The sequence below is a fragment of the Acidovorax sp. GW823-FHT05D11 genome, from assembly GCF_058795695.1.
Genome location: NZ_CM179502.1, coordinates 2,631,860 through 3,084,752, shown reverse-complemented (window position 1 = coordinate 3,084,752; position 452,893 = coordinate 2,631,860). Strand labels below are relative to the sequence as shown.

Sequence of the window (452,893 nt, the reverse complement as noted above, 5' to 3'; positions counted from 1 at the left end):
AGGTGGCTGGCACCGACGAGGTGGACACGCAACCCACGCTGGGCTTTCAGCGTGTGATCCAGCGCGCCATCATGCACGTGCAGTCCACGGGCAATGGCAAGAAGGAAGTCACGGGCGCCAACGTGCTCGTGGCCATCTTCGGCGAGAAGGATTCCCATGCCGTGTATTACCTGCACCAGCAGGGCGTGACGCGGCTGGACGTGGTCAATTTCATCGCCCACGGCATCAAGAAGGGCGAGCCGCCAGAGCCCGCCAAGGCGGAAAACCAGGCCGAAGGCGAAGAGGGCGGTGGCTCCGAGCGCAACGAGAAGGCCTCGCCGCTGGAGCAGTTCACCCAGAACCTGAACCAGGCCGCCAAGGAAGGCAAGATCGATCCGCTGATCGGGCGCCACTACGAGGTGGAGCGCACGATCCAGATCCTGTGCCGCCGCCGCAAGAACAACCCGCTGCTGGTGGGCGAAGCCGGCGTGGGCAAGACCGCGATCGCCGAGGGCCTGGCCTGGCGCATCACGCAGAACGACGTGCCGGAGATCCTGGCGGAGGCCACCGTGTACTCGCTCGACATGGGCGCGTTGCTGGCGGGCACCAAGTACCGGGGTGACTTCGAGCAGCGCCTCAAGGGCGTTCTCAAGTCGCTCAAGGACAAGCCCAATGCAATCTTGTTCATTGACGAGATCCACACGCTGATCGGTGCGGGCGCCGCGTCGGGTGGCACGCTGGATGCCTCGAACCTGCTCAAGCCGGCGCTTTCGAGCGGCCAGCTCAAGTGCATCGGCGCGACGACCTTCACGGAATACCGCGGCATCTTTGAAAAAGACGCCGCGCTGTCGCGCCGCTTCCAGAAGGTGGACGTGGTGGAGCCCAGCGTGGCCGAAACCATCGACATCCTGAAGGGCCTGAAGTCGCGCTTCGAAGAGCACCACAGCGTGAAGTACGCCGCCGCCGCGCTGCAGGCCGCCGCCGAGCTGAGCGCCAAGTACATCAACGACCGCCACCTGCCCGACAAGGCCATCGACGTGATCGACGAGGCGGGTGCCGCGCAGCGCATCATGGTGCCGAGCAAGCGCAAGAAGACCATCGGCAAGGCCGAGATCGAGGAGATCGTCGCCAAGATCGCGCGCATTCCGCCGGCCAACGTCTCCAACGACGACCGCGGCAAGCTGCAGACGCTGGAGCGGGACTTGAAGAGCGTGGTGTTCGGCCAGGACAAGGCCCTGGAAGTGCTGGCCAGCGCGGTCAAGATGGCGCGTTCGGGCCTGGGCAAGGGCGACAAGCCCATCGGATCGTTCCTGTTCAGCGGCCCCACGGGCGTGGGCAAGACCGAGGCGGCCAAGCAGCTGGCCTACATCATGGGCATCGAGCTGATCCGCTTCGACATGTCGGAGTACATGGAGCGCCATGCCGTGAGCCGCCTGATCGGCGCGCCTCCAGGTTATGTCGGTTTCGACCAAGGTGGTCTGCTGACGGAAGCCATCACGAAGAAGCCGCACGCGGTGCTGCTGCTCGACGAGATCGAGAAGGCGCACCCGGACATCTTCAACGTGCTGCTGCAGGTCATGGACCATGGCACGCTGACGGACAACAACGGCCGCAAGGCCGACTTCCGCAACGTGCTCATCATCATGACCACGAACGCCGGCGCCGAGACCATGAACAAGGCGACGATCGGCTTCACCAACCCGCGCCAGGCGGGCGACGAGATGGGCGACATCAAGCGCCTGTTCACGCCCGAGTTCCGCAACCGGCTGGATGCCATCGTCAACTTCAAGGCGCTCGACGAGCAGATCATCCTGCGCGTGGTGGACAAGTTCCTGCTGCAACTGGAAACGCAGCTGGCGGAGAAGAAGGTGGAAGTCACCTTCACCGACGCCCTGCGCAAGCACCTGGCCAAGAAGGGTTTCGATCCGCTCATGGGTGCGCGGCCGATGCAGCGCCTGATCCAGGACACCATCCGCCGTGCGCTGGCCGACGAGCTGCTCTTCGGCCGCCTGACGGAAGGGGGCCGCCTGACGGTCGACATCGAGCTCAAGACCGATGACAAGGGCGTGGAAACGTCCGAGGTGCTGCTGGACATCCAGCCCTTGCCCAAGAAGGAGCGCTCGGCCAAGTCCGAACCTGCCGAGCCGGAAGAGGCCACGGCGGACTGACACGCGGCGGCGCGGCCGCCCTGGCCACGCGCGTGCCGGCCAGGTAAAAGCCCACGGTGTATGCCGTGGGCTTTTTTTGGCCGGATTCGCGGAAGCTTGCGCTTTTCGCGCTGTCCGTGGGGGCGTGCAGCCGGGCGGGGCCCTGCGGGGTCAGGGCGCCTGCAGGCGCTGCAGCATTTCCAGGGTGGGATAGCCGTCCGCCACGCTGCCGGTGCTGCGCTGGAAGGCGCGCAGCCCTGCGCGGGTGGCGGGGCCCATCACGCCGTCCGGGGTGCCGGCCGCGAAGCCCTTGCGGTTCAGTGCCTCCTGCAGGGCCTGCAGCTGGGTGCGCGACAGGGGCTCCAGGTCGCGTGGCCAGGGCGCGGCGATGGGGCCGCCCCCGCCGATCTGCCGGGACAACAGTGCGACCGCCAGGGCGTAGTTGACGGAGTTGTTGTAGCGAAGAATCGCCCGGAAGTTCGCCCCCACCAGAAAGGCGGGCCCGCGCGCTCCGGCAGGGGTCGCGATGGAGGCCGCGCCCAGGGGGGGCAGCGGCTGGCCCCCTGGCGCGCGCACGCCCTCGGCCTCCCATTGCGCGCTGGTCTGGCGCACCGCCGGGTCCGCGCGCGCGTGGTCGAAGGCCGCCGGCAACTGGACCTCGGCGCCCCAGGGCTCGCCGGATTGCCAGCCCGAGCGGGACAGGAAGTGGGCGGTGGATGCCACCACGTCCGGGATGCTGCCCCAGATGTCGCGGTGTCCGTCGCCGTCGGCATCCACGGCGTAGGCCAGGAAGACGGAAGGAAGGAACTGCGTGTGTCCCATGGCGCCGGCCCAGGAACCCAGCATGCGCTCCGCCGGGATGTCGCCCTGGTCCACGATGCGCAGCGCCGCGAGCAGCTCCGCCTGGGCCCAGGTGCGCCGGCGCCCTTCGTAGGCCAGCGTGGACAGCGCGTCCACGGTGCGAAACGTGCCGAAATTGCTGCCGTAGTTGCTCTCCATGCCCCAGATCGCCGTGATGAGGGTGGCCGGCACGCCGTAGCGGGCGGCGGCCGCCTCGAGCGCGGCGCTGTGTTCGGCCAGCTTGGCCTGGCCCTGGGCGATGCGCTGCGGGGAGACCGCGTTGTCGAGGTAGGACCACGGCGTGCGGGTGAATTCGGGCTGCGCGCGGTCCAGTTCCACCACGCGGGGCTGCCATTGCGCCTGGCCCAGCACGCTGCGCACCGTGCCGGGCTGGATGCCGGCCTCCAGGGCCTGCGCGGAAAAGGCGGCGCGCCAGGCGGCGAAGCCCGCTGCGTGGTCCACCATGTCGGCGGCGGGGTCGCCGGGGGAGGATGCGGGGGTGTCCGGGCCGGTTGCAGCGGGGGGCGCCACGCGGGCGGCTGCCACCTGCGGCGCCGCCGCCGTCCCTGCGCCGGGGCGGTGGGTGGGGGCGGGGCGGCGGCGCAACCCGCCAGCGCCAGGGCGGCAGTCCAGGCCGCCAGCGGGGACGCGAGGGAGATAGGGCGCCGCAAGAACGGGAAAGGTGCTCGGTGGGTGCTGTGCATGCGCCATTGTCCCGTGCCGCAGCGCGGGTGCCGGGCCACAGGTGTATCACGGCGTGAAGCGGCCGTGGAAGCGGTGGCCTTCGATTACTACTATTTTGATAGCTGCCAGCGCTTGAACGGTATGCGCTGCGGGCTAAAAATGCCTGCAAATCAGGTTACAGTTCGCTGTTTCCCCTGCCTTGTTCCCGTCCCGCCCCTGTTTGCCCACCGACCATGGCCCCCCACACCTTCCTCTGGCACGACTACGAAACCTTTGGTGCCAACACGCGCCGCGACCGGCCCGCGCAGTTCGCGGCCATCCGCACCGATGCCGAGCTCAATGAAATCGGCGAGCCGCTGATGTTCTATTGCCAGCCGGCCAGCGACTACCTGCCGGATCCGCAGTCCTGCCTCATCACCGGCATCACGCCGCAGCTGTGCCTGGAAAAAGGCGTGCCCGAGCACCAGTTCGCCGCCCGCATCGAGGCCGAATTCGCGCAGCCCGGCACCATCGGCGTGGGCTACAACACCATCCGCTTCGACGACGAGATCACGCGCTTCATGTTCTGGCGCAACCTCATCGATCCGTACGCGCGCGAATGGCAGAACCAGTGCGGGCGGTGGGACCTGCTGGACGTGGTGCGCATGACGTACGCGCTGCGGCCCGACGGCATCCAGTGGCCCCGGAAGGAGGACGGCTCGCCGAGTTTCAAGCTCGAGCATCTCTCGAAGGCCAACGGCCTGGTGCACGAGGCGGCGCACGATGCGCTGTCGGACGTGCGCGCCACCATTGCGCTGGCGCGGCTCATCCGCGAGCGCAACGCCAAGCTCTTCGACTTCGCGCTCTCGCTGCACAAGAAGGACCGCGTGGCCACCGAGCTTCGCCTGCCGGCCACCGCCATCACGGCCCGGCCGTTCCTGCACGTCTCGGGCATGTTCCCGGCCGAGCGCGGGTGCCTGGCCGTGATGTGGCCGCTGGCCAGCCATCCCACCAACAAGAACGAACTCATTGCCTGGGATCTCTCCCAGGATCCGGCGGCCCTCGCCACCATGGGGGCCGACGAGATCCGCCTGCGCATGTTCAGCAAGGCCGACGCGCTACCCGACGGCGTGACGCGCCTGCCGGTCAAGACCATCCACCTCAACAAGTCGCCCATGGTGGTGGGCAACGTGAACACGCTCACGCCCGCGCTGGCCCAGCGCTGGGGCATCGACCTGGCCCAGGCCGCCCAGCATGCCGAGGTGGCCCGCGGCCTGCCCGACATGAGCGGCATCTGGCCCGCCGTGTTCGCCCGCCCGCCCGAGGCCACGCCCGATGTGGACCAGGACCTGTACGGCGGCTTCGTCGGCAACAACGACCGCCGGCTGCTCAACGACCTGCGCACTATGAGCGGCGAGAGGCTGGCCCGCTCCCGCGCCGCGTTCGACGACCCGCGCCTGGCCGAGCTGCTGTGGCGCTACCGGGCGCGCAACTTCCCCGCTACGCTGTCGCCTGAAGAAGCGCAGCAGTGGGAGGCGCACCGCGCAGCCTGCTTGTTCGACGGGCAGGGCGGGGCACGCACGGTGGAGCAGCTGTTCACCGAAATCGACACGCTGTCGGAGACCGCCGAAGACGACCGCACGCAGGACATCCTGGGGGCCCTGTACGATTACGCGGAGCACATCGCGCCTGAACGATGACTCCCCCTGAGGCGCTGCGCGCCTTCCCCCTGAGGGGGACGCACCCGGTGGCCTGGCGGAGCCAGTTCCACGGGTGCGCTGGTATGGGGTGCTCCGGTTTTTGCCGCTTTGGGGCTTGCAGATAGACATCGAGTTTTTATGACGACACCGCAGAACCACCATTTCACGACCGAGATCCTTCATGCTGACCGCCATGGCGGCGCGGAGCATGGGGCCATCCACAAGGCCATCCACACCTCGGTCCAGTACGGCTACGACAAGGTCGAGGACCTGATCGCCGTGTTCCAGGGCACCGCCAAGGGCGGCTTCAACTACGCGCGCCAGGGCACGCCCACCACCGCCGCACTGGAAGCCAAGCTCACGCAGATGGAAAAAGGGCAGGGCACCATCGTGTTCGCCACCGGCATGGCGGGCATCTGCGCGATCTTTCTCACGCTGCTCAAGGCGGGCGACCACCTGGTGGCCAGCCAGTTCGTGTTTGGCAACACCAACAGCGTGTTCGGCACGCTGGCCGACCTGGGCATCGAGGTGACCCTGGTGGACGTGACGGACGCAGCCCACGTGGCCGCCGCGTTGCGGCCCAACACCCGCATGGTGTTTGTCGAGACCATCGCCAACCCCGGCACGCAGGTCCCCGACCTGGACGGCGTGGGCACGGTCTGCCGCGAGCGCGGCCTGCTGTACGTGGTGGACAACACCGTGGCGTCGCCCTACCTGTTTCGCGCGTCCACGGTGGGCGCGGGGCTGGTGCTCAACTCGCTCACCAAGAGCATCGGCGGGCAGGGTGCGGCGCTGGGCGGCGCGGTGACCGACACCGGCCTGTTCGACTGGAGCACGTACCCCAACATCTTCGCCCCCTACCGCAAGGGCGACGCCAAGGGCTGGGGCCTTCAGCAACTGCGCAAGAAGGGCCTGCGCGACATGGGGGCCACGCTGTCTTCCCACGCCGCGCACCAGATCGCGCTGGGCGCTGAAACCCTGTCGCTGCGCATGGACCGCACCAGCGCCACGGCCCTGGCCCTGGCGCAATGGCTGGAGCAGCACCCGGCGGTCTCGCGCGTGCTGTACCCCGGCCTGCCGTCGCACCCCCAGTACGCGTTTGCCCAGAAGCACCTCAAGGCCGGTTCGTGGCTGCTGTCGTTCGAGCTGCGCGACCCCGGGCAGTGCCTGCCCGTGTGCAACAGGCTGCAGCTGCCGATCAAGGCCACGGGCCTGGCGGACACGCGCACGCTCATCATCCCGGTGGCCCACACCATCTTCTGGGAGGCCGGCCCGGCCGTGCGCGCCGCCATGGACATCGCCGACAGCATGATCCGGCTGTCGGTCGGGCTGGAAGAGGTGGAAGACCTGCTCGCGGACTTCGAGCAGGCCCTGGCCGGCTGCTGAGGCGGCACCCCGCAACCTGTCAGCGCGCCATGGCCACCACCACCTCGGCCCCGCCCGCCAGCATTGGCAAGTACCGCATCGAGCGCGAGCTGGGCCGGGGCGCCAGCGGCATCGTGTTCCTGGGGCTGGACGGTTTTCGGGGCCGCAAGGTGGCCATCAAGCAGACCCACGCGCACCTGCTCAGGCAGCCCGAGCAGGCCGAGCGCTACCGCAAGCTGCTGCGCAACGAGGCCGCCTTGTCCGGCCGCCTGCGCCACCCCAACATCGTGCGCCTGCTCGATGCGGACGAAGAGGCGCTGCCGCCGTACCTGGTGCTCGAATACGTCGACGGACAGCCCCTGTCGGCGTTTGCGACGCCCGACGCGCTGCTGCCCGTGCCCCAGGTGCTGGACATCGCGTTCAAGTGCTGCAACGCGCTCGAATACGCCTACCGCGAGGGCCTGGTGCACCGCGACATCAAGCCCGCCAACCTGATGCTGGCCCAGGGCGGCGACGTCAAGCTCACCGACTTCGGCGCGGCGCTGTCGCTGCGCAGCGATGCCACGCAGCTGTCGGGCCTGGTGGGCTCGCCGTCGTACATGTCGCCCGAACAGGTGCGCGAGCAGGACCTCACCCACCACAGCGACATGTTCTCGCTGGCCGTGGTGGTGTACGAACTGCTCACCGGCCGCCGCCCCTTCGACGGCGACACGGATTTCGCGACCCTCTACAAGATCGGCAACGAAGCCCCCACGCCGCCCAGCCTGCTGCGCGCCTCGCTGCCCGGCCATGTGGACGACGTGCTGCTGCGCGCCCTGGCCAAGCAGCCCGCAGACCGCTTTGCCACCTGGCAGGATTTCGCCCAGGCCCTGCTCGCCGCCCACCAGGGCCTGCCGCGCCAGCGCTCGCAGGACACCGAGGCCGAACGCTTCGCGCGCCTGCGCGCACTGCCGTTCTTCGCCGACTTCCACGACGTGGCGCTGTGGGAGCTGATGCGCCTGGGCAGCTGGCGCCGGCTGGAGCGGGGCACCGTGCTCATGCGCGAGAACACGCCTGGCGACTCCTTCTGCATCCTCATCGAGGGGCAGGTGGCCGTGAGCCGCCAGGGCTGGACCCTCAGCACCCTGGGCCCGGGCGTCACCCTGGGCGAGATGACCTACCTGCGCCCTGAGAACAGGAAGCGCACCGCCACCGCCGTGGCAGAGACCGAGGTGCTGGTGCTCAAGGTGCGCAACCCGGCGCTGCGCGGGGCGTCGGAAGACCTGCAGTCGCACTTCGACAAGGCGTTCATCAAGCTGCTGGTGGGGCGGCTGATTGCCACCAGCGAGCAGCTGGCGGAGTGGGAACAGGGCCTGAGTGGGCCGGAGTGAGGCCGCCGCTCATCGCACCGCTGGTTCCCGCGCCGCGCGGCGCCGGCTCCACCCGGCGCCCGCTGCCGCCACGCCCAGCGACAGGGCCAGCAGCGCCGGGAGGGACAGCGTGGGGATGGCGGCGGGCCCGGCGGGTACCGCGCCGCTGTCGGTGATGCGCAGCAGCACGCTGTTCGTATCCGCCACCCAGCTGGCGCCAGCGTCGACGGTGTAAAACGTGTCACCGGCGTCCGCCGCCGTGCCCCAGCGGAAGGTGTCCCCGGCCACGGCGGCCTTGGCCACCACCCAGAGGTGCTGCCCGGCCGGCGCGGCGTAGCTGCCCGTGAACCGTACGGGTTCCAGTGACGACGAGATCGGACCGACGGGTGTGAACGCCGCGCACGATGGCCCGGGCGCCGTGCCGCCAGGGCCATCGTCGCAGACCTGCAGGTTCACCGTGCCGATCGCGCTGACGCCGCCGCCGTTGCTGAGCAGCAGCGTGACCTCGGCCACGGAGAAGCCGGCACCTCCGACGGGGATGCGCACGGCGGTGAACTGGGTGAAATTCAACCCGTTGAACCAACCCAGTCCCCCCATCCCCAGGTTGTCATGCAGCGTGGCGGCGCCAGCCGCCAGGGGGGCGGCAGCCAGCGCGGCAGCGGCGGCTGCCAGGGCCACGCGCCAGCGGCAGGCGCGCAAAAGGGACCGGGGTCGAAGCAGCAGGGGCGAAAAATGCATGGCAAACAGTGGTGGAACGATGGAGGGGGTCCGGGCGGTGTCTCTGACGGCACCACGGCGGCGACGGGTTGAGCGTAGGCGGAGTGCGGGCGGCGGATTGACTGGCTATCCCGCCGGCCTTTGACCCGGCGTTTCCGGGATGGCGTCCCATCTCGACAATATGAATGAGAATCAGTATCATTTGAGTGCCTGAGTACGCCACACCCGTCCACCGCAAAAGGCTTGTCCCTCTTCAAGGAGCATTGCCATGGACACCGGCGTACACACCAACTCCCACCAGAGCGCAGCCGTGCACCACGCGCCCGCCACGCTGGCGCGGTGGCAGCATGCCGTGCAGCGCGCACGGGCAGCGCAGCAGACGGGCCAATGGCGCATGGCGACCGCCTATCAGCACCAGGCCCTCGCGTTGTCGCTGCGGCTGCTGGAGCACACGCCGCCACCGGGGCGCGAGGACGACTGCGTGGCGGCGGTCGTGGTCTCGCACCTCAATGTGGCCGACCTGCAGGTGCAGGCGGGCGCCGTGGACGACGCCACCCAGATCCTGTGCCGCGCCCATGCCGTGCTGCTGGGCCTGATGGCCGATGCGCGCCACGGCGCGGGCCTGCAGCAGGCCGCGTGGCGCCACAGCCGCGAAACCCATGCCGCCTTGCTGCGGCCATGTGCAGGCCCATGGCGCGCACCCGCCCGTCACGCAGGCCCTGGCCTCGGCCCATTTGGCCCACGGCCCGGGGCCGCACTGAAGGGCGTGCCGCTTCCTTGCCGTGCGGCGCCGTGGCCCGAAGGACGACGCGCTCCGGCCTTTTTATCCACTCCGTTTCCGATCCAAGGACACCATGCCCCATACCTTGCCCGCCTTGCCCTATGCCTATGACGCGCTCGAGCCCCACATCGATGCCCGCACGATGGAGATCCACCACACCCGGCACCACCAGACCTACATCAACAACCTGAACGCCGCGCTGGAAGGCACGCCGCACGCCCACCTGCCCATCGATGAGCTGGTGGCGCGGCTGGTGCTGCTGCCCGAGAACCTGCAGGGCCCGGTCCGCAACAACGGCGGCGGCCATGCCAACCACAGCCTCTTCTGGAGCGTGATGTCGCCCCGAGGCGGCGGCCAGCCCCAGGGAGAGCTGGCGCGGGCCATCGATACGGATCTGGGCGGGTTCGGCGCCTTCAAGGAGGCCTTCACCAAGGCCGCGCTCACGCGCTTTGGCAGCGGCTGGGCCTGGCTTTGCGTGACCAAGGCGGGCCAGCTGGTGGTGGAAAGCACGGGCAACCAGGACAGCCCGCTCATGGCGGGCCCGATGTCGGGCCACACGCCCGTGCTGGGGCTTGATGTGTGGGAACACGCCTATTACCTGCAGTACCAGAACCGGCGTCCCGAATACATCGCCGCGTTCTACAACGTCATCGACTGGGCCGAGGTGGCCCGCCGCCATGCGCTTGCCCGGGCCTGACGGGCCATCGCGCCCGCTCCACCACCCGCATTCTGAAAACCGCCCCCCGACAACCCCAGGAGCCGCCATGCAGACCCCGCCCGCTTCCACCCATACGGTTCTCGAACCGCTGGCGCGTTCCGCCTCGGCGGCCCGCCGCGTCGCCACCCTGCGTGGGCGGCAGTGGCTCGGGCTCGGCATCGTGCTGCTTGGCATCGTGGCGGGCTCGGCGCAGGCATGGGCCTGGATCGCCGGCCAGCCGGTGGTGCTGGGTGCGCTCTGGGCCGGCCTGGCGGCAGCGCTGGCCACGGCGCTGGGCACCGCGCCGGTGCTGCTCTCGCAGCGCCTTTCCGAGCGCACGCAGGACACGCTGTTCGGCTTCGGCGCGGGCGTGATGCTCGCCGCCTGCTCGTTCTCGCTCATCATCCCCGGCATCCAGGCGGCACGCGCGGGCGGCGCCGGTGCCTGGGCGGCCGGGGGCACGGTGGGGGCGGCCATCCTGCTGGGCGCGCTGGTGCTGCTGATGATGGAGCGGCTGCTGCCGCACGAGCACTTCATCAAGGGCGTGGAGGGCGGGCAGGCCTCGCGCACGCTGCGGCGCACGTGGCTGTTCGTCTTCGCCATCGGGCTGCACAACCTGCCCGAGGGGCTGGCGATCGGGGTGGCCTACGCGGGCGGCGATGCCCTGCGCGCCAGCGCCCTGGCCACCGGCATCGCGATCCAGGACGTGCCTGAGGGCCTGGTGGTGGCCGTGGCGCTGCTCGCCGCGGGCTACCGGCGCTTGCTGGCCGTGGGGCTCGGGATGGCCTCCGGGCTGGTGGAGCCCGTGGGCGCCGTGCTGGGAGCCGCCGTGGTCAGCTACTCCGCAAGCCTGCTGCCCTGGGGGCTGGGTTTCGCGGCCGGGGCCATGCTGTTCGTGATCAGCCACGAAATCATCCCCGAGTCGCACCGCAAGGGCCACGAGGCCTGGGCCACCGGCGGGCTGATGCTGGGCTTCGTGATCATGATGCTGCTGGATACGGCGCTGGGGTGAATTTTGCTATCGAATCAATAGCTTTTGGCGCTTTCCTGTCAAGGGGGAGGCGCCGATTTGATCTGTATTGCAGGGAATGCAGGACTGGCACTGCCTCCGCCCGGCGCGGTCCGCACCCGTGCCACCGCGAAGCCGGCTTGCCGGGGGGAGGGGCAAGACATGCCGGGAGACTTTTTTCCCTACCCAAAGAACCGGTAGCACACCACGATGGCCGCCACCACGCCCGCCAGCTCGGCCAGCAGCGCGCAGCTGACGGTGTGACGGGTGCGCTGGATGCCCACCGCGCCGAAGTACACCGCCAGCACGTAGAAGGTGGTCTCGGTGCTGCCCTGGATGGTGGCCGCTGCCAGCGCGGCAAAGCTGTCCACGCCCTGGGCCTGCATGGTCTCGATGAGCATGGCACGCGCGGCGCTGCCGGAGAATGGCTTGACCAGCGCAGTGGGCAGCGCATCGACGAACCGGGTGTCCGCGCCCAGCACCTGCACGCACCAGCGGATGCCGTCGAGCACATAGCCCAGCGCCCCCGATGCCCGGAACACCCCCACGGCGCACAGCATGGCCACCAGGTACGGCAGCAGGCCCTTGGCCACATCGAAGCCTTCGCGCGCACCCTCGATGAAAGCCTCGTACACGGCGACCTTGCGCCAGGCGCCCAGGGCCACGAACAGCACCACCAGCATGAACAGCGTGAGGTTGCCGAGCAGGGAAGACAGCTGCGACAGCGCCGCCGCGCTCAGCGTGGTCAGGAGTGCCATGAAACCGCCGAGCACCAGCGCCACGGGCAGCAGGTAGGCCAGCACCACGGGGCTCCACAAGGGCAGGCGCTGCACCACCGCCACGCTGAGCAGGCCCACGAGGGTGGATGCGGACGTGGCCAGCAGGATGGGCAGGAAAACGAGTGTCGGGTCGGGCGCGCCCTGCTGCATGCGGTACATGAAGATCGTCACCGGCAGCAGCGTGAGCGAGGAGGCATTGAGCACCAGGAACAGGATCTGCGCATTCGTGGCGGTCTCTGGCTCGGGGTTCAGCTCCTGCAGGGCTTTCATGGCCTTCAGGCCCATGGGGGTGGCGGCGTTGTCCAGCCCCAGCGCGTTGGCCGCGAAGTTCAGCGTCATGAGGCCCAGGGCCGGGTGGCCACTGGGCACGCCGGGCATGAGGCGGCGGAACAGCGGCGCCAGCCAGCGCGCGAGGGCGTCCACGATGCCCGCCTTCTCGGCGATGCGCAGGAAGCCCAGCCAGAGCGTGAGCGTGCCGAACAGCAGCACCATCACCTCGACCGAGAGCCTGGCCATGGCGAACAGCGCCTCGACCATGGCGGCGAAGATCTGCGCGTTGCCCGCCACGAGCCACTGCGCCAGCGCCGCCACCGCGGCGGTCAGGAAAAAGCCCAGCCACAGGGTGTTGAGCATCAGGGGGTACCGGGAAGAGTGGGGGGATCAGCCTGCATGCCGCCAAGGTTACCCGGCTTGCCGCGCAACACCCGCCGATACCGTGGCTGGCAGGCAACGGATGGGTCGGTGGTACCCTATAGGGTTCGGTTTACCGCCGTGCGGGGGCTTTGGGAAGCGCTTTTCCCGCGCCTGCGGGGGGCCGCACCACACATCCTCAGGCGCCTGGCGCGCCGCAACACCAACGAAAAGAGATCCAACATGGGCGCGCAGTGGAAAGCAAAAGGCAAGGCACAGGTGGCGGATGCCAAGGGCAAGCTGTTTGGCAAGCTGGTCAAGGAAATCACCGTGGCCGCGCGCGGCGGCGCCGATCCGGCCAGCAATGCGCGCCTGCGCCTGGTGGTCGAGCAGGCCCGCAAGGCCTCGATGCCCAAGGACACGCTGGAGCGCGCCATCAAGAAAGGCTCGGGCACGGGCGCCGACGCGGTCAACTACGAGCGCGTGATCTATGAAGGCTTCGCGCCCCACCAGGTGGCGGTGATGGTCGAATGCCTGACCGACAACGTGAACCGCACCGCGCCCGAGATGCGCGTGCTGTTCCGCAAGGGCCAGCTGGGCACTTCGGGATCGGTGGCCTGGGACTTCAACCATGTGGGCATGATCGAAGCCGAGCCCGCCACGCCCGATGCCGACCCCGAACTGGCTGCCATCGAGGCGGGCGCGCAGGATTTCGAGGCTGGCGACGAGGAAGGCACCACCACCTTCTGGACCGACCCCACCGACCTGGACCTGGTGAGCCGCGCGCTGCCCGCCCATGGCTTCAATGTGCTGTCGGTCAAGCTGGGCTACAAGCCCAAGAACCCCGTGAATCCCGCCAACCTCTCGCCCGAGCAGCTCGAAGAGGTCGAGAACTTCCTGGCGGCCATCGACTCCAACGACGACGTCCAGAACGTGTTCGTGAGCCTGGGCGGCTGATGCCGGTGCGCCGGCTTCGCGGCCGGGCCCGCTCCCTGCATCGCCCTCGCAATTGACTTGTCCATGACCGCAGACCATTACGCAGCCCTCGGGCTGGCGGCCAACGCGTCGCTCGCCGACATCAAGAAGGCCTTTCGCCAGAAGGCGTCGTTCTACCACCCGGACCGCAACGACGCGCCCGACGCCGCCCAGCGGTTTCAGGCCGTGCAGAAGGCCTACGAAGTGCTGTCGGACGACACCGCCCGCCAGGCCTACGACGACAACCGCCGCCGCAACCTGCTGGACGACCCGCTGCAGACCGCGCAGGAGATCTGGCAGGCCTACTCCTCGCGCATCCTTTCCTCTCCTTCTTCCGCTTCGTGAAACTATCTCCCTACTTCTACGATCTGCGCTCCGCCTACCAGGCCGAGCTGGATGACCTGGTCTCCGACTCCGAGGGCAAAGACGTCCTGCGCAAGCGCCTGGCGGAAAAGCGCAACGAGATCGCCTTTCTGGTGCAGATGATGGAGCTGGCCCCCGAGATGGTCGCGGTGGTCTTTCACCACGGCTTTCGCTTCACCAAGCCCGGCGCGGTGGAGCACCTGCTGGGCCTGCCGGTGGACGAACTGCCCGACTGGCACAGCCTGGCCCATGCCGTCACGCTCGAGCCCTGGGCCCAGAGCCTGGCGCAGACCGTGCTGCGCGAGCCGCAGGGCGCCCGGTTCATGGCGGTGGCGGCCGGGCTCGAGTACCTGCACCTGCATGCCCGCATGGCCCCCGCGGCGCACGCGGCCGAGGGCGACGGCGACCAGGGCGAAGACGCTGCGGATGCGGCGGAACACGATGACGATTTCAGCGCCCTGAGCGCCGACGACGCCGTGGACCCGCAAAACAGCCGCACCCGCGAGGAAGCCAGCTCCAACTGGCTGGCCGATGTGGGGTTCGACAGGAAGGACTGAGGCCCTCCCGAAGCGCTGCGCGCCATCCCCGCGAGGGGGACGCCTGCGGCGGACCGGCCACGCCGGACCAAGGCAAGGCGGCGCTGGCGACGGCGGCGCGCCAGTTTTTAGCGGTCTGCGCCCAGCGCAGCGACACACCAAGGAATACGCATGAGCAGCAACAACACCCACCTCGCCCTGATCACCAGGACCACCAGCCTGATCGCGGCCGGCGACATCGTGGGCGCCGAGTCGGCGCTGGCCGAGCTGGCCGATACCGACGGGGACGGCGCGCTGATGGTGGTGCTGGACCAGCTCGCGCCCAAGGACATCCTGGCCGTGATGCGCGAGTACGACGACTCCAAGGCCTCGGTGGTCAACCTGCTGGTCACGCCCGAGCAGTTCGCGCGCGCGATGGTGCTGGAAAAGCAGTACAAGGACCTCACGCACACGCACCTGCGCAACATGGTCAATGCCGTCATCTTCCGCGACGACGCCGATCCCGTCGAGTTCCTCACGGCCATCGGCGACCTGGAAGGCGGCGCCGAGGCACTGGCCAACTACTTCGCCGAAAAGTGGAGCCGCATCGAGGCGTTTGCCCGCACCGGCACGTTCGACGCGGTGGAAGACTACGGCCCCACGCTGACCGACGACGAACTCCTCGCCTCGGGCTATGTGCAGCCGCGCATCGACCAGGACGAGGTGGCGGACCGCGACTGGATGCAGATGGCCTGGCTGCTGCGCTACGAGTGCCGCGACCTGTTCATCGAAACCTTGCTGGTGCTGCGCGCCAAGGCCCGCGCCTTTGACCTGGGCCTGGAAGAGGGCGACGAATCGCCCGCCGAGGAAGACGACGGCAAGTTCGAAACCAGCGAAACCGACCGTGGCAAGGCCACGCCCGCCGCCCGCACGTCCGACGAAGAATCCGCGATTTAGATGACAACCCTCTGTGGCGCTTCGCGCCTTCCCCCTTCTCTCGAATGGCTGCGCCATTCGGGAAGGGGGACACCGCCAGCGCGGCGGGGCGGCCCTTGCGCGGCGGTTCTGGCCTGGAGCGTGCCAGTTTCATGGCCCATGAGCACTGCGAAGCGCGATAGATACTGATATGACTGTGCCCAACACGCCTTCTTCAACGACTGACGAGATTGCAGCCGCCAACGCGCTGCAGCTCCACGACGCCCGCCCGTTCTTTGAAAAGGCGCTGGCGTATGGTGTCCAGCACGGCGTGATTGGCGCCGACAAGCTCGCGGCCATCAACACCGATGCGCCCAAGGGCATGGTGCAGATTGCGCGCTACTTTGGCAGCGAGTTTCTGCGCCCCGAGCTGGAGAAGGCGCGCGACCGCATGGTCAACCTCATCAGTCTGTACCTGCTGGACACCACCGGGGGCGACCTGCACGAGGCCGCCGTCTCGCTGCGCGACCATTCGTTCCTGTCGCGCTCCAAGGGGGGCTCGGACATGCTCAAGCGCCTGATCGCCATGCCCGAGAGCAGCAATTTCGGCATGGCCGGCTATGCCGATGCCGAAACCCCGTTGCTGGCCGTGTGGTCGCTGCGCAGCCACGCCGACTACCGGGCCGAGCTGGCGCGCCGCACGCAGATTGCGCAGGCCATCCGGGCCGCCCAGTGGCTGGCCGGGCAGTTCGACCTGGACCCCGACGAGCTGGAAGCCGCGGGCGCCGACGCGGAAGCCGTCATCCGCGCTGGCTTGCTCATGGTGGCCCTGGCGCCCAAGGCCATGGACCTCGGCGAGTGGCCCAACACCGTGTCGTTCGAAAAAGTGCTGATGGCACAGCGCAAGAAGAAGCTCGCGCCGCCCGTGCAGCTGCGCCTGCCTGCCGGCTTGCCTGCCGAACTGCGCGAGGTGGTGCAGGCGCATTGCGCCAGCGTGCTGGCTGACCTGCCCAAGCTGCTCGACGCGGCCACACCGGTGCGCACGCTGCTGCGCCCCACCGGCGCTTTCCGCGCGCGCTACTTTCTGCTGGACGACCCCTTGGCCGAGGTGGACAACTTCCACCGCAGCCTGGATGCGCTGGAGGAGGGTGAGGAACCCCCGCTTCCCGCGAGCAAGGCCTGGACGAGAACGGTGCAGGGCAACGATGATGAACATTCGCTGCTCACGCTGTTCCTGTGCCTGGCGGCCGGGGCCCCCAAGAAGACGCTGCTGACCGAGAAGACCGCCGCGAGCCTCGTCCGAAAGATCCGCAAATCGGGCCTGCAGCCCGCGCTGGCGGCCGACTTCATCCGCGCCCATGCGCCCGGCGTGCACCAGCAGGACTACTTCGCCCTGTGGACCGGCTTCGTGCAGGACGCGGAAAAGACCCTGCTCAGCGACATGGACTACCAGATGCACGACGCCCTGGCACTGCTGCGCCGGGAGTGCAACGTGGTGGGCGACTGAGCACCAAGGAAGAGGTGGCCGGCCGCGGCCTGGGGCATGGGCGCTGGCACCGGCGGCCCGCGCCCGTGGCGCCGCCGCGTGGCCCCGCGCGATAGTTCCTGCATTTCGCAACGGCTCGGTTAACATTCAGCGCGTTTCTTGTCCTGCCGCAATCCCTTCATGCCAGCCCCGCGGGGCTCCCTTACGCCGCTGCCCCGTTCCGTCTCCGTGCACAGCCCCACACTCGTCATTCTCGCGGCCATCCTGTCGGCGCTGGTTACCGCAGTGCTGTATGCCGTGTGGCATTTCAACAAGAACATCCCGGGCCTGCGGCTGTGGACGCTGTCATTCCTGGGCGCGTCGGTGTTCTGCGCCACGCTGCTGGCGCGCGAGCGGATGCCCGAAGTGCCGGCCGTGGTGCTGGCGCAGGGGGCCAATGCGCTGGCGGCCTACTTGTGCTGGCTGGGCAGCCGCGCCTACATGGGGCGCCCGCCCATCGCCCACCGGTATGCCGCGGCCGCCATCGTGTCGCTGGTGGCGCTGTCGGTGTATTTCACGGTGGCGCAGCCCCATCCCGGCGCGCGGTTCGCCCTGGCGGGCTGGTTCGCGGGCGTGTGCTTCCTGCTCACGGCGCGCACGCTGGCGCAGGGTGGCTTTCGCCGTGTGCCGGCGCGCTACCTGCTCGCGGGCGTCATGGCCTTCCATGGGGTGTGCGTGCTGGTGCGCCCCGTGATCTTCCGGCTGGCCGCCCCTTCGGATGCCGGCCTGCTGACGCAGCTGTCGCAGTTCGTGGTGCTGGAGGCCACGGTGGCCCTCGTGATGATCGCGTTTGGCGTGCTGATGCTGACCAATGAATTCGTGACGAGCGAGCTGCGCCACCTCGCCGAGATCGACCCGCTCACCAGCGTGTTCAACCGCCGCGCCTTCATCACGCTGCTGGACAAGGGCCTGAGCAATGCCCAGCGTACCCGGGCCGCGCTGCCCGTGCTGGTGATGGACCTCGACCACTTCAAGAAGATCAACGACACCGGCGGCCACCAGTGCGGGGACGACGCGCTGCGCCACTTCGTGGACCTGGCCCACCGCTGCCTGCGCCGGGAGGATGTGATGGGCCGCCTGGGTGGGGAGGAGTTCGCCATCTTCCTGCCCAACGCGGACGGCCCTGGTGCCGCCGGCGTGGCCGAACGCCTGCGGGCGCTGGTCGAGTCCGAGCCCATGGATGCCGAACGGCGGCGCGTGGCCCTGACCGTGAGCATCGGCATCACGCTGTCCACCAGCGGGGATTCGGCCGAGGCGGTGCTGCAGCGGGCGGACGAGGCGATGTACCTTGCCAAGGCGCGCGGGCGCAACCGGGTGGAGGTCGTGGCGCTGCCGGACGATCCCGTGCCGTTGAAGTGGCCGCGCCCCGCGGAGCGGCCCGGCACGGCGCGCAGCGCGGCGGTGCTGTAGCCAGCTTCCACCAGGCGCGCGTGCGGTCGCGCCGCCGGGCCCTGCAGCTTGCCTGATGGGCCTGAAACGCTGCCTGTGTCGGCTGCCCGACCTTCGGGCGTGCCGCCGCGCAGCGCGCCGCCGCACAATGGTGGCCTTGCCTCGTCCCGTCCATTCCCAGACCACCACCATCTCCCATGGCATTGAATCCCCACGGCAGCAACCCGCTCGGCGGGGCGGGCCCCGGCACCGCGCCCGGTGCATCGCCGTCGGCGCCCGCAGCGCAGCGCAGGGCGTTCCTGGCATCCGGCACGGGGCTGGCAGCCCTGGGTGTGGCGGCGGCCGCCGGGGCCGGCTACCTGCTCTACCGGCCGGGCAACGACCGGCAACTCGTCTTTGGCACCCTGGCGCGCGCCATGCAAGAGGTCGAGCGCCTTGCGGGCGCTGCGGTCCAGCCGCTGGCGCCCGCCACGGCCTGGAACTGGTCGCAGACGCTGGAGCACTGCGCACAGAGCATCGAGTTCTCGCTGCGGGGCTTCCCGGCGCCCAGGTCGGCGCTGTTCCAGAACACCCTGGGTGCGGCTGCTTTCAACGTGTTTGCCCTGCGCGGCCGCATGAGCCACGACCTGGCGGAGCCCATCCCGGGCGCGCCCGCGCTGGATGCGTCCACGCCCGGGGCGTCGGCGGCGGCCCTGGCCCGGCTGCGCCAAGCCGTGCAGGACTTCTCCGTGCACGCGGGGCCGCTGCACCCGCACTTCGCCTACGGGGCGCTGGACAAGGCGCAGTACGAGCAGGCGCACGCCATGCACCTGGCCAATCATCTGTCGGCGTTTGACGCAGGGGGCTGAGCGCGGGCTGCGCGGCCCTGTGCAGTTCCATGCCATGCGGATGCCGGCTGGATGCTATTGAAGTTATAGCTTTTGGCGCTTGTCCAGCAAGCGCCAGAGGCATATTTCACCCGAATGTGCCCATTCTCTCTCAGCCCAGATCGTCAAAATCCCATTGGGCGCAGAGGGCGTCAAAGCGCAGGGCGTCCAGCACGCTCAGGAACATACCGGGTTCCGCAAGCTCCCCCTCGGAGTGCAGGTACCACACCAGCGCCTGCGGGCCCACGGTGAAGATGCGCAGCCCCGCCATGTCCACGACGGGCCGCGCCCGCAGGGCGTCCAGCAGCGACGCCAACTCGCCGGGCGTTGAGAACGCCCCGCACGTGCGCATGCCGCAGAACGGATAGCCGCCCTGTGCCATCTGGTAGTAGGAGACGGTGTGCAAAAACGCCTCCAGGCCCACGGCTTCCTCGAACCAGTCCGGGGAATCCAGGTCGGTGGTTTGCCACACCCGCTGCCGGGCATCGGTGGCCCACCAGCACACGCCCTGGTTCTCTTCCAGAAACAGCAGCTTGTCGCCCAAGCACTCCCAGTCTTGCGGCGGCGCAAACCGCTGAAAACCGGCCATCAAATCGGCACGCCTGCCCACGGCGGCGTAATAAGCGTGCAGGGCAGGGGGCACTGGGCCACCCAGGCGATGGCTTGCGGCGGCCAGTTCATCTTCCGGCAGCCCGTCTTCGGGGCTGACAGGGCGGCCCAGCAGCCAGGCCAGGGTGTCTGAAAGGGGCGGGGTGGTGAGGGCTGTCATGGATTTCGGTTCAAGGATCGGCCGAGCGCAGGCAGTGCAGGCCGGATGTTCGGGTGGCGATTGATGCAGGTCAAGAGACGGTGTGCTGCGGCTTGGGGTTGCATGGAGTGCAAAGCTACCATCCCCCGATGGGCCCAGGTGCCCACAAGGATGGACCATGAGCAAGCATTGGAAGACAGCAGCGGCTCTGGCCGTGGTGCTGCTGGGAGGAGGGTTGCTGTTGCACTGGGCACCCTGGCAGGCCAAAGGGCCAGGCCCCGGCTTCGTGAGCGGCAACGGCCGCATCGAGGCCACCGAGATCGCCGTGGCCACCAAGCTCGCCGGGCGGGTGCTGGAGGTTCTGGTGGCCGAGGGCGACTTCGTGAAAGCCGGGCAACCCCTGGCCCGCATGCAGATCGACAGCCTGCAGGCCCAGCGCGAAGAGGCCGTGGCCCGGCTGCAGCAGGCGCAGCTGGCCATCGGCAGTGCCCAGGTGCAGGTGGCCCAGCGTGATAGCGACTACCAGGCCGCGCTGGCCGTGGTGGCCCAGCGCGAGAGCGACCTCGACACCGCCCGCCGCCGCCTGCCGCGCTCCGAGCAGCTGGCGCGCGAGGGCTTTTTCTCCAGCCAGTTGCTCGACGACGACCGCGCCAAGGTGCGCAGCCAGCAAGCCGCTGTGACCGCTGCAAAAGCCCAGGCGAAGGCCGCGCAGGCGGGCATCGGTGCGTCGCGCACGCAGGTGACCAGCGCCGAGGCCAATGTGCGCGCGCTGCAGGCCACGCTGGCCCGCATCGATGTGGAGCTGGCCGACAGCGAGCTCAAGGCGCCGCGCGATGGCCGCGTCCAGTTCCGCGTGGTGCAGCCCGGCGAGGTGGTGGGTGCGGGTGCGCGCGTGCTGCAGCTGGTGGACCTGAGCGACGTGTACATGACCTTCTTTTTGCCCGAGACCGTGGCGGGCCGCGTGGCGCTGGGCAGCGAGGTGCGCATCGTGCTCGATGCCGCGCCGGGCTTCGTGATCCCGGCCACCGTGTCGTTCGTGGCCAGCACCGCGCAGTTCACTCCCAAGACGGTGGAAACCGCGAGCGAGCGCCAGAAGCTCATGTTCCGCGTGCGCGCGCAGATCGACAAGGCGCTGCTGCTGCGCCACCAGGAACAGGTCAAGACCGGACTGCCCGGCGTGGCCTGGCTGCGGGTGGACCCTGCGGTGGAGTGGCCCGCAGAACTCGCCGTCAAGGCTGGCCAGTGAACCCAGCGGCCGGCGCTGCACCCGTGGCCCGCCTGCGCGGCGTGGGCCAGCGCTACGGGCGCACGGTGGCGCTGGAGGGCATCGACCTGGAGGTGGCCGCCGGCCGCATGGTGGGCCTGATCGGGCCGGATGGCGTGGGCAAGTCCAGCCTGCTGGCCCTGGTGGCGGGCGCGCGGGCGGTGCAGCAGGGCACCGTGGAGGTGCTGGGCGGCGACATGGCCCAAAGCCGCCACCGCAGCCGGGTGTGCCCCCGCATCGCCTACATGCCCCAGGGCTTGGGCAAGAACCTGTACCCCACGCTGTCGGTGGAAGAAAACCTGCAGTTTTTTGGCCGCCTGTTCGGGCACGACGCGGCCGAGCGGCGCCGCCGCATTGACCAGCTCACGCGCAGCACGGGGCTGTATCCATTCTTGGCGCGGCCAGCGGGCAAGCTCTCGGGCGGCATGAAGCAGAAGCTGGCCCTGTGCTGCGCGCTCATCCACGACCCCGACCTGCTGATCCTGGACGAGCCCACCACCGGCGTGGACCCGCTGGCGCGCGCGCAGTTCTGGGATTTGATCGGCCGCATCCGCGCCGCGCGGCCCGGCATGAGCGTGATCGTGGCCACGGCCTACATGGAAGAGGCGCAGCGTTTTGAATGGCTGGTGGCCATGGACGAAGGGCGCATTCTGGCCACCGGCACACCCGCCGAGCTGATGGCCCGCACTGGGCACGATGCGCTGGAGCAGGCCTTTGTGGCCCTGCTGCCCGAGGCCAAGCGCCGGGGCCACCGGGCGGTGCAGATTCCGCCGTTGGACCGGTCGCAGGCAGACGACGCTGCCAACGTCGCCATCGAGGCGCGCGACCTGACCATGCGCTTTGGCGACTTTGTGGCGGTGGACCATGTGAGCTTTCGCATCCAGCGGGGCGAGATCTTTGGCTTCTTGGGCAGCAACGGCTGCGGCAAGTCCACCACCATGAAGATGCTCACCGGCCTGCTGCCCGCCAGCGACGGGCAGGCCTGGCTGTTTGGCCAGCCGGTGGACCCCAAGGACATGGCCACGCGGCGGCGCGTGGGCTACATGTCGCAGGCGTTTTCGCTGTACAGCGAGCTGTCGGTGGAGCAGAACCTGGTGCTGCACGCGCGCCTGTTCCATGTGCCCGAGGCCGAGGTGCCCGCGCGCGTGACGGCCATGCTGGAGCGTTTTGACCTGCAGGCCGCGCGCAGTGCACTGCCCATGAAGCTGCCGCTGGGCATGCGCCAGCGTCTGTCGCTGGCCGTGGCCATGGTGCACCAGCCCGAGCTGCTGATCCTGGACGAGCCCACCTCGGGCGTGGACCCGATGGCGCGCGACAACTTCTGGCGCCTGATGGTGGAGCTGGCGCGGCGCGACAAGGTCACCATCTTCATCTCCACCCACTTCATGAACGAGGCCGAGCGCTGCGACCGCATCTCGCTGATGCACGCGGGGCGTGTGCTGGAGAGCGCCGCGCCGCAGGAGATTGTGGCCAAGCGCGGTGCTGCCACGCTGGAGGAAGCCTTCATCGGCTACCTGGAAGATGCTGCGGGAACGGCCCCAGCCCCTGTGCCTGTGCAGGCTGCGGAGCCCGCTGCACTATCGCCCGTGCATGCCCCCGACGCCCCCACCTGGCCCATCCGCCTGCGCCAAAGCCTGGCCCGCATCCACAGCACCCAGTGGCGCGAATCGCTGGAGCTGCGCCGCGACCCCGTGCGGGGCGCCATGGCGCTGCTGGGCTCGCTGATCCTGATGTTCGTGATGGGCTACGGCATCAGCATGGACGTGGAGAACCTGCGCTTTGCCGTGCTGGACCGCGACCAGACCGCGTTGAGCCGCGCCTACACGCTGAACCTCGCGGGCTCGCGCTACTTCACCGAGCAGCCGCCGATTGCCACCTACGCCGAGCTGGACGCGCGCATGCGCTCCGCCGAGATATCGCTGGCGCTGGAGATCCCGCCCGGCTTTGCGCGCGACGTGGCGCGCGGCCAGCCGGTGCAGATCGGTGCCTGGGTGGACGGGGCCATGCCCCAGCGCGCCGAAACCGTCATCGGCTACGCCCAGGGCCTGCACCAGCAATGGCTGGTGGAGCAAAGCCGCAGCCGCACGGGCGTGGTGCCCCGGGGCCTGCTGGAGGTGGAGCCGCGCTACCGCTACAACCCCGACGTGCGCAGCCTGCCGTCCATGGTGCCTGCCGTGATCCCGCTGCTGTTGCTCATGCTGCCCGCCATGCTCACCGCCCTGGCCGTGGTGCGCGAGAAGGAGCTGGGCTCCATCATCAACCTGTATGTGACGCCCACCACACGCACCGAATTCATGCTGGGCAAGCAGCTGCCCTATGTGCTGCTGGCGCTGTTCAACTTTGGCTTGATGTGCCTGGCGGCGGTGACGGTGTTTGGCGTGCCGATGACGGGAAGTTTTGCCACATTGACGCTGGCCGCCGTGGTGTTCAGCCTGTGCTCCACGGGCATGGGCCTCTTGGCCTCCACCGTCACGCGCAGCCAGATCGCGGCGATGTTCTTCGCCATGGTGGGCACCATCATTCCCGCCGTGCAGTTTGCGGGGCTCATCAACCCGGTGTCGTCCATGACGGGGTTTGCGCGCTGGGTGGGCGAGGTCTACCCGGCCAGCCACATGTTCACCATCAGCCGGGGCGTGTTCAACAAGGCGCTGGGATTGCAGGACCTGCAGGCCGAGTTCTGGCCCATGCTGGTGGCGGTGCCGGTCATCGTCGGTGCCGCCATTGCCTTGCTGAAGAAGCAGGAGACCTGACATGGCGCTGCGTGGACGGTGGTCCAACATCTTTCGGTTAGGCATCAAGGAGCTGTGGAGCCTGTGGCGCGACCCGGCCATGCTGTTCCTCATCGTCTACACCACCACACTCGCGGTGTACTCTGCGGGCATGGCGCAGCCCGAGACGCTGCACCACGTGCCCATTGCCATCGTGGACGAGGACGACTCGGCCTTGTCCCAGCGCATCGCCACCGCGTTCTACGCCCCCCAGTTCACGCGCCCCGCCATGATCAGCATGCGCGAGGTGGACCCGAGCCTGGACGCCGGCCGCTTCACGCTGGTGCTGCACATCCCCGCCCACTTCCAGCGCGACGTGCTGGCGGGCCGGGTGCCGCAGGTGCAGCTCAACATCGACGCCACGCGCATGGGGCAGGCGTTCGCGGCCAATGGGGCGGTGCAGCAGATCGTGCAGCTGGAGGTGGCCGAGTTCGTGCAGCGCGACCGCACCGTGGCCGAGCAGCCCATCGAGCTCACGGTGCGCTCGCGCTTCAACCCGGCGCTGAACCCCGCGTGGTTCGGCTCGCTGATGGAGCTGATCAACATCGTGACCATGCTCTCCATCATCCTCACCGGCGCCGCGTTGATCCGCGAGCGCGAGCATGGCACGGTGGAGCACCTGCTGGTCATGCCCGTCACCCCCGGCGAGATCATGCTGGCCAAGGTCTGGGCCATGGCGCTGGTGGTGCTGGTGGCTACCTGGGTGTCGCTCACGGCGGTGATCCGCTGGGCGATTGGTGTGCCCATCGAGGGCTCGGTACCGCTGTTTCTGCTGGGGGCCACGCTGCATCTGTTTGCCACCACCTCCATGGGCATCTTCATGGCCACGGTGGCGCGCAGCATGCCGCAGTTTGGCTTGCTGATGGTGCTGGTGATGATGCCGCTGCAGATGCTGTCGGGCGGCGTCACCCCGCGCGAGAGCATGCCGCTGTGGGTGCAGTACGGCATGGCCCTGGCGCCCACCACGCACTTCACCGAGCTGGCCCAGGCCATCCTCTACCGTGGCGCGGGCTGGGCGGTGGTGTGGCCATCGCTGGTGTGGCTGCTGGGCATTGGGGCGGTGCTGTTCAGCCTGGCGCTGGCGCGGTTTCGCAAGACGATTGCGCGCATGGCGTGAATGCCGTGATTGCTATCGAATGCATAGCTGCCAGCGTTTGAAGAACAAGCGCCAGGGGCTAGTTGGACGTGAAATCCACGCTGTCGGGCCGCCCCGGCAGGTGCAGTTGCGCCACGGGTGCCGGGCTGCTGGCGAGCCGCTGGCCCCGCCGCCACACGCCCAGGCGGGTGGCCCGCAACGCAATCGCCTCGACAGGGGTGCGTGCGTGCAGCAATACCAAGTCTGCATGGCAGCCGGGCGCAATGCCATAGCCCTCCAGGCCCAGCAGGCGTGCCGGGTTCACCGTCACCGCGTCAAAACACTGCCGCATCGCGGCCTGGCTGGTCATCTGGCCCACATGCAGGCCCATGTGCGCGGCCTCCAGCATGTCGGCGCTGCCGCCGCTGTACCAGGGGTCCAGCACGCAGTCGTGGCCGAAAGCGACGGTGAGACCGGCAGCCATCAGCTCGGGCACGCGGGTCATGCCCCGGCGCTTGGGGTAGGTGTCGTGGCGGCCCTGCAAGGTGATGTTGATGAGAGGGTTGGCCACCACGCCCAGATCGGCCTCGGCCATCAGGGGGATGAGCTTGCTCACGTAGTAGTTGTCCATGCTGTGCATGGAGGTGAGGTGCGAGCCCGTCACACGGCCGTGCAGGCCCAGGCGCAGGGTTTCAAAAGCCAGGGTTTCGACATGGCGCGAGTGCGGGTCGTCGGATTCGTCGCAGTGCATGTCCACGCGCTTGCCGTGTTCGGCAGCCAGTTCGCACAGGATCTTCACGCTCTCGGCCCCCTGCGCCATGGTGCGTTCGAAGTGCGGAATGCCGCCCACCACGTCCACGCCCAGGTCCAGCGCACGTTTCAGGTTGTCGAGCCCGCCGCGCGCGCGCAGCACGCCGTCTTGGGGGAAGGCCACCAGCTGCAAATCCAGGTACGGCGCCACGCGCTGCTTCACCTCCAGCAGGGCCTGCACGGGCAGCAGGCTGGCGTGGCTGGTGTCCACATGGCTGCGAACGGCCAGCAGCCCGCGCGCCACGGCCATGTCGCAATACCGCAGGGCGCGCTCCACGATGGCATCGTGCGTGAGGGTCGGCTTGAGTTCGCCCCACAGCGCAATGCCTTCGAGCAGCGTGCCGCTCTCGTTCACGCGCGGCTGGCCGTAGCTCAGGGTCGAATCCATGTGGAAATGCGCGTCCACGAACGGCGGGCTGACGAGCAGGCCGCCCGCATCCACTGTTTCGTGCGCGGGGGCTTGCAGGCCCTCGGTCACCTCGGCGATGCGGCCGTCCTGCACGGCAATCGACATGTTCTGGCGGCCGTCGGGCAGGGTGGCGTGGGTGATGAGCAGGTCGAGCATGTTGGGGGCGTCTGGTGTCGGGGTGTCGGGTTTTTTCAAGACCGTGGCGGGCTTTGTGCCTAAGCTGGGTGTCTCACAGGGCGCATCTATTTCAGCGCATTTTTGCAAAGGCAGTCTTCATGCAATTTGGCTACACCATTCTCTACGTCGAAGATGTTCCCAGGACCATCGCTTTTTATGAGGCCGCCTTCGGCTTCACCCGCCGCTTCGTGCACGAGGCTGGCGACTTCGGCGAGCTGGACACGGGCGCCACCGCGCTGGCCTTCTCGTCGCTGCGGCTGATGGCCGAGCTGGGCAAGAACCCGCAGCGCGCGTCGGCCGAGGCGCCCAGTTTCGAGATCGCGTTCACCACCACCGACGTGGCTGCTGCCGTGCAGCGCGCGGTGGATGCCGGTGCCCGGCTGGTGCAGGCGCCCGGGCAGATGCCCTGGGGCCAGACGGTGGCCTATGTCGCGGACATCAACGGCGCGCTGGTGGAGCTGTGCACGCCCATGGGGCCGCCAGCCGTTTGAACGGTCGTGGTGGCGCAGGCGTAGACGGTGGTGCCGGCCCCGCGGCGTGGGTTTCACATGCAATTCAGCCATAGCCCGCCTGCGCCACCGTGGCCAGCAGTTGTGGTGTGCGGCGCAGCGCTGCAGGCGTCTGCCCAAGCCAGCGCAGACAGTCGCGGTGGAAGTGGGCTTGGTCGGCGTAGCCGTTGTCGGCTGCAATCTCCGCCAGCGGTTTGGCCGTGCCGAGCGCCTGCGCTGCACGGCGCACGCGGGCCAGCGCGCGCCAGAAGCGGGGCGATTGGCCGGTGGAGCGTTGGGTCAGGCGCTCCAACGTGCGTTCGGACACCCCTAGGCCGTGTGCTGCCGCGCCCACCGTGGCTGCATGCGCCAGCGCGTGTAGCGCCTCTTGGACGCGTGGATCCCTTTCGGTGTGGTGGTCGATGGCCTCCAGCAGCAAGGCTTCCAGCGCCGTGGTGTCGTGGCCCAGGCCGCAGGAGCGTGGCCCAGCGCGGCGCCTGTGCTGGTGCCAGATGGCCCGTGCGGACTGCAGCAATGCTGCTGCATCGATGGTGGTGCCGGGACACAGGCGGTAGCCCAGCCACTGCTCGCCAGCGCGTCCGGGCACCTCCATGGCAGCGTCGGCCAGTGGTGAGATATGCCAGGCGGAGTGCCCGCAAGCCTCCACATGCAGGATGAGGTCGCTGCAGCCATCGGGCAGCACCGTGGTGGCACTGGCATCGGTGGTGTCGAACTGCCAGCGCGCCAGCACGGTCAGTGGCAGCAAGGGGCTGGTGCTGAGAGAAGGCGGCACGTCTGGCATGGCAGGCCCGCCGTCAGCGCTTTTGTGTGGTGCGAAAGCGCACCTCGCCCGGGTTGTGTCCTGCGTCGATGGTGATACGGAACACACTGTTGTCATGGCCAGACTGCGCCCGCGCTGTGAAGCGAATGCCCCGGCGCGTGGGCAGGCAGCTCATCTGGCTCAGGGTGATGGCGGCATGGTCGTTGTTGATCTGCGCAAAACCCTCGGTGTGAACCGCGGCGGCGCTGTCGGTGCGGTCCCGCGCGATCCACTGCAGGTAGAGGAAAGACTGCGCGTAGCGCGTGGCGTGCACGATGCGGTACGTGCCGCCGCCTTCACCCGGATGCACCGGGGCGGGCCACTGACCGCAAACCTTGACCCAGTCCACATCGGGCGCGGCGGTGAAGGATTCATACGGCATGTCTTGCCCCAGCGCGTGGGCATGCCCCGCACAGGCCAGCAGCGCGGCCGCCAGCCAAGGCGCGATGGGGCTGGGCGCGCGCCTCACCGCTCGCCCTTGCGGTAGGGCTTCATCAGCGCCTGCGGGTACGCTGCCTTGCGCGCCACCAGCACCAGGGCCAGTATGGAGAGCAGGTAGGGCAGCATCAGATACACCTGGTACGGAAGCCACGCGCCGCCCGCCTGCTGCAGCCGAAGCTGCAGCGCATCGAAAAAAGCGAACAGCAGCGCGCCCAGCAGTGCCTTGCCGGGGCGCCACGACGCGAACACCACCAGCGCGACGCAGATCCAGCCGCGCCCGTTCACCATGTTGAAGAAGAAAGCGTTGAACGCCGACAGCGTGAGGAAGGCCCCCGCCACACCCATCAACGCCGAGCCCGCCACGATGGCCCCCGTGCGCGTGGCCGCCACCGGGATGCCCTGGCCCTCGGCGGCCTGCGGGTTCTCGCCCACCATGCGCACGGCCAGGCCCAGCGGCGTGCGCATGAGCACCCAGGCCAGTATCGGCACCAGGGCCAGCGCCAGCAGCGTGAGTGGCGTCTGCGCTGAGAGAATGGGCACGCCCAGCCAATCCATGGCGGCGAAGGGCTCGATGGTGGGCGGCGTGTTCACCTTCGGAAAGCTCACGCGGTAGCCGTAGTAGCTGAGCGCCGTGGCCAGCAGCGTGATGCCCAGGCCCGAGACATGCTGCGACAGCGCCAGCCCCACCGTGAGCCAGGCATGCAGCAGCCCGAACACGCCCCCCGTGAGCGCCGCCACCAGCACCCCGGTCCACAGGCCGTGCCCGGCGTACACCGTGAGCCAGCCCGTGAAGGCGCCCGCCACCATGATGCCCTCGATGCCCAGGTGGAGCACGCCGGCGCGCTCGCACAGCAGCACCCCGAGCGTGCCCAGGATGAGCGGCGTGGCCACGCGCAAGGTGGCGATCCAGAAGGCCGGATTGGCCAGGATGTCGAGGAGTTCGGTCATTTCCACCTCACCCGGTACTGCGTGAGCAGGGTGGCGACGAGCACCGCGATGAGCGAGGTGGCCACGATCACGTCGGCGATGTAGGTGGGCACGCCCACCGCGCGGCTCATGCTGTCGGCACCCACCAGCACGCCGGCCACGAAGGTGCCCGCCGCGATCACGCCCAGCGGGTGCAGCCCGGCCAGCATGGCGATCACGATGCCGCTGTAGCCATAGCCCGGCGACATGTCGAGCGTGACGTAGCCGGTGCGGCCCGCCACCTCGATGGCACCGGCCAGCCCCGCCAGCCCGCCCGAGAGCAGGGCCACCAGCACCACGGTGCGGGTGATGGGCACGCCGGCAAACGCGGCGGCCCGCGCATTGGCACCGGCCGCGCGGATGTCGAAGCCCGGCACCGTGCGCCGCAGGATGGCCCAGAGGATCAGTGCCAGGCCGATGGCCCACAGCAGTCCCGTGTGCAGGCGCGTCTGCGGCACCAGCCTGGACAGCTCCAGGTCTCCCTGCAGCGCCACGCTCTGCGGCCAGCCCATGGACAGCGGGTCTTTCATGGGGCCGTCGAGCAGGGCCGAGACCAGCAGCAGCATGATGAAGTTGAGCAGCAGCGTGGTCACCACCTCGTCCACCCCCAGGCGCGACTTCATGAGTGCCGGGCCCAGCAGCAGCAGGGCGCCGGCCAGGGCCGCCGCCAGCATCATCGCCGGGAACAGCAGCCAGGGCGACCATTCCAGCCCCGTGCCGCCATGCAGGCCGCCCACGGCCACTGCGGCCAGCGCGCCGGCATACAGCTGCCCCTCGGCACCGATGTTGAACAGCCGCGCGCGAAAGGCCACCGCCGCGGCCAGCCCGGTCAGGATCAGCGGCGTGGCGCGCGTGAGGGTTTCGGTCAGCGCGAAGACCGAGCCGAAGGCGCCCTTGACGAGCAGTGCATAGGTCTGGCCCACGGGCGCGCCGGCCCACAGCACCAGCAGGCCGCTGATGACGAGGGTGAACACCACGGCGCCCACCGGCGCCGCTACGTAGGCGGCGGGGGAGATGTGGTTGCGTTTTTCAAGCCGCATGGGTCGGCGCTTCGTGGGGAATGGAGGGCATCGGATTACCATCCGCGGCGGCGACGTTCGGCTTGCACCACGCAGGCCGCCAATAACGGGAGGGAGAGATCATGCAAAACCTGGTGTGGGGATGGCTTGGGCGCCTGTTGCTGTGCGGCGCGCTGGCGCTGGGCTGCGCAGGTGCCATGGCACAGGCATTGACCGGCGAGGGCCCGGCAACGGCTGCGCCGGTCGCCCCGCCGGACCTGCCGCTGAAGAACGAAGCGGAATACACCGCCGACATCAACGAATGGCTGGACCACACACGCAGGCTGCAGGAAGAAGGTCGGGTGCGGCACAGGCGCATCACCATCGGCGTGGTGTCGGCCCTGGTGGCAGGCTTTCTCGGCCTGCTGCTGCATACCTGGCGCAGCGGCCGGCCCATGGCCTTCAAGATCAGCCGCGTGCTGCTGTGGGCGCCCCTGTTCCTGTTGGCGGGGGTGTGGTTCTTTCCATCCATCATCCTGATGGTGATGGGGTGTGCGCCCGTGATGCTCGGCGTGTGGTGGCGGCGCGCCCTGTCGTGGTGGGAGCTGTCCATCGCCTCCGCGCTGTACCTGCCGGCCCTGGTGTTCACCTGGCTTGTCTTCAGGACACTGGCTGGCATGGGCGGCGGGTAAGGGCCCGGGCGCTGAATCGGCGCCTGCGCAGTCACGGGGTTTCCTCCGCGCTGCTGGCGGCGCCCGCCATCGCCAGGCCGATGGCCTCGCGCGTCCAGCCCTCTGCGGGCCGCGCTGCGCTCAGGTGCCCCTCGTGCATCACCGCCACGCGGTCGCCCAGGGCCAGCACCTCGTCGAGATCGTCCGAGATCAGCAGCACGGCGGCACCGCCGTCGCGCGCGTTGATGAGCTGCTGCTGCACGAAGGTGACGGCGCCGATATCGAGCCCCCAGGTGGGCTGGTGGGCCACGATGAGGCGCGGCGCAGGGGCGCTCTGGCTGGCGTCGTAGGGCGGCAGCAGGGCGCGGCCCAGGATGAGCTTTTGCATGTTGCCGCCCGAGAGCGCGCGGGCAGGGGTGTCGGGCCCGCCGCCGCGCACGTCGAAGGTCTCGGCCACGCGCTGGGCATGCTGGCGCGCGGCGCCGCGCTTGACCCAGAAGGCCCGGAACCAGGGGTGGGCGAACCAGTGGCTGCGCAGGCGTTCGGACACGGCGTTCTCCCACACTGGCAGGTCGCCCACCACGCCCACGGCATGGCGGTCCTCGGGGATGCGGGCCACTCCCTGGTCCACCACCCAAGCCGGGCGGGCCTGCAGCGGCGTGCCCAGCAGCGTGACCTGGCCGGCGGTGGCGGCGCGCACGCCGCACAGCACATCGGCCAGCGCCACCTGGCCATTGCCCGAGACACCGGCGATGGCGACGATCTCGCCGGCGTTCAGGGTGAGCGATACGCCCTGCAGCCGATCACGACCCGTGGATGCCGTGGATACGTTGGCCAGCGCGCACACCGGCGCACCCACGCTCCGGGCGGGGCGGCGTTCGCTGGCCTCGATGGCATGGCCCACCATCCACTGCGCGAGCTGGCCTTGCGTGGTGCCCTGCGCGGGCGCCTCGGCCACGAGCTTGCCCTGGCGCAGCACGGCCACGCGGTGCGATACGCGCAGCACCTCGGCCAGCTTGTGGCTGATGAAGATGATGGACAGGCCCTGCGCCACCATCTGCGCGAGCGTGTCGAACAGTGCTTCGCTTTCCTGCGGCGTGAGCACGGCGGTGGGTTCGTCCAGGATGAGGATGCGCGCGCCCCGGTACAGCGCCTTGAGGATCTCCACGCGCTGGCGCTCGCCGACCGAGAGGCCGCCCACCAGCGCCTCGGGCCGCACGGGCAGGCCGAACTGGCGGGACACCGCCAGCAGGCGCTCGCGCGCACCCGCGCGCCGTGAGAAGGGCTGCCACAAGGGCTCGGTGCCCAGCAGCACGTTGTCCAGCACCGTGAGGTTGTCGGCCAGGGTGAAATGCTGGTGCACCATGCCGATGCCCGCCGCCAGCGCCGCGCGTGGCTGGCCGGGCGGCAGCGGCTGGCCGAAGACCTCGATGTGGCCCGCGTCGGCCACGTAGTGGCCGAACAGGATGGACATCAGCGTGGACTTGCCCGCCCCGTTCTCCCCCAGCAGTGCCAGCACCTCGCCGCGCTGCAGCGCAAGGCTGATGCCGTCGTTGGCCACCAGCTTGCCGAAGCGTTTGGTGATGCCCTGCAGCCGCAGGACGGGGCCGGAGGGGTCCGTCATTTCCAGTTCGAGAGAAAGGCCAGCAGCACCTTGGCGGAATTGGCCGCCGCCAGGCCCATGAAGGTGCCCATTTCATTCTCGCCTTCGCCACCACCGGCCAGATCGCTCAGCGAGCGAAAGGCGATGTAGGGCACGCCGTTGCTGTGGGCCACCATGGCGGTGGCGGCGGTCTCCATGTCGAGCACATTGGCCTCGAAGGTCTTGAACGCGTATTCGCGGAAAGCCTTGTTGTCCACGAAGGCCTGGCCCGACACACCGTTGCCGCCCACCACGAGCTGCGGGCGCTGTTTCAGGCAGGTGCTGGCCAGGCAATGCGCCAGGCCCACGTCCTGCAGGCCGCGCGCGGTGGCCAGCATTTGGGGGTCCGCCTCAAACCAGAACTGTTTGGTGATGCCGGGCTTGGCCGCCGACCTCACCTCGACCGGGCGCGGATGCATCATGCCGAAGGCGGGCATCGTCAGCTCGCTTTTCATCCACGCGGGGGCGCTGTACTGGCCGGGCTGGTCTTCACGCGCCATCAGCCATTCCATGTACTGGCCCCACTGCGCGGGCACGGTCACGTCGCCAATGTGCAGGCCGGGGTTCACGCCGCCGGCGATGCCGGAAAAGACGATGTGGCTCACGTTGAAGCGGTCCAGCACCAATTGCGTGTTCATGGCCGCGTTGGTCATGCTGATGCCCGACAGGAACACCACCACGGGCTTGCCCGAGAGCGTGCCGGTGGTGAACTCCACGCCGTTGACGCTGTGCCTGGCCGGCTGCTGCACCTGGGGCAGCAGCACCGTCAGCTCGGGTGCAAAGGCCGAGATGACGGCGATGCGCGGGGTGCTGTCCAGCCGTGCCGCCTGGCCCGGCGCGATCGCGGCGCAACCCGCCACCAGCGTGGCCAGGGCCAGGGCGCCCAGCAGGCGCATGCACCGCGCGGCCAGGGCGGTTGTCTCGGGGCGGTGGGAAAGCGGTGCGGGCATGGCGCTCCTTGTCGGGAAAAAGAAGAAAAGGAAAAATCGTACAGCGCAGCGCAGCGCACGGCGGCGCAGGCCACAGCGCAGCCGGTGCCCGCGCGCCGGGGTGCCTACCTGGCCGTGGACTTGGGCTGGCTGTCGTCCACCTTCACGCTGAACTTGCCGGCCAGGATGTCGGCCTCCTTGGCCTTGACCTTGGCCACGATGTCGGCGGGCACCTTCTTCTCGAACGTGCCCAGCGGCGCCAATTCAGAGCCCTTGTGCTTCATCATCGAGTAGGGGCCGTAGTCCTCGGCCGTGAACTTGCCGTCCTTGACCAGCTTGAGGGCGCGTTCGATGCTGGGCTCCATGTGCCACAGCGCGGAGGCGACCACGGTGTCGGGGTACTTGTCCTGCGTGTTGATCACGTTGCCGATGGCCAGCTTGCCCTTCTCCTTGGCCGCGTCGGACACGCCAAAGCGCTCGGCATAGAGCACGTCGGCGCCCTTGTCGATCATGGCGAAGGTGGCTTCCTTGGCCTTGGGCGGGTCGAACCAGCTGTTGATGAAGGTGATGGTGAACTCGATCTTGGGGTTGGTCTCCTTCGCGCCGGCCATGAAGGCGTGCATCAGGCGGTTGACCTCGGGAATGGGGAAGCCGCCGACCATGCCGATCTTGTTCGTCTTGGTCATGCCGCCCGCGACCATGCCGGACAGGTAGGCGGGCTCCTGGATGTAGTTGTCGAACACGCTGAAATTGGGCGCCTGCGGCTTGCCCGAGGAGCCCAGCAGGAACGAGGTCTTGGGGAAGTCCTTGGCCACCTTGCGGGCGGCGGTCTCCACCGCGAAGGCCTCGCCCACGATGAGCTGGTTGCCGCCGGTGGCGTACTCGCGCATCACGCGCTCGTAGTCGGCGTTGGAGACGTTCTCGCTGGCCTTGTATTCGATCTCGCCGCGCGCTTCGGCGGCCTTCAGTGCCTTGTGGATGCGGCTCACCCACTGCTGCTCGTAGGGCACCGTGTAGATCGCCGCGACCTTGATCTTGGACTGCGCGTGGGCCAGCGAGGGCGCCAGGCCCATGGCGGCCGAAAGGGCCATGGAAGTGCAGAGCAGGCGTCCGGTGAAGATGCGGCGAGTGGTCATGGTGGAGTCCTTCAGACAGGCAAACAAGGAGGAATGGGTGTCAGCAGCCAAGCAAGGAGCGCGCCAATGGGCAGCCGCCCGGTGGCACGAGGCCGGAGGCAAGTCTGCCAGAGGAAAGCCACCAGTTGGTAAAAAAATGACGCGCCAAAAAAACCACCGGAGGGCCTGGCCCCGCGGTGGCTGGTTCGCGATGGCGTGCCGTGCGCCTACTTGGTGCCGAAGATCCGGTCCCCCGCATCCCCCAGCCCCGGCAGGATGTAGCCGTGGTCGTTCAGTTCGCGGTCGATGGCGGCGGTGAAGATCGGCACGTCGGGGTGGGCCTTTTGCAGCGTGGCCACGCCTTCGGGGGCGGCCAGCAGGCACACGAACTTGATGGAGCGGGGATTGAGTTTTTTCAGGCGGTCCACGCAGGCGGCGGCCGAGTTGCCGGTGGCCAGCATGGGGTCCACCACGATGATGTCGCGCTCGTCCATTTCGGACGGCATCTTGAAGTAGTACTCCACCGGCTGCAGCGTGGCCGGGTCGCGGTACAGGCCAATGTGGCCCACGCGGGCGCCGGGCACCACGTTGAGCATGCCGTCGAGGAAGCCGTTGCCCGCGCGCAGGATGGAGACCAGTACCAGCTTCTTGCCGTCGATCACCTGGCCGGTCATGGTCTCCAGCGGGGTTTCGATCTGCACGTCCTGCAGGGGCATGTCGCGCGTGACTTCGTACGCCATGAGCGTGCTGAGCTCGCCCAGCAGGCGGCGAAAGCTGTTGGTGCTGGCGTCCTTCTTGCGCATCAGCGTGAGCTTGTGCTGGACGAGGGGGTGGTTGATGACGGTGACGTTGCTCATGGCTGGGCCTGTGTTTTGGGGGATGGAAAGAGGCGCGCCTGCATTTTTACCTGACAGAGGCGCTGGCGGCAGGCACTGTCAGGGTTGCGGGCTGCCGTGCGGCCGGCCGTGGCGGGCCGCTGGCGTCGCCCTCTGGGGCTGGCGGCGGCGGCGCGGCGCATGGGTGAGTCTAATCCGACAGGAACCGCGCATAGCGCGCCAGGTCCACATTGCCGCCGCTGATGATGACGCCCACCCGTTCGCCCTGCAGCAGCTTGCCGCCGTCATCGACACCCGAGAACGCGTGCGCGCCCGCATAGGCAAGGGCGCCCGTGGGCTCCACCACGATCTTCATGCGCTCCGCGAAGAAGCGCAGGGACTGCATGAGCTGGGCGTCGCTCACGCTCAGGATGTCTTCCACCCGCTCGCGGATGATGGGAAAGGTGAGCTCGCCCAGCGCCTGGGTCTGCGCGCCATCGGCGATGGTGTGCGGCGTCGGGATGCGCACGATCTGCCCCGCCCGCAGCGACTGCTGGCCGTCGTTGCCGTTTTCGGGCTCCACGCCGATCACGCGGCAGCGCGGTGCCAGGGCGCCCGCGGCCAGCAGGCTGCCTGCCAGCAGGCCCCCGCCGCCCACGCACACGAACAGGTAGTCGAGGTCGGGCACTTCTTCAAAAAGCTCCAGCGCCGCGGTGCCCTGGCCCGCGATGACGTGGGGATGGTCGAACGGAGGCACCAGCGTCATGCCGCGCTCCAGCGCCAGGCGGCGGCTGATGGCCTCGCGGTCCTCGGTGTAGCGGTCGTAGGTGACGACCTGGGCTCCATAGGCGCGCGTGGCCGCCATCTTGGAGGCGGGCGCGTCTTCGGGCATGACGATGGCGACGGGCATGTCCAGCAGGCGGGCCGACAGCGCGATCGCCTGCGCATGGTTGCCGGCCGAGAAAGCCAGCACGCCGCGTTCGCGCTGCTCGTCGGTGAACTGGGCGAGCGTGTTGAAGGCGCCGCGAAACTTGAACGCGCCCGTGCGCTGCAGGTTCTCGCATTTGAAGAAGAGCTGGGCGCCCAGCATTTCGTCGGCGGTGGTGGAGCGCAGCACCGGCGTGCGGTGCGCGATGCCCTTGAGCCGGTGCGCGGCGGCGGCCACGTCGTCGTAGGTGGGCGGGGTCAGACTGGGCAATGTCATGGCGGCGTCCTCGGGGCAGGGGCGGGCAGGGGGTTGCCCGTGTTCGCCACATGATAGCCCCAGACGCGATCGCCGCGCGCCGAAAAGGCCTCTGCCGGTTGTCCTGTCAGCGCGGGCAGCTATCAATTTTGATTTTTCGCGCCGGTCTCGCGGCGCGGCGCTCTCAGCCCAGTTCGCTGAACCGTACCAGCGGCGCCAGGGCCGGGAAGTCGCCCGCGCGCTTTTGCTTCATGGCCGTGACCGACTCGCGCACATGCTGGTTGCTCCAGATGGCGCCCTGCAGCCAGCCCATCTGGCGCAGGCTGTCTTCCACGCTGTGGTCGCGCGCGTAGTTCACGGCCTGCTTGGTGCCCCAGATGGCGACGGGGGGCTTGGCGGCGATCTCCTGGGCGCATTGCAGGGCGGCGGCCAGCATGGCCTCCTGCGTGTCGAACACCTCGTTGACCAGCCCGTGGCCCAGGGCCCTGGCGGCGTCCAGGCGGCGGCCGGTGTAGGCCAGTTCTTTCACCACGCCCAGCGGGATGAGCTTGGGCAGGCGCTGCAGCGTGCCCACGTCGGCCACCATGCCGATGTTGATTTCCTGGATGCAGAAGAACGCATCCGCCGTGGCGTAGCGCACGCAGGCCGCCGTCACCATGTCCACCGCGCCGCCGATGCAGCCGCCGTGGATGGCCATGATCACGGGAATGCGCAGGTTCTCGATGCGGGTGAAGGTGGCCTGCATGTCGGTGAGCAGGTCGAAGATGGCGGCGCGGCCTTCGGGGCTCTGGTCGTCCATGGTGATGGCGCCGCCGAAGGTCTCCAGCGCCATGCCCGCGCTGAAATGCTTGCCCGTGCTGCTGATGACCAGCGCGCGCGCCTCGCCCGCCTGTTGCAGGTGGGCCAGCACCTCGTCCAGCTCGCGCCAGAACGTAGGGTGCATGGTGTTCATGGCCTCGGGCCGGTTCATCACCAGGTGGGCGACATGCTGGGAGATGCCGAGGCTGAAGCAGGTGAGGGTCTTGTTCATGGGGTGCCACTGTAGACCCGCTGGCCCCGGCAGTGTCGTCGCCTGGGTGACTTTGGATGATTCTGGCTTCAAGCCCTTATCTATCAAGCGCCAATAGCTATCAAATAAGGAGCGTTTGCACGAGGGTGGCAGACGGCCGTGGCATGGCCCGTCAATCGCCGCCCCCGCCGCCGCAGCCGCCGCCATCCCCTGCGCCGTCGCTCCCGCCTCCATCCGAGCTGTCGGCGCCGCCGAAGTCTCCCGAGCTGCCGCTGTAGCCGCCGTCCGAGAAGCTGGTGCCGCAGTAGCTGTCGCCGCCGCTGCCGCCCGCATCGCTCTTGCGGGCGATGTCGGAGCAGTCAGGCACGTAGGCAAAGCCGCCCGGGATGGCGAACTTGGCATCCAGCGCGAACAGCAGGGGCAGGCGGCTGGGGGCCTTGGGGTCGATGGATTCCTCCTTGCACACCCAGTACCAGCAGCGGCGCAGGCCGTCGTTGTGCCGGGCCTTCGCGCCCAGCGCCTCGGCGGGCGTGTGGTGCAGGAAGAAGCCCAGCGCATGGTGGCACCAGTGCTTGTAGGCCTGGGTGTGCAGGATGAACTCATGCCACAGCACGTCGACCGCCCTGGAGGGCATGGCCACGAACTGCTTGTTGCCGCGCAGGCAGGCCATGAAGAACTGGCGCAGGCCCCGCTCCACCAGCTCGCAGTCGCGCGTGTTCAGGTGGGGGTAGGTTTCGCGCAGCTTGCGCTGCAGAAAGCGGGGCAGGGGGGCTTCGCGGATGGTGCGCTGGCGCACCGCGCGGGTCCACTGGATCGCCAGGGCCGTGATGATGACCGTGGCAAGGAAATACAGGAGCCAGGGCCAGCGCAGGCGCCAGGCGCCGCCCAGGAGCCCGGCGATGGCAACCACCCACGCGGCAATCGCCAGCGGCACGGCCTTGCTTGCCCACCACAGCAGCATGTTGTCGATGCGTTTCATCGTCCCTCCTTTTTTGTTGTTGTGTGGCGATTTCACGGCGGTTTTGTGACCGATTGATGACACTTCGGGTGGTGTCGCCAGGGGGCACGGCTGGTGTGCCCGCCGCACCATCACCACCCTGCTGCAGCGGCGGTGACAGTGCCGCGCCGGGGACGCAGGGCAGGGGCGGGAATCTGCGCCCCGCCCGTGGTCAACGGCGCTTGCTGCCGCCGAAGATGCTGCCCAGCACTCCGCGCAGGATCTCCTTGCCCAGCGAGGTGCCCATGGTGCGCACGGCCGACTTGGCCATGGTCTGGGCCAGGCCGTCGCGTTTGCCGCCGCGCGGGCCTGTGGTGCCAAACAGCACGTCGTTGAGCCCGCCCATCAGGCCGCCGCCGCTGTCTTCCGTGTTGGTGGGCGTGCCTTTGCTGCCATTGGCTGGCGCCTGGGCACTGGCTTCGGCCGCGCGGCCCTTGAGTTTTTCGTAGGCCGACTCGCGGTCCACCACCTTTTCATACACGCCCGCGACCAGCGAGTTGGCCACCAGCATCTGGCGCTGCTGCGGCGTGATGGGACCGAGCTGGCTGCCGGGCGGCAGCACGAACACCCGTTCGGTGATGCTCGGGCGGCCCTTGGCATCGAGAAAGCTCACCAGCGCCTCGCCCACGGCCAGTTCGGTGATGGCGGTCTCGATGTCGAGGCCCGGCTTTTGCCGCATGGTGGTGGCCGTGGCCTTCACGGCCTTCTGGTCGCGGGGCGTGAAGGCGCGCAGCGCATGCTGCACGCGGTTGCCCAGCTGGGCCAGCACGCTGTCGGGGATGTCGAGCGGGTTCTGGGTGACGAAATACACGCCCACGCCCTTGGAGCGCACCAGGCGCACCACGAGTTCGATGCGCTCGATGAGCACCTTGGGAGCCTCGTTGAACAGGAGGTGGGCCTCGTCGAAGAAGAACACCAGCTTGGGCTGCTCGGGGTCGCCGATCTCGGGCAGTTGCTCGAACAGCTCGGACAGCATCCACAAGAGGAAAGTGGCGTACAGGCGCGGCGAATTCATGAGCTTGTCGGCCGCCAGGATGTTGACCACGCCGTGGCCGTCCACCGTCTGCATGAAGTCCTGGATGTTGAGCATGGGCTCGCCGAAGAACTCGCTGCCGCCCTGCTGCTCGATCTGCAGCAGCCCGCGCTGGATGGCGCCCACGCTGGCGGCGCTCACGTTGCCGTATTCGGTGGTGAACTCCTTGGCGTTGTCGCCCACGTACTGCAGCATGGCGCGCAGGTCCTTGAGGTCCAGCAGCAGCATGCCGTTGTCGTCGGCGATCTTGAACACCAGGTTGAGCACGCCCAGCTGGGTTTCATTGAGGTTGAGCATGCGGCCCAGCAGCAGCGGGCCCATGTCGGACACGGTGGCGCGCACCGGGTGGCCCTGTTCGCCGAACACGTCCCACAGCGTGGTGGGGCAGGCCAGGGGGGCGGGCAGGGGAAGGCCGCGCTCCTTGAGCACGGCGGCCAGCTTGTCGCCGACCTTGCCGGGCTGGCTGGCGCCCGTGAGGTCGCCCTTCACATCGGCCATGAACACCGGCACGCCGATGCGCGAGAAGTTCTCGGCCAGGGTCTGCAAGGTCACGGTCTTGCCCGTGCCGGTGGCGCCGGTGATGAGCCCGTGGCGGTTGGCCAGCCCGGGAAGCAGGTGGCATTCGATGGTGTCGTGCTTGGCAATCAGCAGGGGTTCGGCCATTTCGGGTTTCCTCGGGGGTACAGGTTCGGCAAAAAGTAAAATCGCGCTCAGTAGATTAAATCAATACAAAAGGATCTCTCGTGGCAGGACACAGCAAATGGGCGAATATCCAGCACCGCAAGGGGCGGCAGGATGAAAAACGCGGCAAGATCTGGACCCGCATCATTCGCGAAATCACCGTGGCTGCCCGCTCGGGCGGCGGCGACCTGTCTGCCAACCCCCGCCTGCGCCTGGCGGTGGACAAGGCCAAGGCGGCCAACATGCCCGCCGACCGCATCAAATACAACATCGACAAGGCCACGGGCAACGCCGAAGGCCTGACCTACGAGGAAATCCGCTACGAAGGCTATGGCATTGGCGGCGCGGCCATCATGATCGACACCATGACCGACAACCGGGTGCGCACCGTGGCCGAAGTGCGACACGCGTTCAGCAAACACGGTGGCAACATGGGGACCGAAGGCTCGGTGGTGTTCCAGTTCAAACACTGCGGCCAGCTGATCTTTGCCCCTGGCACCAGCGAGGACAAGGTGATGGAAGTGGCGCTGGAGGCGGGCGCCGAAGACGTGGTGACCGACGACGATGGCGCCGTGGAGGTGCTGACCGCTCCGGCCGACTTCGAGGCCGTGAAGAACGCGCTGGAGGCGGCGGGCCTCACTGCCGAGGTGGCGGGCGTGACCATGCGGCCCGAGAACACCATTGAACTGACCGGCGACGACGCCGCCAGGATGCAAAAGCTGCTGGACGTGCTGGAAGACCTGGACGATACGCAAGAGGTCTACCACAACGCCGCGCTCTGACCTCGGCGCCGCTGGATCGCCGATTTTTTCTTGCGCTGACCTGTTTTCCGACTGATATTTCCCCGAACCCCGCCACGCAGCCCGGTGCTGCGGGCCGGGTTCACCAAAGGCTCCTATGAAAGTACTTGTGATTGGTGGCGGCGGCCGTGAACACGCGATGGCGTGGAAACTGAGCCAGTCCCCCAAGGTGACCAAGGTGTATGTGGCGCCCGGCAACGGTGGCACCGCGCTGAACCCCAAGCTCGACAACGTGGCCATCTCCGACGTGCGCGAGCTGCGCGTATGGGCGCAGGCCGAGAAGATCGCGCTGACGGTGGTAGGCCCCGAGGCGCCGCTGGCCGCCGGCGTGGTCGATGAGTTCCGTGCCAACGGCCTGCGCATCTTCGGCCCCACCAAGGCCGCTGCGCAGCTCGAAAGCTCCAAGGCCTTCTCCAAGGCCTTCATGCGCCGCCATGGCATTCCCACGGCCGACTACGACACCTTCACCGACCCGGCCGCCGCCCACGCCTTCGTGGACCGCCTGGGCGCCCCCATCGTCATCAAGGCCGACGGCCTGGCCGCTGGCAAGGGCGTGGTCGTGGCCATGACGCTGCAGGAGGCCCACGATGCCGTGGACTTCATGCTGGTGGACAACAAATACGGCGTAACGCACAACGAAGGCGGTGCGCGCGTGGTGATCGAGGAATTCCTCGAAGGCGAGGAAGCCTCCTTCATCGTGCTGTGCGATGGCAAGAACGTGCTGGCGCTGGCCACCAGCCAGGACCACAAGCGCCTCAAAGACGGCGACGAAGGCCCCAACACCGGCGGCATGGGGGCTTACTCGCCCGCGCCCGTGGTCACGGCCGACGTGCACGCCCGCGCCATGCGCGAGATCATCCTGCCCACCATCCGGGGCATGGAAAAGGACGGCATTCCCTACACCGGTTTTCTGTATGCCGGGCTGATGATCGACGCCAAGGGCCACCCCAAGACGCTCGAATTCAACTGCCGCATGGGCGATCCCGAGACCCAGCCCATCCTGATGCGCCTCAAGAGCGATTTCAGCGATGTGATGGTCGCCGCGGCCGATGGCAAGCTCGACCAGATGGAGCTGCAATGGGACCGCCGCACCGCGCTGGGCGTGGTCATGGCAGCCCACGGCTACCCGGAGAACCCGCGCAAGGGCGACCCCATCACCGGCCTGCCCGCCGAGGCCGACGATGCCGTGGTGTTCCATGCCGGCACGCAGCTGAAAGACGGCGTGGTCAGCGTGACCGGTGGCCGGGTGCTGTGCGTGACGGTGCTGGCCGACAGCGTCAAGCAGGCGCAGCAGCGTGCCTACGACGTGGCGCGTGGCATCCAGTTCGATGGCGCGCAGTACCGCCGCGACATTGGTTTCCGCGCGGTGAAATAGCCCCCTCCTGAGTCGTCGCCTGCGGCGCCTTCCCCCGCAGGGGACGACGCCCTCGCGGGGGCGGCCCTTGCTGGGCGTCCCTGGCCTGGGCCGCGCCAGTTTTACCGGCAGCGCATGGCGCCGATGGCAATGGACAACTGAAATGCAACAACCTGGATTGAATCCGGCCACGACCGTGGCGACCGTACGCAGCTACTTGCAGGGCCTGCAGGCGCGCATCACCGATGCGCTCGAGGCCGTGGAAGGAGAGGGCGGTGCACGCTTTCTGGCCGATGCCTGGAGCAAGCCGCCCGGCGAGCCGCTGCAGGGCGATGGCATCACCAAGATCCTGGAGGGCGGCCGGGTGTTCGAACGCGCGGGCTGTGGCTTCAGCCATGTGCGCGGCCCGCAGCTGCCACCCTCGGCCACGCAGCACCGGCCCGAGCTGGCCGGTGCGCCGTTCGAGGCCATGGGCGTGTCGCTGGTCTTCCACCCGCGCAACCCCTATGTGCCCACCGTGCACATGAATGTGCGCATGATCGCGGCGGGCCATCCGGGGCAGGCGCCGACCTGCTGGTTTGGCGGTGGCATGGACCTCACGCCGTACTACGGCTTCGAGGAAGACGCGGTGCACTTTCACCGCACCTGCCGCGATGCGCTCAGCGCCTTTGGCGACGACAAGTACCCACGCTTCAAGCAGTGGTGCGACGAATACTTCTACCTCAAGCACCGCGGCGAGCAGCGTGGCGTGGGCGGGGTGTTCTATGACGACTTCTCGGAGCTGGGCTTTGACCAGAGCCTGGCCATGACGCAGTCGGTGGGCGACGCCTTCCTCAAGGCCTACCTGCCCATCGTGGAGAAGCGCCAGAACCTGCCGTTTGGCGAGCGCGAGCGCGACTTCCAGCTCTACCGCCGGGGCCGCTATGTGGAGTTCAACCTGGTGTGGGACCGGGGCACCCACTTTGGCCTGCAGTCGGGGGGGCGCACCGAGTCCATTTTGTTGTCCATGCCGCCGCTGGTGTCGTGGTCGTACCAGCGCTCCGATGCCGCCGATTCGGCCGAGGCGGCGCTGTTGCAGAGGTTCCTGGTGCGCCGCGACTGGCTTGCCGAAGGTGCCGCCCCCACCGCCTGAAAGCCGGGTCCAAGGGTGTGAACACCGCAAAAGCTATAATTTCAATAGCTGCCCGCGCTTTTCACACCAGCGCAAGAGGCCAAAAACACCTCAAACTGCTGCAGCGCCAAAGCACAACACCAGCGCAACACCCAAGGCTCAGCCCGCTGGCTGTGCGCTGCGTTGCACGCTATATTGATTCCATTCCCTCTCTATTCACCGCCTGATGACCACCTCCACCAAATCGGAAACCGCCGCCAAGAAAGACGTCACCAAACTCCAGCGCGCCATCGTCGATGGCCTGGAGGACGTCAAGGCGCAAGACATCCAGGTCTTCAACACCGAGCATCTCTCGCCGCTGTTTGAACGGGTGATCGTGGCATCGGGCACCTCCAACCGCCAGACCAAGGCCCTGGCCGCCAGCGTGCGCGACGCGGTGAAAGAAGCGGGCTTTACCAAGCCGCGTATCGAAGGCGAAGACAACGGCGAATGGATCATCGTGGACTGCGGCGCCGCCGTGGCGCACATCATGCAGCCCGCCATCCGCCAGTACTACCGCCTGGAAGAGCTGTGGGGCGACACGCCCGTGCGCCTGAAGCTCGGCGCGGCCAAGCCGGTCTCCAGCGCGGCCACCGAGCTGGCCGAGAAGAAGTCGGCCCAGAAGGCGGCGAAATCCGACGCCAAGGCCGCTGGCAAGGCGCCTGCAAAAAAGACGGCGGCGCCCACCGTGGCGGCCCGTTCCGGCAAGGCCACGGTGAAGGCCGTGGCCAGGACCGCCGCCAAGACTGCCGCGGCTGCGCCGGCCAAGTCTGCTGCCGCCAAGCCGGCTGCGAAGGCCCACGTTGGCAAGCCCGCCGCCAAACCCGCCAGCAAGACCGCGGGCAAGGTTGCCGGCACGGCAGCCGCCAGGAAGCCCGCAGCGCCCAAGGCACCCGTCAAGACCGTGGTCGTGAAGCCAGGCGGCGCGAAAAAGCCCGCAGCCAAGAAATCATCGGCCCCCGTGGGCAAGGCGCCTGCGCGCGCGGCCGCCAAGCCGGCGTCCAGGACCGCTGGCGCCGCCGCAGCGGCAAAGCCCGCGGCCAAGAAGGCTCCAGCCCGCAAGGGCTGATGCGTGGGCGGGGCTGTGTGCTGGCCGCTACGCCTGCGCACGGCGCCCCCCTCTGAACCCCAGGTGCACATCACATGAAGCTGCTTATCGTGGCGGTCGGGCAGCGGGTGCCTGACTGGGCGCAAACGGCTTACGACGACTACGCCAAACGCTTTCCGCCCGAACTCAAGGTCGAACTCAAGGCCGTCAAGACCGAACCGCGCGGCTCCAAGACCCTGGAGACGCTGTACGCCGCCGAGCGCGAGCGCATCGAGGCGGCCATCCCGCGCGGCACGCGCGTGGTGGCGCTGGACGAGCGCGGCACCAGCCTCACCACCAAGGCCCTGGCCGAACGGCTCAAGGGCTGGCAGCTGGGTGGCGATGACGTGGCACTGGTCATCGGCGGCCCGGACGGGCTCGATCCGGCGTTTCGCCAGGGCGCGCGCGAGCGCATCCGCCTCTCGGACCTGACTTTGCCCCACGCCATGGTGCGCGTGCTGCTCATCGAGCAGCTGTACCGCGCCTGGTCGGTGAACGCCGGGCACCCCTACCACCGCGAGTGAGGGCTGGATCGGCGTGCGGGCGAAATACTATATTTTTTATAGCTACTAGCGCTTGATGGATAAGCGTTAGAGCCGGTTTTCTTCTCAAAATCCGTTCATGCCCGACTTCATCTACCTTGCCTCCCAGAGCCCCCGCCGGCGCCAGCTGCTCGAACAGCTGGGCGTGCGCCACGAACTGCTGCTGCCCAACGTGGACGGCGACGAGCCCGAAGACGCCGAGGCCATCGAGGCGGTGCTGCCCGGCGAGGCGCCCACGGCCTATGTGGAGCGCGTGACCGGCCTCAAGCTGGATGCCGCCGTGGCCCGGCGCGCGCGCCGGGGTTTGCCGGATGCGCCCATCCTGTGCTCTGACACCACCGTGGCCTTGGGCCGCGCGATTTACGGAAAACCCGACGACGCACAACACGCTGCGCGCATGCTGGCCGAACTGGCAGGGCACGAGCACCGCGTGCTCACCGCCGTGGCGCTGCAGGTGGGCCCCAGGCGCCTTTCTGCGCTGTCGGTGTCGCGCGTGACCTTCGCCGCCATGACGCCCGCGCAGATTGATGCCTACGTGGCCACGGGTGAGCCACTGGGCAAGGCCGGGGCTTACGGTATTCAGGGCCGGGCTGCTGCCTATGTGGAGCACCTGGCTGGCAGCTATTCGGGCATCATGGGGTTGCCGATGTACGAGACAGCGCAACTTCTGCGCGCCGCCGGGTTTCAGATATGACCCTCCTGAGTCGCTTGCGGCGCCTTCCCCCCAGGGGGACGCTGCCAGGGGCCTGGCAAAGCCAGTTCCCCGGCGGCCCCGGCGTAGCGCCTCGGTGATTCCAACAGCAGCAAGAACGCGACCGATTTCAGAAAAGAAGAAGCCATGCAACAAGACATCCTGATCAACTGGTCGCCCCAGGAAACCCGCGTGGCCGTGGTGGAGCATGGCGCCGTGCAGGAGCTGCACATCGAGCGCACGCTGGAGCGCGGCCTGGTGGGCAACGTCTACCTGGGCAAGGTCTCGCGTGTGCTGCCGGGCATGCAGTCGGCCTTCATCGACATCGGGCTGGAGCGCGCGGCCTTTTTGCACGTGGCCGATGTGTGGCAACGCCAGCCCGATGGCGAGCCGCCGGCATTCGCCCGCAAGAACGAGCCGCAGGTACCCATTGAAAAGCAGGTGTTCGAAGGCCAGTCGCTGATGGTGCAGGTCATCAAGGACCCGATCGGCACCAAGGGCGCACGCCTGTCCACGCAGATCAGCGTGGCCGGGCGCCTGCTGGTGTTTCTGCCGCAGGACGACCATGTGGGCGTGTCGCAAAAAATCCCCGGCGCGGAGCGCGATGCGCTGCGCGCGCGGCTGCAGGCGCTGGTGGGCGACAAGGCCACGGGCGGTGGCGGCGGCTTCATCCTGCGCACCAACGGAGAGGATTCGACCGACGCCGAGCTGGCGGAGGACATCGCCTACCTGCGCAAGACCTGGGCGCGCATCAAGGAGGCATCGCTCAAGCTGCCCGCGATGTCGCTGCTGCACCAGGACCTGGACCTGCTGCAGCGCGTGCTGCGCGACCTGGTGGGCGACCACACGCAGACCATCCGGCTCGACTCGATGGAGCAGTTCCAGCGGCTGCGGGCGTTTGGTGTGGAGTTCATGCCCGCCGCCGCCGGCAAGCTGCAGCACTACAAGGGCGAGCGCCCGATCTTCGACCTGTACTCCATCGACGAGGAAGTGGCGAAGGCGCTGGGCCGGCGCGTCGATCTGAAATCCGGCGGCTACCTCATCGTGGACCAGACCGAGGCGCTGACCACCATCGACGTGAACACCGGTGGCTACGTGGGCGCGCGCAATTTCGACGACACCATCTTCAAGACCAACCTGGAGGCCGCGCAGGCCATTGCGCGCCAGCTGCGCCTGCGCAACCTGGGCGGCATCATCATCGTGGACTTCATCGACATGGTGCGCGAGGACCACCAGCAGGCCGTGCTGGCGGAGTTCCGAAAGCAGCTTGGCCGCGATCGCGTGAAGACCATGGCCGGCGGCTTCTCGCAGCTGGGCCTGGTGGAGATGACGCGCAAGCGCACCCGCGAATCGCTGGCCCACATGCTGTGCGAACCCTGCGAGGCCTGCCAGGGCAAGGGCAGCGTGAAGACCGCGCGCAGCGTGTGCTACGACATCTTGCGCGAGATCCTGCGCGAAGCCCGCCAGTTCAACCCGCGCGAGTTCCGCGTGGTGGCCTCGCCGCGGGTGGTGGAGCTGTTCCTGGACGAGGAAAGCCAGCACCTGGCCGGTCTCTCGGACTTCATCAAGAAGCCGATCTCGCTGCAGTCCGAAAGCGCGATGGGGCAGGAGCAGTACGACATCGTGCTGCTCTAGCCCTGGCCGCCTTTTTCGCCGCCAGCTCAGCTTTCGATCTGCATCGCCGGACGCGCCTGCACGCGCGCCAGCCAGGCCTGCACGTGGGGGTGTGCGTTGACGGGCGCACCCAGGTACACGCTGTAGCCCAGGACCGAGCCCACCACCAGGTCCACCAGCGAGTAGTCCGCGCCCAGCATCCAGGGCTGCGCGGCCAGCCGTGCATCCAGCAGCGCCAGCAGTTCGTTCAGCCCCCGGGTGGCGGCCTCGGCGTGCGCGGGGCTGCGCAGGGCCTCGTCGCCTTGCGTGGCCACCTGCAGGCGCACCAGGACCGTGCCGTAGGTGACATAGGCCCAGACGCACCACGACAGGGCCTGCAGCGCCTCTGGCGTGCCCGCGGCGGGCCACAGCCCCCGCTCGATGCCGTAGCGGTGGCCCAGCCACAGGTGGATGGCCAGCGCCTCGAACATGGGGGCGCCGTCCACGGTCAGGGTGGGCACCTTGCCGTTGGGGTTGAGGGCCAGGTACTCCGGGCGGCGCTGCTCGCCAGTGCGGATGTCGATCTTCACGCGCTCGTGGGGCACGCCCAGTTCGGCAAGGGCGCAGGCAATGGGGCTGGCGCTGGACATGGGGTGCCAGTAGAGGACGATGGACATGGAAAACTCCTTGGTGGTGGTGGAAGAAAAGGTGGTGCCACTGTAGATTCCATTGCGGACAGTTTCGGTCCTCAATAAAAAGTACAGTCGCACCATGCTCACGTCATCGACCCGCCTTTTGCGCCTGCTGTCGCTGCTGCAGACGCGCAACCACTGGATGGGGCCAGAACTGGCCGAGCGCCTGGAGGTGCACCCGCGCACCCTGCGGCGCGACATCGACCGCCTGCGCCAGCTGGGCTACCCCGTGCATGCCAGCAGCGGGGTGGCCGGCGGCTATGCCTTTCGCGCCGGACAGGCGCTGCCGCCCCTGCTGCTGGACGACGACGAGGCCCTGGCCGTGTCGATCGCGCTGCGCACCGCCACGGCCGGCGCGGTGGGCGGCATCGAGGAGCCCGCGCTCCGGGCGCTGGTCAAGCTGGAGCAGGCCATGCCCGCGCGCCTGCGCAAACGCGTGGACGCGCTGCGCTCGGCCATCCTGCCGCTGGACCGCACCGGGCCGGTGGTGGAAGCATCGCTGCTGGCCACGCTGGCGTCCGCCTGCCGCGACCAGCTGCGCATCGAGTTCAGCTACGAGGACGGCAAGGGCCGCAGCGCACAGCGCCAGGTGGAGCCGCAAGGCGTGGTGCACACCGGCGAGCGCTGGTACCTGGTCGCCTGGGACCGGGTGCGCACCGACTGGCGCACCTTCCGCATCGACCGCATCGTGGGCGACCCCCAGGTGGGCGCGCATTTCGCGCCCCGGGCCTCGCCTGACGGCGGCGATCTGAAGGGCTACGTTGCGCGCTCCATCTCGGCGCCGCACCACGCCGAGCAGGCGCGCGTCGTGCTGCATGCGCCGTATGCGGTGATGTCGCGCCGCATTCCCAAGTCCGCGGGCGTGGTCTCTACCCTGGGCCAGGGACTGCGGTGCCAGCTGGAGTGCGCGGCCAATGACTCCCTGGTCTACTGGCTGATGGCGCTCGATGTCGAATTCGAGGTGCTCGCGCCGGCATCGCTGAAGGAGCGGCTGCGGGTGGCGGGCGAGCGGGCGTTGCGCTGCACGGCATGAGCCTTTGGGGCGCTGTGGCAGGCATCGATGGCCGATCCCGCCCCGGCCACCAGAGCCGGGCCCTTCCTGGCAACTGCTGCACCCGTTGCAGGAGTCAACTGCATGCCCCCCGATTGCTGGATACGGCACCACAATTTACGCTCTGTGCATGGAATCAACCGACAAGGAAAAACCCATGCACCACCGCGTGCGGATCGATGCAGCCGGAGGGCCCGATGTCCTGCGGCTGGAAGGGGTGGAGCCCCAGGCGCCCGGCCCAGGCCAGGTGTGGCTCGCGCAGGCGGCCATCGGCGTGAACCCGCTGGACGTGAGCCAGCGCAAGGGCGCGGTGCCCATCCCGTTCCCGTCCGGCCTGGGGCTGGAAGGCGCGGGGCAGGTGGCGGCCGTGGGGCCGGGGGTGCTGAATGTGGCGGTGGGAGATCGCGTGGGCTACGCCACCGGGCCGCTGGGGGCCTATGCCAGCGCGCGCCTGTTCCCGGCCGAGCGGCTGGTCAGGCTGCCCGATGCGCTGGGGTTGGACGAGGCGGCGGCGGTGCTCTTCAAGGGCATCACGGCGCAGTACCTGCTCAAGACGACATATTCCGTGGCCCCGGGCTCGAAGGTGCTCATCTATGGCGCGGGCGGCGCGCTGGGCCAGCTGATGTGCGCCTGGGCCCGTCACCTGGGCGCCTTTGTGATGGGCGTGGTCTCCCGGCCCGAGAGCGTGGAGCGCGCCCGGGCGGCGGGCTGCGACGCGGTGTTCGTGTTCGACCCCGCCACGCTGGCGGGCCAGGTGCGCGAGGCCACGCACGGCAGCGGGGCCGACGTGGTGTACGACCCCATCGGGCGGGCCACGCTGGAGGCCTCGCTCGACAGCCTGCGCCCGCGCGGCCTGCTGGTGTCCTTCGGTGCCACCTCGGGCGTGCCGGCGCCCATCGCGGTGGGCACGCTCAATGCCAAGGGCTCGCTGTTCCTCACGCGCCCCTCGCTGGCCGCGCACACGGCCACGGCGGTGGAGTACCAGGAGCGCGCCCAGGACGTGCTGCGGGCCGTGGCGGACGGCGTCATCACGCCGCGCATCTGGCGCCGCTACGCGCTGGCCGATGCGGGCACCGCGCACACTGACCTGGAGCAGGGGCGCTCGCAAGGTGCGATCATCCTGGCTCCGTAGCCCCTCGCGCCATGCCATGGCGCTTTTGATACCCGATGGACCTGCTCGACAGCCAGCACGCCGATGAACTGGCCACCCTTATTGCCCTGAGCGACGCGGGTTCGTTCGCGGCGGCGGGCCGCGCGCTGCAGCGCCACCCCTCGGTACTGTCCAAGCGTTTGAACGCGCTGGAGCGCCGCCTGGGCGTGAGGCTGGTCGAGCGCACCACCCGCCAGCTGCACCTGACGCACGAAGGCCAGCGCCTGGTCGAGAAGGTGCGCGAGGCGACGGATTTGATCGCACAAGCCCAGAAGGAAGCGGCCGATGGCGCGGCGCAGGTGCGCGGGCGGCTGCGCGTGTCGGTGCCCGCCGCCATGGGGCGGCGCCTGCTCAGCCCGGTGGTGGCCGAATTTGCGCTGGCCCATCCGCAGGTCACGCTGGAGCTGGAGTACGCCGACCGGCTGGTGGACATCGTGGGCGAGCGCTTCGACGCCGCGATCCGCATCGGCCAGCTGGCCGACAGCCGGCTGGTGGCCACGCGGCTGTGCAGCCACCGCCGCATCATGGCGGCGGCGCCGGGCTACTTGGCGAAGAACGGTACCCCGCAGGTGCCCGCGGACCTGGCGCAGCACAACTGCCTGGGCTTCACCGGCCTGCAGTCCTACCCTGAATGGCAGCTCACGCAGGCGGGGGCGAGCCACAGCGTGATGGTGCGAGGCTCGCTGGTGAGCAACGACAACGAAGCGCTGCTCGCGGCCGCCATCCTGGGCGTGGGCATCCTGGCGGGCGGCGACTGGCTGATCGACCCCGGCATCGCATCGGGCCAGCTGGTGCAGGTGCTGCCGCAGTGGCAGCTCAACACCGACGCGGGGATCTACCTGGTGCGGCCCTCGGCACGCTTTAGCACGGCGGCGATGGCGGCCTTTCGCGCCTGGGTGGTGGACTGGTTTACCGCGCGGGCGGACAACGGTCAGGACCAGGCCACCGTGGATGTGCCCCCGTGAGCTTGGCGTCCTTGTGTTGTCAACTTCGTCTTGTTTCGGCTGTGATGCCGGTCCGCGCTTCTTCCTCTATTGACATTCCATGACCCAGGCAACGCCCCAGCCCCAGCAGCACCCCACCGCCACGCCGGGCACGCTCGACGCGCTCATTCCCCTGCTCTTCGTCGCGCTGTGGAGCACCGGCTTCATCGGCGCCAAGCTGGGGCTGCCGTATGTGGAGCCGCTCACCTTTTTGGCCATTCGTTTCGCGATCGTCGCCGTGCTGATGCTGGCGGTGGTGACGCTGGTGCGTGCTCCGTGGCCGCCATCGGGCAGGGCCTGGCTGCACATCGGCGTGTCAGGCCTCTTGGTGCACGGGGTGTACCTGGGCGGGGTGTTCATCGCCATCGGCCACGGGCTGCCGTCGGGCATCACGGCGCTGGTGGTGGGGCTGCAGCCGCTCTTGACCGCGCTGGTGGCGGGCGCCCTGCTGGGCGAGAAGGTGCGGCCCGCGCAGTGGGCGGGCCTGGCGCTGGGTTTCACCGGCGTGGCGCTGGTGGTGGCCGGCAAGGTGGCCACCGTGCCGGGCGGCGCGCTGGTGGGCATGCTGCTGCCGGCCGTGGTGGCGCTGCTGGGCATCACGGCCGGCACGCTGTACCAAAAGCGCTTTTGCCCCGCGTTCGACCTGCGCACCGGCTCGGTCATCCAGTACCTGCCGTGCGTGGTGGCCATGGCCGTGCTGGCATACGCGACGGAAACCATGGCCGTGCAGTGGAGCGGCGAGTTCCTGTTCGCGCTGGGCTGGCTGGTGCTGGTGCTGTCCCTGGGCGCCGTCAGCCTGCTGAACCTGCTGATGCGCCGTGGCGGCGCGGTGAACGTGGCCAGCCTGTTCTACCTGACCCCGCCCACCACCGCGCTGATCGCCTGGGCCGTGTTTGGCGAGACGCTCGGCGGCTGGGCACTGGCGGGCATGGCGCTGGCGGTTCTGGGTGTCTGGCTGGCCCGGCAGACCCGGTAGGGCCGGGGGCCGTTGCCTGGTCAGAGCTTGCGCAGCCGCTCCAGCGCGGCGCGCAGCGTGTCGTCCTTCTTGGCAAAACAGAAACGCACCACGCGCTGGTCAAATCCGTCGCCGTAGAACGCCGACAGCGGAATCGCCGCCACGCCCACCTCGCGGGTGAGCCACTGGCAGAAGTCCGATTCGTTCAGGTCGCTCACGGCCGAGATGTCCACGCACTGAAAGTAGCTGCCGGTGCTCGGCAGCAGCTTCAGGCGCGAGCCCTCCAGGCCCTGGCGGAACAGGTCGCGCTTGGCCTGATAGAACGCGGGCAGCTGCAGGTAGGGCGCCGGGTCCTGCAGGTAGGCGGCCAGGCCGTGCTGCATGGGCGTGTTCACGGTGAACACGTTGAACTGGTGCACCTTGCGGAACTCGGCCGTCAGCGCTGCGGGGGCGGCCACGGTGCCGACCTTCCAGCCGGTGATGTGAAAGGTCTTGCCAAAGCTCGACACGATGAAGGCGCGTGCCGCCAGGCCGGGAAAGCGTGCAGCGCTTTCATGCTCGGCGCCGTCGAACACCATGTGCTCGTACACCTCGTCGCTGATGAGCAGGATGTCGGTGGGCGCGAGCAGGTCTTCCAGCTGGCGCATCTCCTGGGCCGTCCAGATGGTGGCGCTGGGGTTGTGCGGGCTGTTGATGAGGATGGCGCGCGTGCGCGGCGTGATGGCCGCACCGATCTTGCCGAAGTCGGGGCGGAAGGTGCCCGGCGTGAGCGGCACGCGCACCGCCTTGCCGCCCGCCAGTTCGATGTTGGGCACGTAGCTGTCGTAGCAGGGGTCGAGCACGATGACTTCATCGCCCGGGTGCACGATGGCCAGGATGGCGGTGATGATGGCCTGCGTGGCGCCGGCCGTGATGGTGATCTCGGTGCCCGGGCTGTACCGGCGGCCGTGCAGCGCCGCGATCTTGCTGGCGACCGCCTCGCGCAGGGCCGGGATGCCGGGCATGGGCGGGTACTGGTTGTGGCCGGCCTGCATGGCCCGCGTCACGGCATTCACCAGCTCCGGGGCGCATTCGAAGTCGGGAAACCCCTGGCCCAGGTTGACCGCGCCGTGCTCGGCCGCCAGGGCCGACATCACGGTGAAGATGGTGGTACCCACCTGGGGCAGCTTGCTGGGGAAGGCGGGTGTGCGGGCGGTGTCGGTGGTCTCAGTCATGGCGCTGTGGCGGAAGGTCAGGCTGGGAAGCAATGGGGCGGTGGAATGGGCAATCGGGCGGGTGCCGGTGTCAGAGTTCGTAGTCGTTGACGTGGCCGGTCATCGCGCGGGCGATGAGCTCGCGGCTCAGCCGGTCGCTGAGCAGTTCGGCGAACTTGTAGACGAAGTTGCGCAGGTACGCACCCCGCTTGAAGGCCACCCGCGCCACGCTCTGGCCGAACAGGTGCCCCACGGGACGCACGGCAAGGTCACCCACGGGGTCGTCGCGCATGGCCATTTCGGCCACGATGCCGATGCCCAGGCCCAGGCGCACGTAGGTCTTGATCACGTCGGAATCGATGGCCTCGAGCACGATGCGCGGCTGCAGCTTGCGTGCGGCAAAGGCATGGTCGATCTTGCCGCGGCCGGTGAAGGAGGGGTGGTAGGTGATCAGCGCCTCGTGGGCCAGGTCGTCCAGCCCGATGCGCTCCTTCTGCGCCAGCGGGTGGTCGTTGGGCACCACCAGCACGTGCTGCCATTCATAGCAGGGCAGGGTGACGAGTTCGGGGTAGTCGGCCAGGGATTCGGTGGCCATGCCGATCTCGGCCACTTCATCGATCACCATGCGCGCCACTTCGTGCGGTGTGGCCTGGTGCAGGCTGATGTTGACCTTGGGATAGGCCTCGCGCAGGCGCGCCACGGGCACGGGCAGCACGTAGCGGGCCTGGGTGTGGGTGGTGGCGATGCTGAGGGTGCCGCTGTCCTGGGCGCTGAACTGCTCGCCGATGCGCTTGAGGTTGCCCACCTCCCGCATGATGACCTCGATGCTCTTGAGCACGTGCTGGCCGGGTTCGGTGATGCGCTTGAGGCGCTTGCCATGGCGCGCGAAGATGTCCACTCCCAGTTCTTCTTCGAGCTCGATGATGGCCTTGGACACGCCCGGCTGGGAGGTGTGCAGGGCCTTGGCCGCTTCGGTCAGGTTGAGATTGCGGCGCGCAGCCTCTTGAACGAAGCGGAATTGGTGCAGATTCATATCTGATATCGCCTAAAGAGTTGCATCATTATGCTGCAGCTATCTAAGGGATTTCAGCGGAAGGCACCTCACAGGCAATTTCTGCCATCAAAGCCGTCATGCGCGGGTCTTCGCCAATGGCGGGCTGCACATGGAACCGCACGGCGGGATGGGCCGCTCGCAACTCCTCCACCAGCAGCGGCAGGTCGTTCCGCGCATGCTTGCCCGTGCCAAGGAACATGGGCACGACAGTGACATGGGCCGCTCCCTGCGCGACGAGCTGGTCCGTGGCCTGTGCCAGCGTGGGGGTGCACAGCTCCAGGTACGCGCAGGCCACAGGGCGGTCCGGGTGCTGCCCGCCGATGCGGGCGGCCACGGCTTCCATGGGGGCGCGCCACAGGGGGTCGCGCGAGCCGTGGGAGAACAGGACGATGGCGCGGTGGTTCATGGGTTGCAGATCGGGGCAGGGTGACAGCCGGGGCTAGCGCCGGAGCACCAGCCATCCAAAGGCCGCGAGCGAAAGCACGGAGTAGATCAGCCCGGGCGCGGCCGCCGTGAGCCACGGCGACCAGTTCTGCAGGTTGCCCGCATAGCCAAACACGTTGTTCAGCAGGAAGAAGCTGATGCCGGCCATGACGCCGCCAAACACATAGCCCGCGATGCCGCCCGAGCGGAAGTGCAGGTAGGCAAAAGGCAGGGCCAGCACCACCATCACCAGGCAGCTGAGGGGATAGAACACCTTGCGCCAGAACTCGATCTCGTAGCGCTGGGCGGACTGGCCGTTGGCGTCGAGGTGGCGGATGTACTGGAACAGGTCGATGGTGGCCATGCGGTCGGGTTTGAGCAGCGAGGCGGCCACCATGTCGGCGCTGATGCGGGTGGGCCATTGCAGGGTGGGGGCATCGAGGTGCTCCACGCGCGCTTCGTCGCCGCCGCGCTGCTCGAAGCGGCTGCGCTGCACCTTCTCCAGATTCCACGCGCCATCCGGCCCAAACTGGCCCGCCGCCGCCCGTGTCTGCGATGCCAGCCGGCCCTTGGCATCGAACTCGAAGATGCGCACGTCCAGCATGCCGCCGTTGGTCGTGAGCGCGCGCACGTTCACCGCATAGGAGTGGTCGTCCTGGCGCTCCTTGAGCCAGGCGCCGGTGGCGCCCGTGGTCAGGCGCCCGAGGTACCGCACCTTGACCAGCTGGGCGGCGCGGTCGGTCAGCGGCGCAATGTAGTCGCCCACGGCGAAGGTCAGAAGCACGAAGAAGCCGCCCAGCGCCACCAGCGTGCGCAAGGCACGCCAGGGGCCCATGCCGCTCGTGCGCATGATGGTGAACTCGGAGCTTTGGGCGAGCCGCGCCATCACGAAGATGGTGCCGATGAGCACCGTGATGGGCAGCAGCTCGTACAAGTGGCTGGGAATGCTCAGCACCACGAACAGGAACGCGTGCGAGAGCTGGTAACCCTCGGCGCCGGTGCGGCCCACCCAGCGCAGTTCGTCCACCAGGTCAAAGAAGAAGAACAGCGCCAGAAACCCGGCGGTGACGAAAGCGACCGCGAACAGGGCTTCGCGGTGGATCAGGCGGCGGATGGTTTTCATGCGGGGCTCCCTGGCGGCGTGGGCTGCCAAAGCCGCCGCAGCGTCCAGTGGTTGTGGCGCGCGGCCAGTACCAGCAGCGACATGAGCAGCATGCCGCCGTGCAGCAGCACCATGAAGCTCACCAGGCCGAGCCGGCCTGCGCCCACCCAGCTTTGCCCCAGCGTCATGAGGTTGTAGTACACGATGAAGGCAAAGAGCGCGAACACCAGGCTGGTGCTGCGCGCGGCGCGCGGGTTGACGCTGGCCACGGCCAGCCCCAGCACCACGAAGTTGAGCGCCGCCAGCGCCAGCCCCAGGCGCCAGCCCAGCTCGGCCCTGTAGGCGGGCAGGGGCTGCATGAGCAGCTCGTGCGTGGCGCGGGTCTTGACGGAGAGCTCTTCGGCCGAGCCCGCGGGCGCGGAGCCAATGCGGGTGCCGTATTCGACGAACTCGCTGATTTTCACGCCGGGTTTGTCGCGTGAGGTCTCCAGCCGCTGGCCCTCGCTCAGCACGGCCATGCGCTCGCCGCCCCGTGTCTCCAGCCGGGCGCTGCGCGCGGAGGTGACGGATTCGCGGGCACCGTCGGTGGCGGCGATGAAGATGTTGTTGCCTGCCTGGGTGTCCGGGCTGTCCTTGTCGATGAAGAACACCCGGCTGCCATTGGAGGATTCCTGGAACTCGCCGGGTGCGATGCGGTCGATGTCGCTGCGCTGTTCATAGCGCGTCTTGAGTTCCTGGATCTGGGAATTGGCCCAGGGCCAGACCAGCAGCGACAGCACGGCGATGATGACCATCACCGGCCAGGCAAAGCGCAGCAAGGGCCGCAGCAGGCTGACCAGTCCGCGGCCGCTGGCGAACCAGATGACCATTTCACTGTCTCGGTACATGCGCGACAGCGTCCCGACCACGGCGATGAAGAGGCTCAGGCTCAGGATGGTGGGCAACTGGCCCAGCACCGTGAACCCCATGACCAGCATGACATCGGAAGGGCTCACGCTGCCCCGCGATGCCTGGCCCAGCGTGCGGATGAGCATCATGGTCATGACCACGGTCACCAGCACCACGAGGGTCGCGCCGAAGCTGCGCGCCAGCTCCTTGCGGATGGATGAATCGAATAACATTGGCTAGGAGCGCGCTATGCACTTTTGCGTGCATGTCAAAGTGCATAGCACGCTCAAAAGGAAAACACCGATTATGAACTTTGATCTCAAGACCCTTGACCTTGCTGCGGCAGCTTCGGAAAAATGCGACCTGCTGGTCGTCCTGCTTCCCGAGGGCTTCAAGCCCGGCAAGGATGCGCTGTCTGCCCTGGCGGCGCTGGCGCTCAAGAACGGAGATCTGTCCACCAAGGCAGGCAAGCACCTGCAGCTGTACCAGGTGCCTGCCGTTGCGGCCCGCCGGGTGGTGCTGGTCGGGCAGGGCGACGGCGCGGCCCGCGCCACGCGCCAGGCCCTGCAGGCGGTGGGATCGGCCATCAAGGCGCCGCAGACCAAGCGGGTGGCGCTCTGTTTTGCGGGTGCTGCGCAGCCAGCGGCCGTCAGTGCCGCCGTGCAGGCCGTGGCCGAAGCGAGCTACGTCTATACGACCACCAAGACAAAGGTGGAGGCGCGCAGCCTGAACCGCTGCGTGGTGGGCGTGCACAGCGTCCCCGAGGTGCGCGAGGATTTCGATGCCGGCGTGGCACTGGTCGCCGGGGTCGAGTTCGCGCGGGAATGGGGCAACCGCCCCGCCAACCACGCCACGCCCAGCCTGCTCGCCGATGCGGCCAAGACACTGGCCAAGCTGCCCCGCATTCAGTGCAAGGTCCATGGCCCGGCCGAGGTGGCCCGCCTGGGAATGGGCGCCTTCCTCGCCGTGGCGAGGGGGTCCGAGGAGCCTTTGCGGTTCATCGAGCTGCGCTACAGCGGCGCGGCCAAGGACCAGGCGCCTGTCGTGCTGGTGGGCAAGGGCATCACGTTCGACACGGGGGGCATCTCGATCAAGCCCGCGCCGGAGATGGACGAGATGAAGTTCGACATGTGCGGCGCCGCCAGCGTGCTGGGAACGTTCCGCGCGCTGGGCGAGCTGCAACCCGCCATCAACGTGGTGGGGCTGATCCCCGCCTGCGAGAACATGCCCGACGGCCGTGCTGTCAAGCCCGGCGACGTGGTCACGAGCATGAGCGGCCAGACCATCGAGATCCTCAACACCGACGCCGAAGGCCGGCTGGTGCTCTGTGATGCGCTCACCTATGCGTCCCGCTTCAAGCCCGCCGCCGTGGTGGACATCGCCACGTTGACCGGCGCGTGCGTGATTGCGCTGGGTGGCGTGCGCAGCGGGCTGTTTGCCAACAACGATTCCCTCGCAGCCGCGCTGCAGGAGGCCGGGGAGTCCGCGCAGGACCCCTGCTGGCGCATGCCGCTGGACGACGATTACGCGGATGGCCTCAAAAGCAATTTCGCGGACATGGGGAACGTGGCGGGCCGCGCGGGCGGTTCCATCACCGCGGCCAAGTTCCTGCAGAAATATGTGGGTGACCTGCCCTGGGCCCATCTGGATATCGCGGGGACGGCCTGGAAGGGTGGGGCCGCCAAGGGGGCGACGGGGCGGCCGGTCGGGCTGCTGGTGCATTACCTTTTGAGGCAGGCGGCCAACACCAAGCCCGCCTCCAAGGCATCTTCGGCGGCGCGTGCGGCCTCCCCCAGGCCGGCGACGGTGAAGGCGCCGCGCGCCAAGCTCGGCTGATCTCGCCATGACCGAGGTCGCGTTTCACTTCAATGCGCCGGACAAGCTGGCCTATGCATGCCGCTTTGCGCGCAAGGTGCAGCGCAGCGGTGCACGGCTGGTGATTGCAGCACCGGCCGAGACGCTGGCGGTGCTGGACCGCATGCTCTGGGTGCTGGCGCCGCAGGATTTTGTGGCCCATTGCCTGGGCGGTGCCGACGAAGAACTGGTCCATGCATCGCCCGTGCTGCTGACGGCCGACGCGCGTTCCGCCGCGCACCACGAGGTGCTGTTGAACCTGCACGCCGAAGTGCCGGAAGGGTTTGGCCGGTTTGATCGCCTGGTCGAGGTGGTGAGCGCGCAGGATGAGGCCGATCGCGGCGAGGCGAGGTCGCGCTGGCGCCACTATGCCTCGCGCGGGTATGAGATCACCCGCCACGACCTGGTGCTGAAAGCCGGCTGATGGCGCTGCCCCCCAAGACGCCTCCGCGCTTTGTCCCCACCCTCACCGAAGTGGTGCGGGCGCCGGATTCCGCCCCATCGCAGGCCGCGGCCGCTGCACCATCGCGCACCACGGTCATGCATCCCTCCATGCTGCCCGAGGCGCGGCCGGTGGCGAACGCCGTGCACCAGGCGGCGCAGCCGCCGGGTTCCTTCGTGTCCGGTGCCCATCGGCCCGCCGTGGTCCCGCCAAGGCCCGCCGCCCCGCCGGGCATCGTTCCCGCGCCGGCCCGCAATGCTCCGGCAGCGGGCACCGTGGCGCCGCCCGTGTCCGTGGGGGCCGTGAGTCCGGTTGCGCTGACCCGACCATTGCCGGAGGGCATGGAGGAATATATGGTGCACAGGGTCATGCAGCGCGTGGACGTTGTGCTGGATCAACGTTTGCGCGAAGCGATCGCCACGGTGGTGCAGGAGCAGACACGATCGGTGCTGCCACGGCTGCGCGAAGAGATTGAATCGGTGGTCCGGCACGCTGTGTACGAGGCGGTGGCGGATGAGCTGGCCAGCGGGACGCCCTCGGTGCCAAAGGGATGACAGGGTATTCCCCTGTGGTTTCTCTCGCTTTTAATCGTGTTCCCTAATGATCTGGCCCGTAAATTGCGATATGTTCGCCTGCGTTGAGACACAAGAATATTCTCAGCGTTTATCTTTACTGGAGATTGATATGCAATTGAAGTTGAAACTGACCGTGGTTGCTGCTATCGCGGCTGCTGCTGGTGTGGCCTCTGCACAAGAGCAGGTGGTCAAGATCGGCCACGTGGCTCCGGTTTCCGGTGCCCAAGCCCACTACGGCAAGGACAACGAAAATGGCGCCCGCATGGCCATTGAAGAGCTGAACGCTCAAGGCGTCACCATCGGCGGCAAGAAGATCAAGTTCGAACTGCAGGCCGAAGACGATGCAGCCGATCCAAAGCAGGGCACGGCCGCTGCACAGAAGCTGTGCGACTCCAAGGTCGCAGGCGTTGTCGGTCACCTCAACTCCGGTACCACCATCCCCGCATCCAAGGTCTACAACGACTGCGGCATTCCGATGGTGACGGGCGCTGCGACCAACCCTAACCTGACCAAGCCAGGCTACAAGACCACCTTCCGCATCATCGCCAACGACAACGCCCTGGGCGCTGGCCTGGCTTTCTACGCGGTCGACACGCTCAAGCTCAAGACCGTTGCCATCATCGACGACCGTACCGCTTACGGCCAAGGCGTGGCAGACGTGTTCAAGAAGACGGCCACGGCCAAGGGCATGAAGGTGGTGGACGAGCAGTTCACGACCGACAAGGCCACCGACTTCATGGCCATCCTGACCGCCATCAAGTCCAAGAACCCTGATGCCGTGTTCTACGGCGGCATGGACCCACAAGCCGGCCCCATGCTGCGCCAGATGGAACAGCTGGGCATGGGCAACGTGAAGTACTTTGGTGGTGATGGCGTCTGTACGTCGGAAATCGCCAAGCTGGCCGCCGGTGCCAAGACCCTGGGCAACGTGATCTGCGCCGAAGGCGGTTCTTCGCTGGCCAAGATGCCTGGCGGCACGGCCTGGAAGGCCAAGTACGACGCCAAGTACCCCAACCAGTTCCAGGTGTACAGCCCCTACACCTATGACGCCACGTTCCTGCTGGTGGACGCCATGAAGCGTGCCAACTCCGTGGACCCCAAGGTGTACGTGAACGAACTGGCCAAGGCCAGCTTCAAGGGCGTGACCTCCACCATCGCCTTCGAACCCAACGGCGAAATGAAGAACCCCGCCATCACCCTGTACGTCTACAAGGACGGCAAGAAGACCCCGCTGTAATTAGTCAGCGCGGTACCGCGCTGCAGGGCCCCTGTGCCCTGCAGGGCCCCTGTGCCCTGCAGGGCTCAAAAAAGGCTTCCCTCGGGAAGCCTTTTTTATTGGGCGCCCGCCCCGCCGATGGCGCAAGCGGCCCGGTTGTTGGCCTGCTGGCTAGCGCCTTACCTGAAGCGAGCCTGGATTCACGATATTGGTGGGTGTGCCCTTGATGAAATTCACCACGTTGTCGAATGCCGCGCCAAAGTACAGCTCATAGCTGTCCTGCTCGACATAGCCAATGTGGGGCGTGCAGATGCAATTCTCCAGCCGCAGCAAGGCGTGGCCCTGAAGGATGGGTTCGCTCTCGAACACATCGACCGCCGCCATGCCGGGACGGCCCCGGTTCAACGCTGCGATCAGCGCGTCGGGCTCGATCAATTCGGCCCGCGACGTGTTGACGAGAAGGGAGGTGGGCTTCATGCAAGACAGGTCTTCCAGCGAGACGATGCCGCGCGTTTCATCGTTGAGGCGCAGGTGCAGCGAGATCACGTCACACTGCGAGAAGAACTCCTCGCGCGTGGTCGCGGCCTGGTAGCCGTCCGTCAAGGCCTGGGCGCGGGACGCCTCGCGGCCCCAGATACGCACGTTCATGCCGAAAGCGCGTCCGTAGCCAGCCACGAGCTGTCCGATGCGGCCATATCCCCAGATGCCCAGCGTTTTGCCGCGCAGCACGTTGCCAAGGCCGAAGTTGGCGGGCATGGATGCGGTCTTCAGCCCCGACTGCTGCCAGGCGCCGTGCTTGAGGTTGGCGATGTACTGCGGCAGCCTGCGCATGGCTGCCATCACGAGGGCCCAGGTCAGTTCGGCCGGGGCCACCGGGGACCCTATGCCCTCGGCCACGGCAATGCCCCGCTCCGTGCACGCCGTCACGTCGATGTGACTGCCGATCTTGCCGGTTTGCGCGATCAGTTTGAGGCGGGGAAGCTTTTCCACCAGTTGGCGCGTGATCTGTGTGCGCTCCCGCACCAGAACGATGATGTCGGCATCCTTCAGGCGGACAGAAAGCTGCCCAAGTCCTTTGACGGTGTTGGTGTAGACCTTGGCGGTGTACGCGTCGAGCCGGGATGCGCAGTGCAGCTTGCGGACTGCGTCCTGGTAGTCGTCGAGAATCACAATGTTCATCCCGATATTGTGCCTTGGTGGCGCCACCGGCATTCACCGGGCCGCCGTCCTGGGGCATCAAAGTACGGGGCTTTTGGTGACGGAGTGTTGGCGCATCCCGCAAAACGCTGCCGCCCATGGCAGGACGTGGCGGGGCCGTGCCATCGCTCCCCGGCCGTTTTTCTCACGCCCGCAGATCCATCTCTTTCGAGAAGGAACGCCACACGCCAACGAGGACCGTGCCGTTGGCGCCGTTGGCCCGTGATGAAGGAAGTATCTTGGTCTCAAGAGGCCTGCAGGGCTCCCTCGCAGGCCACCATGCGGTCCAGTTCCGCGCACACGTCGGCCATCCTGCCGGCGATCACCAGCCGGCCCGTGCCGGGGGCTGAGATCCTGCGCAAGACCTTGGCGGTCCGGCGGCCCGATCCATCGGTGGGCCGCGGCGCGGCGCAGGCGCTGCGGCTTCCTGCGGGCGGTACCGGCATCGCGGGCGGTGCTCTGCGGGTGCCGGCCTGCCGCCCGGGGCCTTCGGCGGGGGGCGTCTGGGGCGTGTTGACCGTGAAGGGCCAGTTGCCGCGCAGCGGACGTGGGCCAGGGAGACCCTGCGGGCGGTGGATGCTCCTGGAGCCGGCCGTGCCCCGGCCGTCGCTGCGGTCCGTGTCATCATGGTGGGAACGGGGTGGGGGCGAACTTGCCGCAGACGGCACCGCGAGCGCGGCGGTCGAGTGAAACCAGCGCGTCAGCGAGCGCAGCGGCATGGACAAGGTGGAAAAGGTGATCAAGGCAATTCCCATGTGAAAACTCCGAAGGTCGGGGGTTGGACATAGGCAGGATTGCAAATTGAACCCGCACCGCAGGGCTGGCGTGCCGGTTTGCCCGGCACACCAAACGCCCGCCACCTGCAATGCGGTAGTGAATGGACCAGCAGCCGGGACCGGCTACATCAGCATGGTGTTGCGAATGAGGCCTACCGCGAGACCTTCGATTTCGAAAGGTTCGCCAGGCTGTACCACGATGACCGGGTAGTCCGGGTTTTCAGGCAGCAACTCGATGGCCGTGGCGGTGCGCCGCAGGCGCTTGACCGTCACGTCGTCTCCCAGGCGGGCCACGATGATCTGGCCGTTGCGCGCCTCGCGGGTGGACTGCACGGCCAGCAGGTCGCCGTCCATGATGCCGGCATCGCGCATGGACATGCCACGCACCTTGAGCAGGTAGTCGGGCTTGTGCTGGAACAGGCTGTTTTCCACGCTGTAGGTCTGGTCGACGTGTTCCTGCGCGAGAATGGGCGAACCCGCCGCCACCCGCCCCACCAGGGGCAGGACCAGCTGGGAGAGCCCGGGAATGGGCAGGTGGAACTGGCTGCCGCGCGCTGCATTGATGGAGCGCAGCGTGTCGCTGCGCAACCGGATGCCCCGCGATGTGCCGCTCACCAGTTCGATCACGCCCTTGCGTGCGAGGGCCTGCAGATGTTCTTCTGCCGCATTGGCCGACTTGAAGCCCAGTTCAGCCGCGATTTCGGCGCGGGTGGGAGGCGCCCCTGTGCGTGCAATGGCGGTCTGGATGAGGTCCAGGATCTGTTGCTGGCGGGCCGTGAGTTTCGGGTTGTCGAGCATGGTGGTTTCCGGTGGAGGCGGCTACAGTGAAGGACAACTGTTTTTTAATCCAGTAACTGTATTTTTCACCAGTTTTTCGGAGTATGCAAGTGAGTGGGCAAAAAATTGTGGTTTTGGGCACTGGAGGAACCATTGCCGGCACGTCGGCACAGGCGGGTGACAACATCGGGTACACCGCCGCGCAGGTCGGGGTGGAGCAGCTGCTGGCAGCGGTCCCCGGATTGCAGGAGGCGGCCGGTGGCATGCTCGTGGCGGAGCAGGTGGCTCAGATCGACAGCAAGGACATGGATGGCGGGGTGTGGCAGGCCCTGGCGCTGCGCTGCGCCCACCACCTCCAGGATGCTTCCGTGCGCGGGGTGGTCATCACCCACGGCACCGATACGCTGGAGGAGACGGCCTGGTTCCTGAACCAGGTGCTGGATACCCGGCTGAAACCCGTGGTGCTGACCTGCGCCATGCGCCCGGCCACGGCGCTCACGCCCGACGGGCCGCAAAATCTCCTGGATGCCGTGGCGGTCGCGGTGGCTGCGGGTGCCCGCGGCGTGCTCGCAGTGGCCGCTGGCGAGGTCCACGGCGCACAGCAGGTCCAGAAGGTGCATCCGTACCGTGTCCATGCGCTCAGTTCGGGCGAGGCCGGGCCTTTGGGGTGGGTGGAGGAGGGCGCCATTCGCCTTGCGCAGGATTGGCCGATACCGCCCGCCAAGCATGCGTGGGGTGCTCTGCAAAATATAGCAAATGCAGCGGCCTGGCCCCGCGTGGAGGTGATCATGAGCCACGCGGGCGCCACGGGCGCCATGGTGGATGCGCTGGTGCGTGACGGCGTCCAGGGGCTGGTGGTGGCATGCACCGGCAACGGCACCATCCACCACCTTCTGGAAGCCGCATTGCTGCGCGCGCAGGAGGTGGGCGTGCGGGTGGTCCGGTCCACGCGCTGCGCCGAGGGGCGGGTGCTGCCCAAGCCTGGTGACGTGCTGCCTGATTCCGGCGGGCTGCCGCCCCTGAAGGCCCGGATCTCGCTGATGCTGGACCTGATGCGCTGAGCGCGAAGGCTGTCCGGTGTTGTTTGCAGCCCTCAAGACACACGCCTGGGCCTACCCGGCGCTGGAAGTGGTGCACATCGTTGGCATTGCCCTGCTGCTGGGCAACCTGGTGCTGCTGGAGTTGCGCGTGTTTGGCCGGGGGGCGGCGCTGCCCGTCAAGGACCTTGCGCGGCTCAGCCTGTCGCTGGCATTGTGTGGCTTTGGCCTGGCGGCGGCATCGGGCCTGCTGATGTTTGCCACCCAGCCTTCCGAGCTGCTCGCCAGCCGCGCATTCACCTTGAAGATGCTGCTGTTAATGCTTGCGGGCTGCAACGCCGCGTGGTTCCATGGGCGTGGATCGCTGGCGCGCCTGGACGCCCTGGCCCGGGTGCAGATGCTGGCGTCCACGCTGATCTGGCTGGCCGTGGTGGTCTGTGGCCGCTGGATCGCCTATCTGTGACCTGACAAGGAGAGAACCGATGAGTCTGCAACGCCGCCGCCTGCTCCTGGCCACTGCGATGGTTCCGCTCTGGGCGCGCGCCCACCATGGCTGGAGCAGTTTTGATGCCGAGCGCCCCATCTATCTGGAAGGCACGGTGCGCAAGGTGCGCTGGCAAAACCCCCATGCCGAGCTGGAGCTGGAGCTTCCCGCGCAGTTGCGGCTTCCCGCGGACCTGGCGCAGCGCGCGGTGCCCGCCCAGGCCTCGCCCGTGGACGGCAAGGCCTTGCTGGCCAAGGCGGTGCTGCCCACCCGCAAGGACCGCCGCTGGGAGATCGAGCTGGCGCCCCTGACACGCATGCAGGCCTGGCAGGTGCAGGAGATCAAGCCCTGCACGGACCTGTCGGTGGTGGGCTTCACCCTGCGCGATGAGAAGGGCGATGCGGTGCTGCGCGCGGAATACCTTTTCGTGGACGGCAAGGCCTACGGCCTGCGCTCCAGTCCGGCCTGAACAAAACCAGGATGGGTGGCAAGGCCGGGGCCATGAGGGTCTGGCCCGCTGGTGCCACGGCGCGCCTGAAGGGGCCACCGGCACCTCCCAAAAGAAAAGCGACGCCCTGGTGCCCCATGGCGTCGCTGGTCCTGGGGCGTGACCCTCGCGCTCAGCTGGCCAGCGCCTGGAGCGCGCGCGCGGTGATTTCTTCCACGCTGCCTGTGCCGCTGATGGCGCGGTACTTGGGGGCGGCGTCGGGCTCGGCCTGGGCCCAGCTGCTGTAGTAGTCCACCAGGGGGCGCGTCTGGTCGCTGTAGACCTGCAGGCGCTTCTTGACGGTTTCTTCCTTGTCGTCTTCGCGCTGGATCAGTTCCTCGCCCGTCAGGTCATCCTTGCCTTCCACCTTGGGGGGGTTGAACTTGACGTGGTAGGTGCGACCGCTGGCAGGGTGCGAGCGGCGGCCGCTCATGCGTTCGATGATGGCCTCAAAAGGCACATCGATTTCGAGCACGTAGTCGAGCTTGACGCCCGCCGCCTTCATGGCGTCGGCCTGGGGAATGGTGCGGGGAAAGCCGTCGAACAGGAAGCCGTTGGCGCAGTCCGCCTGCGTGATGCGTTCCTTCACGAGACCGATGATGATGTCGTCGCTGACCAGGGCACCCGAATCCATCACGGCCTTGGCCTGCAGGCCCAAGGGCGTGCCCGCCTTCACCGCCGCCCGCAGCATGTCGCCGGTGGAGATTTGCGGGATGCCGTATTTCTGGCAGATGAACGTGGCTTGCGTGCCCTTTCCGGCGCCAGGCGCGCCCAACAGAATCAGTCTCATGGAAGTCCTCGAAGGTTAGAAATCGGTTGGCGCCGCTGGCGGGGACGTTCGAAGGGCGCCTGAAGCCGTTCTGTGCGCCCGGGATGCGGTGCTCTCGTTGCGGGCGAGGATAGCATGCGACCACCTTGCGCTGACTTACACGCCGTACCGCGCGGCGGCCAGGGTGTCGCGGTGCGGATAGTGCCCTGCACGGTGGCGCGGGCAGGGCCCCGCGCCGTGGGGCCGCGGGCCGTCCGTCAGCGGAAAAGGTTGCGGACCCGCTCCAGATCCTCGGGGGTGTCCACGCCAGGCCCCGGGGCGGTGCTGGCCAGGTGCACCGCGATGCGGTGGCCGTGCCACAGCGCGCGCAGCTGCTCCAGCGCTTCCACGGCTTCGGTGGGGGCTGGCGCCAGCGCCGGAAATTCCCGCAGGAAGCCGGCACGATAGCTGTAGATGCCCACATGCCGCAAAGGCGCGAACCCCGCCAGGGCGGCGACGCCGGGTGCGGCCGCCTGGGCGGCGCCTTGCCACCAGGGCGTTGCGGCATGGTCGCGGGCGAAGGGGATGGGCGCCCGGCTGAAGTAGTGCGCCAGGCCCCGCGCGTCCAGCACCACCTTCACCACGTTGGGGTTGGCGTAGTCGGCTTGCGACGCAATGGCGTGCGCGGCCGTGCCCATGCTGGCCTCGGGGCGGGCCGGCAGCAGTTGCGCCACGGCATGGATGAGGCCGGGGTCCATCAGGGGTTCATCCCCCTGCACGTTGACGACGATGTCGGCGCCATCCAGCCCCAGATGGACGCAGGCCTCTGCCAGCCGGTCGCTGCCGCTGGCATGGTCGGCGCGGGTCAGGATCGCCTCCACGCCGTGGGCCGCGCAGGCCTGCAGGATGCGGTTGTCGTCGGCGGCCACCACGACCCGGGTGGCGGCGCTCTGGGCCGCGCGGCGGGCAACCCGCACCACCATGGGCAGGCCGGCGATATCGGCCAGGGGTTTGTCGGGCAGCCGGCTCGATGCCATGCGGGCCGGGATCAGCACCGTGAAGCGGCAGTCCGGTGCCACGGCGCCGGGGGCGGGCACAGCGCTCACTGCTCCAGTTCCTCGTCGGTGAGCGTGCGGGCTTCGTTTTCGAGCAGCACCGGGATGCCGTCGCGCACCGGGTAGGCCAGCCGCGCGCTGCGGGAGACAAGTTCCTGCGCCTCGCGGTCGTAGGTCAGCGGGCCTTTGGTGACAGGGCAGACCAGCAGTTCAAGCAGTTTGGGATCCATGGTGGAGGTGCTTCCGGGAGGTTCGTTCGGGCAGGCAGCGATGATAGCGGCGGCCAGCCCCGCGGGACCGCCGGTGCGCGCTAAAGATCACCCGGTGCCGGCAGGCGCGCATCCAGGGCCGCGAAAAAGGCTGGATCCATGTGCAGTTGCAGGGGCACGGCCAGTGCGTCCGGGTGGCGGGGCCACAGCTTGACGGCATCTTTTTCAGTGCAGATCAGCGTGTAACGGTTATCTGGTGAGCGGTTCCAGCTATCAAAATCATAGTGATCCGGCAGGGCCTGCGCGTGCGCCAGTTGCAACGCCTGGGCCTGCAGCATCGCAAAGAAGTCCCCGGGGCGTGCGACGGCCGCCACCGCGTGCAAAGGCTGCCCCCGCAGGCTGGACAAGGGCACGCGGGTGCCGTCCGAGCGCACGGCCCAGGGGGCCAGGCGCCGTTGCAGCGCATAGGCCTCGAAGTCTCCCCGGGGCGGCACGCCACCCGCATGGAGCACCAGGTCCACCGGCCGCGGCCAGGGCTCGCGCAGCGGGCCCGCAGGCAGCAGGAAGCCGTTGCCGACGCCCTGGTCGTTGAAGATGCAAACCTCCACATCGCGCGCCAGGGCCAGGTGCTGCAGCCCGTCGTCGCAGACGATCACGTCGGTGTGCGGGTGCGCCGCCAGCAGGGCGCGGGCTGCGGCGATGCGGCGCGGCGCGACGAAAACCGGCACCCCGCAGCTGCGCGCGATCAGCGCGGGCTCATCGCCCACCTCGCGGGCGGGGCTGTCGGGCGCCACCGCCCGGCAATCGGTGGTGCTGCGGCCATAGCCGCGCGAGATCACCCCGGGGCGCAGGCCGCGAGCCTGCAGATGTTTCACCACGGCGATGACCACGGGCGTCTTTCCGGCGCCTCCGGCGATCACATTGCCCACCACGACGACGGGACGGCCCGGGTGTTCGGCCTTGAGCACGCCAGCGCGGTAAAGCCCCCGGCGCAGGGCCACCAGCGCCAGGTACGGCAGGGAGACAGGCCACAGCGCCCAGGCGGCCGGGCCGCGTGCCTGCCAGATCTTCTGCAGCCCGGAGGCCGGGGAAGGGGCGCCGCCGTGCGCCGCGGACCGGGGGGGCGGGGGCGGCTGCGGCCCGGGGCCAGCCATGCCGTGTCAGCGGCCGGTGCTGCGCGCCGCGGCCGACGACTGCGTGGCAAACGTGATCTGCGTGAGGCCCACGCGGCGCGCCGCCTCCATCACCGAGACCACGGACTGGTGCGGGGACATGGCGTCGGCGCTGATGATCACGACACTGTCGCGCCCGGCGGTGGCGGCGCCGCGCAGGGCCTGCGCGATGGCGTCCACGCTCTTGCCGTCCACGCCGTTCTTGTTGACGGCATAGCGGCCGTCGGCGGCCACCGAGACGATCACTTCCTTGGGATGGTCGCGCTGCTGCTCGGCGTCGGCCACCGGCAGGGTGAGCTGCAGCTCCGTGAACTTGCTGTAGGTGGTGGTCAGCATCAGGAAGATGAGGATCACCAGCAGCACGTCGATGAACGGGATCAGGTTGATCTCCGGCTCTTCCTTGGCGCGGGGGCGAAAATTCATGTCGACGATCCAATGGGCGGTACGCGTTGCCCGCGAAGTTTGGAAACCGGCGGCCTCAACGCGGGCGGGCGTGGCGCAAGGGCCGCCCCACCGCACGGGCGGCGTTCCCCTGCCCGCGGTGCATGGCGCTGCGAGAAGCAGGGAAGGGCGCGGCCGCGCCTCAGGGGGGAGTTCACTTCTTCCTCAGGCGCAGGATGTGGCGGACGAACTGCTCGGAAGCCAGCTCCAGCGTGAGCAGATAGGCATCGACGCGGGCGCGGAAGTAGCGCCAGAAGATCAGCGCCGGGATCGCCACGATCAGGCCGAAGGCCGTGTTGTACAGCGCCACCGAGATGCCATGCGCCAGCTGCGCGGGGTTGCCGCCGCCCATGGCCTGGCCCACGCCGCCGCTGCCGGCCTGCGAGCCGAAGATCTCGATCATGCCGATCACGGTCCCCAGCAGGCCCAGCAGGGGCGCGGCCGATGCGATGGTGGCCAGCGCCGCGAGGTACTTCTCCAGCCGGTGGGCCACGGCCCGGCCGGCGCCTTCCATGGCCGAGCGCAGGTCGGTCTCGCTGCACTGGGGGTTGCTGTTGAGGGTGCGCAGGCCGCTGGCGAGCACCTCGCCCAGGGCGGAGTTCTGCGCGAGCTGGTTCACCACGTCGGGGGTGGGCACGGCCTTGGAGGACACCGTGATGGCTTCATCGAGCAATTTCGGAGGAGCGACGCGGGCCGTCTTGAGGGCCACGAACCGTTCGAAAATCAGCGCCATTCCCAGGATGGAACACGCAATCAGGGGCCAGATCGGCCAGCCCGCGGCTTGTATGATGGACAGCAAATCTCTCTCCGCGCAGATGAAAGCAATCGGCGATTATGGCCCAGCTTCCTGCCGTCTCCGCGTCACAAACAGTTACCTTGCCGGGTGGCCACCGCATCGGCGGTGTCACCCACAAAAACTGTGGATAACTTTGTGGGAAACCCGGTTCGTGCGCCGCGCAAAGTGGCGTCCCGCCGTGCTTGCAACAGATTGATGAAAAATTGCGCAGTGAAAAAATCATATAAATCAATGACTTGCATGTGCAACCGTGTTTTGCGGCCAGTTTTGCCGGGCGCGCTGCCGTCCTGGGTCGCTCGGGCGGTTCTGTGGAGTACTCGCCCCTGGAGCGCGCCGCGAAAGCCCGCCGTATCTCATGTTTGAGCGCCCGGGCCTCGCGGCGGCGCCGCGCGTTTGGGAAGTTGGCGCGCTATGCCGCGCCATTGCTGATGCGCTGGAGGCGCGGTTCAATCCTGTCGCGGTGCGCGGGGAGATCACGGGCTTCTCGCGCGCTTCCAGCGGTCATTGCTACTTCTCGGTCAAGGACGCGAATGGCCAGTTGCGCTGTGCCATGTTTCGCCGCGCGGCCAGCCTGCTTGACTTTTCTCCACGCGATGGCGAATTGGTGGAAGTGCGCGGCCGTCTTGGCGTGTACGAAGCGCGTGGCGACCTGCAGTTCATCGTGGAAAGCATGCAGCGGGCGGGGCAGGGGGCGCTGTTCGAGCAGTTCCTGCGCCTGAAGGCCCAGCTGGAGGCCGAAGGCCTTTTCAGCGGCGACCGCAAGCGTCCGCTGCCGCTGCAGCCGCGCGGCATCGGCCTGGTCACCTCCACGGGGGCGGCGGCCCTGCACGACGTCGTCACCGCCTTGCGCCGGCGCGTGCCGCACATCCCGGTGGTGCTGGTGCCCGCGCAGGTGCAAGGGGGCGCCGCACCGGCCTCGCTGGTGGCGGCGCTATCAAAACTGTATCTGCTGGCGCAGGCTGGACAAGCGCCAGGGGCTGATCTGACCCGCAACCCGCCGATCGACGTCATCCTGCTGGTGCGGGGCGGGGGTTCCATCGAGGACCTCTGGGCCTTCAACGACGAGCAACTGGCCCGCACCATCGTGCGCAGCCCCGTGCCGCTGGTCAGCGGCGTGGGGCATGAGACGGACTTCACCATCGCCGACTTCTGCGCCGACCTGCGCGCGCCCACACCCACCGCGGCCGCCGAGCTGGTGGCCCAGCCCCGCGACGTGTGGCTGGGCGCCCTGGGCCTGCTGGGCGGGCGCATCGCCGACGCGGTGCAGCGCCAGCTCGATGCACGCCACCAGCGGCTGGACCAGGCGGCGGCGCGGCTGGGCCGCCCGTCCGGCCTGGTGGCGCGCCAGCAGATGCAACTGGCGCGTCTGGCCCAGCGCATGCGGCATGGAGCGCTCCTGAAATTGCAGCGCCTGGCGCAGACGCAGGAAGCGCTGGAGGCCGATTTGCCCAACAAGCTGCTGCGCTGCGCCGCGCGGCAGTCGGACCGCCTGGACCGCGCGGCCCTGCGGCTGGAGTTGCTGGATCCGCGCCTGGTGCTGCAGCGCGGGTACGCGCTGCTGACCGATACCGGGGGCCAGGCCGTGACCAGCGCGCGGCAGGCGCACCCCGGCGACGCCTTGCGCGCCACGCTGGCCGACGGCGTGGTGGATGTGACGGTGTCCCAGCCGCGCCTGCTCTGACGGGGGTGCCTGTAGGACAGTGGCGGGTTGTGGCGCTTCGGCACCGATCCGTGTGGCCTCACGCTGCACAGGTCACCTGATCTTCCTACAATGCCCCCTTTGTGCTGTGTCCGACTGCATTGCTCAGGAAAGATCGCGGTGCAGATGGCATCCCAGAATTTCAAACCACGAGGAAACCACCATGGAACATACCCTTCCCCCGCTGCCTTACGCCATCGACGCCCTGGCGCCGCACTACAGCCAGGAAACCCTGGAGTACCACCACGGCAAGCACCACAACGCCTATGTGGTGAACCTCAACAACCTGCAAAAGGGCACTGAATTCGAATCCATGACGCTCGAAGAGATCGTCAAGAAGTCCAGCGGCGGCATCTACAACAACGCCGCCCAGATCTGGAACCACACCTTCTTCTGGAACTGCATGGCACCCCAGGGTGGCGGTGAGCCCTCCGGCGCGCTGGCTGCGGCCATCAACGCCAAGTGGGGCAGCTACGCCGCCTTCAAGGAAGCCTTCGTCAAGAGCGCCGTGGGCAACTTCGGCTCGGGCTGGACCTGGCTGGTGAAGAAGGCCGACGGCAGCGTGGACATCGTGAACACCGGCGCCGCCGGCACGCCGCTGACCACGGCCGACAAGGCACTGCTGACGGTGGACGTGTGGGAACACGCGTACTACATCGACTACCGCAACATGCGCCCCAAGTTCGTGGAGACCTTCCTCTCCAGCCTGGTGAACTGGAAGTTCGCGGAAGCCAACTTCGCCTGACGGATTGCTTGCGCGGTGCCGCGGCAGCCACCTGCCGCGGACAAGAAAAAACGGCCCCGCGGGGCCGTTTTTCTTTGCGGTCCCTCTGGCCCAGGGGCGGACCTAAGGGCGGCGAAACAGCGCGCCCGAGAGCTTGGCCCCTGCCTTGATGCCCTTCTGGGCAAACCAGCCCTGGTTCATTTCCAGCACATAGCGCACGGGCTTGGCGGAGCAGTGGGAGTCCAGTGTCTGCGGCTTCATGTCCGCCAGGTTCACGATGGTGCCGTCATCCTCCACGAAAGCCGCGGTGAGGGGCAGCAGGGTGTTTTTCATCCAGAAGCACTGCTGTGCCGGCTGCTCGAACACGAACAGCATGCCTTCGTGCTGCGGCATCTCCTTGCGGTGCATGAGGCCGGTCTGGCGTTCCTGGGGTGCAAGGGCGACCTGGGCGTCGATGCGGTGCATGCCCGCCGTCAGTTCGACGCGCCGCAGATTCAGCTGCGGTCCTTCCTGGGCGGCAACCCCGCCCGCATGCAGCAGGGCGGTGGCGGCCACCAGGGCGGCGCGGCGCGCGAAGGACATCACGCGGGCGGTGCGGGCCTGCGGGGCGCGGGCCGGGTGAAGATCGGTCATGGGCAGGGCTTTCATGAAGGCAACACGGACGATGGCAATGAACGGGCAGCAGAAAAATCACGCTGTGGACGATGGCAGATTAGCGCAAACATGCAGGCATGGCGGCACAACGGGGCATTGCACGGCCCCCATCAACAAAAACGCCCGCGGCAGCGGGCGATCTTGAAGCGGCGGGCCCTGGCCCCGCGCGGGCCTGGCGCCCGGCGTTTCAGGCCACCTTCTTGGTGGTTTTCTTCTTGGCGACCTTCTTGGTGCTGTGCGTCTTCTTCTTGGCCGTGGTGGCGGCCTTGTGGGTCTTGGCTACCGGTGCGGGAGCCGCGGCGGGCGCAGCCATGGGGGCTGCGGGAGCAGCAGGGGCGGGAGCGGTTGCTGGCGCTTGCTGTGCGAAAGCACCCGCAGCAAACAGACCAGCCACCAGTACAGCGAGGAGTTTTTTCATATGTGCCGTTTCCAGTGTGAACAAGGGTTGAGGGCCATGCGAAACCCCGCATGGCTCCACCCCCAACGATAGCAGCGGCAGCCGCGTTGACAGGGTCTTGGCCATAAATATTTGTCATTAGAATTGACCGGCTTCAGAGCGCTTTGCCCAATTCGCTGAATCCTGTTTCAGCCACCCCAGGAGACACCCGCCCATGACCAGCTACCAGCACATCAAGGTGCCCGCCGAAGGCCAGAAAATCACCGTCAACGCCGACATGTCGCTGAACGTGCCGGACCAGCCCATCATCCCTTTCATCGAAGGCGACGGCACGGGCCTGGACATCACGCCGGTGATGATCAAGGTGGTGGATGCCGCGGTGGCCAAGGCCTATGGCGGCAAGAAGAAGATCCACTGGATGGAGGTCTATGCCGGCGAGAAATCCACCAAGGTGTATGGCCCCGACGTGTGGCTGCCCGAAGAGACCCTGCAGGTGCTGCGCGAGTATGTGGTTTCCATCAAGGGCCCGCTGACCACGCCCGTGGGCGGCGGCATCCGCTCGCTGAACGTGGCGCTGCGCCAGGAGCTGGACCTGTACGTCTGCCTGCGCCCCGTGCAGTATTTCAAGGGCGTGCCTTCGCCGCTCAAGGAGCCCGAGAAGACCAACATGGTGATCTTCCGCGAGAACTCGGAGGACATCTATGCCGGCATCGAGTTCGAGGCCGAGTCCGACAAGGCCAAGAAACTCATCAAGTTCCTGCAGGACGAGATGGGCGTGAAGAAAATCCGTTTCCCCAACACCTCGGGCATCGGCGTCAAGCCCGTGTCGCGCGAGGGCACCGAGCGCCTGGTGCGCAAGGCCATCCAGTACGCCATCGACAACGACAAGCCCAGCGTGACCATCGTGCACAAGGGCAACATCATGAAGTACACCGAAGGCGGATTCCGTGACTGGGCCTATGCCCTGGCGCAAAAGGAGTTTGGCGCGCAGCTGATCGATGGCGGCCCGTGGTGCAAGTTCAAGAACCCCAAGTCGGGCAAGGACATCACCATCAAGGACAGCATCGCCGATGCCTTCCTGCAGCAGATCCTGCTGCGCCCCGCCGAATACTCGGTGGTGGCCACGCTCAATCTCAACGGCGACTACATCTCGGACGCGCTGGCGGCCCAGGTCGGTGGCATCGGCATCGCGCCCGGGGCCAACATGTCCGATTCGGTGGCCTGCTTCGAGGCCACGCACGGCACGGCGCCCAAGTACGCCGGCAAGGACTACGTGAACCCGGGCTCAGAGATCCTCTCGGCCGAGATGATGCTGCGCCACATGGGCTGGATCGACGCTGCCAACCTGATCATCCGCTCGCTGGAAAAGTCGATCGCCTCCAAGAAGGTGACCTACGATTTCGCGCGCCTGATGGATGGCGCCACGCAGGTGAGCTGTTCCGGTTTTGGCCAGGTGATGATCGACGCGATGGACTGACCGCCGCCGGCGCGCCGCGCGGCACGGATGGAGCCCCTGATCTCCGTGAGGATTTCAGGGTTTTTTGTTTTTCGGCTTCCCACGGCGGATGGCGAAGATGGGTCGGGGTATGGCGCATCGCGGCTTGGGCCGCGCGGTCCCCGGGGCGGCCCGCGCCCAGGCGGCCGGGGCGGGTGATCCGCGGGGCAGTTGAGTGTTGGCTATTTGGAGATTTCCCGCCTAAGATGGGATCAGCCATTGGCGAGGGCAATGAGGGCGAAGGCCGCTGCCGTCTGTGCGCGTTGGGCGCGCTGCGCAGGGAGATGGCCTCACACAGGGAGGGCTGCATGGCATCTGATTTTTCCGCCGCATACTGGGAGCAAAACCCCGATGCGCTGCTGGTGCTGTCGCCCGAGGGCATGGTGCTCAACTGGAACCCCGCCGCCGAAGCGATCTTTGGCTACGCGCTGGCCGAGGTGCAGGGCCGATCCCTGATGGATCTGATCGTTCCCGAGGGACGGGCCCATGAGGAAGACGAGATCCGCGCCGAGGCATTGCGCGGCGTGACGGCGGTGCACGAGTCGGTGCGTCGCCGCAAGGACGGCTCGCTCGTGCACGTGAATGTCTCCACCAAGGCGGTGCGCGATGACGGCGGGCAGCTGCTGTACTTCCTGTCCAGCAAGAAGGATGTCACCCAGCTCAAGGTCCAGCGCGAGGCCAAGTTGCTGGAGGCACGGTTTCGCGACCTGCTCGAATCCACGCCGGATGCCATCGTGATGGTCAATGTGACCGGCCGCATCGTGCTGGTGAATTCGCAGGCCGAGCGCGTGTTCGGCTACGAGCGGGCCGAGCTGCTGGGGCAGGCGGTGGAAGTGCTTCTGCCCCACCGCTACCGGGGCGCGCACCTGGGGCACCGCAGCGGCTTCTTCGGGGCACCGCGCACGCGCACGATGGGAGCGGGCCTGGAGCTGTATGGCCTGCGCAAGGGGGGCACCGAGTTTCCGGTGGAGATCAGCCTGAGCCCGATCCACACCGAGGAAGGCGAGATGGTGATGAGCGCCATCCGCGACATCACCGACCGCAAGCGGGCCGACCAGAAGTTCAAGGACCTGCTCGAAGCCGCGCCCGACGCCATGGTCATCGTCGACCGGGATGGCAGCATCGTGCTGGTCAATTCCCAGGCCGTGAAGCTGTTCGGCTGGAGCCGCACCGAGTTGCTGGGCCAGAAGATCGAATTGCTCGTGCCCGAACGTTTCAATGCCCGGCATCCCGAGCACCGCCACCGCTTCTTCGTCGAGCCACGCACCCGCTCCATGGGGGCGGGCCTTGATCTGTACGGACTGCGCAAGGACGGCTCCGAGTTCCCGGTCGAGATCAGCCTGAGCCCGCTGCAGACGGAGGAAGGCCTTTTCGTCTCGAGCGCGATCCGCGACGTGACCGAGCGCAAGCGGATCGAGCGGGTCTTGCGCGACAAGAACCTGGAGCTTGAAAATGCGGCCTTGGTCAAAGACCGCTTCCTGGCCAGCATGTCCCACGAACTGCGAACCCCGCTCAACGCCATCATCGGTTTCACGGGCACATTGCTGATGAAGCTGCCGGGCCCGCTCAATCCCGAGCAGGACAAGCAATTGCGCATCGTGCAGACGGGGGCGCGGCACCTTCTTTCCCTCATCAATGACCTGCTGGATGTGGCCAAGCTCAGCGCCAACAAGGTGTCGCTCAACATCGAGGCGCTCGACTGCCGGAGCATCGTCGCGGAAGTCGCGGCCACGCTGGAGCAGGAGGCCGGGCGCAAGGGGCTGGCGTTCAGCGTGCGCGCGCCCGCCCAGGCCGTCACCCTGCACACCGACCGCCGGGCGTTCAGCCAGATACTCATCAATCTGGTGGGCAATGCCATCAAGTTCACGCCGGAGGGGGCCGTGGAGGTGGTGCTGGAAGAGACGCTGTCGCCGCAAGGCCGCACCGTGCAGGTCCGGGTGCGGGACACGGGGCCCGGGATCGCGCCGCAGGAGCAGTCCCGGCTGTTCGAGGCGTTCTCGCGCGTGGAGACCGCCGACCGGCGCCACCACGAAGGCACGGGCCTGGGCCTGCACCTGAGCCGCAAGCTGGCCGAGGCGCTGGGCGGCAGCGTCGGCTTTGAAAGCACCGAAGGGCAGGGCAGCACGTTCACCGTGGAATTCCAGGAGACCAGCGCATGAAAGCCACCATCCTCGTCATCGAGGACGATGACGCGAGCCGGGAACTCGTCACCTACCTGCTGGAGGCCGCGGGCCACCGCGTGCTGGCCGCCGAGAATGGCGCGCTGGGCATGGGGCTCGCGCTGGCGGAATCTCCCGACCTGATCCTGTGCGACCTGCAGATGCCCGTCATGAACGGCTACGAGGTGGCGCAGAGCCTGCGCTCCCACCACGCGTGGCGCGTGGTGCCGCTGGTGGCCGTCACGGCGTTCTCCATGCCGGGCGACCGCGAGAAGGCGCTCGACGTGGGTTTCGACGAGCACCTTTCCAAGCCCATCACGCCCGAGACCTTCGTGAAGCAGGTCGAGGCATTTCTGGGCTCCTCGTTCCACGCGCCGCCTGCGGCGGCCTGAAGCAGCTACGGCGGCAGCATGGCCAAGATCCTTGTCGTGGATGACCTTCCGGCCAACCGGGCGCTGGTGGCCACGCTCATAGGACACAGCGGCCACCAGGCGCTGGAGGCGGCGGACGGCGCCCAGGCGCTGGACGTGGTGCGGGCAGAACGCCCGCAGCTGGTGATCTCCGACATCCTGATGCCCACGATGGACGGCTATGAGTTCGTGCGGCAGTTGCGTGCCGATCCCCAGCTCGCCGCCACGCAGGTGATTTTCTACAGCGCGCATTTCCGCGAGCAGGAGGCGCGCAACCTGGCCCTGGCCTGCGGGGTCGCCCAGGTGCTGGTGAAGCCCTGCGAGCCGCAGGACATCATCGCGGCCATCGAGCAGGCGCTGTCGCAGGTTCCGCCACAGCCCGTGCTCCCGCTGGAGCACAGCTTCCAGACGCGGCACCTGCAGCTCATGGCGGACAAGCTCACCGGCAACGTGGCCGAGCTGGAAGCCATGAACCGCCGGCTGGCGGCGCTGACCGACCTGAACCTGCAGCTGGCGTCCGAGCGCGACCCGCAGGTGCTGCTGGCCAGCGTCTGCCGGGGTGCGCGGGACCTGGTGGGCGCGCAGTACGTGGTGCTGTGCGCCGTGCGCAAGGATGGCCATGCGGCCCTGGTCTGCACCAGTGGCATCGATGCCGCCGCGACGGGGGTGCTGGACCTGCCCGTGGTGTCGCACGGCCTGCTGGGCAGCGTGCGCGCCGAGCGGCGGGCGCGGCGGGTGGCCAACGCCAGCGGCGACCCCCGCGAGGTGGGCTTGCCGGCGGGCTATCCGGCGCTGCACTGCGGCCTGATCGCGCCCATCACATCGCTGTCGTTCTCCTATGGCTGGATCTGCCTGGCCAACAAGCCCGGGTCGCACGAGTTCAGCGCCGAGGACGAGAAGATCCTGTCCATCCTGGGCGCCCAGGTGGGGCGCATCTACGAGAACGGAAGCCTGTACGCGGAGGTGCAGCGCCATGCCGACCAGCTTCAGTTCGAGGTGATCGAGCGCAAGCGGGTCATCGAAGAGCTCCGGGCCAGCGAGGCGGGCCTGCACCGCGCGCAGGTGCTGGCCAAGATCACCCATGTGATCAGCAGCCAGGACGGCGTGTTCGAGAGCTGGCCCGACACTTGCCCCCAGATGCTGGGCGTGGAGCCGTCGGCGATGCCCCGGTCCGCGCGCGAATGGCTGGCCCTCGTGTATCCGGACGACCAGCCCTTGTTCCGTGAGCGCGCGCTGGAGGCTGCCACCGAGGGCGTGCGCCTGGATTTCAACTACCGCCTCGTGCGCGCAGACGGCGCGGTGATCCACCTGCGCCAGGTCATGGAGCCTTTGCTGGCCGACGATGGCGTGGGCAGCGACACCGTCCGCTGGTTCAACACCATCCAGGACATCAGCGTGCAAAAGCGCGCGGAGGAAGAACTGCGCGAGAGCGACCGCCGCTTCAACGACATGCTGGACAAGGTGGAGATGATCTCGCTGATGCTCGACTGCGAGGGGCGCATCACCTATTGCAACGACTACCTGCTGCGCCTGACCGGGTGGCGGCGCGACGAGGTGTCCGGCCAGAACTGGTTCTCGCTGTTCGTGCCGCCCGAGCAGGCGGATGTGCGCGACGTGTTCGCCGACCTGCTGGCCGACCGCCCTTCTGCCTGGCACTACGACAACGAAATCATCACCCGCGGCGGCGAGCGCAGGCTGGTGCACTGGAACAATACCGTGCTGCGGTCGGCGGGCGGCCAGGTGACCGGCGTGGCCGCGCTCGGGGAGGACATCACCGAGCGCAAGGAGGCCGAGCACAAGATCAAGCGGCTCAACCGCGTGTACGCCATGCTCAGCGGCATCAACACGCTGATCGTGCGCGTGCGCAAGCGCGAGGAGCTGTTTCACGAGGCCTGCCGCATCGCCGTGGAGGAAGGGCAGTTCAAGATCGCGTGGCTGGGCAAGGTGGACGCGGCCCGCCAGCAGCTGGTGCCGGTGGCGCTCTCTGGCGCGGGAGAGGACTTCCTCGCGCACATCCGGGACCGGCTGCGGCTCCACGACAAGCCCACCCCGGGCGAGAGCCTGAGCGCGGAGGTGGTTCGCACCGGGCTGCCCGCCGTGTGCGACGACGTGGTGGGCGACCCCCGGATCTTGCTGCCCGGCCTGCTGGCGCAGCGTGGCGTGGCGTCGCTGGCCATGCTGCCGCTGGTCGTGGCCCACGAGGTGGTGGGGGTGCTGGCCCTGTTTTCCGAAGAGGTGGGTTTTTTCGACGAGGCCGAGATGAAGCTGCTGACCGAGCTGGCCGGCGACATCGGCTTCGCGCTCGACCACCTCGACAAGGAAGACCGGCTGAGTTACCTGGCCTACTACGACGAGATCACCGGCCTGCCCAACCGCACGCTTTTCCTGGAGCGCGCCGGCCAGCACCTGCGGCCCCGCGAAGGGCCGCGGCCGCTGCTCGGGATCGCGCTGATGGACATCAGCCGGTTCCGGTTCGTCAATGACACGCTGGGGCGGCAGATGGGGGACGAGCTTCTCAAGCAGGTGGCGCAGCGGCTGCAGCATGCGGCGGCCGATGTGCACGGCGTGGCGCGCATCGGGATCAACAGTTTCGGCATGGCCGTGGCCGGCGCCCGCGATGCCGGGGCCGTGGCGCTGGTGGTGGACCATCTCATGCGCAGCTGCTTTGATGCGCCCTTCCTGCTGGGGCAGACCGAGCTGCGCATGGCCGCCAAGGCAGGGGTGGCCCTGTACCCCATGGACGGCGTGGATGCCGAAGCGCTGCTGCGCAACGCCGAGGCCGCGGTCGGCAAGGCCAAGGCATCGGCCGACAGCCTGCTGTTCTACACCTCTGAAATGAACACCCGCGTGGCCGAGGCGCTGAGCCTGGAAGGCCGCCTGCGCGAAGCGCTGGAGCAGGGCCAGTTTGTTTTGCACTACCAGCCCAAGCAATGCCTGGCCAGCGGCGTCGTGGCGGGCGCCGAGGCGCTGATCCGCTGGAACGATCCGCACCGGGGCCTGGTGCCACCGGGGCTCTTCATTCCCATCCTGGAGGAGACCGGCCTGATCTACGACGTGGGCCGCTGGGCCCTTCGCCAGGCGCTGGCGGACAACCGGCGCTGGCGGCAGGCGGGCCACGCGCCGCTGCGCGTGGCGGTCAATGTGTCGTTCCTGCAGCTGCGGCACCGCAACTTCGTGGCCGAGGTGCGCGAGGCCCTGGCCCTGGACCCGGGGGCGGGCAGCGGGCTGGAGCTGGAGATCACCGAAAGCATGGTGATGGAGGACGTGGAGCACAGCAGGCGCAGCCTGCACGCCCTGCGCGAGATGGACATCACGATCGCCATCGACGATTTCGGCACCGGGTTCTCATCGCTGAGCTACCTGGCCACGCTGCCGGCCGACACGCTCAAGATCGACCGCTCCTTCATCCTGGGCATGGACACCGGAGCCCAGGGGCAGGCGCTGGTGTCCACCATCATCAACATGGGGCACTCGCTGGGGCTCAAGGTGGTGGCCGAGGGGGTCGAGACGGACGACCAGTGCCGCCGGCTCGCACTGCTGGGCTGCGACGAGATCCAGGGCTACCTGCTCAGCCGGCCCCTGCCCGCGGACGTGTTCGAGGCCCAGTTCCTGGCGGGTTCCGCCGGCGTGCCCGCGCATTGAGTCCGGCGGCGGTCCCGTGGCGGGCCCCGCCGCCGCGCCGCCGCGTAGTGTCAGTGTTTTTGCACCAACTTGATGATGCTGGAGAAATCCAGCGCGCCATGGCCCGCCAGGCTGTGTGCGGCATACAGGCTGCGCGCCAGGCCGCCGAGCGGGGTGGAGGCCTTCACGGCCGCGGCGTTCTCCTGCGCCAGCCCCAGGTCCTTGAGCATGAGGTCGGTGCCGAAGCCGCCCGCATAGCCCTTGCTCGCCGGCGCGGTCTCCATCACGCCGGGCATGGGGTTGTACTTCTCCAGCGCCCAGTTGCCGCCCGAGCTGCGGCGCATGATCTCGGAGAGCACCTTCGGGTCCAGGCCATTGGCCACGCCCAGGGCGATCGCCTCGCTGGTGCCGGCCATCAGGATGCCCAGCAGCATGTTGTTGCAGATCTTGGCCGTCTGGCCCGCGCCCACGGCGCCGGCGTGAAAGATGTTGGCGCCCATCTTCTCGAGCACGGGGCGCGCGCGTTCCAGTGCCGGGGTGTCGCCGCCCACCATGAAGGTCAGCGTGCCGGCGATGGCCCCGCCCGTGCCGCCCGAGACGGGCGCGTCGATGAAGTCCATGCCCCGTGCCTTGGCGGCCTCGGCCACCTTGCGCGACGTGGCTGCGGCGATGGTCGAGCAGTCGATCACCAGCGTGCCCTCGGCCAGCAGCGGCAGCAGGCCGGGTTGCCGGTCGCTGCCCAGATAGAGCGTTTCCACGTGCTGGCTGGCGGGCAGCATGCTGATGACGACCTCGGCCCCTTGCACGCAGGCGCCGGCGTCCGTCGCGATGCGCACGCCATCGGCGGCGAGCTTGTCGCAGGCCGGCTTGGAGAGGTCGAAGGCGCCCACGTCGTGGCCCGCCTTGTGCAGGTTCAGGGCCATGGGGCCGCCCATGTTGCCGAGGCCGATGAATGCAATCTTCATGGTGTGTTTCTCCTGGATGTCGTTGTGGTGGTGAATCGGGTTGGTATGAAATTGATAGCTGCCAGCGCTTGTTTTCAAAGGGCTACCGGCCGAAAAGGCTTGAAAATCACTCGGCGAAATCTGCGCCGCGGGCTTTCAGCTCCGCGCGCAGCACCGAGCGGTGACAACGCGATTCGTCCTCGCAGTAGCAGCCCAGCGACATCGCGGCATGGCGCGAGAGCGCGGCCAGCAGGTCCAGCGTGCGGCTGGCCTCGGGCTGGGCCAGTTCCTTGCGGAACTGCTTGACGAACGCTTCCCACTCCTTGTCCGTCTGCGCCTGCTGGCCCTGGGCCATGAGTTCGGCCGTGGGGGACAGCAGGGGGTACCACACGTCGTAGTAGTCGCGGCTGGCGAACTCGGTCTTGGGCACGCCACGCGGCGGGCGGCGCACGGTGCCGATGCGGGTGCCTTCCCCGGCGGCGCGCGGGGTGCCGAGGCGGACGATGCGAAGGGGCATGGTGGTGGGCTCCAGGGAGGGTGGGGCAGATCAGTCGTCGGCTTCGAAGATGCTGTGCTTCTTCGCGGCGGTTTTTTTCTTCGGCTGGGTGCCGGTGCTGGCGGGCGCTTTCCTGGCCGCGGCCGGGGTGTTGGTTGTTTTCTTCTTGCGCGGCGATGCCTTGGCCAGCGGGTTGTAGGCCAGGGCTGCTTCGAGCCAATGGTTCCACTGTGCGCGAGTGGCGTAGCCATTGGGCTCCACCCAGAAGTAGCCCTTCATGCCGCCGCCGGGCGACAGCTCGCGGGTGTTCTGCATCTCCTGCACCTCGCCATGGCGCTCCGGCGGCAGGCGCACCAGCAGTTCCTCGCCCTTGACGGCGACACACATCTTGCCGTCCACAAAAAACGCATGGGTGCCGAACAGCGGGCGCTCCTCCACGTCGCTGCGGTGCGCGAGCGCCGTGCGCACGGCGTCGATCAGGTGCAGGGTTTCGTCGGAGAGGGGGCGGGCGGGCATGGTTTCAGGTCAAATAGGCCGCTAGCGCTTGATGGATAAGCGCTGGCAGCTATAAAAACAGGAGTTTTTGCCTAGCGGATGGCCTCCGTCGCATCCCCGTCCAGCATGCGCCGCGCAATGATCACGCGCATGATTTCGTTCGTGCCTTCCAGGATCTGGTGCACGCGCGCGTCGCGCAGCAGGCGCTCCAGCGGGTATTCGCGGATGTAGCCATAGCCGCCGTGCAACTGCAGGGCGTCGTTGATGACGGTGAAGCCCGCGTCGGTGGCGAAGCGCTTGGCCATGGCGCAGTAGGTGGAGGCGTCGCGGGCCCCCGCGTCCAGCTTGCTGGCGGCCAGGCGCACCATCTGGCGCGCGGCCACGAGTTCCGTCGCCATGTCGGCCAGCTTGAACTGCAGGGCCTGGAAGCTGGCGATGGGTTTGCCAAACTGCTTGCGGTCCTGCATGTATTGCTGCGCGGCGTTGAGCGCGCCTTGCGCCGCGCCCACCGAGCAGGTGGCGATGTTGATGCGGCCGCCGTCCAGGCCCTTCATCGCGATCTTGAAGCCTTCGCCCTCGCGGCCCAGCAGGTGGTCGGCCGGGATGCGCACGTTGTCGAAGCTGATGGTGCGCGTGGGCTGGCTGTTCCAGCCCATCTTGTGTTCCTTCTTGCCGTAGGTGATGCCGGGTGCATCGGCTGGCACGGCAAAGGCGCTGACGCCGCTAGCGCCCGAATTCGCGTCGCCCGTGCGCGCCATGAGCACCAGCACGTCGGTGCTGCCTGCGCCGCTGATGAAGGCCTTGCTGCCGTTGATGACGTAGTCGTGGCCCACCAGTTCGGCACGCGTCTTGAGCGAGGCGGCGTCGGAGCCTGCGCCGGGCTCGGTGAGGCAGTAGGACGCGAGCTTCTCGCCCGTGGTCAACAGCGGCCCCCAGTGGTCGCGCACGACGGGGGTGGCCCAGGTGCCCAGCATCCAGGTGGCCATGTTGTGGATGGTGATGAAGGCGGTGGTGCTGGGGTCGATGGCGGCCATTTCCTCGAACACCAGTGTGGCGTCCAGGCGGGGCAGGGCGAGGCCACCGGCGTTCTCGGGTGCATACAGGCCACAAAAGCCCAGCTCGCCCGCCTTGGCGATGGCTTCCTTCGGGAAGATGCCCTCGGCGTCCCACAACGCCGCGTGGGGCGCGAACTCGGCTTGCGCAAAGTCGCGGGCCGTCTGGGCAAAGGCGCGTTGTTCTTCGGTGAGTTCAAAGTCCATGGTGTTCTGTCTCGTCGTCGGTTCTTGTTGTTCTGGGCGCCCGGTTCAGGGCCTGGCGGATGGGTGGTCCAGCGTCAGCCAGCGCATCAGGCCCTTGCGGCGGGTCTCGGTCTCCGTCGTCAGACACTCGTGGTACAGGCGCGGCCACTGGGGCTGCGACTCGGCACTGCGCGTGGCCTGCTTGCAGCGCGTGGTGCGTTCGCGCTGCCAGGCCGTGTGCTCCTGCCGCAGCTGGGGCCGCTCGTGGGCCGACAGGGCGCGCATCACATCACCGTAAAGGATGCCAATCTGCGTGTCTGCCGCCTGAAAGGCCTGCACCGCGCAGGCATTGGTTTCCTCCACGCTGCCGCCGGGTTTGCAGGCGGCACCGGCCTGCGCGTGGGCATCAGCTCCCACCAGCATCACGCAAGCCGCACCGAAGACCATGGCCCATCCCCGCATCATTGTCAGATCAATTTGCATGCCCCGCTTTTACCATCGACCACAGTGGTCACGACTGGCGCGGCCTAAGGCCAGTGCCACCGTGCAAGGGCCGCCCCGCCGCACGGGTGGCGTCCCCCTTCCGCATCGCGCAGCGATGCAAGAGAAGAGAAGGGGGAAGGCGCGCAGCGCCTCAGGGGGATGTCACTTCAAGCTAATCGTCGTGTTCACACCATGCGACGTGGTGCTGTCATCAAACCAGCGGGCCGTCACCGTCTTGGTCTGCGTGTAGAACATGACGACCTGCTTGCCGTAAGGGCCCAGGTCGCCCAGCTTGGACGCGCGCGAACCCGTGAACGAGAACAACGGCACTGGCACGGGGATTGGCACGTTGATGCCGACCTGGCCCACGTCGATTTCTTCCTGGAACTTGCGCGCTGCCGCTCCCGACTGCGTGAAGATGGCCGTGCCGTTGCCGTTGGGGTTGCTGTTGATGAACTCGATGGCTTCGTCGATGTCGGCGGCGGGCACCAGGGCCAGCACGGGGCCGAAGATTTCCTGGTCATAGATGGCCATGCCGGGCTTCACGTTCGAGAAGATCGTCGGGCCCACGAAGTTGCCCTTTTCATAGCCGGGCACCACAGGCTTGCGGCCGTCCAGCTCCAGCGTGGCGCCATCGGCGATGCCGCGTTCGATCAGGCCTTCCACACGCGAGAGCGCCGCACAGGAAACGAGCGGGCCCACGTCCGTGCCCTTTTCAGTGCCGCCGTTGACCTTGAGCGTCTTGGCCTTGGCCACCAGATCGGGAATCCACTTTTGCGCGTCGCCCACCAGCACCACCACGGGCAGGGCCATGCAGCGCTGGCCGGCGGCGCCAAATGCGGCACCGGCGATGGCGTTGAGCGACTGTTCCTTGTTCGCGTCGGGCAGGATGATCGCGTGGTTCTTGGCGCCCATCATGCATTGCGCGCGCTTGCCGGCCAGGGTGGCGCGGTTGTACACATGGGTGCCCACCTTGGTGGAGCCCACGAAGGAGACTGCCTTGATGTCCTTGTGGTCGCAGATCGCGTTGACGGCCATTTCGCCGCCGTGGATCACGTTGAGCACACCGGGTGGAATGCCGGCTTCGAGCGCCAGTTCGACCAGGCGCATGGTCACCATAGGGTCCTGCTCGGAGGGCTTGAGCACGAAGGTGTTGCCCGTGGCGATCGCCATGGGGAACATCCACAGCGGGATCATGGCCGGGAAGTTGAAGGGCGTGATGCCCGCGCACACGCCCAGCGGCTGGAGCAGGGTGTAAGTATCGACGCCACCGGCCACGTTGTTGGCCAGCTCGCCCAGCTGCAGGTTGCCGATGCTGGCGGCGTGTTCCACCACTTCCAGGCCACGGAACACGTCGCCTTCGGCGTCGGGCAAGGTCTTGCCTTGTTCGGCCGTGAGGATGGCGGCCAGCTCGGCCATGTTTTCGCGGATGAGCTGCTGGTACTTGAGGAAGATGCGGGCGCGCGTGCCGATGGGCGTCTTCTTCCAGGTCTTGAACGCTTCCTTGGCCGAGGCCACGGCGGCATCGATTTCGTCGGCCGTGGCAAAGGGCACGCGGGCCAGCACCTCTTGCGTGGCGGGGTTCACCACGTCGCGCCACTCGGTGGTCTTGGACTCGACGAACTGGCCGCCGATCAGCAGCTTGACGGTGGGGGCCAGTGCGGCCACGTGGGTGGGTGCGTTCATGGTTTTGTCTCCGGGGGGTTGCAAACGGCCCGCGGTGCAGGCCAACCCGTGCATGTTATGCGTGCAAATATGTAATTACAAGGCGTTGCTCTGCAATGTGTATGTGCTTATTTGCACATGAAAACAGCAAGCCCGAACCCCAGCGGATCAGGGGATGAGCAGCCGAAGGCTCCTGTCCTCAGGGTGCGGTTTTTTGTTCAGTGAAGCAGAAATGCAAAAAGGGGCAAACGCTGCCGTCGGCCCCTTTTTTCCGCCGCTCCGTGGCGGGTTGGTCCATTCAGTTTCTGGACGGGTATATGCCCTCCACGGCAATGATGTAGTTCATCCCCAAATACGGGGGCATGATGGAAAACGGTTGACTGCCACCTGCAATACCGGTCGTCGCGCTGCTCATGGGCAATTGGGTATCGGCAGTGCCGCTGGCAGCATATTGGGCATTGCGCTGATTGGACGCTGCCGGCATCGCCCCGGGACCGGGTGCCTGCAGGGTGCCCAGGGTGGTGGATGCAGGAATGGTGGGCGCTGCATGGGTGTGTGCCGGCATTTCCGTGCTGATCAGCGTGTGGGTGGGGCTGCCGCCAATTTCACCCATGGTGACTTCGGGAAGTCCCGGCCCTTGGCCTGTGCCGACGGGAGCCCGGCCACGCAGGTCTGGCAAGGCAAAGGTGGTTTGTCCATTGCCGCCGTAGGTGGTGCCCAGCAGGGAAAACAAGGCCGTATTTTGGGCAATGCTCATAATTTGACCCTGGCAGAAAGCCCACCCACGGGGGGCGAAATTGCCAGCGAACATTTTGATTTCGGCAATAAACGGTTCACTCATAGCGATTCCTCATCAAGTCAAAAAGTAGCCAGTGATCCATCCACCCTGGGCGGCAGCGGACGCACCGAGGTGGGAGTAAGCCTGGTGGCGTTGGAGCCAGGTGCCGGTGACGGAGGTCGAGCGCTCCCACAACGGCCCTGCGCTGTCGCTGGCGGAACTGGCCCAGTACCGTTGTCCGCGAGGGCCCGCCAGCGGCTTGCTCGTCAATGCCGCCCAGACGTCCTTGGTGCTGGTTCCCGGGGGAGCGGCCGCCAGGGCGCTGCCCAGGCTGGCGCCGGCCTCTGCACCCAGCAGCGCAGCGGCGGTCCACGCAAGGCCTGCCTGTGCGAATCGAGTCTTCCAACCAGTCTCTGCGATGTCTGCGGTGGGCCAGCTTGCCACGGTCCATGGACGAACGCCCGAGGTGCCATCGGAAAGCCATGGGAACCCGGCCAGTTGGGTGCGCAGCAAGGCCGGCTGGGCTTGCCACCATTGGCTGAAACGGTGCGCCTGGGGGCCGGAGAACAATGCAATCACCGCATCCGGTTGCTGCGAAACAATCGCCTGCTTCAGATCATCAAATTCCGGTGAACGCCCTGGAGCGCCTGCAATGTGGCGGCCCACGATCTGCCCACCCAATGAGCGCCAGCGGTGCTGGAAGGCCTGGACAAAGTCATACCCCGATTCGTGCCAGCCCATCGACAGGAAAGCGCGTGGACCACATTGCGCGTGCACCTTGTCGGCCAGCGCGGATGCCATGGTGCACAGTTCGAGGCTGTGGCGAACCTGCAGGGGGTGCTGTTCCGAGGGAATGGCGATGTCGGCGCCGCTGTCGCTGATCCAGAGGGGCACACCGGCCTTCTCCGTCAAGGCAGACACCTTTTTCGCTAGCAAAGGGGGTATCCACCCCATCACGGCATCGATCTTGCCGTCCTGCAGTGCGGACCCGATGGCCTTGGCAGGGGCTCCAGGCAAGGGGCCTGCCGACAGCCAGGTCAGCCCGACCTGCGAGGCGCCAGCCTGCGCCAGGCCCAGCTCCACGCCGTGCCGGTAGTCGTGTGCAAGCTGCGGCAGCTTTTCCGACATGGGCGCGATGCCCAGGATGTGCCAATGGGGGCTTGACGGGCCGGCGGACGCGAGAACAGGCGTCGAGACGCCGGTGGCCGCCACCGCACTGCCCGCGGCCAGGAAATGGCGTCGATGCAGGGGGGCGATCATGGCAGTGCCTCCTCGGCGAGATGCGGGGAGGCTGCAGGATGGTGGGACTGGCGCAGGTCCTGAAGCCTCAGGTAGTGAGGGGCGATCCATTGCGCGGTCAGGGATTGAAGATGATCGCTTGCCATGCTGTGTTTGGATTCCGTGTCTGAAACATAGACTTGATGGGGGTGCTTGCCGTGCCGTGTGACACGTTCGCGCATCCGCTCTTGATCGGTCGCCGAGGCATTCCAGCCCATGTGGGAAAGCACCCGGGTTTCAATGGCGCCGGGCAGTTCGGCGTGGTCGAGCAGCAGTGTGCGCGCGGGGTCGAACTCCTGGGTCATGGCCGCATAGATGTTCCCCAGCACGCGCGCGCAGTAAAGCTCAGGGTGCATGACGGCCAGTTCATGGACGCTGAGACCGTCCAGGCATGCGCCCAGCGTGCCCGGCACAAGGAAGAAGGCGCGTTCTCGCATCTGCGAGACCAGCACCGCCAGGGGTTCCCGGGTCAGGAATGCCCAGGGCGTTTCGGGCCAGGCTTCCGCCACGAGCGGGGCCTTGTCTGTGTTCCAGGCGTCCAGCTTGATGCTGAAGGACTCCAGCCCCGGGCTGGCATCGTCGCAGCGCTGCCCCCAGGCACTGGCCCACGCCCGTAACGCACGGACGACCTGGGTCCTGTCCAGCCACCCGCTGGGCAAGGCCTGGCGCAGCAGAAAGTCCACCGGAGCGGGCTCCGACAGTTGCAGATGGTGCGGGCTTTCCGCCAGCGCCTGCGTGATGAGCGTGGAGCCACAGCGCGACACGTGGAAGATGACGAGCGAGGGGTCCAGGCCCGGCGACCGATCATGCCAGGCCAGCAGGTCGTGAAGCGGCGTCTGGCGCCGGAACGCCAGATGGAAGGGGTGCTGCATCTGGCTCTGGATGCCGTGCTGGAAGAAGGGCTCGCGCATCGGCTCGTCGAGCATGCGGATCCAGTCCACCATCACCTGGCCCTTGGCGATGTAAAAACGGATCGGGCGCCAGCCGCTGAAGTTCACAGAATCCATTGTTCCACCCACGCGCGGCGCCCGGCCTTCATGGCCGACTCCACATCCGATGCGTCAAATTGAAAGCCGGCGTCCTGCCCCATGCGCACCGATTCCTGCACGAACTCGGCGGTGTTGGTGATGGCGCTGAGCCTTGCGGAGTGTTCCGCATCCGCTCCCACGAAGTCGCGAAACCGGATGAACTGGCTCCACGGGTCGCTGGGGTCGGGCAGGGGCTCGCCGGCATCGCTGGCGCGGAAAGCCTCGAACAGGCGCATGTCCACCGAGGTGTCCGCCACCAGGTGGACCCGGGTCTGGCTGCCACGGTTGCGAACCCGGTGCGGGCGCGATACGTCGACGTACCAGCACTCGCCAGCCCGCAGCGGGATGCGCTCGCCATCGACATGGAAGAACACCTGCTCGCCCGTATGCAGCGGCACGTGCAGGCGGGCCTCGCCCCGCGCCGCGCACACGCCGGCATCGGTGTGCTCCTTGATTTCGCAGCCCGGCAGCAATTGCATGAGCCGCACGGACTTCCAGGGCAAGGCCATGGTGTCCAGCATGGCGCGCAGCGTGGGGCACTGTTCCAGCGCGGGCGTGTCGGCATAGCCCGATGCCGGCACATCAACAGGAACGACATCGATGGGGGCCTCGGGCGCGGAACGCAGCGCGAGCGCCTGCCAGCCGCCATCGTGGCGGCCCTCGTTGAAATGGGTGCGCCACAGCGAGGAGGGCAGGGCGTTGACTTCGGCCAGGGCCGCAGCGGCGTCGAACCGCCAGTGCAGCCGGGCTGTTTGCATGCCCTGCACCATCACGCCCTGGGGCTGTGCTTGCGCAGGTGATTCCAGAGGCGTCATTGCGCGCAGATGGCGTAGGCGATGCAGGCCGACGTCAGGGTGGGAACGCGGTAGGAGTTCAGAAGCCGGATGCTCCAACTTTGCACCGAAGCGCCGCAAGCGCCGCCCGCCGTGGGGTAGTTGGCGGCGATGAACACGCCGCCCGTATCGATCCCGCCAGCCCCGCTGGCACCCTCATACCCTCCCCCTACAACCTTCTCCCCGGGCAGGCAGCAGGCGGTCGCATTGCAACTGTCCGTGGTGCCGGTGCCGGTTGCGGTCCGCACATTGACACTGAGCGAGCCCGCAGGGCCTGGGAGGCCGGTCGCGCCCGTGGCACCCGTGGCGCCCGCAGGGCCTGTGGCGCCCGTGGGGCCGGTGGCTCCCGCCACGCCCGGAGCGCCGTTGCTACCCGCCGCGCCCGTGGCGCCGGCGGGGCCTGCCGTTCCGGTCGCGCCGGTCGCGCCAGTGGGGCCGGCGGCCCCGGTAGCGCCCGTGGTGCCTGCCGGGCCGGTGGCGCCGGTCGTTCCGATGGCTCCCGTCGCGCCGGTCGGGCCGGTCGCTCCCGTGGCTCCGGACGCCACGCCGGGGGCGCATTGCCCCAGCCGCCCGGACGGGCCGTCAAAGCACAGGACGCTGGTGTTCGTATTGGGCGTGCCCGACAGGCTGGGGACCAGCACTTCGCCGGAGCCTTGCACGCGCAGCCTGTCGGTGTTGGAGGGGCCTTTGATCACAAAGCCGCCACCGACAGGCGGCGTGATGCTCACATCCGCCGCATGGGCACCCAGGGTGGCCAACGCCAGGCAGGCCTGGCCGGCCCAAAGCGACTTGTATGAGAGAGTGGTGCGTGTCATAGATGTCTGAGGCTAAGGAAGCGGGGAGGCAAGAAAAGCGGGGCGTGGCCCGGGATGCGCGGAAAGGAAGCCCGCCGCGCGCGGCTTCTCGAAAGATGCAAGGAATGGGCCCGGGGCGCGGAGGCTGGCGCGGAGAAGCCCGGCACGGGCTTGTTTCTGGCGGGCAGCCGCGGGGGGCTGCATGAATGCATTCATCCTGTCCTCCCTGTGTATCGGCGGCCTTGGGGAATCCCTGGGCTCTTGTGGCTGTGCGCGGTGCCGCTGCTCGGGTGCCGGGCGCGGCTGGAGTGTGCAACAAAAAACACAGAGTGTAAATTTTTAACAATCATCGCGTTTACAGCGAAAGGCGCCTGGTGCAGGAAAGGAGGAGGGCGAGCCCGGGGGCGTGCAGGCGTCGCATCCTCTTCTTCCAGGCGACGGGCTCCGAGGGCGCCACAATCGGCCCATGGATTGGGATCATTTCCGCTACTTTCTGGAGCTCGCGCGCGCCGGCACGCTGGTGGGCGCCGCACGCCGCCTGGGCGTGGAGCACACCACCGTGTCGCGCCGCCTGCAGGCGCTGGAGAAACAGGTGGGATCGGCCCTTTTCGCCCGTGAAGCCGGGGGCCACCGGCTCACGGAAGCAGGGCGGCAGCTGATGCCCAAGGTGGAGGCCATGGAGGCCGCGTTCCTCGCGGTGGAGAGTGCGGCGCCTGGTGTGCGGCAAGGGCTGCACGGCCTGGTGCGCATCGGCACCACCGAGGGTTTTGGCAACCTGATCCTCGCGCCGCAGCTGGCCCGCTTCGCACAGAACCACCCGGGCCTGGTGGTGGACCTTCTGGCGCTGCCCCGCCTGGTGCACCTGTCGCGGCGCGAGGCGGACATCGTGATCTCCCTGGAGCGCCCCGTGCGAGGCGCGGTGCTGGTGGTCAAGCTCACCGACTATGTGTTGCAGCTCTACGGCGCGCGCGACTACCTCGCCGGCCATGCGCCCGTCCACACGGCCGACGACCTGCGCGGCCACACCTTCATCAGCTATGTGGACGACCTGCTGTTCAGCAAGGAACTGCAGATCCTCGACGAGCTGCACCGCCCCGCGCATTTCGTGCTGCGCAGCACGAGCATCCTCGCGCAGTACGAGGCGGCGCGCGCCGGTGCCGGGCTGGCGGTGCTGCCCGCGTTCGTGGCGGCCCAAGATCCCTCGCTGGTCCCGGTGCTGCCCGGGGTGGCGCGGTTCCAGCGCACGTTCTGGATGTCGATGCCCGCCGAGAACAAGCACGTGGCGCGCATGCAGGCCACCTGGGCGTTCTTGCGCGAGGCCGTGGCGGCCCGGCAAGGGTTGCTGCTGCCTTCCATTGGTGCTATTGATTCGGGAGCTGCTAGCGCTTGATGGAAAAGCCTTACGGGCGCTTTTCATGAATTTTTTGCAGTGCCGCGTGTCCCGGCACCGGTGATTGCGCCGCGGGGCCCTGGCACGGCGGCATCGCCGATGAAGGAGACCTGTGATGGCCAGGTACCGGATATTGAGCCTGGACGCCATCGCCACCCCGTATCCGATCGATGCCACGGTGGCGTGGATCCGCACCATGCGGCAATAGGCGGCAGGGCTTGCAGGCCTTCAAGCCGGCTGTGCGGTTGCGATTGCTTGCAACCTGGCCAGCCCGGCTGCACTGAAACCCGCCCGTGGTGGATAGGATCGCGTCCCCGCCTCGCACGGCGCCGCCTGGAGCCCGCCTTTTGGCCACATGCCATGACCACCACCCCGACAGCCGCCGACCCGCCAGCCTCCGCCCGGCCCGGCGCCCCCGTGCCCCGCGTGCGCCAGCGCGCCGCCGCCATCGTGGTGCGCCATGACGGCAAGGTGCTGCTGCACCGCCTGGAGCACGACACGTTCTGGGCCCTGCCGGGCGGGGCCATCGAGCCCGGTGAAAGCGCCTGCGAGGCCATCGCGCGCGAACTGCATGAAGAGCTGGACACGGCGGTGGCGTTGGGCGCGCTGGGTTTTGTGGTGGAGAACTTCTTCCACCACGCGGGCCAGTCATTCCATGAAATCGGGCTGTACCTGCATGCAAGCCCTCTGCCGGGGTCTCTGCTGGCCCGCTCGGATGGGCCCTATGAGGGTGTGGAGGGCATGCACAAGCTCATTTTTGCGTGGTTTTCCGCGGATCAGCTCGCCAGCCTGGATGTGCGGCCCAGCTTCCTGCGCGCCGCGCTCGCGCAGGACCTGGCGCGGGGACCGCGTTCAGGCGTGGCCCAGGTGCGGCACATCGTGCACCGGGACACGCCGCAGGCGGTGGCTGCCATCGTGGACACGCAGGCGCAGCGCCCTTGTGCAGCCCGTCCACCCCTTGCGTGAGGCTGCCCATGCGGGCCGGCCCGGCCTGAAAGCGGCGCCCCTGCGGGCCCGCCGTGGCAAAGTGGCGGCTTGCGGCGGGCCACACTTCCGCCACCGCTTCCCCGTGACCCTTCAGAATGCACGCCGTGACTCCCATTGACCTCCAAGGCTATCTGCACCAGCACATTCCCCTGTCCCACGCCATGGAGGTGACGGTGGTCGACGCCACGCCGCAGCAGGTGGTGCTGGCCGCTCCGCTGGGGCCCAACATCAACCACCGCGATACGGTGTTTGGCGGCAGCGCATCGGCCGTGGCGATCCTGGCCGCCTGGTCGATGCTGCACCTGCGCCTGTCGGCCGAGCAACTGGGCAGCCGTCTGGTGATCCAGCGCAACACCATGGACTACCTCGCGCCCATGGCCGGCGCCTTCACCGCCGTGGCGCAGGCGCCCACGCCGCAGGCCTGGCGCTCTTTCACCCGGATGCTGCAGCGCAAGGGGCTGGGCCGGATCGTGCAGGCGTCGGCGCTGCACTGCGATGGGCGGCCAGCGGGGCGGCTGGAAGGAGAGTTCGTGGCGTTCGGGCCGGGTTACCCGTAGGGCAGGGCCCTGGGCGCACGCCGACTGCGGCGGGCCGCCGGGGCATCCAGCCCCCGGGTTTGTCCCCGCGCTCCGGGCAGGCGAGACGCCGGCGTGCTCCAACGCTGGGGCATAGAGCGCCGCGTCGCAGCCGGGATGTGCCTGACAGGTGCCGAAATGGGGTCCAAAGGGTGCTTTTATCCTGCCACTGCGTCGTGGGGCGCGGCGTACCCTTCATGTCCTGGGCGAAGCGGTGATCACGGTGGCCTTGTCCTTTTGTCTTCTCCAAGCAAGGACCAGCAGGAAGGGCCAGGACACCGGGCTTTGCCCCACAGGAGTCCATGGCGATGTCACCTCTTATCTCCGGCCTTGCGTCCGTAGCCTCTCTGATCTTCAACGCAGCCTCCAGCGGGCCGGGCAAGTCCGCCGCATCGCGGCGCGGCGCTGGCGCGACCGAGCCTGAGCCCTCCACGGTCCTCACCCTGAGTCCGCAGGCCGAGGCATTGGCGGGGTTTGCAGAAAAAGGCATTCTGGTCTCGCAGGGCAAACTCGACGGCCCCGCCGTGGGCGCGGTGGGACGGGGCGGCGGTTTGGTGCCGGCGGGGGCTTCCGGCGCATCGGGCGGCCGGTCGGTCTCCAGGGAGGATTTTCGGGACCTGCTTGCCCGCTTTGGTGCCACCGAGGACCAAACCGAGCAGCTGACGGCAGGTTTTGACACCAACAAGGACGGATCCATCTCGCAGGATGAATTCCTCAAGGGCCTGGCCAGTACCAAGGGCGCCCAGGCGGGCAGTGGTTTTTCGCAGGCGGTGATGCAGCTCATGGACCAGGGCGGCAACGCGGATGGCACGGTGGCGCAGAAGGAGTTCGCGGCGTTCTCGACAGCCTTCGCGGCAGCGGGCCAGCGCCGGGCGTGAAAAGCCAGGCCGCAGGGGCATCGAACCCGGTGCCGCCAACGGGTATAAAAAAACGGCGCTTCCAAGGAAGCGCCGTTCTCTTGCGGGGCCGACAGGTGCCGCCACCCCTTGCGGGAGCAGGGCCCCCGGCCTCAGCCGGGAGGCGTCGTCGTCATATCCTGCCCATCAGCAGCAGGATCACGAGAATCAGCACCACCAGCCCGATCCCGCCGCTGGGTCCGTAGCCCCATGAGCGGCTGTGGCCCCAGGTTGGCAGTGCGCCAACCAGGATGAGGATGAGGACGATCAGCAGAATCAGCGAGAGCGACATGGCAGTTCCTTGTTGTGTGTTGCGGTGACTGCATTGTTGGGGCGCCCCCCGGGGTGCGGCCGAAGGTGCCGCGCCCGCCTGGAGGTCAGGTTTTTCCGACGTGGCCTGTGGGAGGCCGCGCAGTGCCGCAGTGCGCGGCAGGTGGTTTGAATGCTACAAAAAAAATAGCTGCCAGCGCTTGTTGTTAAAGCGCTGCAGCCATTTTTCGGTGTTATTCAGCTGCTGCCGGCCCGCTGGCCCTCAATGCGCTCCGGCCGCGTCGGCGGCGCCCGGGCCCTGGGCCCTGGGCGGCCGCCTGGTCAGCCAGATCAGCCCGATCAGCAGCAGGAACAGCCCGGCCGATCCGAGGAAGATGTCGTTGGCTGCGCGGGTGAATGCCTGCTGGTCGATCAGCCGGTTCACCTGCGCCAGCGCCTGCAACTGTGTCAGGCCCGATGCCATCAGGTTGTCCAGCGTGATGGCGAACACGCCCTGGCCCTGCACCAGGCCCTCGGTCAGGTGCGCATGGTGCATGGCGGCGCGGCTTTCCCACAGCGTGGTGGCGATGGACGTGCCCATGGCCCCGGCGGTGATGCGCACGAAGTTGCTCAGCCCGGCGGCGGCCGGAATGCGCTCGGGGGCCACCCCGGCCAGCGTCAGCGTGGTCAGCGGGATGAAGAAAAACGCCATGGCCGCACCCTGCAGCAGGGTGGGGATCAGGATGTGGATGAAGTCGGTCTGCACGGTGAACTGCGAACGCATCCACAGCACGATGCCGAACACGATGAACGCGCCCGTCGCCATGCGCCGGGGGTCCCATTGGCCCACCTTGCGGCCCACCAGCGGCGTGAGCAGGATGGCGAAGATGCCCACCGGGGCCAGCGCCATGCCGGCCGAGGTGGCGGTGTAGCCCATCCACTGCTGCAGCCACAGCGGCAGCAGCACCACGTTGCCGAAGAACAGCGCATAGGCCACCGACAGCGCGAGCGCCCCGAAGGTGAAGTTGCGGCCCTTGAAGAGCTTGAGGTCCACCACCGGGTGCTTGTCGGTGAGCTCCCAGACCAGGAACACGGCGAACGCCACGACCGCGACGACGGCCATCACGATGATCTCGTTGGAGGCGAACCAGTCGAGCTCCTTGCCCTTGTCGAGCATGAGCTGCAGCGCACCCACCCACAGCACCAGCAGGGACAGGCCCACGGTGTCGATCGGCAGCTTGCGGATCGGGGTCTCGCGCTTGCGGTAGATGCCCCAGGTGAGCACGCCGGCCAGCAGCCCCACGGGCACGTTGATGTAGAAGATCCACGGCCAGGAAATGTTGTCCGTGATCCACCCGCCCAGGAGCGGCCCCACCACGGGCGCGACCAGCGTGGTCACGCCCCACAGGGCCAGCGCCGTTCCGGCGAGGGCACGCGGGTAGCTGGCCAGGAGCAGCGTCTGCGACAGCGGGATCATCGGCCCGGCGACCAGGCCCTGCAGCACGCGGAAGAAGACCAGCATCTCCAGCGACGAGGCGAAGCCGCACAGCCAGGAGGTGAGCACGAACAGCAGCACGCTCATGGTGAACAGCCGCACCGCGCCGAAGCGCTGCGTGAGCCAGCCCGTGAGCGGCACCGAGATGGCGTTGGCAACGCCGAAGCTGGTGATCACCCAGGTGCCCTGGCCCGGGCTCACGCCCAGGTCACCGGCAATGGCGGGAATCGAGACGTTGGCGATGGACGAGTCCAGCACGTTCATGAACGTGGCCAGCGACAGCGACAGCGTGCCCAGCAGCAGGGCCGTGCCCTGCAGCGGGGGTGGGCCGTGGGCGGCCCGGGCGGGGCGGCTGGCGGCGGCGGCGCGGCGGGCAGCGCCGAGGCGCCGGCCTGGTCCGCGGTGGGGTTGGCGGCAGTCATGGAAAAGACTCCGGCTTACTGCACCACAGGGGCGCGCACGGGGGCGGAGGCGTGGTTCTGTTCCTGCCCGGCGCTGCCGCCCGGCGTCTGGACCACCTTGGGCGAGGCCACGGCCAGGGCCTTGCGGCCCAGGTTGGCGGCGATGATCTGGGCCACCTCGTCGTCGGCGGCCTTGAACTGCGCGTCGAACACGGCGGTGGCGGCCACGGGCGTGGTGCGCTGGGTGTCGGACAGGGTCTTGCCGCTCTGGTCGGCCGTGTCCACCTTCACGTCCATCGACAGGCCCACGCGCAAGGCGTGTTCGCTGACTTCCTTGGGGTCGAGGGCAATGCGCACGGGCACGCGCTGCACCACCTTGATCCAGTTGCCCGTGGCGTTCTGCGCGGGCAGCAGCGCGAAGGCGGCGCCCGTGCCGGCACCCAGGCCGGCGACCTTGCCGTGGTAGACGACCTTGGTGCCGTACACGTCGGCCACCAGCTCGGCGGGCTGGCCGATGCGCAGGTTCTGCAGCTGGCTTTCCTTGAAGTTGGCGTCCACCCACAGGTCGTTCAGGGCCACCAGTGTCATCAGCGGGGCACCGGCCTGCACGCGCTGGCCGACCTGCACGCCGCGCTTGGCGACGTGGCCGTCGAGCGGCGCCACCAGCTGGGCGCGCTGCACGGCCAGGTAGGCCTCGCGCACGCGTGCCGAGGCGCGCTGCACGTTGGGGTGCTGCTCGATGGAGGTGCCTTCGGTCTGCGTCTGGCTGGCGGCCAGTTGCTCCTGCGCGGCCACCACGGCCGCCTGGGCGGCGGCCACGGTGCTCCTGGCGGCCGTGACCTGGGCATTGGCGTGCTGGAACTCTTCCTTGCCCACGGCGCCGCTGGCCATCAGCGGGGCGCGGCGGGCCACGTCGTCCTGCAGGCGCGCGGCATCGGCCTGGGCGCGGGCCAGGTCGGCGCTGCGCAGGCTGACCTGGGCCTTCAGCGTGGAGTTGTTGGCGAACAGGGTGCGCACCTCGCGCACGGTCTGGGCCAGCTGCGCCTCGGCCTGCTCGAGCGCCACGCGGGCATCGGCGGGGTCGAGCTTGACCAGCAGCTGGCCGGCCTTCACGTAATCGGTGTCGTCCGCGCCGATGGAGACCACGGTGCCGCCGATCTGCGGTGTGATCTGCACCACGTTGCCCGCCACGTAGGCGTTGTCGGTGGTCTCCACATGGCGGCCATTGGCCCAGTGCCAGCCGCCCCAGCCGATGGCGGCCAGGGCCACGGCGGCGGCGATCAGGGTCAGGCCCCGGCGGCGGGCGGTGTTGGCTTCTTGGGAGGTGAGGGGTTCGCTCATGGCTGTGATCTTTCGGTAGGTGTTTGTTGTGTGTGTTTTTCGTGTGCCAGGAATCAGCGCGCGGCGGTGCGCAGCGTGTCGGTGTCGTCCGTCCAGCCGCCGCCCAGGGCCTTCATCAGCATGAGGCGGGTGTCGAGCTGGCGCGCGCGCAGGTCCACGGCCAGGCGGCGCTGGGCGAGCACCTGGCTTTCGGTGGACAGCACCACCAGATAGTTGCCCAGGCCCGCGCGGTAGCGCTCCTGCGCGAAGCGGTAGGCCTTCTCGGCGCTGGCGGCGGCATCGTCCTGCAGCGCCTGCTGGCGCTTAAGCGACTGCACCGAGGCCATGGCGTCGCCGGCTTCCTTGACCGCGTCGAGCACCATGCCGTTGTACTGGGCGATGGCGGCGTCGAGCTCGGCCTGGCGGCCGCCCAGCTGCGCGCGCAAGCGGCCGCCGTCGAAGATTGGCAGGCGCAGCGCGGGCGTCACGCCCATCTGGCGCGAGCCGGCGTTGAACAGGTTGTCCAGCCCCAGCGAGTTCAGGCCGATGAAGGCGCCGATGTTGATGTTGGGGTAGAACTCCGTGCGCGCGACCTTCACGCCCTGGGTGGCGGCTTCCACGCGCCAGCGCGCGGCCACCACGTCGGGGCGGCGGCCGAGCAGGTCGGCGCCCAGCGCCTCGGGCACGGGCGCGGGCTGCAGGGCGGCCAGCTGCGGGGTCAGGGTGGTGAGCGCATCGGGCGCCTGGCCGGTGAGCACGGCCACCTGGCGGCGCGCCAGGGTGATCTGCTCGTCCAGCGCCTCGATCTGCGTGCGCGCATCGGGCACGGCGGCCTGGGCCTGGGTCAGCTCGACCTGGCTGTCCAGGCCCGCGGCCACGCGGTCATTGGTCAGGCGGCGCTGCTCTTCGCGCTGCTCCAGCGCGCGCACCGCGACTTCGCGTTGCGACACCAGGCGCGCCAGGGCCACGTAGCTGCGTCCCACCTGGGCAGCCAGGGTGTTGGCTGCCGCGGCAGCATCGGCCTGGGCCGCGCGCGCCTGGCCCAGGGCGGCCTGCAGCTCGGCGGCGTGCTGGCCAAAGAAGTCGGGCGACCAGCTGAACGTCGCCTGCACCGTGCCACTGTTGTAGGTGTTGCCGGCCACCGGGGCGGGCACCAGGCCGTGCGCGGTGTAGCGCTGGCGCGTGGCGTCCACGCCCAGGTTCACCTGCGGGCCGCTGGCGGCTTCGCGCACCTGGCTCAGCGCCACGGCCTGCTCCAGGCGGGCGCGGCTCACGGCCAGGCTGGGGCTGCCCTGCAGGGCCTTGTCGACCAGGGCATTGAGCTGTGCGTCGCCCAGGGTGGTCCACCACTGCGACGGGGCGGCCGATTCGCTGGCCGAGGCGTTCAGACCCGCCCCGGCGGGCGTGGTCTGTGCCAGCGGCGTGTGTGCCGGCCCGGGGCTGGCGCAGCCGACCAGGAACAGGGCGGCCGCCAGCGCGACGGCCGAGACGGCGAAGTGGGCCGCCACGGCGGCGCGGGTTGAAAAGGGGGTGGGTTGGGACACGTCAATCTCCAGGGATTCGAAAAAAGTACGGGGCACCGCGATCAGGGCTGCGCGGGCGGCTGCTGGCGCAGCGCTTCGCCATTGGCCAGCATGCGGCGCAGCATGCGCAGCAGCAGCTGCCATTCGTCGTGGGTGAAGTCGCTCAGGTGGCCGTTGAGCACGTCCGCCAGCACGGCGGGCACCTGGGCGGCCACGGCCTGGCCTTCGGCCGTGAGCGCGAGCTGCACCACGCGGCGGTCCGTGGTGGAACGCTCGCGCAGCACCAGGCCCTTGGCTTCGAGCCGGTCGAGTGCCCGGGTCATCGACGCCGGATCGGTCTCCAGGTCGCGGGCGAGGCTGGCCACCGTGGTCTTGTCGCAGCGCGAGATCTTGTACAGCGGCAGCCACTGGGCGTAGGTCAGGTCGCGCGGAGCCAGCTGCGCATCCGCCTGGGTGCGGATGGAGGACATCACCTTGCGCATGAGGTAGCCCACGCTGTCCTCGGGCTGGAGGTGGTCGGGGCTGTAGAAGCCCTGGATCGAGGGGGTGGGGCGCGCGGAAGTCATGGGCAGGAATTTAATTGACTAGACAATGATTGTCTTTGCAATCAACTGATTCCCGAGTTGTTGCCAGGGGTTATTGCAACTTCCGTCCCTGGGTGAGATGGCCGTGCCACGGCCTTTGGGCTATGGTGCTGGCACATCCCATCGAGAGCAGGGCACACCCTTGAATCCTTCGCCACCCCCGTCTGCGCACGCCGCGCGCCCCACCCCGGCCGAAAGGCGGGCCACCTTTTCCCTTGCACTGCTTGTCTGGTTTGCCGTGCTGCTCCAGCTGGTGCTTTCCCTGCGGCTTGCATTGGCCGGCGGCCAGTCCGCCGTGCAGGGCCTGGTGGCCTATCTGGGGTACTTCACCGTGCTCACGAACATCCTGGTGGCCCTGGTGCTGACCTTGCCGGCGGCGGCCGCAGCCTCCTCCTGGGGGCGGTTCTTCGCGCGCGCGCCGGTGCAGGCGTGTGCCGCCATCAGCATTGTTCTGGTGGGCCTGGCCTACCACTTCCTGCTGCGCAACATCTGGGATCCCCAGGGCTGGCAGAGGCTGGCCGATGTGCTGCTGCACTACGCGGTGCCCGTGCTGTTCGGCCTGTACTGGCTGGGGGCCGCGCCCGGCAAGCGCGGGTTGCGGTGGTGGGTGCCTCTCGCAGCCTGCGCCTACCCGCTGGCGTACTTTGCCTATGCGCTGGTGCGTGGCGTGTGGCTGGGCAGCTACCCGTATCCGTTCATCGATGTGAACGCCCTGGGGTATGCCACGGTGCTGCGCAATGCGGCTGGCCTGCTGGGCGGCTTCGTGCTGGTGGGTTTCCTCTTCCTGGGGGCGGGCAGGTGGGCGGAGCGCGTGCTGCGCGGCGCATGAGCGTGCGGGCGGGCGGCCGATCGCCCGATATAGTCTCAAGGCCCATCGGCCCAGCCTTCTTTTTGTGTCCCCCGGACTTTCCATGACCACAGCCGTTTCCTCCAGCGCCCCGCCCACCCCCGGCCCCTTGCTGCGCATCGCCGTCATGGGCGCGGGGGCGGTGGGCTGCTACTACGGCGCGCTGCTGGCACGCGCCGGGCACCCGGTGACGCTCATTGGCCGGCCCGCCCATGTGCAGGCTGTGCGCGAACGCGGGCTGCGCCTGCAGACAGCCGTGCTGGATGTGCAGGTGCCGCTGGCGGCCAGCACCGAGGCCAGCGCGGTGCTGGGGGCCGACGTGGTGCTGTTCTGCGTCAAGTCCTCGGACTCGGAGGACGCCGCGCGCGGGATGCGCCCGCACCTGGCGCCCGGCGCGCTGGTGCTGACCCTGCAGAACGGCGTGGACAACGACGAGCGCGTGCGCGCCGTGCTCGGCGCCAGCACCCCCGTGGCCGCCGCCGTGGTGTACGTCGCCACCGCCATGGGCGGCCCGGGGCATGTGGTGCACCATGGCCGGGGCGAGCTGGTGATTGCGCCATCGCCACGCAGCGGCGAGGCCGCCCGCCAGCTCACGGCGGCGGGCATCCCCACCCAGGTGTCAGACAACGTGCGCGGTGCGCTGTGGGCCAAGCTGGTGCTCAACAGCGCGTACAACGCGCTCTCGGCCCTGTCGCAACAGCCTTATGGCCCGCTGGTGCAGGTGCCCGGCGTGACGCAGGTGATCGCCGACATAGTGGCCGAATGCCTGGCCGTGGCCGCTGCGGACGGAGTGACGATTGCGGGCGACGTGCAGGCCGCCGTGCGCGGCATCGCTGCCACCATGCCCGGCCAGTTCTCGTCCACCGCACAGGACCTGGCGCGGGGCAAGCCCACCGAGATCGACCATCTGAACGGCTACGTCGTCAGGCGCGGGGCCGCCCTGGGCGTGCCCACGCCCCTCAACCACGCTTTGCTGGTCCTCGTGAAATTGGCGGAGATGAAGGGCGCTGCGGGCTGAGTGGGCGGCCAGGCGATCTCGCGGTCGGGCCTCCGTCATGCCAGGGCCGCTTCCTCCAGCAGCCGCTCGCGCACTTCCTGCGCCGCCTGCACCATGTGGCGCAGCGCGGCTTCGGTCTCGGGCCAGCCCCGGGTCTTGAGGCCGCAGTCGGGGTTTACCCACAGGTGCTCCACGGGCACCACCTCGGCGGCTTTTTCCAGCAGCGCGGCCATCTCCTGCACGCCGGGCACGCGGGGCGAGTGGATGTCGTACACGCCGGGGCCGATCTCGTTGGGATATTTGAAGTCGCCAAAACCCTGCAGCAGTTCCATGTCCGACCGGCTGGTCTCGATGGTGATCACATCGGCATCCATGGCCGCGATGGCGGGCAGGATGTCGTTGAACTCGCTGTAGCACATGTGGGTGTGGATCTGCGTGTCGTTGCGCACGCCGCTGGCGCTGATGCGGAAGGCGCGGGTGGCGCGCTCCAGATAGCTCTTCCACCCGGCGCGGCGCAGCGGCAGGCCCTCGCGGATCGCGGGCTCGTCGATCTGGATGATGGCGATGCCTGCGGCTTCCAGATCGCACACCTCGTCGCGGATCGCCCAGGCGATCTGGTCGGCCGTGGTGGCGCGCGGCTGGTCGTCGCGCACGAAGCTCCACTGCAGGATGGTGATGGGTCCGGTGAGCATGCCCTTCAAGGGGCGGTCGGTCAGGCTCTGCGCGTACTGCGTCCAGGCCACGGTCATGGGCGTGGGGCGGGCCACGTCGCCGTAGATGATGGGCGGCTTCACGCAGCGCGAGCCATAGCTTTGCACCCAGCCGTTGGCGGTGAAGGCAAAGCCGTCGAGCTGCTCGCCAAAGTATTCGACCATGTCGTTGCGTTCGGCCTCGCCGTGCACCAGTACATCAATGCCCAGCGCTTCCTGCTTGCGCACTGCGAGTGCAATTTCGGCCTCCATCTTCTGTTGGTAGTGGGCCGCGTCGAGCGCACCACGCTTGAAGGCGGCGCGTGCGGCGCGGATCTCGGCCGTCTGTGGGAACGAACCAATCGTGGTCGTGGGCAGCAGCGGAAGTTTCAGCCGTGCGCGCTGTGCCTTTTGCCTGGCGGGAAAGGCGTCGTGGCGCTGGTCGGCCCCCGGCGCAGCGGCGGCCAGGCGGGCGGCCACGGTGGCACGGTGAACGCGGGGGCTGGCGCGGCGGGCGGCCAGGGCGATGCGGGCGGCGTGCAATTCATCGTCCACCGCAACCTCGCCTTGCGACAAGGCGGTGGAGAGCACACGCAGCTCGTCGAGCTTTTCGACGGCAAACGCCAGCCAGGATTTCACTTCGGCATCCAGCTGCGTTTCGGCCTCTAAGCTGAACGGCACATGCAGCAGCGAGCACGACGGTGCCACCCACAGCTCGCCCTGGTGCTTGTCGGCCACAGGGCGCAGCTTGGTCAGAGCGGCATCGAGGTCGGTGCGCCAGATGTTGCGGCCGTCCACGATGCCCACCGACAGCACCTTGTGCGAGGGCAGCCAGTCCGCCACGCCCACCAACTCATCCGGCGCGCGCACGGCGTCCACATGCAGGCCCGCCACGGGCAGCTGGCAGGCCAGGCGCAGGTTTTCGGCCAGTGGCGAGAAGTACGTGGCCAGCAGCAACTTGGGCGCGCTGCGCGCCAGTTGCCAGTAGCTGGGTTCGAACGCATGGCGCCAGGTGTCGGGCAGGTCCAGGCCCAGGATGGGTTCGTCGATCTGCACCCATTCCACGCCCTGGGCTTTCAGGCGCGCCAGCACGGTTTCGTACACCGGCAGCAATGACTCCAGCAGGCTGAAGCGGTCAAAACCCGCCGTTTTGGATTTGCCCAGCCACAAAAAGCTCAGCGGCCCCAGCAGAACCGCCTTGACGCGGTGGCCCAGGGCCTGGGCCTCGGCCACTTCGGCGAACAGGCGTTCGCTGGCCAGGTGGAACTGGGTGTGGGCGCTGAACTCGGGCACGAGGTAGTGGTAGTTGGTGTCGAACCACTTGGTCATCTCCAGCGCGGGCTGGCCGGTGGTGTGCTTTGCGGTGCAACCGGCGCTGCAGCCTTGGTGGTCTTCGGCGGCGTGGGCCGACACGCCCCGCGCCATCGCAAAGTAGCGCGCCAGCTCGGGCGTGTGGGCGTCAAAGCCAAAGCGCGCAGGCTCGCAGCCCAGCAGCTGGATGTGGTTGGCCACGTGGTCGTACAGCGCAAAGTCGCCCACCGTCACACAACCCAGGCCCGCATCGGCCTGTGCCTGCCAATGCAACTGGCGCAATTGGGCGGCGGTGGCCTGCAGCTCGGCCTCGGTGCTGTCGCCGCGCCAGAAGGACTCGAGCGCGAATTTCAGTTCGCGCTGCGCCCCCATGCGCGGAAAACCCAGTGTGTGCGTGAGCACAGGGCGAGAGGAGGATTGGGCGGCGAGCGACATGGTGATTTCCTTCTTCTGAATGGAGCAGTGCAATGAAGGCACCGATGGTCGCGCGGGCTCGTTTATTATTCAAACGAAAGTTTTATGCGATCAACTTGAAAATTAATAATGAATCAGTCGATTCTAGAAGTGCGCCACCTGCGCACCCTGGTCGCCCTGCGCGACAGCGGCAGCCTGGTGCGGGCCGCGCAGCTGCTCAACCTCACGCAGTCGGCGCTGTCGCACCAGATCAAGCTGCTGGAGGACCGCTATGGCCAGCCGCTGTTTGAGCGCAAGTCCGTCCCGCCGCAGTTCACCGCCGTGGGCGAACGCCTGCTGGCCCTGGCCGATGCCATGCTGCCGCAGGTGGAGGGAGCCGAGCGCGACATTGCCCGCCTGGTGCTGGGGCAGGGCGGGCAGATGCGCATTGCGGTGGAATGCCACACCTGCTTTGACTGGCTCATGCCCGCCATGGACGCGTTTCGCACCCGCTGGCCCGAGGTGGAGCTGGACATCGTGAGCGGCTTTCACGCCGACCCCGTGGGCCTGCTGCACCAGGGCCGGGCCGACGTGGCCATCGTGTCGGAGGTGGATGCCGACGAGGCGGGCGTGGACTACCACGCGCTGTTTGGCTTCGAGATCCGCGCGCTGCTGGCCAACACGCACCCGCTGGTCGCCAGGCCGCACCTGGTGGCGCAGGACTTTGCCGACCAGACCATCATCACCTACCCCGTGCCGGACGAAATGCTGGACCTGATTCGCCAGGTGCTGGAGCCCGCCGGGGTGCGCCCCCCGCGCCGCACCACCGAGCTGACGGTGGCCATGCTGCAGCTGGTGGCCAGCGGGCGCGGCGTGGCGGCGCTGCCGCTGTGGGCGGTGCAGAGTTACCTGGACCGGGGGTATGTGACGGCCAGGCCCATCGGAGCCCGGGGGTTGCGGGGCGAACTGCACGCCGCCTGCCTGCCCAGCCTGTCGGCCAAGCCGTACCTGCAGGACTTTGTGCAGGTCACGCGCGAGACGAGTTTTGTCACGCTCAAGGGCGTGGAGTTGTTGTGATAATCGGATCAGGCGCGTACTTGTCGCCCACCTCTTCGCGCAGCGGGTGGGTGTCGTAGACGATGTTCATGTCGCGGATGCGGGTGCTGCCCGCGTCGAACGTGAACACATCCACGCAGGTGAAAGTCACCTCCCGGCCATCGTTCAAGGTCCAGTCGTAGCGGAAATAGGCGGCGACCCGCACGGCGCCGCCGCTTTCTGGTTGGGCGGAGGCGAACAGATCCAGCACGGTGATCACGCTGCCGCTGGAGGCCTGGGCGAGCTTCTTGAAAAAGTCGCTCGCGCGCATCGTGCCCAGGAACGGCGAGTGCACCATGCCATCGTCTTCAAAACAGGCAATCAGCCCGTCGGTATGACTGGCATGCAGGTGGGCGAGGTAGGTGCGGACGGTGTCGATGGGGGAATGGCTCATACGTGGCGATGCAAAGGGCGTGGAGTGGAGTGCGTAGCTTCGCCAACTCCGCGCCGCACGACAAGAGACAATGGTGGCTTGTACATAAAAGGTGTTTATGTATCTGCGCTACCTGCAATACCTCCGTGCGGTCATCGAACAGGGCTCGTTCGCCTTGGCGGCCAAGGCCTGCGGCGTGTCGCAGCCTGCGATCAGCCATGGCATGAAGGCACTGCAAGTCCACTTCGCGAAGCCCTTGCTGGTGCAGGAAGGGCGCCGCCATGTGCCCACCGACCTGGCCCGGGCTGTAGCCGCGCAGGCCCTGCACCTGGCACAAGGGGTTGAGGCGCTGCCCCGCGCGTCAGTGGCTGCGGCAGACCGCTACCTGCTGCGGGTAGGGCTCACGTCTTCAGCGGCGCTGGTCTGTGGCCCGCTGCTGTATGCCAGCTGGTGCCTGCCCAACGCCCGGCGCTCGCTGGAGATGGCGACGGCCGATGAAGGCAGTCTGCTGGAGGGCCTGCTGCAGCGGCGCTTTGATGCGGTCATTGCCCCCAAACCGCGCAAGTTTGCGCATCCCGATGTGACGGAGCGCCCCCTGTACGAGTTGCATCCCCAGGTCTATGCGCGCAAGGGCCACCCATGGGTCCGGGCCCAGTCGCTGGCGCAACTGCAGGGCGCTGCGTGGGCCTGTGTGGGGCCCAGTGTCAGCGGGCCGGTGGATGTGTTGACGGAAGCGCACCGTGTGCGCCGCATGCCCGCGCCCAAGATGTCCGTGCGCTGCCCCGACTTTGCCAGCCTGCTGCACCTGGTGGCGCAGTCCGACCTGCTGGCTGTTGTGCCGCACCCTGCGTTGCTGGGCGGTGCGTCCACGCTGGTGGCGCCCCTGCGGCTGGCGGAATCTCTGCCGCTGTATGGCATGTGGCTGTTTGAACCCCGGGGCCACAAGTCACGGCTGAGCCCCGAGGTGTTTGCGCCTGCGGGCTGAGTCTGGCGCGCAGGCGCTGACCGAAGCATTGCAAGGAGGATCAGTGTTTGAAATTGGTGTTGCAAGACTCCATAATCGCTTTCCTCATCCCTTCACCGAGCCTTTGCACCATGCACCATCCGCAGCGCCGCCCACACTCAGCCCCTTCGTTTGTCCGCCCCCTGATGGCCTCGCTGGCGCTGGCGTTTGCCGCCGCCGTGGCCCACGCTGCGCCGGTGGCTGATGTCCACGCGCTGGCCCAGAAGGAGCAGCAGCCGCTGCTCGACACCCTGCGCGACCTGGTGCACATCGAGTCGGGCAGCAAGGACATCGAGGGCCTGAACCAGATCGCCGAGCGCATTGCCAGCCAGCTCAAGCAACTGGGCGGCACGGTGGACGTGCTGCAGACCAGCGACATCTACCGCCTGGACGACACGCCCGAGAAGGTGGGCCCTGCCGTGCAGGCCGTGTTCAAGGGCACGGGCAGCAAGAAGATCATGCTCATCGCGCACATGGACACGGTGTACCTGAAAGGCATGCTCAAAGGCCAGCCGTTCCGCATCGATGGCGACAAGGCCTATGGCCTGGGCATTTCGGACGACAAGCAGGGCATCGCGCTCATCATCCACACCGTGGCCCTGCTGCAAAAGCTCAGCTTCAAGGACTACGGCACGCTCACCGTGCTGATCAATGGCGACGAGGAAATCAGCTCGCCCGGCTGGCGCAGCACCATCACCCGTGTGGCGTCCGAGCAGGATGTGGTGTTGTCGTTCGAAGGCGGCGGCACCGACGGCACGCTGCGCCTGGCCACCAGCGGCATCGGGGCGGCCTACCTCACGGTGCAGGGCAAGGCATCGCACGCCGGGGCCAAGCCCGAGGATGGCGTGAACGCGCTGTACGAACTGTCGCACCAGTTGCTGCAGATGAAGGACCTGTCGAAGAACGACGAAGGACTCAAGCTCAACTGGACCGTCTCCAAGTCCGGCACCAACCGCAATGTGATCCCCGCAGAAGCCACGGCCCAGGCCGATGCCCGCGCGCTCAAGGTGGCGGACTTTGACGGGTTGGAGAAATCGCTGCAGGAGAAGATCAAGACCCGGCTGCTGCCCGCCTCCAAGGTGGACGTGAAGTTCGAGGTGCGCCGGCCGCCGCTCGAAGCCAGCGAGGCATCGCGCCGTGTGGCCGGTTACGGCAAGGTCATCTACCAGGAGTTGGGCCTGCCGCTCAACGTGGTCGAGAAAGCCACCGGGGGCGGCACCGATGCGGCCTTTGCGGCGCTCAAGACCAAGGGCGCGGTGGTGGAGGGTATGGGCCTGTCGGGCTACGGCGCCCACTCCAACGATGCGGAGTACGTGCAGATCAATACCATCGTGCCGCGCCTGTACCTGGCCACGCGCATGATCATGGACATCTCGCGCGACAGGCTGAAGTGACTCCCTGAGCCGCTTCGTGCCTCCCCCTGCGGGGGCGTCTCCGGTGCTGCAGGGCGAGGAGCCAGACATGGAAGCGCTGTTTACGGCTTACTCAAGTACCAAGGTGCCAGGCACCGGCGCCAGCACGGCACCGGTGGTGTAGAACGATTCCAGGTTTTCCAGCACCAGGTCGGCCATCGCGCGTCGGGTTTCGTGCGTGGCGCTAGCGGTGTGCGGCGTCAGCACCACGTTGTCCAGCGCCATCAGCGCGGCGGGCACGGTGGGCTCGTTCTCGAACACGTCCAGCCCGGCACCGGCGATGCGGCGTTCGGTCAGCGCTTCGATCAATGCGGCTTCGTCCACCACGCTGCCGCGCGCCACATTGACGAGGTAGCCGTTCGGCCCCAGGGCATCCAGCACATCGCGATTGACGAGGTGGCGCGTGCCAGCGCCGCCCGCCACGGTCAGCACCAGGTAGTCGGCCCACTGCGCCAGCGCGGTCAAGGACGCGAAGTAAGGGAGTGCGCAGCCCTCGGCCTGCCGACGGTTGTGGTAGCCCACCTGCATGCGGAAGCCGCCCGCACGATCGGCCACCGCCTGGCCGATGCGGCCCATGCCCACGATGCCCAGGCGCTTGCCCGACACGCGGCTGCCGAGCGCATACCTGGCCTTCGGCCATTCGCCACGGCGCACAAAACGGTCGCTGGCGGCAAGGTTGCGCGACACATCCAGCATCAGCGCAAACGCCATGTCGGCCACACAGTCGTTGAGCACGCCGGGCGTGTAGCCCACCTGCACGCCACGCGCCTTGGCCGCATCGATGTCCAGCGCGTCAAAGCCCACGCCAAAGCTGCTGATGACCTGGAGGTGGGGCAGCGCGGCGATGACCTCGCCCTTGAGGCCGATGGCGGCGGTGGTCACCACCCCGGTGAACTCCGCACCGTGTGACGCCAGAAAAGCCGCTGGATCGGGCTGTTCGGCCAGGCAGGCGACGCTGTAACGGGCCGCCAGTTCGGCCTCCAGCGCGGGAAGGGGCAGGCGGCCGATTTGCAGGATGCGAGGGGGAGTCGTGGTCATGGTTTCGTGGGGCAACAGTGCCAAAAAATGCAACGGGCGGCATACGGCGGCACACTGCCGCCCCGATGTGTCTACATCATGCCGCGACGCGCACGGCCTGGCGCGCCAGCAGCTTCCACTGGCCGCCTTGCTGCTGCCACACGCCCAGGATCTTGATCTGCACCTTGCCGGGCTTGCCCGAGTCATTGGTATCGGCCGTGAGGGTGTGGCGCACGATGGCGGTGTTGCCCACGACCTTGATGGTCTGGTCGGAGATGGCGATGGTGACGAAGTCGGATTTTCCTGCGATCAGGTCGCCGATGAAACTGTCCTTGGTGTCCACGCGGCCCCCCGAATGGCCGTAGCTCAGGTCGTCGGCGACGAGTTGGGCGAGGGCCGTGGGCGTGGGATCGATCATGGCCACGCGGAGTTTTTCCGCAGCCGCGGCCACCGATTGCTCGGACGATGCCGAAGATGCAGCGGGTGCGCTGGTGGCGCAGCCCGTGAGCGCGGCAATGGCCAAGGCGGCGGCGGTGGCGAAAACGATTTGCTTGAACATCTTGTCTGTCTCCGTTGTGGTGTTGGGGATGTGTGTGCGTGCCACGGCTGCACCACGCGCCCGTGCACGGCCAGGCGCGTGGTGGAATGCAACCAAAGAAGAGGGGCCTGGCTTGCCAGGCCTCTCGGCGCGCTTACTGCGGGCCGAGCTTGTCGATGAGCGCCTTGAGCTCTTCCATCTCGCTGGGCTTCAAGTCCGTCAGCGGCGCGCGCACCGGCCCACCGTCATGGCCCACGATCCTGGCGCCCGCCTTGATGATGCTCACGCCATAGCCCTCCACCCGGTTGCGGATGGCCAGGTAGGGCATGAAGAACTCCTTGAGCAGCCTGTGCTGCGTGGCCGTGTCGTCGGCCGCCACGGCCTTGTAGAAGTCCATCGCCGTCTTGGGAATGAAGTTGAACACTGCGGACGAATACACCGGCGTGCCCAGCGCCTTGTAGGCCGCCGCATACACCTCGGCCGTGGGCAGGCCGCCCAGGTAGGAGAAGCGGTCACCCATCTTCATGAAGATGGAAGACATGGTCTCGATGTTGCCCACGCCGTCCTTGAAGCCGATCAGGTTGGGGCAGCGGTCGGCCAGGATGGCCAGGGAATCGGCAGTCAGCTTGGTGCGGTCGCGGTTGTAGACGATCACGCCGAACTTCACGCTGTTGCACACGGCGGCCACATGCTCGATCAGGCCCTCCTGGCCGGCTTCGGTCAGGTAGTGGGGCAACAGCAGGATGCCGTGGGCGCCCAGGCGCTCGGCCTCCTGGGCATGGGCGATGGCGGTGCGGGTGGGGCCGCCGGCGCCGGCAATGATGGGCACCTTGCCGCGGCAGGTGTCCACGGCGGTCTTGATGACCTGGCCGTACTCGGGGCCCGAGAGCGAGAAATACTCGCCCGTGCCGCCGGCGGCGAACAGGGCGCTGGCGCCATAGGGGGCCAGCCACTCCAGGCGCTCGATGTAGGTCCTGGGGCGGAATTCACCCTGCTCGTCGAAGTCCGTGATGGGGAAGGACAGCAGGCCGGAGCCCATGATGGATTTGAGGTCTTGCGGGGTCATGGTCATTGCAACGAGGGAGAAAGGTGAATGAAACAGGGGGTGTGAAGTGCTCAGTCGAGCTTGATGTTGGCGGCCTTGACCACGCTGGCCCAGCGCGCACGCTCCTTGACGAAGAACTGGTCCTGCTCGGCGGAGGTCATGGTCACCACCTCGGCGCCCTGGCCGGCCAGGCGCGAGCGGATCTCGGGTGCGCGGATGGCGGTGATGAGGGCCTTGTTGAGCTTTTGCACGACGGCATCCGGCGTGCCGCGTGGCAGCAGCACGCCTTGCCAGGTGCCGGACTCGTAGCCGGCCACGCCCTGCTCGGCAATGGTGGGCACGTCGCCGATCAGGGGCATGCGCGTGGACTTGGACACGCCCAGCACCTTGAGCTTGCCGCTCTGCACCTGGGGCAGGGTGGCCAGCATGCCGTTCATCAGCACCTGGGTCTGGCCGGCGACGGTGTCCTGGATGGCGGTGACGCCGCCCTTGTAGGGGATGTACTGCCAGCGCGCGCCGCTGGCGCGCTCCAGCGCTACGCCAGCCAGGTGGGGAGCGCTGCCGGTGGCCGTGACGGCAAAGTTCAGGTCGTTCTTCTTGGAGTAGGCGACCAGCTCCTTGAGGTTGCTCACGGGCACCGAAGGGTGCACCACCAGCAGGTGGGGCGAGTACGCCAGCATGGTCACGCCGCGCAGGTCCTTGGAAGGGTCGAACGACAGCTTGGTATAGACCGAGGGGCTGATGGCCAGCGCGCCCACGTCGCACAGCAGCATGGTGTAGCCGTCCGGCTCGGCCTTGGCGACGAAGTCCGCCCCCAGGTTGCCGTTGGCCCCGGGCTTGTTCTCGACGATGACGGTCTGCTTGAGCGCCTCGGACAGCGACTGGCTGATCGAGCGCGCAATGATGTCCGAGCTGCCGCCTGGAGGGTAGGGCACCACGATGCGCAGCGTCTTTGCTGGCCATTCCGCCGTCTGGGCGGTGGCGGAGGCTGCGGCCAGGGCGGCGGTACAGGCCAGGAGGATGGCGCGTCGGTTCAAGGTCATGGAATGTCTCCGTTGCATGGGTTGTTGTTAGTCATCGTACAACTAGATGCCATCCAAAACAACCGACCGGCCTGAAAATATCGGGTTTACCCTTAAAAAATCAGGGTAAGTACCAAGGTTTTGTGAGGCTGTTTCCTTATGGTGACAGGGGTTCGGCGCACCAATCGACTGTCAGGAAACTTCGGGTAATCCCTTTAGGGTGCCAGGTGGGAGTGGCTCCACAATCGCCTCTTTGTTGTATGACGACATATGACAAAAGACTCCCACCCCGCGCCGGGCAGGCCGTGAAATCGCCCGGCGGGAAACGACCACCATGGCAACGCGAGTGCGCTGTTCCCCAGCCTTCGCGCCGCCATCTGCCCAAGGAATACGGATGATTGCAGCACTTCGCTTCCGCCGCAGGGCCGCACGGCTGGCGCATGTGGCCGTTGCCGTGGCCGCCGCACTGGCCACGCCGGGCGCCTGGGCCGCTACCTGGGTCTATGTCTCCAACGCGGACAGCCAGGACGTGTCGGTGTTCGAACTGGACCGCAGCGCCGCCGCGCTCAAGCCGGTGGACACCACGCCGCTGGGCGGCATGGCGATGCCCATGGCCGTGAGCCCGGACAAGAAGATGCTGTACGTGGCGCTGCGCTCACAGCCGTTCAGGGTGGTGAGCCTGGCGATCGACCCGGCCAGCGGCAAGCTGCGCAAGCTGGGCGAGGCCCCGCTGGCCGACAGCATGGCCAACATCGACACCGATGCCACCGGGCGCTGGCTGTTCGCGGCCTCGTACCCCGGCCACAAGATCACGGTCAACAGCATTGGCAAGGACGGCGCGGTGGGGGCGGTGCAGCAGCTCATTCCCACGGCGCCGAATGCGCATGCCATCCATGCGGATGCCGCCAACCGCCATGTGTTCGCCACCAGCCTGGGCGGAGACAACCTCTCGGCCTGGCGCTTCGATGCCGAGACGGGCAGGCTCAGCGCGCACGAGCCCGCCCTCACCACCGTCGCCCCTGACAAGTCGGGCCCGCGCCACTTCGTGTGGGACAAGGGCCAGCGCTTCATGTATGTGCTCAACGAACTGGACGCCGCCGTGCACGTGCTGGCCTACGACTCGGCGCGGGGCACGCTGCGCCCAGTGCAGCGCGCCACGGCGCTGCCCGCAGGGTTTGCGGGAAAGCCCTGGGCCGCTGACATTCACCTGTCGCCCGACGGCCGCACGCTGTATGCGTCGGAGCGCACTTCCAGCACCCTCAGCAGCTTCCGCGTCGACGCGGTCACGGGCCAGCTGCAGCCGCTGGGCCAGGTGCCCACGGAAAAGTCCCCGCGCGGCTTTGCGGTGGACTCTTCGGGCCGCTTCCTGGTCGCGGCGGGGCAGGAGTCCCACCAGGTGTCGCTGCACCCCATCGACCCCGCCACCGGCGTTCCGGGCACCCCCACGCGCGTGCCAGCGGGCAAGAACCCCAACTGGGTCGAGATCGTTGACCTGCCTTGAGACGGACTGAACCGTGGAAATGCCTGAACGGTTCTTCCATTCGGTCCCGCCATCCACCATCCACAAACCAGGAGACCCTTCATGCAACGCAGAACCCTCATCCACACAGCGGCCCTGGCTGCCGCCGTGGGCCTCATCGGCCTGCCCACCGCCGCCCAGGGCACCTGGCCCACGGGCAAGCCCATCAGCTACGTGGTGCCGTTTGCCGCTGGCGGCACCACCGACACGCTCGGCCGCCTGATCGGCCAGCAACTGGGCACCGCCCTGGGGACCACCGTGGTGGTCGAGAACAAGGGTGGCGCGGCCGGCAGCATCGGCTCGGAAGCCGCGGCGCGCGCCGCGCCCGACGGTTACACGCTGCTGGGCGGCACCGTCAGCTCCCACGCCATCAACGTCAGCCTGTACCCGAAGCTGGGCTACGACCCCATCAAGTCGTTCAGCCCCGTGACGCTGATCGGCACCAATCCGGTGGTGCTGGTGGTGTCGGCCAACAGCCCGCACAAGACGCTCAAGGACGTGCTGGCCGCCGCCAAGGGCAAGGAGGGCGGCCTGTCGTCGGCCTCCGCCGGCACCGGCAGCTCGCAGCACCTGGCCGTGGAACTGCTGGCCTACAAGTCGGGCGTGAAGTTCACGCACATCCCGTACAAGGGCAGCGGCCCCGCCATCCAGGACGTGATCAGCGGCCAGGTCGACATGATGTTCGACACCACCGTGGTCGCCGCCCCGCACATCCAGAGCGGCAAGCTGCGCGCCATCGCGGTGACCTCGCCCAAGCGCCTGGCCTCCATGCCCGACGTGCCCACGGTGGCCGAATCGGGCGTGAATGGCCTGGCGGACTTCCAGGTGCAGTCGTGGCAGGCGATCTTCGTGCCGGCCGGCACGCCCGCGCCCACCGTCACGCGCCTGCACGACGAGATCCGCAAGATCCTGGCCCAGCCCGACATGCAAAACCGCCTGAAGGGCTTTGGCATGGAGCCGGCCGACATGACCACCGCCCAGATCGCCAGCTTCCAGAAGGCCGAGGTGGACAAGTGGGCCCAGGTGATCAAGGCCGCCAACATCAAGGTGGACTGAGCCACCCGCTGTTTCGGCAATCTCCCTGCAGGCAGTTGGCGGAAGGGTCTTCGGACCGTTCCGCTTTTTTCATGGGGCGACGCCGGATGGGGCCGCACCGGAGCGCCGGGCCAGCACGTAATCGGGATGCTGCCCCGTGAGCAGCAGGAACATCGCGTAGACGGGCCCCTGCATGTTGCGCTCGTCGGTGGTGCTCTCCAGCGCCTGCCAGGTGCGCGACTGCACGCCCCCCCGGCTGCCGGTCTGCAGCGGATAGCCCATCAATTCCGCGGCCTGGGCCTGGCTGAGCCCGGCAGCGGCGCGGCTGGCCTTGAGCTGGTCGCCGGTGGGCGCGGGCATGTCGAGTGGGATGGGGGTGCTGGTGGTCATGGAGCTGCGGCCTGGAATGTATGTTGCTATTAAATTTATAGCTTGATGCGCAATGCAAACCTGCGCGAGGGCCTATTTTTATCCATGTGGGGCCGGGCGGCGCTGCCGGTTGCCTTCCCCGGCCTTGGACTGGCCATCCACCGCGTGCCACGTGCTGGCCGCCGTGCCGGGGCCGGGCAGGGCGGTGTGTGCGCCTGTTGCCCAAGGCCGTGCGCGAGCGGTGGATCGACGCGCTCTCAGGCCGTTGCCACCTCGTGCGCCAGCATCTGCGCGAAGTAGGACTCGGGCGTGATGTTGGTGTAGTTGGGGATGTCCACCGTCAGTTGCGCCGCCGTTTGCCTGGCTGCGGCCTGGGCCTGCTTCAGGTCGCTGAAGAACGCGTTGGTCAGCGCCACCACCTGGCCGGGGCGGGGCTCGCCGGGGTAGAGCACGCGGTCGCTCTCGAGCCGCACCAGGCCCAGGGGCTGAAGCGCCGCGCGGGCGATGCGCATGTGTTCGCCGTGGTAGTAGTCGTGGTTGAACGTGGCGCCTTCGCGCCAGCGGTACACCGCCGTGACCTTGATCATCGGATCGTCTCCTTCGGTTGGCCAGGCCACCATGGCCCGTGCAGGGCTGCAACGGTAGAACGTGCGCGGGCCGCGCACAGCCGCCTGGGCGACAGGCCGGTGCCGTGCTGTCGCGTGGGTGGCAGGCAGCCCGGCTGGCTGGCTGGGCGGCGAGGCAGTGGCTGTCAGTCTTCTTCCGATTCGCCCAGGAATCCGCCGCTCTGGTGCCCCCACAGGCGTGCATACACGCCGCCCTGGCCCAGCAGCTGCGCGTGCGTGCCTTCTTCCACGATGCGGCCCGCGTCCATCACGATGAGGCGGTCCATGGCCGCGATGGTGGACAGGCGGTGCGCAATCGCGATCACGGTCTTGCCCTGCATCAGGCTGTCCAGGCTTTGCTGGATGGCGGCCTCCACCTCGGAGTCGAGCGCGCTGGTGGCTTCGTCGAGCAGCAGGATGGGCGCGTCCTTGAGCATCACCCGCGCGATCGCGACCCGCTGGCGCTGGCCGCCCGACAGCTTCACGCCGCGTTCGCCCACATGCGCCTCGTAGCCCGTGCGGCCTTGCAGGTCGGTCAGCGTGGCGATGAAGTCCGCCGCCTCGGCGCGCTCGGCCGCCTTGTGCAGGTCGGCCTCGCTCGCGTCGGGGCGGCCGTACAGGATGTTGTCGCGCATGGAGCGGTGCAGCAGCGAGGTGTCCTGCGTCACCATGCCGATGGAGCGGCGCAGGCTGTCCTGCGTGACGTGGGCGATGTCCTGGCCATCGATGAGGATGCGGCCCGAGCTGACGTCGTGAAAGCGCAGCAGCAGGTTCACCAGCGTGGACTTGCCGGCGCCCGAACGGCCGATGAGCCCGATCTTCTCGCCCGGCCGGATGACCAGGTTCAGCCCGTCGATCACGGGCCGGCCGTTGCCATAGGCAAAGCTCATGTTGTCAAAGCGCACCTCGCCCTGGGTCACGGCGAGTGGCTGGGCATCGGGTGCATCCACCACCGTGCGCGGCCTGGTCAGCGTGTTGATGCCGTCCTGGATGGTGCCCACGCTCTCGAACAGGGTGGTCATCTCCCACATCACCCAGTGCGCGTGGCCCGACACGCGCAGCGTCATGGCGGTGACGGCGGCCACGGCGCCCGCGCCCACCTCGCCGAGCGACCACAGCCACAGCGCCGTGCCGCACGCACCCAGGATCATGACCACCACCAGGATGTGATTCACGATCTCGAAGAGGCTCACCAGGCGCATCTGCGCGTAGCCGGTGAGCTTGAAGGCGTCCATGGCCGCGCGCGCGAATTCGGATTCGCGGCGCGTGTGCGAGAACAGCTTGACGGTGGCGATGTTGGTGTAGGCATCGGTGATGCGCCCGGTCATCACCGAGCGCGCATCGGCCTGGGCCTTGCCCACCTTGCCCAGGCGCGGCACGAAATACCAGCAAGCCAGCCCGTAGGCCACCATCCAGGCGGCGAACGGGGCCAGCAGCCGCACGTCAAACCCGGCCAGCAGCACGAGGATGGTGACGAGGTAGACGCCCATGCCGATCACCACGTCGGTGGTGGTGAAGATCATGTCGCGCACGGCCAGCGCGGTCTGCATGATCTTGGTGGTGATGCGGCCCGCGAACTCGTCGGCATAGAAGGCCATGCTCTGGCCCAGCATCAGGCGGTGGAAGTTCCAGCGCAGGCGCAGCGGGAAGTTGATGGCCAGCACCTGGTGCTTGATGGCCGTCTGCAGCGCCACCAGGCCCACGGAGCCCAGCAGCAGCGCGGTGATGCCGAGGATGGAGGCCTTGTGCTGCGTCCACAGCGCACCGGGTGCGACGGTGGAGAGCCAGTCGACCACATGGCCGAGCACGGCGAACAGCAGGGCTTCGTACACCGCGATGGCGGCGGACAGCCCCGCCATCGTGGCGACGTAGCCACGCAGGCCACGCGTGCCATCCCAGACGAAGGCCATGAAGTCCTTCGGGGGCAGGTGGGGTTCGGCGGGGGGATAGGGGGGAAGGCGGTTTTCGAAAAACTTGAACACGTAGCGCGGCTCCTCTTCGCCCGATGGTAGAGGACCGGGGCGCGGCGCGCGCGCCGGCGGGCCCTTGTCCGCAACCCAAGTAGGTGAACCGGCGGCCGGGGCCTGCGGCTATGCGCCCGCCCACTGCCGCCACAGCAGCAGCACGCCCGAGCACAGCACCACCCCGTGGACCACGCGCAGAAATTGTTCGCGCGACAGGCGCAGCGTGATGCGCCGCCCGATGGCCGTGCCCAGCAGCATGGCCGGCACCAGCGCGGCCGCCAGCACCAGCATCGGCGCCTGCGCGTACACACCCGCCAGCAGGAACAGCACCGCGCGGGTCAGCGTGCTCAGCCCGATCAGGGTGGACTGCGTGACGCGGATACGGTCCTTGTCGTCCAGCCGCCCCGCCAGGTAGATGGCATAGAGAAAACCGCCGCTTCCAAAGAGGGCCGAGAAGATGCCGCCGATGAAGCCAAAGGGGAGGGCCGCGCGCGGGGGCAGCGCCGACCGGGGCTTGTGGCCGCTCAGCGCATGGAGCGCATAGCCCGTGGCGAATGCGCCCAGGGCCCACTGCAGTGCATCGGGCCTCCCCCAGAGCAGCAGCGCGGCCCCCGCGAGGCTGCCCGCGGCCAGGAACGGGACCAGGCGGCCCAGCTCGGCGCTGTCAGCCGCATGGCGGTCGCGTGCGATGTTGGTGGCGGCGGCGAAAAAATCGAGCAGCGCCAGCAGCGGCACGATGGTCGCGACGGGGATGAAGTGGGCCAGCACCGGCCCGGCCACCAGGGCGGTGCCGAAACCGGCCATGCCGAAGATCACGTAGGCGGCGGTCACCCCCGCGCAGATGAGGGCCAGTTGCCACGGCTGGACGGCGGGCAGAAAGTCGGCAAGGGTGGAGAGCGGCATGGTGGCGGGGGCAACAGGCACGGTGGACGAATGCGATGCACTCTACCGGCGGTCCCCCTGCACATCCAATACCGAATGGGGCGGGTATCTATCTCGAAATCAGCTGGGTTCAGCCCGCAGGCGGGTGGGAGCCGGGGGCCTGTGGCAGCGGGGCGAAGCTGCGCACCATGGCATCCGCGAACTGCTGCACCAGGGGCGCTGCGTCCTGGCGCCACAAGACCAGCACCGCCGTGCGGTGACCCGTGCTCCCGGCCAGTGGGCGCACGGGCACACCCGGCGGTGCCCATGCCGCCAGCGATTCGGGCATCACCGCCACGCCAAAACCTCCCTGCACCAGGGCCAGCTGCGACCATTTGCGCGAGCGTACCCGCGCGCTGCGCGGCTCGAACCCGGCCGCCCGGCACAGCTGGGCCACGTGGTGGCTGAGGCCGCCCCGGTCCAGGTGGGGCGTGGCCACGAAGGACTCCCCGCGCAAGTCGCCCAGTGCGATCTCGGGCGCTTGCGCCAGCGCATGGCCGGGGGGCAGGGCCACCACCAGGCCCTCGGTGTACAGCGGCTCATAGTGCATGCCGGGGTAGCGGCGCAGCACCGGCGCGCGCGCCAGGCCCATGTCGGCGCGCGCCTGGGCGATGTCGGGGGCCTGGTGCTCGGACGAGGATTGCGATACCTCGACCGACACCCCCGGGTGCTGCGCCAGATGGCGGCGCAGAAAGGACTGCAGCGCGGGCGTGAGCGGCACCGAGCTGGCATGCAGCAGGTGCACCGTGCCCTCGATGCCGCGCTGCGCATCGCGCGCGTTGACGGCGGCCTGCTGCAGGTCGGCGAGGATGCGGCGCGCGTCGGCATACAGCGACCGCCCCGCGGGGGTGGCCTGCAGGTGCCGCGTGCCGCGCTCGAGCAGGGGTACCTGCAGCGCCTGTTCCATGTCCTTGACCTGGCGGCTCAGCGCCGACTGGGCGATGAACAGCCGCTCGGCCGCCAAGCTGAAGCTGCCCGCGTCCACGATGTCCACGAAGTAGCGCAGCTGCTTGTGCGTGAGCATGGGCAGGAAGCGGCGGTGCGCCGTCAGGCCAGCAGGGTGACGACGATCGTGACCACGCCCAGCGCCAGATTGACGCCTACCCAGCTGCGGATGCTGGCGAGGGCCTGGCCGCCGGCAGGCCAGTCCGAGGCGGCCACCGCGCGCTGCAGGCGCCTGAACAGCGCGAAGCGGATGTGGCCGAAGATGGCCATCATCACCAGGCCCAGGGTGGCCATGACGGTCCAGTCCAGCGGCATGGAAAACGAGCCGCCGGCCTGCACGGCCTGCCTGGCCACGCGGCCGATCATCCACAGCCCGCTGGCCAGCACGACCACGACGGCCACCGACACCGCCGCGAGAAAGCGCTGGAGCACGTCGTGCATCAGCCGCACGCGCTGCGCGGGCTCCAGCGACTGCGCGGCGGGGCGCAGGAAGAAATGCGCGAACACCATGCCTCCTATCCACACCACGATGGACAGGACATGGGCGAGCTTGAGGGCGTTGTAGAGCATGGGGGCGGGGCCGTAGGCCGTGGGTGAAGGGCGCGGGTGCGAAAGGCGCATTGTGCAGCGACATCGCCGCCAGCCGCCGGGGGGCGTGGCGCAGCGGCTTGCCGGGCGGTGGCTAGTGCCCCGCCCGGTGGCCCCGGGCCGGGCGCAGGCTTCGCACGGCGCGCAGCAGGGCCGGCCCCGCCAGGGCGAGCGCGAGCAGCCCCCAGGTGGCCAGGTAGCACCAGCTGGCTGGGCCTTCGCGGCCCATGCTTTCGATGCCGGTCGTGCGCTCCAGCCACGACCAGAACGGAAAGGCCGCGAACGTGAGGACCATCGCCACCGGCAAGGCCAGCACGGCAAGGCCCAGCCGCTTCAGCAACTGCAGGGCCGCCGCGCGGCGGCGGGGCGTGGGCGCGGCGCAGGTGTCGCCGGGGCGTGGGGCGTGCATGGCGGTCCGGTGGTGCGGGCGGCCCAGGCCGCTACGGGCCCCTGTCCGCGCGGGGCTGCGGCGCAAGCCGCACCTGGTTGCCCCCGTTTTTCTTCGAGAGGTACATGGCGGCGTCGGCGTGGCCCAGCAGGTGGTGCACCTCGCTGCCGTGCTCGGGGTGCAGGGCCACCCCGATGCTGGGGTGGATCGCCAGCCTCGTGCCCTCCAGGTCGAAGGCCTGGCCGAATGCCGCCAGGATCTTTTCGGCCACCGCCGTGGTGTGCCCTTGCGCGGGGCCATGCTCGAGCAGCACCACGAACTCGTCGCCGCCCAGGCGGGCCACGGTGTCGGAGCCGCGCACGCATTCCAGCAGCCGCTGCGCCACCCGCTGCAGCAGCAGGTCGCCCATGGCATGGCCCAGGGTGTCGTTCACGTCCTTGAAATGGTCCAGGTCGATGAACAGCAGCGACAGCTGGCCCTGGTCCCGCCGGGCGCGGGCGAGGGCGGTCTTCAGTCGGTCCAGGAACAGCTGGCGGTTGGGCAGGTGCGTGAGCTGGTCGTACTGCGCCATGTGCTCCAGGCGCTCGTGCATCTGCTGGCGTTCGATGGCGGCCGCGACCTGGGTGGAGACGAACTGCAGGAGCTCCTTGTCCTTGTCGGTGTAGCGGTACTGCCCGGTATGGCTTTGCAGCACCAGCGCGCCGATGGCGCCCTGCGGTGTCTGCAGCGGCACGCCCAGCCAGTACAGCGGAAGGTGTTCGTGCGGCACCTCCACGGGCAGCCCGGCCCGCGTGGTGGGCGTGAGCAGCAGGGTGCTGCCGTTGCGGATGACCTCGGCGCACAGCGAATCGCGCACCAGCGCCATGGGGGCGGGCATGGGCAGCCCGTCGCTCACGTGGTAGGGAAAGCTCAGAGCGCCGTTCTCGCGGTCGTACAGCGCCACCGAAAAATCGGTGGCGGGCAGCAGCTGCCCGACGGTGTGGTGGATGCGCCCGAACAGCGTATCCAGGTTGGGCGCTGTCTGCGCCGCTTCGGAGATCGCGTAGATCGCCCCGCGCATGGACTCGGTGAACTTGCGTTCGGTGATGTCGTGGGCCACGGCCAGCCGCAGCTGCCGGTCGGGCAGCCAGCGCGCCGTCCAGCGGATGTGCGCGACGGTGCCGTCCTTGCGCACATAGCGGTTCTCGAACTGAAGCTGCAGATGGCCCTCGGTCACGCTGCGCGCCTGGCGCTCGGTGGCCTCGAGGTCTTCGGGGTGGACCATGTCCAGCATGCGCCGCCCCACCACCTCCTGGGGCGCATAGCCAAAGATGCGCTCGAAGGCAGGGCTCACGAACACGATCCGGCTGTCGGCTTGCACGATGCAGACGGCATCCAGCAGCAGGTCTACGATGTTCGCGGAAGAAATGCTTTGCATTGGCAGGGCGCGCACAAGGTACGGAAAACCCATTGTGCAGCGCGGCCCGCGGCTGTGCCGTGGCGTGTGCGTAAAACGCTACGCCGTCGCGCGCTGGCTTGACGCCCGCGGATTGGCCGCACCGCGTGGCGTCAGGCCGTTTGATTGCTATTGAATATGTAGCTGCTTGCGCTTTTGCAGCAAGCGCCAGGACTGCTTTTTATTGGTATTTGCGCTCCAGCGCATCCCATTCGGGCTTGCGCACCAGGCGCTGGCGTTCTGCAAAGGGCGCGACCAGGGCGGGGTCTTCGTCGATGCGCCGGGTTTCGCGCAGCACCGCCAGCGCCTTCTGCATGCCGGCCACGGCACCTTGCAGCGCGGCATTGGCGTACAGCACGATGCCGTAGCCCAGGCCCGCCAGTTCCTCGGCGCTGACGATGGGGGTCTTGCCGCCGATCACCATGTTCATGAGCTGGGGCCTGTCGGCCAGGCGCCGGGGCAGGGTGCGGATTTGCTCGGCCGTGGTCACGGCCTCCACGAACAGGATGTCGGCGCCGGCCTCGCCGTAGCGCTGCGCGCGCTCCACGGCGGCTTCGAAGCCCTGGGTGGCGCAGGCGTCGGTGCGGGCCAGGATCAGGGTGTCCGGGTCGCGGCGCGCGTCCACCGCCGCCCGGATCTTGCCCAGCATCTCCTCGGTGGAGATGACCTCCTTGCCGTTGAAATGCCCGCAGCGCTTGGGGCTGACCTGGTCTTCGAGCTGGATGCAGTCGGCGCCCGCGCGCTCCAGCGTGCGCACCGCATGGTAGGTATTGAGCGCGTTCCCGAAGCCGGTGTCGGCGTCCACGATGAGCGGCAGCTCCACCGCGTCGCGGATGCGCGCCGTGTGGTCGGCGATGTCCGTGAGGCCCATGAAGCCCTGGTCGGGCAGGCCGAACCACATGTTGGTGACGCCCGCGCCGGTGACGTAGAGGGCCTCGAAGCCCAGGTCGGCCACGACGCGGGCGGAGAGGGCGTTGAACGCGCCGGGCACGAGGATGCCGCGGCGGGCTTCGGCCAGGGACTTGAGTCGCTGCTTGGTGTTCATCATTTTCTTCTTCGCTGTTGGTTCAATGGCGGCACGCAGGCGTGCCGCACTTTTCCTGAAACCGCGCCGCCGCTCAGGGGGCGGGCACCCTGACCCAGCCTTCCATGAGGATGCGGGCGCTGCGGCTCATCACGGCCTTGGTGACCTGCCACCGGCCGTCGACCTGTGCGGCCTCGGCGCCCACGCGCAGCGTGCCGGACGGGTGGCCGAAGCGCACGGCACCGCGCGGGCCGCCGCCCGCCGCGAGGTTGACCAGCGTGCCCGGGATGGCGGCGGCGGTGCCGATGGCCACGGCCGCCGTGCCCATCATGGCGTGGTGCAGCTGGCCCATGGAGAGCGCCCGCACGAGCAGGTCCACGTCCTGCGCCTCGACGCGCCTGCCGCTGGAGGCCGTGTAGCCGGCGGGCGGTGCCACGAAGGCGATCTTGGGCGTGTGCTGGCGCGTGGCGGCCTCGGCCAGCTCCCGGATCAGGCCCATCCTCAGCGCGCCGTGCGCGCGGATGGCCTCGAAGCGCGCGAGCGCCTGCGCGTCGCCGTTGACGGCGGCCTGCAGCTCGGTGCCGGTGCAGCCGATGTCCCGGGCATTGAGGAAGATGGTCGGTATGCCCGCGTTGATCAGCGTGGCCTGGAAGCTGCCGACGCCCGGCACGTCCAGGCGGTCGACCAGGTTGCCGGTGGGGAACATCGCGCCGCCGTCCTCGCCCTCGTCCGCCGGGTCGAGGAATTCAAGCTGTACCTCGGCGGCCGCGAAGGTCACGCCGTCCAGCTCGAATTCGCCCGTCTCCTGCACCTGCCCGGCGGCCATCGGCACGTGCGCCACGATGGTCTTGCCGATGTTGGCCTGCCAGATGCGCACGGCGGCGGTGCCGTCGCGCGGCACGCGCGCCGCATCGACCAGCCCCATGTGGATGGCGCAGGGCCCCACGGCGGCCGAGAGGTTGCCGCAGTTGCCGCTCCAGTCCACGAAGGGCTGGTCGATGGAGACCTGGCCGAACAGGTAGTCCACGTCATGGCCGGGGCGCGTGCTGCGGCTGAGGATCACGGCCTTGCTGGTGCTCGACGAGGCATTGCCCAGGCCGTCGATCTGCTTGCCATAGGGGTCGGGGCTGCCCAGCACGCGCAGCAGCAGGGCGTCGCGCGCGGCGCCGGGCTGCCGGGCCGCCTCGGGCAGGTCCTGCAACTGGAAAAAAACGCCCTTGCTGGTGCCGCCTCGCTGGTAGGTGGCGGGGATCCGGATCTGTGGCGCAAAGAGTGTCGTCATGTCGGATTTTTCAAGTTTGATAGCAGCCAGCGCTTGTCATGACTGCGCCAGGGGCTGTTTTTGCTTGACATTCTGGGCCAGGAAGTCCTGGGCGAAGCGCTGCAGCACGCCGCCCGCTTCGTACACGGAGACTTCCTCGGCGGTGTCCAGGCGGCAGGCCATGGGCACGTTCACCACCTCGCCATTCTTGCGCCGGATGACGAGCATGAGCGTGGCGCGTGGCTGCGGCTGGCCTTGCACGTCGTAGGTTTCGGTGCCGTCGAGCCCCAGGGTCCGCCGCGTGGTGCCGTCCTTGAACTCCAGCGGCAGCACGCCCATGCCGATCAGGTTGGTGCGGTGGATGCGCTCGAAGCCCTCGGCCACCACGGTTTCGACGCCCGCCAGGCGCACGCCCTTGGCGGCCCAGTCGCGGCTGGAGCCCTGGCCGTAGTCGGCGCCGGCGATGATGATGAGCGGCTGGCGGCGGTGCAGGTAGGTTTCGATGGCCTCCCACATGCGCATGACCTGGCCTTCGGGCTCCACCCGGGCGAGCGAGCCCTTGCGAACCTGGCCATCCACCACGGCCATCTCGTTGACGAGCTGCGGGTTGGCGAACGTGGCGCGCATGGCGGTGAGGTGGTCGCCGCGGTGGGTGGCGTAGGAGTTGAAGTCCTCCTCGGGCAGGCCCATGCTGTGCAGGTACTCTCCGGCCGCGCTGTCGGGCAGGATGGCGTTGGAGGGCGAGAGGTGGTCGGTGGTGATGTTGTCCGGCAGGAGGGCCAGCGCCCGCATGCCCTTCAAGGTGCGCGGGTTCGCGGCCAGCGCGCCCACGCCTTCGGTGTCCCAGTAGGGCGGGCGGCGGATGTAGGTGGACTGCGCCCGCCAGCCGTACTGCGGCGATACGCGCTGGCCGTCGTCGTGCCGGATGGCGAACATCGGTTCGTACACGGCGCGGTACTGCGCGGGCTTCACGGCGGCCTTCACGACGGCGTCGATTTCCTCGTCGGCGGGCCAGATGTCCCTCAGGCGCACGGGCTTGCCGTCCACCACCGTGAGCACGTCGTTCTCGATGTCGAACCGCACCGTGCCCGCGATCGCATAGGCCACGACCAGCGGCGGCGAGGCCAGGAACGCCTGCCGGGCATAGGGGTGGATGCGCCCGTCGAAGTTGCGGTTGCCCGAGAGCACGGCGGCCGTGTGGAGGCCGCGGCCGATGATCTCCTGCTGGATGTCCGGATCGAGCGCGCCGCTCATGCCGTTGCAGGTGGTGCAGGCGAAGGCCACGATGCCGAAGCCCAGCTTTTCGAGGTCCTGCAGCAGGCCGGCTTCCTTCAGGTACAGCTCCACGGCCCTGGAGCCGGGGGCCAGCGAGGTCTTGACCCAGGGCTTGCGCGCCAGGCCCAGCCGGTTCGCATTGCGGGCGAGCAGGGCGGCGGCGATCACGTTGCGCGGGTTGGAGGTGTTGGTGCAGCTCGTGATGGCCGCGATGATCACGGCGCCGTCGGGCATCGTGCCTTCTTCCGGCGTGGGCATGCGCCAGACGCCCGCGATGCCCTTGGCCGCCAGATCGGCGGTGGCCACGCGCGCATGCGGGTTCGACGGGCCCGCCAGGTTGCGCACCACGCTGGACAGGTCGAACTCCAGATGGCGTTCGTACACGGCCTCCCTGAGCGAGTCCGACCACAGGCCGGCGTGCTTCGCGTAGGTCTCGACCAGCCTGACCTGCTCCGCCGCGCGGCCCGTGAGGGTCAGGTACTCCAGCGTCTGCGTGTCGATGCTGAACATGGCGGCGGTGGCGCCGTATTCGGGGGCCATGTTCGAGATGGTCGCGCGGTCGCCAATGGTCAGCCTGGCCGCGCCTTCGCCATGAAACTCCAGGTAGGCACCCACCACCCTGGACTTGCGCAGGAACTCGGTCAGGGCCAGCACCACGTCGGTGGCGGTGATGCCGTCCTGGCGCTGGCCGGTGAGCTTGACGCCCACGATCTCGGGCAGGCGCATCCAGCTGGCGCGGCCCAGCATCACGTTCTCGGCCTCCAGGCCGCCCACGCCGATGGCGACCACGCCCAGGGCATCCACGTGCGGCGTGTGGCTGTCGGTGCCCACGCAGGTGTCGGGATAGGCCACGCCGTTGTCCGCATGGACCACGGGCGACATTTTCTCCAGGTTGATCTGGTGCATGATGCCGTTGCCCGCGGGGATGACCTGGACGTTGGAAAACGCTTTTTTCGTCCACTCGATGAAGTGGAACCGGTCCTCGTTGCGGCGGTCCTCGATGGCGCGGTTCTTTTCGAACGCATGGGGGTCGAAGCCGCCGCACTCCACGGCCAGCGAGTGGTCCACGATGAGCTGCACGGGCACCACGGGGTTCACCTGGGCCGGATCGCCGCCCTGGGCCGCGATGGCGTCGCGCAGGCCCGCCAGGTCCACCAGCGCGGTCTGCCCGAGGATGTCGTGGCAGGCCACGCGTGCCGGAAACCACGGAAAGTCCCGTTCGCGCCTGCGTTCGATGATCTGCACCAGGCACTCGCGGACGATGGCCGGGTCGGCCCGGCGCACGATGTTCTCGGCGTGCACGCGCGCGGTGTAGGGCAGGCGGTTCCAGGCGCCGGGCTGCAGCGCCTCGACGGCTTGGCGGGCGTCGAAATAGTCCAGATCGGTACCGGGCAGGTTCTTGCGGAAGAGGGTGTTCATGGCGTGGGGCGGGCGCGGACGTGGCACCGTCCGTCGCCGTTGGGGGGGCGAATTTACTTGCGGTCCTGAATGGGCACGAACTGCAGGTCGTCCGGGCCGGTGTAGTGCGCGCTCGGGCGGATGATCTTGTTGTCGATGCGCTGCTCGATGATGTGCGCCGCCCAGCCGCTGGTGCGCGCGATGACGAACAGCGGCGTGAACATCGCGGTGGGCACGCCCATCATGTGGTAGCTCACGGCGCTGAACCAGTCGAGGTTGGGGAACATCTTCTTGGCCTCCCACATCACCGACTCCAGCCGCTCGGCGATGTCGAACATCTTGGTGCTGCCGGCCTCCTCGGAGAGCTGGCGCGCCACGCGCTTGATGACCTCGTTGCGCGGGTCGCTCACGGTGTAGACCGGGTGGCCGAAACCGATCACCACTTCCTTGGCCTCCACCCGGCGGCGGATGTCGGACTCGGCCTCGTCGGCGTTGTCGTAGCGCTTCTGGATCTCGAAGGCCACCTCGTTGGCGCCGCCGTGCTTGGGCCCGCGCAGCGCGCCGATGGCGCCGGTGATGCACGAGTACATGTCGCTGCCGGTGCCGGCCACCACGCGCGCGGTGAAGGTGGAAGCGTTGAACTCGTGCTCCGCGTACAGGTTCAGCGAGGTGTGCATGGCGCGCTCCCACGCGGCGGGCGGCTTTTGGCCGTGCAGCAGGTGCAGGAAGTGCGCGCCGATGGAGTCGTCGTCCGTCTCCACCTCGATGCGCTTGCCCTGGGTGGACCAGTGGTACCAGTACAGCAGCATCGAGCCGAGCGATGCCATCAGCCGGTCGGCGATGTCGCGCGCGCCGGGCGTGTGGTGCCCGTCCTTCTCGGGCAGCACGCAGCCCAGGGCCGACACGCCCGTGCGCATCACGTCCATGGGGTGGCTGCTGGCGGGCAGCTGCTCCAGCGCCTCCTTCACATTGGCCGGCAGGCCGCGCAGCGCTTTCAGGCGTACCTTGTAGTCGCGCAGTTCGGCGGCGGTGGGCAGCTTGCCGTGCACCAGCAGGTGGGCGATCTCCTCGAACTCGCAGACATCGGCGATGTCCAGGATGTCGTAGCCACGGTAGTGCAGGTCGTTGCCCGTGCGGCCCACGGTGCACAGCGCCGTGTTGCCGGCGGTCACGCCCGACAGGGCGACGGATTTCTTGGGCCTGAAGCCCGCGGGTGCGCTGGTGCTCGGGGTTGCGGTATCGCTCATGGTGTCTCCATCGGGGAAAAAGGGGTGGGGCGGCCCGTGGCGTCCACGGCCACCATTTCAAACGTGCCGCACAGGGCGGGCAGGTGCCGCCCCGAGGCCAGGTCATGTGCCGCGCCTTCGACCTGCACGGTCATCGAGCTGGCGCCGGTGCGCACCACGCGGGCATGGAGTTCCAGCGCCTGCCCCTGGGGCACGGGCGCCAGAAAGTCCACGCCGCCGCAGCGCGCCATCACCACGGCGCTGCGCGCATGCCGGCTGGCCGTGACGAAAGCGGCCTGGCCCATGAGCAGCAGCGCCTGGCCGCCAAACAGGGTGCCGTAGTGGTTGGTGCGTCCGGGGAACACCATTTCGGTGAACGCCTGGGTGCCGGGGGGTTGGTGCGGGTGGGTCGCTTGGTGCATGATTCGCAATGTACGCATCCGGGATTCGCGGCACTACCCCTGAATAGGCGAATGATTGCGAAGTATTTCTGGATGATTTGCAAACATTGCGAATATTCATCTTCTTGACCCCCTGGACCTTGCGATGAGAAAAACCTTCATGGGCGTGCGCCTGCGCCGCCTGCGCGAAGAACGCGGCATGACGCAGGTCGCGCTGGCACGCGCGCTGGACCTGTCGGCCAGCTACCTCAACCAGCTGGAGCAGAACCAGCGGCCCCTCACGGTGCCGGTGCTGCTCAAGATCAACGCGGTGTTCGGCGTGGATGTGCAGCGCTTTTCGGACGACGACGAGGCGCGCCTCATCACGGGCCTGCGCGAGGTGCTGGCCGACCTCCCCGCGGGCCTGGGCGGGGAGGGGGCGGGCGATGCCGTCTCGCTGGCCGAAATCCGGGAGCTGGCCGCCGGGATGCCCGCCGTGGCCCGCACCTTGCTGGCATTGCACCAGCGCCACCGGCAGGCCCTGGAGCGGCTGGAAGCCCTGGGCGCGCTCAATGCGCAGTGGGGCCTGGGCGACGAGCGCGGCATGCCGCCGCTGCAAGGCCATCCCCCCATGGCATACGAAGAAGTGCGCGACTTTTTCTTTGCCCGGCAGAACCATATTGCCGAGCTGGACGACGCGGCGGAGCAGTGCGCCGCCGATTGGTCGCTGCAGCCCGGGCGCTCGGACGAGGGCTTGGCGGAGCGGCTGCTGGCCGCCCATGGCGTGCGGGTGGGCAGCGCGGCGGATGCGCTGCCGGGCAACGCGCAGCGCGTCTTCGAGCCCGGGACGCGGGTGCTGAAGCTCGCCGCGGGGCTGGAGCCGGGCCAGCGCGCCTTCCAGATGGCGACGCAGCTGGCGTTCCTGGAGCAGGGGCCGCTGCTGCGGCGCATCGCCGACGGCGCGGGACTGTCCGGCGACCAGGCTCGGGCGCTGGCGCGCATCGGCCTGGCGAACTACTTTGCGGGGGCCCTGGTGCTGCCGTACACGGCCTTCCTGCGCGCGGCCGAAGCCGTGCGTTACGACCTGGACCGGCTGGGCCACCAGTTCGGCGTGGGGTTCGAGACGGTGTGCCACCGCTTGTCCACCCTGCAGCGACCCAGCGCGCGCGGGGTGCCGTTCTTCTTCGTGCGGGTGGACCGGGCGGGCAACATCTCCAAGCGCCAGTCGGCGACGCACTTTCACTTCAGCAAGATCGGGGGCACCTGCCCGCTGTGGAACGTGTACGAGGCGTTTGCCCAGCCCGGGCGCATCGTGCCCCAGCTGGCGCGCATGCCCGACGGCCGCGCCTACCTGTGGGTGGCGCGCACGGTCTCGCGCGGCGGCGGCGGCTGGGGGGCGCCGGGCAAGGAGTTCTCGGTGGCGCTGGGCTGCGATGTCCGTCACGCGCCGCAGCTGGTGTATTCGCAGGGGCTGGATCTCGCGAACCCGCACGGGGGCGTGCCCATCGGCATGGGCTGCAAGGTGTGCGAGCGCGACGCCTGCCCGCAGCGCGCGTTTCCTCCCATTGGCCGGGCGCTGGACGTGAACGAGAACTGGAGCCGGTTCGCGCCGTACCCCGTGGCCGACAGCCGCACGGGGCCGGCGTCCTGACGCAGGTTATGAAATGTGCTCATCAATTCATAGCTGCTGGCGCATGAGGGTGTTGCGCTGACGGCACTTTCCACCAAATAACTCATTGGTAACCAGTTGTTCTGCCGCAGGTTGCTCCAAAGGGCTGCGGATTGCCGCTATCCTGCGCCTTGCGGCCGGGCCCTGGCGCGGCCAACGACCCACCGCAACACCACCCACCACCACGGCCCAGACGCTGTTCTGATTCTTCATGCCCACCCGTTTCCTGCCATGGCTTCCTTGACGCCAGACGGTCGCTATCGGCACTGGCTGGCCGGGCTGGGCGTGGCCGTGCTGGGCGTGGCGGTCAGCCTGTGGCTGGCCTGGCAGCAGGCCGACTCGGTGGCCCAGGCCGGGCAGACCCGGTTCATGCAGGAGGCCCGCGCGTTCGCCGACGCGCTGAGCCAGCGGATCGAGGGGCATACCGAAGTCGTCAACGGCCTGCGCGGCCTGTTCACGGCCAATCCGCACCTGACCCGCGCGGAGTTCGAGCGCGCGGCGAGCGACCTGGAAGTGGGCCAGCGGTATCCCGGCGTGCGCAACCTGTCGTTCACCCGCTGGGTGCCGGGCGCCGAGCGAGCCGCCTATGAAGCCCGGGTGCGCGCCGACACCTCGCTGTCCACCCACGGCTACCCCGACTTCGCCATCCGGCCACCGGGCGAGCGGGCCGAGTACTTCGTGGCCGAGTACCTGTGGCCCATGGCAGGCAATGAAAGCGTGCTGGGCCTGGACATCAGCGCCCAGCCCACCAACCTGGCCGCCATGCAGTACAGCCGGGACAGCGGCCACACCGTGGCCTCGGCCCCGTTCGACCTGCTGCAGGAGGACAAGCACCGCGCGGGCTTCGTGATCCGCGTGCCGGTGTTCGACTACACGGCGGGCACGGCGGAGCCGCGCTTCCTGGGCGCGGTGGCGTCCACCATCCGGGTGTTCGACCTGGTGCAGGCGCTGGGGAGCCAGGGCCTGCTCAACGGCATTGCCGTGTCGATGGAGGACCATGGCTCGGTGCGCGCGGGCTCCACCGACACCACCGTCCGGCCCCTGCTGGCGCAGTCGTCGGCGGCGCTGCCCGATGCGCAGCCGTTTGTGCGCGACCTGCTCGTGCACGACCGGCGCTGGCGCCTGACCTTCCATCCCGCGCGCTCGTTCCTCTCGCCGTCCGAGGCGCGGCTGCCGGTCCTGGCGGGGCTGGGGGGCATCCTGGTGTCCCTCCTGCTGGCTTCCACGGTCGGGCTGCTGGTGCGCCAGCGCACCATGGCGCTGGTGCGCGCGCAGGCGTCGGACGAGGCCCGCCACGAGAGCGAGGAGCGTTTTCGCGCCCTGTTCAACCAGGCCAGCGTGGGGGTCGCGCTGCTGGACACCTCCACCGGCCGGTTCCTGCGCGCCAACCAGCGCTATGGCGACATCGTGGGCTACAGCCCCGAGGAGATGCAGGAGCTCAACATCCGGGCCATCACGCACCCCGACGACCTGGAGACGGACGCGCAGCACCTGGAGCGCCTCAAGTCAGGGGAGGTGCCCGAATACCGGCTGGAAAAGCGCTACATCCACAAGCGCGGCCATTCGGTGTGGGTCGACCTCACCGTGTCGCCGATGTGGGTGCCCGGGGCCACGCCCGACCACCACATCGCCGTGGTGCAGGACATCACCTCGCGCAAGCGCATGGAGGACACCCTGCGCACCAACGAACACCGGCTGCGGGGCATTCTGGAGCGCCTGCCCATGGGCCTGTGCCTGGTGCAGCCCGACGGGCGCATCAGCTTTCGCAACCAGCGCTACGTGCAGATCTGCGGGTACACCGAGGCCGAGGTGCCCGATGTGGACACCTGGTGGGAGCGCGCGTTCCCGGAGCGCGAGGAGCGCGAAACCATGCGCCAGGGCTGGCGCGAGGCGGCGCAGAGCGCCCAGGCCGGCGACGGCGTGATCCCCGGCGCCGAGTACCTCATCCGCTGCCATGACGGGCAGCTGCGCCCCGTCGAAGTCTCGGGGGTGCAGGTGGAAGGCGGGCACCTGGTCACCATGCAGGACCTGAGCCAGCGCAAGGCGGCCGAGGAGGAGATCAACCACCTGGCCTACTACGACCCGCTCACGCGCCTGCCCAACCGCCGCCTGCTCATGGACCGGCTGCAGCAGGCGCTGGCCACCAGTGCCCGCCACGGGCGCAGCGGCGCCTTGCTGCTGCTCGACCTGGACAACTTCAAGACACTCAATGAAACCCGGGGCCATGACAGCGGCGACCACCTGCTGCTGCAGGTGGCGCACCGCCTGCGTGGCTGCGTGCACGAGGACGACACCGTCGCCCGCCAGGGAGGCGACGAATTCGTCGTGGTGCTGGAAGACCTGGGCGACAACCCCGAGGAGGCCGCGGCCCGCAGCGAAGAAGTGGGCCAGCGCATCCTGGCCACCCTGCGCGAGCCCTACATGCTCAACGGCACCGCGCACCACAGCTCGCTGAGCATGGGCGTCACCATCTTCAGCGGCATGCGCGAGACCGTGGACGAACTGCTCAAGCGCGCCGACCTGGCGCTCTACCAGGCCAAGAACGCCGGCCGCGACACGCTGCGCTTCTACGACCCCCAGATGCAGGCCGCCGTGAGCGCACGGGCTGCGCTGGAGCGCGACATGCGCATTGGCCTGGCGCAGGGCCAGTTCGAGCTGTACTACCAGCCGCAGATCGACCGGGGCCGCATCACCGGTGCCGAGGCGCTGCTGCGCTGGCGCCATCCACGCGACGGTTTTGTCTCCCCCGCGCATTTCATCCCGCTGGCGGAGGAGACAGGCTTGATCCTCCCGCTGGGCGAATGGGTGCTGCAGGTGGCCTGCGGGTGCCTGGCCCGCTGGGCCGCGCAGCCCGAGCTGGCCGTGCTGAGCCTGGCGGTGAACGTGAGCCCGCGCCAGTTCCACCAGGGCGATTTCGTGGCCCAAGTCCTGGCCGCGCTGGCCAGCTCGGGCGCCCAGGGGCACCAGCTCAAGCTGGAGATGACCGAGGGCCTGCTGCTGGACGACGTGGAAGACACCATCGAGAAGATGGGCCAGCTCAAGGGCTACGGCGTGGGCTTCTCGCTGGACGACTTTGGCACGGGGTACTCGTCGCTGGCCTACCTCAAGCGCCTGCCGCTGGACCAGCTCAAGATCGACCAGAGTTTCGTGCGCGACGTGCTCACCGACCCCAACGACGCCGCCATCGCCCGCACCGTGGTGGCGCTGGGCACCAGCCTGGGCCTGCGCGTGATCGCCGAAGGGGTGGAAACCGAGGCCCAGCGCGAGTTTCTGGAGCGCCACCACTGCCACGCCTGGCAGGGCTACCTGTTCAGCCCGCCCGTGCCGGTGGCCGAGTTCGAGGCGCTGGTGCGCAAAACGAATGGGACGGGCGCGCAGCACGCGTAGCCCTGGCACACCGGCCCGCACCAGCCCGCCCGCCACCCTGCCGGTACAGAGTTTGTCAAAATAGATAGCATGAAATCAAGGCGGGATAAGTGCAATAGCTGGTTTTTGCCAAATGTTTGCGCTGCACCCCGGCCGTGTGCCCCTGCCCGTCAGCCGGGGGCCGGGGGGCTGCAGGCGGCGCGGTATCATTCCGCCCTTGCTGCGGCCTGGGTGTTCCGGCCTGGAACGTCCGCCTGGCGCCACTTTTGCACCCCCGCCTTCATTCTCTTTTTGCCCGTTCCCTGACCCGTGCGTCTTACCTCGATCAAGCTTTCCGGTTTCAAGTCGTTCGCTGAACCCACCAATTTCATGCTGCCCGGGCAACTGGTCGGTGTGGTGGGCCCGAACGGCTGCGGCAAGTCCAACATCATGGACGCGGTGCGCTGGGTGCTGGGCGAGAGCAAGGCCAGCGAGCTGCGTGGCGAGTCCATGCAGGACGTGATCTTCAGCGGCACCACCACCCGCAAGCAGGCCAGCCGCGCCAGCGTGGAGCTGGTGTTCGACAACTCCGACCACCGCGCGGGCGGCCAGTGGGGCCAGTACGGCGAGGTCGCGGTGCGGCGCGTGCTCACGCGCGACGGCACCAGCAGCTACTACCTGAACAACCAGCCCGTGCGCCGCCGCGACGTGCAGGACGTGTTCCTGGGCACGGGCCTAGGGCCGCGCGCCTACGCCATCATCGGCCAGGGCACCATCAGCCGCATCATCGAGTCGCGCCCGGAGGAACTGCGCCTGTTCCTCGAAGAAGCCGCTGGTGTCTCCAAGTACAAGGAGCGCCGCCGCGAGACGGAAAACCGCCTGTCGGACACGCGCGAGAACCTCACGCGGGTGGAGGACATCCTGCGCGAGCTGAACGCCAACCTCGAAAAGCTCGAAAAGCAGGCCGAGGTGGCCGCCAAATACAACACCCTGCAGGCCGACGCCACGCTCAAGCAGCACCAGCAGTGGTTTTTGAAGCGCGCCGAGGCCGAAGAGCAGCAGAACAAGGTGCGCCTGGACGGCCTCCAAGCCGTCAACGACCTCGAATCCCGCATGGCCGACCTGCGCGCCGTCGAGTCCGACCTTGAAACCATCCGCCAGGCCCACTACGCGGCGGGCGACCAGGTGAACCAGGCCCAGGGCCGGCTGTACGAGGCCACGGCCGAGGTCGGCAAGCTCGAAGCCGAGATCCGCTACGTGATCGAAGGGCGCCAGCGCGTGGAGCAGCGCCTGGTCACGCTGGCCGAGCAGATCGCCCAGTGGCAGGCCCGCAAGGAAGAGGCCGACATCGAGCTCGAAAACCTGGCCGGTGCCGGTGTGGACGCCGAAGAGCGCGCCGAACTGCTGGCCGCCCAGGTCGAAGAGCAGGCCATGCAGCTGCCCGACCTGGAAGAAGCCCTGCGCCAGGCCCAAAGCCGCACGGCCGAGCAGCGCAGCAGCGTGGTGCAGGTGCAGCAGCAGATTGGCGTGCTGGCCGCCGAGCAGCGCAGCATCGACGAACAAAGCCGCCAGCTCGACAGCCGCTTCGAGCGCCTACGCACCGACCGCAATGCACTGGCCGCGCCCGATGAAGCCCGCCTGACGAACCTGCGCGAGCAGCTCGAAGAGGCGCAGGAGATCGCCGAGACCACGGCAGCCCGCCTGCACGAGCTGCAGGAGTCCGTGCCCCAGCTGGACGACGACCGCCGCACCCGCCAGCAGGCCGTGAACACCGAAAGCGCGCGCCAGGCCGACCTGTCGGCGCGCATGGAAGCGCTCAAGGCGCTGCAGGAAAAGGTCAAGACCGACGGCAAGCTGCGCCCCTGGCTGGCCAAACACGGGCTCGACGGCCTGCAAGGCCTGTGGAGCCGCATCCACATCGAGCCCGGCTGGGAAAACGCGTTGGAAGCCGCGCTGCGCGAGCGCCTGGCTGCGCTGGAAGTGGGGCGCCTGGACATGGTGCGCGGCTTCCTGGGCTCCGGCGGCAACGACGCGCCGCCCGCGCGCCTGGCCTTCTACAGCGCCCCCGCCGCGGGCCACCCCGAAACATCGTCCCCCCATGCCCGCCTGTCGGACCTGCTGCGCCTGAACGATGCCGGCCTGCGTGCCGTGCTCACGGACTGGCTGCAGGGCTGCTACACCGCGCCCACGCTGGACGACGCCCTGGGCCGCCGCGGCACGCTGCAACCCGGGGAGGTGGTGTTTGTTCCTACCGGCCATGCGGTCAGCGCCCACAGCGTGAGCTTTTACGCGCAGGACTCCGAGCAGTCGGGCATGCTGGCCCGCGCGCAGGAAATCGAGCACCTCGAAAAAGAGCTGCGCGCGCAAGCGCTCATCGCCGAAGAATCGCGCACGGCCCTGGTGCGGGCCGAGGCCGCGTACGCCGATGCCTCGCAGCGCCTCGTGGTCGCGCGTCGCGAAGCCACCGAAACCCAGAGCCGCGCCCACGAGCTGCAGGTCGAGACCCTGCGCCTGACCCAGCTGGCCGAACAGACCCGCGCGCGCAGCCAGCAAATCGACGGCGACCTGGCCGAGGTGGAGGCCCAGCTGGCCGACCTGCAGGAACGCCGCGTGGCCGCCGAGGCGCGCTTTGAAGAACTCGACATGCAGCTGGCCGACAGCCAGGAGCGCGAGGCCCAGCTGGGCGACCGTGTGATCGAGGCCGAGCGCAAGCTCACCGCCTGCCGCGAACAGCAGCGCACGCTGGAGCGCCAGGCACAAGAGGCCACGTTCTCGCAGCGCAGCCTGGAGGCGCGCCGCGCCGAACTCAACCGTTCCATCGAAACCGCCACGCAGCAGGCCACGGCCCTGGCCGACGAGCAGCAGCGCGCGCGCGATGAACTGGCCCGCCTGTCCGACGCCGCCGCGCAAGGTGGCCTGCAGGCCGCCCTGGAGGTGAAGATGGAGCGCGAAAAAGCGCTCGGCGCCCAGCGCAGCGAATACGACGACCTCACCACCAAGCTGCGCGCCAGCGACGAGCGCCGCATGCAGCTCGAACGCGCGCTCGACCCGCTGCGCGCCCGCATCACCGAATTCCAGCTCAAGGAACAGGCGGCGCGCCTGGGCCTGGAGCAGTACACCACCTTGCTGGCCGACGCCCAGGCCGACCTCGAGGCCGTGGCCCAGTCGATCACCGACGGCAATGTGCGCGTGGGTGGCCTGCAAAGCGAAATCGACCGCCTGCACCGCGAGATCGCCGCCCTGGGCGCTGTGAACCTCGCAGCGCTGGACGAACTCAAGCTCGCCAGCGAGCGCAAGGTCTTCCTCGATGCGCAGACGGCCGACCTGACCGAGGCCATGAACACGCTGGAAGACGCGATCCGCAAGATCGACGGTGAAACACGCCAGCTGCTCTCGGGCACCTTCGACACCGTGAACGCGCACTTTGGCCGCATGTTCCCCGAGCTGTTCGGCGGCGGCCAGGCCAAGCTCATCATCACCGGCGATGAAATCCTTGATTCCGGCGTGCAGGTGATGGCCCAGCCGCCCGGCAAGAAGAACCAGACCATCCACCTGCTGTCGGGCGGCGAGAAGGCCCTCACCGCGATTGCGCTGGTGTTCGCCATCTTCCAGCTCAACCCCGCGCCGTTTTGCCTGCTGGACGAAGTGGACGCGCCGCTGGACGACGCCAACACCGAGCGTTACGCCAAGCTGGTGTCCAGCATGAGCAAGGGCACGCAGTTCCTGTTCATCAGCCACAACAAGATCGCGATGGAAATGGCCGAACAGCTGATCGGCGTGACCATGCAGGAGCAGGGCGTGTCGCGCATCGTGGCCGTCGATATGGAGTCGGCCCTCTCCATGGCGGAAATATGAGTACCCCCCGGAGGCGCTTCGCACCTTCCCCCAGGGGGACGACGCCCTTGCTGCGGGGCGGCCCTTGCTCGGCGTCTCGCGCACAGGCCGCGCGCATTTTCACCGCGGCGGCCCTTGCGCCTTGCAGCGGATAGCCGTTAGCCGAGAATTTCTTTTATGAGCACATTGCAACTGAGTCTGGCCATCATCGGCGGCCTGGTGCTGGCCCTCATCGTGGCCTACAACACCTGGACCTCGCGCCGCAACGCGCCCAAGCGCGCCTTGCCGCCAGAGCCGGAGCGCGAGCGCGCGGCCGAGCCCGCGCTGCGCCAGGAGCCGGGTTTCGAGGCGGGCGCGGCCGCTGACCTGCCCCCCGGGGAATTTCACGGCCTGGACCGCGGGCCCGAGCCTTCCGAGCACACGGTGGATGCCAGCGAGGCCCTGCAGATGCCCGTGCCGCCGTTCTCGCTGGAGCGCCGCCCCGGGCTGGACCCGCTCATCGACGTGATCGCACCGCTGCAGCCGGAGGTGTCCGTGTCCGGCGATGCCGCGCTGGCGGCGCTGCCTCCCACGCGCCGGGCCGGCAGCAAGCCGTTTGCGATCGAAGGCCTGAACGAAGCCACCCAGCAGTGGGAGACGCCGGCGCCCGGCCAGCGCTACCAGAGCTTCCAGGCGGGCGTGCAGCTTGCCAACCGCATGGGCGCGCTCAACGAGATCGAGTTCTCGGAATTCGTCGTCAAGGCCCAGGCGTTTGCGGACGCCATCAATGCCGCCCCCGATTTTCCCGACATGCTGCAGGAAGTGGCCCGCGCCCGCGAGCTGGACCAGTTCGCCAGCGACCACGACGCGCAACTGGCCTTCATGCTGCGCGCGCGCCAGGCCGCCTGGAGCCCCGGCTACGTGCAGCAGAACGCCGCGCGCGTGGGCTTCGTGCCGGGCGCCATGCCCGGGCGCCTGGTGCTGCCGGCCGGCGCGCAAGGCCTGCCGCCATTGCTCACGCTCGGCTACGACACGCAGGCGGCACTGGCCGAAGACCCGGACCAGTCCGCCATCCGCGACATCACCCTGAGCCTGGACGTGGCGCAGGTCCACCGAACCGAACAACCCTTTGCGCGCCTGCGCGAGGCCGCCGCCGCGCTGTGCGAGGCCATGGACGGCGTGCTCTGTGACCAGAACGGCCAGCCGCTGCCTGCCATGGCCATGGACCCGATCGCCTCGGACCTGGAGCTGCTGTACGACCAGCTCGACGGGCGCGACCTGTCGGCGGGGTCGGTGCTGGCGCGCCGGCTGTTCAGCTAGGCCGCCGCATGAGCGCAACGCTGGTCCGGCTGGCGCACGAGGCCGATCACGGCGCCGTCAGGGCGCTGTACCGCGAACTGCGGCCCCAGGACCCTGTGCTGGGCGACGATGCATCGCTGGACAGCTTTCGCGCCGTGTTGCGGTCCCCCAGCGCGCGGCTGGTGGTGGCGCTGCGGCATGGCGAGGTCGGCGCGACCTGCATGCTGGCGCTCGTGCCCAATTTCGCCAGCGCGGGGATGCCCATCGGCGTCGTCGAGCATGTCATCACGGGCGGGCGCTTCCGGCGCCAGGGGCTGGCCCGGGCAGCGCTGGAGTTCGCCCTGGACGCGGCCTGGGCCCTGAACTGCTGCAAGGTTTTCCTGCTGTCGGGCGCGCAGCGCGCGCAGGCCCACCGGCTCTATGAATCCGTGGGCTTCGCGGGCGGCAGGGAACTGGGGTTTGTCAAAAGGAATCCCAGCTTGGGCCACCATGACTGAACAATCAGAACTTTTTTCGGCCGCAGCGCAGATCAGCCAAGCGCAGGCAGCTATCAAAATCAAAGCGCTGCGCGAGCAGCTCCACCGCTGGGCGCACCAGTACTACGTGCTGGACGAGCCCACCGTGCCCGATGCCGAGTACGACCGCGTGTTCCGGGAACTGCAGGCCCTGGAGACGGCGCACCCCGACCTCATCACGTCCGACTCGCCCACGCAGCGCGTGATCGGGGCGGTGATGGAAGGCCTCACGCCCGTGCGCCACGCGGTGCCCATGCTCAGCATCCACACCGAAACCGACACCGAGGCCACCGGCGCGCAGGCGTTCGATGCGCGCGTGCGGCGCGAGCTGGGCCTGGCGGAATCGGACCCCGCCATCGAATACGTGGCCGAGCCCAAGTTCGATGGCCTGGCCATGAGCCTGCGCTATGAAAACGGCCGCCTCGCGCAGGCCGCCACGCGGGGCGACGGCGAGGTGGGCGAGGACGTGACGCACAACATCCGGACCATTCGCCAGATACCCCTGACCTTGCCCGAGGGCGTGCCCCCGCTGCTCGAAGTGCGTGGCGAGGTCTACATGCGCCGCGCTGATTTCGATGCGCTCAACGAGCGGCAGCGGGAGCAGGGCGGCAAGACCTTCGTGAACCCGCGCAACGCCGCAGCCGGCGCGGTGCGCCAGCTGGACTCGAACATCACCGCCCAGCGCCCCTTGAGCTTTTTTGCGTATGGCCTGGGCGCCGTCACGCCGCCCGGCGAGGGAGGGCCGGTGTTCCGCACGCACTACGAGATGCTGCAGACCCTGAAGTCATGGGGTTTTCCGGTGGCGGCGCAGGTGCAGATTGCGGCGGGTGCTGCGGAATTGGTAGCATTTCACCAGCAGGTGGGCGGCAGCCGCGATGCGCTGCCCTACGACATCGATGGCGTGGTCTACAAGGTCAACTCGCTGCAGCTGCAGCGCGACCTGGGCTTCAAGACCCGCGAGCCGCGCTGGGCCGTGGCGCACAAGTACCCGGCGCAGGAGATGGCCACCAAGATCGAAGGCATCGACGTGCAGGTGGGCCGCACCGGCAAGATCACGCCCGTCGCGCGCCTCGCGCCCGTGTTCGTGGGAGGCGTCACCGTCACCAACGCCACGCTGCACAACCTGTTCGAGATCCGCAAGAAGGGCGTTCGGGTGGGCGACACCGTCATCGTGCGCCGCGCGGGCGATGTGATTCCCGAAGTCGTGGGCGTGATGCCGGGCAACCGGACCGGCTATGTGCCCAACTTCAAGATGCCCGAGGCCTGCCCCGTCTGCGGCAGCGCCGTGGTGCGCGAAAAGGGCGAGGCCAACCACCGCTGCACGGGCGGCCTGTTCTGCGCCGCGCAGCGCAAGGAGGCCATCCTGCACTTCGCCGCGCGCCGCGCCATGGACATCGAGGGGCTGGGCGACAAGCTGGTGGACCAGCTGGTGGACACCAATGTGATCCGCACGCTGCCCGACCTGTACCGCCTGGGCCTCACCTCCCTCATCGCGCTGGAGCGCATGGCCGAGAAGTCGGCCCAGAACGTGCTGGCCGCGCTCGAAAAATCCAAGCAGACCACCTTGCCGCGTTTTCTGTTCGGCCTGGGCCTGCGCCACGTGGGCGAGGCCACGGCCAAGGACCTGGCGCGGCACTTTGGCACGCTGGATGCCATCATGGACGCCAGCGTGGAGCAGTTGCTGGAGGTGAACGATGTGGGCCCGGTGGTGGCGCAGAGCCTGTACACGTTCTTCCAGCAGCCGCACAACCGCGAGGTGGTCGAGCAGCTGCGCGCCTGCGGCGTGACCTGGCCCGAGGGCCCGGTGGCCGAACGCGCCCCGCAGATCCTTGCCGGCAAGACCGTGGTGCTGACCGGCACCCTGCCGACCTTGAGCCGCGACGCGGCCAAGGACATGCTGGAAGCCGCTGGCGCCAAGGTGGCCGGTTCGGTCAGCAAGAAGACCAGCTATGTGGTGGCGGGCGATGAAGCCGGCAGCAAGCTGGCCAAGGCCCAGGAGCTGGGCGTGCCCGTGCTGGACGAAGCGGGCATGCTGGCGCTGCTGTCGGGCCCGGGCGCCTGAGGCGCTCTCCCCTTACTCCGAGTTCTTGATGCGCACATTGCTGCTTTCCTTCCAGGCCCGCGCCGCGGCCCTGTTCCGCTGGCTGGCCGGCCTGTTTGCCTGGATGCCCCGCCCGCTGCGCCGCGCGCTGCTGTGGGGCGCCCTCGCGCTGCCAGCCACGGTGCTGGCATACACCCTGGTCCTGATCCCGTTCACGCCCTCCATCAGCGACATCCGCAAGGCCAAGAGCGAGCTGCCTGCGCAGCTCATGTCGGTGGACGGCAAGCTGCTGGCCGAGTACCGCTGGGCCAATCGCGAATGGGTGGAGCTCGACAAGATTTCTCCGCATGTGGTGAACGCGCTCATCGCCACCGAGGACCACCGCTTCTACGACCACTTCGGCCTGGACTGGAAGCGCACGGTATCGTCGGTGGTGCACACGCTGCGCGGCGCCCCGCAGGGCGGCTCCACCATCACGCAGCAGTTGGCGCGCAACCTGTTTCCGGAGGAGATCGGCCGCTCGCGCGTGTTCCCCCAGGCCCTCACGCGCAAGCTCAAGGAGGCCATCACGGCGCTCAAGATCGAGTTGTCGTATTCCAAGGACGAGATCCTGGAAACCTACCTCAATACCGTGCCCTTCCTGTACAACGCGTTTGGCATCGAGATGGCCGCGCGCACGTACTTCGACAAGTCGGCCGACAAGCTCAATGTGCTGGAAAGCGCCACGCTGATCGGCATGCTCAAGGGCACGGCCTACTACAACCCCGTGCTCAACCCCGAGCGTGCGCAGGCCCGGCGCAACACCGTGCTGTCGCAGATGGTCAAGCGCGGCAAGCTGGAGCAGGCACAGTTCGACACGCTGCAAAAGCGCCCGCTGCGCGTCAACTTCGAGCGCCAGACCGAGGTCATGGGGCCCGCGCCGCACTTTGCGATCCAGCTGCGCAAGCAGCTCATCGACTGGGCCGACAGCAAGGGCTACAGCCTGTATTCGGATGGTCTGGTGATCCGCACCACCATCGACTCGCGCCTGCAGGCCTATGCCAATCAGGCCGTGGCGCGCCAGGGCCGCCAGCTGCAGGGCGTGGCCGATGCCGCCTGGAGCAAGCGCGATGGCTGGGGGCCCCAGAACGAACTGGTGCAGACCCTGGTGCGCGAAAGCAGCGAATACCGCGCCGCGCTGGACAAGGGGGAAGAGCCCGCCGAGGCGCTCAAGGCGCTCCTGGCCGACGACGCCTTCCTGCAGAAGCTGCGCTCCGAGAAAACGCGCGTGCAGGCGGGGTTTCTCGCGCAGGATCCCGTCACGGGCCATGTGCTGGCCTGGGTGGGCAGCCGCGACTTCGCCCAGGACCCCTTCGACCACGTGCAGGCGGCCCGGCGCCAGCCCGGCTCCACGTTCAAGCCCTTCGTGTACGGCGCGGCCTTTGCCAAGGGGGCATCGCCCGGCGACACGCTGATGGATGCCGCGGTGGAGATACCGCTGGGCGGTGGCCGCGTGTGGCGCCCCACCGACGGGCGCCCGCCCAGCGACGAGCCCATGACGCTGGCGGATGGACTGGCGCTCTCCAAGAACACCATCACCGCGCAGGTGATGCAGCAGGTCGGCCCCGCCCGCGTGGCCGAAGTGGCGCGGGCGCTGGGGGTGCGGCAGTCGCCGCTCGAGGAAGTGCCATCGCTGGCGCTGGGCACGAGCCCGGTCACGCTCAAGGAAATGATCTCGGCCTACAGCAGCATCGTGAACCTGGGGCGCTATGTGGAGCCGGTGCTCATCACCAGCATCGAGGACCGCCACGGCAAGGTGCTCGAGACCTTCGCGAAGCCGGTGCCCGAGGCGGTCTTCGAAGGCCGCGCGGCCCAGACGCTGCGCAACACCATGCGCGGCGCGGTGGACAGGGGCACCGCCACCGCGATCCGCTCACGCTATGGCATCCAGGCCGATGTGGCGGGCAAGACCGGCACGACGCAGGACAACACGGATGGCTGGTTCATCCTCATGCATGCCCGCGTGGTGGCGGGGGCCTGGGCGGGCTTCAACGATGGCCGCATCACGCTGCGCAGCGACTACTGGGGGCAGGGCGCCCGCAGCGCGCTGCCCATGGTGGGCGAGTTCATGCAGCAGGCGATCCGGGCTAAGGTGATCGACGGCCAGGAGCGGTTCTTCGATGAGTTCGACACCACCCCACCGCCCCCGCCGGCGGATAGCTCGCTCGGCGTCATGCGCGACTGGATACACGGGCTGTTTGGCAGCGACACGGCACCGCCAGCACCGGTGCCCTCCGCGCCAGCAGCGTGGCCCCTGGGTCCTGCTGCGCCCCGGCCGCCTGGAGGCCAGGGCCTGCCTCCCGTCACGACCGATCCGGGCTATCCCCCGGCACCCGCCGAAGAGCGCGTGGGCGGCTGAGCACGGCTGCGGGCGGCTCGCGGTCCCGGCCGGGCCGGTCACTTTTTGCTGGCGCCAGCCCATGACCGCCGCTAGGATGCGCGGCGATGAAATTGTTACGTGTGCCGTCCCCGGGGGGGCATTTTCCGCAAATGTGCTTTGCCTGGGGCCGGGCGCTCCCGCCGGGTGCTTTTACGGGCCACCGGAGACCCGCCGTGACCCATTTCATTCATCCCTTCACCGCGGTGTGCCTGCAACCGGTCCTGTCGCCCTTGGCAGGGAGCGAAGCTCGCCGCGTCCCGCCCATCGTGCATCCAAGACCCACAGAAAATGACTCCAAGACGCTTTCGTTTCTCGCTGCCGAGCTATGCCCTTGCTTGCGGTTTTGCACTGACCCCCTGCCTCGGCGGGGCCGCAGATATCCGGTTGACGCCTCCACCTGGCGGCGCCCTCGTGGTGACCGATTCGGCAACCCAGACCGTGCGTTTTCGCGTGGACGATGCGGGCAGGATCCGGATGCCCGGACTGGCTGGCGCGCCCGCACAAGGCAGCCTGCTCTGTTTTGAAAGCGCAAGCGGCGCGGTGGGAGGCTGCACGGCGGGCGTCGCCACGGGGCCGATGGGGCCCGCAGGGCCTGCCGGAGCGGCAGGCGCCCCAGGAACCCCGGGAGCGGTGGGCCCTGCAGGCGCGGCCGGTCCTGCGGGTGCCACCGGCCCCGTGGGCCCAGCGGGCGCCACGGGGCTGCAAGGGCCTGCAGGTGCGCAGGGGCCCGCGGGGCCCCAAGGGCCCGCAGGCTCCGTCGCGGCGTATGGTGATGGCTCCGCGGGGGCCTATACCGTGTCGATCGCCTCGACCATCGACCTGTCCACGACAGCAGGGTTCAACAGCCTTGGCGGACGGCACCACATGCAGTTTTCCACGATCGACATCGCGGGAGCGCTGACGCTTCCCAGCGGGACCGTGCTGCGCGCGACCGGCGACGTGACCATTTCCGGCTCCATCACCGTCCTTGAAGGGTCGCAAGGGGCCAGCAATGTCACGCCACACCCCGGTATTGCGCTGTCGTCACCCGGGACACCCCAAGGCGGTATCGGACTGCCAGCACTCTCTGCCGCGCGGCTCTTGAAACCGCCAGCCGCCGCGGGTGGGGCGGGTAGCCGGCCGAACGCGCAGGACACGGGTGGAGGCGGGGGCGGATCACTTGTGATCCTTGCCGGGGGCAATGTGACCGTCACCGCATCGGGCGTGATCAAGGCCAATGGCGGCAACGGGCAGAACGCCATGACCCCGGGCGCGGACGCCGCCGGGGCCGGTGGCGGGGCTGGAGGCGTGATCGTCATCGCGGCCGGCGGCGACATCACGGTGGCGGGCGCACTGTTGGCCAATGGCGGGCATGGCGGAAATGGCTTCAACGGCAACCTTGGCAACGCGGTGGGCGCGGGCGCGGGAGGTGGTGGTGGGGGCGGCATCATCCACCTGGTGGCGTCCTCCACGCCCGTGGTCACGGGATCGCTGCTGGTCAATGGCGGCGCGATGGGTCTGGACGATTTCTCGGGGGGATCGTCCCTTGCTGGAGGGGGCGGCGGGGCCAGCGGCGGAAACGGCGGCAACGCGGGCGTGGTGAATGCGTCGGTGGTTCAGCCGGCGCAGGCGGGCTTCAGCGGCCGCTCCATCCTCACCACCGTTCCTGCACCCTGGAACCTGTTTCTCCACTGAGGCAGGGTCGGCACGTCCGGCGGACCGGGGGCACGTACCCCCCGGGCTGGGCCGTCCAGGGGCCGGGCGCTATTCGATATCGATGCAGTGCAGCCCGAAGCTGCCCGCCTTGCGGTCGGCAAAAAACGCTTCCAGCGTTTCCTTGACGGTACGGAAGGCGATCTCGTCCCAGGGCACCTCGTCTTCGGTGAAGAGCCGCGCCTCGATGGTTTCATACCCGGGGTTGAACTGGTCGCTGAGCAGGTGGGCCCTGTAGAACAGGTGCACCTGCCCCACACGGCGCACATTGAGCAGGCTGAACAGCGGGCCCATCTCGATCTGTGCGCCGGCTTCCTCGTCCGTCTCGCGCGCAGCGCCCTGGGCCGTGGTTTCGTCCAGTTCCATGAAGCCCGCCGGCAGCGTCCACTTGCCCCAGCGCGGTTCGATGTTGCGTTTGCACAGCAGTACGCGTCCATCGGGCAGGGTCGGCACGGTGCCCACCACGTTGAGCGGGTTCTCGTAGTGCACCGTGCTGCAGGTGGGGCACACCGCGCGCTGCTTGGTGTCGCCGTCGTCCGGCAGGCGGTAGACCACGGCGGTGCCACAGGCGCGGCAGTGTTTGATGGGGCTGCGGAAGGTCATCGGGGGTTTTGATTCAAATAGGCTGCTGGCGCTTGTTCCATCAGCGCTGGCAGCTATGAAAAGGATAGCTTTTGGCTGCGCGCCCGGGCCTGTGCGCCAGGTGGCCCAGGCCGCGGGGCGTCACACCACGCTCAGCCGCAGCGTGCCCAGGCCGTCCACGCCGCCCTCGAGCACGTCGCCGCGCACCACGGCGCCCACGCCTTCGGGCGTGCCGGTGTAGATCAGGTCGCCGGGCTGCAGCTCCCATGCGGCCGACAGGTGCTCGATGGTCTCGGGGATGTTCCAGATGAGCTGGGCCACGGTGCTGCGCTGGCGGTCCGCGCCGTTGACCTGCAGCCAGATGCCGGCCTTCTCCACGTCACCGGCCTGCGCGGCGGGCGTGATGGGGCCGATGGGCGCGCTCGCGTCGAAGCCCTTGCCGATGCACCAGGGGCGGCCCTGTTTCTTCATGTCGTTCTGCAGGTCGCGGCGCGTCATGTCCAGGCCCACGGCGTAGCCGTAGATGTGGGTGAGCGCATCGGCGGCCTGGATGTTCTTCCCGCCCTTGCCAATGGCCACGACCAGTTCGATCTCATGGTGCAGGTTGGCCGTGAGGCTGGGGTAGGGCAGCTGGCCCGTCTCGCCCGCATTCACCACCACGATGGCATCGGCCGGCTTCATGAAGAAAAACGGCGGCTCGCGGCCGGTGAAGCCCATTTCCTTGGCGTGTTCTTCGTAGTTGCGGCCCACGCAGTAGATGCGGTGCACGGGGAACCGGTCGGCGCTGCCGGCCACGGGTACGCTGGCCAACGGTGCGGGAGAAAACACGTAGCTCATGTCTGCCTTTCTTCTTGTCTCTGGGTGCGATGGAACGGGTGCGGGCCTGGCGTGCGGGCGGGTTGCCCTGCGGGCCGGGCCGAAGTGTGGCAGTGTGCCATGGGTGCGGGCGTCTTGCTGTGGGACGCTACACTCGCGCCCATGGCAAAGAGCTTCGATTTCCACAACACGCCAGGCCACCTGGTGCGCCGTGCCCACCAGCGTACCGTGGCGCTTTTCATGGAGGAGACAGCGGGGTTTGACGTGACGCCCGTGCAGTTCGCCATCCTGCATGAACTGCTGGCCCGGCCCGGGGAAGACCAGGTCACCTTGGCATCCCGCGTGGCGTTCGACGCGGCCACCTCGGGGTCGGTGATCGGGCGCCTGGAAAAGCGCGGCTGGATTCGCCGCGAACCCGACACCCGCGACCGCCGCCGCAAGCTGCTGTGGATCACGCCGGAAGGCGAAGTGGCGGCCCTGCAGATGCGCGATGCCGCCCAGCGCGTGCAGGAGCGTCTGATGGCGCCCCTCAACGCGCAGGAGCGCGGCGACCTGATGGTGCTGCTCACCAAGGTCGTCTACAACCACCAGGACCCGGCCGGCGCCTCGGGCGCATGACGCCGGCCCCGCCGAGCCGTGGCAGGGCTTGCGGGACGCACCGTACAACCGCCGCTCTCCACGGCCGCACGCCCACCGATCCATCGACGCAATCCCCATCCCCATGCAGCTGTACAACTACTTCCGCTCCTCGGCCTCGTTTCGCGTGCGCATCGCGCTGCAGATCAAGGGCCTGGCCTACGACTACATTCCCGTGCACCTCGTGAAGGGCGAGCACCAGCAGCCTGCCTACGCGGCCCTCGCCGCCGATGCCCTGGTGCCCACGCTGGTGACCGATGGCGGAGAGGCATTGTCGCAATCGATGGCCATCATCGAATACCTGGACGAGACCCATCCCACACCCGCCCTGATGCCCGCCACGGCCCTGGACCGGGCGCGCGTGCGGGCGCTGGCGCAGATGGTGGCGTGCGAGATCCACCCGATCAACAACCTGCGCGTGCTCAAGTACCTGGTGCGGGAGCTGAAGGTGGATGAAGCCGCCAAGAACGCGTGGTACCACCACTGGCTGCGCAGCGGGCTCGAGGCCTTCGAGCGGCAGCTGGTGCTGCTCTCGCAGGAGCGCGCGGCCCAGGGGCTGGCGCCCTCGGTGCTGTGCTGGGGCGGCACCCCCACGCTGGCCGACTGCTGCCTGGTGCCGCAGATCTTCAACGCCCAGCGTTTCAAGGTCGACCTGGGCGGCCTGCCGCTCACCATGGGCGCGTTCGACGCCTGCATGGCGCTGCCCGCATTCCAGAAGGCCCAGCCTTCCGCCTGTCCGGACAACGAAGCTTGACCCTTCGCACGCACTCCCCGCAGGCCACCGACTGGCTGGTGCCGGACTGGCCCTTGCCGCCGGGCGTGCATGCGCTGTGCACCACCCGCGCGGGTGGCGTGAGCCTGCCGCCGTATGACAGCCTGAACCTGGGCACGCATGTGGGGGACGACCCCGCCGCTGTCCGCGCCAACCGCCTTCGGCTTCAGTCCGCCCTCGAAGGAGTGACAGCGGGCACGCGGCCCGTGTTTCTGAGCCAGGTGCATGGCGATGGCGTGGTGCAGCTCGACGGCGGCACGCCCGACGGCATCGAGGCCGACGCCTGCGTGGCGGCGGTTCCCGCGGTCGCCTGCACCATCATGGTGGCCGACTGCCTGCCGGTGCTGTTCGCCCACCGCTCAGGCCGGGCCGTGGCGGCGGCCCATGCGGGATGGCGCGGGCTCGCGGGGGTGGACGGGCAGGGGGTGCTGGAATCGGTTTTCAAGCGTTTTATCGCGCTGGCCCAGGCGGATCAAGCGCGAGATGCTATAAAAATTGAAGCAATCCTGCCCTTGCAAGGGGTGGCGCAGGACACGCTGGCCTGGCTGGGGCCCTGCATCGGCCCGCAGGCGTTCGAGGTGGGTCCCGAGGTGCGGGCGGCTTTTTGCGACACTGCCCCGGCCTTGCAGGATTGCTTCGCGCCCAGCGGCCACGCCAGCGGCAAGTACCTGTGCGATCTGGCGGGCCTCGCGCGGCGGCGGTTGCAGGCGCTCGGAATCACCCATGTCCACGGCAATGACGGAACACCGCCATGGTGCACCGTCACGAACGCATCAAGGTTCTTTTCCCACCGGCGCGACAGCGCCGCCCTGGGCGGCAGCGGGCGCTTCGCTGCCTGCATCTGGCGCGGCTGAGGAACCGGGGCCGCCAGCCTCGCGGGCCCCCGCGGCCTGCTCGGCATCGTGGGCGGCCTGCTCCGCGGCTTCACGCGCCTTGATCGCGCGCTTGCGCGAAGGCGTGCCCAGGATGTACACCAGAATGCCCATGGGCAGCAGCCCATACAGCGCGAACGTGATCACGGCGCCCAGCAGCGTCCCGGTGGGGCTGGTGGCTTCGGCCACCGCCATCATGAGGGTGACGTAGGTCCAGGCGATGACGATGAGGTACATTGGTTTATGTTCGCTGCGAGCGTTGAATCCGTTGCCATGCTGAAGTGGGTCGGCAACAATGAACCCGAGACACAAAAAACAAGAAGCCCTGCCGCTGCGAGCGACCAATCACTGAGGAAAGAGCATGAATTCTGAATCACCATGGGCCGAGAGCGCCCAGCAGTTCCAGCAGATTTTCGGGCAAAGCTGGTCACAGGCACTGCAGTCGTTCCAGAAGCTGGACCTTGGTACGCAGGTACCCGCCACCCCCCCTCTGAAGTTTTCACCCAGCAAGCTGCAGGCGCTGCAGCAGCAGTACCTGAAGGAAGCGCAGGAACTGTGGGCGCAGGGCCTGCAGGGCGCGCCCGAGGTCAAGGACCGCCGCTTCGCCGGCGAGGGCTGGGCCAGCAACCCCGTCGCGGCCTTCTCGGCCGCCGCCTACCTGCTCAATGCGCGCACCCTGATGGGCTTGGCCGAGGCGGTGGAGTCCGACGAAAAGACCAAGGCCCGCATCCGTTTCGGCGTGGAGCAATGGATGGCCGCCATGGCGCCGAGCAACTTCCTGGCCTTCAACGCCGAGGCGCAGAAGAAGGCCATCGAAACCAAGGGCGAGAGCATTGCCAAGGGCATGCAGAACCTGCTGCACGACATCACACAGGGCCATGTGTCGATGACCGACGAAAGCCTGTTCGAGGTGGGCCGCAACGTGGCCACCACCGAGGGCGCCGTGGTGTATGAGAACGAGCTGTTCCAGCTGCTCGAATACAAACCACTCACCGCCAAGGTCTATGAGCGCCCCTTCCTGCTGGTGCCGCCGTGCATCAACAAGTTCTACATCCTCGACCTGCAGCCCGAGAATTCGCTGATCCGCTACGCCGTCGAACAAGGCCATCGCACCTTTGTCGTGAGCTGGCGCAACCCCGGCGATGCCCTGGCCCACAAGACCTGGGACGACTATGTGGAAGATGGCGCGATGGCGGCCATCGACGTGGTGCGGAACATCACCGGCGCCGAACAGATCAACGCGCTGGGCTTCTGCGTGGGCGGCACCATCCTGAGCAATGCGCTGGCCGTGCTGGCGGCGCGGGGCGACGAGCCCGTGGCCAGCGCCACGTTCCTCACCACCCTGATCGACTTCACGGACACCGGCATTCTGGATGTGTTCATCGACGAGGCGTTCGTGAAGTTCCGCGAGATGCAGATGGGGCAGGGCGGGCTGATGAAGGGGCAGGACCTGGCATCGACCTTCAGCTTCCTGCGTCCCAACGACCTGGTGTGGAACTACGTGGTGGGCAACTACCTCAAGGGCGAGACGCCGCCGCCGTTCGATCTCCTGTACTGGAACAGCGACAGCACCAACCTGCCCGGGCCGTTCTACGCGTGGTACCTGCGCAATTTCTACCTGGAGAACAACCTGGTCAAGCCCGGCAGGCTCACCGTGTGCGGCGAGAAGATGGACCTTGGAAACCTCACGCTGCCGGTGTACATCTACGGCTCGCGCGAAGACCACATCGTGCCCATCAACGCCGCCTATGCATCCACCCAGGTGCTGCCTGGCAAGAAGCGCTTCGTGATGGGGGCCTCGGGCCACATCGCAGGCGTCATCAACCCCCCCGCCAAGGGCAAGCGCAGCCACTGGATCCGCGCGGACGGCAAGCTGCCCGCCACGCTGGACTCGTGGCTGGAGGGCGCGACCGAACACCCCGGCAGCTGGTGGACCGATTGGTCCGGATGGCTCAAGGGCCATGCCGGCAAGCAGATCGCGGCCCCCAAGGCCTACGGCAAGGGCACGAAATTCAGAGCCACCGAGCCGGCACCGGGCAGCTACGTCAAGCAGAAGGCGTGACATGCGCAAGCCCCTGGGTCGCCTCTGGCCTGCATTGCCGATCAGGGACGGCGGCGCCGCCCCGCATTGCGGCCCCTGTCTGGCGCCCCGCGCCGGGGCAGCGCCGGCACCGGCGGATACGCAAAAGCACTGATCCGCGGCGCTGCGAGAATTACCAAGCAACAACCCCCAACCACAAGGACATTCCATGGAAGACATCGTCATCGTTTCGGCCGCCCGCACCGCCGTGGGCAAGTTTGGTGGCGCACTGGCCAAGACGCCCGCGACCGAGTTGGGCGCCATCGTGATACGCGAAGCCATCGCGCGCGCGGGCCTCTCGTCCGACCAGATTGGTGAAGTCATCATGGGCCAGGTGCTGACCGCGGGCGTGGGCCAGAACCCGGCGCGCCAGGCCTCCATGAAGGCCGGTGTGGCCAAGGAGACCCCCGCGCTCACCATCAACGCCGTGTGCGGCTCGGGCCTCAAGGCCGTGATGCTGGCGGCGCAGGCCGTGGCATGGGGCGACAGCGAGATCGTCGTGGCCGGCGGGCAGGAGAGCATGAGCCTGTCGCCCCACGTGCTCAACGGTTCGCGCGACGGCCAGCGCATGGGCGACTGGAAGATGGTCGACTCGATGATCGTCGATGGCCTGTGGGACGTCTACAACCAGTACCACATGGGCATCACGGCCGAGAACGTGGCCAAGCAGTACGGCATCACCCGCGACATGCAGGACGCTCTGGCGCTGGCGAGCCAGCAAAAGGCCGCTGCCGCGCAGGATGCCGGCAGGTTCGCTGACGAAATCGTGGGCGTGAGCCTGCCGCAGAAGAAAGGCGACCCCATCGTCTTCAATGCCGACGAATACCTCAACCGCAAGACCAATGCCGAAGCGCTGGCCGGCCTGCGCCCCGCGTTCGACAAGGCAGGGAGCGTGACGGCGGGCAATGCCTCGGGTCTCAATGACGGCGCGGCCGCCGTGGTCGTGATGAGCGCCAAGAAGGCCGCCGCCCTGGGCCTCAAGCCCCTGGCACGCATCGCGGCCTTCGGCACCAGCGGCCTGGACCCCGCCACCATGGGCATGGGCCCTGTGCCTGCATCGCGCAAGGCGCTGCAGCGCGCGGGCTGGAGTGCCGCGGATGTGGACCTGTTCGAACTCAACGAAGCCTTTGCCGCCCAGGCCTGTGCCGTGAACAAGGAGCTGGCCATCGATCCGGCCAAGGTCAATGTGAATGGCGGCGCCATCGCCATCGGCCACCCCATCGGCGCGTCCGGCTGCCGCATCCTCGTGACGCTGCTGCATGAAATGCAGCGCCGCGACGCCAAGAAGGGGCTCGCCGCGCTGTGCATTGGCGGAGGCATGGGCGTATCGCTCGCGGTGGAGCGCTGAGGCGCCAGGGGGGCGCGGCAGTCCATGCCGCGCAACCTCCACCGATCCCGGGCCGAGGCCGCGTTCGCGCGGCTTTTTTTATTTCCGAACGCCGTCAGGCTGCGATCCGCATGCCGGTATGGCCGTGGACCTTTTTTGTATCAAGGCGTGGCAGCGCGCGCCGAATTCAGGGCGTCCTGGCCGCGGTGCAGGCCAATCTGTCAAAAAGGAAAGGGCTTCAGTGTTTTCCTTCACGGCAGTGTCCGATTTCTTGGGTAGAGTGGACGCTGAAGGCATCACCAATCAACAAGGAGAAATCACATGAGCCAGAAAGTTGCATACGTCACCGGCGGCATGGGCGGCATCGGAACCGCCATTTGCCAGCGCCTGCACAAGGAGGGCTTCAAGGTCATTGCCGGTTGCGGACCGACCCGCGACCATGCCAAGTGGCTGGGTGAGCAAAAGGCCCTGGGCTACACCTTCCATGCGTCAGTGGGCAATGTGGGCGATTGGGATTCCACGGTCGAGGCCTTCGGCAAGACCAAGGCGGAACACGGCAACATCGACGTGCTGGTGAACAACGCGGGCATCACGCGCGACCGCATGTTCCTCAAGATGTCGCGCGAAGACTGGGATGCGGTGATCGAGACCAACCTGAACAGCATGTTCAACGTCACCAAGCAAGTGGTGGCCGACATGGTGGAAAAGGGCTGGGGCCGCATCATCAACATCAGCTCGGTCAATGGCGAGAAGGGCCAGGCAGGCCAGACGAACTATTCGGCCGCCAAGGCGGGCATGCATGGGTTTTCGATGGCCCTTGCGCAGGAACTGGCCACCAAGGGCGTGACGGTCAACACCGTGAGCCCTGGCTACATCGGCACGGACATGGTCAAGGCGATCCGCCCTGACGTGCTCGAAAAGATCGTGGCGACCGTTCCCGTCAAGCGCCTGGGCGAACCCAGCGAAATCGCATCGATCATCGCCTGGCTGGCATCGGAAGAAGGGGGCTATGCCACCGGGGCTGACTTCTCGGTCAATGGCGGCTTGCACATGGGCTGATGGCCTGGGCCCGCTGTTTGCCGCAAAGAACAAAAACCCCGCAGTGCGGGGTTTTTTGTTGGGGAGGAGCAAGAGGGAAGGACTGCCGGGCGTCTTGCCTCGATGGGGCTATGAAATGCGCCACCCGGTGCAAGCATGGCCCACACGTTGGTATGGTTCGTGCTTCATGGTGGTGGCTGGCATTTGAGGGCCTTCGGGCGGGAAACGCTGGCCGCGGCGCCTTCAGAGGCGGGCGGGAGCGCGCTTGCGGTCGCGTTCGTCTTCGGGCCAGGCGGACAAGATTGCGGTGGTATTCATGCTGAAAACTCCTGTGATGTACCAACAACGCAGCCAATCCACAGTCCGTTGACAGCGTTTCGCAAAAAAATGCAACCGCCAGTGCCCGTCTGTTTACAATGTAAATCGCTATCAAAAATGAAGCACTAAATGCTTTCCAGATATGCGCCAATGCCAAAAAATAGAGTCTTTTGGCTTACATGGATTTACATTTTCAACCCGCTGCCGACGCCGACATTTCTTCCAGGGCCGAAGAAATTTCCAGCCAACGCTCCTCCAGCCTGGCTGTCTCGTCGTTCCCTGCCTTGAGGTTGCGGCCACACTCGGCGATCTCCGCCGGCGCAAGGGCCTGGGTGAGCTTGTGCTCCAACGCGGCCCGCTCGGTGGACAGGGCGGCCAGGCGCTTGTCGATTTGTTCCAGCTCCTTTTTCAGGGGCCGGGTTTTTTCCGCCTGCTGCTGACGCACCTGGGCATCGAGCTTGCGCTGCTCCCGTCCATCGCGCGAAGGGGCGGGGGCGGCGGCCGGTGTGGGGGCCGGGGCGGTCGCGGGGGCGGGATGTGCCACCGCTGGCGAAGGTGCCACGGCGGCTGGGGGTGGTGTCTGGCTCGCCGCTGAGGATGTCTGCGCCTGCTCGGCCAGGCGGGCCTCCTCGCGCAGGCGTTTGGATTCCTCGAGCAGGTAGCGCTGGTAGTCGTCCAGATCGCCGTCAAAAGGCCCTACGACGCCCCGGCCCACCATCCAGAAGTCCTCGCAGACCGAGCGCAGCAGCGCGCGGTCGTGGCTGACCAGCATGACCGTGCCATCGAAGTCGTTGAGCGCCATGGCCAGGGCTTCGCGGGTTGCCAAGTCGAGGTGATTGGTGGGCTCGTCCAGCAACAGCAGATTGGGGCGCTGCCAGACGATCATCGCCAGCACCAGCCGCGCCTTTTCGCCGCCGCTCATGGTGCCCACGGCCTGCTTGACCATGTCGCCTGTGAAGTTGAACGTGCCCAGGTAGCTGCGCAGGTCCTGTTCGCGGCTCGGTTGCTTGATATCGGGCCCCAGCTCCTTGGCCAGGCGGATCATGTGCTCCAGCGGGTTCTCCGCGGGGCGCAGCACGTCCAGTTCCTGCTGGGCGAAGTAGCCGATGTTCAGTCCCTTGCCCTCGGTCACGCTGCCGCCCAGGGGTTTCATGGTGCGGGCGATGGTCTTGACCAGGGTGGATTTGCCCTGGCCGTTGGCGCCCAGGATGCCGATGCGCTGGCCCGCCAGCACCGAGCGGTTCACGCCCCTGAGAATGGTGGTGGCCGCGCCCTCGTCATCCACATAGCCGAACGATGCGTCGCTGATCGCCAGCATCGGATTGGGCAGGTTGGCCGGCTCCTTGAACTCGAACGTGAAGTCCGCTTCGGCCAGCACTGGCCCGATCTTCTCCATGCGTTCGAGTTGCTTGACGCGGCTTTGCGCCTGCTTGGCCTTGCTGGCCTTGGCCTTGAAGCGGTCGATGAACTTCTGCAGGTGGGCCATCTTCTCCTGCTGCTTGGCAAAGCTGGCCTGTTGCAGTTCGAGTTGCTGGGCGCGCAATTCCTCGAACTTGCTGTAGTTGCCGCCGTAGCGGTTCAACTCGCCTTGCTGGATCTGCAGGGTGACGTTGGTGATGGCGTCGAGGAACTCCCGGTCGTGGCTGATCACGATCATGGTGCCCGCATAGCGCTTGAGCCAGGCTTCCAGCCAGACCAGCGCGTCCAGGTCCAAGTGGTTGGTGGGTTCGTCCAGCAGCAGCAGGTCGCTGGGGCACATCAGGGCCCGCGCCAGCTGCAGGCGCATGCGCCAGCCGCCCGAAAAGCTGTTGACCGGCTGCTCCAGCTCGCTCACGCGAAAGCCCAGGCCCAGGATCAGCGCCTGGGCGCGCGCCACGGCGTCGTGTGCGCCGGCGTCGTGCAGGTCGGAATACGCATGGGCAATGGCCATGCCGTCGTCGCTGGCCTCGGCCTCCACCAGCTGCTGCTGGACCTCGGCCAGCCGAGTATCGCCTTCCAGCACGAACTCGGTCGCGGACTGGTCCGTCTCGGGCATGTTCTGCGCGACTTCGGCCATGCGCCAGCTCGCGGGGATGTGGAAGTCTCCACCGTCTTCATGGAGCTTGCCGCTGAGCAGGGCGAACAAGCTGGACTTGCCCGCGCCGTTGCGGCCCACGAGTCCGACGTTCTCGCCGGGGTTGATGGTGGCGGAAACGCTGTCGAGCACGACTTTGGCGCCGCGTCGCAAGGTAACGTTCTTGAGGGTGATCATCCGGAGTTCACAAAAAGGCGCACCCGCGCTGGGCGGGTGGCATGAAAAAGCAGGGGGCCAGCGCTGCTGCAATCGGTGCAGCCGATGCAAGCGGCAGCGGCGCGCAACCCTCTATTGTGCCGCGAGACGGGATTGGGCGGCCAGGGCCCGCCGGGTCACCAGCAAAACCTGGTCTTCGCCAGCGCTGGTATCGAGCCAGAACACAGGCAACTGGGGGAAGGCTGCTTCAAAATAGGCGCGCTCGTTGCCGATTTCCAGAATGATCACGGCATCCTCGCTCATGCAGGCGGGCGCGGCAGCAAACAGCTGGCGTACGAAGTCCATGCCATCACTGCCGCCGGCCAGGGCGAGTGCGGGCTCGGCGCGGTACTCGGCGGGCAAGGTGGCCATGCTGGCCGCATTCACGTAGGGCGGGTTGCACAGGATCAGGTCCCAGGGGCCGGGCAGGGCCTGAAGGCCGTCGGAGAGCTGCAGCTGGATGCGGTCCTGCAGGCCGTGCTTGTCCACGTTGATCCGGGCCACGGCCAGGGCGTCGGGCGAGATGTCGGCACCCGTCACCAACACCTCGGGCCAGGCCATGGCGGCCAGCACGGCCAGGCTGCCGTTGCCCGTGCACAGGTCCAGCACCCGGTGGGTGTGGTCGCTCAGGTACTCGTCCGCGCCGCCGTCGACAAGCAGCTCGGCGATGAAGCTGCGCGGGACGATGGCGCGTTCGTCCACATAGAACGGCACGCCCTGGAGCCAGGCCTCCTGCGTAAGGTAGGCGGCGGGCTTGCGCGTGCGGACGCGTTCTTCGAAAAGGGTGGCCACCAGGGCGACCTGCTCGGGTGCGACAGACTGGTTTCTCAGGGAATCGGGCGCGTCCGACAGGTCGCTGTCCAGCGGCAGGCCCAGGCGCCACAGCACGAGCCAGGCGGCTTCATCGTGGGCGTTCGTGGTGCCATGGCCAAAGGAAACGCCAGCTTCGGCCAGTTGCCGGCTACCCGATTCGACGAGCGCGCCGACCGTGGTGCCCGCCATTGCGTGGGGTGCCGCCGTGCTCATGCACGCACCGCCGGGGCGGCCTCGGGGGCTGCCAGCGCCTGCGCATGCAGGTTTTCCAGTGTGCGGCGGTAGATGTTCTTGAGCGGTTCGATGTCGGCCACCACCACGTGTTCGTCGATCTTGTGGATGCTGGCGTTGGGCGGGCCCAGCTCGATCACCTGGGGGCAGACCTGCGCGATGAAGCGGCCATCGCTGGTGCCACCCGTGGTGGAGAGCTCGGTCGTGAGGCCGGTCTCCGCCGCGATGGCCTGTTGCACGGCGTCCACCAGTTCACCCGGCGTGGTGAGAAAAGGCTGTCCGCCCAACGTCCAGCGCAGGTCGTACTCCAGCCCGTGGCGGTCGAGCACGGAGTGCACGCGCTGCTTGAGTCCTTCCGCCGTGGATTCGGTGGAGAAGCGGAAATTGAAGTCCACCACCACGTCCCCCGGGATGATGTTGGTGGCGCCCGTACCGCCATGCATGTTGCTGATCTGCCAGCTGGTGGGCGGGAAGAAGGCATTGCCCTGGTCCCATACCGTCGAGGCCAGTTCGGCCAGGGCAGGCAGCGCCTGGTGGATGGGGTTGCGCGCCAGTTGCGGGTAGGCGATGTGGCCCTGGATGCCCCGCACGGTGAGCTTGCCGCTGAGCGTGCCGCGCCGGCCGTTCTTGATCATGTCGCCGGTGCGTTCGACCGACGTGGGCTCGCCGACGATGCAGTAGTCCAGTTGCTCGCCGCGCGCCTTGAGCTGCTCGACCACGACCTTGGTTCCGTCCACTGACGGGCCTTCCTCATCGCTGGTGAGCAGGAAGGCGAGCTGGACCAGGGGCTCTGGCGTGTGCGCCAGGAATTCCTCGACCGCCACGACGAACGCGGCGATGGAAGTCTTCATGTCGCTGGCGCCCCGGCCGTAGAGCTTGCCGCCACGGTGTGTGGGGACGAAGGGATCGCTGCTCCACTGCGCCAGCGGCCCCGTGGGCACCACATCGGTGTGGCCTGCGAATACTATTGTTTTGATAGCTGATGGCGCTTTTCCACCCTGGGCTGCAGCCCGTTTTGCCCACAAATTGCTGACACGGAAATCCGCCGGGCCGCTGTCCAGCCGTTCGCACACGAATCCCAGCGCGGCCAGGCGGGCCGCCAGCACGTCAAGGCAGCCCGCGTCCTCGGGGGTGATGGAGGGCAGGGCGATGAGCTGTTCGGCCAGATGCAGTGTGCGGGACATGGGAAGGGGTGGGTAAGACAGGGGGCGTTTAAATAGTCGATTGTCCCAGACGCCGCGTCAGACACGGGCCCGGCCCGGGCGTGTGGCGCCGGGCACGCGCCGCAGCCAGGGCGCCGTCACCCCGGGGGCAGTGCGCCGAAGGCGACTCAGGAGGGATCATGCAGCCGGTTTCACGTCCAAAACGATCTCGGTGAACGAAGGCTGGTCGTCCGGGGTATCCCGCGCTTCTTTCTGGGCCTTGGCCGCATTGGCCGCCAGGGAGAAGTCGTTCTGCAGGCGCCACATGAGGTTGGTGGGGGAATCCGCGTACGCCAGGCCTTCCTTGCGGTCGATCTTGGATTCCATGATCAGGTGCGCCAGCGCTTCCTCAAAGGTCTGCGAACCTTCCGCCATGGATTTCTCCATCGCTTCCTTCACGCCGGAGAAATCGCCTTTCTCCACCAGCTCGGACACCAGCTTGGAATTGAGCATCACTTCCACCGCGGGGACGCGGCCGCCATCCGATTTGCGGACCAGGCGCTGCGACACCACGGCCTTGAGCGCGGAAGCCAGGTCGCCCAGCATGGTGGGTCGCACTTCCACGGGGTAGAACGACAGGATCCGGTTGAGCGCGTGATAGCTGTTATTGCCGTGCAGCGTGGCCAGGCAAAGGTGGCCCGATTGCGCATACGCAATGGCGGCGGACATGGTTTCGCGGTCGCGGATTTCCCCGATCAGGATCACGTCGGGCGCCTGGCGCAGCGCGTTCTTCAGGGCTGTCTGCAGCGACTGCGTGTCGCTGCCGATCTCGCGCTGGTTGACGATGGATTTCTTGTTCTTGAACTGGTACTCGACCGGGTCCTCGATGGTGAGGATGTGGCCGGTCAGCGCTTCGTTGCGGGTGTCGATCATGGACGCGAGCGTGGTGCTCTTGCCCGAGCCCGTGGCGCCCACCACCAGGATGAGCCCGCGCTTTTCCATGATCAGCTCGCGCAGCACGGGAGGCAGGCCCAGGGAACTGAATTCCGGGATCTGCTGCGAGATGAAGCGGATCACCACCGCATAGCTGCCCCGCTGGCGCATGGCGCTGACGCGAAAACGCCCCACGCCGCTGAGTGGCACGCCCATGTTGAGCTCGCCGGTTTCTTCCAGCTCTTCGATGCGGTCCGGAGGGACCACTTCGGAGAGCAGGTTGCGCGGAGCATCCGGCGGCAGGATCTGGTTGTTGATCGGCACGCACTCGCCGTTGATCTTGATCAGCGCCGGCGCATTGGCCGACAAATAGACGTCGGAGGCTTTTTTCTCGGCCATCAGGCGAAGAATCCGTTCCATCGTGCTCATGGTGTGTCCCTCTGTTTGTCGTCTTTGTCTGGGGTGGCGCTGATCGTGCCGGTCAGGTGCGGGGCCGGTCAGCCGCGATCAGTCGCGCAGCAGGTCGTTGATGCTGGTCTTGGAGCGCGTCTGCGCGTCCACCTGCTTGACGATGATGGCGGCGTACATGCTGTAGGGCGCGCCGTTGGCGGCCGTCTTGGGCAGGTTGCCGCTGACCACCACCGAGCCAGAGGGCACGCGGCCATAGCTGATCTCGCCCGTGGCGCGGTTGAAGATGGGGGTGCTCTGGCCCAGGTACACGCCCATGCCCAGCACCGAATTTTCTTCCACCACCACGCCTTCGACGACTTCGGAGCGCGCGCCGATGAAGCAGTTGTCTTCGATGATGGTGGGGCCGGCCTGCAGCGGCTCCAGCACGCCGCCGATGCCCACGCCGCCCGACAGATGCACGTTGGCGCCGATCTGCGCGCACGAGCCCACGGTGGCCCAGGTGTCGACCATGGTGCCTTCGCCCACGTAGGCGCCGATGTTCACGTACGACGGCATCAGGATCGCGCCCTTGGCGATGAAGCTGCCGCGGCGCGCCACGGCGGGGGGCACCACGCGCACGCCCGTGGCTTTCATCTCTTCTTCGGAGAGGTGGGCGAATTTCGTCTGCACCTTGTCGTAGAAGCCCAGGTCGCCGGCCTTGACCACTTCGTTGTCCTTGAGGCGGAACGACAGCAGCACGGCCTTCTTGATCCACTGGTGCACGGTCCACTGGCCCACGCCTTCGCGCGTGGCCACGCGCAGCTTGCCGTTGTTCAACTCGGCGATCACGTGCTCGACAGCGTCCTGGATTTCCTTGGGGGCGGCGGAGGGCGAGAGGCTGGCGCGGTTGTCCCAGGCGTTGTCGATGAGGGTTTGGAGTTGTTGGGTCATGTCGTTGTCGATCAGATCAGGCAGTACGGGATTGGATGAATTGCACGATGCGCAGCGCGGCTTCCACGCATTCTTCGGTTTCGGCCACCAGGGCCATGCGCACGCGCTGGGCGCCGGGGTTGCTGCCCTGGGCCTCGCGGGCCAGGTAGCTGCCGGGGAGCACGGTGACATTGTATTGAGCCAAGAGGGCGCGCGCGAACTCGGCGTCGTCCATGCCCAGGGCTTCGGGCACCTTGGCCCACAGGTAGAAGCCGGCATCCGGCAGGGCGACTTCCATGACGCCGGCGAGCAAGGGCGTGACCTGGGCGAATTTCTTGCGGTAGCGCGCGCGGTTCTCCACCACGTGCTGTTCATCGCCCCAGGCGGCAATGCTGGCCGCCTGCACGATGGGGCTCATGGCGCTGCCATGGTAGGTGCGATACAGCAGGAACGCCTTGATGAGGGCCGCGTCACCCGCCACGAAGCCGCTGCGCATGCCGGGCACGTTGCTGCGCTTGGAGAGGCTGGTGAAGGAAATGAGGTTCCTGTAGCCGCCGCGGCCCAGCTGGTCTGCGGCTTGCAGGCCGCCCAATGGAGGTTCGTCGCGGAAGTAGATCTCGCTGTAGCACTCGTCCGAGGCAATGACAAAACCAAAGCGGTCGCTCAGTTCAAAGAGCTTCTTCCATTCGCCGAGCGGCATGACCGCGCCGGTGGGGTTGCCGGGGGAGCACACGAAAAGCAGCTGGGTCCGCTGCCACACCGTTTCCGGCACGGCGTCCCAATCCACCGCGAAGTTGCGCGCCGGATCGCTGGCCGCGTAGTAGGGGGTGGCGCCCGCCAGCAGCGCGGCGCCTTCGTAGATCTGATAGAACGGATTGGGGCAGACCACCAGCGGCTGGCCCTGTGAAGGGTCGATGACGGTCTGCGCAAACGAGAAAAGCGCTTCCCGCGAACCGTTCACGGGCAGGACCTGGGTCGCGGGGTCCAGGGTGATCGCATACCGCTGATTCAGCCATCGGGTGAAGGCCTCGCGCAGAGCCGGCTCCCCCGCCGTGGCCGGGTAGCTCGCCAGTCCACTGAGGTTGTTACTAAGTGCATCTTTGATGAACTGCGGTGTAGGATGGCGTGGCTCGCCCATGCCCAGGCTGATGGGACTGTAGGCTGCCGGGGGAGCCACCCCCGCGAATAGCTGCCGCAGCCGCTCGAAAGGGTAGGGCTGGAGATGGGAAAGCAGGGGATTCATGGGGCGCCATTATGGGCGATGGGCCCGGTCCATTGCCGCAGCATGCGCGGGCTGCGGGCCCGGGTGGGCGGCGCCCCGGCAGGCCCCCTGCACCCGGTCTGTCAATCCGCCGTAAGTGCCGGCCCCTAGGATTCGCGCCAGTTGCAAGAACGACAAGAGGAGACATGATGTCAGGATTCCTACCGCTGCGTCCGGGACTTTGGTGGATGCGCAGGTGGCATCTGCCTGGCAAACTGCTCTCGCTGGGTTTCCTGGTGGCGGCCGCGCTCGCCATCGCGGCATGGGGATCGCCCTGGTGGTTGTTCGCGCTGGGTGCCGGAGCGGTGGCCTATGCCCTGCTGGCGCTCTACATCAGCCTCTCGAGCGACCTCGCCGGGCTGGCGCGGACCATCGAGCTGACCCAGGGCGGGGATCTGCGCGCACAGGCCCGCGGCGACCATGGGCACGATGAGGTCGCAGAGATGGCGAAGTCGCTCGACCGCATGGTGATCACGCTCTCCTCCATGGTGGCCGACATCCGCAGCAACGCGGCGCTGGTGGCCCATGCGGGCCAGAGCCTGGCCGAGGGCAACCGGTCCCTGGCCGACCGCACCGAGCAGCAGGCGGCCAATCTGGAACAGACAGCGGCCAGCGTGGAACAGTTGTCGTCCGCCGTGCAGAACAACGCGCAGACGGCCCAGAGTGCCGATGCGCGGGCCGCCCAGGTGCGCAGCGCGGCCGATGCGGGCGCGCAAGCCATGGCACGTGCCGTTCAATCGGTCGAAGCCATCCAGCAAGGGGCGCGGCGCATGACCGAAATCATCGGCGTCATCGACAGCATTGCATTTCAGACCAACATCCTGGCCCTGAACGCCGCCGTCGAGGCCGCACGGGCGGGTGAGCAGGGCCGCGGGTTTGCCGTGGTGGCCGCGGAGGTGCGCACGCTGGCCAAGCGGTCCAGCGATGCGGCGCACGAAATCCGCGAGCTGATCGGCGCCTCGGTCAGCCAGGTCGAGACCAGCGCGGGCCTGATCCGTTCGGCCGGGGAGGGCATCTCCGACATGGCGGGAGGTATTCGCAGCGTGGCGGCCAGCATGTCCGAGATCTCCGGGTCGAGCACCGAGCAGAGCACGGGCCTGCGCGAGGTCAGTGCCGCCGTGCAGCAACTGGACCAGATCACCCAGCACAACGCCCAGATGGTGGGCCATGCCGTGCAACAGGCCGAAGCCCTGGAGAGCCGGGCATCCACGTTGTCGCGCGCGGTGTCGGCATTTCGCCTGCAGCAGGGCACCGCCGAGGAGGCCGTGGCGCTGGTGAGCAGGGCCGTCGCACTGCACAAGAGCACTTCGCGCGACCAGTTCCTGCGAAGCATTACCGACAAGAGCCAGCCGTACCACGACCGGGACATGTATGTGTTTGTGCTGGATACAGCCGGTACCTATCTTGCCTTTGGTGGCAACACCGCCAAGGTGGGTACACGCGTACAAGACATTCCAGGCATCGCGGGGGACCGCCTCGTGAGCGATATTGTCGGCCAGGCCGACCATGCCCCGGGCTGGGTGGAGTACAACATCACCAACCCCTCCACCGGCGCGGTGCAGACAAAGATGTCCTATGTCAGCCGCGTGGGAGATCTGTATGTGGGGTGTGGGGTGTACAAGGCGCTGGCGGCGCGCTGAGCACACCTGGCGGGCTTCTGTGCAGAAGGCAGAAGGAAGGGCGGAGGCCTCCTCACTGCCTTGTGCGTCTAGCGCGGGTTTTGGGCGCGCCGCTGGCGGGCACGTTCCAGCGCGGCGGCAATGGCGGCCTGGCGCAGTGCCTGGGCCTTGTCCTCTTCGCCTCGGATGAGAGAGGTGGACGGATTGTGGTCTGCCGAGGCTATGGTGGGCATGGCAGCCCCGTTGATCTCGGGAAAATCCTTGTCTTCCACCACCGCCTCCAGGGGCAGGCGTTCGCGGTGCGCCTGATAGCGCTGGCGTGCCTGCTGGGCCAGCGGCGCGGACCAGGCGGACCAGCCAGTGGCGGCACCGCTGATGTTTTCCATGTGGATGCAATCCACCGGACACACAGGCACGCACAGTTCGCAGCCGGTGCAGTAAGGCTCAATGACCGTGTGCATTTTCTTGTGGGTACCCACGATGGCGTCGGTGGGGCAGGCCTTGATGCACAGCGTGCAGCCTATGCACCACGCCTCGTCGATGAAAACCACGGCGCGCGGGGCCTCCGTGCCGTGCTCGGCGCTCAGCGGCAAGACCGGCTGCCCGGTGATGGCGGCGAGGCGGGCAATGCCCTCGGCTCCGCCGGGAGGGCACTGGTTGATGGGGACGCCATGCTCCGCAATGGCGTGGGCGTATGCCGCGCAATCCGGGTAGCCGCAGCGCGTGCATTGCGTCTGGGGCAATGCCGCGTCAATCCGCACCGCAAGCGCTGACGGTGCTGCGGGGGGAGGGCTGGGAATGTGCGGCGGTACGCTCAAGCCTTGCGGGCCGCGCTGCGGCGGGTGCGGGATGGCGTTGCGGCGCTGACGGTCGCCTTGGCCGCCGCGACCGGGTCTGCCTCGGCGGGCGCCGCCGCTCCCGTGGGCTTGGTGCGGTTGCCAGCGGGGGCCACCCAGCGGGTGGCCACGGGCGCCGCGGCTTTCACAGCCGTCCTGGCGGCTGCCTTGGGGGCCGCGACCTTTTTTGGCGCCAGGCTGGGGGGGTTGTCGTCCGGGGTTTCCGTCACGGGTACCGCGGCCTTTTTCTGGGGCTGTTCATGCTGCAGGATGAAGGCGCGCACCTGCGGGTACACCACTTCGCGCCAGCGCCGGCCGCTGAAGATGCCGTAGTGGCCTGCACCCTTGGCTTCCAGGTGGCGCTGCTCCTTGCGCACGATGCCGCTGCACAGGTCATGCGCGGCCTCGGTCTGCCCCGAACCTGAAATATCGTCGAGTTCGCCCTCGACGGTGAACAGCGCGGTGGTCTTGATGTCCTGCGGGCGCACGCGCTCGATCTTGCCTTCGGGGGAGCGCACGTCCCAGGTACCGTTCACCAGCTTGTAGTCCTGGAACACGGTCTGGATGGTTTCCAGGTAGTAGTCCGCGTCCATGTCGAGCACGGCGTTGTATTCGTCGTAGAACTTGCGGTGGGCCTCGACGCTGGCGTCGTCGCCCTTGATCAGGTCCTTGAAGTAATCGTAGTGGCTGCTGGCGTGGCGGTCAGGGTTCATGGCCACGAAGCCGGTGTACTGCAAGAAGCCGGGGTACACACGCCGCCCCGCGCCGGGGAAGTTCTCTGGCACGCGGTAGATCACGTTGTTCTCGAACCATTCGAAGCTGCGGTTCGTTGCCAGGTTGTTGACGGCCGTGGGCGACTTGCGGGCGTCGATCGGCCCCCCCATCATGGTCATGCTCAGCGGCGTGGTTTCACCCCGGCTGGCCATCAGCGACACGGCAGCCAGCACCGGCACCGTGGGCTGGCAGACGCTGATCACATGGCAATTGCCATAGATGCCCTGCAGGTGGCGGATGAATTCCTGCACGTAGTTCACATAGTCGTCGAGGTGGAATTCGCCATCGGCCAGGGGCACCAGGCGGGCATTCTTCCAGTCGGTGATGTAGACCTTGTGGTCCTTGAGCATGGTGCGCACCGTGTCGCGCAGCAAGGTGGCGTAGTGGCCCGACAAGGGAGCCACGATCAGCACCACGGGCTGGGCCTTGAGCTTGGTCAGGGTCGCGGGGTCGTCCGAGAACCGCTTGAAGCGGCGCAGCTCGCAGAACGGCTTGTCCATCTCGATGCGTTCATGCACCGCCACGCCCACGCCATCCACATCCACGGAGTGGATCTCGAACGCCGGCTTTTCGTAGTCCTTGCCCAGGCGGTACAGCAGTTCGTAGCCTGCGGACATGCGCTGCGCCAACGGGCTTTCGCTGAACGGCGACATAGGGTTGCTGAACAGCTTGGCAGCGGCCTGTGCGAAATCGGTAAATGGCTCCATCAGCGAGCGCTGGGTTTCGTAGATGTGATACAGCATGGGCGAAACTCCGTTTTGTTGCAGTGCAATATAGCAGCACTTGGTAACAAGCGCATGGAGGAAAACCACCAATGACCAGTCACCTATGCGACAGGCCGGGGGGTTCAGGGCACGTCCCGGTCCTGCCGGATGCCCCAAGCCCGCCTTGCTACAAACCCAATAGCAAAGAAGGTAATGAGACAGGGCGTGGAATGCCTTTCGCGGGCTATTGCGGCCTGGGCTCCGCGTGCTCCTGCAGCCACGCTTCAAAGGATTCGCGCGCCGAGTTGCGCAATGCCGGGCGGAACGCCGCCTTGTTACTCAGGTACAGGCAGTGCCGGATCACGGTGTAGGGGTTGAAGCTCGCCTGGGGGTTCTGCTCTTCAAAATGCTGCTTGTAGCGCTTGACCACGCCCACGGTCTCGCGCATCAGCGCGTTGAAGCGTGCCCGTGTCATGCCGGGAGACCAGACCTGGATGTCATCCACGAAACCGTCCACCTTGGACGGCTCGAACTCGAAGTCCTTGAAGAAGTGCGTCGCGATCTTGAGGAAGGTGAACGCGTTGAGCTCGCTGCTGGGCGCCGGTGTCTTGCTGGGAGCCTGCGGGTTGCTGTCGTCGGGTGCGGCATCGGCGAGGGGTTCCTCCGTCTCGTCGGGCGCCTGGAGCAGTTCCGCGGCCGTGGCATCGCGGATCTGGCGGAACTCGCGGTCGGCCAGCTCGAACAGGGCAGACAGCACATTGATGCGCCGCTTGAGCTGGCCGGGAATGGACTTCTTGTACTTGATCCGGTGGTCCAGCACGCTCCAGGAGTCCTGGATGATGGTGCGCACTTGCAGCTCGAAGGGCAGGTGGGCGTAGGCCGCGTGCTCGGGCAAGCCGCGTTCGGCGGTGCTCAGCTTGAGGTCCAGGTGCAGGCCCTTGTAGCCAAACGATGCCTCGGTGCTTTCCACCGCCGTCACCTTGTCCGTGACATCGATCACCGCGAAGTGCGAACGCACGATCTGGGCGATCTTCTCCAGCTCATCCTCATAGAGGCACACCACGCGCACGCCGACCAGGTCCGTGATGTAGCCCTGGATCTCGTAGGCCGTGTTGCTTTCTTCCAGCGACGGACGATATTTGCGCACGAACTTGCGGATGCATTCATCCACCTCCTTCACCCGGCCTTCCACCTTGGCGATGTCCACGCCTCCTGCACGCGTGACCACGGCCGCGACCATGCCCGTGAGGGCTGCGCAGGCCGCCTCCAGCGCGGCGGACTGCTGCGCGTAGAACGCGCGGAAATGGGATTCCTCCAGGTCGAAATCAAGGGATGGCATGCCGTGTCTCTGCGTTCTGGGTGGGTTCGGATCGGTGGGCTGGCGTGGCGCCTGTCCATGCAAGCATATCCGCCACGGCGCCGGAGCCTGATGCAGGATGTACGGAAAGCCCGTGGGGACGCCCCTGCCTCTTTGCCGCGGGGGGCCGGGGCCGATAATGGTGCCGATCTGTCCCCACCTGTCCAAGGGAACCTGCACGCCTTGTCCCATCCGCCGTCCCCCACGCCCTTCCCGGCAAGGCCAGGAAAGCCATGACCCCGCCGCCGCATCCCCCAGGGGGCCCGCCTGCGGCGGCTGATGGCGTGCGCGAGGCTTCGCGCCTGGACGGCGCCGCCAGCCAGCGGTGGCTGGCCGAGGTGCTGCCACCCCTGGTCGCGGCACTCATGCTCGGTTTGACCTTTTTGTACTGGCAGAGCGAGGAGCGCGGCGCGCGGGCCAAGCGCGAGCAGAATTTCCAGGTGGCGGCTGACCACATCGCCTACAACCTTGCGGACCGCCTCGCGACGTACGAGGTGGTGCTGCGCGGGGTCAAGGGGTACTTCGAAGGGTCGGAGCGCATTGACCGTGAAGAGTTTCAAGCCTATGTGGGCGCGCTGCAGCTGCAGGAGACCCGGCCCGGCCTGCAGGGCATCGCGCTCATCCTGCAGTTGCCCGCCTCGGCCCTTGAAGCGCACACCCACGACATGCGCACGCGCGGTTTTCCGGGCTACAGCGTGCGGCCCGCAGGAGCGCGGCCCCTCTACGCGCCCATCACCCATGTCGAGCCGCTGGAAGGTGGCAACCTCGACACCCTGGGTTTCGACACCTTGACGGTTCCCGCCGCCAGGGAGGCGCTCGACAGGGCCCGCCTCACGGGCGAATTGGCGCTGTCCGGCCCGCTGGCGCTTCGCCCGGACAGCGAGCCAAGCCTGGCGATGTACCTGCCTTTGCACGATACCGTGGCCGACATGCGGTCTGGCGATGGCCGGCGTGCGGGACTGGTGGGCTGGGTCAGCGCCACTTTTCGCATCGCCGATGTGGTCCGCGGCATGGCCAGGGAGTTCGATTCGGACATCGGGTTTCAGATCCTCGACGGCATGGTGCCGGGCCCCACGGCATCCGGCACGCGCCTGTTCACCAACACCGAGCCCGCGGCGCAGGCCCCCGCCGCGGAAGCCCCAGGGCTTCAGGCCACCCGGGAGCTGAAGTTTGGCGGGCGGCGCTGGACCTTGCAGATGTCGCCACTGCCCGCGTTCGAGCTGCGTCACGAGGACAACAGCCACCTGCCCGTGGCCGTGATGGGCACGGCATTGAGCCTGCTGCTGGCGTGGTTCACGTGGCTGCTGGCCACGGGGCGCGAGAGGGCGGTGGCGCTGGCGCTGGACATGACGGCCGCGCTGCGGGCCACGCGCGACGACCTGGAAAGCACCCTCAACGCGATTCCCGACCTGCTCTTTGAACTGGGGCTGGACGGCCGCATCCACCACTACCGGTCGGCGCGCTCCGAGCTGCTGGCGCTGCCGCCCGAGATGTTCCTTGGCCGGCTCGTGACGGACGTGGTGCCCCCCGAGGCGGCCGCTGGCTGCCATGCCGCGCTGCAGGAGGCGCACCGCACCGGTTATTCCACCGGCCAGCAGTACCGGCTGGAACTCGATGGCACCACGCACTGGTTCGAGCTGTCCATTGCGCGCAAGGAAAGCGCGGCGCCGGGCGACGGGCCACGGTTCATCGCCTTGTCGCGCGACATCACCGAACGCAAGCTGGCCGAGGCGCGCACCCATCAGCTCGCCTACTTCGACGGACTCACCGGCCTGCCCAACCGGCGCATGCTGCTCGACCGCATGGAACAGGCGCTGCGCAGTGCCCGCAAAGCGGCCCAGGTCGGCGCGGTGCTCTACATCGACCTGGACAACTTCAAGCAGATCAACGACGCGCGCGGCCACACGCTGGGCGATGCCTTGCTGATGCAGGTGGCCGACCGCCTCGTGCAGCGGCTGCGCCCCGGGGATACGGTAGCGCGCCTGGGCGGGGACGAGTTCGTGGTGCTCGTGCACAACCTGGCCTCCGACATGGAATCCGCCGGCCGGGCCGCCCTGCAGATGGCCGAGGAGATGCGGCTGGCGCTGGAGGCTCCCTACACCATCGACACCCATCTTTACAGCAGCACCGGCAGCATCGGCATCACGCTGTTTCCCCAGCGGGACGAGGGCGTGGAGGACCTGCTGCGCGAGGCCGACACGGCCATGTACCGCGCCAAGGACCTGGGCCGCAACCGCGTCCGCTTTTACGAGGCTGCGATGCAGTCCGACGTGCAGGAGCGCCTGGCCCTGGAGCAGGACCTCAAGCAGGCCCACGCGGAAGGGCAGCTGGCCGCTTTCGTGCAAAACCAGGTGGATGCGGCCGGGACGGTGGTCGGCGGCGAGTTGCTGATGCGCTGGGACCACCCCGAGCGCGGCGCCGTGCCGCCCAGCCGCTTCATCCCCATCGCCGAAAGTTCGGGGCTCATTCTGCGCATGGGGGACTGGATGATCCAGCAGGCCTGCGAAACCCTGGCGCGCCTGCAGGCGGCGGGGCACAGCCTGTCGCTGTCGGTCAACGTGAGCCAGCGGCAGTTCCGCCAGGACGATTTCGTGGAGCGCATCCGCCATGTGCTGGCCCGCACCGGCGCCCTGCCGGCGAACCTCATCCTGGAGGTCACGGAAAGCCTTCTCATCGAGAACCTGGACGACACCATTGCCCGCATGACCGAGATCGTGCGGCTGGGCGTGCGCTTTTCCATCGACGACTTTGGCACGGGCTACTCCAGCCTGGCCTACCTCAAGCGGCTGCCGCTGTACGAACTCAAGATCGACAGGAGCTTCGTGCAGGACACGCCCGACGACCCGGACGACACCGCCATCGTGCAGTCCATCATTTCCGTGGCCCGCCACCTGCGCCTGCGCGTGGTGGCGGAGGGCGTGGAAACCCGCGCCCAGGCGGACTTCCTGGCCGACAGCCAGTGCGACTGCCTGCAGGGCTATCTGTTCGGGAGGCCAGAGCCTCTGGAAACCTGGCTGGCCAGACAGGCGCCGCGGGCGTGAACCGCGCTATGCCACCGCTTGTGCGGCAGCGGACGGCGCATACGACTGCATCGCGAGCGCATGCACTTCCCGCGCGGGGCGGTCCTTGAGCAGGTGGTTGCTCCACACCTGGCGCCAGACGCGGGCGCCCGGCAGGCTGTGGCGCAGGCCCAGCATGTGGCGGGCGATGTGGGGCCAGGGCGTGCCATGCTGTGCGGCCTCGCGCTCCATGTACTCGACCATGGCCAGCTCGACCTCTTCGCGGGTCAGGGGGCAGGGCGTGCCACCCTGACTGCCGTAGTAGAGCTGGTCCCAGCGCGCCATCCACCAGGGGTTGTGGTACGCCTCGCGGCCGATCATCACGCCGTCGAGGTGTTCGAGCTGCTGCAGCACCACCTCGTCGGCCTGGATACCGCCATTGATGGCGATCGTGAACTGCGGGAACTCGGCCTTGAGCTGGTGCACCACCTCGTAGCGCAGGGGCGGGATGTCGCGGTTCTCCTTCGGAGACAGGCCCTGCAGCCACGCGTTGCGCGCGTGCACGATGAACACGGTGCAGCCCGCCTCGGCCACCGTGCCGATGAAGTCGCGCACGAAGCCGTAGTCTTCCTGCTTGTCGATGCCGATGCGGTGCTTGACCGTCACGGGCACGGCCACCACGTCCTTCATGGCCTTCACGCAGTCGGCCACCAGCTGCGGCGCCTTCATCAGGCTGGCGCCAAACGCGCCGCGCTGCACCCGGTCGCTGGGGCAGCCGCAGTTCAGGTTGATCTCGTCATAGCCCCATTCCTCGCCCAGCCGCGCGGCGTGGGCCAGCTTGTCGGGCTCGTTGCCGCCCAGCTGCAGGGCCACGGGATGCTCTTCCGTGTTGAAGCGCAGGTGGCGCTCGGTGCCGCCGTGGATGATCGCGCCCGCATTCACCATTTCGGTGTACAGCAAGGTCTGGCGCGTCAGCAGGCGGTGAAAGTAGCGGCAATGGCGGTCGGTCCAATCCATCATCGGCGCGACGGACATGCGCCAGGGGCTCAAAGCGGGGGATTCCACAGCAGGCAAACAGGCAAGGAGAACGGGGGAAAGGCCCGCAGCGGCACGCCCGGACGGGGCGGGCGACGGAGGCTGCAGGGGAGGGCCGTGATTATCCCATTGGCCAACGATCCGCGCCAGCCTGTGGCCATGAGAAAAAAAGGACGCTGCCGCTTGATCCACAAGCGCTTGCCGCTATCAAAATGAAAGCGCCCCGCGTCCCCGCCGTGGCGACAGGCGCCAAGCCTTGTCCTGCCGCAAGGCGGGGCCAAGGCCGCATCGGCGATACTCGCGGCGCTTTTTGATGTTCCTGCCCCATGCCTGCCGGGTGACTGGCTGCCTTGCAGCCGCCTTCTGCGCGGGCGTCGCCTGCCCCTGTTTCCCCATGCACCACACGATTTTTGACACGCCGGTTGTCAACACGCTGCTGCGCGCCTTCTCGCGCGCCACCCTGCGCCTGACGGGCTGGAAGGTGGAGGGAGCCTTGCCCGCCCACGCCGCCAAGAGCGTGCTGATCGCCGCCCCCCACACCAGCAACTGGGATCTGCCGTACACGCTGATGCTGGCGTTTTCGCTGCGCCTGCGGGTGTACTGGATGGGCAAGCAGAGCCTGTTCAGGGCGCCGTTTGGCGGCGTGATGCGCTGGCTGGGCGGGATTCCGGTGAACCGGGAGCAGGCGAACAACCTGGTGGCCAGCTCGGCCCAGGCCATGCGGGACGCGGACGGCCCCATGCAGCTGATCGTGCCGCCCGAGGGCACGCGCGGCAAGACGCGGCACTGGAAGACGGGGTTCTATTACATCGCCCAGCAGGCGGGCGTGCCCATCGTGCTGGCTTTCGTGGACTACGGCCGCAAGGTGGGAGGCCTGGGGCCTGTGTTCGAGCCCACGGGCGATGTGGAACGCGACCTAGCGAGCATCAAGGCGTTCTACGCGCCCATCCAGGGCAAGAACCCGGCGCAGTTCGACGCCTGAGTTGCCTGTCAAGGTTTTTCAATGAAATGGGCCTCTGGGGCTTATCCATAAAGCGCTGGCAGCTATGAAAATTGAAGTGAATGCGCTGGCGGCAGCCGCCGTCACACCCCCACACTGCGCCGGTCGATCTTGCGGCTGAGCACGATGCTGGTCTGCGTCTGGTGCACGCCGTCGAGCTGGCCCACCTTGTCGAGCAGGGTGTCGAGCTGCTCATGGCTCGTGCAGCGCAGGAACACCAGGTAGTCAAACGGCCCGCTCACGGCGGATACCTCTTCGACCTCGGCCATGGCCTCCAGCGCGCGCAACACGGCGGGCGCTGTTTTGGGCAACACGCTGATGGAGCACCACGCGCGCACGGTGGTGGCATCGAGCCGGGCCCCCAGCCGCACGCCGTACCCCGCGACCACGCCCGAGCGCTCCAGCCGTGCAATGCGCGCCACCACGGTGGTGCGGGCCAGCCCCAGCTTGCGCGCCAGCGTGGCCGTGCCCTCGCGGGCGTTGGCCTGGAGCAGGCTCAGCAGCTGGCGGTCGGTGTCGTCCAGGGCCTGGGTCATGGGCAATTTCTCCAGAAAGTCATAACGTCCATCATATTCGCCGTTATGAAAAAACAAAGAGCAGTTTTCGACGATATAAGCACTACACATTGACAGCGCCCTTGCCTAGCATCAAGGCATCTGCAACACCTCTCACCGCTTCACGCGGTGGGCACCACCGGGAGCACCGCCATGACCATCCTTTCCACCACTTCCAGCACCGCCGCCCGTCGTGCCATCACCATCCTCGGCGCGGGCCACATCGGCTTTGCCATGGCGCTGCTGCTGCAGCAGGCTGGCGACTACGACATCCTGGTGGTGGACCGTGACCCGGCGCGCCTGGCCGAAGTGGCCGCATTGGGCGTATCCACCCGGCTGGCGACGGACGACGCGAGCCTGAAGGCGGTCATCGACGGCCGTTTCGCCGTGCTGAACGCGCTGCCGTTTCACCGCGCCGTATCCGTGGCCACGCTGTGCGCAACCGCAGGCGTGCACTACTTTGACCTGACCGAGGACGTGGCGAGCACCCAGGCCATCCGCGCACTCGGCGCCAGTGCCCGCAGCGTGCTCATGCCCCAGTGCGGCCTGGCGCCAGGCTTCATCGGCGTCGTGGGCAACGACCTGGCCCGCCGCTTCGACACGCTGCACACCCTGCGCATGCGCGTGGGGGCGCTGCCGCGCTACCCGCAGGGCGCCTTGCGCTACAACCTGACCTGGAGCACCGAGGGCCTCCTCAACGAATACTGCAACCCCTGCGAAGCCATCGTGGATGGTGTGCGCACCACCGTGCCGGCGCTGGAGGGCCTGGAGACCTTCGCGCTCGACGGCGTGGAATACGAGGCCTTCAACACTTCGGGCGGCCTGGGCACGCTGACGGAGACACTGTCCGGGAAAGCGCGGCAGGTGGACTACCAGTCCATCCGCTATCCCGGCCATTGCGCCATCCTGAAACTGCTGCTCAACGACCTGCGCCTGCGCGACCGGCGCGACCTGCTCAAGGACATCCTGGAAACCGCGGTTCCCACCACCGACCAGGATGTGATCGTCATCTTCGCCACCGCCGCGGGCCTGCGTGGAGGCCGGTTGGTGCAGGAGTCGTATTCCGCCCGCATCGTCGGCAGCCAGGTGGCAGGGCACACGCTGAGCGCCATCCAGCTCACCACGGCGGCGGGCATCTGCACGGCGCTGGACCTGGTGGCACAGGGGCGGCTGCCGCAGCAGGGGTTCGTGGGGCAGGAGTCGGTGCGGCTGCGGGACTTTCTGGCGAACCGGTTTGGCGCGGCCTATGCGGCAGAGGCGGGCTGGACGGCCATGGCGGCGTAGATCCCATCCCAAAACAACACACCCTTGCCGCCTGCTGCGACTGGACCAGCAGGCCGGTGAGCCAACAGGCGGCTGATCCCCAGCGCGGCCCCGGCGGGCAGAGGAAGCCCGGCCCCCATGCGCTGCGGGCGGGGGACTGGCGATGGCGGGCGGATTTTCGTGCCTGCCTGCCTGTCTGTCTGTCTATCGCCCGCCCGGCTTCTGGTACATCCCCTCGATCGCCTCCGCGTAGAACGCCATCAGGTTGTTGCGCTTGAGCTTGAGCGTGGGCGTCATGAAGGTGTTCTCGATCGTCCAGGGCGTGAGCGTGCAGTGCACGGCGCGGGGCACTGCATAGCGGGCGAAGCTGGCGGTGTTTTTTTCGATGCGCGCCAGCACGGCCCGGTGCACGCTGGGGTGGTTCAGGCTGGCGGCGTCCTGCGCGGAGAGGCCCAGGTCGGCCGCCAGGCGCTGCCATTCGTCGCGCTGCAGGACGGCCACGCAGGCGATGAAGGGGCGGTTTTCCCCCACCACGAAGGCCTGCTCCAGCAGCGGATCGGCCAGCAGCGCCAGCTCCAGGTCCCCGGGCGGCACTTTTTCGCCGGTGGAGGTGACGATGATTTCCTTGATGCGCCCCCTGATGTAGATGCGGCCGCCCACGATGTCCGCCTGGTCGCCCGTGCCCAGCCAGCCGTCGGGGCCGAGGATGCGTGCCGTGTCTTCGGGCCGCTTCCAGTAGCCCTTCATGACGATGGGGCCGCGCACCTGCAGTTCGCGGTTCTCGCCAATGCGCACTTCCACGCCGGGCAAGGCCTTGCCCACGCACGCCGGATCGTTGTCGTGCAGTGCGTTGACGGACACCACGGGCGCCGTCTCCGTCATGCCGTAGCCCTGGATGAGCGGCAGGCCCAGGCCCAGAAAGCACTTGGCGATGGTGGGCGACAGCGGGGCGCCGCCGCTCACGGCCACCCGCACACGGCCGCCAAACTGGGCCAGCAAGGGCGTGGCCACCAGGGCTTGCAGCAGCGGCCAGGGCAGTGCGGCCATCCAGCCTCCCGCGGGCTTGCCGGCCTCGGGGGCGGGCGCCGGCAAACCCTGCGCCGCGCAGAAGCGGGCCCAGCCCCTGTTCTGTGCGGCCTCGTACAGCTGCATTTTCCAGGGCGATGGCGAGAGCTTTTCGAGCAGCCTGGCGTGGATGCGTTCGTAGATGCGCGGGACCGAGACCAGCACCGTGGGGCGCACCGTCTTCAGATCCTCGGCCAGCAGGGCCACGGAGCGCGCATACGCCACGCAGCTGCCTGCCGCGATGGGAAGGTAGTAGCCGCCCGTGCGCTCGAACGTGTGCGAGAGCGGCAGGAACGACAGGAACACGTCGTCCACCGTGGGCGCGATGCGCTCCAGCACGGCCTTCACGTCGCTGACCACGTTGCGGTGCGTGAGCATCACGCCCTTGGGCTTGCCGGTGGTGCCCGAGGTGTAGACGATGGCGGCGAGATCGTCCGGGCCGGGCGCGGGGGGCAAGGCCTGCTGCGCTGCCTGTGCGGCGCCTTCGAGCCACTGCGCCAGCGAGCCCACGGCGGGGCCGTGCGACGAGGGCGGGGTGGCGGCGAAGGCGGCGTCCGGCTCGGTCACGATCACCGCGCGCAACGCGGGGAATTCCGTGCCTGTGTCGCGGATCTTCTCCCATTGCTGGGCACTGGCCACGATGAGCATCGAGGCCTCGCAGTCCGAGAGGATGTAGGCGATGCTGCCGGGGTTGTCGATGGCGTGCAGCGGCACCGGCACGCAGCCGGCGGCCAGGGTGGACTGGTCGGCGCACATGGCGTGCAGGCCGTTGGGCAGCAGGATGGCCACGCGCGCGGCCGCGGGCAGCTGCATGGCGGCCAGGGCCTGCGTCCATTCGGCCACGCGCTGCGCGGTCTGCCGCCAGGTCAGGCTGGCCCACGCCTGCGCGGTGGTGTCGAAGGCACGGTAGGCCTCGGCGTCCGGGGTGAGGGCCGTGCGCAAGGCAAGAAGCTGCGGCAGCGTCTGGACGCTGGCGATATCGGGAAGGGAGGGGGTCATCGAACTCGGCGGCGGTGGCGGCGTCGGGCGCGGGCCGCGCCGTTGCCTCGGTGGAAACCCGGGGGATCATAACGACCGGGCCCGCACCAGGGCGGGGCGCAACACCCTGTTGCGTTGCAAATGGTGCATTCCGGTTTGTGGAATGATGGGCCCCAGTGTGCCCCGTGCCGCGCGAAATCCGTGGCACCGGCGCGGCGCCTCGGCCACAATCCGCACAGGCTCGCTCGCACGTCCCTCGCACAGCCATGGCATCACCGTGGCGTGCCGACCCCTTCCTCTCCATCTCCCGCCGCTGCCCGGACCGCCGTCTCTACCGCGCCCTTCCGCCATGGACCCCATCACCATCTTTATCGTCGCCACGCTGATGATGCTGGCCAATGGCTGGGTCCTGGGGCTGATGCGCAACGACTTTCCCGAGGCCTTGCGGCCCAGCGCGGGAACCTGGCGCACGGCCACGCTGCTGCTGGCCGCCAGCGCGGTGCTGTACGCGGTGCAGTACCGGCTGCCGCTGGGGCTGGCATCGCCCATGGCCAATGGGCTCGTGCTGCTGGGGTGCACCGGCTACTGGCGCGCGCTGCGGCAGTTCTATGGGCTGCCGGACAGGCTCTGGCTGCTGGCCCCTGCGATCGTGGGGATTGGCGGCATTGCCTGGTTCGCCATCGCACGGCCGCACACGGGCATGCGCGTGCTGATCCTGTCGGGCAGCTGCGCCTTCCTGCTGCTGGCATGCTTCGCGCTGCTGGCCTCGCAGAAGTCGCATGACGGCGCGCGCAGCCGCCGGGTGATGGCCAGCCTGTTTGCCGCCGTGGCGGCGTTCACGGTGTTTCGCGCGGGCTACTTCCTGCTCAAGGGCGTGAGCCCGTCGTTCGATGTCACGGGAGATGGGGCCTGGATCAACATGGCCAGCCCGATGATCACCGCCATCCTGCCCGTGGTGGGCACCACCGGCTTCCTGCTGATGTGCTCCCAGCGCATCGGCCGCCAGTGGGAGCTGGCCGCGTCAACGGGCTATCTGACGGGCCTGGCCAACCGCCGCACCCTGGTTGCGGTGGGCGAACAGCGTTTCGCGCAGGCGGGTGCGCGCGGGGGCGGCCTGGCCCTGGCGCTGATCGACATCGACCACTTCAAGGCCATCAACGATTGCCATGGGCATGCGGTGGGCGACGTGGCGCTCAGGCATGTCGCCGGGCACCTGCAGGCCTCCTGCCGTGGGGCCGACTTCGCGGCGCGCCACGGCGGAGAGGAGTTCGTGGTGCTGTGGGACGCCGCGGACAGCCGGGCCGCGCGGGCCGCCGGGGAGAGGCTGCGCAGGCTGGTAGCCACCCGCCCGCTCTCGGTGGACGGACTGCCGCTGGCCATGACCATTTCCTTGGGCGTGGCCTTGAAGAACGAGGGGGACAGCAGCTTTGACGAGCTCCTGCACCGAGCGGACGAAGCCCTCTACGCGGCCAAGACCGGGGGCCGCAACCGCGTGGAAGTGGCTGGCTGAATGCCCGGTCAGGTCGCGGCTTCCAGGCCGTGGGCGAAATGGGCCTGCATGGCGCGGGCCGTGGCCTGGGCATCGCGCGCCACCATCGCCGCCAGGATGGCGCGGTGCTCGTTCAGCGAGTCCTCGATCCGCCCCTGCTTGAGCAGCGAGTTGTGGCGGTTGAGCTTCATCACCTTGCGCAGGTCGGCCACCATCTGGCTGCGCCAGCGGTTGTCGGCCAGTTCCAGCAGCAGCATGTGAAAACGCTCGTTCACGGCAAAGAACCGTTCACGTTCGCCGGAGGCCGCCTCCAGTTCGGCATGCAGGTCCTGCAGCGCCTGCAGTTGCGCCGCGGTGGCGGTGGCGGCCACCACGCCGGCCGCATCGCTCTCCAGCAAGCTCAGCAGGTGGTAGACATCGCGCAGGTCCTTCTCGGACATTTCGGTCACATAGGCGCCACGGCGCACCTTCATCGTGACCAGGCCTTCGGCGGCCAGCACCTTGAGCGCCTCGCGCAGGGGGGTGCGGCTGATGCCGAATTCCTCGGCGATCTTGAGTTCGTCGATCCAGCTGCCGGGCTCCAGCTCACGGCGGAAGATGCGCTGGCGCAATTGCTCGGCGACTTCTTCGTACAGGGCACGCGGCGTGAGGGTAAGGGCAGACATGGGGCGGATTGTAAGCTCAGAGGAATATTTTGAATCAATAATTATAAATGATGTAAACTCGCCGCCACATTGGGAACCGTCCCCGCGCCGTTTTACGCCTGCAACGCCATCTTCGGAGAAGTTTTCGCCATGAGTGACACCCCCCCCAACCACACTCCCGAATTCGCCGCGTCTTCGCTCGAAGCCTGGGCCAAGGCCGCCGCCAAGTCGGCACCGGGTGGCGACGTCGGCGCCCTCAACTGGGTCACGCCCGACGGCATCACCGTCAAGCCGCTGTACACCGCGCAGGACACGGCCGGCCTGCCATACGCCAACACCTTGCCCGGCTTCGAGCCCTACCTGCGCGGCCCCCAGGCCACCATGTACGCGGTGCGCCCCTGGACCATCCGCCAGTACGCGGGCTTTTCCACCGCCGAGGAATCCAACGCCTTCTACCGCAAGGCGTTGGCCGCAGGCGGGCAGGGCGTGTCGGTGGCGTTCGACCTGGCCACGCACCGGGGCTATGACAGCGACCATCCCCGCGTGACGGGCGACGTGGGCAAGGCCGGCGTGGCCATCGACTCGGTGGAGGACATGAAGATCCTGTTCGACCAGATCCCGCTGGACAAGGTGTCGGTCTCGATGACCATGAACGGCGCCGTGCTGCCGGTGCTGGCGGGCTACGTGGTGGCGGCGGAAGAACAGGGCGTGAGCCAGGACAAGCTCTCCGGAACGATTCAGAACGATATTCTGAAAGAGTTCATGGTGCGCAACACCTACATCTACCCGCCCAAGCCGTCGATGAAGATCATTGGCGACATCATCGAGTACACGGCCAGGAACATGCCGAAGTTCAACTCGATCTCGATCAGCGGCTACCACATGCAGGAAGCTGGCGCCAACCAGGCGCTGGAGCTGGCCTTCACGCTGGCCGACGGCAAGGAATACGTGAAGACCGCCATCGCCAAGGGCATGGACGTGGACGAGTTCGCCGGCCGCCTGAGCTTCTTCTGGGCGATCGGCATGAACTTCTACCTGGAAGTGGCCAAGATGCGCGCGGCGCGCCTGCTGTGGTGCCGCATCATGAAAGAGACCGGCGCCAAGAACCCCAAGAGCCTGATGCTGCGCACGCACTGCCAGACCAGCGGCTGGAGCCTGACGGAGCAGGACCCCTACAACAACATCGTGCGCACCACCATCGAGGCCATGGCGGCCGTGTTTGGCGGCACGCAGAGCCTGCACACCAACGCGCTGGACGAGGCCATCGCGCTGCCCACCGAATTTTCCTCGCGCATCGCGCGCAACACGCAGCTCATCATCCAGGAAGAGACGCACATCACGAACGTGGTGGACCCCTGGGCCGGCAGCTACATGATGGAAAAGCTGACCCAGGACATGGCCGATGCCGCCTGGAAGATCATCGAGGAGGTCGAGGCCATGGGCGGCATGACCCAGGCCGTGGACAGCGGCTGGGCCAAGCTCAAGATCGAGGCCGCCGCCGCCGAGAAGCAGGCGCGCATCGACAGCGGCAAGGACGTGATCGTGGGTGTCAACAAGTACAGGCTGGCCAAGGAAGACCCGGTCGATATCCTGCAGATCGACAACGTCAAGGTGCGAGACGGGCAGATCGAGCGCCTGAAAAATATCCGTGCAAAACGCGATCCAGACCTTGTACAGCAAGCGCTGGATGCTCTTGCTTCCGCAGCAGAAAGCGGCGAAGGCAACCTGCTCGACCTGGCCATCAAGGCGGTGCGCCTGCGCGCCACGGTGGGCGAGGTGTCGGATGCGCTCGAGAAGGTTTTTGGGCGCCACCGCGCCGATACGCAAAAGGTGACCGGTGTGTACGCAGCAGCCTATGACTCGGCCGAAGGCTGGGACAAACTCAAGACCGAGATCAACGAATTTGCCGAAAAGGAAGGCCGCCGCCCGCGCGTGATGATCGCCAAGCTGGGCCAGGACGGCCACGACCGGGGCGCCAAGGTGGTGGCCACCGCGTTTGCCGACCTGGGCTTCGACGTGGACATGGGCCCGCTGTTCCAGACGCCCGAGGAGTGCGCGCGCCAGGCGATTGAAAACGACGTGCACGCCGTGGGCGTGAGCACGCTGGCCGCCGGCCACAAGACACTGGTGCCCGCCATCATCCAGTCCCTCAAGGACCAGGGCGCGGACGACATCATCGTGTTCGTGGGCGGGGTGATCCCGGCGCAGGACTATGAGCACCTGTACGAAGCGGGCGTGAAGGGCATCTACGGCCCGGGCACGCCGATTCCGGCCAGCGCCAAGGATGTGCTGGAGCAGATTCGCAAGGCGGTTACCGCTTGAGTTCGCCTTTTCCTTCCGAGCCTTTTCGCCATCCCATGTTTGGCTTTGAAAGCGTTGCGCAAGCAGACTTTGAGTCCATGGCCGACCTGCGTGCAGAGGCCATGCGCGAAAGCCTGGAGCGATTGGGACGCTTTGACCCCGTGCGGGTGCGGGAAAGGCTTCGCGATGCCTTTGTGCCGGCCTATATGCGGCACATCGTGGCAGGTGACGAGCGCATTGGTTACCTCACGCTGCTCCCGTATGCGGACCCCGCACGCATGAGGCTGCACCACCTGTACGTCCGACCCGGTCGCCAGGGCCGGGGCGCCGGGGCGTGGGCCCTGGAGTGGGCCAAGGCACAGGGCAGGGCGCTGGGCCAGGACATCACCCTGGGCGCCTTGCGCGGCAGTGGCGCCAACCGCTTTTACGTGCGCAATGGCTTTCAACTGGTGGAGGAGCAGGAGTTCGACCTGGAGTACCGGTGGAGCCCCGCATTCGAGAAGGCCGCCGCGAGGATGTCGCCATGAACCTCTATCCAGGTGTGCTTGGCCAGCCCGGCCCCACGCAGCGCCGCGCGATGTCCAAGGCCATCACCCTGCTCGAATCGACGCGGGCGGACCACCGCGCCCAGGCGGATGAATTGCTCACGCAGCTGCTGCCCCATACCGGCAAGGCGTTTCGCCTGGGCATCAGCGGCGTGCCCGGCGTGGGCAAGTCCACCTTCATCGAAGCCTTGGGCCTGTACCTGATCGGCCAGGGCCATCGCGTGGCCGTGCTCACCATCGACCCCTCCAGCACCGTCTCGGGCGGCTCCATCCTGGGTGACAAGACGCGCATGGAACACCTGTCGGTGCACGAGAAGGCCTACATCCGCCCCAGCCCCTCCAGCGGCACGCTGGGCGGCGTGGCAGAGAAGACGCGCGAGGCCATGCTGGTCTGCGAGGCCGCGGGCTACGACGTGGTCATCGTCGAAACCGTGGGCGTGGGCCAGAGCGAGATCGCGGTGGCGGGCATGACGGACATGTTCGTGCTCATGCAGCTGCCCAACGCGGGCGACGACCTGCAGGCCATCAAGAAGGGCGTGATGGAGATTGCCGACCTGGTGGTCATCAACAAGGCCGACATCGACAAGAACGCCGCCACGCGCGCCGAGGCGCAGATCACCTCCAGCCTGCGCCTGCTCGGCATGCACGGCAACCCTGACCACGCGACGCACGGCGCGCTGTGGCAACCGCGCGTGCTGCAGATCAGCGCTCTGCTGGGGCAGGGGGTGGATGCTTTCTGGACCACCGTGGCGCTGTTTCGCGACATGCAGTCCACCAACGGCCGCCTGGCAGCGCGGCGCGAAAAACAATCGCTCGCCTGGATGTGGGAGCGCATCGACGCGGGCCTCAAGCTCGCGTTTCGCCAGCATCCGCAGGTCAGGGAGCTGCTGCCCCAGATGCAGGCCGATGTGGCAGCCGGGCGCATCGCGGCATCCACTGCAGCACGAAATCTGCTGCTGGCGCAATCCCATCAAGCGCAAGCAGCTATCAAATAAATAGTAAACAAACCACCGAATTCACCAAAGGACGACCATGCAAGACATCCTGGATCAACTGGAGAAAAAGCGTGCGCTGGCACGCCTGGGCGGCGGGCAAAAGCGCATCGATGCGCAGCACGCCAAGGGCAAGCTCACGGCGCGCGAGCGCATCGAGCTGCTGCTGGACGACGGCACGTTCGAGGAATGGGACATGTTCGTCGAGCACCGCTGCACCGACTTTGGCATGGAGGACAACAAGATCCCCGGCGACGGTGTGGTGACGGGCTACGGCATGATCAACGGCCGCCTGGTGTTCGTGTTCAGCCAGGACTTCACGGTGTTCGGCGGTGCTTTGAGCGAAACGCACGCCGAAAAGATCTGCAAGGTGATGGACCAGGCCATGAAGGTCGGCGCACCGGTCATCGGCCTCAACGACTCGGGCGGCGCGCGCATCCAGGAAGGCGTGGCCTCGCTGGGCGGTTATGCCGACGTGTTCCAGAAGAACGTGCTGGCCAGCGGCGTGATTCCGCAGATCAGCATGATCATGGGCCCGAGCGCCGGCGGCGCCGTGTACTCGCCCGCCATGACCGACTTCATCTTCATGGTGAAAGACAGCTCGTACATGTTCGTGACCGGCCCCGAAGTGGTGAAGACCGTGACGCACGAAGAAGTCACGGCCGAGGAACTGGGCGGCGCCGTGACGCACACCACCAAGAGCGGTGTGGCCGACATGGCGTTTGAGAACGACGTGGAGGCGCTGATGATGCTGCGCCGCCTGTACAACTACCTTCCGCTCAACAACCGCGAAAAAGCCCCGGTGCGCCCCAGCAACGACCCGGCCGACCGCATGGACCTGAGCCTGGACACCCTGGTGCCCGAGAACCCCAACAAGCCCTACGACATGAAGGAGCTGATCCTCAAGACCGTGGACGACGGGGACTTCTTCGAGCTGCAGCCCGAGTACGCCAAGAACATCCTCATCGGCTTTGCCCGCATGGAAGGCCAGACCGTGGGCATCGTGGCCAACCAGCCGCTGGTGCTGGCGGGCTGCCTGGACATCAAGAGTTCCATCAAGGCCGCGCGTTTTGTGCGCTTCTGCGATGCGTTCAACATCCCGGTGGTCACGTTTGTGGACGTTCCCGGCTTCATGCCTGGCACCTCGCAAGAGTACGGCGGCATCATCAAACACGGCGCCAAGCTGCTGTACGCGTATGCCGAGTGCACCGTACCCAAGATCACCGTCATCACCCGCAAGGCCTACGGCGGTGCGTACGACGTGATGAGCTCCAAGCACCTGCGCGGCGACGTGAACCTGGCCTGGCCCAACGCTGAAATTGCGGTGATGGGCGCCAAGGGCGCGGTGGAGATCATCTTCCGCGAGGACAAGAACGACCCCGTGAAGCTGGCTGCGCGTGAGGCCGAATACAAGCAGCGTTTTGCCAATCCGTTTGTGGCCGGTGCACGCGGCTTTATCGACGACGTGATCCTGCCGCACGAGACACGCAAGCGCATCTGCCGCTCATTGGTGATGCTGCGCGACAAAAAGCTCGAAAACCCGTGGCGCAAGCACGGCAACATCCCACTGTGAGCGGACAAGGAGCATAAGAACATGTTTACGAAAATCCTGATCGCCAACCGTGGCGAAATCGCCTGCCGCGTCATCGCTACTGCCCGCAAGATGGGCATCAAGACGGTGGCCGTCTATTCCGACGCCGACAAGGAAGCCCGCCACGTCAAGCTGGCCGACGAGGCCGTGCACATTGGTACGGCGCCCAGCCGCGAGTCGTACCTGCTGGCCGACAAGATCATTGCGGCCTGCAAGCAGACCGGCGCGCAAGCGGTGCACCCCGGCTATGGCTTCCTGTCCGAGAACGAAGCCTTTGCCAAGCGCTGCGAAGACGAGGGCATTGCCTTCATCGGCCCCAAGGCGCATTCCATTGCGGCGATGGGCGACAAGATCGCGTCCAAGAAGCTGGCCAACGAGGCCAAGGTCAACACCATCCCGGGCTACAACGACGCGATTGCCGGGCCCGAGCAGGCGGTGGAAATTGCCAAGGGCATTGGCTACCCCGTGATGATCAAGGCCTCGGCCGGTGGCGGCGGCAAGGGCCTGCGCGTGGCGTTCAACGACAAGGAAGCGTTTGAAGGCTTTGCCAGCTGCCAGAACGAAGCCCGCAACAGCTTTGGCGACGACCGCATCTTCATCGAGAAGTTTGTGCAGGAACCGCGCCACATCGAGATCCAGGTGCTGGGCGACAGCCACGGCAACGTGATCTACCTGAACGAGCGCGAGTGCTCCATCCAGCGCCGCCACCAGAAGGTGATTGAAGAGGCGCCCAGCCCCTTCATCAGCGACGCCACCCGCAAGGCCATGGGCGAGCAGGCCGTGCAGCTGGCCAAGGCCGTCAAGTACCAGAGCGCGGGCACGGTGGAGTTCGTGGTCGGCAAGGACCAGGACTTCTACTTCCTCGAAATGAACACCCGCCTGCAGGTGGAGCACCCGGTGACGGAATGCATCACCGGCCTCGACCTGGTGGAGCTGATGATCCGCGTGGCGGCGGGCGAGAAGCTGCCCCTCACGCAAGCCGATGTGAAGCGCGACGGCTGGGCCATTGAGTGCCGCATCAACGCCGAAGACCCGTTCCGCAATTTCCTGCCGTCCACCGGCCGCCTGGTGCGTTTTCAGCCGCCGGAGCAGAGCATGTTCCAGGGCGACACCGACAAGAAGCTGGGCGTGCGCGTGGACACAGGGGTGTATGAGGGCGGCGAGATCCCGATGTACTACGACTCGATGATCGCCAAGCTCATCGTGCACGGCACCGACCGCGACCATGCGATCGCCAAGATGCGCGCGGCGCTCAACGGCTTCGTGATCCGGGGCATCAGCAGCAACATTCCGTTCCAGGCGGCCCTGCTGGCCCACCCTAAATTCGTGACCGGCGAGTTCAACACCGGCTTCATCGCCGAACATTACGGCAAGGGCTTCCACTCCGAGGACGTGCCACACGAGGACCCGCTGTTCCTGGTGGCGCTGGCCGCTTTCATGAACCGCCGCTACCGTGCGCGCGCCTCGGGCATCAGCGGCCAGCTGGCAGGGCACGAGGTGAAGGTGGGCGAGCAGTTCGTGGTGGTCACGCTGGGGGCCGAGGGGCAGAACGAGCACCATGCGGTCTCGGTCACCGACTTCCAGGACAAGTCGGGCTCCAGCATGGTGGCCGTGGACGGCAAGAGCTACCAGATCAGCAGCGCCGCCACGCTGGGCCAGATCCGGGTGCAAGGCCAGTGCAATGGCGCCGGGTTTACCGCCCAGGTGGAGCGCGGCGTGGGCAAGAACCCGCTGGCCCTGCGCATCGCGCACAACGGCACGCAGATCGATGCGCTCGTGCTGTCACCCCTCGGTGCACGCTTGCACAAGCTGATGCCCTTCAAGGCGCCGCCGGACCTGTCCAGGTTCCTGCTTTCGCCCATGCCCGGCCTGCTGGTGGATGTGGCGGTGCAGCCCGGCCAGAAGGTGCAGGCCGGTGAAAAACTGGCCGTGATCGAGGCCATGAAGATGGAGAACATCCTCTTTGCCGCGCAGGATGGCGTGGTGAGCAAGGTGGTGGCGGGCAAGGGCGAGTCGCTGGCGGTGGACGACGTGATCATTGAGTTCCAGTGATGCCGCCGAGCGCCCCGGTCCGCGCAACACGCTGGCCTGGCCACACACCGCGATGACCGTGGTCTTGCGTGTGCTGCTCGGGCTGGCCGGCGCCGTGTTGCTGGTGGATGGCGCCGTGCTCATGGTCCTGGGGCACCTCGATCTGGGCACCATGCTGCCCGCCGCGTTGGGGGCGGTCTTCCTGGCCCTGGCCGCGTGGTGGACTCCGCTGGCGGACTGGCGGCACCGTGGGCGGCGGCGCCAGCAGCTGTGGCGCGCGGGCTGGTGGGGCCTGGCGGCCTGGATGGCCAGCCTGGGGGTTTTCTGGGCCTTTCTGGAGAATGCCGGCATCCCGCCTGCGCAGGTGCCGCCCGTGCAGGCCATCGTGGTGCTGGGGGGCGGCATCCAGAACGGGCAACCCCGGCCGGCGCTGGCAGCACGGCTGGACACGGCGGCCGCGCTGGCCCGCCTGCAGCCCACCGCCCTGATCGCCGTGTGCGGCGGCGAGGTATGGGGTGAAGCGCACACCGAAGCCGAGGTGATGGCCCGCTATCTGCAGCAGCGCCATGGCGTCGCCGCAGGGCGCCTGGTGCTGGAGGCGGAAAGCACCAGCACCGCGCTGAACCTGGCGCTGGGGCGCCCCCTGCTGCTGGCGCGTGGGGTGCCGGCCACGGCCCCGCTGGCCCTGGTGACCAGCGACTTCCACCTGCCGCGCGCCCTGCGCATCGCGCGACGCCATGGCTTCACGGCCATGGTGCCGGTGGCGGCGCCCACCCCCCTGGCCACGCGCTACAACGCGCGGCTGCGCGAATACTTCGCCACGCTGAGCAGCTGGGTGCTGCGCGAGGCATGAGGCCAAGCGGCCTTCTGCGCGGAATAGGCCGCTTGCGCTGTACGTAACTGCATTTATAGCTATCAATCAAGGAGCAAATCATGACGGCAAAAGACCGGCCCTTCAAAGTCCTGGGCATTCAGCAGGTCGCCATCGGCGGCACGGACAAGGCACGCATGAAGACCCTGTGGGTGGACATGCTGGGCCTCACGCAGACGGGCACGTTCCAGAGCGAGCGCGAAAACGTGGATGAAGACATCCTCGCGATGGGGCGGGGCGCCTGGAAGGTGGAGGTGGACATCATGCAGCCGCTGGACATCGACAAGAAGCCCGCCGTGCACACCACGCCGCTCAACCACATCGGCCTGTGGATCGACGACCTGCCCATGGCGGTGGAATGGCTCACTGCCAAAGGCGTGCGCTTTGCGCCCGGCGGCATCCGCAAGGGCGCTGCGGGCTATGACATCACCTTCCTGCACCCCAAGAGCAACGACGAGTTTCCGATCGCTGGCGAAGGCGTTCTGATCGAGCTGGTGCAGGCGCCGGCCGAGGTGATCGCGGCGCTGGGCTGAACAACGGCTGGCTGCCGATGGTGCGGGGGCGACGGCATGCGCCAACGTCGCCCATCGTCAGGCGCCCCTGGGCCACGCGGGGCGGCAGATGGGCACAGATAGCGCCGCGTTGCGGTTGCATCGCGATGGTCGCGTTCCACCACGCGCCAACCTGCCGTCAAATGCGCTGAAAACCCCGTGTTCTGCGCACAAAAAACCAAGGACTTGGGGGCTGTTGGCGACGTACTTTTGTTGGCACTTTTTGTGACCCTTCGGCGTGCGTTTGTGCCTTTTTCTCCTCCAGAATCCGCCCACGTCGCCGCGCACCGGCCGGACCACCTCCTGGCCCAGGCCGCGCGCGCTGTGTAACCCCTGCCGATGGCGGCCCCGTGCCGCCATGGAGCAGATGACTTGAAGGGAACCGATCGCCATGACTTCCATGACCTCCGCCACCGCGGCCACCCAGACCGTTCAGCTGCATCGCCGGCCCGCGCCGCCAGCGCCGCAAGGCCCCTGGAGCGTGGACGCCATCCAGGCGCTGCTCGACAGGCCGCTGATGGACCTTCTTTTCGAAGCGCAGACGGTGCATCGCCAGCACTGGCCCGAGGGAGACATCGAACTGGCCACGCTGCTGTCGGTGAAGACCGGAGGCTGCCCCGAGAACTGTGGCTACTGCCCGCAGGCCGCCGAGTTCGACACCGGTGTGAAGGCCGACAAGCTGATGGAGGTGGACGAGGTGGTGCGGGCTGCCCAGGCCGCGAAGGACGCCGGCGCCACGCGGTTCTGCATGGGTGCGGCATGGCGCGCCCCGAAGGACCGGGACATCGAGAAGGTCAGCGCCCTGATCGGCGCCGTGAAGGGCCTGGGCCTGCAGACCTGCGCCACGCTGGGCATGCTCGAATCGCACCAGGCGCAGGCGCTCAAGGATGCGGGCCTGGACTACTACAACCACAACCTCGACACCGCGCCCGAGTACTACACCGACGTGGTCAGCACCCGCGCCTACCAGGATCGGCTCGACACCCTGCAGCACGTGCGCAGCGCGGGCATCAGCGTGTGCTGCGGCGGCATCGTGGGCATGGGCGAGGCGCCCGTGCACCGCGCGGGGCTCATCGCGCAGCTGGCCAACCTCAGCCCGTACCCCGAGTCCGTGCCCATCAACAGCCTGGTGCGCGTGCCGGGCACGCCGCTGGCCGACAGCGAGCCCATCGACCCGCTGGACTTCGTGCGCATGATCGCCGTGGCCCGCATCACCATGCCCAAGGCCCGCGTGCGCCTGTCCGCGGGGCGCCAGCAGATGGGCGAAGCCGTGCAGGCACTGTGCTTCCTGGCCGGGGCCAATTCGATCTTCTATGGCGACAAGCTGCTGGTGACGGGCAACCCGGATGTGGATGCCGACGTGCGGCTGCTCGCCAAGCTGGGACTGGACGGCCACCGGACGGCGGCGGTGGCAGCGCAGGAGGACGGTGGCAGCGTGCAATCTCCTTGCCACCACCCGCATGAAGAGGGCATCTGCGGCTAGGCGCCCTGGCCGCCCGGCACCAGGCGGTCTTCCTCGGGCAGGTCGCTGGCCATGCGGTCGATCTGGGCCTGCAGCGCGTGCTCTCCGTCGGCGAAACGCTGGGCAATGCGCCGGAACTCCTCGGAGAGCGACAGGAAGGCGTCCACCATGTCGGGATCGAAGTGGCTGCCCCGGCCGTCGCGGATGATCTCGACCGCGTGCTCGTGGGAGTAGGCGGGCTTGTAGACCCGCTCGGAGATGAGCGCGTCATACACGTCGGCCACCGCCATCAGCCGTGCCGACAGGGGAATGGTGTTGCCCACCAGCCCCTCGGGATAGCCTGAGCCGTCCCACTTTTCCTGGTGGCTGTAGGCGATCTCCTTGGCGTAGCGGAAGAAGGGGTTGTCCTGCGTGGTTTCGCTTTCGGCCGCCACGATGGCGTCGCGCCCCAGCGTGGTGTGGGTCTTCATGATCTCGAATTCTTCGGGCGTGAGCTTGCCCGGCTTGAGCAGGATGCGGTCGGGTATGCCCACCTTGCCGATGTCGTGCAGGGGGGCGGACTTGAAGATCACCTCGATGGCATCCTCCGTGAGCTCATCGCGAAAGCGCGGGTGGTTTTGCAGCTTGCGGGCCAGCGCTTCCACATAGTGTTGCGTGCGCCGGATGTGGTTGCCTGTCTCGTTGTCGCGCGTTTCCGCCAGCGATGCCATGGCACGGATGGTGGCGTCCTGCAGTTCGGCCAGGGCACGCGTGCGGTTGGCCACCTCCTGCTCCAGAAAGTGGTTGTGGTGGGCCAGCAGGTCCCGCGCGCGCTTGAGCTGCAGATGGTTGCGCACCCGGGCCATGGTGATGGCGGGGTTGACGGGCTTGGTGATGTAGTCCACGGCGCCCAGCTCCAGTCCCACCGTCTCGTCGTCGGTGGCGCTCATGGCCGTGAGGAAAATCACCGGGATGGCCTCGGTGTCGGGGTTGAACTGCAGGCGCCGCAGCACCTCGTAGCCGTCCATGTCCGGCATCATGATGTCCAGCAGGATCAGGTCGGGTTTTTCGGCCGCCACGATCTGCAGCGCGCGCTCGCCGCTGGGGGCCAGCTTGACCTTGTAGTCCGGCCGCAGGAGGTCGCTCATCAAGGAGAGATTGTCGGGCGTGTCATCCACCACCAGCACCGTGCATTTGCCGCCGCTTGATTCCAATGGACTATTCATGAACTGGGTCCTCCGTGTGTCGTGCGTCGGGAATCCACGCCTGGCGCAGCACCGCGAGTGCGTCGGCGAAGAGATAGTTGTCCAGCAGCCGCTTCATGTCGGCATAGGCGGCGGGCCCCAGCCGGGCCTGCAGGCTGGGGCCGGAGTCCCTGAACAGCTCCACGGCTTCCGAGTCGCTGTCCGCCAGCAAGGCGTCCAGGCGTGCCAGGAGGTCGCGGGCGTGCGCCGCATCCATGGGCGCGTGCGGTGACCCAGGGGGCGCGGCGGCCGCGCTGGTGGCGGCGTCGGGCTCGGGGGGCAGGGCTTCCTGCAGGGCCGTCACCAGCGCCTGGCAGGCGGCTTCCACCGGCTGCAGCAGGGCCTCCAGGGGGCCGGCCTGCGCGTTCTTCGCGATGGCCTGTTCCGCGGCATGCGCCAGTTCGGCCAGGCCCACCGCGCCAATGGTGCCTGCCGAGCCTTTCAGCGTGTGCATGGCGCGCCGAGCCGCCTGCGGCTGGCCTTCCGCCAGATGGGCGCGCGTCTCCTGCACGGCGTGGGCCTGGCCAACCACGAACTTGCGCAGCAGGCTTTCGTAGGCGGCGCGTTTGCCCAGCACCCGCCGCAGCCCGGCGGCCGTATGGAGGCCTTCGATGTGTGCCAGGGGGTCGGCTGCCGGCGCCATTGCCGCGGCGGGCGCATCCGCCGTGGGCCGCGCTGCAAGCGCTGCATCGCCGGTGCCCCCCGTGTGGGGCAGTGCAATCCACTGCCGCAGCGCGGCAAACAGGGCCTCCGGGTCGATGGGCTTGGCGATGTGGCCGTTCATGCCGGCGTCCAGGCACTGTTCGCGGTCGCCACTCATTGCGTTGGCCGTCATCGCCAGCACGGGCAGGCGCGCCCAGGCTGGGTTCTCACGCAGCCGGCGGGTGGCCGTGAGGCCGTCCATCACCGGCATCTGCATGTCCATGAGCACGATGTCGTAGGCGCCGCGGGCCAGCATGTCGAGCGCTTCCTGGCCGTTGGCGGCCGCATCCACCACCAGCCCGGCACTGGCCAGCAGTTCGCGGCCCACCTGCTGGTTCAGGTCGTTGTCATCCACCAGCAGCACGCGCGCACCCCGGATCGAGTCCAGGCCTGCGCCCCGCGCCGGGGGCGGCAGGCGCCGCGCTTCGTCCACCCGTTGTGTTCCGCCCAATGCCCGCATGGCGGCATCGAACAGCTGTGATGGGTTCACCGGCTTGGTCAGCATCAGCCCGACGCCCGTGCGGGTGAGTTCGTCCAGCACATCGTCGCGGCCATGCGCGGTGACGATGACGGGGCGGGGAGGGTGGGGCAGCCGTGCGAGCTGGCGGGCGGTTTCGAACCCGTCCATGCCGGCCATTTTCCAGTCGAGAAAGGCGATTTCACAGGGCCGCCCAGCCTCGCCGGCGGCGCGTGCCAGTTCCACGGCCTGGGCCCCTGAGCTGGCGAGCGTCACCGAAAAACTCATGCTGGACAGCAGCTCCGCGAGGATCTGCCGCGCCTGTTCGCTGTCGTCCACCACCAGCACCCGGCGCCCACGCAGGTCGGGCTCCGGCAGCAGCGGGCGCTGGGTGGAGTCTCCCAGGCCGAGCCGCGCCGTGAACCAGAACGTGCTCCCCCGGCCGGGCAGGCTTTGCACCCCCACGTCCCCGCCCATCAGGCCGGCCAGCTTCTTGGAGATGGCCAGCCCCAGCCCGGTACCGCCGTACTTTCGCGTGGTGGAAGTGTCGGCCTGCTCGAAAGAGCGAAACAGCCTTGATTGCTGTTCCTCGGTGAGGCCAATGCCGGTGTCCTGCACCTCGAAGCGCAGCAGCACGCCCTGGGCATCCCGCGCCGCCTCGCGGACCCGCACGATGATCTCGCCCTCGTCCGTGAACTTGACCGCATTGTTGGCGTAGTTGACGAGGATCTGCCCCAGCCGCAGCGGATCTCCCCGCAGGTCGGCGGGCAGGTGCGAGTCCACATCGAACATCAGCTCCAGGCCCTTGGCGGCGCATTTGTCGCTCAGCAGGTTGGCCACGTTGTCGAGCACGCCATGCAGGTCGAAATCCACCACCTCCACCTCGAGCTTGCCCGCCTCGATCTTGCTGAAATCCAGGATGTCGTTGATCAGGCCCAGCAGGTGCTGGCCCGACCGCTGGATCTTCTCGATGTAGTCGCGCTGGCGTGCGGTCAGCTCCGTTCCCAGGGCCAGATGGCTCATGCCGATCACGGCGTTCATGGGCGTGCGGATCTCATGGCTCATGTTGGCCAGGAAGTCGGATTTCATGCGCGATGCATCCTCGGCCTTGGCCTGGGCCACCACCAGTTCATCTTCGTGTTCCCGCAATGCCGCGTTGACCTGCTGCAGCTGCTCCGTGCGCTGGGCCACGCGGGCTTCCAGCGCCTCCTCGTTGCGCCTGAGGGCGTCCACCAGTTCGGCCTGTGCTGCCAGGGCGAGGGATCTGGCCTTTTCGCGCTTGAGAAACTGCCGGGCCATCGCGAACGCGAGCAGGAAGGTCAGGATGGCCTGGAATGCCGTCAACCCGGTGGTCAGCAGTGTCTGGCGCTTCACTTCCGCATTGCGCCGGTCGCCCAGCAGGGCCGAGATGCGCGATGCCTGCAGCGACAGTTCCTGGATGATGTCGCGAAGCCTGTTCAGCTCCACCCGCAAGAGCTTCATGTTCGCGTGGCGGGAGGCCGCGTCGACGCTCTGTCCAAAATGGCTGTCTCCCGCGGCGACAAAGTTCTGCAATGCGTCGAGGGCGTTGCCGTAGATGGGCTCTCCCTGCATCAGGGTGCGGGCGGTACCGCTCTCCAATGCGCTGAAACGGCTCAGGAACAGGTCGTAGCGCAGCTCCAGGCGGTCGGGGGGCATGCTGGCGGGATCGATCTCGAACTGGTGCAGCGCGTGGTCGAGCTTCTCGTATTCGACACTGAGCTGCAGGAACGACCACAGCGCGTTGACGTCACCCCGGCGCATGACCGCTTCCACGCTGCGGTACTGGTGGTACTGCACGCCGGCGATCGCCACATACGCCACCACTAGGCCCGCAATGATCAGCCGCAGAAGGTGTTTGCTGCGCAGCATGGCGTGGTGCTGGGGATCAAGGGCCCAGGCGCTAGCGGATGCGCAGCACGTTCAGCTGCCAGGCCGCGCGGTTGTAGTACAGCTCGCTGCGCAATTCCGCCTTGGTATCGAACGGGTAGATGATGAAAAGCGGGCCTTTCTCGCGCACGCGCATGGGGCGGTTGTTCATGAGGCGGGCGATGATCACGTCGTGGCGCGTGGCGTCATCCACGGGAATCTCCGTCTTGTAGTCGTTCAGCGCCACGGCCGTGATGCTCGTCCCCTTCGCCCCGACCGCCGCCAGGACATCCCGCAGGAGCGGGCCGGTGAAGGAGACCGCGCTGGGATACCACGGCGTCTGGGTGGAGAAGCTGTGCTGGGGCAGCTTTTCCAGCATCGCCATGTCGAACTGGGCCTGCGAACCGTTGTTCGCCTGGCTGATCGCCCCCTCGATGGTGAGGACCACGGGACCCGTGGGCTTGTCCAGCGCATGGGTTGCGGACCCTGCCAGCGCGAATCCGACCAGAACCGCCACTTTCACCCAGCAGGCAACGCAACGTGCCGCCGAAAACCTGGAGAGCATGTCGACCCCCTTTTTTGCAACAGTCTTACAGACTGTCGCTCAAAATGTAAACTGATTTGTGGCCGGTGCCTGTTGTTTCAGTGTGAGGTATCGTTTTTGGGCGGCCGCGGCACGCGCTGCACCCGCCGCCCGCGAGGCCCCCGGGCTGAAGGCGCGCTCTGAAGCATCAAAATCCGAAGGCGCTGCTGAAACCCGGGCCGGCGATGATGTCCCGCGCTGGCGCAGACTTGTTCCCTCGCAACCCATGACACCTGAATCGAAACCACAGCGATGACCATGCCCATCGACACCGCGAGCGACCTCGACCGACTTCGCCGCGCCTCCGACGCTGCCTGCCGCCTGATGAAAGTGCTGTCCAACCCCGACCGCCTTCTCCTCCTGTGCCAGCTCACGCAAGGCGAGAAAAGGGTGGGGGAGCTGGAAGCACTGGTGGGCGTTTCCCAGCCGACCCTGTCCCAGCAACTGGGCGTACTGCGCGAAGAACGCCTGGTGAACACGCGCCGGGAAGGGAAACACATCTACTATGAGGTCGCCAGTCCGCAGGCCCTGGCGGTCTTGGACGTGCTGTTCGAGCAATTCTGCGCCGCCCCGCCAGGGGCTCCCTCCATCCCGCCGGGTTGACGGGCGTCTACCGCGTCCGGCGCAAAAAATGGTGTGCAAGGGGCCGCGGCACCGGCGCATATTCTCCGCGCAAAGCGCCTTCGCGTTGCTGGGAATACCCTCGTGGTGCATTGATCGCAATATCGTGACAAGCGGCAACGAGATGGGTAAAGTTGCCAGCAAGCCTTGTGCGCCGCAGCGGGCTATTGCGGCCCTTGGGCACTGATCAATGAGGAAGCATCCGGCTCACGGCCGGCCTTGCTTCATTCTTCGCAACGCATGGCCAATTTCAGAGTCGAGGGTCCCCCTTTGAGTCGCAAATACCCGACGCCGTTGAACGAACTCGGTTGCGTCCCTTTCCCCGGCGGCAAAGGCTTTCTGCAATGAGTACCCACACAGTCGAAGGCACCCCCTTCGACACGGAGGTTCATCTGTCCGATGCCGACTACCAGCGGCTGGTGGAGCAGGTGCAAGCGGCCGTATTTGTGATTCGCAAGGGCAGATTCCTCTTCGTGAACCCCAAGCTCGTGGAGCTTTTCGGCTACACCAAGGAGGAAATGCTGGAAAGCATGGATCCCATGCTGCTGTGCGCGCCAGAGCACCGGGACATGGTGCGCGAGCAGGCCAATGCGCGGGTCGCCGGAGTCCCCGGCAAAGCCTATGAGATCGAATGCCTGCGAAAGAATGGCGAGAAGTTCAATGCCCAGGTATGGGGCGTGCGGATCTTTCTGGGGGAGGAAGCGGCGGATCTGGTCACGCTGCACGATGTCAGCGCCATTCGAACGGCGACCCGCTACGCGCAGCAACGCGCTCAGTTGTTCAGCAATGCCGAGGAACTCGCCCGCATCGGCTCCGCCGAGATGGATCTGGTGTCAGGCACCGTCACCCTGTCGTCCGGCATGCACGCCATCTTCGGAATCCCCCAGACGGACGCTCCGGCCGGAAAGGACTGGCTGCTGGCCCGGGTTCCCGCTGTGGAACGGCCGTATGTGCAGGCGATCAGCGAAGGCGTGTCACCTGACGATGTCTGCGAATTCCAGCACCGCATCGTTCATTCGGACGGCAGTTTGCGCACGGTGCTGCACCGCGTGCTGGCCGACGCCGACGACGAGGGCCGGGTGGTCAGGACGGTCACGCTCCTGCAGGACATCACGCTGCAGCGCGCGGCGGAGCAGCGGCTGGACAAGCTTGCGAACACGGATGAAGTGACCGGATTGCCCAACCGCAGCGCGTTGACGGAGTATCTTGATACGAGGATGCGCGAGGCGGCGCGGGAAGGGCGGCAGATTGCCGTCCTGAGCGTGGAGATCGACCGGCTCAAGCTCGTGAGTGAATCGCTGGGCTACGCGGCAGGGGACCAGCTGCTCATGGAGGTGGGAACGCGGCTGCAGCCCCAGGCGTTCGAGGATGACCTGCTGGCGCACTTTGGCAGTGGCGAGTTTTCGCTGGTGCTGGCGCGCGAGGGCAATGTGGACGAGCAGCTGGCGCGCACCGTCGCGGCCTCGCTGGTGGATGCGCTGTCGCTGCCCGTCGCGATTGGCGACAACGAAATCAAGGTGACGTGCGACATCGGAATATCCCTGTACCCGGCGCACGGCGAGGACCCGGAAAAGCTGCTTCAGCAGGCTCAGGCGGCCATGTACCGTGCCCATGAACTGGGCAAGAACCAGATCTGCGTGTTCAGCTCCGGCATGCACTCCAAGGCCATCTCCAGGCTCGCCATGGAGTCCGGGCTGCGCCGGGCCCTGGAGCGCAATGAGCTTGATCTGCACTATCAGCCCAAGCTGGAACTGGTCAGTGGAACCGTCATTGGCGCCGAGGCCTTCCTGGAGTGGAACTCCCCGGACGGCACCCTGATACCCAGGTCCAGCTATATACGCGTCGCCGAGGAAACCGGCCTTATCGTGCCCATCGGCGAATGGGTGCTTCGCGCTGCCTGCCGCCAGGCGCTGGAGTGGCAGCGTGCCGGGCACGCCAGCTTCCGGATTGCCGTCAACCTCTCGGCCCGCCAGCTCCAGCAGCCTGATCTGGTCCAGCGGATACAAAAGGTGCTCATTGAAACCGGCCTTGATCCCCGGCTGCTGGGACTGGAGATCACCGAAGGCGCCCTGATGGGCGAGAGCACGCGCATCGCGCGGATTCTGGGCGACCTGAAGGCGCTGGGCATCGAGATCTCGCTCGATGATTTCGGGACGGGCTATTCCAGCCTGAGCTACCTGCGCACACTGCCCATCGATGTCGTGAAGGTGGACCGTTCGTTCGTCCACGACGTCACGGCGGCATCGCAGGACGTGTCCATCACGCGCGCCATCATCAACATGGCGCACAGTCTGCAGATGAAGGTGTTGGCGGAAGGCGTGGAAACCGAAGGCCAGCTGGCGCTGCTCATCGCCAACCGCTGCGACCAGATGCAGGGCTTCTACTTCAGCGGCCCCGTCTGCGCCGACGACATGAGCGCGTTGCTGAGCAAAGGCCAGGCACTGCCGGAGCACCTGCTGCTGCGCCGCACCCACCGGCGCACGCTGCTGCTGGTCGATGACGAGGACAGCATCGTTTCGGCGCTGCGCAGGTTGTTGCGCCGCGATGGCTATCACATCGTGACCGCCAACAGCGGTGCGCAGGGCTTGCAGCGGATGGCCGAGAATTCGGTGGACGTGATCGTTTCGGATCAACGCATGCCCGGCATGACGGGGGTGGAGTTTCTGCGCCGGGCCAAGGAGCTGTATCCCGACACCATCCGCATGGTTCTGTCCGGCTATACCGAACTGCAATCCATCACGGATGCCATCAATGAAGGGGCCATCTACAAGTTCCTCACCAAGCCCTGGGATGACGAGAGGCTTCGCAGCCACGTCGCGGAAGCGTTCTCCCAGAAGGAGATGGCGGATGAGAATCGGCGCCTGGCCAATGCGGTGCTCAGTGCCAACGAGGAGCTCAGCGCGGTCAATGACCGCCTGCAACAGCTGCTGGCGAACCAGCGGGAGCAGATCCACCGTGAAGAGAGTAGCCTGAGCGTTGCGCGGGAGGTGCTGGACAATATTCCGGCCGCCGTCATCGGGATCGACCTGGAAGGCATGGTGGCGTTTGTGAACGCGGATGCCGAAGCGCTCTTTGGCACCACGGCGGCTTTGCTCGGGCAGGACGCGGAACAGGTCCTGCCGGAGGATCTTCGCAAGGTGTGGCATTTCGCGGACCAGAGCTACCACGATGTCCAGGTTGCCGGCGGGGCGTTTCGCGTGGTGTGCAGATCGGTGGGAGGGGAAAATCATTCACGGGGGCGGCTGCTGGTCCTGGTTCCCAGCAGCGCGGCCTGACACCTACGGACTCCCATGCAAGCTCTTTCCACCTCGATTGAATGGACCCCGGAGGGGATGCTCCTGGCCCAGCCGGTGCTGGACGCGCACGGACAGCTTCTGCTCCCGGCGGGGACGCCCATCACGCGCGGGATCCTGAACAGCCTGCAGCAGCGGGGAATCGACACCGTCTTCGTCAATCCGCCGGAAGGTGTTTCGGGCATTGTCGACAAGCTGGATCCAGCCACACAGCAGGCACAGACGGAAAAACGCCTGCTGCATCTGTTCCGGCCTGCCATGCGGGCCGGCCAGCTCAATCCGCTGTTTCATCTGATCCTGCGATATCGCTCCACGGAGACACCATGAAGCAGCTCACTGCAGATGCCATATTGCGCAGTGTCCATGAGCTGCCGGCGCTGCCCGCGGTGGTGCTGGAACTGATCCAGTCCTTTGGGGACAGCCATGTTTCCGCCGAACAGCTGGCCGTGAAGATATCGCACGACCAGGCCATCGCCGCCAAGACGCTTCGGCTGGCGAACTCTTCCTTCTATGGCCTTCCTCGCCAGGTCACCTCCATCGCAGAGGCCACCGCGATTCTCGGGCTTCGCACCCTGCGCAGCGTGGCCACGGCCGCGGGATTGGTGGGCGGTTTTGCGAACTCCCGCTGCCAAGGGTTCGACTTTGATGCGTTCTGGCGCCATGCGATCGGTACGGCACTCACCGCCAGAGCCTTGGCGCAGCGCACGCGATTGGACGAGGATGCGGCGTTCACGCTGGGGCTGGTGCATGACATCGGGCGGCTGGTGCTCGTGAGCTCCTACGAGGACGAGTATGCCCAGGCCATTGCTTACCAGCTGGAACACGATTGCCTGATGCATGCCGCGGAGCGCCACTACTTTGGTGTTGACCATGCCGAGGTCGGCGGGGTGATCGCGGAGCATTGGCATTTTGCGCCGGAGATTGTTGCGGCCATTTCATGCCACCACCGCCCGCCGCCTGCCAGCGGCCTGTGCCTGACGGACCTCGTGCATGTCGCCGACAACATTGCGCACGGCCTGGATCTTTCTCACAAGGAAAACGATATGGTGCCCTTGCTGGCCCTGGATGCCTGGGGCAGACTGGCACTGGCCGACGGTGACTACATGGCAGTTTTCGATGCGGTGGCAGAGCAGCATGAGGTTGTCTGCCACGCACTCCTGGCCTGAAAGAGGTGCCCTACATGAATTCTCACGACCCACTACTTCGCGAAAGCACCGTGGACAGGCCGTCGGCCGTGTCGTCCCCTGACACCACGGAAGACAGGGTCAAGGAGCTGCTGCGATCCAACGAAGAGTTGACGCAGCTCAATGCAAAGCTCTCGGATGCGCAGGACAAGCTGATGCAGTCGGAAAGGATGGCATCCATCGGGCAGCTGGCCGCGGGTGTCGCCCACGAAATCAACAACCCCATTGGATTCATATTCTCCAATTTCGGCACCCTGGAGCGCTATCTGAGCGACCTGTTCCAGATGCTCGCGGCCTATGAAGAGGCGGAGTCTGCGCTCGGTGATACCCCGGTGGCGGTGCGCCTCAAGGCATTGCGCGAAAAAATAGAGCTGGATTTCCTGAAGGAAGACATTCCCTCCTTGATGGCGGAATCGAAAGACGGCATTACCCGCGTGCGCAACATCGTTCAGAACCTCAAGGACTTCTCGAGGGTGGACACCTCCCAGAAGTGGGTGCTGGCCGATCTGCACCACGGCATCGATTCCACCCTGAACATCGTCAACAACGAAATCAAATACAAGGCGGACGTTGTCAAGGCATATGGGGAGCTTCCCGACATCGAGTGCCTTCCCTCCGAACTCAACCAGGTCTTCATGAACCTCCTGGTCAATGCCGCCCATGCCATCCAGGCGGACAGGGGCACTATCACCATCCTCACCGGCGCCGACGACTCGCGGGTGTGGGTGGAGATCCAGGACACGGGCGAGGGCATCGTCAAGGAGAATCTGGGGCGCATCTTCGATCCGTTCTTCACCACCAAGGCGGTCGGCAAGGGCACCGGGCTGGGCCTTTCGCTTTCGTACGGAATCGTCAAGAAGCACCTGGGAAGCATCGATGTCTTCAGCGAACCGGGTGTCGGGACGCGCTTTCGCGTCACACTGCCGATACGCCACGCAGCGGAGGCGTAAGGGGTGAACTCCGATATCGACGTCACGGCCGCTCTTCCGACCTTGTCTCCGGAGGTCGGCCAATCGCGGGAGGATGCACGCGTCTGGCGAATTCTTTGCGTGGACGACGAGCCCAACATCGTGGCTTCGCTCAAGCGCCTGTTCCGGGGCAGTGGATACCAGGTAACGACCGCCACCAGCGGTGCCGAGGCGATTGCCCAGATGGAGCAGGAACCCGTGGACCTGATCTTCTCCGACATGCGGATGCCAGGAATGAGCGGCGCCCAGTTGCTGGAGCAGGTGCGCCAGCGCTGGCCCCGAACGACGCGAATCCTGTTGACGGGCTACGCGGACATCGGATCCACCATCGCGGCCATCAACAGCGGTGAAGTCTATCGGTACATCACCAAGCCCTGGGATGACGGGGAAGTGCTTGCGACGGCCCACCAGGTGTTCGAGCGCCATGCCCTGGAGCATGAGAAGGACCGCCTGGAGGCACTTCTCAGGTCCAAGAACCAGGCATTGATGGAGCTCAATGAGACCCTGGAGGAAAAGGTTGCTGCGCGAACCAGTGAGTTGCTCCAGCTGAGCCAGAAGATCAAGAAAAACTACCTCACTTCCATCAAGGTGTTCTCCAACCTGATGGAGTGGAGGGGAGGGCAGCTCTCTGGCCATTCACGGCGCGTGGCGGACCTGGCCCGCCGCACCGCGCGCGCCATGAACATGAGCGAGGCGGACCAGCAGGACGCGTTCATCGCCGGCTTGATGCACGACATCGGCCAGATCGCCTTGCCCGATATCCTGCTGGCCCGGCCTGTTCCCAAGCTATCCGAGGAAGAAACCGTCCAGTACCGCCGTCACGCCGTGCTCGGGGAGCAGGCGCTCATGGCGCTTGACGACATGCAGGCGGTGGCCAACATCATCCGAAGCCACCATGAGCGGCACGACGGCCTGGGCTATCCGGATGGCCTGGTGGGGGAGATGATTCCCATGGGCGCGTGCATTCTCGCCGTGGCGGACACGTATGACGACCTGCAAATCGGCCACCTCAGCTCCACGCCCTTGAATGCCGCGGATGCCAGGTCGATGATCGCGCGGGGCAGGGGGACCCAGTTCCACCCCGAAGTCGTTGATGTCTTCCTGCAAATGCTGCTGAAGGCTGCGCCCGGCGCGGAAACGCCCCCGCGAATGCTGCGCACCGTACAGCTGCGGCCGGGAATGATCTTGGCGCGGGACCTCCTGTCCACCGAAGGCGCCGTGCTGCTCGCGGCGGACCACGTGCTGACGGCCGAGCTGATCAAGCGGCTGAGGTTGCGCGAGGGACGGGACGGTATTGAAATGATCCTGCCGATCAAACCGTAATACGAAGGACTCAGGCATGCAGAGAATTCTCCTACTGGATGACGAGCCCCATGTCCTGGCGGCGATAAAGCGGAGCCTGCGAGCGGGACTCGGGGCTGATCTGCGCATTGAAGAAACGGTGGAACCGGAAGTGGCATTGGCCAAGCTGAGAGAGGCCGTTTTCGATGTGGTGATTTCGGACTACCGGATGCCCCTGATGACCGGCGTGGAGTTTCTGAGCCTCGTGCGGACCATTCAGCCCAGGGCGGTGCGGATGGTGCTGAGCGCATCGTCAGATTCGGAAAACCTGATGCGGGCGGTCAATGATGCGGAAGTCTTCCGCTACCTGCTGAAACCTTGGGATGAGAAAGACCTTCTCGGGCATGTGCGCTCGGCCCTGGAGCGGGCCGATCAGCTTCGCCACGAGAACGATCTGGCCGATGTCGGGCGTCACGAGTTTGGCCAACTCAGCGCCACGGAACTGGAACGCCGCCGATTGGAGGCTCTGGAGCCAGGACTGACCCATGTGACATGGGGGCCGAATGGAGAGGTCCTGGGGCCGGACAGCTAAGGACCGCGGCCCCACCGCCCGGGCCTTCAAAATCCCCGGGGCGGTTTGCGCCATTCAAGCGCCTTTGCGCTGGGCAGCGTCATGGTGCCTGAATGCTTCGCGGATATTTTCCCGCAGCAGATCGTCGTCCCAGGGCTTCGTCAGAAATTTATAGATGGCGCCTCGGTTGATCGCGTCCGAAATGGATTCCAGATCGGTATACCCGGAAAGAACAATCCGGATAGTTTCAGGGTAAAGCTCCCGCGCCCGGGAGAGAAATTCCGTTCCAGACATCTCGGGCATGCGCTGGTCCGAAAGAATGACCTGCACTTCTTGCTGCGCCAGGATGTCGAAACCATCTTTTGCACTGTTGGCGGTCAATATTTCATACCCATCACGCCGCAACAGACGCCGCATCGAAGCCAGTATTCCTGGTTCATCGTCCACGATCAGAATTCTCTTGGGGGGTTCTGCGGATTTTTCGGGAATCCTGAGGGTGACGCCATCGGCCAGCAGGCGTCCAAAATCCTCGGCAGGTACCGGCCTGCTGAAATAGTACCCCTGGATTTCATCGCACTTCTTGCGATGCAGATAGCTCATTTGCGCCTCTGTTTCCACGCCTTCGGCAATGACCTTGAGCTTGAGATTGTGGGCCAGGTCGATGATCGCAGTGCAGATCGCAGCGGCATCGGGGTCGTAGATGACCTCTTTGACGAAACTCTGGTCGATTTTCAAATAATCGATGGGAAACCGCTTCAGATAGGCCAGCGAAGAATAGCCCGTCCCAAAATCATCGATCGCCAGGCGGACACCCATTTCACGGATGTCGTGGAGGCGCTGGATGTTCACGTCAATATCCTCCATGAAGAGGCTTTCCGTGATCTCGATATCGATGGGGACTTCACCGCCCTTGCTGCCTTTCAGGCAAAGGCCGAGGATCTTCGAGAAATCGGACCGCCGCATCTGGACGGCTGAAACATTCACGGCGATCCTTGGAGGTGTCAATCCTTGGCTGCGCCACTTGTCATGGTCGCGAATGGCTCTTTCCAGAACCCATTGGCCCACATCGATGATCATTCCCGTTTCTTCGAGGATGGGAATGAAAACCGAAGGTGGAACCAATCCTGACTCGGGGTCATTCCAGCGAATGAGTGCCTCCATGCCGGTGATTTTTCCGTCAAGGAGCGCGACCTTGGGCTGGTAGTGCAGAACGAACTCGTCGTTCTCCAAGGCCCTGTGCAGCTTGCTTTCTATGCTCAGCTGGCTGTGCACACGGGTATTCATCGAGGCGGTATAGAACTGATACCGTCCCTTGGCCGCACCGGCCTCGCGCGATGCGGCTTCCGCATGCGCAAACAGCATGTCCGCCTCCCGCCCATCGTCCGGATAGAGGGATATGCCTGTGCGAAAAGTCAGGTACAGCTCTTTCCCCTCCACAACGAATGGACGGTCCATCAAGGGGAATATCTTTTCCGACAAAAGATGCGCTATTTCCGCGGGAACACTGCGATAGGTCGCAATGATGCCGAAATGATCGGCACCCATTCTGGCAATCTTGTCGTTGGAGCCCAGGGCTTCCACCAGCCGCCTGGCCACCGCCTGGATCACCGCGTCTCCCGCATGCCTGCCCAGGGTATCGTTGATATTCTTGAACCGGTCGATGTTCATCCAGACCAAGGCCACAGACGCCGCGTCCTCCGCAGTGCTGGCGGCGCCTTGAATCAGCTGGTCCAGGCGGTCCTGCAACAGGCTTCTATTGGGAAGCCCCGTCAGTGCATCGTAGTAGGCCAGGTAATTGAGCCGCTCGGATTTTTCAAGATGGTCCAGCGAGAAGGCAATGTCAGAGGCCAGTTCTTGCAGAAGCTGGATTTCGGCATCATCAAAGAAATCTCTCTCGGACGAATACAGTGCCATCAGTCCGATGACTTTCTTGTTGACCGACAGCGGGAACAGGCCAAAGCTCTGAAATCCCCTGTTGATTGCCTCATCCCTCAGGACAATTCTCGGGTCGGTTCTGACGTCCTGAACCAGGATGGTTTCCGAGCTCCCGACGCATTCGCCCACCAGGCCGTGGTTCTCACGTTCGAGAACATTCAGCCCCATGGGAATGTGCTCGATGTAATCTTCTCCGGCCCCTGCCCAGGCTGCCGCCGCCACATGCTGCTCTTCCATGTCAGCGATGCCGATCCAGGCCAGGCGAAAGCCCCCTGCATTGACGGCGATCTGGCAGGCCTCGTGAAACAGCTCTTTGCGATCCTGCGTCCGCACGATCAGCGAGTTGATGCTGCTCAATACCGCATAGATCCTGTTGAGACGCTTGACCTTGAGTTCCGCATTCTTGCGCTCGGTGATGTCCACCACGGAGCCCGCCATATAGGTTGCCTTGCCGCTTTCATCCCAGACAGCTTGCCCTTTGGCATGCGACCAGCGGTAGGAGCCATCCTTGGCGAGTGCCCGGTATTCGACGTCGTAGGGAACCTGCTGCCTGATGTGGGCAGCGAAAGCGTCCAGCACCATCTGGCGGTCGGACGGCTCCAGCAGGCCCAGCCACGCCGCCGCGGTATTTTCTATTTCATGGTCCTGGTAGCCCAGGCGAAATTTCCATTGCGCGGAGATTTGCGCGATGCCCGTGTCGACATTCCAGTCCCACACATCGCCGGTGGAGGCCGCCAGCCGAAACCGCAATTCGCTGTGCCTTAGCGCCTCCTGCGTGCGCTTTTGCTCGCGTGCGGACAGGGCGTCATTGAGGGCGCGGCGGACCGCGGGGGCCAGCCGCCCCAGGTCATGCTTGAGGATGTAGTCCGTCGCCCCGCTCTTGAGGGCATTGATGGCGTTCTCTTCCCCGATGGTTCCCGACACGAAGATGAACGGGACGTCCGGACACACCTCCCTGGCCACCGACAGGGCATCGAGGCCACTGAAGCGCGGCATGCTGAAGTCGGACAGGATGATGTCCGGCACATCCACCCGCAGCTCATGGCGCAGCCGCTCCTCGGTGTCCGCGCGGCGGCTCGTGAAGTTGAACGCCGCGCGCCGCAACGCGTGCGCTACGAGTTCCGCGTCGTTGGGCTCATCCTCGACCATCAGGATATTCAAGGGGACCACTTGCAAATATTCCTCCTGCCACAGGGACACCCCTGTGGAACACTGCCGTGTGGAGACGAGTCTAGGGGGCTGCACCCCAGGTATCAAGAGATTCTTAATTTGCGCGGTTCGCGTGCGCGGCCGCCGTTGAACGGTAGGCAATACCCGGTTTTCAACCTACCATTGTTTCCAAGTCGGCGCTGACGGCTTGGCATCCACAAACCCGGGGAGGCAGGCGGTGATTCAACCCAGAGCATGCTTGGCAGGATTGCTGGCCCTGTCCCTGTCGCCGATCCAGGCCCAGGATAACAAAGCCTCCGCGCTTGCCGAACTCTCACTGGAAGAACTGGCAAGCATCCAGATCACCTCCGCGGCCCGGCACCCCGAGTTCCTCGGGGATGCTTCCGCCGCCATCTTTGTGATCACCTCCGACAGCATCCGCCGCTCCGGCGCCTCCACGCTGCCCGAGGCATTGCGGCTGGCGCCCAATCTCCAGGTGGCCCGCCTGGACGCGAGCCAGTACGCGATCAGCGCGCGCGGTTTCAACAATGCCATTGGCAACAAGCTGCTGGTGTTGATCGACGGCCGCACGGTCTACACGCCGTTTTTCTCCGGGGTGTTCTGGGACCAACAGGACGTCATGCTGGAAGATGTTGACCGGATAGAGGTCATCAGTGGACCGGGAGGTACCTTGTGGGGCGCCAACGCCGTCAATGGCGTGATCAACGTGATCACGAAATCCTCCGCCAGCACCCAGGGCGGGCTTGTCGCCGTGGGTGCCGGCAATCAGGGCCGGGACGCATCGTTCCGATATGGCGGCGTGCTGGGAGGAGGGGGGACGTTCCGTGTCTACGCCAAGGGCGACGCGACCCGGCCCGTGGTACAGACCGGAAGTGCCGCGGCAACGGATGGACGTTCGCGCGGGCAAATGGGATGGCGCGCGGACTGGGTGGACAACGGCAGCGAACTGACCTTTCAGGGCGACGTATACGCTGGGGCCACCGACAGCCGCGGCCTGTTTGGCCGCTTTGACCTGGGGCGGGTGGAGGCGTCGGGGGGCAACGTTCTTGGGCGCTTGACGCGAAAACTTCCGGCAGGGCAGGACGTTCGCCTGCAGGCCTACTACGACTATACGGACCGCAAGGATGCCTTCCTCTACCAGCCGCGGCAACGGGTTCTGGATGTGGAGTTCCAGCATGGCGTGCCCCTGGGAGCCCACCGGCTGCTGTGGGGCGGGGGATACAGGCAGGCCCGGGACGACATCCGCCCTGGCGTGATATTTGGATTCACGCCGGCAGCAGCTTCGCTGCGCTGGGCCAATGTGTTTGTGCAGGATGAATTCAAGCTGACCGACCGCCTCAACCTGACGCTTGGCACCAAACTGGAGAAGAATGACTTCACGGGGATGGAGTCGCTTCCGAGTGCCCGCTTCGAATGGAAACCGAGCCCGCAGCAGCTATGGTGGGGCGCCGTGTCGCGGGCGGTACGGGCCCCGGCACGCCTGGACCGCGACATACGCCTGCCCCCGACCCCCCCATTTCTGATCGCCGGAGGCCCGGATTTCCAGTCGGAAATCGCCAAGGTGCTGGAGCTGGGCTACCGCTCCCAGCCCTCGGCCTCGCTCTCCTACTCCGTCACCGCCTTTCAGCACCATTGGGACAAATTGCGCAGCGGTCAGCGTCCTCCCGGGGCACAGGTGCAGAACATGATCGAGGGAAAGACCTGGGGCCTGGAAGCCTGGGGTGAATGGCATGCGGCACGCCATCTGCGCCTTGCGGGCGGGCTGTCCTTGCTGCGCAAGAATCTTCGGGTCCTGCCGGGCAGCTCGGACCCCGAGGGGCCCCGCGCGCTGGGCAATGATCCCCGCCACCAGTGGATGCTGCGTGCCGGGCTCAATCTGCCCCACCGCCAGGAGCTCGATGTCATCGTGCGCAGGGTAGGGGCCTTGCCGGACCCCGCCGTGCCTGCGTACACGGCCGTCGATCTGCGTTTTGGCTGGACGGTGCGGCCTGGCGTTGAACTGTCGATCGTGGGCCAGAACCTGTTCGACGGATCCCACCCGGAATTCAATGCGGCACTGAACCGCAGGGAAATTCCGCGCAACGTGGCGTTGCGAGTCAGGTGGTCTCTGTGAACACCTGGAGATCGCCGTGGCGGCTGGAGCGAGGGGTGGCGCTGTGGGTGCTCCTGGTCGGCCTGGCCTGCGGGCCCTGCGCCGCCCAGCCGGACTGGCCGAACGACGAGTCGCAGATCAAGGCCGCGTTCCTGTACAAGTTTGCCGGGTATGTGGATTGGCCCGAAGGCTTCCTGGGCAGCGTGGAGACGCCATTCACGATCGGCGTGCTGGGGGCCGATCCCATTGCAGATGAACTGGTGCAGATCGTCCAGGGGCGCAAGATCCATTCGCGCAGCATCGTGGTGAGCCGGCTCAAGGCCGGAGACCCGCTGGAGGACGTGGCGATCCTGTTTGTGGGCAAGGGGGACGCCGCCCGCCTGAAACCCGTGCGGGGCACATTGCAGGCGCAGCCCATCCTGGTAGTCACCGAGGAGCCCGCAGGCCTTGCGCTGGGCGGCATGATCAATTTTCTGCTGGTGGATCGCCATGTGCGTTTCGAGGTTGCGCTGGCGCCCGTGGAAAAAAGCGGGCTGCGCCTCAGCTCCCGCTTGCTCGCGGTGGCCCAGAGAGTCCACGCCGAAGGGCGCTAGATGCTCAACGCCATAGCACGCTCGCTGCGCCACAAGTTCGCGTTGGCGATGCTCGCGGCAACCTTCGTGTCGCTGTCGGTGGCGGGAACCGCGCTCGCCCTGTATGAACTCCAGGCCTACAAGCAGAACGTGACCAGTGACCTGCTGACGCAGGCCGAAATCCTGGGGCGCGCGACAGGCCCCGCCCTGGCGTTTGACGACCACAAATCCGCGGAGGAAAACCTGTCCCTGCTGGAAACCCGGCGCCAGATCCGGGCAGCCGCCATTTACAACGCCCGCGGAAAGATGGTGGCCCAGTACCGCGGTGCGGGTGCCCATGCCGAGCACAAGGTCCCTGCATTGCCCGAAGCCGACGGCGTGCGACTGCAAGACGGCGAACTGGTCGTTTTCAAGCGGATTCTCGAAAACAAGGAGATCGTCGGAACGGTCTACATGAGCGCGGACTACGAACTGGCGCAACGGTTTCGGGGCTACCTGGGCATCCTCGCGAGCGTCATGGGGCTGAGCCTGCTGGTGGCGGCAGGCATGTCGGCATGGCTTCAGTCGGCCCTGACCAAGCCCATCCTGGCCGTCACGAACGTGGCGCGCCAGGTGACGGAGCGCAAGGACTTTTCACTGCGCGTGCAGAAGACGACGAAGGACGAGCTGGGCTATCTGGCGGATGCGTTCAACGACATGCTGTCGGAGATCGGCCGGCGCGCCGAAGACCTGGAAACGGCCAACAGGGCCCTGGAGCGCGAAGCGCAGGAGCGCCGGCGCGCCGACCAGGACGTGCGCCAGCTCAACGCGGAGCTGGAACAGCGGGTGTCCCAGCGCACCTTGCAGCTGGAAACCGCCAACCAGGAACTGGAGAGCTTCAGCTACTCGGTGTCGCATGACCTGCGCGCGCCCCTGCGGTGGATCGTTGGCTTCTCCGAGGCGCTGATGGAAGACCACGGCGCGAACCTGGACGACGAGGCCCGGCGGAAAATCCAGATCATCCAGAACGAGGGGCGGCGCATGGGCGTGCTCATCGACGACCTGCTCGCCTTTTCTCGGCTGGGGCGGCGTGCGCTCAAGGTGAGTGACGTGGAGATGGGGGCGCTGGTGCTGGCCACCTGGAATGCGCTCAAGGAGCGCGAGGATTTCAGCCGGGTCCAGCTTCACATCGGCGCCATGCCCGTGGCGACGGGAGACCGCGTGCTCCTCGGACAGGTGTGGACCAATCTGTTGTCGAACGCCCTCAAATTCAGCTCGAAACAGGAAAATCCACGCATTGAAATCGGTGCCATCACGGACGATCAGGAACACATTTTCTTTGTGCGTGACAATGGTGCCGGATTCAATCCAAAGTACAAGGCCAAGCTGTTCGGCGTTTTTCAGCGCCTGCACGACACCAGCGAATTTCCGGGAACGGGCGTAGGTCTCGCCTTGGTCCAGCGGATAGTCCACCGCCACGGGGGCCGCGTCTGGGCCGATGGCAACCTGGGCGAAGGCGCGACGTTTTATTTCACTGTCCCACGGGAGAGCCGCGATGGAGCTGTTTGAAGAAATCGACATCCTCCTGGTGGAGGACAGTCCCAACGACGCGGAGCTGGCGATCCGCGCCCTGAAGAAGCGGGGATTTGCCAACAAGATGCTGTGGGTCAAGGATGGCGAACAGGCCATCAACTACCTGTTTCGGCTTGGCGAGTATTCGCAACAGCACGATGAAACCAGCCCGAAGCTGGTGCTGCTGGATCTGAAGATGCCGCGGGTGGATGGCATGGAGGTGCTGCGCGCCATCAAGGAGGACCAGCGCACGCGCCGCATTCCCGTGGTGATACTGACGTCGTCCCAGGAAGAGCGGGACCTGACACTGTCCTATGACCTGGGGGTCAACAGCTATGTGGTCAAGCCCATGGACTTTGACGAGATGGCGGATGTGGTCTGTCAGGCCGGGTCGTATTGGCTGACCGTCAACCGCACGCCGTAGCTGGCCCGGGCGGTCATCCGGGATCTTTCATCCAAGGAGAGCGCGGGGTTGCGCAGAGCGTGCCGCGAAGGGATGCTCGAACTCAAGCGCGCTCAATGATATTTGTTATTTAACATAATATACATCGTATAAAGTCAGATGGGAACCACCCAACCCCGCCAGATCCGTGCCGCCATCAGCCGCTACCATCCTCTCCATGACCCTCCCCACCACGACCCCATCCACTCCGTCTTCTTCCATCCACTTCGGCCACCAGGGCCGTGTCTGCATCGTCACTGGCGGCGCCCAGGGCATTGGCGAGGCCTGCGTGCGGCGGTTTGCCGCCGAGGGCGCTAAAACGGTCGTCGCGGATGTGGACGATGCGCGCGGCCAGGCGCTGGCGCAGGAACTGGGCGCGCTGTATGTGCGCTGCGATGTGGGCGACAAGGCGCAGGTGGATGCGCTCGTGGCCCAGACCGTGGCGGCCCACGGCCGCATCGACGTGCTGGTGAACAACGCGGGCATCTTTCGGGCTGCAGACTTTCTGGACGTGACCGAGGCCGACTTTGACGCCGTGCTGCGGGTCAACCTCAAGGGCTCGTTCCTCGTCGGCCAGGCCGTGGCGCGGGCCATGGTGGCACAAAATGGCGGTTGTGGCGGCGGCGCCATCGTCAACATGAGTTCGGTCAACGGCGTGCTAACCATTCCCAACATCTCCAGCTACAACGTGAGCAAAGGCGGCGTGAACCAGCTCACGCGCGTGATGGCCCTGGCGCTGGCTGACAAGAACATTCGCGTGAACGCCGTGGCGCCCGGCACCATCGCCACCGAGCTGGCCGCCAAGGCCGTGCTGACCAGCGACGAGGCCAAGCAGAAGATCATGAGCCGCACCCCCATGAAGCGGCTGGGCGAGCCGTCGGAGATTGCCGATGTGGTGGCCTGGCTGGCCAGCGATGCCGCCAGCTATGTGACCGGCGAGATCGTGACCGTGGATGGCGGGCGTATGACGCTGAACTACACCGTTCCGGTCTGACGCGCCGAATTACTATTGAATTGATAGCTGTCTGCGCTTGATGTACAAGCGCTGTCGGCTATTTTTATTCAATTTTCAAGCCTGCGGCATGCGCCGCAGCAGGCCCGCCATGCTGCGCGGCCAGCCGACCGGGCCGAACCAGGCGCCGCCTGCAATCGCCCAGGCGTTGACCACGCCATACAGCACCAGCGCCACGCCCTGTGCGGCAAACACCGCCGCCAAGCCGCCGCCCCAGCGCAGCGCCAGCCAGCCGCCCGTCACCGCCACCGCCAGGCGCGTGATGTTGCCGATGACGGGCCAGAGCAGGCGCCCTGCCCCTTGCGAGGCAAAGTACAGCACCAGGCCCAGGCCGAAAAAGCCGTACACCGGGCCGACGGTGCGCAGATACAGCGCGCCGGCCTCCAGCATGGCCTGATCGCTGTTGAACAAGGACAGCCACGCGTTGGGAAACGTAGCCGCCCACAAGCCAATCGCCTCGGCCATCACAAACGCCATGCCGGCGCCGATCCAGGTGGCGCGCAAGGCGCGCTCACGCTGGCCCGCGCCAATGCAGGTGCCTACCATGGCCACCAGCGGTGCACCCAGGCCGAAGACCAAGGGCACCAGCAGGTATTCCAGGCGCGACGCGGTGCCGTAGCCCGCGATGGCCGCCGTGCCAAAGCCGCCCACCAGCGCCGTGGTGACGCCGATCGCCAGGTTGGTGGCAACGGTGGAGACCGTGCCCACCAGCCCGACCCGCAGGATGTCCTTGAACAGAGTCCAGCGGAACCGGATGTGCGCCAACGATGGCCGCAGCAGGCTGCGCGGTGACCACAGATACGCTGCCAGCACCACGCTGCCGATCAGGTAGTACGCCATCAGCGCGATGGCCCCGCCAGCGATGCCCAGGCCGGGCATGGGGCCCCAGCCAAAGATGAACAGTGGCGACAACGGCACCAGCACGAAGGCGCCCAGCACCGTGACATAGGCCGGCACGGCCATGTTGCCCGTGCCCCGGATCACGGCCGACAGGGTGTTGAACAGCCACACGAGAAACGCGCCCGCGAACACCCAGTTGGAATAGACCAGCGCGGCATCCAACGCGCCGCCCGTGCCGCCCATGCGGGTGTAGAGCCAGCGCCCTCCTCCCACCACGCCCACGGTGAAAACCAGCGAAAACACCGCCGCAATGGTCAGCGCATGCAGCACCAGTGCGTCGGCATCGTCCCGCCGCCGGGCGCCCAGGGCGCGGGCGATGGCTGACGCGATGCCGCCGCCCATGGCGCCTGCCGAGGTCATCTGCATCAGCATGACCACCGGGAACACCAGGGCCATGCCCGCCAGCGCATCGGTGCCCAGCTTGCCGACAAAGTAGGTCTCGATCAGCCCGACGCCCGCCTGCGCCAGCATGACCAGCACATTGGGCGCCGCCAGCCGCAGCAGCGTGGGCGCGATCGGCGCCTCCAGCAGCATGCGGGTGCGTGGGTTCAGGGGTTCGGTCACGTCAGGCCCCTGCCCCATCGGCCGCAGGCCTGCGCGGCACCACGATGCGCACGGTGGACAGCTGCAGCACATCGCCGTGCTGGTTGCGGGTTTCGCTGCGCACGGTGACCATGCCACGGTCGGGCCTGGATTTGGAGGGCTGGATCTCCAGCACCTCGCTCACCACGTGCAGCACGTCGGTGGCGCGCGTGGGCCGGGGCCAGCTCACCTCGGCGCCCGCGCCGATGATGCCGCCCGCGATCGGCAGGCCGGTGGTGACCTGCAGGCGCATGGTCACGGACGCCGTGTGCCAGCCGCTGGCCGCCAGCCCCCCAAACAGCGTGGCGCGGGCAGCAGTGTCATCCAGGTGGAACGGTTGGGGGTCGAATTGCGCAGCAAAGGTGGTGATCTGCGCTTCGTCCATGGCGTGTTCGCCGCTTTTGAACTGGTCGCCCACGGCCAGATCGTCCAGGTACACGGGCTGCATTCCGGTGGGGGCGGATGCGGTGGAAACAGGGTGAGCGGTCATGGCAACAAATGGGGAGATGAGGGGATGGTGGACGGGTGTTGGCAGGGTCAGGCGGCTGCAGGGCGCACCAGCCGGGCTTCGCGGATCGGCAGGTTGACCAGGGCCGCGCCCACGGCCAGCACGATGTCGATGTACCAGACCCAGTCATAGCTGCCCGTGGCCTGGAACACGCTGCCGCCCAGGTAGGCACCAAAGAAGCCACCAATCTGGTGCGCCAGCATCACGATGCCAAACAACATGGCCATGTTGGCCGTGCCGAACATCTTGGCCACCAGCCCGACCGTGGGCGGCACGGTGGAGAGAAACGTCACACCCATCACGGCGGCAAAGACCAGCACCACGGCGGGCGTCTTGGGCGCCAGCAAGAAGATCAGCACCGCCAGGCCGCGCGTGGCATACAGCAGCGACAGCAACGACTTCATGCGCCAGCGCCCCACGGCCCAGCCCATCGCCAGGCTGCCGACAATGTTGAACAAGCCGATCATGGCCAGCGACCATCCGCCGATCTCAGGCGGCAGGCCACATGCGGCGATGACGCCCGGCAGGTGCGTGGCGAGGAATGCCACGTGAAAGCCGCACACCAGAAAGCCCGCCGCCAGATACCGGTAGCTCGGCGTGGCCAGCGCCTGGGCAATGGCCTGGCGCGCCGTCAGCGCCTTCTGGCCGGATGCGGCGGCGGCCTGCGCGGCCAATGCGTTCGAATTGCCCCGGAGCACCCACACCGCAGGCAGCGCCAGCAGCACCAGCACACCCAGCCACTGCATGGCACTGGCCCAGCCCACCGCGGCGGTCAGGCCAATGGCAACAGGCGCCATCACAAACTGCCCAAACGACCCGCCCGCGTTGACGATGCCGCTGGCAAGCCCGCGCTTGTTGGCGGGCACCAGCCGCGCGGTGGCCGCCATCAACACCGACGGCCCGGCCATGCCCGCACCGCCTGCAGCCAACACACCAATCGCAAAAATCAGCCCGGCCGTGGTGGTCATGTAGGGCGTGATGAAGGTGCCCAGCGCCACCAGCGCCACGCCCAGCAGGATCACGCGGCCCGTGCCGATGCGGTCGGCCACCGCCCCCGCAAACGGCTGGGTCAGGCCCCACCAGAGCTGGCCGAACGCAAAGGCCAGGCTGATGCTGCCAATGCCCAGCGCGGTGGACGTGTTGAGCGCCGACAGGAACAGGCCCATGGTCTGGCGCGTGCCCATGGTGAGGGCGAACGCGCCCGCAGCGGCCAGCAGCACGAGCCACAGCGCGATCGGTGTGCCCCGTGCGCCCGGTGAGCCCGGGGTGGCAGGAGCGGCGGGCGCCGCGAACACGTTGCCGCCGCCCAGGTTGCGAGAAGGTTGGGTGTCATTCGTCATCGCCGTGCTCCTGCTTTTCCTGCATGCTGGCCAGCAAAGCCAGGGAGTCGTCCACCAGCGCATGCAGGGCGTTCACGCGCTCCGCGCCCAGGGTGTCGTTGAGGGACAGCTGCGCCACTTTCCAGCAGCGCTGGGCCTGCGCACGCTTGTCGCGCCCCGCGTCGGTGATGTGCACCAGCCGGCTGCGCGCATCGGCCCCCGCCTCCAGCGTGACCCAGCCGGCATCCACCAGGGGCCGCAGGTTGCGGGTGAGCGTGGAGGCGTCCATCTTCATTTCCACCGCGAGGTCGCCCGGACGGATGGGCCCGAGCTTGAGCACGTGCGACAGCAGCGAGTACTGCGTGGTCTTGAGCCCGCACCGGGCCATCTCGGTGTCATAGTGGTGCGCCACGCGCCGCATCAGCTGGCGCAGCTTGAAGTTGGTGCAGCCCTGGGGCGGCACGGCGGCAGGCGCGTTTGCGGGGGTGATTTCAGCTTGCATGCGATCAATTGTATCTGCAATAATTGCATATGCAACTGGCCGACCGGCCCATCAACCCCATTCCCTTCCGAGGTATCGCATGACCCAGAACAACCAACTCGAGCAATGGCTCGCGCAAGAGCGTGAAATCGCAGCCCGCCTGGAGGCCGGCGTGGGCGCGGGGGTCTCGCGCCCCGACCAGGTCGCCGGCCTGAACGGCCTGGAGATGATGCAGGCCATGCTGCGCGGTGAACTGCCCTACCCTCCCATCGCCCGCACGCTGGACTTCCAGCTGATGGAGGTGGGCGAAGGCCTGGCCATCTTCCAGGGCACCCCTGGCGCGGCCCACTTGAACCCCATGGGCACCGTACACGGGGGCTGGTTCGCCACCCTGCTCGACTCGGCCCTGGGCTGCGCCGTGCACACGCGCATGCAGCCCGGGCGCGGCTACACCACGGCCGAGCTGGGCGTGAACCTCGTCAAGGCGCTCACGCCCAAGGTGCAGCGCGTGCGGGCCGAAGGCCGCGTGATCCACTGCGGGCGCCAGCTGGCCACGGCCGAGGCCCGCCTGGTGGGGCCCGACGGCACGCTGTATGCCCACGCCACCACCACCTGCCTGGTTTTTGACATGCCTGCACAATCGAAGGGATGAAATTCCTCCACACGATGCTGCGCGTTGGCAACCTTCAACGCTCGATTGATTTCTATACCCAGGTGCTCGGCATGCAACTGCTGCGCCAGTCCGAGAACCCCGAGTACAAGTACTCGCTGGCCTTCCTGGGCTTTGACGGCGGCAACCCCGGCCAGGCCGAGATCGAGCTGACCTACAACTGGGGCACCGAGAGCTACGAGATGGGCACGGCCTATGGCCACATCGCGCTGGGCGTGCCCGATGCGTACGCCGCGTGCGAGAAGATCAAGGCCTCGGGCGGCAACGTCACGCGCGAAGCGGGCCCGGTCAAAGGCGGCACCACGGTCATCGCGTTTGTGACGGATCCCGATGGCTACAAGATTGAATTGATCCAGCGTGCCGAGGGGACTGGTGGCGCAGGCTTGCGCTAATAATAACTATCAAATATATAGCTGCTGGCGCATGATGGATAAGCGCTAGAGGCAAATTTGAACCCATAAAAAACCCGGCACTGCCGGGTTTTTTCATGGGGCGACCTGCTGGAGGTCACTGCACAGGGATTAGGCGCCCAGGGCCACTTCCACGCGGCGCGCTTCGGCGTTGCTGCCGGTGGCGGTGGTTTCTTCGGGCTTCTTCAGCTCGATCTTGTCTTCCGCCACGCCCAGACCCTTGAGCGCATCGCGCACCGCAAAGGCGCGTTGCTTGGCCAGCTCGGCATTCAGGGCGGCGTCGCCCGTGGCGTCGTGAAAGCCCGAGATCACGGCCTTCTTGCCTTCGGCCACGCCCTTGACCACGTCGGCCAGGGCTTCGTTGGCGCCTGCGGCAAGGTCGGCCTTGGCGCTGGCAAAGTAGAACTTCACCACGCCGTTTTCCACCCGGACGCTGGCCGCGTCAGCCGCGGCGACCACGGCGGGCGCGCTGGCTGCAACGGCCGTGGCGGGCGCGGGCTTGGCGGCGCCGGAAGCGCCGACACGCTTGACCACCACGGTGCCCACCACCACGGAGATCACCAGTGCGATCAGGGCGAACAGGAAACCCAGGGCGAAACGTTGTTGGCTATCGTCGTCAGAACTAGACATTGGAGATCCCCGAAGTGATGAAAAAAGAAGGTGTGGCGGCCCTGGAACCTCGCGGCGCAAGTCCCCAGGGCGCTGAAGCAAAGCTTTCGATTGTAGAGTGATCGCATGACGAATCTTCCCGCGCCCCTTCGCGACCCGGCCCCCATGCTGGAGCGGGCGCTCAAGGAATGGGGCGGCCACGACGACCTGTGGATCTTTGGCTACGGCTCGCTCATCTGGCGCCCGGATTTCGACTACGCCGAGCGCCGCGCCGCCAAGGTGCACGGCTGGCACCGGGCGCTCCGGATGTGGAGCCGCATCAACCGCGGCACGCCGGAATGCCCGGGCCTGGTGTTCGGCATGCTGTCGGGCGGCAGCTGCCGGGGCATGGTCTTCCGCGTGGACAAGGCGCATGCCCGGCAGGTGCTCATCAACCTGTGGCAGCGCGAGATGGTCACGGCCGTGTACGACCCGCGCTGGCTGCCCTGCCGCACGCCCCAGGGGACCGTGTCCGCGCTCGCTTTCACTTTGTCACGAAAAAGCCCCAACCACACGGGGGAGCTGCCCGACGACGAGTACCGCCGCATCTTCGCGCAGGCCTGCGGCCGTTTTGGCACCACGCGCGACTATGCCCAGGCCACGTACGAGGAACTGCGCAAACACGGCATCCACGACCGCGCGCTCGCCAGGCTGCTTGCGCTGACCCACAAATAGTGCACACTTTTGGCGGGCGAACCTGCTCCCTGTCTTGCACCAGCGCGCAGGGCGTCCGCATGATGCACCGTCTCTTAACGTTCAAGGAGTATTTGATGAAGCAAAGGAATCGTTGGGCCTTCGGGCTCTCGTCCATCGCCGTGCTGGCCCTGGCGGGCTGCGCCGCCTATTCGTCGGGCCCGTCTGCCACGGCCAAGCTGGAGCCCACGCGCGGCAGCACCACCTCGGGCACGGTGGCGTTTGCCCAGTCCGGCGACGTGGTGAAGGTGTCGGGCGAGGTCCGCGGGCTCAAGCCGGGCGCCGAACACGGTTTCCATATCCATGAAAAGGGCGACTGCTCCAGCGGCGACGGCATGAGCGCCGGCGGCCACTTCAACCCGGGCGGCAAGCCGCACGGCCACCACGGCGCGGGCGAGCACCACACGGGTGACCTGCCCAGCCTGAAGGCGGATGCCAACGGCGTGGCCACCTTCAGCTTCGAGTCGCGCACGATCCGCGTGGGCAGCACGGCCAACGACATCGTGGGCAAGGGCCTGATCGTGCACCGCGACCCCGACGACTACAAGACCCAGCCCACGGGCAACGCCGGCCCGCGCCTGGCCTGCGCGGTCATCGCAGCGAAGTAGAGACCGCCGAAAAAGGAAAAGACGGCGCGCCGGCAGGGCGCGTCCGGCACACGACCCGCTCGCCGCGACCTCGGCCAGCGGGTCGTTTCCTTTGCGGGTGTCAGGCCCGGCGCGCGGCCAGGATGCGCTCGGCCCGCGCGAGGTCCTGCACCGTGTCGATGTCCGTCACCGTGCCTTCGTCCTGCACGTCCACGGTCCGGACCCTGCCCCGCAGCGCCTGCTGGCGCACCACGCCGGCAGCGCCCTGTTCGCCGGAGAGCGCCAGCAGATCCGGCAGGCACGGTGCGGCAAAAGCCACCGGATGGCCGCGCTCTCCGTGGAACAGCGGAATGGCCACCGCGCAGCGCCCCAGGGCCGCCGCCATGGTGCGCAGCGTCGCGGGCTGGACCAGCGGCAGGTCGCCGGGCAGCACCAGCCAGCCGCCCGCCCCCGCCGTGGCGCGCACGGCCGCCGCGATCGAATCGCCCATGCCTGGATGGCCCGCGTCCTCGAGGTGCCAGGCGAGCCCGCTGGCGCGCACGGCGTTCAGGGTGTGCTCCAGCACCGGCAGCCCGGCCAGCAGAGCGCGCAGCTTGTGCACCTGGCCGCCGGAGGCCGCGAAACGCGCGCCCCGGCCGGAGGCCAGCACCAGCACGACGGGCGCCGGTGGCCCGTCCGGTTTCATGGGGGGTGTATCGGCGAGGTGCGGGGTGGACATCGCCAGCATGCTACGGCAACGCGGCCGCCGCGCGCCTCAGGCCAGCGTGTAGCCGCCGTCCACCACCAAGTGGTGGCTGCGGATGAAGCTGGCGGCGCCCGACAGCTGGAACAGCACTGGCGCCGCCATCTCGTGCGCCAGCGCGGGGCAGCCCGCCGGGGACGCCTGCAGCAGGGCGCGTGCCGGTGATGGCATGCCCCCTCCTTCCCTGCCCTCCCCGGGCGCCAACGCCGTCAGGCGAGCTTGAACGGCAGCTCGCGCGGTGTTTTGCCCGTAAGCTGGGCGATGGCATTGGCAAAAGCCGGCGCCAGCGGTGGCAAGCCGGGCTCGCCCATGCCCTTGGGTGGGTCGGCGCTGGGCACGATGTGCACCGTCACCTGCGGCATGTCGGTGATGCGCGGCACGGCAAAGTCGCCAAAATTGCTCTGCTCCACCACACCGTCCTTGAGCGTGATGGCGCCGCCGGGCAGGCACATCGACAGGCCCATCAGCGCCGCGCCCTGCACCTGGGCTTCCACGCTCTTGGGGTTGACCACCAGGTTGCAGTGCACGCCTGCCGTGATCGTGTGCAGCTTGGGCGTGCCGTCCTTGACGGAGGCCTCGACCACATAGGCGACCACCGACTCGAACGATTCATGCACCGCCACGCCCCAGGCGCGGCCGGCCGCCAGCTTCTTCCTGCCGTAGCCCGACTGGGCCACGGCCAGCTGCAGCGCGGCCTTGTGGCGCGGGTGCTTGTCGCCCATCAGGGCCATGCGGTAGGCCACGGGGTCTTGCTTCGTGGTGCGCGCCACTTCGTCGATGAGGGTTTCCATGGCGTAGGCCGTGTGGGTGGAGCCCACGCTGCGCCACCACAGCACGGGCACGTTCACGTCGGGGTGGTGCACCGACAGCTTCATGGGCACGTTGTAGGGCTCGCCCATGCCTTCGGTGGTCGTGGCGTCGATGCCGTTCTTGACCATGAAGGCCTCGAACGGCGAACCCTTGGTGATGGACTGGCCGACGATGGTGTGGTCCCACGCCAGGATCTTGCCCTGGGCGTCGAATCCGATTTCGGCGCGGTGCACGTGCATGGGGCGGTAGTAGCCGCCCTTGATGTCGTCCTCGCGGCTCCAGAGCGTGCGCACCGGCGCAGTGATGCCCGCCGTGCGCGCGGCCTTGGCCACGCCGCAGGCCTCCACCACGTAGTCGCTGGTGGGGATGGCGCGGCGGCCAAAGCCGCCACCGGCCATCTGCGTGTTCACCTTGATGTTCTGCGGCTGCAGGCCCAGGGTTTTGGCGGCGGCCATGGCGTCCAGGCCGGGCATCTGCGTGCCCATCCACAGCTCCGCCTTGTCACCATCGAGCTTCACCGTGCAGTTGAGCGGTTCCATGGGCGCGTGCGCCAGGTAGGGGAACACGAATTCGGCGCTGATCTTGTGGGCCGCACCCGCCAGCGGCGCCATGTCGGCCTGCATGGCCACGTTGCCGGGCTTGGCGGCCAGTTCGCGGTACTGCGCCAGCAGTGCCGTGGTGTCGGGCTTGCCCACCGCGCTGGTGTCCCATTCCACCTTCAGCGCATCGCGCCCCTGCTTGGCGGGCCAGTAACCATCGGCCACGATGGCCACGCCCTCGCCGCCCCGGTCGGTGGGCACGCGCAGCACGGCCTTCACGCCCTTGATGGCCTTGGCGGCGCTGTCGTCCAGCGACTTCAGCTTGGCGCCAAACACGGGCGGGCGGGCCACCACGGCCGTCAGCATGCCGGGCAGGCGCACGTCGATGCCGTAGTCCTGCTGGCCGCTCGACTTGGCCTTGGCATCGAGCCGGCCCGTGGGCTTGCCGATGAGGCGGAACTGCTTGGGGTCCTTCAGGGTGACCTTTTCGGGCACGGGCTGCTTCATGGCCGCTTCGGCCAGCGCGCCGTAGCCCAGCTTCTTGCCGCCAGGGCCGACGACGAAGCCATTGCTGGTGCGCAGTACCGAGGCATCCACGTCCCACTGCGCCGCGGCGGCCGAGACCAGCATGGCGCGGGTGCGGGCGCCCAACTCGCGGTACTGGGTGTACGAGTTCTTGATGGAGTTGGAGCCGCCCGTGAGGTGCATGCCCATCATCGGGTCGGCATAGGCCTGGTTGGCATCGCCGTGCACGCTGCGCACCTTGCTCCAGTCGGCATCCAGCTCCTCGGCCAGGATCATGGGCAGGCCCGTCTGCACGCCCTGGCCGAAGTCCAGGCGGTTGATGGTGACGGTGACCGTGCCATCGGCGTCGATGCGGACAAAGGCCGAGGGCTGCTCGAACGGCTTGAGGCCTGTGGGTGCGGCGGCGGCCCCTGCGCCCTGCGCTGTGGCCACCAGCGGAAACGCGCCCAGGGCAAAGCCCGAAGCCGCCGACACCTTGAGGAAGGTGCGCCGTGCAAGACCTTCGATGCCTTCCATTGCATCGTTTACTCCTGAATTGGTAGCTGCTTGCGCTTTATCCATAAGCGCCAGAAGGTGTTTTGGCATGAAAACATGGGCCTGGCCCTGCAGGGCCTGTGCGTCGAAGTGCATGGTGTTCTCCTTCAATCAAGCCAGGGTCTTGGCAGCGTCATGGATGGCCGCGCGAATGCGCACATAGGTGCCGCAGCGGCACACATTGCCCGACATGGCGGCGTCGATGTCAGCGTCGCTCGGCTTCTTCTTGCCCTTGAGCAAGGCGGTGGCGCTCATGATCTGGCCGCTCTGGCAGTAGCCGCATTGCGCCACGTCGTGCTTCACCCAGGCGGCGTGCACGGCCTTGCCCACCTTGTCGCTGGCCGTGACGGCCTCGATGGTGGTGATCTTCTGCCCCGCAGCGGCCGAGATCGGCGTGATGCACGAGCGCACCGGCGCGCCGTTCAGGTGCACCGTGCAGGCCCCGCACAGGGCCTGGCCGCAGCCGAACTTGGTGCCGGTCATGCCCAGCGTGTCGCGCAGGGCCCAGAGGATGGGGGTGGATTCATCGGCATCCACAGCCGTGTCTTTGCCATTGATGTTGAGGGTGGGCATCGCGGGGTTCTCCGTGGGGAAGGTGTTGTTGTGTTGCGGGCGCGTCAAGGAGACAGGGGGGCGGCGTCAGCGACGCCATCGGCCGTGAAGGGGTTGGAGCGTGGTGCGTGGCATTTTTAAGAGAATATAAATTCGATTAAAAGATCAACCCCGGGCGGCAAAAAAGCATCGCTGTCTCCCGCTCAGGCCTTCAAGGCGTCCCAGCACAGGCCAAAAGCCATCTGGTGCACGGCGTCTTCGTCGGGCAGCACCTTGGTGCGGATCAGGTTGCCCGTCTCTCGCACCGACCCCACCAGGCTGGCGGTGAGCAGCGGTATCGGCACGGCCTTCAAGATCTCCTGCTGCTGGCCCTCTTCCATGAGCGCAAAAAAACCGGCCATCAGGCGGGTCGAGAATTCGCGGTTGCCCTCGGTGAACCAGGGCGAGTTGTAGTACTGCTCCTGGAACACCACTTCGGCATACTGGTCCAGCCGGTGCCGCAGCAGGTTGCCCCAGGCGCGCCGCACGCGGGCGCGGTAGGGCATGCCGGGCGCGATGCCTTCCATGATGCGCGCGGCCGTGACCGTCTTGGCATCCTGGTAGAGCTGGCTGATGAGTTCATCCTTGGACGGGTAATACACATACAGCGTGCTGGTGGCAATGCCCGCCGCGCGGGCGATGTCGGCCAGGGTCAGGCCGCTCAGGCCTGTCTGGGCCACCAGCTCGAAGGTGGCCTGGGCAATGGCGCGCTGTTTTTCGTCGTCTTTGGGTTTCATCGGTGTGCCAATATAAGCGAATATCCATTCGGCAACAACCGGGGCCACGGAAGGCCCCGCGACGCCACAAAACCGGCGTGCACAATCGTGCCCATGACCACCTCCATCGCCGACCTTCGCAAGAGCTACGAGCGCGCCGAACTCAACGAAGACGCCTCGCACGCCGCCCCCCTGCAGCAGTTTGACCAGTGGCTCCAGGAAGCCATCAGCGCCGAAGTGCCCGAGCCCAACGCCATGACCCTGGCCACCGTGGGCAGCGACCTGCGCCCCAGCACCCGCATCGTGCTCATCAAGGGCTACGACGAGCGCGGCATCGTCTGGTTCACCAACTATGACAGCCGCAAGGGCCGCCAGATCGCGGGCAATCCCTATGCGGCCGTGCAGTTCCACTGGGTGGAGCTGGAACGCGTGGTGCGCATCGAAGGCATTGTGGAGAAAGTCAGCGACGAAGAAAGCGACGCGTATTTCAACAGCCGTCCGCTCGACTCGCGCATCGGCGCCTGGGCCAGCCCGCAAAGCCAGGTGATCTCCGGCCGGGGCGTGCTGGTGGCCAATGCCGCCAGGTACGGCGCGCAGTTCTTGCTGAAACCACCCCGCCCGCCGCACTGGGGCGGGTACCGCCTGAAGCCGGACCAGTGGGAGTTCTGGCAGGGGCGCAAGAGCCGCCTGCATGACCGGCTGCGGTATCGGATGGATGCGGGGGAGTGGGTGCGGGAGCGCCTGGCGCCCTGAACGTTTCCTGCCCGGCGGCACCAGCACCGACAAGGAGCAGCATGTTTTCGCACATCTTCGTGGGCGTGACGGATTTCGACCGCGCCCTGGCCTTCTACCAGCCGCTGATGGCTGCCCTGGGCGTCGCGCAGCGCTTTGTAGACCCATCCCGCCCCTGGGCCGGCTGGCAGAGCAGCCCCGACCCCCGCCCCCTCTTTCTCATCGGCATCCCCTTTGAAGGCGCGCACGCGCCGGGCAATGGCCAGATGACGGCTTTTGCCGCCCGCAGCCGCGCGCAGGTGGATGCCGTGCACGCCGCGGCCTTGGCCCACGGCGGCCATTGCGACGGCCCGCCGGGCCTGCGCCCGCAGTACCACGCCCACTACTACGGCGCGTATTTCCGGGATCCCGACGGCAACAAGCTCTGCGTGGCCTGCCACGTCCCCGGGGACGCCTGAGCCACCGCGCCCGATCGCCTTCGCAGGCCGCGTCTACGGCGCTGCCACCACCCAGCGCGTCACCGCCAGGATCACCACCGGCATCGTCACCAGGCCCAGCGCGGTGGACACCGCCACGCTCGCCGTCACCTCGTCCTCGGCCACGCCATAGCGCTGCGCGAACAGAAACACGTTGGCGCCCACGGGCAGCGAGGCCGCCACGATCATCACGGCCAGCGGCAGGCCCGACAGGCCCAGCGCCCAGCCCAGCGCGGCCAGCACGAGGGGGTGCGCCACGCACTTGACCAGGGCGATGCGCATCGCGGCCCTGAAATGGCGTCCCACCCTGGTGAAGGCGAGCGTCACGCCCACCAGCAGCAGCGCGATGGGCCCCAGGGCCTGGCCCAGCAGCAGCAGGGGCTTGTCCACCACCTGCGGCACCACCAGCCCGGTCTGCGCGAACAGCAGGCCCGCGATGATGGGCAGCGGCACGGGGTGCACGATGCCGTTGCGCATGGCCTGCAGCACCGTGCGCCACAGGGGCTGGTGCGCCCCGCCACCGCCGCCGTCCGCGGCCGCATGTTCGCGCGCCGCCGCGAGTTCGAACACCACGGTGGCAGCGGTCAGCAGGATCAGCGAGTGCACCGAGATCAGCGTGAACAGCGTGACCAGGCCCGCGTCGCCAAACACCAGGCCCACCAGCGGCACGCCGATCATGAGCGTGTTGCTGAAGGTGTTGGCCAGGGCCCGCGCCGCCGCCAGGGTGTTGAAGCCCTGCAGCGCCAGCGTGGCCGCATACACGATGCCAAAGGCCACGAAGTAGATGCCCACGGGGCCGAAGTCGAGGTCCTGGATGCGCACCGTGCTCATGGTGCGGAACAGCAGCGCGGGCGTGAGCACCATGAACACCAGGTTGGCCAGGTCCTTCACCGCGGCCGCCCGTATCCAGCCGCGCTGCCCCACGTAGAAGCCGAGGGCGATGAACAGGATGACGGGGATCAGCGAGGTGAAGACGGCGGAGTTCAAGATCAGAAACCAACGGCGGACAGGTGGGCGCGTATTGTGCGCCTGGCCGGCGGGGCCCTGGCTCCGGGGTGCTATATTTTCGATAGCTGGCGGCGCAGGCGGATATGGCGCCAGATGGCATTTTGGACTGATTCAATGCGCGTGCAAGGCAGCGTCCGTCTGCGCGGACCCGCCCGCCGGGCCTGGCGCCCTCCTGTATTCTGGAACACCGCCCTGCCCCCTGCGTCCATGAAGTTCGCCGCCTTCTTCCGCAACCTGAACCTCGGCCATGGCCATGCACCGTCGCGCATGGCGCTGGAAAGCGCGTTCTTGCAAGCTGGCGCTGATGAGGCCGCCTCGTTCCAGACCAATGGCACGGTCGCCTTCAGCGCGCGCGGCGTGCGGCCCGCGCAGGGGATTGTCCGCACGGTGCAGCGGTCGCTGCGCGGCGGGCATGGATTCGATGAACCCGTGTTTCTGCGCAGCATGGCCTATCTGCACACGCTGCTGGCGCGCGATCCGTTCGAGGGCATGGCCAAGGCGCCGCCCATCTACGACTTCTACGTGACCTTCCTGCACGACGGCGCGAAGCTGCTGCCCCCGCTGCCCACCCGCAATGCCCGCGAGGACGTGCGCGTGCTGCTCTACACCGGCTCCGAGGCCCTGTCGTACAACCACCTTGTCGGCAAGACCATGGGAAACCCGAACGTCTTTGCCGAGCAGCAGCTCGGCCTGCCGGCCACCACGCGCACCTGGGGCACGGTGGCCCGGCTGGTGCGCAAGCACGGCTGACAAGGCCAGGGGCCCGCGCCCGCGCTCAGGCCCTTGCCGGCCCTTCGCCCGTGTGCGGCGGGCCGGGCGGCGACAGCAGCTGCAGCACGCCCTCCAGCCCCTGCACCTGGTGGTCGGCCAGCTCCCAGGGCCGCACGCCGGGCCGCACGGTCTGCACGGTGGTGGCCCCCAGCGCGCGCCCGGCCGCGAGTTCGGACAAGGGGTTGTCGCCGATCACCAGCGCGTGCCGGGGTGCGCAGCCTTCGCGCGCCAGGATCTGCTCGAAAATCGGCTGCTTGCCGTGCGGTGCGCCATTGCTCGCGGGGCGGTCGTCCACCGCATCGATGAACACCTGTTCAAACCAGGGCCGGATGCCCAGGGCGTCGATCTTGCTGTCCTGCAGGCGCCGAAAGCCGCTGGTGACCAGGTAGCGCCGCAGGGGAATGCGCGGCAGCAGGCCGATGTCGGGGTAGCCGTGCAGCGGGGCGCGCACCTGCAATTGGCTGAACTGCCGCCAGCCCGCCGCGCGCATGGCCGGGGTGAATCGGTAGCGCTCGGCCACCAGGTCAAACGCCGTGAACCAGCATTGGTACAGGGCCTGCTCCAGCATGGCGGGGGCCAGCGCCCCCTGGTTGGCCTGCCGGATGGCCTCGAACGCGGGCTCGAACAGCGGCCCCACGGCCCGTGCGTCGAGCAGGCAGTTGTCCAGATCGAAAATCGCTACGGCGCAGTGCTCCATCGTGCGCTCACCCCGCCACCACGGACACCCCGTGGTCCGCCAGCGTCAGGCTCACGGGGGCGCCCACGTCCAAGGGCGACTTCACCAGGGGCGAGACCACGAAAATCTCGCCCAGCGCGCTGGCGAAGGTGTATTCCATGATGCTGCCCAGGTAGGTGCGCTTGGTCAGCCGCGCGGCCACGCCGGTGGCGGTGGCGGGCCCGATGACCCAGGCCTCGGGCCGCACCGCGATCTTCACCGGGCCAGAGGCCAGCGAGGCGGGAGACGGCACGCGCAGCGGGCCGAACTCGGCATGGCTGGCGCCCGCCGGGCCGCCGGCGTGGTTGCGGCCCTCGAACAGCATGGCCTCGCCCATGAAGCCCGCCACGAACTCGGACGCGGGCTGCTCGTACAGCTCGCTGGGCGTACCGCGCTGGGCGATAGCGCCCTTGTTCATCACCACGATCTGGTCGCTGACCGCCAGGGCCTCGCTCTGGTCGTGGGTGACGTAGGCCACGGTCAGCCGCAGGCGCTGCTGCAGCGTGCGGATTTCCTCGCGCATGGAGCGGCGCAGGCGTGCGTCCAGGTTGGACAGCGGCTCGTCGAACAGCAGCACCGCCGGCTCCAGCGCCAGCGCCCGGGCCAGCGCCACGCGCTGCTGCTGCCCGCCCGAGAGCTCGTGGGGCCTGCGCAGGTCCAGGCCGTGCAGGCCCACGGTGTCGAGCATGGCGCGCGCCTTCTCGCGGGCCGGCCCCTTCTTCATGTCCGACATGGCGAGGCCATAGCACACGTTGTCGATGACGTTCATGTGCGGAAACAGCGCATAGCTCTGGAACACCAGGCTCACATTGCGCTGTGCGGGGCCGAGGGCGGTCACATCCTGGCCTTCGATGAGGATGCGCCCCGAGGTCGGGGACTCGAGCCCGGCGATCATGCGCAGCGTGGTCGTCTTGCCGCAGCCCGAAGGGCCCAGGATGGTGGTGAGCGTGCCGCGCGGCACGGTGAAGCTGATGTGGTCCACGGCCAGCGGGTCATGGCTGCCGGGGCCATAGCGCTTGCTCACGCCCTGGAATTCAATGCCGTGGGAATCGGGGTTCGTCATGGTGGGCATGCGTGAAGGTGTCCGAAAGCCTGTTCAAAGTCCTGCTGGAGCCGCGCGAGCACTTTGCCGGGATGCGATGCCAGGTCCGGGACTGGTGGGTGAAAAAAACCGAAAGCCGGCATGGGTGGGACGGCATGCGCTCAGCCCCAGGCCAGCAGGGCGTCCACGCCGATGACCTGGCCCTGGTCGAGGCGGTTGAACAGCGTGACCTCGGCGCCCATGGCCTCGGCGATCTGGCGGCAGATCGACAGCCCCAGGCCCACGCCGCCCTTGCCGGCGGAAAACGGCTGGAACAGCCGCTGGCGCACGGCGTCGTCGATGCCCGGGCCTTCGTCCCACACCAGCACCTCCTTGTGGCCAGTGCTGTCGCGCAGCAGCACGCCCAGCCGCCCGTGCGCGGGCGTGTGGTGGATGGCGTTGGCCAGCAGGTTGCGCATGAGCTCGCCCAGCAGGGCGGCGTCGCCGGGGGCCCACAGCGCCTCGGGGCCCTCGAGCGCGAAATCCAGGCGCTTGGCGGCGATCAGCGGCGCCAGCTCCATGACGGCCTCGCGCGCGATGGCGTTCAGGTCCACGCTGGGCAGCTCGCCCACACGCTTGAGCTGCTCCACCTTGCTCAGGCTCAGCAGCTGGTTGGCGAGGCCGGAGGCCCGGTCCACCGTGTGCAACATCTGGTGCAGCGCATCGGCGACCAGCACGTCGCCGGAAATGGCCGACTGCAGCTGCGTGCGCAGCACCGCCATGGGGGTGCGCAGCTGGTGCGTGGCATCGGCCAGAAAGCGCCGCTGCTCGTCGATCCAGCGGCTCTGGCTTTGCTGCAGCTCGCCAAAGTGCCGCACGGCGGGCGCCAGCTCCGAGGGGCCTTCGTCGCCGTGGCCCGGGTTCCCGGCGCCCGGCCGGGTGAGCGACACATCGGCATGGAGCAGCCAGCCCGATGCCACGCGCGCCACCACCACCACCATGGCCGTCATGGCCAGCGCCAGCAGGTACATCCCGCCCACGCCCGCCCCGCCGACGGCCAGGCTGGGCAGCCGGGGCGCGCGTTCGCTCCAGGGGCGGGCCACCTGGCGCACCACCACGGGGGCGGCGCCCTGCCCTCCTTGCGCCACCGGGGGCGGGTGCAGCGTGACCGCCACCCGCACCAGTTGGTCCCCCGCCTGCGCCAGGTAGAAATGCACATTGCCCGGGCCCCGCGCGGCTTCGGCGGGAGGCACGCGCGGCAGGGCGGCGCTGCCGGCCAGGCGCTCGCCATCCAGGTTGCTTTCGCGATACCAGACCGGCGTGGAGCCATGCGCCGTGGGCAGTGTGTCGGGCGGCGCCACGGGCCAGTCCGCCAGCGCCGCGCGCAGTGCCTCGTCCTGCGCGGCGGCATCGTGCCGCACCTGCTGTGCCACCTGCACCAGGGTGATCAGCGCCACCAGCGCCCACAGCGGAACCAGCAGCCACACCAGCAGCAGCCGGTGCAGCGAACCGCCCCGGGGGCGCCACGGCTGCCACCACCTGCGCACACTCACCGGGGTACCCCGCCCTTGTCCGATTTGTCGCCCTTTTGCGCGGCCATGCTGTCGGCGTCGCACAGCAGGTAGCCCACGCCGCGCAGGGTCACGATCTCGGCATTGGTGCCCACCAATTTCTTGCGCAGGCGGTGCACCACCACCTCCACCGCGTCGGCCTGCACCTGCTCGCCCGTGTCGGCGAACACCTGCGTGCGCAGCTCTTCCTTGCTCACCACGCGGTCGATGCGCGACATCAGGAGCCGCAGCAGCTCGGCTTCGCGCTGCGACAGGTCCAGCGGCAGCGCCTCGTTGTAGAACACGCCGCTAGCCGGGTCGCGGTAGAGCGCCCCGCAGCGCAGCTGCCCGTCGCGCCCCACCCGCCGCGTCAGGGCCCGCAGGCGCGCCACTAGCTCGTCCAGGTCGAAGGGCTTGGCCAGGTAGTCGTCGGCCCCGGCCTCCAGCCCGGCCACGCGGTCGGTCACCGCGGCGCGGGCCGTCAGCGCCAGCACGGGCGTGGTGCTGCCGCCGTCGCGCAGGCGCCGCAGCACCTCCAGGCCGTCCAGGCCCGGCAGCGACAGGTCGAGCGTGATCACGTCGAAGGCCGTGCGCCGCGCCGCGGCCAGGGCCTCCTTGCCATCCGCGCAGCACAGCACCTCGAAGCCGCGCGCCACCAGGCTGCGGCTCAGGGCGCCGGCCAGGTCAAAATCGTCCTCCACCAACAGCAGTTTCATCCCGCGATCATGCCCTCCCGCCGGGGGGGCCGGCCACTGTGCTTCTACGGAGGCCGGGTGAAAGCAAGTCGAAAGCGTGCGGAGCGCGGCGCGGGCGGGCGCGGCCCACGGTGGGTGAAACCCCGCCAGCCCGCACAAGGGCCTGTGCTGCCCGCCGCGCCCTGTCCCTTCTCTAGGCCGTCCGCGCCTCGATCCGCCTTATTTCCTGAACCGCCAGTTCCGTCAAAGCCCGGGCGCTGAACGGGCGGCCGATCAGCACCGTGTTGTTGCTGTCGGAGGACGCGCACAGCTGGATGCGGTCGGGCTCCCCGCCGGCATCGAAGAGGACGCGGAACACCCGGGTGCTGCGCGCCGGATGCCATTCCACCTTCTTGTGAAAGTAGGTGCACGACACGGCGTTCGCCAACGGCTGGGGCACCAGCCCCAGCGTGTTCACCAGCAGCCCATGAAGTGCTTCGCGGTTCATCTGCGTTCCGAAAGAAAAGAAGGCCTGCCGGGCACCTTCGGCAGTGGCCTGAATCGGCCCGCAGGCCCGGACGAACGTGGGCAGCACGAAGATGAAATCCAGCAACCGGGCACCTCGCGCAAGGGGTTGGCGGGATGGTGCGGCGTGCGCGGGCGGCAGCTTGAGCTGGCAGGCCGGTGACGTCAGCGCTGCCCGTGGCGCTTGCCGTCACGGCGCTGCAGCCGCTGGAAGGCCACCATGGCCATCCACACCGCCATGGCCATCAACGCCCACTCGGAAAGGGTTGGTATGGAAGAAGCCGCCACCGCGGCAGACCACACCAGCGAAACAGGGATTGCAGAAGAGGTGCTGGTATCGCTGCCGGCGAAGCCGCATGAATCTGCCACGCCTGCGGTGGAAACGGCGATCCCGCTGCAGAACATGTTGTGCCTTGCTGATGTGGTGCTGGTCTCAAAGAAGGAAAACCGGTCACCGATGCCGTGGGGGGCCGTGCCAGAAATCCAGCGCTGGATCAGAATGTTCACACCCGTGATCGCGCCGCTCGCATCGGTCGTGACGCGGAAGTTCCAGACCCGGACGTTCGGGTCTGCATGGGTGTACGTGGTGAGGCCATCTGAAAAACTGAAGGCCGAGACCAAGGCGCCCAACTGTGCAGACGCCAGGTTGGCGGCCAGCGGCGCGGTGGTCGTGAACGAGCCAGACGTGTTCATCGCCGTGGTGAAGTTCTGGCACGGTGGCGTGCCGCACACCGTGAAGTTTGTGAAACCCGTGTAGTTGCCCGCCGCGGTGGCCACGTAGGTGGTGGACTGCGCTTGAGCCGCCCCCGCTGCGCCCAGCAAACAAGCAAGCGATCCCAGCCACTTCCAGACGATCTTTTTGAACATTTTGGTTTCCACGGTTGGTGAGCACGTTGCGCCGCCCCGGGCACTGGATCCCCCTTGACTGCGCCAAGCGCCGCCCATGCCAGCCTCGGCGCCTCAATATGTTACCCGTGCGGGCCGCGCGTTTGCGCCCTGGATCCGGGGCCGGCGTATCCCGCTTGACCCGCCTCTGCTCTGAGCATCGTGACCGGTCTTCTAACCGGCATCTTTGAATTCGTCGCTGACGTGCTGGTGTTCAGGTGCCAGCGCGCCAAGCTCTGGAGAGCCTGTTTTTTGTCCTGATCAAGGCAAGGCCCCTTGGGTTGGCTGGCGCCAAGCGTGCCCCATCCGTCAAGGCCTGCCACGGTCAACGCGAGGCCGGGGTGTCATCGATTGCTATATTTACGATAGCTGCCAGCGCTTGATGAACAAGCGCAGAAGTCCAAAAACATGTTCGATTGCCGGCCTCCATCGGAGGCAGCACATCGACCAGCAGTAACCCCCCCTGGTTCCACACTGGAAGCACCCCAGCGAAACCACCGAAAACCAGAAGGGGATGAGGAAGGCAAGCCATGCGACAGCCTCGCAGGCAATTGTCCCCGGCACGCTTTATGGAAACACGCACACGCCCAATGACTGACTTTTGGCCCGGTACATGGCGGTGTCTGCAGCGCGCAGGTAGTCGTCGACCGTCGCCAGCGTGGATGCGCTGCTGGCCAATCCGATACTCGCACCACTGATCACGGTGTGCCTGCCAATCACGTAAGGCACTTCCAGGGCGGCGGCAATCTGCTCCGCGCGTTGGCTGGCTTCAGCGGGATCAATGGACTCCAGCAGCACATTGAACTCGTCGCCACCCATGCGGGCGACCAGATCCCCCGTCCGCACGCAGGATTCGAGCCGCCGTGCCACCTGTTGCAATAGCTGGTCGCCCACGTGGTGCCCGTAGCTGTCATTGACGGCCTTGAAACTGTTGAGATCCAGCAGCAGCACGGCGAACATCGTGGCTCCATCGCGTGTCGGCATGCCACCACCGTTCGCCACCTCGTTTTGGTGCAGCGCGATGAGATGAGCGAGGCGATCGCGGAACAACGGCCGGCCGGGCAAGTTGGTCAGCGCATCGTAGGAACTGCCACGTTCGGCCAGATCGCTCAAGGAGCCCGCCATGCGCACCGCAACGCCGTCTTCGAACTCGGCGAGCCCGCGCCAATTGACCCACACCAGCCGCCCCGCCCCGTGGAACGCGCGGAAATCCACCGAAAAGTTCGGGCTGTTCCCCGATAGGTGCCTGCGGTAGGCCTCCTGCACGCGCCCGCGATCCTCGGGATCGATGAGCTGCTCGAGAAAGCGCCAGCCTCCGCTATGCACAATATCGGCGCTACCCAGCCCGACGATCTGGAGAAAACGCCCGGACACATGCAGGGCATCCGTTCGCAAGTCCCAATACCAGATGCCGTCATTGGATCCGCGCGTCGCCAGCGAATAGCGGTTTTCGGAGCGCAACAACTCGAGTTCGGTGTTCTTCTGCTGGGTGACGTCGATCATCAGGCCGATCATGCGGTTCGGCCGCCCCGGCTCGACCACTGCACGGCACAGATCGCGCACCCATACCACCTTGCCAGACTTGGCAATCAGCCGGTAGCTCATCTCGTAGGCATGGCTGTGCGTGGCGTTGTAGGCGGCATCGTCGATCACCAAGGCCGCCTCCAGATCATCGGGATGCACATGCGCCCGCCAGAAGCCGGGGTCGGCCCGCCACTCCTCCACGGAGTAGCCGAACAAGCGTTCGACCTGCGGGCTCAGAAAGGTATTGCCCACGCCGATTTCAGCTTCCCAAACCACTCCATCAATGGTTTCCAGCAAGCGCAGAAAGCGCTGGCGAATTTCCACCAGCACCTGCTCGGTGACCTCGGTGATCTCGATCAGGACACCCTGGCGGCTGATCACCCGATCCGCCGCATCCGTCTCCGGGTGGAGCTGCAGACGCACCCAGCGATAGTCCGCGTCGGCAAAGCGCAAGCGGAACACCGGCATGCCCGAGCGCATGGTGCCGATGTCGTCAGGATGCACGAATTCAAGCAAAGACCTGCCAAGCGCCACCGCCACCGAATGGCCGGTGAGCTTGTGCCACGCCGGATTCAGATAAGTGATCTCCCACAGCGCATCGGTTTGCACCACCGCCTCGGGTAACAGTTGCAGCAGCTTTGCGGACGGCGTGGGAGTGGTGGGCATGCAGGGCTGTTGCAAAAAGGGGGGCAAATACATCCAACGGATAGCAAAATCAACCACGTAAGATCAAGTATGGCACGGGTTTATGGCACTTGCGGCCCCGTTGTTTCGGTGGTTTGGTGCAGCGATAGGGTGCAAGCCAGCAACGCCCTCCCCCTGCGGACGCTCGTGCACATCACGACGGCATCGCCCGTCAGAACGCCACGTTCACGCCCACCGTCAGATTGCGCCTTACCAACGGCACGGCAGTCTTGACAAAGGATGTAGGTGCGTAGGCCAGCCAACCCGTCCGGTTGTCGGCCTTGAGGGTGCGACTGCCACGGCGCACCGCTGCTGAACTGGCTGTGGGCGGTCGGACACCTTGTACAGCAGCGGCTTGTGCAGCGCTCAGGCCCTGCAGCGTCATCTGCTGGACCATCTCCAGGCGACGGGCAAACGTAAGTCGGGCGCGCTTATGGATGTTCATTCGGTTGGGTGTCCTGAGTCGACTGGGTGTTTGGCGACTTCCAGTCTCTCAAACCCAATCCGGATGAACACCGGATACAACCTATTGAATCCTCACATCTAGCCAGGGTGGCCATGTGGTTCTTCAAACCGAGGCAGCTGCCGCAGTTCTTCGACCCGCATTCCCTGTTTGCTCATCACGCGCGGCACCAAGAACGCTCTCCACCGCTGCTCAAATGCGTCCACCTGCTGCTGGTAGCGCGTGTGGCTGTCCACATCTGTGCCGGCGAGCCGTTCGCCATATAGCGCCAGCGCCAGGCCGGGTGACAGCCATGACCATGCCGACACCTGTTGGGCTTGCCGTACACGGCTTTGGCGGAACTGTTCCACCAAGGGCTGCAGCGTTTCGTCCTGGTCCAGCACGCGCACTACAAAGCTGGCGGGCCATGCAGCGGGCTGTTGCGCGGGGATGTGCGGGTGTTCGTCGTACCAGGCTTCGGCCAGCGCCTGCTCGTTGTCCTCGGCCTGGTGCTGTGCGTCGCGCAGGGCCACCACGGCTGACAGGCGTGATGGCAGGGGCGCGGCTTTTTGCGCCAGCAACACCAGACCCGCGGGCACGGCAAACGTCAACGCCAGCCACAGCCCCAGCGCAGCCAGTATGCTGGTGGCGCCGCTGATGGGCAGGCACGACAAGATGCCGCCCAGTGCCACCCACAATGCGCAGAACGCGCCCAGCGCGGCAGCCCACTGCAAGGCGACCGCAGCGGTGGCGCCAGGGTCCAGCAGCAGCGCCGGCATGGTGGCTGCCACCGCAACCATCCACAGCGCCAGCAGCCTGCAGCCCAGAGCGGCGAGCAGGATGGGGCCGATGCCGTAGTGCGACTGCACCCGCAGCAGGCCCAGCCGGCCCTGCTCACGCTCTTCCTGCAGCAGCCCGGCGCACAGCACCAGGGCCACCAGCGGCAGCAGCAGCGCCACCATGGCTGGCAGGCCGGGCAAACCGGTGTCCGTGAGCAAAGGGTTGCGCAGCGGACCCGGGTCGCGCGAATCGACATGCCGGGTGTCTAGCGACGCCTTGGTGCGCGACGGCAAGACCTGCAGCCGCTGCACGCCCAGCGCCAGGCCTGCCTCTACCGGCATGCGGGTGACGCCCAGATCGCTGCGGCCCAGCTGGTAGGTGGCGGTGGCACTGGCCGCGCTGGGTGCGGGGCTGGCCTGCAGGCGCAGTTGCTGGGCGTGCAGTTTGTCGGCGAATGCGGTTTCGTCCTGCGCTGCGGCTTGGCGCCAGGCTCGGGCGTCCAGGCCCGCCACGGTGGCAGAGGCCAACAGCACCAGCAAAAGCGCAGCCAGCGCCCACCACGCCACGGGTTGGCGGTACAAGCGCAGGCCCTCGGCCTGCCAATGGATGAGGCGTGGATATGGCATGCGACGGGTTGTGGTTGTAGTGGTGACAAGGGCCGTCAAGGGTTCAGCCTCCTGGCGCCCAGGCAGAGTGCCGTCAGGGCCGCCAGCAGCCAGGCCGCCAGGGCAGCCCAGTCAGCGGCGCTGTGGCGCAGCGCAAAGCCGATGCCGGGTGGTGTGTAAGTCCATTCCGGAATCGCCTGCCACAGCGCGTTGCCTGCGTAGCGGCTCTCGAACGAAGTGACCCCCTGGGTAGCTTGCAGGTCCCATTCGTCCACCAGGGTGGTGAAGCGCTCGCGGTATTGCTCGGCGGCTTCTTCAAAGTGCTGCTGGTGGGCCAGGTCGGTGCCCGCCAGTGCGCTGGTCACGGCCCGCATCGGGGCGTAGGGCGATACGGCGGTCAGCCATCGCAGCAGGTATTGCTGCTGTGCCTGCGTGTCCCACAACTGGCCGAAATGGAGTGCGTACACCTTGGTGGCATACGCATCCCTGAACAGGCGGCGCTTGGCATTGGCGCCAAAGGGCAGGTCTTCCAGGCGCGCCACGCCGTTGTCGGCCAGCAGTTGTGCGTCAAACGCCTTCATGCGCTGGGCGGCGCTGCCCTCCCCCGGCAGGCCCTGGTCAATGTCGCGCTGGATACCGGCCCAGAACGCCTCGCCCGTGGGCAGTGGCGCCAGCGCCTCGACCGTGGACGCCGCCAGGCGCGGCACGATGAACACCCAGCCCACCCACAGCGCCAGCAACACCAGCAGCGCGCCGCGCGAAGTGCGACACCTGGACGACACCCCGATCGTGACGGCCGCCCAGGTGGCGTAGTACGCACCGAGCGCCGCCAGCAGCATTGCGGCCTCAGCCGCACCCTGCCGTGCAGCCAGCAGCCAGCCTGCAACCAGCGCAGCGGGTGCCAGCACCAGGGCCACGCTGGCACACAGCCCCAGCCACTTGCCCAGTACCAGCGGCACGCCGCGCATTCCACACGCATGCAGCATGCGCAGGGTGCCCTGCTCCCGTTCTTGCGTGACAGAGCCATGGCCCAGCACGGCGAGCAGCAATGGCACCAGCGCCAGCAGCACAAACGCCGGGGTGAAGTCGCCCAGGCCCATGGACGGGGCGGCGTCAGCGGCGGGTGCGTGCAGCGCCATGTTGCGCTTGTGCGGCTCCAGCCACAGCGCCTGACCGGTGCGCGCATGGATGCCAGGGTCTACGCTGGCCAGTGGCAGTTGAGGCTTGAACGCATACAGCCCGAAGTGCGCTGCACGGTGGGGGTTGCGGTCGCCCTGGTGATCCCACTGCGCACGCGCGGCGGCCTCGACCTGATGGCGCTCCTGTTCTGCCACCTGGCGCTGGTGCACGGCCGACACCAGCACGGCCGCCAACAGCAGTACCAGCACCAGCCCGAGTCCCGACAAGCGCCCGTCGCGCAGCAACGCGCGCATCTCCTTGGCGGCGATGGATGCGATCATGGTGCGGTGTCCTCCACCACGCCGCGCGCATGCTGCAGGTAGATGCGCTCCAGCTCGTTGTGGGCGATGTCGTGCGCGGCAAACTCCGCCACCAGGCGCCCTTCGCGAAGGATGCCGATGCGGTCAGCCACCTGAATGGCATTGAACAGGTCGTGTGTGGCCATCAGCACGGCCATACCGCCCTGTTTGGCCTGGAGCACGCTTCGCGCAAACTCGTTGGCAGCAGCAGGGTCCAGCCCGGAGGTGGGCTCGTCCAGCAGCATGGCACGGGCACGGCGCGCTTTGGCAATCGCCAGGCCTACCTTTTGCCGCATGCCCTTGGAATACCCGCCAACCCGGCGGCCCTGTGCATCGGGTGCCAGGCCCGACGCTGTGAGCAGGTCGTGCGCTTGCGCGCTGTCGAGTGCAATGTCTGACAGCTTGCAGAAGTAGCGCAGGTTCTCCACCCCCGACAGGTAGGGGTACAGCGCCACGTTCTCGGGCAGATACGCCAGGTGAGCGCGTGCCTGCTGCGGCTGCAGCGAGGCGTCCACCCCGTTGACCAGTGCCTGGCCCGACGCGGCGGGAACAAAACCCAGCAGCGCGTTCAGCGTGGTGGTTTTGCCCGCGCCGTTGCCGCCCAGCAGCGCATACACGCTGCCCGCCGTGACCGCTAGGTTGAGCGCCTGCAGCGAGACCTGGTCGCCCCGTCGGATGGTGAGGGCGCGGGTCTCAAGAATGGCCGCGGCTTCCATCAGAAGAAGTAGCGCAGTGTGGCGCCAAACGTGCTGCGGGGAAGGGGCGACATCATCAGCCCTGCGGCACTGCCGTAGGCGATTTCGGTGCCGTAGCGGTGGGGCTGGAAGGTGGCGTACAGCGACAGCTGCGTCTGCTTCCAGTCGTACGTGGCGCGCAGGTCATAGCGCGTGTACAGAGGCATGGTGCGCTCTTGCGTGGCAGGCGTGCCTACGTAGTACGGCATGTCCGCGATCAGGTAGGCATCTGCATTGAGTGTGAGCTGGCCTTCGCCCAGCCGCAGCTTGTGCTGGGCCCCGGCCTTGAGTTGCGTGGCAGGCACCGTGAGCTTTGCACCGGTATTGGGTGCCGGGTTGTCCACCTTGGCCTCCAGGATCTTGCCGATGCTGGCGTACACGCTGGTGGCGCTGCTGGCGCGCCAGCGGGCTTCCAGCTCCAGCCCTTTGCGCGTGGTCTCGCCCACCGATTTGAAAGAGCCATCGGCCTGACCCACGATTTCGTCGGAATTCTGAATGGCGTACCCCACGCCCGACACTGTCCAGCCGCTGGCTGGCGATGCGGTGAAGCCCAAGTCGAACGAACGCACCTTGCTAGGCGCGATCTGGCTGATGACACCGCCTGTCGCACCCAGCGGGCCGGTGGCGCCGCTGCTGCTGATCTGCTCGGCCGAAGGCGACCGCATGCCTTCGGCCACGTTGGCAAACAACTCCACCTGCGGTGTGAGCGACCACGACGCGCCCAGCTTGGGCGTGAACACGCCCTTGTCGTAGCCGGTGCTGGCCGCGGGCAGCTTGAGGTTGGCGATGTCGTAGTCAAACCGGTCGTAGCGCGCACCGGCGCTCAGTTTGAGGGTATCGGTCACGCGCCACTGGCCCTGCGCAAACAGCCCGTAGGTCAGCAGGTCCAGGTCTTGCGCATTGACGTAGCTGGCCGATGGTGCGCGGTTGACGTAGATCTGGCGGTAGGCGTCGCCACGGTCCTTGCGCAGTTCGGCGCCGAAGGCAATGGCGGCGTTGCCAAACGTGGTGTTGTGCAGCACGCGCGCGCCAAAGATGTCCCGGTCGTCCACGCCCACCGTATGGTGGGTGGCGTTGGCCGTGATGCCGCGTTTGCGATTAAGGCTTTCCGCATAGGCCGTGGCATACCATCCCGCCTCACCTTCGGCCGGGGCGCGGTTGAACACCAGGCTGGTACGCCGCGCATTCCCGAAGCCGGCGTTGTTTGATTGGGTGGAGCGTGGGTCCAGCCCAGCTTCCAGCGCGGGCAGCAGCAGATACCCAGGCGCATCAAAGTCGGCCACGTAGCGCATCACGCGCAGGCTGTATCGGGCGCCTTGGTGCTGGGTAGACAGCTTCCAGAACAACGTGTCGCGGCCGGTGCGGGACGCATAGCGGTAGCCATCGTTGTGGTACACATCGGCCATCCACAGCGAGTCGATGGTGGAAAAGCTGGTGGGAATGGTGCTGGACAGCACCAGGGTACTGCGGCGCAGGCCATAGCGCTCGGCGCTGATACTGACGCTAGACGGCGTGGCACTGCCGCCGTTGCGGGTGCGGATGTCAACAGCGCCTGCGCGGTTCTGGTCGCCATACAAGGCAGAGATAGGACCTTTGATGACGTCCACGCCGTCGATCAGGTCGGCGTGGAGCCATTCCAGAAACACCGGGCCGTGCCCTGCCCCACCCTGGCTGGACGGAATGTTCTGCGGCACACCGTCAACATACACGGCGGTATCGGCGCCGTGCGTGCCCTGGGTGGCAAACCCGCGCATGCGAAATCCGTTGCCGGTTTCGCCCTGGTCGATGTTGTTGGCCAGCACGCCGGGCACGCGGCGAAAGATGTTGGAAATATCGCGGCCAACATTGGTGTTGGCAATGTCGTCCTGGTTGAGTTGCTGCACCGTTGCGGGGAGTGCGCCTGGCTGGAGCGTGACGGCAGCGCGTTCGCCGGGCGTGCGCGTGGCGGGGGCGGTCGTGCCCAGCACGTCCACTGCCGGAAGAGCGCGTGCGGGCTGGGTGATTGCTTCTGATGCGGAAGCTGCGGCAGGTTCCTGTGATGTCTGTGCATGGGCCCACGGCACCAGTGCCGCCGCCAGTGCGGCAGCAGTGAGCTTGGCAACGGGCTTGCGGTTGAGCGCAGCACGGCTGCGCGATGGAGAAGGGGAAAAACGGGTTGGGTTCATGGCGGGTTTCGTCAACGGACGATTTGGGGTACGGGCACGAGTACGAGCGCGCGCACGCGCTGCCCAACCGCTGAGGGATCGGCGGCAGTCAGAGTGCGCTTGGAAGTACGTGAGCGAGTGAGTGAATGGGGCTGGGCAGGCCGCGCAATGCGGCCAGCTTTTAGAAAGCCACCTTCACCCCTACCGTCACGTTGCGCCCCATCAGCGGCGCTGCGTTTTTGATGAAGCTGGTGTGTGCATACGCCAGGCGGTCCGTCAGGTTGTTCGCCTTCAGATACACCTGCCACGGCGTGCCGCTGCTGAACTGGCCGTTGTAGCTCACCCCCAGGTTCAGCATGCCGTAGCCCGGCGTCGCGGTTTCGAACTCCGCCACGCGGTTCTGGCGGGCCACCTGCACCCATTCGACCTGACCTTCCCAGGCTTGCCAGTTGCCGTCCAGGCGGATGCCCGCGCGCGTGGCGGGGATGCGGGGCAGCAGGCCGCCGCCGTCGTTGAGCCGGGCGCGCACGGTGTCGCCGAACAGGGTGATACCCAGGTTGCGGTTCAGGCGCTGGCGCACCTGGCCTTCGATGCCGGTGAAGGTGGCGTCGGCCTGGCTGTACTGCAGCAGTTGCAGCCCGTCCACCGCATCGAGCGTGCGGCCGTAGATGTAGTTGTTGATGCGGTTGCGGAAGATGCTCACGCCAAAGGTGGTGTCACCGCTGGTCTTCCTCAGGCTCACATCGATGTTCTGCGAGATCTCGGAGCGCAGGTCGGCGTTGCCGCGCTCATAGGTGCTGGTGGCCATGTGCAGGCCCTGGGCGTACAGTTCTTCGGCCGACGGCGCGCGGCTGGCGCGGGTGAACGAGGTACCCACCTGGTAGCCGGGCGTGAATTTCCACACCGCGCCCAGCGATGCCGACGTGCCGTTGTGGCTGCGCTCGATGCCGCTGGCCTGGGCCTCGGCGGTCTGGCGGTCGTGGCGCAGGGCGGCTTCGAAGCGCCAGTCCCCCACGCGGTATTCCTCCAGCGCGAAGAAACCCAGCTTGCGGGTGACCGTGGGCTGCACATAGGCCTCTTCGCCCTCGGCGCTGAACTTGCGCTGCGAGGTCTGCAGGCCGACGACGCCCTTGAACCCGGCCAATGGCTCGTGCTGCAGTTCGATGCGCGTGTCGTAGGCCTTGTTCTTGAAGGTGGTGCTGATGGCGCCGTCCTCGACCTCGTCGTGCACATAGTCGGTGACCCCGGCGCGCAGGCGCAGGGCCGAGAAGCCGGCAAAGGGGTTGCGCAGCTCGCCCCGGATGTCGAAGCGCTCGCTGCGCAGGTCCACCACGGGCACGTCGCCATGCTCTTCGGCGCCGTGGTCGTGGCCGTCTTCCCCTTCACCCGCGTGGGCGCCGCAGTGCAGGTGGTCGCCATGGGTGTGGCAGCCCTCGAAGCTGTGGTTGTGGCCCGGCAGGCCGTACTTGGCGCTCTGGCGCGTGTAGGCGGCGCCCAGGTAGCCCTGCTCACCCACCCACGACAGGCCGACGCTGCCGGTGTTCGTGCGGTTGAAGCTGCCCAGCACCTTGCGGGCGGGCTCGCCCTCGGGGGCCCAGCCCTTGCCCACGCGGTAGTCGCCCGCGTCGCGCGAGACGCCCTCCACGTGCACCGCCAGGTTGCCGGTGCCGCCCGTGAGCGAGAAGGCCCCCGCCCCTTCGCCCGCGCCGGTGTTGGCGCGCAGCTCGGCGCTGCCTTCGTAGCCCTTTTGCGGGATGGCGGTGGGGATCTTGCCGTCCAGCACGTTGACCACGCCGCCCACGGCGCCGTTGCCGTAGACCAGGGCCGAGGGGCCGCGCAGCACCTCGATCTGCGTGGCGAGCAAGGGCTCGGAGACCACGGCGTGGTCGGGGCTGATGGTGGAGGCGTCGTGCAGCTCGGCGCCGTCGCTCAGCACCTTGACGCGCGGGCCGTCCATGCCGCGGATGATGGGGCGGCTGGCACCGGCGCCGAAGTGGCTGCTGGTGATGCCGGGTTCGCTGTTGAGCGTCTCGCCCAGCGTGGCCTCGCGGCGGCGCACGAGCTCGTCGCCCTCCAGCACGGTGACGGGCGTGGTCATGTCGCTGGCGCCCAGTTGCAGGCCGCTGGCCGACACGGTGACGGACGGCAGGCTGGGCGCTGCCTCGGTGGCGGGCGCGGCCTGCGCGTGGGCGCTGCCCGCGCCCGACAGCGCCAGCATGGCGGCCAGGGCCACGGGGTGGAGGGCTGGACGGGCGCGCCGCGCTGGCGCGCAAGGGGCTAAGGAGGTGTGGATCATGGTGGTGCTTGCAACAGGGGGGGCGCGCCGCGCCGGCCAGGCCAGGCGTGCAGCGCGCGGCTTCACGCCACGGGGCGGGAAGCCATGAATAAAAAATGCCTCCAGCGCTTGATGGTCAAGCGCTGGCAGCTATGAAATCAGGAGTTTTGATGTAAACGAAGCACGGGGTGCGCCGTGGGGGAACCTGCTCCGGCGGCGTTCGCGGCCCTGCGGCAGAGGCGGGGGCGGCCGGCGCGTGGAAAAGGCCCGGGGCGTGGTGCTTCAGGCCCGGCCGGGCGGGCCGCGCGCCTGGAACAGCGCGACATGCGCGACGGCGACGCGCCCCGCGGGGTCGGCGGACGGTGCCTGCGCGGGCACCGCATGGGGCAGCGCCAGGGGAGCGCTGTGCAGGGCATCGCCCAGCGCGAGCTGGTCGAGCACGAGGCAATCGACGGGAGCGTGGTGGCCCAGGAGCAGCGGCAGCAGCAGGCCGTGGCCGTGGCCGCTCGCCGAAGGGGCGGCCCCTGGTGCAATGGACGCCGCGGATGCGGCGGAAGACAGCGCCTGCCCCGCATGCACCCGGTCCAGCGCGCCGCCGTGCACCACCTGGTGCAGGCGACCGAGCGTGGGCACGGCCACCAGGGCCAGCAGCAGCCAGGCCAGCGCCAGCCGCACCACCTGCGACGGCAGGCGGCGACTCCCCCGCTTTTGCCCGCGCGCACCCTGCCCCGCGCCGCGCAGGGCATGTGGCCGCGTGGCTGGTCGGGGGCGGAAGGCGGAGGTCACGGTAAAAAATAGGGGGCGGGGGCGGCGCGGACAGGCAAAGCGCCGGCAACCTGCGATTATTTCACCGGCACGGCCTCGACCACGCGGTAGTACAGGCCGTACTGGTCGTTGTGGAGCACGGTGAACCTGCCTTCGACCACCACGGGCTCCAGCGAATAGCGCACGGGCGTCTTGGCCTTGACCTCGACCATGCTCTCGGGCCCGCCGGGCAGGCAGAACGAGCAGGTCAGCGGCACCGAGGTGAGCAGGAAGTGCGTCTGCGTGGCCTTGGCGTCCAGCGGCATCATGAAGCCCTGGATGCGCTGCGTGGTCTTGTCCATGCCCTTTTGCGCGTCGTTGAACACGGGCAGGATGCCGTCCTTGGTCGTTTTCTTGGTCAGGTCGGTCAGCACCGACCAGGGGATCACGTCATTGCGCTGCGGCAGCGGCGCGATGGGACTGTTCGGGCTGTGGTAGCCCGCACCGGAGCCCGACGGCACACCCGCCACCGGCGCACCCCCAGCCCCCGCCGGCAAGGGCGAACTGAGCGCAGGCGCCGCGGAAGGCTGGCCCTGTGCCAGGGCGGTGCCGGAGATGCCGACACCCAACGCCAGCGCCAAAGGCAGAGCGACAGAGCGCCCGGGCACAAACCGAGGCAACAAACGATGGTGCATAAAAATCCCCTTCCGTGAACGCCCCGTGCGCACAGGGCCAACTGTTCCATGACCGCATCAACGCCGTCGAGGAACCACTTGACTCCTCCCGACCTTATTTGCGGCTGCGCCCGACAAAACCGGCGCGCCCCCCTGCCAGTGCCCCCGTGGAACCGGCTCCGCCGAGCCACCGGGGCGTCCCCCCTCAGGGGGGAAGGCGCGCAGCGCCTCAGGGGGGAGCTTTAGTGCATATGGCGCATGCCGCAGTATTTGCCAATGCCCAGACCCTTGCACGCGGCCTGGAGTTCCTTCTGGCAGGTGTCGTGGCCCTTGCCGGCCTCCAGGCACTTGGCGGCGGCCTCGTGCGCAGCGGCCATGGCGCGGTGGCGCTCGGCATCGGCCTTGGTTTCCTTGTCGGAATGCGCGCCCTGGGCATGCGCCAGCGCGCCCGCCAGCAGCAGGGGCGCCAGGGCCAGGGCGGTGAAGAGCTTCTTCATGGTGAACCTTTCGAATCGGTGGGTCGGAAATGGAAATTCAGGGTTGGCTCAGCAGGTCCGCGACCTCGGTGCGGTAGGCCTGCATCGCTGGCAGCAACGCCGCCAGGGCCGCCACGCCGGCGGCCAGCAGCGGCACGCCGGCCTCCGCGGGCAGCCACACCAGGCCGCTGACGGGCAGCAGGCCCTGTGCCTGCAGTGCCCAGCCCAACGCGTGGGCCAGGCCGTGGCCCAGCAGCAGGCCCAGGGCGCAGGCCATGGCGGCCAGCCACAGGGCCTCCCACAGCACCAGCCCGGCCACGCGGCCCGGCGGCGCGCCCAGCATGCGCAGCATGGCCAGGTCGGCGCGGCGTTCGCGCACCGCGTTCCACAGCGCGATGAACACGCTGAGGGCCGCCACGGCCAGCAGCACGCCGCCAAAGGCGCGCAGCACATCGGCACCCACGCCCAGCAGGCGCAGCAGGCGCGTGACCTCGATGGCGGGCGCGGCCGCCTGCATGCCCGTGTCGGCATTGATCCGGCGCGGCAGCGTGACGGCGGCGAGCGGCGTGCGGTAGCGCACCAGGGCCACGGTGACCTCGCGGTCGTCCTTCAGCAGTTCCAGGTCCTCGTCATCGGTGGCCATGGCGCTCTCGTGCACCATCCAGACGGATTCGGTGCTGGTGAGGATGAGCCGGTCGAGCACGCAGCCGCAAGGCGCCAGCACGCCGCTCACGCGGTAGGGGTGGTCGCCGTGCGCGTGCCCGCCCCCGCCCAGCCCGTGGCTGCCCACAAAGGTGGCGCCCACCAGCGGCGCACCGCCATGGCCGGCCCTGACAATGCCGCGCGCCACGGTGGCGCCCAGCACCGCATCCATGGGCTGGCGCCACAGCGCGCCTTCGGCCAGCGCGGCCTCGTAGTGCGCCACGTAGTCGGGCGTGGTGCCCACGATGCGAAAGCCCTGGTAGCTGTCGCCCAGGCTGAGCGGGATGACCTGCGCCACCAGCGGGTTCTTCTGCAGCGCCTGCACCTCCTGCAGCGGAATGTTGCCCGTGGGCACGTCGATGTGGAACACCCCCGCCAGGATGAGCTGCAGCGGGCTGCCCTTGGCGCCCACCACGAGGTCGATGCCCGCGAGGTCGCGCTCGAACGCCTTGTCCAGCTGCGTGGCCACCAGCAGCACCAGCGTGATGGCCGCCAGGCCCAGCGTGAGCACCAGCAGGTTGAGCACGGCCGCCAGGGGGCGCGACCACAGGTAGCGCCAGGACAGGCGGGCCAGCTTGATTGCTACTGAATTCATAGCTTTTTGCGCTTGTCCTGCAAGCGCCCGGGGCCAATTTCGTTCAAGTCCAGCATCTGCGCGCTGGCCAGGGCCTGCACCACGCGCTGGTCGTGCGTGGCAATCACCAGGCTGGCATCGCAGGCGGCGGCGCTTTGCCGCAGCAAGTCCAGCGCATCGGCGGCGGCCTCGTCGTCCAGGCTGGCCGTGGGCTCGTCGGCCAGCAGCAGCTCGGGCGACAGCAGCACGGCCCGCGCCAGCGCGACGCGCTGCGCCTGCCCGCCCGAGAGCTGGTGCGGCCGGCGCGTGGCGAGTTCGGCCACGCCCACCTGCGCCAAGGCACGGGTGATGGCGGCATCGTCGCGCGGCAGCCCGGCGGCAAAGTAGACCAGCGCCAGGTTGTCGGCCACCGTGAGCGCGCTGGAGAGGTACAGCTTCTGCGGCAGAAAGCCGATGCTGCGCGCGCGCCAGGCGTCAATCTCGGCGCCCCGCTGCGTGCCCAGCTGGGTGCCCGCCACGAACAGATCGCCGCCGCTGGCACCCCGCAGGCCGGCGATGAGCGACAGCCAGGTGGACTTGCCGGTGCCCGAGCGCCCCCGCAGCAGCAGCGTGCCGCCCTGGCGCAGGTCCACATCGGGGAAGCGCAGCGGCGCGTCGCCGCCGGGGTAGGCATAGGAAAGGCCCCGGGTGCGGATCATGCGGCGGCGCCCTCGGCAGGGTGCGCGCAGCCCGCGCAGCGGCCGCGCACCGCGATGTCCACCGCCAGGCTCTCATGCCCCGCCGTGGCCAGTGCCTGCAGCACCTGCCTGAGCGCGGTCCGCACCTTGGCCGAGCCCTGCGACAGGCGGAACTGGCGGTGGCAGTCATCGCATTCAAAGCGCGGCGCCGCGCCGTCGTCGCCCTGCGGCGCGAGCGCGTAGCGCGTGACGCGGGCGGCATCCACCTGCTTGTGCAGCAGGCCCGCGGCGGCAAACCGGTCGAGCATGCGGTAGACGGTGACCTTGTTGACGGGGGCGCCAGCGCCAGCCAGCGCGGCTTCCACCTCTGCCTCGGACAACGCAGCCTCGGGGCGCGCCGCGTACAGCGCCGCCAGTGCCCGCGTGGCACGGGTGGCGCGCATGCCGGCGGGCAAGGTCCAGGTGGCGGCGGGCACTGTGGCGGGGGAGCGGCGGGGTGTGGGCATGGCGGGTGCGGGGCGGCGGCGCCTGTAACGCAATCAGCTTGCATTATGCAGGCAGCCGGCACCCCGCGGCGGCAATCACAGCCCGTGGGCACGGGCCATCCCGCCCCTTCAGTGCCTTCTGGCCGCCGCGCCAGCACCGTCCCGGGGCGCGAGGCCTCAGGACCAGAGACGGTAAAGCCAGTAGCTTTCGTCCTCGGCCTGCACGCGCCGGGCCAGCTCGGAGGGGCTTTGTCCCGTGACGCGCTGCGTCTCGCGGCACAGGTGGGCCTGGTCGGCATAGCCCGCGCCCAGCGCCACGTCGTGCCAGCGTGGCGCGTGCCCCGACTGTTCGCTCTCCAGCCGGGCCCGCGTGAGCGCGGTTTCCGCCCGCGACAGCCAGCCAAGGCGCCGCAGCGACTGGCCGGCCCAGGTCCGCACGTGGCGCTCCAGGCTGCGCAGGCTGCCCCCCAGGCCCCGGGCGGCAGCGTGGGCCTGCAATTCGCGCATCCAGCGCACGGCCGCGGCGGCGCCCGCCGCAGGGGCCTCGGCATGCGCAGGTTCCTGGCTGGCCACGAAGTCCTCCAGCAGCGCCATCCGCTGCGCATCGCTGGCGGCCGCGCGCACGCCGTCGCACAGCGCGAGCCAGGCGGGCGACAGAACGTCCTGCACGGGCAGCAGTCCGTCCACCAGGGTGCTGATGTCCAGGCCCGTGAGCCGGTGGAATGCCTGCGGATGGAAGACCACGCCAAAGGTGCGCACCGGGCCGGGGTTGCGGGTCACCAGCGGCCGGGTCTGGGGCCCCAGCAGCAGCGTGGCCGGCAGCGCCCGCACCGCCTGCTGGCCGGGGCCGAGCTGCTCGGAGCTGCCCTCCAGGTACCAGGCGATGCCGCAGTACACCGAGGCCGGATAGCGGTTGAGCTGCGGGCCTTGCGCCGTGCCGTGCGCACGGCGCGTGGTGTCCTTGGTGATGTACGCGCGGATGCACCCCGCCAGCGGCGCAGGCGGCAGGACCACGGTGGCAAAAGGGAGCTGGAACCGGATTCGCACAGGCACGCATCGTAAACAGGTCCGCCCCGGATCCCAACGCTGGACCAACAGACGCCAGGCCTGCGGCACGCCGCGCCTGGCGAAAACGTTCAAGACGGCACCGCCGGCGCGCGCCAGAATCACCGGCACCATGACACCCACACCCCGCTCCGCCGCACCTGCCCCCTCCACCCCGCAGCAGCCGCTGCTGGCATCGGCCCGGCCCAGCCATACCGCCCTGCTGTGCGGCATCGCACGCGCCCGGCACCAGTTGATCGAGGGCGGCGAGATCTTCGCCGACCCGCTGGCGCTGGACATCCTGGGCCCCGCCGGGGCCGCGCAGGTGCGGCAGGCGCTTGAGGGCGATGGCCCCCAAGGCCTTGCGAGGGACGCGGGGAGCTTTTCGCAGGCCATGCGCGGCGCGCTGGCAGTGCGCAGCCGCATTGCCGAGGACACGCTGCGCGAGGCCGTGGCCGCCGGGGCCACCCAGTACGTGGTGCTGGGCGCGGGCCTGGACACCTTTGCCTTGCGCGGTGAATGGCCGCGCGGCCTGGCGCGCGTGTTCGAGGTGGACCACCCGTCCACCCAGGCATGGAAGCGGGGCCTGGCCGCTTCGGCGGGCTTGCGCATGCCCCCGGGGGCTGCCTATGTGCCGGTGGACTTCGAGCGCCAGGATTTCATGGAGCAGCTGGCGGCCCAGGGCCTGGACGCGGGCCAGCGCACGGTGTTCTCCTGGCTGGGCGTGACGATGTACCTCGCCCCCTCGGCCGTGCAGGCCACGCTCGCGCGCATCGGTGCCGGGGCGGCGCCGGGGAGCGTGCTGGTGTTTGACTACGTGCGCCGCCCGGGGGCGCTGCAATGGGGCCGCAAGCTGGCGCTGGGCCTGATGGCGCGGCGTTTCGGCCGCATGGGCGAACCCTGGCGGTGTTTCCTGCGCGATGCCGAGCTGCGGGCCCTGCTGGCGGGCCATGGCTTCGAGCCCGCCGAGTTCATCACGCCCGCCATGATCCGCAGCACGCTGCTGGCCCACCGGCCCAGCACGCGGCGCCAGCGGGTGCTGGGCGGGCTGCTGGGTGGCGTCGTGCGGGTGCGTGTGGGTGCGCGGGCCCCCGCGGCGGCCCGGTGACCACCGCCGCGGCCTGCGTCACCGCCGCTCCGTCACGCCGGCTTGAGATAGCGGGCGAAGGTCTTGCGGAACTTGTCCACCTTGGGGCCCACCACGAAGGCGCAGTAGCCCTGGTTCGGGTTGTTCGCGAAGTAGTCCTGGTGGTAGGCCTCGGCCGCGCTGTAGTTGGCCAGCGGCTTCACCTCGGTGGTGATGGGCGCGCCGAACAGCTTGTCCTGCGACATCTGGCGGATCATGCCGTGGGCGATGTCGCCGTGCGCGGGGTTGTCGTAGTAGATGCCGCTGCGGTACTGCGTGCCCACATCGTTGCCCTGGCGGTTGAGGGTGGTCGGGTCGTGGGTATGGAAGAAGATCTCCAGGATCTCCTCCAGGCTGATCTCGTCGGCGTCGAACGTCAGGCGCACCACCTCGGCATGCCCGGTGTCGCCCCGGCAGATCTGCTCGTAGCTGGGGTTCAGCGTGTGGCCGTTGGTATAGCCGCTCTCCACGTCGGTGATGCCCCGCACGCGGTCGAAGACGGCCTCGGTGCACCAGAAGCAGCCGCCGCCCAGAGTGATGGTTTGCAAGGTCATGGTGGTCCTTTGGTTGTGCTTTGCGATTATGAATTGACGCTCCGGCAGGTGCTTGCTACATTACTAACCGGTCAGTCATTAACAGAATTTCCCTTGTCCCCCACGCCCAACCCCTCTTCCGCCCCCCCGGGCACCAAGCGCGAGCGCCGCAAGGAAGCCCGTCCTGGCGAGCTGCTGGAAGCGGCGCTGGACCTTTTTGTCGAGAAGGGCTTCGCCGCGACCCGTGTGGATGAGGTGGCGGCGCGTGCCGGGGTTTCCAAGGGCACGCTGTTCCTGTATTTCCCCAGCAAGGAAGAACTCTTCAAGGCCGTGGTGCGGCACAACATCGCCGGCCGCTTCGAGGAGTGGACGCAGGAGCTGGAGACCTTCGAAGGCACCACCGCCGAGCTGCTGCGCTATTGCTACGAGGTGTGGTGGGAGCGCATCGGCTCCACCAAGGCCTCGGGCATCACCAAGCTGATGTTCAGCGAAGCCCAGAACTTCCCCGAGATCATGCAGTTCTACCAGCAGGAAGTGATCCAGCCGGGCCAGGGGCTGATCCGCCGCATCATCCAGCGCGGCATCGAGCGCGGTGAGTTCCGGCCGGTGGCGCTCGACTACATCGTGCACGTGGTGCTGGCCCCCATGATCTTCCTGATGATGTGGAAACACTCGCTGGCGGTCTGCATCCCCGACGGCCTGGGCCTGCAGCCCGAGCTGTTCATCCAGGCGCAGATCGACAACGTGCTGCATGGGCTGCTCGTGCGGCCCGATGCACCCCCGTGCGCCCCTCCCTCCTCCTCCCCTTCTTCTTCTCCGCCCGTGCGCGGCGCCTGACCATGAAACGCTGGATTCCCTGGGTGGCGGCAGCCATCGTCGTTGTGTTGCTGGGCGGCGGCGCGTGGCGCGCCATGGCGGCCCGCCAGGCGCAGCAGAAGGCGCTGAGCGAGGCCAGCGCCCAGAAGGCGCAGGCGCCGCTGCAGCTGGCCGCGGACGAGATCGTCACCGTGCGGCGCCAGAGCCTCACGCTGGAAGTGCCGGTGTCGGGTTCGCTGCGGGCGGTCGAGTCGGCCATGGTCAAGGCCCGCGTGGGCGGGGAACTGCAGGGCCTCATCCTGCGCGAGGGCGACAGCGTCAGGGCCGGCCAGGAAATCGCCCGCATCGACCCCACCGAAGCCCGCGCACGGCTGCGCCAGGCGCAGCAGCAGGCCGATGCCGCCAAGTCCCAGGTGGACATCAACCAGCGGCAATACGCCAACAACCGCGCGCTGGTGGACCAGGGTTTCATTTCGCCCACGGCGCTGGTCACCTCGCAGGCCAGCCTGGAGGCGGCGCAGTCGAGCCACCAGGCCGCCGTCTCGGCCGCCGACGTGGCGCGCAAGGCGCTCGACGACACCGTGCTCAAGAGCCCGATCACCGGGCTGGTGGCCCAGCGCCTGGCTCAGCCCGGCGAGCGCGTGGCCGTGGACGCCCGCATCATCGAGGTGGTGGACCTCTCCCGCCTGGAGCTGGAGGCGCTGCTGAGCCCCGCCGATTCGCTGGCCGTGCGCGTGGGCCAGAAGGCCCAGCTCACCATGGAAGGTTCGGCCCTGCCCGTGCCCGCCACCGTGGCGCGCATCAACCCCAGCGCACAGGCCGGCAGCCGCACGGTGCCCGTCTACCTGCGGGTGGAGCAGGCCCGGGGCGAAACGCCGCTGCGCCAGGGCCTGTTCGTGCAGGGCACGCTCGACACCGGCCGCGCCGAGGTGCTGGCCGTGCCGCTGGATGCCGTGCGCACCGACAAGCCAGCGCCCTACCTGCAGACGCTCAAGGACGGCCGCGTGGCCTACGTGGAGGTCAAGACCGGTGCGCGGTCGGTGCTGAGCGGCCAGACCTGGGTCGCCATCGAGGGCGTGGCCGAGGGCACGCCCGTGATCGCCGGCCGCATCGGACAGCTGCGCGAGGGCACCGCCGTGGCGGCTGCCGCGCCCGCCGCCCCGGCCTCCGTGCCCCGCACCGCCCCCTGACCGCGCCGCACCGCCATGTGGTTCACCAAAGTCAGCCTCAAGAACCCCGTGTTCGCCACCATGGTGATGCTCGCCATCGTGGTGCTGGGCCTGTTCTCGTACCAGCGCCTGAAGGTCGATCAATTCCCCAACATCGACTTCCCGGTGGTGGTGGTCACCGTGGACTATCCCGGTGCGTCGCCGGAAATCGTCGAAAGCGAAGTCACCAAGAAGATCGAGGAAGGCGTCAACTCGATCGCCGGCATCAACGCCCTCACCTCGCGCAGCTATGAGGGCACGGCCGTCGTCATCATCGAGTTCCAGCTGCACATCGACGGCCGCAAGGCCGCCGAGGACGTGCGCGAGAAGGTGGCCACCGTGCGCCCCCTGCTGCGCACCGAGGTCAAGGAGCCGCGCGTGCTGCGCTTCGATCCCGCCAGCCGGGCCGTGTGGTCGCTGGCCGTGCTGCCGGACGACACGGCGGGCGCCACGGCCCGCAGTGCCGTGGAGCTGACCACCTGGGCCGAGCAGACGCTGAAGAAGCGCCTGGAGAACGTGCGCGGCGTGGGCGCCGTGAACCTGGTGGGCGCCACCAAGCGCGAGATCAACATCTACCTGAACCCGCAGGCGCTCGAAGCCTTCGGCGTGACGCCCGACCAGGTGGCCAGCGCCGTGCGCAACGAGAACCAGGACCTGCCCGTGGGCTCCATCCGGTCCCTCGCGCAGGAGCGCGTGGTGCAGATCGACGCACGCATGCAGCGCCCCGAGGACTTCGGCAGGATCATCGTCGCGCGCAAGAACGGTGCGCCCGTCCGCCTGGACCAGGTGGCCCGCGTGAACGACGGCGCGCAGGAAGTCGAAAGCCTGGCCCTGTACAACGGCCAGCGCACGCTGCTGCTGTCGGTGCAGAAGTCGCAGGGCGAGAACACCATCGAGGTGGTGGACGGCCTGACCGCCGCCGTGGCCGAACTCAAGAGCCAGTTGCCGCCCGGCGTGCGGCTGGAGACCATCGGCGACAGCGCCCGCCCCATCCGCGTGGCGGTGAACAACGTGCGCCAGACGCTGATCGAGGGCGCCATCCTCACGGTGCTCATCGTCTTCCTGTTCCTGAACTCCTGGCGCTCCACGGTGATCACGGGCCTCACCTTGCCCATCGCGCTGATCGGCACCTTCCTGTTCATGAACATGTTCGGCTTCACCATCAACATGATCACGCTGATGGCGCTGAGCCTGTGCGTGGGCCTGCTGATCGACGATGCCATCGTGGTGCGCGAGAACATCGTGCGCCACGTGCAGATGGGCAAGGGCGCTTACGACGCGGCGATGGACGGCACGCAGGAGATCGGCCTGGCCGTGCTGGCCACCACGCTGTCCATCGTGGCGGTGTTCATGCCCATCGGCTTCATGGGCGGCATCATCGGCAAGTTCTTTCACGAGTTCGGCATCACCATCGTCGCGGCGGTGATGATCTCGATGTTCGTGAGCTTCACGCTCGACCCCATGCTGTCGAGCATCTGGCACGACCCGAGCATCCACGCCCACGGGCAGCGCACCGAGCCGGTCACGTTCTACGACAAGACCATCGGCCGCGTCACGGGCTGGTTCGACCGGGCCACCGATGCGCTGGCCGAAGGCTACCAGCGCATCCTGCGCTGGTCGCTGGTGCACAAGCTGGCCACCATGGGCATTGCGCTGGCCATCTTCGTGCTGAGCATTTTCATGGTGCCGCTGCTGGGCACCGAGTTCGTGCCCAAGGCCGACTTCTCCGAAACCACCGTCAATTTCTACACGCCGGTGGGCTCCTCGCTGGAAGCGACCGAGGCCAAGGCCCGGCAGGTGGAAGGCATCCTGCGCGAGATGCCGGAAGTGCGCTACACCCTGGCCACCATCAACACCGGCAGCGCGCAAGGCAAGATGTACGCCAATCTGTACGTGCGCCTGGTGGACCGCAAGGACCGCAGCCGCAGCGTGGACCAGATGTCGGACGTGCTGCGCGAGCGCCTGAAGCAGGTGCCCGGCATCACGGTGACCCACGTGGGCCTGCTCGATGCCGTGGGCGGCCAGAAGCAGGTGGAGTTCTCGCTGCAGGGCCCCGACCTACAGGAGCTGGAGCGCCTGACCAGGATCGTCACGGACAAGATCCGCGACATCCCGGGCCTGGTGGACCTGGACACCAGCGCCAAGCCCGACAAGCCGGTGATCGCCCTCGATGTGCGCCGCGAGGCCGCCTCCGACCTCGGCCTGGCCGTGGCCCCCATGGCCGCCTCGCTGCGCACGCTGGTGGCGGGCACCACCGTGGGCAACTGGCGCGCGCCGGACGACCAGACCTATGACGTGAATGTGCGCCTGGCCCCCGAGGCCCGCACCGCCCCCGCAGACCTGGAGCGCCTGCCCTTCGCGCTGACGGCCGCCGACGGAACCACGCGCATCGTGCGCCTGAACCAGGTGGCCCGCGTGACCGAATCCACCGGCGCCAACCAGATCAACCGGCGCGACCTGACCCGCGAGGTGGCCGTGAACGCCAACGTGGCCCAGCGCTCGGCCGGCGAGGTGTCCAACGACATCAAGAAGGAGCTCGAGAGCGTGAGCTTCCCGCCCGGCTACCGCTACCAGTTCGGCGGCTCCACCAAGAACATGGCCGAGTCCTTCGGCTATGCCATCTCGGCCCTGGCCATGGCCATCATCTTCATCTACATGATCCTGGCGAGCCAGTTCAAGAGCTTTTTGCAGCCGCTGGCGCTCATGACCTCGCTGCCGCTCACGCTCATCGGCGTGGTGCTGGCGCTCCTGATGTTCCGCTCCACGCTGTCGATGTTCTCCATCATCGGCGTGGTGATGCTGATGGGCCTCGTGACCAAGAACGCCATCCTGCTGGTGGACTTCGCGATCCGCGCCCGCGAGGAACACGTGAACGACGAAGGCCGCACCGTGCCCGGCCTGCCCCGCGCCGACGCCCTGCTGCTGGCCGCGCGCGTGCGGCTGCGCCCCATCCTCATGACCACGCTGGCCATGATCTTCGGCATGGTGCCGCTCGCGTTCGCGCTGTCCGAGGGTTCCGAGCAGCGCGCGCCCATGGGCCAGGCGGTGATCGGGGGGGTGATCACCTCCTCGCTGCTCACGCTGGTGGTGGTGCCGGTGGTGTATTGCTACATGGACGATCTGGCGCAATGGGCCCTTCGCCGCATGGGCCGCGGCCGCCCCCTGGCCGGGGCCTCTAAAATCGAGGGTTTGTCCTGACCCACGCCTCCCCTGGAGAAATCCCATGAACATGCCTCTGAACACGTCCGCCAATACCAGCGACCCCGTCGCCCAGGCCCGCTACAACATGATCGAGCAGCAGATCCGTCCCTGGAACGTGCTGGACGCCGACGTGCTGGACCTGCTGGCGATCGTTCGCCGCGAAGATTTCGTGCCTCCGGCCTACCGCAACATGGCGTTCATGGACATTGAAGTGCCCCTGCTCGGCAACGACGCCGAAGAGGCCGTGCGCCTGGGCCACAGCATGCTGCAGCCGCGCGTCGAGGCGCGCATCCTGCAGGACCTGCAAATCAAGCCCACCGACCGCGTGCTGGAGATCGGCGCGGGCTCCGGCTACATGGCCGCCCTGCTCGCCCACCGCGCCGAGCGCGTGGTGTCCCTCGAGATCAACCCCGAGCTGGCCGAGATGGCCCGCGAGAACCTGCGCGACGCGGGCATCCAGAACGCCGACGTGCGCCAGGGCGACGGCGCCCGCGATGCCATCCCCGATGGCCCGTTCGACGTGATCGTGCTCAGCGGCTCGGTCGCCGAAGTCCCCACGGCCCTGCTGTCGCACCTGCGCGATGGCGGCCGCCTGGGCGCCATCGTCGGCGGCGAACCCGTCATGCGCTTCACCGTGACCCGCCGCGCCGGCGACCGTTTCGAGACGGTGTCGCCCTGGGACACCATCGCGCCGCGCCTCGTGAACTTCCCCGAGCCGTCCGGCTTCACGTTCTGACCCCGGCTCCCCGAGCCTTGCATCCTGAGTCCCCTTCGGAGTCCTGCATGATCGATCACGTCCGTCCCGCCCAGCTGTCCGCCTGGTTCGCCGCCGCCCCCGAAGGCGGCCAGCCCCTGGTGCTGGACGTGCGCGAGCCCTGGGAGCTGCAGACCGCCAGCGTGCGTGCGGACGGCTTCGAGCTGGCCGCCATCCCCATGGGCGAGCTGTCCGGGCGTCTGGCCGAGCTGAACCCCGCCCGCCCCATCGCCTGCCTGTGCCACCACGGCGCCCGCAGCCTGCGCGTGGCGGCCTTCCTGCAGCACCACGGTTTTGAGCAGGTGGCCAACATCACCGGCGGCATCGACGCCTGGTCGCAGGAAAGCGACCCCGCCGTGCCCCGCTATTGACGACGGCGGCGGCCGGACCGCCCGCAGCCACCGCGCCTGTTTTGCCCCATTTTCGACACGCAGACTCTTTTCCGAAGGACCTCCATGACACCGCTACGGCCCCTCTCCCTGTCCCTTCTGTCCCTGGCGCTCGGCGCGGCACTGTGTGCCCCGGCGCAAGCCCAGAGCCTGCTGGAACTGATGGAATCGGCCCGCACCTATGACACGGCGTGGCAATCGGCCCGCGCCCAGCTCGATGCGGCGGCCCGCCGCGCCGACCAGGCCCGCGCGGGCCTGCTGCCCAGCGCCGGGCTCACGGCCGGGCTCAGCCGCGCCAATGTGGAGCTGAGCCGCCCGCCGGTGGAAAACACCGGCACCACGCAGACGCTGGGCGTGCAGGCCTCGCAGCCGCTGTACCGCCCCGCCAACCGCATCACCCTCGAACAGGGCCAGCGTGGCGTGGATGTCGCCCAGGCGCAGCTGGATGCGGCCACGCAGGACCTGCTGGTGCGTGTGAGCCAAGCTTATTTTGACGTGCTCGCGGCGCAGGACACCCTGGCCTTCGTGCAGGCGCAGAAAGCCGCCGTGTCCGAACAGCTGGCGTCGGCCAAGCGCAACTTCGAGGTGGGCACCACCACCGTCACCGACTCGCGCGAAGCCCAGGCCCGCTACGACCTGGTGGTGGCGCAGGAAATCGCCGCCGAAAACGACCTGCGGGTGAAGCGCCTGGCGCTGGACCAGCTCGTGGGCATCACCGGCACCACCCCCAAGCCCCTGGCGCTGCCCGTGCCACTGCCCTCCGTGCAGCCCGACAACGTGACCACCTGGGTGGATACCGCGCGCGACCAGCAGCCCGGCGTGCGCCAGGCCGCGATCGCGCTGGACATCGCCCGCCTGGAAACCCGGAAGGCCGAAACCGGCCATCTGCCCACGGTGGACCTGCAGGCGGGATACAACATCACGCGCAACCCGAACGGCACCATCACGTCGCCCGGCGTGAACAACCGCACCAACAGCGCCAGCGTGGGCGTGGCGTTCAACCTGCCGCTGTTCGCCGGCTTCTCTGTGCAAAACCGCATCAGGGAAACCCTGGCGCTGGAAGAAAAGGCCACGGCCGACCTGGAAACCACCCGCCGCAACGTGGCCCAGGCCACGCGCGCTGCCTTCTTTGGCGTGCAGTCCGGCCAGGGCCAGGTGCAGGCCCTGGAAGCGGCCGAGGCCTCCAGCCAGAGCGCGCTGGACGCGAACAAGCTGGGCTACCAGGTGGGTGTGCGCATCAACATCGACGTGCTGAACGCCCAGAGCCAGCTCTTCCAGACCAAGCGCGACCTGGCCCAGGCCCGCTACAACGTGCTGCTGGGCACGCTCAAGCTGCGCCAGGCGGCGGGCACGCTGACGCAGCAGGACGTCGAGGCGATCAACGCCCTGCTCGTCAAGTAGAGGGAGACAGGGAAGCCCCGGCGGGCTGCACGATCGCGCGCACCGCCCGGGCCGTTGCCAGCGCCGCCCCACGGTGGTCGCTGGCGAAGCGGCCCGCACGTTCGCTGGCGGCCCGCTGGCGGCCGGCGTCCAGTGCCAGTGCCGCAGCGCACGCGATGCCGGCGGCCATGTCGGGCACGCGCTGCGCGGCGCCCGCCGCGCAGGCCAGCTCGGCCGCCTCCGCAAAATTGAAGGTGTGCGGCCCCAGCACCACCGGGCACCCGCCAGCGGCGGCCTCGATGAGGTTCTGGCCGCCCAGCGGCGCAAAGCTGCCCCCCAGCAAGGCCACGTCGGCCAGGCCGTAGTACAGCGCCATCTCGCCCAGCGAATCGCCCAGCCACACATCGGCCGCCTCGGGCCCGGCCGCCCAGGTGCTGCGGCGCGACACGCCGAGCCCGGCGCGCTGGAGCAGCTGGTGCACCTCGTCAAAACGCTGCGGGTGGCGCGGCACGATGAGCCACTGCACGTTACCTGCTTCGCTATTGATAGCTGCTGGCGCTTTGTCAGCAAGCGCTATAGCCTGTTTTTGCCTGAAATTTTCCAGCCACATCGCCTCCTCGCCCTCACGGCTGCTGGCCAGCAGGACCACGGGGCGTCCCGCGCGCGCGCGCCAGGCGCGGCCCTGGGCGGTCTGGGCGGCGTCGGGCACCACATCGAACTTGAGGTTGCCAAACACGCCGCGCACCGGGGCGCCGATGGCCCGCAGGCGGGCCGCGTCGTCCTCGGTCTGGGCCCAGACGGCGGCCAGGCCGCCATAGGCCGGGCGCGCCAGCGGCGCCAGCCGCTGGGCCTTGCGCAGCGACGTGGCGTTGAAGCGCGCATTGGCCAGCACCAGGGGCACGCCGCGCCGCTGGCAACCGGCCACCAGGTTGGGCCAGACCTCCGTCTCCATGAGGATGCCGATGACCGGGCGGAACTTGCGCAGGAAACGTGCGACCGCGCCCGGCGTATCCCACGGTTGCCACACCTGCACGTCACCGGGGTGCAGCAGCCGCTCGCCCTCGGCCCGCCCCGTGGCCGTGCCGTGGGTGAGCAGCAGGCGCATGCCCGGCAGCTGTTCGCGCAGCTGCCCGAGCAGGATGCCGGCGGCGCGGGTTTCGCCCAGGGATACGGCATGGATCCAGACAAAGCGGCCGAGCGGGTCGGAGCTGCTGTGCGGCATGAGGCTGTCCATGGGCGCCGGGTAGCGGCCAAACCGCTCGCCCACCGCATGCCCATAGCCGGGCTCGGCCACCGCGCGGCGGCGCAGCTTGCGGCGCAGCAGCGGCTGCGCGCACCAGGTCACCAGCGAATACAGGGCCCGCGCGGCGTTCATACCGGAAGGGGCAGGTCCAGCACGCCGCCGCTCCAGCCGCTGTCACCGCGCGCGGCCCAGACCAGGCAAGGCCGGTCGTGCGTGGCCGCGGCCACGCACCCGCCCCCGGGCTCCCAGACCGCGCTGCGGCCGGCGCTGGCGTAGCCGCCCGAGGCCCCGCTGTAGTTGGCCAGGAGCACGGCCATGCCGTGGTCCCGCGCATAGCCGCGCAGCAGGTCCGACTCGGGCCCGTAGCCTTTTTCGGAAATCAGCGCGCTGGCGGCATAGAGCACCGCGCCCGCCCCGTGCGCGGCGCGCGCATGCTCGGGGTGGGTGATGTCGGCGCAGATGGCCAGCCCCGTGGGTTCGCCGGCGAGCAGGTGCACCTGCGCGTCGTCCATTCCCGCGCAGGCGAATGACGCTTCGCTGGCATGCAGATGGCGCTTGCGGTACAGCGCCGCGCTGCCATCGGCGCCCAGCACCCATGCGCCGATGGAGGGCAGCAGCGCGCCCGGCGCCACGGGGGCCGCGGGCGCGCCCACCACCAGCGCCATGCCGTGGTCGCGCGCCGCCTGCCGCAGCGGCGCCAGCACGCCATGGTCGGCATCCAGCACCTGGGCGGCCAGCACCGCCGGCTCGTAGCCCGTGAGCGACAGCTCCGGAAACACCAGCACCTGCACCCCGTGGTGCGCCGCCACCCGCGCGAAGGCCAGGTGCGTCTGCACGTTGCGCGCCACGTCCCCGGGCACGGACGGCGACTGCGCGGCAGCGATGCGCAGGGGGGTGGACAGGTGCGAATTCACGGTCGGCGGATGGGCGAAAGGGTCAGGGAAAGTTCGGCGGGGCGAATGCGCCGTGCGGGCATCATCGCGCCCGGCTCAGTGGCTCGCGGCCCCCACGTGCGCACCAGGCTTCACGCGGTGCAGCAGGGCCAGCATGGCCGATTCGATGCGCGCCAGCGCCTCGCTCGTGTGGCCTTCGAAGCGCAGCACCAGCACGGGCGTGGTGTTGCTGGCACGGATCAGGCCAAAGCCGTCCGGCCAGTCCACGCGCAGCCCGTCGATGGTGCTGACCGTGGCGGGCGCCGCGAAGGTGCCGGCGGCCAGGGCCTGCAATTCGGCCGTCAGGCGGTGCGGCTCACCCTCGGCGCAGGCCACGTTCAGCTCGGGGGTGGAGAAACTCGTGGGCAGTGCGTTGAGCACGGCGCTCGGGTCGCTGCTCCTGCTCAGGATCTCCAGCAGGCGGCAGCCCGCATAGGTGCCGTCGTCGAAGCCGTACCAGCGCTCCTTGAAGAAGATGTGGCCGCTCATCTCGCCGCCCAGCGGGGAGTTGGTCTCCTTCATGCGGGCCTTGATGAGCGAATGGCCGGTCTTGAACATCACCGGCACGCCGCCGGCGGCCGCAATGGCGGGCGCCAGGCGCTGGGTGCACTTCACGTCGAAGATGATCTCGCCGCCGGGCACGCGCGAGAGCACGTCCTGCGCGAACAGCATCATCTGGCGGTCGGGGAAGATGTTGGTGCCGTCCCTGGTGACTATCCCTAAGCGGTCGCCATCGCCGTCGAAGGCCAGGCCCAGCTCGGCGTCGCTGGTCTTCAGGGCCTCGATCAGGTCGCGCAGGTTCTCCGGCTTGCTCGGGTCGGGGTGGTGGTTGGGGAAGTTGCCGTCCACCTCGGAAAAGAGCTCGATCACCTCGCAGCCCAGCGCGCGGAAGATGTCCGGCGCCGACGCACCGGCGATGCCGTTGCCGCAGTCCACCACGACCTTGAGCGGGCGGGCCAGCTTGATGTCGCCCACGATGCGCGCGGTGTAGGCCGGCAGCACGTCGACATGCCGCACCGAACCGCCGGGCAGCAGCTGCCAGCTTTCCTGCTCCATGGTGCGGCGCAGGCCCTGGATCTCCTCGCCGTAGATGGCGCGGCCATTGAGCACCATCTTGAAGCCGTTGTAGTCCTTGGGGTTGTGGCTGCCCGTGACCTGGATACCGCTCGCGCACAGCGTGCTGGCTGCAAAGTAGAGCAGTGGCGTGGTGACCAGGCCCACGTCGATCACCTCGATGCCCGCCTCCACCAGCCCCTGGATCAGCGCGGCCGACATGGCCGGGCCCGACAGGCGCCCGTCGCGCCCCACGGCCACCGTGGTCTGCCCTTCGGCGCGGGCGGCGGTGCCAAAGGCCCGGCCCAGGCCCAAGGCCACTTCTTCATTCAGGGTGGACGGCACGATGCCGCGGATGTCGTAGGCTTTGAAAATGGCGGGCGTGGGGTGCACGTAGGGGCCTTTCACGAAGAGGGTTGAAACGTCCGCAGCATTGTAGGCGGCCCCTTCCGCCTCCTTGCGCACGCCGCCCGGGGGCGCCGAGGCACATGTCCGAAAACGGCCAGTGCGCGCGCCGCCGGGGCCTATCATTCCGCCATGACCTCGCCCCACCTGCCTTCCTCCACGGACACCGACATGGCCTCGGACGAGGGCCGCTATCTTGCCGTGCTGGCCCGGGACGCGCGCTTTGACGGACGCTTCTTCACCGGCGTGACCTCCACCGGCATCTATTGCCGCCCGGTGTGCGCCGTGCGCACGCCGCGCCGCGAGAACTGCCGCTTCTTCAGCCTTGCCGCCCAGGCCGAGAGCGCGGGCTTCAGGCCCTGCCTGCGCTGCCGGCCGGAGCTGGCGCCGCAGGCGCTGGTGTGGTCGGTGCAGGATGCCAGCGGCATCCTGGTGCAGCAGGCCGTGCGGCTGCTGGATGCGCCCGACCTCTGGCCGGCCCGGCCCACGCGGGGCGACAGCGGCGCCACCGTCGCCCGGCTGGCCGAACGCCTGGGCGTGAGCGACCGCCACCTGCGCCGCATCTTCGAGGCCGCGCTGGGCGTGTCGCCCCTGCAGTACCTGCAGACCCGGCGGCTGCTCACGGCCAAGCAGCTGCTCACCGACACCCCGATGCCGGTCACGCAGGTGGCGCTGGCCAGCGGCTTCGCGAGCGTGCGGCGCTTCAATGCGGCGTTCGCGGGGCACTACGGGCTCAATCCCACCCAGCTGCGGCGCAGCGGCGCGGGCCCCCTCAAGGCGGACGCGTCCGGCACCGGCAGCACCTTGCGCCTGGCCTGGCGCCCGCCCTTCGACGTGGCGGCGCTGCTCGCGTTCTTCGAGCGGCGGCAGTTCCACGGCGTCGAATGGGTGCTGCCCCACGAGGCCACGCTGCGCCGCACCGTGCGCCTGCCGTCCGCCTGCACCGGCATGGCGCAGGAGACCACCGGCTGGTTCAGCGCGCGCTTCGACGTGGTCCGCCACCAGGTGCTGCTGCAGACCAGCGACAGCCTGTACCCGGTGCTGCCGCTCGTGATCCGCCGCGTGCGCGCCATGCTGGACTTGGACGCCGACCCGGCGGCCATCAACGCCGTGCTGCACCCGCACTTCCCGGACGGCGACGGCCTGCGCGTGCCCGGTGCGTTCGACGGCTTCGAGCTGGCCGTGCGCGCCGTGCTGGGCCAGCAGATCACCGTGGCGGCCGCGCGCACGCTGGGGCAGCGGCTGGTGGAGCGGCTGGGCGAGCCCATCGCCACGCCCTGGCCCGGGCTGAACCGGCTGTTTCCCACGGCCGCCACGCTCGCCGTGGCCGACGGCGACACCCTGGGCCAGCTGGGCATCGTGCGCCAGCGCCAGGCCGCCATCGTGGCGCTGGCCCGCGCCGTGGACAGCGGGGGCCTGGCCCTGCATGCCGGCGCCGATGTGGCCGCGACCACGGCCGCCCTGTGCGCCCTGCCCGGCATTGGCGACTGGACGGCGCAGTACATCGCCATGCGCGTGCTGCGCTGGCCCGATGCCTTCCCTGCCGCCGACGTGGCGCTGCACAAGGCGCTGGGTGTCCAGGGCCAGAAAAACCCGGCGCGCGCCGCCAGCGCGGCGTCCGAGGCGTGGCGCCCGTGGCGCAGCTATGCGGTGCTGCGAGCCTGGGCGGCGGGCACGGCGGAGCCCTCCATCCCGGCGCCTGAAACACTATCAAAACAATAGCGTTTCGCGCTGATCCAGCAAGCGCTGGCGGCTTGTTTTATTCAAAATCACCGAGATTCCCATGCAATACCACCCCCACACCGTGCAGGCGCGGGCCAGCACCGCCCTTGGGCCGGTGCGCCTGGCCGCATCGCCCGCCGGCCTCTGCGGCGTCTGGTTCGAAGGCCAGCGCCACGAACCCGCCAGTTTTCTCCACGGCGGGCACGCCTGGGCCGAGGCGGCCGGCCATCCCGTGCTGCAGGCCGCCGCCAGCCAGCTGCAGCAGTACCTGCGGGGCGATCGGCAGGACTTCGATCTGCCGCTGGATCTCTCGGGCGGCACGCCGTTCCAGCAGGCGGTGTGGCGCGCCCTGCTGGCCATCGGCCGCGGCGGCACCACCAGCTATGGGCGCCTGAGCCAGCAACTGGGCCGGCCGCTGGCCGTGCGCGCCGTGGGCGCGGCCGTGGGGCGCAACCCGCTGAGCGTGGTGGTGCCCTGCCACCGCGTGCTGGGCGCGGACGGCAGCCTGACAGGCTACGCGGGCGGGCTGGACCGCAAGACGGCCCTGCTGACCATGGAGAATGCGCTCTTCGCGCCCCCGCGGCCGCCCGTGCCGGCGGGCGCCCTGCCCCCAGAGAAAGGCCATGAATGAACAGCCCGAACAGCCCGGGAACCCAACCCGTCACCACCTGGATCGGCGAATTCATCCTGCTGGCGGCGCTCTGGGGCGCCTCGTTTCTTTTCATGCGGCTGGGGGCGTCCGAGTTCGGCCCGCTGCCCACCGCCGGGCTGCGCGTGGCGCTGGCCACGGTGTTCCTGTGGCCCATCATGCTGCGCCAGGGCCATGGGCCCGCGCTGCGCAGGCACTGGCGGCCCATCATGTTCGCCGGGGTCATCAATTCGGCGATTCCGTTCGCGCTGTTTTCCTGGGCGGTGCTGCACCTCGCCACGGGCCTGACCTCGATCCTGAATGCCACCGTGCCCCTGTTCGGCGCGCTGGTGGCCTGGCTCTGGCTGGGCGACCGCATCAACCGCCTGCGCTGGGCGGGCCTGGCCCTGGGCTTCGTGGGCGTGGCGCTGCTCGCGTGGCGCGCGCCGGCCGGCACGGGTTTCAAGAGCGACAGCGCCGAATGGGCGATCGCGGCGTGCCTGCTGGCATCATCCTTCTACGGCCTGTCGGCCAGCTTTGCGCGCCGTTTCCTCACGGGCATACCGCCCCTGGCCACCGCCACGGGCAGCCAGCTGGGCGCGGCGCTGGGCCTGGCCGTGCCCACCCTGTGGCTGTGGCCGGCGCAGATGCCGGGCCCCCGCGCCTGGGGCTGCATCGTCGCCATCGCGGTGCTGTGCACGGGCATCGCCTACATCCTGTACTTTCGCCTCATCGCCAGCGCGGGGCCCAGCCGGGCACTGGCCGTGACCTTCATCGCGCCCGTGTTCGCGGTGCTGTATGGCGCGATCTTCCTGGGCGAGCGCATCACGCCGTGGATGCTGGGCTGCGCGCTCGTCATCGTGTGCGGCACGATGCTGTCAACGGGGCTTATCAGGACACTGCGGCCGGGCCGGACGGCGCCGGAACAGCCATAAACTCGGGGAATGGTTTTTTCCCCGGGCCGCTGCGATCTGAGTCTTGCGTTGGACGGCGCGGGGCACCGCGCCGCCGCACACCACCCGGGCCGGTCGGCGCGGGCAGCGGTTTGCGCTGAAGCCGTCCCGGCCCCCTGGCCCTGCCTTTGCAGCGCGCTCCGCCATGGGTAACAACACGCTCCTGGCCGGCACGGTACTGATGACGCTGCTCCTGGTGCTGGAGTGGCTCCCGCCCCAGGAGGCGCTGCGGCCATCGCGGCGCACGCTCTGGCTGCTGGGCGTGGCGGGCGGCGCGGTGTCGGCGGTGTCGTTCACCGCGCTGCACTGGAATGCGCCCGAGCTGAGGCTGGTGGCCTATCCCACCGTGGCCGCCTTCATGGGACTTTATTTCGGCGGCCTGCCGGCCGCCATCACCGCCCTGGTGGCGCTGCTGGCCGTGGTCGCGACGGCCCCCTCCGCCACCCCGCCCGCCGTGCTGGTGCTGGGCGCCACGTGGCTGCTGGCATGGCTGTGGCGGCGCATGGCCCGGCGCCTGCCTCTGCGCCCGGCGGCATGGATCGCGCTGGTGGGCCTGGCCATCACCCTGCCCCTGGTGGTATCGGCCTGCCTCTGGCTCGCGAACCTCGCGCCGCCGGCCGGTGCCCCGTGGCCGACAAGCCTTCCCTGGCACCATGGCGCGGGCGTTCTGATGCTGGGCGTGGGCCGCCTGCTGCTGGCCAGCAAGGCCCGCGCGGAGCTGGCGCGCACCAGCACCCAGCAAGCCCTGGTGCAGCGCGAACAGCAGCTGCAGCTGGCCATGGACTCCCTGGGCGGAGGCCGGTGGGAATGGGACGTGGTCCAGCGCCAGTTCCGCTGCCACGGCCGGTTCTACGAGGCGTTTGGCATCAGCTGCGACGACGCGGACGCCCAGGGCCTGTGGGAGCGCTGGTATGCGCTGCGCCACCCCGCCGACGCCCAGCGCAACGCCGCCCGGCTGGCGCGGGCCATGGACGGGCTGGACGAGACGTACGAAGCCGAATTCCGCGTGATGGACACGCGCGGCCAGTGGCGCTGGCTGATGTCGCGCGGCGCCGTGGCCCGCCGCGATGCGGGCGGGCGCCCGCTCAGCCTGATCGGCATGGACGTGGACATCACGGCCCACCGCGAGGTGGAGGACGCGCTGCGCTCCTCGGAGGCCAAGTACACCACCTTCTACCAGACGCTCCCCGATCCCGCGGGCATCTCGCGCATCTCCGACGGGCGCTACATCGACGTGAACCCCGCCTTTTGCGAGGTGCTGGGCCGCCCGCGCGACGAGGTGATCGGCCGCACGTCCTCCGAGCTGAAGATCTGGGCCTCCGAGCAGGAGCGCGCACGGCTGGTGGACACCTTCCGCCGCGAGGGCAAGGTCGACCGCCTGCCCCTGGTGGCCCAGCGCGACGGAATCCGCATACCGGGGCTGATGTCGGCACGCTCCGTGCTTGTGGATGGCGAAAACTGTTTTGTCTTCGTTTTCCACGACATGACCGAAGCCCACCGCGCCAGCGACGAACTGCGCGCCCTCAACAGCCTGCTGCAGCAGGCGGGCCGCCTGGCCCGTCTGGGCGCCTGGGAGGACGAGCGCGGCAAGGGCCTGGTCTACTGGTCGGACGTGTGTTTCGACATCCATGGCCTGGCGCCCGGCTCCCCGCTGCCGCACGACTACATCGACCGCCACGTGGCCCCCGCCTACCGGGAACCCCTGCGCGACCGTTTCCGCCAGAGCATCCTCGAGCGCGCCGAGTGGAGCATGGAGATGGAGGTGCTGCACACCGACGGGCGGCTGGTCTGGGTGCGCGCGCGGGGCGAGCCCGTCATCGAGAACGGCCGGGTCACCCGCGTGCGCGGCGTGATGCAGGACATCGACGAGGCCAAGCGCGCCGAGCAGCGCCTGCGCCAGTCCGAGGAGCGCTTCTCGCGCATCTTTCACCTCATGCCCTACCCCATGGGCCTGTCGCGCCGCATGGACGGGCGCTACGTGGACATCAACCCCGCCTGGGTGGAGATGCTGGGCATCCCGCGCGAGGAGGCCATCGGCCGCACCGCCATCGAGCTGGGCATCTTCACCGCCGACGACCGCCAGCGCCTCATGGATGCGGTGGCGCGCTCCGGCCAGCTCAACAGCTACGAGGTGAAGCTGAACGTGCGCGGCGGCCCGCCGCGCACCGTGCTGCAGTCCATGCGGGCGACCGAATTCGACGGCGAACCCTGCTGGCTGTTCTCGGTGCACGACATCACCGACCGCAAGCGCGAGGAAGAGCAGGTGCGCGAACGCGAGGCGCTGCTCTCGCTCACCATCTCGGCCGCGTCGCTGGGCCTGTGGGACTGGAACCTGCAGACCGGCACCGTCACGGGGGACAGCCGCTGGCGCGCGATGCGCGGCCTGCCCGCATCGCAGGGCCCCTTCGGCGCCACGCAGTGGACCAGCGGCATCGCCCCCGACGACATCGACCGCATCACCACCGAGGTCGCCCGCCACACCGCCCACCCCGGCACGCCGTTTGACGCCACCTGGCGCGTCAACCAGAGCGAGGCCGGCGACGATGCCGTGCGCTGGGTGCGCAACCTGGGCAAGATCGTCGGCCTTGACGCCATGGGCCGCCCCGAACGCATGCTGGGCGTGGCGATCGACGTGACGCCCCAGCGCGAACAGGAAGTGCTGCTGCAGCGGCTGGCGCTGTTCGATGCCCTCACCGGCCTGCCCAACCGCGTGCTGCTGGCGCGCAAGCTGCAGGAATGCATGGACCAGGCGCGTGCAAACGGCACGCAGCTGGGCGTGGCCTACCTGGACCTGGACGGCTTCAAGCCCGTGAACGACCGGCTGGGCCACGGCGCGGGCGACCGCCTCCTGGTGGTGGTGGCCGGCCGGCTCACGCGCGCGCTGCGTCCGCTCGACTGCGTGGCCCGCCTGGGGGGCGACGAGTTCGTGATCCTCATGCCCGGGCTGGACTCGGCCAACGGTTGCGAAGCCATGCTCCACCGCGTGATGGAAAGCATCTCGGCCCCCTACACGCTCGACGCCGAGCGCGTGGTGGTCACGGCCAGCATCGGCTACACGGTGTTCCCGCAGGACGACGCCGATGCCGATGCCCTGCTGCGCCATGCCGACCAGGCCATGTACGCCGCCAAGCAGGCCGGGCGCAACCGCTTCCACCAGTTCGATGCCGCCCAGGAGCGCGCCCTGCAGCTGCTGCGCGCGCAGGGGCGCCACCTGCGCGACGCGCTGGCCGATGCCCAGTTCACCCTGTACCTGCAGCCCAAGGTGGACATGAAAAGCGGCGCCGTGGTGGGCGCCGAAGCCCTCGCGCGCTGGCAGCACCCGCAGCGCGGCCTGGTGCCGCCCGGCGAATTCCTGCCGCTGCTGGAAGGGACCGAGCTGGAGATCGGGTTCGGCGAATGGGTGGTCGAGGCCGCGCTCTCCATCCTGGAAGAGCTGCAGGCGCGCGGCATGGCCCTGCCGCTGAGCGTCAACATCGCCGCCCAGCACCTGCAGCGCCCCGACTTCGCCGACTGGATGGCCCGGTGCATCGCGCGCCACCCCGGCGTGCCCGGGCACCTGGTGGAAATCGAGATCACCGAAAGCGCCGCGCTGTACGACCTGGCGGCCGTGGCGCACACCCTGACCGCGCTGCGTGGGCTGGGGGTGGTGGTGTCGCTGGACGACTTCGGCACCGGCTACTCGTCGCTGACCTACCTGCGCCGCCTGCCCATGGACACGCTCAAGATCGACCAGAGCTTCGTGCACGGCATGATGGGCGATCCGGGCGATCTGGCCATCGTGCAGGGCGTGATCGGCCTGGCGCGCTCGTTTGGCTACCGCGTGATCGCCGAAGGCGTGGAAACCATCGAGCAGGGACAGATGCTGCTGCAGCTGGGCTGCACCCAGGCGCAGGGCTATTGCATCGCGCGGCCCATGCCGCTGGCGGACTTCACCGGCTGGGCGGCCCAGTGGCAGCTGCCATCGGGCTGGCAGCGGCAGGCCCAGGGAAGTTTCAGGTAAAAACCGCGCAAGCGCTTTCCAGGCAAGCGCATGAAGCTATTAAAAATATAGCAAACTGCACCGGGCATGCTGCTGCCACGTGCACTCTGCCCCCCATCAACCCCGGCTGGACCGCGCCAGCCAGGCCTGCAGGCGCTCCACGCCCGCCTCCAGCCGCGCGGGGTCCCTGGAGGCAAAACACCAGCGCAGCCAGCCCTGGGCCTCGGGCGCGAACGCATTGCCCGGCGCCAGGCCCAGGCCGGCCTCGCTCACCAGCCGCTGGGCGACCGCCAGCGAATCGTCAAAGCCGTGCAGGCGGAAGAAGGCGTACATGCCGCCGAGCGGGCTGGCCACCTCCACCTGCGGCAGCGCGGCCAGGCGGGGCAGCAGCGTGTCGCGGCAGCGGCGCATGCGCGCCACCAGGGGCGGCGTGATCTCGCCCGCATGCTCCAGCGCCGCCAGGCCCGCGCGCTGGGTGAACACGCTGGCGCAGGAGGTGTTGAATTCGATCAGCTTGCCCACGGCGTCCACCAGCGCGGGCGGCAGCACGAGCCAGCCCAGGCGCCAGCCGGTCATCAGGAAGCTCTTGGAAAAGCTCTGCACCACGATGAGCCGGTCCTCGGGCGCGGCGATGTCCAGGAAACTCGGCGCGCAGCCGTGGGGGGTCGCCTCGTAATACAGGCGTTCGTACACTTCGTCCGCCAGCACCCAGGTGCCGGTGCGCCGGCAATGGTCCAGGATGGCCTGCTGCTCCGCGCGCGTGAGCGTCCAGCCCGTGGGGTTGTTGGGTGCGTTGACGATGAGCAGTCGTGTGGCCGGCGTGATGGCGTCGAGCAGCACCTGCAGGTCCAGAGTCCAGGCACCGCCCTCGGCGCGCAGCGGCACGCACCGCACACGGGCACCCAGCACGGCGGGCTGGGCCGTGAGGTTGGGCCACACGGGCGTGACGGCCACGACCTCGTCCCCCGCATCGAGCAGCGCCTGCATGGCCACCATCAGCGCGCTCACGCCCCCCGAGGTCACGGCGATCCGTTCCGCACCGATGGGGCCATGCAGCGCGCTGGCGTAGGCGGCTATCGCCTGGCGCAGCTCGGGCAGGCCGAGGTTGTGGGAGTAGAAGGTCTCGCCCCGCTGCAGGGACTCGATGGCCGCCTGGCGCACGGGCTCGGGCGTGACCTCGTCGCTTTCGCCGAACCAGAAGGCCAGGACGTCGGCCCGGCCCATGCCGGCGTTGGCGACTTCACGGATCTTGGAGGCTTCGAGGTTTTCTACGGCGAGGCGCATGGGGTGGTCCTTGGAAAGCGCAGGAGTGGCGATGGTCGAGCATAGCGCCAGCTGGAGCGGGGCGGCGCCTTGATGGGAGGCGGCTCGGGTGCAGGGGCGGAAGCCGGGATGTCGCCCCGGCCTCCGCCTTCAAACCAGGCACGCGATCAGATCAGCACACAAACCCAGCAGGCTCCGACAAGCTCAGCCCAAACAACCCAGAAGAACCCTCGAGCCCGTTCACTCCCCCACCAGTTCCCGCACCTGCTGCAGCGCCGCCGGATCCTCCATCGTCGTCAGGTCTCCCGGATCCCTGCGCTCGGCCACCGCCTGCAATGCCCGCCGCAACAGCTTGCCGCTGCGCGTCTTGGGCAGCACGCTCACGAAGTACACGCGCGAGGGCCTCGCCACGGCACCCAACTGGCTGTCCACCTGCTTCATGACCTCGCCCTCGAGCTTCAGGCGCGCGGCATCGGTGTCGAGTCCGCTCGCATCGCGGGCCACGGCAAAGGCCATGGCCACCTGGCCCTTGAGCGCATCCGCCACGCCCACCACGGCCACTTCGGCGATGTTGGGGTGCGCGGCAATGCTCTCCTCGATCTCGCGCGTGCCCAGGCGGTGGCCCGCGACGTTGATCACGTCGTCGGTACGGCCCAGGATGAAGTGGTAGCCATCGGCATCGCGGATGCCCCAGTCGAAGGTGCTGTAGATCAGTCGGCCAGGGATGCTCTTCCAGTAGGTGTTGACGAATCGCGCGTCGTCGCGCCACACGGTCTGCATGCAGCCGGGGGGCAGCGGGCCCTCGATGGCTACCACGCCCTTCTGGTTCTCGCCCGCCAGCTCCTGGCCCGTGGCTTCGTCGATGAGCTTCACGTCATAGCCGTACATCGCCTTGCCCGGGCTGCCGAAGCGCGTGGTTTGGGGTTCCACGCCATTGGCCAGCGTCAGGATGGGCCAGCCGGTTTCGGTCTGCCAGTAGTTGTCGATGATGGGCACCGAGAGCGCGTCGCTGATCCACTGGGCCGTGGGCTCATCGAGCGGCTCGCCGGCCAGCCACAGGGCCTTGAGGCTTTTCACGCTGTATCTGGCCAGGTAGGCAGGGTCCTGCTTCTTGAGCACCCGCACCGCCGTGGGCGCCGAGAACATGTGGGTGACCTGGTACTTCTCGACAATGCTCCACCACACGCCCGCGTCGGGGCGCGTGGGCAGGCCCTCATACATGATGGTGGTCATGCCCGCGATGAGCGGGCCGTAGATGATGTAGCTGTGCCCCACCACCCAGCCGATGTCGCTGGTCGCGAAATACACCTCCCCCGCCTTCGCGTCAAAGATGTGCTTCATGCTGGCCGCCAGCGCCACCGTGTAGCCACCGGTGTCGCGCTGCACGCCCTTCGGCTTGCCCGTGGTGCCGCTGGTGTAGAGCGTGTAGCTGGGGTGCGTGGACTCGACCCATTCGCAGGGGACCACGGTGGCCAGGTGTTTTTCGCGCAGCGGCGCCCAGTCGTGGTCGCGGCCGGGCTGCAGGTGCATCGGCGCCAGGCCCCGGTTGACCATGAGCACGGCGGCGGGCTTGTGCCTGGAGAGCGCGATGGCCTCGTCCAGCAGCGGCTTGTAGGGCACGACCTTGCCGCCGCGCGAGCCCGCATCGGCGCTGACCACGGCCACGGGTTCGGCGTCCTCGATGCGCGAGGCCAGCGAGCCCGAGGCAAAACCGCCAAACACCACCGAATGCAGCGCGCCAATGCGCACGCAGGCCAGCATGGCGAACGCCGCCTCGGCGATCATGGGCATGTAAATGAGCACGCGGTCGCCCTTCTTCACGCCCAGCGACAGCAGCACGGCCGCCATGCGCTGCACCTCGGCGTGCAGCTCGGCAAAGCTGTAGCTGCGCTCTGTGCCGGTTTCGGTGGAGATGGCCACCAGCGCGGGCTGGCTGGCGCGCGTGGCGAGGTGGCGGTCGACCGCGTTGTGGCACAGGTTGGTGGTGCCGCCCACGAACCACCGGGCAAACGGCGGGTTGCTGTAGTCGCACACCTGCAGGGGCGGGGTCTGCCAGTCGATCAGCCGGGCCTGCTCGGCCCAGAAGGCGTCGCGGTGATCAATGGACTGGCGGTAGAAATCGGCGTAGCGGCTCATCGTGGTGTCTCCTCGGCATCTCTTCCGGCCCGCCTGGATGGCAGGTTTTGAATTCATAATTATTCATGACGGGCTTGCGGCAAACTGACGCAACCGGCAGGGAACACCGCGCCACGCCCTGTGCACCCTCCCATCCAGGCCCCTCCCATCCGCTGTGCGCAGGGGTCAGGGCGCAGGAAGAACCCCTCGGCGGCAGGGACGGCGCGCCGCCGGATGGCGGCGCGGAAACAACGGTGGGCCCCGGACCGTCACGGGTTGGGCGGATACTCGCGCGCTGCATGCATTCGCGCATGCAGCGCGCAACCCCCATCGAGACGTCCCGCCCAGAACTTTCATGCCATGACCTCCGCGCACCCTGCCCCGCCGCCGGACGAGACGGCCGCCACCAGCCCTGCCCCGGTTCCTTTCGCCGAGGCTTTCCGCTTCTGGCTCAAGCTGGGCTTCATCAGCTTTGGCGGGCCCGCCGGACAGATCGCGATCATGCACACCGAACTGGTGGAGCGGCGGCGCTGGATCAGCGAACAGCGCTTTCTGCACGCGCTCAACTACTGCATGCTGCTGCCCGGCCCCGAGGCCCAGCAGCTGGCGACCTACATCGGCTGGCTCATGCACCGCACCTGGGGCGGCATCGTGGCGGGTGCGCTGTTCGTGCTGCCCTCGCTATTCATTCTGGTGGCGCTGTCGTGGGTGTACCTGCGTTTTGGCGATGTGCCGGCGGTGGCGGGCGTGTTCTATGGCATCAAGCCCGCCGTGACGGCGCTGGTGCTGCATGCCGCGCACCGCATCGGCACCCGCGCGCTCAGGAACCGGTGGATGTGGGGCATCGCGGCTGCGTCCTTCGTGGCGATTTTTGCGTTCCACGCCCCCTTCCCCGCCATCGTCCTGGCGGCGGGCCTCATCGGCCACTTCGGTGCCCGGCGCTGGCCGGCGGTGTTCGCCCTGGGGGGCGGGCATGCGGGCGCGGCCAGGGGCTACGGCCCGGCCCTGATCGACGACGACACCCCGACACCGGCGCACGCCCGCTTCTCGCGCGGCCACCTGGCCAGGGTGCTGGGGGCGGGCCTGGCCCTGTGGCTGGCGGCCATGGCGGTGCTGGTGGCCACGCAGGGCTGGGAAGGCACGCTCACCCAGATGGGCTGGTTCTTCACCAAGGCCGCGCTGCTGACGTTTGGCGGCGCCTACGCCGTGCTGCCCTATGTGTACCAGGGCGCGGTCGAGCACTACCAGTGGCTCAATGGCCCGCAGATGATCGATGGCCTGGCGCTGGGCGAGACCACTCCGGGTCCGCTCATCATGGTGGTGGCCTTCGTCGGTTTCGTGGGAGGCTGGCTGCAGCAGGTGTGGGGGCCCGATGCGCTGTTCGCGGGCGCGGCGGCTGCGGCCGTGGTGGTGACCTTCGTCACCTTCCTGCCATCGTTCATCTTCATCCTGGCCGGCGGCCCCATGGTGGAGGCCACCCATGGCAGGCTGGGCTTCACCGCGCCGCTGTCCGCCATCACCGCCGCCGTGGTGGGCGTGATCCTGAACCTGGCGCTGTTCTTTGCCTACCACCTGCTGTGGCCCCAGGGCTTTGGCGGCGCGTTCGATGCGATCTCCGCCGTGATTGCCCTGGGAGCGGGGGTGGCGTTGTTCCGCTTCAAGGCCGGCGTGCTGCCATTGCTCGGCGGCTGCGCGGCGGTCGGGCTCGCGGTGACACTTCTCAAGCCGTGGCTGTGACCTGAGCCCATGGGAGGCTGGCGCGCCCCCGGCTTCGGCGCCGCTGATTTGCTATGTTTTTTTATAGCTTCCGGCGCATGAAGGGAAAGCGCCAGCGCCCCAAAAGACCTGATGCCGGGCTACTTGATCAGACCGAGCACATCCTTGAAGGCCGGGTGCTCGCAGCTGCCCAGCCATTCAAACGCCACCATCTCGGTCGTCACCAGTTCCGCCCCCGCGCCGGCCAGGCGGTCGAAGGCCGCGTCGCGGTTGCGCTCCGTGCGCGAGCCGCAGGCATCGGTCACGACCCAGACCTCGAATTCGTCGTCGATCAGGTCCAGCGCGGTCTGCAGCAGGCAGACGTGCGCCTCGCACCCGGCGATGACGATGGTGCCGCGCTCGGCGCCTTGTGCGGTGGCGGGTTTCTGCAGGTGCTTGGGCAGGCTGCGCGCGTTGCCGCCCTGGGGCTTCGCGGGCGGGCGCAGCCATTCGCCCAGGCCTTCCTCGGCCGCGCTGAAATGCATCTTGGCCAGGGTTTTCTGGCACAGGGCGCGCAGCGCGGCATCATTGGCGCCCAGGCGCGAGGGATTCTGCTCCGTGCCCCACACGGGCACCTCCAGCATGCGCGCGACCTCGGCCAGGCGGCGGGCATTGGCCAGCACGGCAGGGCCCTCGAAGATCGCGGGCATCAGGCGCTCCTGGTAGTCGACCAGGACGAGTTGGGATTCAGTGGCGTCAAGCAGCATGGTGTGGACCGCTCCGGGCGGCCGGATTCTCTGGAAATGGGGCATTGTCGCAGCCCCGCCGGCGTGCCCGCCGATCAGGAGGGCTGCAGGCGCAGCAGCTGGCCCTGCGGGCTGTCGGTCAGCAGGTAGATCAGGCCGTCAGGCCCCTGGCGCACGTCGCGGATGCGTTCGCCCTGGCCCTGCAGCAGCTTTTCCTCGCGCAAGACCTTGCCCGGGGCGACTTCCAGCCGGTGCAGGGTGCCGAACTTGAGAGACCCCACGAACAGGCTGCCCTGCCACGCCGCGCCGTAGCGCGCGCTGGTGAGGAACGCCATGCCCGAGGGCGCAATCGACGGCACCCAGTAGTGCAGCGGCTGCTCCATGCCCGCCTTGGCCGTGCCTTCACCCATCCTGCCGCCCCCGTAGTTCTCGCCGTAGGTGATCACGGGCCAGCCGTAGTTGCGGCCGGGCCGGGGCAGGTTGATCTCATCGCCCCCCTGGGGGCCGTGCTCGTGCATCCACAGCTGGCCGTCAGGGCCCAGGGTGGCGCCCTGGGGATTGCGGTGGCCGTAGCTCCAGATCTCCGGCAAGGCGCCCGCGCGCTGGCGAAACGGGTTGTCGGCCGGCACCGCGCCGTCCGGGGTGATGCGCACGATCTTGCCGTGGTGGTTGTCGAGCCTTTGCGCATCGTCCTTGCGCTGGTAGCGCTCGCCCAGCGCCAGGAACAGGTTGCCGTCCGCCGCCTGCACGATGCGGCAGCCGAAATGCTGGGCGCTGGCCACCTTGGGCTGCTGGCTGAAGAGGACCTTGACCTCCTGCAGGCTGCGCGCATCCGCGGACAGCGTGGCCCGTGCCAGCGCCGTGCTGTTGCCGGACGCGCCACCCGGGGCGGGCTCCGAAAAGCAGAAGAAGATGCGGCGGTTGCGGGCGAAGTCGGCATCGGTCACCACGTCCAGCAAGCCGCCCTGCCCGCCCGCGGCGACGGCCGGCACGCCCGCCAGCGCGGGCCCCACCTGCCCGCCCGCGCTGACCACCCGCATCCGGCCCCGCCGCTCGGTGACGAGAAACTGCCCTTCGGGCAGGAAGGCCACGGCCCAGGGGTGTTCCAGCCCCCGTGCCACGGTTGCCACGGACACGCCCGGCGGCGTGCCCTGGGCGGAAACACCGCCATGGTGGGCGCCCGCCACGGCCCAAAGCGCCGCCAGGCACGCCCGCGCGGCCCGCGAAAGGGGCATTTTCCGTGTCCATTCCATCTCGTGGCGCTCCTGAAAAAGTTGAACACCATACCCCCAGAGCCGCCGCCCGGCCAGGCCTGACATGGCGGCCCTCCACGGCGGCGCAGCCGCGGATTCCCTCCGGCAAATCCCTGTTCGGGATTTACTTGAACGAAATCAATAGCTTGCACAGGTGATTATTTTTGATAAGTAAGCATACCGTGGTACCCTTCGCCCCCATGTCCCGATGGCTTTGCACCCTCCTCCTGGTCTGCGCAACCTCTGCCCAGGCTGCGCCGCAAGCGGCAAACCCCGACGATATGGACCGGTTCATCACCGACAAAGGCCTGCTCACGCGGCTGGAGGATGTGAGCCACCGGGTAGCCGACAAGGCCCATACGGTGGCGGACCGCGCGTCCGGGCTCGTGGTGAACGCCATGGGATTCCTGGGCGTACCGTACAAGCGGGGCGGAAACAGCGCGGAAACCGGCTTCGACTGCAGCGGCTTCGTGCGGGCCATGTACGAGCAAACCGTCGGCCTGCTGCTACCCCGCCGGGCCGACCAGCAGGCTGCCGCCACCCAGGTCATTGACAAGAAGGAACTTCAGCCCGGGGATCTGGTGTTCTTCAACACCATGCGCCGCAACTTCAGCCATGTGGGCATCTACGTGGGGGACAACAAGTTCATCCACGCTCCCCGCAGCGGCGCCGAAATCCGCGTGGAAGACATGGGCGTGGCTTACTGGGCACGCCGCTTCAACGGCGCCCGCCGCGTCGCGGGCTCGGGCAGCGACGACCTCGCGCAAGCCAAATAGCAACCACGCCGCTCGCCCGGCCAGGATGTCCCCTCGCAGGCGTCCTGCCTGCGGCTAGCGTTTGATCTCGTACACCGTCTCGGTGCTGCGGATCGGTCCCCCCACCACATTCACCGGGCCTATCGACGGGTCGCGCAGCATGGCCTTGGCCTTGGCCATATCGGCCTGGTACGTGGCGCGTGCCTGGGATTCGCAGCTGCGGCGGTCCGCCGAGGGCATGGCCCGGCATTCCTCCAGGCTCACCTTCAACCCACCGCCGGCTTCGCGGATGGCGGTCTGGTAGCGCTGCTGGGGCGTGGTGTCCGGCACCGCGCCGCGGGACAGCGAGGCCTCGTCGCTACTTTGGGCCGCGGCGGTCGTGGGCCCCGCCAATGCCGCCCCCAGCGCGAGCACCGCCACAAACACCAGGGGGAAGGAACGGGTCTTGAAATTTGTTGTCATCGGTCTTCCTTTCAGTGGAGACGCTTCACTGTACGGCGCCGCCGGTCCCGCAGGCGGCAAGTACCCGCCGCGCCGTGGTGTCGGACGGGACCCACAGCCGGGCCCTTCATGACGCCGGACCTCGCTTTCCACCCTCACCCGTGTCGGGAACGCGCGCCCCGCAATGGGACGCGCACAGTGCGCGTTGTCCGACAAGCTGGCGGCGCGCGCGCTCCTTAGAGTGGGCAGATCGCGTCGCAGCATGCAGGGGAAACATCATGGGAACATTGCTAGGAACATTGCTGGTGGGTTTGATGGTCGGGCTTCTGGCCCGTGCCCTGAAACCCGGGGAGGACAAACTCGGATGGATACTGACCGCGCTGCTGGGGGTGGCGGGCTCGTTTCTCGCCACCTATCTGGGTTTGGCGATGGGCTGGTATGCACAAGGGGAAGCCGCTGGCTGGATCGCGTCGGTCGTGGGGGCCATGCTACTTCTGGCCGCGTTCACCCTCGTCAAGGGAAAAACCTGAAACGGCTGCTGAAGAATCTCCTTGCGCGGCCACGGGCGTTGCCCTTTGCCAACCACCACCGCATCAGGTACAACCCGCCCATGCCCACTTCCTTGCAAATGGCGGCTGGCAACGCGGCACTCACCGCTGCCGTGCAGCGCAGCCGCAAATTGCTGCATCGGCGCGCATTGGTCGCGGCGGCCGCCAGTTCCCTACCCGTGCCGGGGCTCGACTGGGCCGTGGACGCGGCGCTGCTGTCCCGCCTGCTTCCGCAGATCAACGCCGAGTTCGGCCTGTCCGCGCAGCAGATCGATCAGCTCGATCCGCACAAGCGCGAGCAGGTGCAGAAGGCGGTGGCCCTCGTGGGCTCCGTGCTGATCGGCAAGCTGGTGACGCGCGAGCTGGTCATCCGGGCCACTCAGACCGTGGGCGTGCGCCTGACCGCCAAGCAGGCGGCGAAGTACGTGCCGCTGGCGGGCCAGGCGGTGGCCGCGGGCATCGGCTATGCCACGCTGCGCTACCTGGGCGAGCAGCACCTGCGCGACTGCGTGCGCGTGGTGCGGGAGGTCGGCCTGCAGCTGCCCGCCCCCGCCCGCACCTAGCGTGGCCTGACCTCGCTTACTCCGCCGCGCAGACGAAGCTGCTGGCATCCTCCACGCTGCCCGAGCCCTTGTATTTGGCGAACTTCGGGTAGGCACACAAGGGCCGTGTGCGATTGGGCATGTCGGTGCTGGCAGGCAGTGCCTTGGCGGCAAGGGTCTCGGGTGCCACGCCCTTCTCCACCCAGTCCACCATGGCCTGGATCGAATCGAAATTGTCCGTGGCCGGGCCGCCCGAGCAGTGGTTCATGCCGGGCACCAGGAACGTGCGCGCGAAACCCTGCGTGGCCGCGATACCTCCGTGGTGGGACGCCAGGCGCTCGTAGTAGTCCAGGGTGTCCAGCGCCGAGAAGATCGGGTCGGACATGCCATGGATGAACAGCATCTTGCCGCCGCGCTGCTTGAACGCGGCGAGCTTGTCGTCGCGGTACGTGTCGTAGATGGCCGAGTAGGCCTCCATGCGCGCGGGGTCGGTGTCGAAGTTGAACGTCAGCGGGTTGAACGTGAGGTCCGGCGGGGTGAGGAATTCGTTGACCAGGGCATCCACCATCAGCGTGATGTAGCGCGCATCCGGCGTGGCGGTGGTGGAGCTGCCCAGCGTCCAGCTGCGCCAGCCCGGGGCGGCCAGGCCCGGGTCCCACGGCTGGCCCGCATACAGCGCCTGGCCGGCCGAGTTGCGCGGGCCCGCGAACACGCTCTTGAGCGCCCCGACCTGGGCGCTGCTCAGGCAGTCGGCCTGCTTGCCGCCGCGGCACTGGAGCACGGCGGGGTCGAACTGGCAGGCCTTGACGTTGTTCACCATGCCGTCGGCCACGCCATCGGCGGCATCGCACGACGCCTTCACGCCGTTGGCCACCAGCTGGAGGTCGGCATTGCTGAAGGCCTGCGACAGGATGCGCTTGCCCGCCGCGTCCTGCGGGGCGATGGCGTTGAACTGAATGGTGTTCCACATCGCCGCCACCGTGGCGCCGCTCGACACGCGCATGGCGGGCGCGCCGGCGGTGATGGCGTCGAAGTAGTCCGGGAACCGCTGCGAGAACATCATGCCCTGGCGCCCGCCGCCCGAGCAGCCCGAGAAGTACGAATGGTCGGGCCTGCGGCCATACAGGGTCGAGATCAGCGACTTGGCGGCCACGGCCGTCTTGTCGTAGGAGTTGTAGGCATGGTCGATGCGCGCCTGCGGGTCCGCCCCGAAGCTGGCCGAGGTGCCGCTGTGCCCCGCGTCGGTGGAGACCACCGCGAAGCCCTGCCCCAGCGGCGACGGCGTGCCGCCCGAGATGCTGGAGCTGAGGGAGGTGTCGCGCAGGATGCCGTCATTGCCGCCGCCACCGATGAACAGGAAACGCCCGTTCCATTGGTCCGGCAGGCTCAGCTGGAAGCCAATGGCGTAGTTCTTCCCATCGACTCCCACGCGGGGGTTGATGCTGCCCGTGACCACGCAGTGGCCGGGCAGGAAGGCGCCGGTGCTGGCGCCGCCCGGCCGCCTGGTGTCCGCCGCCACGTAGCTCGCCGTGAGCGTGGTGGCCGCGAGGCCCGCCTGGCTGGGCAGCGCAGCGCAGGCCGCCGCCGGGGTGGCGGGCTGGGCCGAGGCATCGCCATTGCCGCCGCCGCAGGCCGCCATCAACAAGGGCATGGCAAGCGCGGCGGGGACGACCTGGCGGCGCAGCCGGGATGGGCGTGCGGCCGTGGAGGCGGGTGGCAAGGCCCGCGAGGCATGGGCAAAAGGCATGGCGTATGTCTCCTGAGGTGGTGGGTGGGGTGTTTGTGCTGTGTGGCTCCGGGGATGCAGGGCGCAGCGCTGACAGGGCGCGGCTGCGCCGTGGCGCCGGCCGCCCGCGTGCGCAGGTGCAGGAGTGCTGGAGGTGGCCTGGGTGGGGCCTGAGCGGCGTCAACCGCTCTGCCGCGCTGTCAGCCCATCAATCCGCCTTGAAGCCCGTGGCGGCCACGGCCTTGCCCCAGGTGACCGTGTCGGCGGCGATGGTGCGGGCAAAGTCCTGCTGGCTCGTGCCCGTCACGCGGAAACCCGCCTCCTCCATCTTGGCCCGGCCCTCGGGCGACTGCACGGCCTTGACGATGTCGGCATTGAGCCTGGCGATGATCTCCGGCGGCGTCTTGGCGGGTGCCACGATGCCGAACCACGAGGAGAACTCCAGGTTGGCGTAGCCCTGCTCCTTGATGGTGGGCACGTCCGGCAGCGTGTTGGTGCGGGTGGCGCCCGTGGTGCCCAGCGCGGCCAGCTTGCCGGCCTTCACGTTGGGGGCGGCCAGGCCCACGCTGGCGAACACGCCCTGCACGTCGCCGCTGAACAGGCCGCCCAGCGCATCGGCCGTGTTCTTGTAGTGCACCGGCTCGGGCTTGAGCTTGACCGCATCGCCGAACATGAAGGCGCCAAAGTGGCCGGGCGTGCCCGCGCCGAAGGTGGCCAGGAACAGGCCCTTTTGCTGCTTGGTCCAGTCCACGAACTCCTTCACGTTGCGCGCCGGCACCTTCTGTGGATTGACCAGCAGCACGAAGTCGGAGGTGACCACCTGGCTCACGGCCGTGAAGTCCTTGGCCGGGTCGTAGGGCAGCTTGTTGTAGCTGCTGGGCGCAATGCTGAGCTGGCCCGTTTCACCCAGCATCAGCGTGTAGCCGTCGGGCGCGGCACGCGCCGCTTCGCCCGCCGCGATCAGCCCGCCCGCGCCGGGCTTGTTGTCCACGATCACGCCCGTGTTGCCCCAGCCCTCGGACAGCTTTTGTGCCAGCAGGCGCGCCACGATGTCCGGCCCCGTGCCCGCCGGAAAGCCCACGATGATGCGCACGGGCTTGCTGGGGTACGTGGCTGCCCCCTGCGCCTGGGCTCCGGCCCAGGGCATCAGCCCTGCGAGCATGGCGGCGGCCAGAAGGGCGCGGCGTGGCGTGGCGACGAAAGAGGTGGGCTTGGCAGTGGTCTTCATGGATGTCTCCAGGTTTCTTGTACGTTGGGAAGATTCAAAAATTCAGAAATTGCCCGGTGTGCCGGACGCTAGCGCAGCTCAAAAAAGCGCATGGCCACGGCATCCGGGTAGCGCGCGCCGGTACCGACGAACATGCGCTCGGCGATCCAGGAGAGCGCCGGTGACGCCGTCTCGAAGCTCGGGCTGCAGCGGAAATAGACTTGCGCCGGGTCCACCGCCTCGCCGCGCACCAGGCGGGCGATCAGCTCGGCCGAGCCGGAGCGCACGGCCCGGTTTTGTACGTAGATGAGATCGCCACCATCGGTTTCGAGCACGTAGCGGGCGTCCAGCTCGGACAGCCGGTCGTTCACGATGAGCTGGAAGTCCGCACCGCCGGGCAGCACCCGTGCGCGCCAGCCGTCGCCAGAGGCGCTGCCGCCCAGGATGGGAATCAGCCGGCGCAGCCCGTGCACGGTGTGGCCCACTTCCTGGGGGGTGCCGACCTCCACGCGCAGGTCGGCAAAAAATCGGAATTGCGGGTCGGGCAAGGGGATGAGATCAGGCATGGGACCTAGCGTAAGTCCCGTTGCCACCCAAGCCTGTCATCCCAGAGGATGACGGGATAACCCGGGCTTTCGGCGACGGAATCGGGGGCGTTTTCAGCGCACACTCCACGCTTTCGGCAACGAACACTCCAATTTCCGACTTTTCCCATGCGGCAGTGGCTCCCCCCTTCCCTGCAGAAAGCACCCGGCCGGCAGATGCTGCAAAACCCCGCCAGCGAGACCCTGGCGAGCATGGTCCACCGCCTGGGCGGCAACGGCTTTGCCAAAGGGCTTCTGCAGGACCTGGAGCCCGTGCTGCCTGCGGCCTCGTGGTCGGTGTACCGCACGGGCCACCGCTGCAAGCCCACGCTGTTCATGTCGGCCAGCCGGGGCGTGCCCGACACCACGCAGGATTGCTGGTGGGCGTACCTCTCGGGCCCCTACCGCAGCGATAGCACCTGGGGCCGGGCCTTTGACGAGGCGCCCTTTGCCCAGCCCGAGACGCGGCTGTGCCACGTCACGGCCACCGAGGTGGAGGGCGAGCACCGTGCCCGGGTGTATGAGGCCCACGGCGTGGCCGAGCGCGTGTCGGTGGTCGAATACGAAAGCGATGGCTCGGTGTTCGCCGTCAACTTCTACCGCCACCAGCACCAGCGGGCGTTCAGCGACCGGCAGATCGGCGCCTTCGAGTCCGTGGCGCCCGTGCTGCTGGCCCTCACGCGCAAACACATTGTTCTGTCGCACCCGTTTCCACCCACAGCCACGGCTGCCTGGCGAACAGAGGACAGCCGCCCAGGCCCGGCAACATCGGGCGCCCCCGCACTCCTGCCAGCCGGCGCCGCACTCGCCCCGCTGGCCGCCGATGGGCTGCCGGTGCTCCGCATGCGCCTGGTGCGCCTGCAGTCCGAGCTGACCGACCGCGAACTGGACGTGTGCGCCCGGCTGCTGCAGGGCATGACGCACGAGGGCATCGCCAGCGACCTGGGCCTGAGCGTGCCCACCGTCAAGACCTACCGCAACCGCGCCTTTGCGCGCCTGGGCATCCACTTTCGCAACGAGCTGTTTGCGCGGGTGCTGGGCGGATAGAAAGGGCCTCCCCCGCTCTCAAAATCTCAGACGCCCGGCGACCATGGCGGTGGCCGCCGCCGGATGGTCTGCGCCTTCACGATGGCCGTGCTCGTCTGCGCCTTGTCGGCAATGCGGTCCAGCACGCCGTCGAGCTGCTCGATGGAACGCACATACACCCGGGCGACAAAGCAGTCGTCGCCGGTGACCTTGTCGCACTCGCAGAACTCCGGCGTCTCCTGGATCAACTTCTCCACCGCCGCCAGCTGGCCCGGCAGCGGCTTGATGCGCACGATGGCCTGCAGCTGATAGCCCAGCGCGCGCGGTTCGATGTCCACCGTGAACGCGCGGACCACCCCGCGCTCTTCCAGCCGCCGCAGCCGCTCGGACACGCTGGGTGACGACAGCCCCACGCGTTCGCCCAGCACCTTGAGCGAAGTCCGGGAGTCCTGGTGCAGCACGGTCAGGATGGCCTGGTCGATGGAATCCATGGCAAGCAGCTCCTCAGAATCAATGGTTGCCTCAGATTATGAGGATTTATTGAGCAGATGCCTTTTTTCATCCATTCCACGCACGGGTCCGTTTTCCTATAGTCATTCCATCAACTCACGGATGGAATGACACCCATGGACAAGAAGACGCAAGGCACGCTGGAGATGGGCACCGCCATGGCGATCTCGGGCACGATCGGCTGGTTTGTCGTGGAATCCGGCCTGCCGGCACTGAACGTGGTGTTCTGGCGCTGCGTGTTCGGCGCGGCCACGCTGGCGGCCGTGTGCGCCGCCATGGGCCTGCTGCGCGGTGTGCTGACCTGGCGCACGGCAGCGTGGGCGGCCCTGGGCGGCGTGGCCATCGTCACCAACTGGCTCCTGCTGTTTGGCGCGTATTCGCATGCTTCCATTTCGATCGCCACGGCGGTCTACAACACCCAGCCCTTCATGCTGGTGGTGTTTGGCGCCCTGCTCTTTGGCGAGCGCATCACCCCGGCCAAGCTCGGCTGGCTGGCCCTGGCATTCGGCGGCATGCTGCTCATCGTGCAGGCCCGGCCCGGCGCGAGCCAGGGTGGCACGCACTATGCGCTGGGCATCGCCATGGCGCTGGGGGCCGCCTTCTTCTGGGCGGTGGCCTCGGTGGTCGCCAAACGCCTCACCGGCACGCCGCCCCACCTCATCGCCCTGGTCCAGGTCTGCGTGGGCGTGCTCCTGCTGGCGCCGTTTGCCAACCTGGGCACGCCACCGCAGGATGCCCGCACCTGGCTGCTGCTGGTCACGGTGGGCGTGGTGCACACGGGCCTCATGTACATCCTGCTGTACGGCGCCGTGCAGAAGCTGCCCACCTACCTGCAGGGCGCGCTGTCCTTCATCTATCCGGTGGTGGCGATTGGCGTGGACTTCGCCGCGTTTGGCCACCGCCTGCAGCCGGCCCAGTGGCTGGGAGCCGCCGCCATCCTGCTCGCCGCGGCCGCCATGCACCTGCAGGGCAGCCGCCCCCGGGCGACGACCGCCGCGCAACCGGCGGCACAAGGCGCCAAATAGCACCGCATCCCGCCAGGCCCGGCCCATGGGCACGGCACAATCACCGGCCAGTGACACACCCCGGTGACCTCCCTTCCCCCGCCGAGCCGCCCGCACCGCCGCGATCCGACCGCCAGGCGGTGATCGCCGCCTGGGTGGCCGCCCTGCGCCGCCAGGCCGATGCAGCGACACTGAAGGCCCTGCCCCCGCTGACGGACGCCGAGGCCGCGCGCGTGATGGCGCTGATGCGGGGCGACGAGACCGGCACGGAGACGGCCACGCCGCCCGCCGGGCGCACCGCGCCACCGCCCGGCATCGCCACCGGGCACTTCCGCCCGCGCATCACGCTGATGACCCTGGGCCGGGGCGACGGTCTGCTGGGCCTCAAGCCCCAGGGCAAGATGGGGCCGCGCGGCGACAGCGTGACGCTGGCCCAGATCGACTGGACCTACCGCACCGACGACACACTCCCAGGCGCCATCGCCTGGCAGACGCCTGCGCCCACGTCCATCCTCAACTCGCGCCCCGCCCCGCTGCAGGATCTGTACGACACCGGCGGCCCCGTGGTGCGCATGCAGCGCGACGTGGCGGCCGAGTCGGACGCCATGGACCTCGTGTGGGATCTGGGCCTGTTGCCCGTGGACGCACGCTCGCTGCAATGGCGCAACCGCGATGCCGCCGCCAGCCTGGGCCCGCTGTGGACGCTGGCGCAGGAGGCCTTCTTTGGCGACTTCTGGGCCGAGCAGATCCCCCAACTCCGCGCCAGAGGCTGGAGCGTGGTGGTGCAACCGGGCTTCGCGCACGAGAGCGTGCCCGTGTTGCGCTGGAAGCTGCACATCGCCCCTGACACCGGCGAACTGCTGGGCAAGGAAGTGGACGGCCCGCTGGCCCCGCGCGAACGCCCCGTGCAGAAGCTGCAATTGCCCGAGCGCGAAGGCGCCTGGCTGCTCAGCCTGGGTATCGAGATCGACGGCGAAACGCTGGACCTGGCCCCCATGCTGGCCGACCTGCTGCGCCGCGACGCGCGCTGGCTCAATGCCCGGCAGATGGCCTCCATTGACGACATTGCCATCATTTCGCTGCGCGCCCCGGGCGGCAAACGCATCGACGCGCCCGCCGGCCCGCTCAAGGCCATCGTGGGGGCCATGGTCGACCTGCTGACCGACCCGACCCGCAACCAGCGCAAGGACGGCGACCCGCTGCACCTGGGTGCGTGGGAGGCCCGCCGCATCGAGGCCCTGCGCGCCGGGCTGGTGCTGGCCCACCGCGTGGGCACGGTCAATGGCTGGAACAACGACTGGCAACTGCAGGGCGACGTGGGCCTGGCCCGGCTCGCCAAGCGGTTGCGCACCATCGGCACCCCGCAAGCGGTGGCTGCACCGCAAGGCCTGCAGGTGCAACTGCGCCCCTATCAACTGGAAGGCCTGGCCTGGCTGCAGTACCTGCGCGCCCAGGGGCTGGGCGGCATCCTGGCCGACGACATGGGCCTGGGCAAGACCGCGCAGGCGCTGGCCCACGTGCTGCTCGAAAAGGAGGCCGGGCGCCTCACCCGCCCCGCCCTGGTGGTGCTGCCCACCTCGCTGCTCTTCAACTGGCAGGCCGAGGCCGCGCGCATGGCCCCCGGCCTGCGCGTGCTGGCGCTGCATGGCGCCAGCCGAGGCCAGCGCTATCTGCAGATGGCCGACCACGACCTGGTGCTGACCACCTACCCGCTGCTCTGGCGCGACGTGGAGGCGCTGGCGGCACAGCCATTCCACCTGCTGATCCTGGACGAAGCGCAGATGGTGAAGAACGCCGGCAGCCGCAGCGCCCGCGCCTTGCGCAAGCTGCAGGCCCCGCACCTGCTGTGCCTGACGGGCACGCCGCTCGAAAACCACCTGGGCGAGCTGTGGGCGCAGTTCGACTTCCTCATGCCGGGCTTTCTGGGCGATGTGCGCAGCTTCAACGCCCGCTGGCGCAAGCCCATCGAAGAGAACGGCGAAACCCTGCGCGCCCAGCTGCTGGCCCAGCGCGTGCGCCCCTTCATCCTGCGCCGCCGCAAGCAGGACGTGGCCACCGAACTGCCACCGCGCACCGAGGTCGTCCAGCGCGTGCAATTGCAGGGCAAACAGCGCGAGCTATACGAAGCCGTGCGCACCACGGCCGACAAGCAGGTGCGCCGCGCGCTCGAGCGCCAGAGCTTCGACGGCGCGCAGATCACCATCCTCGACGCCCTGCTCAAGCTGCGCCAGGTCTGCTGCGACCCCAGATTGGTCAAAGGCACCACAAAAACGGCGCAGACGATGGAGCGCGCCAAGCTCGAACTACTGGCCGACATGCTGCCCGCCCTGGTCGACGAAGGACGCCGCGTGCTGGTGTTCTCCCAATTCACCGAAATGCTCGCGCTGGCGGCCGAGCTGCTCGACACCCTGGCCCTGCCCTACCTCACCCTCACGGGCCAGACACCGCCCCGCCAGCGCGGCGCGGTGGTGCGGCAGTTCCAGGCACGGGACGCAACCAGCGCCCCCATCCTGCTCGTCAGCCTCAAGGCCGGGGGCCTGGGCCTGAACCTCACGGCCGCCGACACCGTGATTCATCTCGACCCCTGGTGGAACCCCGCCGTGGAAGAGCAGGCCACCGCCCGCGCCCACCGCATCGGGCAGGACCAGCCGGTGTTTGTCTACAAGCTGGTGGTGGAAGGCAGCATCGAAGAACGCATGCTGGAACTGCAGGCCCGCAAGGCCGCGCTGGCCCAGGGTGTGCTGGGCCATGACGCCGAGGGCGCCGTCAAGTTCAGCGAGGCCGACCTGCACGCCCTGCTGGCGCCACTCACCGAACCAGCCAACAACCCGCTGGGCATTCCGGGCGAAGACGCGCTGCGCTGGGGCGGCACGGGCAAACGGCGCCCCCGGCCGCTGCAGCCGCCCGAGGCTTGAAGGTTTTTTGGCTGTCAGCGCTTGTCCAGCAAGCGCTAGCAGCTATCAAATTGAAAGCAGTCCGGGCCCTGTGCCTGCCTGCCCCGAAAAGTGCAGAATTCAAAAGCAAGCAACGGAGTGCGCCCCGCCCACCCCGTCCCTAGAGTGCATGGCATCGCAACCTACCTTGTAAGCCATCCGCCATGAATCCGAACTCCGCCCACCTCCACGCGAAAGCCCCGCCCCTGCATTCCACCCGCGTTGCCACCATGCCCCACCGCGCAACACCCTCCGCCAAGGCCGCACAGGCCGCTGCCGCCACCCAGGCCGACCCGCGCTGGGCGGCGGTGGTGGCGCGCAGCGCGGCGGCGGATGGCAGCTTCTGGTACTCGGTGCAGACCACGGGCGTGTACTGCCGCCCCAGTTGCGCGGCGCGCACGCCCCGGCCCGAGAACGTGCGGTTCCATGCCAGCTGCGACGAGGCTGAAGCAGCCGGATTTCGCCCCTGCCAGCGCTGCAAGCCCCGGCAGCCCTCGGCGCTGGCACACCATGCCGAGCTGGTCACGCAGGCCTGCCGCATCATCGAAGCCGAAGAAGCCACCACGCTCGATGCGCTGGCGGCCCGCGTGGGGCTGAGCAGTTCGCACCTGCACCGCGTCTTCAAGCAGGCCACCGGCCTCACGCCCAAGGCTTACGCCGCCGCCCGGCGGGAGCAGCGTGTGCGCAGTGCCCTCGAGCAACAACCCACGGCCTCCGTGACAGACGCCATCTACGGCGCGGGCTACCAGTCGAGCAGCCGGTTCTATGAGAAATCCGCCCAGGTGCTGGGCATGACCCCCACGCGCTACCGCGCGGGCGGCGCGGCGCAGCGCATCCGCTTTGCGGTGGGGCAGTGCTCGCTGGGCGCGATCCTGGTGGCGCACAGCGGCCAGGGCCTGTGCGCCATCCTGCTGGGCGACGACCCCGAAGCCCTGGTGCACGACCTGCAGGACCGTTTTGCCCAGGCCCAGCTGGTGGGCGGCGATGCGCAATTCGAATCGCTCGTGGCCCAGGTCGTGGCCTTTGTCGAAGCGCCCGGCCTGGGCCTGGACTTGCCGCTGGACGTGCGGGGCACGGCCTTCCAGCAGCGCGTGTGGCAGGCGCTGCGTGCCATTCCCCCGGGGCAGACCGCCAGCTATGCCGACATCGCCCGGCGCATCGGCGCGCCCACCGCCACCCGCGCCGTGGCGCAGGCCTGTGGCGCCAACACGCTGGCGGTGGCCATACCGTGCCACCGGGTGGTGCGCAGCGACGGCGCGCTCTCGGGCTACCGCTGGGGCGTGGAGCGCAAGCGGGCGCTGCTGGACCGCGAAGCCGGCGCCGCCGAACCAGCACACACGCGGGAGAAGGCCGCATGAGTGCCCTGCCTCAGGACACGCACCCCTGGCCTGCCCGCGTGGCGGCCCTCGACTGGGCCCAGGCCACCGACGACCTGCACACGCAGGGGCATGCGGTGCTGCCTCGGCTGCTGGGCGAGCACGAATGCACAGCGCTCGCGGGGCTGTACCGCCACGCCGGCCCGCCCCTGTTCCGCAGCCGCGTGGTGATGCAGCGCCACGGTTTTGGCCTGGGCGAGTACCAGTACTTCAGCTACCCGCTGCCGGACGTGGTGGCCGGGCTGCGCGATGCGCTGTACCCCCATCTGTGCCCCATCGCCAACCACTGGAACGCCGCCATGGGCATCGATGCGCGCTACCCGCCGCGCCATGCCGACTTCATCGCGCGCTGCCATGCTGCGGGCCAGTTGCGCCCCACGCCGCTGCTGCTGCAGTACGCGAGCGGCGACTACAACTGCCTGCACCAGGACCTGTACGGCGAGCACGTGTTCCCGCTGCAGGTGGCCATCCTGCTGTCGGAGCCCGGCCGCGACTTCACCGGTGGCGAGTTCGTGCTGACCGAGCAGCGCCCGCGCATGCAGTCGCGCGCCGAGGTCGTCCCCCTGCGCCAGGGCGATGCCGTGGCCTTCGCCGTGCACCACCGCCCCGTGCAGGGCACGCGCGGCGTCTACCGCGTCCACATGCGCCACGGCGTGAGCCGCGTGCGCTCGGGGCAGCGGCACACGGCGGGCATCATCTTTCACGATGCTGCATAGCGATGCTCCCGCTGAGGCGCCTTCGGGGCCTTCACCCCTCTCTCGCTGCGCGGGGGGGCCGCGCCCGGTGGCCTGGCGGAGCCAGTTCCACGGGCGCGCTCGCCCGGATCGCGCCCGTTGCACCAGCCCGGGCCATCACGCTAGAACCATGAATCCATGAACCTCGGTCTTTTTGATGAACTGCCCGCCACGCCCCAAGCGCCCGAATGGCTGGAGCCAGGCGCCGTGGTGCTGCGCGGCTTTGCCCTGGCGCAGGCGGCGCAGCTGCTGCAGGCCGTCGAGGCGGTGGCGGCCCGCGCACCGTTCAGGCACCTGGTCACGCCCGGCGGCAAGCACATGTCGGTGGCCATGACGAACTGCGGGCCGCTGGGGTGGATCAGCGACCGCAGCGGCTACCGCTACGGCCCCACGGACCCGCTGACGGGCGAACGGTGGCCGCCCATGCCGGCGGTTTTCCATGCGCTGGCCCGCGAGGCCGCCGGGGCGGCGGGCTACCCCGGCTTCGCGCCCGACGCCTGCCTCATCAACCGCTACAGCCCGGGCACGCGGCTGTCGCTCCACCAGGACCGCGACGAGGGCAACTACGACCACCCCATCGTGTCCGTCAGCCTGGGCATCCCGGCGGTCTTCCTGTGGGGTGGCGCGCAGCGCACGGACAAGGCCCGCCGCGTGGGGCTGCTGCATGGCGACGCGGTCGTGTGGGGCGGCCCGGCGCGCCTGCGGTTCCATGGCGTGCTGCCGCTGGCCGAGGCCGCGCATGCGCTGACGGGCGCGCAGCGCATCAACCTCACCTTTCGCCGGGCGCGCCAGGAACCTGGGCCGGTCTCTTCAGCAGGCGGCGCTGCCTAGCGCGGATACCCCGTCTGCGACGCGATGGAGGCCAGCAGGTGGTCGGCCGCCGCGCGCCCGCGCAGGCTGTCGGCCACGGTGAGCCGCTTGCCGTTGCGCAGCTCCACCTCGATGCGGTAGAAGGTCTCCTGCCGCGCCCCCGTCTGGGTGGAATAGCTTTCGGCCACCCGCAGCCGGGCGATGTCCGTGGCGGGCGCCTGGTGGTGGACCAGCATGAGCCCCAGGAGCCGCCGCTCGGTGCGGATGCCCCGGCCGTCCAGCTCCACGCTGAGGCTGTTGGCCACCGCGTAGAAGCCGCCCACCACCGCCGCCCCGCCCAGGCCGCCGAAGGCGATGAGGAAGAGCATCGGCACATCCTGGCCGCCCGCCAGCGCGGCAATGCCCACGAACACCGCCCCGGCGAGCATCCAGACGATGGTCTGCTTCCAGGCGCGCCCATACGGCAGGTACAGCCGCACCCCACCGGGAATGCGCTCCAGCTCGCTCACCGCGGCCACTTCGGCGTGGCGCATTTCCCGCAGCTGCGGGTGCTGCGCCGCGTCCGCGCGCGCCCCGTGGGAAGCCGCGCCGGTGGCGTACACCGGCACGTCGAACACACGCAGGAACCTGAGCCCGGGATCGGCCGATTCCACCTGCAGCCGCCATGCGTGGTGTTCGCTGTCCACCGGCTCCGTGGCGGGCAGGCCCGCCGGCACCCGCAGGCGCAAACCCAGCTGGATGCCATCGCCCCGGGGCTCGACCTGGGCCACGCCCTGGCTCTGCCATACCGTGGTTTCGCGCGACTCGCTCTTGCCGCCAGTGCGGCTGCGGTAGTGCCGCACGCAGCTGAGCGTGACCGCGAAGTGCTGCTGCCCGGGCCGGTGCGCCACGGGCAGCGCGAGCGTGGCGCCAAAATCGCCGCCGATGGCGCCTGGAAACGGGTCCAGCACCAGCCGTACATCGCCAAAGCGCCAGGCATCCAGCGTGGCCCGCACGGCCCACACCAGCGTCGCGACAGCCGCCAGCAGCAGGGCCCCGAACACGGCCACCAGCAGGTACTGGGGGCCGTCCAGCGCCTCGTCCCGGTGGGCGATCGCGGACGGCCATGCGATCGCATTGCAGACCAGGGCAAATGTCCATGCGACCCACACCTCATAGCGCTTGTTCGACCGGATGCTGTTGCCCGCCCAGGCCGGCCGCCCCATCCAGGGCTGGGCCGATGCCTCCAGCGCCTGCGCGCCGCGCCCGGCGCGGGGGCCGCGCCATGCGCCATGGAGCATGCCCAGGCCCACGCCGCCGAACAGCACCACGAACAGCATCTTGAACAGCTGCATGCCCGGGCGCAGGCTGCGGTCCAGCACGGCCTCGTGGGGGTTCGACGGGTTCACCCAGGCCTGCACCGGCTGGCCCTGGCGCTGGGCGGCCTCCAGGCGTTCCCCCAGCTGCTCCTGGAAGTCGCCGATGTTGTCCGCGCCGGACCCAATCGCCACGCGCTGGCCTTGATAGTCCCGGCCCGCCACCTGGTAGCGGTAGCTGGCCGACACGCTGTAGGTGGTGGACTTGCTGCCACGCGAGGTCTCCAGACGCGCCGACACCAGCGTGGCCGACACCGGCTGCCAGCCCTGCATGCGACCCCAGTCGTACAGCGTGGGCAACACGCCGAAAAGCAGCATGCCCACGCCCACGGCGGCAAAGGGCAGCGCGAACAGCGCCATCGCCCAGGTGCCGGACTTGCCCCCGCCCTTGCGCGCCTGGGCCTCGCGGTGCTTCTTTCTCCGGGTGTTGCTGGTGGCCATCGGTGTGCTGATGACGTGGCGCATGGTGGCCGGGGCCCTGCCCGCCACCGGCGGCGTGGCGGGCAAGGCGCGGCCGGCCACGGCGTCACGTCCTCCTCCCTGTGTTCTTGTGTGCTGGAAAAATTTGCGCCTCCCGTGCGCTGGCACGGCCTGGACGGGGGCCGCGCGGCGCCCGGACGGGGGCAGGCCTGATTCTGCGACCCGCCGCGCGCACGCGCAATGCATGTGGGGCGGTTGTCGTTTTTTGAATCTTTCAGGGCCCTGGCGCTTCATGGATATGCGCCGATAGCTACATATTCGATAGCAAAAGCACCCCTACCCCGGCAGCCCATCGGGGCACCAGGGCGAATCGGCCTTTGCCAGAATGGCGCCATGACCACGCCCACCGCATCCCACCGCGCGCCCCGCTACTGGCTCATGAAGTCCGAGCCGGACGAGTGCTCCATCGACGACGCCCTGGCTGCCCCGGACGCCACCGTGCCCTGGACCGGGGTGCGCAACTACCAGGCGCGCAATTTCATGCGCGACGAGATGCACATCGGCGATGGCGTGCTGTTCTACCACTCCAGCTGCCCGGAACCGGGCATCGCGGGCATTGCCCGCGTGGCGTCTTCCGTGCGGCCCGACCCCACCCAGTTCGATCCGCAATCGCCCTACCACGACCCCAAATCCCCGCCGGACAAGCCGCGCTGGCTGCTGCTGGACGTGCAGGCGGTGCGCAAGACACGGCTCGTCAACCTGGCGCAGCTGCGGGCGCGCCCCGAACTGGGGGAAATGCGGGTGCTGCAGCGGGGCAACCGCCTGTCGATCACGCCGGTGGAGCCTGCCGAGTGGAGCCTGATCCTGGAGATGCTGGAGCCGCGCGCGGCGGCCCGCCAGGGGTAGCGGGAAACGGCCCCGGGACTACCCTGGCGGGAGTGGCACGGGTACCGGCCCGTCTTGCGGCACCGGCGCCATGGGCGCCGAGCGCACGCAGTTGCGGCCGTCCGCCTTCGCGCGGTACAGCGCGGCATCCGCCCGTTCCACCAGCTGCGGCCATCCGGCCTCGCCCCGGTAGCCGCACGCCACGCCAAAGCTGGCCGTGACGCGCAGCGCGGTGTCCTCCGCCGAGGTGAAGGTTTCCCGCTCGAGCGCCTGGCGCAGCTTCTCGGCGATCACGAGGGTCCCGGCCATGTCGTCCCCCGCAACCAGCACCGCGAACTCCTCCCCGCCAAAACGGGCCACGATGTCGTTGGAGCGCAGAACCGTGCGCAGCAGCCTGGCGACCTGGATGAGCACGCGGTCGCCGGTGGGATGGCCGTGGGTGTCGTTGACGGCCTTGAAGTGGTCGATGTCCAGGAGGATGAGGCACATCGGGTCCCCCGCGCCCCTTCCGGCCCGCTGGGCCTGCGCGTGCCCGTCGAGCGCCCGGCGGTTGAGCAGCGAGGTCAGGCCGTCCGTCTCCGCCAGGCTCTTGAGCTCGTTGGCCATGGACGCCCGCTCCCTGAGCTTGCCCTGGAGCACCTCGATGGCGCGAAAGAGGCCGGTGACCTCGCCCGCGGCCGTGGGGTGCCCGTAGGGCACGGCGGGCCGGTCTTCGGCCAGCCGCAGGACCGCCGCGTGGGCATGGAGCAGCGGGCGGAAGACGCGGGCCCGCACCGAAAGAATCAGCCACACCAGGATCGCGAAGATGGCGCCCGTCACGACCGCCACCGCCGCCAGGGTGGCCAGCGCCGCATCCCTGTTGTGCTCGGACCGCTTGACCGCCGCGTCCAGGAAAACGCTGCGGTAGGTTTCAATCGGCCGCATGGTCGGCACGTAGCGCTCGGTGAACTCGGTCGCCGACATCGTGTAGCGGGCGCCCGGGCGTCCTTCGGCGATCAGCCGGTCGATCAGCGCAAAACCATCGCCGAAGTAGCCGCGTTCGATCTCTTCGCGGGTTCTTGCCAGCGTTTCATTGTCATGCAGCCCTCCGTGGGCGCCGATCACCTGCCACAGCGCCCTCAGCCGCCCCTGCGTTTGCCGGCTCTCGATGATGTTCTTGAGCGGCAGGCGCTGCCCCAGGGCGATGGGCGCCATGATCTGCGAGGCGGCCCGTCCCCCATAGTCCCGGAAGTCGTTGAGCATCTGGCCGATCAGGACGGGAGAGGCCAGGCTCGCGTCGTGGTGCAGGATCTCGTTGGCCTGCCACGCGATGATCGCCTGGACTTTGTCGGACGCCTCGAACATGCCCTGGATGGCCGCATCCAGCTCGTCCGGACGCAGCGAGGCCAGGGGCACCGCCGCCACCTCGTCGACCTGGCGCCGCGCCCGGGCCAGCTGCTGCGTGACACCCTCCAGCAACTCCGGCGGCACGGGGTGGTGGTGCAGGCCCCAGCGTGGCGGCTGCGGCTGCGCCAGCGCCGCCAGCGCGGCGTCCACCCGGGACCGCAACTGTGCCAGGCGCCGCGTTCCCGCGCTGTCGGGCGCGGGCGCTTCGGACATCACGACATTCGCGGGCCCCCGCTCCGCCGCGACCAGGGTGGCGATATCGAGAACGCGCCGGAAATGCTGGATGTCGTGCAGCCCCTGCCGCGCCATCTCGAATTCGTGGAACGTCGGCACCACGATCGTCAGCGCGAGCAGCGCCGTGGCGAGGATCGCGATCGCGACATGGATCGACAGCCTCGTGTTGAAGCTGCGCTCCGGCGACACCGCGGGGCTGGCGTCCTGCGCGGTGTCCGCCGCGTCCATGGCGCCCGCCGCGCCCTCTCCTTCTTCTTTTTTCTCTGTGGAAAACAGTGGAAAGAACAGCTTGAACCTCCTGGAGCCCCGAAATTGCACCCATTGCGCGCAGCGGCATGCCGCCCGGCTGCCAGACTAGGTTACCACCTGCAACCAGAGGCCCAGGGGGGTGATACCCGCAGGGCCCCGCCCCACGGCATGCCGGGCGCCGGTAGGAACGTGCTGACGGGCGCCTGCTTTCCCGTCCGACATCCGGCGGGCCGGCCGGCGCGCAGTGTGGTCCCTTTCACCACCACCTAGGAGCACGACATGCGCACGGCAAGCAATGAGCTCATGCAGCTGGAAAGGAAATTCTGGCAATCGATGGTCGACGAGGACACGGACACCGCCCTCGCCATGCTCGATGAACCGGCACTGATGGTCAGCAGCCACGGCGCCATGCAGTTTGACCACGCCACCTACCGGCGGATGGCGGAACAGGGCCCGATGGTGATCAAGTCCTTCGAGCTGAGCAACATGAACGTGCTGTTCCCCGACGACAACACAGCCGTCCTGACCTACCACGCGCGGCAGGCCCTCACGCCCCGTGGAAAGTCGGAAGAAATCAATCAGGAAATGACGGATTCGTCCGTCTGGATGCGCAAGGACGGCGAGTGGCGCTGCGTGATGCACACGGAAACACCCGTGGACGCCCGCCCGCAGCACTGATCTCCCCGCCCGGGCCCGCCGCGCAAACGGCCACGGCCGTGCGGCCTACTCAGGTTGCTGGGGTTGCTGGGGTTGCGGCGGCTGCTGGACAGCGACCGCCGCCCGTGCCTGGGCATGCAGCTTGGCCAGGAACTCCCGGTCCAGCAGCAGCCACAGCATCACCGGGGCCAGCGCGGTGAAGATGAACAGGTTGAAGTGGTAGAGGAACGCCACCACGTCGGCCACCCACCCGGGCAGCCCCGTCTGCACGAACACCTCGCGCCCGGCGCGGTTGAAGGCGTCGTTGCACCACTGCAGGGCGACGTTGACCGCCTGGATCGGCAGCATGGCCACCGAGCCGATGAGCAGTTTTCGCACCCAGCCGCGAGGAAACGAGGCAAGCAGCAATGCCCACAGGATCACGATGCCGTAGCCCAGCAGGCGGTAGTCCACCACGGGGGCGAGCTTGCCCGAGCGGAACTGGCCGTTTTGCACCGAGACCACCTTGAGCGTGGTGTTCAGCACCCCGGTGGTCTCCTTCTGGGTGTAGCTCAGCGCCCAGTGGAACACGGCGGAAGACGCCTCGCCCGCCATGAAGAACACGGGCTTGGAGAGTTGCGGCGACAGGTAGTACCACAACGGCATCAGGCACAGCAGGCTGCCAATGGCGACCAGCAGGAAACGTCCGACCGAACTAAGCTGCATTGGCGAGGGGGGGTTGAGGGGGTGAGGGAGGTTGTTGCCGGGCGATCCAGCGGATCCAGAGCATCCAGACCACCAGCACATCCAGCATGATGAGCGCCTGCCAGAGGTACAGGTGGGCAAACTCGAACACGGTCATGTTCCACTTGCCCAGGTAGTACAGGCTGATGATGCGCAGCAGGTTGACGGCCTGCACCGCCGCGATGCCGATGGCGATGCCGGCGAGTTTGTGCTTCCAGCTCGAAGGAAACGCGATCATGCCGGCGATGAGGATGATCGCCGCCTCCACCCCGTTGCAGCCCGCCTCGATGGACACCGCGAAGCCCGTGGCCTTGCTCATCAGGATGCGGCCGTGGTGCGCCACGTCGGCATCGAGCGGGGTCATGAGCGCCGCGCTGGCGGTGGCTAGCAGGCTGGTCCAGGGCTCGATGGCGACCCGTTGCACCTCGTCGAGCATGTCGATGCGAAAGAGAACCGCCAGCACCACGATGAAAATGAGAAAGAATCGGACCATACGTCGATGAGAAGAACCTGGTGAGGCGCACCAGCGCGCCAGGATTGCGGCAGGCGGCGAGGCCATGACAATGCGGGCCCGTTCACTCGGGCGCCGCAAAGAATATCAGAAGCCATCCCAAATCCACAAAGCCCGAATGGCATGGGCATGGCGTTGGTCCCCGGCGCATGTCCCGGAGACGGCGCTTAAAGGTCCGGCGCCGCGTACACCAGCACCTTGAGGGCGCGTTCCGGGTCCACGTCCGCAAATGCCGCCGGGTTGTCCACCCTCTCCACGAACGACAGCCCGGGCGCCAGCGCCAGCATCTGCTCCCGCAGGAATCCCTCGCCCAGCTCCGGCGCGTTCAGGCACAGCAGCGCGTGTCCGCCGGGCGCCAGCAGGTCCGGCAGGCGGCGCATGAGGCGGGCATAGTCCTTCGTGGCCACGAAGCTGCCCTTCTGGTAGCTCGGCGGGTCCACGATGACCAGGCCATACGGCCCGCTGCGGGTGATCTTGCCCCAGCTGCTGAAGATGTCGTGCGCCAGAAAACTCGCGCCCGTGGCGATGCCGTTGAGCTGGTGGTTCTGCTGGCCCACGGCGATGGCGCCATGGCTCATGTCCACGTTGACCACCTGCCGCGCGCCCGCCTGCAGCGCCACGACCGAGAACGCACAGGTGTAGGCAAAGAGGTTGAGCACCTTCAGGCCGTAGCGGTCCGCGCCGCGCGCGGCGGCAAAGTCGCGCACCCAGCGGCGGCCGCCGGCCATGTCCAGGAACAGGCCGTGGTTCTGCCCGCGCAGCACGTGCACGCGAAAACGTGCGCCGGCCTCGGTGACCGCATGCGGGTCGGGCACGGCGCCCGCCATGAGGCGGGTATCGCTGCGGCCCTCGGCGCGCAGCGCCTCGCCCCGGTGCTGGAACACCCAGTTCAGCGGCTGGCCATCCGGCGCGATCAGCGACCACCGCGCCTGCAGCGCGGCGCCAATGGCGTCGAGCGCTTCCTCGGTGGCCGGGGCAAAGCTGGTGAGTACAAAAACGGGCGGGTACACATCGAACACCCATTGCTCGCAGCCCGGGTGCAGCCCGCCCCGGCCGTGGAAGATGCGCTGGGCATCGGTGGGCAGGGGCATCGCGGCGATGGCGTCGAGCAGGGCTTGCATGGAGAAAAAAGGCTTCAATGAACGGAAATCAGGAGAAAACGGCCGCATGCGCTGGTGCACTCATGCCGCACAGCTATTATTTCAATAGCAACCATGGATTATCGCCTGTGGCCCGGCGCGGGCGGGCTGCGGCCGGGTGGCTTGTGCACCCGCCGTGCCGGCCTGTCAGGCTTCTCCTGCGCTGTCGGCCCCGGGCGGGGCCTGCCGCGCCAGCCACTGCTTGCGCGAAGTGCGCAGCTTGAAGCGCTGGCGGTAGGCCCCCGGCGTCACCCCGCACACGCGGGCGAACACCTTGCGAAAGCTGCCCGTGTCGCTGTAGCCGCATTGCTGCGCCACATCTTCCACGGTCAGGTAGGTGGTCTGCAGCAACGCCTGCGCCTGGGCGATGCGCAGGCGGTGCAGGTAGTCCTGGGGGCTTTCGCCATGCACCTGGGCAAACCAGCGCAGCAAGGTGCGCGGACTGGTGGCAGCGGCGCGGGCCGTGGCCTGCAGGCTGTAGGGTTCGTTGCGGTGGGCCTGCAGCCAGCGCCGCGCCAGCTCCAGGGCGCCCGCGGCCAGCGGATGGCCGGTGGGGGTTTCCATGGCGGCGGTGGCCGTCAGCTGCCGCTCCCGGTCGAACAGCAGCGCGTGCATTGCCGCCTGCGCCAGTTCGGCGGCGGGCGTGTGGCCGAGCAGGTCCAGCACGGCTGGGAGGGTGTCCTGCAGGGATGCCGTGGTCCACAGGGCGCCATCGCGTTGCCAGGCCTGCTCCCGCTGCCACCCCACGTCGGCAGGAGGCGCTCCATCGGCGGCAGCCGGCCCGCTCTCGCTGGACTGCAGCACGATGGACGGCGCGAACACCCACGGCAGCGCCGCCTTGCGCCCCGCCAGCAACCCGCAGTGGGCCAGCAGGCTGGAGCCGTTGAACAGCGCCAGGGCCCTGCCGCCCCCGCGCAGGTGGCTGTGCAGCATGGCGCCGAAGTGCTGGCTGTAGCGGCTGCTGACCTCGCGCAACTGGGGCCCCGTGGGCACCAGCCAGCCGGGGATGACGACCACGTGCAGAGGGCCTTGCCAGCCATCGCCCCCTGCTGGCACGGGGGGCGGGGTGGCATCGCCCTCATGCGGCATCGGCAGCCAGAACCAGCGCAGCGCGGGCTGCGCGCCACCGGGCCGCATGGCGGCCAGCATGTTCATGGCACGCAGGGCGTCCACCACCGCGGTGGCCGTGCTGGCAATGCTGTCGCGCCCCCAGAGGATGCCCACATTCACGCAGGACGAAAGGACGGTGGTGCGGGTGGACATGGTGGCGATATTGCCACCATTCGTGGCCAAACCACCACCCCGTTGAGGTGTTACCGGGCAGTAGCATGGTTGCGCGACCACAGCACCCCGCCGGCGATGCGAACCGCCCGCGGGTCCAACACCCAGGAGACCTGAACCCATGCGACAGACCCCAGCCACCGCCGGCCAGACGACGGCATTGACCACCCTCGCCGCTGCCTGCGCCGCCCTTTTTCTGGCGGGTTGCGCCATCCAGCCCGGCGCGGCGGGCAGCGACCGCGGCGTGACCATCGAGCGCACCACCTACGGCATTCCGCACATCACCGCGCAGGACCCCGAATCGCTGGCCTACGGCGTGGCCTATGCCTATGCGCAGGACAACGTCTGCATGACGGCCGACCAGCTCGTGACCGCGCGCGGCCAGCGCAGCAGCACCTTCGGCGGCCAGGCCATCGGCCTGCTGGGGCGCCGCTACATTCCCAACGAACAGATCGACCTGTTCATGGCCGCCCACATGGACGACGCCGCGCTGGAGCGCCACTGGGCGGCCACGAGCCCGCAGGTGCAGGCCATGGCGCGCGGCTACGTGGCGGGCTACAACCGCTACCTGGCCGACAACGCCGCCGCGCTGCCCGATGCCTGCCGCGGCAAGCCCTGGGTGCAGCCCATGACGCTGGCGCAGTACCGCCGCATGGCCGAAGTGGTGGCCGTGCAGGCCGGTATCGCCGCGCTGGCCGACGGCATGCTGGGCGCCCAGCCGCCCGCCGCCAAGGCCGCGCAGGCCCCCGCCCCTGGCGTGGAGCTGGCCGACGCCGCCCAGGCCCTGCGCGACGTGGGCCTGCTCGACTCGCCCCTGGGCTCCAACGCCTGGGCCTTTGGCAAGGACGTGACGGCCAACGGCAGCGGCATGCTGCTGGGCAACCCGCACTTCCCGTGGAGCGGCCCCAACCGCTTCTATGAAATGCACCTCACCATCCCCGGCCAGATGGATGTGATGGGCGTGGGCATCGGCACCTACCCCATGGTCTCCATCGGCTTCAACAAAGATGTAGCCTGGTCGCACACGGTGTCCACCGGCAAGCGTTTCACCTTCTACGAAGTGACGCTGGCCGAGGGCGATCCCACGACCTACCTGGTGGACGGCAAGCCGGAGAAGATGACGGCCCGCAAGGTCAGCGCCCAGGTTCCCGGCCCGGACGGCAAGCTCCAGGCGCGCGAGCACACCGTGTGGTCCACCCGCTGGGGCCCGCTGGTGGTGGTGCCCCGCGCCGGCCTGACCTGGAACGCCAGGACCGCCTACGCCCTGCGCGACGCCAACACCGGCAACACCCGCATGATGGACGCGGCCCTGGCCTTTGCGCGCGCCCGCTCGGTGCAGGACCTTCACAAGGCGCACGCCAACCTGGGCCTGCCCTGGGTGAACACCCTGGCGGCCGACCGCAGCGGACAGGCCATGTACGCCGACGTGAGCGTGGTGCCGGACATGGACGCCGCGCAGCTCGCGCGCTGCGCCCCCAGCCAGCCCGCCGCCGCGCTGCGGGCCGCCGCAGGCCTGGTGGTGCTGAACGGATCGCGCGCCGACTGCGACTGGCGCCGCGACAGCGCATCGCCCGTCCCGGGCCTGATCCCCATCGGCCGCATGCCGGTGGCCTTCCGCACGGACTGGGTGCACAACAGCAACGACAGCTTTGTCTACACCCACCCGGGGCAGAAGTTCGACGGCATCTCGCCCATGGTGGGCGACGCCAGCCTCACGCGGCCCCGCACGCGCGCCGGCCTCGCGGAAATCCCCGAGATGCTCGGCCGCGGCAAGGTCACGCTGCAGGCCATCCAGGACCAGCTGTTCCAGAACCGCAACTTCATGGCCCAGGTGGTGGTGCCCGACCTGCTGGCCGCCTGCGACAAGGCGCCCTCGGCAGAGTCGCGCGGCGGCTGCGCCGCCCTGAAGGGCTGGGACCGCCGCAACAACCTGGACGCGCGCGGCGCCCATGTGTTCCGCGAGTTCTGGCGCACCGCGCACAACATCCCCGGCGTGCACCGCGTGCCGTTCGATCCGGCACGACCCGTGGCCACGCCCGCCGGCCTGAAGATGGACGACGCCGCCACCGCCGCCAAGGTGTGGGAAGCCCTGGACGGCGCCGTGAAGACCGTCCGCGCGAGCGGCTTTGCGCTGGACGCCACCCTGGGCAGCGTGCAGCGCCCGGACATCACCGAAGAGCCCATCGCGCTGCATGGCGGCGAGGAGTTCGAAGGCGTGCTCAACAACCTGGGCCGCCAGGAACCCGCGCCGCTCAATGCGCGTGGCCTGCGCATCGACTACGGCACTAGCTACGTGCAGACGGTGACCTTCGACGCCAAAGGCCCGGTGGCCCAGGCCATCCTGACCTACGGCCAGTCCACCAACCCGGCATCGCCACACGCCAACGACCAGATGCGCCTGTTCTCGGCCAAGCAGTGGCACACCCTGCCCTTCCACCGCGAGGACGTGGTGAAGGCGCGCATCGGCGAGCCGCTGCGGCTGGTGAGGCACTGAGCCTGTTCGAGGTTTTCTAGAGGTCGCGCAAGCGCCTGGCCGCAATGGGATGCCAGGCGAGGCGCGCCGCCCGGATAGCCCGCACCGAGCCCGCCGACAGCCCGGCTACTGGCAAGCGACGGAACGCCGCAACGCCGCAAGCCGCCCGGCAAGGCGCTTGCCCGAAGGCTGGAATGTCATCGGGCGATTGCACGCCAATGCGATCCCCGAAAAGACCTGGAACGGGTTCCGAGCCGCCGGCTCCGTAAATGCCATTACAGTCATTGCCGGAGCCCACTGCCGGGCCTGCGCACTCTTGATTGAAAGGAATTGCATGCTGTCCATCCTCGGAACCATCATCGTCGGCTTCATCGTCGGGCTGATCGCGCGCGCCGTGAAACCCGGCGACGACAAGCTGGGCTTGATCATGACCACCGTGCTGGGCGTTGCCGGGTCGCTGGCGGCAAGCTATGTGGGCAGCGCCATGGGCTGGTACGCACCCGGCGCGCCCGCCGGATGGATCGCGTCGGTGGCCGGTGCCATCGTGCTGCTGGTGATCTACGGGCTGGTCAAGAAGAAGGCCTAGCCACCGCGCCCGCTGGTGCACAGGTTTGAAGAAAATCGGCCTCCAGCGCCCATGGGTAAAGCGCAAGCAGCTATCTAAACAGTAGCAAATTGCTGCTGCAGCGCCACATGCTGCAGCAGCATGATCGTCTTTCCGTCCTGGATGGCGCCCCCGGCGATGCCCGCCAGGGCCTCGGCCAGCGGCATCTCGATGACCTCGATGTCCTCGCCCTCGTTCACCAGGCCGCCTCCAGCCCGCACGCGGTCCTGCGGCTCGTACTCGGCAATGAAGAAGTGCAGCTTCTCGGTGACCGAACCCGGGCTCATGTACGCCTCGAACACCTTGCGCGGCTGGCGCACGCGGTAGCCGGTTTCCTCCTGCGCCTCGCGGCGGATGCAGGTCTCGGGGTCGTCCCCGTCAAGCAGCCCGGCGCAGGCCTCGACCAGCAATCCGTCCGCGCACCCATTGAGGAAGGCCGGCAGCCGGAACTGGCGCGTGAGCACCACCGTGCCCCTGCGCGGGTCGAACAGCAGCAGCGCCGCGCCGTTGCCCCGGTCGTAGGCCTCGCGGCTCAGCGTCTGCCACTGGCCGTCGCGCCGGCGCAGCGAAAAACTGACCTTGCGCAGCACGTACCAGTTGTCGGACAGCAGTTGCACGTCCAGCAGCTTCACGTGCTCCGCGCGGGCATTGAGCTCGGCGATGGGCACGGCGGGCACCGGGCGGCTCATGCGGCATGCCCCCGGGCGCCAGCCTGGCGCCGGGGCAGCTCATCGACGTGGTGGAACACGGGCAGCCCGCGTGCCCGGGCCCGCGCCACGTCCATGTCCGCGCCACGCGACGCGCCGGGCAGGCGCAGCACGGCATCGCAGCGCGCCAGCAGCCGCTCTGCCACGGGGTACTGGTAGGCATGGAAGACGGCATCGCCCGGCTCGCGCCCGCCCGCCGCATGGATGATGGGCAATGCCAGCCACTCGCCCAGCAGGGGCAGATGGCCGCGCTCGTAGATCGGCAGCGCGGCCGCCTCCAGGCGGGCCCGGTTGGCGGCGATGCGGTCCGCGTCGCCGTCGGTGCCAGAGAGGTACGGGCCGGCGATCAGCACCAGCAGCGGAAAGTCAGTGTCGGAAGGGGCGGGCATGGTGTTGCAATATTCAATACGTGCAATATCATGCACAAACATGCAAATTCGCGCAACCCACCCATGCTGACCACACAACGCAAGCGACTCCTGCTCGACCGCCTTCGGCGGGACGGACAGATCGTGGCCAAGGCTTTCAGCGAAGAGCTGGGCATTTCGGAAGACACCGTGCGGCGCGACCTGCGCGAACTGGCCGCCGAGGGCCTGCTGCAGCGCGTGCATGGCGGCGCCCTGCCCGCCTCGGCCGCCGTGGGCAGCCTGCGGGCCCGTGAGCAGCTGGCCCCTGAAGACAAACGCGCCCTGGGCCGTGCCGGGGCGGCCCTGGTGCGGCCTGGCCAGGTGGTGATCCTCGACGGTGGCACCACCTCGCTGCAGGTGGTGTTGCACCTGCCGCTGGCGCTGCGCGCCACCGTGGTCACGCACAGCCCCGCCGTGGCCGTGGCATTGGCCGGACACCTGCAGATCGAGGTACTGGTGCTGGGCGGCCGGCTGTTCCGCCATTCGATGGTGAACGTGGGCGCCAGCGTGGTCGAGGCCGCCGCGCAGCTGCGCGCGGACCTGTACCTGATGGGCGTGACCGGCGTGCATGCCGAAGCGGGCCTGACCACGGGCGATTTCGAGGAGGCCGCCGTGAAACGCGCCCTGCACCAGCGCGCGGCCGAAACCGTGGTGCTGGCATCCGCCGACAAGCTGGGCGCGGCATCGCCCTTCACGATTGCGCCCCTCGGCGAACTGGCGGCCCTGGTGGTGCCCGCGTCCACGCCCGCGGCACTGCGCAAGAAGCTGCAGGCGGGTGGCGTCACGGTGACCACCGCAGCCGCCGCCTGATCTGATCAGCCCAAGGGCCCCGCGCCCAGGCGCAGGTGCGCCACCAGCGCCTGGGCAAAACCCGACAGCACCGCCCCCTTGCGCACACAGATCTGCAGGTCGCGCTGCGCCCAGGGCTCGTCCATCTCCACCACCACCGGCGGCTCGCTCAGCCCCGCCACCTGCAAGGCCGCGCCGCGCGGCACCAGCCCGATGCCCACGCCCGCCCCGACCATGCGGCACACCGCCTCGAAGCTGCGCACCTGGATGCGCACGTCCAGGTGCCGGCCCAGCTCGGCGGCGGCATTCATCGTGAAGGTGTGGATGGCCGAGCCCGCGTGCAGCATGACAAACGCGTGGTCGAGCACCTCGGCGAACCCCACCTTCGCCCGCCCGGCCAGCACATGGCCCGCCGGCACGATGAGCACCAGGCGGTCCTGCCGGTACGGGGCCAGCTCCACCCCCGCGCCCGAGCCGCTGTCGGCCAGCACGCCCACCTCGATCTCGCCGCTGGCCACCGCCACCACGATGTCCGCGCTGGTGCGTTCCTCCAGGCTCACGCTCAGCTGCGGATGCCGCTTCAGGAAACCCGCCAGGTCGTCGGGCAGGAAGGTGTGCGTGGCATGCGTGTTGGCCCACAGGCTCACGTGGCCGCGGATGCCGGTGGCAAACGGCGAGAGGTTGGCATGCATCTGCTCGATGCTGGCCAGCACCTGGCGGGCATTGCGCAGCAGCGCCTCGCCCGCACGGGTGAGCACGAGGCCCCGGGTCTGGCGCTCGAAGAGCGCGGTGTTCAGCGCCTCCTCCAGGCGCCGCAGCCGGTGGCTGGCCGACGACGGCGCCAGACAGGCGCGCGCGGCGCCGCGCGTGAGGTTGCGCTCTTCGGCAATGGCGACAAAAAGGCGCAGATCGATCAGGTCATAGGTCAATGGAGGCCCCTTGGCATTCGTCCACAACGAACGGACGGTTGCGGCAATAACAATTGTGCCCGCCGCGCCCGGCAGGCACCATCGGGCGCATCGATCTTTCTGGGCCCGCCTTTGAGCCTGCATGGCGTTCGCATTTTTTACATGCCCTGACCACTTGCAGCGCGCCCTTTCCCCCCGCGCCCACACCATCTGCCCGCATCCCATGCCCTGGAAACACTGGTCCGCCGAACGCCTCGGCCTCATCCTCGCCATCCTGGCCGCGCTGGGCTTCTCCTTCAAAGCCATCTTCGTGAAGCTGGCCTATGCCGTGCCCCAGGCCGTGCCGGTGGATTCCGTCACCCTGCTGTGCCTGCGCATGGCGTTTTCCGTGCCCGTGTTCGCCTGGGTGGGCTGGCGTGCCAGCCGCAACCTGGCCCCGCTCACCCGGCGCGACTGGCTGCTGGTGATCGCGCTGGGCCTGCTGGGCTACTACGGCGCGAGCATCCTCGACTTCATCGGCCTGCAGTACATCACCGCCAGCCTGGAGCGGCTGATCCTGTTCACCTACCCCACGCTCACCATCCTGATCGGCGTGCTGTTCACGGGCAAGCGGGCATCCCGGCGCGAGATGGGGGCGCTGCTGCTGTCCTACGCGGGCATCGGCCTGGCCTTCGCGCACGACTTGCACATTGCGGGCGACACGCACGCCGTGCTCATCGGCGCGGGCTTCGTGTTCGGCTCGGCCGTGTCGTACGCGTTCTACCAGGCAGGCAGCGAGCCCGCCATCCGGCGCCTGGGCGCGGCACGCTTCACGGCGCTGGCGATGCTGGTCTCCACGGTCGCCACGCTGGCGCACTTCATCGTGTCCCAGCCCGCGGGCTCCCTGGTGCAGCCGGCCCCGGTCTACCTGCACGCGCTGGGCATGGCCATTTTCTCGACCGTGCTGCCGGTATTCATGACCTCGGCGGCCATCCGCCGCATCGGCGCAGCCCAAACCGCGCTGGTGGGCACGCTGGGCCCCATCCTCACGATCTTCTTCGGTTGCTGGCTGCTGGACGAGCCGCTGTCCTGGCCGCAGATGGCGGGGGCCGCGCTGGTGCTGGCGGGGGTTCTGCTCATCAGCAAACGCGGCGCGCCGGCGGTGCGCCAAGCGAAAGAGGGATCGACTTCGCCCGCATCCGTTGAATCCACCGTCAGACCGACCTGACCCCTCGCGGCGGTCGGCTCCTAGGGGCGGCGCGCACTTCCTTCCAGTCAGCGCCTAGGCCGCAAAGGTGCCTGTGCCTGTGGTCGCGCTCGCGGGCTTACTTCAACCCCAGCCGCGTCAGCTTCTTGATCAACCCCACCCGCGAAATCCCCAACCGCCGCGCCGCCTCAGACTGGTTGCCCGACACCGCCACCATGGTGTCGCGCACCATGCGCACTTCCAGCTCCATCAGCGCGGCGTCCAGGGGGCCGGTGCTGCCGGGCGGGGCCGGCGGATGGGTTTTGAGGTTCGCTGCGGTGTCGCTCACGTCGGGCATATCGCCGCTGGCCAGTTGCAGCAGCTCGGCATCCACCTCGCGCTGGTCGGGCATCAGCAGTGCCCCGGCGGACTCCACCACGGCTTTGAGCTCGCGCACATTGCCCGGCCACTCGCGCGCCATCAGCCACGCCAAGGCGCTGGCTGACAGGCTGGCACGGTGCGCCACGCGGTGCAAAAAGCGGGTGGCCAGCAGCGGGATGTCGGCGGGCCGCTCGGCCAGCGACGGGGTGCGCAGCACCACGCCTTTGAGGCGGTAGAACAGGTCTTCGCGGAACGTACCGTCGCGCACCATCGCTTCCAGATCGCGGTGGGTGGCCGCCACCACGCGGGTGTCGGCGCGCTTGGGCACACGGCCACCCACAGGCACAAAAGTGCCCTCTTGCAAAAAGCGCAGCAGCTTGACCTGCATGGGCGGCGGCATCTCGCCCACCTCGTCCAGAAACAGCGTTCCGCCGTGCGCGGCCTCCACCAGGCCGGGCTGGTCGCGGTAGGCGCCGGTGAAGCTGCCTTTCATGTGCCCGAAGAGCTCGCTCTCCAGCAACTCTGCCGACAAGGCACCGCAGTGGATGGCGACAAAGGCCTCGCTGCGGCGGGCGCTGCAGGCGTGCAAGGCGCGGGCCACCAGTTCTTTGCCGGTGCCCGTGGGGCCCAGCACCAGCACGCTGACGTGGGTGGGCGCCACGCGGCGCACCAGGGCGCGCAGTTGCACCGTGGCGGCCGCCTGCCCCACCATGCCCAGGTCATCCAGCGACTGCCCTGCGCGCAGGGCGGCCAGTTCGGCATCGAGCCGCGCCTTGCGCAGGCCGCGCGCCACCACAAACCGCAGCATGTCGGGGTCGATGGGCTTGGTCAGAAAGTCCCAGGCACCCAGCTCGGTGGCGCGCAGGGCCAGCGCGTGGTCGCCGTGGCCTGTCAACACCACCACCGGCACGCGTGCAAAACCCGGTATCAGTTCTAGGCCGATCTCCGGGTCCATGTGGGGGGGCATGGCCAGGTCCAGCAGCACCAGCTCGGGCTGCTGTTTGGCAAACGCGGCCAGGGCCTGGTCGCCATCGCCCGCCAGCGTCACGGTGTGGCCCAGGTTGCGCAAAAAGGCTCCGCCCAGCCGCTGAAAGGCTGCCTCGTCATCGACCAGCAGCACATGGCCGTTTTGCGGCCCGCCCACCGGCGTGGCGTCTTGCTCTGCATCCGGCGGGGTGTCGGCTGCGTTGTATGTGGTGTTGGCGGTCATGGCAGGCGTTGCGTCGTCGTCAAAGGAAAGCGCAGCGTGAAACACGTGCTCCAAGGTGGCCGCTCAGTCAGCGCCACCGACCCACCATGCGCGGCCATGATGCGGGCCACGATGGCCAGGCCCAGCCCGGTGCCGCCGGGGCTGCGCGATGCGAAGGGCTCGAACAGGCGGCTGCGGATTTCGTCCGGCACGCCGGGGCCCGCGTCGCAGATGTGCAGTAGCACGGCGGTGTCGGTGGTTTCTGCGTCGATGTGTACGGGGCTGTGCGTGGCTGCCGCTATGGCATCTGCAGCCCCATCGGGATCGGCAGCATCGGAGGCCATCGCGATGCGCGCGTTCTCCAGCAAATTGGTCAGCGCCTGGTCCACCCGCCGGGGGTCGGCCTGCAGCACCAGCGGCTGGGCCAGGCCGGCACCCAGGCTCACCTCAGGCAATCGCAGGGCTGCGTTGCGCACATGGGCGGCCAGGTCCAGCTCGCGGGGCACCAGCTTCCAGGGCTTGGCAAAGTCCAGCAGGTCGTGCGTCAGGTTGGCAATACGCGCCACCTGGTCGGCCACCTCGCGCCGCGTGTCGCTGGGCGCAGCGGCCACGGCCATCGAGATGATGTTGAGCGGGTTGCGAATGTCGTGCGCCACCGTGGCGGCCAGCGCGCCCAGCTCGGCCAGCCGCGCCTGCAACTGGCGCTCGCGTTCGCGGGCAGCAAACTGCTGGGCCTGCTCTACGCGCACCGCCGCCTCGGCCACCACCGTGCCAAACAGTTCGGCCACGTGGCGCGGGCCGGGCGGTGCGGCGTCCCAGCCCTGCAGCGTGGTTTGCCAGCCTTGCTCGCCCGGGTTGCACACCAGCTGCGGGGTGCTGCCGGGTGGAGTTGATGGCGCTGACGACGTTGAGGGTATTGTTGATGCGGACGGAGCGCCAATCTGCACCTCCACCTGCGTGCCAATGCGTGCACTCAGCAACGTTGCGGCCTGCTGCGCCAGGGCCTGGGGTGTCTCGGCCGACAGCAGCGCGCTGCGCCAGGCGCCCAGGTCGGCAATCGATACCTCGCCCCCCGGGTAGACCAGCCGCTCGGCCACGCGGCGCACCGGGCCGTTGAGCGCCAGCACACTGGCCGCCACCGCCAGGCCACCCAGCCAGCGCGACTCAAACGGCAGCAGCGGCGTGAGCGCCAGCACCACCGCCCCCAGCGCCAACAGCAGCGCCCATACCAGGGCGCGGCGTGCCCAGGCGTTGGCCACAAACACGCCATAACGCAAGATGCCGTAGACCAGAATCAACGAATACAGCGGCAGGCCCAGCAGCGGAAATGGGTAGATCGGCAAATCCAGCACCGCAATGCCGTACCCCGCCAGGCACAGCAGGCCCCACAGGCACGACGCGGTAACGGCGGCAATCTGCCGAAACTTCTGCCCATCACCCGACCGACGCGCGCGCAGCAAGGCCAGCAGCAGCACCGCCACACCGCCAATGCCCAAAATGACCCAGGCCATGCTGGCGATGGTGCCCACCGGGTCGGCCACCGCAATAAAGCCAATGTCGCGGTGCTCAATCAAGTGCCCCGGCACCAGGATGATGGAAACCACCGACGCAGTCGCGCCCAGCGCATAGGCCGCCGCAACGCCCCAGCGCCCCAGGTCCACCCGGCAAAACACGGTGCAGAAATGAAAGAACAGCGCAGAGGTAAATGGCGCCGTAGCCAGCAAGCGCATCGCCACCGGTTCGGTCTCAGGCCCCAGCCAGTTGGGCAGCTCGTTGCCCACCATCCACAGCGAAATGCCGATCAAAAAAGCCGCCAGCAACCGCGCCCCCGCCACACGGTCGGCCCAGGCCAGCAGCAGGGCTGCCAGCACCAGCGTTTCAAGCACCGAAAACCCGAGGACGGCGTGGATCAGCATGTGCAGACGGTGGTGGTGATCATGGCGTGACCTGTTCCTGGGGTTAACGGTGGGGGCTGCGCGCACTGTAAACCAAGTATGCAGGTCAGCAAGCAAATTTCAATGAAATCAAGTACTTGCAGCGGCCGTTGAGGCTGGCCCGGGTTTCGCAATAGAGAGTGCAACCGCCACTCTTACAAAGCCCGCCATGTTTGCCCTTTTCGCCCCAGCGCCCCGCCACTGCACCGCCAACCCAGCGCAGCCCAGCCCGGTACTCGACCTGCCCGCCCTGGCCGGCGCCGCAGCCTGGGCGCGCCTGCCCGCCGCCGTGCAACGCCGCTTTGGCACCGCCCACGCCGACGTGAGCTACCACGGCCACATGGACCTGCGCTGCTCGCAGATCGGCCACGTCTACGCCGCGCTGACCCGGCCCTGGGGCGGCCCGCTGACCCACATCAACACCACAGCGCTGCCCGCCACCGTGAACGTCAGCCACAACGGGCGCGGCGGCGTGGTGTGGGAGCGGCGCTTTCACACCGGCACCGAAACCGAAAACGGCACCGACAACAGCGCGGACCGCACCGTGCGGTCCACCAAGGAGTTGGGCACCGACGGCACCCTGCTGGAGCGCACCGACGGCGGCCTGGCCATGTCGCTGGACGTGCTGGAAGAAGACGGCGCGCTGGTGTTCCGCAGCCGCCGCTTCTGGTGGGTGGTGGCGGGCCTGCGCATCCCCGTGCCGACCTTGCTGACGCCCGGCACCTGCCGGGTTGCCCACACCGACCTGGGTGCAGGCCAGTTCCGCTTCACGCTGAGCATGGTGCACCCGCTGTGGGGCGAAACCTTCCACCAATCCGGCGTGTTCACCGATCCCGTCATCGATCCCATGACCGACGACTGCGCCGACCCCGCTGGCACCCATTCTTCTACCCACTGAGGCCTTCACACCATGACCGCCATGAACACCATCTTTCTGCTGCTTTCCATCCAGGCCGCCCTGGGCGCGTTTGACAACCTGTGGCACCACGAGCTCGAAGCCCGGCTGCCGCAGCGCACCTCGGCACGGTATGAACTGGCGCTGCACGCCGCGCGCGAAGCCATCTACGGCGTTGTCTTTGTCGGCCTGGCCTGGTTTGAATGGCGCGGCGCCTTTGCCGCCGTGCTGGCGGCCTTGCTGCTGATCGAAGTGGGCATCACCCTGGCCGACTTTCTGGAAGAAGACCGTACCCGGCGCCTGCCGCCGTTCGAGCGCGTGCTGCACACCGTGCTGACCATCAGCTACGGCCTCTTCCTGGGCCTGATCGGCCCGGTGCTATGGGCCTGGGTGCAGCAACCCACCGCCATGGTGCTGGCCCCGCACGGCTGGGTTTCGTGGCTGTTCACGGCCTATGCCATCGGCGTGTGGGCGTGGAGCGTGCGCAACACGCTGGCCGCCATCAAGCTCTACCGCACGGCACCGCCTGCACAACCCAGCGCCACCCTGCATGCCCGTGGCCTCCAACCCCAGCCAGCCACCCTGGTCACCGGCGCCACCGGCTTTGTGGGCAGCGCCCTGGTGGCCGACCTGGTGCGCGACGGCCAACGGGTGATCGTGTTGTCCCGCGACGCTCTGCAGGCCCGCGCAAGCTTTGGCCCCGGCGTGTGGGTGGTGGACACGCTGGATGCCATCCCGTCTGAAACGACCATCGACGCAGTGGTCAACCTGGCAGGCGCCCGCGTGCTGGGCATGCCATGGACCCAGGCGCGCAGACGCCAACTGCTGGCCAGCCGCGTCAACACCACCGTGGCAGTCGTTAGCCTGATGCGGCGCCTACAAAAGGCACCGCGCGTGCTCGTCAGCGCATCGGCCGTCGGCTTCTACGGAGCATCGCCCAACGCATCCATGGAGCCCCTGGACGAAACCGCCCCACCCCGCCCGGGCGAGTTCCAGTCTGACCTGTGCGCGGCCATCGAACACGAGGCGCGCCGCGCCGAAGCGCTGGGCGTGCGGGTGGTGCGCATGCGGTTTGGCGTGGTGCTGGGGCACGGGGGTGGTGCCTACCCGATGCAAGCATTGGCCGCCCGCCTGGGCCTGGGGGCTGTGCTGGGGCATGGTCGCCAACCTGCGCCTTGGGTTCATCTGGCTGACGCGGTGGGGCTGGTGCGATTTGCGATGGCGCACCAAACCCTGCAAGGCCCCGTCAATGCCGTGGCGCCTGAGGCGGTGACGCAGGCCACATTTGCGCATGCACTCGCAGCATCGTTTGGCCGACGCGCTTGGCTGCGCATGCCGGGGCTGCCATTGAGAACTTTGCTGGGAGAAATGTCTGACCTGCTGCTGGACGGACAGAACGCTGCTCCGCGTGCTGCGCTGACGCATGGGTACCGATTTGTGCATCCTGGGCTGAGTGGCGCGCTAACCGACCTTGCAGAGACTGAAAGCCTGCAAGCAGGATTGGCTCACGCGGAAGACTAGTAAAAACAGGCTGTAGCGCTTATTGCCTAATCATCTGTTGCTATTAATACAGTAGCGGTTAGTTGTTAGAACTAATGCGTGGCTCCCAAGATGAAAACAGGCTTATAGACGTCCAGTACCACTGCACGAGCGAGACTTACACAGGACTAATTTAGCCTCCCCTGCGCGATGTTTGTCGCTTTGCGCTCCGGAGAACTCGATTCTTCTCTCTATCGAAAGTTGCCCTGATCTTGGCAGTAAACATCTCCTCTACTGGCATTCCTAGAGAATAAATATCTCGCTCTCGAGTTTCGTCGCTTTCTAGATATTTTATAAATTCCTCGACCCGTGCGAGTCGGACTTGAACTCTACGAACGCGCTCGCCCTTGAGAAATAACAGATATTCTTCCTTGGCTGCTTCAGTTAGATAGTTACTCACCTGCTCGTCATATATTCCACAATCGGTACAAACTAGATCGAGATAGGTAAAGTCCCATGCAAGCCCCTCTACCATGTAAGTACCGTATCTTGTGATTTTTATGCTATCCACAGAACTTGAGTACTCATCCAATCGATTATTTGCCTCGATAAATCCATGCTTCAGAAGTGTGTCAGTGTTACTCTCAAAATCATCCAACATGCCAAACGTTTCCGCAAAATATGCTCTCAACTCCGCAATATCAAAATACGAAGGTGAACCTTTATCCAGACCTTTGCTCAATCTTCTGAGAATGCGTAGCGCTGTGAAGTGAGACGACAGTCGAGTTGTTCTCAGCTGAAAAATATTCGGAATCCTGCTCAGCGATTCATCGTAAAAATAGCGATCCGGGATCATTACCGGTTTAATAACTTGGTGACTCTGAAAGCTCCAATGCCCATTAGCTATCATTTCGTCAACATTTGTATACCCAGAAAGGAGAAATGCGCGAAACAAGTCGAGTGATAATCTAATATCGCCGTGCGCACATGCAGTTAAAAATCCATTCAACGGAGATGAATCATTCGAAAACTCACGAGCCAGTATGGAGAAATATGTCGAAGTAGCGTCTGAGACAGTCGAATCAAAGTCTGCAAGCAGTGGCGCTGGAAGACTGACGTCTTTTAGCAATCGAACCGAATAATCAAGTCGCTTACGAAAAACTTCTGCTGGACGCGGAGAGCTGATGTGAAATCCGGAGTTCTGATACGCATCCAAGACACCGTGTATTTTCGAGTCGTAGAAGCGCTCCTCTCGCATGGAGATGAGAACTACGCAGCCAAGGGTATTTGCGATTTCTTGAGCTAATGTAAAACAAAAATCTTGCACTTTAGAGAGATATTGATCGGTATTATCAACTACCACAATAGCGCCGCGCCCTTTTGTTTTCCAGAAAGCTACCAGCCGCTCTGCGCAATAGACACGATCAGCTTTCCATGAGCCTACCAGTGCGTTCAACTTAGTGTTATAAGCCTCCGATTTTGGATTAAGGCCGGCCAAATCCTGTTTCTCGGCAACATGAAATCTGTCCTTGAACAAATCGCTTGTCAATTCGTCCCTTGATCCTTCCAACAAGTGGTCGCAATCTAAAGCGCCTACCAACCGACTCCATGTTGTATCTCGTATGACGCCGGTATCTTCGGGAACATTCAGTAGATCAATAATGCATATTCTGGAATTTTCCAATAACCAGCGTGGCGGATTGTGATGAAGCAGGCGTTTAATAAATGTCGACTTCCCCGCACCCTTTCCGCCGAATAATACAAGTACCTCGCCTTTAATATTATTTTTTATGTTCTTCGTGAGTCGCCCGCCCAGTCGACCGCCCTTACCTGTATCATCAAGCTGCTGTACGCCATATCCCTCAAAGTACGGTGATATTGAATCATGGATCAAAGACCGCATACCATCGGTAGTGTCTTGATATTCGCGCTGAGATACATAACAACGCTCCATGAAATCACTATCTTGATCGCTTATTATTCCGAAATAGTAATTTACGGCGGGTCTGATTTTGGCAGCCAGCCAGTTTGATTTAATCGGATGAGAGTATGAATTTATCCTCTCTCTAGGATAATAAATACCACGATCTTTAGGAGTGCTCGTACTTAACGTTGCTGGCAGCGACGCATGATCAATTATTGCTGTAAAACTAAATGCATTCCGCGCTTTTGTATATTCATTTTTGAAGAAGTTGAGACTCCGCGCTACAAAAGCGTTCTGCAAGTCCCATCTTTTCCCTTTTTCGAATGTTTTGAAAAAAATCCATTCGTGACCGTTTGTAATGCATGCATACTCGCATCCTGTGTCAATGCAGTACGTTCTCACCTGAGTCATTGCACTCTTGACATGATCATCTGTCAAAAGTTTGGCTATGTTAATAAAACACGATGTCTCACCGTTCGCATGAGGAATTGGGAGTTGAAAATAAATACCCTCCTTTTTTGCTTCGACAAAGAGGAGGTGAGTCCCATCTTGCTTGGTTAGGGCATAATCTGCGAATCCGGGAGATATATATTCTTCGACTTTAACCCTATTACGGGGCCACGACAAAACGTCATGTAGAACAAAGTCTATTATTCTGTGTCGAGTCTCGGCTTCGTTGCCCGAGCGGTCTTTAGTCTCTTCAATGAGATTTGACAAATCACTTAGCGTGTCACGTGCCACTCTTAACTCCCTTTTAGATCGGTGAAAGTCTACGCTGCAGGCAACCAGAGCACAACGAAAGAACGCCTTCGCATTGATCAATCGGCGCAATGCACCTACTTCAACTTCGGAACATGCACCGCGACCGAAGACGGTTGGCCGAAAAGTGAGCATCATCAGAATCTGCGCCTTTGATCTACAAAAATTGGCTGCAAACGAGCCCGGGATGCGCCGATTACTTAAGGCAAATTCTCCCGAAATATCACCTGGCTCCGCGTAGTCTCCACCCCGCTCGTCGGCTCCCTCCCATCCCGCAGATTCGCAAATATCCGCACGCAGTTCATCACCGCACCCTGCGGGTTCTGGGTAATCACCGCATCCATCGTCCCGTCAATCAGCAGCGCCCGCGTATCCGGCGTGAGGCCGTGGCCGATGAACACGATCTTGCGGTCTGCGCCCGCCTCTTTCAGCGCACGGCCGATGCCTTCGGCCCCGCCGCCGATGTTGTAGATGCCCGCCAGGTCATCGTGCTGCTCCAGCAGCGCGCGGGCCTGGCGGTAGTTGCGTTCGGCGTCGTCTTGGCCTTCGCGCACACCCACCACCTGCACCAGGGGGAACTGCTCTTCAAACAGGTGCAAAAAGCCCGCCTCGCGCTCCTCGTGGGCGCGGTAGCGAAGTGATCCAACAATCATTGCCACATGCGCCTTGCGGCTGTGGGCCAGCGGGCCCATGAAGCGGGCGATCAGGTAGGCGGCGGTGCGGCCGGCGGCGCGGTTGTCCAGGCCCACGTAGGCCACGCGGCGCGAGTTGGATAAATCCGAGATCAGCGTGACGGTGGGCACGCCCTGCTCTGCCAGCTGGGCCACGGCCTCGCGCACCACGGGGTGCTCTAGCGCCATGAAGGCGATGCCGTCGCAGCGCTTGCCGTAGTGCAGCAGTGCTTTTGCCAGCGCATCGGGGTTGAAGCTTTCGATATACGCCGCCTGGCAGCGCACGTTGAACGGCGCCCAGTGGTCTTGCGCGTAGCCGATCACGTCGCCCAGCATTTGCAGAAAGCGGTTGCTGCCCTCGGGGATCAACACCATCAGGCGCAGGGGCTGGGGTTGCAGCGCTGCGTGCAGCTCGGCCTGCGGCAGGTAGCCCAGGGTGGCAGCGGCCTGCAGCACCCGCTGCGCGGTGGCGTTGCGCACGCCCGAGCGCTGGTTCAGCACCCTATCGACCGTGGCGGTGGAGACGCCGGACAGCTGGGCGATGTCGGGGATGCGCGGGCTGCGGGGACTGCTGGGGTTGGGCGGGGTTTGGGCCATGTGCGATTCAATCAAAAACCATCATCCAGATTGCTGGTATTTGATGGATTCTGCGGATACTATCACTCGGCGTTCGGTGCTGAAAGGCATCAGAACCCATCAGTACAAACCCTAGGTTGTGACGGCTGGAACGCTTGCCAAGCCGATCACGCAGGAGACAAAGACATGCCTAGTATTTCCGCTCACGCTCGCCTGCGCCCACAGGGCAAGCCGCCAGCTTTTGGCCGCCGCGCCAGCACACGCTGACTGACGCGCACGGTTGCCCCGCTCATGACCTACGAGTTCGACTTTGCCAGCGTGCTGGCCAACTGGCCCCAGTTTCTGGAGGGGGCCTGGATGACCATCCTGCTGTCCTTCCCCGCCACGGTGATTGGTTTTGTTGGCGGCACGCTGCTGGCCATTGGCCGGCGCAGCGACCAGCGCTGGCTGGTGCGGGCCTGCGGTGCGTATGTAGAAGTGCTGCGCAACACGCCGCTGCTGGTGCAGGTGTTTCTGGTGTTCTTTGGCCTTGCCAGCCTGGGCTTCAAAGTGTCGGCGTTTGCTGCGGCGCTGCTGACGCTGGTGATCAACGTGGCGGCCTACACCTGCGAAATCATGCGGGCGGGCATGGATTCGATCCACAAGGGCCAGATCGAGGCGGCCGAGTGCCTGGGCCTGACGCGCAGGCAGGTGTACTGGCATGTGGTGCTGCGCCCGGCGATGGAGAAGGTGTACCCCGCGCTCACCAGCCAGTTTGTGCTGCTGATGCTGGCGTCGTCCATCACCTCGCAGATCTCGGTCGAAGAACTCACCGCCGTGGCGGCGCGGGTGCAGTCCGAGACCTTCCGCCCGTTTGAGGCTTACATCCTGGTGGCGGTGGCGTACCTGGCGCTGTCGCTGCTGATGCGGCTCGGGCTATGGGTGTTCGGGCAGATCGTGTTCACGCGCCAACGCAAATTGGGGAACGCCAAATGATCGACGGTGGACTGAACTCGTATCACCTGCAGTACCTGCTGTTTGGCGCGCTGTGGACGGTGGGGCTGTCGCTGATTGCGTTTGTGGGCGGTGGCCTGGCCGGGGGCGTGATTGCGCTGGCACGGGTCAGCCCCATCAAGGCGGTGCGCTGGGCGACGATTGCGTGGATCCAGATCATTCAGGGCACGCCGCTGCTGGTGGTGCTGTTCCTGTGCTACTTCGGCCTGTCCATTGCGGGCTTGGAGCTGCCCGCCATCGTGGCGGCCAGCATTGCGATGATTGTTTACGTCAGCGCGTATCTGGGCGAGATCTGGCGCGGGTGCATCGAGTCGGTGCCGCGCACGCAGTGGGAGGCGGCCGAGTGCCTGGCCCTGTCGCGCACCCAGCGCATGCGGCTGGTGGTGCTGCCGCAGGCAGTGCGCATTGCCACGCCGCCCACGGTGGGCTTCATGGTGCAGATCGTTAAGAACACCTCGCTGGCGTCCATCGTGGGGTTTATCGAGCTGGTGCGTGCCGGGCAGCTCATCAACAACTCGATCTTTCAGCCCTTCACCGTGTACCTGCTGATCGCCATCGTCTACTTTGCGATGTGCTACCCGCTGTCGGTGTGGAGCCGCAAGCTGGAGCAGCGCCAGCAGTTTGGAAACAACCGTGGCGTAGCCACCCCGCCTGTGACCACCGCATGAAACGAGAAGACACCATGAACCTCGCCCAAGACGCTGCTGTGCACCCTTTTGCGCAAGCTGCTCTGTCTGCACAAGAACAACGACAACAGCGGCAGCCCGTGGTCGAACTGAAAGACGTGCACAAGAGCTTTGGCAGCAACCAGGTGCTCAAGGGCGTGTCGTTTGCTATTCCCCGAGGCCAGGTGGTGGCCATCATCGGCAAAAGCGGCTCGGGCAAGAGCACGGCGCTGCGCTGCATCGACCGGCTGGAGATCATCGACAGCGGCACCATCAACGTCTGCGGCCACGCGGTGCATGACCCGGCCATCGACCTGCGCCAGCTGCGCCAGGACGTGGGCATCGTGTTCCAGAGCTACAACCTCTTCCCGCACCTGACGGTGGAGCAGAACATCACGCTGGCCCCCAAGGCCGTGAAGAACATGCCCACGGCCAAGGCGCGCGAGATTGCCGCCCGCACGCTGCAGCAGGTGGGCCTGGCCGATAAGGCGCAGGCCTACCCCGAGCAGCTCTCGGGCGGGCAGCAGCAGCGCGTGGCGATTGCCCGGTCGCTGGCGATGGAGCCGCAGGTGATGCTGTTTGACGAGGTGACCTCTGCCCTAGACCCGCAGCTCACCGGCGAGGTCTTGCGCGTGATCGAAGCCCTGGCCCAGGGCGGCATGACCATGGTGCTGGTGACCCACGAAATGGAGTTTGCCGCCCGTGTGGCCGACACCATCATCTACATGCACGAAGGCAAGGTGTGGGAGACGGGGCCGGGCGACATGCTCAAGGACCCGCAGACCGCCGAGCTGCGCGACTTTCTTTCTCACGGGCTCTGAGTTTCAGGCCTGCCCCTTTCGATTCGCTATTCAAAAACCACCAGGAGACAACACCATGACCGCTTCCCTCATCCTCCGCCGCACCTTGCTGGCCGTCAGCGCCGCAGCCCTGTGCGTGCCCGCCATGGCCGAGCTGGCCGACATCAAGTCCGCCGGCAAGCTGCGCGTGGGCATCGACTTTGGCGCGCCGTTCTATGGGTTTGTGGACGACAAGATGAAGCCCGTGGGCTCGGACGTGGAAGCCGCCGAGCTGCTGGCCAAGGACCTGGGCCTGACGCTGGAGATCGTGAACACCACCAACTCCGCGCGCATCCCCAACCTGCTCTCCAACAAGGTGGACCTGATCATCTCGTCGCTGTCGATCACGCCCGAGCGCCAGAAGGCGGTGGACTTCTCCATCCCCTACGGCGCCATCCAGGCCGCGGTGGGCGCGCCCAAGAGCCTCAAGCTCACCAGCATCGAAGACCTGGCGGGCAAGACCGTGGCCGTAACCCGTGGCGGCCCGCAAGACAAGATCCTGACCGAACGCGCACCGCAGGCCAAAGTGGTGCGGTTTGACGACGAGTCCGCCTCCATCACTGCCGCCGCCACCGGCCAGGCCGACATCGTGGCCATCACGCCGCCGATCATTGCGGCCATCGCCAAGAAGAACCCGTCGCGCGACTTTGAGACCAAGTTCATCCTGCAGTCGTACCAACTGGGCGTGGCCATGCGCAAAGGCCAACCCGAGCTGATGGCCGCCGTGAACGGCTGGATCAAGACCAACCTGGCCAACGGCAAGCTCAACGACATCCATGTGAAGTACGCGGGCGTGCCGATCCCCAAAGAAATCATCGACGGCGCCAAGTAAGCGCCTTCCAACACAACGCCTGCGACATGGGGCGATATGACGGGCGGTGGGCCATGCCACCCGCTCAGCTGCGCCCTGCCCTGGTCCATCACCAACAAAGGAAATTCTTATGAGCCGTCATTTCGGCGCCATCCGCCAACTTGGCTATGTGGTCCACGACATCGAAGCCGCCATGGACTACTGGAGCAAGACCCTGGGCGTGGGCCCCTGGTTCTACAACCCCAAGGTCCCGATCAAGAACTACGTGTACAAGGGCGAGCGCTACGAGCCGCACAACTCGGTGGCGCTGGCCAACTCGGGCTATGTGCAGGTCGAGCTGATCCAGACACGCAACGATGTGCCGTCGATGTACCGCGACTTTCTGCAGGCCGGGCGCACCGGGCTGCAGCACGTGGCGTACTGGACGAGCGACTACGACGCAGACCTGGCGCGCCTGACGGCCCAGGGCTTCAAGACGGCGATGAGCGGCGAGGTGGGCGAAAAAGGCCGCTTTGTTTACTTCGACACCGAGTACCACCCGGGCACGGTGATCGAGCTGTCGGAAGTGGCGGGCCCCAAGGGCCGCATGTTCGACCTGATCCGTGCGGAGTCGGAAACGTGGGACGGGACGACGGACCCGGTGCGGCCGTTCCCGGATCTCTCCAAGATCTGATGAAGGCCTGAAGAAGGTCTGAGTTTCAATCCAAATTAGCCCCTAGCGCTTATCCCATAAGCGCTAGCAGCTATCAAAACAGTAGTAACACACCCCATGTCCCCAGACCGCTTTGAAGCCACCTACCTGATCGAGACCCCGCTGGACCCGGCTCACGTGGCCGAAGTGCTGGCGGGCGAGCAGTCGTGCGGCACCTTCACCCGGGTAGAGGGCGAGACCGACGCGCTGCGCGAACGCGCCCGCGCCACGGTCGAGTCGGTCGAGCTGCTGGACGTGGCGCCCGCGCCCTCCCTGCCCAACGGCTGGATGCAGCGGCGCGGCATGTTCGACACGCCGCAGACCTGGCAGCGGGCCCGGCTGCGGGTGAGCTTTCCGTGCGACAACATCGGGCCCAACCTGCCGACGCTGGCCGCCACGGTGTCGGGAAATCTGTACGACCTGGGCGAGGTCACCGGCCTGCGCCTGGAGTCGATGAAACTGCCCAGCGCGTACCGCGCTCAGTTCGACATGCCCCGCCATGGCATCGCCGGCACCCGCGCGCTGACCGGCGTGCAGGGCCGCCCGCTGATCGGCACCATCATCAAACCCAACGTGGGCCTGTCGGCCGAAGAAACCGGCGACCTGGCAGGCCGCCTGTGCGCCGCCGGGGTGGACTTCATCAAGGACGACGAGGTCTGCGCCAACCCCGTTCACGCGCCACTGGCCGACCGCGTCAAGGCCGTGATGCGCCGGGTGCGCGCCCACCAGGACAAGACCGGCAAGCGGGTGATGGTGGCCTTCAACATCACCGACGAGACCGATGCCATGCGCCGCCATGCGGACCTGATCGCCGCCGAAGGCGGAAGCTGCGTGATGGTCAGCCTGAACTGGTGCGGCTACTCGGCCGTGCAAACCCTGCGCCGCCACAGCCCGCTGGCGCTGCACGGGCACCGCAACGGCTACGGCGCGCTGTCGCGCCACCCGCTGCTGGGCTTTTCGTTCAACGCCTGGCAGACGCTGTGGCGCCTGGCGGGCGTGGACCACATGCACGTGCATGGCCTGCAGGGCAAGTTCTCGCAGACCGACGAGGAAGTCATCGAATCCGCCCACGACACCCTGGACCCGCTGTGCGAAGGCCTGGACGACCGCGTGCTGCCCGCCTTCTCCAACGGCCAGTGGGCCGGCACCGTGCCTGCCACCTGGGACAGCATCCAGTCCAACGACCTGCTGTTCATGTCCGGCGGCGGCATCCTGGCCCACCCCGACGGCCCCGCTGCGGGCGTGGCCAGCCTGCAGCAGGCGTGGGATGCGGTGCAGACGGGCGAAACCCTGGCCCAACGCGCCACCCACGCATCCGAGCTGCGCCGTGCGATCGAATTCTTCGGCAAGAAATAAACAATGACGACGAGTGCCCCCCTGTACGGCTGGTACGGCGACGACTTCACCGGCGCCACCGACACCCTGGCCGTGCTGGCCCAGGCCGGCCTGCGCTCGATGCTGTTCATGGGCGTGCCCAGCGCAGAGGCCCTGGCCGCCGCCGGGCCGCTCGATGCGGTGGGCATCGCGGGCGCTGCGCGCGCCATGCCGCCAGAGGCCATGCGGGCCGAGATGTCCGCTGTAGGCCGCTTCTTTGAAAAGCTGGCGCCGCCGGTGCTGCACTACAAGGTGTGCTCCACCTTCGACAGCGCCCCGCATGTCGGCAACATCGCTTGCGGTATTCAGACCCTGCACCCGTTTGTGAGCAACCGCTGGGTGCCCATCGTGGGCGGGCAGCCCAGCCTGGGACGCTACTGCGCGTTCAGCAACCTGTTCGCTGCCGCAGGCACGGGCGGCGCCGTGCACCGCATCGACCGGCACCCCACCATGCGCCAGCACCCGGTCACGCCCATGGGCGAGGCTGATCTTCGGCTCCATCTGGCGCGCCAAGGGCTGGAGGGCATCGCCGCCCTGCACTACCCGCTATACGAAGCCACCACCGACGGCCTGGACGCCGCCCTGCAAGCCCTGCTGGCGCATGACGCAGCGTCCCACGCCATGGCGCCCACCTTGCTGGACCTGACCACGCCCGGCCAGTTGGCCACCGTGGGCCGCCTGCTGTGGCAGCAGTCCCAACATGCCCGGTTGCTGGCCGTGGGCTCCAGCGCCGTGGCCCAGGCGCTGGTCGCCCACTGGGGCAAGCCGGCGTCCGCAGCCGCTGCACCACTGGCACCCGCCGACGGGCCGGTGTTGGCCTGGGCGGGCAGCTTGTCCCCCCTGACCGCCGCGCAAGTGCAGACCGCCACCGCATACCACCGCATCGCAGTGGACGCCCAACGGCTGTGCAGTGATACGGGCTACGCCCAGGGTCTGCGAGACGCCATCTGCGCGGGGCTGCAGAGCGGAGAGAACGTACTGGCCTTCACCGGTCCCACGGACGGCGCGCCGCTGGCCGCTGCGGCCTCTTCCACCGATGTCGCCCAGGCCAGCGCCGATCTGATCGCCCGCGTAGTGCAAGCCCGCGCAGAACGCGGCGCGCCACTGCGCCGCATCGGCATCGCTGGCGGTGACACGTCAAGCCACGCAGTCCAGGCGCTGCAGTTGTGGGGGCTGTCGTACAAGACCACGGTCTGCCCCGGCGTCACGCTGAGCAGCGCGCACAGCGCAGACCCGTCACGCCACGGGCTGGAGTTGATGCTCAAGGGTGGACAGATGGGCGGAACGGATCTGTTCGAAAGACTGCTCGGCACCGCCTGACGGAGACATCCAGGCGATAAAAAGCCCGCGCATGGCGGGCTCCTTATGGAAGGGCTTAGCGGCAGGCAAGCCTGCAGCTATTCCTTCAAACGCGTGGAACCGGAGTGCCTGAGTTCACGCACAGCGCCAGGTTCAGCGCCTTGATGGCCGTCTTGTAGTCCTCGCGCTCGATCACGAACTGCATGTTCACCTGCCGCAGGGTCTGGGACACGCAGTTCACGTTGACCCGCGCATCGGCCAGCGCCTGCGCGGCCTTGGCCAGCACGCCAGGGATGCCGATGTTGGAGCCGATGGTGCACACAATCGCGCTGGGCTTGATCGTCACGATCTGGTAGTCCTCCTGCAGCTCCGCCACCAGTTCGGGGGTGACCTGGTTGTCCCACACCAGATGGGCGATGGAGTTGGCGTTGGTTGCCTTCAGGATGTAGCTCACATCGTGCTTGCAGAACACGTTCATCAAGCCCGCATCAAAGCCCACCGTGCCCACCATGCTGGGGTCGTGGATCTCGATCAGCGTGACCTTGTCGGTGCCGGTCACGATCTCCACACGCGCGCGCTCACCCACGAAGTCCTTGGTGATCAGCGTGCCGGGGTGGTCGGGCTCGAACGTGTTCTTCAGGCGGATCGGGATGCCGGCCAGTTCCATGGGCTTGGCGGCCTTGGGGTGGATGGCTTCCATGCCCACGTCGGCCAGCTGATCGGCCACGTCGTAATTGGTGGCGCCCACCACGATGGCGTTTTCCAGGCCCACGAGGTTGGGGTCGGCGGACGAGAGGTGGAATTCCTTGTGGATCACGGCCTCTGCGGGGCGCACTTCCACGGCGATCTTGCTGAACGTGACCTCGGAATAGCCGCGGTCAAACTCGCGCATGATGCCTTCGGTGCCCTTGGTATAGCCGGTGGCCACCACCACCTTGTCGCTCAGGTCCAGACCCTTGAAGCTTTGCGCGATGCGCTCGTCAATGGTCCAGGCTTCGTTGTCGTCAAAACCGGCCAGGTCCATCAGGATGGCGTTGACGCCACTGGCCTTGAGGATCTCGACCGAGTTGAACGCGCTGTGCGACTCACCAATGGAGGCCAGCACCTCGCGCGCGGCCAGCAGCACATCCTTGCGGCTCAAGTAGCCGCTGGCCAGCACGTGCTGCATGGCGTTCAGGTACTCACGCGCCTGGCCAATACGCTGGTCGATGAAGGCATCGGCCACATCCAGCGGCAGGCCCAGGTCGGCGTAGCCCGCGTTCAGCTTTTTCAGGCTGGCGGCCAGCTGGGTCAGGGCGTCCTGGTAGCCCTTGCCCTCTGCAAATAGGGCATAGATGCCGCGCTCGCCCGTCTTCTTGTGCTCCAGCAACTGGTTCGTCACGCCCGAGTAGGCGGACACCACATAGATCCGGCCATAGATGCGCTTGGGATCGTGCAGCATGATGTGGCGCAGCACATCGCCAAAGGCGGTCATGGAAGTGCCGCCGATTTTCTCGACAGAGATCTTGGAGGAGTTGACGTCTGACATGGACAAGCTCAGAGGAGCAAAAAGGATTGGGAGGCCGGGCGGATGTCCTGCCCCATGGATTGCGGCAGAAAACCCTCTATTTTCCACGACTTTTGTCGGGACTCCTGCGCGGGGCAAGCACAGCTGCAGCCGGGGGATGCATTGGCAGGACACTGCCCGCCGAGTATGGGTGGCATGCGCAACCTGGCCGTCGCCTGCTCGGCGGCTCGCTTACCGTTGTTGGGCGGCCAGCTTTCATGCGTCCATGGCAAAGGCGTTCGCGTGGCCATGGCGGCAGTTCACGCCGTGGGCACGCGTCCTGCGCCAAACAGTGTTCGCAGGTCGTCAGCTTGAATCGCGCGGTGCGTTGCGTTCAGGAAGTACGGGGTCATGTTGTGGTGAGCGCAGCGCTGGACCAGCAGCTCAAAACGCTGTTCCATGTTGGCTTCCCCGGCCCAGTGGGCCCGCACGAGGTTAGCCTGGTACGGTTTGACGGCGATCGCCTGGCGCGGCTCCCCCAGGTCATAGACCAGAAAGTCCGCCAATGTCCGGCATTGGTCCAAGACAGGCAACACCTCGGCTATCAGCCAGTCCGCAGTCGCTGCCAGGAAATGATCCAACTGGCTTGGGTTCGAAATTTCCACCGGGTTGATGTCATAGGCGCCGGACCGCAACGGGCTGACGAACTGCTGCACCACCCCCGCATGGATGATGTGCAAATCAATCATGTGCTGCGGTTCGCACAGCGGCGCCAGCTCTGCCGGCAGCACCGGACGAAGCCCTGCTGATGTGCGAGCCTCGTACAACGCGCCGTCCGAGCGGCTCTTCCATCCGAGCGAGATTCGCTGCAATCCCAGGGGCGAATCCCGGAGCCAGTGGACTTGCATCGTGACCGACGACGACCTCGCGATCTCCAGCCTGAACCCGTGCGTGTGCAATTGCGGATGGACCAGCGCTCGCACGCGGCCTTCGATATCGGGCAGCTTTGCAGGCGCTGGCGCCGGGTTGCTCCAGGCCAAATGCTCTCGCCCTTGAGGCGACAGCCGCCAAGGGCCGGGCACAAAACATTCACCGGTGCTGTCGTCGTAGACGCTAAGTCCCAGTTCCACCGCTGCATCCACGAGCCGGGGATAGAACAGCGTCAGATCATGGATGTCCACGGCCAAGACCGCATCGTCCGGCAGCGCGGTGGGTGTGCCCAGGTCCCACGCATCGCCGTATTCGGGAAACGCGGCTTTCATGCGCTGGGCCAGCTCGACGAACTTTGGATTCAGCGCGGCCCGCTGGTCGGCGAGGCGCTTGAACGCGGCCTGCGCCTCGGCCCAGTTCGTCGGAGTGGGCTGGTCCCAGATATGGAGGGCGTAACTCATGACGAACTATTTTCCATGCGCTTTGCGCCGTGCCACATGCACATTGCAAACCTGCTGTGGCAACTTCCCAAAACCAATACACGCCCGGTAAAGCGGGCAAAGTTCATGCATTTCAAAATCGGCTCCCTGATTGCTGACGCGAGCCGCCCATGGCCCAAACCTGCTGACTACAACTGGACTGTGCGTGCACAGTTCAAGGCAGTCTGCCATGCCAACCATACGGAATCGAATTGCACGATGCTCGCCAGGTTTCCATCTAACATCCCCAGGTCCTAAAAGCCCTCAAAAATATCTGCGTCGCCAATAAGAAGGCCGCACAGCTCATAGAGCTTGTGCGGCCAACTCAAGTCAGGAGTGATTCGAGGAGCTTGTCAAATCACTTCTTCTGCGGCGGCACATCCGTGCACGAGCCGTGTGCAATCTCCGCCGCCATGCCGATGCTCTCGCCCAGCGTGGGGTGCGGGTGGATGGTCTTGCCGATGTCCACGGCGTCGGCGCCCATCTCGATGGCCAGCGCAATCTCGCCGATCATGTCGCCAGCGTGCGTGCCGACCATGCCGCCGCCGAGGATCTTGCCGTGGCCGTGGGCCTCGGGCGAGTCGTCGAACAGCAGCTTGGTGACGCCTTCGTCGCGGCCGTTGGCGATGGCGCGGCCGGAGGCCGTCCAGGGGAACAGGCCCTTCTTGACCTTGATACCTTGCGCCTTGGCCTGGTCTTCCGTCAGGCCCACCCATGCCACCTCGGGGTCGGTGTAGGCCACGCTGGGGATCACGCGGGCGTTGAAGGCGGCGGATGCCAGCTCCTTGTTGCCCTGCAGTTCACCCGCGATGACCTCGGCCGCCACGTGTGCCTCATGCACCGCCTTGTGCGCCAGCATGGGCTGGCCCACGATGTCGCCAATGGCGAAGATGTGCGGCACGTTGGTGCGCATCTGGATGTCGACGTTGATGAAGCCACGGTCCGTGACGGCCACGCCCGCCTTCTCGGCGGCGATCTTCTTGCCGTTGGGCGTGCGGCCCACGGCCTGCAGCACCAGGTCGTACACCTGCGGCGCGGGGGCCGTACCGCCCTCTTCCGCTGCGGCAAACGTCACCTCGATGCCTTCGGGTGTGGCCTTGGCGCCCACCGTCTTGGTCTTGAGCATGATGTTGTCAAAACGCTTGGCATTCATCTTCTGCCAGATCTTGACGAGGTCGCGGTCGGCGCCCTGCATCAGGCCGTCCATCATTTCGACCACATCGAGGCGCGCGCCCAGCGTGCTGTACACGGTGCCCATTTCCAGGCCGATGATGCCGCCGCCCAGGATGAGCATGCGCTTCGGAACACCCTGGAGCGCCAGGGCTCCGGTGGAGTCGACAACGCGTGGATCGTCGGGCATGAAGGGCAGGCGCACGGCCTGGCTGCCGGCGGCGATGATGGCTTTCTTGAAGGCGATGACCTTCTTGGTGCCGGTCTTTTCCTGCGCCGTGCCGCTGGTCTCTTCCACCTCGAGGTGGTTGGCACCGACGAAGCTGCCGTAGCCGCGCACGGTGGTGACCTTGCGCATCTTGGCCATGGCCGCCAGGCCGCCGGTGAGCTTGCCGATGACCTTCTCCTTGTGGCCGCGCAGCTTGTCAATGTTGACCGCCGGTGCGCCAAAGTCCACGCCCAGGTCGGCCATGTGGCTGACCTCGTCCATGACGGCCGCCACGTGCAGCAGGGCCTTGGACGGGATGCAGCCCACGTTCAGGCACACGCCGCCCAGGGTGGCGTAGCGCTCGACGATGACGACCTTGAGGCCCAAGTCGGCCGCGCGGAAGGCGGCACTGTAGCCGCCAGGGCCACCGCCGAGCACGAGCACGTCGCAGTCCAGGTCGGCCGTGCCAGCAAAGCTGGATGCTACTGGATTGATAGCTGCTTGCGCTTGTGGTGCGGGCGCTGGAGCCGATTTTGGTGCAGATGCTGCAGCCACGGGTGTCGCAGGTGCCGGTGCGGCTGCCGGGGCCGCCGCGCCAGCACCCTCCACCTCCAGCGTCAGCACCACCGAGCCTTCGGCGATCTTGTCGCCGAGCTTCACTTTCAGCTCCTTGACCACGCCAGCATGGCTGGAAGGGATCTCCATGGAGGCCTTGTCGGACTCCACGGTGATGAGGCTCTGCTCGGCCTTGATGGTGTCGCCGGGTTTGACGAGCACTTCGATGATGGCCACTTCGGCGAAGTCGCCGATGTCGGGCACCTTGATGTCGATGATTGCCATGGTGTGTCTTGCCCTTTCGTTACATCACGATGCGGCGGAAGTCCGCCAGCAGCGAGGCAAAGTACACGTTGAAGCGCGCAGCGCTGGCGCCGTCGATCACGCGGTGGTCCCAGCTCAGGCTCAAAGGCAGCATGAGGCGCGGCGCGAACTGCTTGCCGTCCCATTTGGGCTCCAGGCTGCTCTTGCACACGCCCATGATGGCGACTTCAGGCGCGTTGATGATGGGCGTGAAGTAGCGCCCGCCAATGCCGCCCAGCGAGCTGATGGAGAAGCAGCCGCCGGTCATGTCGGCCGGGCCGAGCTTGCCGTCGCGGGCCTTCTTGGCCAGGTCGCCCATCTCTTGCGAGATCTGCACGATGCCCTTCTTGTCGGCGTCGCGGATGACGGGCACGACGAGGCCGTTGGGCGTGTCGGCCGCGAAGCCGATGTGGAAGTAGTTCTTGAGCACCAGCTGGTCGCCGTCGAGCGAGCTGTTGAACTCGGGGAACTTCTTGAGCGCGGCCACGGCGGCCTTGATCATGAAGGCGAGCATGGTGACCTTGACGCCGCTCTTCTCGTTTTCCTTGTTGAACTGCACGCGGAAGGCTTCGAGGTCGGTGATGTCCGCGTCGTCGTGGTTGGTGACGTGCGGGATGACGACCCAGTTGCGGTGCAGGTTGGCACCGCTGATCTTCTTGATGCGCGAGAGGTCCTTGCGCTCCACGGGGCCGAACTTGGTGAAGTCCACCTTGGGCCAGGGCAACAGGTCCAGGCCCACGCCGGAACCGCCCGCCGCTGCAGGCGCCTTGGCAGCCTGCGCCTTGGTCTGGGCGGCACCCGCCATCACCTGCTTGGTGAAGGACTGCACATCGTCCTGCGTGATGCGGCCCTTGGGGCCGGTGCCCTTGACCTCGTCGATGGGCACGCCCAGCTCGCGGGCGAACTTGCGCACGGAAGGGCTGGCGTGGGGCAGGCCCACGGTGGGCGTGCCGGGCTGGTGGGCGGGCACGGAGGCCGTGGCGGCGACCGGTGCAGCGGCTGCAGCAACCGGTGCGGGGGCGGCAACAGGCGCAGCAGCGGGAGCCGCCGCCGGCGCTGCGGGTGCTGCAGCTGCAGCAGGCGCACTGCCCGCCACGCCTTCCAGCAGGGCCACGAGGTCGCCGATGTTGACGGTGTCGCCGATCTTGACCTTGAGCTCCTTGAGCACGCCGGCGGCGGGCGAAGGGATCTCCATGGAGGCCTTGTCGGATTCGACGGTGAACAGCGACTGCTCGACCTTGATGGTGTCACCCACCTTGACCAGCAGTTCAATGACGGCCACGTCCTTGAAGTCGCCGATGTCGGGCACGCGCACTTCCACCGGGCCCGCAGCCGCAGGGGCTGCGGCGGGCGCAGCCGGCGCAGGCGCGGCTGCGGCCACGGGGGCTGCAGCCGGGGCGGCAGCGGGTGCAGGTGCCGCCGCCGCAGCGCCCGCGTCGGCGGCTTCCACCACGGCGATCACGGAGCCCTGCTTGACCTTGTCGCCCAGGGCGATCTTGAGTTCCTTGACCACGCCTGCGTGACTGGATGGAATCTCCATGGAGGCCTTGTCGGACTCCACGGTGATGAGCGACTGCTCGGCCTTGACCGTGTCGCCCACCTTGACCAGCAGTTCGATCACGCCCACTTCGTCGAAATCCCCGATGTCCGGGACTTGAATGTCTACCAATGCCATTGTTGTCTCCGTTCGGTTTATGCGTAGAGCGGGTTGACCTTGTCGGCCTGGATGTTGTACTTGGCAATCGCCTCGGCCACCTTGGTGGCGGGCAGCACGCCGTCTTCGCTCAGTGCCTTGAGTGCAGCGACCACGATGTAGTGGCGGTTGATCTCGAAGTGCTCGCGCAGCTTGCTGCGGAAGTCACTGCGGCCAAAGCCGTCGGTGCCCAGCACCTTGTAGGTGCGGCCCTTGGGGATGAAGGGGCGGATCTGCTCGGCATAGGCCTTCATGTAGTCGGTGGACGCGACCACGGGGCCTTGCGATGCGGACAGTTGCTGCGTGACGAACGGCACCTTGGCCGCTTCGGTCGGGTGCAGCAGGCTCCAGCGCTCGGCGTTCTGGCCGTCGCGGGTCAGTTCGTTGAAGCTCGGGCAGCTCCACACCGAGGCGGCCACGCCCCAGTCCTTTTCGAGCAGCTCCTGTGCAAAGAACGATTCGCGCAGGATGGTGCCGCTGCCCAGCAGTTGCACCGTGGGCGCATCCTTGGGCAGTGCGGGCGCCTGCTTGCACAGGTACATGCCCTTGATGATCTGCTCCTCGGTGCCGGGCTGCAGGCCGGGCATGGGGTAGTTTTCGTTCAGCAGCGTCAGGTAGTAGAAGACGTTCTCCTGGCGCTCGACCATGCGCTTCATGCCGTCGTGCATGATCACCGCGACTTCGTGCGCGAAGGTCGGGTCGTAGCTCACGCAGTTGGGGATGGTGTTGGCCAGGATGTGGCTGTGGCCGTCTTCATGCTGCAGGCCTTCGCCGTTGAGCGTGGTGCGGCCCGAGGTGCCGCCCAAGAGGAAGCCACGCGCCTGCATGTCGCCCGCCGCCCAGGCCAGGTCGCCGATGCGCTGGAAGCCGAACATGGAGTAGTACACGTAGAACGGGATCATGATCCGGTTGTTCGTGCTGTAGCTGGTGGCCGCCGCGATCCAGCTGCTCATGCCGCCGGCTTCGTTGATGCCTTCCTGCAGGATCTGGCCGGCCTTGTCTTCCTTGTAGTACATGACCTGGTCCTTGTCGACCGGGGTGTACTGCTGGCCTGCGGGGTTGTAGATGCCGATCTGGCGGAACAGGCCTTCCATGCCGAAGGTGCGGGCCTCGTCCACCAGGATGGGCACCACGCGCGGGCCCAGGGCCTGATCGCGCAGCAGCTGGGTGAGGAAGCGCACGTAAGCCTGCGTGGTGGAGATTTCGCGGCCTTCGGGCGTGGCTTCCAGGATGGCCTTGAAGGTGTCCAGCGCGGGCACGGTGAAGCTCTCGTCGGCTTTCACGCGGCGGTGCGGCAGGTACCCGCCCAGGGCCTTGCGGCGCTCGTGCAGGTACTTCATTTCCGGGGTGTCGTCGGCCGGCTTGTAGAAAGGCAGCTCGGCGAGCTGGCTGTCCGGGACGGGGATGTTGAAGCGGTCGCGGAAGGCCTTGATGTCTTCGTCGCTGAGCTTCTTCGTCTGGTGGACGGTGTTCTTGCCTTCGCCGATCTTGCCCATGCCAAAGCCCTTGACGGTCTTGACCAGCAGGACGGAGGGCTGGCCGCCGTGGTTCTGCGCGGCATGGAATGCGGCATAGACCTTTTGCGAATCATGGCCGCCGCGCTGCAGGTTCCAGATCTCGTCGTCGGTCATGTGCTCGACCATCTTCAGGGTGCGCGGGTCGCGGCCGAAGAAGTTCTTGCGCACGTAGGCACCGTCGTTGGCCTTCATGGCCTGGTAGTCGCCATCGTTGGTTTCCATCATGAGCTTGCGCAGCGCGCCGTCCTTGTCGGCGGCCAGCAGCGCATCCCAGCCCTTGCCCCAGATCAGCTTGATGACGTTCCAGCCAGCACCACGGAACTCGCCTTCGAGCTCCTGGATGATCTTGCCGTTGCCACGCACGGGGCCGTCCAGGCGCTGCAGGTTGCAGTTGATGACGAACACCAGGTTGTCCAGCTTCTCGCGCGCGGCCAGGCCGATGGCGCCCAGGGATTCGACCTCGTCCATTTCGCCGTCGCCGCAGAACACCCAGACCTTGCGGTTCTCGGTGTTGGCGATGCCACGGGCGTGCAGGTACTTGAGGAAACGCGCCTGGTAGATGGCCATCAGCGGGCCCAGGCCCATGGACACGGTGGGGAACTGCCAGAACTCGGGCATGAGCTTGGGGTGCGGGTAGCTCGACAGGCCCTTGCCGTCCACTTCCTGGCGGAAATTGAGCAGCTGGTCTTCGGAGAGGCGGCCTTCGAGGTAGGCGCGGGCATAGATGCCGGGGGATACGTGGCCCTGGATGTAGAGCAGGTCACCGCCGTGGTTCTCGCTCTCGGCGTGCCAGAAATGGTTGAAGCCGGCGCCGAACATGCTGGCCAGCGAGGCAAAGGAGCCGATGTGGCCGCCCAGGTCGCCGCCTTCGGGCGGATGGTGGCGGTTGGCCTTGACGACCATGGCCATGGCGTTCCAGCGCATGTAGGCGCGCAGGCGCTGTTCGATTTCGAGGTTGCCGGGGCTGCGTGCCTCCTGGCCGGGCTCGATGGTGTTCACGTAGCCGGTGTTGGCCGAGAACGGCAGGTCCACGCTGTTCTGGCGGGCATGTTCCAGCAATTGCTCCAGCAGGTAGTGGGCGCGCTCGGCCCCCTCCTTGTCGATGACGGCGGACAGCGCATCCATCCACTCACGGGTTTCCTGCTGGTCGGTGTCGGTGGCGGGCGCGGCGCCGTTTCCGGCCTGGGGGTCGGGCTGAGCTGACATGCTTTGTCTCCTGTAGGTGTGGCAGCAATTTAGTACGTTGGCTCTAGTTTCGCATATTTTTTGATAATTTCAAATGGTGCTTATTCATTTCACATTACAAGAAAATGCTGCAGACGCACATTGACCCGCCGTCCCGACACCGGGCATCGCCTCCCCTACACTTGGAACATGGACTCCCTGCCCCCCACGTCTTCCCCCACCGCCATGGTCGTGGCCGCGCCCGCCCGCTGGTGGCGCAAGTGGTGGCGCGGGTTGTCGCCCACCCGGCAGGACCGGTTCGCGGCCCTGGCGCCGCTGGCCGCCGTGCTGATGTTTCTCGCGGCCATCGTGGCCGCGTTCTGGTATTTGCGCGCCGAGGAGGCCGAGCGCGAGCAGGAAGCCCTGCGGCGCGATGTGGAATATGCGCAACAGCGCGTGCGGCTGCGGCTGCTGGAGCGGCAGGAACAGCTCATGCGCATCGCGCGCGACCTGTCCAACCAGGAGCTGGAGCGCACGGAATTCGTGAGCCGCGCCGAAACCCTGATCAGCCAGTACCCCGAGCTGCAGGCCATCACCTGGATCGACGAGCGCCGCCGCATCCGCGCCAGCCACGCGGCCCCCACGCTGGCCAGCAGCGAACTGCGCATCGCGGGCGAAGTGCTCAAGCCGGGCGACACCGCCGACACCTTCGGGCTGGCGCGCGACCTGCAGCAGCCGGTGTACGCCCAGCCGGCCGCCACCTCGGGCGACTCGACGCCGCTGCTGCAGCTGCAGGTGCCCTTGAACAACCAGGGCAAGTTCAGCGGCGTGGTGCTGGGCGAATACTCCATCGACAGCCTGCTGCGCTATGGCACGCCCACCGAAGTGCTGGCGCGCTACGCCGTCACGCTGCTGGACGGCAAGAACCAGGTTCTGGCGGGCACCCCCCTGGGCCCGCGCAACACCGCCACCCAGCTCCTGCCCTGGACGCCCCGCGCCAATGAATACGAGGTGCCCGTGTCGCCCGTGGGCAACGGGCTGGTGCTCAAGGCCCAGGCCTACCGCACCTCGCTGGGCGTGGTCGGCAGCGGGCTTTTCTGGCTGGTGGGCACGCTTTCCGCCATGACGGCATGGATGCTGATCGCCACCTGGCGCCACACCCGCCGCCGCATGCAGGCACAACAGGCCCTGGTGGCCGAGACGAATTTCCGCCGCGCGATGGAGAACTCCATCCTCACCGGCATGCGTGCGCTGGACATGGAAGGCCGCATCACCTATGTGAACGCCGCCTTCTGCCAGATGACAGGCTGGAGCGAGGCGGAACTCGTGGGCCTGAAGGCGCCCTTCCCTTACTGGCCCGACTCCGACCACGAAGCCCTGCACGCCAAGCTGCGCGACGAGCTGTCCGGCAAGACCATCGTGGGCGGCTTTCAGGTGCGGGTGCGGCGCAAGAGCGGCACCTTGTTCGATGCCCGCCTGTATGTCTCGCCTCTGATCGATGCGCACGGCCAGCAAACGGGCTGGATGACGTCGATGACCGACATCACCGAGCCCAACCGCATCCGCGAGCAGCTCTCGGCATCGCACGAACGCTTCACCATCGTGCTCGAATCGCTGGACGCGTCGGTGTCGGTGGCCCCGCTGGGCAGCGAAGAGCTGCTGTTCGCCAACAAGCTCTACCGCCAATGGTTCGGCTCGCAGACCGGCGGGCACCTGCAGCTGGTCGCCCAGGCCGGCGTGGTGCCCGTGGCGGGCACCGACCACCGGGGCATGGACGACGAGGACGGCCTCATGGGCCTGCCGACCGACCCGCTGACCAGCGCCCGCACCGAGAACGCCGAGATTTACCTGCCCGACCTGGGCAAGTGGCTGGAAGTGCGCTCGCGCTACCTCAACTGGGTGGACGGTCGCCTGGCCCAGATGGTGATCGCCACCGACATCACCCCCCGCCGCCAGGCCGAGGAGCAGGCGGCGCGCCAGGCCGAGCGCGCGCAGTCGGTCAGCCGCCTCATCACCATGGGCGAAATGGCCTCCAGCGTGGCGCACGAGCTCAACCAGCCGCTCACGGCCATCAACAACTACTGCAGTGGCATGGTCTCGCGCATCCAGAGCGGCCAGCTCACCGAGGAGGCGCTCCTCACGGCGCTGCAGAAGACGGCCCACCAGGCGCAGCGCGCGGGCCAGATCATCCAGCGCATCCGCGCCTTCGTGAAGAAGAGCGAGCCCAACCGCACCCTGGCCGACGTGCACTCGATGGTCAACGAAGCCGTGGAGCTGGCCGACATCGAGCTGCGCCGCCACAACGTGCGCCTCACGCACTACGTAGCCGCCCGCCTGCCACCCGTGATGGCCGACACCATCCTGATCGAACAGGTGCTGGTCAACCTCATGAAGAACGGCGCCGAGGCCATCCAGCACGCCAGCCGCCCCCCGTCCGGGCGCAGCGTGGAGCTGCGCGTCGTGCCCAAGCACATCGAGGACCGCGAGGTGGTGGAGTTCTCCGTGCAGGACACCGGCAAGGGCCTGGCGCCCGAGGTGCTCGAACGGCTGTTCGAAGCCTTCTTCTCCACCAAGGAAGAAGGCATGGGCATGGGCCTCAATCTGTGCCGCAGCATCGTCGAGTCGCACCAGGGCCGGATGCAGGCGGAGAACCTCTACAATGGATCGGAGGTCACAGGCTGCAGGTTCTCCTTCTGGCTGCCGCTTGCCAAGCCTGCTGATGCCACTACAAATTCTGTAGCACACGTACGAAACCCAAGGACAATTGCATGAGCTTGATTCCGAAAAAAGGCACTGTTTACGTTGTAGACGACGACGAAGCAGTTCGCGATTCCCTGCAGTGGCTGCTGGAAGGCAAGGACTACCGGGTGCGTTGCTTTGATTCGGCCGAAACGTTTCTGTCGCGCTACGACCCGCGCGAGGTGGCCTGCCTGATCGTGGACATCCGCATGGGCGGCATGACGGGCCTGGAGCTGCAGGACCGCCTCATCGAGCGCAAGTCGCCCCTGCCCATCGTGTTCATCACCGGCCACGGCGACGTGCCGATGGCGGTGAACACCATGAAGAAGGGCGCGCTCGACTTCATCCAGAAGCCCTTTGACGAGGAAGAACTGGTCGGATTGGTCGAGCGCATGCTGGACCACGCCCGCGAGGCCTTCGCGGGCTACCAGCAGGCCGCCAGCCGCGATGCCCTGCTGTCCAAGCTCACCAGCCGCGAAGCGCAGGTTCTGGAGCGCATCGTCGCCGGCCGCCTGAACAAGCAGATCGCGGACGACCTGGGCATCAGCATCAAGACGGTGGAGGCGCACCGCGCCAACATCATGGAAAAGCTCAACGCCAACACCGTGGCGGACCTGCTCAAGATCGCGCTGGGCCAGAACGCGCCCAAGGCGTAATACTTATTTTTTTGATAGCTGCTTGCGCTTTCCAATAAAGCGCCAGAGCCCGATTTGACGGATATTTTTTGACATGACCGCCCAACTCATCGACGGCAACGCCCTTTCCCGCCAACTGCGCGCCGACGTGGCGCAACGCGCCGCCGCCCTGAAGGCCCGGGGCACCACGCCCGGGCTGGCGGTGGTCCTGGTGGGCGACAACCCCGCCAGCCAGGTGTACGTGCGCAACAAGGTCAAGGCCTGCGAAGACGGTGGCCTGCATTCCGTCCTTGAAAAATACGAGGCCGACATGACCGAGGCCGCCCTGCTGGCCCGCGTGGAAGCCCTCAACAACGACCCCGCCATCCACGGCATCCTGGTGCAACTGCCCCTGCCCCGGCACATTGACGCGCAGAAGGTGATCGAGGCCATCTCGCCCGCCAAGGACGTGGACGGCTTCCACATCGCCAGCGCCGGGGCCCTGATGACCGGCATGCCCGGCTTCTGGCCCTGCACGCCCTACGGCTGCATGAAGATGCTGGAGAGCATCGGCTACGACCTCAAGGGCAAACACGCCGTGGTCATCGGTCGCAGCAACATCGTGGGCAAGCCGATGGCGCTGATGCTGCTGGGCCAGAACGCCACCGTCACCATCTGCCACAGCGCCACGCAGGACCTCAAGGCGCAAACCCTGCAGGCCGACGTGATCGTGGCGGCGGTCGGCAAACGCAATGTGCTGACCGCCGACATGGTCAAGCCCGGCGCCGTGGTGATCGACGTGGGCATGAACCGCAACGACGAAGGCAAGCTCTGCGGCGACGTAGACTTCGACGGCGTCAAGGAAGTGGCCGGCTGGATCACCCCCGTGCCTGGCGGGGTTGGCCCCATGACCATTACCATGCTGCTGGTGAACACCATCGAAGCCGCCGAGCGCACCGCAGCGCACTGACCTGGGTCAGTGCCGTCGATGCCGGCTGCTTTGCAACTTGAACCCGCGCCATCTGGCGCCATCTGATTTCGCATGAGCAACGCCCTCCTCGACTTCTCGGACCTTCCCCATTTCGACCGCATCGCACCGCAGGACGTGGCCCCTGCCGTCGACGTCCTGCTGGAGCGCGCCAACGCGGCGCTGGAAACAGTCACCGCACCGGACTTTCCGGCGCGCTGGGACGCGATCGCCAAGGTACTGGACGTGGCGACCGAGCAGCTGGGAACCGCTTGGGGCAGCGTCAGCCACCTCAACAGCGTGGCCGACACGCCGGAACTGCGCGCGGCCTACAACGCCGCCCTGCCACGGGTGACGGAGTTCTGGACCCGCCTGGGTGCCGATGAACGCCTGTATGCCAAGTACAAGGCCATCGACCCTGCCACCCTGACGGGCGAGCAGCGGCAGGCCCACCGCAATGCCGTGCGCAATTTCGTGCTCAGCGGCGCGGAGCTGACGGGTTCCGCCAAGGAGCGCTTCGCGCAGATCCAGGAACGCCAGGCCGAGCTGAGCCAGAAGTTCAGCGAGAACGCCCTTGATGCCACGGATGCATACGCCTACTACGCGAGCGCCGAGGAACTCGACGGCATTCCCGCCGATGTGCAGCAGGCCGCGCGGGCGGCGGCGCAGGCCGACGGCAAGGACGGCTACAAGCTCACGCTCAAGATGCCCTGCTACCTGCCGGTGATGCAATTCGCCACCCGCAGCGATCTGCGCGAGAAGCTCTACCGCGCCTACGTCACCCGCGCCTCCGACCAGGCCGAGGGCGATGCGCGCAAATTCGACAACACGGCGCTGATCAGCGAGATCCTGGCACTGCGCCGCGAAGAAGCCCAATTGCTGGGCTATGCCAATTTTGGCGAAGTCTCCGTCGTGCCCAAGATGGCCCAGTCGCCGGACCAGGTGATCGGGTTTCTGCGCGACTTGGCGCGCCGCGCCCGCCCTTATGCCGAGAAGGACGTCGCCGACCTGCGTGCGTTCGCGGCCGAGAAGCTGTCGTTGACCGACCCGCAGGCCTGGGACTGGCCCTACGTCTCCGAGAAGCTCAAGGAGGCGCGCTATGCCTTCAGCGAGCAGGAAGTCAAGAAGTACTTCACGGCGCCCAAGGTGCTGGCGGGCCTGTTCAAGATCATCGAAACCCTGTTCGAGGTGTCCATCCGCCGCGACAGCGCGCCGGTGTGGAACCCCGCCGTGGAGTTCTACCGCATCGAGCGCGGCAATACGCTGGTGGGCCAGTTCTATCTGGACCAGCCCGCCCGCACGGGCAAACGCGGCGGCGCCTGGATGGACGACGTGCGCACCCGCTGGCTGCGCCCCGACACCGGCGTGCTGCAGACCCCCGTGGCGCACCTGGTGTGCAACTTCGCCAGCGGCGTGGACGGCAAGCCGCCGCTGCTCACGCACGACGACGTGATCACCCTTTTCCATGAGTTCGGCCACGGCCTGCACCACATGCTGACCCAGGTGAACGAGCGCGACGTCTCGGGCATCGGCGGCGTGGAATGGGATGCGGTCGAGCTGCCCAGCCAGTTCATGGAGAACTTCTGCTGGGAGTGGGACGTGCTCAAGCACATGACGGCCCACGTGGACACGGGCGAACCCCTGCCCCGCGCGCTGTTCGACAAGATGATCGCCGCCAAGAACTTCCAGAGCGGCATGCAGACGCTGCGCCAGATCGAGTTCTCGCTGTTCGACATGCTGCTGCACACCGAGCACGACCCGGCACAGGACATCATGCCGCTGCTCGACCAGGTGCGCCGCGAGGTGGCCGTGCTGCAGCCGCCGGCCTTCAGCCGCACGGCCCACACCTTCAGCCACATCTTCGCGGGGGGCTACGCCGCCGGCTACTACAGCTACAAGTGGGCCGAGGTGCTGAGCGCCGATGCCTATGCGGCCTTCGAAGAAACGGCCGGCAGCGATGGGCTGCCCAGCACCGAAACGGGCCGCCGCTACCGCGAGGCCATCCTGGAGGCCGGCGGCAGCCGCCCCGCGATGGAGTCCTTCAAGGCCTTCCGGGGCCGCGAGCCCAGCCTGGATGCCCTGCTGCGCCACCAGGGCATGGCCGAAGAGTCGACTGCCTGACCGAATCCATGGCACCGAGGGCAGTTTGCACTGCGCCCGGGGCCAACGATCGATCCTGTATGGAGTGAGAAAAATGAAGATGCACAATCCGCTGACCGCCCCCCTGCTGGCATCCTTGCTGATGGTGCTGGCCAGCGCCAGCGTCCAGGCGCAAGGCGTCTACCGGATCGTTGGCCCGGATGGCAAGGTGACGTTTTCGGACCGCCCGCCAGCCGACGCCAGCGCCCAGCCCGCGCGGGCAGCCGCTGCGCCGCCCGCAGCGGCCAACGCGGCGCTGCCGTACGATCTGCGCCAGACCGCCAGCCGCTTTCCCGTCACGCTCTATACGGGCAACGATTGCCCGCCGTGCACCTCCGCGCGCAATCTGCTCACGTCGCGCGGCATACCGTTCACCGAGCGCACCGTGTCCAGCAACGAGGACATCGCAGCACTGCAGCGCCTGAGCGGCAACTCCAGCCTGCCCTTTGGCACCATCGGCGGCCAGCAGCTCGCGGGTTTTTCTGAAGGGGAATGGACGCAGTACCTGGATGCTGCAGGCTATCCCAAGCAATCGCAGCTGCCCGGCAACTACCGCCAGCCTGCCCCCACCCCTCTGGTGGCCATCAAGGCCGTGGAACCTGCAACAGCAGCGGCTGCAGCGTCGGCCCCGGCGTCCGCAGTATCCAGGGTGCGCCCCCCGGCTCCGGCCAATGAGGGGCCGTCGCCCAGCAATCCGGCGGGCATCAGATTCTGAGCGTCCCTCTCCCTGGGAACGGGCGGCCGGCGGCCGCCAGGACAAAGGGGCCTTTTCAGGCCCCTTTGTCCATTCCGGCGGACATGCGTCCGTGCCCGCCGCCAAGCCCCGGGCTCAATAAGTGAGCGTCTTCACCCCTTGCGCCGTGCCCAGCAGGCAGACCGACGCCTTCTGGTGGGCAAAGACACCCACCGTCACCACGCCCGGCCACTGGTTGATGTCGGACTCGAACGCCAGCGGGTCCGTGATCGAGAGCCCCCGGACGTCCAGGATGTGTTGGCCGTTGTCGGTCACCAGGGGCTGGCCATCCCGCAGCCGCAGTTGCGCCTGGCCGCCCATCGCCGCAAAACGCCGCGCTATGTGGTTGGCGGCCATCGGAATCACCTCGACGGGCAAAGGAAACTGCCCCAGCGCCTGAACCAGCTTGGATTCGTCGGCGATGCACACGAAACGGCTGGCCAGCGCTGCGACGATCTTCTCGCGCGTCAGCGCCGCGCCGCCTCCCTTGACCATGTGGCCCTTGCCGTCGATTTCGTCGGCACCATCGATATAGACCGAAAGGGCCTGGACTTCGTTGGCATCGAACACCGCAATGCCCAGCGCCTTCAGGCGCTCGGTGCTGGCCACGGAGCTCGATACTGCCCCCTTGATCTGGTCCTTGATGGTGGCCAGCGCGTCGATGAACTTGTTGACGGTGGAGCCGGTACCCACCCCCACAATCTCGCCGGGCACCACATATTGCAGCGCGGCCTGGCCTACCAGGGTCTTGAGTTCATCTTGGGTCAGGGAGGTGGAGGTCGTCATGGGAGAAAATCAGGGGGAAACCTTGAATTATCCCCTCATGTCCCTGATCCCCTACGCCCTCACCCGCCCCTTTCTCTTCGGCCTGGATGCCGAGACCGCCCACGAGCTCACCATGGACATGCTGGCGCGCGGACAGCGCACGCCATTGCAATGGGCCTGGTGCAATGAAACCGTGGACGACCCTGTCGAATTGGCGGGCCTGACGTTTCCCAACCGCGTCGGCATGGCGGCGGGGCTGGACAAGAACGCCCGCTGCATCGACGCACTGGGCGCCATGGGCTTCGGCTTCGTGGAAGTGGGCACCGTGACACCCAAGGCGCAGCCCGGCAACCCCAAGCCCCGCATGTTCCGCCTGCCCGAAGCGCGCGCGCTCATCAATCGCCTGGGTTTCAACAACGAAGGGCTGGATGCGTTCCTGCACAACGTGCAGCAGGCCCGCTTTCGCTCGCAGAGCCGCAAACACCCCCTGCTGCTGGGCCTGAATATCGGCAAGAACGCCACGACCCCGATCGAGAACGCCACCAGCGACTACCTGGCCTGCCTGGACGGCGTGTACCCGCACGCGGACTACGTCACGGTCAACATCAGCTCGCCCAACACCCAGAACCTGCGCGCGCTGCAGAGCGATGCGGCGCTGGACGCGCTGCTGGGCGCGATCGCCGAGCGCCGAGAAGCCCTGGCGGCCCGGCACGCGCGGCGCGTACCGGTGTTCGTGAAGATTGCCCCGGATCTCGATGAAGCCCAGGTGTCCGTGATCGCCTCCACGCTGCAGCGCCATGGCATGGACGGCGTGATCGCCACCAACACCACCATCAGCCGCGCGGCCGTGCAGGGTTTGCGCCACGCGCAGGAAACCGGCGGGCTCAGCGGCGCCCCGGTGCTGGAAGCCAGCAACCAGGTGATACGCCAGCTGCGCGCGGCCCTGGGCAGCCGTTTTCCCATCATTGGCGTGGGTGGCATCATGAGCGCCGAGGATGCGGTGGGCAAGGTCCGCGCCGGCGCCGATGTGGTGCAGATCTACACCGGGCTGATCTACGAAGGCCCCGCGCTGGTGGCGAAGGCCGCGAAGGCCATCAAGGCCATGGGCTGAGCCACGGCACGCCACCCGCGCGCCAAGCCCCCAAAAAAAAGAGCCGCCCATCTGGGCGGCTCTTTTGCCGTGGGACAGAACGCAGGCTCCTGCCGGCCGCCCGGCAAGGTGCCGGCAAGGCCGGTCAGCGCCGCAACCGCATCAGCATGGGCAGCAGCACGCCGGCCCAGCGAATCAGTCGGCGCGGCCCCGCCACGACGGCGACGCCGGCCATGGCCGCCACCGCCAGGGGGTGTTCCCGGGCGAATCCCGCTGCGCGCAGCACCAGGGACTCGTCCAGGCCGCCGTCACCCTGGTCCCGCTGCGCCAATGCCAGCGACTGTGCCCGGGCCGCCCTGCGGGCGCGCAAGCGTTCGCGCTGCATGGCGATCCGGTCCAGCACACGCTGCTGGGCCATGGTGGGCTCGGGAACCACGGCTTGCGGGGCAGTGGTCGATGGGTTCGTCGCAGCCATTACAAACGCTCCTTGATGTCACGCCAGTCCTGCGCCAGCTCGCGCCGCGTAAGGGCAAAGCCCTGGCCCGCCTTCTGCGCGACGGAAACCAGCGACATGAGCGTGGCGGCCCAGCCGACAGTCCAGACGGCTGCCACGAGCCAGGCCACCAGGGTGCGCTGGGGGGTGTCCCAGAAATGCACCAGCACCGCCAGCGAGAGCATGATCAAGGCCACCACGGTGAGCCCCGCCACCACAATAGTCAGCACCAGCATCTGCTGCAGGCGCTGCTTCTGATCCTGCCACTCCAGGCGTGCGAGGTCCATGCGGTCTTCCGCCGCGATGGCGCCTTCGATCACGTTGGCGCGCCAGCGGGCCACCAGGGCCTCCAGCCCCAGGAGGGAAAGCCAGTTCATGTGCAGCCTCTGCGTTGTGCGGCCGTGCGCGGCAGGCCGGAATCAGCGCCGCGCAAGCAGGAAGCCCACCAGGGCGCCAACGGCCAGCGCGGCCCCGGCCACGCGCCATGGTTCATCGTGCGCATAGCGGTCTGCCGCAAGGGCGGCATCCTTGGCCTGGCGGGCCGCATCCTGCGCCGCGCGCACCGCGGATTCGCGCACGTTGTGCATGCCGTCGTCCAGACGCTGGCGCAGCAGCTTGATTTCAGGGACCGCGTCGAGATCCTTGTTGGCGAGAAGCCCCCGCAGATCAGAAACCAGCTTTTCCAGTTCGCCCTGGGTGGTGGTGGTGTCGGAAGCAGTCATACAAGCCTTTCTTGAAGCAACACAAAAAAATCAATCATCCCTGCCGGAACAGGACTCGGGTTCATCTTAGCCACCTGCCCCCGCCCCGCTTCGTAGGACGGCGACGCAAGAGGTTACGGATTGCAAATGGTTTGCCGCAGATCAGACCAGCGTGGCCACATGGTCCGCAATGGCCAGGGCGCTTGTCAAGCCGGGGGATTCGATGCCAAACAGGTTCACCAGGCCCGGGACGCCGTGCACCGCGGGCCCCTGGATCATGAAGTCCGCCGCGGGTTCCCCGGGGCCATGGATCTTGGGGCGCATGCCCGCATAGCCGGGCGCCAGCGCTCCGTCGCGCAGCGCGGGCCAGTATTTGCGGACCTCGGCGTAGAACGCGTCCCCGCGTGCGGGGTCGACCAAAAGGTCGTCCGGCGAATCAACCCACTGCACGTCGGGGCCGAACTTGGCCTGCCCGCCCAGATCCAGCGTCAGGTGCACGCCCAGGCCGGCAGCCTCGGGCACGGGGTAGATCAAGCGGCTGAAGGGTGCCTTGCCAGACAGCGTGAAATAGCTGCCCTTGGCGTAGTGGGCACGGGGCACATGATCCGCTCCCAGCCCCGCAAAGCGGCGGGCCAGCCCGGGGGCGTGCAGCCCTGCGGCATTGACCACGGTACGGGCTCGCAAACGCGTGCCATCGGACGCTACCAAATCAATAGCATTCTGCGCGCATTCCGCTTGCGCCAGGGGCGAATTGAGGGCCACGAGTCCCCCCGCATGCTCCAGGTCGCCCTGCAGCGCGAGCATCAAGGCGTGGCTGTCCACGATACCGGTACTGGGCGAAAACAATGCAGCGACGCATTCCAGCGCGGGCTCCAGCGCCTGCGCTTCCTGGCGGCCGAGCCAGCGCAGATCCGGCACGCCGTTGGCTTGCGCCCGTGCCTGGATGGACTCAAGACCAGGCAGCTGCCCCGACGAGGTTGCCACCAGGAGCTTGCCGCAGCGGCGGTGGGGCACGCCACGCTCGGCGCAGTAGGCATACAGCATGTCCCGGCCTTGGACGCACAGCCGCGCTTTCAGCGACCCGGTGGGGTAGTACAGCCCGGCATGGATGACCTCGCTGTTGCGCGAACTGATGCCGGTGCCTATCGCATCCGCGGATTCCAGCACCATCACCTCGCGGCCCCGCAGCGCGAGGGCCCGGGCCACGGCCAGGCCGACCACGCCCGCCCCCACCACCACACAGTCGACTACATCCGCCATTCGCTCGCCCTCGTCCTTGCCCTTCGGTGCTCAGCCTTGCTCGAAGCCGTCGAGCACATTGACGGCATTGGTTCCCAGCTCGGCCGCCGCGTAGCCACCTTCGAGAACGAAGACAGCGGGCAGCCCCAGGCGTGCGAGGCGCGCGCCCAGCCGGGTGAAATCGGACGAGGCGAGTGCGAAGCGGGAAATGGGGTCGCCCTCGAACGCGTCGAGCCCCAGCGAGACCACAAGGGCATCGGCCCCGTGGCTGGCGATCCGCGCACAGGCACTTTCCAGCGCATCGAACCAGGCGGCGGCGCTGGTGCCTGCCGGCAGCGGCAGGTTCAGATTGAAGCCCGCGCCCTCTCCTGTCCCGGTTTCGTCCGCATGGCCCAGGTAAAAGGGGTATTCCGTGCGCGGGTCGCCATGCATGCTGATGAACAGCACGTCGGAGCGGTCGTAGAAGATGCTTTGCGTGCCATTGCCATGGTGATAGTCGACATCCAGCAGGGCCACGCGCCGGGCGCCCTCGTTGCGCAATACCTGCGCCGCCACGGCGGCGTTGTTCAGGAAGCAGTAGCCCCCCATGAAGTCCGGGCCGGCATGGTGGCCTGGCGGGCGTGTGCAGCAAAACGCCGCGCCCACACCCCGCGCCACCCGGGTGGCGGCACTGGCGGCCGCATCCGCGCCTGCCTTGGCCGCCGCCCAGGTGCCGGGGGCCATGGGCGTGCCGTTGTCCATGGAGTACAGGCCAAGCCGCGCCACGAAGTTCTCCGGCTCCAGATCGCTGCGCAGGGTGCGCACGGGCCACACGGATGGAAAAGGCTGCACATCGGCGTTCGCGGGGTCCAGCGCCATCCATTGCTGCCAGGCCGTCTGCAGGAAGGCCAGATAGCGCTGCGCATGCACCTGGGACAGCACGGGCCCGCTGTCCACATCCGGCGCCGTGAGGCCGTGGCCCCGCGCGCGCAGTGCCTCTTCGACATAGTCCACGCGCGCAGGCTTCTCGAAGCAGGGAACGCGTTCGCCGCGAAAGAATTCGTGGGTGGGAGCGTGTCCCTGGTGCAGCGGGTTGTGAAAGGTGATCATGGGTCGGGCGTGTCGGCAAAGGAAGCCCGTGGCAGGCCAGGGTGGCCTTCCCGCGGGGCAGTCCCGCCATGGACTCGCGGCTGACACTGTAGCCGCTTTGCGGCGCCCGGCCGCCAAATGGGCCCTGGAGGCCCCGGCCCATGAAAAAACCCCTGCAGACCAGAGATCTGCAGGGGTTGAATTGGTGGGTGATACATGGATCGAACATGTGACCCCTGCCGTGTGAAGGCAGTGCTCTACCGCTGAGCTAATCACCCGTCGCTGGCACCCTGAACAGGGTGTGTCGCGAGGCCGTCAACAAGCGTGGTGGGTGATACATGGATCGAACATGTGACCCCTGCCGTGTGAAGGCAGTGCTCTACCGCTGAGCTAATCACCCGTGTCGCTGTGACAGCCTTCTATTATGGCACAGCTTTTCAAGCTGCCTGGACAGTTCTCCAAATTGTTTTGCCTCCGCTGGCCTTGTCGATCTGCGCCAGCACTTCGGCATGGGCCGTCTGCTCCTGCTCGCTGGCGCGCAGCACGGGCAGGCTCAGCAGCCGCAGGTCGATGGCGGCCACCTTCAGGCCGTCGCTGCCTTCCTGCGCATCATCGGCGATGAGCAGGGCATCCTGGCCACGGGTCAGGTTGATGTAGACATCGGCCAGCAGCTCGGCATCCAGCAGCGCCCCGTGCAGGGTGCGGCCGGAGTTGTCCACGCCCAGCCGGTCGCACAGGGCATCGAGCGAATTGCGCTTGCCCGGGTACATCTCCTTGGCCATGGCGAGCGTGTCGGTCACGCTCTCCACGTACGTGCGAAAGCCCGGGCGTCCCGTCAGTTCCAGCTCCTTGTTCAGGAAGCCCACGTCGAACGCCGCGTTGTGGATGATGATCTCGGCCCCCTGCAGGTACTGCAGGATCTCGTCCGCCACCTCGGCGAACCTGGGCTTGTCCTTCAGGAACTCGTTGCTGATGCCGTGCACCTTCAGCGCATCTTCATGGCTGTCGCGGCCCGGATTGAAGTACAGGTGCAGGTTGTTGCCGGTGAGCTTGCGGTTGAGCAGCTCCACGCAGCCCAGTTCAATGATGCGGTCCCCGCTGTCGGCCGAAAGGCCGGTGGTTTCGGTGTCGAGAACGATCTGGCGGGTCATACGTGCCCCCACGCTCGGCACTTCGTGTCCTCGCTGCCCCCCAAGGGGGCGCCAGCTTGCCTGGGGCGGCCCGGCGCTGCGCTCATCTAGTGGTTCTCCTTGGCATGGTTGATCGTGTACTTGGGAATTTCCACGGTCAGATCGGTTTGCGCCAGGATGGCCTGGCACGACAGGCGCGATTGTGGCTCCAGGCCCCAGGCGCGGTCGAGCAGGTCTTCTTCCTCTTCCTCGGCCTCGTTGAGCGAGTTCAGCCCCTGGCGCACGATGACGTGGCAGGTGGTGCAGGCACAGCTCATGTCGCAGGCGTGCTCGATGTTGATGTGGTTGTCGAGCAGGGCTTCGCAGATCGACGTGCCGGCGGGCGCGGTGATTTCGGCCCCCTGGGGACAGTATTCGGGATGGGGAAGGATCTTGATGACGGGCATGGGGTGTGGGCTCTTATTGCTTCTTGTCCGGGGCTTACAAGGTCTGCACGTTCTTGCCAGCCAGCGCCTGCTGGATGCCACGGTTCATGCGCTGCGCGGCGAAGGCTTCCGTGCCCTTGGCCAGTGCATCGGTGGCGGCCTCGATGACGGCGGCATCGTGCGCATCCCGCTGGTGGCGCAACGCCACCATCAGCGCATCGATCTCGGCGCGCTCCCGGGTGGAGAGGACATCGCCGTCGGCATCGAGGGCACTCTGGGTGGCGATCAGCATGCGGTCCGCGTCCACGCGGGCCTCGACCACCGCGCGGGCCTTCATGTCCTGAGCGGCCGTGGCAAAGCCGTCCTGCAGCATGCGCGCAATCTGGTCGTCCGACAGGCCATAGGAGGGCTTCACGTCGATGCGTGCCTCCACGCCACTGCCCTGCTCCCTGGCGCTCACGCTCAGCAGGCCGTCGGCATCGACGGTGAAGGTCACGCGGATGCGCGCCGCGCCCGCGGCCATGGGCGGAATACCGCGCAGCTCGAAGCGCGCGAGGCTGCGGCAGTCCTGCACCAGGTCGCGCTCGCCCTGCACCACATGCACCGCCAGCGCTGTCTGGCCGTCCTTGTAGGTGGTGAAGTCCTGCGCCTTGGCGGTGGGAATGGTCTCGTTGCGCGCGACGATGCGCTCCACGAGGCCTCCCATGGTTTCGATGCCCAGCGACAGCGGAATCACGTCCAGCAGCAGCAGGTCGCCCGCCGTGTTGTTGCCCGCCAGCTGGTTGGCCTGGATGGCGGCACCCAGCGCAACGACTTCGTCGGGGTTGAGGTTGGTCAGCGGTTCCTTGCCAAAGAAGGCGGCCACCGCCTGCCGCACCTGCGGCATGCGGGTGGAACCGCCCACCATCACCACGCCCTTCACCTCGTCACGCCCCAGATGGGCGTCCCGCAGCGCGCGGCGCACCGCCGCCATGGAGCGCGCGGTCAGTTCGGCCGTGATGGCCTCGAAGTCCGATTTTTTGACATCGAAATGCACGCCGCCGCTTGATAGGTGTGCGCTGAACGCTACTGAATCTATAGCAGTCAAGGCTTCCTTGCAGGCGCGTGCCGCCATGCGCACCGCCGACTTGTCCGCCGGGGTGACGGCCTGAAGGCCCAGTTGCTGCAGCACCCAGTCCGCCAGGGCCGCATCGTAGTCGTCGCCGCCCAGCGCGGAATCGCCGCCCGTGGCGATGACCTCGAACACGCCCTGCGTCAGGCGCAGGATGGAGATGTCGAAGGTGCCGCCGCCCAGGTCGTACACCGCGTAGACCCCCTCGCTCGCATTGTCCAGGCCGTAGGCAATGGCTGCGGCCGTCGGCTCGTTGATGAGGCGCAGCAGGTGGATGCCCGCCAGCTTGGCCGCGTCCTTGGTGGCCTGCCGCTGGGCGTCGTCGAAGTAGGCGGGCACGGTGATGACGGCACCGTAGAGGTCGTCATTGAAGGTGTCCTCGGCCCGGTAGCGCAGCGTCGCCAGGATTTCGGCACTGACCTCGACGGGCGACTTGTTGCCGTCTACCGTCGCGAGGCTGACCATGCCCTGCTCCCCCGCCTCGCTGGCGGGAACAAAGTCGTAGGGCAGCTTGCCCGCCTGCGCCACGTCTTTCAGGCCCCGCCCCATGAAGCGCTTGGCCGAGGCGATGGTGTTGCGCGCATCCTGGGCCTGCGCTGCCACGGCGTCGTATCCGATCTGGCGTCCACCCTTTTCCAGGTACCGCACGACCGAGGGCAACAGCACCCTGCCCTGCGCATCGGGCAGGCATTCGGACACGCCATTGCGCACGGCGGCGACCAGGGAGTGGGTGGTGCCCAGGTCAATGCCGACGGCAATGCGCCGCTGGTGCGGATCGGGGGATTGGCCGGGTTCGGAAATCTGCAGAAGCGCCATGAAATTTCGGGTCTCAACGTGGTGGAGTCCGCCGCCATACGAACGGGGCCCCAGGGGGAAAGCAAAACCGCTCTATTGTCCCAGTTGCTCTCGGCGGCGTTCAATGTCGTCCGCAAATCGCGCAATGAACATGAGGGCTCTGACCTGCCGGGCGGCACCCGCGTAGTCCTGCTGCTGGTCGATGAGTTGCTCGCACTGCGCCAGCGCGGCACGGCGGGCCTGGGCAACGCCATCCTCGAGCGCATCGAGTTCGCTCTCGGCGCGGGCATCTTCCAGCGCCTCGCGCCACTCCATCTGCTGCATGAGGAACGCCGCCGGCATGGCCGTGTTGTCCTCGGCGCGGATCGGGGCCCCGTGCAGCTCGCACAGGTAGGCGGCGCGGCGCTGGGGATCCTTCAGGCGCTGGTAGGCCTCGTTGATGCGCACCGACCATTGCATGGCCACGCGCTGCGCGGCCGCGCCCTGCGCCGCGAACTTGTCGGGATGTGCTTCGCGCTGCAGCTCTTTCCAGCGCGCATCGATGGCGCCACGGTCCTGCGCGAAACGGCGCTCGAGGCCAAACAGTTCAAAGTCGTCGGATTGCAGGTTCATGCACAGGTCGCGAGGTGCGGGTCAACAAAAAACCGCCAGCACGGAGAGCGCGTTGGCGGTTTCACGAAAAAAGCGTCGGCAGGCGCTCAAACGCGGAAGCTCTCTCCGCAACCGCAGCGGTCCCGCTCGTTGGGGTTGTTGAACTTGAAGCCTTCATTGAGGCCTTCGCGCACGAAGTCGAGTTCGGTACCGTCGATATAGGCCAGGCTCTTGGGATCGATCAGCACCTTGACGCCGTGGTTTTCAAACACGATGTCTTCGGGCTCGGAATCGTCCACATACTCCAGCTTGTAGGCAAGCCCCGAACAGCCGGTCGTCTTGACACCCAGGCGCACCCCCAGCCCCTTGCCGCGCCGGGCAAGATAGCGGTTGACGTGCCGGGCAGCGGCTTCTGTCAGCGTAATGGCCATATCTCTCACTCAAGCAGCGGTGGCGGCTGCTGCGTGCTTGGTCTTGTAGTCGAGCACGGCGGCCTTGATGGCGTCTTCCGCCAGGATGGAGCAGTGGATCTTGACGGGCGGCAGGGCCAGCTCCTCGGCGATCTCGCTGTTTTTCAGCGCCGCTGCTTCATCCAGCGTCTTGCCCTTGACCCATTCGGTCACCAGCGACGAGGAGGCAATGGCGGAGCCGCAACCGTAGGTCTTGAAACGCGCATCTTCGATCACGCCGGTTTCGGGGTTCACCTTGATCTGCAGCTTCATCACGTCGCCGCAGGCAGGCGCACCCACCATGCCGGTGCCCACCGAATCGTCGCCCTTGTCGAACGAACCCACGTTGCGGGGGTTTTCGTAATGGTCAACCACTTTGTCTGAGTAAGCCATGATGTGTACCTCTTCAATTCTTCGAAATTCCGGGATTCAGTGCGCAGCCCACTGGATGGTGCTGATGTCGATGCCGTCCTTGTACATCTCCCACAGCGGGCTCAGCTCACGCAGGCGGGCCACGTTCTCGCGGATGGTGGAGATCGCGTAATCGATCTCTTCCTCGGTCGTGAAGCGGCCAATGGTCATGCGCAGGCTGCTGTGCGCCAGTTCGTCGCTGCGGCCCAGGGCGCGCAGCACATAGCTGGGCTCCAGGCTGGCGGACGTGCAGGCCGAACCCGACGACACGGCCAGGCCCTTGATGCCCATGATGAGCGATTCACCTTCCACGAAGTTGAAGCTCATGTTCAGGTTCTGCGGCACGCGGCGCTCCATGCTGCCGTTGATGAACACCTGCTCGATGTCCTTCAGGCCATCGAGCAGGCGCTGCTGCAGCGCGTGCGCCTTGGCGTTGGACTCGGCCATTTCTTCCTTGGCGATGCGGAAGGCCTCGCCCATGCCCACGATCTGGTGCGTGGGCAAGGTGCCCGAGCGCATGCCGCGCTCGTGGCCGCCGCCGTGCATCTGTGCTTCCAGCCGAACGCGGGGCTTGCGGCGCACATACAGCGCGCCCACGCCCTTGGGGCCGTAGGTCTTGTGCGCGGTCATGCTCATCAGGTCGATGGGCAGGGTGTTCATGTCGATCTCGACGCGGCCCGTGGCCTGCGCGGCATCCACGTGCAGCAGGATGCCCTTTTCCCGGCACAGCGCGCCAATGGCGGGAATGTCCTGGATCACCCCGATCTCGTTGTTCACGAACAGGATGCTGATCAGCACGGTGTCGGGGCGTATGGCGGCCTTCAGGGCGTCCATATTGACCAGGCCGTCTTCCTGGACGTCCAGGTAGGTGGCCTCGAAGCCCTGGCGCTCCAGCTCGCGCATGGTGTCCAGCACGGCCTTGTGCTCGGTCTTGAGCGTGATGAGGTGCTTGCCCTTGCCCTTGTAGAACTGCGCGGCGCCCTTCAAGGCCAGGTTGATGGACTCCGTGGCGCCGCTGGTCCAGACGATTTCACGCGGATCCGCACCAATCAGATCCGCCACCTGCACGCGCGCCTTCTCGACAGCTTCCTCCGCCTCCCAGCCCCAGGCGTGGCTGCGCGATGCCGGGTTGCCGAAGTGCTCGCGCAACCAGGGAATCATGGCGTCCACCACGCGGGGGTCCACCGGGGTCGTGGCGCCGTAGTCGAGATAGATGGGGAAGTGCGGGGTCATGTCCATGGCTGGCTCAGTGATAGTTGCTGGCTGGCAAGCTGAAAATAAGAAACGAAACGATGCTTGAAAACTCGTTCAGGGCGCTGCCGACCCCAGGGCCGGCAGCGGAGCCCCGGGTATCAGGATTTCGCGAAGACGTTGCCCAGTGCGAACACCGAATTGGGCGCGTTGACGCGGATGGGCTTGACCACCGGGGTCGTCGAAATCGCCCGGCGCACCACCGGCTTGTCTTCGATCTGCACGCCCTTGGCCAGCTGTTCATCCACCAGCTTTTGCAGCGTGACGGAATCGAGGAACTCCACCATGCGCTGGTTGAGCGATGCCCACAGCTCGTGCGTCATGCAGCGGCCCGCTTCGCCCAGGCAGTTTTCCTTGCCGCCGCATTGCGTGGCATCAATGGGTTCGTCCACCGAAACGATGATGTCCGCCACCGTGATATCGCCTGCCTTGCGGGCCAACGTGTAGCCGCCGCCAGGACCACGGGTAGACTCGACCAGTTCGTGGCGGCGCAGCTTGCCAAAAAGCTGCTCCAGGTACGACAGCGAAATCTGCTGGCGCTGGCTGATCGCGGCCAGCGTGACGGGACCATTGTTCTGGCGCAGGGCCAGGTCAATCATGGCGGTGACCGCAAACCGGCCTTTGGTTGTGAGACGCATCGCAAGCTCCTTGTGCTAAGGCTTGTTCGTTGTAGAAACCGCCTTCGCTGGCTGATGGCCAGCAAGGCACCGTCTCCGCCCCTTACTCCGCACAGTTGCCTGGCACGGAGCCCTTCATCGCTGGGCTTTTTTCTTGAGTATTTTGTGCAAGTATAACACAAATCCCTATCGAATTTGTCGGGTTAAAAAACCAACCGGTCGTCATTTGACCTGTGGTGTATTCGCCCGGTCTTCGACATGCCCTCACAAGGCCACCGAATCGCTGCCATGCGCGCCAAATGCCTGGTCCTTGAGACGCGTGAGCTGGTCGCGCACCCGGGCAGCCTGCTCGAATTCCAGGTTGCGCGCATGCTCGAGCATGAGCTTTTCGAGCCGCTTGATTTCGCGCGCCACATCCTTTTCGGACATGTCCTCCACCTTGGCGCGCTGCATGGCTTCCTGCTCCAGCCGCTCGGCGTCCTTGCCGGCTTTCTCGCTGTAGACGCCGTCAATCAGGTCTCTTACCCGCTTGACAATGCTGCGCGGAGTGATTCCGTGGGCCTCGTTGTGTGCGATCTGTTTGATGCGGCGGCGTTCCGTCTCGCCCATGGCTTTTTTCATGGAATCGGTGATGCGGTCGGCATACAGGATGGCCCGCCCGTTCAGATTCCGCGCCGCGCGGCCAATGGTCTGGATGAGGCTGCGCTCGGCCCGCAGGAAGCCCTCCTTGTCGGCATCCAGGATGGCCACGAGGGACACCTCGGGAATGTCGAGTCCCTCGCGCAGCAGGTTGATCCCCACCAGCACGTCAAACGCGCCCAGGCGCAGGTCGCGGATGATCTCCACGCGCTCGACCGTGTCCACGTCGCTGTGCAGGTAGCGGACCTTCACGCCGTTGTCCGTCAGGTAGTCGGTGAGCTGCTCCGCCATGCGCTTGGTCAGCGTGGTAATGAGTACACGTTCGCGCTTTTCCACACGAATGCGTATTTCCTGCAGCACATCATCCACCTGATGGGTGGCGGGTCGCACCTCCACTTCGGGGTCCACCAGGCCGGTGGGCCGCACCACCTGGTCGACGATCTGGCCGGAGTGGGTGCGCTCGTAGTCTGCGGGCGTGGCGGTGACAAAGATCACCTGCCGCATGCGCTGCTCGAACTCCTCGAACTTGAGCGGGCGGTTGTCCAGCGCCGACGGCAGGCGAAAGCCGTACTCCACCAGCGTGGTCTTGCGCGAGCGGTCGCCGCTGTACATGGCATTGAGCTGGCCGATCATCTGGTGGCTCTCGTCCAGGAACATCAGCGCGTCCTTGGGCATGTAGTCGGTCAGCGTGCTCGGCGGGTCGCCCGGCGCGGCGCCCGACAGGTGGCGCGTGTAGTTCTCGATGCCCTTGCAGTGCCCTACTTCGCTGAGCATCTCCAGGTCGAAGCGCGTGCGCTGCTCCAGGCGTTGCGCCTCCACCAGCTTGCCATCGGCCAGCAACTGCTTGAGGCGCTCGGCCAGTTCGAGCTTGATGGTCTCCACGGCGGCCAGCACCTTGTCGCGCGGCGTCACGTAGTGGCTGCTCGGGTAGACCGTGAAGCGCGGGATCTTCTGCTTGACGCGGCCCGTGAGCGGATCGAACAGCTGCAGGCTCTCCACTTCGTCATCGAACAGCTCGATGCGGATGGCCAGCTCCGAATGCTCGGCCGGGAACACGTCGATGGTGTCGCCCCGCACGCGGAACTTGCCGCGTGAAAAGTCCGCCTCGTTGCGCTGGTACTGCATGCGGATCAGCTGGGCGATCACGTCGCGCTGGCCCAGCTTGTCGCCGGTGCGCAGCGTCATCACCATGCGGTGATAGCTCTCGGGTTCGCCGATGCCATAGATGGCCGACACCGTGGCCACGATGACCACGTCGGTTCGCTCCATCAGGCTCTTGGTGCACGACAGGCGCATCTGCTCGATGTGCTCGTTGATGGCGCTGTCCTTCTCGATGAACAGGTCGCGCTGGGGCACATAGGCCTCGGGCTGGTAGTAGTCGTAGTAGCTCACGAAGTACTCCACGGCGTTCTTGGGGAAGAACTCGCGGAACTCGCTGTACAGCTGCGCGGCCAGGGTCTTGTTGGGCGCGAACACGATGGCCGGGCGCCCCATTCGGGCGATGACGTTGGCCATGGTGAAGGTCTTGCCCGAGCCCGTCACCCCGAGCAGGGTCTGGAAGGCCTCGCCATCGCGCAGTCCTTCCACCAGCTTGTTGATGGCCTCCGGCTGGTCTCCCGCCGGCGGATAGGGCTGGAACAATTCAAAGGGGGAATCGGGAAAACGGACGAATTCGCCGTCTTGCTTTTCCGTTATGACCTGTGTGATATCCGGCATGGGTGCAGTCAACGAGTGGGAGGGGCAGGCCGTTAAAATCGGCGGAACCCGGCACAGTACACCACGCCCGGATTCTTCGCTACTGACAACCTTTCAAGGATTTTCATGTCTCTTTTCACCGCCGTCGAAATGGCCCCCCGCGACCCCATCCTGGGCCTCAACGAGCAATTCAACGCCGACACCAACCCCAACAAGGTCAACCTGGGCGTGGGCGTGTACTTCGACGACAACGGCAAGCTGCCCCTGCTGCAGTGCGTGCAGGCCGCGGAAAAGACCATGATGTCCACCCCTACGGCCCGTGGCTACCTGCCCATCGACGGCATCGTGGCCTATGACAACGCCGTCAAGAGCCTGGTGTTCGGTGCCGACAGCGAACCCGTGACCTCCGGCCGCGTGGCCACCGTGCAGGCCATCGGCGGCACCGGTGGCCTCAAGATCGGCGCCGACTTCCTGAAGAAGGTCAGCCCCAACGCCAAGGTGCTGATCTCGGACCCCAGCTGGGAAAACCACCGCGCCCTGTTCACCAACGCCGGCTTCGAGGTCGATACCTACGCCTACTACGACGCGGCCAAGCGCGGCGTGAACTTCGAAGGTTTCCTGGCCAGCCTGAACGCAGCCGCACCCGGCACCATCGTTGTGCTGCACGCCTGCTGCCACAACCCCACCGGCTACGACATCACGGCCGCCCAGTGGGACCAGGTGATCGCCGCCGTCAAGGCCAGGGGCCTGACGCCTTTCCTCGACATGGCCTACCAGGGCTTTGGCCACGGCATCGCCGAAGACGGCGCCGTGATCGGCAAGTTTGTGGCTGCAGGCCTGAACTTCTTTGTCTCCACATCTTTCAGCAAAAGCTTCAGCCTGTACGGCGAGCGCGTGGGTGGCCTGTCGGTGCTGTGCGCCGACAAGGAAGAAGCCGGCCGCGTGCTGAGCCAGCTCAAAATCGTCATCCGCACCAACTACTCCAACCCACCCATCCACGGTGGCGCGGTGGTGGCCGCGGTGCTGAACAACCCCGAGCTGCGCGCGATGTGGGAAAAGGAACTGGCCGAAATGCGCGTGCGCATCAAGGCCATGCGCCAGAAGCTGGTCGATGGCCTCAAGGCCGCCGGTGTGAAGCAGGACATGAGCTTCATCACCACCCAGATCGGCATGTTCAGCTACTCGGGCCTGACCAAGGACCAGATGGTGCGCCTGCGCAATGAGTTCGGCGTGTACGGCACCGACACCGGCCGCATGTGCGTCGCAGCCCTGAACAGCAAGAACATCGACTACGTCTGCCAGGCGATCGCCAAAGTGATGTAACCCCCTGCGGCGCTGACGCGCCTTCCCCCTTCCTCTCGAATTGCTGCGCAATTCGGGAAGGGGGACGCAGCCAGCGCACGCAAGAGGAGCGCCGCTATGCAGCTTGGGCGGCCCTTGCGCGGCTACCTCGCATTGGCTGCGCTTGTTCAAAGGACAGTGGCGATACGCAATTCGGTGAATACCCCCTTGATGAACCCTGGCGCTGATCTTCAGAGCCGCTTTGTGAGCGAAGCGCTCCAGAACCCGTACAACGCGGTCCTTCTGGAGCGTTTGCCGCTTCTGGGCCTGCCGGATGCCTGGCTGGTGGCGGGCTGCCTGTTCCAGACGGTGTGGAACCTGCGCTCCGGCCTGGAGCCCACGGCGCGCATCAAGGACTACGACCTGTTCTATTTCGATGCGCCGGACCTGTCCGAGGCCGCCGAAGAGGCCGTGCAGGCCCGCGTCACCGCCCTCTTCGCCGACCTGCCGATCACCGTGGAAGCCAAGAACCAGGCCCGGGTGCACCTCTGGTACGAACGCTGGTTCGGCTACCCGTATGCGCCGCTGCAATCGGCGTGCAACGGGATCGAGCGCTTTCTGGTGCCCTGCACCTGCGTGGGCTTGCAGCCTGCATCCGGCCCTGGCATGGAGGAGCCCACGCTGTACGCGCCCTATGGGCTTGAAGAGCTGTATGCCGGACTGATGCGCCCCAACCCGGCGTGCCCGCACTTGCCGCTGTTCCAGGCCAAGGCCGAAAGCTACCGCGAACGCTGGCCGTGGCTGACAGTCCGGGCGGATGACCTGCCGAGCTGATCGGCGCCGCACAGGGTTTTCAAGTCATTTTGGCCTCTGGCGCTTGATCCATAAGCGCTACCAGCTATAAAAATAGAAGCAGACCACCACAGGCGGGGCACCCATCACCCCCACAGCACCGACCGCATCGAGATCGACGCCGACTGGTAGCCCGTGTTGAAGAAACGGGGCATCTCGCTGGGCAACACGGCCCCTGCCGCATACAGCAGCGGCAGATAGTGCTCGTGCGTGGGGTGCGCCTGTTTGGCCACGGCACCCAGTTTCTGGAAGTCCTGCAGGGCGCCGAGCTGGCCTTGCTTAATCTGCTCCTGCACCACGGTGTCGAAGTCGGTGGCCCAGTCGTACGCCTCGTTGGCGGCCGTGCCACGGCGCGTGAGACGCAGGTTGTGCACCACATTGCCGCTGCCCACGATCAACACGCCCCGCTCACGCAGCGCCTTCAATTGCTGGCCCAGCGCGTAATGCTCGGCCGGGGCGCGGCTGTAGTCCATGCTCAGCTGCATCACCGGGATCTGTGCCTTTGGAAACATGGGCTTGAGCACCGACCAGGTGCCGTGGTCCAGGCCCCATTCGCCCTCATCCACGCCCAGAGCGCCTCCGGTGGCAGGCGATTTGAGCTCCCCCGCCAGGCTGCGCGCCACCTGCGGCGCACCAGGCGCGGGGTATTGCTGGTCGAACAGCGCCTGCGGAAAACCACCAAAGTCGTGGATCGTCTTGGGGTTGGCCATGCCGGTCAGCTGCCAGCCGCCACGCGTGAGCCAGTGGGCCGACACACACAGGATGAGCTGCGGCTGAACGGCGCGGGCCGCCAACTCTGCCCCCAAGGCCTGCCAGCTGCGTCGCCAGGCGTTGTCCTCGATGGCGTTCATGGGGCTGCCGTGGCCCACGAACAGCACCGGCATGCGGGGCGAGGGCTTGAGCGCCTGCAAAGCGGGTGCCGTGGCGGCGCTGCTCAGGGACGTGGTCATGAAAGCTCCCGGAAAGGCGGCCAGGCCTGTGAGGGCGGCCAAAGAGGTTCTGCGTTGCATGGGTCAGGGAGCGTAACAAATTATGTATAACGCAGGGAGTGAGCCCGCGCGCCCTGCGAAGTTCCAGCGCCGCGCCTTCCATTCAAAACCACAACGCCGAGACAACCCTGAGCCCATGACCACCGCCCTGCCCCAGCCCCTGCGCAACGTCCGCGTCCTCAGCCTCGCCCTCAACCTGCCCGGCCCCGCCGCCCTGATGCGCTGCGCGCGCATGGGTGCTGAATGCACCAAGCTCGAACCCCCGCCCGCCCCAGGCCATCCCAGCGCCGACCCCATGGGCATCTACAGCCCGGCGGCCTATGCCACGCTGCACCAGGGCGTGCGCGTGGTGCATGCCCACCTCAAAACCTCCGAAGGCCAGGCGGCGCTGCATGAGGAGCTGGCCCGCACCGATGTGCTGATCACCTCGTTCCGCCCCTCGGCGCTCACCAAGCTGGGCCTCTCCTGGGAGGCGCTGCAGTCGAAATACCCGCGCCTGTCGCTGGTGCGCATCGTGGGCGCGGCCGCCGAGCGGGCCGAGGAGCCCGGCCACGACCTCACCTACCTGGCCGACGCCGGGCTGGTGACCGGCACCGAGATGCCGCCCACGCTGTACGCCGACATGGGCGGCGCCCTGATGGCCAGCGAGGCCGTGCTGCAGGCCCTGCTGGAGCGCGCCCACACCGGCAGCGGCGTGTGCATCGAAGTGGCGCTGGCCGATGCCGCCGCCTGGCTGGCCCAGCCGCGCGACTGGGGCCTGACCACGCCCGAGGGCGACGTGGGCGGCAACCACGCGGGCTACCGCATCTACCCCTGCGCCGACGGCCGCGTGGCCGTGGCCGCGCTGGAACCCCACTTCGCCGCGCGCCTGTGCGCCGCTGCGGGGCTGCCAGCCTCTGGCGACCCGGGCCAGCTGCGCGCGCCCGCCACGCACCAGGCCGTGGCGAACTTCCTGCGCGGCCAGACCCGCGGGGAGCTGGACGCGCTCGCCACCGCCCAGGACATTCCCCTGCACACCCTCGCCTGAGAACCCGTTTTCACCGATGCACAAGCAAGGCACCGTCATCCGCTGGGATGCCACACGCGCCTTCGGTTTCATCCGCAGCCCGGACACCTCGGCCGATGTGTTCTTTCATGTGCGGGACTACCAAGGCAGCGCCGCGCCCCGCGAGGGCCTGGCCGTGGTGTATGAAGAAATCCATGTGGGCGGCAAGGGGCCCAGGGCGATGGCCGTGCAGCCTGCCGCGCACCCCGGTGCCACCGCCCAGCCCCGCCCATCGGTCACGGCGCCGCCGACAGCCGCTGCGCGCCCGGCACGGCGCACACCGGCGCAGCGGGCCGCCCGGCCCCAGGTTCGACGCCATCGGCGCACCGCGGATGACAGCGGCCCGTCCACCCCGGCGGGCCCGGCCTTGGTGCTGATGCTGGGCTGGGCGGCCCTGCTGGCCTGGGGCTTCTGGGCCGGCCGGCTCCCCTGGTGGGTGCTGGGCGCTGCCATGGCCATCAACCTCCTGACCTTCCTGGTCTACGCCATCGACAAGAGCGCCGCGCAAAACGGCCAGTGGCGCACCAGAGAGAGCCACCTGCACCTGCTGGGCCTGGCGGGCGGCTGGCCGGGCGCATGGTTCGCCCAGCAGTGGCTGCGGCACAAGTCCCGCAAGCTGGAGTTTCGCGCGGTCTACTGGGCCACCGTGGTGCTCCACTGCGCGGCGCTCGGGGCCTGGCTGGGCGGATGGCTGCGCTAGGCAGGGCTGCAAAGAACCGTCAATTTTGATAGCTGCTTGCGCTGGATGGATATGGGCGAGAGGCTATTTTTCCCCATATTTCCTGCTGCTTCCCAAAGGGTGCTGACGCGCAGAGTGCCCGCTGGCCTACACCACGCACCCGGGGGGAGGGGTTTCAATCGAAAAGGTCTGAAACACCTCGGGAGATGCCCATGAAACCCCTCGTTCTTGATTCCACCATGACCAACATGGGCGGCGTTTTCTACCCCACGGGCCATGTGTTCGCCCTCTTCCCCGACGAAGACTGCGTGCGCCAGGCCGCCACGGCCCTGCAGGGCGCTGGCCACGCGGGCGAGATCGCCTACGCCAGCCCCGAGGTCATCCTGCAGGAGATCGTGCACACCCTGGGCACGGCCGACGCACCCCTGCCGTCGGTGGGCGCCGAGGGCGACATGGTGCGCCGCATCGCCGACCTGGCCGGCACGGGACACCACGGCATACTGGTGCACATGGCCGACAAGGACAACACCGAGCGGCTGGTGGGCGCCATCGCACCGGAAGGCGCGGTAGCGGCTTTCTACTACCGCACGTTCATCATCGAGGATCTCATCACGCCCCCGGCCAAGGACGACGCCCCACAATCGGTACTGGTGGGCACCCACGCGGCACCCTGACGGGGCCCGGCCCTTTCCAGGGGCCCGGACGCCGCGAAGCGGCCCGGCGCGCAGACCAGCGCGCCGGGCCGCTGTCTTTTGGGAACGCGCCTTCGCAGCCCCCGCCGCCAGCCCGGGCTGCGCGCCGCAATGCCATGCTTTGCATGCAGGGGCGACCTGATCGCTATATAGTGCAAAGCACCGCACCGGCGGGCTGTCCGACGCCTTGCCGAAGCCTGTGCCAGCGCCACCGGGATGCATGCCCCGCCCTGTGCCGCCGGCGCTGACGCAGCCCCCAGGAAGCGGCCCGGCAACCAACTTGGCGAACAGGCGGGAGAACAGTCCATGGATGTTGTGTTGCAGCCAGACGAGCGAAGACCCGTGCAGCTGACATTGCGGCTCACCTGGCCCTTCATCGTGATGGTGCTGCTGCTGGCCGCCTGCGCCACCGCCAGCCTGTACGTGCTGTCCACCGTGCGCGGCTTCGTCGCCGGCGAAAGCCTGTGGACGAAGGGGCAGAAGGATGCCATCTATTACCTGGGCCAGTACGCGGCCAATGGCTCGCCCCAGGCATTCGCGCTGTTCACGCAGGCCATCGATATTCCGCTGGGAGACCGGGCGGCCCGCCTGGCCCTGCAACCCGGGCAGGTGCAGGTCGATCTGGCACGCGAGGGTTTCCTGCGCGGGGGCAACCATCCGCAGGACATCGACGGACTCATCTGGCTGCTGCGCTACCTCCACCATTTCGACATCGTTCAAAAGCCGATCCAGCATTGGCTGGTGGGAGACGAATACATCAATGCGCTGCGCGACCTGTCCCACGAGATCCGCCACGATACCGAGCTGGGTTCGGTGGACGACGATACCCGCGCGCAGTGGCAAACCGCCATCCGCGACATCAATGCGGGAGTCACCCCCGCCGCCCGCGCCTTCAGCGAGGCCCTGGGAGACAGCTCGCGCCGCATCGTGGCGTTGCTGATGTGGACCAACATGGGCATCGCGGCCACCCTGATCCTGCTGACCCTGTGGCACACCCACACCCTGCTGGCGCAGCGCCGGCGCGTGGAGCAGGCGCTCAGCGCGGAGCGCGAGCAGGCACGCACCACGCTCACCGCCATCGGCGACGGGGTGGTGACGACCAACATCCATGGCGAAGTGATGTACATGAACCCGGCGGCGGAGCAGCTGCTGGCCTGCAGCGCCCAGCAGGCCGTGGGAAAACCGCTGGACGAGGCCCTGAAGTTCGATGGCGAAGACCCCCGGCCCCAGGCCGCCGGGACGCTCATCGAGCAGATACTGCGGCAGGGCAGCCACGGCGCCGCGAACGCGGGCGGCGCAAGGAGCGCCAAGGGAACGCAGGACGACATCAACCGCACCATCGTGCGCCCCGGCCAGACCGTCGTGCCGGTGAAGCTGGTGGGTTCGCCCATCCAGCACCAGGGCACCGTGACCGGCGCGGTGCTGGTACTGCACGACGTCACGCGCGAACAGCACTACGTGGAACAGCTCTCCTGGCAGGCCAGCCACGACGCGCTCACGGGCCTGGTCAACCGGCGCGAGTTCGAGCACCGGCTCGAGGCCTTGCTCAGCCGCCCGCGCCAGCCGGGCCGCGAGGGCTCCTTGCTCTACGTGGACATGGACCAGTTCAAGCTCATCAACGACACCTGCGGCCACCAGGCGGGCGACGAGATGCTGCGCGAGGTCTGCCGCATGCTGCAAAGCCACCTGCGCGAGGGCGACACGCTGGCGCGGCTGGGCGGGGACGAGTTCGGCATCCTCCTCAAGGACTGCCCCGCCGGGCCCTCGGCGCGCATCGCCGAGCAGCTGCGCCAGGCTGGCCAGGACCTGCGGCTGGCATGGGAGGGCCAGCACCTCACGACGGGCCTCTCCATCGGCATGGTGCAGCTCATCCCCGCGCTCACGTCCATACAGGAAGCGATGCGCGTGGCCGACATGGCCTGCTACCGCGCCAAGGAGGGCGGCCGCAACCGGGTGTTCATCTACCAGCCCGAGGACATCGAGATGACCCGGCGCGAAGGCGACATGGACTGGGTGCGGCGCCTGCGCCTGGCGCTGGAGCACGACCGCTTCCAGCTGCACGCGCAGGCCATCGGCGCGCTGCAGGTCCACGCCGAAGAGGGTTTGCACATGGAGGTGCTGCTGCGGCTGCGCGAGGAGGACGGCCAGCTCGTGGCGCCCGGCACCTTCATCCCGGCCGCCGAGCATTACGGAATGATGCCCTCCATCGACCGCTGGGTGATCCGGCACACGCTGCAGGCGCTGGCGCTGCACCAGCGCACGCCGGGCGCCCTGCCGCTGCACACCTGCGCCATCAACCTGTCGGGCACCAGCCTGGGCGACGACAGCCTGCTCAAGTACATCCGCACCACCCTCACCGAATCCGGCCTGGACCCCGCACTGCTGTGCTTCGAGATCACCGAGACCAGCGCCATCTCGCACCTGCCCAACGCCGTGCGCCTGATGAAAGAGCTGCAGCAGCTGGGCTGCCGGTTCGCGCTGGACGACTTCGGCGCGGGCATGTCGTCCTTCACCTATCTCAAGCACCTGCCGGTCAACTACCTCAAGATCGACGGCGCCTTCGTGAAGGACATGCTGCAGGACCCCACCAGCCGCGCCATGGTGGAAATGATCCACCGCATCGGCCATGTGATGGGCAAGCAGACCATCGCCGAGTTCGCCGAGAGCGCCGCCATCGTGGACGCGCTGCGGCTCATCGGCGTGGACTATGCCCAGGGCTACGCGGTGGCGCGGCCCCTTCCGCTGGGCGAGTGCCTGGGCCAGGCGGTACCGCCGGCGGGTGGCGCCGCGCTCCCCGACGCGCGGCACGCCGCCTGAGGTCCGCTGCCAGGCGCCCCGGCACGATGGCGCCGCTGGCCAGCACCACGCCGGGGACCACCAGCGCCAGTGCCACCCAGGCACTGCGCTGCGGCACCTCTCCCAGCAGCCAGGCCGCGCCCAGCGCCGTGAGCACGGGCACCAGCGCGGCGGACAGCGCCGCGCGGGCGGCACCCAGCCGTGCAATGGCCACCGTGTAGGCCACCAGCCCCAGCACACCGGCCATCACACCCTGCCCCAGCGCCTGGAAGGCCACGTCGGTCCAGGGTGCCGTCACCAGGCGCGGGGCGCCCCAGACAATCACCACGGGCACCAGCAGCACCGCAGATCCCAGGTTCACCAGGGCGGCCCCCTGCCAGGGCGACAGGCCACAGCCCCGAAACGCCAGCGTGTAGGCGGCCCACAGCACGGCCGCCAGCACAAACAGCAGATCCCCGCGCCAGGACGCCAGGCCATCGCGCCACACCCCCAGGCCCAGCGCCGCCACGCCCAGCGCCATCAGCACCAGGCCCAGCACGCGCAGGCGCCCCAGCCTGTCGCCCTGCACCAGCCGCCCGCCCAGCGCCACGAACAGCGGCATGCAGCCGGCCATGAAGATGCCCATGTGCGCCGCCGGCGCCCAGCGTGCCCCCGCCAGCACCAGCAGGCCAAAGGGCAGCCCGCCCCCCAGCACCAGCAGGGCCAGCCGTCCCAGGGACATCGCGGCGGGCCATCCGGTGCGCCGGCACCACAGCGGGGCCAGCACCAGCGCGGGAACGCCATAGCGCAGCACGGCCAGCTCCACCGGCCCGAGCGACGTGGTGACGCCGTGGCGCGTGACGATCTGCCAGCCGCTGCCCACAAGGGCCGCTGCCAGCGCGGCCAGCACCCCGATGGCCAGGTTCCGGGCCGGCGATGCAGGCCGCGCGTGAAAAATGCGAGAAATGGAAAACGCAGAAGAGGACATGGCGCCAGTCTCGCGCCCATGGCCCCGGCGGGATATCAGAATCCTGCGCTTCGCGCGGCCGCGGGCTTGGCAGGCTTTCGCGGGGTCTACCCGCCCCGCCCCTGCAGCGCGGACCGCGCCTGCGCCAGCGTCACGCCCACCTCGGCGCGAAAGACAGCGCCCAGGTGGCTCTGGCTGCAGTACCCCAGGTCGTGCGCCAGCGCAGCCAGGTCCGATTCACCCGCCTCCAGCCGCTGCAGCGCGGCCGCCATCCGCAGGCGCTGGCGGTAGCCGTGCAGGCCCAGGCCCAGATGCCGCCGAAACAGGTGGGCGAGGTGAAACGCCGAGCAGCCGGCCGCGTCCGCCGCATCCTGCAGGGACCACCGCTCGCCATCGGCCAGGGCCACCCGTTGGGCCATGAAGCGCCGCGCGCGCCCTACCGTCCGCGGCGCCGAATGCGGCGGCGTGCCCTGCAGCACATCGAACGCCGCGCCCCCGGCGGGCAGCGGGCGCCCATCGGCCAGCGCCCGCCAGTGCATGCGCAGGCGCCACAGCAGGCGCGGCGTGAGCATGCGCACGCGCGGCGACAGGTTGTTCTGGTTGCCCGGGGCGCCCACCGGCCCATTCCCCTGCGTGCTCACCACGATGCTGGTTTGCGGCGTGGGCTGCAGGGGCCGCATCTGGTAGGGCAGCCCCTGCGGCAAACCCAGGGCCGTCAGGCCGTCGAGCAGGACCACCTGCCCTGCCATCTGGAACTCGGACAGCCCGTCCATGGGCAGCACCCAGCGCCCGGAGGCTGCTTCGTAGGTCGCGCTCCACCGCACGGGCGCGGCATGCTTGAGAACCCGCTCGACCTTCCATGCGGCGCCGGCGTGCAGCAGGGTGCGTTGCTGGGGCATGGCGGGTGTGGCGCGCGTGGCGGCCCGCCTAGCGGGCCTTCTTGAATGCCTTGCCGCTCTTGCCGCCGCCGGGCGCGGTGGCGCCCCCTGTCACGCGCGGTGGCAGGCCGGTGTGCTGGGTCAGGATGCGGCCCTTGGTGGGCTGCTGCACGCTGCGCGATGCGGGCACCACGGCAGCCTTGGCACCGGTGGGGGTGGAATTCTTGCGCCGGGCGCTCTGGTAGCCGCCATCGGTCAGCGGCTGGAAGGTCGGGATCAGGTGGTGCTTGCCGTTGCCAATGAGGTCAGCCCGGCCCATGGCCTTGAGCGCATCGCGCAGCAGGGGCCAGTTGTTCGGGTCGTGGTAGCGCAGGAAGGCCTTGTGCAGGCGGCGGCGCTTTTCGCCACGCACGATGTCCACGGTCTCGCTCTCGCGCGTGATCTTGCGCAGCGGGTTCTTGTTGCTGTGGTACATGGCCGTGGCCGTGGCCATGGGGCTCGGGTAGAAGGTCTGCACCTGGTCGGCGCGAAAGCCGTTCTTCTTGAGCCAGATGGCGAGGTTCATCATGTCCTCGTCGCTGGTGCCCGGGTGCGCGGCGATGAAATACGGGATCAGGAACTGCTTCTTGCCCGCCTCTTCGCTGAACTTCTCGAACATCTGCTTGAACTTGTCATAGCTGCCGATGCCCGGCTTCATCATCTTGGTCAGCGGGCCCTGCTCGGTGTGCTCGGGCGCGATCTTGAGGTAGCCGCCCACGTGGTGCTGCACGAGTTCCTTCACGTACTCGGGCGACTTCACGGCCAGGTCGTAGCGCAGGCCCGAGCCGATGAGGATCTTCTTGATGCCCTTGAGCGCGCGGCCCCGGCGGTATATCTTGATCAGCGGGTCGTGGTTGGTGCCCAGGTTGGAGCAGATGCCCGGGTACACGCAGCTGGGCTTGCGGCATGCGGCCTCGATTTCGGGGCTCTTGCAGCCCAGGCGGTACATGTTGGCCGTGGGGCCGCCCAGATCGCTGATGGTGCCGGTGAAGCCCTTGACCTTGTCGCGGATGTCCTCGATCTCCTGGATGATGGAATCCTCGGAACGGCTCTGGATGATGCGGCCCTCGTGCTCGGTGATCGAGCAGAAGGTGCAGCCGCCAAAGCAGCCGCGCATGATGTTGATCGAGAACCGGATCATCTCCCACGCCGGGATCTTGGTCGCGCCGTCGTGGCTGCCGTTCTCGTCGGCATAGCTCGGGTGCGGGCCGCGCGCGTAGTGCAGGTCGAACACGTGGTCCATCTCGGCCGTGGTCAGCGGGATGGGCGGCGGGTTGATCCATACGTCGCGGGCGGTGGCACCCTCGCCGTGCGCCTGCACCAGCGCGCGGGCGTTTCCGGGGTTGGTCTCCAGGTGCAGCACGCGGTTGGCATGGGCGTACAGCACCGGGTCGCTCTTGACCTGCTCGTAGCTGGGCAGGCGGATCACGCTCCTGTCGCGCGGCGGCACCTTGAGCTTCGCCTTGAGCGCCGGGTTGGCCACGAACAGCATGGGCTGGATGGCGGGGTTGGGTTCAGCCGTTTGAAGGTCTTTTTGGCCTCCAGCGCTTGATGGATCTGCGCCAACAGCTACAGAATCAGGAGCACCCTCCTTGCTGCAGGTGCTGCCCTGCGCCGCCGCCTGCTCGCTGGTCGTCATGTAGGGGTTGACGTGGGCCTCCACGCGCCCGGGCTCGTCCACGCTGGTGGAATCGATCTCGAACCAGCCCTTGCCGCTCTCGTCGTCGGGCCGGCGCACGAAGGCCGTGCCACGCACATCGGTGATCTGCTCGACCGGCTCGCGCGCGGCGATGCGGTGCGCCACCTCGACCAGGGCGCGCTCGGCGTTGCCGTACAGCAGCAGGTCGCACTTGCTGTCCACCACGATGGAGCGGCGCACCTTGTCGCTCCAGTAGTCGTAGTGCGCGATGCGGCGCAGGCTGCCTTCGATGCCGCCCAGGATGATGGGCACGTCCTTGAACGCCTCGCGGCAGCGCTGGCTGTAAACGATGGCCGCACGGTCGGGGCGCTTGCCGCCAATGTCGCCGGGCGTGTAGGCGTCGTCACTGCGGATCTTGCGGTCGGCGGTGTACCGGTTGATCATGGAATCCATGTTGCCCGCTGTCACGCCCCAGAACAGGTTGGGCTTGCCCAGCACCTTGAAGGGCTCGGCGCTTTGCCAGTCGGGCTGGGCGATGATGCCCACGCGAAAGCCCTGGGCCTCCAGCGTGCGGCCGATCACGGCCATGCCGAAGCTCGGGTGGTCCACATACGCATCGCCCGTCACCAGGATGATGTCGCAGCTGTCCCAGCCCAGCTTGTCCATCTCGGCGCGGCTCATCGGCAAGAACGGGGCCGTGCCAAAGCGCTTGGCCCAGTACGGGCGGTAGCTGGTCAATGGCTTTGCGGCACGCGCAAAAAAGGAGACGTCGACGGGGGCGTTCATTCAGATGGGGAGCGCGGCCAGCCCATGTGCGGATGGGGCCTCGTGGGGCGCGGCTGTGGTGGATAACCCGTGATTTTACGTTGGCAGGCGTGTTTTGTCGCCCCGAACGCACTTGCCCTTCACTCCTCAAGGTTTGATGGAGATCAGGCATATACTTGCTTTTGTCAATTAATTACATGACAAAGGCATATATGAGCACGAATCCATCCTCCCAGGCCAGCGCAGCCGCAGGCAGCGCGCCCGTCGCCGCCGACGCCGTGAAGGCCGTGCGCAGGTTCAATCGCTTCTTCACCCGCCGCGTGGGCGTGCTGGACCCGTACCTGGGCAGCGATCTCTCGCTGACCGACGTGCGCGTGCTGTACGAGCTGGCCCACCGCGACGCGCCGGTCGCCAGCGAGCTGGCCCGGGACCTGGGCCTGGACGGCGGGTACCTGAGCCGGATCCTGCGGCGTTTTGAAGGCGCGGGCTGGATCCTGCGCAGCGCCAGCGCCCGTGATGCGCGCCAGAGCGTGCTCACGCTCACCCCTGCCGGGCGCGCTGCGTTCGAACCGCTGCAGCAGCGCTCGCGCGACGAAGCCGCCGCGCTGCTTGCCCCGTTGCCGCCGGCCCGGCGGCACGAACTGGTGGACGCCATGCAACGCATCGAGGCCTTGCTGGAGCCCGCCAGCGGCGCCGCGGCGGCGCCCAAGGTGGCCGTGCTGCGCGACCCCGTGCCCGGCGACATCGGCTGGGTGGTGCAGCAGCATGGCGAAATCTACTGGCGCGAGTACGGCTGGGACAGCCGCTTCGAGGCACTGGTGGCGGACATCGCCGCGCAGTTCGTGCGCAAGTTCCAGCCGGGCTGGGAGCGGTGCTGGATCGCCGAACTGGAGGGCGAACGCGTGGGCGCCGTGTTCGTGGTGCGCAAGTCCGCCAGCACGGCCCAGTTGCGGATGCTCATCCTGTCGCCTCGGGCGCGCGGCCTGGGGCTGGGCGCCCGCCTGACCGACGAGTGCATCGCGTTCGCGCGGGCCAAGGGCTACCGGAAAATGGTGCTGTGGACCAATAGCTGCCTGGCGGCCGCGCGTGGCATCTACGCCAAACGCGGGTTCAAGCTGGTCAAGTCGGAACCCTACGAGGGCTTCGGCCAGCAGGCCGTGGGCGAAACCTGGGAGCTCAGGCTGTAGAAAAGCGCCGGCGATCCGGCCGCCTCGCCGGCTTCACACCACCCGGATGCCCAGCTCGCTGACCAGCACCCCCGCCTGGTCGGCCGAGATGATGGCGCCCTTGAAAGACTGCGCCAGGTGCGCGATGCGCAGCCCGCCCAGGTCGACCGACCGCAGGTCCGCGCCATCAAAGCGCGCGTTCTTCAGGTGCGCATCGCGCAGGCTTCCGCCTTCGAACACAGCATCCCGAAAATCGCACCCGGCCAGATCGGCATCCGACAGGTCCAGCTGCTCCACCGTCTGCTTGCGAAACGAGACGCCGCGCAGGTCGGCCCCCACCAGCAGCGAATCGTGAAAACCCAGCCCCAGCGTGCCGGCCTCGCGAAAATGCGCGCCGGTGAGCTTGACTTCGGCGAACCGTGCCGAGGCCAGGTTGGCGCGGTCCCAGGAGGTGTTGTTCAGGTCGCAGCGGTGAAAGCGCGCCTCGGTGAGGTCCGCCAGGCGGAACTGCGCCTGCCCTGCCCGGCAGTCCAGCCAGCGTGTGCCGCCAAGATCCGCCTTGTCCAGGGAGGTCCCGAGGAACGAACAGCCAATGAACTGGGCGCCGCGCAGCGGCAGGCCCGCCAGGTCCAGCCCGTCGAAGTCGCATTGCTCAAAGTGCAAGGCAGGATGTCCTGCCGCCAGCAGCGCTTGCAGCTGCGCTCTCGAAGGTGTCTGGCCAGTGACGCAGAAAGGCCCGGCGGACGGGGAAGGTCGCAGGTTCATGGGAAACAGGTACAAAAACGGGAATCGGTGGATAGGACATGCCGCGAGGCCGCAAGCCGGGCCGCCTTGGCGGCTGCTCAGTGGCCCACGCTGTGGGAAAACAGGTTCACCACCAGGACACCCGCCACGATCAGGCCCAGCCCGATCACAGCCGGCAGATCCAGGCGCTGGCCGTAGTACACCCAGCCCACGGTGGAGATCAGCACGATGCCCACACCGGACCAGACCGCATAGGCAATGCCCATCGGCAGCGTCTTGAGCGCCAGCGAGAGCAGGTAGAACGACGCCATGTAGGCCACCGCGGTGACCGTGCTCGGCACCAGCCGGGTGAATCCCTCGGAGGCCTTCAGTGCCGTGGTGCCCAGCACTTCCAGCAAGATGGCGGCGCCCAGGATCAGATAGGTGCCCGCGGACGTGCTCCAGGTCATGGCCGGCCTCCTTGGCACAGGGACAGGAGGATGTCCAGGATGGCGGCCTTGCGCGGCTGGTCGAGTGCATAGACATCGAGCATCTGCGCGAACCAGAACCCGTCTCCCGCCAGGCGGCAGGCCAGCAGCACATTGGCCGTGTGGGGATCGTCGCCGTCGGCCTTCAGTGCCGCCGCCATCGCGGCATGCCACCGCTGGCGGCACGGCGCCGACGTCAGGGCCAGCAGGCCGATCGCCCGCTGCGTCTCCACCTGGCGGCTGTCCGAGCCGCTGTCAAAGCAGGTCCTGATGTAGGCACGCGCATGGCGCCCGGGCGTGTCCTCTTCCTGGTCCAGCGCTTTCGCAAAACACTGTTCAAACTCCTCGAAGAGCTGGTCCGACAGCGCATCCAGCAGGGCCTGCTTGCTGCGGTAGTGGTGCTGGAGCCCGCCCTTGGTCACGTGGGCCCGCTGGGCCACGGCATCGAGCGTGACGGCGTGGGGGCCCTCCCGCACCAGGAGTTCCCGGACCACGGCCAGCAATTGGCTGCGGATCAGTTCAGGCTGTTTTTGGCGGCGATGTGCTTCGGTCATTCAACAAACCATCCAGATGGATTGTTTATTGTACCGAGGAGCCAGGCCGATATCGACGAAAGCCCGCAGGGAACCGTGGGGACTTTCCGTGGCCATGCACGGCCCTGCATTGCCGCTATCCAGGAAGAAGGAAGGCGCCCGGGTGCTGGACAGGGCGGGGCCCGCCGGTCGAGCGCCGTCGCCCTGGCTACCATTCCCCGACTTCACGCACCCGCTGCGCCAGATCCGGGAACGCGTCCTCCGCCACCGCGGCTTCGGCCTCGGCAGGCATGGCCTGCGCAACCGCCACGCCAGCAGCGGGCGGTGCCGAGCGCGACAGGAACCTGCCAAAAAGATGGTGGCCCCAGGCGGCATGCGACGGGGCGGTGAACGGGATGGCGAACATGGCGGTTCCTTTTTATAAGGCTTCGGCGCTGCAAAAAACTGAGCGCCAGCGTAAGTCAGGGCTTCAATGCGCAGTGTAGGAATCCGCGCCGCACGCCTGTGTGACAGAACACACGGTCGCGGGCGTTTCACGCGGGCGTACCCCTTCCCACGGCCCTGGGCTGTGACTTTTTTCACACACGGGCCGCCCCCTTACACTCTGCGCCCCATGCCCCACACTCTGGCCGCGCCCGCGCACAGCGAACTTGTCATCAAGAAAAGCCGGTTCATCGGCTGCGTGCAGCCCATGGCCGACCGCGCCAGCGCGCAGGCCGCGGTGGATGCGCTGTGGAAGCAGCACCCTGGTGCCGCGCACATCTGCTGGGCCCTGCTGGCGGGCGGCCAGTCGGCGGCGGTGGATGACGGCGAACCCGGGGGCACGGCCGGGCGGCCCATGCTCGACGTGCTGCGCCACCAGGACCTGGAGGGGGTGCTGGCCACGGTGGTGCGCTACTTTGGCGGCGTGAAGCTGGGAGCGGGCGGCCTCGTGCGCGCCTACACCGACACTGTGGCCCAGGCACTGCTCACCGCCCCCAAGGTCACGCTGCAGCGCATGACAACCCTGCAGTGCCTGGTGCCCTACGCCCTGGAAGGCCTGCTGCGCCGCGAAATCGACCTGGCCGGGGCCGAACTGTCAGAGGTGCGGCATGGCAGCCTGGTCACCGTGCAGCTGCGCCTGCCCGAAGCGCGGGCCGCGGCCTTCGTGCAGCGCATCAACGACTGCGGCCAGGGCCGCGTGGGCTGGACCGAGCCCGCGGCCTGACCGACGGCACCTTTCGGGGCTGCCGCGAGGGCAAGGGCTTCGCCGGCCACGCCGCGCTGCCCGGGCAGGGGGAACCAACAAAGGCCTTTGCGCCTACAAGCGCCGCGCGGCCGGGCCGCGACACTCAGGGTTTGCAGGGCTCCCAAGGAACCACCCATGAGCCAACCGCTCGACACCATCATCATTGGCGCAGGCACGGCCGGCCTGGCCGCCCTGCGCGAGGTGCGCAAACGCACCGACCGCTACCTGATCGTCAACGAAGGGCCCTGGGGCACCACGTGCGCGCGGGTAGGCTGCATGCCCTCCAAGGCACTGATCGAGGCGGCCAACGCCTTTCACCGCCGCCACGCATTCGAGGAATTCGGCCTGCGGGGCGCACAGGCCCTGACCGCCGACATACCGGCCGTGCTGCGGCGCGTGCGCGCCCTGCGCGATGATTTCGTGGCGGGCGTTCTGAAGGCCACCAGCGGGCTGGGCAGCGCCCAGGTATCCGGGCGCGCGTCGCTGGCCGGCCCGCACGCGGTGGACATCGACGGCACCCGCCATGCCACGCGCAGCATCATCATCGCCACCGGCTCGCGCCCGAGCGTGCCGGACGAATGGCTGGCGTTTGGCGACCGCATGCTCACCACCGACACCCTGTTCGAGCAGCCCAGCCTCGGCCCCCGCATCGCCGTGATTGGCATGGGCCCCATCGGCGTGGAGATCTCCCAGGCGCTGGCCCGGCTCGGGCTGCAGGTGGCCGCATTCACCACCGGCGACACACTGGCGGGCCTGAGCGACCCGGCGCTCAACGCCGAACTGACAGCGCTGCTCAAGAAGGACATGGTGCTGCACGCCGGGGCCCCGGCCGAACTGCGGGAAGTGCCCGGCGGCATCGAAGTGCGCAGCGGCTCCCACCGCGTGGTGGTGGACCAGGTCGTCGCCGCCATGGGCCGCGTACCCAATATCGAGCACCTGGGCCTGGACACCCTGGATGTGCCGCTGGACAAGCATGGCATGCCCACGGTGGATGCACGGACCCAGCAGATCGGCAGCCTGCCCGTGTTCCTGGCCGGGGACGCGAACGCCCACGTGCCGCTGCTGCACGAGGCGGCCGACGAAGGCCATATCGCCGGGATGAATGCCCTGGCGGAGACACCTGCGCGCTTTCAGCGCCGCACCCCGCTGGCCATCGTGTTCTGCGATCCCAACGTCGCGATGGTGGGCCAGCGCCTTGCCGACATGGACCCTGTCCACACCATCACGGGCACGGCCAGCTTCGACGACCAGGGCCGGGCCCGGGCAGCCCAGCACAACCATGGGCGCATCTGCCTGCACGCCGACCGGGCCACCGGCCGTCTGCAGGGCGCCGAGATGTGCGCGCCTCAGGGCGAACACATGGCCCACCTGCTTGCATTGGCCATTCAGCAGAAACTGACGGTGCATGACCTGCTGGGCATGCCGTTCTACCACCCCACGCTGGAGGAAGGCTTGCGCACGGCGCTTCGGGACACAGCACGGCAGTTGCCCGGGGTTCGCGCGTCCGACCTGGCGGCGTGCGGAGCCATTGGGGCGGCGGCGCTGGAGTGAGAATGGCAACCCCAGGCGGGCCCGGATATGTAAAAACCCTCAAGCCTGCCGCCCGCATGCCGATATGAATCCATCACCCCAAGGAATCACCATGGACGTCGCCCTCACCAACAGCATCGTCAACACCGCCACCGCGCTGGCCAGTGCCAAGACGTCCGATGCGCTGAACATGGTGGTGCTGAAGAAGGCGCTGGACATGCAGGCCACGTCAGCGGCCACGCTGCTGGATGCCATGCAGCAATCCATGCCCCAGCCAGGGCTGGCCACGTCCGGCACGCTGGGTACCCAGGTCAACACGTTCGCCTGAGCCACCCTTCGGCCAAAAAACAGACGCGCAGCTATCGCAGCCGTGCAGGCGACAGCCCTTGCGGCGCCACCCTCTCGCGCACCAGTTCTTCCGCCAGTGGCTCGCCGCGCAGCAGCAGCCGCGCCAGCAACGAGGCGCCCGCCGCGCTCTGAATCCCATACCCGCCCTGCCCCGCCAGCCAGAAAAAGCCGGACACATGGTTGTCCCAGCCTATCACCATGTCGCCGTCGGGCACGAATGAGCGCAGGCCTGCCCAGGTGTGGGAGGGGCGGCGGATCTGGAAGATCGTTTTTTCCTCGATGTGATAAATCCCCGTGGCCACGTCCAGTTCCTCGGGCACCACGTCGTGGGGATGCGTCGGGTCGGCGTTGGCGGGGGAGCCCAGCAACTGGCCTGCGTCGGGCTTGAAGTAGAAGCTCTCGTCGATGCCGATCACGGCGGGCCAGTGGGTCGCGTCCATGCCTTCGGGCACGGCGAAGGTGAAGGCGGTGCGGCGGCGCGGCTCCAGGCCGATGGGTGGCACGCCGGCCAGGCCCGCCACCACGTCGGCCCAGGCGCCCGCGGCGTTGATGATGGTGGTGGCCCGCAGCGCCCGGCCATCGGCGAGCGTCACCTGCCAGCCATCGCCCTGGCGCTCCAGGGCCGTGACCTCGGCATTCGTCAGCACCTGGCCGCCACGCTGGCGCAGGCCGCGCAGGTAGCCCTGGTGCAGCGCGTGCACATCGATGTCGGAAGCTTCGGGCTCGCTCATGCCGGCGGCCACGGCTTCGGGCTTCAGGCATGGCAGCTGGGCCAGCAGTGCGGCCTGGTCCACCCATTCCACATTGGGCGAGATGGTGTGGGCTTCGTCGTAGGCCTGTTTCAGCATGTCGAGCTGGTCCGGCCCCGCCACGTAGACCACGCCACGGGGCGAGAGGATGGGGTCAGTCCCAAACTCGGGCGGCGGCGCGTCGTAAAACGCGCGGCTCGCCCGGGTCAGCGCCTGGATGTTGGGCGTGCCGTAGGTGGCCATGTACAGGGCCGCCGAGCGGCCGGTGGTGTGGTAGCCGGGCTGAGATTCGCGCTCGAGCAGCAGCACGCTGGCGCCCTGCCCCCCGGCTTTTTCCTGCACCAACTGCCAGGCCAGCGAGGCCCCCGCAATGCCCGCGCCAATGACGATGATGTCCGCTGATTGCATGGTGGTGTCTCCTGACTTCGTTCAGACGGCAGACACCGTCGCCGCCGAGGCGGGACGGTCATCACGCGGCAGGCTGCGGGCATCACGCGGGTCGGGCGCGCCAGTCACGATGGAGGTCAGCGCGGGCTCGGCACGTGTTTGCATCAGCTTGGCCAGGTCGGGCCGGGGGCGGGCCAGCCCGGCGATGCCCTTGAACGCCTGCTCCAGCGCATGGCCCACGCCCAGCGTGTGGCGGTCGGCGCGGAAGCGCCCGACGATCTGCAGGCCAAACGGCAAACCCTCGTCGTCCAGCCCGCACGGCAGGCTGAGCGCGGGGTGGGTGGTGAGCGTGGTCACATAGGTCAGCGCCAGCCAGCGGTAGTAGTTGGCCTGCGGCTCGCCGTTGATGTGGCTGGCATACAGCTGGGTCCAGGCGAAGGGCGACACAGGTGTGGTGGGTGCCAGGATCACGTCGTACTGCTCATACAGCTTCTGGAACCGCGCCAGGATGCGCGTCTGCTCGGCCTGCGCCCAGGCGCTGTCCAGCAGGGTCATCGCAGCGCCCATCTCGTAGTTGGCGCGGGTGTTGGGGCCCAGGCTGGTGGGGTCGCGCTCATAGGCTTCGCGCGTGCTGGCCACAAAGGCTTCGGCGCGCAGCACGTCAAAGCAGCGGTGCACGTCACCCAGGTCGATGTCGATGGCATCGCAGCTGGCAAACAGGTGCTTCATGGCCTGCACCTTCTGGCGGAACACGGCGCGGATGCCGTTGTCCACGGCGCAGGCGCCAAGATCTTCGGTGTACGCCACGCGCAGGCGGCTCAGGTCCACCGCTTCGGGCAACAAAAAACTCATCGGGTCCAGCGGGTAGCTCAGCGGGTCGCCCGCCGACATACCCGCCGTGGCAGCCAGTTGCAGGCAGGCCTCTTCTACCGTACGGCCCATGGGGCCCACCACCGAAATCGGCGTCCAGCCCAGCAGCTTGCGCGAGCTGGGCACCACGCCGGGCGACGGCCGGAAGCCCACCACGCCACAGATAGAAGCTGGAATGCGCAGCGAGCCGCCCGTGTCCGACCCCGTGCACACCGGCAGCATGTCGCACGCCAGCGCAGCGGCCGAGCCACCCGACGAGCCCCCGGCATTCAGGTTGGGATTGAACGGGTTGCCCGTGGCGCCCCACACCGTGTTGCGCGAATTGGCGCCCGCCCCCATCTCGGGGATGTTGGTCTTGCCCGCCACGACGGCACCCGCCGCGCGCAGGCGTGCCACCAGCACGTTGTCCTCTGCCGGTATGTTGCTGCGGTAGATCTCCGAGCCATAGGTGGTCAGCAGCCCGGCCGTGGCTTCCAGGTCCTTCACGCCCAGCGGCAGGCCGTGCAGCAGGCCCAGCGGCTCGCCGCGCAGCACCGCCTGCTCGGCGGCCTGGGCCTCGGCGCGGGCGCGGTCGTAGCAGGTGGCGGTAATGGCATTCACATGCGGGTTGACGGCCTCGATGCGCGCCATGCAGGCGTCGAGCAGCTCGACGGGCGAGACCTCGCGCGTGCCGATGCGGTGGCGCAGTTCATTGGCGGTCAGCTCGACCAGGGCGTTGTGTGGAGTGGTCATGGCGTTGGTGTCCCTTTCGTCGTTCTGTGGTTTTTCCGCTGGCGCGGCCGGCGGCGGTGTTGGCCGGGGGGTGAAACGGCGCGAACCCACGGCCGCCATCTTGGCATGGTGGGGACGCCCTCGCCCGTTGCTTCAGAACCCGGGCAATGCCCTCATCACAGCCGCCACCAGATTCTGGACAGGAGCGTCCGAGCTCAGTTCGATATGGGGACCGCGCCGCGCCGCGAGCCAGTTCCGCTGCCTCTGCAGGCTTCTGCCTGGCAACACCCCGTCATCGTATTGAGCCGCCCATTCCAGGAAAGCAGGATTCGCCTGGCCAAAGCGCTGCGCCTCCCGGTGGCGAAGGCGCGCGAGACGCGCGGGGGCATCCAGGTAGAGAAACACGATCAGGTCAAAGCAGTCTTCCAGTTCCTGCCCCCACCCGGCCACGGAACCGGCCAGCACCGCCACCTTGCTGGCGCGCAAGTCGCCGAGGAGCAGGGCCAGGCGCTGTGTAGGGTCCCGCCTGCTGGTGAACGGCGGCGTGGTGGGCAGCCAGTAGTAGTCGTCAGCGTCGAGGTGGGTCCCGTTCAACGCTGCGGCCAGGGCCGCGCTCAGCGTGGACGTGCCAGAGCCTGAAGCACCGGTGACATGGATTCGCAGCAGCTGGGTCAATGGTGGGTTCCTTGAACTGTATTTTTGCCAAGATTAATGACGATAATGATATCTATGTTTATCTTTTTCAGATAAAAGAGTATAAATATCATCATGAACAACGATCTCATTCAGAGCCTGGCCATCGCCCGCAAAGCCGGCAAGCTCACCCAGGCCGAACTCGCCGAGCGCGCGGGCCTCTCCCGCATGACCGTCCAGCGCACCGAAGGTGGCGACCTGGACCCGCGCTACTCCACCCTGGCCGAGATGGCCCGCGTGCTGGGCATGGACATCATTGCCGTGCCCAGCAGCCTGCGGCCCAGCCTGGAGGCGTTCATCCAGTCGGGCGGCAAGTTCCTGGGCCAGCCCGCGGGAGTGGACGCGCCGCCGTCGGTGGTGGACAGCCTGAGCCGCGCCGGCTGAGGCCGCCAGCGCCCACACCCGCACGCGCACGCGCATACCCGGCCCCATGAGCACCTCCATCCGCTACCTGCGCCTGTACCTGCACCGCCCCGCCCTGGCAGACGGCGCGGCGGGCGGGCGCGAGGCGATTGGCTACCTTTCGCAGTACGGCGACATCCTGCGCGTGTCGTTTGACGAGAGTTACATCCGCAACCCGCAGCGCCCCACCCTGTCGCTCAGCTTTCAGGGTGCCGACGAGGCGGCCACGCAGCAGATCCTGGCGTCGGCGCGGGATGCACGGCTGGTGCGCACCGACGGGCGCTGGCCCGTGTATTTTCAGAACCTGCTGCCCGAGGGCCACAACCGCGAGCGGCTGGCGCGCGAGCGCGGCTGCAGCCCCGACGACGAGTTCGAACTGCTGGCTGCCGCGGGCCACGACCTGATGGGCGCGCTGGAGGTGGAACCCGTGCCCGCGCAAGACGGCATTCCCGACGTGGTGCGGCACTGGCACACCACGCAAGGGCTGGACGTGCTGGAGCCGGGCTTTGTCGAGTTCCCGGTGGAAGACGCCGCATCGCTGCCCGGCGTGGTCACCAAGTTCAGCGCGGTGCTGGACGGCCGCCGCTACACCGTGCGCCGCCAGGGCGCGGCCGGCAGCGTGATCCTGAAGCTGCCCACCACCGCGCACCCCGACCTGGTGGCCAACGAGTTCGCCGGCTACCAGCTGTGCAAGGCGCTGGGCCTGCACTGCGCCGATGCACGCGTCATCACCCGCGCCGAGGCCGACCTGCCGGGCACCGTGCCCTTCAACGAGATATTGGCCGTGCAGCGCTTTGACCACCTGCCCGGCGACGCCCGCGTGCACATGGAGGAGTTCAACCAGGTGCTGGGCTACACCCCGCGGCAAAAGTACGGCAAGGGCATCCTGCAGGACTGGGCCACCATGCTGCGCGTGCTCAACCGCCTGAGCCGCCAGCCGGTGCAAGACACACGCGAGTTCCTGGTACGCATGGTGGCGTTCATCCTCATGGGCAACACCGATGCGCACCTGAAGAACTGGGCTCTGGTCTACCCCGACGGGCGCGTGCCGCAACTGGCGCCGGTGTACGACCCGGTGTGCGTGGCCGCGTTCTTCGAGGGCGTGCCCGAGGGCCAGTACGCGATGAACCGCTCCATCGACCGCGCGCTGCGCGCGTTCAGCTGGGACGACATGGAAGGCCTCATGAAGTCGGCCGGACTGCTGCGCGTACCGCGCCACCTGGCGCTCCTGCGCGACACGGTGGCGCGGGCCCGGGAGCAGTGGCCCCGCCTGATCGCGGATGCGCCCGATTCCCTGCGGGCCGCCGTCACCCAGCGGCTTGCCGGGGGCGTGGCCCTGGCACGTTGACAGCAGGCGACGTTGCAAAATGGGAGGGCGCCCTCGGGCACGCGTGTGCCCCATCGGCCGTGCCCTCTTTCCATTCTCCTGTTGCCCCTGCCCCTCCATGTCCGCCGCTGCCGCCCCCACGCCCCTGCCCCACCCGCTGCCGCCAGACACGGAGACGGGCGCCTTGCGGGTCCCCCACCTCAAGCGCTGCTGGGCCCGCTGGATGGCCGCCCGCAGGGGCCTGGCACAGAGCTCCCACGGGGAAGGCCACCGCACGCAGATCGTGCTGGCCGCGCTGGGGGTGGGGCTGGAGCAGAGCATGCAGTACGTGCTGCGCGAGGCCCCGGAGTTCGCCGCCTTCGAGGACTGGATCGTGCGCACGGCGGGCGCGCCCGATGCAACCACCGTGGCGCGGATTCAAGCCCTTGTGGATGGCGGCCCGGCGCCCGAAGCGGCCTTGCAGCTGCATGCCCGGATCGACGCGATGGAGCCCGTGCTGAATGCGGAGGACCTTGCGCATTGGGACGAGCATGGCTACGTGGTGGTGCGCGCTGCCGTGCCGCCGCACGACAGCGCCGCCGCGGCGCACGCCGTGTGGGACGCGGTGCGCGCCGACCCCGCCGATACGGCGTCGTGGTATGCCCACGCCCCGCGCAACACCATGGTCCAGCTGTTCCAGCACCCCGCCTTCGAGGCCAACCGGCGCTCCCTGCGCATCCACAAGGCCTTTGCCCAGCTGTGGGGCACGGCGGACCTGTGGCGCAGCACGGACCGCTGCGGGTTCAATCCACCCGAACGCGCGGGCTACCCCTATGGCGGCCAGGGCATGCATTGGGATGTGAGCCTGCACCAGCCCATCCCCTTCGCCACCCAGGGCATCCTGTACCTGACCGACACGCCCCCCGAACAGGGCGCCCTCACCCTGGTGCCGGGTTTTCACCGCCGGGTGGGCGGCTGGCTGGAGCACCTGCCCGCCGGCGCCGACCCGCGCCAGCAGGACCTGCACGCGCTGGGCGCCACGCCCATCGGCGCCCACGCGGGCGACCTGGTGATCTGGCACCAGGCCCTGCCCCATGGCCCCAGCCCGAACCGGGGCGCGCGGCCCCGCCTGGTGCAGTACATCAACATGGCCCCCGCCCACGTCCCCAGCCACGCCACCTGGATCTGACGCCGCCCGCCCCTTCGCCCCGCGCGTCCCGGCAAGGCGCCGCTCCATCCGGCGGCATCGGGTGGCATCCACCGTGGCCGGCGGCCGGCGCCCTTCAGTCCTCGGCCACCCGCCTGGCCTCCTTGCGCTTCTCGTAGCGCCGCATCAGCGGCGTGACCGAGATGCCGTGCAGCAGCACCGAGGCCACCACCACCGCCAGCGTGATCGCCAGCAGGCGCTGCGCGATCACCGGGTGCAGGCCGTGCGTGATGGCGTACATGAGGTAGTACACGGAGCCGATGCCGCGGATGCCAAACCACGCGATGAGGCGGCGCTGGGAGCGCTTCACCCGGGTCCCCACCAAACCGGCGTAGACCGCCAAGGGGCGGATGGCGAACAGCAGCAGGGGGACGAACCACAGCACCTCGGCATCAAAGTTCACCACGGTGAGCAGGGCGCCCACCACCAGCACCACGGCGACTTCGGCGATGCGCTCGAGCTGGGCGTTGAAGCGCTCGACCGCCTGCATCATGTGGCCCGGCGCCTGCGCGGGCTCCATGTGCCCGACTTCCGTGGCGCCCTCCATCTCCACCGCCGTCGGCGCAGGGCCGGCGGGCTGCGCCGCCACGCGCCGCAGCGCCAGCCCGGCGGCGAAGACGGCCAGAAACCCGTAGGCATGGCACAGCAGGGCCGTGCCATAGGCCAGCGCGATGAGGCCCAGCACCATGAACTCGTCCGGCCCCAGCATCTCGCGGTGGCGCATGCGCAGGTACAGGATGGCCCGGCCCACCACCGCGCCCAGCGCGAAGCCGATGCCCACGCCCCCCGCCACGGCCCAGAGCACGTCCACCGCCCACCAGCGCCACCCCCCCTCGCCCAGGTCATGCAGGGACATCAGCCCGAGGCCGAGCATCACCAGGGGAAACGCGGTGCCGTCATTGAGCCCGCCCTCGCCCGTCAGGCCAAAGCGCAGGCGGTCGCGGTCCTGGGGGTCGGCCACCTGCACGTCCGACGCGAGCACGGGGTCGGTCGGGGCGAGGATGGCCCCCAGCAGCACCGACACCCCCAGCGGAAGCCGCAGCAGCCACACGCCCACGGCCGCGATGGCCCCCACCGTCAGCAGCATGGAGACCGTGGCCAGCTGCAGCGGGATGCGCCAGCGCGCATCGCGCAGCGGCAGCTCCAGCTTCAGGCCCACGGTGAAGAGCGAAATCAGCACGGCGATCTCGGTGAGCCGCTCCAGCAGCGCCGCATCGCCCAGCGGGTCCAGCACCAGCAGGCCCAGCCCCCAGGGGCCGATGCCCACGCCCACGGCCAGGTAAAGGATGGCCGAGCTGAGCGGTACGCGCGAGATCAGCGAACTCGTCAGTGTCATCACCACCAGGAGCAGGCCCACCAGCAGGAAGCCCAGCGGGACAAGCAGGGCTTCGCTCATGGAGACACCGCGCCACACCCCCGGCGCACGGCCAGGGCGCCCCTGGCGCGCGGGGGCAGGGGCCGGGCTGGGTGGCGAATAGATGGCACGCTCATCACGCCACTGTATGGCCGTGCCCCGGCAAGGCTGTGCCGGGGCACGGCCCCTGCGGCTGTCAGCGGATGCCGCCAGTACCGAAACCTGTTCACAATCGCGCAAACCCTTCTTCGGCCCGCGCATGAACCTGTCAACGCTCCTCAAGATCGCCATCGCGCTGGCGGTGGCCTTTTTCGCCATCGAGAAGCTGCGGGTGCACCGGGCCGACCAGCGGCTGCAGAGCCTGGGGCCCGCCGCCGTGACGCAGCAGCAGCAGTTCGCGGACAGCCCGGTGCAGGCCGCCACCAGCGAGGCGCCTTTCGAGTTCCGGGGCTACCAGGTCAAGCCGCTGGCGGCATTCGCGGTGCGCGCACGGGTGCTGGCACGCGAGGACTACCACACGGGCAAGGAAGCCGAGCTCTCCCCCGTGGACCTGGCGCTGGGGTGGAAGCGCATGGCGGAGCCGGCCGTGTACGAGCCCCTGGGCATCACCCAGGGCAACCGCTGGTACCGCTACTCCTGGCGCGACCAGCCGCCCATCCCGTTGCAGGAGATCATCGAATCGTCCGCCAACATGCACATGATCGCGGCCACGCCCACGGTGGAACGGGCGCTCAATAAGGCACGCAAGGGAGGGTACATCCGCATCACGGGCAAGCTGGTCGAGGTCTCCCACCCCAGCGGCTGGCGCTGGACCAGCTCGCTCACGCGGTCGGACTCGGGCGCGCATTCGTGCGAGCTGGTGTTCGTGGAATCCGCGCAGGTGGAAGACTGAGCGGCGGGCCAGGCCCGGGGGCATTTCCACGGCAACTTCCAAAATGATAGCGTCGCACGCCGACCCAACCAGCGCCCAGGGCGGTTTCGGCCCAAAAATACGACAGCCCCGCAGGGCACGCACCGCAGCGCCCCCAAAGCCCGGATACTCGGGTGGCGGTGAAGGTGGTTGCGCGGCGCGGCGGCTTCCCTTGCGCACAGCAAACTTCACCGCCTGACCGCCAGAAAGGATGCCCATGGCCAAGATCCTGGAAGTGAAGTACGAGCACCAGGCCGATGCGCGCGTGTGCGAGGTCGCCCACGAAAGCCTGGCCGACCTGTGCTGGCACGAGGTGGCCTATGCCACGCAGGCCAGCGGCGATGCGATCTGGTTCTTCGTGGCCTACGCGAACCAGGCCAGCTTCAAGGTCCTGCGGGTCAGGCACGCCAGCCAGGCGGACCTGAAGCTGTTCAAGGTGGGCACTCCCGAACAGGCAGGCTGGCGCAACAAGGACCACCTGCTGCGCGGCAAGCTGGGCTGAGCCCCGGCGCGCGGCCAGGGCGCAGCCCCAACGCCACCCTGCCCCGGTGCTGGCGACGCGAATCGCAGGCCCAACCTTGCCGCAACGCGAGGCCTGCGCCCCCCGCGCGCGCGGCGTGGCGCGCGTAACATGGCGCCTGGGCGCCGCGCGCCGGGCCGCGCACCCAGAATACTCCTGATTTGATAGCTGCTAGCGCTTGCTGCAAAAGCGCTAGTGGCCATTTTGACCAAATTTTCCCCATGGCCACAGCCACCGATCTGCCGTCCCCGCCCCCCGAACCCGCGCCCCGGCCACAGCCGCGCAACCCTGCCGACCTGTTCTGGTCCTTCACCTGGCTGGCCCTGCAGGGATTCGGCGGCGTGCTGGCCGTGGTGCAGCGCGAACTGGTGGAGAAAAAACGCTGGATGACGAACGAGGAATTCGTCGAGGACTGGGCGGTGGCGCAGATCATGCCGGGCCCCAACGTGGTCAACCTCAGCATCATGATCGGCGACCGCTACTTCGGCCTGCGCGGCGCGCTCGCGGCGCTGGCGGGCATGCTGACCTTTCCGCTGATCCTGGTGCTGGCCCTGGCCGTGGTCTATGCCGAGTTCTCCAGCCACCCGGCCGTGGCGGGCGCGCTGCGCGGCATGGGCGCCGTGGCGGCGGGGCTGATCGCCGGGGTGGGCATCAAGCTCTTCGCCTCCATCCAGAAACACCCCCTGGGCCGCCCGCTGTGCGTGGCCTTCGTGGCGCTCACCATCGTGGCCATGGTGGTGCTGCGCTGGCCGCTGCTGTGGATCCTGCCGGTGGTCGGCGGCGCGGCCTGCCTGCTCACCTGGAGGAAGCTCGCGCCATGAACACGTCCGCCTCCACCGCATTGACCGCCCCGCTGCTCGCGCTCGGCCCCGCCGACTGGTTCAACCTCTTCCTGTACTACATGTCGCTGTCGCTGCTGGCCGTGGGCGGCGCCATCGCCACCGCGCCCGACATGCACCGCTTCCTGGTCGAGCGCCAGGCCTGGCTGACCGACCCGCAGTTCAACGCGTCCATCGCCATCGCCCAGGCCGCACCCGGCCCCAACGTGCTGTTCATCGCCCTGCTGGGATGGAACGTGGGCATCAACGCCGGAGGCCCCGGCATGGCCGGCTGGCTGCTGGGCGCGCTGGGCATGGCGGTGTGCATGCTGGGCGTGATGCTGCCCAGCAGCCTGCTCACCTGGCTGGCCACGCGCTGGGGGCACCGCAACCGCGAGCGCCGGGGCGTGCGCGCCTTCAAGCAAGGCATGGCGCCGGTGGTCATCGGCCTGCTGCTGGCCACCTCCTGGGTGCTGGCGCGCGCCCATGGCGGCCCGGCCACGGCCTGGCCCCTGTGGCTGCTGAGCGCCGTCACCGTGGTGCTGGTGTGGCGCACCAGGCTGCACCTGCTGTGGATGCTGGCCGCGGGCGCCGTGCTGGGGGCCTTGGGCTGGGTCTAGGGTCTAGCGCGCCGGCCGGGCACGGGGCCGGCGGCGGCGTGGGCCCCGCGAGGCCGCCGGCCCAGCGGGGGCTGGGCCGCTGCTGGTCGCCTAGCTGATGCGGCGTCCGTTCTCCGCGTACACCGCCAGGTAGATCGCGTCCGAACCGATGTAGGGCGCCTTGTTGCCAAAGCCCACGTTGAAGTCGCCGAACGACAGCGAACGGATGCTGGCCAGGCCCGAGCGCAGGCGTTCACGCGTGACGTCCTTGCCGGCATTCTTCAGGCCCTCGATCATGATCTGGCCGTTGAGCCAGCCTTCCAGCGCGCTGCCGCTGTTCAGGAACGCCGCATCGCCACCCGTGGCCTTCATGCTGCTCTGGAACTTGCGCACCACCACTGACTTTTGCGAGTTGGCATCCGGGAACACCTGCACCAGCGCCAGGCCGCGCGTGGAAGCCGCGAGCTTGGGCAGCTCGGAGGAGATCACCGTGACCGACAGGCCCGCCAGCGGCACGCCCTGCGCCTTGGCGCGAAAGGCCTGCACGAACGCGGTGTTGGCCGTGCCGGTGGTGGCCAGCAGCACGGCGCCCGGGCGCTCGGCGGCCACCTTGTCGGCCAGCTCGGCGCCGTTCTTGCCATCCACTGCCAGGGCAAACTCGCCCGCGCGCTCGACCTTGATCTCGTCGAGCACCTTGGACATGTCCTTGAGCACTTCCTTGCCAAAGGGGTTGTCCAGGTAGACCACGGCAATGCGCTTGAGGCCCATGTCCACGATCTGCTTGACCAGGCGCTGCGTCTCTTCGCGGTACGTGGGGCGCAGGAAGAACACATGGCGGTTTTCGGGCATGCGCAGGGAAGTGGCGCCCGTGACGGGCCCCACGGTGGGAATGCCCTTGGATTCGATGAGCGGAAGAATGGACGCGGTGTTGGCCGTGCCCAGCGGCGAGATCAGCGCGAACACCGACTGCGCCTCGACCATGCCGGTCACGTTCTGCAGGGTGCGGCTGGCCACATAGCCGTCGTCCTTGATCTCCATGCGGATCTCGCGGCCGTGCACGCCGCCGGCGCTGTTCACTTCGGCAAACGCCGCCTTCATGCCCGCCACCTGCTCGATGCCTGCCTGACCCAGCGGGCCGGTCAGCGCGATGGAGCAGCCCAGGTTGACGCTCCGGGCGGTCAGGGCTTCTTCTGCGGCCATGGCGGTCTGGGCCCATGCGGGCAAGCCGGTGGCAGCCACGGCCTGGGTGGCGCGCAAAAGAAAGTGTCTACGGCTCATGTCGATACGCCCCAAAGTAGTGCAAAGGTGGCGCAGGCTACAGGCAGATGCGGGTTTCACTTGTCAGCTTCGCGACAGCTGTGCGCATCACGTCACACCACGGCCGCCGGCCCGCAGCAAAGAACCTGCCTGCGCTCTAGCCGCGGGCCAGCAGCAGTTGCGGCAGGAGCGTGGCGGCGGTGCCACGCAGCACCGCATGCGCGGCACCATCCAGCTCGCTGGGCGCGGGGTTGAGCACCGCCACCCGGGCACCGGCCGCGCGCGCCTGGTGCGCCAGGCCGGCCGCCGGGTAGACCGCACCGGCCGTGCCCACGACCAGCATCAGGTCGCAACGCCCGGCTGCGTGCTGCGCGGCCTCGAGCGTTGCATACGGCAGGGCCTCCCCGAACCACACCACCCCGGGGCGCAGCAAGTTGCCGCAGCGGTCGCAATATGGCGGACGGCCCGCCACGGCGTGGTCGACATGGCAGCAGTTGCACGGCATATCCAGCCAGCGGTCCTCAAAGATGTCGCCGTGCAGGCACAGCACTCCGGCGCTGCCGGCACGCTGGTGCAGGCCATCGACATTCTGGGTGATGAGCGTGAGGCGGCCAGGATCGCCGCGCTGAAAATCGGCCAGCGCAAAATGCCCCGCATTGGGCGCCACCCCCTGCAGCAGATCGCGCCGGTACTGGTACCAGTCCCACACGCGCTGGGGGTGGGCGCGGAAGCCTTCCTCGGTCGCCATGTCCTCGGGGCGGAACTGGGCCCAGTAGCCCGTCCGGGCGTCACGGAAGGTGGGCACGCCCGATTCCGCGCTCACGCCCGCCCCGGTCAGCACGGCGATGTGGCGGGCCTGCCGCACCCAGTCCTTCACGGTGTCCAGCAAGGCCCCTCCTGCGTCGTCCGGGCCGGCGCAGGAATCAGGAGCGTTGACGGAGCGCCTCATACAGGCACACGCCGCTGGCCACCGACACGTTCAGGCTCTCGACCGCGCCCTTCATGGGAATGCTCACCAGTTCGTCGCAGGTCTTGCGCGTGAGCTGGCGCATGCCATCGCCCTCGGCGCCCAGCACCAGGGCCACGGGGCCTTTCAGGTCCACCTGGTAGACCGTCTTGGGCGCATCGTCGCTGGTGCCGATGCACCAGATGTTGCGCTCCTTGAGCTCGCCCAGCGTGCGCGCCAGATTGGTGACCATGAAGTACGGCATGGTCTCGGCCGCGCCGCTGGCCACCTTGGCCACCGTGGCGTTGATGCCCACGGCATGGTCCTTGGGGGCGATGACGGCATGCGCGCCCGCGCCATCGGCGACGCGCAGGCAGGCGCCCAGGTTGTGCGGGTCGGTCACGCCGTCGAGCACCAGCAGCAAAGGCTGCTCGATGCCGGCGGCTTCCAGGTTCTCCAGCAGTTCGTCAAGCGAAGTGACCTGGGCCACGGGCTCCACCCGCGCGGCCACGCCCTGGTGGCCGTGGCTGCCGGCCAGCTTGGCGATGCGCACGCTGTCGGCCTCGATCAGGCGGGCACCGGCCTCGCGGGCACGGTCGAGAAACTGGCGCATGCGGGCGTCGCGCCGCGTGGCTTCGTAGTAAATCTCGATGATGGATTTCGGCGCGGTCTTCAGACGCACGCCCACGGCGTGAAAGCCGAAGAGAACTTTGGGGCTGGACATGGCGTGATTATCCGTTGCACGTCATAGCTATCATTTTTATAGCTTCAGGCGTTTGCACTGCTTGCGCTTTAGTGCAAACAGCACTTGAACTCAAACGACCCGCCCGGCCTCGATGGTGATGCGCCGCTCGCACTGGTCGGCGATGGCCCGGTCGTGCGTGACCAGCACTAGGGTCGTGCCCTGTTCGCGGTTGAGGTCGAACATGAGCTTCATGATCGTCTCGCCGGTGGCGAAGTCCAGGCTGCCCGTGGGCTCGTCGGCCAGCAGCACCGCCGGCTGCACCACGAAGGCACGCGCCAGCGCCACGCGCTGCTGCTCGCCGCCCGACAGCACCTTGGGGTAGTGCGCGAGGCGCTGCCCCAGGCCCACGCGGGCCAGCATGTCGGCGGCGGCCTTGCGCGCATCGCGCCGGTTGGCCAGCTCCAGCGGCAGCATCACGTTCTCCAGCGCGGTGAGGTTGCCCATGAGCTGAAAGCTCTGGAACACGAAGCCCACCTTCTGGGCGCGCAGCGCGGCGCGCGCATCCTCGTCGATGGCAAAGAGGTCGTGCCCGTCCAGGCGCACGGTGCCCCGCGTGGGGGTGTCCAGCCCCGCGATGATGGACAGCAAGGTGCTCTTGCCCGATCCCGAAGCCCCCACGATGGCTGCAGTTTCCCTGGAGGCCAGGCGGAAATCGATATCCCGCAGAATGTCGAGCGTTCCGGTGGAATCCGTCACCGACTTGAAGACATGCTCCACGGCAATAATGGGTGCCGCGGACGGCGCCGTGGCCGATGCCACGGGCGATGAGAGGGATTCGGACATGAAAGGCTCTTTACTTTGATTCGAGATCTGCATCGGCGCCACTTTATCCTGAGCGCCGCCACCGGCGCCGTGGTGGGGGCTTGCGCCCCCGCCGCCTGGGCCCAGGCCAGCGCGAAAGCCGCGGCCACGCCGCCTCGCCCTCCCCTCATCCTCGTGCTGGGAGACTCCCTGAGCGCCGAGTACGGGCTGGCGCGCGGCACGGGCTGGGTGGCCCTGCTGGAAAAGCAGCTCGCCCAGGACAAGCTCGCGGCCACCGTGGTCAACGCCAGCGTGAGCGGGGAGACCACCGCGGGCGGGCGCTCGCGTCTGGCAGCGCTGCTGGCGCAGCACAAGCCCAGCCATGTGGTGATTGAACTGGGCGGCAACGATGCCCTGCGCGGGCTACCGCTCAAGAATACCGAAGAGAACCTGACGTGGATGACGCAGGCGGCGCAAAAGGCCGGCGCCAGGGTGCTGCTGGTGGGGATGCAGGTGCCGCCCAACTATGGCACCGACTACGCGAACCGGTTTGCGGGCCTGTTCGCCACGGTCGCGCAGGCCCAGAAGGCCGCCGTGGTCCCCTTCTTCCTGAAGGGCGTGGCGGACGGGGCGGACCCGACCCGCCTGTTCCAGCCGGACCGCATCCACCCACGCGCCGAGGCGCATCCGCAGATGCTGGCCAACGTATGGCCGGAACTCAGGAAATTGCTGCGCTGAAATGGGCCCGGCGCCTCAGGCGCCGGTGGAATCCGCGGGCTGACCGGCAGGGGCATCCGCGCCCTCGGCCGGCTGGCCATCCGAGGGCTGGTCCCCCTGCGGGTCATCGGGCCGGCGCTGTGTTTTGGCCCTCAGCTTCTCTTCCTTTTTTTTCTTTTTGGCGAGTTCGCGCTGGCGTTTTTCGTATCCGTAGTTGGGTGTTGCCAAGGTAGTTGCTTCCTGAAGTAGAGGCTCACTGTAACAGCATGGTCTTTTTTCAGGCACATGCCGCAGCGGGCCGCAGTGGGGTTACTGATGCACGGTACGCATGCCAGCTGGCATGGCCCAGGACAGGGCCCGCCAGAAGCAGCCCAATGCCCCAGAACCAGAGCGAAACGGCCACCGCGGCGGTAATGATCGCCCCCCAGAGCAGCATCACGGCAGTGTTTTCCACCACCACGCGCATGCTCGTGATGCCGGCCGTGAGGGCGTCGGTGTCGCGGTCGAGGATCATGGGGATGGACACGACGGATGTGGAGAACACCAGTGCCGCGAACACGCCCCCGACCACGGCATAGACCGCGACGAAGCTCCAGTTCTGCGGGTTGAACACCGCCTGCAGCACGCCCGTGGTCGATGGCATGCCGGTGTTGAAGAACACGGCGAACACCACCAGCGAGGCACGGCCCCACAGCAGCTCGAGCACCACGAGGACCAGCACCAGCATGCCCATGCTGCCCATGTGGCTGTCCCAGCAGGTGAGCGACTCGCTCAATGCCGGCGTCAGCCCCGCCTCGCGCCGCCGGCTGGTGTCATACAGCCCCATGGCCAGGAAAGGGCCCAGCAGCAGGCAGCCGCTGGCCAGGGACATCGTGTACTCCGGCCGGGTGCGAAAGACCCAGCCCAGCACCAGCGCCATGGCCCAGAAGCACGTGCCGTAGAACACGGCGATGCCGGGCGCGGCGCGCACGTCCCGCAGGCCCCTGGCGAGCCAGCGCAACGGGTCGGCCAGGCGAAGGCGCTGCAGGGTGACCTGCTGCGCGGCGCCGGTGTCGGCGGCCGTGGAGCCCGCGGGGCCTGCCGCGTCGGGGGCGGGCTTGGAAGAGGTGGCAGTCATGCCGCCACACTAAGCCCCCCGGCACCTGCACGCCACTGCGGAAACTACCACCCCCTGGCCCGTCCGGCGGGGGTCAGGCCTCCGGGAAGGCCCGCTCCAGGGCCTGCTGCAGGTCCTGCCGAAGATCCTCCTCCGCTTCCAGCCCGATGGAAAACCGCACGAGCGTGCCGGGCTGGAGATGCGCCGTGGGACGGCTGCGCATGCTGGAAAGGTGGTAAGGCACCACCAGGCTCATCGGCCCGCCCCAGCTGTAGCCGAGCTTGAACAGGCGCAGGCTGTCGCAGAACACGTCCACCTGCTGCTGGGTGTGGCGCGCGTGGATCATCACGCTGAACAACCCGGCGGCCGTGCCCTCGCCGCCGTCGGCAGCACCGCACAGCGCCTTCCAGTGGCCGTGGCCAGGCGCCCCCGCCAGCGCCGGGTGCAGGACCTGGGCCACGGCAGGCTGCTGCTGCATCCACTGCGCCAGGCCGCGGGCCGCCCTGTCATGGGCGCGGTAGCGCAAGCCAATGCTGGGCAAGGCGCGCAGCACGGCCTCGGCATCGTTGCCGCCCACCCCCAGGCCCAGCCGCATGTGGGTCAGCTTGATCTTCATGTGCAGGCCCGGGTCGCGCGTGATCACGCTGCCCATGAGCACGTCACCGCCGCCACTGGGGTATTTGGTGAGGGCATGGGCCGAGATGTCCACACCCAGGCCGCCGTCTCCGCTGAGATCGAAGGGCGCAAACGCCAGGCCCGCCCCCCAGGTGTTGTCCAGGGCCGTGATCACGCCACGGGCACGGCAGATACGCACCTGCTCGCAGAGATCCGGAAACTCCATGGTGACCGAGCCCGGGGCCTCCAGCCAGACCAGCCGCGTGGCCGGCGTGATGCGGGCCGCCAGGTCGGCAGGGTCCAGCGGGTCGTACAGCCCATGGGAAACGCCGAAACGCGCGAGTTCGCCGTGGGCGAAATCCTTGCCGGGGCCGTAGGCGTTGTCGGGTATCAGCACCTCATCGCCCGGCTTGAGCAAGGCCAGCCCCACGTTGGCGATGGCCGCCAGGCCGCTGGGCACCAGCACGCACTGCAGGCCCCCTTCCAGCGTGCACAGGCGCTCTTCGAGAATGAAGGTGGTGGGCGTGCCGTGCAGCCCGTAGGTATAGCCGCTCTTGTCCTTCCACTCGCGCGAACGCATGGCCGCCACGTTGGGAAAAATGACGGTGGAGGCCTTGTAGACCCCCGGCTGCGGGGCCGCGAACCCGCTGGGTGGCACGTAGCCGTGGTGGACGATGCGGGTGGCGGGATCGGTGTCGTGCTCTTTCATGCCAGCCATGGTAGCGCGCCGCCAGGGATACCCCTGGCGGCGCGTATGGTGTGCGGCGCGGCTACGGCGCGCTGGCAGGCGAATCAGCTGGCGGTCACGACCAGCTGGTTGTTGACCTCCGTGACGCCCGTAACGCCCTTGGCAATCGTTTCAGCACGGTCGCGGGCGACGGTGGAAGGTGCGGGGCCGTTCAAAGTCACCTTACCGTTCACCGTATCTACATTGATTTTCACCGCGCTCAAATCAGGGTCCTTGGCCAAGCTTGCGTTGACTTGGGCAGTGATAGTGGCGTCATCGATCGCGCCCGCAGCCGAATTGGTAGCCTTCTTGGCAGAAGATTCCGCATTTTGCATGGCGCTTTCAGCTTTCATGCGGGCATCCGCGGCAGCCTGTTCAGTCTTCTCGACCGCGGAGTCCAAGCGTTGGCCCACGGTAGGCTCGTCCTTCTTGCCGCATGCCGACAGGCCCAAGGCCAGGGCGCTCACAGCCAGGATACTGGCAATACGGTGTGCGGGACGCTGGGAAATCATCTGGATATTCATGCGAAAACTCCTTGCGGTTGAAACATGGGCTCGACTCTAGGCAACCTTGCGCTGGCCCCGGGTCGGACGCCACCGAAGCGCCTGTAGGACGGTGCCGCCAGGCGGCCGCGCAGATGCCAGGGCCACCTCAGGACAGGGGCGACAATGTATGCATGCGTGCTTTCCCCTCCTCGCTGACCCGCTGGCTTCCCTTTCTCTCCTGGCCCCGGCCCGACCGCGCCCTGCTCAAGGGGGAGTTCTGGGCCGGCATGACGGTGGGCCTGATGCTGGTGCCGCAGGGGGTCGCCTATGCGGCCCTGGCCGGCATGCCGCTCGTGACAGGCATTTATGCCTCGCTGATTCCCGCCCTGGTGGCGGTGCTGTTCAGTGCGTCCACCCGTCTGGGCGTGGGTCCCACGGCGCTCACCAGCCTGCTGATCGGCGCTTCGCTCACGGGCCTGGCCGAGCCGGGCAGCGCGCAATGGGTGGCCATGGCGGCATGGATCGCCCTGATGTCCGGACTGCTGCAGCTGGTGATGGGCATCGCGCGTTTTGGCTGGCTTCTGAACCTGGTGACATCCCCCGTGCTCAGTGGCTTCACGCAGGCGGCGGCCCTGTTGATCCTGGGCTCTCAGCTCGCGGCGCTCACGGGCCTGCGGTCGGACTGGAGCGCGCTGCTGTCCACGCCCTCGCCCGGCCTGTTTGACCTCGCCGCGGCCGCTTTTGGCCTGGGAAGCCTGGCATTGCTGACCCTGGCACGCCGCTGGCGGCCCAATTTCCCCGCCGCCATCGTCGTCGTGGGCGCTGCGGGCGCGCTGAGCTGGGCGCTGGGCTATGCGGACGCTGGTGGCGCCGTGGTGGGGGCGCTGCCTTCGGGGCTGCCCGCCCCCTACTGGCCCGGCGCCCTCCCCTGGTCGGGATTCGCCGCCCTGGTGATGCCGGTGCTGGTGGTCACGCTGGTGAGCTTTCTCGAAACCGCGTCCAGCGCCAAGGTGGAAAGCCAGCGCTCGGGCGAGCGCTGGAACGAAAACCAGGATCTGATTGGCCAGGGCCTGGCCAAGATCAGCAGCGGGCTGTGCGGCAGCTTTGCCACCAGCGCCTCGTTCTCGCGGTCGGCCATCAACCTGTACGCGGGCGCAAAAAGCGGCTGGGCCACCGTTTTTGCGATCGCGCTGGTGCTGGTGGTGCTGCTCTGGCTCACGCCGGCGCTCTACCACGTGCCGCAGTCGGTGCTCGCGGCCGTGGTGGTGACCGCGGTGACCAGCCTCATCAAGCCTGGCACGCTGCTGCGGCTGTGGCGGGTATCGCGGGTGGAGGCGGTGATCGGCGGCGTCACCTTCGCACTGACGCTCGCCACGGCACCCAGGATGTACTGGGGAGTGCTGGTGGGATTGCTGATGAACCTGAGCCACTTCCTGTACCAGCGGCTGCATCCCCGCATCATCGAGGTGGGCCTGCACCCTGACGGCAGTCTGCGCGACCGGCACTTGTGGCATCTTCCCGCGCTCGCCCCCCGGCTGCTGGCGCTGCGCATGGATGCGGAACTCGATTTCGCCTCCGCCAGCGCGCTGGAGCGCCGCGTCACCGAACACCTGGCGGCCCACCCGGAGGTGGTGCACCTGTGCCTGCTGGCCCAGCCCATCAACCGCATCGACGTGACGGGCGTGGAGACCTTCGCCCACCTGCTGGCCCTGCTGCGGTCCCGCGGCGGCACGCTGCACCTGAGCGGCCTCAAGCTGCCCGTGGAGCGGGTGCTGCGCCAGGCGGGCCTGCTGAACGCCGGCGCCGGCCTGGCGATGTACCGCACCGATGCCGACGCCTTGATGGCGCTGCAGCTGCTGCCACCCTCGCCATTGCCCCCTTCTACGGCCCCCGTCCAGGGATAGCTTCGCGGGTTTCACCTAGACACAGGGCTGGCCCTCTTTTTGCTGACGCACTGGTACACTTCATAAACTCTCTTTGCTCCATTTGTGTCTGACTCTGCGGCCTCTTACCTTGTAGATCTGCGCGACCTTCGCCTGGATACTGCACACGCGCTGGTGGCTCAGGCCAGCGGCAGCGAAGCTGCATTGCACCGCGAGGTGCCTTCGCGCTACCTGCAGGGCCTGATCGACGGCCTGTGCGAGCTGTCCCTCAAGGACCCGCTCACCGGCCTGGCCAATCGCCGGCATTTCCGGGCGGTGCTCGAGCGCGAAATCGACCGCGTCACGCGCTCCGGCGAGGCGGCGCTGCTGCTCATGCTCGATATCGACCACTTCAAGAAGGTGAACGACACGCATGGCCATCTGGCCGGCGACATCGTGCTGCAGTCGGTGGCCCGCACGCTCAATGCCTGTGTGCGCCCCATGGACACGCTGGCACGCTATGGCGGCGAAGAGTTCGCGGTGGTGCTGCCCGCATGCCAGGCAGGGTTTGGCCGCGTGGTGGCCGAGCGCATCCGGCGCGCAGTGGCCAACACGCCCATCCGGGTTTCCAGCACGGTGGAGCTCAACGTGTCGGTGAGCATAGGCGGCGCCTTCGCCATGCAGTGGATCCGTTCGACCACGCTGCTGTGGACGGACCGTGCCGACCACCAGCTCTACCAGGCCAAGGCCGAAGGCCGCAACCGCGTCAGCATCGAGGAGCAACCCGACAGCACGGTCAGTGCCGAAGAGAAAAGCCTGTTGTTCGGACCGCTCTACACCCCCTCGGGCTGGGGCGATCTGCCCCCGCTGGACCCAACAGGCAGCGCCTACTGAAAGTTAGAAGATGAGCGACGCGCTGTCCCCCTCCCCACCCACATCGCCAGCAGTTCCTGCCGGCCCGGCCACGCCCCACGCTCCCGCCCCCGGGGGCGCCCGCATCATTGCGGTCACGAGCGGCAAGGGCGGGGTGGGCAAGACCTTTGTTTCTGCCAACCTGGCCGCCGCCCTGACCCGCCGCGGCCAGCGTGTGCTGGTGCTCGATGCCGACCTGGGCCTGGCCAACCTCGACGTGGTGCTGAACCTGCACCCGAAAATCACGCTGCACGATGTCTTCACCGGCAAGGCCACGCTGGACGAAGCCGTGATCCAGGCGCCCGGCGGCTTCAACGTTCTGCTGGCGGGATCGGGGATGGTCGAGTATTCGCGCCTGACGCCCGAGGTGCGCAACCAGTTCCTGAGCGTGATCCAGGCGCTCACGCCCCAGTACGACGTGGTGCTGCTCGACACCGGCGCCGGGATCTCCGACGTGGTGCTGTTCTCCATTTCGCTCGCCTCCGAGGTGCTGATCGTGGCAACGCCCGAACCCACCTCGCTGACCGACGCCTATGCGGCCATCAAGGTGCTGGCCATGCAGCAAAAGCGCCAGCACGTGCGCATGGTCATCAACCAGGCCGCGCGCCCGGGCGATGGCCGTGCCATCACCAGCCAGCTGCAACAGGTGCTGGACCGCTTTGTGAGCACCGAGTCGGGCCGCCCCATGCGCCTCATCCACATGGGCGACATCCCGGCCGACCCTTCCGTGCGCGACGCCGTGATGCGCCGCCAGCTGCTGTTGCTGCAGACCCCGGGCTGCCCTGCGGCCCTGGCCATTGCCCAGCTGGCCAACAAGATCGAAACCACGCTGCTGACGCCCGCCCCCTGAGCAGCCCGCGGGCTGCTGCGGACCCCGGGCTGCACGGCGGCGGCCCGCGCGGAAGGCGAAGCGCAGCGGCCCCATTGCGCTGCCTTGCCGTGAATCCCATGGACAACATCCTCAATATCTCCTGCTACAAGTTCGTGCCCCTGCCCGACACGGCGGCGCTGCGCGACCTGCTGCAAGCGCGCGCCACCGCGGCGGACCTCAAGGGCACCATCCTGCTGGCAGGCGAAGGCATCAACTTCTTCCTGGCGGGGCCTGCGGACGCGGTGCGCGGGTTCGTGGATGCGCTGCGCACCGATGCGCGCTTCGCCGACCTCGACCCCAAGGAAAGCTGGTCGGCCACGGTGCCGTTTCGCAAGATGCTGGTGAAAGTCAAGCGCGAGATCATCCGCATGGACCATCCCGCCATCCAGCCCACGGAGGGCCGCGCGCCCTCCGTGGCCCCGGCCACGCTGCGCCGCTGGCTGGAGCAGGGACACGACGACGAGGGCCGCGAAGTGGTCACGCTCGACACGCGCAATGCCTTCGAGGTGGACCACGGCACCTTCGACAACGCGATTGACTGGCGCATCGGCAAGTTCACCGAATTCCCCCCCGCCCTGCGCGCGCACAAGGATGCGCTGCAGGACAAGACCGTGGTGAGCTTCTGCACGGGCGGCATCCGCTGCGAGAAGGCAGCCATCCTCATGCGCGAGGAAGGCCTCTCCCATGTCTATCAGCTCGAAGGCGGCATCCTCAAGTATTTCGAGTTGACCGATGGCGCCCACTACCGCGGTGGCTGCTTTGTGTTCGACGAACGCGCGGTGCTGGCCAGCGACCTATCGGCGGCCGAAGAATTAAAAAAGTGAGCAACCAGCGCTTTCTGGACAAGCGCTGGCACCTTGTTTGGCTTGAAAATTCAGCAAGCAGCCATGCGGGGCCACCGCCTCGCATGAACGGGCAGGGGCCTTCGCCAAGGTGGCTGCCTACTGGGTGAAGCGGCGCTCGGGCAGCGGTATCCACTCCACCTCGCCGGGCACCTGGCCCAGGGCCTGCGCATCCCAGTCGTCCGCCGCCTGCACGATGCGCTCCTTGCGGCTGGAGACGAAGTTCCACCACATGTGGCGCGGCGCATCGAGGGCATCGCCGCCGATCACCATGAGGCGCGCAGCGGCCTCGCCGGGCACGGACAGGCGCATGCCCGGGCCCGGCTCCACCACGGCGAGCAGTTGCGCACCCAGGGCTTCGCCATCGAGCTGCACGGGGTTGTCCACCGTGTACACCGCCATCTCCTGGGCCAGCGCCGGGATTTCCAGCGTGGCGCCCCCGGGCAGCTGCACGTCGAGATACAGCGTGGGGGAATAGGTCGCCACCGGGGAGGTCTGCCCAAACGCGGTGCCGATGAGCACGCGCACCGTCGCGTCCCCCACGCGCACCTCGGGGATGGTGGCCGCCGGCGTGTGCACGAACGACGGCTCCGCCTCCTCGTGCGCCGTGGGCAGGGCCGCCCACAGCTGGATGCCGTGGTTCACGTAGGCCGTGTCCGCCAGGCTTTCCGGGCGCCGCTCGGAATGCACGATGCCCCGGCCGGCCGTCATCCAGTTGATGGCGCCAGGCTCGATCTGCTGCACGTATCCCAGGCTGTCGCGGTGCATGATGGCGCCGGAAAACAGATAGGTCACGGTGGCCAGCCCGATGTGCGGATGGGGACGCACGTCGTGGCTGTCTCCCGGCACCACGGTCACGGGGCCGAAGTGGTCGAAGAACAGGAACGGCCCGACCGCCTGGCGCTGCACGGCGGGCAGCAGGCGGCGCACGGTGAAGCCGCCGCCCAGGTCCTTGGCGTGGCCCTTGAGTTGCAGGATCGGCCCGCTCATGGCATGCGCTCCGCCGAGGTGCTGATCTCCGTCGTCACGGTGGTCATGAGCTTGTGCACCGGGCATTTCTGCGCAACGGTTTCCAGCTCGCTGATCTGTGCGTCGGTCAGGTCGCCGCTGATCTGCAGCCGTGCCGAAAGGCGGTAGGTGCCGGCACGCTCGGCCGAGGCGTCGCGTTCGATCACGGTGTGCACGTCCTGCACGGGCAAGCCCTTGCGGCGCGCGTACCACAGCACGGTGAGCGCCTTGCAGGCGCCTAGCGCCGCGTCGTACAGGTCATGCGGGTTCGGGCCGCTGTCGGCGCCGCCCTCCTGCACGGTGCCGTCGGCCACGAATTCGTGGCCGCGGATGTGCACGGCCTGGGCCATCGGCGCACCGGGGATGCGCCGCAGTTCGATGGTCATGGGAGCTTCTCCTTTGTTCTCGTGCGGGCCACTGTAGCGTGAAGCGCGCGCTCAGCGGGCCCAGCGCAGGGCCGCGGCCGCCACGCGTTCGCCGAACTGGCGGCCGGTCGCCAGGTCGCCCGGGAACATCTCGGCGGCCGAGGCGTCCGATGGCGACTGCGCCATGGCGCCGCTGAAGGAGCCGATCCAGTTCACGTCCTGGCGCGTGGCGGCCTTGGAGTTGGCAGGCATCATGCCGTTGCCCACCCACAGGCCGCCATGCTGCATGGCCAGGTGGAACAGGTAGTCCAGCGTGACCTGCTTGTCGCCGTTGGTGCTGGCGCTGTTGGTGAAGCCGGCGAAGAGCTTGTCCTTCCACGCCTGGCTGAACCAGGGCTTGGACGAGGCATCGGCGAATTTCTTGAACTGCCAGCTCGGCCCCGCCATGTAGGTGGGCGAACCGAAAATGATGGCGCTGGCGCCGGCCAGCGTGTCCCAGCCTCCCTCGGGCAGGTTGCCGTCCGCATCGATCGCGACAAGCTCGGCGCCCGCGCCTTCGGCCACGGCCTGGGCCAGGCGCTGGGTGTGGCCGTAGCCCGAATGGTAAACAACGGCGATGTGTGCCATGAAGAAACTCCTGATGGGGAAGCAAGCAGTGAATGAAAACAGGTGGAGATCAGAAAAGCAGGCGCGGCGCAAGGGCGTGCATGGGCTGCGCTGCCCGCGCACGCCGCCACCGTAGCGGCCCGGCCCCGTCAGCGCAGTTCAGCGCGCACCGCGCCGGGCGTCCAGGCTCCAGCCGCCCGCGCCAAACGCGACGAGGGCCAACAGGCCGCCGCTGATGGCGACGTTCTTGAAGAACATGAGCTGCTGCATCATCTGCTTGTCGGCGGGCAGGCTCCAGTACGCGTGGAAGAAAAAGCTGGCCACCAGCGTGAAGAGCGCCAGCGCGAGGGCCGCAAAGCGCGTGCCAAGGCCGAAGATGAGCGCCAGGCTGCCCAGCACCTCGACGGCCGCGGCCACGGCGGCAGCGACGGTCGGCATGGGCAGCCCCACCGAACCGATGTAGCCCACGGTACCGGCAAAGCCGGTGATCTTGCCGATGCCCGCGGGCAGGAACAGGGCCGCCAGCAGCAGGCGGGACGCCAGGGCCAGGGGATTTTGCAGGGATGTGAACATGGTGAACTCCTGGAGAAGTGGTTGCGAAAAGAACGTCAGGTAACTATCAGGCGGCCAGATCAAACACCAGCACCTCGGCATCGTGGCCATGGGTCAACGACAAGGCGGTTTCGTTCTCGATCAGCGCGGCGTCGCCGCCCGACAGAGCATTTCCATTCACCGTGAGCCCGCCACGCACAAGGTGCACGTAGGCCTTGCGCGCCGGGTTCAGGGCCAGTGTGACGGCCTCGCCGGCATTGAGCAAGCCGGCGTACAGGGACGCGTCGGCGTGGATCGTGACCGAGCCGTGCGCGCCGTCGGGCGAGGCCACCAGGCACAGCGCGCCCCGCTTGCTCGCCTCGGCAAAGGTCTTTTGCTCATAGCTTGGCGGGATGCCGCGCACGTTCGGCTCGATCCATATCTGCAGGAAGTGCGTCGTCTGTCCCGGCGCATGGTTGAACTCGCTGTGCATCACGCCCGAACCCGCGCTCATGCGCTGCACGTCGCCCGGCGGAATGCCCAGGATGTTGCCCATGCTGTCCTTGTGGGCCAGTTCGCCCGACAGCACGTAGCTGATGATTTCCATGTCCCGGTGGCCGTGCGTGCCGAACCCCGTGCCCGGCGCAATGCGGTCTTCGTTGATGACACGCAGGTTGCCAAAGCCCATGTGGGCCGGATCGTAGTAGCCGGCGAACGAGAAGCTGTGGAACGAATGGAGCCACCCATGGTCGGCATGGCCCCGGTCTTGTGATTTGCGAACAGTCAGCATGGCGCGTGCTCCTTTCAAGCCCCTACTGTAGAACCCGGGTCCAGCACGCAGGGGCTGCCAGATTGATGGAACCGTTCAAATAATCTGAATTAACATGGCGCCACCATGCAAAATGCCCGTGATGTCCTGACCCCTGACGCATTGACCATGCTGCAGGTGATCGCCGAGGCGGGCAGTTTCGCCGCCGCCGCCCGGCAGCTGGGCCTGGTGCCCAGCGCCCTCACCTACCGAGTGCGCCAGATCGAGGACGCGCTGGATGTGCTGCTGTTCGACCGCAGCGCCCGGCAGGCCAAGCCCACCGAGGCGGGCGTCGAACTGCTGCGCGAAGGCGCGCGCCTGCTGCAGGACATCGATGCCGTGGCCCACCGGGTGCGCCGCGTGGCCACCGGCTGGGAGCCGCAGCTCACCATTTCGGTCGATGGCGCGATCTCGCCGCACACCATGCTGGAGCTGGTGGACGCGTTCTACGCCATGGCCCCACCCACCCGGCTGAAACTGCGCGACGGCATCATGACCGGTACCCTGGAGGCCCTGACCTCGGGCCGGGCCGACCTGGCCATCGGCGTGTCGGTTGCCGGCGCCAACGTGGCCGGCCTGCAGCAGGCGCCCCTGGGGGACCTGCTGTTCATCTACGTGGTGGCGCCGCACCACCCGCTGGCCTCCGCGCCCGAGCCCATCACCGACGCCATGCTGCTGCAGCACCGCGCCGTGGCGGTGGCCGATTCGGCCACGCGCGGCGGCGCCACCATGGGCCTGCTGGGCGGGCAGGACGTGCTCACCGTGGACACCATGCAGGCCAAGGTGCGCGTGCAGCTGCGCGGCCTGGGCGGCGGCTTCCTGCCCGAACCCATGGTGCGCCCATACCTCGAGGCCGGCAGGCTGGTGGCGCGCCGCGTGGCGCGCCCCGAACGCAACGTCCGCGTGCACTACGCCTGGGGCGGCCCGGGCTTCACGGCCCCCGGCCGCGCGCTGCAATGGTGGCTCCATCAGCTGCAAAGCCCCGCCACCCGCCGCGCTCTGCTGGAAAACCACCATCATTTCTGATCCGGCGCACACGCCCACGCGCCGCAGCGCGTGTAGAGTGGTTCCTGTTGCATGGCATTTGCGCTCACGCGCGCAGGGCCGTGTATTTCACCTGCCGACCGTCATCGAAAGGCCTTCCATGAGCAACCCCGTTCCACGCCCCGCCAAACGGCACCGACGCACCGCAGCCTCCGGGCCATCCGCCTCCGTGCCGGCCACGGACGCGGCGCCCACCACGTATTCGGGGGCCGCGCAGCGGCACTTCGCCATCATCGGCGCCGGCATGGCGGGCATTGCCTGCGCCCGCACGCTGGTGCAGGCAGGGCACCGCGTGACGGTGTTCGAGAAATCGGCGCAGGCCGGCGGCCGCACCGCCACCATCGACAGCCCGTTCGGCAACTTTGACGCGGGCGCGCAGTACTTCACCGTGCGCGATCCGCGCTTCGCGCGCGCCATCGACACCGTGCCCGGCATCTGCAAGCGCTGGAGCGCCAATTCCGTGCAGGTGCTCGACGCCACCGGCCGCGTGGCCGCCGCCGGCCTGCCCCATCGCGAGGCGCACTGGGTGGCCAGCCCGGGCATGCAGTCGCTGGTGGCCACCTGGGCCGAGCCGCTGCGCCAGGCAGGCCAGCTGGTCACCGGCACGCGCGTGGTCCGCATCGAACGCGACTCCGTGAATGCCCCCGGCTGGCAGCTTCGCACCGAAGGCCCGGGCGGCACCCAGCGCGTCTACGCGGGTTTTGACGCCGTGCTGCTCGCGCAGCCGTCGGTGCCCGCCCAGGCGCTCCTGGCCAGCTCGGCGCTGGACACGCCGCTCACCGAAGCGCTTTCCACCGTCGCCATCACTCCCTGCTGGACGCTCATGCTGGCCTACCCCCAGGCCGTGCGCCCCGGGCTCACCACGCTGGGCCCGCAATGGAACGCAGCGCGCAGCACCCACCACCGGATTGCCTGGCTGGCGCGCGAATCGTCCAAGCCCGGCCGCAACGTGATCGAGCGCTGGACGGTCCAGGCCAGCCCGGCCTGGTCCGCCGAGCACCTGGAAGACGACGAAGGCCGCGTGCAGGCCAAGCTCATCAAGGCGTTCGCCGAGGTCACCGGCATCCGGGCCGAACCCGCCCATGCCGACACACGCCGCTGGCGCTACGCGCAAACCACGCACCCGCTGGGCCGCAGCCACCTGTGGGACGCGGGCATGGGCCTGGGTGCCTGCGGCGACTGGTGCCTGGGCCACCGGGTGGAGGATGCCTTCGTGTCGGGCCTGGAGCTGGCACTCGCGGTGGCATGACGGCGGGCGTGGCCGCGGGGCCCCGCTACACCGGCCGGTTCGCGCCCTCTCCCACGGGCCCGCTGCACGCGGGCTCGCTGGTGGCCGCCCTGGCCAGCTGGCTCGACGCCCAGGCCCACCAGGGGCGCTGGCTGGTGCGCATCGAGGACGTGGACACGCCACGCTGCGTGGAAGGCGCCGGTGAGTTCATCCTGCGGCAGCTGGCCACCTGCGGCCTGGTGCCCGATGCGCCGCCGGTCTGGCAATCCACCCGCGGCGCGCTGTACCAGCGGGCGCTGGACCAGTTGATCGCGCAGCACCATGCCTACCCCTGCGCCTGCTCGCGCAAGGACATCGAAGAAGCCCAGGCGGCCCTGGGCCATGCGCGCGAGCGGCATGCGGCACTCCCCTACCCCGGCACCTGCCGCCACGGCCTGCACGGGCGCACCGGCCGCTCCTGGCGCTTCAATGCCACAGAGTTTCAGCCAGATCAGGCCCTGGCGCATACGGATCAAGCGCAGGCAGCTACATATTCGATAGCATCGGGCATCCTCGACTGGCAGGACCGCCGCCTGGGCACACAGCGGCAGGACGTTGCCCATGCCGTGGGCGACTTCGTGCTGCGCCGGGCCGACGGGCTCTGGGCCTACCAGCTCGCGGTCGTCGTGGACGATGCGGACCAGGGCATGACCCATGTCGTGCGCGGCGAGGACCTGGCCGACAACACGCCCCGGCAGATCCTGCTGCAGCAGGCCCTGGGCGTGCCCACGCCCCGCTACCTGCACACGCCGCTGGTGTGCGGCGAGAACGGCGAAAAGCTGTCCAAGCAGAACGGGGCCCGGGCGCTGGAGCTGGCCGCCCCCCTGCAGGCACTGGCCGGGGCCGCGCAGATGCTGGGCCTGCCGCCGCTGACAGATCCGAACACCCGTTGCATCTCGGATGCGCTGACCCTCTGGGTGGCAGCGTGGCGACGAAACTACAATGTCGCACCGTGACCGAACTGACCCACAACGCCTCCACCCCCGCCGCCGCGCCTGCCGCGCCCTCTGCGGCCTCCCCGACAACTGGTGGAGCACCCGCCGGCGTGAGCCATCCCAAGACCATCAAGAGCTTCGTGCGCCGCGCCGGCCGCACCACGACGGGCCAGGCCAAGGCCTTTGAAGACCTGGGGCCCCGCTTCATCCTGCCCTATGCGCCCGCGCCGCTGGATGCCCCCGCGGCCTTTGGCCGCACGGCCCCGCTGGTGCTGGAGATCGGGTTCGGCATGGGCGAGGCCACGGCCCATATCGCCGAGGTCCGCCCGGACGACAACTTCCTGTGCTGCGAAGTGCACGAACCCGGCGTGGGCGCCCTGCTCAAGCGCATCGGCGAGCAGGGGCTGACCAACATCCGCATCCTGCAGCACGATGCCGTGGAGGTGATCGACCACATGCTGCCCGAAGGCAGCCTGGATGGCGTGCACATCTTCTTCCCCGACCCCTGGCACAAGAAGAAACACAACAAGCGCCGCCTGATCCAGGCGCCCCTGGTGGCCAAGCTGGCCGCGCGGCTGAAGCCCGGCGGCTACCTGCATTGCGCCACGGACTGGCAGCCCTATGCCGAGCAGATGCTGCAGGTACTGGCCGCCGAGCCCCGGCTCCAGAACACCGCCACGGGCTTCGCCCCGCAACCCGGCTACCGGCCCCTCACCAAGTTCGAGAACCGCGGCCTGCGGCTGGGGCACGGTGTGTGGGATGTTGTGTTCGTGCGACGCCATTGACAACATGACCGCGCCGGCCCACCGTACACCACCCATGAAGCCCATTCTTCAGAACCTGGTTGAGATGACCGGCCACCGCGACCACCTGCGGCTGGAGGTGTCGGTGCTGTCCACGCTGCAAAAGCTCAGCGGCATCGTTGAAGTCAGGGCCCTGGAGCTGTTCACGCATGCCGGCGTGCCCCACGTGCGTCCACGCACCTGGGTGGAAGAGGGGCACTTGGTGTCCACCGACTCGGAAGCCGCCGCAGACCCCCGGCGGGAAACGCTGGACCAGTATCCCGCCCTGCGCGAATGCGTCGCGAGCCACGGCGACAGCGCGCTGGCCTCGCCGCGCAAGGGCCGCCATGTGCTCTGGCTGCCGGTGTGGATGCACGACAAGGTCAACACCTGCCTGGAAATCACGCACTCCCGCCCGTTCTCGGCGCACAAGCTCGAAGTGCTCAAGGGCGTGTTCCAGGTCTACCAGAACTACCAGAGCCTGCTCGACTACAGCGAACGCGACGCGCTCACGGGCCTGTTCAACCGCAAGACCTTCGACGAACAGTTCTCGCGCCACGCCGTGAGCGGGCTGGCCAGCAGCCGTTCGGGGCCCCTGACCGAATCGTTCCCGCCTGAAGAAGGCTCATTGCCCGGCGAACCGGTGCAGCAGTGGCTGGCGGTGGTGGACATCGACCATTTCAAGCTGGTGAACGACCGCTTCGGCCACCTGTATGGCGACGAGGTGCTGATCCTCATTGCCAACATCCTGCGCAGTTCGTTCCGCAGCCATGACCGCATCTTCCGTTTTGGCGGCGAAGAGTTCGTGGTGCTGCTGCGCTCCACCACATTGAGCACGGCCCACCGGGTCTTCAACCGCTTTCGTCTGGCGGTGCAGGAGTACCCTTTTCCCCAGGTGGGCCAGGTCACCGTGAGCCTGGGCTTCGTGAGCACGGCCCGGGGCTCGCCGGTGGAAATACTGGGCCAGGCCGACCAGGCGCTTTACTACGCCAAGGAACATGGCCGCAACCAGGTCTGCTTCTACGATGAACTGGTGGCCACCGGCCATCTGTCCGCCAAGGTCGCCAACGACGACGTCGAGCTGTTCTAGCAAGCGGCCGGCTGTCTCGCGCGGCGTTCCCCGGCGGCAGCCATCGCGCCGCAGCCGCTCGAAGGAGGCAGCGCCCGTACCCGGCGCGCGCCGTCAGTCCAGCGACGCCACGAGGGCCGGCACATCCACCGCATCGCGCTGCGCGGCAGGCAGGAAGCGCTCGGCGTAGTCCAGCCACACCCCGCTGAACAGGAAGAAGCGGAACACCTCGGCATCGATATGGCGGTCACGCACCATGTGGGCCATGATCCGGAGCGACTCGGACAAGGTCTTGGGGGCCTTATAGGGACGGTCCGCCGCCGTCAGCGCCTCGAAGATGTCGGCCAGCGTCATCACGCGGTCCGCCAGTGTCAGCTGCGCCGCCTTGAGGCGCCGCGGGTACCCGGTGCCATCGAGCTTTTCATGGTGCGAGCCCGCGATGGACGGCACACGCGCCAGGTGCGGCGGAAACGGCAGGCCGCTGAGCATGACGATGGTCTGCACGATATGGTCGTTGATCTTGAAGCGGTCTTCCGCGGTCAGGGTTCCGCGCCGTATCGACAGGTTGTGCAACTCGCCCAGATGCGCCTCCTGGGACGGCAGCGCCATGTCGAAGCCCCATTTGTTGGCCGGGTTGCCGGCCTCCACCGGCGGGCGCCGGGAACCCCAGGGCATGATGTGCTCGGCCCGGTCGGCCAGCAGGGGCTCGTTGGCGGGCAGGGGGCGCACCGGCACGTCCGCCAGGCGCCCCATCTCCGCCATCGACAGGCCCAGCCGGTCGTCGAAATGCCGCTGCCACACCTGGCGGGCAATCCCGGCGAGCCGCTGCACGTCCGCATCGGCCATGAATTCGCCCCCTACGTTGCATCGCGCCACGAAGGCGAACTCTTCCTGCAGCCGGTCGCGCCGCTGCAGCAGCTCGCGCTGCAGGCGCACCGGGTCCACGCCGGAGACATGCTGCTTCCAGTAGTCCAGCTCGGCATCGCGCCACAGCACCTCGAAGCGCATGCGCACCTCGTGGATGCGGTTGTACAGCGCCTCCAGCTTGGTGGCCTTGTCGATGATGTGCTCGGGGCTGGTGACCTTGCCGCAGTCGTGCAGCCAGGCGCCCAGACGGAACTCGTAGCGTTCGGCATCGGTCATCGCCACCTGCGCGAAAGGCCCCTCCTTCGCCTCGCACATGCGCTGCATGAGGGATTCGGCCAATTGCGGCACACGCTCGCAGTGGCCCCCCGTGTAGGGGCTTTTCGCATCGATGGCATCGGCCAGCAGGCGGATGACGGCGTCAAACAGCTTCTTTTGCCCCTCGATCAGGCCGCGCGTTTCAATCGCCACCGACAAGGTGCCGGACAGCTTCTCGACAAACGCCCGGAAATGGACATCCTCCTGCCGCGGGTCCGACAGGTAGCGCAGCACCAGCAGGCCCAGGGGTTGCCCATCGCGCGTGCGCAACTGCACGCGCAGCACGCGCTGGGGCATGGCGTCCCCATCGCCCTCCTCCTGGTCGCCGGGCTGCGGCTCGGCATGGTTGATGAAATGCACCATGGGCAGGTGCTCCGGGTACCGTGGCTGGTGCTCGGGGTCTTCGCAGTACCGCGCCGTGCGCAGCAGCCCCGCCCGCTGCTCCTCCACCAGGTACACCGCCCCGCCCGTGCAGCTGGTGGCACGCACCAGTTCGTAGAGCACGCTGGACAGCATGAGCTCCATGCGCGACTCGGCACTGATGTGGTGGGTGATGTGCAGAAACTCCTGGATGGTGTCCGACATGCGGTCCATCACCTGGCCCAGTTCGCGCACCTCGCGCACGGGCGACAGGCGGTGCGCTGGCCGCCGGAAATCGAACCGCGCCAGCGCCTGCGCCTGGGTGGCCAGCCCCGAAAGGCTGCGCCCCACGCGCCGCCCGGCCATCCATCCCACGGGCAGCATCAGCACGATGAGCCCCAGGGACAGCCATACCTGGCGCCACAGGTTCTGATTCACATCCGCCAGCAGTTCGGCGGTGGGGATCGCCATCAGGATGTGCAGCCCCTGCCAGCGCTGCGATTTCAGGGGCCGCACCGTGGCGAGCCACTCCTCGCCATCGGCCATGAAGCGGCGCGACGGCCCCTTCGCCGCCCCCCCGCCGCCCAGGGCCTGCAGGCTGGGCACACCCAGCTCCTTCAGCGTGCGCAGCTTGAGGCTGGTCTCCCCACCCTCGCGCAGCAGCACGCGCGACATGTCCGGATACGCCAGCACGCGCTGGGCCGGGTCCACCACGGCGATCTCGGTGCGGGGCATCAGCCGCAGGCTGCCAATCTCCCTCCCGAGGTCGGTGAGCGCCACGTCCAGGCCGATCACGGCGCGCCCGTCCTCGCTGGGCTGGCTCAGCGTGACCCCCACCTCCTGCGTGGTGAAGAACACATAGGGCGCGGTCAGTATCTGCGTGTTCTTGTCTGCCGCTTCGGCGTACCAGGGGCGCGAGCGGGGATCGTAGAGGTAGCCAGGGCGCACGGAGGATTCGAGCAGGCGCAGCTGCGCGTCGTAGTAGCTCCAGCGCCCCACCAGGCCTGCGGTGCCGCGCTCGCGGGCCATCGACTGGAGAAGGAACGCGGCCTGCGCCGGCGCGTCCAGCCGCGTGCGCAGCTGCGCATCGCGCAGCGGCCGCACCAGCAGGAACTGCCCGTCGGCATATCCGATGAAAACCGCCGACAGCAAGGGATTTTGCTCCAGCAGGCGCGCAAACACCGGCAGGCGGCGCAGCCGGGCCTGCAGGCTGGTCGCCGAGGCAATGGGATCGAACGCGAGCAGCCGGATCGTGGCATCGGCGGGGTCCACGATGTGGTGCACCCTTTCGCTGATCAGCTGGCTGATGTGCCGGGCGCTGTCGTCCGAGGCCGCGATGATCGCCTCCCGCGCGCTGGTACCCACCTGGTAGACCAGCACCACCGTGAGCAGCAGCATCGCGGACACCACCACCGAGGCGATCACCACCTCGAACGGAACGGTGATGCGCCGCCACCAGGGCAGTCCGTCAGCCCCCGGGGCTGAGGAGGGGCTGGAGCGGGCGCCATGGCCTGGCTCGGGCTCTGGCGGGCTTTCGCGCAGGGTGTCCATGCGCACCAATGTAGGGGGAAAGGCAGTGGCCCGTCATCCCCTATTTCGCCGCTCGGCGGTGGCCGCCCGGACCACCGCTCCGCAGGGCGTCCAGGTCCTCAGATTTTCTGGGCCACCCAGCCGGCCACCGAGGCGAGCGCCGCGGGCAGGCTGGAGGCATCGGTGCCGCCCGCCATGGCCATGTCGGGCTTGCCGCCGCCCTTGCCGCCCACTTGCTGGGCCACGAAGTTGACCAGCTCGCCCGCCTTCAGGCGGCCCACGCTGTCGGCCGTGACGCCGGCGGCGATCTGCACCTTGTCGCCATCGACGGCGGCCAGCACGATCGCGGCGGTCTTGAGCTTGTCCTTGAGCTTGTCCATGGTGTCGCGCAGGGTCTTGGCGTCGGCGCCGGGCAAGGCAGCGGCCAGTACCTTGAGGCCCTTCACATCGACGGCCTGGTTCACCAGCTCGTCGCCTTGGCTGGACGCCAGCTTGCCCTTGAGCGCCGCCACTTCCTTCTCCAGCGCGCGCGCGTTGTCGAGTGCCTGGGCGATCCGGCCATTGAGTTCGCTCACGGGGGCCTTCAGCGTACCGGCGGCCTGGCTCACGGTGTCTTCAAGCTGCTGCAGGTAGGCGAGCGCGTTGACGCCAGTCACGGCTTCGATACGGCGCACGCCCGCGGCCACGCCGCCTTCGGCGACCACCTTGAACAGGCCGATGTCGCCGGTGCGCTGCACGTGCGTGCCGCCGCACAGTTCGCGGCTGGTGCCGATGTCCAGCACGCGCACGGTTTCACCGTATTTCTCGCCGAACAGCATCACGGCACCGGTCTTCTGGGCCGACTCGATGTCCATCACGCGGGCCTGCGTGGGCTGGTTGGCCAGGATTTCCTCGTTCACGCGGCGCTCCACCTCGCGGATTTCCGCTGCCGTGACGGCGCCGTTGTGCGTGAAGTCGAAGCGGGTGCGGTCGGCATTGACCAGACTGCCCTTTTGCTGCACGTGGCCGCCCAGCACTTCGCGCAGGGCCTTGTGCATGATGTGCGTCACCGAGTGGTTGCGCACCGTGGCCGCACGCACGGCCGTGTTCACCTGGGCCTGCACGGTGTCGCCCACGTTCAGGGTGCCCTCTTCGAGCGTGCCGTGGTGGCCATACACGTCGGCCTTGATCTTGAGCGTGTCGCCCACCGCGAAGCGGGCCGAGCCACTGGTGATGACGCCTTCGTCGCCCACCTGGCCGCCGCTTTCGGCATAGAACGGGGTCGTGTCGAGCACCACCACGCCGTTTTGACCACTCTTCAGGGCGGCAGCGCTTGTCCCGTCCACGTAGATAGCTACGATCTTTGCAGTTTCCGCCAGGTGTTCGTAGCCGGTGAACTGGTTGGCCGCACCGGTGTACTCCAGCGCCTTGTCCATCTTGAACTTGCCAGCGGCGCGGGCCTGGGCCTTCTGTTTTTCCATGGCGACCTTGAAGCCGGCCTCGTCCACCTCGACGTCGCGCTCGCGGCACACGTCGTTGGTCAGGTCCAGCGGGAAGCCGTAGGTGTCGTGCAGCTTGAAGGCCACGTCGCCGGGCAGCACCTTGGCGCCACCGCCCAGGGCTGCGTCCAGAATCTCCATGCCATTGGCCAGGGTCTCGAAGAAACGCTCTTCCTCGGCCTTGAGCACGTCGGTGATGCGCTGCTCCTGCTCGCGCAGCTTGGGGTAGGCGTCGCCCATCAGGCGCACCAGCTCGCCCACCAGCTTGTGGAAAAACGGCGTCTTCTTGCCCAGCTTGTAGCCGTGGCGGATGGCGCGGCGCACGATGCGGCGCTGCACGTAGCCGCGGCCTTCGTTGCTGGGGATCACGCCGTCGCTCACCAGGAAAGCGGTGGCGCGGATGTGGTCGGCGATCACGCGCAGGCTCTTGTTGTTCAGGTCGGCCACGCCGGTCTCGCGGCCGGCGGCCTTGATCAGCGCGTCGAACAGGTCGATCTCGTAGTTGCTGTGCACGTGCTGCAGGATCGCGGCCAGGCGCTCCAGGCCCATGCCCGTGTCCACGCAGGGCGCGGGCAGCGGCGTGACCGAGCCGTCTTCGGCCATGTCGAACTGCATGAACACGTTGTTCCAGATCTCGATGAAACGGTCGCCGTCTTCATCGGGGCTGCCGGGGGGGCCGCCGGGAATGTGGTCGCCGTGGTCGTAGAAGATCTCGCTGCAGGGGCCGCAGGGGCCGGTGTCGGCCATCATCCAGAAGTTGTCGGACTTGTAGCGGCCGCCCTTGTTGTCGCCGATGCGGATCACGCGCTCTGGCGGCAGGCCGATTTCCTTGGTCCAGATGTCGTAGGCTTCGTCGTCCTCTTCGTACACGGTGGCCAGCAGGCGCTCGGGCGGCAGCTTGTACACGGTGGTGAGAAGTTCCCAGGCCCATTTCAGCGACTCGCGCTTGAAGTAGTCGCCAAAGCTCCAGTTGCCCAGCATCTCGAAGAAGGTGTGGTGGCGCGCGGTGTAGCCCACGTTCTCCAGGTCATTGTGCTTGCCGCCGGCGCGCAGGCAGGCCTGCACCGACACGGCGCGGTTGTAGGGGCGCTTGTCGGTGCCCAGGAACACGTCCTTGAACTGCACCATGCCGGAGTTGGTGAACATCAGCGTGGGGTCGTTGCCCGGCACCAGCGAGCTCGAGGCCACGATGGTGTGGCCCTTGGAGGCAAAGAAATCCAGGAAGGACTTGCGGATGTCGGCAACCGAGAACGAAGGCGTGGTGTTGTGGGTCATGTGCGAAAAGGGGCAACAGGCCTGGATCAGTGAGGGGCCTCGCGCACGCGGCGCGGCCACCCGGTTTATGGGGAGAACCACGGATTCTATCGAGACGGCGGCCTGAACCGGCCTCCGGCCCTGGAGGCCCCTTCATTCAATGCCGCCCGGGCACGGGCTGCCTGCCGATAGGTCGACCGGGCAACCGGGCAACCGGGTGCGGGGACACCTCGGCCAGGCCCGGGCCCTGGGCGCACCTGCGCCGGGCATTCACCCACCCCGCGCACTGCGCTGGGGCCGCCCGCGCCCCGCTGCGGGGCATGCCGACGCCCGGGACACCCGCTTTGGGACCATCCAAGCGCAAATCCGGCTGGCACGCAAGATGCTAAATACCCTGACAAGATATTTTAAATATCTTCTTAATATATTTAAAGCAACGCTACTTCATCGTCACCACCCACCCCCGCCCTTTTCCCATCCTTCTTTTTCCTCAGGAGTCCATCCATGAACCATCCCCGCTGGCAAGGCATCTTCCCCGCCATCACCACCAAGTTCCACGCCGACGAGAGCATCGATGCCGAAGGCACGGCGCGCCACATCGACTTCCAGATCCGCAACGGCATCCACGGCCTGGTGACCTGCGGCTCGCTGGGTGAAGCCAGCACCCTCTCGCTGGAAGAAAAGCTGCAGGTCGCCAAGATCGCACTGGAAGCCGCCGACGGCCGCATCCCCGTGCTGGCGAATGTCTCGGAGACCAGCACCCGGGAAGCCCTGCGCTACATCGACGGCGGCAACAAGCTCGGAGTGGCTGGCTACATGGTCATGCCCTCGGTGATCTACGTCGCCGACGCGCGCGAAGCCATGCTGAACGTGCGCACCATGGCCGAGGCCGCGCAGAAGCCGGTGATGGTCTACAACAACCCGGTGGCCTATCGCGTGGACCTCAAGCCCGAGCACTTCGCCGAGCTGGCGGACTGCAAGTGGATCGAAGCCATCAAGGAAAGCACCGACAACATCCGCCGCGTGACCGACCTGCGCATCGCGCTGGGCGACCGCTACCAGATCTTCCTGGGCGTGGACGACCTGGCCTACGAGGGCCTGGCGCTGGGCTGCGACGGCCTGCTGGCCGGGGTGGGCTGCGCCTTTCCGCGCGAGACCGTGGCGCTGTACGACCTGATGAAGGCCGGCCGCTTTGCCGAGGCACTCAAGCTCTACCAATGGATGACGCCCATGCTGCACCTCGACGTCTCCACCAAGCTCGTGCAGAACCTCAAGCTGATCGACCTGCTGGTGGGTGTGGGCACCGAGCACATGCGCCGCCCGCGCCTGCCCCTGATTGGCGAGGAGCGCGCCTTCATCGAGCGCATCGTCAGGAAGGCGCTGGACACACGCCCCGCCGAGTACCAGTCCGTGGCCTGAGACGGTACCGACCGACAGGCTGCCCCCCGGGCCGCAGGAGACAACAGCGGCCCTTCCCCTTCGCACACACAAGAGGTTTTCCCATGACACGTGCATCTTTCGGATTTCGGACCCTGACGCCCGCCGCCATCGCGGCGCTGATGCTGGCCACACATGCCGGCGCCCAGGAACAGCTGGTCAAGATCGGCCACAGCGGCCCGCTCTCCGGCCCCAATGCCTTCGCGGGCAAGGACAACGAGAACGGCGTGCGCCTGGCCGTCGAGGAGCTCAACGCGAAGAAGATCGTGGTGGGGGGCAAGACCCTGAAGTTCGACCTCGTGTCCGAGGACGACCAGTGCGACGCCCGCACCGGAGTGAGCGTGGCGCAGAAGCTGGTGGACAGCGGCGTGAAGTTCGTCATGGGACCGTACTGCTCGGGCGTGGCCATTCCCGCCTCACGTGTCTACAGCGAAGGCGGGGCCATGGTCTCCACCGTGGGCACCAACCCCAAGGTCACCGAGAACGGCTACAAGAACCTGTTCCGCATCATCGCCAGCGACACCCAGATCGGCTCGAACATGGCCGTGTATGCCGCCCAGGTGCTCAAGGTCAAGCAGGTGGCGGTGATCGACGACCGCACCGCCTTCGGCCAGGGCGTGGCCGACCAGTTCACCAAGGAGGCGAAGAAGCAGGGCCTGGCCGTGGTGGGCCAGGAGTTCACGACCGACAAGTCCACCGATTTCCTGTCCATCCTCACCAGCCTCAAGGGCAAGCAGCCGCAGGCCATCTTCTTTGGCGGCTACGCCCCGCAGGCCGCGCCCATGGCGCGGCAGATGAAGCAGCTGGGCCTCACGGCCAAGCTCTTGGGTGGCGACACGCTGTGCAGCCCCGAGGTCGGCAAGCTCGGTGGCGAAGCGGTGAACGACACCGTGTTCTGCGCCCAGGGCGGCACCATGCTCGACAAGGCCGCGAGCGGCCCGGCCTTCAAGGCGAAATACAAGGCGCGCTTCAAGCTGGATGCCGATGCCTATGCGGCGTCCTACTACGACCAGGTGATGTTCATGGCCGATGCCATGCAGAAAGCCCAGTCCGTGGAACCCGCCAAGGTCGGCGCGCAGATGCTCCAGGGCAGCCACCAGGGCGTGGCGGGCACCTATGCCTACGACGACAAGGGCAACCTCAAGCAGGCTCCCATCACGGTGCTCACGTTCAAGAACGCCGCCCCCGTGCCGCTGGCCAGCTATTGAAACTCCGCCGCGAAATCGTGGCGGCCCGCCGCTACGATGCCTGCACCTTTCTGCGATGTGACCGACCATGACCCACGACACCCGCATGCAACGCATACAGATCCTCGACTCCCACACCGGGGGTGAACCCACGCGGCTCGTGGTGGGCGGCTTTCCCGACCTGGGCACCGGCAGCATGGCCGAGCGCCGCGCCCTGCTGGCCAGCCAGCACGATGCCTGGCGCGCGGCCACGGTGCTCGAGCCGCGCGGCAACGACGTGATCGTGGGCGCGCTGCTGTGCGCGCCGCAGAACCCGGCCAATGCGGCGGGCGTGATCTTCTTCAACAACACCGGCTACCTCGGCATGTGCGGCCACGGCACCATCGGCCTGGTGGCCTCGCTGGCCTACCTGGGCCGCATCGAGCCGGGCGAGCACGGCATCGAGACGCCCGTGGGCACGGTGATGACCACGCTGCACGAGGACGGCTCGGTCAGCGTGCGCAACGTGCCGGCCTACCGGCTGCACCAGGGCCTGTCGCTCACGGTGCCTGGCATCGGCACCGTCACGGGCGACGTGGCCTGGGGCGGCAACTGGTTCTTCCTGATGAGCGGGCACGGCCAGCGCGTGGCCAGCGACAACCTGCAGGCGCTGACCGACTACACCAGCGCCATCCAGCAGGCCCTGAAGGACCAGGGCGTCCGCGGCGACAACGGCGGCGAGATCGACCACATCGAGCTCTTTGCCGACGACGACGTGGCCGACAGCCGCAACTTCGTGCTCTGCCCGGGCGGTGCCTACGACCGCTCGCCCTGCGGCACCGGCACCAGCGCCAAGCTGGCCTGCCTGGCGGCCGACGGCACGCTGCAGCCCGGCCAGGCGTGGCGCCAGGCCAGCATCATCGGCAGCAGCTTCGAGGCACGCTACGAACCCGACACCCAGGCCGGCAGGATCATCCCCACGCTGCGCGGCACGGCCCACATGAGCGCCGAGGCCACGCTGCTGATCGAGGCCAGCGACCCCTTCGGCTGGGGCATCCGGCTCTAAGGCCCTCTTTTCAGGCACACCCACCCGGCAGGCACCATGCGACACGCGGACGTCATCGTCATCGGAGCAGGCATCGTCGGCGCGGCCTGCGCCCATGTCCTCGCAGGCCGGGGCCTGCATGTGCTGGTGCTGGACGCCCGGCTGGGCGGCGCCACGGCGGCCGGCATGGGCCACCTGGTGGTGATGGACGACAACCCCGCCGAGCTGGCGCTGAGCCAGGCATCCCTGGCGCTCTGGCATGCGTGGGGACCACGGATGACGGCCGACCAGCCCGGCTGCGCCTACACCAACTGCGGCACGCTCTGGCTGGCCGCCAACGACGCCGAGATGGCCGGCGCCGAAGAAAAAGCCCAGCGCCTGCAGCGCCACGGCCTGCCCTGTGAACTGCTGGACGCCGCCACCCTGCGGCGCCTGGAACCCGCCCTGCGCCCCGGACTGCGGGGCGCACTGAAGGTGCCCGGCGACAGCGTGGTGTATGCCCCCAATGCCGCCCAGTGGCTGCTGCAGCAGGCACCGCGCCAGATCCGCGTCGAGCAGGCCGAGGCATGCCGCATCGAGGGCGGCCGGGTGCAGCTGGTGGACGGCAGCTGGCGCGAAGCCCAGGCCGTGGTGCTGGCCGCCGGCATCCATGCCACGCGCTTGTGCCCCGAGCTCCCCATCCGGCCCAAGAAGGGCCACCTGCTCATCACCGACCGCTACCCCGGCGTGGTGCGGCACCAGCTGGTGGAGCTGGGCTACATCAGCAACGCCCACCAGACCGACGGCACCTCCGTGGCGTTCAACCTGCAGCCCCGGCCCACCGGGCAACTGCTGCTGGGCTCATCGCGCCAGTTCGACACCACCGACCCGGCCATCGACCAGGACGTGCTGGCCCGAATGCTGCGCCGCGCCTTGGACTACATGCCCGGCCTGGCCGGGCTGAACGCCATCCGAACCTGGACGGGATTTCGCGCCACCACGCCCGACAGCCTGCCCATCATCGGGCGCCACCCCACCCGCGACCAGCTCTGGCTGGCCGTGGGCCACGAAGGCCTGGGCGTGACCACCGCCCCCGCCACCGCCGAGTTGCTGGCGGCGCAGCTGACCGGTGGCCCCCTGCCCCTGGACCCCGCCCCCTTCGCGGCGCAGCGCTTCAGCCTGGAAGGCCTGGCGGCATGAGCACATCCACTCCCCTGGTACACGCCGTCATCGACGGCACCACCATCGAGCTGGCACCGGGCCACAGCGTCGCGGCGGCCCTGGCCCTGCAGCCTCCGGGCTGCGCCCGCACGTCGGTCACCGGCGAGCGCCGTGCGCCTTTCTGCGGCATGGGCATCTGCCACGAGTGCCGGGTGCTTGTGGACGGCCGCCAGCGCCTGGCCTGCCAGACCCTGTGCACCGACGGCATGGTGATCGACACACGCGACCAGCCGCAGGGAGGCATGCCATGACCCCCCGCCAGCGCTGCGATCTGCTGATCATCGGCGCCGGCCCCGCCGGCATGGCGGCCGCCCTGGCGGCGGCGCCCCGGGGCCTTGCCATCACCCTCGTGGACGACAACATCCATCCCGGCGGACAGATCTGGCGCGACGGCCCCGGCAGCACCCTGCCCCCGCTCGCTCGCCAGCACCGCGAGGCGCTGGAGCGCTACCCGAACATCCGCCTGCTGTGCGGCACGCGCGTGGTGGGGCTGGGTGGCCCCTCGGCGCCGCAAGATGCCCCCGCCTTGCTGCTGGAAGACGCCGAACAGGGCTGGATCCAGCACAGCTACCGCCTGGTGCTGTGCAACGGAGCACGGGAGCTGCTGCTGCCCTTTCCCGGCTGGACGCTGCCCGGCGTGACCGGCGCCGGCGGACTGCAGGCGCTGATCAAGGCCGGCTTGCCGGTGCAGGGCCAGCGCATCGTGGTGGCCGGCACCGGTCCCCTGCTGCTGGCCTGCGCCGACACCGCCCGCAAGGCCGGCGCCCAGGTCATCCGCATTGCCGAACAGGCTTCCTGGCGGGCCCTGGCCGCCTTCGCGCTGCAGCTGCCGCGCTGGCCCGCCAAGGCGCTGCAGGCAACGACCCTGTTCAACCACCACTGGCGCGCCTGCAGCCACGTGCTGCATGCACAGGGCCAGGGCCGGCTGGAGGCCGTGCGGATCCAGCGCGGCACGCGCCAGGAAACCCTGGCCTGCGACCGGCTTGCCTGCGGCTTTGGGCTGGTGCCCAACACCCAGATGGGCCAACTGCTGGGCTGCACGCTCAACGATCGCCAAGGCCTGCAGGTGGACGGCCTCATGGCCACCAGCGTGCCCCATGTGTACGCCGCAGGGGAATGCACCGGCTTTGGCGGCAGCGAACGCGCGCTGGCACAGGGCGCCATCGCGGGGCATGCCGCCGCGGGCGACACGGCCCGGGCCCAGGCCCGCCAAGCCGCCCTGGCCCGCTGGCAAGGTTTCGCGGACCTGCTGCACACCCACTTCGAGCTCGGCGAGGCGGTGCGCCAGCTGGCCGCCCCGGACACCCTCGTCTGCCGCTGCGAAGACGTGCCCTTGCGCGAGCTGGCCTCCCGCAGCAGCTGGATCGACGCCAAGCTGCACACGCGCTGCGGCATGGGCGCCTGCCAGGGCCGCGTGTGTGGTGCCGCCACCCATGCGCTGTTCGGCTGGACGCCCGCCCCACCCCGCCATCTGCTGGCGCCCGCGCGCATCGGCACGCTGGCGCAATGCCCCACCCCGGTGGACGAATCCACCGGCATCCGCCCATGAACGACACCACTCCCCTTCCCGCCCCCGCCAGCTCCGCGATGGTGCACGTCCCCCTGGACGACCTGATGGCCCTGGCGCGTGCCGTGCTGCTGCGTCTGGGCCTGGGCGAAGCCCACGCGGGCGCCATGGCCCGCGTCATCGTGGCCGGGCAGCGTGATGCCTGCCAGTCGCACGGCGTCTACCGGCTCACCAGCTGTGCCCACACGGTGCGCACCGGCAAGGTGGAGCTGCAGGCCCTGCCAGTGCTGCAGGCGGGCGCCGGCCCGGTGGTGCGGGTGGACGCCCAGGGGGCGTTTTCACCCCTGGCTTTCGAACAAGGCCTGCCCGCGCTGGTGGAGGCCACCCGCCGCCACGGCATGGGTGCGCTGGTCATCAACCGCTGCGTGCACTTCTCGGCACTGTGGCCCGAGATCGAGGCCCTCACCGCCCACGGCCTGGCGGCCCTGGCACTCACGCCCAGCCACGCCTGGGTGGCGCCGGCCGGCGGGCACCAGCCCGTCTTCGGCACCAACCCCATCGCCTTCGGCTGGCCACGCCCGGGGCCCCACCCCTATGTGTTCGACTTCGCCACCAGCGCCATCGCGCGCGGCGACCTGGAGCTGCACCGCCGCGCGGGCCAGCCCCTGCCCGAGGGCTGCGGGGTGGACGGCCAGGGCCGGCCTTCCACCGATCCGGTGGCCGTGGCCCGGGGCGCCATGCGCACCTTTGGCGGGCACAAGGGCTCGGCCCTGGCCACCATGGTCGAGCTCATGGCCGGCACGCTGATCGGCGACTGGACCAGCCGCGAATCCATCGCCCACGACGCGGGCGCCGGCGCCACGCCCCTGCATGGCGAACTGGTGCTGGCCTTCGACCCCGCCCAGTTTGCGGGCGGCGATGCGGCCCCCCACCAGGCGCGTGCCGAGGCGATGTTCGATGCCATCACCGGCCAGGGCGCCCGGCTACCCTCGCAGCGCCGCTTCGCCGCCCGAGCGCGCAGCCTGGCCGAGGGCGCGGCGGTGCCGCGCGCCCTGTACGAAGAGATCCTCGCGATGGCAGGCTGAACCCGGCAGCGCGGGCGCGCCGACCGGTACGCGCGCCACCCGCGGGCATTCATCTTGCTTCTACATATATCAAGAAGATATTTAAACCGGCGCCCCATTCCCGACACCCAGACCACGGAGCCCACCCCATGTCCACCGCCACCGCTTCTCCCACCCCACCCGGCGGGCCCGCGCCCGCAGCGCCGGCCCGCGCGGTCCTCGCCCTGTCCAGCCTGGTGCTGCGCGCGGAGCGCAACTGCCTCACCGCCCTGATGACCTTGCTGGTGGCGCTGATCCTGCTGAACGTGGCCACCCGCTACACCGGCTTTCCCATTTACTGGATCGACGAGGCGGCGGTCTACACCGTGGTCTGGCTGACCTTCGTGGGGGCCTCGGTGATGACACGGCTGCGCATGGACTTCGCGGTGGGCATGCTGACCGAGAAGCTCTCCGAGAAATGGGCCAAGGCGGCCAAGGTCATCGCCACCACGGGGGTGCTGCTGTTTGGCATCGCCATGCTGGTGATGTGCTGGCTGTGGATGGACCCGGTGGGCATCGCCCGCTACGGCTTCGACGCCAAGGAATTCGGTGCCGAGACCTTCAACTTCCTCTATACCGAGCGCACCCAGACCCTGAACTGGCCCACCTGGGTGCTGCAGCTGATCCTGCCGCTGTTTTCCCTCACCTTCACGCTGCACGCGCTAGCCAACCTCATCGAGGACATGGGCCTGGCACCGCGCCGCAGCCACCCTGGTTTCGACGTCGTCAGCGCCGACGCCGTGAACTGACCCCGGAGCCCGCCCCATGTTCACTTCCCTCTTCTTCTGCGCGGCCCTCATGGTGGGCGTGCCCATCGGCGTGTGCCTGTGCATCTCGGGCATCGCGTACATCTTCAGCACCGGCAACACCGTGCTGTTCCAGTCCTTTCCCATGCAGATGTTCGCGGGGGTGGACAGCTATGGGCTCATCGCCATTCCGCTGTTCATCCTGATCGGCGAGATCATGAACAGCGGCGGCATCACGCGCCGCCTGGTGGACATGTCGATGGCCTTCGTCGGCTCCGTCAAGGGGGGCCTGGCCTACGTGAACATCCTGGCCAACATGCTGGTCTCGTCCATCATCGGCTCGGCCACGGCCCAGGTGGCCATCATGTCCCAGGTGATGGTGCCCGAGATGGAAAAGCAGGGCTACGACAAGACCTTCGCCGCCGGCCTCACGGTCTACGGCGGCATGCTGGGGCCGATCATTCCACCTTCGGTGATGTTCGTGGTCTACAGCGTGCTGGCACAGGTGGCCGTGGGCGACATGCTCATCGCGGGCATCCTGCCGGGCATCCTGCTCACCATCCTGTTCTTCATCATCATCGCGCTGATGGGTTTCATCTACGACTACCCGCGCAGCGAAAGGCGCACGCTGGCGCAGCGGGCCCGCACCGTGGTGACATCCAGCCCCACCCTGCTGATCCCGATCGTGATCGTGGGCTCCATCCTGGGCGGCTTGGCCAATCCGACCGAAGCGGCCGCCGTGGGCGCCCTGGCCGCGGCGCTGGTGGGGCGGTATGTGACCAAGGAATTCCGGCTCGGCTCCATGCCCGCCATCCTGTTGCGCTCGGCCATCTACTCGGCCATCGTGCTGTTCCTGGTGGCCGCCGCCGCGGTGTTTTCCTGGCTGCTGATCTACGGCAAGGTGCCGCAGATGGTGGCGGCCTGGATCCAGACCGTGGCGCACGACCCGATCACCTTCCTGCTGCTGGTCAACGTCATCCTGCTGGTCATCGGCACCGTGATCGACGGCATCCCCGGGCTGATCATGACCGTGCCCATCCTGCTGCCCATCGCCACCGACATCTACCACATCGACCCGCGCCACTTCGGCGTGGTGGTGGTGATCAACCTGGTGCTGGGCCTGATGTCGCCGCCCGTGGGGCTGAGCTTCTTCGTCGCGGCCGCCGTCACCGGCGCCAAGCCCGGCAAGATGTTCATCGTCACCCTGCCCTTCTTCCTCATCAGCTGCGTGGCGCTGGTGATGCTCTCCCTGTTCCCCAGCCTGTCGCTTGCCCTGATCAAGTAAGCGGCTCCATCCCTTCGCCCTCTTCGCATTGCCTCGCACAACTTCCAGGAGTTCACCATGACCATTTCCCGCCGCCACTTCATCCAGTCCACCGCCGCGGCAGCCGCCGCAGCGGCCCCGCTGGGCTTTCCGTCCGTCGTGCTCGCCGCCGATGCCAAGGAATTCCGCCTGGGCCTGATCACCCCGGCGGGGCACTCATGGAACCGCGCCGCGCTGCAGTTCGGCGAAGCGCTGAAGAAAGAGACCGATGGCCGCCTGAGCGTGACCGTGTTCCACTCGGGCCAGCTGGGCAACGAGACGGCCATGATGCAGCAGCTGCAATCCGGCGCCCTGGACATGGGCTGGATCCAGGCCGCAGAGCTGGGCTCGCGGGTGGCGAGCGTGGCGGCCATCAACGCGCCCTACCTGGTGCGCTCGACCCCCGCGGTGGCCAAGCTGGTGCGCACCCCCGCCGCGCTGAAGCTGCTGGAGGTGCTGCCGCGCGAGACCGGCACCATCGGGCTGGGCTGGGGCATCACCGGCATGCGCGCGGTGTTCGCCACCAAGGACATCGCGGTGCCGACCGACCTCAAGGGCATGAAGCTGCGCATCAACCCCACCCCCGTGTACCGCGACTTCTACCAGTTGCTGGGCGCCGCCCCGACGCCCATTCCCACGCCCGCCGTGTTCGACGCCATGAGCAACGGCCAGGTGGATGGGCTGGAAGCCGACATCGAGTTCTCGTGGAACCAGCGCTTCGACAAGGTTTCCAAGACCCTGCTGCAGATGAACGCCCTCTTCATGCCCTTTGCCCCGCTGGTGTCGGGCCGCATCTGGCAGGGCCTGGATGCCAAGGACAAGGAGCTGATCCGCAAGCTGGTGGCCCAGACGCTGGACGCCCAGATCAACGACATCGTCACCACGGAAGCCGGCCTGATCGAGAAGTTCAAGGGCTCGGGCATCGCGTTCAAGAGCGCCTCCAGCTACAACCCCGACGGCATCATCCAGGAGTTCGACAAGCTGTGGCTGCCCAAGGCTCCTCAGATCGCCGAGCTGCGCAAGGCGGGCGCGGGCCTGTAGGAAGGGTGCGGGCGGGAGCGCTCCCCGTGCCACGGACCGCCAACAGGTTCTAAGATGCGGCACCGCGCCCCCGCGGCCAGGACAACGAACGCCATTCCCCCAGCATGAAACCGAGCAGCGCATCCCTCCCGCGAGACCCCGCCCCCAAACGGCGCGCGGCCGACGTGGCCTACGACGCCATCGAAGCCATGATCTCCACGCTGCAGCTGCAGCCCGGCAGTCCGGTGGTCGAGGCCGAGATCGCCGAAAGCACCGGCCTGGGCCGCACCCCGGTGCGCGAGGCGCTGCTGCGCATGGTCTCCATCGGACTCATCGCGCAGCAGCCCCGGCGCGGGCTGCTGGTGTCGCACATCGACCTGGCCGACCACCTGGACGTGATCCAGACACGCCGCGTGCTGGAACGCCTGGTTGCCTCGTGCGCGGCACGCCGCGCCACCGCGCCGCAGCGCCAGGCCATCGTGCGCTGCGCGGAAAAGATGGTGGACGCCGCCGCGCGCGGCCATCTGGACGACTACATGCTGGCCGACCACGAGCTGGACGTGGTGACGCACCAGGCCAGCCAGAACCACTCGGCCGTCAAATGCGTGTCGCCGCTCATCGTGCAGTGCCGCCGGTTCTGGTACGCCTACCAGCACGAGGGCGAGGTGTCCGAGGGCGCGCGCGCCCACATGCACCTGGCCCAGGGCATCGCCACGGGCGACGAAGCGAGGGCCGTGGCCGGTGCGGAGCAGCTCATGGACTACCTGGAGCGGTTCGCGCGGCGCATCATCGACCAGTAAGACAGGGCACAGAGCACCGATTTGCTATAAATAGGATAGCTTCCAGCGCTTTACCACTCTGCGCCCGGGGCCTGAAAGGCACTAAATCCAGCAGCCTGCCGCCAGCTACTCCGCCACCTGCTGCCCCAGCAGGATGCGCTGCTCCAGGAAGCGCCACATGCGCTCGTCCTGGCTGAACGACACGTTAAAGCGCAGCCAGCCCGTGGGGCGCGGCTCCACCAGGAACAACTGGCCCGGGCCGAGCATGATGCCCGCGCCCGTGGCCTCCTTCGACAGCTCCGCGCTGTCGGGCAGATCGGGGTGGCGGGCCCACAGGTACATGCCCGCCTCGGGCTCATGGAAGAGCTCGAAGCCCAGGTTCAGCAACCGCCGCCCCACCACGCCGTGCGCCTCGGCCAGGCGCTCGCGCAGGGACTTGAGGTGCTTGCGCCAGCGGCCATCCGTCACCACGCCGAAGGTGATGCGTTCGGTGATCTCGGACGATGTGAGCCCCGAGATCATCTTGAGCTGCACCAGCTCGTCCAGCAGGTCGCCCCGCGCCGCCACGAAGCCCGTGCGCAGGTTCGGCGAGATGGTCTTGGAGAAGCTGCCCAGGTAGATCACCCGGCGCAGCTGGTCCAGGCTGGCGAGCGAGGGGCGCACGCCGGTGTCCATATCGGCATAGATGTCGTTCTCGACCAGCATGAAACCATGCTGCTCGGCCAACTGCAGCAGGCGGTGCAGATGCGCCACCGAGGCCACCGAGCAGGTCGGGCTCTGCAGGCGCGGCTGCGTGAAGAACACCGTGGGCTTGTGCGCGGCCAGCAGGGCTTCCAGCGCGAGCAGGTCATAGCCCCCCGCCGTGCGCGGCACCCCTACCGGGTGCGCGCCCGCGAAGCGCAGCATGAACAGCAGGTTGGGATAGCCGGGGTCATCCACCAGCACCACATCGCCGGGTTTGACGAGGCGCCGCGCCACGAGGTCGAGCGCCTGGCTGGAGCCCTGCGTGAGCAGCACCTGGTCGGCGTCCACCGCCAGATGGTGCTCGGCCAGCGACTCGGCCACCACCATGCGCAGCGCCATGTGGCCATGCGGCAGGCCATAGCCGTCGAGCTCGGGGCCGTCGGAAGAGAGCTGGCGCATGCTGCGGCGCACGGCATCGCCGAACAGCCAGTCGTGCGGCAGCCAGCCGCAACCCGGTTTCATGGGCAGGTTGCGGTTTTCAAAGATCTGCTTGAGGTACCAGCGTGCGTCAAAACGGGGCACCGGCCGCTCCTGAGGCCCGGCGCCGGGCACGGCGCCTTCTTCGCTGCGGCGCTTCACGAAGAAACCCGCATTGGCGCGCGACACCAGCCAGCCTTGCGCCACCAGGCGGTCGTAGGCCTCGACCACGGTGAACACGCTCACGCCATGGGCGGCGGCAAAGGCACGGATGGAGGGCAGTTTGCTGCCGGGCTTGAGCACCTGCCCGGCGATGAGACCCCGAAGACCATCGACGATCTGGCTGACCAGGGGAGTCTGGAGGTCCGGGCTGAGAGTGAGCATCAGGAGAGCCAAAAAGGGGGCGAATTGTGCACCGACTTGGCGCACACCAGATCAGGGATTGCCTGTACAGGATTCTAGACCTGCACAGTGCGCGCAAAACCGCACTCCGCTGTACATGGACGGTGCGCGGCGCGGCTTCCAGAATTCGCCCATTCCTTCATTCCGTGTTCACACCACCGCCCACCGCCATGCAGCAAGACCGCCACTTCACCAACGCCGCCCTCCTCGCCCGCCGCCATGCCGCCGTGGCCCGGGGCGTCGGCCAGGCCCACGACATCTTCGTCCAGAAGGCCCGCAACGCCGAACTGTGGGATGTGGAAGGCCGCCGCTTCATCGACTTCGCCGGCGGCATCGCCGTGCTCAACACCGGTCACCTGCACGCGGGTGTGATCGCCGCCGTGAAGGCGCAGCTCGACCTGTACACCCACACCTGCTTCCAGGTGGTGGCGTACGAGCCCTACGTGGAAGTGTGCGAGCGCCTGAACACCCTGGCCCCGGGTGCGTTTACCAAGAAGAGCCTGCTGCTCACCACCGGCGCCGAGGCCGTGGAAAACGCCATCAAGATCGCCCGCGCCCACACCCGGCGCCCCGGCGTGATCGCCTTCACGGGCGGCTACCACGGCCGCACCAACCTCACGCTGGGCCTGACCGGCAAAGTGGTGCCGTACAAGACGGGGTTTGGCCCCTTCCCTGGCGAGGTGTACCACGCCCTCTTCCCCAACGCACTGCATGGCATCAGCGTGGAGCAGGCGCTGCACTCGGTGGAGCTGATCTTCAAGAACGACATCGAGCCCGAGCGTGTGGCGGCCTTCATTCTTGAGCCCGTGCAGGGCGAAGGCGGCTTCTACGTGGCGCCACCCGAATTCATCACCGGACTCAAGGCCCTGGCAGACCGCCATGGCATCCTGCTGATCGCCGACGAAGTGCAGACCGGCGCAGGCCGCACCGGCACCTGGTTTGCGTGCGAGCAGTGGCCCGTGACGCCGGACCTCATCACCACCGCGAAATCGCTGGCGGGCGGCTTTCCGCTGTCGGGGGTGGTGGGCCGCGCCGACGTCATCGACGCCCCGGCGGCCGGTGGCCTGGGCGGCACCTACGCGGGCAGTCCCGTCGCCTGCGCCGCAGCGCTGGCCGTGATCGAAGCCTTTGAGAAAGAAAACCTGCTGGCCCGCAGCCAGGACATGGGCGCGCTGCTGGTCAGGGCGCTGAAAGGCATGGCCGCCAAAGTACCCGCCATCGGCGACGTGCGCGGGCTGGGCGCGATGGTGGCCATCGAGCTGTTCGAGAACGGCGATGTCCACCGCCCCGACGCCGCGCTGACCAAGAAAGTCGTCGCCGAGGCCGCCCAGCGCGGGCTCATCCTGCTGTCGTGCGGAACCTACGGCAACGTGATCCGCATCCTGGTGCCGCTGACCGCCTCCAACGAGTTGCTCGACGAGGGCCTGGCCATCCTGGCCGACAGCTTTGCCGCGCTGGGCTGACATGCGGCCCGGCGTTCATTCTGCTTACAAGGTGCCCCCAACCATGAACCCATCGGCAGAGCCCCTGGTCCGCTTCAGCGGCGTGCAAAAGACGTACGACGGAGAACAACTGGTGGTGCGCGCGCTGGACCTGGACATCCAGCGCGGCGAGTTCCTGAGCCTGCTGGGGCCCTCGGGCTCGGGCAAGACCACCACGCTGATGATGCTGGCGGGGTTTGAGTCCCCCACCGCGGGCGACATCCTGCTCGATGGCAAGCAGATCACCGGCACGCCGCCCCACAAGCGCAACTTCGGCATGGTGTTCCAGAACTACGCGCTGTTCCCGCACCTCACCGTGGGGCAGAACGTGGCCTACCCGCTCACCGTGCGCAAGGTGCCCAAGGCCGAGCAGGCCGACCGCGTGAAGAAGGCCCTGGACATGGTGCGTCTGACCGGCATGGCCGACCGCCTGCCCGCGCGTCTGTCAGGGGGGCAGCAGCAACGCGTGGCCCTGGCCCGCGCCCTGGTGTTCAACCCCCAGCTCGTGCTGATGGATGAGCCATTGGGCGCCCTGGACAAGCAGCTGCGCGAACACATGCAGATCGAGCTGAAGGAGCTGCACCGCCAGCTGGGCGTGACCTTCGTGTACGTGACCCACGACCAGGGCGAGGCGCTGACCATGAGCGACCGCGTGGCCGTGTTCAACGAAGGCGTCATCCAGCAGCTGGCCAGCGTGGAGGCGCTGTATGAAACCCCCGCCAACCGCTTCGTGGCCGGTTTCGTGGGCGACAGCACGGTGCTCACCGGCACCCTGCAGGGCGCGGGCGCCGAGACGGCCATCCAGCTACCGGGCGGCCACCTGCTGCCCGGTGTCAACGTGAACCAGACCGCCCGGGGCGCCCCCGTGCAGGCCTGCGTGCGGCCCGAGCGCATCGTGCTGCACCCGCACTCGCACTACCCCAGGGGCTCGGCCGTCCCGGCGACCGTGGCGCGCACCATTTACTACGGCGACCACCAGCGCCTGATGTGCGACCTGGGCCACGGCCAGGAGCAGGCCGTGGTGAAGCTGCCCCTGACCCCCACCGGCACGGGCATGCATCCGCAGCCGGGCGATGCCGTGCTGCTGGAGTTTCCACCGGCCTCCACGCGCATCTATGCCGTTTGAGTACTGTCCCCGCCACACCCCGTTTCCGAGCCCTGTCCCCGAGTCCCCGTTCCTCCACAACCCAAGGAAAAACTGCACCATGAAAAAAAGCCTCATCGCCTGCGCCTCCCTGGCCGCCTGCCTGGCACTGCCCAGCTTCGCGCAGCAGCAACTCACCGTCGTGAACTTCGGTGGCGCCAACGCCAACGCGCAGAAGAAGGCGTTCTATGAGCCCTACGAAAAGCTGGGCCACAAGATCGTCGCCGTCGAATACAACGGCGAGCAGGCCAAGGTCAAGGCCATGGTCGAGGCCAGGAAGGTGACCTGGGACGTGGTGGAGCTCGAATCGCCCGACGCGGCGCGTGGCTGCGATGAAGGTCTGTACGAAAAGCTCGACTACAGCAAGATCGTGAGCAAGGCCGACCTGCTGCCCGCCGCCGTGTCCGACTGCGCCGTGGGCATCTTCGTGTGGTCCACCGTCATGGCCTACAACGACGACAGGCTCAAGACCGCCCCCACCAGCTGGGCCGACTTCTGGGACACCAGGAAGATCCCCGGCAAGCGCGGCATGCGCAAGGGCGCGCGCTACAACCTCGAATTCGCGCTGATGGCCGATGGCGTGAAGCCCGCCGACGTGTACAAGGTGCTCGCCACCAAGGACGGCGCCGACCGCGCCTTCAAGAAGCTGACCGAACTCAAGCCCCACATCCAATGGTGGGAAGCCGGTGCCCAGGCACCGCAGTTCCTCGTGGCGGGCGACGTGGTGCTGACCACCGTGTTCAACGGCCGCATCGACGCGGCCAACCGCGAGGGCCGCAACCTCAAGATCTACTGGCCCGGCGGCATCTATGACCTGGATTACTGGGCCATCCCCAAGGGCACGCCGAACAAGGACGCTGCGGTCAAGTTCATTGCCCACACCCTGCAGACCACCAGCCAGGCCGCCTACGCGCAGAACATCGCCTACGGCCCGGCCAACACCACGGCCCTCGCCAAGCTGGACAGGAAGGTGCTGGACGACCTGCCCACATCGGCCGCCAACGCCAAGGAAGCCATCCAGTTCGGCGTGAGCTTCTGGGCCGACCAGGGCGAAGCGCTGGAGAAACGCTTCGCCGCCTGGGCCACCCAGTAAGTCAGTAACCCGCACCCTCGGAGCGCAAGACACCATGCAAGCCTCTTCTGCCATCGCCCCCGCCGCGCTTGCGCTGGACGCCCACGCACCCGGCGCACTGCGCAAGGCGCTGTCGCGTGCCGAAGCGCGGCGCAAATGGCGGGCCTTTGCCCTGACCCTGCCCTTGCTGGTGTTCTTGCTGCTCACGCTGCTGGTCCCCATTGCCGCGCTGCTGCAGCGCGGGGTGGAGAACCCCGAGGTGGCCAACACGCTGCCCGCCACCATCGAGGCCTTGCATGGCTGGGACCGCCATGAGGCACCGGGCCCCGCTGCCTACGCCGCGCTCATGAAGGACCTGGCGCGCCTGCCCGACAGCTCTGACGCTGGCGCGCTGGCGCGCAGGCTGAACTCGGAAGTGCCCGGCGCGCGCTCGATGGTGATGGGCGCCTTCCGCGCCCTGCCCATGCCGGGCACACCCGAATCCATCCGCGACCGGTTGCTCGGCAAGGACGCGCGCTGGGGCGAAGCACCTTTCTGGCGCGCCATCGCCAAGAACGGCGCGCGCTGGACGCCCGACTACCTGCTCGCCTCGGTGGACCTGCAGCGCGATGCGCTGGGCCAGGTCGAGCGCATGCCCGAGGAGCAGCGCGCGTTTGGCGGCATTTTGCTGCGCACCTTCCACATCAGCTTTGTGGTGACGCTGTTCTGCCTGCTGCTGGGCTACCCGCTGGCCTGGTGGCTGGCCTCGCTGCCCGCGCGCCAAGCCAATGTGCTGATGATCCTGGTGCTGGTGCCGTTCTGGACCTCGATCCTGGTGCGGGTGGCCGCCTGGATCGTGCTGCTGCAGTCCGAAGGCCTGGTCAATCGCGGTTTGATGGGCCTGGGCCTCATCGAGCAGCCCCTGGCGCTGCTGTTCAACCGCACGGGCGTGGTGATTGCGATGGTGCACATCCTGCTGCCGTTCATGGTGCTGCCGCTGTACAGCGTGATGAAAAGCGTGCCCCCCACCTACTTGCGCGCGGCGGTGTCGCTGGGCAGCTCGCCCATCGCCGCGTTCTTTCGCGTGTACGTGCCGCAAACCTACCCGGGTGTGGGCGCGGGTGCGCTGCTGGTGTTCATCCTGGCCATCGGCTACTACGTCACCCCCGCGCTGCTGGGCGGCGCCGACGACCAGATGCTGAGCTACTACATCGCCCGCTACACCAACGTGGAAGTGAACTGGGGCATGGCCTGTGCGCTGGGCGCCCTGCTGCTGGCCGCCACGCTGCTGCTGTACGGCGTGTACCGCCGCATTGGCAAGGCAGAGCTGAGCCTGGGCTAAACACTTCTGAAGACCCTCACCATGCGCCATTTGCTCCCCCAATTCCCCCTGTACGCCACCTGGGCCGACAAGCTCGGCTGGTGGGCCGTGCGCGCCCTGTGCGTGGCCGTGCTGGTGTTTCTGCTGGCCCCCATCCTGGTGATGGTGCCGTTGTCGTTCTCCGAGAGTTCGTTCCTGGCCTACCCCATCCACGGCTGGTCGCTCAAGTGGTACCACCACCTGTTCGATTCGCCCGAGTGGGCCCGCGCCACGCGCAACAGCTTCATCGTGGCGCCCGCGGCCACGCTGATCGCCACGGCCCTGGGCACCCTGGCGGCGGTGGGGCTGTCACGGGCGGATTTCCGCTTCAAGGGCCTGCTCATGGGCATCCTGATCGCGCCCATGGTGGTGCCCATCATTGTGGTGGGCGTGGCCACCTACCTGTACTTCGCGCCGCTGGGCCTGGCGGACAGCTATGCCGGCCTGATCATCGTGCACGCGGCGCTGGGGGCGCCGTTCGTGCTGACCACCGTGCTGGCCACGCTCGCGGGCTTCAACCACAACCTGGTGCGCGCGTCGCTGAGCCTGGGGGAAACGCCTTTCAACACCTTCTTTCGCGTCACGCTGCCGGTGATCGCGCCGGGGGTGATCTCGGGGGCGCTGTTCGCGTTCGCCACGTCGTTCGACGAAGTGGTGGTCACGCTCTTTCTGGCCGGCGCCGACCAGTCCACGCTGCCACGCCAGATGTTCAATGGCATCCGCGAGAACATCTCGCCCACCATTGCCGCCGTGGCCACGCTGCTCATCCTCTTCACCACCAGCCTGCTCCTGGCGCTGGAGTGGCTGCGCACGCGCAGGGGCTGAGCCACGGTGAAAACGGCCTGCATCCCTGCCTTCCTGAAAAACTGAAACACTGGCGACAGTGGGCCATTTCACCCGTGATAGCCTGCCCGCTGCGCCAATTTCAGGCCCCCGCCGCCCTGCCCGCCTTTGCCGGCGGCGAGCCCTTGCCTACCGCTCATCAACCCACTGCATCTGGAGAAACCTCATGGACATGAAGACCTCGCCCCTCGCCTTGCTCAACGACCCCAGCCTGCTCAAGACCGACGGCCTCATCAACGGCCGGTGGGTGGCGGGCGGCAGCCGCTTCGACGTGAACGACCCGGCCACCGGCCTCAAGCTGGCCGACGTGGCCAACCTGGGCCCCGCCGATGCCGAAGCCGCGATTGCCGCCGCCAATGCCGCCTGGGGCCCCTGGAAGACCAAGACCGCCAAGGAGCGCAGCATCATCCTGCGCAAGTGGTTCGACCTGCTGATGGCCAACCAGGACGACCTGGGCCGCATCATGACCGCCGAACAAGGCAAGCCGCTGGCCGAAGCCAAGGGCGAGGTCGCCTATGGCGCCAGCTTTGTGGAATGGTTCGCCGAAGAGGCCAAACGCGTGAACGGCGAGGTGCTGCCCCAGTTCGACAACAGCCGCCGCCTGATGGTGCTCAAGCAGCCCATCGGCGTGTGCGCCGCGATCACGCCCTGGAACTTTCCGCTGGCCATGATCACGCGCAAGGTGGCGCCCGCCCTGGCCGCCGGCTGCCCCGTGGTCATCAAGCCCGCCGAGCTCACACCGCTCACGGCCCTGGCCGCCGCCGAGCTGGCCCTGCGTGCGGGCATCCCGGCTGGCGTGTTCAACATCCTGCCCGCCGACAGCGACAACTCGATCGCCATCGGCAAGGTGCTGTGCGCGAGCGACGTGGTGCGCCACATCAGCTTCACCGGCAGCACCGAGGTGGGCCGCATCCTGATGGCGCAGTCGGCCCCCACGGTCAAGAAGATGTCGCTGGAACTGGGCGGCAACGCGCCCTTCCTGGTGTTCGACGATGCGGACATCGACAGCGCCGTGGAAGGCGCGTTCGCCAGCAAGTACCGCAACGCGGGCCAGACCTGCGTGTGCACCAACCGCTTCTACGTGCAGGAAGGCGTGTACGACGAGTTCGTGGCCAAGTTCGCCGCCAAGGTCAAGACAGCCAAGGTGGGCAACGGCTTCGAGGCCGGCGTGAACCAGGGCCCGCTGATCGAGGAAGCCGCGCTGGCCAAGGTGCAGCGCCACGTGGACGATGCCATTGCCAAGGGCGGCCAGGTGGTGGCCGGCGGCCAGCGCCTGACCAGCCTGGGCTCGGGCCAGTTCTTCGAGCCCACGGTGGTGGCCAACGCCACGGCCGACATGCTGTGTGCGCGCGAGGAAACCTTTGGCCCCTTCGCCCCGGTCTTCAAGTTCAAGACCGAGCAGGAGGCCATCGACGCGGCCAACCACACCGAGTTCGGCCTGGCCAGCTACTTCTACAGCCGCGACGTGGGCCGAATCTTCCGTGTGACCGAGGCGCTGGAATACGGCATGGTCGGCGCCAACGTGGGCATTCTGGCCACCGAGCACGTGCCCTTTGGCGGTGTCAAGCAGTCGGGCCTGGGCCGCGAAGGCTCGCACCACGGCATGGACGACTATGTGGAGATCAAGTACCTGTGCCTGGGCGATATCCAGAAGTGACCGGCCCCGGGCCGGGTACCTTTTTGATATGTTTTTGATAGCTGCCCGCGCTTTCTGGATAAGCGCTGGCGGCCAAAAATGCACTAATTCGCCCCCCATCCCTGGCGCCACGAGGCGGCCTTCGCGCGCAGGCCCGCCCATACCGCGAAGAACACCGCCGCCCCAAACACCCAGCCTGACAGCGCTCCGGCCATGCCGCCCGACAGCAGCGTGCCCATGGTGCAGCCCAGCCCCGTCATCGCGCCCCAGCCCAGCAACACGCCGCCCGACAGCCCCCGGGCGGCATCGCGCCAGGTGGGCCAGCGGGGGGCCATCTGGCGGCTGGCCAGCGCCGCGACAAAGGACCCCGCCACCAGCCCTGCCAGCAGCAAGGCATTGGGCGTGAGCCAGGTGGCTTGCGGCAAGGTGGCGCAGCCCGCGAAGCCGTCGAGCCCGTCGAGCCGCTCGGGAATCCACCCCTGCCCTTGCGCCCACTGGCGCGCCGCGCTGCCCAGCGTGGCCGTCACGCCCAGGGGCCGCATGCGCACGATGGCAAACGTGCCGATCAGCCCCACGGCCAGGCCACCCACCCAGTAGTGCCAGCGCCCGGTCCACAGGTTGCGCCACACGGTGCCCAGGCCGGGCACGGGCTTCACCACCCCGGGTGCATCGCCCGCCGCGCCCTCCTGCGCAAAGCCACGCCACAGCCAGGCGCCCACCAGCGCCAGAGCGCCCCATTGCGCCAGCAGCGCGCCCCCATACCCCAGGTGCGCGGGCAGCCACACCACGGGCGCATCGGCCACGCTCCAGCTGTACAGCGCATTCCAGGTCCTGAAGCCCGCGATGAAACCCAGCGCGGAGCCCAGCAGCGCGAAGGGCGACACCGCCGAGCCCTCGGCGAGCCGGTACCAGTGCGCGCTGATGCAGGAGCCCGAGACCACCATCCCCGCGCCAAACGAAAGCCCCGCCGCCACCAGCACCCAGCTCACCGGGCCGATGTGCATGTCCGGCGGCAGCTTGCCCGGCTGCGGCACGGGCAGCCAGCCGCCCAGCACCACGGTATGGCCCAACACGCCCACGGCCAGCGCCAGCACGATGGCCAGCAGCCCGCGCGGGTTGCGGTCTTCGAACCAGTCGCGCGCGTGGCAGTAAAAACAAAAGCGCGAACGCTGCAGCACGACGCCAAGCACCGCGCCATAGGCCAGCGCAAACACCAGCGTGCGCCCGCCCGCCTGGCCCTGCAGCCACGGTACGGCCGCCAGCAGGGCGGCCAGCAGCGCCAGCGCGATATAGGAGGAAGTGGCTGGAACAGTGCGCAATGGAAGGCTCATGGGTCGTCGATGGTTCGCTGTGTGGCCCGCGCGGCCATCGCGGGCACCGAGAAAAAAAGCCCGCACGAAGCGGGCTGTAAAGGAGACCCCTACCAAAAAATCGTGGCCTTTCGCCGTCTCCCGATCGCCGCTTCATTCACCCTCTCAATCGCGGGCGTGGCACGGCCCGCGGCTCATTTGGCCGCCCAGACGGTGCCCGCCGGATTCGTGATGGGAACGCCCACCGAGTTGCCATATTCCGTCCAGGAGCCGTCGTAGTTCTTCACGCTGTAGCCGAGGATCCTGGACAGCGCGAACCAGGTGTGGCTGGAGCGCTCGCCGATGCGGCAGTAGGTGATGATGGGCCGGCTGCCGTCCACGCCCGCGCTGGCATAGAGCTTCCTGAGCTCGTCGGCGGACTTGAAGGTACCGTCCTCCCTCACCGCCTGCCCCCATGGCACGTTGGCCGCGCCTGGAATGTGGCCCGCGCGGATGCTGAGCTCCGGCACACCGGCAGGCGCGAAGATCTTGCCGGTGTATTCATCCGCCGAGCGGATATCCACCAGCTTCGCATTGCTCTTGCCCTCGGCGGCGGCCAGCGCGTCCGCCAGGCGTGCGCGCAGCTGGGTATTGACCTGGCCCACCTTGTAGCTGCTGGCGGCGAACTCGGGCACGCGGTTGTTCAGGGGCAGGTTCTCGGCCTCCCACTTCTTGCGCCCGCCGTCGAGCAGCTTGACGTTCTTCACGCCGTAGATGTCAAACACCCAGGCTCCCCAGGCCGCAAACCAGTTGTTGGTGTCGCCATACAGCACCACCGTGGTCTCGGGCGACACGCCAGCCCTGGACAGCAGCGCCTCGAAGCCTTCCTTGCCCACGATGTCGCGCCGCACGCGGTCGTTGAGGTCCTGATGCCACGAGAAATTGACCGCCCCAGGCACATGGCCCCGCTCGTACAGGCCCGGGTTCACGCTCACCTCGACGATGCGCACCTGCTGGTTGTCGAGGTTCTGCGCGAGCCATTCGGTGGTCACCAGGGGGCCAGCGGGAATGGGAGTGGCGGCCCACAGCGCTTTGCAAAAGAGCACCGTGCTTCCTGCCACGCAGGCGCGAAGCCAGGCACGCCAGCCTGGTGGCATTGAGGAATTGCGTTGCATTGTCATTCGCGTCCTTTCGGTGAAGAGCCTGCGCCGCGCTGCAGGTGAAAGGAATCTAGAGCCCGCAGTGCATCAGACCAACCAACAAGATCGGCTATGCATATGCGTTTTGCGCGTTTGCACCAGGCGCCCGTCGGGGACCGGGCGGATGCTGCCTATAATTGCAGGCTTCGCGGGTGTAGTTCAATGGTAGAACGGCAGCTTCCCAAGCTTCATACGAGGGTTCGATTCCCTTCACCCGCTCCAGATTCTGAAACCTGCCCTGCATTGCTGCATGGCAGGTTTTTTTATTTGCGTCACCCGCAAGCCCTGCTGTACCTTGGCGGCGTCTCTTTAAAACCCAGCCCTCAGGGCAGGCCCAGCCGCTGCCCGCTCTCGAACACCCGCCGCGCACCCGACAGCGGGTCCACGAACTCCAGCGAGCGCGCCAGAAGCTGCAGCGGCCGTGAATAGTCGCCCTCGGGCGGATCGTTGACGACCGGGTAGAACGGGTCGTTGCGCAGCGGCAGCCCCAGGGCCGCCATGTGCACCCGCAGCTGGTGGCGCTTGCCCGTGACCGGCGACAGGCGGTAGCGCGCCCACCCGCTCGCGCCTGCCACGTCCAGCACCTCGATGCGCGTGTGGCTGTTGGGCTCGCCAGGGACTTCCTGCATGCGAAAGAACTGCGGGCTTTCCTCCAGCCGGCTGATGTGCTCCCGCGGAAAGGCGATATCCGCGCGCCAGGGGGCGATCGCGTCGTAGTGCTTGGTGATCTGGCGGTCGCGGAACAGCGCCTGGTAGGCCCCGCGCGTGCGCTGGTGCACCGACAGCAGCACCAGGCCCGCGGTGTCCCGGTCGATGCGGTGCAGGGGCGAAAGCTCCGGCAGGCCCAGCTGGCGCTTGAGCCGCACGAGCAGCGTGTTGTGAAGGTAGCGGCCGGACGGTGTCACGGGCATGAAATGCGGCTTGTCGGCCACTACCAGGTGCTCGTCCTGGTAAAGCACCGTTTCCGTGAAGGGCAGCGCGGGCTCCGCGGGCAGGCTGCGGTAGTAGTACAGCCTGAGGCCGCCTTCAAACGGGCGAGCGGGCGCCACGGGGTCGCCGCGCTCATCCACCACGTCGCCCGCCTGCATGCGCCGCAGCCACTCCTCACGGGCCACCGCCGGGAGCCGCCGCGCCAGGAAGTCGAGCATGCTGCCCTGCCCCTGGCTGGGCAGCACCACGCAGCTGGGCCCCACGCCATCGCGCACGGCAGGGGCATGGGTATGGCGGGGGTTGTGCATGGTGGGCACATTTTATGAACCCTCTCCTTCGATGCCGCACAACCCGTCTGCACCCGAGAAGGCAGCCCCCTTGACCTTGCGCGGACCCGCCGGGGCCCACGGGCATGCGGGGTTCTTGCCCCTGTAGGACAAGGGCGGCAGTTGCGCCCGTGCTGCTGCGATACGCGCCGATGCGGGCTAGCATGAACGCCAAAAGGCCCCGTGGACGCGCACACCGCTCCCCCTGGGCCGGATGCGCTTACCGCTGAAAACACGCCCAACAGTCCCACTCCACACCCACGCTGCCCGCCGACTGACTTCATGCCATCCACACCTGCCGCGCCTTCCACCGACATGCCTAGCCCCGCCGTGGCCCAGGCCCGCCAGCGGCCTGCACCCGGCATCGGGAGGCGCCTTGTGGTGTGGACCTTGTGGGCCGTCGGGCTGGTGGCGATGGTGCTGGTGCTGCTGGGGGTCCTGCTCGCCTGGATCGACTGGAACCGCGCGAAGCCCTGGGTCAATGAAAAAGTGAGCGAAGCCACGGGCCGGCACTTTGCGATCGAAGGTGACTTGTCCGCGCAATGGCGCTGGCCCCAGCCCCTGGAAGAAGGGTGGCAGCGCTGGGTGCCGGGCGTCACGGTGAAGGCCGAACGCCTGGTCATGGACAACCCCTCCGGATTCACGCCCCCCTTCCAGCGTGCCAATGGCAAAGCGGTTTCAAAAGGCGCAGCCGGCCCGGCCGAGACGGCCGGCAAGACCGACGGCAGCCCAGCCACCATGGCCCGCATCGGCAGCGCGACCGCCACCGTGCGCCTGCTGCCCCTGCTGGGGCGGCATCTTTCCATCGACACCGTGGCGCTCACCGGCCCCCAGGTGGCGCTGGCCCGCACGGCCAGCGGTGCGAGCAACTGGACCTTCGAGCGCAAGGACGGGCCCAGGAGCGGATGGAGCTTCGACGTGGACCGGCTGGTGGTCCACCAGGGCGTCCTGGCCTATGCCGACGGCATGAAGGACCTGGACCTGCAGGCCCGCATTGACACCACCGAGCCGGTGCTCCCCGGCGGGCCGGCGGCCACGCCATCCGGCACCTCCGCCGCCGCATCGGCCCCGGCGCAGCCCGCGCTGGCGCGGGCGTCCTCATCCGCGAGCGCCGCTGCCTCCGGGGCAGCGCCCGCTGCGCGGGCGGCGTCCGAAACGCCCGGTGCGGCGGCGGGGCCGGTGCCCTATGGCCTGCGCTTCGAACTGCAGGGCCGGTATGCCAAGGCGCAGGTCAGGGGCCAGGGGCGAGCGGGCCAGGTCATCAGCCTGCGCAACAAGGTGGTGAACTACCCCCTTCAGATCGACGCCAGCGCCGGCAGCGTGTCGCTGTCGGCGCAAGGAATTCTGGCCAACCCGGGCGCATTGTCCGGCCTGGACTTCCAGGTCCGGCTCAAGGGCGGCAGCATGGCCGACCTGTACGACCTGACCGGGCTGGTGCTGCCCAACACCCCGCCCTTCGAGACCACCGGCCGGCTGACCGGGAGCCTGGAGCCCGAACGGGCGGTCTGGGAATACAACGGCTTCCGAGGCAAGGTGGGCCAGAGCGATCTTCAGGGGTCGCTCAAGTACACGTCGGGCAAGCCGCGCCCACGGCTCACCGGGACGATGGCGTCCAACCAGCTGCGCCTGGCGGACCTGGGGCCGACCATCGGGACCACCAAGCCCGACAACACGCACCGTGGCCGCGACCAGCGTGGCAAGGTGCTGCCGGACTCCAAGTTCGCGGCCGAGCGCTGGAATGCCATGGACATGGACATCGTGTTCAAGGGCCGCCACATCATCCGCCCCGAGAGCCTGCCGCTGGAAGACCTGAGCGTGCGGGCGGTGATGGAAAACGCGCAGCTCAAGCTCGCGCCCCTCACGTTTGGCGTGGCGCAGGGCAAGATCGAATCGCAGGTGAGCATCGACGGGCGCGCCGCGCCCTTGAAGGCGCAGATACGCGGCACCGTGCAGGGCTTGCAGCTTTCGGCGCTGTTCCCCAAGGTGCAGCTCATGCAGAAGAGTTTTGGCCACATGGACGGCGCCATCGCACTGGAGAGCCGCGGCAACAGCCTGGCCGGATTGCTGGGCCAGGGCACGGGCGAGATGCGCCTGTACGTGCGGGACGGCACGCTGAGCAAGCAGATGCTGGACCTGGCCGCGCTGAACGTGGGCAGCATCATCGTGGGCAAGCTCTTTGGTGAAAACAAGGAAGTGCACCTGCGCTGCGCGGTGGCCGATTTCACGGTGGTGGACGGCCTGGCGACCACGCGCGTGGTGAAGATGAGCACCGAAGACGCGATCGTCGAGGCCACCGGCACCATCGACCTGGGCACCGAGGAGATGAACCTGCGCATCAAGCCCGAGTCGCTGCAATGGAAGTTCTTCTCGCTGCGCTCGCCCTTGTACGTGAAAGGCACGTTCGGCGACCCGAAGGTCGGCGTGGAAGCCGGCCCGCTGCTGCTGCGCGCGGGCGCGGCGGTGGTGGCAGCGGCCGTGGCTCCCGCCGCGTTGGCGCTGGTGCCCATCACCGTGCCCGCGGCCGACGACGACACGCATTGCAAGCCCCTGCTGGATCTCGCCAGGGAACCCGTCAAGCCCGGCGCCCAGGGGGCCGCGGGCACCGCCTCGCAACCCGCGCGGCAGGCCGCCAGCAAAGCATCGCCCGCGCGCTGACCTGACCGGACGGCGCCCGCTCAATTGCGGGTCAGGGGGGCCACCCTCCTTCATCAATGGAAATCGCGGCTCCCCTGCAGCGCATGGGCCATGCGGCCGAGCAGCGGGGTCAGGTCCTTGAAACGCTGGGCCACCAGGTGACGCACCACCGTGGATGCCGGCGCCTGCGGGGACGATGGCGAAATGGAACCCCGGGCGGGCGCGCCGCCACCTTCCGGCACGCTGCACTGCCACATGCCTTCCACCGCCAGCAACTGCGAGCGCAGCAGCGCGTTGCGCCAGGTGTCCACCAGCGCGGGCCACACGATCACATTCACGGGGCCGGTCTCGTCTTCGAGCGTGACGAACATCGTGCCCTTGGCCGTGCCGGGGCGCTGGCGCACGGTGACGATGCCGCAGGCGCGCACCTTGCGGCCATGGGGCACGGCATTCAATTGCAGCGCGCTCAGCAGGCGCCAGCGGTCCAGGCGCGGGCGCAGCAGGGCCAGCGGGTGGCGGCGCAGGGTGAGACCGGTGGCGGCGTAGTCGAACAGGATTTCCTCCCCTTCGGGCGCGGCTGGCAAGGCAAGCGGCGCTTCGTGCACGGGCACATCGCGCAGCAACACGGGGGCGGGGTGCTGCGCGGCAGCGTCCCACATCTGCTGGCGCCGGTGGCCCGAAAGGCTGGCCAGGGCATCGGCAGCGGCCAGGGCCTGCAGGTCCTGCGGGCTCAGGCGGGCCCGCAGGGCCAGGTCTTCGGTATTGGCAAAGGCAGGGCCCGTGACGCGGACTTGCACCAGGCGTTTGGCAGCCTCTTCCTGCAGGCTGCCCACCAGCCGCAGGCCGAGGCGCACAGCAGGCTGCGGTAGCAGTGGCGCGGGCAGCCCCTTGGCAGGCCGCAAGTATTCGGCCGGACCTTCCAGCGTGCAATCGTGGTGGCTGAGGGTCACGTCGACGGGCAGCACGCGCACGCCGTGGCGGCGCGCGTCCTGCACCAGTTGTGAGGCGGTGTAAAAGCCCATGGGCAGCGAGTTGAGCAGCGCGGCCAGAAAACACGCGGGCTCGTGGCATTTGAGCCAGCTGCTGGCATAGGCCAGCAAGGCAAAGCTGTGGGCGTGGCTTTCGGGAAAGCCGTATTCGCCAAAGCCCAGCATCTGCTGGAAAATGCGGTCGGCAAATTCGGCGGGGTAGCCCTTAGCCTCCATGCCCTGCTTGAGGGGTTCTTCAAACCGGTGCACGCCCCCCTTGCGTTTCCAGGCCGCCATGGACCGGCGCAGGTCATCCGCCATGCCCGGCGTGAAGTCCGCCGCAATCATGGCAATCTGCATCACCTGCTCCTGAAAGATCGGCACCCCCAGGGTGCGCGCCAGGGCCTCTTCCAGCTCGGGCTTCTCCAGTTGCAGCGGCTCGCCCCTGCGCCTGCGTTCGCGCGCCTGCAGGTAGGGGTGCACCATGCCGCCCTGAATAGGCCCCGGCCGCACAATGGCCACCTCCACCACCAAGTCATAGAACTCGCGGGGCCGCAGACGCGGCAACATGCTCATCTGCGCGCGGCTCTCGATCTGGAACACGCCCACAGTGTCGGCGGCGCAGATCATGTCGTAGGTGGCAGGGTCTTCGCGCGGAATGCCCTTGAGGTCCCAGCGCTCACCGCGCAAGGCATCGCGCAGATCCAGGCAGCGGCGTAAGGCACTGAGCATGCCCAGGGCCAGCACATCGACCTTGAGCAAGCCCATGGTGTCCAGGTCGTCCTTGTCCCACTGGATGACGGAACGGTCCTCCATGCTCGCCGGCTCCACCGGCACCAGGCGCGTGAGCTTGCCATGCGTGAGCACGAAACCGCCCACATGCTGGCTCAGGTGGCGCGGAAAGCCTTTCAGGTCCGCCGCCAGTTCCAGCCACAGCTGGGCCGTGTGCCGGTGCAGCGGTGCGCCCAGGCTTTCCGCCAGTTCCTGCAGCCGGTCGGTGGCGAACTGTTCGTCAAACCAGTGGTGGTCCTTGGCGAAGGCATCGACCAAGGCCGGCGCCACGCCCAGTGCCTTGCCCACATCGCGCAGGGCACTGCGCGTGCGGTAGGTGGTGACCACGGCAGCAATGGCGGCGCGCTCGCGGCCGTATTTTTCGTAGATGTACTGGATGACCTCCTCGCGCCGGTCGTGCTCGAAGTCCACGTCGATGTCGGGCGGCTCCTTGCGCTCTTTGCTGATGAAGCGCTCGAACAGCAGGTTGGTGTTCTCGGGCGGGACGGCCGTGATGCCCAGCATGTAGCAGACCACCGAGTTCGCCGCCGAACCGCGGCCCTGGCACAGGATCCCCTGGCTGCGCGCGTAGCGCACGATGTCATGCACTGTGAGGAAGTACATCTCGTACTGGCAGTGCGCGATCAGATCCAGCTCCTTGCGGATCTGCACCCACACCTTCTCTGGCGCGCCTTGCGGGTATTCGCCCTGCACGCCCACATCCACCAGCCAGGCCAGGGCCTGCGCGGGCGTCATGCCGGCAGGCACGGTCTCCAGCGGGTACTGGTACTTGATTTCATCCAGGCGGAAAGTGCAGCGCCCCGCCACCGTGAGCGTGGCGTCCAGCAACTCGGGCGAGTAGATGCCCGCCAGCCGCACGCGCCGGCGCAGGTGGCGCTCGGCATTGGGCTGCAGCGCAAAACCACATTCACCCACGCTGCAGCCCAGGCGCACGGCGGTGATCACGTCCTGCATCGGCTTGCGCGAACGAGCGTGCATGTGCACATCACCCGCTGCCACCAGTGGCAAGCCCAGCGCCGCGCCCGCACGCTGCAGCGTGGCCAGCCACAGGCTGTCGTCCGGGGCCAGGTGCAGCTCGACCGCCAGCCAGAGATGGCCGTCAAAATATGAGCCAAATTGGCCTTTGGCGCTGGATAGGCAAGCGCTGACAGCTATCAAATCAGAAGCATCAAAGCCATGCCGGCAGGGGAACAGCAACAATTCGCACCCCTTCAAAGCCGCCCATGGGCTGGCCGCGCCCACGTGGTACTGCCCCTTGGGCGCGGCCGCGCGGGCGGCGGTGATGAACTCGCACAGGTTGCCCCAGCCCTCGGCATCCCGCGCCAGCACCACCACCCGCAGATCACCCCACACAAACTCGCTGCCCACGATGAGGTGCAAGCCGCATTCCAGGGCCGCCTCCCAGGCCCGCACCACGCCCGCGACGGAGCATTCGTCGGTCAGTGCCAGCGCCCGGTAGCCCAGCTCCAGCGCACGCGCCACGAGTTCCTGCGGGTGCGATGCCCCGCGCTGAAAGCTGAAGTTGGACAGGCAATGCAGCTCGGCGTAGTCCGGCAACCCGGCCACAGCGGCATTCCCTGGCATGGGCGAAGACATGGTGAAACTCCCTGGCGCCATCATCCGAAGATTCCATGCAGGAACCAGCGGTGGGGGCGCGCCGCGGCCCGCGCGCCCTCCGGCACGGATGCCAGGCGCTCGCGAAACACCCACACCAGCCCCGCCACATCGTTGTGCGCGACGAAGTAGTCGCGCAAGGCCAGGCCGGCGCAGGGATGGGCCGGGTCTGCATCGTCGCTGCCGGCCCCGGACCACCAGCCCGCCTCGAAGCGGTGGGGACCGGCCAGCAGGCGCAGCAGGCCGTGGTGGCACGGGCGGTTGCCCTGCACGGCCAGGCGCCGTGGCGGGTTCAGCAGCCAGGTGGGCTGCAGCAGCCCGCCGGGCGTGGCGTCCAGGGCCGCGCCGGAAGCGCTGGCGGATGCACCCCGGGCCGCGGGGCGGGGGGCGCCGCCACGCGCAGCACCTCGGCCGCCGGGCGCCACTGCTGCATGCGCTCGGGGCGGTGGTCGGCCTGCAGCACCGGCGCCTGCACATGCTCGGCCCCCAGCCGGGCGGACAGGCGCTCGAGCAGCTGGTGCAAGGCCTCGCCTTGCACGCCACCCGGCAGGCCCGGGTCGCTGCCCCCACGGCCATCCGGCGGCAGGAGGCTGGCGCTGCGGTGCGCCAGCGGGGCCGCATCCAGCAGGCGCAGCGTGATCTGGTTCGCTGGCGCGGCCAGCGTGGTCCGCGCCAGGTTTTCCGCCAGGAGCCGCCGCAGATGCGCCATGTCCTGCGTGGCCTGCGCCGTGCGCACCTGCAGCGCCTGCACGGGCGCGATCACCACGCCGTCGATGCGCCGCAGGTCGTGGCGCCACGCCAGCTCCAGCCCCAGCACACCTTGCTGGCGTGCCTGCAGCCAGCCATGCAGGGCCGCGATGCCACGGTGGGCGCTCCAGAGCAGCGCATCGGCCGACGCCGCCAGCGCGGGCAGCTCCAGGGTCAGCGCGAACTGTTCGGGCAGTTCCAGCCACGCATGCGCTTCGGGGGCATCGCCAAAGGCCTGGTCCAGGGCCCGCAGCACCCCCGCGCCAAAACGCCGCGAGACCCCCGGGCGCGGCAGCGCACGCAGCGCCCCCCAGGTGCGGCAGCCCATGCGCTCCAGGCTTGCCACATGCGGGCGCAAGGCGGTCAGCGCATGCAAGGGCAGCCCTGGCGGCCCCTGCGCAGGCGGCGCCCGGCCCGCCAGGGCCAGCCTCAGAAAGCCGTGCGCCACCAGCGCCGTGGGGCCGCAGCCCCACGGCGGCTGCGCACAGGGCCTGCTTCCTTCAGAAAAAACAGGCTCTCCTTGCCCGCCCGAGGTGGAAGCCGCCACGGCCCAGGCCTGCAGCACCTGCGCCAGCAAGACATCGCGCCCGCCCCAAAGCCGTTCGGTGGAGGACACTTCCAGCAGCACGGCCTCATCGTCCACCAGCGCCACGCGCGGTGTAAAACGCAGCGCCCACCAGCCCGCCGACGGCTCCATCGCCACGGCGGCTCCTGCCAGCGCCGTGGAACCGCCCTCCCCCTCATCCGGCCGTGGCCATGGCAGCGCGATCCAGTGCATGCCCCCTCCCCCCTGGCGATGCGGGCGCGGGCGCCCGACGCGGCACGGCGCCCCCGGCGGGGAGTGCAACGGCCAATGCGCCCCGGCCTTCCTCCATCATGCCCACCGCCGCGGCCTGGGCAGCACGCCGCCGTTCGGCCTGCGCCGCCAGCACCTGCGCCAGCAGAAGGTGGCATCCGGGCAATGGCAGCCCCTGCGCCAGGGGCGGCCCCCGGCGCTTGAGAATGTGCACCTGCATCCCGGGGAACACGGGCGTGCCCGCGGGCATGGGCATGCCCTGGACTTGCAGCCGCAGCAAGGCTGGCGACGCCTGGGGGGCCGCGCTGACGGGCCGAAACACCCACAGCAGCTGCTGTTGCTGGGCCGCGGCCAGCTGCAGCCGGCGCAAGGCCGCCGGCTGTGCCTGCGGCAGCCAGGCCATGACGGCCAGCACATCCCGGCACCGCAGCGCCTGCTCGGCGGCCCACAGCGCCGACATGGCCGTATCCGCCCGCACCAGGCCCAGCCGCCCGGGGGGCAGCCCCTGGGCCTGGAGCGCCGGGCCAAAAGGCTCGCACGGGGGCGCCACCACGACCACGGCCCCATGCCGCGCGGCCGTGGCCTGGGCCAGGGCGGGCAGCACCAGCTGCCATTCATGCAGGCCCGCCAAGGGCTGCAACACCTCGCTCAGCGCCCCGACAGGCCACCCTCCACCCGGTAGCTGCGCATCCAGCAGCGCATACCCCGTGGGTTGCGCCTGGTGCTGGCCCGTGCCCACCAGCCCGTCCGCGTGCCAGACGCCAGGCACGGCAGATGGCAGATCGGAGGCGACAACCCGCAGGGAGTGGCGTTGCGCAGGCATGGTGGGAAGAGAGGGTCCGAAAACACTAATACTGTAAATATAACCAGTATTTTGCCAACAGCATGAAAACCTCGGAAAGGCCCGGGAAGGCCCTGCCATTCAGAGCTGGGCGGCACACGCCGCGCTCCCTACAATGGACCGCAAAAGGAAACAGAGGGAGTCGTTCAATGAAGGCAATCCAGTCGGCAGCAGTCGCCCTGCTGCTTCTCCTGTCGGGCAACACGTTCGCCGCCTATGCGGTCTACGTTTTCGAAAGTGGCGGCAATGTGGTCGCCAGCGGCAGCGGCCGCATGAACATGGCAGCCCTCACCCCGGCCGGCAACGGGCCTCTTTTCTCCGTGGTCATCCCCTCGGCTGCGCTGATTTTCACCGGCACGGCCGGGACGGTGGAGGCCTACATGGGCGTCTCCGGGCCTCCCATGCTGGGGGCGGGAGGCCCTGTCCTCGCCGATACATCGTCGGGCGACATGGTGGGACTGGACGGCATGATGGCACCGGGATTTGTCTTCGCCCCCCTGGGCTACGTCTCCGGATCGGCGCTCGCTTCCTCGGCCACGTGGACGGGGACCTCGCTGGCCAGCCTGGGGCTCACGCCAGGCTCCTACACCTGGACCTGGGGCGCGGGCCCCACCGCCGATTCGTTCACGGTCCACGTGGGCATCGCGCCACCCGCCGCCCCGGCTTCCATTCCAACGCTGTCCGAATGGGGCCTGGCGATCCTCTCGGCCCTCATGGCGGGATGGGCGATGCGCCATCGCCTCCTGCGGCGCCGCAACAAGGCGGCCTGAAAACACGTTGACTCACGGGCCCCGGCAAGACGCTTGCGCGCCCCCGAAAAGATCCTGAACAGGTTCTCAGAGCTTTCGGAGGGCCCAATCACACCAATCCGCCACCGCCCCATCCGCGGGCGTGGCGCGCTGCGCCAGTTGCGGCCAACGGCGGTGGCTGGCATTCAGGATGCTCTGGAGCTGCCACAGCGCCTCGCGCCCCACCAGGGCCACTTCGGCCATGCCCATGGTGTCGCCCCGCAGCTGCGCCATGAACTCGCCCTGCTGCTGGGGGTGCGAACCAGCTTCCGTCAGGGCTTTCTGAAGGGCCAGCAGGCGGGCATCGACAAATGCGAGGGCGCTCCCCGGCAGCGTCTTCGCGCTGGTTCCGGGGGGCAATGCGGCCTTGAGCTGGTCCCAGCAGGCAAAGGCTTCGGCGAGAAGGTCCATCTGGCGTGGGGCATCGTTGCCCAGGGGCATGAGCGCGGAGTCGCGGGCGACCTCCTCCTGCAGCAGGGGCAGGAGATGCGCCACCAGCGCCGATGGGAACTTGCGATGGTTCAGCCGCAGCACCAGTGACAGGCGCTGCGCGGGCATGTCGTCGTATTTCTCGTAGAACGCAGCCACCACTTCGGCCAGCAGCAGGATGCGGCCCAGCACCGAGATATCCGCACCCGCCAGCCCGCGCGGATAGCCGCTGCCGTCCATGCGCTCGTGGTGTTCCAGCACCGCCACCTCCACCGGCCGGGGGTAGGCCTGGGTGTCGCGGATCATGAGCATGGCGGTGATGGGGTGCGCCACCAGGTGCTTGCGCTGCACGCCAACGACCTTGTGGTCGGGATCGCTCCAGGCCGGGTCCATGTGCAGCACGCCCAGGTCGTGCAGCAAGGCTGCGGCGGCGAGGTTGGCGCAGTCGCGCTCGCCCAGCTCGCTCTTGATGGCCAGAAACACGGCCACGGTCATCATCTGCAGGCTGTGCTGGAAAAGTTCAGGCCGCTGCTCACGCATCACGGTGAGTTTGCAGGCCATGGAGGGAGGCAAGGGCAGCGAGCGCAGCGGCGCCAGCAGCCGGGCAGCCGAACCCAGCGTTTCGGCCAGCAGCCGGGGCAGCACCTCCCGCTCCACCAAGGCCTGGCCCGCAGCCAGCAAGGCAGGCACATCCACGGGATTGTCGATGGACAGGTGCCGGTCAATCGGCTCGCGCAGCTTGTGCTGCACCAGGCGGTCGTACAGGCGGCCATCGATGCGGGCCCCCTTCTCGACCAGCTTGATGCCGTTGTCGGTATAGATGGCGGCGTCAGCGACCACCATGCGCCGATCGGCCATGTCGGTCAACGCGCGCAGGTAGTGGGGGCTGTCCGCGGTGTCGATGCCCGCAGGTACAAGAGAGTCTGTCATGCAAGAACACAAAGGGTTACCTTGGACTATATGACGTTCCCTCCCTGTGTATCGCCCCGGCCGCCTTGGGCATGCGGTACCTTGATGCAGATCAAGCGCCTGGCGGCAGTACGCGGATGCCGGGCGCAATCCTGGGGGCGCCACGTAGGCGGAACTCGCGCCAGCCGTCCTTGGCATGGGCATTGCCCCGGTTTCCCATCGTTCCTGAAAAACGCCCTACTCGCCAGGATTCGAGGCGCTAAAACCCCATTGCTGCCACAAAAATATGGGTAAACCCTGCCTGCTCACACCCTCATTGTTTCCAATACCGGAACAGTTAGTTTGCGACCCGGTGGTTTTTCTTCGCGCCCCATCCACGTACAGTTCATCCCATCGATGAGCCGAACCCGCAAGGCGACTCACCGAACCCGGTTCAGAAATGGTTTTTGTCCCGGCTTTTTTGAGACGCTTTTTTCTTCCTGAAGGATTTCATCATGAACAAGACCGCCCGCTTCCTCTCCATCGCCGCCGTGGCTGCTTTCGCTTCTTTCGGTGCCCAGGCCGATGAAGCCGATGCCTCGCAGTTCGCCACGAAGTTCGAGACGAACCGCACGCGCGCCGAAGTGGCCGCCGAAGCCGCCACCGTGGCCCAGACCCGCTCCATCGAGCCCGCAGGTTCGCGTGTGGTGACGTATCAATCCACCGCCGACCGCGCCGCCGTGCGTGCCCAGGCCGCCGATGCCGTGCGCACCGGCCAGATCCCTTCGGGTGAGCGTGGTTGATCAGCGTTTGATTCGCTGAATCCAGGCCCTCTCCTGCTGCGTATTTCCAAGTACATCGCCCTCATTTTTTTGAATTTCACCGGAGTTTCACCATGAACAAGACCGCACGTTTCCTCTCCATCGCCGCCGTGGCCGCTTTCGCTTCTTTCGGTGCCCAGGCTGATGAAGCCGATGCTTCGCAGTTCGCCACGAAGTTCGAGACGAACCGCACGCGCGCCGAAGTGGCCGCCGAAGCCGCCACCGTGGCCCAGACCCGCTCCATCGAGCCCGCAGGCTCGCGCGTGGTGACCTACAAGTCCACGGCCGACCGCGCTGCCGTGCGTGCACAGGCTGCTGAAGCCGTGCGCACAGGCCAGATCTCGGCGGGCGAAATCGGCAACGCCATGTAATTGCCGTGCGGCGGGGCGGCCATGCCCCCCGTTCCTTCCGCGCGGTGGTTGCCATGAAGGCATGAATGACAAACGGGCTCCTGCGGGAGCCCGTTTTGCCTGGAGAGACTGCCCGCGCCTCAGGGGGTCATCATGTCGTTGTCTGCACGTGCAGGCGGCTCGACTTGCAGCGGTGCAAGGCGTTGTAGTACTCCAGGCGGCGGCCGTTGGCGCCATAGGCGATGGACTCGATGCGCAGCAGCGGCTCGGGGCTTGCCAGCTGCAGCAGTTCGCAGGTCTCGGCGTCGGGCAGCACGGCGTCGATCCAGCGCTCGGCGCGCACCAGCCGCACCCCGTACTGGCGGCGCAACACGTCGTAGAGCGAGCGGTCGTCCAGGCGCATGCGGTGCAGGCCGGGCGCCAGGTCGGCGGGCACCACGGTTTCCACCAGCAGGCGCAGCTCGCCATCCACGCTGCGCAGCCGCTTCAAGGCCACCACCTGGGTGTCGTCCGTGAGGCCCAGCGCGCTGATCTCCTGCGGCGTGGGTGCGCGCAACTGCTGACCAAGGACCTGGGTGCGCACCGAACGGCCCTTGCGCTCCATCTCGTCGGAGAAGCCGAGCACGGTGGAAACGAAATCCTCGTCGCGCTCGCGCGCCGCGACAAACGCGCCGCGGCCCTTGATCTTGTAGATCAGGTTGTTGCGCACCAGGTCGGCCAGCGCCTCGCGCACCACGATGCGCGAGATGCCGAACTGCTCGCCGAGCTCGGCCTCGGAGGGCAGCTTGGCCCCGATGGCCAGTTCGCCCTGCAGTATCTGCAGGCGCAGGGCATCGCGGAACTGCGCCCACAGGGGCGATTCGGAGTTGCGGTCGAGCAGGGGCTGGAGTTCGGTCGGTGAATTCACGTCAGGACGGGCTCAGGGCCGGGTGGATGGTCAATGATGCATGGAAAGCCGGCGCTGCATCGGTGTGATCAGGGACTGCGGGAGCCAGGCGCACGCCATGGCGTTCGCGCAGTGCGGTGGTGCAATTGTGCAGTTCCTGCCGTTCGCGCCCCGCATCCCAGCCCAGCGCCCGTGCAGCGATGCCCGCCATCTCGGCCAGCGCCGCGTCCGTGACGAGGCCACGGATGGCCAGCAGCGTGCGCCGGATCACCAGGTCGTCGAGGTGGATCACGCCGGTGTCGGTGCACAGCCAGGCCACCTCCGCCGCCGAGTAATCGGGTGCATGCTGCAGCGGCAGGTCCCCCGCCACCTTGAAATGCGGGGCCATGCCCAGGGCCTGGGAGCCGTAGCGGCGCAGCAGTGCCTGGGCGCGGCCGCGCGCCAGGCCGGAATCCTGGACGATGCGGTCGATGAAGTGTTCGGTCGCCTGCTCGCCCTGGGGCATGTTGGTGCCGCCGCCAATGGGCAGCTGCCGGGTCGAGGCGGTGCGTGCCCGCCCCAGCAGGCGCAGCACCTCGTCGGTGGCCTCCTCGGCCAGCGCGCGAAAGGTGGTCCACTTGCCCCCCACCAGGCCCACGACCGGGATATCGCGCGACGGGGACGGTGCATCGATCACCACCGAATGGTCGCGCGAGATCTGCCCCGGCTTGTCGGCATCCGAGCGCGCCAGCGGCCGCACGCCCACATAGGTGTAGACCACGTTACCGCGGCCGAAGGAGAGGTTGGGGAACACCTCGCCCAGCACCTCCAGCAGGTAGTCCACCTCGGCAGGTTCGGTGGCGATCTGGTCGGGGTCGTCCACCGGAATGTCGGTGGAGCCCACCAGCACCCGGTCCAGGAAGGGGTAGACGATGCACACGCGCCCGTCCAGCGCCTCGAAATAGGCCATGCGCCCGCCCAGCGCGTCGCGCAGCAGGGGGTGGTCGAGCACCAGGTGCGAGCCCTTGGTGCCCATCACGCGCGGGCCGGGGCCGCCCAGTAGTTCGGTGCTGCGGTCCAGCCAGGCGCCGCTGGCATTGACCACCGTGTCGGCCGTCACCTGCACCACCTCGCCCGTGACTTCGTCGCGCAGCGTGAGGGTCTTGCCCGTGCAGCCCGTCACGCGGCAGTGGTTGACGGCCGCCGAGCGGGGCTGGTCGCGGCAGGCGTCGCGCACCAGCTCCAGCACCAGCCATTCGGGGTGGCTGATCCAGGCGTCGAAGAAGGTCGCCGTCCAGCGCACGGCCGCCCGGAACAGCAGGCGGTCGGCCGGCTGCACGCGGCTGATGCGATGGTTGGGCATCACGCGCTGGCGCCGGCCCAGCAGGTCGTACAGGCGCAGCCCGGTGGCCACGGCCAGCAGGCCGCGCGTGCGCTGGGGCGGCGTGCGGCCCAGGAACTTGAGCGCGCTGCTCATCAGCCCGCCGAAGAAGCTCGACAGCGGCACCACGGTCTTGAGCGGCTGCACCAGGTGCGGCGCGTTGCGCAGCAGCAGGTTGCGCTCGCGCGTGGCCTCGGCCACCAGCGAGAAGCTGCCGCTTTCCAGGTAGCGCAGGCCGCCGTGGATCATGCGCGAGGGCGCGCTGCTGGCACCCGCACTGAAGTCGCCCTTGTCCACGATGAGGCAGTCCACGCCCTGCAGCGAGAGGTCGCGGAACACGCCCACGCCGTTGATGCCGGCGCCCACGATCACGGTCGAAAAATGGTGCCCCGACACGGCGGCCGGGCGCACGAAAGGCAATGGTGCAGGCGTGCTCATGGCAAGGCCTCCACGCGCTGCGCGGGTGTGGGGGTGGGCGCAAGCGCTGGCAGCGGCGCAGCAATGCCCGGCGATGTGCCCGCCAGATGGCCGAATACAGGGGACATGGTGGCTATCAGTTCGTTGAAGTTGGCATTGAAGTCCGCATGGGCCCGCGCCTGGCTGGCGTCGGGTTCGACCGTGTCGCAGGGCGCGCGCAAGGGGTGGGTGTCGATGCCTTGCGACATCGCCGCGTAGATCGCCGCGCCGCGCGCGCCGGTCTCGTCGTCGGCGCAGCGCTCCACCGGGTGCCCGAGCAGGCCCGCGAGCAGGCGCACCAGGCGCGTGTCGCTGGCGCCGCCACCGAGCACGGTGGAGGCCGACACCGGCAGCCCGCCGGCCGCCAGGCGCGCCGTATGGCGTGCATGCAGCGCCGCGACTGCATCGACCACGGCACGCGCCATGTCGCCGCGTGTGTGGTGGCTCTGAAGGCCGACAAAGCCGGCCGAGACGCCCGCACCGCCGTTCACGAAAGGCAGAAAGCGCAGTCCCCCGGCCCCGAACGGCACCGACATCGCCAGGTCGACCACGGCCCGCGCATCGGGCAGGCCAAGCACCCCGGCCAGCCAGGCGATATTGGCCATCGACGAGGGGCTGTTCTCCATGTACAGGCGCCGGTCGCCCGGCCCGAAATTCACGACAGCCACCACGTCGGGCCGGGGTTCCACCACCGGGCCGATGACGGCATTGACGCACCAGGTGCCCAGCACCGAGACGGCGCGGCCGCGCTCCTCGGCACGGATGGCGGTCATCGACGCCAGCAGGTCGATGGCGCCCATGGCCACCGGGATGCCCGCTGGCAGGCCGTGCGCCTCGGCCGCCGAAGTGTGCAGCGTGCCGATCACCTCGCCGCTGTCCACCAGCGGCCCGAAGGCCTTCGGTGAAAGATCGGCGACGCCCGAGGCCGCAAAGGCCAGCGGCGACCATGTGCCGGTGGCCACCGAGAGCAGGCCCGCCGTGCTGGCGTCGCTGGCGTCGGTGGCGATCTCGCCCGTGAGCAGAAAGCCCACGTAGTCCTTGGCGAACATGAGGCGTTGCAAGGCACCGCTGCGCACAGCGTCGCTGCCCAGCAACTCGGCCGCGATCACGGTGGGCTGGCCCGGCCAGGGCTGGCAGCCGACCTCGGCGCGCAGTTGCGGGCCATGGCTGCTTGCCAGGGACTCGGCCCGCGCGCCGGCGCGCTGGTCGGTCGAGGCCACGGCGCGGCCGCCGGCCAGTTCATTGCGGGCATCCAGCGCATACAGGCCCGCTCCATGCCCCGTGCAGCCGATGGCACGGACATCGGCCACGCGGTCGCCGAGCTGGTGCGCCACATCGCGCAGCACGGTGGACAGGGCCGAGCGGATCATGGATGCCCCCACTTCGCAGCCACCACCGGGCAGGCGGTCGTGCTGCAGGGGCATGCGGGACAGGGCGACGGTGCGGCCGCTCGCGGCCTCCAGGGCCAGGGCTTTGAGGCTGCTCGACCCGAGGTCGATGCCAATCAGTAGTTGGGTCTTCATGTCATAACAGCTTCCACCGAACCAGCCGGCATATCCAGTAGTGTTTCCCCTAACTATCTGGCGCTTCGATCCAAGATTACATTCTACCTGTCATAACAACTGTCGTGACACCAAGCACCCCATCACAGCCCTGGAGAAAGCAGCAATCACACGCTGCTCCGTTCAACAAGAGGAGACATCAATGAGGCGTAATTTCCTGAAGTCCGCAGCCGCCGCCGGTATCGGCCTGGCCGGCACTAGCGCGTTCGCGCAGCAACCTGCAGCAACCCCCGCCGCCGCGGGTGGCCTGCGCGGCAACCCCAGCGACGTCTACGTGATGAACGTGATGGTCTCGGGCGTGGAGTACTGGTTTCCGGTCTACGAGATGATGAAGCAGCTGGGCCGCACGCTGGGTGTCCGCACCCGCTACACCGGCACCCCCGAGTACGACGTGAACAAGCAGCTGGCCTCGTTCGAGCAGGAGCTGGCACGCAAGCCCGCCGGCATCCTGCTGCACCCCATGAACCCCGACCCGTTCATCGAGCCCATCAACCGCGCAGCAGCCATGGGCATCCCGGTCGTCACCTTCGCGGCCGACTCGCCCAACTCCAAGCGCACCTCGTTCATCACCTCGGACAATGACCGCGAAGGCGCGCAGGCCGCCGACGCGATCGCCGCATCGCTGGGCGGCAAGGGCGAGTTCGCCGTGCTGGAAAACCCCGGCCAGGACAACCACGACCGCCGCATCGCCGCCTTCATCAACCGCATGAAGACCAAGCACCCGGGCATGAAGCTGGTGGGCCGCGCCGCGAGCAACCAGGACCCGAACAAGGCCTACCAGGCCGTGCAGAGCCTGGCGCAGGCCAACCCCAACCTGGGCGCCCTGTTCATGCCCGAGGCCAACTCGGCGCTCGGTGCGGCCCAGGCCAAGGTGGAGACCAAGAAGAACATCAAGGTGATGTGCTGCGACGTGAACGCCAAGATCCTGGACATGATCAAGTCCGGCGACGTGTTCGGCGCCATCAACCCCAACCAGGGCATGCAGGGCTACATGGGCATGATGATGCTGTTCCTGGCCAAGAACCCCGGCCTCATCGACCCGATGAATGACGCCAAGCGCAACGGCACCAACCCCATGGCCGTGCCCTTCCTGGACAACGGCCTGGCCGTGGTCAGCAAGGCCAACGCCGACGACTTCTACTGGGACAAGTACCTCGCGCGCCGCGGCACCAAGGGCATCAGCGAGTGAGCACCACCACCATGGGCGCTCCCCTGCTCGCGCTGCGCGGCATCTGCAAGCGCTTCGGCGCTTCGCATGCGCTCTCGGGCGTGGACTTCTCGCTGCAGGCGGGCGAGATCCACGCCCTGTGCGGCGAGAACGGCGCGGGCAAGTCCACGCTGATGAACATCATCGATGGCATCCACCAGCCGGACGCAGGCGAGATCCTGCTGGACGGCCGCGTGGTGGCCATCGATGGTCCGGCCCAGGCCATGCGCCTGGGTATCGGCCTGGTGCACCAGGAGATCGCCCTGTGCGCCGACGCCACCGTGGCCGAGAACATCTTCATGCCCGAGATCAATGCCGGCCGGCAGGCATGGATGGACTACGCCGATCTCAACGCGCGCGCCGCCCAGGTGCTCCAGCGGCTGGGCCAGGACATCGACCCCGCCGCCTGCGTGGGGGACCTGCCCATCTGCAGCCAGCAACTGATCGAGATCGCCAAGGCGCTCACGCTCGACTGCAAGGTGCTGATCCTCGACGAGCCGACCGCCGCCCTCACCGACAACGAGTCGGCCGCCCTCTTCCGGGTGCTGCACGACCTCAAGGACCAGGGCATAGCCATCATCTACATCAGCCACCGCATGGCCGAGATCTTTGCGCACTGCACGCGCGTGACGGTGCTGCGCGATGGCCGCAACGTGCACTCGGGCCCGCTGGCCGAGCTCGATGCCGACGGCCTGGTGAGGCGCATGGTCGGGCGCGACCTGGGCAACTACTACCCGCCCAAGCAGCAGGACGCAGACCCCGGCGAGCACGTGCTCGAAGTGAGCGACCTGGCCGACGGCGAGCGCGTGCACGGCGTCTCTTTCACCGTGCGGCGCGGCGAGATCCTGGGCATTGCAGGGCTCATGGGCGCCGGCCGCAGCGAGCTGGCGCAGACCCTGTGCGGCCTGCGCCCCGCCACTGGCGGCAGCGTGCGCCTCAACGGCAAGCAGCTTGCCATCCGCAAGTACACCGACGCGCTGCGCGAAGGCATCGCCTACCTCAGCGAGGACCGCAAGGCCGCAGGCGTGTACCTGGACCTGCCGATCGCGCAGAACATCGCCTCCATGGCGCTGGCGCGCGTGAGCTCGCGCCTGGGCCTGCTGCAGCGTGCGACCGAGCACCGGCTGGCGCAGGAGCTGGGCGCGCGCCTGAAGCTCAAGTCCGACGGCGTGCAGATCGAGGTGGCGAGCCTGTCGGGCGGCAACCAGCAGAAGGTGGCCATCGCCAAACTGCTGGCCACCAACCCGTCGGTGCTGCTGATGGACGAGCCCACGCGCGGCGTGGACGTGGGCGCCAAGTCGGAGATCCACCACATGCTGCGCGACCTGGCCAGCCAGGGCGTGGGCGTGGTGGTCATCTCCTCGGAGCTGCCCGAGATCATCGGCCTGTGCGACCGGGCCCTGGTGATCCGCGACGGGCGCGTGGCGGGCGAGGTGCAAGGCAAGGACATGACGGAAGAGGCCCTGCTGCGGCTGGCCTCGGGACTGGAACGACAGCAAGAGGAAATGGCATGAATCACCCCGCACAATTGGACGCCGGCTCCGTCGCCGGCCTGCAGCCGCCGCGCGAGGCGCCTGGGGGGCCGGGCAAGCCCGGCGCCCCCAAGCTCACCAGCATGCGCGAGATGGGCCTTCTGGTCATCATCCTCGCGCTGTGCGTGGGCATGAGCTTCGCGTCGCCCTACTTCCTGACCTGGGACAACATCCGCGCCATGCTGCTGTCCTTCTCCATCGAGGGCATCGTGGTCGTGGGCATGACCATCCTGCTCATCGTGGGCGGCATCGACCTGTCGGTGGGCTCGGTGGTGTGCTTTGCGATGGTGGTCACGGGCAAGCTGTTCCTGATGGGGTTCGATCCCTGGACGGCCGGGCTCATCGCCATCGCCGCCAGCGCGCTCATCGGCGCCATGATCGGCGGCTGCGTGGTGCGCATCGGGCTCAACCACTTCATCGCCTCGCTGGCCTTCATGGTCATCGTGCGCGGCCTGTGCCTGGCGCTCACCCAGGGCACGCCCCAGTCGCTGTTCTCGCTGCCGGCCTCGTTCAAGTTCATCGGCCAGGGTACGCTGTTCGGCATCCCGGCCGTGATCCTGATCTTCCTTTTCATCGTGGTGGTCAGCGATTTCGTGCTGCGCCGCGCGAGCCTGATGCGCCGCGTGTTCTACACCGGCAGCAACGAGAAGGCGGCGCTGTACTCGGGCATCCGCGTGGGCCACGTGAAGTTCTGGGTGACGGTGCTGTGCGCCGCATCCGCCGGCCTGGCCGGGGTGATCTACACCGCGCGCTTCGGCGCGGCCACGCCCACCTTCGGCGTGGGCATGGAGCTCAACGTGATCGCCGCGGCCGTGATCGGCGGCGCCAGCCTGAAGGGCGGCTCGGGCACGGTGCTCGGTGCCGTGCTGGGCCTGGCCCTGCTCTCGGTGGTGACCAGCTCGCTGATCCTGCTGGACGTTTCGCCGTACTGGCAGGACGTGATCAAGGGCCTGATCCTGCTGGCCGCCGTGACCATCGACCACCTCATGAACACCCGAAAGACCCAACGATGAATGCCGTGATGATGAACGCAGCGATGAAGACCACCACCCTGGGCCCGTCGGGCATCCAGTGCTCGGCCATCGGCCTCGGTACCTGGGCCATGGGCGGATGGATGTGGGGCGGCCAGGACAGTGCCGCCGCCACCGACGCCATAGCCGCCTCGCTCGACGCCGGGGTGACGCTGATCGACACCGCGCCGGCCTATGGCCTGGGCGCCTCCGAAAACATCGTTGGCGCCGCCCTCAAGGGCCGCCGCCACGAGGCGGTGATCGCCACCAAGTGCGGCCTGGTGTGGCACACGCAAAAGGGCACGCACTTCTTCGACGAAGACGGCCACCCCGTGTACCGCCACCTGGGCCGCGAATCGATCTTCCACGAGGCCGAGGAGAGCTTGAAACGCCTGCAGACCGACTACATCGACCTGTACATCACCCACTGGCAGGACGCCACCACGCCGGTCGAGGAGACCATGGACGCCCTGCTCACGCTCAAGCAGCAGGGCAAGATCCGCGCCATCGGTGTGAGCAACGCGAGCCCCGAGACGCTGGCCGAGTACCTGCAGTACGGCCCCGTGGACGCGGCGCAGGAGCGCTACAGCCTGATCGACCGCGAGATCGAGCAGACGCTGCTGCCCCTGTGCAGCCGCCATAACGTGGCCATGCTGGGCTACTCCTCGCTGGCGCTGGGCCTGCTCGCCGGCCCCATCGACCCGGCGCGCGAATTCACGGGCGACGACCAGCGCGCGAGCAACCCGCGTTTCAGCGCGGCCAACCGCGCCAGGCTCAAGGCCTTCTTCGACGAACTCGAACCAGTGCGCCGGCCACTGGGCTGCTCCTTCGGTCAGCTGATGATCGCCTGGACGCTGGCCAGCGGCAATGTATCGGTGGCGCTGTGCGGTGCACGCACGCGGGCACAGGCCACCGAGAACGCCACCGCCGGCGCGCTGGACCTGCCCGAGGAGGCCGTGTTGCGCATCGACACGGCCGCCGCCCGGCACCTGAAGGCGCTGGCCTGACGAACCTCTTCCCCCTTTTTCTTACTCCCACCAACCAAGGACCTCTTCGTATGTCGAAGGACAAGACCGCACGCCTGAACCGCCTGCTGACCCACGGGCGCTGCCTGGACATCGCCCTGGACCACGGCGTGTGCAACGAACCCTCGTTCCTCAACGGGCTGGAGGACATGCCCGGCGTGATGGACAAGCTCGTGGCCGCCGCGCCCGACGCCATCCAGCTCAACTACGGCCAGGCCGACCTGCTGCAGGACCGCCCGGGCCGCAGCAAGCCGGCGCTGGTGATGCGCATCGACATGGGCAACCCCTACAACGCCACCGCCCACCGCGTGATGTGGGCCGTGCTGCAGAACGAGCACGACCCGGTGCTGCCGGCCGTGCAGCGCGATGCCGCCTGCGTGGTGGTCAACCTGTTCATGCTGCCCAATGAACCCGACCTGTTTCGCCAGTGCGTGCAGAACATCGCGCGCGTGCGCGCCGACTGCGACCGCTACGGCATGCCGCTGATGATCGAGCCGCTGGTGATGCGCCCGCACAGCGAGCAAGGCGGCTACATGGTCGATGGCGACGCCGAGAAGATCGTGACCCTGGTGCGCCTGGCGCGCGAGATGGGGGCCGACATCGTGAAGGCCGACCCCACCACCGACCCCGCCGAATTCCACCGCGTGGTGCAGGCAGCGCGCTGCCCGGTGCTGGTGCGCGGCGGCGGCCGCGAAGACCTGCAGCAGGTGTTCGCGCGCTCGCGCGTGCTGCTGGACCAGGGGGCCGTGGGCATGGTCTACGGGCGCAACGTGTACCAGCACGCCAACCCGTCGGCGGTGGTCAACGCACTGATGGCGATGATCCACCGCGGCGCGAGCGCATCCGAGGCCTGGGAGCTCTACACAGCGGCGTGAGATGAATCCCTGAAACCGGAGGGCCTGTGGTCGCCAGACGCCCACGGGCCCTTTTTTGTTGCCCCGGCGCAGGACGCGGCGTGTGCCGCCATGCGCCCGTCAACTGTTGCCAAAACTGGAACAGTTAGTTCGCGACCAGATGGTTTTTCTTTGGATACCCCAGGCGTACAGTTCAACCCATCGATGAGCCGAACCCGCAAGGCGACTCACCGAACCCGGTTTGAAGCAGTTGTCACTTTCCGCTTTGTCCCGGTTTTTCTGAGACGCTTTTTTAACTTCAAGGATTTTCATCATGAACAAGACCGCCCGCTTCCTCTCCATCGCCGCCGTGGCTGCTTTCGCTTCTTTCGGTGCCCAGGCCGACGAGGCCGATGCCTCGCAGTTCGCCACCAAGTTCGAGACGAACCGCACCCGCGCCGAAGTGGCCGCCGAAGCCGCCACCGTGGCACAGACCCGCTCCATCGAGCCCGCAGGTTCGCGCGTGGTGACCTACAAGTCCACGGCCGACCGTGCCGCCGTGCGTGCCCAGGCTGCCGAAGCCGTGCGCACCGGCCAGATCCCCGCTGGTGAAATCGGCGCGATGTAAAAGGCCACCGCCATGCGGTGCAGGCGCACCGCAGCCGCCACGCAAAAGGCCGGAGCCCCGTGAAGGGCTCCGGCCTTTTTGTCTTGCATGCCTGAAGGGTCAACCCGCCGCCGCATGCGGCGGCGCATGAAGCAACGCCTTACGGCAGCAGCGTCACGCCCGTCTTGCCCTGCAGGGCTTCGAAGGTGACGCCGGGTGCCAGTTCAATGACTTTGAGGCCTTCGGGGGTCACGTCCAGCACGGCCAGGTCGGTGATGATGCGGTCGACCACGCCCACGCCCGTCAGGGGCAGCGTGCACTGGGGCAGGATTTTGAGGTCTTCAGT

The 452,893-nt window shown here is 67.8% G+C and carries 402 protein-coding genes, 3 tRNA genes and 2 pseudogenes (2 of these 407 cut by a window edge); 197 read left to right on the top strand and 210 right to left on the bottom strand.

From position 1 onward, the window contains the following. A protein-coding gene (gene clpA / locus AC3RCE_RS14320; protein ID WP_218294829.1) for an ATP-dependent Clp protease ATP-binding subunit ClpA crosses the window boundary here: on the top strand, positions 1–2,147 show its 3' portion. 202 nt of this gene lie to the left of the window's left edge; only the last 2,147 of its 2,349 coding nucleotides appear in the window; the start codon falls outside the window, past its left edge; the stop codon is at positions 2,145–2,147. Between the two features lie 150 nt (positions 2,148–2,297). Here clpA and AC3RCE_RS14315 read toward each other — a convergent pair whose 3' ends face one another. Beyond that, entirely contained in the window at positions 2,298–3,572 is a 1,275-nt protein-coding gene (locus AC3RCE_RS14315) for a lytic murein transglycosylase (protein ID WP_492253298.1), read from the bottom strand. Positions 3,573–3,883: 311 nt separating this feature from the next. On the opposite strand from AC3RCE_RS14315, the gene sbcB reads away from it, so the two are divergent. The 3 genes from sbcB (at position 3,884) to AC3RCE_RS14300 (ending at position 8,064) form a co-directional block, all read left to right on the top strand. Beyond that, positions 3,884–5,329 (top strand): exodeoxyribonuclease I, encoded by a 1,446-nt coding sequence (sbcB, locus tag AC3RCE_RS14310; protein WP_492253297.1) that lies wholly within the window; start codon positions 3,884–3,886, stop codon positions 5,327–5,329. Positions 5,330–5,467: 138 nt separating this feature from the next. Next, positions 5,468–6,715, top strand: a complete 1,248-nt coding sequence (locus AC3RCE_RS14305) for a cystathionine gamma-synthase family protein (protein ID WP_492253296.1) — start codon at positions 5,468–5,470, stop codon at positions 6,713–6,715. 29 nt (positions 6,716–6,744) lie between these two features. After that, positions 6,745–8,064, top strand: a complete 1,320-nt coding sequence (locus tag AC3RCE_RS14300; protein WP_218341140.1) for a protein kinase domain-containing protein — start codon at positions 6,745–6,747, stop codon at positions 8,062–8,064. Between the two features lie 9 nt (positions 8,065–8,073). Here AC3RCE_RS14300 and AC3RCE_RS14295 read toward each other — a convergent pair whose 3' ends face one another. Continuing rightward, entirely contained in the window at positions 8,074–8,781 is a 708-nt protein-coding gene (locus tag AC3RCE_RS14295; RefSeq protein WP_492253295.1) for a hypothetical protein, read from the bottom strand. A 247-nt stretch (positions 8,782–9,028) separates the two neighbouring features. Between AC3RCE_RS14295 and AC3RCE_RS14290 the strand changes: the two genes are divergently transcribed. The 3 genes from AC3RCE_RS14290 (at position 9,029) to AC3RCE_RS14280 (ending at position 11,250) form a co-directional block, all read left to right on the top strand. Beyond that, a complete protein-coding gene (locus AC3RCE_RS14290; protein ID WP_492253294.1) occupies positions 9,029–9,652 on the top strand; it encodes a DUF2753 family protein in 624 nt (207 codons plus the stop codon). After that, positions 9,615–10,238, top strand: a complete 624-nt coding sequence (locus AC3RCE_RS14285; protein WP_218341143.1) for a superoxide dismutase — start codon at positions 9,615–9,617, stop codon at positions 10,236–10,238. The genes AC3RCE_RS14290 and AC3RCE_RS14285 overlap by 38 nt, the downstream gene beginning before the upstream one ends. Before the next feature lie 67 nt (positions 10,239–10,305). Further along, a complete protein-coding gene (locus tag AC3RCE_RS14280) occupies positions 10,306–11,250 on the top strand; it encodes a ZIP family metal transporter (RefSeq protein ID WP_492253293.1) in 945 nt (314 codons plus the stop codon). Between the two features lie 179 nt (positions 11,251–11,429). Here AC3RCE_RS14280 and AC3RCE_RS14275 read toward each other — a convergent pair whose 3' ends face one another. Next, complete coding sequence (locus AC3RCE_RS14275) at positions 11,430–12,659, bottom strand: nucleoside recognition domain-containing protein (protein ID WP_218341145.1); 1,230 nt, start codon at positions 12,657–12,659, stop codon at positions 11,430–11,432. 240 nt (positions 12,660–12,899) lie between these two features. Here AC3RCE_RS14275 and AC3RCE_RS14270 point away from each other — a divergent pair, with 240 nt between their 5' ends. The 7 genes from AC3RCE_RS14270 (at position 12,900) to AC3RCE_RS14240 (ending at position 19,186) form a co-directional block, all read left to right on the top strand. After that, complete coding sequence (locus AC3RCE_RS14270) at positions 12,900–13,613, top strand: YebC/PmpR family DNA-binding transcriptional regulator (RefSeq protein WP_218294839.1); 714 nt, start codon at positions 12,900–12,902, stop codon at positions 13,611–13,613. 63 nt (positions 13,614–13,676) lie between these two features. Further along, the gene (locus AC3RCE_RS14265) at positions 13,677–13,976 is read left to right on the top strand and encodes a DnaJ domain-containing protein (RefSeq protein ID WP_218294840.1); all 300 of its coding nucleotides are present in this window, start codon (positions 13,677–13,679) and stop codon (positions 13,974–13,976) included. Continuing rightward, positions 13,973–14,551: a hypothetical protein gene (locus tag AC3RCE_RS14260; protein ID WP_218294841.1), complete on the top strand. Its 579-nt coding sequence runs from the start codon at positions 13,973–13,975 to the stop codon at positions 14,549–14,551. Before AC3RCE_RS14265 ends, AC3RCE_RS14260 begins: the two co-directional genes overlap by 4 nt. A 150-nt stretch (positions 14,552–14,701) precedes the next feature. Then, a complete protein-coding gene (locus AC3RCE_RS14255; protein ID WP_218294842.1) occupies positions 14,702–15,466 on the top strand; it encodes a hypothetical protein in 765 nt (254 codons plus the stop codon). A gap of 169 nt (positions 15,467–15,635) precedes the next feature. Beyond that, positions 15,636–16,931 (top strand): hypothetical protein, encoded by a 1,296-nt coding sequence (locus tag AC3RCE_RS14250; RefSeq protein ID WP_492253292.1) that lies wholly within the window; start codon positions 15,636–15,638, stop codon positions 16,929–16,931. 159 nt (positions 16,932–17,090) lie between these two features. Next, on the top strand, positions 17,091–18,359 hold the full coding sequence (locus AC3RCE_RS14245) for a GGDEF domain-containing protein (RefSeq protein ID WP_218294844.1): 1,269 nt from the start codon (positions 17,091–17,093) through the stop codon (positions 18,357–18,359). 176 nt (positions 18,360–18,535) lie between these two features. Continuing rightward, positions 18,536–19,186 carry a DUF1569 domain-containing protein gene (locus AC3RCE_RS14240; protein ID WP_492253291.1) on the top strand — a complete coding sequence of 217 codons (651 nt, stop codon included), beginning with the start codon at positions 18,536–18,538 and terminating at the stop codon, positions 19,184–19,186. Between the two features lie 130 nt (positions 19,187–19,316). On the opposite strand, the gene AC3RCE_RS14235 is transcribed toward AC3RCE_RS14240, so the two are convergent. Further along, positions 19,317–19,973 (bottom strand): hypothetical protein, encoded by a 657-nt coding sequence (locus AC3RCE_RS14235; protein WP_492253290.1) that lies wholly within the window; start codon positions 19,971–19,973, stop codon positions 19,317–19,319. Between the two features lie 157 nt (positions 19,974–20,130). Here AC3RCE_RS14235 and AC3RCE_RS14230 point away from each other — a divergent pair, with 157 nt between their 5' ends. Genes AC3RCE_RS14230 through AC3RCE_RS14220 form a run of 3 tightly spaced genes read left to right on the top strand, consistent with a single transcriptional unit; the run spans position 20,131 to position 25,101 of the window. After that, positions 20,131–21,198 (top strand): HlyD family secretion protein, encoded by a 1,068-nt coding sequence (locus AC3RCE_RS14230; RefSeq protein ID WP_492253289.1) that lies wholly within the window; start codon positions 20,131–20,133, stop codon positions 21,196–21,198. Further along, positions 21,195–23,966 (top strand): ribosome-associated ATPase/putative transporter RbbA, encoded by a 2,772-nt coding sequence (rbbA, locus tag AC3RCE_RS14225; protein ID WP_492253288.1) that lies wholly within the window; start codon positions 21,195–21,197, stop codon positions 23,964–23,966. The genes AC3RCE_RS14230 and rbbA overlap by 4 nt, the downstream gene beginning before the upstream one ends. A gap of 1 nt (position 23,967) precedes the next feature. Next, positions 23,968–25,101, top strand: a complete 1,134-nt coding sequence (locus tag AC3RCE_RS14220; RefSeq protein ID WP_492253287.1) for an ABC transporter permease — start codon at positions 23,968–23,970, stop codon at positions 25,099–25,101. 58 nt (positions 25,102–25,159) lie between these two features. Here AC3RCE_RS14220 and AC3RCE_RS14215 read toward each other — a convergent pair whose 3' ends face one another. After that, positions 25,160–26,434: an amidohydrolase family protein gene (locus tag AC3RCE_RS14215; protein WP_492253286.1), complete on the bottom strand. Its 1,275-nt coding sequence runs from the start codon at positions 26,432–26,434 to the stop codon at positions 25,160–25,162. Positions 26,435–26,553: 119 nt separating this feature from the next. On the opposite strand from AC3RCE_RS14215, the gene AC3RCE_RS14210 reads away from it, so the two are divergent. After that, positions 26,554–26,946, top strand: a complete 393-nt coding sequence (locus AC3RCE_RS14210) for a VOC family protein (protein ID WP_218294851.1) — start codon at positions 26,554–26,556, stop codon at positions 26,944–26,946. 64 nt (positions 26,947–27,010) lie between these two features. Here AC3RCE_RS14210 and AC3RCE_RS14205 read toward each other — a convergent pair whose 3' ends face one another. The 4 genes from AC3RCE_RS14205 to AC3RCE_RS14190 all read right to left on the bottom strand — a co-directional run bounded on the left by AC3RCE_RS14205 (position 27,011) and on the right by AC3RCE_RS14190 (position 30,210). After that, the gene (locus AC3RCE_RS14205) at positions 27,011–27,745 is read right to left on the bottom strand and encodes an AraC family transcriptional regulator (RefSeq protein ID WP_492253285.1); all 735 of its coding nucleotides are present in this window, start codon (positions 27,743–27,745) and stop codon (positions 27,011–27,013) included. Between the two features lie 13 nt (positions 27,746–27,758). Continuing rightward, positions 27,759–28,145, bottom strand: coding sequence for a hypothetical protein (locus tag AC3RCE_RS14200; RefSeq protein ID WP_492253284.1), 387 nt, complete (start codon positions 28,143–28,145; stop codon positions 27,759–27,761). An 83-nt stretch (positions 28,146–28,228) separates the two neighbouring features. Further along, positions 28,229–29,152, bottom strand: a complete 924-nt coding sequence (locus AC3RCE_RS14195) for an ABC transporter permease (RefSeq protein ID WP_218341156.1) — start codon at positions 29,150–29,152, stop codon at positions 28,229–28,231. Then, on the bottom strand, positions 29,149–30,210 hold the full coding sequence (locus AC3RCE_RS14190; protein ID WP_218294855.1) for an ABC transporter permease: 1,062 nt from the start codon (positions 30,208–30,210) through the stop codon (positions 29,149–29,151). Before AC3RCE_RS14190 ends, AC3RCE_RS14195 begins: the two co-directional genes overlap by 4 nt. Positions 30,211–30,311: 101 nt before the next feature. Between AC3RCE_RS14190 and AC3RCE_RS14185 the strand changes: the two genes are divergently transcribed. After that, the gene (locus tag AC3RCE_RS14185) at positions 30,312–30,860 is read left to right on the top strand and encodes a hypothetical protein (RefSeq protein ID WP_218341158.1); all 549 of its coding nucleotides are present in this window, start codon (positions 30,312–30,314) and stop codon (positions 30,858–30,860) included. Between the two features lie 31 nt (positions 30,861–30,891). Here AC3RCE_RS14185 and AC3RCE_RS14180 read toward each other — a convergent pair whose 3' ends face one another. The 8 genes from AC3RCE_RS14180 to AC3RCE_RS14145 all read right to left on the bottom strand — a co-directional run bounded on the left by AC3RCE_RS14180 (position 30,892) and on the right by AC3RCE_RS14145 (position 40,225). Further along, on the bottom strand, positions 30,892–32,463 hold the full coding sequence (locus tag AC3RCE_RS14180) for an ABC transporter ATP-binding protein (protein WP_492253283.1): 1,572 nt from the start codon (positions 32,461–32,463) through the stop codon (positions 30,892–30,894). Beyond that, positions 32,460–33,431 carry a 5'-methylthioadenosine/S-adenosylhomocysteine nucleosidase gene (locus AC3RCE_RS14175; protein ID WP_255594649.1) on the bottom strand — a complete coding sequence of 324 codons (972 nt, stop codon included), beginning with the start codon at positions 33,429–33,431 and terminating at the stop codon, positions 32,460–32,462. The genes AC3RCE_RS14180 and AC3RCE_RS14175 overlap by 4 nt, the downstream gene beginning before the upstream one ends. 104 nt (positions 33,432–33,535) lie before the next feature. Beyond that, positions 33,536–34,546, bottom strand: a complete 1,011-nt coding sequence (locus AC3RCE_RS14170; protein ID WP_492253282.1) for a BMP family protein — start codon at positions 34,544–34,546, stop codon at positions 33,536–33,538. Between the two features lie 206 nt (positions 34,547–34,752). Next, entirely contained in the window at positions 34,753–35,382 is a 630-nt protein-coding gene (gene upp, locus AC3RCE_RS14165; protein ID WP_218294859.1) for a uracil phosphoribosyltransferase, read from the bottom strand. Positions 35,383–35,551: 169 nt separating this feature from the next. After that, entirely contained in the window at positions 35,552–36,544 is a 993-nt protein-coding gene (locus AC3RCE_RS14160; protein ID WP_218294860.1) for a threo-3-hydroxy-L-aspartate ammonia-lyase, read from the bottom strand. Positions 36,545–36,707: 163 nt separating this feature from the next. Next, positions 36,708–37,553: an enoyl-CoA hydratase-related protein gene (locus tag AC3RCE_RS14155; RefSeq protein WP_218338487.1), complete on the bottom strand. Its 846-nt coding sequence runs from the start codon at positions 37,551–37,553 to the stop codon at positions 36,708–36,710. Positions 37,554–37,704: 151 nt separating this feature from the next. Beyond that, positions 37,705–38,511, bottom strand: a complete 807-nt coding sequence (locus AC3RCE_RS14150) for a glycine-rich domain-containing protein (protein WP_492253281.1) — start codon at positions 38,509–38,511, stop codon at positions 37,705–37,707. A gap of 190 nt (positions 38,512–38,701) precedes the next feature. After that, on the bottom strand, positions 38,702–40,225 hold the full coding sequence (locus AC3RCE_RS14145; RefSeq protein WP_492253280.1) for a helicase HerA-like C-terminal domain-containing protein: 1,524 nt from the start codon (positions 40,223–40,225) through the stop codon (positions 38,702–38,704). Positions 40,226–40,305: 80 nt separating this feature from the next. On the opposite strand from AC3RCE_RS14145, the gene AC3RCE_RS14140 reads away from it, so the two are divergent. The 7 genes from AC3RCE_RS14140 (at position 40,306) to rng (ending at position 47,502) form a co-directional block, all read left to right on the top strand. Continuing rightward, positions 40,306–41,025, top strand: coding sequence for a YebC/PmpR family DNA-binding transcriptional regulator (locus AC3RCE_RS14140; RefSeq protein ID WP_218294864.1), 720 nt, complete (start codon positions 40,306–40,308; stop codon positions 41,023–41,025). Between the two features lie 115 nt (positions 41,026–41,140). After that, a complete protein-coding gene (gene purD / locus AC3RCE_RS14135) occupies positions 41,141–42,418 on the top strand; it encodes a phosphoribosylamine--glycine ligase (RefSeq protein WP_492253279.1) in 1,278 nt (425 codons plus the stop codon). 142 nt (positions 42,419–42,560) lie between these two features. Next, on the top strand, positions 42,561–43,529 hold the full coding sequence (hemF, locus tag AC3RCE_RS14130) for an oxygen-dependent coproporphyrinogen oxidase (RefSeq protein ID WP_218338490.1): 969 nt from the start codon (positions 42,561–42,563) through the stop codon (positions 43,527–43,529). Between the two features lie 205 nt (positions 43,530–43,734). Next, the gene (gene rsfS / locus AC3RCE_RS14125; protein ID WP_218294867.1) at positions 43,735–44,616 is read left to right on the top strand and encodes a ribosome silencing factor; all 882 of its coding nucleotides are present in this window, start codon (positions 43,735–43,737) and stop codon (positions 44,614–44,616) included. A gap of 74 nt (positions 44,617–44,690) precedes the next feature. Continuing rightward, positions 44,691–45,158: a 23S rRNA (pseudouridine(1915)-N(3))-methyltransferase RlmH gene (rlmH, locus tag AC3RCE_RS14120; RefSeq protein ID WP_492253278.1), complete on the top strand. Its 468-nt coding sequence runs from the start codon at positions 44,691–44,693 to the stop codon at positions 45,156–45,158. A gap of 97 nt (positions 45,159–45,255) precedes the next feature. Further along, positions 45,256–45,870: a Maf family protein gene (locus tag AC3RCE_RS14115; RefSeq protein WP_369642544.1), complete on the top strand. Its 615-nt coding sequence runs from the start codon at positions 45,256–45,258 to the stop codon at positions 45,868–45,870. 144 nt (positions 45,871–46,014) lie between these two features. Then, positions 46,015–47,502 carry a ribonuclease G gene (gene rng, locus AC3RCE_RS14110; RefSeq protein WP_218294869.1) on the top strand — a complete coding sequence of 496 codons (1,488 nt, stop codon included), beginning with the start codon at positions 46,015–46,017 and terminating at the stop codon, positions 47,500–47,502. A 26-nt stretch (positions 47,503–47,528) separates the two neighbouring features. Here rng and AC3RCE_RS14105 read toward each other — a convergent pair whose 3' ends face one another. Then, complete coding sequence (locus tag AC3RCE_RS14105; RefSeq protein WP_218294870.1) at positions 47,529–48,137, bottom strand: glutathione S-transferase family protein; 609 nt, start codon at positions 48,135–48,137, stop codon at positions 47,529–47,531. Between the two features lie 94 nt (positions 48,138–48,231). On the opposite strand from AC3RCE_RS14105, the gene AC3RCE_RS14100 reads away from it, so the two are divergent. The 4 genes from AC3RCE_RS14100 to AC3RCE_RS14085 all read left to right on the top strand — a co-directional run bounded on the left by AC3RCE_RS14100 (position 48,232) and on the right by AC3RCE_RS14085 (position 52,312). After that, the gene (locus tag AC3RCE_RS14100) at positions 48,232–49,185 is read left to right on the top strand and encodes a helix-turn-helix transcriptional regulator (RefSeq protein ID WP_492253277.1); all 954 of its coding nucleotides are present in this window, start codon (positions 48,232–48,234) and stop codon (positions 49,183–49,185) included. A 148-nt stretch (positions 49,186–49,333) separates the two neighbouring features. After that, a complete protein-coding gene (locus tag AC3RCE_RS14095; protein ID WP_492253276.1) occupies positions 49,334–50,335 on the top strand; it encodes a quinone oxidoreductase family protein in 1,002 nt (333 codons plus the stop codon). Positions 50,336–50,370: 35 nt separating this feature from the next. Then, positions 50,371–51,318 carry a LysR family transcriptional regulator gene (locus tag AC3RCE_RS14090; protein ID WP_492253275.1) on the top strand — a complete coding sequence of 316 codons (948 nt, stop codon included), beginning with the start codon at positions 50,371–50,373 and terminating at the stop codon, positions 51,316–51,318. Between the two features lie 79 nt (positions 51,319–51,397). Then, on the top strand, positions 51,398–52,312 hold the full coding sequence (locus AC3RCE_RS14085; protein WP_492253274.1) for a DMT family transporter: 915 nt from the start codon (positions 51,398–51,400) through the stop codon (positions 52,310–52,312). A 20-nt stretch (positions 52,313–52,332) separates the two neighbouring features. Here AC3RCE_RS14085 and AC3RCE_RS14080 read toward each other — a convergent pair whose 3' ends face one another. The 5 genes from AC3RCE_RS14080 to lptF form a co-directional block, all read right to left on the bottom strand. Beyond that, positions 52,333–53,505, bottom strand: coding sequence for a pyridoxal phosphate-dependent aminotransferase (locus tag AC3RCE_RS14080; protein ID WP_492253273.1), 1,173 nt, complete (start codon positions 53,503–53,505; stop codon positions 52,333–52,335). Positions 53,506–53,575: 70 nt separating this feature from the next. Further along, positions 53,576–54,517 carry a CysB family HTH-type transcriptional regulator gene (locus tag AC3RCE_RS14075; protein WP_218338495.1) on the bottom strand — a complete coding sequence of 314 codons (942 nt, stop codon included), beginning with the start codon at positions 54,515–54,517 and terminating at the stop codon, positions 53,576–53,578. A gap of 43 nt (positions 54,518–54,560) precedes the next feature. Further along, positions 54,561–54,944 carry a sirohydrochlorin chelatase gene (locus AC3RCE_RS14070; protein ID WP_369642537.1) on the bottom strand — a complete coding sequence of 128 codons (384 nt, stop codon included), beginning with the start codon at positions 54,942–54,944 and terminating at the stop codon, positions 54,561–54,563. A gap of 33 nt (positions 54,945–54,977) precedes the next feature. Beyond that, complete coding sequence (lptG, locus tag AC3RCE_RS14065; RefSeq protein ID WP_218294877.1) at positions 54,978–56,084, bottom strand: LPS export ABC transporter permease LptG; 1,107 nt, start codon at positions 56,082–56,084, stop codon at positions 54,978–54,980. After that, positions 56,081–57,184, bottom strand: a complete 1,104-nt coding sequence (lptF, locus tag AC3RCE_RS14060; RefSeq protein WP_218294878.1) for an LPS export ABC transporter permease LptF — start codon at positions 57,182–57,184, stop codon at positions 56,081–56,083. The genes lptG and lptF overlap by 4 nt, the downstream gene beginning before the upstream one ends. 73 nt (positions 57,185–57,257) lie before the next feature. On the opposite strand from lptF, the gene AC3RCE_RS14055 reads away from it, so the two are divergent. The 4 genes from AC3RCE_RS14055 (at position 57,258) to AC3RCE_RS14040 (ending at position 61,059) form a co-directional block, all read left to right on the top strand. Beyond that, positions 57,258–58,787, top strand: coding sequence for a leucyl aminopeptidase (locus tag AC3RCE_RS14055; protein ID WP_492253272.1), 1,530 nt, complete (start codon positions 57,258–57,260; stop codon positions 58,785–58,787). A gap of 7 nt (positions 58,788–58,794) precedes the next feature. Continuing rightward, positions 58,795–59,229 (top strand): DNA polymerase III subunit chi, encoded by a 435-nt coding sequence (locus AC3RCE_RS14050; protein ID WP_218294880.1) that lies wholly within the window; start codon positions 58,795–58,797, stop codon positions 59,227–59,229. Then, positions 59,229–59,801, top strand: coding sequence for a hypothetical protein (locus tag AC3RCE_RS14045; protein WP_492253271.1), 573 nt, complete (start codon positions 59,229–59,231; stop codon positions 59,799–59,801). The genes AC3RCE_RS14050 and AC3RCE_RS14045 overlap by 1 nt, the downstream gene beginning before the upstream one ends. 130 nt (positions 59,802–59,931) lie before the next feature. Beyond that, complete coding sequence (locus AC3RCE_RS14040; RefSeq protein WP_218294882.1) at positions 59,932–61,059, top strand: branched-chain amino acid ABC transporter substrate-binding protein; 1,128 nt, start codon at positions 59,932–59,934, stop codon at positions 61,057–61,059. A gap of 150 nt (positions 61,060–61,209) precedes the next feature. On the opposite strand, the gene AC3RCE_RS14035 is transcribed toward AC3RCE_RS14040, so the two are convergent. The 3 genes from AC3RCE_RS14035 to lexA form a co-directional block, all read right to left on the bottom strand. Further along, on the bottom strand, positions 61,210–62,217 hold the full coding sequence (locus AC3RCE_RS14035; RefSeq protein ID WP_218294883.1) for a D-2-hydroxyacid dehydrogenase family protein: 1,008 nt from the start codon (positions 62,215–62,217) through the stop codon (positions 61,210–61,212). 263 nt (positions 62,218–62,480) lie between these two features. Beyond that, complete coding sequence (locus tag AC3RCE_RS14030) at positions 62,481–62,990, bottom strand: hypothetical protein (RefSeq protein WP_492253270.1); 510 nt, start codon at positions 62,988–62,990, stop codon at positions 62,481–62,483. 144 nt (positions 62,991–63,134) lie between these two features. Further along, the gene (lexA, locus tag AC3RCE_RS14025; RefSeq protein ID WP_218294885.1) at positions 63,135–63,809 is read right to left on the bottom strand and encodes a transcriptional repressor LexA; all 675 of its coding nucleotides are present in this window, start codon (positions 63,807–63,809) and stop codon (positions 63,135–63,137) included. A gap of 83 nt (positions 63,810–63,892) precedes the next feature. On the opposite strand from lexA, the gene AC3RCE_RS14020 reads away from it, so the two are divergent. Genes AC3RCE_RS14020 through AC3RCE_RS14010 form a run of 3 tightly spaced genes read left to right on the top strand, consistent with a single transcriptional unit; the run spans position 63,893 to position 65,778 of the window. Next, positions 63,893–64,849: an asparaginase gene (locus tag AC3RCE_RS14020; protein ID WP_218294886.1), complete on the top strand. Its 957-nt coding sequence runs from the start codon at positions 63,893–63,895 to the stop codon at positions 64,847–64,849. Between the two features lie 19 nt (positions 64,850–64,868). Then, positions 64,869–65,288, top strand: a complete 420-nt coding sequence (locus AC3RCE_RS14015) for a hypothetical protein (protein WP_218295306.1) — start codon at positions 64,869–64,871, stop codon at positions 65,286–65,288. A gap of 19 nt (positions 65,289–65,307) precedes the next feature. Continuing rightward, positions 65,308–65,778, top strand: a complete 471-nt coding sequence (locus AC3RCE_RS14010; RefSeq protein WP_492253269.1) for a DUF6152 family protein — start codon at positions 65,308–65,310, stop codon at positions 65,776–65,778. Between the two features lie 151 nt (positions 65,779–65,929). Here the strand turns inward: AC3RCE_RS14010 and adk are convergent, their stop codons facing one another. The 7 genes from adk to AC3RCE_RS13975 form a co-directional block, all read right to left on the bottom strand. Further along, positions 65,930–66,586, bottom strand: coding sequence for an adenylate kinase (gene adk, locus AC3RCE_RS14005; protein ID WP_492253268.1), 657 nt, complete (start codon positions 66,584–66,586; stop codon positions 65,930–65,932). A gap of 236 nt (positions 66,587–66,822) precedes the next feature. Further along, positions 66,823–67,581, bottom strand: coding sequence for a 3-deoxy-manno-octulosonate cytidylyltransferase (gene kdsB / locus AC3RCE_RS14000; protein WP_492255384.1), 759 nt, complete (start codon positions 67,579–67,581; stop codon positions 66,823–66,825). Between the two features lie 65 nt (positions 67,582–67,646). Continuing rightward, a complete protein-coding gene (locus AC3RCE_RS13995) occupies positions 67,647–67,829 on the bottom strand; it encodes a Trm112 family protein (protein ID WP_056062396.1) in 183 nt (60 codons plus the stop codon). A gap of 80 nt (positions 67,830–67,909) precedes the next feature. Next, a complete protein-coding gene (gene lpxK / locus AC3RCE_RS13990; RefSeq protein WP_492253267.1) occupies positions 67,910–68,962 on the bottom strand; it encodes a tetraacyldisaccharide 4'-kinase in 1,053 nt (350 codons plus the stop codon). Positions 68,963–68,968: 6 nt separating this feature from the next. Next, positions 68,969–69,403, bottom strand: a complete 435-nt coding sequence (locus AC3RCE_RS13985) for an ExbD/TolR family protein (RefSeq protein ID WP_218294890.1) — start codon at positions 69,401–69,403, stop codon at positions 68,969–68,971. Between the two features lie 172 nt (positions 69,404–69,575). Continuing rightward, a complete protein-coding gene (locus tag AC3RCE_RS13980) occupies positions 69,576–70,220 on the bottom strand; it encodes a MotA/TolQ/ExbB proton channel family protein (RefSeq protein WP_218294891.1) in 645 nt (214 codons plus the stop codon). A gap of 62 nt (positions 70,221–70,282) precedes the next feature. Further along, positions 70,283–70,459: a hypothetical protein gene (locus AC3RCE_RS13975; protein WP_218294892.1), complete on the bottom strand. Its 177-nt coding sequence runs from the start codon at positions 70,457–70,459 to the stop codon at positions 70,283–70,285. Positions 70,460–70,572: 113 nt separating this feature from the next. Between AC3RCE_RS13975 and xseA the strand changes: the two genes are divergently transcribed. Together xseA and AC3RCE_RS13965 are read left to right on the top strand one after the other, a co-directional pair. Then, on the top strand, positions 70,573–71,898 hold the full coding sequence (gene xseA / locus AC3RCE_RS13970) for an exodeoxyribonuclease VII large subunit (RefSeq protein WP_492253266.1): 1,326 nt from the start codon (positions 70,573–70,575) through the stop codon (positions 71,896–71,898). 181 nt (positions 71,899–72,079) lie between these two features. After that, a complete protein-coding gene (locus AC3RCE_RS13965) occupies positions 72,080–72,661 on the top strand; it encodes a superoxide dismutase (protein WP_218338504.1) in 582 nt (193 codons plus the stop codon). Between the two features lie 102 nt (positions 72,662–72,763). Here AC3RCE_RS13965 and AC3RCE_RS13960 read toward each other — a convergent pair whose 3' ends face one another. Together AC3RCE_RS13960 and AC3RCE_RS13955 are read right to left on the bottom strand one after the other, a co-directional pair. Then, positions 72,764–73,222, bottom strand: coding sequence for a DUF192 domain-containing protein (locus tag AC3RCE_RS13960; RefSeq protein ID WP_492255383.1), 459 nt, complete (start codon positions 73,220–73,222; stop codon positions 72,764–72,766). A 259-nt stretch (positions 73,223–73,481) separates the two neighbouring features. Continuing rightward, positions 73,482–73,712, bottom strand: a complete 231-nt coding sequence (locus AC3RCE_RS13955) for a hypothetical protein (protein WP_218294896.1) — start codon at positions 73,710–73,712, stop codon at positions 73,482–73,484. 193 nt (positions 73,713–73,905) lie between these two features. On the opposite strand from AC3RCE_RS13955, the gene icd reads away from it, so the two are divergent. The 4 genes from icd to AC3RCE_RS13935 all read left to right on the top strand — a co-directional run bounded on the left by icd (position 73,906) and on the right by AC3RCE_RS13935 (position 81,397). Then, positions 73,906–75,168: an NADP-dependent isocitrate dehydrogenase gene (icd, locus tag AC3RCE_RS13950; protein WP_218294897.1), complete on the top strand. Its 1,263-nt coding sequence runs from the start codon at positions 73,906–73,908 to the stop codon at positions 75,166–75,168. A gap of 326 nt (positions 75,169–75,494) precedes the next feature. Then, a complete protein-coding gene (locus AC3RCE_RS13945) occupies positions 75,495–77,345 on the top strand; it encodes a PAS domain S-box protein (RefSeq protein WP_218294898.1) in 1,851 nt (616 codons plus the stop codon). Continuing rightward, the gene (locus tag AC3RCE_RS13940; protein WP_218294899.1) at positions 77,342–77,737 is read left to right on the top strand and encodes a response regulator; all 396 of its coding nucleotides are present in this window, start codon (positions 77,342–77,344) and stop codon (positions 77,735–77,737) included. The genes AC3RCE_RS13945 and AC3RCE_RS13940 overlap by 4 nt, the downstream gene beginning before the upstream one ends. 18 nt (positions 77,738–77,755) lie before the next feature. After that, positions 77,756–81,397, top strand: coding sequence for an EAL domain-containing protein (locus AC3RCE_RS13935; protein WP_492253265.1), 3,642 nt, complete (start codon positions 77,756–77,758; stop codon positions 81,395–81,397). Between the two features lie 50 nt (positions 81,398–81,447). On the opposite strand, the gene mmsB is transcribed toward AC3RCE_RS13935, so the two are convergent. From mmsB to AC3RCE_RS13880, 11 genes are all read right to left on the bottom strand, one after another. Continuing rightward, entirely contained in the window at positions 81,448–82,341 is an 894-nt protein-coding gene (gene mmsB, locus AC3RCE_RS13930; RefSeq protein ID WP_218294901.1) for a 3-hydroxyisobutyrate dehydrogenase, read from the bottom strand. A 106-nt stretch (positions 82,342–82,447) separates the two neighbouring features. Continuing rightward, positions 82,448–82,837: a DUF488 domain-containing protein gene (locus AC3RCE_RS13925; RefSeq protein ID WP_218294902.1), complete on the bottom strand. Its 390-nt coding sequence runs from the start codon at positions 82,835–82,837 to the stop codon at positions 82,448–82,450. A 30-nt stretch (positions 82,838–82,867) separates the two neighbouring features. Further along, the gene (locus AC3RCE_RS13920) at positions 82,868–83,332 is read right to left on the bottom strand and encodes a TfoX/Sxy family protein (RefSeq protein WP_369642528.1); all 465 of its coding nucleotides are present in this window, start codon (positions 83,330–83,332) and stop codon (positions 82,868–82,870) included. A gap of 71 nt (positions 83,333–83,403) precedes the next feature. Next, a complete protein-coding gene (locus tag AC3RCE_RS13915; protein WP_369642527.1) occupies positions 83,404–84,570 on the bottom strand; it encodes an acyl-CoA dehydrogenase family protein in 1,167 nt (388 codons plus the stop codon). Between the two features lie 45 nt (positions 84,571–84,615). Continuing rightward, positions 84,616–84,996, bottom strand: coding sequence for a lysozyme inhibitor LprI family protein (locus AC3RCE_RS13910; RefSeq protein ID WP_369643908.1), 381 nt, complete (start codon positions 84,994–84,996; stop codon positions 84,616–84,618). 198 nt (positions 84,997–85,194) lie between these two features. Next, the gene (locus AC3RCE_RS13905) at positions 85,195–86,718 is read right to left on the bottom strand and encodes a CoA-acylating methylmalonate-semialdehyde dehydrogenase (protein ID WP_492253264.1); all 1,524 of its coding nucleotides are present in this window, start codon (positions 86,716–86,718) and stop codon (positions 85,195–85,197) included. Positions 86,719–86,995: 277 nt separating this feature from the next. Then, a complete protein-coding gene (locus AC3RCE_RS13900) occupies positions 86,996–87,538 on the bottom strand; it encodes a phage tail protein (RefSeq protein WP_218294906.1) in 543 nt (180 codons plus the stop codon). Between the two features lie 12 nt (positions 87,539–87,550). After that, positions 87,551–88,735 carry a type 1 periplasmic-binding domain-containing protein gene (locus tag AC3RCE_RS13895; RefSeq protein ID WP_492253263.1) on the bottom strand — a complete coding sequence of 395 codons (1,185 nt, stop codon included), beginning with the start codon at positions 88,733–88,735 and terminating at the stop codon, positions 87,551–87,553. Beyond that, the gene (locus AC3RCE_RS13890; protein ID WP_218294908.1) at positions 88,732–89,760 is read right to left on the bottom strand and encodes a sulfotransferase family protein; all 1,029 of its coding nucleotides are present in this window, start codon (positions 89,758–89,760) and stop codon (positions 88,732–88,734) included. Before AC3RCE_RS13890 ends, AC3RCE_RS13895 begins: the two co-directional genes overlap by 4 nt. Then, positions 89,748–90,596 (bottom strand): aspartyl/asparaginyl beta-hydroxylase domain-containing protein, encoded by an 849-nt coding sequence (locus tag AC3RCE_RS13885; protein WP_492253262.1) that lies wholly within the window; start codon positions 90,594–90,596, stop codon positions 89,748–89,750. The genes AC3RCE_RS13890 and AC3RCE_RS13885 overlap by 13 nt, the downstream gene beginning before the upstream one ends. Further along, a complete protein-coding gene (locus AC3RCE_RS13880) occupies positions 90,593–91,429 on the bottom strand; it encodes a hypothetical protein (protein WP_218294910.1) in 837 nt (278 codons plus the stop codon). Before AC3RCE_RS13880 ends, AC3RCE_RS13885 begins: the two co-directional genes overlap by 4 nt. Positions 91,430–91,874: 445 nt before the next feature. On the opposite strand from AC3RCE_RS13880, the gene AC3RCE_RS13875 reads away from it, so the two are divergent. The 4 genes from AC3RCE_RS13875 to AC3RCE_RS13860 all read left to right on the top strand — a co-directional run bounded on the left by AC3RCE_RS13875 (position 91,875) and on the right by AC3RCE_RS13860 (position 95,238). After that, positions 91,875–92,798, top strand: a complete 924-nt coding sequence (locus tag AC3RCE_RS13875) for a LysR family transcriptional regulator (RefSeq protein ID WP_218294911.1) — start codon at positions 91,875–91,877, stop codon at positions 92,796–92,798. Positions 92,799–93,158: 360 nt separating this feature from the next. Continuing rightward, positions 93,159–93,764 carry an NUDIX hydrolase gene (locus tag AC3RCE_RS13870; RefSeq protein ID WP_218294912.1) on the top strand — a complete coding sequence of 202 codons (606 nt, stop codon included), beginning with the start codon at positions 93,159–93,161 and terminating at the stop codon, positions 93,762–93,764. Between the two features lie 125 nt (positions 93,765–93,889). Then, the gene (locus AC3RCE_RS13865; RefSeq protein ID WP_492253261.1) at positions 93,890–94,342 is read left to right on the top strand and encodes a YiiD C-terminal domain-containing protein; all 453 of its coding nucleotides are present in this window, start codon (positions 93,890–93,892) and stop codon (positions 94,340–94,342) included. Positions 94,343–94,668: 326 nt separating this feature from the next. Further along, entirely contained in the window at positions 94,669–95,238 is a 570-nt protein-coding gene (locus AC3RCE_RS13860; protein WP_492253260.1) for an EF-hand domain-containing protein, read from the top strand. A gap of 151 nt (positions 95,239–95,389) precedes the next feature. Here AC3RCE_RS13860 and AC3RCE_RS13855 read toward each other — a convergent pair whose 3' ends face one another. The 5 genes from AC3RCE_RS13855 to AC3RCE_RS13835 form a co-directional block, all read right to left on the bottom strand. After that, positions 95,390–95,548: a DUF3309 family protein gene (locus AC3RCE_RS13855; RefSeq protein ID WP_007856361.1), complete on the bottom strand. Its 159-nt coding sequence runs from the start codon at positions 95,546–95,548 to the stop codon at positions 95,390–95,392. Positions 95,549–95,788: 240 nt separating this feature from the next. Continuing rightward, positions 95,789–97,264 (bottom strand): DHA2 family efflux MFS transporter permease subunit, encoded by a 1,476-nt coding sequence (locus AC3RCE_RS13850; protein ID WP_492253259.1) that lies wholly within the window; start codon positions 97,262–97,264, stop codon positions 95,789–95,791. A 173-nt stretch (positions 97,265–97,437) separates the two neighbouring features. Next, the gene (locus tag AC3RCE_RS13845; RefSeq protein ID WP_492253258.1) at positions 97,438–98,742 is read right to left on the bottom strand and encodes an HlyD family secretion protein; all 1,305 of its coding nucleotides are present in this window, start codon (positions 98,740–98,742) and stop codon (positions 97,438–97,440) included. A 53-nt stretch (positions 98,743–98,795) separates the two neighbouring features. Beyond that, on the bottom strand, positions 98,796–100,265 hold the full coding sequence (locus AC3RCE_RS13840; protein WP_370627703.1) for an efflux transporter outer membrane subunit: 1,470 nt from the start codon (positions 100,263–100,265) through the stop codon (positions 98,796–98,798). Positions 100,266–100,306: 41 nt separating this feature from the next. Further along, a complete protein-coding gene (locus AC3RCE_RS13835) occupies positions 100,307–100,810 on the bottom strand; it encodes a MarR family winged helix-turn-helix transcriptional regulator (protein WP_218338520.1) in 504 nt (167 codons plus the stop codon). Between the two features lie 160 nt (positions 100,811–100,970). Here AC3RCE_RS13835 and AC3RCE_RS13830 point away from each other — a divergent pair, with 160 nt between their 5' ends. Further along, entirely contained in the window at positions 100,971–101,657 is a 687-nt protein-coding gene (locus tag AC3RCE_RS13830; protein ID WP_218338521.1) for a Pr6Pr family membrane protein, read from the top strand. Between the two features lie 82 nt (positions 101,658–101,739). Then, the gene (locus tag AC3RCE_RS13825) at positions 101,740–102,693 is read left to right on the top strand and encodes a ketopantoate reductase family protein (protein WP_218338522.1); all 954 of its coding nucleotides are present in this window, start codon (positions 101,740–101,742) and stop codon (positions 102,691–102,693) included. Positions 102,694–102,728: 35 nt separating this feature from the next. Here AC3RCE_RS13825 and metE read toward each other — a convergent pair whose 3' ends face one another. Further along, positions 102,729–105,107, bottom strand: coding sequence for a 5-methyltetrahydropteroyltriglutamate--homocysteine S-methyltransferase (gene metE, locus AC3RCE_RS13820; RefSeq protein ID WP_492253257.1), 2,379 nt, complete (start codon positions 105,105–105,107; stop codon positions 102,729–102,731). Positions 105,108–105,215: 108 nt separating this feature from the next. On the opposite strand from metE, the gene AC3RCE_RS13815 reads away from it, so the two are divergent. Further along, on the top strand, positions 105,216–106,142 hold the full coding sequence (locus AC3RCE_RS13815) for a LysR family transcriptional regulator (protein WP_492253256.1): 927 nt from the start codon (positions 105,216–105,218) through the stop codon (positions 106,140–106,142). Here the strand turns inward: AC3RCE_RS13815 and AC3RCE_RS13810 are convergent. Then, on the bottom strand, positions 106,120–106,554 hold the full coding sequence (locus AC3RCE_RS13810; protein ID WP_492253255.1) for a nuclear transport factor 2 family protein: 435 nt from the start codon (positions 106,552–106,554) through the stop codon (positions 106,120–106,122). The two genes, AC3RCE_RS13815 and AC3RCE_RS13810, sit on opposite strands and share 23 nt — an antisense overlap. Before the next feature lie 97 nt (positions 106,555–106,651). On the opposite strand from AC3RCE_RS13810, the gene AC3RCE_RS13805 reads away from it, so the two are divergent. Together AC3RCE_RS13805 and AC3RCE_RS13800 are read left to right on the top strand one after the other, a co-directional pair. Beyond that, positions 106,652–107,518, top strand: coding sequence for a LysR family transcriptional regulator (locus tag AC3RCE_RS13805; protein WP_492253254.1), 867 nt, complete (start codon positions 106,652–106,654; stop codon positions 107,516–107,518). A gap of 110 nt (positions 107,519–107,628) precedes the next feature. Further along, positions 107,629–108,930, top strand: coding sequence for a M20/M25/M40 family metallo-hydrolase (locus tag AC3RCE_RS13800; protein WP_492253253.1), 1,302 nt, complete (start codon positions 107,629–107,631; stop codon positions 108,928–108,930). Positions 108,931–109,017: 87 nt separating this feature from the next. Here AC3RCE_RS13800 and AC3RCE_RS13795 read toward each other — a convergent pair whose 3' ends face one another. From AC3RCE_RS13795 to AC3RCE_RS13780, 4 genes are all read right to left on the bottom strand, one after another. Then, complete coding sequence (locus AC3RCE_RS13795; RefSeq protein ID WP_369642508.1) at positions 109,018–109,986, bottom strand: 2-hydroxyacid dehydrogenase; 969 nt, start codon at positions 109,984–109,986, stop codon at positions 109,018–109,020. 76 nt (positions 109,987–110,062) lie between these two features. After that, positions 110,063–110,524 (bottom strand): nuclear transport factor 2 family protein, encoded by a 462-nt coding sequence (locus tag AC3RCE_RS13790; RefSeq protein ID WP_369642507.1) that lies wholly within the window; start codon positions 110,522–110,524, stop codon positions 110,063–110,065. 133 nt (positions 110,525–110,657) lie between these two features. Further along, positions 110,658–111,569 (bottom strand): 5-dehydro-4-deoxyglucarate dehydratase, encoded by a 912-nt coding sequence (gene kdgD, locus AC3RCE_RS13785; RefSeq protein ID WP_218295311.1) that lies wholly within the window; start codon positions 111,567–111,569, stop codon positions 110,658–110,660. Positions 111,570–111,619: 50 nt separating this feature from the next. After that, entirely contained in the window at positions 111,620–112,591 is a 972-nt protein-coding gene (locus AC3RCE_RS13780; RefSeq protein WP_218294926.1) for a Bug family tripartite tricarboxylate transporter substrate binding protein, read from the bottom strand. A gap of 373 nt (positions 112,592–112,964) precedes the next feature. Here AC3RCE_RS13780 and AC3RCE_RS13775 point away from each other — a divergent pair, with 373 nt between their 5' ends. After that, entirely contained in the window at positions 112,965–114,071 is a 1,107-nt protein-coding gene (locus AC3RCE_RS13775) for a lactonase family protein (protein ID WP_369642506.1), read from the top strand. Positions 114,072–114,152: 81 nt separating this feature from the next. Continuing rightward, positions 114,153–115,145 (top strand): Bug family tripartite tricarboxylate transporter substrate binding protein, encoded by a 993-nt coding sequence (locus AC3RCE_RS13770; protein ID WP_218338531.1) that lies wholly within the window; start codon positions 114,153–114,155, stop codon positions 115,143–115,145. A 69-nt stretch (positions 115,146–115,214) separates the two neighbouring features. Here the strand turns inward: AC3RCE_RS13770 and AC3RCE_RS13765 are convergent, their stop codons facing one another. The 13 genes from AC3RCE_RS13765 to AC3RCE_RS13705 all read right to left on the bottom strand — a co-directional run bounded on the left by AC3RCE_RS13765 (position 115,215) and on the right by AC3RCE_RS13705 (position 128,945). After that, a complete protein-coding gene (locus AC3RCE_RS13765; RefSeq protein ID WP_492246450.1) occupies positions 115,215–115,514 on the bottom strand; it encodes a helix-turn-helix domain-containing protein in 300 nt (99 codons plus the stop codon). Between the two features lie 236 nt (positions 115,515–115,750). Further along, positions 115,751–116,080 (bottom strand): EthD family reductase, encoded by a 330-nt coding sequence (locus AC3RCE_RS13760; protein WP_218338532.1) that lies wholly within the window; start codon positions 116,078–116,080, stop codon positions 115,751–115,753. Between the two features lie 164 nt (positions 116,081–116,244). Further along, on the bottom strand, positions 116,245–118,080 hold the full coding sequence (locus AC3RCE_RS13755) for an ABC transporter ATP-binding protein (protein ID WP_218338533.1): 1,836 nt from the start codon (positions 118,078–118,080) through the stop codon (positions 116,245–116,247). Between the two features lie 108 nt (positions 118,081–118,188). Further along, complete coding sequence (locus AC3RCE_RS13750) at positions 118,189–118,986, bottom strand: sulfite exporter TauE/SafE family protein (RefSeq protein WP_370627704.1); 798 nt, start codon at positions 118,984–118,986, stop codon at positions 118,189–118,191. 88 nt (positions 118,987–119,074) lie between these two features. Beyond that, positions 119,075–120,007: a LysR family transcriptional regulator gene (locus AC3RCE_RS13745; RefSeq protein WP_218338534.1), complete on the bottom strand. Its 933-nt coding sequence runs from the start codon at positions 120,005–120,007 to the stop codon at positions 119,075–119,077. 23 nt (positions 120,008–120,030) lie between these two features. Then, a complete protein-coding gene (locus tag AC3RCE_RS13740) occupies positions 120,031–120,498 on the bottom strand; it encodes a CopD family protein (protein ID WP_218294934.1) in 468 nt (155 codons plus the stop codon). A 112-nt stretch (positions 120,499–120,610) separates the two neighbouring features. After that, the gene (locus tag AC3RCE_RS13735; protein ID WP_218338535.1) at positions 120,611–120,925 is read right to left on the bottom strand and encodes a hypothetical protein; all 315 of its coding nucleotides are present in this window, start codon (positions 120,923–120,925) and stop codon (positions 120,611–120,613) included. 31 nt (positions 120,926–120,956) lie between these two features. Beyond that, entirely contained in the window at positions 120,957–122,321 is a 1,365-nt protein-coding gene (locus AC3RCE_RS13730) for a sensor domain-containing protein (protein WP_218294936.1), read from the bottom strand. Between the two features lie 199 nt (positions 122,322–122,520). Next, the gene (locus AC3RCE_RS13725; protein ID WP_218294937.1) at positions 122,521–123,384 is read right to left on the bottom strand and encodes an isocitrate lyase/PEP mutase family protein; all 864 of its coding nucleotides are present in this window, start codon (positions 123,382–123,384) and stop codon (positions 122,521–122,523) included. A gap of 73 nt (positions 123,385–123,457) precedes the next feature. Next, entirely contained in the window at positions 123,458–124,645 is a 1,188-nt protein-coding gene (gene prpF, locus AC3RCE_RS13720) for a 2-methylaconitate cis-trans isomerase PrpF (protein ID WP_492253252.1), read from the bottom strand. 36 nt (positions 124,646–124,681) lie between these two features. Next, on the bottom strand, positions 124,682–127,318 hold the full coding sequence (acnD, locus tag AC3RCE_RS13715) for a Fe/S-dependent 2-methylisocitrate dehydratase AcnD (RefSeq protein WP_369642498.1): 2,637 nt from the start codon (positions 127,316–127,318) through the stop codon (positions 124,682–124,684). Between the two features lie 53 nt (positions 127,319–127,371). Beyond that, positions 127,372–128,544, bottom strand: a complete 1,173-nt coding sequence (gene prpC / locus AC3RCE_RS13710; RefSeq protein ID WP_492253251.1) for a bifunctional 2-methylcitrate synthase/citrate synthase — start codon at positions 128,542–128,544, stop codon at positions 127,372–127,374. Continuing rightward, the gene (locus AC3RCE_RS13705; protein ID WP_218294941.1) at positions 128,541–128,945 is read right to left on the bottom strand and encodes an acyl-CoA thioesterase; all 405 of its coding nucleotides are present in this window, start codon (positions 128,943–128,945) and stop codon (positions 128,541–128,543) included. The genes prpC and AC3RCE_RS13705 overlap by 4 nt, the downstream gene beginning before the upstream one ends. A 124-nt stretch (positions 128,946–129,069) precedes the next feature. On the opposite strand from AC3RCE_RS13705, the gene AC3RCE_RS13700 reads away from it, so the two are divergent. Continuing rightward, positions 129,070–130,554: a short-chain fatty acyl-CoA regulator family protein gene (locus AC3RCE_RS13700; RefSeq protein ID WP_492245301.1), complete on the top strand. Its 1,485-nt coding sequence runs from the start codon at positions 129,070–129,072 to the stop codon at positions 130,552–130,554. A gap of 27 nt (positions 130,555–130,581) precedes the next feature. Here the strand turns inward: AC3RCE_RS13700 and AC3RCE_RS13695 are convergent, their stop codons facing one another. Beyond that, positions 130,582–130,785: a hypothetical protein gene (locus tag AC3RCE_RS13695; protein ID WP_492245300.1), complete on the bottom strand. Its 204-nt coding sequence runs from the start codon at positions 130,783–130,785 to the stop codon at positions 130,582–130,584. A gap of 18 nt (positions 130,786–130,803) precedes the next feature. On the opposite strand from AC3RCE_RS13695, the gene AC3RCE_RS13690 reads away from it, so the two are divergent. The 7 genes from AC3RCE_RS13690 to AC3RCE_RS13660 all read left to right on the top strand — a co-directional run bounded on the left by AC3RCE_RS13690 (position 130,804) and on the right by AC3RCE_RS13660 (position 145,678). Beyond that, positions 130,804–133,959, top strand: coding sequence for a bifunctional diguanylate cyclase/phosphodiesterase (locus tag AC3RCE_RS13690; RefSeq protein WP_492253250.1), 3,156 nt, complete (start codon positions 130,804–130,806; stop codon positions 133,957–133,959). A gap of 288 nt (positions 133,960–134,247) precedes the next feature. Next, positions 134,248–137,772: a chromosome segregation protein SMC gene (gene smc / locus AC3RCE_RS13685; RefSeq protein ID WP_492253249.1), complete on the top strand. Its 3,525-nt coding sequence runs from the start codon at positions 134,248–134,250 to the stop codon at positions 137,770–137,772. A 156-nt stretch (positions 137,773–137,928) separates the two neighbouring features. Further along, positions 137,929–139,050 (top strand): cell division protein FtsZ, encoded by a 1,122-nt coding sequence (locus AC3RCE_RS13680; RefSeq protein ID WP_369642494.1) that lies wholly within the window; start codon positions 137,929–137,931, stop codon positions 139,048–139,050. A gap of 8 nt (positions 139,051–139,058) precedes the next feature. Then, complete coding sequence (locus tag AC3RCE_RS13675) at positions 139,059–139,526, top strand: GNAT family N-acetyltransferase (protein WP_218294947.1); 468 nt, start codon at positions 139,059–139,061, stop codon at positions 139,524–139,526. Beyond that, entirely contained in the window at positions 139,519–141,606 is a 2,088-nt protein-coding gene (gene ligA / locus AC3RCE_RS13670) for an NAD-dependent DNA ligase LigA (RefSeq protein ID WP_492253248.1), read from the top strand. Before AC3RCE_RS13675 ends, ligA begins: the two co-directional genes overlap by 8 nt. Positions 141,607–141,634: 28 nt before the next feature. Continuing rightward, positions 141,635–143,983, top strand: a complete 2,349-nt coding sequence (locus tag AC3RCE_RS13665) for a penicillin-binding protein 1A (protein ID WP_492253247.1) — start codon at positions 141,635–141,637, stop codon at positions 143,981–143,983. Positions 143,984–144,868: 885 nt separating this feature from the next. Further along, positions 144,869–145,678 carry a hypothetical protein gene (locus AC3RCE_RS13660; protein WP_492253246.1) on the top strand — a complete coding sequence of 270 codons (810 nt, stop codon included), beginning with the start codon at positions 144,869–144,871 and terminating at the stop codon, positions 145,676–145,678. 69 nt (positions 145,679–145,747) lie between these two features. Here the strand turns inward: AC3RCE_RS13660 and AC3RCE_RS13655 are convergent, their stop codons facing one another. Then, a complete protein-coding gene (locus AC3RCE_RS13655) occupies positions 145,748–146,299 on the bottom strand; it encodes an NUDIX hydrolase (RefSeq protein WP_218294951.1) in 552 nt (183 codons plus the stop codon). 120 nt (positions 146,300–146,419) lie between these two features. Then, positions 146,420–147,115, bottom strand: a complete 696-nt coding sequence (locus AC3RCE_RS13650; RefSeq protein ID WP_492253245.1) for a fumarylacetoacetate hydrolase family protein — start codon at positions 147,113–147,115, stop codon at positions 146,420–146,422. A gap of 141 nt (positions 147,116–147,256) precedes the next feature. On the opposite strand from AC3RCE_RS13650, the gene AC3RCE_RS13645 reads away from it, so the two are divergent. The 3 genes from AC3RCE_RS13645 to AC3RCE_RS13635 all read left to right on the top strand — a co-directional run bounded on the left by AC3RCE_RS13645 (position 147,257) and on the right by AC3RCE_RS13635 (position 149,356). Further along, positions 147,257–147,712 carry a MarR family winged helix-turn-helix transcriptional regulator gene (locus AC3RCE_RS13645; RefSeq protein WP_218294953.1) on the top strand — a complete coding sequence of 152 codons (456 nt, stop codon included), beginning with the start codon at positions 147,257–147,259 and terminating at the stop codon, positions 147,710–147,712. 103 nt (positions 147,713–147,815) lie between these two features. After that, positions 147,816–148,484: a maleylacetoacetate isomerase gene (maiA, locus tag AC3RCE_RS13640; RefSeq protein WP_218294954.1), complete on the top strand. Its 669-nt coding sequence runs from the start codon at positions 147,816–147,818 to the stop codon at positions 148,482–148,484. Further along, a complete protein-coding gene (locus AC3RCE_RS13635; protein ID WP_492253244.1) occupies positions 148,481–149,356 on the top strand; it encodes a purine nucleoside phosphorylase YfiH/LACC1 family protein in 876 nt (291 codons plus the stop codon). Before maiA ends, AC3RCE_RS13635 begins: the two co-directional genes overlap by 4 nt. Here the strand turns inward: AC3RCE_RS13635 and AC3RCE_RS13630 are convergent. Beyond that, positions 149,276–149,611, bottom strand: coding sequence for a hypothetical protein (locus AC3RCE_RS13630; protein ID WP_218294956.1), 336 nt, complete (start codon positions 149,609–149,611; stop codon positions 149,276–149,278). The genes AC3RCE_RS13635 and AC3RCE_RS13630 overlap by 81 nt on opposite strands. Before the next feature lie 124 nt (positions 149,612–149,735). On the opposite strand from AC3RCE_RS13630, the gene AC3RCE_RS13625 reads away from it, so the two are divergent. The 3 genes from AC3RCE_RS13625 (at position 149,736) to phbB (ending at position 153,840) form a co-directional block, all read left to right on the top strand. Further along, entirely contained in the window at positions 149,736–151,436 is a 1,701-nt protein-coding gene (locus AC3RCE_RS13625) for a PHA/PHB synthase family protein (protein WP_218294957.1), read from the top strand. A gap of 187 nt (positions 151,437–151,623) precedes the next feature. Further along, the gene (locus AC3RCE_RS13620; protein ID WP_218294958.1) at positions 151,624–152,802 is read left to right on the top strand and encodes an acetyl-CoA C-acetyltransferase; all 1,179 of its coding nucleotides are present in this window, start codon (positions 151,624–151,626) and stop codon (positions 152,800–152,802) included. A 300-nt stretch (positions 152,803–153,102) separates the two neighbouring features. Next, complete coding sequence (gene phbB, locus AC3RCE_RS13615) at positions 153,103–153,840, top strand: acetoacetyl-CoA reductase (RefSeq protein ID WP_218294959.1); 738 nt, start codon at positions 153,103–153,105, stop codon at positions 153,838–153,840. 490 nt (positions 153,841–154,330) lie between these two features. Here the strand turns inward: phbB and AC3RCE_RS13610 are convergent, their stop codons facing one another. From AC3RCE_RS13610 to dapC, 6 genes are all read right to left on the bottom strand, one after another. Beyond that, entirely contained in the window at positions 154,331–156,388 is a 2,058-nt protein-coding gene (locus tag AC3RCE_RS13610) for an ABC-F family ATP-binding cassette domain-containing protein (protein ID WP_492253243.1), read from the bottom strand. A gap of 111 nt (positions 156,389–156,499) precedes the next feature. Further along, positions 156,500–157,432 (bottom strand): 50S ribosomal protein L3 N(5)-glutamine methyltransferase, encoded by a 933-nt coding sequence (prmB, locus tag AC3RCE_RS13605; RefSeq protein ID WP_492253242.1) that lies wholly within the window; start codon positions 157,430–157,432, stop codon positions 156,500–156,502. Continuing rightward, the gene (dapE, locus tag AC3RCE_RS13600) at positions 157,429–158,634 is read right to left on the bottom strand and encodes a succinyl-diaminopimelate desuccinylase (RefSeq protein WP_492253241.1); all 1,206 of its coding nucleotides are present in this window, start codon (positions 158,632–158,634) and stop codon (positions 157,429–157,431) included. Before dapE ends, prmB begins: the two co-directional genes overlap by 4 nt. Positions 158,635–158,790: 156 nt before the next feature. Continuing rightward, the gene (locus tag AC3RCE_RS13595; RefSeq protein WP_218294963.1) at positions 158,791–159,954 is read right to left on the bottom strand and encodes a PilT/PilU family type 4a pilus ATPase; all 1,164 of its coding nucleotides are present in this window, start codon (positions 159,952–159,954) and stop codon (positions 158,791–158,793) included. A 78-nt stretch (positions 159,955–160,032) separates the two neighbouring features. Then, complete coding sequence (gene dapD, locus AC3RCE_RS13590) at positions 160,033–160,866, bottom strand: 2,3,4,5-tetrahydropyridine-2,6-dicarboxylate N-succinyltransferase (RefSeq protein WP_218294964.1); 834 nt, start codon at positions 160,864–160,866, stop codon at positions 160,033–160,035. A 16-nt stretch (positions 160,867–160,882) separates the two neighbouring features. Next, positions 160,883–162,088: a succinyldiaminopimelate transaminase gene (dapC, locus tag AC3RCE_RS13585; protein WP_492253240.1), complete on the bottom strand. Its 1,206-nt coding sequence runs from the start codon at positions 162,086–162,088 to the stop codon at positions 160,883–160,885. 167 nt (positions 162,089–162,255) lie between these two features. On the opposite strand from dapC, the gene AC3RCE_RS13580 reads away from it, so the two are divergent. After that, positions 162,256–163,746, top strand: a complete 1,491-nt coding sequence (locus AC3RCE_RS13580) for a methyl-accepting chemotaxis protein (RefSeq protein ID WP_492253239.1) — start codon at positions 162,256–162,258, stop codon at positions 163,744–163,746. A 68-nt stretch (positions 163,747–163,814) separates the two neighbouring features. Here the strand turns inward: AC3RCE_RS13580 and AC3RCE_RS13575 are convergent, their stop codons facing one another. The 3 genes from AC3RCE_RS13575 to AC3RCE_RS13565 form a co-directional block, all read right to left on the bottom strand. Then, complete coding sequence (locus tag AC3RCE_RS13575; protein WP_492245290.1) at positions 163,815–164,468, bottom strand: RnfABCDGE type electron transport complex subunit B; 654 nt, start codon at positions 164,466–164,468, stop codon at positions 163,815–163,817. Between the two features lie 71 nt (positions 164,469–164,539). Further along, positions 164,540–166,078, bottom strand: a complete 1,539-nt coding sequence (locus tag AC3RCE_RS13570; protein WP_218338555.1) for a polyhydroxyalkanoate depolymerase — start codon at positions 166,076–166,078, stop codon at positions 164,540–164,542. 205 nt (positions 166,079–166,283) lie between these two features. Then, on the bottom strand, positions 166,284–167,378 hold the full coding sequence (locus tag AC3RCE_RS13565; protein WP_369642480.1) for a GTP pyrophosphokinase: 1,095 nt from the start codon (positions 167,376–167,378) through the stop codon (positions 166,284–166,286). 251 nt (positions 167,379–167,629) lie between these two features. On the opposite strand from AC3RCE_RS13565, the gene AC3RCE_RS13560 reads away from it, so the two are divergent. After that, positions 167,630–170,437 (top strand): bifunctional diguanylate cyclase/phosphodiesterase, encoded by a 2,808-nt coding sequence (locus AC3RCE_RS13560; protein WP_492253238.1) that lies wholly within the window; start codon positions 167,630–167,632, stop codon positions 170,435–170,437. Between the two features lie 6 nt (positions 170,438–170,443). On the opposite strand, the gene dusA is transcribed toward AC3RCE_RS13560, so the two are convergent. Further along, positions 170,444–171,430, bottom strand: coding sequence for a tRNA dihydrouridine(20/20a) synthase DusA (gene dusA / locus AC3RCE_RS13555; RefSeq protein WP_492253237.1), 987 nt, complete (start codon positions 171,428–171,430; stop codon positions 170,444–170,446). A 394-nt stretch (positions 171,431–171,824) separates the two neighbouring features. On the opposite strand from dusA, the gene AC3RCE_RS13550 reads away from it, so the two are divergent. Continuing rightward, complete coding sequence (locus AC3RCE_RS13550) at positions 171,825–172,412, top strand: lysophospholipid acyltransferase family protein (protein WP_218294985.1); 588 nt, start codon at positions 171,825–171,827, stop codon at positions 172,410–172,412. A gap of 101 nt (positions 172,413–172,513) precedes the next feature. Here AC3RCE_RS13550 and AC3RCE_RS13545 read toward each other — a convergent pair whose 3' ends face one another. Then, complete coding sequence (locus AC3RCE_RS13545; protein ID WP_218338559.1) at positions 172,514–172,966, bottom strand: Lrp/AsnC family transcriptional regulator; 453 nt, start codon at positions 172,964–172,966, stop codon at positions 172,514–172,516. A 171-nt stretch (positions 172,967–173,137) separates the two neighbouring features. On the opposite strand from AC3RCE_RS13545, the gene AC3RCE_RS13540 reads away from it, so the two are divergent. Further along, the gene (locus tag AC3RCE_RS13540) at positions 173,138–174,268 is read left to right on the top strand and encodes a saccharopine dehydrogenase family protein (protein ID WP_492253236.1); all 1,131 of its coding nucleotides are present in this window, start codon (positions 173,138–173,140) and stop codon (positions 174,266–174,268) included. A gap of 183 nt (positions 174,269–174,451) precedes the next feature. Here AC3RCE_RS13540 and AC3RCE_RS13535 read toward each other — a convergent pair whose 3' ends face one another. After that, positions 174,452–176,311, bottom strand: coding sequence for an AMP-dependent synthetase/ligase (locus AC3RCE_RS13535; protein ID WP_492253235.1), 1,860 nt, complete (start codon positions 176,309–176,311; stop codon positions 174,452–174,454). 328 nt (positions 176,312–176,639) lie between these two features. Here AC3RCE_RS13535 and AC3RCE_RS13530 point away from each other — a divergent pair, with 328 nt between their 5' ends. Further along, positions 176,640–177,800: a GGDEF domain-containing protein gene (locus tag AC3RCE_RS13530; protein WP_492253234.1), complete on the top strand. Its 1,161-nt coding sequence runs from the start codon at positions 176,640–176,642 to the stop codon at positions 177,798–177,800. An 8-nt stretch (positions 177,801–177,808) separates the two neighbouring features. Here the strand turns inward: AC3RCE_RS13530 and AC3RCE_RS13525 are convergent, their stop codons facing one another. After that, positions 177,809–178,444 (bottom strand): GntR family transcriptional regulator, encoded by a 636-nt coding sequence (locus AC3RCE_RS13525; RefSeq protein ID WP_492253233.1) that lies wholly within the window; start codon positions 178,442–178,444, stop codon positions 177,809–177,811. A 129-nt stretch (positions 178,445–178,573) separates the two neighbouring features. Here AC3RCE_RS13525 and scpA point away from each other — a divergent pair, with 129 nt between their 5' ends. From scpA to bioB, 8 genes are all read left to right on the top strand, one after another. After that, entirely contained in the window at positions 178,574–180,745 is a 2,172-nt protein-coding gene (scpA, locus tag AC3RCE_RS13520) for a methylmalonyl-CoA mutase (RefSeq protein WP_492245976.1), read from the top strand. A 77-nt stretch (positions 180,746–180,822) separates the two neighbouring features. After that, positions 180,823–181,251 (top strand): GNAT family N-acetyltransferase, encoded by a 429-nt coding sequence (locus AC3RCE_RS13515; RefSeq protein ID WP_218294992.1) that lies wholly within the window; start codon positions 180,823–180,825, stop codon positions 181,249–181,251. Continuing rightward, complete coding sequence (meaB, locus tag AC3RCE_RS13510) at positions 181,248–182,264, top strand: methylmalonyl Co-A mutase-associated GTPase MeaB (RefSeq protein WP_492253232.1); 1,017 nt, start codon at positions 181,248–181,250, stop codon at positions 182,262–182,264. Before AC3RCE_RS13515 ends, meaB begins: the two co-directional genes overlap by 4 nt. Before the next feature lie 37 nt (positions 182,265–182,301). Further along, positions 182,302–183,834: an acyl-CoA carboxylase subunit beta gene (locus AC3RCE_RS13505; RefSeq protein WP_056062687.1), complete on the top strand. Its 1,533-nt coding sequence runs from the start codon at positions 182,302–182,304 to the stop codon at positions 183,832–183,834. A gap of 21 nt (positions 183,835–183,855) precedes the next feature. Beyond that, positions 183,856–185,904, top strand: a complete 2,049-nt coding sequence (locus tag AC3RCE_RS13500) for an acetyl-CoA carboxylase biotin carboxylase subunit (RefSeq protein WP_492253231.1) — start codon at positions 183,856–183,858, stop codon at positions 185,902–185,904. Further along, on the top strand, positions 185,891–186,736 hold the full coding sequence (locus tag AC3RCE_RS13495; protein WP_492253230.1) for a YdcF family protein: 846 nt from the start codon (positions 185,891–185,893) through the stop codon (positions 186,734–186,736). The genes AC3RCE_RS13500 and AC3RCE_RS13495 overlap by 14 nt, the downstream gene beginning before the upstream one ends. Positions 186,737–186,816: 80 nt before the next feature. Then, a complete protein-coding gene (locus tag AC3RCE_RS13490; RefSeq protein WP_492245973.1) occupies positions 186,817–187,287 on the top strand; it encodes a VOC family protein in 471 nt (156 codons plus the stop codon). 409 nt (positions 187,288–187,696) lie between these two features. Next, the gene (bioB, locus tag AC3RCE_RS13485; protein WP_218338565.1) at positions 187,697–188,788 is read left to right on the top strand and encodes a biotin synthase BioB; all 1,092 of its coding nucleotides are present in this window, start codon (positions 187,697–187,699) and stop codon (positions 188,786–188,788) included. On the opposite strand, the gene AC3RCE_RS13480 is transcribed toward bioB, so the two are convergent. From AC3RCE_RS13480 to AC3RCE_RS13470, 3 genes are read right to left on the bottom strand one after another with little or no spacing between them, the layout of a single operon-like run. Next, positions 188,785–189,972, bottom strand: coding sequence for a response regulator (locus AC3RCE_RS13480; protein ID WP_492253229.1), 1,188 nt, complete (start codon positions 189,970–189,972; stop codon positions 188,785–188,787). The genes bioB and AC3RCE_RS13480 overlap by 4 nt on opposite strands. Next, positions 189,965–193,039, bottom strand: a complete 3,075-nt coding sequence (locus tag AC3RCE_RS13475) for a hybrid sensor histidine kinase/response regulator (protein WP_492253228.1) — start codon at positions 193,037–193,039, stop codon at positions 189,965–189,967. Before AC3RCE_RS13475 ends, AC3RCE_RS13480 begins: the two co-directional genes overlap by 8 nt. 31 nt (positions 193,040–193,070) lie before the next feature. Further along, entirely contained in the window at positions 193,071–193,601 is a 531-nt protein-coding gene (locus AC3RCE_RS13470; protein ID WP_492253227.1) for a putative pterin-binding protein, read from the bottom strand. A 276-nt stretch (positions 193,602–193,877) separates the two neighbouring features. On the opposite strand from AC3RCE_RS13470, the gene AC3RCE_RS13465 reads away from it, so the two are divergent. The 7 genes from AC3RCE_RS13465 to AC3RCE_RS13435 all read left to right on the top strand — a co-directional run bounded on the left by AC3RCE_RS13465 (position 193,878) and on the right by AC3RCE_RS13435 (position 201,558). After that, positions 193,878–194,222, top strand: a complete 345-nt coding sequence (locus AC3RCE_RS13465; RefSeq protein ID WP_492253226.1) for an ArsR/SmtB family transcription factor — start codon at positions 193,878–193,880, stop codon at positions 194,220–194,222. 326 nt (positions 194,223–194,548) lie between these two features. Next, positions 194,549–197,515 carry an EAL domain-containing protein gene (locus AC3RCE_RS13460; RefSeq protein WP_369642468.1) on the top strand — a complete coding sequence of 989 codons (2,967 nt, stop codon included), beginning with the start codon at positions 194,549–194,551 and terminating at the stop codon, positions 197,513–197,515. A gap of 15 nt (positions 197,516–197,530) precedes the next feature. Then, positions 197,531–197,860: a hypothetical protein gene (locus AC3RCE_RS13455; protein WP_492253225.1), complete on the top strand. Its 330-nt coding sequence runs from the start codon at positions 197,531–197,533 to the stop codon at positions 197,858–197,860. Continuing rightward, positions 197,857–198,699 carry an HDOD domain-containing protein gene (locus tag AC3RCE_RS13450; RefSeq protein WP_218295003.1) on the top strand — a complete coding sequence of 281 codons (843 nt, stop codon included), beginning with the start codon at positions 197,857–197,859 and terminating at the stop codon, positions 198,697–198,699. Before AC3RCE_RS13455 ends, AC3RCE_RS13450 begins: the two co-directional genes overlap by 4 nt. 14 nt (positions 198,700–198,713) lie before the next feature. Next, complete coding sequence (locus tag AC3RCE_RS13445; RefSeq protein ID WP_492253224.1) at positions 198,714–199,667, top strand: ATP-binding protein; 954 nt, start codon at positions 198,714–198,716, stop codon at positions 199,665–199,667. A gap of 3 nt (positions 199,668–199,670) precedes the next feature. Then, complete coding sequence (gene nosR / locus AC3RCE_RS13440; protein WP_492253223.1) at positions 199,671–201,008, top strand: response regulator c-di-GMP phosphodiesterase, NosR family; 1,338 nt, start codon at positions 199,671–199,673, stop codon at positions 201,006–201,008. A 16-nt stretch (positions 201,009–201,024) separates the two neighbouring features. Further along, positions 201,025–201,558 (top strand): response regulator, encoded by a 534-nt coding sequence (locus tag AC3RCE_RS13435; protein WP_218295004.1) that lies wholly within the window; start codon positions 201,025–201,027, stop codon positions 201,556–201,558. A gap of 54 nt (positions 201,559–201,612) precedes the next feature. Here AC3RCE_RS13435 and AC3RCE_RS13430 read toward each other — a convergent pair whose 3' ends face one another. Further along, on the bottom strand, positions 201,613–204,633 hold the full coding sequence (locus AC3RCE_RS13430) for an EAL domain-containing protein (RefSeq protein ID WP_492253222.1): 3,021 nt from the start codon (positions 204,631–204,633) through the stop codon (positions 201,613–201,615). Between the two features lie 247 nt (positions 204,634–204,880). Here AC3RCE_RS13430 and AC3RCE_RS13425 point away from each other — a divergent pair, with 247 nt between their 5' ends. The 5 genes from AC3RCE_RS13425 (at position 204,881) to AC3RCE_RS13405 (ending at position 210,293) form a co-directional block, all read left to right on the top strand. Then, positions 204,881–206,755, top strand: coding sequence for a TOL_0244 family TonB-dependent receptor (locus AC3RCE_RS13425; protein WP_492253221.1), 1,875 nt, complete (start codon positions 204,881–204,883; stop codon positions 206,753–206,755). Further along, entirely contained in the window at positions 206,752–207,327 is a 576-nt protein-coding gene (locus AC3RCE_RS13420) for a TOL_0243 family YfiR-like periplasmic protein (RefSeq protein WP_218295007.1), read from the top strand. Before AC3RCE_RS13425 ends, AC3RCE_RS13420 begins: the two co-directional genes overlap by 4 nt. Then, positions 207,328–208,854, top strand: a complete 1,527-nt coding sequence (locus AC3RCE_RS13415) for a sensor histidine kinase, YfiR-like protein-associated (RefSeq protein WP_492253220.1) — start codon at positions 207,328–207,330, stop codon at positions 208,852–208,854. Next, positions 208,841–209,281 (top strand): response regulator, encoded by a 441-nt coding sequence (locus AC3RCE_RS13410; protein WP_218338576.1) that lies wholly within the window; start codon positions 208,841–208,843, stop codon positions 209,279–209,281. The genes AC3RCE_RS13415 and AC3RCE_RS13410 overlap by 14 nt, the downstream gene beginning before the upstream one ends. A 196-nt stretch (positions 209,282–209,477) precedes the next feature. Beyond that, a complete protein-coding gene (locus AC3RCE_RS13405) occupies positions 209,478–210,293 on the top strand; it encodes an SDR family NAD(P)-dependent oxidoreductase (protein ID WP_492253219.1) in 816 nt (271 codons plus the stop codon). Positions 210,294–210,368: 75 nt separating this feature from the next. Here the strand turns inward: AC3RCE_RS13405 and AC3RCE_RS13400 are convergent, their stop codons facing one another. The 4 genes from AC3RCE_RS13400 to AC3RCE_RS13385 are packed head-to-tail and all read right to left on the bottom strand — an operon-like array spanning position 210,369 to position 214,122. Next, positions 210,369–211,793 (bottom strand): MATE family efflux transporter, encoded by a 1,425-nt coding sequence (locus tag AC3RCE_RS13400; protein WP_492253218.1) that lies wholly within the window; start codon positions 211,791–211,793, stop codon positions 210,369–210,371. Continuing rightward, complete coding sequence (locus AC3RCE_RS13395; RefSeq protein WP_492253217.1) at positions 211,777–212,283, bottom strand: MaoC family dehydratase; 507 nt, start codon at positions 212,281–212,283, stop codon at positions 211,777–211,779. Before AC3RCE_RS13395 ends, AC3RCE_RS13400 begins: the two co-directional genes overlap by 17 nt. 47 nt (positions 212,284–212,330) lie before the next feature. Then, positions 212,331–213,641 carry an MFS transporter gene (locus tag AC3RCE_RS13390; protein WP_492253216.1) on the bottom strand — a complete coding sequence of 437 codons (1,311 nt, stop codon included), beginning with the start codon at positions 213,639–213,641 and terminating at the stop codon, positions 212,331–212,333. Beyond that, entirely contained in the window at positions 213,631–214,122 is a 492-nt protein-coding gene (locus tag AC3RCE_RS13385) for a MarR family winged helix-turn-helix transcriptional regulator (protein ID WP_218295013.1), read from the bottom strand. Before AC3RCE_RS13385 ends, AC3RCE_RS13390 begins: the two co-directional genes overlap by 11 nt. 79 nt (positions 214,123–214,201) lie before the next feature. On the opposite strand from AC3RCE_RS13385, the gene AC3RCE_RS13380 reads away from it, so the two are divergent. Then, on the top strand, positions 214,202–214,753 hold the full coding sequence (locus AC3RCE_RS13380; protein ID WP_492253215.1) for a PaaI family thioesterase: 552 nt from the start codon (positions 214,202–214,204) through the stop codon (positions 214,751–214,753). After that, the gene (gene gloA / locus AC3RCE_RS13375; protein ID WP_010458830.1) at positions 214,750–215,163 is read left to right on the top strand and encodes a lactoylglutathione lyase; all 414 of its coding nucleotides are present in this window, start codon (positions 214,750–214,752) and stop codon (positions 215,161–215,163) included. The genes AC3RCE_RS13380 and gloA overlap by 4 nt, the downstream gene beginning before the upstream one ends. A 129-nt stretch (positions 215,164–215,292) precedes the next feature. Here gloA and AC3RCE_RS13370 read toward each other — a convergent pair whose 3' ends face one another. Continuing rightward, positions 215,293–215,811, bottom strand: a complete 519-nt coding sequence (locus AC3RCE_RS13370) for an OmpA family protein (RefSeq protein ID WP_218295015.1) — start codon at positions 215,809–215,811, stop codon at positions 215,293–215,295. 105 nt (positions 215,812–215,916) lie between these two features. Between AC3RCE_RS13370 and AC3RCE_RS13365 the strand changes: the two genes are divergently transcribed. Both AC3RCE_RS13365 and AC3RCE_RS13360 read left to right on the top strand, forming a co-directional pair. Beyond that, positions 215,917–216,504: a gamma-glutamylcyclotransferase gene (locus AC3RCE_RS13365; RefSeq protein ID WP_218295016.1), complete on the top strand. Its 588-nt coding sequence runs from the start codon at positions 215,917–215,919 to the stop codon at positions 216,502–216,504. A 95-nt stretch (positions 216,505–216,599) separates the two neighbouring features. Beyond that, positions 216,600–217,130, top strand: a complete 531-nt coding sequence (locus AC3RCE_RS13360) for a superoxide dismutase family protein (RefSeq protein WP_218295017.1) — start codon at positions 216,600–216,602, stop codon at positions 217,128–217,130. A 100-nt stretch (positions 217,131–217,230) separates the two neighbouring features. Here the strand turns inward: AC3RCE_RS13360 and AC3RCE_RS13355 are convergent, their stop codons facing one another. The 5 genes from AC3RCE_RS13355 to AC3RCE_RS13335 all read right to left on the bottom strand — a co-directional run bounded on the left by AC3RCE_RS13355 (position 217,231) and on the right by AC3RCE_RS13335 (position 221,587). Next, positions 217,231–217,794, bottom strand: coding sequence for a nucleotidyltransferase family protein (locus tag AC3RCE_RS13355; RefSeq protein WP_492253214.1), 564 nt, complete (start codon positions 217,792–217,794; stop codon positions 217,231–217,233). A 69-nt stretch (positions 217,795–217,863) separates the two neighbouring features. Beyond that, the gene (locus AC3RCE_RS13350) at positions 217,864–218,022 is read right to left on the bottom strand and encodes a hypothetical protein (protein ID WP_492253213.1); all 159 of its coding nucleotides are present in this window, start codon (positions 218,020–218,022) and stop codon (positions 217,864–217,866) included. A 38-nt stretch (positions 218,023–218,060) separates the two neighbouring features. After that, positions 218,061–220,355 (bottom strand): xanthine dehydrogenase family protein molybdopterin-binding subunit, encoded by a 2,295-nt coding sequence (locus tag AC3RCE_RS13345; protein WP_492253212.1) that lies wholly within the window; start codon positions 220,353–220,355, stop codon positions 218,061–218,063. 15 nt (positions 220,356–220,370) lie between these two features. After that, on the bottom strand, positions 220,371–220,832 hold the full coding sequence (locus tag AC3RCE_RS13340; RefSeq protein ID WP_192425055.1) for a (2Fe-2S)-binding protein: 462 nt from the start codon (positions 220,830–220,832) through the stop codon (positions 220,371–220,373). 182 nt (positions 220,833–221,014) lie between these two features. Next, complete coding sequence (locus AC3RCE_RS13335; RefSeq protein ID WP_192425053.1) at positions 221,015–221,587, bottom strand: TetR/AcrR family transcriptional regulator; 573 nt, start codon at positions 221,585–221,587, stop codon at positions 221,015–221,017. 93 nt (positions 221,588–221,680) lie between these two features. Between AC3RCE_RS13335 and pdxH the strand changes: the two genes are divergently transcribed. After that, complete coding sequence (gene pdxH / locus AC3RCE_RS13330; protein WP_492245959.1) at positions 221,681–222,319, top strand: pyridoxamine 5'-phosphate oxidase; 639 nt, start codon at positions 221,681–221,683, stop codon at positions 222,317–222,319. A 41-nt stretch (positions 222,320–222,360) separates the two neighbouring features. Next, positions 222,361–222,756 carry a VOC family protein gene (locus AC3RCE_RS13325; RefSeq protein WP_492253211.1) on the top strand — a complete coding sequence of 132 codons (396 nt, stop codon included), beginning with the start codon at positions 222,361–222,363 and terminating at the stop codon, positions 222,754–222,756. 33 nt (positions 222,757–222,789) lie between these two features. Here the strand turns inward: AC3RCE_RS13325 and AC3RCE_RS13320 are convergent, their stop codons facing one another. Continuing rightward, positions 222,790–223,761 (bottom strand): AEC family transporter, encoded by a 972-nt coding sequence (locus AC3RCE_RS13320; RefSeq protein ID WP_369642456.1) that lies wholly within the window; start codon positions 223,759–223,761, stop codon positions 222,790–222,792. Positions 223,762–223,989: 228 nt separating this feature from the next. Here AC3RCE_RS13320 and AC3RCE_RS13315 point away from each other — a divergent pair, with 228 nt between their 5' ends. Then, the gene (locus AC3RCE_RS13315; RefSeq protein ID WP_218295024.1) at positions 223,990–224,532 is read left to right on the top strand and encodes a DUF1697 domain-containing protein; all 543 of its coding nucleotides are present in this window, start codon (positions 223,990–223,992) and stop codon (positions 224,530–224,532) included. 25 nt (positions 224,533–224,557) lie between these two features. On the opposite strand, the gene AC3RCE_RS13310 is transcribed toward AC3RCE_RS13315, so the two are convergent. The 20 genes and pseudogenes from AC3RCE_RS13310 to AC3RCE_RS13215 form a co-directional block, all read right to left on the bottom strand. Then, positions 224,558–225,250: an HAD family hydrolase gene (locus tag AC3RCE_RS13310; protein ID WP_492253210.1), complete on the bottom strand. Its 693-nt coding sequence runs from the start codon at positions 225,248–225,250 to the stop codon at positions 224,558–224,560. A 7-nt stretch (positions 225,251–225,257) separates the two neighbouring features. After that, a complete protein-coding gene (locus tag AC3RCE_RS13305; protein ID WP_492253209.1) occupies positions 225,258–226,331 on the bottom strand; it encodes an ABC transporter ATP-binding protein in 1,074 nt (357 codons plus the stop codon). A 140-nt stretch (positions 226,332–226,471) separates the two neighbouring features. Next, entirely contained in the window at positions 226,472–227,842 is a 1,371-nt protein-coding gene (locus AC3RCE_RS13300) for a sensor histidine kinase (protein ID WP_492253208.1), read from the bottom strand. After that, a complete protein-coding gene (locus AC3RCE_RS13295; RefSeq protein ID WP_218295027.1) occupies positions 227,839–228,555 on the bottom strand; it encodes a response regulator transcription factor in 717 nt (238 codons plus the stop codon). Before AC3RCE_RS13295 ends, AC3RCE_RS13300 begins: the two co-directional genes overlap by 4 nt. Positions 228,556–228,727: 172 nt before the next feature. Beyond that, positions 228,728–229,126: a hypothetical protein gene (locus tag AC3RCE_RS13290; protein WP_492253207.1), complete on the bottom strand. Its 399-nt coding sequence runs from the start codon at positions 229,124–229,126 to the stop codon at positions 228,728–228,730. A gap of 77 nt (positions 229,127–229,203) precedes the next feature. Continuing rightward, on the bottom strand, positions 229,204–229,917 hold the full coding sequence (locus AC3RCE_RS13285; protein ID WP_492253206.1) for an IPTL-CTERM sorting domain-containing protein: 714 nt from the start codon (positions 229,915–229,917) through the stop codon (positions 229,204–229,206). Positions 229,918–230,490: 573 nt separating this feature from the next. Next, entirely contained in the window at positions 230,491–232,113 is a 1,623-nt protein-coding gene (locus AC3RCE_RS13280; protein ID WP_369642450.1) for a PAS domain-containing protein, read from the bottom strand. A gap of 340 nt (positions 232,114–232,453) precedes the next feature. Beyond that, positions 232,454–232,576: pseudogene (locus AC3RCE_RS13275) on the bottom strand (IS481 family transposase); the annotation flags it as partial. 98 nt (positions 232,577–232,674) lie between these two features. Continuing rightward, positions 232,675–233,979: a DUF3526 domain-containing protein gene (locus AC3RCE_RS13270; protein ID WP_492245951.1), complete on the bottom strand. Its 1,305-nt coding sequence runs from the start codon at positions 233,977–233,979 to the stop codon at positions 232,675–232,677. 35 nt (positions 233,980–234,014) lie between these two features. Next, positions 234,015–235,418, bottom strand: a complete 1,404-nt coding sequence (locus tag AC3RCE_RS13265) for a DUF3526 domain-containing protein (RefSeq protein ID WP_492253205.1) — start codon at positions 235,416–235,418, stop codon at positions 234,015–234,017. Continuing rightward, positions 235,415–236,152, bottom strand: coding sequence for an ABC transporter ATP-binding protein (locus AC3RCE_RS13260; protein WP_492253204.1), 738 nt, complete (start codon positions 236,150–236,152; stop codon positions 235,415–235,417). Before AC3RCE_RS13260 ends, AC3RCE_RS13265 begins: the two co-directional genes overlap by 4 nt. Beyond that, entirely contained in the window at positions 236,152–238,335 is a 2,184-nt protein-coding gene (locus AC3RCE_RS13255) for a TonB-dependent receptor (RefSeq protein ID WP_492253203.1), read from the bottom strand. The genes AC3RCE_RS13260 and AC3RCE_RS13255 overlap by 1 nt, the downstream gene beginning before the upstream one ends. Before the next feature lie 160 nt (positions 238,336–238,495). After that, the gene (locus tag AC3RCE_RS13250) at positions 238,496–240,610 is read right to left on the bottom strand and encodes a TonB-dependent receptor domain-containing protein (protein ID WP_492253202.1); all 2,115 of its coding nucleotides are present in this window, start codon (positions 240,608–240,610) and stop codon (positions 238,496–238,498) included. 261 nt (positions 240,611–240,871) lie between these two features. After that, on the bottom strand, positions 240,872–241,375 hold the full coding sequence (locus AC3RCE_RS13245) for a hypothetical protein (RefSeq protein WP_492253201.1): 504 nt from the start codon (positions 241,373–241,375) through the stop codon (positions 240,872–240,874). 56 nt (positions 241,376–241,431) lie between these two features. Continuing rightward, positions 241,432–242,028 (bottom strand): DUF3299 domain-containing protein, encoded by a 597-nt coding sequence (locus tag AC3RCE_RS13240; RefSeq protein ID WP_218338597.1) that lies wholly within the window; start codon positions 242,026–242,028, stop codon positions 241,432–241,434. 221 nt (positions 242,029–242,249) lie between these two features. Next, positions 242,250–242,504: a hypothetical protein gene (locus AC3RCE_RS13235; protein WP_218295037.1), complete on the bottom strand. Its 255-nt coding sequence runs from the start codon at positions 242,502–242,504 to the stop codon at positions 242,250–242,252. 37 nt (positions 242,505–242,541) lie between these two features. Next, on the bottom strand, positions 242,542–243,780 hold the full coding sequence (locus tag AC3RCE_RS13230; RefSeq protein WP_369642443.1) for an ABC transporter permease: 1,239 nt from the start codon (positions 243,778–243,780) through the stop codon (positions 242,542–242,544). Continuing rightward, a complete protein-coding gene (locus AC3RCE_RS13225) occupies positions 243,777–244,457 on the bottom strand; it encodes an ABC transporter ATP-binding protein (RefSeq protein ID WP_492253200.1) in 681 nt (226 codons plus the stop codon). The genes AC3RCE_RS13230 and AC3RCE_RS13225 overlap by 4 nt, the downstream gene beginning before the upstream one ends. Next, the gene (locus AC3RCE_RS13220) at positions 244,454–244,879 is read right to left on the bottom strand and encodes a Fur family transcriptional regulator (protein ID WP_218295321.1); all 426 of its coding nucleotides are present in this window, start codon (positions 244,877–244,879) and stop codon (positions 244,454–244,456) included. Before AC3RCE_RS13220 ends, AC3RCE_RS13225 begins: the two co-directional genes overlap by 4 nt. Before the next feature lie 219 nt (positions 244,880–245,098). Then, positions 245,099–245,935 carry a DUF6597 domain-containing transcriptional factor gene (locus tag AC3RCE_RS13215; RefSeq protein WP_492253199.1) on the bottom strand — a complete coding sequence of 279 codons (837 nt, stop codon included), beginning with the start codon at positions 245,933–245,935 and terminating at the stop codon, positions 245,099–245,101. Positions 245,936–246,098: 163 nt separating this feature from the next. Between AC3RCE_RS13215 and AC3RCE_RS13210 the strand changes: the two genes are divergently transcribed. Further along, positions 246,099–247,073 carry a class I SAM-dependent methyltransferase gene (locus AC3RCE_RS13210; protein ID WP_492253198.1) on the top strand — a complete coding sequence of 325 codons (975 nt, stop codon included), beginning with the start codon at positions 246,099–246,101 and terminating at the stop codon, positions 247,071–247,073. A 32-nt stretch (positions 247,074–247,105) separates the two neighbouring features. Here AC3RCE_RS13210 and msrA read toward each other — a convergent pair whose 3' ends face one another. Next, entirely contained in the window at positions 247,106–247,645 is a 540-nt protein-coding gene (gene msrA, locus AC3RCE_RS13205; RefSeq protein ID WP_218295042.1) for a peptide-methionine (S)-S-oxide reductase MsrA, read from the bottom strand. Between the two features lie 93 nt (positions 247,646–247,738). On the opposite strand from msrA, the gene AC3RCE_RS13200 reads away from it, so the two are divergent. The 6 genes from AC3RCE_RS13200 to AC3RCE_RS13175 all read left to right on the top strand — a co-directional run bounded on the left by AC3RCE_RS13200 (position 247,739) and on the right by AC3RCE_RS13175 (position 255,393). Beyond that, positions 247,739–248,461 carry a TetR/AcrR family transcriptional regulator gene (locus AC3RCE_RS13200; protein WP_218295043.1) on the top strand — a complete coding sequence of 241 codons (723 nt, stop codon included), beginning with the start codon at positions 247,739–247,741 and terminating at the stop codon, positions 248,459–248,461. 2 nt (positions 248,462–248,463) lie between these two features. Continuing rightward, positions 248,464–249,630: an efflux RND transporter periplasmic adaptor subunit gene (locus tag AC3RCE_RS13195; RefSeq protein ID WP_492253197.1), complete on the top strand. Its 1,167-nt coding sequence runs from the start codon at positions 248,464–248,466 to the stop codon at positions 249,628–249,630. A 15-nt stretch (positions 249,631–249,645) separates the two neighbouring features. Continuing rightward, positions 249,646–252,846 (top strand): efflux RND transporter permease subunit, encoded by a 3,201-nt coding sequence (locus AC3RCE_RS13190; RefSeq protein WP_492253196.1) that lies wholly within the window; start codon positions 249,646–249,648, stop codon positions 252,844–252,846. Positions 252,847–252,871: 25 nt separating this feature from the next. Beyond that, a complete protein-coding gene (locus AC3RCE_RS13185; protein ID WP_218295046.1) occupies positions 252,872–253,585 on the top strand; it encodes a protein-L-isoaspartate O-methyltransferase family protein in 714 nt (237 codons plus the stop codon). A 47-nt stretch (positions 253,586–253,632) separates the two neighbouring features. Further along, positions 253,633–253,974 (top strand): rhodanese-like domain-containing protein, encoded by a 342-nt coding sequence (locus AC3RCE_RS13180; RefSeq protein ID WP_218295047.1) that lies wholly within the window; start codon positions 253,633–253,635, stop codon positions 253,972–253,974. Positions 253,975–254,058: 84 nt separating this feature from the next. Then, positions 254,059–255,393, top strand: coding sequence for a TolC family outer membrane protein (locus AC3RCE_RS13175; RefSeq protein WP_492253195.1), 1,335 nt, complete (start codon positions 254,059–254,061; stop codon positions 255,391–255,393). On the opposite strand, the gene AC3RCE_RS13170 is transcribed toward AC3RCE_RS13175, so the two are convergent. The 3 genes from AC3RCE_RS13170 to AC3RCE_RS13160 form a co-directional block, all read right to left on the bottom strand. Beyond that, positions 255,386–256,747 carry a 3-deoxy-D-manno-octulosonic acid transferase gene (locus AC3RCE_RS13170; RefSeq protein ID WP_492253194.1) on the bottom strand — a complete coding sequence of 454 codons (1,362 nt, stop codon included), beginning with the start codon at positions 256,745–256,747 and terminating at the stop codon, positions 255,386–255,388. The two genes, AC3RCE_RS13175 and AC3RCE_RS13170, sit on opposite strands and share 8 nt — an antisense overlap. Then, a complete protein-coding gene (locus AC3RCE_RS13165; RefSeq protein WP_492253193.1) occupies positions 256,744–257,529 on the bottom strand; it encodes a carbon-nitrogen hydrolase family protein in 786 nt (261 codons plus the stop codon). The genes AC3RCE_RS13170 and AC3RCE_RS13165 overlap by 4 nt, the downstream gene beginning before the upstream one ends. A 75-nt stretch (positions 257,530–257,604) precedes the next feature. Next, positions 257,605–258,993, bottom strand: coding sequence for a phosphomannomutase/phosphoglucomutase (locus AC3RCE_RS13160; RefSeq protein WP_492255382.1), 1,389 nt, complete (start codon positions 258,991–258,993; stop codon positions 257,605–257,607). Between the two features lie 144 nt (positions 258,994–259,137). Here AC3RCE_RS13160 and AC3RCE_RS13155 point away from each other — a divergent pair, with 144 nt between their 5' ends. The 4 genes from AC3RCE_RS13155 (at position 259,138) to AC3RCE_RS13140 (ending at position 266,308) form a co-directional block, all read left to right on the top strand. Next, on the top strand, positions 259,138–260,727 hold the full coding sequence (locus tag AC3RCE_RS13155; RefSeq protein WP_492253192.1) for a DNA-3-methyladenine glycosylase 2 family protein: 1,590 nt from the start codon (positions 259,138–259,140) through the stop codon (positions 260,725–260,727). 61 nt (positions 260,728–260,788) lie between these two features. Next, the gene (locus tag AC3RCE_RS13150) at positions 260,789–261,358 is read left to right on the top strand and encodes a methylated-DNA--[protein]-cysteine S-methyltransferase (RefSeq protein ID WP_492245938.1); all 570 of its coding nucleotides are present in this window, start codon (positions 260,789–260,791) and stop codon (positions 261,356–261,358) included. Next, positions 261,355–262,290 (top strand): DMT family transporter, encoded by a 936-nt coding sequence (locus AC3RCE_RS13145; RefSeq protein ID WP_218295053.1) that lies wholly within the window; start codon positions 261,355–261,357, stop codon positions 262,288–262,290. Before AC3RCE_RS13150 ends, AC3RCE_RS13145 begins: the two co-directional genes overlap by 4 nt. 163 nt (positions 262,291–262,453) lie before the next feature. Next, the gene (locus AC3RCE_RS13140) at positions 262,454–266,308 is read left to right on the top strand and encodes an EAL domain-containing protein (protein ID WP_492253191.1); all 3,855 of its coding nucleotides are present in this window, start codon (positions 262,454–262,456) and stop codon (positions 266,306–266,308) included. Positions 266,309–266,404: 96 nt separating this feature from the next. Here AC3RCE_RS13140 and AC3RCE_RS13135 read toward each other — a convergent pair whose 3' ends face one another. Together AC3RCE_RS13135 and AC3RCE_RS13130 are read right to left on the bottom strand one after the other, a co-directional pair. Continuing rightward, positions 266,405–267,571, bottom strand: coding sequence for a pyridoxal phosphate-dependent aminotransferase (locus AC3RCE_RS13135; protein ID WP_218338609.1), 1,167 nt, complete (start codon positions 267,569–267,571; stop codon positions 266,405–266,407). Positions 267,572–267,790: 219 nt separating this feature from the next. Further along, complete coding sequence (locus tag AC3RCE_RS13130; RefSeq protein ID WP_218338610.1) at positions 267,791–269,686, bottom strand: propionate--CoA ligase; 1,896 nt, start codon at positions 269,684–269,686, stop codon at positions 267,791–267,793. Between the two features lie 339 nt (positions 269,687–270,025). Here AC3RCE_RS13130 and chrA point away from each other — a divergent pair, with 339 nt between their 5' ends. Beyond that, a complete protein-coding gene (chrA, locus tag AC3RCE_RS13125) occupies positions 270,026–271,402 on the top strand; it encodes a chromate efflux transporter (RefSeq protein ID WP_218338611.1) in 1,377 nt (458 codons plus the stop codon). Positions 271,403–271,521: 119 nt separating this feature from the next. On the opposite strand, the gene AC3RCE_RS13120 is transcribed toward chrA, so the two are convergent. Further along, complete coding sequence (locus tag AC3RCE_RS13120) at positions 271,522–272,127, bottom strand: isochorismatase family protein (RefSeq protein WP_218338612.1); 606 nt, start codon at positions 272,125–272,127, stop codon at positions 271,522–271,524. A gap of 74 nt (positions 272,128–272,201) precedes the next feature. After that, positions 272,202–273,341, bottom strand: a complete 1,140-nt coding sequence (locus AC3RCE_RS13115; protein WP_218295059.1) for a PQQ-dependent sugar dehydrogenase — start codon at positions 273,339–273,341, stop codon at positions 272,202–272,204. Between the two features lie 218 nt (positions 273,342–273,559). Between AC3RCE_RS13115 and AC3RCE_RS13110 the strand changes: the two genes are divergently transcribed. Beyond that, positions 273,560–274,135, top strand: coding sequence for a C40 family peptidase (locus AC3RCE_RS13110; RefSeq protein WP_218295060.1), 576 nt, complete (start codon positions 273,560–273,562; stop codon positions 274,133–274,135). 54 nt (positions 274,136–274,189) lie between these two features. On the opposite strand, the gene AC3RCE_RS13105 is transcribed toward AC3RCE_RS13110, so the two are convergent. Then, entirely contained in the window at positions 274,190–274,576 is a 387-nt protein-coding gene (locus AC3RCE_RS13105; protein ID WP_218338613.1) for a hypothetical protein, read from the bottom strand. 257 nt (positions 274,577–274,833) lie between these two features. Between AC3RCE_RS13105 and AC3RCE_RS13100 the strand changes: the two genes are divergently transcribed. Beyond that, positions 274,834–275,085 (top strand): GlsB/YeaQ/YmgE family stress response membrane protein, encoded by a 252-nt coding sequence (locus tag AC3RCE_RS13100; RefSeq protein WP_218295062.1) that lies wholly within the window; start codon positions 274,834–274,836, stop codon positions 275,083–275,085. A gap of 80 nt (positions 275,086–275,165) precedes the next feature. Then, a complete protein-coding gene (locus AC3RCE_RS13095) occupies positions 275,166–275,666 on the top strand; it encodes a hypothetical protein (RefSeq protein WP_218295063.1) in 501 nt (166 codons plus the stop codon). 16 nt (positions 275,667–275,682) lie between these two features. On the opposite strand, the gene AC3RCE_RS13090 is transcribed toward AC3RCE_RS13095, so the two are convergent. The 3 genes from AC3RCE_RS13090 to AC3RCE_RS13080 form a co-directional block, all read right to left on the bottom strand. Beyond that, a complete protein-coding gene (locus AC3RCE_RS13090; protein ID WP_492253190.1) occupies positions 275,683–277,392 on the bottom strand; it encodes a tannase/feruloyl esterase family alpha/beta hydrolase in 1,710 nt (569 codons plus the stop codon). A gap of 187 nt (positions 277,393–277,579) precedes the next feature. Beyond that, entirely contained in the window at positions 277,580–278,599 is a 1,020-nt protein-coding gene (locus AC3RCE_RS13085; RefSeq protein WP_492245932.1) for a Bug family tripartite tricarboxylate transporter substrate binding protein, read from the bottom strand. A gap of 68 nt (positions 278,600–278,667) precedes the next feature. After that, entirely contained in the window at positions 278,668–279,144 is a 477-nt protein-coding gene (locus tag AC3RCE_RS13080) for a DUF3237 domain-containing protein (protein WP_492245931.1), read from the bottom strand. Positions 279,145–279,291: 147 nt separating this feature from the next. On the opposite strand from AC3RCE_RS13080, the gene AC3RCE_RS13075 reads away from it, so the two are divergent. Next, entirely contained in the window at positions 279,292–280,209 is a 918-nt protein-coding gene (locus tag AC3RCE_RS13075; RefSeq protein ID WP_492253189.1) for a helix-turn-helix transcriptional regulator, read from the top strand. Between the two features lie 26 nt (positions 280,210–280,235). On the opposite strand, the gene AC3RCE_RS13070 is transcribed toward AC3RCE_RS13075, so the two are convergent. Then, positions 280,236–280,679 carry an Lrp/AsnC family transcriptional regulator gene (locus AC3RCE_RS13070; RefSeq protein WP_010458347.1) on the bottom strand — a complete coding sequence of 148 codons (444 nt, stop codon included), beginning with the start codon at positions 280,677–280,679 and terminating at the stop codon, positions 280,236–280,238. A 135-nt stretch (positions 280,680–280,814) separates the two neighbouring features. Here AC3RCE_RS13070 and AC3RCE_RS13065 point away from each other — a divergent pair, with 135 nt between their 5' ends. The 5 genes from AC3RCE_RS13065 to alkB all read left to right on the top strand — a co-directional run bounded on the left by AC3RCE_RS13065 (position 280,815) and on the right by alkB (position 287,576). Then, positions 280,815–281,723: a DMT family transporter gene (locus AC3RCE_RS13065; RefSeq protein ID WP_218338618.1), complete on the top strand. Its 909-nt coding sequence runs from the start codon at positions 280,815–280,817 to the stop codon at positions 281,721–281,723. 50 nt (positions 281,724–281,773) lie between these two features. Continuing rightward, entirely contained in the window at positions 281,774–284,617 is a 2,844-nt protein-coding gene (locus AC3RCE_RS13060) for a DEAD/DEAH box helicase (RefSeq protein ID WP_492253188.1), read from the top strand. Between the two features lie 248 nt (positions 284,618–284,865). Beyond that, positions 284,866–285,993 carry a bifunctional DNA-binding transcriptional regulator/O6-methylguanine-DNA methyltransferase Ada gene (gene ada / locus AC3RCE_RS13055; protein ID WP_255590796.1) on the top strand — a complete coding sequence of 376 codons (1,128 nt, stop codon included), beginning with the start codon at positions 284,866–284,868 and terminating at the stop codon, positions 285,991–285,993. After that, entirely contained in the window at positions 285,990–286,727 is a 738-nt protein-coding gene (locus AC3RCE_RS13050) for a 2OG-Fe(II) oxygenase (RefSeq protein WP_492253187.1), read from the top strand. Before ada ends, AC3RCE_RS13050 begins: the two co-directional genes overlap by 4 nt. A 156-nt stretch (positions 286,728–286,883) precedes the next feature. Next, complete coding sequence (gene alkB, locus AC3RCE_RS13045; protein ID WP_492253186.1) at positions 286,884–287,576, top strand: DNA oxidative demethylase AlkB; 693 nt, start codon at positions 286,884–286,886, stop codon at positions 287,574–287,576. On the opposite strand, the gene AC3RCE_RS13040 is transcribed toward alkB, so the two are convergent. Next, positions 287,573–289,432: a DUF3592 domain-containing protein gene (locus tag AC3RCE_RS13040; protein ID WP_492253185.1), complete on the bottom strand. Its 1,860-nt coding sequence runs from the start codon at positions 289,430–289,432 to the stop codon at positions 287,573–287,575. The two genes, alkB and AC3RCE_RS13040, sit on opposite strands and share 4 nt — an antisense overlap. 291 nt (positions 289,433–289,723) lie before the next feature. Between AC3RCE_RS13040 and AC3RCE_RS13035 the strand changes: the two genes are divergently transcribed. Beyond that, positions 289,724–290,236, top strand: coding sequence for an EVE domain-containing protein (locus AC3RCE_RS13035; RefSeq protein ID WP_218338623.1), 513 nt, complete (start codon positions 289,724–289,726; stop codon positions 290,234–290,236). A gap of 18 nt (positions 290,237–290,254) precedes the next feature. Here the strand turns inward: AC3RCE_RS13035 and AC3RCE_RS13030 are convergent, their stop codons facing one another. Further along, positions 290,255–292,063, bottom strand: a complete 1,809-nt coding sequence (locus AC3RCE_RS13030; RefSeq protein ID WP_492253184.1) for a GGDEF domain-containing protein — start codon at positions 292,061–292,063, stop codon at positions 290,255–290,257. A 300-nt stretch (positions 292,064–292,363) separates the two neighbouring features. On the opposite strand from AC3RCE_RS13030, the gene AC3RCE_RS13025 reads away from it, so the two are divergent. Then, the gene (locus AC3RCE_RS13025; RefSeq protein ID WP_218338625.1) at positions 292,364–292,762 is read left to right on the top strand and encodes a nuclear transport factor 2 family protein; all 399 of its coding nucleotides are present in this window, start codon (positions 292,364–292,366) and stop codon (positions 292,760–292,762) included. Between the two features lie 45 nt (positions 292,763–292,807). On the opposite strand, the gene AC3RCE_RS13020 is transcribed toward AC3RCE_RS13025, so the two are convergent. From AC3RCE_RS13020 to AC3RCE_RS13005, 4 genes are all read right to left on the bottom strand, one after another. Beyond that, complete coding sequence (locus tag AC3RCE_RS13020) at positions 292,808–293,446, bottom strand: exosortase H-associated membrane protein (RefSeq protein ID WP_492255349.1); 639 nt, start codon at positions 293,444–293,446, stop codon at positions 292,808–292,810. After that, on the bottom strand, positions 293,436–293,957 hold the full coding sequence (gene xrtH / locus AC3RCE_RS13015; RefSeq protein ID WP_218295076.1) for an exosortase H: 522 nt from the start codon (positions 293,955–293,957) through the stop codon (positions 293,436–293,438). Before xrtH ends, AC3RCE_RS13020 begins: the two co-directional genes overlap by 11 nt. A 185-nt stretch (positions 293,958–294,142) precedes the next feature. Beyond that, complete coding sequence (locus AC3RCE_RS13010) at positions 294,143–295,096, bottom strand: class I SAM-dependent methyltransferase (RefSeq protein WP_492255348.1); 954 nt, start codon at positions 295,094–295,096, stop codon at positions 294,143–294,145. Positions 295,097–295,261: 165 nt separating this feature from the next. Next, a complete protein-coding gene (locus AC3RCE_RS13005; protein ID WP_492255347.1) occupies positions 295,262–296,377 on the bottom strand; it encodes a helix-turn-helix domain-containing protein in 1,116 nt (371 codons plus the stop codon). Between the two features lie 139 nt (positions 296,378–296,516). On the opposite strand from AC3RCE_RS13005, the gene AC3RCE_RS13000 reads away from it, so the two are divergent. Together AC3RCE_RS13000 and AC3RCE_RS12995 are read left to right on the top strand one after the other, a co-directional pair. Next, positions 296,517–298,889, top strand: a complete 2,373-nt coding sequence (locus AC3RCE_RS13000; protein ID WP_492255346.1) for a penicillin acylase family protein — start codon at positions 296,517–296,519, stop codon at positions 298,887–298,889. A 313-nt stretch (positions 298,890–299,202) separates the two neighbouring features. Beyond that, positions 299,203–299,454 (top strand): GlsB/YeaQ/YmgE family stress response membrane protein, encoded by a 252-nt coding sequence (locus tag AC3RCE_RS12995; protein ID WP_218338630.1) that lies wholly within the window; start codon positions 299,203–299,205, stop codon positions 299,452–299,454. Positions 299,455–299,528: 74 nt separating this feature from the next. On the opposite strand, the gene AC3RCE_RS12990 is transcribed toward AC3RCE_RS12995, so the two are convergent. Continuing rightward, positions 299,529–300,161 carry an NUDIX domain-containing protein gene (locus tag AC3RCE_RS12990; RefSeq protein WP_218338631.1) on the bottom strand — a complete coding sequence of 211 codons (633 nt, stop codon included), beginning with the start codon at positions 300,159–300,161 and terminating at the stop codon, positions 299,529–299,531. Continuing rightward, positions 300,158–300,568: a DUF4406 domain-containing protein gene (locus AC3RCE_RS12985; RefSeq protein WP_218295083.1), complete on the bottom strand. Its 411-nt coding sequence runs from the start codon at positions 300,566–300,568 to the stop codon at positions 300,158–300,160. Before AC3RCE_RS12985 ends, AC3RCE_RS12990 begins: the two co-directional genes overlap by 4 nt. 63 nt (positions 300,569–300,631) lie before the next feature. Between AC3RCE_RS12985 and AC3RCE_RS12980 the strand changes: the two genes are divergently transcribed. Beyond that, positions 300,632–301,396 (top strand): DeoR/GlpR family DNA-binding transcription regulator, encoded by a 765-nt coding sequence (locus tag AC3RCE_RS12980; protein WP_218295084.1) that lies wholly within the window; start codon positions 300,632–300,634, stop codon positions 301,394–301,396. A gap of 5 nt (positions 301,397–301,401) precedes the next feature. Here the strand turns inward: AC3RCE_RS12980 and AC3RCE_RS12975 are convergent, their stop codons facing one another. Continuing rightward, positions 301,402–302,304 carry a LysR family transcriptional regulator gene (locus tag AC3RCE_RS12975; protein ID WP_218295085.1) on the bottom strand — a complete coding sequence of 301 codons (903 nt, stop codon included), beginning with the start codon at positions 302,302–302,304 and terminating at the stop codon, positions 301,402–301,404. Positions 302,305–302,506: 202 nt separating this feature from the next. Here AC3RCE_RS12975 and AC3RCE_RS12970 point away from each other — a divergent pair, with 202 nt between their 5' ends. Continuing rightward, on the top strand, positions 302,507–303,490 hold the full coding sequence (locus AC3RCE_RS12970) for a DMT family transporter (RefSeq protein ID WP_218295086.1): 984 nt from the start codon (positions 302,507–302,509) through the stop codon (positions 303,488–303,490). 97 nt (positions 303,491–303,587) lie between these two features. Here the strand turns inward: AC3RCE_RS12970 and AC3RCE_RS12965 are convergent, their stop codons facing one another. Both AC3RCE_RS12965 and AC3RCE_RS12960 read right to left on the bottom strand, forming a co-directional pair. Next, on the bottom strand, positions 303,588–305,039 hold the full coding sequence (locus AC3RCE_RS12965; protein WP_218295087.1) for a sigma-54-dependent transcriptional regulator: 1,452 nt from the start codon (positions 305,037–305,039) through the stop codon (positions 303,588–303,590). Then, entirely contained in the window at positions 305,036–306,934 is a 1,899-nt protein-coding gene (locus tag AC3RCE_RS12960; RefSeq protein WP_218295088.1) for a sensor histidine kinase, read from the bottom strand. The genes AC3RCE_RS12965 and AC3RCE_RS12960 overlap by 4 nt, the downstream gene beginning before the upstream one ends. Positions 306,935–307,121: 187 nt before the next feature. Here AC3RCE_RS12960 and AC3RCE_RS12955 point away from each other — a divergent pair, with 187 nt between their 5' ends. Next, positions 307,122–307,850 (top strand): DUF4166 domain-containing protein, encoded by a 729-nt coding sequence (locus AC3RCE_RS12955; protein WP_492255345.1) that lies wholly within the window; start codon positions 307,122–307,124, stop codon positions 307,848–307,850. A gap of 21 nt (positions 307,851–307,871) precedes the next feature. Further along, a complete protein-coding gene (locus tag AC3RCE_RS12950) occupies positions 307,872–309,368 on the top strand; it encodes a TIGR01777 family oxidoreductase (protein ID WP_492255344.1) in 1,497 nt (498 codons plus the stop codon). 151 nt (positions 309,369–309,519) lie between these two features. Here AC3RCE_RS12950 and AC3RCE_RS12945 read toward each other — a convergent pair whose 3' ends face one another. After that, positions 309,520–311,991, bottom strand: a complete 2,472-nt coding sequence (locus AC3RCE_RS12945; protein WP_492255343.1) for a hypothetical protein — start codon at positions 311,989–311,991, stop codon at positions 309,520–309,522. 218 nt (positions 311,992–312,209) lie between these two features. Next, a complete protein-coding gene (locus AC3RCE_RS12940) occupies positions 312,210–313,277 on the bottom strand; it encodes a LacI family DNA-binding transcriptional regulator (protein ID WP_492244947.1) in 1,068 nt (355 codons plus the stop codon). A 270-nt stretch (positions 313,278–313,547) separates the two neighbouring features. Here AC3RCE_RS12940 and AC3RCE_RS12935 point away from each other — a divergent pair, with 270 nt between their 5' ends. The 7 genes from AC3RCE_RS12935 to AC3RCE_RS12905 all read left to right on the top strand — a co-directional run bounded on the left by AC3RCE_RS12935 (position 313,548) and on the right by AC3RCE_RS12905 (position 319,949). Then, positions 313,548–314,231 (top strand): amino acid ABC transporter permease, encoded by a 684-nt coding sequence (locus tag AC3RCE_RS12935; protein WP_116749924.1) that lies wholly within the window; start codon positions 313,548–313,550, stop codon positions 314,229–314,231. Then, entirely contained in the window at positions 314,228–314,917 is a 690-nt protein-coding gene (locus AC3RCE_RS12930) for an amino acid ABC transporter permease (protein ID WP_492255342.1), read from the top strand. Before AC3RCE_RS12935 ends, AC3RCE_RS12930 begins: the two co-directional genes overlap by 4 nt. Positions 314,918–314,931: 14 nt before the next feature. Next, positions 314,932–315,735 (top strand): amino acid ABC transporter ATP-binding protein, encoded by an 804-nt coding sequence (locus AC3RCE_RS12925; protein ID WP_492255341.1) that lies wholly within the window; start codon positions 314,932–314,934, stop codon positions 315,733–315,735. A gap of 55 nt (positions 315,736–315,790) precedes the next feature. Continuing rightward, positions 315,791–316,585, top strand: a complete 795-nt coding sequence (locus tag AC3RCE_RS12920) for a transporter substrate-binding domain-containing protein (RefSeq protein WP_492255340.1) — start codon at positions 315,791–315,793, stop codon at positions 316,583–316,585. Between the two features lie 109 nt (positions 316,586–316,694). Then, on the top strand, positions 316,695–317,237 hold the full coding sequence (locus AC3RCE_RS12915) for a VOC family protein (RefSeq protein ID WP_492255339.1): 543 nt from the start codon (positions 316,695–316,697) through the stop codon (positions 317,235–317,237). 96 nt (positions 317,238–317,333) lie between these two features. Continuing rightward, complete coding sequence (locus AC3RCE_RS12910; RefSeq protein WP_492255338.1) at positions 317,334–318,611, top strand: ribulose-bisphosphate carboxylase large subunit family protein; 1,278 nt, start codon at positions 317,334–317,336, stop codon at positions 318,609–318,611. A 3-nt stretch (positions 318,612–318,614) separates the two neighbouring features. Then, complete coding sequence (locus tag AC3RCE_RS12905; RefSeq protein ID WP_492255337.1) at positions 318,615–319,949, top strand: four-carbon acid sugar kinase family protein; 1,335 nt, start codon at positions 318,615–318,617, stop codon at positions 319,947–319,949. Positions 319,950–320,034: 85 nt separating this feature from the next. Here AC3RCE_RS12905 and AC3RCE_RS12900 read toward each other — a convergent pair whose 3' ends face one another. The 5 genes from AC3RCE_RS12900 to aceE all read right to left on the bottom strand — a co-directional run bounded on the left by AC3RCE_RS12900 (position 320,035) and on the right by aceE (position 329,475). Next, entirely contained in the window at positions 320,035–321,456 is a 1,422-nt protein-coding gene (locus tag AC3RCE_RS12900) for an aspartate kinase (RefSeq protein ID WP_369642409.1), read from the bottom strand. A 278-nt stretch (positions 321,457–321,734) separates the two neighbouring features. After that, a complete protein-coding gene (locus tag AC3RCE_RS12895) occupies positions 321,735–322,805 on the bottom strand; it encodes a hypothetical protein (RefSeq protein ID WP_492255336.1) in 1,071 nt (356 codons plus the stop codon). Between the two features lie 376 nt (positions 322,806–323,181). Continuing rightward, a complete protein-coding gene (gene lpdA / locus AC3RCE_RS12890) occupies positions 323,182–325,041 on the bottom strand; it encodes a dihydrolipoyl dehydrogenase (RefSeq protein ID WP_492255335.1) in 1,860 nt (619 codons plus the stop codon). Positions 325,042–325,060: 19 nt separating this feature from the next. Continuing rightward, positions 325,061–326,734, bottom strand: a complete 1,674-nt coding sequence (aceF, locus tag AC3RCE_RS12885; protein WP_492255334.1) for a dihydrolipoyllysine-residue acetyltransferase — start codon at positions 326,732–326,734, stop codon at positions 325,061–325,063. Positions 326,735–326,751: 17 nt separating this feature from the next. Beyond that, on the bottom strand, positions 326,752–329,475 hold the full coding sequence (gene aceE / locus AC3RCE_RS12880; RefSeq protein ID WP_218295103.1) for a pyruvate dehydrogenase (acetyl-transferring), homodimeric type: 2,724 nt from the start codon (positions 329,473–329,475) through the stop codon (positions 326,752–326,754). Positions 329,476–329,643: 168 nt separating this feature from the next. Between aceE and AC3RCE_RS12875 the strand changes: the two genes are divergently transcribed. The 5 genes from AC3RCE_RS12875 (at position 329,644) to AC3RCE_RS12855 (ending at position 336,607) form a co-directional block, all read left to right on the top strand. Continuing rightward, positions 329,644–332,205 (top strand): PAS domain S-box protein, encoded by a 2,562-nt coding sequence (locus AC3RCE_RS12875; protein ID WP_218295104.1) that lies wholly within the window; start codon positions 329,644–329,646, stop codon positions 332,203–332,205. After that, positions 332,202–332,828 carry a response regulator transcription factor gene (locus AC3RCE_RS12870; protein WP_218295105.1) on the top strand — a complete coding sequence of 209 codons (627 nt, stop codon included), beginning with the start codon at positions 332,202–332,204 and terminating at the stop codon, positions 332,826–332,828. Before AC3RCE_RS12875 ends, AC3RCE_RS12870 begins: the two co-directional genes overlap by 4 nt. A gap of 73 nt (positions 332,829–332,901) precedes the next feature. Then, entirely contained in the window at positions 332,902–333,756 is an 855-nt protein-coding gene (gene folD, locus AC3RCE_RS12865) for a bifunctional methylenetetrahydrofolate dehydrogenase/methenyltetrahydrofolate cyclohydrolase FolD (RefSeq protein WP_218295106.1), read from the top strand. A 72-nt stretch (positions 333,757–333,828) separates the two neighbouring features. Continuing rightward, the gene (locus AC3RCE_RS12860) at positions 333,829–335,874 is read left to right on the top strand and encodes a M3 family metallopeptidase (protein WP_218295107.1); all 2,046 of its coding nucleotides are present in this window, start codon (positions 333,829–333,831) and stop codon (positions 335,872–335,874) included. Between the two features lie 73 nt (positions 335,875–335,947). Next, complete coding sequence (locus tag AC3RCE_RS12855; protein ID WP_218338649.1) at positions 335,948–336,607, top strand: glutaredoxin family protein; 660 nt, start codon at positions 335,948–335,950, stop codon at positions 336,605–336,607. Positions 336,608–336,721: 114 nt separating this feature from the next. On the opposite strand, the gene rpiA is transcribed toward AC3RCE_RS12855, so the two are convergent. Next, positions 336,722–337,411, bottom strand: a complete 690-nt coding sequence (gene rpiA, locus AC3RCE_RS12850; RefSeq protein ID WP_218338650.1) for a ribose-5-phosphate isomerase RpiA — start codon at positions 337,409–337,411, stop codon at positions 336,722–336,724. A 37-nt stretch (positions 337,412–337,448) separates the two neighbouring features. Here rpiA and AC3RCE_RS12845 point away from each other — a divergent pair, with 37 nt between their 5' ends. Further along, a complete protein-coding gene (locus tag AC3RCE_RS12845) occupies positions 337,449–338,501 on the top strand; it encodes a quinone-dependent dihydroorotate dehydrogenase (protein ID WP_218338651.1) in 1,053 nt (350 codons plus the stop codon). A 124-nt stretch (positions 338,502–338,625) separates the two neighbouring features. Here the strand turns inward: AC3RCE_RS12845 and AC3RCE_RS12840 are convergent, their stop codons facing one another. The 16 genes from AC3RCE_RS12840 to uvrB all read right to left on the bottom strand — a co-directional run bounded on the left by AC3RCE_RS12840 (position 338,626) and on the right by uvrB (position 351,116). Next, positions 338,626–338,955, bottom strand: coding sequence for a hypothetical protein (locus AC3RCE_RS12840; RefSeq protein ID WP_218338652.1), 330 nt, complete (start codon positions 338,953–338,955; stop codon positions 338,626–338,628). After that, positions 338,955–339,350 (bottom strand): phage holin family protein, encoded by a 396-nt coding sequence (locus AC3RCE_RS12835; protein WP_218338653.1) that lies wholly within the window; start codon positions 339,348–339,350, stop codon positions 338,955–338,957. Before AC3RCE_RS12835 ends, AC3RCE_RS12840 begins: the two co-directional genes overlap by 1 nt. 42 nt (positions 339,351–339,392) lie before the next feature. Continuing rightward, positions 339,393–339,695: a DUF883 family protein gene (locus AC3RCE_RS12830; RefSeq protein WP_010458410.1), complete on the bottom strand. Its 303-nt coding sequence runs from the start codon at positions 339,693–339,695 to the stop codon at positions 339,393–339,395. A 141-nt stretch (positions 339,696–339,836) separates the two neighbouring features. Continuing rightward, positions 339,837–340,934, bottom strand: a complete 1,098-nt coding sequence (locus AC3RCE_RS12825) for an NAD(P)/FAD-dependent oxidoreductase (RefSeq protein WP_218338654.1) — start codon at positions 340,932–340,934, stop codon at positions 339,837–339,839. A 30-nt stretch (positions 340,935–340,964) separates the two neighbouring features. Further along, complete coding sequence (locus AC3RCE_RS12820; protein WP_492255333.1) at positions 340,965–342,002, bottom strand: histone deacetylase family protein; 1,038 nt, start codon at positions 342,000–342,002, stop codon at positions 340,965–340,967. A 182-nt stretch (positions 342,003–342,184) separates the two neighbouring features. After that, positions 342,185–342,259, bottom strand: a tRNA-Val gene (locus AC3RCE_RS12815). Between the two features lie 47 nt (positions 342,260–342,306). Continuing rightward, positions 342,307–342,381: transfer RNA gene (locus AC3RCE_RS12810), tRNA-Val, on the bottom strand. A gap of 37 nt (positions 342,382–342,418) precedes the next feature. Beyond that, positions 342,419–343,132 carry a DNA polymerase III subunit epsilon gene (gene dnaQ / locus AC3RCE_RS12805; protein ID WP_218295115.1) on the bottom strand — a complete coding sequence of 238 codons (714 nt, stop codon included), beginning with the start codon at positions 343,130–343,132 and terminating at the stop codon, positions 342,419–342,421. Between the two features lie 86 nt (positions 343,133–343,218). Then, on the bottom strand, positions 343,219–343,557 hold the full coding sequence (gene fdx, locus AC3RCE_RS12800; protein ID WP_218295116.1) for an ISC system 2Fe-2S type ferredoxin: 339 nt from the start codon (positions 343,555–343,557) through the stop codon (positions 343,219–343,221). 34 nt (positions 343,558–343,591) lie between these two features. Next, on the bottom strand, positions 343,592–345,463 hold the full coding sequence (hscA, locus tag AC3RCE_RS12795; protein WP_492255332.1) for a Fe-S protein assembly chaperone HscA: 1,872 nt from the start codon (positions 345,461–345,463) through the stop codon (positions 343,592–343,594). A gap of 72 nt (positions 345,464–345,535) precedes the next feature. Next, the gene (gene hscB, locus AC3RCE_RS12790; RefSeq protein ID WP_218295118.1) at positions 345,536–346,054 is read right to left on the bottom strand and encodes a Fe-S protein assembly co-chaperone HscB; all 519 of its coding nucleotides are present in this window, start codon (positions 346,052–346,054) and stop codon (positions 345,536–345,538) included. Positions 346,055–346,140: 86 nt separating this feature from the next. Then, positions 346,141–346,464 carry an iron-sulfur cluster assembly protein IscA gene (iscA, locus tag AC3RCE_RS12785; RefSeq protein WP_063459049.1) on the bottom strand — a complete coding sequence of 108 codons (324 nt, stop codon included), beginning with the start codon at positions 346,462–346,464 and terminating at the stop codon, positions 346,141–346,143. 9 nt (positions 346,465–346,473) lie between these two features. Beyond that, positions 346,474–346,875 (bottom strand): Fe-S cluster assembly scaffold IscU, encoded by a 402-nt coding sequence (gene iscU, locus AC3RCE_RS12780; RefSeq protein ID WP_218295119.1) that lies wholly within the window; start codon positions 346,873–346,875, stop codon positions 346,474–346,476. 36 nt (positions 346,876–346,911) lie between these two features. Further along, a complete protein-coding gene (locus AC3RCE_RS12775; protein WP_218295120.1) occupies positions 346,912–348,132 on the bottom strand; it encodes an IscS subfamily cysteine desulfurase in 1,221 nt (406 codons plus the stop codon). 113 nt (positions 348,133–348,245) lie between these two features. Further along, entirely contained in the window at positions 348,246–348,782 is a 537-nt protein-coding gene (iscR, locus tag AC3RCE_RS12770) for a Fe-S cluster assembly transcriptional regulator IscR (protein ID WP_015013980.1), read from the bottom strand. Positions 348,783–349,025: 243 nt separating this feature from the next. Further along, positions 349,026–351,116: an excinuclease ABC subunit UvrB gene (gene uvrB, locus AC3RCE_RS12765; protein ID WP_255594660.1), complete on the bottom strand. Its 2,091-nt coding sequence runs from the start codon at positions 351,114–351,116 to the stop codon at positions 349,026–349,028. Between the two features lie 105 nt (positions 351,117–351,221). On the opposite strand from uvrB, the gene AC3RCE_RS12760 reads away from it, so the two are divergent. Continuing rightward, positions 351,222–352,418 carry an amino acid aminotransferase gene (locus AC3RCE_RS12760; RefSeq protein WP_492255331.1) on the top strand — a complete coding sequence of 399 codons (1,197 nt, stop codon included), beginning with the start codon at positions 351,222–351,224 and terminating at the stop codon, positions 352,416–352,418. 189 nt (positions 352,419–352,607) lie between these two features. Beyond that, positions 352,608–353,210: a nucleotidyltransferase family protein gene (locus AC3RCE_RS12755; protein ID WP_492255330.1), complete on the top strand. Its 603-nt coding sequence runs from the start codon at positions 352,608–352,610 to the stop codon at positions 353,208–353,210. Between the two features lie 104 nt (positions 353,211–353,314). On the opposite strand, the gene ygiD is transcribed toward AC3RCE_RS12755, so the two are convergent. After that, on the bottom strand, positions 353,315–354,178 hold the full coding sequence (gene ygiD, locus AC3RCE_RS12750; protein ID WP_492255329.1) for a 4,5-DOPA-extradiol-dioxygenase: 864 nt from the start codon (positions 354,176–354,178) through the stop codon (positions 353,315–353,317). A 175-nt stretch (positions 354,179–354,353) separates the two neighbouring features. On the opposite strand from ygiD, the gene AC3RCE_RS12745 reads away from it, so the two are divergent. The 4 genes and pseudogenes from AC3RCE_RS12745 to AC3RCE_RS12730 form a co-directional block, all read left to right on the top strand. Beyond that, a complete protein-coding gene (locus AC3RCE_RS12745) occupies positions 354,354–355,244 on the top strand; it encodes a CoA transferase (protein WP_492255328.1) in 891 nt (296 codons plus the stop codon). Positions 355,245–355,260: 16 nt separating this feature from the next. Next, entirely contained in the window at positions 355,261–355,962 is a 702-nt protein-coding gene (locus tag AC3RCE_RS12740) for a DUF1294 domain-containing protein (protein ID WP_492255327.1), read from the top strand. Between the two features lie 191 nt (positions 355,963–356,153). After that, positions 356,154–356,615, top strand: coding sequence for a hypothetical protein (locus AC3RCE_RS12735; protein ID WP_492255326.1), 462 nt, complete (start codon positions 356,154–356,156; stop codon positions 356,613–356,615). Between the two features lie 234 nt (positions 356,616–356,849). Beyond that, positions 356,850–359,309, top strand: a pseudogene (locus tag AC3RCE_RS12730) (EAL domain-containing protein); the annotation flags it as partial. A gap of 16 nt (positions 359,310–359,325) precedes the next feature. Here the strand turns inward: AC3RCE_RS12730 and AC3RCE_RS12725 are convergent. The 3 genes from AC3RCE_RS12725 to AC3RCE_RS12715 form a co-directional block, all read right to left on the bottom strand. Then, the gene (locus AC3RCE_RS12725; protein WP_492255325.1) at positions 359,326–360,396 is read right to left on the bottom strand and encodes a DMT family transporter; all 1,071 of its coding nucleotides are present in this window, start codon (positions 360,394–360,396) and stop codon (positions 359,326–359,328) included. An 86-nt stretch (positions 360,397–360,482) separates the two neighbouring features. After that, positions 360,483–361,274, bottom strand: coding sequence for a helix-turn-helix transcriptional regulator (locus AC3RCE_RS12720; protein WP_218295126.1), 792 nt, complete (start codon positions 361,272–361,274; stop codon positions 360,483–360,485). A 28-nt stretch (positions 361,275–361,302) separates the two neighbouring features. Then, entirely contained in the window at positions 361,303–363,717 is a 2,415-nt protein-coding gene (locus AC3RCE_RS12715; protein ID WP_492255324.1) for a YgiQ family radical SAM protein, read from the bottom strand. A gap of 191 nt (positions 363,718–363,908) precedes the next feature. Between AC3RCE_RS12715 and AC3RCE_RS12710 the strand changes: the two genes are divergently transcribed. Then, complete coding sequence (locus AC3RCE_RS12710) at positions 363,909–364,883, top strand: bifunctional helix-turn-helix transcriptional regulator/GNAT family N-acetyltransferase (RefSeq protein WP_255594662.1); 975 nt, start codon at positions 363,909–363,911, stop codon at positions 364,881–364,883. 33 nt (positions 364,884–364,916) lie between these two features. Here AC3RCE_RS12710 and AC3RCE_RS12705 read toward each other — a convergent pair whose 3' ends face one another. The 4 genes from AC3RCE_RS12705 to AC3RCE_RS12690 all read right to left on the bottom strand — a co-directional run bounded on the left by AC3RCE_RS12705 (position 364,917) and on the right by AC3RCE_RS12690 (position 367,012). Further along, positions 364,917–365,525 (bottom strand): pentapeptide repeat-containing protein, encoded by a 609-nt coding sequence (locus tag AC3RCE_RS12705; protein WP_255590805.1) that lies wholly within the window; start codon positions 365,523–365,525, stop codon positions 364,917–364,919. Between the two features lie 179 nt (positions 365,526–365,704). Next, positions 365,705–366,055: an SMR family transporter gene (locus AC3RCE_RS12700; RefSeq protein ID WP_218295130.1), complete on the bottom strand. Its 351-nt coding sequence runs from the start codon at positions 366,053–366,055 to the stop codon at positions 365,705–365,707. Then, entirely contained in the window at positions 366,052–366,627 is a 576-nt protein-coding gene (locus AC3RCE_RS12695; protein WP_218338666.1) for a TetR/AcrR family transcriptional regulator, read from the bottom strand. The genes AC3RCE_RS12700 and AC3RCE_RS12695 overlap by 4 nt, the downstream gene beginning before the upstream one ends. Positions 366,628–366,814: 187 nt before the next feature. After that, positions 366,815–367,012 (bottom strand): hypothetical protein, encoded by a 198-nt coding sequence (locus tag AC3RCE_RS12690; protein ID WP_218295132.1) that lies wholly within the window; start codon positions 367,010–367,012, stop codon positions 366,815–366,817. 207 nt (positions 367,013–367,219) lie between these two features. On the opposite strand from AC3RCE_RS12690, the gene AC3RCE_RS12685 reads away from it, so the two are divergent. The 3 genes from AC3RCE_RS12685 (at position 367,220) to AC3RCE_RS12675 (ending at position 369,692) form a co-directional block, all read left to right on the top strand. Continuing rightward, entirely contained in the window at positions 367,220–367,813 is a 594-nt protein-coding gene (locus tag AC3RCE_RS12685) for an IMPACT family protein (RefSeq protein ID WP_218295133.1), read from the top strand. A gap of 156 nt (positions 367,814–367,969) precedes the next feature. Next, the gene (locus AC3RCE_RS12680) at positions 367,970–369,385 is read left to right on the top strand and encodes a dihydrolipoyl dehydrogenase (RefSeq protein ID WP_492244974.1); all 1,416 of its coding nucleotides are present in this window, start codon (positions 367,970–367,972) and stop codon (positions 369,383–369,385) included. Between the two features lie 91 nt (positions 369,386–369,476). Next, complete coding sequence (locus AC3RCE_RS12675) at positions 369,477–369,692, top strand: YjfB family protein (RefSeq protein ID WP_218295135.1); 216 nt, start codon at positions 369,477–369,479, stop codon at positions 369,690–369,692. A 31-nt stretch (positions 369,693–369,723) separates the two neighbouring features. On the opposite strand, the gene AC3RCE_RS12670 is transcribed toward AC3RCE_RS12675, so the two are convergent. The 3 genes from AC3RCE_RS12670 to AC3RCE_RS12660 all read right to left on the bottom strand — a co-directional run bounded on the left by AC3RCE_RS12670 (position 369,724) and on the right by AC3RCE_RS12660 (position 373,104). Continuing rightward, complete coding sequence (locus tag AC3RCE_RS12670; RefSeq protein WP_492255323.1) at positions 369,724–370,869, bottom strand: NAD(P)/FAD-dependent oxidoreductase; 1,146 nt, start codon at positions 370,867–370,869, stop codon at positions 369,724–369,726. Between the two features lie 21 nt (positions 370,870–370,890). Continuing rightward, positions 370,891–372,450, bottom strand: coding sequence for an amidase (locus AC3RCE_RS12665; RefSeq protein ID WP_492255322.1), 1,560 nt, complete (start codon positions 372,448–372,450; stop codon positions 370,891–370,893). Between the two features lie 132 nt (positions 372,451–372,582). Continuing rightward, positions 372,583–373,104, bottom strand: coding sequence for a P-loop NTPase family protein (locus tag AC3RCE_RS12660; RefSeq protein WP_492255321.1), 522 nt, complete (start codon positions 373,102–373,104; stop codon positions 372,583–372,585). 93 nt (positions 373,105–373,197) lie between these two features. Here AC3RCE_RS12660 and AC3RCE_RS12655 point away from each other — a divergent pair, with 93 nt between their 5' ends. The 3 genes from AC3RCE_RS12655 (at position 373,198) to AC3RCE_RS12645 (ending at position 376,019) form a co-directional block, all read left to right on the top strand. Next, the gene (locus AC3RCE_RS12655; RefSeq protein WP_218295138.1) at positions 373,198–373,506 is read left to right on the top strand and encodes a helix-turn-helix domain-containing protein; all 309 of its coding nucleotides are present in this window, start codon (positions 373,198–373,200) and stop codon (positions 373,504–373,506) included. Between the two features lie 46 nt (positions 373,507–373,552). Beyond that, positions 373,553–374,872: a type II toxin-antitoxin system HipA family toxin gene (locus AC3RCE_RS12650; protein ID WP_492255320.1), complete on the top strand. Its 1,320-nt coding sequence runs from the start codon at positions 373,553–373,555 to the stop codon at positions 374,870–374,872. A 97-nt stretch (positions 374,873–374,969) separates the two neighbouring features. Beyond that, a complete protein-coding gene (locus AC3RCE_RS12645; RefSeq protein ID WP_492255319.1) occupies positions 374,970–376,019 on the top strand; it encodes a phytanoyl-CoA dioxygenase family protein in 1,050 nt (349 codons plus the stop codon). Between the two features lie 94 nt (positions 376,020–376,113). Here AC3RCE_RS12645 and AC3RCE_RS12640 read toward each other — a convergent pair whose 3' ends face one another. Beyond that, positions 376,114–377,433 (bottom strand): cation:proton antiporter, encoded by a 1,320-nt coding sequence (locus tag AC3RCE_RS12640; RefSeq protein WP_218338671.1) that lies wholly within the window; start codon positions 377,431–377,433, stop codon positions 376,114–376,116. A gap of 217 nt (positions 377,434–377,650) precedes the next feature. Between AC3RCE_RS12640 and AC3RCE_RS12635 the strand changes: the two genes are divergently transcribed. The 4 genes from AC3RCE_RS12635 to AC3RCE_RS12620 all read left to right on the top strand — a co-directional run bounded on the left by AC3RCE_RS12635 (position 377,651) and on the right by AC3RCE_RS12620 (position 380,259). Continuing rightward, the gene (locus tag AC3RCE_RS12635) at positions 377,651–378,283 is read left to right on the top strand and encodes a hypothetical protein (protein WP_492255318.1); all 633 of its coding nucleotides are present in this window, start codon (positions 377,651–377,653) and stop codon (positions 378,281–378,283) included. Between the two features lie 235 nt (positions 378,284–378,518). Continuing rightward, positions 378,519–378,803, top strand: a complete 285-nt coding sequence (locus AC3RCE_RS12630) for a 7(1) septoil knot domain-containing protein (protein WP_218295142.1) — start codon at positions 378,519–378,521, stop codon at positions 378,801–378,803. A 239-nt stretch (positions 378,804–379,042) separates the two neighbouring features. Beyond that, positions 379,043–379,642, top strand: a complete 600-nt coding sequence (locus AC3RCE_RS12625; protein ID WP_218295143.1) for a chromate transporter — start codon at positions 379,043–379,045, stop codon at positions 379,640–379,642. Then, complete coding sequence (locus tag AC3RCE_RS12620; RefSeq protein ID WP_218295144.1) at positions 379,639–380,259, top strand: chromate transporter; 621 nt, start codon at positions 379,639–379,641, stop codon at positions 380,257–380,259. The genes AC3RCE_RS12625 and AC3RCE_RS12620 overlap by 4 nt, the downstream gene beginning before the upstream one ends. Before the next feature lie 90 nt (positions 380,260–380,349). Here AC3RCE_RS12620 and AC3RCE_RS12615 read toward each other — a convergent pair whose 3' ends face one another. From AC3RCE_RS12615 to AC3RCE_RS12600, 4 genes are all read right to left on the bottom strand, one after another. Further along, positions 380,350–381,516: an ABC transporter substrate-binding protein gene (locus tag AC3RCE_RS12615; protein WP_369642382.1), complete on the bottom strand. Its 1,167-nt coding sequence runs from the start codon at positions 381,514–381,516 to the stop codon at positions 380,350–380,352. A gap of 136 nt (positions 381,517–381,652) precedes the next feature. Then, the gene (locus AC3RCE_RS12610) at positions 381,653–382,384 is read right to left on the bottom strand and encodes an SIR2 family NAD-dependent protein deacylase (protein WP_492255317.1); all 732 of its coding nucleotides are present in this window, start codon (positions 382,382–382,384) and stop codon (positions 381,653–381,655) included. Positions 382,385–382,418: 34 nt separating this feature from the next. Beyond that, positions 382,419–383,165, bottom strand: coding sequence for a 23S rRNA (guanosine(2251)-2'-O)-methyltransferase RlmB (gene rlmB / locus AC3RCE_RS12605; RefSeq protein ID WP_218295147.1), 747 nt, complete (start codon positions 383,163–383,165; stop codon positions 382,419–382,421). A gap of 90 nt (positions 383,166–383,255) precedes the next feature. Further along, positions 383,256–383,969, bottom strand: a complete 714-nt coding sequence (locus AC3RCE_RS12600) for an ABC transporter ATP-binding protein (protein WP_218295148.1) — start codon at positions 383,967–383,969, stop codon at positions 383,256–383,258. 15 nt (positions 383,970–383,984) lie between these two features. Here AC3RCE_RS12600 and AC3RCE_RS12595 point away from each other — a divergent pair, with 15 nt between their 5' ends. Next, on the top strand, positions 383,985–384,665 hold the full coding sequence (locus AC3RCE_RS12595; RefSeq protein WP_492255316.1) for an arylesterase: 681 nt from the start codon (positions 383,985–383,987) through the stop codon (positions 384,663–384,665). A gap of 15 nt (positions 384,666–384,680) precedes the next feature. On the opposite strand, the gene AC3RCE_RS12590 is transcribed toward AC3RCE_RS12595, so the two are convergent. The 4 genes from AC3RCE_RS12590 to AC3RCE_RS12575 form a co-directional block, all read right to left on the bottom strand. Then, positions 384,681–384,872, bottom strand: coding sequence for a hypothetical protein (locus tag AC3RCE_RS12590; protein ID WP_218295150.1), 192 nt, complete (start codon positions 384,870–384,872; stop codon positions 384,681–384,683). 49 nt (positions 384,873–384,921) lie between these two features. Continuing rightward, positions 384,922–385,761, bottom strand: coding sequence for a DUF2189 domain-containing protein (locus AC3RCE_RS12585; protein ID WP_492255315.1), 840 nt, complete (start codon positions 385,759–385,761; stop codon positions 384,922–384,924). Between the two features lie 73 nt (positions 385,762–385,834). Beyond that, on the bottom strand, positions 385,835–387,073 hold the full coding sequence (locus AC3RCE_RS12580) for a PLP-dependent transferase (RefSeq protein ID WP_492255314.1): 1,239 nt from the start codon (positions 387,071–387,073) through the stop codon (positions 385,835–385,837). A 74-nt stretch (positions 387,074–387,147) separates the two neighbouring features. Beyond that, a complete protein-coding gene (locus AC3RCE_RS12575) occupies positions 387,148–387,606 on the bottom strand; it encodes a BON domain-containing protein (protein ID WP_492255313.1) in 459 nt (152 codons plus the stop codon). A gap of 152 nt (positions 387,607–387,758) precedes the next feature. Here AC3RCE_RS12575 and AC3RCE_RS12570 point away from each other — a divergent pair, with 152 nt between their 5' ends. The 4 genes from AC3RCE_RS12570 (at position 387,759) to AC3RCE_RS12555 (ending at position 392,036) form a co-directional block, all read left to right on the top strand. Next, positions 387,759–389,471: a SulP family inorganic anion transporter gene (locus tag AC3RCE_RS12570; protein WP_492255312.1), complete on the top strand. Its 1,713-nt coding sequence runs from the start codon at positions 387,759–387,761 to the stop codon at positions 389,469–389,471. An 84-nt stretch (positions 389,472–389,555) separates the two neighbouring features. Beyond that, a complete protein-coding gene (locus AC3RCE_RS12565) occupies positions 389,556–390,323 on the top strand; it encodes a GGDEF domain-containing protein (RefSeq protein WP_218295155.1) in 768 nt (255 codons plus the stop codon). A gap of 10 nt (positions 390,324–390,333) precedes the next feature. Beyond that, positions 390,334–391,191, top strand: a complete 858-nt coding sequence (locus AC3RCE_RS12560; protein ID WP_218295156.1) for a MinD/ParA family protein — start codon at positions 390,334–390,336, stop codon at positions 391,189–391,191. A 98-nt stretch (positions 391,192–391,289) separates the two neighbouring features. Further along, positions 391,290–392,036: a sulfurtransferase gene (locus tag AC3RCE_RS12555; RefSeq protein WP_492255311.1), complete on the top strand. Its 747-nt coding sequence runs from the start codon at positions 391,290–391,292 to the stop codon at positions 392,034–392,036. Between the two features lie 117 nt (positions 392,037–392,153). On the opposite strand, the gene AC3RCE_RS12550 is transcribed toward AC3RCE_RS12555, so the two are convergent. The 5 genes from AC3RCE_RS12550 to AC3RCE_RS12530 form a co-directional block, all read right to left on the bottom strand. Then, a complete protein-coding gene (locus AC3RCE_RS12550; protein ID WP_492255310.1) occupies positions 392,154–393,044 on the bottom strand; it encodes a pirin family protein in 891 nt (296 codons plus the stop codon). Continuing rightward, a complete protein-coding gene (locus AC3RCE_RS12545) occupies positions 393,041–393,448 on the bottom strand; it encodes an OsmC family protein (RefSeq protein ID WP_369642375.1) in 408 nt (135 codons plus the stop codon). The genes AC3RCE_RS12550 and AC3RCE_RS12545 overlap by 4 nt, the downstream gene beginning before the upstream one ends. Before the next feature lie 51 nt (positions 393,449–393,499). Next, positions 393,500–394,054, bottom strand: coding sequence for a flavodoxin family protein (locus AC3RCE_RS12540; RefSeq protein WP_218295160.1), 555 nt, complete (start codon positions 394,052–394,054; stop codon positions 393,500–393,502). A gap of 138 nt (positions 394,055–394,192) precedes the next feature. Continuing rightward, complete coding sequence (locus AC3RCE_RS12535) at positions 394,193–394,606, bottom strand: DoxX family protein (protein WP_218295161.1); 414 nt, start codon at positions 394,604–394,606, stop codon at positions 394,193–394,195. A gap of 46 nt (positions 394,607–394,652) precedes the next feature. Beyond that, on the bottom strand, positions 394,653–395,354 hold the full coding sequence (locus AC3RCE_RS12530; RefSeq protein ID WP_218338685.1) for a pirin family protein: 702 nt from the start codon (positions 395,352–395,354) through the stop codon (positions 394,653–394,655). Positions 395,355–395,459: 105 nt separating this feature from the next. On the opposite strand from AC3RCE_RS12530, the gene AC3RCE_RS12525 reads away from it, so the two are divergent. From AC3RCE_RS12525 to AC3RCE_RS12505, 5 genes are all read left to right on the top strand, one after another. Then, positions 395,460–396,398 carry a LysR family transcriptional regulator gene (locus AC3RCE_RS12525; protein ID WP_218295163.1) on the top strand — a complete coding sequence of 313 codons (939 nt, stop codon included), beginning with the start codon at positions 395,460–395,462 and terminating at the stop codon, positions 396,396–396,398. Between the two features lie 262 nt (positions 396,399–396,660). Next, positions 396,661–397,665: an NAD(P)/FAD-dependent oxidoreductase gene (locus AC3RCE_RS12520; protein ID WP_492255381.1), complete on the top strand. Its 1,005-nt coding sequence runs from the start codon at positions 396,661–396,663 to the stop codon at positions 397,663–397,665. Then, complete coding sequence (gluQRS, locus tag AC3RCE_RS12515) at positions 397,662–398,639, top strand: tRNA glutamyl-Q(34) synthetase GluQRS (RefSeq protein ID WP_492255309.1); 978 nt, start codon at positions 397,662–397,664, stop codon at positions 398,637–398,639. The genes AC3RCE_RS12520 and gluQRS overlap by 4 nt, the downstream gene beginning before the upstream one ends. Then, positions 398,636–399,403: a tRNA (guanosine(46)-N7)-methyltransferase TrmB gene (gene trmB, locus AC3RCE_RS12510; protein ID WP_492255308.1), complete on the top strand. Its 768-nt coding sequence runs from the start codon at positions 398,636–398,638 to the stop codon at positions 399,401–399,403. The genes gluQRS and trmB overlap by 4 nt, the downstream gene beginning before the upstream one ends. A 34-nt stretch (positions 399,404–399,437) precedes the next feature. Then, a complete protein-coding gene (locus AC3RCE_RS12505) occupies positions 399,438–400,490 on the top strand; it encodes a GGDEF domain-containing protein (protein ID WP_218295166.1) in 1,053 nt (350 codons plus the stop codon). 93 nt (positions 400,491–400,583) lie between these two features. Here AC3RCE_RS12505 and AC3RCE_RS12500 read toward each other — a convergent pair whose 3' ends face one another. Both AC3RCE_RS12500 and alaS read right to left on the bottom strand, forming a co-directional pair. Then, complete coding sequence (locus AC3RCE_RS12500; protein WP_492255307.1) at positions 400,584–403,562, bottom strand: HD domain-containing phosphohydrolase; 2,979 nt, start codon at positions 403,560–403,562, stop codon at positions 400,584–400,586. Between the two features lie 98 nt (positions 403,563–403,660). Continuing rightward, positions 403,661–406,294 carry an alanine--tRNA ligase gene (alaS, locus tag AC3RCE_RS12495; protein WP_492255306.1) on the bottom strand — a complete coding sequence of 878 codons (2,634 nt, stop codon included), beginning with the start codon at positions 406,292–406,294 and terminating at the stop codon, positions 403,661–403,663. 483 nt (positions 406,295–406,777) lie between these two features. Here alaS and AC3RCE_RS12490 point away from each other — a divergent pair, with 483 nt between their 5' ends. The 11 genes from AC3RCE_RS12490 (at position 406,778) to AC3RCE_RS12440 (ending at position 417,600) form a co-directional block, all read left to right on the top strand. Then, on the top strand, positions 406,778–407,692 hold the full coding sequence (locus AC3RCE_RS12490; RefSeq protein WP_218338690.1) for a dihydrodipicolinate synthase family protein: 915 nt from the start codon (positions 406,778–406,780) through the stop codon (positions 407,690–407,692). Between the two features lie 83 nt (positions 407,693–407,775). Next, the gene (locus AC3RCE_RS12485) at positions 407,776–408,918 is read left to right on the top strand and encodes a branched-chain amino acid ABC transporter substrate-binding protein (protein WP_369642367.1); all 1,143 of its coding nucleotides are present in this window, start codon (positions 407,776–407,778) and stop codon (positions 408,916–408,918) included. An 85-nt stretch (positions 408,919–409,003) separates the two neighbouring features. Then, positions 409,004–409,942 carry a 4-hydroxyproline epimerase gene (locus AC3RCE_RS12480; RefSeq protein ID WP_492255380.1) on the top strand — a complete coding sequence of 313 codons (939 nt, stop codon included), beginning with the start codon at positions 409,004–409,006 and terminating at the stop codon, positions 409,940–409,942. Between the two features lie 36 nt (positions 409,943–409,978). Next, positions 409,979–411,100 carry an NAD(P)/FAD-dependent oxidoreductase gene (locus AC3RCE_RS12475; protein ID WP_492255305.1) on the top strand — a complete coding sequence of 374 codons (1,122 nt, stop codon included), beginning with the start codon at positions 409,979–409,981 and terminating at the stop codon, positions 411,098–411,100. Continuing rightward, the gene (locus tag AC3RCE_RS12470; RefSeq protein ID WP_492255304.1) at positions 411,097–411,372 is read left to right on the top strand and encodes a 2Fe-2S iron-sulfur cluster-binding protein; all 276 of its coding nucleotides are present in this window, start codon (positions 411,097–411,099) and stop codon (positions 411,370–411,372) included. The genes AC3RCE_RS12475 and AC3RCE_RS12470 overlap by 4 nt, the downstream gene beginning before the upstream one ends. Then, complete coding sequence (locus AC3RCE_RS12465) at positions 411,369–412,670, top strand: FAD-dependent oxidoreductase (RefSeq protein WP_492255303.1); 1,302 nt, start codon at positions 411,369–411,371, stop codon at positions 412,668–412,670. The genes AC3RCE_RS12470 and AC3RCE_RS12465 overlap by 4 nt, the downstream gene beginning before the upstream one ends. Then, complete coding sequence (locus tag AC3RCE_RS12460; protein ID WP_492255302.1) at positions 412,667–413,713, top strand: Ldh family oxidoreductase; 1,047 nt, start codon at positions 412,667–412,669, stop codon at positions 413,711–413,713. The genes AC3RCE_RS12465 and AC3RCE_RS12460 overlap by 4 nt, the downstream gene beginning before the upstream one ends. A 128-nt stretch (positions 413,714–413,841) precedes the next feature. Then, the gene (locus AC3RCE_RS12455; protein ID WP_492245325.1) at positions 413,842–414,480 is read left to right on the top strand and encodes a TRAP transporter small permease; all 639 of its coding nucleotides are present in this window, start codon (positions 413,842–413,844) and stop codon (positions 414,478–414,480) included. A 16-nt stretch (positions 414,481–414,496) separates the two neighbouring features. Then, positions 414,497–415,762, top strand: coding sequence for a TRAP transporter large permease (locus AC3RCE_RS12450; RefSeq protein ID WP_218295176.1), 1,266 nt, complete (start codon positions 414,497–414,499; stop codon positions 415,760–415,762). A gap of 57 nt (positions 415,763–415,819) precedes the next feature. Next, positions 415,820–416,821, top strand: coding sequence for a TRAP transporter substrate-binding protein (locus AC3RCE_RS12445; protein WP_218295177.1), 1,002 nt, complete (start codon positions 415,820–415,822; stop codon positions 416,819–416,821). A 104-nt stretch (positions 416,822–416,925) separates the two neighbouring features. Next, positions 416,926–417,600, top strand: coding sequence for a GntR family transcriptional regulator (locus AC3RCE_RS12440; RefSeq protein ID WP_218295178.1), 675 nt, complete (start codon positions 416,926–416,928; stop codon positions 417,598–417,600). A 105-nt stretch (positions 417,601–417,705) separates the two neighbouring features. On the opposite strand, the gene AC3RCE_RS12435 is transcribed toward AC3RCE_RS12440, so the two are convergent. Beyond that, positions 417,706–419,124 (bottom strand): aminotransferase-like domain-containing protein, encoded by a 1,419-nt coding sequence (locus AC3RCE_RS12435; RefSeq protein WP_218295179.1) that lies wholly within the window; start codon positions 419,122–419,124, stop codon positions 417,706–417,708. A gap of 188 nt (positions 419,125–419,312) precedes the next feature. Here AC3RCE_RS12435 and gabT point away from each other — a divergent pair, with 188 nt between their 5' ends. From gabT to AC3RCE_RS12405, 6 genes are all read left to right on the top strand, one after another. Beyond that, positions 419,313–420,605: a 4-aminobutyrate--2-oxoglutarate transaminase gene (gene gabT, locus AC3RCE_RS12430; RefSeq protein WP_492255301.1), complete on the top strand. Its 1,293-nt coding sequence runs from the start codon at positions 419,313–419,315 to the stop codon at positions 420,603–420,605. Positions 420,606–420,648: 43 nt separating this feature from the next. Beyond that, positions 420,649–421,749 carry an ABC transporter ATP-binding protein gene (locus AC3RCE_RS12425; protein WP_492255300.1) on the top strand — a complete coding sequence of 367 codons (1,101 nt, stop codon included), beginning with the start codon at positions 420,649–420,651 and terminating at the stop codon, positions 421,747–421,749. Positions 421,750–421,828: 79 nt separating this feature from the next. Further along, a complete protein-coding gene (locus AC3RCE_RS12420; RefSeq protein WP_492255299.1) occupies positions 421,829–422,860 on the top strand; it encodes an ABC transporter substrate-binding protein in 1,032 nt (343 codons plus the stop codon). A 34-nt stretch (positions 422,861–422,894) separates the two neighbouring features. Continuing rightward, positions 422,895–424,160 carry an ABC transporter permease gene (locus tag AC3RCE_RS12415; RefSeq protein ID WP_492255298.1) on the top strand — a complete coding sequence of 422 codons (1,266 nt, stop codon included), beginning with the start codon at positions 422,895–422,897 and terminating at the stop codon, positions 424,158–424,160. A 21-nt stretch (positions 424,161–424,181) separates the two neighbouring features. After that, the gene (locus tag AC3RCE_RS12410; protein WP_492255297.1) at positions 424,182–425,003 is read left to right on the top strand and encodes an ABC transporter permease; all 822 of its coding nucleotides are present in this window, start codon (positions 424,182–424,184) and stop codon (positions 425,001–425,003) included. Between the two features lie 184 nt (positions 425,004–425,187). Continuing rightward, positions 425,188–426,678: an NAD-dependent succinate-semialdehyde dehydrogenase gene (locus AC3RCE_RS12405; protein WP_492255296.1), complete on the top strand. Its 1,491-nt coding sequence runs from the start codon at positions 425,188–425,190 to the stop codon at positions 426,676–426,678. Between the two features lie 83 nt (positions 426,679–426,761). Here the strand turns inward: AC3RCE_RS12405 and AC3RCE_RS12400 are convergent, their stop codons facing one another. Both AC3RCE_RS12400 and AC3RCE_RS12395 read right to left on the bottom strand, forming a co-directional pair. Beyond that, positions 426,762–427,988, bottom strand: a complete 1,227-nt coding sequence (locus AC3RCE_RS12400; RefSeq protein WP_492255295.1) for a YeeE/YedE family protein — start codon at positions 427,986–427,988, stop codon at positions 426,762–426,764. Positions 427,989–428,161: 173 nt separating this feature from the next. Beyond that, the gene (locus AC3RCE_RS12395) at positions 428,162–429,127 is read right to left on the bottom strand and encodes a sulfurtransferase (protein WP_492255294.1); all 966 of its coding nucleotides are present in this window, start codon (positions 429,125–429,127) and stop codon (positions 428,162–428,164) included. Between the two features lie 166 nt (positions 429,128–429,293). Here AC3RCE_RS12395 and AC3RCE_RS12390 point away from each other — a divergent pair. Next, positions 429,294–429,367: transfer RNA gene (locus AC3RCE_RS12390), tRNA-Gly, on the top strand. Between the two features lie 101 nt (positions 429,368–429,468). Here AC3RCE_RS12390 and AC3RCE_RS12385 read toward each other — a convergent pair. Beyond that, positions 429,469–430,383: a pseudouridine synthase gene (locus AC3RCE_RS12385; RefSeq protein ID WP_218295187.1), complete on the bottom strand. Its 915-nt coding sequence runs from the start codon at positions 430,381–430,383 to the stop codon at positions 429,469–429,471. A 300-nt stretch (positions 430,384–430,683) separates the two neighbouring features. Here AC3RCE_RS12385 and AC3RCE_RS12380 point away from each other — a divergent pair, with 300 nt between their 5' ends. After that, positions 430,684–433,056 carry an AsmA family protein gene (locus AC3RCE_RS12380; RefSeq protein WP_492255293.1) on the top strand — a complete coding sequence of 791 codons (2,373 nt, stop codon included), beginning with the start codon at positions 430,684–430,686 and terminating at the stop codon, positions 433,054–433,056. Positions 433,057–433,109: 53 nt separating this feature from the next. Here the strand turns inward: AC3RCE_RS12380 and AC3RCE_RS12375 are convergent, their stop codons facing one another. The 4 genes from AC3RCE_RS12375 to imuA are packed head-to-tail and all read right to left on the bottom strand — an operon-like array spanning position 433,110 to position 438,775. Further along, on the bottom strand, positions 433,110–436,391 hold the full coding sequence (locus AC3RCE_RS12375; RefSeq protein WP_492255292.1) for an error-prone DNA polymerase: 3,282 nt from the start codon (positions 436,389–436,391) through the stop codon (positions 433,110–433,112). 20 nt (positions 436,392–436,411) lie between these two features. Beyond that, positions 436,412–436,681: a hypothetical protein gene (locus tag AC3RCE_RS12370; protein WP_492255291.1), complete on the bottom strand. Its 270-nt coding sequence runs from the start codon at positions 436,679–436,681 to the stop codon at positions 436,412–436,414. A 20-nt stretch (positions 436,682–436,701) separates the two neighbouring features. Beyond that, positions 436,702–437,934 (bottom strand): DNA polymerase Y subunit UmuC family protein, encoded by a 1,233-nt coding sequence (locus AC3RCE_RS12365; protein ID WP_492255290.1) that lies wholly within the window; start codon positions 437,932–437,934, stop codon positions 436,702–436,704. After that, positions 437,897–438,775, bottom strand: a complete 879-nt coding sequence (gene imuA, locus AC3RCE_RS12360) for a translesion DNA synthesis-associated protein ImuA (RefSeq protein ID WP_492255289.1) — start codon at positions 438,773–438,775, stop codon at positions 437,897–437,899. Before imuA ends, AC3RCE_RS12365 begins: the two co-directional genes overlap by 38 nt. 167 nt (positions 438,776–438,942) lie before the next feature. Here imuA and AC3RCE_RS12355 point away from each other — a divergent pair, with 167 nt between their 5' ends. Next, positions 438,943–439,563, top strand: a complete 621-nt coding sequence (locus AC3RCE_RS12355) for an IPTL-CTERM sorting domain-containing protein (protein ID WP_492255288.1) — start codon at positions 438,943–438,945, stop codon at positions 439,561–439,563. A 66-nt stretch (positions 439,564–439,629) separates the two neighbouring features. Here AC3RCE_RS12355 and AC3RCE_RS12350 read toward each other — a convergent pair whose 3' ends face one another. Continuing rightward, entirely contained in the window at positions 439,630–440,940 is a 1,311-nt protein-coding gene (locus tag AC3RCE_RS12350; RefSeq protein ID WP_218295190.1) for an HD-GYP domain-containing protein, read from the bottom strand. A 473-nt stretch (positions 440,941–441,413) separates the two neighbouring features. Between AC3RCE_RS12350 and AC3RCE_RS12345 the strand changes: the two genes are divergently transcribed. Beyond that, positions 441,414–441,701: a DUF4148 domain-containing protein gene (locus AC3RCE_RS12345; RefSeq protein WP_218293877.1), complete on the top strand. Its 288-nt coding sequence runs from the start codon at positions 441,414–441,416 to the stop codon at positions 441,699–441,701. A 92-nt stretch (positions 441,702–441,793) separates the two neighbouring features. Beyond that, positions 441,794–442,090 (top strand): DUF4148 domain-containing protein, encoded by a 297-nt coding sequence (locus AC3RCE_RS12340; protein ID WP_218298038.1) that lies wholly within the window; start codon positions 441,794–441,796, stop codon positions 442,088–442,090. Positions 442,091–442,220: 130 nt separating this feature from the next. Here AC3RCE_RS12340 and AC3RCE_RS12335 read toward each other — a convergent pair whose 3' ends face one another. From AC3RCE_RS12335 to AC3RCE_RS12325, 3 genes are read right to left on the bottom strand one after another with little or no spacing between them, the layout of a single operon-like run. Then, entirely contained in the window at positions 442,221–442,976 is a 756-nt protein-coding gene (locus tag AC3RCE_RS12335) for a GntR family transcriptional regulator (protein WP_218295192.1), read from the bottom strand. A gap of 1 nt (position 442,977) precedes the next feature. Further along, positions 442,978–444,753: a glycerol-3-phosphate dehydrogenase/oxidase gene (locus tag AC3RCE_RS12330; RefSeq protein WP_492255287.1), complete on the bottom strand. Its 1,776-nt coding sequence runs from the start codon at positions 444,751–444,753 to the stop codon at positions 442,978–442,980. Beyond that, positions 444,750–446,294, bottom strand: a complete 1,545-nt coding sequence (locus tag AC3RCE_RS12325; RefSeq protein WP_492255286.1) for an FGGY family carbohydrate kinase — start codon at positions 446,292–446,294, stop codon at positions 444,750–444,752. The genes AC3RCE_RS12330 and AC3RCE_RS12325 overlap by 4 nt, the downstream gene beginning before the upstream one ends. Positions 446,295–446,475: 181 nt before the next feature. Here AC3RCE_RS12325 and AC3RCE_RS12320 point away from each other — a divergent pair, with 181 nt between their 5' ends. The 6 genes from AC3RCE_RS12320 to AC3RCE_RS12295 all read left to right on the top strand — a co-directional run bounded on the left by AC3RCE_RS12320 (position 446,476) and on the right by AC3RCE_RS12295 (position 452,568). Next, positions 446,476–447,522 carry a substrate-binding domain-containing protein gene (locus tag AC3RCE_RS12320; protein WP_218295194.1) on the top strand — a complete coding sequence of 349 codons (1,047 nt, stop codon included), beginning with the start codon at positions 446,476–446,478 and terminating at the stop codon, positions 447,520–447,522. Positions 447,523–447,533: 11 nt separating this feature from the next. Continuing rightward, positions 447,534–449,054: a sugar ABC transporter ATP-binding protein gene (locus AC3RCE_RS12315; protein WP_492255379.1), complete on the top strand. Its 1,521-nt coding sequence runs from the start codon at positions 447,534–447,536 to the stop codon at positions 449,052–449,054. Further along, the gene (locus tag AC3RCE_RS12310) at positions 449,051–450,085 is read left to right on the top strand and encodes an ABC transporter permease (RefSeq protein ID WP_218295195.1); all 1,035 of its coding nucleotides are present in this window, start codon (positions 449,051–449,053) and stop codon (positions 450,083–450,085) included. Before AC3RCE_RS12315 ends, AC3RCE_RS12310 begins: the two co-directional genes overlap by 4 nt. Further along, on the top strand, positions 450,082–451,089 hold the full coding sequence (locus tag AC3RCE_RS12305; protein WP_218295196.1) for an aldo/keto reductase: 1,008 nt from the start codon (positions 450,082–450,084) through the stop codon (positions 451,087–451,089). The genes AC3RCE_RS12310 and AC3RCE_RS12305 overlap by 4 nt, the downstream gene beginning before the upstream one ends. A 50-nt stretch (positions 451,090–451,139) precedes the next feature. Continuing rightward, on the top strand, positions 451,140–451,982 hold the full coding sequence (locus AC3RCE_RS12300; RefSeq protein ID WP_218295197.1) for a class I fructose-bisphosphate aldolase: 843 nt from the start codon (positions 451,140–451,142) through the stop codon (positions 451,980–451,982). A gap of 292 nt (positions 451,983–452,274) precedes the next feature. Continuing rightward, positions 452,275–452,568, top strand: coding sequence for a DUF4148 domain-containing protein (locus AC3RCE_RS12295; RefSeq protein WP_492255285.1), 294 nt, complete (start codon positions 452,275–452,277; stop codon positions 452,566–452,568). Between the two features lie 139 nt (positions 452,569–452,707). On the opposite strand, the gene AC3RCE_RS12290 is transcribed toward AC3RCE_RS12295, so the two are convergent. Beyond that, positions 452,708–452,893: the end of a 3-oxoacid CoA-transferase subunit B gene (locus AC3RCE_RS12290; RefSeq protein ID WP_492244832.1), read on the bottom strand. It continues 453 nt past the right edge of the window; only the last 186 of its 639 coding nucleotides appear in the window; its start codon lies off the right edge, out of view; the stop codon is at positions 452,708–452,710.

Coding starts and splice junctions, on each gene's coding strand:
- sbcB (WP_492253297.1), top strand. CDS start 3,884: ATGGCCCCCCACACCTTCCTCTGGCACGACTACGAAACCTTTGGTGCC.
- AC3RCE_RS14305 (WP_492253296.1), top strand. CDS start 5,468: ATGACGACACCGCAGAACCACCATTTCACGACCGAGATCCTTCATGCT.
- AC3RCE_RS14300 (WP_218341140.1), top strand. CDS start 6,745: ATGGCCACCACCACCTCGGCCCCGCCCGCCAGCATTGGCAAGTACCGC.
- AC3RCE_RS14295 (WP_492253295.1), bottom strand. CDS start 8,781: ATGCATTTTTCGCCCCTGCTGCTTCGACCCCGGTCCCTTTTGCGCGCC.
- AC3RCE_RS14290 (WP_492253294.1), top strand. CDS start 9,029: ATGGACACCGGCGTACACACCAACTCCCACCAGAGCGCAGCCGTGCAC.
- AC3RCE_RS14285 (WP_218341143.1), top strand. CDS start 9,615: ATGCCCCATACCTTGCCCGCCTTGCCCTATGCCTATGACGCGCTCGAG.
- AC3RCE_RS14280 (WP_492253293.1), top strand. CDS start 10,306: ATGCAGACCCCGCCCGCTTCCACCCATACGGTTCTCGAACCGCTGGCG.
- AC3RCE_RS14275 (WP_218341145.1), bottom strand. CDS start 12,659: ATGCTCAACACCCTGTGGCTGGGCTTTTTCCTGACCGCCGCGGTGGCG.
- AC3RCE_RS14270 (WP_218294839.1), top strand. CDS start 12,900: ATGGGCGCGCAGTGGAAAGCAAAAGGCAAGGCACAGGTGGCGGATGCC.
- AC3RCE_RS14265 (WP_218294840.1), top strand. CDS start 13,677: ATGACCGCAGACCATTACGCAGCCCTCGGGCTGGCGGCCAACGCGTCG.
- AC3RCE_RS14255 (WP_218294842.1), top strand. CDS start 14,702: ATGAGCAGCAACAACACCCACCTCGCCCTGATCACCAGGACCACCAGC.
- AC3RCE_RS14250 (WP_492253292.1), top strand. CDS start 15,636: ATGACTGTGCCCAACACGCCTTCTTCAACGACTGACGAGATTGCAGCC.
- AC3RCE_RS14245 (WP_218294844.1), top strand. CDS start 17,091: ATGCCAGCCCCGCGGGGCTCCCTTACGCCGCTGCCCCGTTCCGTCTCC.
- AC3RCE_RS14240 (WP_492253291.1), top strand. CDS start 18,536: ATGGCATTGAATCCCCACGGCAGCAACCCGCTCGGCGGGGCGGGCCCC.
- AC3RCE_RS14235 (WP_492253290.1), bottom strand. CDS start 19,973: ATGACAGCCCTCACCACCCCGCCCCTTTCAGACACCCTGGCCTGGCTG.
- AC3RCE_RS14230 (WP_492253289.1), top strand. CDS start 20,131: ATGAGCAAGCATTGGAAGACAGCAGCGGCTCTGGCCGTGGTGCTGCTG.
- AC3RCE_RS14220 (WP_492253287.1), top strand. CDS start 23,968: ATGGCGCTGCGTGGACGGTGGTCCAACATCTTTCGGTTAGGCATCAAG.
- AC3RCE_RS14215 (WP_492253286.1), bottom strand. CDS start 26,434: ATGCTCGACCTGCTCATCACCCACGCCACCCTGCCCGACGGCCGCCAG.
- AC3RCE_RS14210 (WP_218294851.1), top strand. CDS start 26,554: ATGCAATTTGGCTACACCATTCTCTACGTCGAAGATGTTCCCAGGACC.
- AC3RCE_RS14205 (WP_492253285.1), bottom strand. CDS start 27,745: ATGCCAGACGTGCCGCCTTCTCTCAGCACCAGCCCCTTGCTGCCACTG.
- AC3RCE_RS14200 (WP_492253284.1), bottom strand. CDS start 28,145: ATGCCGTATGAATCCTTCACCGCCGCGCCCGATGTGGACTGGGTCAAG.
- AC3RCE_RS14195 (WP_218341156.1), bottom strand. CDS start 29,152: ATGACCGAACTCCTCGACATCCTGGCCAATCCGGCCTTCTGGATCGCC.
- AC3RCE_RS14190 (WP_218294855.1), bottom strand. CDS start 30,210: ATGCGGCTTGAAAAACGCAACCACATCTCCCCCGCCGCCTACGTAGCG.
- AC3RCE_RS14185 (WP_218341158.1), top strand. CDS start 30,312: ATGCAAAACCTGGTGTGGGGATGGCTTGGGCGCCTGTTGCTGTGCGGC.
- AC3RCE_RS14180 (WP_492253283.1), bottom strand. CDS start 32,463: ATGACGGACCCCTCCGGCCCCGTCCTGCGGCTGCAGGGCATCACCAAA.
- AC3RCE_RS14175 (WP_255594649.1), bottom strand. CDS start 33,431: ATGCCCGCACCGCTTTCCCACCGCCCCGAGACAACCGCCCTGGCCGCG.
- AC3RCE_RS14170 (WP_492253282.1), bottom strand. CDS start 34,546: ATGACCACTCGCCGCATCTTCACCGGACGCCTGCTCTGCACTTCCATG.
- upp (WP_218294859.1), bottom strand. CDS start 35,382: ATGAGCAACGTCACCGTCATCAACCACCCCCTCGTCCAGCACAAGCTC.
- AC3RCE_RS14160 (WP_218294860.1), bottom strand. CDS start 36,544: ATGACATTGCCCAGTCTGACCCCGCCCACCTACGACGACGTGGCCGCC.
- AC3RCE_RS14155 (WP_218338487.1), bottom strand. CDS start 37,553: ATGAACAAGACCCTCACCTGCTTCAGCCTCGGCATCTCCCAGCATGTC.
- AC3RCE_RS14150 (WP_492253281.1), bottom strand. CDS start 38,511: ATGAAACGCATCGACAACATGCTGCTGTGGTGGGCAAGCAAGGCCGTG.
- AC3RCE_RS14145 (WP_492253280.1), bottom strand. CDS start 40,225: ATGGCCGAACCCCTGCTGATTGCCAAGCACGACACCATCGAATGCCAC.
- purD (WP_492253279.1), top strand. CDS start 41,141: ATGAAAGTACTTGTGATTGGTGGCGGCGGCCGTGAACACGCGATGGCG.
- hemF (WP_218338490.1), top strand. CDS start 42,561: ATGCAACAACCTGGATTGAATCCGGCCACGACCGTGGCGACCGTACGC.
- rsfS (WP_218294867.1), top strand. CDS start 43,735: ATGACCACCTCCACCAAATCGGAAACCGCCGCCAAGAAAGACGTCACC.
- rlmH (WP_492253278.1), top strand. CDS start 44,691: ATGAAGCTGCTTATCGTGGCGGTCGGGCAGCGGGTGCCTGACTGGGCG.
- AC3RCE_RS14115 (WP_369642544.1), top strand. CDS start 45,256: ATGCCCGACTTCATCTACCTTGCCTCCCAGAGCCCCCGCCGGCGCCAG.
- rng (WP_218294869.1), top strand. CDS start 46,015: ATGCAACAAGACATCCTGATCAACTGGTCGCCCCAGGAAACCCGCGTG.
- AC3RCE_RS14105 (WP_218294870.1), bottom strand. CDS start 48,137: ATGTCCATCGTCCTCTACTGGCACCCCATGTCCAGCGCCAGCCCCATT.
- AC3RCE_RS14100 (WP_492253277.1), top strand. CDS start 48,232: ATGCTCACGTCATCGACCCGCCTTTTGCGCCTGCTGTCGCTGCTGCAG.
- AC3RCE_RS14095 (WP_492253276.1), top strand. CDS start 49,334: ATGGAATCAACCGACAAGGAAAAACCCATGCACCACCGCGTGCGGATC.
- AC3RCE_RS14090 (WP_492253275.1), top strand. CDS start 50,371: ATGGACCTGCTCGACAGCCAGCACGCCGATGAACTGGCCACCCTTATT.
- AC3RCE_RS14085 (WP_492253274.1), top strand. CDS start 51,398: ATGACCCAGGCAACGCCCCAGCCCCAGCAGCACCCCACCGCCACGCCG.
- AC3RCE_RS14080 (WP_492253273.1), bottom strand. CDS start 53,505: ATGACTGAGACCACCGACACCGCCCGCACACCCGCCTTCCCCAGCAAG.
- AC3RCE_RS14075 (WP_218338495.1), bottom strand. CDS start 54,517: ATGAATCTGCACCAATTCCGCTTCGTTCAAGAGGCTGCGCGCCGCAAT.
- AC3RCE_RS14070 (WP_369642537.1), bottom strand. CDS start 54,944: ATGAACCACCGCGCCATCGTCCTGTTCTCCCACGGCTCGCGCGACCCC.
- lptG (WP_218294877.1), bottom strand. CDS start 56,084: ATGAAAACCATCCGCCGCCTGATCCACCGCGAAGCCCTGTTCGCGGTC.
- lptF (WP_218294878.1), bottom strand. CDS start 57,184: ATGTTATTCGATTCATCCATCCGCAAGGAGCTGGCGCGCAGCTTCGGC.
- AC3RCE_RS14055 (WP_492253272.1), top strand. CDS start 57,258: ATGAACTTTGATCTCAAGACCCTTGACCTTGCTGCGGCAGCTTCGGAA.
- AC3RCE_RS14050 (WP_218294880.1), top strand. CDS start 58,795: ATGACCGAGGTCGCGTTTCACTTCAATGCGCCGGACAAGCTGGCCTAT.
- AC3RCE_RS14045 (WP_492253271.1), top strand. CDS start 59,229: ATGGCGCTGCCCCCCAAGACGCCTCCGCGCTTTGTCCCCACCCTCACC.
- AC3RCE_RS14040 (WP_218294882.1), top strand. CDS start 59,932: ATGCAATTGAAGTTGAAACTGACCGTGGTTGCTGCTATCGCGGCTGCT.
- AC3RCE_RS14035 (WP_218294883.1), bottom strand. CDS start 62,217: ATGAACATTGTGATTCTCGACGACTACCAGGACGCAGTCCGCAAGCTG.
- AC3RCE_RS14030 (WP_492253270.1), bottom strand. CDS start 62,990: ATGGGAATTGCCTTGATCACCTTTTCCACCTTGTCCATGCCGCTGCGC.
- lexA (WP_218294885.1), bottom strand. CDS start 63,809: ATGCTCGACAACCCGAAACTCACGGCCCGCCAGCAACAGATCCTGGAC.
- AC3RCE_RS14020 (WP_218294886.1), top strand. CDS start 63,893: ATGCAAGTGAGTGGGCAAAAAATTGTGGTTTTGGGCACTGGAGGAACC.
- AC3RCE_RS14010 (WP_492253269.1), top strand. CDS start 65,308: ATGAGTCTGCAACGCCGCCGCCTGCTCCTGGCCACTGCGATGGTTCCG.
- adk (WP_492253268.1), bottom strand. CDS start 66,586: ATGAGACTGATTCTGTTGGGCGCGCCTGGCGCCGGAAAGGGCACGCAA.
- kdsB (WP_492255384.1), bottom strand. CDS start 67,581: ATGGCATCGAGCCGGCTGCCCGACAAACCCCTGGCCGATATCGCCGGC.
- AC3RCE_RS13995 (WP_056062396.1), bottom strand. CDS start 67,829: ATGGATCCCAAACTGCTTGAACTGCTGGTCTGCCCTGTCACCAAAGGC.
- lpxK (WP_492253267.1), bottom strand. CDS start 68,962: ATGGCTGGCCCCGGGCCGCAGCCGCCCCCGCCCCCCCGGTCCGCGGCG.
- AC3RCE_RS13985 (WP_218294890.1), bottom strand. CDS start 69,403: ATGAATTTTCGCCCCCGCGCCAAGGAAGAGCCGGAGATCAACCTGATC.
- AC3RCE_RS13975 (WP_218294892.1), bottom strand. CDS start 70,459: ATGCAAGTCATTGATTTATATGATTTTTTCACTGCGCAATTTTTCATC.
- xseA (WP_492253266.1), top strand. CDS start 70,573: ATGTTTGAGCGCCCGGGCCTCGCGGCGGCGCCGCGCGTTTGGGAAGTT.
- AC3RCE_RS13965 (WP_218338504.1), top strand. CDS start 72,080: ATGGAACATACCCTTCCCCCGCTGCCTTACGCCATCGACGCCCTGGCG.
- AC3RCE_RS13960 (WP_492255383.1), bottom strand. CDS start 73,222: ATGTCCTTCGCGCGCCGCGCCGCCCTGGTGGCCGCCACCGCCCTGCTG.
- AC3RCE_RS13955 (WP_218294896.1), bottom strand. CDS start 73,712: ATGAAAAAACTCCTCGCTGTACTGGTGGCTGGTCTGTTTGCTGCGGGT.
- icd (WP_218294897.1), top strand. CDS start 73,906: ATGACCAGCTACCAGCACATCAAGGTGCCCGCCGAAGGCCAGAAAATC.
- AC3RCE_RS13945 (WP_218294898.1), top strand. CDS start 75,495: ATGGCATCTGATTTTTCCGCCGCATACTGGGAGCAAAACCCCGATGCG.
- AC3RCE_RS13940 (WP_218294899.1), top strand. CDS start 77,342: ATGAAAGCCACCATCCTCGTCATCGAGGACGATGACGCGAGCCGGGAA.
- AC3RCE_RS13935 (WP_492253265.1), top strand. CDS start 77,756: ATGGCCAAGATCCTTGTCGTGGATGACCTTCCGGCCAACCGGGCGCTG.
- mmsB (WP_218294901.1), bottom strand. CDS start 82,341: ATGAAGATTGCATTCATCGGCCTCGGCAACATGGGCGGCCCCATGGCC.
- AC3RCE_RS13925 (WP_218294902.1), bottom strand. CDS start 82,837: ATGCCCCTTCGCATCGTCCGCCTCGGCACCCCGCGCGCCGCCGGGGAA.
- AC3RCE_RS13920 (WP_369642528.1), bottom strand. CDS start 83,332: ATGCCCGCCCGCCCCCTCTCCGACGAAACCCTGCACCTGATCGACGCC.
- AC3RCE_RS13915 (WP_369642527.1), bottom strand. CDS start 84,570: ATGGACTTTGAACTCACCGAAGAACAACGCGCCTTTGCCCAGACGGCC.
- AC3RCE_RS13910 (WP_369643908.1), bottom strand. CDS start 84,996: ATGGTCTTCGGTGCGGCTTGCGTGATGCTGGTGGGAGCTGATGCCCAC.
- AC3RCE_RS13905 (WP_492253264.1), bottom strand. CDS start 86,718: ATGAACGCACCCACCCACGTGGCCGCACTGGCCCCCACCGTCAAGCTG.
- AC3RCE_RS13900 (WP_218294906.1), bottom strand. CDS start 87,538: ATGAGTGAACCGTTTATTGCCGAAATCAAAATGTTCGCTGGCAATTTC.
- AC3RCE_RS13895 (WP_492253263.1), bottom strand. CDS start 88,735: ATGATCGCCCCCCTGCATCGACGCCATTTCCTGGCCGCGGGCAGTGCG.
- AC3RCE_RS13890 (WP_218294908.1), bottom strand. CDS start 89,760: ATGGATTCTGTGAACTTCAGCGGCTGGCGCCCGATCCGTTTTTACATC.
- AC3RCE_RS13885 (WP_492253262.1), bottom strand. CDS start 90,596: ATGACGCCTCTGGAATCACCTGCGCAAGCACAGCCCCAGGGCGTGATG.
- AC3RCE_RS13880 (WP_218294910.1), bottom strand. CDS start 91,429: ATGACACGCACCACTCTCTCATACAAGTCGCTTTGGGCCGGCCAGGCC.
- AC3RCE_RS13875 (WP_218294911.1), top strand. CDS start 91,875: ATGGATTGGGATCATTTCCGCTACTTTCTGGAGCTCGCGCGCGCCGGC.
- AC3RCE_RS13870 (WP_218294912.1), top strand. CDS start 93,159: ATGACCACCACCCCGACAGCCGCCGACCCGCCAGCCTCCGCCCGGCCC.
- AC3RCE_RS13860 (WP_492253260.1), top strand. CDS start 94,669: ATGTCACCTCTTATCTCCGGCCTTGCGTCCGTAGCCTCTCTGATCTTC.
- AC3RCE_RS13855 (WP_007856361.1), bottom strand. CDS start 95,548: ATGTCGCTCTCGCTGATTCTGCTGATCGTCCTCATCCTCATCCTGGTT.
- AC3RCE_RS13850 (WP_492253259.1), bottom strand. CDS start 97,264: ATGAACGTGCTGGACTCGTCCATCGCCAACGTCTCGATTCCCGCCATT.
- AC3RCE_RS13845 (WP_492253258.1), bottom strand. CDS start 98,742: ATGAGCGAACCCCTCACCTCCCAAGAAGCCAACACCGCCCGCCGCCGG.
- AC3RCE_RS13835 (WP_218338520.1), bottom strand. CDS start 100,810: ATGACTTCCGCGCGCCCCACCCCCTCGATCCAGGGCTTCTACAGCCCC.
- AC3RCE_RS13825 (WP_218338522.1), top strand. CDS start 101,740: ATGACCACAGCCGTTTCCTCCAGCGCCCCGCCCACCCCCGGCCCCTTG.
- metE (WP_492253257.1), bottom strand. CDS start 105,107: ATGTCGCTCGCCGCCCAATCCTCCTCTCGCCCTGTGCTCACGCACACA.
- AC3RCE_RS13815 (WP_492253256.1), top strand. CDS start 105,216: ATGAATCAGTCGATTCTAGAAGTGCGCCACCTGCGCACCCTGGTCGCC.
- AC3RCE_RS13810 (WP_492253255.1), bottom strand. CDS start 106,554: ATGAGCCATTCCCCCATCGACACCGTCCGCACCTACCTCGCCCACCTG.
- AC3RCE_RS13805 (WP_492253254.1), top strand. CDS start 106,652: ATGTATCTGCGCTACCTGCAATACCTCCGTGCGGTCATCGAACAGGGC.
- AC3RCE_RS13800 (WP_492253253.1), top strand. CDS start 107,629: ATGCACCATCCGCAGCGCCGCCCACACTCAGCCCCTTCGTTTGTCCGC.
- AC3RCE_RS13795 (WP_369642508.1), bottom strand. CDS start 109,986: ATGACCACGACTCCCCCTCGCATCCTGCAAATCGGCCGCCTGCCCCTT.
- AC3RCE_RS13790 (WP_369642507.1), bottom strand. CDS start 110,524: ATGTTCAAGCAAATCGTTTTCGCCACCGCCGCCGCCTTGGCCATTGCC.
- kdgD (WP_218295311.1), bottom strand. CDS start 111,569: ATGACCCCGCAAGACCTCAAATCCATCATGGGCTCCGGCCTGCTGTCC.
- AC3RCE_RS13780 (WP_218294926.1), bottom strand. CDS start 112,591: ATGACCTTGAACCGACGCGCCATCCTCCTGGCCTGTACCGCCGCCCTG.
- AC3RCE_RS13775 (WP_369642506.1), top strand. CDS start 112,965: ATGATTGCAGCACTTCGCTTCCGCCGCAGGGCCGCACGGCTGGCGCAT.
- AC3RCE_RS13770 (WP_218338531.1), top strand. CDS start 114,153: ATGCAACGCAGAACCCTCATCCACACAGCGGCCCTGGCTGCCGCCGTG.
- AC3RCE_RS13765 (WP_492246450.1), bottom strand. CDS start 115,514: ATGACCACCAGCACCCCCATCCCACTCGACATGCCCGCGCCCACCGGC.
- AC3RCE_RS13760 (WP_218338532.1), bottom strand. CDS start 116,080: ATGATCAAGGTCACGGCGGTGTACCGCTGGCGCGAAGGCGCCACGTTC.
- AC3RCE_RS13745 (WP_218338534.1), bottom strand. CDS start 120,007: ATGCTCACGCACAAGCAGCTGCGCTACTTCGTGGACATCGTGGACGCG.
- AC3RCE_RS13740 (WP_218294934.1), bottom strand. CDS start 120,498: ATGCTCTACAACGCCCTCAAGCTCGCCCATGTCCTGTCCATCGTGGTG.
- AC3RCE_RS13735 (WP_218338535.1), bottom strand. CDS start 120,925: ATGCACGCCCCACGCCCCGGCGACACCTGCGCCGCGCCCACGCCCCGC.
- AC3RCE_RS13730 (WP_218294936.1), bottom strand. CDS start 122,321: ATGCAAAGCATTTCTTCCGCGAACATCGTAGACCTGCTGCTGGATGCC.
- AC3RCE_RS13725 (WP_218294937.1), bottom strand. CDS start 123,384: ATGAACACCAAGCAGCGACTCAAGTCCCTGGCCGAAGCCCGCCGCGGC.
- prpF (WP_492253252.1), bottom strand. CDS start 124,645: ATGACGACACTCTTTGCGCCACAGATCCGGATCCCCGCCACCTACCAG.
- acnD (WP_369642498.1), bottom strand. CDS start 127,318: ATGAACACCCTCTTCCGCAAGAACCTGCCCGGTACCGATCTGGACTAT.
- prpC (WP_492253251.1), bottom strand. CDS start 128,544: ATGAGCGATACCGCAACCCCGAGCACCAGCGCACCCGCGGGCTTCAGG.
- AC3RCE_RS13705 (WP_218294941.1), bottom strand. CDS start 128,945: ATGCACCAAGCGACCCACCCGCACCAACCCCCCGGCACCCAGGCGTTC.
- AC3RCE_RS13700 (WP_492245301.1), top strand. CDS start 129,070: ATGAGAAAAACCTTCATGGGCGTGCGCCTGCGCCGCCTGCGCGAAGAA.
- AC3RCE_RS13695 (WP_492245300.1), bottom strand. CDS start 130,785: ATGAAGAATCAGAACAGCGTCTGGGCCGTGGTGGTGGGTGGTGTTGCG.
- AC3RCE_RS13690 (WP_492253250.1), top strand. CDS start 130,804: ATGGCTTCCTTGACGCCAGACGGTCGCTATCGGCACTGGCTGGCCGGG.
- AC3RCE_RS13680 (WP_369642494.1), top strand. CDS start 137,929: ATGAGCACATTGCAACTGAGTCTGGCCATCATCGGCGGCCTGGTGCTG.
- AC3RCE_RS13675 (WP_218294947.1), top strand. CDS start 139,059: ATGAGCGCAACGCTGGTCCGGCTGGCGCACGAGGCCGATCACGGCGCC.
- ligA (WP_492253248.1), top strand. CDS start 139,519: ATGACTGAACAATCAGAACTTTTTTCGGCCGCAGCGCAGATCAGCCAA.
- AC3RCE_RS13665 (WP_492253247.1), top strand. CDS start 141,635: ATGCGCACATTGCTGCTTTCCTTCCAGGCCCGCGCCGCGGCCCTGTTC.
- AC3RCE_RS13660 (WP_492253246.1), top strand. CDS start 144,869: ATGCAGTTTTCCACGATCGACATCGCGGGAGCGCTGACGCTTCCCAGC.
- AC3RCE_RS13655 (WP_218294951.1), bottom strand. CDS start 146,299: ATGACCTTCCGCAGCCCCATCAAACACTGCCGCGCCTGTGGCACCGCC.
- AC3RCE_RS13650 (WP_492253245.1), bottom strand. CDS start 147,115: ATGAGCTACGTGTTTTCTCCCGCACCGTTGGCCAGCGTACCCGTGGCC.
- AC3RCE_RS13645 (WP_218294953.1), top strand. CDS start 147,257: ATGGCAAAGAGCTTCGATTTCCACAACACGCCAGGCCACCTGGTGCGC.
- maiA (WP_218294954.1), top strand. CDS start 147,816: ATGCAGCTGTACAACTACTTCCGCTCCTCGGCCTCGTTTCGCGTGCGC.
- AC3RCE_RS13630 (WP_218294956.1), bottom strand. CDS start 149,611: ATGTACCTCATCGTCATCGCCTGGACCTACGTCACCCTCATGATGGCG.
- AC3RCE_RS13625 (WP_218294957.1), top strand. CDS start 149,736: ATGAATTCTGAATCACCATGGGCCGAGAGCGCCCAGCAGTTCCAGCAG.
- AC3RCE_RS13620 (WP_218294958.1), top strand. CDS start 151,624: ATGGAAGACATCGTCATCGTTTCGGCCGCCCGCACCGCCGTGGGCAAG.
- phbB (WP_218294959.1), top strand. CDS start 153,103: ATGAGCCAGAAAGTTGCATACGTCACCGGCGGCATGGGCGGCATCGGA.
- AC3RCE_RS13610 (WP_492253243.1), bottom strand. CDS start 156,388: ATGATCACCCTCAAGAACGTTACCTTGCGACGCGGCGCCAAAGTCGTG.
- prmB (WP_492253242.1), bottom strand. CDS start 157,432: ATGAGCACGGCGGCACCCCACGCAATGGCGGGCACCACGGTCGGCGCG.
- dapE (WP_492253241.1), bottom strand. CDS start 158,634: ATGTCCCGCACACTGCATCTGGCCGAACAGCTCATCGCCCTGCCCTCC.
- AC3RCE_RS13595 (WP_218294963.1), bottom strand. CDS start 159,954: ATGAGCACGATGGAACGGATTCTTCGCCTGATGGCCGAGAAAAAAGCC.
- dapD (WP_218294964.1), bottom strand. CDS start 160,866: ATGACCCAACAACTCCAAACCCTCATCGACAACGCCTGGGACAACCGC.
- dapC (WP_492253240.1), bottom strand. CDS start 162,088: ATGAATCCCCTGCTTTCCCATCTCCAGCCCTACCCTTTCGAGCGGCTG.
- AC3RCE_RS13580 (WP_492253239.1), top strand. CDS start 162,256: ATGTCAGGATTCCTACCGCTGCGTCCGGGACTTTGGTGGATGCGCAGG.
- AC3RCE_RS13570 (WP_218338555.1), bottom strand. CDS start 166,078: ATGCTGTATCACATCTACGAAACCCAGCGCTCGCTGATGGAGCCATTT.
- AC3RCE_RS13565 (WP_369642480.1), bottom strand. CDS start 167,378: ATGCCATCCCTTGATTTCGACCTGGAGGAATCCCATTTCCGCGCGTTC.
- AC3RCE_RS13560 (WP_492253238.1), top strand. CDS start 167,630: ATGACCCCGCCGCCGCATCCCCCAGGGGGCCCGCCTGCGGCGGCTGAT.
- dusA (WP_492253237.1), bottom strand. CDS start 171,430: ATGTCCGTCGCGCCGATGATGGATTGGACCGACCGCCATTGCCGCTAC.
- AC3RCE_RS13550 (WP_218294985.1), top strand. CDS start 171,825: ATGCACCACACGATTTTTGACACGCCGGTTGTCAACACGCTGCTGCGC.
- AC3RCE_RS13545 (WP_218338559.1), bottom strand. CDS start 172,966: ATGACCCAGGCCCTGGACGACACCGACCGCCAGCTGCTGAGCCTGCTC.
- AC3RCE_RS13540 (WP_492253236.1), top strand. CDS start 173,138: ATGACCATCCTTTCCACCACTTCCAGCACCGCCGCCCGTCGTGCCATC.
- AC3RCE_RS13535 (WP_492253235.1), bottom strand. CDS start 176,311: ATGACCCCCTCCCTTCCCGATATCGCCAGCGTCCAGACGCTGCCGCAG.
- AC3RCE_RS13530 (WP_492253234.1), top strand. CDS start 176,640: ATGGACCCCATCACCATCTTTATCGTCGCCACGCTGATGATGCTGGCC.
- AC3RCE_RS13525 (WP_492253233.1), bottom strand. CDS start 178,444: ATGTCTGCCCTTACCCTCACGCCGCGTGCCCTGTACGAAGAAGTCGCC.
- scpA (WP_492245976.1), top strand. CDS start 178,574: ATGAGTGACACCCCCCCCAACCACACTCCCGAATTCGCCGCGTCTTCG.
- AC3RCE_RS13515 (WP_218294992.1), top strand. CDS start 180,823: ATGGCCGACCTGCGTGCAGAGGCCATGCGCGAAAGCCTGGAGCGATTG.
- meaB (WP_492253232.1), top strand. CDS start 181,248: ATGAACCTCTATCCAGGTGTGCTTGGCCAGCCCGGCCCCACGCAGCGC.
- AC3RCE_RS13505 (WP_056062687.1), top strand. CDS start 182,302: ATGCAAGACATCCTGGATCAACTGGAGAAAAAGCGTGCGCTGGCACGC.
- AC3RCE_RS13500 (WP_492253231.1), top strand. CDS start 183,856: ATGTTTACGAAAATCCTGATCGCCAACCGTGGCGAAATCGCCTGCCGC.
- AC3RCE_RS13490 (WP_492245973.1), top strand. CDS start 186,817: ATGACGGCAAAAGACCGGCCCTTCAAAGTCCTGGGCATTCAGCAGGTC.
- bioB (WP_218338565.1), top strand. CDS start 187,697: ATGACTTCCATGACCTCCGCCACCGCGGCCACCCAGACCGTTCAGCTG.
- AC3RCE_RS13480 (WP_492253229.1), bottom strand. CDS start 189,972: ATGAATAGTCCATTGGAATCAAGCGGCGGCAAATGCACGGTGCTGGTG.
- AC3RCE_RS13475 (WP_492253228.1), bottom strand. CDS start 193,039: ATGCTGCGCAGCAAACACCTTCTGCGGCTGATCATTGCGGGCCTAGTG.
- AC3RCE_RS13470 (WP_492253227.1), bottom strand. CDS start 193,601: ATGCTCTCCAGGTTTTCGGCGGCACGTTGCGTTGCCTGCTGGGTGAAA.
- AC3RCE_RS13465 (WP_492253226.1), top strand. CDS start 193,878: ATGCCCATCGACACCGCGAGCGACCTCGACCGACTTCGCCGCGCCTCC.
- AC3RCE_RS13455 (WP_492253225.1), top strand. CDS start 197,531: ATGCAAGCTCTTTCCACCTCGATTGAATGGACCCCGGAGGGGATGCTC.
- AC3RCE_RS13450 (WP_218295003.1), top strand. CDS start 197,857: ATGAAGCAGCTCACTGCAGATGCCATATTGCGCAGTGTCCATGAGCTG.
- AC3RCE_RS13445 (WP_492253224.1), top strand. CDS start 198,714: ATGAATTCTCACGACCCACTACTTCGCGAAAGCACCGTGGACAGGCCG.
- AC3RCE_RS13435 (WP_218295004.1), top strand. CDS start 201,025: ATGCAGAGAATTCTCCTACTGGATGACGAGCCCCATGTCCTGGCGGCG.
- AC3RCE_RS13415 (WP_492253220.1), top strand. CDS start 207,328: ATGCTCAACGCCATAGCACGCTCGCTGCGCCACAAGTTCGCGTTGGCG.
- AC3RCE_RS13410 (WP_218338576.1), top strand. CDS start 208,841: ATGGAGCTGTTTGAAGAAATCGACATCCTCCTGGTGGAGGACAGTCCC.
- AC3RCE_RS13405 (WP_492253219.1), top strand. CDS start 209,478: ATGACCCTCCCCACCACGACCCCATCCACTCCGTCTTCTTCCATCCAC.
- AC3RCE_RS13400 (WP_492253218.1), bottom strand. CDS start 211,793: ATGGGGCAGGGGCCTGACGTGACCGAACCCCTGAACCCACGCACCCGC.
- AC3RCE_RS13395 (WP_492253217.1), bottom strand. CDS start 212,283: ATGACCGCTCACCCTGTTTCCACCGCATCCGCCCCCACCGGAATGCAG.
- AC3RCE_RS13390 (WP_492253216.1), bottom strand. CDS start 213,641: ATGACGAATGACACCCAACCTTCTCGCAACCTGGGCGGCGGCAACGTG.
- AC3RCE_RS13385 (WP_218295013.1), bottom strand. CDS start 214,122: ATGCAAGCTGAAATCACCCCCGCAAACGCGCCTGCCGCCGTGCCGCCC.
- AC3RCE_RS13380 (WP_492253215.1), top strand. CDS start 214,202: ATGACCCAGAACAACCAACTCGAGCAATGGCTCGCGCAAGAGCGTGAA.
- gloA (WP_010458830.1), top strand. CDS start 214,750: ATGAAATTCCTCCACACGATGCTGCGCGTTGGCAACCTTCAACGCTCG.
- AC3RCE_RS13370 (WP_218295015.1), bottom strand. CDS start 215,811: ATGTCTAGTTCTGACGACGATAGCCAACAACGTTTCGCCCTGGGTTTC.
- AC3RCE_RS13365 (WP_218295016.1), top strand. CDS start 215,917: ATGACGAATCTTCCCGCGCCCCTTCGCGACCCGGCCCCCATGCTGGAG.
- AC3RCE_RS13360 (WP_218295017.1), top strand. CDS start 216,600: ATGAAGCAAAGGAATCGTTGGGCCTTCGGGCTCTCGTCCATCGCCGTG.
- AC3RCE_RS13355 (WP_492253214.1), bottom strand. CDS start 217,794: ATGAAACCGGACGGGCCACCGGCGCCCGTCGTGCTGGTGCTGGCCTCC.
- AC3RCE_RS13350 (WP_492253213.1), bottom strand. CDS start 218,022: ATGCCATCACCGGCACGCGCCCTGCTGCAGGCGTCCCCGGCGGGCTGC.
- AC3RCE_RS13345 (WP_492253212.1), bottom strand. CDS start 220,355: ATGCACTTCGACGCACAGGCCCTGCAGGGCCAGGCCCATGTTTTCATG.
- AC3RCE_RS13340 (WP_192425055.1), bottom strand. CDS start 220,832: ATGCCCACCCTCAACATCAATGGCAAAGACACGGCTGTGGATGCCGAT.
- AC3RCE_RS13335 (WP_192425053.1), bottom strand. CDS start 221,587: ATGAAACCCAAAGACGACGAAAAACAGCGCGCCATTGCCCAGGCCACC.
- pdxH (WP_492245959.1), top strand. CDS start 221,681: ATGACCACCTCCATCGCCGACCTTCGCAAGAGCTACGAGCGCGCCGAA.
- AC3RCE_RS13325 (WP_492253211.1), top strand. CDS start 222,361: ATGTTTTCGCACATCTTCGTGGGCGTGACGGATTTCGACCGCGCCCTG.
- AC3RCE_RS13315 (WP_218295024.1), top strand. CDS start 223,990: ATGAAGTTCGCCGCCTTCTTCCGCAACCTGAACCTCGGCCATGGCCAT.
- AC3RCE_RS13310 (WP_492253210.1), bottom strand. CDS start 225,250: ATGGAGCACTGCGCCGTAGCGATTTTCGATCTGGACAACTGCCTGCTC.
- AC3RCE_RS13305 (WP_492253209.1), bottom strand. CDS start 226,331: ATGACGAACCCCGATTCCCACGGCATTGAATTCCAGGGCGTGAGCAAG.
- AC3RCE_RS13295 (WP_218295027.1), bottom strand. CDS start 228,555: ATGAAACTGCTGTTGGTGGAGGACGATTTTGACCTGGCCGGCGCCCTG.
- AC3RCE_RS13280 (WP_369642450.1), bottom strand. CDS start 232,113: ATGCCCACCACTCCCACGCCGTCCGCAAAGCTGCTGCAACTGTTACCC.
- AC3RCE_RS13270 (WP_492245951.1), bottom strand. CDS start 233,979: ATGCCATATCCACGCCTCATCCATTGGCAGGCCGAGGGCCTGCGCTTG.
- AC3RCE_RS13265 (WP_492253205.1), bottom strand. CDS start 235,418: ATGATCGCATCCATCGCCGCCAAGGAGATGCGCGCGTTGCTGCGCGAC.
- AC3RCE_RS13260 (WP_492253204.1), bottom strand. CDS start 236,152: ATGGAAGCCGCGGCCATTCTTGAGACCCGCGCCCTCACCATCCGACGG.
- AC3RCE_RS13255 (WP_492253203.1), bottom strand. CDS start 238,335: ATGAACCCAACCCGTTTTTCCCCTTCTCCATCGCGCAGCCGTGCTGCG.
- AC3RCE_RS13250 (WP_492253202.1), bottom strand. CDS start 240,610: ATGATCCACACCTCCTTAGCCCCTTGCGCGCCAGCGCGGCGCGCCCGT.
- AC3RCE_RS13240 (WP_218338597.1), bottom strand. CDS start 242,028: ATGCACCATCGTTTGTTGCCTCGGTTTGTGCCCGGGCGCTCTGTCGCT.
- AC3RCE_RS13235 (WP_218295037.1), bottom strand. CDS start 242,504: ATGAAGAAGCTCTTCACCGCCCTGGCCCTGGCGCCCCTGCTGCTGGCG.
- AC3RCE_RS13230 (WP_369642443.1), bottom strand. CDS start 243,780: ATGAATTCAGTAGCAATCAAGCTGGCCCGCCTGTCCTGGCGCTACCTG.
- AC3RCE_RS13225 (WP_492253200.1), bottom strand. CDS start 244,457: ATGATCCGCACCCGGGGCCTTTCCTATGCCTACCCCGGCGGCGACGCG.
- AC3RCE_RS13220 (WP_218295321.1), bottom strand. CDS start 244,879: ATGCGCGCCACCCGTGCCACGCGGGCACTGGCGGCGCTGTACGCGGCG.
- AC3RCE_RS13210 (WP_492253198.1), top strand. CDS start 246,099: ATGACACCCACACCCCGCTCCGCCGCACCTGCCCCCTCCACCCCGCAG.
- msrA (WP_218295042.1), bottom strand. CDS start 247,645: ATGACCTTGCAAACCATCACTCTGGGCGGCGGCTGCTTCTGGTGCACC.
- AC3RCE_RS13195 (WP_492253197.1), top strand. CDS start 248,464: ATGAAACGCTGGATTCCCTGGGTGGCGGCAGCCATCGTCGTTGTGTTG.
- AC3RCE_RS13190 (WP_492253196.1), top strand. CDS start 249,646: ATGTGGTTCACCAAAGTCAGCCTCAAGAACCCCGTGTTCGCCACCATG.
- AC3RCE_RS13185 (WP_218295046.1), top strand. CDS start 252,872: ATGAACATGCCTCTGAACACGTCCGCCAATACCAGCGACCCCGTCGCC.
- AC3RCE_RS13180 (WP_218295047.1), top strand. CDS start 253,633: ATGATCGATCACGTCCGTCCCGCCCAGCTGTCCGCCTGGTTCGCCGCC.
- AC3RCE_RS13175 (WP_492253195.1), top strand. CDS start 254,059: ATGACACCGCTACGGCCCCTCTCCCTGTCCCTTCTGTCCCTGGCGCTC.
- AC3RCE_RS13170 (WP_492253194.1), bottom strand. CDS start 256,747: ATGAACGCCGCGCGGGCCCTGTATTCGCTGGTGACCTGGTGCGCGCAG.
- AC3RCE_RS13155 (WP_492253192.1), top strand. CDS start 259,138: ATGACCTCGCCCCACCTGCCTTCCTCCACGGACACCGACATGGCCTCG.
- AC3RCE_RS13150 (WP_492245938.1), top strand. CDS start 260,789: ATGCAATACCACCCCCACACCGTGCAGGCGCGGGCCAGCACCGCCCTT.
- AC3RCE_RS13145 (WP_218295053.1), top strand. CDS start 261,355: ATGAACAGCCCGAACAGCCCGGGAACCCAACCCGTCACCACCTGGATC.
- AC3RCE_RS13140 (WP_492253191.1), top strand. CDS start 262,454: ATGGGTAACAACACGCTCCTGGCCGGCACGGTACTGATGACGCTGCTC.
- AC3RCE_RS13135 (WP_218338609.1), bottom strand. CDS start 267,571: ATGCGCCTCGCCGTAGAAAACCTCGAAGCCTCCAAGATCCGTGAAGTC.
- AC3RCE_RS13130 (WP_218338610.1), bottom strand. CDS start 269,686: ATGAGCCGCTACGCCGATTTCTACCGCCAGTCCATTGATCACCGCGAC.
- chrA (WP_218338611.1), top strand. CDS start 270,026: ATGACCTCCGCGCACCCTGCCCCGCCGCCGGACGAGACGGCCGCCACC.
- AC3RCE_RS13120 (WP_218338612.1), bottom strand. CDS start 272,127: ATGCTGCTTGACGCCACTGAATCCCAACTCGTCCTGGTCGACTACCAG.
- AC3RCE_RS13115 (WP_218295059.1), bottom strand. CDS start 273,341: ATGCCCCTTTCGCGGGCCGCGCGGGCGTGCCTGGCGGCGCTTTGGGCC.
- AC3RCE_RS13110 (WP_218295060.1), top strand. CDS start 273,560: ATGTCCCGATGGCTTTGCACCCTCCTCCTGGTCTGCGCAACCTCTGCC.
- AC3RCE_RS13105 (WP_218338613.1), bottom strand. CDS start 274,576: ATGACAACAAATTTCAAGACCCGTTCCTTCCCCCTGGTGTTTGTGGCG.
- AC3RCE_RS13100 (WP_218295062.1), top strand. CDS start 274,834: ATGGGAACATTGCTAGGAACATTGCTGGTGGGTTTGATGGTCGGGCTT.
- AC3RCE_RS13095 (WP_218295063.1), top strand. CDS start 275,166: ATGCCCACTTCCTTGCAAATGGCGGCTGGCAACGCGGCACTCACCGCT.
- AC3RCE_RS13090 (WP_492253190.1), bottom strand. CDS start 277,392: ATGCCTTTTGCCCATGCCTCGCGGGCCTTGCCACCCGCCTCCACGGCC.
- AC3RCE_RS13085 (WP_492245932.1), bottom strand. CDS start 278,599: ATGAAGACCACTGCCAAGCCCACCTCTTTCGTCGCCACGCCACGCCGC.
- AC3RCE_RS13080 (WP_492245931.1), bottom strand. CDS start 279,144: ATGCCTGATCTCATCCCCTTGCCCGACCCGCAATTCCGATTTTTTGCC.
- AC3RCE_RS13075 (WP_492253189.1), top strand. CDS start 279,292: ATGCGGCAGTGGCTCCCCCCTTCCCTGCAGAAAGCACCCGGCCGGCAG.
- AC3RCE_RS13070 (WP_010458347.1), bottom strand. CDS start 280,679: ATGGATTCCATCGACCAGGCCATCCTGACCGTGCTGCACCAGGACTCC.
- AC3RCE_RS13065 (WP_218338618.1), top strand. CDS start 280,815: ATGGACAAGAAGACGCAAGGCACGCTGGAGATGGGCACCGCCATGGCG.
- ada (WP_255590796.1), top strand. CDS start 284,866: ATGCCCCACCGCGCAACACCCTCCGCCAAGGCCGCACAGGCCGCTGCC.
- AC3RCE_RS13050 (WP_492253187.1), top strand. CDS start 285,990: ATGAGTGCCCTGCCTCAGGACACGCACCCCTGGCCTGCCCGCGTGGCG.
- alkB (WP_492253186.1), top strand. CDS start 286,884: ATGAACCTCGGTCTTTTTGATGAACTGCCCGCCACGCCCCAAGCGCCC.
- AC3RCE_RS13035 (WP_218338623.1), top strand. CDS start 289,724: ATGACCACGCCCACCGCATCCCACCGCGCGCCCCGCTACTGGCTCATG.
- AC3RCE_RS13030 (WP_492253184.1), bottom strand. CDS start 292,063: ATGGACGCGGCGGACACCGCGCAGGACGCCAGCCCCGCGGTGTCGCCG.
- AC3RCE_RS13025 (WP_218338625.1), top strand. CDS start 292,364: ATGCGCACGGCAAGCAATGAGCTCATGCAGCTGGAAAGGAAATTCTGG.
- AC3RCE_RS13020 (WP_492255349.1), bottom strand. CDS start 293,446: ATGCAGCTTAGTTCGGTCGGACGTTTCCTGCTGGTCGCCATTGGCAGC.
- xrtH (WP_218295076.1), bottom strand. CDS start 293,957: ATGGTCCGATTCTTTCTCATTTTCATCGTGGTGCTGGCGGTTCTCTTT.
- AC3RCE_RS13010 (WP_492255348.1), bottom strand. CDS start 295,096: ATGCAAGCCCTGCTCGACGCCATCGCCGCGATGCCCCTGCCCACCGAT.
- AC3RCE_RS13005 (WP_492255347.1), bottom strand. CDS start 296,377: ATGTCCACCCGCACCACCGTCCTTTCGTCCTGCGTGAATGTGGGCATC.
- AC3RCE_RS13000 (WP_492255346.1), top strand. CDS start 296,517: ATGCGACAGACCCCAGCCACCGCCGGCCAGACGACGGCATTGACCACC.
- AC3RCE_RS12995 (WP_218338630.1), top strand. CDS start 299,203: ATGCTGTCCATCCTCGGAACCATCATCGTCGGCTTCATCGTCGGGCTG.
- AC3RCE_RS12990 (WP_218338631.1), bottom strand. CDS start 300,161: ATGAGCCGCCCGGTGCCCGCCGTGCCCATCGCCGAGCTCAATGCCCGC.
- AC3RCE_RS12985 (WP_218295083.1), bottom strand. CDS start 300,568: ATGCCCGCCCCTTCCGACACTGACTTTCCGCTGCTGGTGCTGATCGCC.
- AC3RCE_RS12980 (WP_218295084.1), top strand. CDS start 300,632: ATGCTGACCACACAACGCAAGCGACTCCTGCTCGACCGCCTTCGGCGG.
- AC3RCE_RS12970 (WP_218295086.1), top strand. CDS start 302,507: ATGCCCTGGAAACACTGGTCCGCCGAACGCCTCGGCCTCATCCTCGCC.
- AC3RCE_RS12965 (WP_218295087.1), bottom strand. CDS start 305,039: ATGACCGCCAACACCACATACAACGCAGCCGACACCCCGCCGGATGCA.
- AC3RCE_RS12960 (WP_218295088.1), bottom strand. CDS start 306,934: ATGCTGATCCACGCCGTCCTCGGGTTTTCGGTGCTTGAAACGCTGGTG.
- AC3RCE_RS12955 (WP_492255345.1), top strand. CDS start 307,122: ATGTTTGCCCTTTTCGCCCCAGCGCCCCGCCACTGCACCGCCAACCCA.
- AC3RCE_RS12950 (WP_492255344.1), top strand. CDS start 307,872: ATGAACACCATCTTTCTGCTGCTTTCCATCCAGGCCGCCCTGGGCGCG.
- AC3RCE_RS12940 (WP_492244947.1), bottom strand. CDS start 313,277: ATGGCCCAAACCCCGCCCAACCCCAGCAGTCCCCGCAGCCCGCGCATC.
- AC3RCE_RS12935 (WP_116749924.1), top strand. CDS start 313,548: ATGACCTACGAGTTCGACTTTGCCAGCGTGCTGGCCAACTGGCCCCAG.
- AC3RCE_RS12930 (WP_492255342.1), top strand. CDS start 314,228: ATGATCGACGGTGGACTGAACTCGTATCACCTGCAGTACCTGCTGTTT.
- AC3RCE_RS12925 (WP_492255341.1), top strand. CDS start 314,932: ATGAACCTCGCCCAAGACGCTGCTGTGCACCCTTTTGCGCAAGCTGCT.
- AC3RCE_RS12920 (WP_492255340.1), top strand. CDS start 315,791: ATGACCGCTTCCCTCATCCTCCGCCGCACCTTGCTGGCCGTCAGCGCC.
- AC3RCE_RS12915 (WP_492255339.1), top strand. CDS start 316,695: ATGAGCCGTCATTTCGGCGCCATCCGCCAACTTGGCTATGTGGTCCAC.
- AC3RCE_RS12910 (WP_492255338.1), top strand. CDS start 317,334: ATGTCCCCAGACCGCTTTGAAGCCACCTACCTGATCGAGACCCCGCTG.
- AC3RCE_RS12905 (WP_492255337.1), top strand. CDS start 318,615: ATGACGACGAGTGCCCCCCTGTACGGCTGGTACGGCGACGACTTCACC.
- AC3RCE_RS12900 (WP_369642409.1), bottom strand. CDS start 321,456: ATGTCAGACGTCAACTCCTCCAAGATCTCTGTCGAGAAAATCGGCGGC.
- AC3RCE_RS12895 (WP_492255336.1), bottom strand. CDS start 322,805: ATGAGTTACGCCCTCCATATCTGGGACCAGCCCACTCCGACGAACTGG.
- lpdA (WP_492255335.1), bottom strand. CDS start 325,041: ATGGCAATCATCGACATCAAGGTGCCCGACATCGGCGACTTCGCCGAA.
- aceF (WP_492255334.1), bottom strand. CDS start 326,734: ATGGCATTGGTAGACATTCAAGTCCCGGACATCGGGGATTTCGACGAA.
- aceE (WP_218295103.1), bottom strand. CDS start 329,475: ATGTCAGCTCAGCCCGACCCCCAGGCCGGAAACGGCGCCGCGCCCGCC.
- AC3RCE_RS12875 (WP_218295104.1), top strand. CDS start 329,644: ATGGACTCCCTGCCCCCCACGTCTTCCCCCACCGCCATGGTCGTGGCC.
- AC3RCE_RS12870 (WP_218295105.1), top strand. CDS start 332,202: ATGAGCTTGATTCCGAAAAAAGGCACTGTTTACGTTGTAGACGACGAC.
- folD (WP_218295106.1), top strand. CDS start 332,902: ATGACCGCCCAACTCATCGACGGCAACGCCCTTTCCCGCCAACTGCGC.
- AC3RCE_RS12860 (WP_218295107.1), top strand. CDS start 333,829: ATGAGCAACGCCCTCCTCGACTTCTCGGACCTTCCCCATTTCGACCGC.
- AC3RCE_RS12855 (WP_218338649.1), top strand. CDS start 335,948: ATGAAGATGCACAATCCGCTGACCGCCCCCCTGCTGGCATCCTTGCTG.
- rpiA (WP_218338650.1), bottom strand. CDS start 337,411: ATGACGACCTCCACCTCCCTGACCCAAGATGAACTCAAGACCCTGGTA.
- AC3RCE_RS12845 (WP_218338651.1), top strand. CDS start 337,449: ATGTCCCTGATCCCCTACGCCCTCACCCGCCCCTTTCTCTTCGGCCTG.
- AC3RCE_RS12840 (WP_218338652.1), bottom strand. CDS start 338,955: ATGGCTGCGACGAACCCATCGACCACTGCCCCGCAAGCCGTGGTTCCC.
- AC3RCE_RS12835 (WP_218338653.1), bottom strand. CDS start 339,350: ATGAACTGGCTTTCCCTCCTGGGGCTGGAGGCCCTGGTGGCCCGCTGG.
- AC3RCE_RS12830 (WP_010458410.1), bottom strand. CDS start 339,695: ATGACTGCTTCCGACACCACCACCACCCAGGGCGAACTGGAAAAGCTG.
- AC3RCE_RS12825 (WP_218338654.1), bottom strand. CDS start 340,934: ATGGCGGATGTAGTCGACTGTGTGGTGGTGGGGGCGGGCGTGGTCGGC.
- AC3RCE_RS12820 (WP_492255333.1), bottom strand. CDS start 342,002: ATGATCACCTTTCACAACCCGCTGCACCAGGGACACGCTCCCACCCAC.
- dnaQ (WP_218295115.1), bottom strand. CDS start 343,132: ATGACCCGCCAGATCGTTCTCGACACCGAAACCACCGGCCTTTCGGCC.
- fdx (WP_218295116.1), bottom strand. CDS start 343,557: ATGCCCGTCATCAAGATCCTTCCCCATCCCGAATACTGTCCCCAGGGG.
- hscA (WP_492255332.1), bottom strand. CDS start 345,463: ATGGCGCTTCTGCAGATTTCCGAACCCGGCCAATCCCCCGATCCGCAC.
- hscB (WP_218295118.1), bottom strand. CDS start 346,054: ATGAACCTGCAATCCGACGACTTTGAACTGTTTGGCCTCGAGCGCCGT.
- iscA (WP_063459049.1), bottom strand. CDS start 346,464: ATGGCCATTACGCTGACAGAAGCCGCTGCCCGGCACGTCAACCGCTAT.
- iscU (WP_218295119.1), bottom strand. CDS start 346,875: ATGGCTTACTCAGACAAAGTGGTTGACCATTACGAAAACCCCCGCAAC.
- AC3RCE_RS12775 (WP_218295120.1), bottom strand. CDS start 348,132: ATGGACATGACCCCGCACTTCCCCATCTATCTCGACTACGGCGCCACG.
- iscR (WP_015013980.1), bottom strand. CDS start 348,782: ATGCGTCTCACAACCAAAGGCCGGTTTGCGGTCACCGCCATGATTGAC.
- uvrB (WP_255594660.1), bottom strand. CDS start 351,116: ATGCCGGATATCACACAGGTCATAACGGAAAAGCAAGACGGCGAATTC.
- AC3RCE_RS12760 (WP_492255331.1), top strand. CDS start 351,222: ATGTCTCTTTTCACCGCCGTCGAAATGGCCCCCCGCGACCCCATCCTG.
- AC3RCE_RS12755 (WP_492255330.1), top strand. CDS start 352,608: ATGAACCCTGGCGCTGATCTTCAGAGCCGCTTTGTGAGCGAAGCGCTC.
- ygiD (WP_492255329.1), bottom strand. CDS start 354,178: ATGACCACGTCCCTGAGCAGCGCCGCCACGGCACCCGCTTTGCAGGCG.
- AC3RCE_RS12745 (WP_492255328.1), top strand. CDS start 354,354: ATGACCACCGCCCTGCCCCAGCCCCTGCGCAACGTCCGCGTCCTCAGC.
- AC3RCE_RS12740 (WP_492255327.1), top strand. CDS start 355,261: ATGCACAAGCAAGGCACCGTCATCCGCTGGGATGCCACACGCGCCTTC.
- AC3RCE_RS12735 (WP_492255326.1), top strand. CDS start 356,154: ATGAAACCCCTCGTTCTTGATTCCACCATGACCAACATGGGCGGCGTT.
- AC3RCE_RS12725 (WP_492255325.1), bottom strand. CDS start 360,396: ATGTCCTCTTCTGCGTTTTCCATTTCTCGCATTTTTCACGCGCGGCCT.
- AC3RCE_RS12720 (WP_218295126.1), bottom strand. CDS start 361,274: ATGCCCCAGCAACGCACCCTGCTGCACGCCGGCGCCGCATGGAAGGTC.
- AC3RCE_RS12715 (WP_492255324.1), bottom strand. CDS start 363,717: ATGAACGCCCCCGTCGACGTCTCCTTTTTTGCGCGTGCCGCAAAGCCA.
- AC3RCE_RS12710 (WP_255594662.1), top strand. CDS start 363,909: ATGAGCACGAATCCATCCTCCCAGGCCAGCGCAGCCGCAGGCAGCGCG.
- AC3RCE_RS12700 (WP_218295130.1), bottom strand. CDS start 366,055: ATGACCTGGAGCACGTCCGCGGGCACCTATCTGATCCTGGGCGCCGCC.
- AC3RCE_RS12695 (WP_218338666.1), bottom strand. CDS start 366,627: ATGACCGAAGCACATCGCCGCCAAAAACAGCCTGAACTGATCCGCAGC.
- AC3RCE_RS12690 (WP_218295132.1), bottom strand. CDS start 367,012: ATGTTCGCCATCCCGTTCACCGCCCCGTCGCATGCCGCCTGGGGCCAC.
- AC3RCE_RS12685 (WP_218295133.1), top strand. CDS start 367,220: ATGCCCCACACTCTGGCCGCGCCCGCGCACAGCGAACTTGTCATCAAG.
- AC3RCE_RS12680 (WP_492244974.1), top strand. CDS start 367,970: ATGAGCCAACCGCTCGACACCATCATCATTGGCGCAGGCACGGCCGGC.
- AC3RCE_RS12675 (WP_218295135.1), top strand. CDS start 369,477: ATGGACGTCGCCCTCACCAACAGCATCGTCAACACCGCCACCGCGCTG.
- AC3RCE_RS12670 (WP_492255323.1), bottom strand. CDS start 370,869: ATGCAATCAGCGGACATCATCGTCATTGGCGCGGGCATTGCGGGGGCC.
- AC3RCE_RS12665 (WP_492255322.1), bottom strand. CDS start 372,450: ATGACCACTCCACACAACGCCCTGGTCGAGCTGACCGCCAATGAACTG.
- AC3RCE_RS12655 (WP_218295138.1), top strand. CDS start 373,198: ATGAACAACGATCTCATTCAGAGCCTGGCCATCGCCCGCAAAGCCGGC.
- AC3RCE_RS12650 (WP_492255320.1), top strand. CDS start 373,553: ATGAGCACCTCCATCCGCTACCTGCGCCTGTACCTGCACCGCCCCGCC.
- AC3RCE_RS12645 (WP_492255319.1), top strand. CDS start 374,970: ATGTCCGCCGCTGCCGCCCCCACGCCCCTGCCCCACCCGCTGCCGCCA.
- AC3RCE_RS12640 (WP_218338671.1), bottom strand. CDS start 377,433: ATGAGCGAAGCCCTGCTTGTCCCGCTGGGCTTCCTGCTGGTGGGCCTG.
- AC3RCE_RS12635 (WP_492255318.1), top strand. CDS start 377,651: ATGAACCTGTCAACGCTCCTCAAGATCGCCATCGCGCTGGCGGTGGCC.
- AC3RCE_RS12630 (WP_218295142.1), top strand. CDS start 378,519: ATGGCCAAGATCCTGGAAGTGAAGTACGAGCACCAGGCCGATGCGCGC.
- AC3RCE_RS12625 (WP_218295143.1), top strand. CDS start 379,043: ATGGCCACAGCCACCGATCTGCCGTCCCCGCCCCCCGAACCCGCGCCC.
- AC3RCE_RS12620 (WP_218295144.1), top strand. CDS start 379,639: ATGAACACGTCCGCCTCCACCGCATTGACCGCCCCGCTGCTCGCGCTC.
- AC3RCE_RS12615 (WP_369642382.1), bottom strand. CDS start 381,516: ATGAGCCGTAGACACTTTCTTTTGCGCGCCACCCAGGCCGTGGCTGCC.
- rlmB (WP_218295147.1), bottom strand. CDS start 383,165: ATGTCCAGCCCCAAAGTTCTCTTCGGCTTTCACGCCGTGGGCGTGCGT.
- AC3RCE_RS12600 (WP_218295148.1), bottom strand. CDS start 383,969: ATGTCCGAATCCCTCTCATCGCCCGTGGCATCGGCCACGGCGCCGTCC.
- AC3RCE_RS12585 (WP_492255315.1), bottom strand. CDS start 385,761: ATGACTGCCACCTCTTCCAAGCCCGCCCCCGACGCGGCAGGCCCCGCG.
- AC3RCE_RS12580 (WP_492255314.1), bottom strand. CDS start 387,073: ATGGCTGGCATGAAAGAGCACGACACCGATCCCGCCACCCGCATCGTC.
- AC3RCE_RS12575 (WP_492255313.1), bottom strand. CDS start 387,606: ATGAATATCCAGATGATTTCCCAGCGTCCCGCACACCGTATTGCCAGT.
- AC3RCE_RS12570 (WP_492255312.1), top strand. CDS start 387,759: ATGCGTGCTTTCCCCTCCTCGCTGACCCGCTGGCTTCCCTTTCTCTCC.
- AC3RCE_RS12560 (WP_218295156.1), top strand. CDS start 390,334: ATGAGCGACGCGCTGTCCCCCTCCCCACCCACATCGCCAGCAGTTCCT.
- AC3RCE_RS12555 (WP_492255311.1), top strand. CDS start 391,290: ATGGACAACATCCTCAATATCTCCTGCTACAAGTTCGTGCCCCTGCCC.
- AC3RCE_RS12550 (WP_492255310.1), bottom strand. CDS start 393,044: ATGAGCGGGCCGATCCTGCAACTCAAGGGCCACGCCAAGGACCTGGGC.
- AC3RCE_RS12545 (WP_369642375.1), bottom strand. CDS start 393,448: ATGACCATCGAACTGCGGCGCATCCCCGGTGCGCCGATGGCCCAGGCC.
- AC3RCE_RS12540 (WP_218295160.1), bottom strand. CDS start 394,054: ATGGCACACATCGCCGTTGTTTACCATTCGGGCTACGGCCACACCCAG.
- AC3RCE_RS12535 (WP_218295161.1), bottom strand. CDS start 394,606: ATGTTCACATCCCTGCAAAATCCCCTGGCCCTGGCGTCCCGCCTGCTG.
- AC3RCE_RS12530 (WP_218338685.1), bottom strand. CDS start 395,354: ATGCTGACTGTTCGCAAATCACAAGACCGGGGCCATGCCGACCATGGG.
- AC3RCE_RS12525 (WP_218295163.1), top strand. CDS start 395,460: ATGCAAAATGCCCGTGATGTCCTGACCCCTGACGCATTGACCATGCTG.
- AC3RCE_RS12520 (WP_492255381.1), top strand. CDS start 396,661: ATGGCGGGCATTGCCTGCGCCCGCACGCTGGTGCAGGCAGGGCACCGC.
- gluQRS (WP_492255309.1), top strand. CDS start 397,662: ATGACGGCGGGCGTGGCCGCGGGGCCCCGCTACACCGGCCGGTTCGCG.
- AC3RCE_RS12505 (WP_218295166.1), top strand. CDS start 399,438: ATGAAGCCCATTCTTCAGAACCTGGTTGAGATGACCGGCCACCGCGAC.
- AC3RCE_RS12500 (WP_492255307.1), bottom strand. CDS start 403,562: ATGGACACCCTGCGCGAAAGCCCGCCAGAGCCCGAGCCAGGCCATGGC.
- alaS (WP_492255306.1), bottom strand. CDS start 406,294: ATGACCCACAACACCACGCCTTCGTTCTCGGTTGCCGACATCCGCAAG.
- AC3RCE_RS12490 (WP_218338690.1), top strand. CDS start 406,778: ATGAACCATCCCCGCTGGCAAGGCATCTTCCCCGCCATCACCACCAAG.
- AC3RCE_RS12485 (WP_369642367.1), top strand. CDS start 407,776: ATGACACGTGCATCTTTCGGATTTCGGACCCTGACGCCCGCCGCCATC.
- AC3RCE_RS12480 (WP_492255380.1), top strand. CDS start 409,004: ATGCAACGCATACAGATCCTCGACTCCCACACCGGGGGTGAACCCACG.
- AC3RCE_RS12475 (WP_492255305.1), top strand. CDS start 409,979: ATGCGACACGCGGACGTCATCGTCATCGGAGCAGGCATCGTCGGCGCG.
- AC3RCE_RS12470 (WP_492255304.1), top strand. CDS start 411,097: ATGAGCACATCCACTCCCCTGGTACACGCCGTCATCGACGGCACCACC.
- AC3RCE_RS12465 (WP_492255303.1), top strand. CDS start 411,369: ATGACCCCCCGCCAGCGCTGCGATCTGCTGATCATCGGCGCCGGCCCC.
- AC3RCE_RS12460 (WP_492255302.1), top strand. CDS start 412,667: ATGAACGACACCACTCCCCTTCCCGCCCCCGCCAGCTCCGCGATGGTG.
- AC3RCE_RS12455 (WP_492245325.1), top strand. CDS start 413,842: ATGTCCACCGCCACCGCTTCTCCCACCCCACCCGGCGGGCCCGCGCCC.
- AC3RCE_RS12450 (WP_218295176.1), top strand. CDS start 414,497: ATGTTCACTTCCCTCTTCTTCTGCGCGGCCCTCATGGTGGGCGTGCCC.
- AC3RCE_RS12445 (WP_218295177.1), top strand. CDS start 415,820: ATGACCATTTCCCGCCGCCACTTCATCCAGTCCACCGCCGCGGCAGCC.
- AC3RCE_RS12440 (WP_218295178.1), top strand. CDS start 416,926: ATGAAACCGAGCAGCGCATCCCTCCCGCGAGACCCCGCCCCCAAACGG.
- AC3RCE_RS12435 (WP_218295179.1), bottom strand. CDS start 419,124: ATGCTCACTCTCAGCCCGGACCTCCAGACTCCCCTGGTCAGCCAGATC.
- gabT (WP_492255301.1), top strand. CDS start 419,313: ATGCAGCAAGACCGCCACTTCACCAACGCCGCCCTCCTCGCCCGCCGC.
- AC3RCE_RS12425 (WP_492255300.1), top strand. CDS start 420,649: ATGAACCCATCGGCAGAGCCCCTGGTCCGCTTCAGCGGCGTGCAAAAG.
- AC3RCE_RS12420 (WP_492255299.1), top strand. CDS start 421,829: ATGAAAAAAAGCCTCATCGCCTGCGCCTCCCTGGCCGCCTGCCTGGCA.
- AC3RCE_RS12415 (WP_492255298.1), top strand. CDS start 422,895: ATGCAAGCCTCTTCTGCCATCGCCCCCGCCGCGCTTGCGCTGGACGCC.
- AC3RCE_RS12410 (WP_492255297.1), top strand. CDS start 424,182: ATGCGCCATTTGCTCCCCCAATTCCCCCTGTACGCCACCTGGGCCGAC.
- AC3RCE_RS12405 (WP_492255296.1), top strand. CDS start 425,188: ATGGACATGAAGACCTCGCCCCTCGCCTTGCTCAACGACCCCAGCCTG.
- AC3RCE_RS12400 (WP_492255295.1), bottom strand. CDS start 427,988: ATGAGCCTTCCATTGCGCACTGTTCCAGCCACTTCCTCCTATATCGCG.
- AC3RCE_RS12395 (WP_492255294.1), bottom strand. CDS start 429,127: ATGACAATGCAACGCAATTCCTCAATGCCACCAGGCTGGCGTGCCTGG.
- AC3RCE_RS12385 (WP_218295187.1), bottom strand. CDS start 430,383: ATGCACAACCCCCGCCATACCCATGCCCCTGCCGTGCGCGATGGCGTG.
- AC3RCE_RS12380 (WP_492255293.1), top strand. CDS start 430,684: ATGCCATCCACACCTGCCGCGCCTTCCACCGACATGCCTAGCCCCGCC.
- AC3RCE_RS12375 (WP_492255292.1), bottom strand. CDS start 436,391: ATGTCTTCGCCCATGCCAGGGAATGCCGCTGTGGCCGGGTTGCCGGAC.
- AC3RCE_RS12365 (WP_492255290.1), bottom strand. CDS start 437,934: ATGCACTGGATCGCGCTGCCATGGCCACGGCCGGATGAGGGGGAGGGC.
- imuA (WP_492255289.1), bottom strand. CDS start 438,775: ATGCCTGCGCAACGCCACTCCCTGCGGGTTGTCGCCTCCGATCTGCCA.
- AC3RCE_RS12355 (WP_492255288.1), top strand. CDS start 438,943: ATGAAGGCAATCCAGTCGGCAGCAGTCGCCCTGCTGCTTCTCCTGTCG.
- AC3RCE_RS12350 (WP_218295190.1), bottom strand. CDS start 440,940: ATGACAGACTCTCTTGTACCTGCGGGCATCGACACCGCGGACAGCCCC.
- AC3RCE_RS12345 (WP_218293877.1), top strand. CDS start 441,414: ATGAACAAGACCGCCCGCTTCCTCTCCATCGCCGCCGTGGCTGCTTTC.
- AC3RCE_RS12340 (WP_218298038.1), top strand. CDS start 441,794: ATGAACAAGACCGCACGTTTCCTCTCCATCGCCGCCGTGGCCGCTTTC.
- AC3RCE_RS12330 (WP_492255287.1), bottom strand. CDS start 444,753: ATGAGCACGCCTGCACCATTGCCTTTCGTGCGCCCGGCCGCCGTGTCG.
- AC3RCE_RS12325 (WP_492255286.1), bottom strand. CDS start 446,294: ATGAAGACCCAACTACTGATTGGCATCGACCTCGGGTCGAGCAGCCTC.
- AC3RCE_RS12320 (WP_218295194.1), top strand. CDS start 446,476: ATGAGGCGTAATTTCCTGAAGTCCGCAGCCGCCGCCGGTATCGGCCTG.
- AC3RCE_RS12315 (WP_492255379.1), top strand. CDS start 447,534: ATGGGCGCTCCCCTGCTCGCGCTGCGCGGCATCTGCAAGCGCTTCGGC.
- AC3RCE_RS12310 (WP_218295195.1), top strand. CDS start 449,051: ATGAATCACCCCGCACAATTGGACGCCGGCTCCGTCGCCGGCCTGCAG.
- AC3RCE_RS12305 (WP_218295196.1), top strand. CDS start 450,082: ATGAATGCCGTGATGATGAACGCAGCGATGAAGACCACCACCCTGGGC.
- AC3RCE_RS12300 (WP_218295197.1), top strand. CDS start 451,140: ATGTCGAAGGACAAGACCGCACGCCTGAACCGCCTGCTGACCCACGGG.
- AC3RCE_RS12295 (WP_492255285.1), top strand. CDS start 452,275: ATGAACAAGACCGCCCGCTTCCTCTCCATCGCCGCCGTGGCTGCTTTC.